The sequence below is a fragment of the Sphingosinicella sp. genome (assembly GCF_041916975.1).
Taxonomy (GTDB): domain Bacteria; phylum Pseudomonadota; class Alphaproteobacteria; order Sphingomonadales; family Sphingomonadaceae; genus Sphingosinicella.
The window spans coordinates 3,779,217-4,178,930 of the sequence record NZ_JAYRYK010000001.1; the positions used below are offsets into that span (position 1 = coordinate 3,779,217).

At 65.2% G+C, this 399,714-nt stretch carries 376 protein-coding genes, 6 tRNA genes and 1 pseudogene (1 of these 383 cut by a window edge); 198 read left to right on the forward strand and 185 right to left on the reverse strand.

Annotated elements, in window-relative coordinates:
- The 5 genes from ACE3TJ_RS17690 to ACE3TJ_RS17710 form a co-directional block, all read right to left on the reverse strand.
- Positions 1-496 carry the 5' portion of an FAD-dependent oxidoreductase gene (locus ACE3TJ_RS17690; RefSeq protein ID WP_374598552.1) on the reverse strand. Its footprint begins 1,067 nt before the window's first position, so only the first 496 of its 1,563 coding nucleotides appear in the window; its start codon is at positions 494-496; its stop codon lies off the left edge, out of view.
- 25 nt (positions 497-521) lie between these two features.
- Positions 522-863, reverse strand: coding sequence for a Rieske (2Fe-2S) protein (locus ACE3TJ_RS17695; RefSeq protein WP_374598554.1), 342 nt, complete (start codon positions 861-863; stop codon positions 522-524).
- A gap of 69 nt (positions 864-932) precedes the next feature.
- The gene (locus tag ACE3TJ_RS17700; RefSeq protein WP_374598556.1) at positions 933-1,664 is read right to left on the reverse strand and encodes a TenA family transcriptional regulator; all 732 of its coding nucleotides are present in this window, start codon (positions 1,662-1,664) and stop codon (positions 933-935) included.
- A gap of 67 nt (positions 1,665-1,731) precedes the next feature.
- The gene (locus ACE3TJ_RS17705; protein WP_374598558.1) at positions 1,732-2,559 is read right to left on the reverse strand and encodes an aspartate dehydrogenase; all 828 of its coding nucleotides are present in this window, start codon (positions 2,557-2,559) and stop codon (positions 1,732-1,734) included.
- A gap of 79 nt (positions 2,560-2,638) precedes the next feature.
- Positions 2,639-5,152, reverse strand: coding sequence for a TonB-dependent receptor plug domain-containing protein (locus ACE3TJ_RS17710; RefSeq protein ID WP_374598560.1), 2,514 nt, complete (start codon positions 5,150-5,152; stop codon positions 2,639-2,641).
- A gap of 374 nt (positions 5,153-5,526) precedes the next feature.
- Between ACE3TJ_RS17710 and ACE3TJ_RS17715 the strand changes: the two genes are divergently transcribed.
- Positions 5,527-6,387: an alpha/beta fold hydrolase gene (locus tag ACE3TJ_RS17715; RefSeq protein ID WP_374598562.1), complete on the forward strand. Its 861-nt coding sequence runs from the start codon at positions 5,527-5,529 to the stop codon at positions 6,385-6,387.
- On the opposite strand, the gene ACE3TJ_RS17720 is transcribed toward ACE3TJ_RS17715, so the two are convergent.
- From ACE3TJ_RS17720 to ACE3TJ_RS17730, 3 genes are all read right to left on the reverse strand, one after another.
- On the reverse strand, positions 6,354-7,343 hold the full coding sequence (locus ACE3TJ_RS17720) for a bile acid:sodium symporter family protein (RefSeq protein ID WP_374598564.1): 990 nt from the start codon (positions 7,341-7,343) through the stop codon (positions 6,354-6,356). The two genes, ACE3TJ_RS17715 and ACE3TJ_RS17720, sit on opposite strands and share 34 nt — an antisense overlap.
- Before the next feature lie 109 nt (positions 7,344-7,452).
- Complete coding sequence (locus tag ACE3TJ_RS17725) at positions 7,453-9,642, reverse strand: glycosyltransferase (RefSeq protein WP_374598566.1); 2,190 nt, start codon at positions 9,640-9,642, stop codon at positions 7,453-7,455.
- 5 nt (positions 9,643-9,647) lie between these two features.
- Entirely contained in the window at positions 9,648-10,832 is a 1,185-nt protein-coding gene (locus tag ACE3TJ_RS17730; protein WP_374598568.1) for an HlyD family efflux transporter periplasmic adaptor subunit, read from the reverse strand.
- A 553-nt stretch (positions 10,833-11,385) separates the two neighbouring features.
- On the opposite strand from ACE3TJ_RS17730, the gene ACE3TJ_RS17735 reads away from it, so the two are divergent.
- A complete protein-coding gene (locus tag ACE3TJ_RS17735) occupies positions 11,386-12,069 on the forward strand; it encodes a TetR/AcrR family transcriptional regulator (RefSeq protein WP_374598570.1) in 684 nt (227 codons plus the stop codon).
- Between the two features lie 34 nt (positions 12,070-12,103).
- On the opposite strand, the gene ACE3TJ_RS17740 is transcribed toward ACE3TJ_RS17735, so the two are convergent.
- Positions 12,104-13,294: an MFS transporter gene (locus ACE3TJ_RS17740; RefSeq protein WP_374598572.1), complete on the reverse strand. Its 1,191-nt coding sequence runs from the start codon at positions 13,292-13,294 to the stop codon at positions 12,104-12,106.
- A 344-nt stretch (positions 13,295-13,638) separates the two neighbouring features.
- Between ACE3TJ_RS17740 and ACE3TJ_RS17745 the strand changes: the two genes are divergently transcribed.
- Both ACE3TJ_RS17745 and ACE3TJ_RS17750 read left to right on the forward strand, forming a co-directional pair.
- On the forward strand, positions 13,639-15,882 hold the full coding sequence (locus ACE3TJ_RS17745) for a TonB-dependent receptor (protein ID WP_374598574.1): 2,244 nt from the start codon (positions 13,639-13,641) through the stop codon (positions 15,880-15,882).
- Positions 15,883-15,940: 58 nt separating this feature from the next.
- A complete protein-coding gene (locus ACE3TJ_RS17750) occupies positions 15,941-16,783 on the forward strand; it encodes an SDR family oxidoreductase (protein ID WP_374598575.1) in 843 nt (280 codons plus the stop codon).
- A gap of 55 nt (positions 16,784-16,838) precedes the next feature.
- Here the strand turns inward: ACE3TJ_RS17750 and ACE3TJ_RS17755 are convergent, their stop codons facing one another.
- From ACE3TJ_RS17755 to ACE3TJ_RS17780, 6 genes are all read right to left on the reverse strand, one after another.
- Positions 16,839-18,590 carry a flavin-containing monooxygenase gene (locus ACE3TJ_RS17755; RefSeq protein WP_374598577.1) on the reverse strand — a complete coding sequence of 584 codons (1,752 nt, stop codon included), beginning with the start codon at positions 18,588-18,590 and terminating at the stop codon, positions 16,839-16,841.
- Positions 18,591-18,637: 47 nt separating this feature from the next.
- Entirely contained in the window at positions 18,638-19,912 is a 1,275-nt protein-coding gene (locus tag ACE3TJ_RS17760; protein ID WP_374598579.1) for an aminotransferase class III-fold pyridoxal phosphate-dependent enzyme, read from the reverse strand.
- Positions 19,913-20,247: 335 nt separating this feature from the next.
- Complete coding sequence (locus tag ACE3TJ_RS17765; protein WP_374598581.1) at positions 20,248-22,248, reverse strand: TonB-dependent receptor domain-containing protein; 2,001 nt, start codon at positions 22,246-22,248, stop codon at positions 20,248-20,250.
- Positions 22,245-22,811 (reverse strand): cytochrome b/b6 domain-containing protein, encoded by a 567-nt coding sequence (locus ACE3TJ_RS17770; RefSeq protein ID WP_374598583.1) that lies wholly within the window; start codon positions 22,809-22,811, stop codon positions 22,245-22,247. The genes ACE3TJ_RS17765 and ACE3TJ_RS17770 overlap by 4 nt, the downstream gene beginning before the upstream one ends.
- On the reverse strand, positions 22,808-23,755 hold the full coding sequence (locus tag ACE3TJ_RS17775) for a glycerophosphodiester phosphodiesterase family protein (protein WP_374598585.1): 948 nt from the start codon (positions 23,753-23,755) through the stop codon (positions 22,808-22,810). Before ACE3TJ_RS17775 ends, ACE3TJ_RS17770 begins: the two co-directional genes overlap by 4 nt.
- 26 nt (positions 23,756-23,781) lie before the next feature.
- On the reverse strand, positions 23,782-25,734 hold the full coding sequence (locus tag ACE3TJ_RS17780) for a TonB-dependent receptor domain-containing protein (RefSeq protein ID WP_374598587.1): 1,953 nt from the start codon (positions 25,732-25,734) through the stop codon (positions 23,782-23,784).
- A 51-nt stretch (positions 25,735-25,785) separates the two neighbouring features.
- Here ACE3TJ_RS17780 and ACE3TJ_RS17785 point away from each other — a divergent pair, with 51 nt between their 5' ends.
- Entirely contained in the window at positions 25,786-26,490 is a 705-nt protein-coding gene (locus ACE3TJ_RS17785) for a helix-turn-helix transcriptional regulator (RefSeq protein ID WP_374598589.1), read from the forward strand.
- A 25-nt stretch (positions 26,491-26,515) separates the two neighbouring features.
- Here the strand turns inward: ACE3TJ_RS17785 and ACE3TJ_RS17790 are convergent, their stop codons facing one another.
- Positions 26,516-27,001: a MarR family transcriptional regulator gene (locus ACE3TJ_RS17790; protein WP_374598591.1), complete on the reverse strand. Its 486-nt coding sequence runs from the start codon at positions 26,999-27,001 to the stop codon at positions 26,516-26,518.
- 168 nt (positions 27,002-27,169) lie between these two features.
- On the opposite strand from ACE3TJ_RS17790, the gene ACE3TJ_RS17795 reads away from it, so the two are divergent.
- The 8 genes from ACE3TJ_RS17795 (at position 27,170) to hpaE (ending at position 39,489) form a co-directional block, all read left to right on the forward strand.
- Positions 27,170-28,345: a Rieske 2Fe-2S domain-containing protein gene (locus tag ACE3TJ_RS17795; RefSeq protein WP_374598592.1), complete on the forward strand. Its 1,176-nt coding sequence runs from the start codon at positions 27,170-27,172 to the stop codon at positions 28,343-28,345.
- 75 nt (positions 28,346-28,420) lie between these two features.
- On the forward strand, positions 28,421-29,545 hold the full coding sequence (gene hisC, locus ACE3TJ_RS17800; protein ID WP_374598594.1) for a histidinol-phosphate transaminase: 1,125 nt from the start codon (positions 28,421-28,423) through the stop codon (positions 29,543-29,545).
- A gap of 30 nt (positions 29,546-29,575) precedes the next feature.
- The gene (locus ACE3TJ_RS17805; protein WP_374598596.1) at positions 29,576-31,255 is read left to right on the forward strand and encodes a thiamine pyrophosphate-binding protein; all 1,680 of its coding nucleotides are present in this window, start codon (positions 29,576-29,578) and stop codon (positions 31,253-31,255) included.
- A 28-nt stretch (positions 31,256-31,283) separates the two neighbouring features.
- A complete protein-coding gene (locus ACE3TJ_RS17810) occupies positions 31,284-32,642 on the forward strand; it encodes an MFS transporter (RefSeq protein WP_374598598.1) in 1,359 nt (452 codons plus the stop codon).
- Between the two features lie 227 nt (positions 32,643-32,869).
- Entirely contained in the window at positions 32,870-35,101 is a 2,232-nt protein-coding gene (locus tag ACE3TJ_RS17815; protein WP_374598600.1) for a TonB-dependent receptor, read from the forward strand.
- Positions 35,102-35,155: 54 nt separating this feature from the next.
- Positions 35,156-36,463 carry an amidohydrolase gene (locus tag ACE3TJ_RS17820; protein WP_374598602.1) on the forward strand — a complete coding sequence of 436 codons (1,308 nt, stop codon included), beginning with the start codon at positions 35,156-35,158 and terminating at the stop codon, positions 36,461-36,463.
- 29 nt (positions 36,464-36,492) lie between these two features.
- Positions 36,493-37,902 carry an amidohydrolase family protein gene (locus tag ACE3TJ_RS17825; protein ID WP_374598604.1) on the forward strand — a complete coding sequence of 470 codons (1,410 nt, stop codon included), beginning with the start codon at positions 36,493-36,495 and terminating at the stop codon, positions 37,900-37,902.
- 84 nt (positions 37,903-37,986) lie between these two features.
- On the forward strand, positions 37,987-39,489 hold the full coding sequence (gene hpaE / locus ACE3TJ_RS17830; RefSeq protein WP_374598606.1) for a 5-carboxymethyl-2-hydroxymuconate semialdehyde dehydrogenase: 1,503 nt from the start codon (positions 37,987-37,989) through the stop codon (positions 39,487-39,489).
- Between the two features lie 16 nt (positions 39,490-39,505).
- Here the strand turns inward: hpaE and hpaR are convergent, their stop codons facing one another.
- Complete coding sequence (gene hpaR / locus ACE3TJ_RS17835) at positions 39,506-39,961, reverse strand: homoprotocatechuate degradation operon regulator HpaR (RefSeq protein WP_374598608.1); 456 nt, start codon at positions 39,959-39,961, stop codon at positions 39,506-39,508.
- A gap of 80 nt (positions 39,962-40,041) precedes the next feature.
- Between hpaR and ACE3TJ_RS17840 the strand changes: the two genes are divergently transcribed.
- The 7 genes from ACE3TJ_RS17840 to ACE3TJ_RS17870 are packed head-to-tail and all read left to right on the forward strand — an operon-like array spanning position 40,042 to position 44,519.
- Entirely contained in the window at positions 40,042-40,674 is a 633-nt protein-coding gene (locus ACE3TJ_RS17840; protein ID WP_374598610.1) for a fumarylacetoacetate hydrolase family protein, read from the forward strand.
- Positions 40,671-41,429: a fumarylacetoacetate hydrolase family protein gene (locus ACE3TJ_RS17845; RefSeq protein WP_374598612.1), complete on the forward strand. Its 759-nt coding sequence runs from the start codon at positions 40,671-40,673 to the stop codon at positions 41,427-41,429. Before ACE3TJ_RS17840 ends, ACE3TJ_RS17845 begins: the two co-directional genes overlap by 4 nt.
- Positions 41,426-41,752 carry an aromatic ring-opening dioxygenase subunit LigA gene (locus ACE3TJ_RS17850; RefSeq protein WP_374598614.1) on the forward strand — a complete coding sequence of 109 codons (327 nt, stop codon included), beginning with the start codon at positions 41,426-41,428 and terminating at the stop codon, positions 41,750-41,752. Before ACE3TJ_RS17845 ends, ACE3TJ_RS17850 begins: the two co-directional genes overlap by 4 nt.
- Position 41,753: 1 nt before the next feature.
- Positions 41,754-42,572 (forward strand): extradiol ring-cleavage dioxygenase, encoded by an 819-nt coding sequence (locus tag ACE3TJ_RS17855; RefSeq protein WP_374598616.1) that lies wholly within the window; start codon positions 41,754-41,756, stop codon positions 42,570-42,572.
- A complete protein-coding gene (locus ACE3TJ_RS17860) occupies positions 42,572-42,964 on the forward strand; it encodes a 5-carboxymethyl-2-hydroxymuconate Delta-isomerase (RefSeq protein ID WP_374598618.1) in 393 nt (130 codons plus the stop codon). The genes ACE3TJ_RS17855 and ACE3TJ_RS17860 overlap by 1 nt, the downstream gene beginning before the upstream one ends.
- Positions 42,964-43,770, forward strand: coding sequence for a 2-oxo-hept-4-ene-1,7-dioate hydratase (hpaH, locus tag ACE3TJ_RS17865; protein WP_374598620.1), 807 nt, complete (start codon positions 42,964-42,966; stop codon positions 43,768-43,770). Before ACE3TJ_RS17860 ends, hpaH begins: the two co-directional genes overlap by 1 nt.
- Positions 43,767-44,519 carry an HpcH/HpaI aldolase/citrate lyase family protein gene (locus ACE3TJ_RS17870; protein ID WP_374598622.1) on the forward strand — a complete coding sequence of 251 codons (753 nt, stop codon included), beginning with the start codon at positions 43,767-43,769 and terminating at the stop codon, positions 44,517-44,519. Before hpaH ends, ACE3TJ_RS17870 begins: the two co-directional genes overlap by 4 nt.
- A gap of 34 nt (positions 44,520-44,553) precedes the next feature.
- Here ACE3TJ_RS17870 and ACE3TJ_RS17875 read toward each other — a convergent pair whose 3' ends face one another.
- Entirely contained in the window at positions 44,554-45,867 is a 1,314-nt protein-coding gene (locus tag ACE3TJ_RS17875; protein ID WP_374598624.1) for an aspartate aminotransferase family protein, read from the reverse strand.
- 144 nt (positions 45,868-46,011) lie between these two features.
- Here ACE3TJ_RS17875 and ACE3TJ_RS17880 point away from each other — a divergent pair, with 144 nt between their 5' ends.
- A complete protein-coding gene (locus ACE3TJ_RS17880; RefSeq protein ID WP_374598626.1) occupies positions 46,012-46,566 on the forward strand; it encodes a cupin domain-containing protein in 555 nt (184 codons plus the stop codon).
- 14 nt (positions 46,567-46,580) lie between these two features.
- Here the strand turns inward: ACE3TJ_RS17880 and ACE3TJ_RS17885 are convergent, their stop codons facing one another.
- Positions 46,581-47,516, reverse strand: a complete 936-nt coding sequence (locus ACE3TJ_RS17885; RefSeq protein WP_374598628.1) for a LysR family transcriptional regulator — start codon at positions 47,514-47,516, stop codon at positions 46,581-46,583.
- A 96-nt stretch (positions 47,517-47,612) separates the two neighbouring features.
- Here ACE3TJ_RS17885 and ACE3TJ_RS17890 point away from each other — a divergent pair, with 96 nt between their 5' ends.
- From ACE3TJ_RS17890 to ACE3TJ_RS17915, 6 genes are all read left to right on the forward strand, one after another.
- Positions 47,613-47,744: a hypothetical protein gene (locus tag ACE3TJ_RS17890; protein ID WP_374598630.1), complete on the forward strand. Its 132-nt coding sequence runs from the start codon at positions 47,613-47,615 to the stop codon at positions 47,742-47,744.
- Between the two features lie 49 nt (positions 47,745-47,793).
- Entirely contained in the window at positions 47,794-49,833 is a 2,040-nt protein-coding gene (locus tag ACE3TJ_RS17895; RefSeq protein WP_374598632.1) for a hydantoinase/oxoprolinase family protein, read from the forward strand.
- A 20-nt stretch (positions 49,834-49,853) separates the two neighbouring features.
- Positions 49,854-51,584, forward strand: coding sequence for a hydantoinase B/oxoprolinase family protein (locus ACE3TJ_RS17900; RefSeq protein ID WP_374599439.1), 1,731 nt, complete (start codon positions 49,854-49,856; stop codon positions 51,582-51,584).
- Positions 51,585-51,619: 35 nt separating this feature from the next.
- A complete protein-coding gene (locus ACE3TJ_RS17905; protein WP_374598634.1) occupies positions 51,620-52,951 on the forward strand; it encodes an MFS transporter in 1,332 nt (443 codons plus the stop codon).
- 101 nt (positions 52,952-53,052) lie between these two features.
- On the forward strand, positions 53,053-55,209 hold the full coding sequence (locus ACE3TJ_RS17910) for a TonB-dependent receptor (RefSeq protein ID WP_374598636.1): 2,157 nt from the start codon (positions 53,053-53,055) through the stop codon (positions 55,207-55,209).
- 70 nt (positions 55,210-55,279) lie between these two features.
- Positions 55,280-55,981 carry an RraA family protein gene (locus tag ACE3TJ_RS17915; protein ID WP_374598638.1) on the forward strand — a complete coding sequence of 234 codons (702 nt, stop codon included), beginning with the start codon at positions 55,280-55,282 and terminating at the stop codon, positions 55,979-55,981.
- A gap of 52 nt (positions 55,982-56,033) precedes the next feature.
- Here the strand turns inward: ACE3TJ_RS17915 and ACE3TJ_RS17920 are convergent.
- From ACE3TJ_RS17920 to ACE3TJ_RS17930, 3 genes are all read right to left on the reverse strand, one after another.
- Positions 56,034-56,109, reverse strand: a tRNA-Thr gene (locus tag ACE3TJ_RS17920).
- Between the two features lie 44 nt (positions 56,110-56,153).
- The gene (locus ACE3TJ_RS17925; protein WP_374598640.1) at positions 56,154-56,432 is read right to left on the reverse strand and encodes a BolA family protein; all 279 of its coding nucleotides are present in this window, start codon (positions 56,430-56,432) and stop codon (positions 56,154-56,156) included.
- Between the two features lie 30 nt (positions 56,433-56,462).
- The gene (locus ACE3TJ_RS17930) at positions 56,463-57,314 is read right to left on the reverse strand and encodes a lysostaphin resistance A-like protein (protein WP_374598642.1); all 852 of its coding nucleotides are present in this window, start codon (positions 57,312-57,314) and stop codon (positions 56,463-56,465) included.
- A gap of 300 nt (positions 57,315-57,614) precedes the next feature.
- On the opposite strand from ACE3TJ_RS17930, the gene ACE3TJ_RS17935 reads away from it, so the two are divergent.
- Genes ACE3TJ_RS17935 through ACE3TJ_RS17950 form a run of 4 tightly spaced genes read left to right on the forward strand, consistent with a single transcriptional unit; the run spans position 57,615 to position 61,595 of the window.
- Positions 57,615-58,025 (forward strand): J domain-containing protein, encoded by a 411-nt coding sequence (locus tag ACE3TJ_RS17935; protein ID WP_374598644.1) that lies wholly within the window; start codon positions 57,615-57,617, stop codon positions 58,023-58,025.
- Positions 58,026-58,067: 42 nt separating this feature from the next.
- Positions 58,068-59,012, forward strand: a complete 945-nt coding sequence (cobS, locus tag ACE3TJ_RS17940; RefSeq protein ID WP_374599441.1) for a cobaltochelatase subunit CobS — start codon at positions 58,068-58,070, stop codon at positions 59,010-59,012.
- Positions 59,013-59,071: 59 nt separating this feature from the next.
- Positions 59,072-60,868 carry a cobaltochelatase subunit CobT gene (cobT, locus tag ACE3TJ_RS17945; protein ID WP_374599443.1) on the forward strand — a complete coding sequence of 599 codons (1,797 nt, stop codon included), beginning with the start codon at positions 59,072-59,074 and terminating at the stop codon, positions 60,866-60,868.
- 49 nt (positions 60,869-60,917) lie between these two features.
- Positions 60,918-61,595 carry a phytanoyl-CoA dioxygenase family protein gene (locus tag ACE3TJ_RS17950; protein WP_374598646.1) on the forward strand — a complete coding sequence of 226 codons (678 nt, stop codon included), beginning with the start codon at positions 60,918-60,920 and terminating at the stop codon, positions 61,593-61,595.
- A 113-nt stretch (positions 61,596-61,708) separates the two neighbouring features.
- Here the strand turns inward: ACE3TJ_RS17950 and ACE3TJ_RS17955 are convergent, their stop codons facing one another.
- The gene (locus ACE3TJ_RS17955; protein WP_374598648.1) at positions 61,709-62,605 is read right to left on the reverse strand and encodes a LysR family transcriptional regulator; all 897 of its coding nucleotides are present in this window, start codon (positions 62,603-62,605) and stop codon (positions 61,709-61,711) included.
- Positions 62,606-62,728: 123 nt separating this feature from the next.
- On the opposite strand from ACE3TJ_RS17955, the gene ACE3TJ_RS17960 reads away from it, so the two are divergent.
- The 4 genes from ACE3TJ_RS17960 (at position 62,729) to ACE3TJ_RS17975 (ending at position 64,726) form a co-directional block, all read left to right on the forward strand.
- Positions 62,729-63,052: a UrcA family protein gene (locus tag ACE3TJ_RS17960; RefSeq protein WP_374598650.1), complete on the forward strand. Its 324-nt coding sequence runs from the start codon at positions 62,729-62,731 to the stop codon at positions 63,050-63,052.
- Positions 63,053-63,227: 175 nt separating this feature from the next.
- On the forward strand, positions 63,228-63,752 hold the full coding sequence (locus ACE3TJ_RS17965; protein ID WP_374598652.1) for a glycine zipper 2TM domain-containing protein: 525 nt from the start codon (positions 63,228-63,230) through the stop codon (positions 63,750-63,752).
- A 133-nt stretch (positions 63,753-63,885) separates the two neighbouring features.
- Positions 63,886-64,128, forward strand: a complete 243-nt coding sequence (locus tag ACE3TJ_RS17970) for a DUF3297 family protein (protein WP_374598654.1) — start codon at positions 63,886-63,888, stop codon at positions 64,126-64,128.
- A gap of 4 nt (positions 64,129-64,132) precedes the next feature.
- The gene (locus tag ACE3TJ_RS17975) at positions 64,133-64,726 is read left to right on the forward strand and encodes a prolyl hydroxylase family protein (RefSeq protein ID WP_374598656.1); all 594 of its coding nucleotides are present in this window, start codon (positions 64,133-64,135) and stop codon (positions 64,724-64,726) included.
- Positions 64,727-64,773: 47 nt separating this feature from the next.
- On the opposite strand, the gene ACE3TJ_RS17980 is transcribed toward ACE3TJ_RS17975, so the two are convergent.
- From ACE3TJ_RS17980 to ACE3TJ_RS17990, 3 genes are all read right to left on the reverse strand, one after another.
- Positions 64,774-67,452, reverse strand: a complete 2,679-nt coding sequence (locus tag ACE3TJ_RS17980) for a TonB-dependent receptor domain-containing protein (protein ID WP_374598658.1) — start codon at positions 67,450-67,452, stop codon at positions 64,774-64,776.
- Positions 67,453-67,533: 81 nt separating this feature from the next.
- Positions 67,534-69,057 carry a hypothetical protein gene (locus ACE3TJ_RS17985; protein WP_374598660.1) on the reverse strand — a complete coding sequence of 508 codons (1,524 nt, stop codon included), beginning with the start codon at positions 69,055-69,057 and terminating at the stop codon, positions 67,534-67,536.
- Between the two features lie 204 nt (positions 69,058-69,261).
- Positions 69,262-70,038 (reverse strand): hypothetical protein, encoded by a 777-nt coding sequence (locus ACE3TJ_RS17990; protein WP_374598662.1) that lies wholly within the window; start codon positions 70,036-70,038, stop codon positions 69,262-69,264.
- Positions 70,039-70,124: 86 nt separating this feature from the next.
- Here ACE3TJ_RS17990 and ACE3TJ_RS17995 point away from each other — a divergent pair, with 86 nt between their 5' ends.
- From ACE3TJ_RS17995 to ACE3TJ_RS18060, 14 genes are all read left to right on the forward strand, one after another.
- Positions 70,125-70,889, forward strand: a complete 765-nt coding sequence (locus tag ACE3TJ_RS17995) for an A24 family peptidase (protein WP_374598664.1) — start codon at positions 70,125-70,127, stop codon at positions 70,887-70,889.
- A gap of 95 nt (positions 70,890-70,984) precedes the next feature.
- The gene (locus ACE3TJ_RS18000; RefSeq protein WP_374598666.1) at positions 70,985-71,773 is read left to right on the forward strand and encodes a type II secretion system protein N; all 789 of its coding nucleotides are present in this window, start codon (positions 70,985-70,987) and stop codon (positions 71,771-71,773) included.
- The gene (gene gspD / locus ACE3TJ_RS18005) at positions 71,770-73,830 is read left to right on the forward strand and encodes a type II secretion system secretin GspD (RefSeq protein WP_374598668.1); all 2,061 of its coding nucleotides are present in this window, start codon (positions 71,770-71,772) and stop codon (positions 73,828-73,830) included. Before ACE3TJ_RS18000 ends, gspD begins: the two co-directional genes overlap by 4 nt.
- A 5-nt stretch (positions 73,831-73,835) precedes the next feature.
- Positions 73,836-75,356 carry a type II secretion system ATPase GspE gene (gene gspE / locus ACE3TJ_RS18010; RefSeq protein WP_374598670.1) on the forward strand — a complete coding sequence of 507 codons (1,521 nt, stop codon included), beginning with the start codon at positions 73,836-73,838 and terminating at the stop codon, positions 75,354-75,356.
- Entirely contained in the window at positions 75,343-76,569 is a 1,227-nt protein-coding gene (gene gspF, locus ACE3TJ_RS18015; protein WP_374598672.1) for a type II secretion system inner membrane protein GspF, read from the forward strand. Before gspE ends, gspF begins: the two co-directional genes overlap by 14 nt.
- 8 nt (positions 76,570-76,577) lie before the next feature.
- A complete protein-coding gene (gene gspG / locus ACE3TJ_RS18020) occupies positions 76,578-77,021 on the forward strand; it encodes a type II secretion system major pseudopilin GspG (protein WP_374598674.1) in 444 nt (147 codons plus the stop codon).
- Positions 76,993-77,463: a GspH/FimT family pseudopilin gene (locus ACE3TJ_RS18025; RefSeq protein ID WP_374598676.1), complete on the forward strand. Its 471-nt coding sequence runs from the start codon at positions 76,993-76,995 to the stop codon at positions 77,461-77,463. Before gspG ends, ACE3TJ_RS18025 begins: the two co-directional genes overlap by 29 nt.
- Positions 77,450-77,815 (forward strand): type II secretion system minor pseudopilin GspI, encoded by a 366-nt coding sequence (gene gspI / locus ACE3TJ_RS18030; RefSeq protein ID WP_374598678.1) that lies wholly within the window; start codon positions 77,450-77,452, stop codon positions 77,813-77,815. Before ACE3TJ_RS18025 ends, gspI begins: the two co-directional genes overlap by 14 nt.
- Positions 77,812-78,420, forward strand: a complete 609-nt coding sequence (gene gspJ / locus ACE3TJ_RS18035; RefSeq protein WP_374598680.1) for a type II secretion system minor pseudopilin GspJ — start codon at positions 77,812-77,814, stop codon at positions 78,418-78,420. The genes gspI and gspJ overlap by 4 nt, the downstream gene beginning before the upstream one ends.
- Positions 78,417-79,400, forward strand: coding sequence for a type II secretion system minor pseudopilin GspK (gspK, locus tag ACE3TJ_RS18040; RefSeq protein WP_374598682.1), 984 nt, complete (start codon positions 78,417-78,419; stop codon positions 79,398-79,400). The genes gspJ and gspK overlap by 4 nt, the downstream gene beginning before the upstream one ends.
- A complete protein-coding gene (gspL, locus tag ACE3TJ_RS18045) occupies positions 79,397-80,488 on the forward strand; it encodes a type II secretion system protein GspL (RefSeq protein ID WP_374598684.1) in 1,092 nt (363 codons plus the stop codon). The genes gspK and gspL overlap by 4 nt, the downstream gene beginning before the upstream one ends.
- Positions 80,488-80,964: a type II secretion system protein GspM gene (gene gspM / locus ACE3TJ_RS18050; RefSeq protein ID WP_374598686.1), complete on the forward strand. Its 477-nt coding sequence runs from the start codon at positions 80,488-80,490 to the stop codon at positions 80,962-80,964. Before gspL ends, gspM begins: the two co-directional genes overlap by 1 nt.
- Positions 80,961-81,668, forward strand: a complete 708-nt coding sequence (gspN, locus tag ACE3TJ_RS18055; protein ID WP_374598688.1) for a type II secretion system protein N — start codon at positions 80,961-80,963, stop codon at positions 81,666-81,668. Before gspM ends, gspN begins: the two co-directional genes overlap by 4 nt.
- On the forward strand, positions 81,665-82,129 hold the full coding sequence (locus ACE3TJ_RS18060; RefSeq protein WP_374598690.1) for a hypothetical protein: 465 nt from the start codon (positions 81,665-81,667) through the stop codon (positions 82,127-82,129). Before gspN ends, ACE3TJ_RS18060 begins: the two co-directional genes overlap by 4 nt.
- 277 nt (positions 82,130-82,406) lie before the next feature.
- Here ACE3TJ_RS18060 and ACE3TJ_RS18065 read toward each other — a convergent pair whose 3' ends face one another.
- On the reverse strand, positions 82,407-82,769 hold the full coding sequence (locus ACE3TJ_RS18065; RefSeq protein WP_374598692.1) for a hypothetical protein: 363 nt from the start codon (positions 82,767-82,769) through the stop codon (positions 82,407-82,409).
- 215 nt (positions 82,770-82,984) lie between these two features.
- On the opposite strand from ACE3TJ_RS18065, the gene cysD reads away from it, so the two are divergent.
- From cysD to ACE3TJ_RS18080, 3 genes are all read left to right on the forward strand, one after another.
- On the forward strand, positions 82,985-83,887 hold the full coding sequence (gene cysD, locus ACE3TJ_RS18070) for a sulfate adenylyltransferase subunit CysD (protein WP_374598694.1): 903 nt from the start codon (positions 82,985-82,987) through the stop codon (positions 83,885-83,887).
- Positions 83,887-85,791, forward strand: a complete 1,905-nt coding sequence (gene cysN / locus ACE3TJ_RS18075; protein WP_374598696.1) for a sulfate adenylyltransferase subunit CysN — start codon at positions 83,887-83,889, stop codon at positions 85,789-85,791. The genes cysD and cysN overlap by 1 nt, the downstream gene beginning before the upstream one ends.
- A gap of 88 nt (positions 85,792-85,879) precedes the next feature.
- Complete coding sequence (locus tag ACE3TJ_RS18080; RefSeq protein WP_374598698.1) at positions 85,880-86,311, forward strand: acyl-CoA thioesterase; 432 nt, start codon at positions 85,880-85,882, stop codon at positions 86,309-86,311.
- Here the strand turns inward: ACE3TJ_RS18080 and ACE3TJ_RS18085 are convergent.
- Positions 86,270-87,652, reverse strand: coding sequence for an MATE family efflux transporter (locus ACE3TJ_RS18085; RefSeq protein WP_374598700.1), 1,383 nt, complete (start codon positions 87,650-87,652; stop codon positions 86,270-86,272). The two genes, ACE3TJ_RS18080 and ACE3TJ_RS18085, sit on opposite strands and share 42 nt — an antisense overlap.
- A gap of 113 nt (positions 87,653-87,765) precedes the next feature.
- Between ACE3TJ_RS18085 and ACE3TJ_RS18090 the strand changes: the two genes are divergently transcribed.
- Positions 87,766-88,992 carry a serine hydrolase domain-containing protein gene (locus tag ACE3TJ_RS18090; RefSeq protein ID WP_374599445.1) on the forward strand — a complete coding sequence of 409 codons (1,227 nt, stop codon included), beginning with the start codon at positions 87,766-87,768 and terminating at the stop codon, positions 88,990-88,992.
- 25 nt (positions 88,993-89,017) lie between these two features.
- On the opposite strand, the gene ACE3TJ_RS18095 is transcribed toward ACE3TJ_RS18090, so the two are convergent.
- From ACE3TJ_RS18095 to ACE3TJ_RS18140, 10 genes are all read right to left on the reverse strand, one after another.
- Positions 89,018-89,290, reverse strand: a complete 273-nt coding sequence (locus tag ACE3TJ_RS18095; protein WP_126494680.1) for a hypothetical protein — start codon at positions 89,288-89,290, stop codon at positions 89,018-89,020.
- A gap of 54 nt (positions 89,291-89,344) precedes the next feature.
- Positions 89,345-90,463 (reverse strand): acyl-CoA dehydrogenase family protein, encoded by a 1,119-nt coding sequence (locus ACE3TJ_RS18100; RefSeq protein ID WP_374598702.1) that lies wholly within the window; start codon positions 90,461-90,463, stop codon positions 89,345-89,347.
- A gap of 10 nt (positions 90,464-90,473) precedes the next feature.
- Positions 90,474-91,667, reverse strand: a complete 1,194-nt coding sequence (locus ACE3TJ_RS18105; protein WP_374598704.1) for an acyl-CoA dehydrogenase family protein — start codon at positions 91,665-91,667, stop codon at positions 90,474-90,476.
- A gap of 10 nt (positions 91,668-91,677) precedes the next feature.
- Complete coding sequence (locus ACE3TJ_RS18110) at positions 91,678-93,021, reverse strand: flavin-containing monooxygenase (RefSeq protein WP_374598706.1); 1,344 nt, start codon at positions 93,019-93,021, stop codon at positions 91,678-91,680.
- A gap of 60 nt (positions 93,022-93,081) precedes the next feature.
- A complete protein-coding gene (locus tag ACE3TJ_RS18115; protein ID WP_374598708.1) occupies positions 93,082-93,561 on the reverse strand; it encodes a Dps family protein in 480 nt (159 codons plus the stop codon).
- A gap of 101 nt (positions 93,562-93,662) precedes the next feature.
- Positions 93,663-93,995 carry an ATP-dependent Clp protease adapter ClpS gene (gene clpS, locus ACE3TJ_RS18120; protein WP_293782787.1) on the reverse strand — a complete coding sequence of 111 codons (333 nt, stop codon included), beginning with the start codon at positions 93,993-93,995 and terminating at the stop codon, positions 93,663-93,665.
- Between the two features lie 130 nt (positions 93,996-94,125).
- Positions 94,126-94,923 carry a TIGR01841 family phasin gene (phaP, locus tag ACE3TJ_RS18125; protein WP_374598710.1) on the reverse strand — a complete coding sequence of 266 codons (798 nt, stop codon included), beginning with the start codon at positions 94,921-94,923 and terminating at the stop codon, positions 94,126-94,128.
- Between the two features lie 123 nt (positions 94,924-95,046).
- On the reverse strand, positions 95,047-96,426 hold the full coding sequence (gene pgmG, locus ACE3TJ_RS18130) for a phosphoglucomutase/phosphomannomutase PgmG (RefSeq protein ID WP_374598712.1): 1,380 nt from the start codon (positions 96,424-96,426) through the stop codon (positions 95,047-95,049).
- 38 nt (positions 96,427-96,464) lie between these two features.
- Positions 96,465-96,869 carry a J domain-containing protein gene (locus ACE3TJ_RS18135; RefSeq protein ID WP_374598715.1) on the reverse strand — a complete coding sequence of 135 codons (405 nt, stop codon included), beginning with the start codon at positions 96,867-96,869 and terminating at the stop codon, positions 96,465-96,467.
- Positions 96,869-97,666, reverse strand: coding sequence for a division plane positioning ATPase MipZ (locus ACE3TJ_RS18140; protein WP_374598716.1), 798 nt, complete (start codon positions 97,664-97,666; stop codon positions 96,869-96,871). The genes ACE3TJ_RS18135 and ACE3TJ_RS18140 overlap by 1 nt, the downstream gene beginning before the upstream one ends.
- A 110-nt stretch (positions 97,667-97,776) precedes the next feature.
- Between ACE3TJ_RS18140 and panC the strand changes: the two genes are divergently transcribed.
- The 4 genes from panC to ACE3TJ_RS18160 all read left to right on the forward strand — a co-directional run bounded on the left by panC (position 97,777) and on the right by ACE3TJ_RS18160 (position 101,615).
- A complete protein-coding gene (gene panC, locus ACE3TJ_RS18145; protein ID WP_374598719.1) occupies positions 97,777-98,601 on the forward strand; it encodes a pantoate--beta-alanine ligase in 825 nt (274 codons plus the stop codon).
- A 127-nt stretch (positions 98,602-98,728) separates the two neighbouring features.
- A complete protein-coding gene (locus ACE3TJ_RS18150; protein WP_374598721.1) occupies positions 98,729-99,742 on the forward strand; it encodes a sensor histidine kinase in 1,014 nt (337 codons plus the stop codon).
- A gap of 88 nt (positions 99,743-99,830) precedes the next feature.
- Positions 99,831-100,118 carry an SEL1-like repeat protein gene (locus ACE3TJ_RS18155; protein ID WP_374598723.1) on the forward strand — a complete coding sequence of 96 codons (288 nt, stop codon included), beginning with the start codon at positions 99,831-99,833 and terminating at the stop codon, positions 100,116-100,118.
- Positions 100,119-100,229: 111 nt separating this feature from the next.
- Positions 100,230-101,615, forward strand: coding sequence for a diguanylate cyclase domain-containing protein (locus ACE3TJ_RS18160; protein WP_374598725.1), 1,386 nt, complete (start codon positions 100,230-100,232; stop codon positions 101,613-101,615).
- Here the strand turns inward: ACE3TJ_RS18160 and ACE3TJ_RS18165 are convergent.
- From ACE3TJ_RS18165 to ACE3TJ_RS18185, 5 genes are read right to left on the reverse strand one after another with little or no spacing between them, the layout of a single operon-like run.
- A complete protein-coding gene (locus tag ACE3TJ_RS18165) occupies positions 101,597-102,739 on the reverse strand; it encodes a GNAT family N-acetyltransferase (protein WP_374598727.1) in 1,143 nt (380 codons plus the stop codon). The two genes, ACE3TJ_RS18160 and ACE3TJ_RS18165, sit on opposite strands and share 19 nt — an antisense overlap.
- Positions 102,736-103,482, reverse strand: coding sequence for a glycerophosphodiester phosphodiesterase family protein (locus ACE3TJ_RS18170; RefSeq protein WP_374598729.1), 747 nt, complete (start codon positions 103,480-103,482; stop codon positions 102,736-102,738). Before ACE3TJ_RS18170 ends, ACE3TJ_RS18165 begins: the two co-directional genes overlap by 4 nt.
- Before the next feature lie 10 nt (positions 103,483-103,492).
- The gene (locus tag ACE3TJ_RS18175) at positions 103,493-103,954 is read right to left on the reverse strand and encodes a RidA family protein (RefSeq protein WP_374598731.1); all 462 of its coding nucleotides are present in this window, start codon (positions 103,952-103,954) and stop codon (positions 103,493-103,495) included.
- 33 nt (positions 103,955-103,987) lie between these two features.
- Positions 103,988-104,599 carry an HAD family hydrolase gene (locus tag ACE3TJ_RS18180; RefSeq protein WP_374598733.1) on the reverse strand — a complete coding sequence of 204 codons (612 nt, stop codon included), beginning with the start codon at positions 104,597-104,599 and terminating at the stop codon, positions 103,988-103,990.
- On the reverse strand, positions 104,596-104,874 hold the full coding sequence (locus ACE3TJ_RS18185) for a DUF3572 family protein (RefSeq protein WP_374598736.1): 279 nt from the start codon (positions 104,872-104,874) through the stop codon (positions 104,596-104,598). The genes ACE3TJ_RS18180 and ACE3TJ_RS18185 overlap by 4 nt, the downstream gene beginning before the upstream one ends.
- 103 nt (positions 104,875-104,977) lie before the next feature.
- On the opposite strand from ACE3TJ_RS18185, the gene ACE3TJ_RS18190 reads away from it, so the two are divergent.
- The gene (locus ACE3TJ_RS18190) at positions 104,978-105,340 is read left to right on the forward strand and encodes a response regulator (protein ID WP_374598738.1); all 363 of its coding nucleotides are present in this window, start codon (positions 104,978-104,980) and stop codon (positions 105,338-105,340) included.
- Between the two features lie 36 nt (positions 105,341-105,376).
- On the opposite strand, the gene rpmG is transcribed toward ACE3TJ_RS18190, so the two are convergent.
- Together rpmG and ACE3TJ_RS18200 are read right to left on the reverse strand one after the other, a co-directional pair.
- Positions 105,377-105,544 (reverse strand): 50S ribosomal protein L33, encoded by a 168-nt coding sequence (rpmG, locus tag ACE3TJ_RS18195; protein WP_121047764.1) that lies wholly within the window; start codon positions 105,542-105,544, stop codon positions 105,377-105,379.
- A 112-nt stretch (positions 105,545-105,656) separates the two neighbouring features.
- A complete protein-coding gene (locus tag ACE3TJ_RS18200; protein ID WP_374598740.1) occupies positions 105,657-106,436 on the reverse strand; it encodes an arginase family protein in 780 nt (259 codons plus the stop codon).
- Positions 106,437-106,490: 54 nt separating this feature from the next.
- Here ACE3TJ_RS18200 and ACE3TJ_RS18205 point away from each other — a divergent pair, with 54 nt between their 5' ends.
- The gene (locus tag ACE3TJ_RS18205) at positions 106,491-106,739 is read left to right on the forward strand and encodes an Hpt domain-containing protein (RefSeq protein WP_374598742.1); all 249 of its coding nucleotides are present in this window, start codon (positions 106,491-106,493) and stop codon (positions 106,737-106,739) included.
- A 3-nt stretch (positions 106,740-106,742) separates the two neighbouring features.
- On the opposite strand, the gene rnr is transcribed toward ACE3TJ_RS18205, so the two are convergent.
- Together rnr and sugE are read right to left on the reverse strand one after the other, a co-directional pair.
- Positions 106,743-108,953: a ribonuclease R gene (gene rnr, locus ACE3TJ_RS18210; RefSeq protein ID WP_374598745.1), complete on the reverse strand. Its 2,211-nt coding sequence runs from the start codon at positions 108,951-108,953 to the stop codon at positions 106,743-106,745.
- A gap of 40 nt (positions 108,954-108,993) precedes the next feature.
- The gene (gene sugE / locus ACE3TJ_RS18215; RefSeq protein ID WP_374598747.1) at positions 108,994-109,311 is read right to left on the reverse strand and encodes a quaternary ammonium compound efflux SMR transporter SugE; all 318 of its coding nucleotides are present in this window, start codon (positions 109,309-109,311) and stop codon (positions 108,994-108,996) included.
- 160 nt (positions 109,312-109,471) lie between these two features.
- Between sugE and ACE3TJ_RS18220 the strand changes: the two genes are divergently transcribed.
- Positions 109,472-109,717: a type II toxin-antitoxin system ParD family antitoxin gene (locus ACE3TJ_RS18220; protein ID WP_374598749.1), complete on the forward strand. Its 246-nt coding sequence runs from the start codon at positions 109,472-109,474 to the stop codon at positions 109,715-109,717.
- On the forward strand, positions 109,707-110,009 hold the full coding sequence (locus ACE3TJ_RS18225; protein WP_374598751.1) for a type II toxin-antitoxin system RelE/ParE family toxin: 303 nt from the start codon (positions 109,707-109,709) through the stop codon (positions 110,007-110,009). The genes ACE3TJ_RS18220 and ACE3TJ_RS18225 overlap by 11 nt, the downstream gene beginning before the upstream one ends.
- 19 nt (positions 110,010-110,028) lie before the next feature.
- Here the strand turns inward: ACE3TJ_RS18225 and ACE3TJ_RS18230 are convergent, their stop codons facing one another.
- The 7 genes from ACE3TJ_RS18230 to aroQ all read right to left on the reverse strand — a co-directional run bounded on the left by ACE3TJ_RS18230 (position 110,029) and on the right by aroQ (position 117,098).
- Positions 110,029-110,208 (reverse strand): hypothetical protein, encoded by a 180-nt coding sequence (locus ACE3TJ_RS18230; protein ID WP_374598753.1) that lies wholly within the window; start codon positions 110,206-110,208, stop codon positions 110,029-110,031.
- A gap of 5 nt (positions 110,209-110,213) precedes the next feature.
- Positions 110,214-112,784, reverse strand: a complete 2,571-nt coding sequence (topA, locus tag ACE3TJ_RS18235) for a type I DNA topoisomerase (protein WP_374598755.1) — start codon at positions 112,782-112,784, stop codon at positions 110,214-110,216.
- Between the two features lie 35 nt (positions 112,785-112,819).
- Positions 112,820-113,203, reverse strand: coding sequence for an arsenate reductase family protein (locus ACE3TJ_RS18240; RefSeq protein ID WP_374598757.1), 384 nt, complete (start codon positions 113,201-113,203; stop codon positions 112,820-112,822).
- A gap of 17 nt (positions 113,204-113,220) precedes the next feature.
- Positions 113,221-114,714 (reverse strand): amidase, encoded by a 1,494-nt coding sequence (locus ACE3TJ_RS18245; protein WP_374598759.1) that lies wholly within the window; start codon positions 114,712-114,714, stop codon positions 113,221-113,223.
- An 84-nt stretch (positions 114,715-114,798) separates the two neighbouring features.
- Positions 114,799-116,148, reverse strand: a complete 1,350-nt coding sequence (gene accC / locus ACE3TJ_RS18250) for an acetyl-CoA carboxylase biotin carboxylase subunit (protein ID WP_374598761.1) — start codon at positions 116,146-116,148, stop codon at positions 114,799-114,801.
- Positions 116,149-116,150: 2 nt separating this feature from the next.
- On the reverse strand, positions 116,151-116,603 hold the full coding sequence (gene accB, locus ACE3TJ_RS18255; protein WP_374599447.1) for an acetyl-CoA carboxylase biotin carboxyl carrier protein: 453 nt from the start codon (positions 116,601-116,603) through the stop codon (positions 116,151-116,153).
- 54 nt (positions 116,604-116,657) lie between these two features.
- Positions 116,658-117,098, reverse strand: coding sequence for a type II 3-dehydroquinate dehydratase (gene aroQ / locus ACE3TJ_RS18260; RefSeq protein ID WP_374598763.1), 441 nt, complete (start codon positions 117,096-117,098; stop codon positions 116,658-116,660).
- Between the two features lie 106 nt (positions 117,099-117,204).
- Between aroQ and thiS the strand changes: the two genes are divergently transcribed.
- From thiS to ACE3TJ_RS18275, 3 genes are all read left to right on the forward strand, one after another.
- Positions 117,205-118,194: a sulfur carrier protein ThiS gene (gene thiS / locus ACE3TJ_RS18265; RefSeq protein WP_374598765.1), complete on the forward strand. Its 990-nt coding sequence runs from the start codon at positions 117,205-117,207 to the stop codon at positions 118,192-118,194.
- A 93-nt stretch (positions 118,195-118,287) separates the two neighbouring features.
- The gene (locus tag ACE3TJ_RS18270) at positions 118,288-118,470 is read left to right on the forward strand and encodes a CsbD family protein (protein WP_374598767.1); all 183 of its coding nucleotides are present in this window, start codon (positions 118,288-118,290) and stop codon (positions 118,468-118,470) included.
- Between the two features lie 94 nt (positions 118,471-118,564).
- Positions 118,565-118,978 carry a VOC family protein gene (locus ACE3TJ_RS18275; RefSeq protein ID WP_374598769.1) on the forward strand — a complete coding sequence of 138 codons (414 nt, stop codon included), beginning with the start codon at positions 118,565-118,567 and terminating at the stop codon, positions 118,976-118,978.
- A gap of 55 nt (positions 118,979-119,033) precedes the next feature.
- Here the strand turns inward: ACE3TJ_RS18275 and ACE3TJ_RS18280 are convergent, their stop codons facing one another.
- From ACE3TJ_RS18280 to ACE3TJ_RS18290, 3 genes are all read right to left on the reverse strand, one after another.
- Positions 119,034-120,815, reverse strand: coding sequence for a tetratricopeptide repeat protein (locus ACE3TJ_RS18280; RefSeq protein WP_374598771.1), 1,782 nt, complete (start codon positions 120,813-120,815; stop codon positions 119,034-119,036).
- Between the two features lie 101 nt (positions 120,816-120,916).
- Positions 120,917-121,399, reverse strand: a complete 483-nt coding sequence (locus tag ACE3TJ_RS18285; protein WP_374598773.1) for an RNA pyrophosphohydrolase — start codon at positions 121,397-121,399, stop codon at positions 120,917-120,919.
- On the reverse strand, positions 121,396-122,382 hold the full coding sequence (locus ACE3TJ_RS18290) for an alpha/beta hydrolase (protein ID WP_374598775.1): 987 nt from the start codon (positions 122,380-122,382) through the stop codon (positions 121,396-121,398). Before ACE3TJ_RS18290 ends, ACE3TJ_RS18285 begins: the two co-directional genes overlap by 4 nt.
- 190 nt (positions 122,383-122,572) lie before the next feature.
- Here ACE3TJ_RS18290 and ACE3TJ_RS18295 point away from each other — a divergent pair, with 190 nt between their 5' ends.
- The 9 genes from ACE3TJ_RS18295 (at position 122,573) to ACE3TJ_RS18335 (ending at position 131,065) form a co-directional block, all read left to right on the forward strand.
- Complete coding sequence (locus tag ACE3TJ_RS18295) at positions 122,573-124,447, forward strand: 2-oxoacid:acceptor oxidoreductase subunit alpha (protein ID WP_374598777.1); 1,875 nt, start codon at positions 122,573-122,575, stop codon at positions 124,445-124,447.
- Complete coding sequence (locus ACE3TJ_RS18300; protein ID WP_374598779.1) at positions 124,444-125,466, forward strand: 2-oxoacid:ferredoxin oxidoreductase subunit beta; 1,023 nt, start codon at positions 124,444-124,446, stop codon at positions 125,464-125,466. Before ACE3TJ_RS18295 ends, ACE3TJ_RS18300 begins: the two co-directional genes overlap by 4 nt.
- 28 nt (positions 125,467-125,494) lie before the next feature.
- A complete protein-coding gene (locus ACE3TJ_RS18305; RefSeq protein WP_374598781.1) occupies positions 125,495-125,671 on the forward strand; it encodes a DUF4169 family protein in 177 nt (58 codons plus the stop codon).
- 218 nt (positions 125,672-125,889) lie between these two features.
- The gene (locus tag ACE3TJ_RS18310) at positions 125,890-127,251 is read left to right on the forward strand and encodes a surface lipoprotein assembly modifier (RefSeq protein ID WP_374599449.1); all 1,362 of its coding nucleotides are present in this window, start codon (positions 125,890-125,892) and stop codon (positions 127,249-127,251) included.
- A 203-nt stretch (positions 127,252-127,454) separates the two neighbouring features.
- Complete coding sequence (locus ACE3TJ_RS18315; protein ID WP_374598783.1) at positions 127,455-128,264, forward strand: transferrin-binding protein-like solute binding protein; 810 nt, start codon at positions 127,455-127,457, stop codon at positions 128,262-128,264.
- Positions 128,265-128,662: 398 nt separating this feature from the next.
- Positions 128,663-129,331, forward strand: coding sequence for a hypothetical protein (locus tag ACE3TJ_RS18320; RefSeq protein WP_374598785.1), 669 nt, complete (start codon positions 128,663-128,665; stop codon positions 129,329-129,331).
- Positions 129,332-129,444: 113 nt separating this feature from the next.
- On the forward strand, positions 129,445-129,972 hold the full coding sequence (locus ACE3TJ_RS18325) for an RNA polymerase sigma factor (RefSeq protein ID WP_374598787.1): 528 nt from the start codon (positions 129,445-129,447) through the stop codon (positions 129,970-129,972).
- On the forward strand, positions 129,972-130,454 hold the full coding sequence (locus ACE3TJ_RS18330) for a hypothetical protein (RefSeq protein WP_374598789.1): 483 nt from the start codon (positions 129,972-129,974) through the stop codon (positions 130,452-130,454). The genes ACE3TJ_RS18325 and ACE3TJ_RS18330 overlap by 1 nt, the downstream gene beginning before the upstream one ends.
- Positions 130,451-131,065, forward strand: a complete 615-nt coding sequence (locus ACE3TJ_RS18335; protein ID WP_374598791.1) for a hypothetical protein — start codon at positions 130,451-130,453, stop codon at positions 131,063-131,065. Before ACE3TJ_RS18330 ends, ACE3TJ_RS18335 begins: the two co-directional genes overlap by 4 nt.
- Positions 131,066-131,069: 4 nt before the next feature.
- Here the strand turns inward: ACE3TJ_RS18335 and ACE3TJ_RS18340 are convergent, their stop codons facing one another.
- On the reverse strand, positions 131,070-131,939 hold the full coding sequence (locus ACE3TJ_RS18340; protein WP_374598793.1) for a D-amino-acid transaminase: 870 nt from the start codon (positions 131,937-131,939) through the stop codon (positions 131,070-131,072).
- 85 nt (positions 131,940-132,024) lie between these two features.
- Between ACE3TJ_RS18340 and ACE3TJ_RS18345 the strand changes: the two genes are divergently transcribed.
- Both ACE3TJ_RS18345 and ACE3TJ_RS18350 read left to right on the forward strand, forming a co-directional pair.
- On the forward strand, positions 132,025-133,395 hold the full coding sequence (locus tag ACE3TJ_RS18345; RefSeq protein ID WP_374598795.1) for a deoxyribodipyrimidine photo-lyase: 1,371 nt from the start codon (positions 132,025-132,027) through the stop codon (positions 133,393-133,395).
- Between the two features lie 50 nt (positions 133,396-133,445).
- The gene (locus tag ACE3TJ_RS18350; protein ID WP_374598797.1) at positions 133,446-134,708 is read left to right on the forward strand and encodes a class I SAM-dependent methyltransferase; all 1,263 of its coding nucleotides are present in this window, start codon (positions 133,446-133,448) and stop codon (positions 134,706-134,708) included.
- A 57-nt stretch (positions 134,709-134,765) separates the two neighbouring features.
- On the opposite strand, the gene ACE3TJ_RS18355 is transcribed toward ACE3TJ_RS18350, so the two are convergent.
- The 3 genes from ACE3TJ_RS18355 to ACE3TJ_RS18365 all read right to left on the reverse strand — a co-directional run bounded on the left by ACE3TJ_RS18355 (position 134,766) and on the right by ACE3TJ_RS18365 (position 137,276).
- Positions 134,766-135,743 (reverse strand): NAD(P)H-dependent flavin oxidoreductase, encoded by a 978-nt coding sequence (locus ACE3TJ_RS18355; protein WP_374598799.1) that lies wholly within the window; start codon positions 135,741-135,743, stop codon positions 134,766-134,768.
- An 89-nt stretch (positions 135,744-135,832) separates the two neighbouring features.
- Positions 135,833-137,188, reverse strand: a complete 1,356-nt coding sequence (locus ACE3TJ_RS18360) for a dicarboxylate/amino acid:cation symporter (RefSeq protein WP_374598801.1) — start codon at positions 137,186-137,188, stop codon at positions 135,833-135,835.
- A 14-nt stretch (positions 137,189-137,202) separates the two neighbouring features.
- A tRNA-Gly gene (locus tag ACE3TJ_RS18365) sits at positions 137,203-137,276 on the reverse strand.
- A gap of 78 nt (positions 137,277-137,354) precedes the next feature.
- Between ACE3TJ_RS18365 and metZ the strand changes: the two genes are divergently transcribed.
- Positions 137,355-138,563, forward strand: coding sequence for an O-succinylhomoserine sulfhydrylase (gene metZ, locus ACE3TJ_RS18370; protein WP_374598804.1), 1,209 nt, complete (start codon positions 137,355-137,357; stop codon positions 138,561-138,563).
- The gene (apaG, locus tag ACE3TJ_RS18375; RefSeq protein ID WP_374598806.1) at positions 138,560-138,967 is read left to right on the forward strand and encodes a Co2+/Mg2+ efflux protein ApaG; all 408 of its coding nucleotides are present in this window, start codon (positions 138,560-138,562) and stop codon (positions 138,965-138,967) included. Before metZ ends, apaG begins: the two co-directional genes overlap by 4 nt.
- Here the strand turns inward: apaG and ACE3TJ_RS18380 are convergent, their stop codons facing one another.
- The 4 genes from ACE3TJ_RS18380 to ACE3TJ_RS18395 form a co-directional block, all read right to left on the reverse strand.
- Positions 138,968-139,354, reverse strand: coding sequence for a hypothetical protein (locus ACE3TJ_RS18380; protein WP_374598808.1), 387 nt, complete (start codon positions 139,352-139,354; stop codon positions 138,968-138,970).
- 86 nt (positions 139,355-139,440) lie between these two features.
- Positions 139,441-140,364, reverse strand: a complete 924-nt coding sequence (locus tag ACE3TJ_RS18385; RefSeq protein ID WP_374598810.1) for an Hsp33 family molecular chaperone HslO — start codon at positions 140,362-140,364, stop codon at positions 139,441-139,443.
- Entirely contained in the window at positions 140,343-141,272 is a 930-nt protein-coding gene (gene argF, locus ACE3TJ_RS18390) for an ornithine carbamoyltransferase (RefSeq protein WP_374598812.1), read from the reverse strand. The genes ACE3TJ_RS18385 and argF overlap by 22 nt, the downstream gene beginning before the upstream one ends.
- A 124-nt stretch (positions 141,273-141,396) precedes the next feature.
- Positions 141,397-142,263, reverse strand: coding sequence for an ABC transporter permease (locus tag ACE3TJ_RS18395; protein WP_374599451.1), 867 nt, complete (start codon positions 142,261-142,263; stop codon positions 141,397-141,399).
- A gap of 78 nt (positions 142,264-142,341) precedes the next feature.
- Between ACE3TJ_RS18395 and ACE3TJ_RS18400 the strand changes: the two genes are divergently transcribed.
- Together ACE3TJ_RS18400 and ACE3TJ_RS18405 are read left to right on the forward strand one after the other, a co-directional pair.
- A complete protein-coding gene (locus tag ACE3TJ_RS18400; protein ID WP_374598814.1) occupies positions 142,342-142,932 on the forward strand; it encodes a GcrA family cell cycle regulator in 591 nt (196 codons plus the stop codon).
- Positions 142,933-143,294: 362 nt separating this feature from the next.
- On the forward strand, positions 143,295-144,278 hold the full coding sequence (locus tag ACE3TJ_RS18405) for a DUF4238 domain-containing protein (RefSeq protein ID WP_374598816.1): 984 nt from the start codon (positions 143,295-143,297) through the stop codon (positions 144,276-144,278).
- A gap of 43 nt (positions 144,279-144,321) precedes the next feature.
- Here ACE3TJ_RS18405 and ACE3TJ_RS18410 read toward each other — a convergent pair whose 3' ends face one another.
- Complete coding sequence (locus ACE3TJ_RS18410) at positions 144,322-146,094, reverse strand: PHA/PHB synthase family protein (protein WP_374598818.1); 1,773 nt, start codon at positions 146,092-146,094, stop codon at positions 144,322-144,324.
- Between the two features lie 130 nt (positions 146,095-146,224).
- Between ACE3TJ_RS18410 and ACE3TJ_RS18415 the strand changes: the two genes are divergently transcribed.
- The 10 genes from ACE3TJ_RS18415 to ACE3TJ_RS18460 all read left to right on the forward strand — a co-directional run bounded on the left by ACE3TJ_RS18415 (position 146,225) and on the right by ACE3TJ_RS18460 (position 156,607).
- A complete protein-coding gene (locus ACE3TJ_RS18415; RefSeq protein ID WP_374598820.1) occupies positions 146,225-147,439 on the forward strand; it encodes an LL-diaminopimelate aminotransferase in 1,215 nt (404 codons plus the stop codon).
- Positions 147,440-147,476: 37 nt separating this feature from the next.
- Positions 147,477-148,769: a homoserine dehydrogenase gene (locus ACE3TJ_RS18420; protein WP_374598822.1), complete on the forward strand. Its 1,293-nt coding sequence runs from the start codon at positions 147,477-147,479 to the stop codon at positions 148,767-148,769.
- A gap of 55 nt (positions 148,770-148,824) precedes the next feature.
- Positions 148,825-149,802, forward strand: coding sequence for a class II fructose-bisphosphatase (gene glpX, locus ACE3TJ_RS18425; protein WP_374598824.1), 978 nt, complete (start codon positions 148,825-148,827; stop codon positions 149,800-149,802).
- On the forward strand, positions 149,774-151,564 hold the full coding sequence (recJ, locus tag ACE3TJ_RS18430) for a single-stranded-DNA-specific exonuclease RecJ (RefSeq protein WP_374598826.1): 1,791 nt from the start codon (positions 149,774-149,776) through the stop codon (positions 151,562-151,564). Before glpX ends, recJ begins: the two co-directional genes overlap by 29 nt.
- 104 nt (positions 151,565-151,668) lie before the next feature.
- Positions 151,669-152,232 (forward strand): alkyl hydroperoxide reductase subunit C, encoded by a 564-nt coding sequence (ahpC, locus tag ACE3TJ_RS18435; RefSeq protein WP_374598827.1) that lies wholly within the window; start codon positions 151,669-151,671, stop codon positions 152,230-152,232.
- 87 nt (positions 152,233-152,319) lie between these two features.
- A complete protein-coding gene (ahpF, locus tag ACE3TJ_RS18440) occupies positions 152,320-153,900 on the forward strand; it encodes an alkyl hydroperoxide reductase subunit F (RefSeq protein ID WP_374598828.1) in 1,581 nt (526 codons plus the stop codon).
- A 61-nt stretch (positions 153,901-153,961) separates the two neighbouring features.
- Positions 153,962-154,037 (forward strand) — tRNA-Glu (locus ACE3TJ_RS18445).
- Positions 154,038-154,276: 239 nt separating this feature from the next.
- Entirely contained in the window at positions 154,277-154,933 is a 657-nt protein-coding gene (locus tag ACE3TJ_RS18450) for a PEP-CTERM sorting domain-containing protein (protein WP_374598830.1), read from the forward strand.
- Between the two features lie 367 nt (positions 154,934-155,300).
- Positions 155,301-155,912, forward strand: a complete 612-nt coding sequence (locus ACE3TJ_RS18455) for a TetR/AcrR family transcriptional regulator (protein WP_374598832.1) — start codon at positions 155,301-155,303, stop codon at positions 155,910-155,912.
- 74 nt (positions 155,913-155,986) lie between these two features.
- The gene (locus ACE3TJ_RS18460) at positions 155,987-156,607 is read left to right on the forward strand and encodes a TetR/AcrR family transcriptional regulator (protein ID WP_374598834.1); all 621 of its coding nucleotides are present in this window, start codon (positions 155,987-155,989) and stop codon (positions 156,605-156,607) included.
- Here ACE3TJ_RS18460 and ACE3TJ_RS18465 read toward each other — a convergent pair.
- The 6 genes from ACE3TJ_RS18465 to ACE3TJ_RS18490 all read right to left on the reverse strand — a co-directional run bounded on the left by ACE3TJ_RS18465 (position 156,604) and on the right by ACE3TJ_RS18490 (position 163,997).
- Entirely contained in the window at positions 156,604-158,475 is a 1,872-nt protein-coding gene (locus tag ACE3TJ_RS18465; protein ID WP_374598836.1) for an ABC-F family ATP-binding cassette domain-containing protein, read from the reverse strand. The two genes, ACE3TJ_RS18460 and ACE3TJ_RS18465, sit on opposite strands and share 4 nt — an antisense overlap.
- A gap of 33 nt (positions 158,476-158,508) precedes the next feature.
- The gene (locus tag ACE3TJ_RS18470; RefSeq protein WP_374598838.1) at positions 158,509-159,024 is read right to left on the reverse strand and encodes a hypothetical protein; all 516 of its coding nucleotides are present in this window, start codon (positions 159,022-159,024) and stop codon (positions 158,509-158,511) included.
- A 10-nt stretch (positions 159,025-159,034) separates the two neighbouring features.
- Positions 159,035-161,134: a methyl-accepting chemotaxis protein gene (locus tag ACE3TJ_RS18475; RefSeq protein WP_374598839.1), complete on the reverse strand. Its 2,100-nt coding sequence runs from the start codon at positions 161,132-161,134 to the stop codon at positions 159,035-159,037.
- Positions 161,135-161,255: 121 nt separating this feature from the next.
- Positions 161,256-161,690, reverse strand: coding sequence for an HIT family protein (locus ACE3TJ_RS18480; RefSeq protein ID WP_374598841.1), 435 nt, complete (start codon positions 161,688-161,690; stop codon positions 161,256-161,258).
- Positions 161,687-162,742: a CDP-alcohol phosphatidyltransferase family protein gene (locus tag ACE3TJ_RS18485; RefSeq protein WP_374599453.1), complete on the reverse strand. Its 1,056-nt coding sequence runs from the start codon at positions 162,740-162,742 to the stop codon at positions 161,687-161,689. The genes ACE3TJ_RS18480 and ACE3TJ_RS18485 overlap by 4 nt, the downstream gene beginning before the upstream one ends.
- A gap of 64 nt (positions 162,743-162,806) precedes the next feature.
- Complete coding sequence (locus ACE3TJ_RS18490; RefSeq protein WP_374598843.1) at positions 162,807-163,997, reverse strand: sugar-transfer associated ATP-grasp domain-containing protein; 1,191 nt, start codon at positions 163,995-163,997, stop codon at positions 162,807-162,809.
- Between the two features lie 129 nt (positions 163,998-164,126).
- Here ACE3TJ_RS18490 and ACE3TJ_RS18495 point away from each other — a divergent pair, with 129 nt between their 5' ends.
- Both ACE3TJ_RS18495 and ACE3TJ_RS18500 read left to right on the forward strand, forming a co-directional pair.
- Complete coding sequence (locus ACE3TJ_RS18495; RefSeq protein ID WP_374598844.1) at positions 164,127-164,912, forward strand: succinate dehydrogenase iron-sulfur subunit; 786 nt, start codon at positions 164,127-164,129, stop codon at positions 164,910-164,912.
- A gap of 723 nt (positions 164,913-165,635) precedes the next feature.
- On the forward strand, positions 165,636-165,977 hold the full coding sequence (locus ACE3TJ_RS18500) for a TonB family protein (RefSeq protein ID WP_374598846.1): 342 nt from the start codon (positions 165,636-165,638) through the stop codon (positions 165,975-165,977).
- Positions 165,978-166,137: 160 nt separating this feature from the next.
- On the opposite strand, the gene fliN is transcribed toward ACE3TJ_RS18500, so the two are convergent.
- The 4 genes from fliN to ACE3TJ_RS18520 all read right to left on the reverse strand — a co-directional run bounded on the left by fliN (position 166,138) and on the right by ACE3TJ_RS18520 (position 168,813).
- Positions 166,138-166,467: a flagellar motor switch protein FliN gene (gene fliN / locus ACE3TJ_RS18505; RefSeq protein ID WP_374598847.1), complete on the reverse strand. Its 330-nt coding sequence runs from the start codon at positions 166,465-166,467 to the stop codon at positions 166,138-166,140.
- 29 nt (positions 166,468-166,496) lie between these two features.
- Complete coding sequence (locus ACE3TJ_RS18510) at positions 166,497-167,480, reverse strand: flagellar motor switch protein FliG (protein ID WP_374598849.1); 984 nt, start codon at positions 167,478-167,480, stop codon at positions 166,497-166,499.
- Entirely contained in the window at positions 167,477-168,322 is an 846-nt protein-coding gene (locus tag ACE3TJ_RS18515) for a flagellar M-ring protein FliF C-terminal domain-containing protein (RefSeq protein WP_374598851.1), read from the reverse strand. Before ACE3TJ_RS18515 ends, ACE3TJ_RS18510 begins: the two co-directional genes overlap by 4 nt.
- Positions 168,323-168,516: 194 nt before the next feature.
- Positions 168,517-168,813 carry a DUF1153 domain-containing protein gene (locus ACE3TJ_RS18520; protein WP_121047996.1) on the reverse strand — a complete coding sequence of 99 codons (297 nt, stop codon included), beginning with the start codon at positions 168,811-168,813 and terminating at the stop codon, positions 168,517-168,519.
- Positions 168,814-169,066: 253 nt separating this feature from the next.
- Here ACE3TJ_RS18520 and mnmA point away from each other — a divergent pair, with 253 nt between their 5' ends.
- On the forward strand, positions 169,067-170,176 hold the full coding sequence (mnmA, locus tag ACE3TJ_RS18525) for a tRNA 2-thiouridine(34) synthase MnmA (protein ID WP_374598853.1): 1,110 nt from the start codon (positions 169,067-169,069) through the stop codon (positions 170,174-170,176).
- 4 nt (positions 170,177-170,180) lie between these two features.
- Here mnmA and ACE3TJ_RS18530 read toward each other — a convergent pair whose 3' ends face one another.
- From ACE3TJ_RS18530 to pdxH, 4 genes are read right to left on the reverse strand one after another with little or no spacing between them, the layout of a single operon-like run.
- Complete coding sequence (locus ACE3TJ_RS18530; protein ID WP_374598855.1) at positions 170,181-170,882, reverse strand: endonuclease/exonuclease/phosphatase family protein; 702 nt, start codon at positions 170,880-170,882, stop codon at positions 170,181-170,183.
- Between the two features lie 31 nt (positions 170,883-170,913).
- On the reverse strand, positions 170,914-171,717 hold the full coding sequence (locus ACE3TJ_RS18535; protein ID WP_374598857.1) for a PhzF family phenazine biosynthesis protein: 804 nt from the start codon (positions 171,715-171,717) through the stop codon (positions 170,914-170,916).
- A complete protein-coding gene (locus ACE3TJ_RS18540; RefSeq protein ID WP_374598859.1) occupies positions 171,707-172,630 on the reverse strand; it encodes a cation diffusion facilitator family transporter in 924 nt (307 codons plus the stop codon). Before ACE3TJ_RS18540 ends, ACE3TJ_RS18535 begins: the two co-directional genes overlap by 11 nt.
- Positions 172,630-173,217, reverse strand: coding sequence for a pyridoxamine 5'-phosphate oxidase (gene pdxH, locus ACE3TJ_RS18545; RefSeq protein ID WP_374598861.1), 588 nt, complete (start codon positions 173,215-173,217; stop codon positions 172,630-172,632). The genes ACE3TJ_RS18540 and pdxH overlap by 1 nt, the downstream gene beginning before the upstream one ends.
- 131 nt (positions 173,218-173,348) lie before the next feature.
- Between pdxH and ACE3TJ_RS18550 the strand changes: the two genes are divergently transcribed.
- From ACE3TJ_RS18550 to ACE3TJ_RS18595, 10 genes are all read left to right on the forward strand, one after another.
- Positions 173,349-173,690 carry an ArsR/SmtB family transcription factor gene (locus tag ACE3TJ_RS18550; RefSeq protein WP_374598863.1) on the forward strand — a complete coding sequence of 114 codons (342 nt, stop codon included), beginning with the start codon at positions 173,349-173,351 and terminating at the stop codon, positions 173,688-173,690.
- Between the two features lie 3 nt (positions 173,691-173,693).
- Entirely contained in the window at positions 173,694-174,134 is a 441-nt protein-coding gene (locus ACE3TJ_RS18555) for an ArsI/CadI family heavy metal resistance metalloenzyme (protein WP_374598865.1), read from the forward strand.
- 4 nt (positions 174,135-174,138) lie between these two features.
- Positions 174,139-174,636: an arsenate reductase ArsC gene (locus tag ACE3TJ_RS18560; RefSeq protein WP_374598867.1), complete on the forward strand. Its 498-nt coding sequence runs from the start codon at positions 174,139-174,141 to the stop codon at positions 174,634-174,636.
- Positions 174,633-175,658: an ACR3 family arsenite efflux transporter gene (gene arsB / locus ACE3TJ_RS18565; RefSeq protein ID WP_374598869.1), complete on the forward strand. Its 1,026-nt coding sequence runs from the start codon at positions 174,633-174,635 to the stop codon at positions 175,656-175,658. The genes ACE3TJ_RS18560 and arsB overlap by 4 nt, the downstream gene beginning before the upstream one ends.
- Before the next feature lie 96 nt (positions 175,659-175,754).
- Complete coding sequence (locus tag ACE3TJ_RS18570; protein ID WP_374599455.1) at positions 175,755-176,711, forward strand: DnaJ C-terminal domain-containing protein; 957 nt, start codon at positions 175,755-175,757, stop codon at positions 176,709-176,711.
- Positions 176,708-177,598, forward strand: coding sequence for a YihY/virulence factor BrkB family protein (locus ACE3TJ_RS18575; RefSeq protein WP_374598871.1), 891 nt, complete (start codon positions 176,708-176,710; stop codon positions 177,596-177,598). The genes ACE3TJ_RS18570 and ACE3TJ_RS18575 overlap by 4 nt, the downstream gene beginning before the upstream one ends.
- Before the next feature lie 8 nt (positions 177,599-177,606).
- Entirely contained in the window at positions 177,607-178,410 is an 804-nt protein-coding gene (gene fabI, locus ACE3TJ_RS18580; protein ID WP_374598873.1) for an enoyl-ACP reductase FabI, read from the forward strand.
- Entirely contained in the window at positions 178,407-179,477 is a 1,071-nt protein-coding gene (aroC, locus tag ACE3TJ_RS18585; RefSeq protein ID WP_374599458.1) for a chorismate synthase, read from the forward strand. Before fabI ends, aroC begins: the two co-directional genes overlap by 4 nt.
- Positions 179,474-179,758 (forward strand): acylphosphatase, encoded by a 285-nt coding sequence (locus ACE3TJ_RS18590; protein WP_374598875.1) that lies wholly within the window; start codon positions 179,474-179,476, stop codon positions 179,756-179,758. The genes aroC and ACE3TJ_RS18590 overlap by 4 nt, the downstream gene beginning before the upstream one ends.
- Before the next feature lie 94 nt (positions 179,759-179,852).
- A complete protein-coding gene (locus ACE3TJ_RS18595; protein ID WP_374598877.1) occupies positions 179,853-180,455 on the forward strand; it encodes a PEP-CTERM sorting domain-containing protein in 603 nt (200 codons plus the stop codon).
- 12 nt (positions 180,456-180,467) lie between these two features.
- Here ACE3TJ_RS18595 and ACE3TJ_RS18600 read toward each other — a convergent pair whose 3' ends face one another.
- Entirely contained in the window at positions 180,468-181,757 is a 1,290-nt protein-coding gene (locus tag ACE3TJ_RS18600) for an adenylosuccinate synthase (RefSeq protein ID WP_374598879.1), read from the reverse strand.
- 156 nt (positions 181,758-181,913) lie between these two features.
- Between ACE3TJ_RS18600 and ACE3TJ_RS18605 the strand changes: the two genes are divergently transcribed.
- Positions 181,914-182,915: an alpha/beta hydrolase gene (locus ACE3TJ_RS18605; RefSeq protein ID WP_374598881.1), complete on the forward strand. Its 1,002-nt coding sequence runs from the start codon at positions 181,914-181,916 to the stop codon at positions 182,913-182,915.
- Here ACE3TJ_RS18605 and ACE3TJ_RS18610 read toward each other — a convergent pair.
- The 3 genes from ACE3TJ_RS18610 to ACE3TJ_RS18620 form a co-directional block, all read right to left on the reverse strand.
- Positions 182,912-184,027 carry an ATP phosphoribosyltransferase regulatory subunit gene (locus ACE3TJ_RS18610; protein WP_374598883.1) on the reverse strand — a complete coding sequence of 372 codons (1,116 nt, stop codon included), beginning with the start codon at positions 184,025-184,027 and terminating at the stop codon, positions 182,912-182,914. The two genes, ACE3TJ_RS18605 and ACE3TJ_RS18610, sit on opposite strands and share 4 nt — an antisense overlap.
- A gap of 186 nt (positions 184,028-184,213) precedes the next feature.
- Positions 184,214-185,791: a phosphoglycerate dehydrogenase gene (gene serA / locus ACE3TJ_RS18615; protein ID WP_374598885.1), complete on the reverse strand. Its 1,578-nt coding sequence runs from the start codon at positions 185,789-185,791 to the stop codon at positions 184,214-184,216.
- A 52-nt stretch (positions 185,792-185,843) separates the two neighbouring features.
- Positions 185,844-186,980 carry a phosphoserine transaminase gene (locus tag ACE3TJ_RS18620; protein WP_374598887.1) on the reverse strand — a complete coding sequence of 379 codons (1,137 nt, stop codon included), beginning with the start codon at positions 186,978-186,980 and terminating at the stop codon, positions 185,844-185,846.
- 147 nt (positions 186,981-187,127) lie between these two features.
- Here ACE3TJ_RS18620 and ACE3TJ_RS18625 point away from each other — a divergent pair, with 147 nt between their 5' ends.
- On the forward strand, positions 187,128-188,276 hold the full coding sequence (locus tag ACE3TJ_RS18625) for an alpha-hydroxy-acid oxidizing protein (RefSeq protein ID WP_374598888.1): 1,149 nt from the start codon (positions 187,128-187,130) through the stop codon (positions 188,274-188,276).
- Here the strand turns inward: ACE3TJ_RS18625 and ACE3TJ_RS18630 are convergent.
- Positions 188,273-189,415, reverse strand: a complete 1,143-nt coding sequence (locus ACE3TJ_RS18630) for a diguanylate cyclase domain-containing protein (RefSeq protein ID WP_374598890.1) — start codon at positions 189,413-189,415, stop codon at positions 188,273-188,275. The two genes, ACE3TJ_RS18625 and ACE3TJ_RS18630, sit on opposite strands and share 4 nt — an antisense overlap.
- A gap of 162 nt (positions 189,416-189,577) precedes the next feature.
- On the opposite strand from ACE3TJ_RS18630, the gene ACE3TJ_RS18635 reads away from it, so the two are divergent.
- Genes ACE3TJ_RS18635 through ACE3TJ_RS18645 form a run of 3 tightly spaced genes read left to right on the forward strand, consistent with a single transcriptional unit; the run spans position 189,578 to position 192,419 of the window.
- Positions 189,578-190,210: an extensin family protein gene (locus ACE3TJ_RS18635; protein WP_374598892.1), complete on the forward strand. Its 633-nt coding sequence runs from the start codon at positions 189,578-189,580 to the stop codon at positions 190,208-190,210.
- A gap of 32 nt (positions 190,211-190,242) precedes the next feature.
- Positions 190,243-191,121, forward strand: a complete 879-nt coding sequence (locus ACE3TJ_RS18640) for an LOG family protein (RefSeq protein WP_374598894.1) — start codon at positions 190,243-190,245, stop codon at positions 191,119-191,121.
- Between the two features lie 38 nt (positions 191,122-191,159).
- On the forward strand, positions 191,160-192,419 hold the full coding sequence (locus tag ACE3TJ_RS18645) for a DUF418 domain-containing protein (protein ID WP_374598896.1): 1,260 nt from the start codon (positions 191,160-191,162) through the stop codon (positions 192,417-192,419).
- Here the strand turns inward: ACE3TJ_RS18645 and ACE3TJ_RS18650 are convergent.
- Positions 192,416-193,066, reverse strand: a complete 651-nt coding sequence (locus ACE3TJ_RS18650; protein ID WP_374598898.1) for a cytochrome c family protein — start codon at positions 193,064-193,066, stop codon at positions 192,416-192,418. The genes ACE3TJ_RS18645 and ACE3TJ_RS18650 overlap by 4 nt on opposite strands.
- A 148-nt stretch (positions 193,067-193,214) precedes the next feature.
- Between ACE3TJ_RS18650 and ACE3TJ_RS18655 the strand changes: the two genes are divergently transcribed.
- Positions 193,215-194,108 (forward strand): prephenate dehydratase, encoded by an 894-nt coding sequence (locus ACE3TJ_RS18655; protein ID WP_374599460.1) that lies wholly within the window; start codon positions 193,215-193,217, stop codon positions 194,106-194,108.
- Here ACE3TJ_RS18655 and ACE3TJ_RS18660 read toward each other — a convergent pair.
- On the reverse strand, positions 194,100-195,383 hold the full coding sequence (locus ACE3TJ_RS18660) for a serine hydrolase domain-containing protein (RefSeq protein ID WP_374598900.1): 1,284 nt from the start codon (positions 195,381-195,383) through the stop codon (positions 194,100-194,102). The two genes, ACE3TJ_RS18655 and ACE3TJ_RS18660, sit on opposite strands and share 9 nt — an antisense overlap.
- Before the next feature lie 84 nt (positions 195,384-195,467).
- Here ACE3TJ_RS18660 and ACE3TJ_RS18665 point away from each other — a divergent pair, with 84 nt between their 5' ends.
- The 8 genes from ACE3TJ_RS18665 to odhB all read left to right on the forward strand — a co-directional run bounded on the left by ACE3TJ_RS18665 (position 195,468) and on the right by odhB (position 205,149).
- Positions 195,468-196,217, forward strand: a complete 750-nt coding sequence (locus tag ACE3TJ_RS18665) for a ParA family protein (protein WP_374598902.1) — start codon at positions 195,468-195,470, stop codon at positions 196,215-196,217.
- Between the two features lie 10 nt (positions 196,218-196,227).
- Entirely contained in the window at positions 196,228-196,659 is a 432-nt protein-coding gene (locus tag ACE3TJ_RS18670; protein WP_374598904.1) for a PaaI family thioesterase, read from the forward strand.
- Positions 196,656-197,774 (forward strand): cell division protein ZapE, encoded by a 1,119-nt coding sequence (zapE, locus tag ACE3TJ_RS18675; protein WP_374598906.1) that lies wholly within the window; start codon positions 196,656-196,658, stop codon positions 197,772-197,774. The genes ACE3TJ_RS18670 and zapE overlap by 4 nt, the downstream gene beginning before the upstream one ends.
- A 159-nt stretch (positions 197,775-197,933) precedes the next feature.
- Positions 197,934-198,896 (forward strand): malate dehydrogenase, encoded by a 963-nt coding sequence (gene mdh / locus ACE3TJ_RS18680; RefSeq protein WP_374598908.1) that lies wholly within the window; start codon positions 197,934-197,936, stop codon positions 198,894-198,896.
- A 9-nt stretch (positions 198,897-198,905) separates the two neighbouring features.
- Positions 198,906-200,105: an ADP-forming succinate--CoA ligase subunit beta gene (gene sucC / locus ACE3TJ_RS18685; RefSeq protein WP_374598910.1), complete on the forward strand. Its 1,200-nt coding sequence runs from the start codon at positions 198,906-198,908 to the stop codon at positions 200,103-200,105.
- Positions 200,106-200,109: 4 nt separating this feature from the next.
- Positions 200,110-200,985, forward strand: coding sequence for a succinate--CoA ligase subunit alpha (gene sucD / locus ACE3TJ_RS18690; protein ID WP_374598912.1), 876 nt, complete (start codon positions 200,110-200,112; stop codon positions 200,983-200,985).
- Positions 200,986-201,081: 96 nt separating this feature from the next.
- Entirely contained in the window at positions 201,082-203,970 is a 2,889-nt protein-coding gene (locus ACE3TJ_RS18695) for a 2-oxoglutarate dehydrogenase E1 component (RefSeq protein WP_374598914.1), read from the forward strand.
- A 9-nt stretch (positions 203,971-203,979) separates the two neighbouring features.
- Positions 203,980-205,149: a 2-oxoglutarate dehydrogenase complex dihydrolipoyllysine-residue succinyltransferase gene (odhB, locus tag ACE3TJ_RS18700; RefSeq protein ID WP_374598916.1), complete on the forward strand. Its 1,170-nt coding sequence runs from the start codon at positions 203,980-203,982 to the stop codon at positions 205,147-205,149.
- A gap of 3 nt (positions 205,150-205,152) precedes the next feature.
- Here odhB and ACE3TJ_RS18705 read toward each other — a convergent pair whose 3' ends face one another.
- Positions 205,153-205,947: a putative 2OG-Fe(II) oxygenase gene (locus ACE3TJ_RS18705; RefSeq protein ID WP_374598917.1), complete on the reverse strand. Its 795-nt coding sequence runs from the start codon at positions 205,945-205,947 to the stop codon at positions 205,153-205,155.
- A gap of 140 nt (positions 205,948-206,087) precedes the next feature.
- Here ACE3TJ_RS18705 and lpdA point away from each other — a divergent pair, with 140 nt between their 5' ends.
- Complete coding sequence (lpdA, locus tag ACE3TJ_RS18710; RefSeq protein ID WP_374598919.1) at positions 206,088-207,482, forward strand: dihydrolipoyl dehydrogenase; 1,395 nt, start codon at positions 206,088-206,090, stop codon at positions 207,480-207,482.
- A 38-nt stretch (positions 207,483-207,520) separates the two neighbouring features.
- Here the strand turns inward: lpdA and ACE3TJ_RS18715 are convergent, their stop codons facing one another.
- Both ACE3TJ_RS18715 and sppA read right to left on the reverse strand, forming a co-directional pair.
- Positions 207,521-207,814 carry a hypothetical protein gene (locus ACE3TJ_RS18715; RefSeq protein WP_374598921.1) on the reverse strand — a complete coding sequence of 98 codons (294 nt, stop codon included), beginning with the start codon at positions 207,812-207,814 and terminating at the stop codon, positions 207,521-207,523.
- A gap of 183 nt (positions 207,815-207,997) precedes the next feature.
- The gene (gene sppA, locus ACE3TJ_RS18720; RefSeq protein ID WP_374598923.1) at positions 207,998-209,878 is read right to left on the reverse strand and encodes a signal peptide peptidase SppA; all 1,881 of its coding nucleotides are present in this window, start codon (positions 209,876-209,878) and stop codon (positions 207,998-208,000) included.
- A 198-nt stretch (positions 209,879-210,076) separates the two neighbouring features.
- Between sppA and groES the strand changes: the two genes are divergently transcribed.
- The gene (gene groES, locus ACE3TJ_RS18725) at positions 210,077-210,364 is read left to right on the forward strand and encodes a co-chaperone GroES (protein WP_121048033.1); all 288 of its coding nucleotides are present in this window, start codon (positions 210,077-210,079) and stop codon (positions 210,362-210,364) included.
- 46 nt (positions 210,365-210,410) lie between these two features.
- Complete coding sequence (gene groL / locus ACE3TJ_RS18730; protein WP_121048034.1) at positions 210,411-212,054, forward strand: chaperonin GroEL; 1,644 nt, start codon at positions 210,411-210,413, stop codon at positions 212,052-212,054.
- Between the two features lie 149 nt (positions 212,055-212,203).
- Here groL and ACE3TJ_RS18735 read toward each other — a convergent pair whose 3' ends face one another.
- Both ACE3TJ_RS18735 and ACE3TJ_RS18740 read right to left on the reverse strand, forming a co-directional pair.
- Positions 212,204-212,509 (reverse strand): hypothetical protein, encoded by a 306-nt coding sequence (locus tag ACE3TJ_RS18735; protein ID WP_374598926.1) that lies wholly within the window; start codon positions 212,507-212,509, stop codon positions 212,204-212,206.
- Positions 212,510-212,847: 338 nt separating this feature from the next.
- Entirely contained in the window at positions 212,848-213,729 is an 882-nt protein-coding gene (locus ACE3TJ_RS18740; protein ID WP_374598928.1) for a VacJ family lipoprotein, read from the reverse strand.
- Between the two features lie 115 nt (positions 213,730-213,844).
- On the opposite strand from ACE3TJ_RS18740, the gene ACE3TJ_RS18745 reads away from it, so the two are divergent.
- From ACE3TJ_RS18745 to metH, 4 genes are read left to right on the forward strand one after another with little or no spacing between them, the layout of a single operon-like run.
- A complete protein-coding gene (locus ACE3TJ_RS18745) occupies positions 213,845-214,792 on the forward strand; it encodes an ArsR/SmtB family transcription factor (protein WP_374598930.1) in 948 nt (315 codons plus the stop codon).
- The gene (gene metF, locus ACE3TJ_RS18750) at positions 214,789-215,706 is read left to right on the forward strand and encodes a methylenetetrahydrofolate reductase (protein WP_374598931.1); all 918 of its coding nucleotides are present in this window, start codon (positions 214,789-214,791) and stop codon (positions 215,704-215,706) included. Before ACE3TJ_RS18745 ends, metF begins: the two co-directional genes overlap by 4 nt.
- The gene (locus ACE3TJ_RS18755) at positions 215,703-216,749 is read left to right on the forward strand and encodes a homocysteine S-methyltransferase family protein (protein WP_374598933.1); all 1,047 of its coding nucleotides are present in this window, start codon (positions 215,703-215,705) and stop codon (positions 216,747-216,749) included. The genes metF and ACE3TJ_RS18755 overlap by 4 nt, the downstream gene beginning before the upstream one ends.
- Positions 216,750-216,759: 10 nt before the next feature.
- On the forward strand, positions 216,760-219,372 hold the full coding sequence (gene metH / locus ACE3TJ_RS18760; RefSeq protein WP_374598935.1) for a methionine synthase: 2,613 nt from the start codon (positions 216,760-216,762) through the stop codon (positions 219,370-219,372).
- A gap of 100 nt (positions 219,373-219,472) precedes the next feature.
- Here metH and ACE3TJ_RS18765 read toward each other — a convergent pair whose 3' ends face one another.
- From ACE3TJ_RS18765 to ACE3TJ_RS18785, 5 genes are all read right to left on the reverse strand, one after another.
- Positions 219,473-219,709 carry a hypothetical protein gene (locus tag ACE3TJ_RS18765; RefSeq protein WP_374598937.1) on the reverse strand — a complete coding sequence of 79 codons (237 nt, stop codon included), beginning with the start codon at positions 219,707-219,709 and terminating at the stop codon, positions 219,473-219,475.
- Positions 219,710-219,860: 151 nt separating this feature from the next.
- Positions 219,861-220,577, reverse strand: a complete 717-nt coding sequence (locus ACE3TJ_RS18770) for an arginyltransferase (RefSeq protein WP_374598939.1) — start codon at positions 220,575-220,577, stop codon at positions 219,861-219,863.
- A gap of 45 nt (positions 220,578-220,622) precedes the next feature.
- Positions 220,623-221,459 (reverse strand): flagellar motor protein MotB, encoded by an 837-nt coding sequence (locus ACE3TJ_RS18775; RefSeq protein ID WP_374598941.1) that lies wholly within the window; start codon positions 221,457-221,459, stop codon positions 220,623-220,625.
- A 20-nt stretch (positions 221,460-221,479) separates the two neighbouring features.
- Positions 221,480-222,319 (reverse strand): RimK family alpha-L-glutamate ligase, encoded by an 840-nt coding sequence (locus ACE3TJ_RS18780; RefSeq protein ID WP_374598943.1) that lies wholly within the window; start codon positions 222,317-222,319, stop codon positions 221,480-221,482.
- An 8-nt stretch (positions 222,320-222,327) separates the two neighbouring features.
- A complete protein-coding gene (locus ACE3TJ_RS18785) occupies positions 222,328-223,566 on the reverse strand; it encodes a threonine ammonia-lyase (RefSeq protein ID WP_374598945.1) in 1,239 nt (412 codons plus the stop codon).
- A 23-nt stretch (positions 223,567-223,589) separates the two neighbouring features.
- On the opposite strand from ACE3TJ_RS18785, the gene ACE3TJ_RS18790 reads away from it, so the two are divergent.
- Complete coding sequence (locus ACE3TJ_RS18790; RefSeq protein ID WP_374598947.1) at positions 223,590-224,540, forward strand: NAD(P)-dependent oxidoreductase; 951 nt, start codon at positions 223,590-223,592, stop codon at positions 224,538-224,540.
- Positions 224,541-224,545: 5 nt separating this feature from the next.
- The gene (locus tag ACE3TJ_RS18795; RefSeq protein ID WP_374598949.1) at positions 224,546-226,180 is read left to right on the forward strand and encodes an amidohydrolase; all 1,635 of its coding nucleotides are present in this window, start codon (positions 224,546-224,548) and stop codon (positions 226,178-226,180) included.
- A 6-nt stretch (positions 226,181-226,186) separates the two neighbouring features.
- Here ACE3TJ_RS18795 and ACE3TJ_RS18800 read toward each other — a convergent pair whose 3' ends face one another.
- Positions 226,187-228,424 (reverse strand): spermidine synthase, encoded by a 2,238-nt coding sequence (locus ACE3TJ_RS18800; protein ID WP_374598951.1) that lies wholly within the window; start codon positions 228,422-228,424, stop codon positions 226,187-226,189.
- Complete coding sequence (hemB, locus tag ACE3TJ_RS18805; RefSeq protein WP_374598953.1) at positions 228,421-229,437, reverse strand: porphobilinogen synthase; 1,017 nt, start codon at positions 229,435-229,437, stop codon at positions 228,421-228,423. Before hemB ends, ACE3TJ_RS18800 begins: the two co-directional genes overlap by 4 nt.
- Positions 229,438-229,509: 72 nt before the next feature.
- On the opposite strand from hemB, the gene ACE3TJ_RS18810 reads away from it, so the two are divergent.
- From ACE3TJ_RS18810 to hemA, 7 genes are all read left to right on the forward strand, one after another.
- A complete protein-coding gene (locus ACE3TJ_RS18810; RefSeq protein WP_374598955.1) occupies positions 229,510-230,157 on the forward strand; it encodes an MOSC domain-containing protein in 648 nt (215 codons plus the stop codon).
- A complete protein-coding gene (gene murI, locus ACE3TJ_RS18815) occupies positions 230,154-230,945 on the forward strand; it encodes a glutamate racemase (RefSeq protein ID WP_374598957.1) in 792 nt (263 codons plus the stop codon). Before ACE3TJ_RS18810 ends, murI begins: the two co-directional genes overlap by 4 nt.
- A gap of 22 nt (positions 230,946-230,967) precedes the next feature.
- On the forward strand, positions 230,968-231,381 hold the full coding sequence (locus tag ACE3TJ_RS18820) for a PaaI family thioesterase (protein ID WP_374598959.1): 414 nt from the start codon (positions 230,968-230,970) through the stop codon (positions 231,379-231,381).
- A 19-nt stretch (positions 231,382-231,400) separates the two neighbouring features.
- Complete coding sequence (locus ACE3TJ_RS18825; RefSeq protein WP_374598961.1) at positions 231,401-232,429, forward strand: enoyl-CoA hydratase/isomerase family protein; 1,029 nt, start codon at positions 231,401-231,403, stop codon at positions 232,427-232,429.
- A complete protein-coding gene (locus ACE3TJ_RS18830; protein WP_374598963.1) occupies positions 232,426-233,553 on the forward strand; it encodes a hypothetical protein in 1,128 nt (375 codons plus the stop codon). Before ACE3TJ_RS18825 ends, ACE3TJ_RS18830 begins: the two co-directional genes overlap by 4 nt.
- Before the next feature lie 31 nt (positions 233,554-233,584).
- Positions 233,585-234,727, forward strand: coding sequence for a hypothetical protein (locus ACE3TJ_RS18835; RefSeq protein ID WP_374598965.1), 1,143 nt, complete (start codon positions 233,585-233,587; stop codon positions 234,725-234,727).
- A 127-nt stretch (positions 234,728-234,854) separates the two neighbouring features.
- Positions 234,855-236,069: a 5-aminolevulinate synthase gene (hemA, locus tag ACE3TJ_RS18840; protein ID WP_374598967.1), complete on the forward strand. Its 1,215-nt coding sequence runs from the start codon at positions 234,855-234,857 to the stop codon at positions 236,067-236,069.
- Here the strand turns inward: hemA and ACE3TJ_RS18845 are convergent.
- Positions 236,066-236,881 carry a DUF5694 domain-containing protein gene (locus ACE3TJ_RS18845; RefSeq protein WP_374598969.1) on the reverse strand — a complete coding sequence of 272 codons (816 nt, stop codon included), beginning with the start codon at positions 236,879-236,881 and terminating at the stop codon, positions 236,066-236,068. The two genes, hemA and ACE3TJ_RS18845, sit on opposite strands and share 4 nt — an antisense overlap.
- 82 nt (positions 236,882-236,963) lie before the next feature.
- Between ACE3TJ_RS18845 and ACE3TJ_RS18850 the strand changes: the two genes are divergently transcribed.
- The 5 genes from ACE3TJ_RS18850 to ACE3TJ_RS18870 all read left to right on the forward strand — a co-directional run bounded on the left by ACE3TJ_RS18850 (position 236,964) and on the right by ACE3TJ_RS18870 (position 241,068).
- Positions 236,964-237,980: a patatin-like phospholipase family protein gene (locus ACE3TJ_RS18850; protein WP_374598971.1), complete on the forward strand. Its 1,017-nt coding sequence runs from the start codon at positions 236,964-236,966 to the stop codon at positions 237,978-237,980.
- Positions 237,981-238,079: 99 nt separating this feature from the next.
- The gene (rpiB, locus tag ACE3TJ_RS18855) at positions 238,080-238,511 is read left to right on the forward strand and encodes a ribose 5-phosphate isomerase B (protein WP_293780970.1); all 432 of its coding nucleotides are present in this window, start codon (positions 238,080-238,082) and stop codon (positions 238,509-238,511) included.
- 20 nt (positions 238,512-238,531) lie between these two features.
- Positions 238,532-239,839, forward strand: a complete 1,308-nt coding sequence (gene glyA, locus ACE3TJ_RS18860) for a serine hydroxymethyltransferase (protein WP_374598973.1) — start codon at positions 238,532-238,534, stop codon at positions 239,837-239,839.
- Positions 239,840-239,869: 30 nt separating this feature from the next.
- On the forward strand, positions 239,870-240,340 hold the full coding sequence (gene nrdR / locus ACE3TJ_RS18865; protein ID WP_374598975.1) for a transcriptional regulator NrdR: 471 nt from the start codon (positions 239,870-239,872) through the stop codon (positions 240,338-240,340).
- A complete protein-coding gene (locus tag ACE3TJ_RS18870) occupies positions 240,337-241,068 on the forward strand; it encodes an RNA methyltransferase (protein ID WP_374598978.1) in 732 nt (243 codons plus the stop codon). The genes nrdR and ACE3TJ_RS18870 overlap by 4 nt, the downstream gene beginning before the upstream one ends.
- Here ACE3TJ_RS18870 and ACE3TJ_RS18875 read toward each other — a convergent pair whose 3' ends face one another.
- A complete protein-coding gene (locus tag ACE3TJ_RS18875) occupies positions 241,069-242,721 on the reverse strand; it encodes an alpha/beta hydrolase family protein (protein WP_374598980.1) in 1,653 nt (550 codons plus the stop codon).
- A 538-nt stretch (positions 242,722-243,259) separates the two neighbouring features.
- Between ACE3TJ_RS18875 and rpsD the strand changes: the two genes are divergently transcribed.
- Positions 243,260-243,874 (forward strand): 30S ribosomal protein S4, encoded by a 615-nt coding sequence (gene rpsD / locus ACE3TJ_RS18880; protein WP_374598982.1) that lies wholly within the window; start codon positions 243,260-243,262, stop codon positions 243,872-243,874.
- 54 nt (positions 243,875-243,928) lie between these two features.
- Here the strand turns inward: rpsD and ACE3TJ_RS18885 are convergent, their stop codons facing one another.
- The 9 genes from ACE3TJ_RS18885 to ACE3TJ_RS18925 all read right to left on the reverse strand — a co-directional run bounded on the left by ACE3TJ_RS18885 (position 243,929) and on the right by ACE3TJ_RS18925 (position 253,122).
- Positions 243,929-244,693: a hypothetical protein gene (locus tag ACE3TJ_RS18885; RefSeq protein WP_374598984.1), complete on the reverse strand. Its 765-nt coding sequence runs from the start codon at positions 244,691-244,693 to the stop codon at positions 243,929-243,931.
- Complete coding sequence (locus ACE3TJ_RS18890; protein WP_374598986.1) at positions 244,690-245,787, reverse strand: hypothetical protein; 1,098 nt, start codon at positions 245,785-245,787, stop codon at positions 244,690-244,692. The genes ACE3TJ_RS18885 and ACE3TJ_RS18890 overlap by 4 nt, the downstream gene beginning before the upstream one ends.
- A gap of 87 nt (positions 245,788-245,874) precedes the next feature.
- Complete coding sequence (locus ACE3TJ_RS18895) at positions 245,875-247,431, reverse strand: 2-isopropylmalate synthase (RefSeq protein ID WP_374598988.1); 1,557 nt, start codon at positions 247,429-247,431, stop codon at positions 245,875-245,877.
- A gap of 376 nt (positions 247,432-247,807) precedes the next feature.
- Positions 247,808-248,086 carry a hypothetical protein gene (locus tag ACE3TJ_RS18900; RefSeq protein WP_374598990.1) on the reverse strand — a complete coding sequence of 93 codons (279 nt, stop codon included), beginning with the start codon at positions 248,084-248,086 and terminating at the stop codon, positions 247,808-247,810.
- 199 nt (positions 248,087-248,285) lie between these two features.
- Positions 248,286-248,954, reverse strand: a complete 669-nt coding sequence (locus tag ACE3TJ_RS18905; protein ID WP_374598992.1) for a PEP-CTERM sorting domain-containing protein — start codon at positions 248,952-248,954, stop codon at positions 248,286-248,288.
- Positions 248,955-249,102: 148 nt separating this feature from the next.
- Positions 249,103-249,708 (reverse strand): YceI family protein, encoded by a 606-nt coding sequence (locus ACE3TJ_RS18910; protein ID WP_374598994.1) that lies wholly within the window; start codon positions 249,706-249,708, stop codon positions 249,103-249,105.
- 84 nt (positions 249,709-249,792) lie between these two features.
- Complete coding sequence (ilvC, locus tag ACE3TJ_RS18915) at positions 249,793-250,812, reverse strand: ketol-acid reductoisomerase (protein WP_374598996.1); 1,020 nt, start codon at positions 250,810-250,812, stop codon at positions 249,793-249,795.
- Between the two features lie 46 nt (positions 250,813-250,858).
- Positions 250,859-251,371 (reverse strand): acetolactate synthase small subunit, encoded by a 513-nt coding sequence (gene ilvN / locus ACE3TJ_RS18920; protein WP_374598998.1) that lies wholly within the window; start codon positions 251,369-251,371, stop codon positions 250,859-250,861.
- Complete coding sequence (locus ACE3TJ_RS18925) at positions 251,371-253,122, reverse strand: acetolactate synthase 3 large subunit (protein WP_374599000.1); 1,752 nt, start codon at positions 253,120-253,122, stop codon at positions 251,371-251,373. Before ACE3TJ_RS18925 ends, ilvN begins: the two co-directional genes overlap by 1 nt.
- Positions 253,123-253,289: 167 nt before the next feature.
- Here ACE3TJ_RS18925 and ACE3TJ_RS18930 point away from each other — a divergent pair, with 167 nt between their 5' ends.
- On the forward strand, positions 253,290-255,314 hold the full coding sequence (locus ACE3TJ_RS18930) for a CHASE3 domain-containing protein (RefSeq protein ID WP_374599002.1): 2,025 nt from the start codon (positions 253,290-253,292) through the stop codon (positions 255,312-255,314).
- On the opposite strand, the gene miaA is transcribed toward ACE3TJ_RS18930, so the two are convergent.
- Positions 255,274-256,149 carry a tRNA (adenosine(37)-N6)-dimethylallyltransferase MiaA gene (miaA, locus tag ACE3TJ_RS18935; protein ID WP_374599004.1) on the reverse strand — a complete coding sequence of 292 codons (876 nt, stop codon included), beginning with the start codon at positions 256,147-256,149 and terminating at the stop codon, positions 255,274-255,276. The genes ACE3TJ_RS18930 and miaA overlap by 41 nt on opposite strands.
- On the opposite strand from miaA, the gene serB reads away from it, so the two are divergent.
- The gene (gene serB, locus ACE3TJ_RS18940; RefSeq protein ID WP_374599006.1) at positions 256,148-257,029 is read left to right on the forward strand and encodes a phosphoserine phosphatase SerB; all 882 of its coding nucleotides are present in this window, start codon (positions 256,148-256,150) and stop codon (positions 257,027-257,029) included. The two genes, miaA and serB, sit on opposite strands and share 2 nt — an antisense overlap.
- Here the strand turns inward: serB and ACE3TJ_RS18945 are convergent.
- The 3 genes from ACE3TJ_RS18945 to ACE3TJ_RS18955 form a co-directional block, all read right to left on the reverse strand.
- Complete coding sequence (locus tag ACE3TJ_RS18945; RefSeq protein WP_374599009.1) at positions 257,026-257,961, reverse strand: hypothetical protein; 936 nt, start codon at positions 257,959-257,961, stop codon at positions 257,026-257,028. The genes serB and ACE3TJ_RS18945 overlap by 4 nt on opposite strands.
- Before the next feature lie 10 nt (positions 257,962-257,971).
- Positions 257,972-258,307 (reverse strand): PilZ domain-containing protein, encoded by a 336-nt coding sequence (locus ACE3TJ_RS18950; RefSeq protein WP_374599011.1) that lies wholly within the window; start codon positions 258,305-258,307, stop codon positions 257,972-257,974.
- A gap of 86 nt (positions 258,308-258,393) precedes the next feature.
- On the reverse strand, positions 258,394-259,410 hold the full coding sequence (locus ACE3TJ_RS18955) for an SPOR domain-containing protein (protein WP_374599013.1): 1,017 nt from the start codon (positions 259,408-259,410) through the stop codon (positions 258,394-258,396).
- Positions 259,411-259,611: 201 nt separating this feature from the next.
- Here ACE3TJ_RS18955 and ACE3TJ_RS18960 point away from each other — a divergent pair, with 201 nt between their 5' ends.
- The 3 genes from ACE3TJ_RS18960 to ACE3TJ_RS18970 are packed head-to-tail and all read left to right on the forward strand — an operon-like array spanning position 259,612 to position 262,318.
- On the forward strand, positions 259,612-260,325 hold the full coding sequence (locus ACE3TJ_RS18960; RefSeq protein ID WP_374599015.1) for an AAA family ATPase: 714 nt from the start codon (positions 259,612-259,614) through the stop codon (positions 260,323-260,325).
- 39 nt (positions 260,326-260,364) lie between these two features.
- Positions 260,365-260,958, forward strand: a complete 594-nt coding sequence (locus ACE3TJ_RS18965) for a hypothetical protein (RefSeq protein ID WP_374599017.1) — start codon at positions 260,365-260,367, stop codon at positions 260,956-260,958.
- 31 nt (positions 260,959-260,989) lie between these two features.
- Complete coding sequence (locus ACE3TJ_RS18970; RefSeq protein ID WP_374599019.1) at positions 260,990-262,318, forward strand: tetratricopeptide repeat protein; 1,329 nt, start codon at positions 260,990-260,992, stop codon at positions 262,316-262,318.
- Here ACE3TJ_RS18970 and ACE3TJ_RS18975 read toward each other — a convergent pair whose 3' ends face one another.
- On the reverse strand, positions 262,319-263,551 hold the full coding sequence (locus tag ACE3TJ_RS18975) for a dihydroorotase family protein (RefSeq protein WP_374599462.1): 1,233 nt from the start codon (positions 263,549-263,551) through the stop codon (positions 262,319-262,321).
- Positions 263,548-264,564, reverse strand: coding sequence for an aspartate carbamoyltransferase catalytic subunit (locus tag ACE3TJ_RS18980; RefSeq protein ID WP_374599021.1), 1,017 nt, complete (start codon positions 264,562-264,564; stop codon positions 263,548-263,550). Before ACE3TJ_RS18980 ends, ACE3TJ_RS18975 begins: the two co-directional genes overlap by 4 nt.
- Positions 264,565-264,909: 345 nt before the next feature.
- On the opposite strand from ACE3TJ_RS18980, the gene ACE3TJ_RS18985 reads away from it, so the two are divergent.
- Positions 264,910-266,241: an MFS transporter gene (locus tag ACE3TJ_RS18985; RefSeq protein WP_374599023.1), complete on the forward strand. Its 1,332-nt coding sequence runs from the start codon at positions 264,910-264,912 to the stop codon at positions 266,239-266,241.
- 140 nt (positions 266,242-266,381) lie between these two features.
- Here ACE3TJ_RS18985 and ruvX read toward each other — a convergent pair whose 3' ends face one another.
- Together ruvX and ACE3TJ_RS18995 are read right to left on the reverse strand one after the other, a co-directional pair.
- A complete protein-coding gene (ruvX, locus tag ACE3TJ_RS18990) occupies positions 266,382-266,849 on the reverse strand; it encodes a Holliday junction resolvase RuvX (RefSeq protein WP_374599025.1) in 468 nt (155 codons plus the stop codon).
- Positions 266,846-268,105 carry a DUF3089 domain-containing protein gene (locus ACE3TJ_RS18995; protein WP_374599027.1) on the reverse strand — a complete coding sequence of 420 codons (1,260 nt, stop codon included), beginning with the start codon at positions 268,103-268,105 and terminating at the stop codon, positions 266,846-266,848. Before ACE3TJ_RS18995 ends, ruvX begins: the two co-directional genes overlap by 4 nt.
- Positions 268,106-268,173: 68 nt before the next feature.
- Here ACE3TJ_RS18995 and ACE3TJ_RS19000 point away from each other — a divergent pair, with 68 nt between their 5' ends.
- The 4 genes from ACE3TJ_RS19000 to gatB all read left to right on the forward strand — a co-directional run bounded on the left by ACE3TJ_RS19000 (position 268,174) and on the right by gatB (position 273,197).
- Positions 268,174-269,868 carry an amidohydrolase family protein gene (locus ACE3TJ_RS19000; protein ID WP_374599029.1) on the forward strand — a complete coding sequence of 565 codons (1,695 nt, stop codon included), beginning with the start codon at positions 268,174-268,176 and terminating at the stop codon, positions 269,866-269,868.
- A 77-nt stretch (positions 269,869-269,945) separates the two neighbouring features.
- A complete protein-coding gene (gene gatC / locus ACE3TJ_RS19005; protein WP_374599031.1) occupies positions 269,946-270,233 on the forward strand; it encodes an Asp-tRNA(Asn)/Glu-tRNA(Gln) amidotransferase subunit GatC in 288 nt (95 codons plus the stop codon).
- Positions 270,233-271,708: an Asp-tRNA(Asn)/Glu-tRNA(Gln) amidotransferase subunit GatA gene (gene gatA / locus ACE3TJ_RS19010; RefSeq protein ID WP_374599033.1), complete on the forward strand. Its 1,476-nt coding sequence runs from the start codon at positions 270,233-270,235 to the stop codon at positions 271,706-271,708. Before gatC ends, gatA begins: the two co-directional genes overlap by 1 nt.
- A gap of 1 nt (position 271,709) precedes the next feature.
- Positions 271,710-273,197: an Asp-tRNA(Asn)/Glu-tRNA(Gln) amidotransferase subunit GatB gene (gene gatB, locus ACE3TJ_RS19015; RefSeq protein ID WP_374599035.1), complete on the forward strand. Its 1,488-nt coding sequence runs from the start codon at positions 271,710-271,712 to the stop codon at positions 273,195-273,197.
- Between the two features lie 21 nt (positions 273,198-273,218).
- Here gatB and ACE3TJ_RS19020 read toward each other — a convergent pair whose 3' ends face one another.
- Positions 273,219-273,719 (reverse strand): hypothetical protein, encoded by a 501-nt coding sequence (locus tag ACE3TJ_RS19020; protein WP_374599037.1) that lies wholly within the window; start codon positions 273,717-273,719, stop codon positions 273,219-273,221.
- Positions 273,720-273,855: 136 nt separating this feature from the next.
- Here ACE3TJ_RS19020 and ACE3TJ_RS19025 point away from each other — a divergent pair, with 136 nt between their 5' ends.
- On the forward strand, positions 273,856-274,449 hold the full coding sequence (locus ACE3TJ_RS19025) for a hypothetical protein (RefSeq protein WP_374599039.1): 594 nt from the start codon (positions 273,856-273,858) through the stop codon (positions 274,447-274,449).
- 19 nt (positions 274,450-274,468) lie between these two features.
- On the opposite strand, the gene ACE3TJ_RS19030 is transcribed toward ACE3TJ_RS19025, so the two are convergent.
- The 6 genes from ACE3TJ_RS19030 to mutY all read right to left on the reverse strand — a co-directional run bounded on the left by ACE3TJ_RS19030 (position 274,469) and on the right by mutY (position 281,235).
- On the reverse strand, positions 274,469-274,960 hold the full coding sequence (locus ACE3TJ_RS19030; protein WP_374599464.1) for a YbjN domain-containing protein: 492 nt from the start codon (positions 274,958-274,960) through the stop codon (positions 274,469-274,471).
- A 123-nt stretch (positions 274,961-275,083) separates the two neighbouring features.
- Positions 275,084-275,401: an accessory factor UbiK family protein gene (locus tag ACE3TJ_RS19035; RefSeq protein WP_374599041.1), complete on the reverse strand. Its 318-nt coding sequence runs from the start codon at positions 275,399-275,401 to the stop codon at positions 275,084-275,086.
- Between the two features lie 27 nt (positions 275,402-275,428).
- Positions 275,429-275,929, reverse strand: coding sequence for a TspO/MBR family protein (locus tag ACE3TJ_RS19040; RefSeq protein ID WP_374599043.1), 501 nt, complete (start codon positions 275,927-275,929; stop codon positions 275,429-275,431).
- Between the two features lie 5 nt (positions 275,930-275,934).
- Positions 275,935-279,045, reverse strand: a complete 3,111-nt coding sequence (locus tag ACE3TJ_RS19045) for an efflux RND transporter permease subunit (protein ID WP_374599045.1) — start codon at positions 279,043-279,045, stop codon at positions 275,935-275,937.
- A complete protein-coding gene (locus ACE3TJ_RS19050) occupies positions 279,042-280,130 on the reverse strand; it encodes an efflux RND transporter periplasmic adaptor subunit (protein WP_374599047.1) in 1,089 nt (362 codons plus the stop codon). The genes ACE3TJ_RS19045 and ACE3TJ_RS19050 overlap by 4 nt, the downstream gene beginning before the upstream one ends.
- Positions 280,131-280,167: 37 nt before the next feature.
- Positions 280,168-281,235, reverse strand: coding sequence for an A/G-specific adenine glycosylase (gene mutY / locus ACE3TJ_RS19055; protein WP_374599049.1), 1,068 nt, complete (start codon positions 281,233-281,235; stop codon positions 280,168-280,170).
- A gap of 65 nt (positions 281,236-281,300) precedes the next feature.
- On the opposite strand from mutY, the gene ACE3TJ_RS19060 reads away from it, so the two are divergent.
- The 8 genes from ACE3TJ_RS19060 to ACE3TJ_RS19095 all read left to right on the forward strand — a co-directional run bounded on the left by ACE3TJ_RS19060 (position 281,301) and on the right by ACE3TJ_RS19095 (position 288,791).
- Positions 281,301-281,756: a DUF721 domain-containing protein gene (locus tag ACE3TJ_RS19060; RefSeq protein ID WP_374599051.1), complete on the forward strand. Its 456-nt coding sequence runs from the start codon at positions 281,301-281,303 to the stop codon at positions 281,754-281,756.
- Positions 281,757-281,892: 136 nt separating this feature from the next.
- Entirely contained in the window at positions 281,893-282,621 is a 729-nt protein-coding gene (locus ACE3TJ_RS19065; RefSeq protein ID WP_374599053.1) for a DsbA family protein, read from the forward strand.
- A gap of 35 nt (positions 282,622-282,656) precedes the next feature.
- On the forward strand, positions 282,657-286,112 hold the full coding sequence (locus tag ACE3TJ_RS19070) for a chromosome segregation SMC family protein (RefSeq protein ID WP_374599055.1): 3,456 nt from the start codon (positions 282,657-282,659) through the stop codon (positions 286,110-286,112).
- A gap of 179 nt (positions 286,113-286,291) precedes the next feature.
- A complete protein-coding gene (locus ACE3TJ_RS19075) occupies positions 286,292-286,591 on the forward strand; it encodes an AtpZ/AtpI family protein (protein ID WP_121048097.1) in 300 nt (99 codons plus the stop codon).
- A 22-nt stretch (positions 286,592-286,613) separates the two neighbouring features.
- Complete coding sequence (locus tag ACE3TJ_RS19080) at positions 286,614-287,342, forward strand: F0F1 ATP synthase subunit A (protein WP_121048098.1); 729 nt, start codon at positions 286,614-286,616, stop codon at positions 287,340-287,342.
- 42 nt (positions 287,343-287,384) lie between these two features.
- Positions 287,385-287,609: a F0F1 ATP synthase subunit C gene (locus ACE3TJ_RS19085; RefSeq protein WP_121048099.1), complete on the forward strand. Its 225-nt coding sequence runs from the start codon at positions 287,385-287,387 to the stop codon at positions 287,607-287,609.
- An 84-nt stretch (positions 287,610-287,693) separates the two neighbouring features.
- Positions 287,694-288,176, forward strand: coding sequence for an ATPase (locus tag ACE3TJ_RS19090; RefSeq protein WP_374599058.1), 483 nt, complete (start codon positions 287,694-287,696; stop codon positions 288,174-288,176).
- Positions 288,177-288,185: 9 nt separating this feature from the next.
- Positions 288,186-288,791 carry a hypothetical protein gene (locus tag ACE3TJ_RS19095; protein ID WP_374599060.1) on the forward strand — a complete coding sequence of 202 codons (606 nt, stop codon included), beginning with the start codon at positions 288,186-288,188 and terminating at the stop codon, positions 288,789-288,791.
- Positions 288,792-288,854: 63 nt separating this feature from the next.
- Here the strand turns inward: ACE3TJ_RS19095 and ACE3TJ_RS19100 are convergent, their stop codons facing one another.
- The gene (locus tag ACE3TJ_RS19100; RefSeq protein ID WP_374599062.1) at positions 288,855-289,490 is read right to left on the reverse strand and encodes a glutathione S-transferase family protein; all 636 of its coding nucleotides are present in this window, start codon (positions 289,488-289,490) and stop codon (positions 288,855-288,857) included.
- A gap of 205 nt (positions 289,491-289,695) precedes the next feature.
- Here ACE3TJ_RS19100 and ACE3TJ_RS19105 point away from each other — a divergent pair, with 205 nt between their 5' ends.
- Positions 289,696-290,256 carry a GNAT family N-acetyltransferase gene (locus tag ACE3TJ_RS19105; RefSeq protein ID WP_374599064.1) on the forward strand — a complete coding sequence of 187 codons (561 nt, stop codon included), beginning with the start codon at positions 289,696-289,698 and terminating at the stop codon, positions 290,254-290,256.
- Here ACE3TJ_RS19105 and ACE3TJ_RS19110 read toward each other — a convergent pair.
- From ACE3TJ_RS19110 to ACE3TJ_RS19125, 4 genes are read right to left on the reverse strand one after another with little or no spacing between them, the layout of a single operon-like run.
- On the reverse strand, positions 290,186-292,219 hold the full coding sequence (locus ACE3TJ_RS19110; protein WP_374599066.1) for a hypothetical protein: 2,034 nt from the start codon (positions 292,217-292,219) through the stop codon (positions 290,186-290,188). The genes ACE3TJ_RS19105 and ACE3TJ_RS19110 overlap by 71 nt on opposite strands.
- Positions 292,216-294,744 carry a DUF4159 domain-containing protein gene (locus ACE3TJ_RS19115; RefSeq protein WP_374599068.1) on the reverse strand — a complete coding sequence of 843 codons (2,529 nt, stop codon included), beginning with the start codon at positions 294,742-294,744 and terminating at the stop codon, positions 292,216-292,218. Before ACE3TJ_RS19115 ends, ACE3TJ_RS19110 begins: the two co-directional genes overlap by 4 nt.
- The gene (locus tag ACE3TJ_RS19120) at positions 294,744-295,571 is read right to left on the reverse strand and encodes a DUF58 domain-containing protein (RefSeq protein ID WP_374599070.1); all 828 of its coding nucleotides are present in this window, start codon (positions 295,569-295,571) and stop codon (positions 294,744-294,746) included. Before ACE3TJ_RS19120 ends, ACE3TJ_RS19115 begins: the two co-directional genes overlap by 1 nt.
- On the reverse strand, positions 295,568-296,560 hold the full coding sequence (locus tag ACE3TJ_RS19125; RefSeq protein ID WP_374599072.1) for an AAA family ATPase: 993 nt from the start codon (positions 296,558-296,560) through the stop codon (positions 295,568-295,570). Before ACE3TJ_RS19125 ends, ACE3TJ_RS19120 begins: the two co-directional genes overlap by 4 nt.
- A 65-nt stretch (positions 296,561-296,625) precedes the next feature.
- Here ACE3TJ_RS19125 and ACE3TJ_RS19130 point away from each other — a divergent pair, with 65 nt between their 5' ends.
- The 3 genes from ACE3TJ_RS19130 to ACE3TJ_RS19140 are packed head-to-tail and all read left to right on the forward strand — an operon-like array spanning position 296,626 to position 298,966.
- Positions 296,626-297,180, forward strand: coding sequence for a DUF1285 domain-containing protein (locus ACE3TJ_RS19130; RefSeq protein ID WP_374599074.1), 555 nt, complete (start codon positions 296,626-296,628; stop codon positions 297,178-297,180).
- Entirely contained in the window at positions 297,177-297,779 is a 603-nt protein-coding gene (locus ACE3TJ_RS19135; RefSeq protein WP_374599076.1) for a CoA pyrophosphatase, read from the forward strand. The genes ACE3TJ_RS19130 and ACE3TJ_RS19135 overlap by 4 nt, the downstream gene beginning before the upstream one ends.
- Positions 297,776-298,966, forward strand: a complete 1,191-nt coding sequence (locus ACE3TJ_RS19140; protein ID WP_374599078.1) for a CCA tRNA nucleotidyltransferase — start codon at positions 297,776-297,778, stop codon at positions 298,964-298,966. Before ACE3TJ_RS19135 ends, ACE3TJ_RS19140 begins: the two co-directional genes overlap by 4 nt.
- Here the strand turns inward: ACE3TJ_RS19140 and ACE3TJ_RS19145 are convergent.
- The 3 genes from ACE3TJ_RS19145 to ACE3TJ_RS19155 form a co-directional block, all read right to left on the reverse strand.
- The gene (locus tag ACE3TJ_RS19145; protein WP_374599080.1) at positions 298,907-300,733 is read right to left on the reverse strand and encodes a putative bifunctional diguanylate cyclase/phosphodiesterase; all 1,827 of its coding nucleotides are present in this window, start codon (positions 300,731-300,733) and stop codon (positions 298,907-298,909) included. The two genes, ACE3TJ_RS19140 and ACE3TJ_RS19145, sit on opposite strands and share 60 nt — an antisense overlap.
- 254 nt (positions 300,734-300,987) lie before the next feature.
- On the reverse strand, positions 300,988-303,273 hold the full coding sequence (gene parC, locus ACE3TJ_RS19150) for a DNA topoisomerase IV subunit A (RefSeq protein ID WP_374599082.1): 2,286 nt from the start codon (positions 303,271-303,273) through the stop codon (positions 300,988-300,990).
- Positions 303,274-303,316: 43 nt separating this feature from the next.
- Positions 303,317-304,237: a LysR substrate-binding domain-containing protein gene (locus tag ACE3TJ_RS19155; RefSeq protein WP_374599084.1), complete on the reverse strand. Its 921-nt coding sequence runs from the start codon at positions 304,235-304,237 to the stop codon at positions 303,317-303,319.
- 101 nt (positions 304,238-304,338) lie between these two features.
- Here ACE3TJ_RS19155 and ACE3TJ_RS19160 point away from each other — a divergent pair, with 101 nt between their 5' ends.
- The gene (locus tag ACE3TJ_RS19160) at positions 304,339-304,497 is read left to right on the forward strand and encodes a hypothetical protein (RefSeq protein ID WP_374599086.1); all 159 of its coding nucleotides are present in this window, start codon (positions 304,339-304,341) and stop codon (positions 304,495-304,497) included.
- Between the two features lie 4 nt (positions 304,498-304,501).
- Here ACE3TJ_RS19160 and recO read toward each other — a convergent pair whose 3' ends face one another.
- Positions 304,502-305,227: a DNA repair protein RecO gene (gene recO / locus ACE3TJ_RS19165; RefSeq protein WP_374599088.1), complete on the reverse strand. Its 726-nt coding sequence runs from the start codon at positions 305,225-305,227 to the stop codon at positions 304,502-304,504.
- A gap of 58 nt (positions 305,228-305,285) precedes the next feature.
- Here recO and ACE3TJ_RS19170 point away from each other — a divergent pair, with 58 nt between their 5' ends.
- Positions 305,286-306,107 carry an arylamine N-acetyltransferase gene (locus tag ACE3TJ_RS19170; protein WP_374599090.1) on the forward strand — a complete coding sequence of 274 codons (822 nt, stop codon included), beginning with the start codon at positions 305,286-305,288 and terminating at the stop codon, positions 306,105-306,107.
- 13 nt (positions 306,108-306,120) lie between these two features.
- Here the strand turns inward: ACE3TJ_RS19170 and era are convergent, their stop codons facing one another.
- Genes era through lepB form a run of 3 tightly spaced genes read right to left on the reverse strand, consistent with a single transcriptional unit; the run spans position 306,121 to position 308,446 of the window.
- Entirely contained in the window at positions 306,121-307,020 is a 900-nt protein-coding gene (era, locus tag ACE3TJ_RS19175; RefSeq protein ID WP_374599092.1) for a GTPase Era, read from the reverse strand.
- A complete protein-coding gene (gene rnc / locus ACE3TJ_RS19180; protein ID WP_374599094.1) occupies positions 307,017-307,679 on the reverse strand; it encodes a ribonuclease III in 663 nt (220 codons plus the stop codon). Before rnc ends, era begins: the two co-directional genes overlap by 4 nt.
- Positions 307,679-308,446, reverse strand: coding sequence for a signal peptidase I (lepB, locus tag ACE3TJ_RS19185; RefSeq protein ID WP_374599466.1), 768 nt, complete (start codon positions 308,444-308,446; stop codon positions 307,679-307,681). Before lepB ends, rnc begins: the two co-directional genes overlap by 1 nt.
- Positions 308,447-308,583: 137 nt before the next feature.
- On the opposite strand from lepB, the gene pgi reads away from it, so the two are divergent.
- Complete coding sequence (gene pgi, locus ACE3TJ_RS19190) at positions 308,584-310,110, forward strand: glucose-6-phosphate isomerase (RefSeq protein WP_374599096.1); 1,527 nt, start codon at positions 308,584-308,586, stop codon at positions 310,108-310,110.
- Here pgi and ACE3TJ_RS19195 read toward each other — a convergent pair.
- Positions 310,107-311,402 carry an O-acetylhomoserine aminocarboxypropyltransferase/cysteine synthase family protein gene (locus ACE3TJ_RS19195; RefSeq protein ID WP_374599098.1) on the reverse strand — a complete coding sequence of 432 codons (1,296 nt, stop codon included), beginning with the start codon at positions 311,400-311,402 and terminating at the stop codon, positions 310,107-310,109. The two genes, pgi and ACE3TJ_RS19195, sit on opposite strands and share 4 nt — an antisense overlap.
- Before the next feature lie 113 nt (positions 311,403-311,515).
- Between ACE3TJ_RS19195 and ACE3TJ_RS19200 the strand changes: the two genes are divergently transcribed.
- Together ACE3TJ_RS19200 and typA are read left to right on the forward strand one after the other, a co-directional pair.
- Positions 311,516-312,121 carry a trans-aconitate 2-methyltransferase gene (locus ACE3TJ_RS19200; protein WP_374599100.1) on the forward strand — a complete coding sequence of 202 codons (606 nt, stop codon included), beginning with the start codon at positions 311,516-311,518 and terminating at the stop codon, positions 312,119-312,121.
- Positions 312,122-312,242: 121 nt separating this feature from the next.
- The gene (typA, locus tag ACE3TJ_RS19205) at positions 312,243-314,069 is read left to right on the forward strand and encodes a translational GTPase TypA (RefSeq protein ID WP_374599102.1); all 1,827 of its coding nucleotides are present in this window, start codon (positions 312,243-312,245) and stop codon (positions 314,067-314,069) included.
- Between the two features lie 23 nt (positions 314,070-314,092).
- Here typA and ACE3TJ_RS19210 read toward each other — a convergent pair whose 3' ends face one another.
- The 3 genes from ACE3TJ_RS19210 to ACE3TJ_RS19220 all read right to left on the reverse strand — a co-directional run bounded on the left by ACE3TJ_RS19210 (position 314,093) and on the right by ACE3TJ_RS19220 (position 316,510).
- Complete coding sequence (locus tag ACE3TJ_RS19210) at positions 314,093-315,451, reverse strand: serine hydrolase domain-containing protein (RefSeq protein WP_374599104.1); 1,359 nt, start codon at positions 315,449-315,451, stop codon at positions 314,093-314,095.
- Between the two features lie 110 nt (positions 315,452-315,561).
- Positions 315,562-315,774 carry a hypothetical protein gene (locus ACE3TJ_RS19215; protein ID WP_271256524.1) on the reverse strand — a complete coding sequence of 71 codons (213 nt, stop codon included), beginning with the start codon at positions 315,772-315,774 and terminating at the stop codon, positions 315,562-315,564.
- Positions 315,775-315,976: 202 nt separating this feature from the next.
- Positions 315,977-316,510: a PAS domain-containing protein gene (locus ACE3TJ_RS19220; RefSeq protein WP_374599107.1), complete on the reverse strand. Its 534-nt coding sequence runs from the start codon at positions 316,508-316,510 to the stop codon at positions 315,977-315,979.
- A gap of 89 nt (positions 316,511-316,599) precedes the next feature.
- Between ACE3TJ_RS19220 and ACE3TJ_RS19225 the strand changes: the two genes are divergently transcribed.
- Both ACE3TJ_RS19225 and fghA read left to right on the forward strand, forming a co-directional pair.
- Positions 316,600-317,106 (forward strand): prolyl-tRNA synthetase associated domain-containing protein, encoded by a 507-nt coding sequence (locus ACE3TJ_RS19225; protein ID WP_374599109.1) that lies wholly within the window; start codon positions 316,600-316,602, stop codon positions 317,104-317,106.
- Positions 317,103-317,942: an S-formylglutathione hydrolase gene (gene fghA / locus ACE3TJ_RS19230; protein ID WP_374599111.1), complete on the forward strand. Its 840-nt coding sequence runs from the start codon at positions 317,103-317,105 to the stop codon at positions 317,940-317,942. Before ACE3TJ_RS19225 ends, fghA begins: the two co-directional genes overlap by 4 nt.
- On the opposite strand, the gene ACE3TJ_RS19235 is transcribed toward fghA, so the two are convergent.
- Positions 317,939-318,538: a hypothetical protein gene (locus ACE3TJ_RS19235; RefSeq protein WP_374599113.1), complete on the reverse strand. Its 600-nt coding sequence runs from the start codon at positions 318,536-318,538 to the stop codon at positions 317,939-317,941. The two genes, fghA and ACE3TJ_RS19235, sit on opposite strands and share 4 nt — an antisense overlap.
- Positions 318,539-318,633: 95 nt before the next feature.
- On the opposite strand from ACE3TJ_RS19235, the gene ACE3TJ_RS19240 reads away from it, so the two are divergent.
- Entirely contained in the window at positions 318,634-319,623 is a 990-nt protein-coding gene (locus tag ACE3TJ_RS19240) for a zinc-dependent alcohol dehydrogenase family protein (protein WP_374599115.1), read from the forward strand.
- Here ACE3TJ_RS19240 and ACE3TJ_RS19245 read toward each other — a convergent pair.
- The 5 genes from ACE3TJ_RS19245 to hutI all read right to left on the reverse strand — a co-directional run bounded on the left by ACE3TJ_RS19245 (position 319,620) and on the right by hutI (position 325,378).
- Positions 319,620-320,108: a flavin reductase family protein gene (locus ACE3TJ_RS19245; RefSeq protein WP_374599117.1), complete on the reverse strand. Its 489-nt coding sequence runs from the start codon at positions 320,106-320,108 to the stop codon at positions 319,620-319,622. The two genes, ACE3TJ_RS19240 and ACE3TJ_RS19245, sit on opposite strands and share 4 nt — an antisense overlap.
- Before the next feature lie 116 nt (positions 320,109-320,224).
- Complete coding sequence (gene hutU, locus ACE3TJ_RS19250; RefSeq protein ID WP_374599119.1) at positions 320,225-321,880, reverse strand: urocanate hydratase; 1,656 nt, start codon at positions 321,878-321,880, stop codon at positions 320,225-320,227.
- Positions 321,877-322,692 (reverse strand): N-formylglutamate deformylase, encoded by an 816-nt coding sequence (gene hutG, locus ACE3TJ_RS19255; protein WP_374599121.1) that lies wholly within the window; start codon positions 322,690-322,692, stop codon positions 321,877-321,879. Before hutG ends, hutU begins: the two co-directional genes overlap by 4 nt.
- Complete coding sequence (hutH, locus tag ACE3TJ_RS19260) at positions 322,689-324,191, reverse strand: histidine ammonia-lyase (RefSeq protein ID WP_374599123.1); 1,503 nt, start codon at positions 324,189-324,191, stop codon at positions 322,689-322,691. Before hutH ends, hutG begins: the two co-directional genes overlap by 4 nt.
- Positions 324,188-325,378, reverse strand: coding sequence for an imidazolonepropionase (hutI, locus tag ACE3TJ_RS19265; RefSeq protein ID WP_374599125.1), 1,191 nt, complete (start codon positions 325,376-325,378; stop codon positions 324,188-324,190). Before hutI ends, hutH begins: the two co-directional genes overlap by 4 nt.
- A 47-nt stretch (positions 325,379-325,425) precedes the next feature.
- On the opposite strand from hutI, the gene ACE3TJ_RS19270 reads away from it, so the two are divergent.
- Both ACE3TJ_RS19270 and ACE3TJ_RS19275 read left to right on the forward strand, forming a co-directional pair.
- Positions 325,426-326,775 carry a formimidoylglutamate deiminase gene (locus tag ACE3TJ_RS19270; RefSeq protein ID WP_374599127.1) on the forward strand — a complete coding sequence of 450 codons (1,350 nt, stop codon included), beginning with the start codon at positions 325,426-325,428 and terminating at the stop codon, positions 326,773-326,775.
- A complete protein-coding gene (locus ACE3TJ_RS19275; RefSeq protein ID WP_374599129.1) occupies positions 326,772-327,425 on the forward strand; it encodes a UTRA domain-containing protein in 654 nt (217 codons plus the stop codon). Before ACE3TJ_RS19270 ends, ACE3TJ_RS19275 begins: the two co-directional genes overlap by 4 nt.
- A gap of 35 nt (positions 327,426-327,460) precedes the next feature.
- On the opposite strand, the gene ACE3TJ_RS19280 is transcribed toward ACE3TJ_RS19275, so the two are convergent.
- From ACE3TJ_RS19280 to ACE3TJ_RS19305, 6 genes are all read right to left on the reverse strand, one after another.
- Positions 327,461-327,536 (reverse strand) — tRNA-Lys (locus tag ACE3TJ_RS19280).
- Between the two features lie 104 nt (positions 327,537-327,640).
- A complete protein-coding gene (gene rodA / locus ACE3TJ_RS19285; protein WP_374599131.1) occupies positions 327,641-328,765 on the reverse strand; it encodes a rod shape-determining protein RodA in 1,125 nt (374 codons plus the stop codon).
- Positions 328,758-330,683: a penicillin-binding protein 2 gene (gene mrdA, locus ACE3TJ_RS19290; RefSeq protein WP_374599133.1), complete on the reverse strand. Its 1,926-nt coding sequence runs from the start codon at positions 330,681-330,683 to the stop codon at positions 328,758-328,760. Before mrdA ends, rodA begins: the two co-directional genes overlap by 8 nt.
- Positions 330,680-331,207, reverse strand: a complete 528-nt coding sequence (mreD, locus tag ACE3TJ_RS19295; RefSeq protein ID WP_374599135.1) for a rod shape-determining protein MreD — start codon at positions 331,205-331,207, stop codon at positions 330,680-330,682. Before mreD ends, mrdA begins: the two co-directional genes overlap by 4 nt.
- On the reverse strand, positions 331,204-332,127 hold the full coding sequence (gene mreC, locus ACE3TJ_RS19300; protein WP_374599137.1) for a rod shape-determining protein MreC: 924 nt from the start codon (positions 332,125-332,127) through the stop codon (positions 331,204-331,206). Before mreC ends, mreD begins: the two co-directional genes overlap by 4 nt.
- Before the next feature lie 13 nt (positions 332,128-332,140).
- A complete protein-coding gene (locus ACE3TJ_RS19305) occupies positions 332,141-333,178 on the reverse strand; it encodes a rod shape-determining protein (RefSeq protein WP_121048144.1) in 1,038 nt (345 codons plus the stop codon).
- Positions 333,179-333,351: 173 nt separating this feature from the next.
- Here ACE3TJ_RS19305 and mutL point away from each other — a divergent pair, with 173 nt between their 5' ends.
- Both mutL and ACE3TJ_RS19315 read left to right on the forward strand, forming a co-directional pair.
- Positions 333,352-335,115: a DNA mismatch repair endonuclease MutL gene (gene mutL, locus ACE3TJ_RS19310; protein WP_374599140.1), complete on the forward strand. Its 1,764-nt coding sequence runs from the start codon at positions 333,352-333,354 to the stop codon at positions 335,113-335,115.
- 2 nt (positions 335,116-335,117) lie between these two features.
- Complete coding sequence (locus ACE3TJ_RS19315; RefSeq protein WP_374599142.1) at positions 335,118-335,525, forward strand: DUF2147 domain-containing protein; 408 nt, start codon at positions 335,118-335,120, stop codon at positions 335,523-335,525.
- A gap of 11 nt (positions 335,526-335,536) precedes the next feature.
- On the opposite strand, the gene ACE3TJ_RS19320 is transcribed toward ACE3TJ_RS19315, so the two are convergent.
- The 5 genes from ACE3TJ_RS19320 to ACE3TJ_RS19340 all read right to left on the reverse strand — a co-directional run bounded on the left by ACE3TJ_RS19320 (position 335,537) and on the right by ACE3TJ_RS19340 (position 344,102).
- Positions 335,537-336,832 (reverse strand): APC family permease, encoded by a 1,296-nt coding sequence (locus ACE3TJ_RS19320; RefSeq protein ID WP_374599144.1) that lies wholly within the window; start codon positions 336,830-336,832, stop codon positions 335,537-335,539.
- Positions 336,833-336,953: 121 nt separating this feature from the next.
- Positions 336,954-339,065, reverse strand: coding sequence for a TonB-dependent siderophore receptor (locus ACE3TJ_RS19325; protein WP_374599146.1), 2,112 nt, complete (start codon positions 339,063-339,065; stop codon positions 336,954-336,956).
- A gap of 135 nt (positions 339,066-339,200) precedes the next feature.
- Positions 339,201-339,986 carry a DsbA family protein gene (locus ACE3TJ_RS19330; protein WP_374599148.1) on the reverse strand — a complete coding sequence of 262 codons (786 nt, stop codon included), beginning with the start codon at positions 339,984-339,986 and terminating at the stop codon, positions 339,201-339,203.
- A gap of 7 nt (positions 339,987-339,993) precedes the next feature.
- Positions 339,994-341,388, reverse strand: a complete 1,395-nt coding sequence (locus ACE3TJ_RS19335) for a M48 family metalloprotease (RefSeq protein WP_374599150.1) — start codon at positions 341,386-341,388, stop codon at positions 339,994-339,996.
- 104 nt (positions 341,389-341,492) lie between these two features.
- Entirely contained in the window at positions 341,493-344,102 is a 2,610-nt protein-coding gene (locus tag ACE3TJ_RS19340; RefSeq protein ID WP_374599152.1) for a ribonuclease E/G, read from the reverse strand.
- A gap of 480 nt (positions 344,103-344,582) precedes the next feature.
- Here ACE3TJ_RS19340 and ACE3TJ_RS19345 point away from each other — a divergent pair, with 480 nt between their 5' ends.
- Entirely contained in the window at positions 344,583-345,914 is a 1,332-nt protein-coding gene (locus tag ACE3TJ_RS19345; RefSeq protein ID WP_374599154.1) for an N-acetylmuramoyl-L-alanine amidase, read from the forward strand.
- On the opposite strand, the gene ACE3TJ_RS19350 is transcribed toward ACE3TJ_RS19345, so the two are convergent.
- Both ACE3TJ_RS19350 and ACE3TJ_RS19355 read right to left on the reverse strand, forming a co-directional pair.
- Positions 345,837-346,685, reverse strand: coding sequence for an NTP transferase domain-containing protein (locus tag ACE3TJ_RS19350; RefSeq protein WP_374599156.1), 849 nt, complete (start codon positions 346,683-346,685; stop codon positions 345,837-345,839). The genes ACE3TJ_RS19345 and ACE3TJ_RS19350 overlap by 78 nt on opposite strands.
- 1 nt (position 346,686) lies before the next feature.
- Complete coding sequence (locus ACE3TJ_RS19355; RefSeq protein ID WP_374599158.1) at positions 346,687-347,727, reverse strand: phosphoribosylglycinamide synthetase; 1,041 nt, start codon at positions 347,725-347,727, stop codon at positions 346,687-346,689.
- A 141-nt stretch (positions 347,728-347,868) separates the two neighbouring features.
- Between ACE3TJ_RS19355 and ACE3TJ_RS19360 the strand changes: the two genes are divergently transcribed.
- Positions 347,869-350,334 (forward strand): penicillin-binding protein 1A, encoded by a 2,466-nt coding sequence (locus ACE3TJ_RS19360; protein ID WP_374599160.1) that lies wholly within the window; start codon positions 347,869-347,871, stop codon positions 350,332-350,334.
- 33 nt (positions 350,335-350,367) lie between these two features.
- Positions 350,368-351,496, forward strand: a protein-coding gene (gene prfB / locus ACE3TJ_RS19365; protein ID WP_374599162.1) for a peptide chain release factor 2 whose coding sequence is annotated in 2 segments (ribosomal slippage) — positions 350,368-350,436 and positions 350,438-351,496 — 1,128 coding nt in all. Because the reading frame shifts where the segments join, the coding sequence is not laid out codon by codon here.
- Between the two features lie 150 nt (positions 351,497-351,646).
- Here prfB and metC read toward each other — a convergent pair.
- On the reverse strand, positions 351,647-352,828 hold the full coding sequence (gene metC, locus ACE3TJ_RS19370) for a cystathionine beta-lyase (protein ID WP_374599164.1): 1,182 nt from the start codon (positions 352,826-352,828) through the stop codon (positions 351,647-351,649).
- Complete coding sequence (gene sseA / locus ACE3TJ_RS19375) at positions 352,825-353,661, reverse strand: 3-mercaptopyruvate sulfurtransferase (RefSeq protein WP_374599166.1); 837 nt, start codon at positions 353,659-353,661, stop codon at positions 352,825-352,827. The genes metC and sseA overlap by 4 nt, the downstream gene beginning before the upstream one ends.
- A gap of 94 nt (positions 353,662-353,755) precedes the next feature.
- On the opposite strand from sseA, the gene queF reads away from it, so the two are divergent.
- Positions 353,756-354,202, forward strand: coding sequence for a preQ(1) synthase (gene queF / locus ACE3TJ_RS19380; protein WP_374599168.1), 447 nt, complete (start codon positions 353,756-353,758; stop codon positions 354,200-354,202).
- Here the strand turns inward: queF and queE are convergent.
- Both queE and queC read right to left on the reverse strand, forming a co-directional pair.
- On the reverse strand, positions 354,199-354,831 hold the full coding sequence (gene queE / locus ACE3TJ_RS19385; protein ID WP_374599170.1) for a 7-carboxy-7-deazaguanine synthase: 633 nt from the start codon (positions 354,829-354,831) through the stop codon (positions 354,199-354,201). The two genes, queF and queE, sit on opposite strands and share 4 nt — an antisense overlap.
- Positions 354,828-355,529: a 7-cyano-7-deazaguanine synthase QueC gene (queC, locus tag ACE3TJ_RS19390; RefSeq protein WP_374599172.1), complete on the reverse strand. Its 702-nt coding sequence runs from the start codon at positions 355,527-355,529 to the stop codon at positions 354,828-354,830. The genes queE and queC overlap by 4 nt, the downstream gene beginning before the upstream one ends.
- Positions 355,530-355,578: 49 nt before the next feature.
- Here queC and ACE3TJ_RS19395 point away from each other — a divergent pair, with 49 nt between their 5' ends.
- Together ACE3TJ_RS19395 and ACE3TJ_RS19400 are read left to right on the forward strand one after the other, a co-directional pair.
- Positions 355,579-357,513, forward strand: coding sequence for an energy transducer TonB (locus ACE3TJ_RS19395; protein WP_374599174.1), 1,935 nt, complete (start codon positions 355,579-355,581; stop codon positions 357,511-357,513).
- Positions 357,514-357,718: 205 nt separating this feature from the next.
- Positions 357,719-358,579 carry a LysR family transcriptional regulator gene (locus ACE3TJ_RS19400; RefSeq protein ID WP_374599176.1) on the forward strand — a complete coding sequence of 287 codons (861 nt, stop codon included), beginning with the start codon at positions 357,719-357,721 and terminating at the stop codon, positions 358,577-358,579.
- On the opposite strand, the gene parE is transcribed toward ACE3TJ_RS19400, so the two are convergent.
- Both parE and ACE3TJ_RS19410 read right to left on the reverse strand, forming a co-directional pair.
- Positions 358,576-360,552 (reverse strand): DNA topoisomerase IV subunit B, encoded by a 1,977-nt coding sequence (gene parE / locus ACE3TJ_RS19405; RefSeq protein WP_374599178.1) that lies wholly within the window; start codon positions 360,550-360,552, stop codon positions 358,576-358,578. The genes ACE3TJ_RS19400 and parE overlap by 4 nt on opposite strands.
- Before the next feature lie 49 nt (positions 360,553-360,601).
- The gene (locus ACE3TJ_RS19410; protein WP_374599180.1) at positions 360,602-361,156 is read right to left on the reverse strand and encodes a hypothetical protein; all 555 of its coding nucleotides are present in this window, start codon (positions 361,154-361,156) and stop codon (positions 360,602-360,604) included.
- Positions 361,157-361,516: 360 nt separating this feature from the next.
- Here ACE3TJ_RS19410 and ACE3TJ_RS19415 point away from each other — a divergent pair, with 360 nt between their 5' ends.
- Both ACE3TJ_RS19415 and ACE3TJ_RS19420 read left to right on the forward strand, forming a co-directional pair.
- On the forward strand, positions 361,517-362,287 hold the full coding sequence (locus ACE3TJ_RS19415) for a TorF family putative porin (RefSeq protein ID WP_374599182.1): 771 nt from the start codon (positions 361,517-361,519) through the stop codon (positions 362,285-362,287).
- 172 nt (positions 362,288-362,459) lie between these two features.
- Positions 362,460-362,894: a PaaI family thioesterase gene (locus ACE3TJ_RS19420; protein ID WP_374599184.1), complete on the forward strand. Its 435-nt coding sequence runs from the start codon at positions 362,460-362,462 to the stop codon at positions 362,892-362,894.
- An 85-nt stretch (positions 362,895-362,979) separates the two neighbouring features.
- Here the strand turns inward: ACE3TJ_RS19420 and glnA are convergent, their stop codons facing one another.
- Together glnA and ACE3TJ_RS19430 are read right to left on the reverse strand one after the other, a co-directional pair.
- Positions 362,980-364,392, reverse strand: a complete 1,413-nt coding sequence (gene glnA, locus ACE3TJ_RS19425) for a type I glutamate--ammonia ligase (RefSeq protein ID WP_374599186.1) — start codon at positions 364,390-364,392, stop codon at positions 362,980-362,982.
- Positions 364,393-364,448: 56 nt separating this feature from the next.
- The gene (locus ACE3TJ_RS19430; protein ID WP_339704182.1) at positions 364,449-364,787 is read right to left on the reverse strand and encodes a P-II family nitrogen regulator; all 339 of its coding nucleotides are present in this window, start codon (positions 364,785-364,787) and stop codon (positions 364,449-364,451) included.
- 238 nt (positions 364,788-365,025) lie between these two features.
- Here ACE3TJ_RS19430 and ACE3TJ_RS19435 point away from each other — a divergent pair.
- Positions 365,026-365,102 (forward strand) — tRNA-His (locus tag ACE3TJ_RS19435).
- A 32-nt stretch (positions 365,103-365,134) separates the two neighbouring features.
- Here the strand turns inward: ACE3TJ_RS19435 and ACE3TJ_RS19440 are convergent.
- The 3 genes from ACE3TJ_RS19440 to ACE3TJ_RS19450 all read right to left on the reverse strand — a co-directional run bounded on the left by ACE3TJ_RS19440 (position 365,135) and on the right by ACE3TJ_RS19450 (position 371,631).
- Positions 365,135-369,349, reverse strand: a complete 4,215-nt coding sequence (locus tag ACE3TJ_RS19440; RefSeq protein WP_374599188.1) for a translocation/assembly module TamB domain-containing protein — start codon at positions 369,347-369,349, stop codon at positions 365,135-365,137.
- Complete coding sequence (locus ACE3TJ_RS19445; RefSeq protein ID WP_374599190.1) at positions 369,349-371,337, reverse strand: autotransporter assembly complex family protein; 1,989 nt, start codon at positions 371,335-371,337, stop codon at positions 369,349-369,351. The genes ACE3TJ_RS19440 and ACE3TJ_RS19445 overlap by 1 nt, the downstream gene beginning before the upstream one ends.
- Before the next feature lie 84 nt (positions 371,338-371,421).
- On the reverse strand, positions 371,422-371,631 hold the full coding sequence (locus ACE3TJ_RS19450) for a hypothetical protein (RefSeq protein WP_121048184.1): 210 nt from the start codon (positions 371,629-371,631) through the stop codon (positions 371,422-371,424).
- 179 nt (positions 371,632-371,810) lie between these two features.
- Here ACE3TJ_RS19450 and ACE3TJ_RS19455 point away from each other — a divergent pair, with 179 nt between their 5' ends.
- Positions 371,811-371,993 (forward strand): hypothetical protein, encoded by a 183-nt coding sequence (locus ACE3TJ_RS19455; protein WP_374599193.1) that lies wholly within the window; start codon positions 371,811-371,813, stop codon positions 371,991-371,993.
- Between the two features lie 147 nt (positions 371,994-372,140).
- On the opposite strand, the gene ACE3TJ_RS19460 is transcribed toward ACE3TJ_RS19455, so the two are convergent.
- The gene (locus ACE3TJ_RS19460; RefSeq protein ID WP_374599195.1) at positions 372,141-372,725 is read right to left on the reverse strand and encodes a helix-turn-helix transcriptional regulator; all 585 of its coding nucleotides are present in this window, start codon (positions 372,723-372,725) and stop codon (positions 372,141-372,143) included.
- A gap of 166 nt (positions 372,726-372,891) precedes the next feature.
- Between ACE3TJ_RS19460 and ACE3TJ_RS19465 the strand changes: the two genes are divergently transcribed.
- Positions 372,892-373,578, forward strand: a complete 687-nt coding sequence (locus ACE3TJ_RS19465; RefSeq protein WP_374599197.1) for a hypothetical protein — start codon at positions 372,892-372,894, stop codon at positions 373,576-373,578.
- Here ACE3TJ_RS19465 and ACE3TJ_RS19470 read toward each other — a convergent pair.
- The 3 genes from ACE3TJ_RS19470 to ACE3TJ_RS19480 all read right to left on the reverse strand — a co-directional run bounded on the left by ACE3TJ_RS19470 (position 373,575) and on the right by ACE3TJ_RS19480 (position 376,024).
- Positions 373,575-373,712, reverse strand: a complete 138-nt coding sequence (locus ACE3TJ_RS19470) for a hypothetical protein (protein WP_374599199.1) — start codon at positions 373,710-373,712, stop codon at positions 373,575-373,577. The two genes, ACE3TJ_RS19465 and ACE3TJ_RS19470, sit on opposite strands and share 4 nt — an antisense overlap.
- Complete coding sequence (locus ACE3TJ_RS19475) at positions 373,709-374,476, reverse strand: hypothetical protein (RefSeq protein WP_374599201.1); 768 nt, start codon at positions 374,474-374,476, stop codon at positions 373,709-373,711. Before ACE3TJ_RS19475 ends, ACE3TJ_RS19470 begins: the two co-directional genes overlap by 4 nt.
- 615 nt (positions 374,477-375,091) lie before the next feature.
- Entirely contained in the window at positions 375,092-376,024 is a 933-nt protein-coding gene (locus ACE3TJ_RS19480) for an IS1595 family transposase (protein WP_374599203.1), read from the reverse strand.
- A gap of 125 nt (positions 376,025-376,149) precedes the next feature.
- Here ACE3TJ_RS19480 and ACE3TJ_RS19485 point away from each other — a divergent pair, with 125 nt between their 5' ends.
- Together ACE3TJ_RS19485 and ACE3TJ_RS19490 are read left to right on the forward strand one after the other, a co-directional pair.
- Complete coding sequence (locus ACE3TJ_RS19485) at positions 376,150-376,326, forward strand: hypothetical protein (protein WP_293778858.1); 177 nt, start codon at positions 376,150-376,152, stop codon at positions 376,324-376,326.
- A gap of 38 nt (positions 376,327-376,364) precedes the next feature.
- Positions 376,365-376,652 (forward strand): hypothetical protein, encoded by a 288-nt coding sequence (locus ACE3TJ_RS19490; protein WP_374599205.1) that lies wholly within the window; start codon positions 376,365-376,367, stop codon positions 376,650-376,652.
- Here ACE3TJ_RS19490 and ACE3TJ_RS19495 read toward each other — a convergent pair.
- Together ACE3TJ_RS19495 and wecB are read right to left on the reverse strand one after the other, a co-directional pair.
- Positions 376,636-377,823: a TIGR04063 family PEP-CTERM/XrtA system glycosyltransferase gene (locus tag ACE3TJ_RS19495; RefSeq protein WP_374599468.1), complete on the reverse strand. Its 1,188-nt coding sequence runs from the start codon at positions 377,821-377,823 to the stop codon at positions 376,636-376,638. The genes ACE3TJ_RS19490 and ACE3TJ_RS19495 overlap by 17 nt on opposite strands.
- A gap of 5 nt (positions 377,824-377,828) precedes the next feature.
- Entirely contained in the window at positions 377,829-378,920 is a 1,092-nt protein-coding gene (gene wecB, locus ACE3TJ_RS19500; protein ID WP_374599207.1) for a non-hydrolyzing UDP-N-acetylglucosamine 2-epimerase, read from the reverse strand.
- 180 nt (positions 378,921-379,100) lie between these two features.
- Here wecB and ACE3TJ_RS19505 point away from each other — a divergent pair, with 180 nt between their 5' ends.
- The 3 genes from ACE3TJ_RS19505 to ACE3TJ_RS19515 all read left to right on the forward strand — a co-directional run bounded on the left by ACE3TJ_RS19505 (position 379,101) and on the right by ACE3TJ_RS19515 (position 381,882).
- Entirely contained in the window at positions 379,101-379,271 is a 171-nt protein-coding gene (locus ACE3TJ_RS19505; RefSeq protein WP_374599209.1) for a hypothetical protein, read from the forward strand.
- Positions 379,271-380,653, forward strand: a complete 1,383-nt coding sequence (locus ACE3TJ_RS19510) for a putative O-glycosylation ligase, exosortase A system-associated (protein ID WP_374599211.1) — start codon at positions 379,271-379,273, stop codon at positions 380,651-380,653. Before ACE3TJ_RS19505 ends, ACE3TJ_RS19510 begins: the two co-directional genes overlap by 1 nt.
- An 86-nt stretch (positions 380,654-380,739) precedes the next feature.
- Positions 380,740-381,882 carry a mechanosensitive ion channel family protein gene (locus ACE3TJ_RS19515; protein WP_374599213.1) on the forward strand — a complete coding sequence of 381 codons (1,143 nt, stop codon included), beginning with the start codon at positions 380,740-380,742 and terminating at the stop codon, positions 381,880-381,882.
- Here the strand turns inward: ACE3TJ_RS19515 and putA are convergent.
- The gene (gene putA, locus ACE3TJ_RS19520) at positions 381,879-384,857 is read right to left on the reverse strand and encodes a bifunctional proline dehydrogenase/L-glutamate gamma-semialdehyde dehydrogenase PutA (protein WP_374599215.1); all 2,979 of its coding nucleotides are present in this window, start codon (positions 384,855-384,857) and stop codon (positions 381,879-381,881) included. The genes ACE3TJ_RS19515 and putA overlap by 4 nt on opposite strands.
- Before the next feature lie 125 nt (positions 384,858-384,982).
- Between putA and ACE3TJ_RS19525 the strand changes: the two genes are divergently transcribed.
- Genes ACE3TJ_RS19525 through ACE3TJ_RS19540 form a run of 4 tightly spaced genes read left to right on the forward strand, consistent with a single transcriptional unit; the run spans position 384,983 to position 387,479 of the window.
- Positions 384,983-385,438 (forward strand): Lrp/AsnC ligand binding domain-containing protein, encoded by a 456-nt coding sequence (locus tag ACE3TJ_RS19525; RefSeq protein ID WP_374599217.1) that lies wholly within the window; start codon positions 384,983-384,985, stop codon positions 385,436-385,438.
- Between the two features lie 49 nt (positions 385,439-385,487).
- The gene (locus ACE3TJ_RS19530) at positions 385,488-385,940 is read left to right on the forward strand and encodes a MaoC family dehydratase (RefSeq protein ID WP_374599219.1); all 453 of its coding nucleotides are present in this window, start codon (positions 385,488-385,490) and stop codon (positions 385,938-385,940) included.
- A gap of 24 nt (positions 385,941-385,964) precedes the next feature.
- On the forward strand, positions 385,965-387,146 hold the full coding sequence (locus ACE3TJ_RS19535) for an acetyl-CoA C-acyltransferase (protein WP_374599221.1): 1,182 nt from the start codon (positions 385,965-385,967) through the stop codon (positions 387,144-387,146).
- Between the two features lie 42 nt (positions 387,147-387,188).
- Positions 387,189-387,479 (forward strand): PilZ domain-containing protein, encoded by a 291-nt coding sequence (locus tag ACE3TJ_RS19540; RefSeq protein ID WP_374599223.1) that lies wholly within the window; start codon positions 387,189-387,191, stop codon positions 387,477-387,479.
- Here ACE3TJ_RS19540 and ACE3TJ_RS19545 read toward each other — a convergent pair.
- The 5 genes from ACE3TJ_RS19545 to ACE3TJ_RS19565 form a co-directional block, all read right to left on the reverse strand.
- Positions 387,476-388,417: a glucokinase gene (locus ACE3TJ_RS19545; RefSeq protein ID WP_374599225.1), complete on the reverse strand. Its 942-nt coding sequence runs from the start codon at positions 388,415-388,417 to the stop codon at positions 387,476-387,478. The two genes, ACE3TJ_RS19540 and ACE3TJ_RS19545, sit on opposite strands and share 4 nt — an antisense overlap.
- Before the next feature lie 7 nt (positions 388,418-388,424).
- Complete coding sequence (locus ACE3TJ_RS19550) at positions 388,425-389,129, reverse strand: 6-phosphogluconolactonase (RefSeq protein ID WP_374599227.1); 705 nt, start codon at positions 389,127-389,129, stop codon at positions 388,425-388,427.
- A gap of 122 nt (positions 389,130-389,251) precedes the next feature.
- Positions 389,252-391,171 (reverse strand): amidohydrolase family protein, encoded by a 1,920-nt coding sequence (locus ACE3TJ_RS19555; protein WP_374599470.1) that lies wholly within the window; start codon positions 391,169-391,171, stop codon positions 389,252-389,254.
- A gap of 2 nt (positions 391,172-391,173) precedes the next feature.
- Positions 391,174-392,349, reverse strand: coding sequence for a serine hydrolase domain-containing protein (locus tag ACE3TJ_RS19560; RefSeq protein ID WP_374599229.1), 1,176 nt, complete (start codon positions 392,347-392,349; stop codon positions 391,174-391,176).
- A 157-nt stretch (positions 392,350-392,506) separates the two neighbouring features.
- Positions 392,507-392,580 (reverse strand) — tRNA-Cys (locus ACE3TJ_RS19565).
- A gap of 266 nt (positions 392,581-392,846) precedes the next feature.
- Between ACE3TJ_RS19565 and ACE3TJ_RS19570 the strand changes: the two genes are divergently transcribed.
- On the forward strand, positions 392,847-393,509 hold the full coding sequence (locus ACE3TJ_RS19570; RefSeq protein WP_374599231.1) for a protein-L-isoaspartate O-methyltransferase: 663 nt from the start codon (positions 392,847-392,849) through the stop codon (positions 393,507-393,509).
- Positions 393,510-393,519: 10 nt separating this feature from the next.
- Positions 393,520-394,968, forward strand: a complete 1,449-nt coding sequence (locus ACE3TJ_RS19575; protein WP_374599233.1) for a TolC family outer membrane protein — start codon at positions 393,520-393,522, stop codon at positions 394,966-394,968.
- Positions 394,969-394,995: 27 nt separating this feature from the next.
- Here the strand turns inward: ACE3TJ_RS19575 and ACE3TJ_RS19580 are convergent.
- Positions 394,996-395,136, reverse strand: a pseudogene (locus ACE3TJ_RS19580) (hypothetical protein); the annotation flags it as partial.
- A 43-nt stretch (positions 395,137-395,179) separates the two neighbouring features.
- On the opposite strand from ACE3TJ_RS19580, the gene ACE3TJ_RS19585 reads away from it, so the two are divergent.
- The gene (locus tag ACE3TJ_RS19585) at positions 395,180-395,422 is read left to right on the forward strand and encodes a DUF2497 domain-containing protein (protein ID WP_374599472.1); all 243 of its coding nucleotides are present in this window, start codon (positions 395,180-395,182) and stop codon (positions 395,420-395,422) included.
- A 59-nt stretch (positions 395,423-395,481) separates the two neighbouring features.
- Entirely contained in the window at positions 395,482-398,328 is a 2,847-nt protein-coding gene (locus ACE3TJ_RS19590) for a valine--tRNA ligase (RefSeq protein WP_374599235.1), read from the forward strand.
- Between the two features lie 229 nt (positions 398,329-398,557).
- Here ACE3TJ_RS19590 and ACE3TJ_RS19595 read toward each other — a convergent pair whose 3' ends face one another.
- A complete protein-coding gene (locus tag ACE3TJ_RS19595) occupies positions 398,558-399,358 on the reverse strand; it encodes a folate-binding protein YgfZ (protein WP_374599238.1) in 801 nt (266 codons plus the stop codon).
- A gap of 54 nt (positions 399,359-399,412) precedes the next feature.
- Between ACE3TJ_RS19595 and ACE3TJ_RS19600 the strand changes: the two genes are divergently transcribed.
- Positions 399,413-399,714, forward strand: a 302-nt coding sequence (locus tag ACE3TJ_RS19600; protein WP_374599240.1) for an amidohydrolase family protein, incomplete at its 3' end; no start/stop codon positions are given.

Below are 399,714 nucleotides of genomic sequence, written 5' to 3' on the forward strand. Positions count from 1 at the left end.
CCGCGCCTGCGGTGCGTGCGGCGGCGGCGATTTCGAGGCCGATGAAACCGGCGCCGACAATGACGACGCGCAGGCCTTCGCGGAGCTTCGCCTTGATCGCCTGCGCGTCATCGAGCGTCTTCAGATAATGGACGGCGGACGAGGTGACGCCGGGCAGGCGGCGCGGCGAGACTCCGGTGGCGATCAGCACGGCGTCGGCGGCGAGCGTGCTGCCGTCGGCAAGCTCCACGCCGAGCGTTTCGACGTCGATGCGCCTGGCGGGAACGCCGAGTCTAAGTTCGACATTGTTTTCGGCGTACCAATCCGGCGACACGGACCAGATCTCGTCGTCGGCGGCGCTGCCGGAGAGATAGTCCTTGGACAGCGGCGGACGCTGGTAAGGCGCATGGACTTCATCGCCGACGATCACGATCTTGCCGTCGAAGCCCTGCTTGCGAAGTGCGCGGGCGGCGGAGGCGGACGTGTGGCCGCCGCCGATCAGAACGAATTGCCGCATCGGGCCTTGGTCTCCGGTTTTGGATTCAGTTTGCAACGGCAACGGAGCTCGCGATGACGCGCGGCTCGGCGAAGATCTCGACCATGCCGTTCGTGACGCGCGTGTCGTAGACGGGCTGACAGCGGCCCATCTGCTCTTCCCAGCCGGTGTTGACGTCGAAGGCCCACTGGTGGCCGGGGCAGATGAGCTTGCCCTGGAAGATCAGGCCCTTGAAGAGCCGCTTCTGCTTGTGGACGCAGATATCCGCCATGGCGCGGGGCTCGCCTTCGAACAGATAGACGACGACATCTTCGCCGCCGACGTTCGCAAGCACCTTCTTCTTCTTCCGGAGCACGTCGAGTTCGACGGCCTCCACCCACTCAGCCATGATCCCGCACGTTCCCCTCGAGGCCGGGAGGAAACCTGCCCGGCCTTGCCCCCTTCAACGACGCGCTGCTTAGGCCGCGACGGCCTGCGGCGCTGTTTTGCTGCTGCCCTGCACGTAATAGTCGTAAAGCGCCTTGGTGTAGGAGAAGCGCATGTCGGCGGCATCGCGCACAGCCTCGAGGCACTCCTGCTGCAGCGCGGGCGTGTCGGCGTACTTGAGCACGATCTCGTAACCGCGTGCGCCGTGCACCTCGTCCGACGAGATGTGGAGTTCGAAGAATTCGGCTTCGTCCTCCGTGAAGCCGTACTTCTCGATCAGCACCGGATACTGGCGGCGGTAGATATCCGGCACCTGCGATTCGAGGCCGACGATCAGCGCGGCGCTGGCGACGACCCAGTTGCGGCGCATGGCGGTTGCATAGCACCAGCCCTGGAAGCCGCGCGTAACCGGGTTCACGTTGGTCGGGTCCATCACGCGCTCGGCGGTGGTGCCGCAGGCCTCGGCGAAGCGGATCAGCAGATCGGTGTGACGGATGTCCGCGAGTTCTTCCTCGTACATGTTCTGGAGGAGGAAATCCTTGGCATCCATCGCGTGCTCGGGCGCGTTCGCATAGATGTAGGCGAGATAGTCTGCGAAGGGGCCGACATAGTAGAAGTGGTTTTCTGCCCAGCGGCAGAAATGCTCGCGGGTCAGCTCACCATTCATCCACGCGAGGCTGAACGACGCGTCCTTGGCGGCGCGGCCCTGCATGGCCTCCTTGATCGCGGCCTTGAAGGCCTCCTTGCTGAGAAGTTCGGTCATATCGTCTCTCCCTGAATCCGCTATCCCGTCTTGTGTATACAGTATGCATAAATGAGTCAACGCGCTTCTAGCCCCCGATCCGCGTCGCCGGGACGAGCGAACGCAGCGCCGCGATCGCGGACAGCGGCGTGAGCGTGCCGGTGCGCGGGTTACCGGGCATCTTGTAGCTCTTCACTTCGATGCGCAGCTCGGCCGCGGGCGATTTGACGAGGATTTCCTGATAGATGCAGTCGACCGCGGGATCGGCCCACATCTCGACGCGCGTTCTATCGGGGCCGAGCGTCGCGAGGCTGAGCGTTGCGGCAACGTTGGCGTTGGCGGGGAAGGCGCGCGCGGCTTCGGCGGCGCTGCCTTCGAACACCAGCATTGGCGCGTCGAGCCCGGAAAGATCGAAGCCTTCGCGCACGATGTGCGGCGCGCCGATCAGGCTTTCGGGAGGTTTGCGCGAAACCAGCGTCACCGCATCGAAACCCGCGCGCGCGAGGGCGCGAATGCCATCGAAACCGACGATGCCGCCCGAGGGTACGACGATACGTGCGCCGGTTTTTTCGGCAAGATCGAACAGCTCGGGATGATGCAGCAGGGCGCCCGAGTTCATCGTGAGGAAGGTCTTGCCTGCAGCGATGGCGGGGTGCGCGATGTCGATATGCGCGGCCGCCACGGCGCAATCGAAAACAATGTCTGCCGCGCCGACCAGTTCGCCGATTGAAAGCAGCGGAACCGGTGTTCGGAGCGTGCCGAGACTCGCGGCAGCTTTCGCTGCGTCGCGCACCGATATGGCTGCGAGCGACAGGCCGGGGATGCCTTCATCGAGAGCGGAAGCAACGATCTTGCCGATCACGCCCAGCCCAACGATTCCGACCTTCAGCGGGGCCGCAGCAATGCTTTTCGTCATCATGCGCCTTTTGCGTGTTTGAAAAGGCTATGGCGCGATGCGTTTGAAACGCACCGCGCCACCGCCTGCTCATACGAAACTAGAACTGGAACTGTACGCGTGCGTAATACGTGCCGCCATTCACGCCCATCGGCGACGTGGTGGGATATTTCGACCCGAGGATGAAGCGATACGGATTGATGTCCGGATTGTTGTTGAGCAGGTTCTGAGCACCCACCGACAGCTCGATGGCCGGCGTGATATTGTAGCCGAGTTCGGCATCGAACGTGATTTCGCTGCCGGCATCGATTCTGAGGCCGCCCGAGTTGACGTGCATCTCGGTGTACTTGCCGTAATAATTGACGCGCGCCAGGGCCCGCCAATTATCCGCCGTGTGCGTGATCGAGGCATTGCCGCGATAACGGGGCAGGTTCTTTTCCAGCTGCAGAACGCGCGTCACGCTCAGGAGCTCGTCGGGGTCTGTCGGATCGAAGGATGTGACCTTGGTTTCCGTCCAGTTGCCGGCGAGGCTGAAGTTCGTCTTGCCGCCGGGGATGAAATCGAGCGGCATCGTTGCAACCACATCGACGCCCTGCGTCTTCGACGAGAAGTCGTTGGTGAAGAACCGTACCGAGCCGAGATCGACGGCGCTGAGATAACCCGCGGCGACGAGGGCTGCCTTCTGCTCATCCGTCAGCGCGTAGCTGGCGGACTGGGTGAGGCGATCCTTCATCTTGATGTTGAAATAATCGACCGTGAGGCTCAGCCAGCCGGCATCGTAGACGAAGCCGAGGCTGAAGCTCTTCGACGTTTCGGGCTTCAGCGGCTTGCCGCCCACCGCAACCGCCGCCGGATTGGTGGCGGGGATGATGCCCGACTGGATAAGCCGGCCGTCGGTGGTGAGTTCGGTGGTGAGACCGCTGTAGTTCTGCTGGCCCGGCGTCGGCGCGTGGAAGCCGGTCGCGTAAGTGCCGCGAATGCCAAAATCTTCGGTGATATTGTAAAGGCCGGAGAGCTTGTACGTCACCTTGCTGCCGAAATCGCTGAAGTCTTCGAAGCGGACCGCCGTGCCGAGCACGAGCGCCTCGGTGACGTTGGCTTCAAGATCGAGATAGGCGGAGATGTTCCGGCGCGAGAACGTGCCAGCAATGGCAGGCGAATAGCCGGGATAGGATTCTTCACCGACAAGGAAACCCTGTGTCGCGAGCACGCCCGCGAGATAGGTTTCGGGATCGCCCGCGATCACCTCGAACTGTTCGCGGTGCCACTGGACACCGCCCGCGATATTGAGCGGCGAATGGAAGCCGACGTCGGCGGCGTAATTGAGATCGGCGTTGAACACCATTTCAGACTGGTGCCGCTTGCCGTTGTTCTTGAAATCCACCGGCGATCCCGTGCCGAGGCTCGGGTTCAAGGAATTGCCGACAAAGATGTGCATCGAATGGCGACCGGCACCGAAGCTGACATCGTAGCTCAGCTTGTCGGTGATATCGCCGCGCATTCCGAGCGATCCGTAGATGTCCTTGATCTTGTTGCCGAACAAAGGCGTGTAGCCGCCCGGATGCACATTCTGTGCAACGAAGCAGTTTGGATTCGCCGAGGCCGCGGCAAGGCGGGCGAGGGCGTCCGGGTCGTTGACGCCGATCGGATCGTTGATGATACCGGTGCCGCCGAAATCGATGCCGCCGTCGCAGGTGACGCCATCATCGGGCGTCATGTCGCCGACGAGATAATTGCCGGCACCATCCGTGAACACGCCCTGACGATCGGCCGCGTTGCGATAGAAGAAATCGTTGTAGACGGTGCGCTGCGCGTAGCCGCCGAAGGCATAGAATTCGCCGCCGAGGCCATTCTCGACCGCTATGTTCACGAACGTCTTGATATCGTCCTTGAATGCCGGTGAGCCGAACCGCGTGGCGGGGGTCGGCACGTCTTCGAAGCCGGCATCGATCAGTGCCTGCGCATCGCCGCGCTGCACGGCCCGCGTCGTCATGTCGGTGTCGCTGTATTCACCGCTGAAGCGGACGAAACCGTTTTCGCCAAGGCGCGTGCCCCACGTTGCCGCGACCTGATAGGAATCACCGTCGCCCTTGTAGGTGCTGCCGATTTTCGCCTGGATGGTTCCACCCTCGGGCGCATCGCTCATGATGAAGTTCACGACGCCGGCGATGGCGTCGGAGCCGTATTGCGCGGCGGCGCCGTCTCGCAGCACCTGAACCTGCTTCAGCGCGATCGCGGGGATCGAGGCCATGTCCGGCCCCTGCGCGCCGTCTGAAATGCCGCCCGAGAAAGTCGGGATATCCGACGCGCGATGCTGCCGCTTGCCGTTCACCAGAACCAGCGTGTGGTCGGGCGACAGGCCGCGCAGCGTGACCGGGCGAATGCCCGATGCCGTGCCGCTGATCGTATTGTCGTTCACGTTGAGCGAAGGCACGATCTGGCGCAGCAGATTGGCAACGTCCGGGCTGCCCTGACGCGAGAGATCCTCCGCGCTGAAGATATCGACGGGGGCCGGAAGATCGGCCACCGAGCGGGCCTCGCGGCGCGATCCCGTAACGATGATGGTCTCTTCGGCGGCCGGATCTTCCGCCTGTGCGAATGCGGTTGCCGGCAATGTGGAAAGACACGTCGTGGCGATCAAAAGCGCCGAGACCGTGGCATACGAATACGACTTTTGGCTTCGCGCAGAATTGCGCGAATCATGATACGAAACCATCGCTTCACCCCCTCTTAGGACCCCCGGACGAGACTCAGGCACGTCGTTTTTAGCGATTGTTGTGAGTCCGTTCCGCCCGCGTCGGTCGACTTCCCTACTTCGATGCTCGCAGTAACTTTTTTGATTTTGACCACTGTATACAGTGGACGAGTTGAAGTGTATACAGTGGACGAAAGGAGTCAACTGGCTCCTCCGAAAAATTCTCCTCTACGATAAATCCATGTTTAAAATGGGTTTTCCAGCCGAATTCAAGTCTGGAGGCTATCGAATTCATGACCGGTTCGGATGATATTTCGCGCATCGATCTCGGCCCCATATCGCTTGCGTGGCGGGAGGAGGGCTCGGGCGCCGAGCCGGTGCTTTGCATCCACGGATCGTGGGATGATCATGGCAGCTGGGATGGAGTTGCGCAGGCGCTTGCCGGCGATTTTCGAATCATCCGCTACGATCGTCGCGGGCACAGCGCGAGCACCGCGCCGCCGGGGCAGGGACGTCTCGGGGAAGATGTGGAGGATGCTGCGGGTCTGCTCGCGGCGCTTGGAATCGAAGCCGCGCATGTGATCGGCCATTCCTATGGCGCGACGATCGCAATCATGCTCGCGGCGCGCTTCCCCGCGCGCGTGCGCAGCCTGATGCTGCATGAGCCGCCCGTGTTCGCGCTGCTTGCCGGGGATGAGAGCGAGGCGCTGCGCGTCGAAGCGGCGGGGCTGATGAAACAGGCGGCAGAATTGCTGATGCGCGGCGAGACGGAAGAGGGCGCTCGGCTCTTCATCGAACGCGTCGCGTTTGGAGAGGGAGCGTGGGACGCACTGTTCGGCGACGCGGCGCGGGCGGCGATCCTGAACAATGCGCACACATGGCTCGATCAGTTCCATGATCCCGAGCGGCTTGCCGTCGATGTGGGGGCGCTCGTAGGTTTTCACGGGCCGATCACGATGTCGACCGGCACCACGACGCTACCGGCTTACGCGGCGGTTGTGGAACGCATCGCCGCGAAACTCCCGGCCATGAATGTCGCGCCGGTGGATGGAGGGCATGGCGCGCATATTTCGCACCCCTGCTGCTTTGCCGACGCCTTTCGTCGGCATATGCGAAGGTGTCATTCCGCCGCGCTGGCGACAGCCTCCGGGTGATCCGCGTAGACGCGCGCGATCACGGCGCAAACGATGAGCTGGATCTGGTGATAGATCATCAGCGGCAGGATCAGCATCCCGACGAGCGGCGCCGCGAACAGTGCCGCCGCGATCGGCACGCCGCTCGCAAGGCTCTTCGTGGAGCCGCAGAACACCAGCGCCACCTCATCCGCCCGCGACATGCCGAGCACGCGCGACAGCGCAAGGGAAACGAGCAGCACCGCGGCGAGCAGCAGCACGGAAAGCCCCGCGATGGTTGCGAGGTCGACACTCGATACGCGTGACCAAAGCCCGTCGACGACCGCCGCACTGAACGCCGTGTAGACGACAAGAAGGATCGATCCGCGATCGAGCTTGCCGAGGAACGCCTTGTGGCGATCAACGAAGCGGCCGATCAGCGGCCGCGACAGATGCCCGACGATGAACGGTATCAGCAGCGTCACCACCACCGAGCGGATCGCCGCAACGGTATCGATCTCGCCGCCGGCGCCCTGGGCGTGGATTAGCAGGCCCGCGAGCAGCGGCGTGAGGAACACGCCGATGATGTTGGAAAGCGACGCGCTGCACACCGCTGCGGCGACGTTGCCGTGACCGATCGACGTGAACGCGATCGACGACTGGACGGTCGAGGGCAGCACCGCGAGGAACATGAGGCCCGCCTTGATGTCGGCTGAAACGATCCGGTCCGGTGCCAGCGCGATCGCGAGCGCGATCAGCGGGAACACGATGTAGGTTACGCTGAGCGCCGAGATGTGCAGCTTCACCGCGCCTGCGCCGCGCACGATCGCTTCGCGCGAGAGCTTGGCGCCGTGCATGAAGAACAGCAGCATGATGGCGAGCCGCGTGGCGATCGCGAACCCCTCCGCCACTTCGCCCCGGCAGGGCAGAACGCTGGCGATGGCAACGACGGTGAAAAGCGCGATCGTGAACCCGTCCGGGCGCAACTTGACCAGCATGGCGACTCCTGATCCGGCCGCTATCTGCGGCGTTGGCGCAGGCGTTTTATGTCAGGAGCCATGCATTTCACAATATGCATACTGTCGACAGTTGATAAATCGCGGATGTTTAACGCGCGAGGCCAGCCTGCCTTGGCGCCGGCAGAGGCGCGAAATGCGGGGTAGCCACTTCTTCCTGCGGTTCGGCTTCGGCGGAAGAGGAGGCAAGCGCGACACCGGCTTCGAGATTCGCCGCGAGCTTGCGGACGGCGGCGGGCTGAATGAGGCGCGTGGCTGCGGAGAGCTTGATCTCTGGCGCTTCGGGCTCGGGCGCGGGCGCGGGCAGGGCCTGCACCGTGAGATCGGCGGCCCACAACCTCCGGATAACCGCCCCGGCGACAGCCATGGCGGAGGGCCGCTGCGCGTTGACCTGGATCCGGTTCGTGAACAGCCAGACGATCAGGCGGTCGCGCACGTCTTCGGAATGGAAATCGAACGCGACACCGATGCGGCGGCCGGTTCGGCGGACGAAACCGCGAACGATGCCGACCTCGGGGAGAACCACCTGCACGCGCTCACCGATCGCCAGATCAGCAGGCTCGGCGACCTCCATGCCAAGGCCGGACAGGGAAATATCGCCCTTGCCCGAGGTGATCATGTGGCCTGCGTCGCTGAGCAGCGACAGCGGCTGCTGGATCTCGAACCGCTCCTCACCGCGGATGCGCGGCTTTTCGAGGCACATCATCGCGACGAGGATCATGACGAGCATGTTGAGCAGAAGCCAGAAGCTCACCATCGGCAGCAGTTCGTCTTGTACGACGATGCGATAGTCCGCGCCCATGTTCGCGACCATGCCCGCCACGCTCGCGGCGATCAGGAAGAGGCAGGAGAAAAGCACGCGCGTTTCCCAGTTTCCGCCTCCCGCCGCGGAGCCCTTGGGCGTGACCTTGAAGACGTGGCCGTGCGGCTTGATCAGGGTCTGCAGGACGACGGGGAGAATCCGGAACATCTGGAACACAGCGAGAACCTGTGCCGCCAGCGGATAATACCGGCCGGGCGCAAGCAGCGTGATGCCGACGAGCAGCGCCAGCACCAGCGGCAGCAGATAACTCGTGAGACTCGGCAGATCGACGTCGATCATCGGCGACAGGTTGAAGAGCATGAACATGATCGGCATCAGGATCGCGAAGGCCGATTGCAAACCCTGCGTGATCCATGCCGAGGGCAGGAACATCAGGCGGTGCCGCAGCTTGAGGCCGGGGCCGAGCGGGCCTTCTTTCAGATAGAGGATCTGGATCGCACCCTGCGCCCAGCGTTGCCGTTGCACGAAGAACGCCGCCGTGCTTTCCGCCGCAAGGCCGTAAGCGAGTGGCTCGTTGAGATATCGCGTGACATAGCCTTGGCGCAGGCTCGCCAGCGTCAGCAGCATGTCTTCGGTAATCGAACCTTCGGGCAGACCGCCGCCGATATCCTCGAACAGCTTGCGCCGCGTGACGGAATTCGAGCCGCAGCAGAACGAGGCATCCCAGCCGTCGCGGCCGGGCATGATGGCTTCGAAGAAGAAGCGCTGATCATCCGGCATCGCCTGCTGCAGGCCGAGGTTGGTCTGCATCGGATCGTGGTTGTAGAAACTGTGCGGTATCTGGACGATCCCGATCTTCTCGTCTTCGAAGAAGCCCATCGTGCGCAGCAGGAAATCGCGCCGGGGCACGAAATCGGCATCGAACACCGCGACATAGGGCGCGGTCGTGAGCGTGAGGGCGTGATTGATGTTTCCGGCCTTGGCGCCCTTGTTGTCGGGACGGTTGATGTAGCCGGCGCCCTTGGCGACGCAGAGATCGTGGACCCACTGCCGGCGCCCGTCATCGAGCACCCAGATCCGCGCGTCGGGCCAGTTGAGCGCGAGGCATCCGAGGATGGTTTTTTCCAGAACGTCGCGAGGCTCGTTGTAGGTCGCGATGAACACGTCGACGGGAGGCAGCTTCGCGGCGTTCTCGGTCCATCTTGCGCGCAGCAGGGCTTCGCCAGAATCGGCTTCGGCCGAGCGGTCGGTGGGGCGGGAGAGGATCGCAAGCAGGATCGCGGCATCAAACAAGGCCGCGAGCTCCACGGTGAGGCAGAGGAGCGGCCACCAGAGGTCGCCGGGGCCGCCGGACCACGGGATCGTCCGCGTGATTCGCCAGTGGAGATAGTAGAGGATCGTGGCGCCGACAGTCGCGATGATGCCGGCCCGGCTGTAGCGGACACCGCCGAACAGGATCAGCGCCCCAAGCACCAGGGCGAGGGGCGCCAGCGTTTCGATCAGCGGGAGCGTGTTCAAGGCGGTCAGATCGTTCGGCTGAACCGCACTTCGGCCAGCCGCCCGACATCGCACCTGCGGCTGGGATCGAGCGCTTCGGGTGCGGCTACCGAAAGCGCGACGTCCACGATGATCTCGCGCGCGCCCGGCTTCGAATAGGTGGACGCGGCCAGCAGCCGTTCCTCGCGGCGGCTCGCGGCGCCGGTGATGCTGGAGATGCGGCCTTTCATCCAGCGATCGGAGCCGATCAGGCGCACGTCGGCGGGGCCGCCGGGCACGATGGCTTCGGCCTTGCGCTCCGGCAGCGCGACCTGCACGAAACGGCGACGGCAATCGACGAGATCGAGGATGGGTTCACCGGCGCGCACGGCGGCACCGGAGCTTGCCGTTGCCGCCCAGATGAGCGTTCCGGCGGGCGCGCGGTAGCTTGCGCGGCCGAGCGCGTCTTTCAGGCGCAGCTTTGCCTGCGTGTACTGAGCGGTGGCATCGCCCAGCGTCTTTTCGATGATCTGCCGCTGCAGCATCAGCCGGTCGGCCTGCTGCGTGGCATAAGGCGCGTCGTTGTAGCTGTCGCCGATAAAAACGCCGGCACGCGCCGCCTTTTCGGTGACCTCGATCGAGCGCAGCTTCGCGGCGGCGCTGCTGCATTCGCTGTTCGTGCGTGTTGCCGCAGCTTCGGCCTTCTCCACGGCGGCGGGGGACATGAAGCCTTCGCCTGCAAGCTTGCGAACGCGCGCGAGCGTTGCCGCCTGCTGCACGCGTTCTGCCTGGCATCCATTGAGATCGGCAAGGGCGCCGCCGCGATCCTCGCCGAGACGTGCGCTCGTGGCCGCGTTGAATGCCGATGCGCGCTTTTCAAGCCGCTGCTCTTCGACGCGAAGCTCGGCGAGCTGGCGCTGGGCAAGATCGATCTGCGCCTGCGCCAGATCCGCCGCCGCCGCGAGGTCCGCAACGTCTCCCGTATCCTGCGACAGATCAAGCAGCCGGATCGAGGAGGCCTTCGCAAAATACCGGCCGTCTGCGGGCAGGTCCGCCACCGTGCCATCAACCGGCGCCGACAGGCGAATGAGCGGCGCGTTGATCGCCGCCTGCGTCGAGACGTCGTTGAAGACATAAGGCGCAAAGCCGATCGCGCTGACAGCGATAAGCGATGCGGCAAGCACAAGCCGTGTGCTGCGTGCACGGACGAAATTCTGGATGTTTATCTTCATGCTCTGCGGCCCTCGCGCCAATCGAGGCGTTGGCGCTCTGCCGCCTTGATAAACAAATCTGGCTAATGCCGAGTTAACCCCGCCGATAGCGCAACCAATGGCTGTCGATCAGGTTGTCGGCGCTGTTGCCCTAGTGCGGCACGGTTTCGCGCCCGTACCGCGCTTTCAGCAGGGCGAACAGGCCGCCGCCCGCCAGCAGGGCAGACTGGCTCCGTGATCGAATGTCTGCGCCGGTGTCGAGGCGTTCACCGAAACCAAGGACGTGATGATCGGCTACTGATCACGGCCACGATGATCCCGACTGCACCGGAAGCGGTGGTCGATCTCGCCGAGCGGTTACATAACCATTCCTATGGGGTGGAGATATTTCCACTAATATCGAATATTTCAAATCAAGAATTGGTTTGGTGAAGACTCGCATCGACTGCCTATTCCATGTCTATGCTGTTGAACGAAGGTCGTGTCGGGCAGCCGCCGGCCGGTTGCAACGGCCGCGGGATTAGGGCAAGCTTTATCTCAGACCCTGTAATTATTGGATAAATGATCGCCTGTTATGATTGAAGACCAGCCTCAAGCCCGGCCAGCCCAAATCCGAAGACCGCGTCAGAAGCGGAGCCAGGAGCGGTTCGAGGCGATCCTCGATGCAGCCGCGCGGGTGCTGAAGGACCGCGAGCCAGGCGATGTCAGTATTTATACGCTTGCCGAAGAGGCGGAAATGTCGCCTGCCTCGATCTACCACTTCTTTCCCGATGCGCAGCACGTCTTCGCGGCGCTGGCGGAGCGCTATTTCGGTATTTTCTCGGAGGGCATGAATCCCGTCTCTGATACACCGTTCACGACATGGCAGAGTCTGGTGGATTTTCGCTACGAGGCATCGCGTTGCTTCTACAATGCGAACATCGCGGCCCGAAAGATCATCTTCGGTGCTGGAAGCAACTGGACGATACGCGCGCGAGACCTTGAGCTCGACCGCGAACTCGCATTGAGTGCTATCGCGCAAATCCGGCAATGCTTCGTCCTGCCGGAGATCCCGGGCCTCGTTGATCGCGTAACCGAGACGATCGTTCTCAATGACTCGCTTTGGGCCTTGTACAATCATCGCTACGGCTATCTTCCCGACCATGAGGAAGAATATGTTCGGCGCGCGCGCTTTGCGCATATGCGGACTTATCTGCCCGAGTTTCTGGTACAGCGCGAGATCGAGGAATCGGATGCTGCATCCGAAGTGGTGGCTTAGGAAAATTTGAAGGTTTCGCGGTCGTCACTCGCGATCAGTCCTGCCACGCTTCCTTTTCGATTTTCGCGGGCGGCGCGTGCAGGCTGGCGACGAGCGCCATCGCGATCGCCAGCACGCCTATCGCCAGCCAGAAGGCGCCCCCGATGCCGTGATAACCGACGGCAATCCCCGCGAGCGTTGGCAACAGCGCGGCCCCCGCGAGCTGGACCGCTGCGATATAAAGAAGTGCGCGCCGGGTCGGGTCGATCTCGACGAGGAGGCCGGCGAAGGCGGGAAGCGTGAAGAGCCAGAGAAAACTGAAGGCGGCGCTCAGCGCATACAGGATGCGTATATCATGCTGCGCGTGCAGCATCAGCAATAGCACGAGGATCGCGAGCGCAGTGCTCGCGAGAATTGTAGCGCGCGGCAGCAAGCGAGAGCCAAGGTGTGCGGCGACCAATGCACCTATGATCTGTGCGGCGAGCGACAGCGCGACGGCTCTGCTTTCAAGCTCAGCCGGAAAGCCATTGTGCGAGATCCAAAGGCCGAGATATCCCCATATGCATAGTGTCGCTCCGGTGAAGGCGCCGACGGCCGCCAAGCCGACGAAGCTGCGTGGGCCGAGTTCGCCGCCGCTTTGTTTGCGTTCTGGTGGGACAAGCCGCCGAGGTGCGATCGTTGCGATGAGCGTTGCTGCAAGTCCGCAACCCGAAAGGATGGCGAGGCAGCCATCGGTGTTCGATCCTTCGAGCGCAAGGCTGGGCGCGAGCGATACGGCGACGAATTGAATGAAAGTCTGGGTGGCGAGGAAGAGGCCGCTGGCGCGCTCGGGTTGCCTGCTTCGCGCGATCGCGACGAGGGCGAGGGCCATTAAAATGCCTTCGATCACGCCGACCGCGCCGCGCGTGGCGATCAGCGCCAGATCGCCTTTGACACCTATCGTGCCCGCATTGAGTGCTGCTGTGAGAAGGCCGGCACCCACGGCGACGCTGTGGGCTCCGAAGCGGGCCAGCAGGCGCGTGCCGATGACACTGCCGATAGCGATGGCCAGCAGTTCGGTTGTGACCAGTGCGCCGACGGTCGTTTCTGAGATCCGTCCTTCATGGACCATGGCACTGAGGAGAACGGGCTCGATGCCGAGCACCGTCGTTCCGAGCGACCCGATGACGATGGCAGTGCCGAGGTTCCGCCCGTTGATCGCGTGATTCGTCATGCCGCTCCCTGCCCGCCGGATGCCGGCACGCACGCTGCCCTATCCCATCCATAAGTCAATACATATCTGATTATAGAGGTAGGATGCGGCCCATATTGCACATATGGCTTGACATAATAGCAAATCGAAAAAGAATAATAAGATAAATATCCATTTTAGGGATGGCGTGAGTCGGTGGGACAGGATTGGGGGCGTCGGCTCTCGGCAACATCTGCGGACGTGGACGGATGCGGGGATGCCGCGCCGTTATCCCCTCGCGACCTCGGGTGAGCGCGTGTCGAGCCAACTTCGCAGGGTAGCGCGGATGCCCGGTCCAATTTGATCATGGATGGCCGCAATCTGAAGACAGGCGGCCGCTTAAAGGAGGGGAAACTGCAATGCGTAAAACGCTTCTGATGATGACCGCCTCGCTTGCCGCGATGGCTGCTCCCGCATTCGCCCAGGCTGTGCCGGCTGAGGTCGAGTCTGCTTCGCCGGAGGATGCGGAACAAGCCGGCGGCATTGGGGTCATCGTTGTGACGGCGCAGCGCCGTGCCCAGAATGTTCAGGATGTGCCGATCGCGATCGCCGCGATCGGGGGCGAAGGATTGCAGGAGGCTGGGGTTCGCGACCCGCGCGACTTGACCCTGCTTGTACCCAGCCTTTCGATGCAGGCCGGAACCGCGGCGACGACGACCTCGCTGTTCATCCGCGGTGTCGGGATCGGCGACTTCAATTCGAATACCACGGGCGCGGTCGGCGTTTATGTCGACGACGTATTTCTCGGCGCCAACGCCGGCAAGCTGTTCAACATTTTCGACAGCGAAGGGATTGAGGTGCTGAAGGGGCCGCAGGGAACGCTCTATGGCCGCAACACGACGGCAGGCGCGATCCGGTTCAGCTCGCGCAAGCCGACCAACGAGCTGACGATGAACGCCTCTCTGCTTTATGGCCGTTTCGACGAGGTGCATCTTGAGGCGGGCGTGGGCGGCCCGATCGTGAAAGACGTGCTCAAGGTTCGGGTCGCCGGCCTCTACAATCGCCGCGACGGTACCACGCTCAACCGCGTGACCGGCAACCATGTCAACGACATCGATATCTGGGCCGCGCGCGGCATCGTTGATTTCACGCCGAGCGCTTCCGCTCTGCTGCGCCTTAGCGTCCATGGCGGGGCCAATCGCGGCGGTGCCCGGCAATTCCAGCATCGCGGCCAGGGCATCGACTTTTTCGGGAACCCGGCCTTTCTGCCTGACGGCACGCCGCTTGATGGCCTTGGTTATGCTGATACCGACGATGACATCTATGCCGGCGATTATGACATCGAAGGGCAGGAGAGGGTGGACGTGTTCGGCGCCTCGCTGACCGGTGAATTCAGTATCGGCGACCTCACCCTCACGTCGATCAGCGCCTACGAGAAGGTCAACCGGTCCACGATCGAGGATACCGATACCAGCCCCAACGACATCATCAATGCGCTCTACAAAGACCGGCCCCGCCAGTTCAGCCAGGAGCTGCGCCTTGCCTCGGGCACGGGTGACCGCATTTCGTGGATCATCGGCGGATATTATTTCCACGATAAGCTGACGACCGCCAGTTACTATGATCTGCTGCGCGATCTGCGCGATCCGACGGCGCCGATGAACGGTTTCGATCCGGCAAACTCGATCGGGCTGCTGCGCTATCCTTATGAGCAGAAGACGACCAGTCTTGCCGCCTTCGGTCAGGCCGACATCAAGCTGAACGATCGCCTGACCGCGACGCTCGGCCTGCGCTACTCGACGGACAAGATCAAATTCGATTTCAGCAGCTTCTTTGACGAGGAGGGCTTCATCGTCCCGCTCGTCGACATCAACGACAGTCGCCGTTTCAAGGATCTTTCATGGCGCGCTGCACTTGCCTGGCAGGGCGACAATATCCTGCTCTATGCGTCTGCCTCAAAGGGGTACAACAGCGGCGGCTTCGCCGGGGGTGCCGCGACCGATCCGCTGCAGCTCCAGCCTTTCGGCTCGGAAAAGCTTTTCGCTTACGAGGCGGGTTTCAAGAGCGATCTGTTCGACAGACGGCTGCGTTTCAATGCCTCTGCGTTCTACTATGATTATCGCGATCTTCAGGTGTTCGTGTTCGATACCAGCGCGACAGTCCCGGTGCAGCGCAAGCTCAACGCCGGTAACGCACGGATCCTCGGCTTCGAGGCGGAAGTTACCGCGAAGCCCGTGGAGCCGCTGGAACTGTTCGTTGCAGCAAGTATCCTCGACAGCGAATACAAGGATTTTAGCGGTCTCGCAGGCTCCGACTTCGACGGCAACAAGCTGGTCAACGCACCTTCGCTCGCGCTGTCGGCCGGCGCCACTCTCACGTTGCCCGTTGGCGAGAACGGAACCGTGCGTGCGCATGTCGATACATCGTACAGCTCGAAGATCTATCTTTACCCTGACAATCTCCCCGGCAATGCAGTTGGTGAGCACGCCCAGCTGAATGCCCGCCTTGCTTACAAGCCCGATGAAAAATTCGAAATCGCGCTTTGGGGAAAAAATCTGACAGGGACCAAATATCTCACGGCGCTCTTCCCGGTCATTACCCAGGATCAGCTCAACTACAATGATCCCAAGACATATGGCGTCCAGGTGTCCTTCAGCTTCTGAGGTCCGGGATAAAAGCAACGCTCCATTGGATGACGAATTTCACAGATTGGGAAGACTCATGAGCAATGCATCAAATGACAACAAGCAGCCTGTGGCATTCGTGACGGGTGCCAGTTCGGGCCTTGGCAAGATCATGGCGAAAGCACTGCTTGCCGACGGCTATCGTGTGTTCGGAACTTCCCGAAACCCCGGAAAGATCGTTGCTGCTCCGGGCGTTGAGTTTGTGGCGATGGATGTCGACAGTGATTCCTCGGTCGAGCAGGCGGTCGCTTCGGTCATCGGGCAGGCGGGGCAGGTCGATCTGGTCCTGTGTAGCGCAGGCTTCGGCGTCATGGGGCCGATCGAGGATACGCCGATGGCCGATATGGTGGCGCAGTTCCAGACGAATGTCTTCGGCGTCCATCGGGTCGTGCGCGCGACGGTGCCGTACCTCCGGCAACGACCTGCCGCCAAGCTGATTGTGGTCGGTTCGCTCGCAGGCACCGTCGGCGTACCCTATCAGGGCATGTACAGCGCTTCGAAATTCGCGCTTGAAGGGTATTGCGAAGCGTTGCGGCTTGAATTGCGGGATTCGAGCGTGCGCGTGTCGCTCATCCAGCCCGGCGATTTCCCGACCGGCTTCACCGCGTCGCGGACGCTGGTCGACGAGGCCGATGTCTCTCCCGCGCATCGTGAGAAGTTCGTGCGCGCGATGGCGATTGTCGAGAACGACGAGAACAATGGCGGGGACCTTTCCCTTCTTGCCAAGGCCATCTCAAGACTCGCCGCCGATCCCGCGCCGCCGCTGCGCACCGTCGTGGCATCTGACGAGCAGATCGAGCTGTTCGATGCGCGGCCGACCTTCGCCCCCGACGAATGGGAAGACATGATTGCCGAGCATTTCGAGCTGGAAGCGAGCTGATATCAGTAGCGCTTCCCGACGTCTCCGACGCCACGGCCATCCACGGCCCCTGGGTTTACCTGGGCTCTCCGTAGATCGGCAGGGGCAGTTTCGCGTGTCGCACCTTGAGTTGCAACGCGAGATAGCGGGAATAAAAGCGCGACTGGGCAAGGTTGCCGCCGTGGAACCAGAGCCCCGGCTGGGCGGTAGGCTTCCACATGTTGCGGAGTTCGCCTTCCCACGGTCCGGGATCGCCCACGACGCCCGACCCATAGCCCCAGCATTTGCCGATGCGCGCAGCGACTTCCGGTGAAATCAACCGCGCCACCCACTCGTCCATCGACCCAAAGCCCGTCGCCATGACGATAGCGTCGGCGGCGAGGTGTGAGCCATCGGAAAGAATGAGTCCGTCCTCGACGATCTGCTTTACGCCGACGCCGGAACGCAGGGCGATGCGGCCGTTGATGATCATGTCGCTCGCGCCGACGTCGATATAATAGCCTGAGGCTGTGCGCTGATACTTCATCGCCATGCCGCTTCCATCCTCGGCGAAGTCGAGCTGGAAGCCGACGTTCTCGAGGCTCGCGTAGAAGTCGGCGTCCATCGCGCGGATGCCCTGCCAAATCTGTTTTTGATAGGCTTCCTGGGTGCGTAGCGGCATTGAAGCGACCAGAAGATCGGCGCTTTCGGTCGTGATGCCCTGGTCGACCGCTTCCTGCGAATAGAGCGCGGCGAGGAGAACGTTCTGCATCGTCTTCTGGCGGACAATCAGTGTGCTCGACCGTTGTATCATCGTGACATGGGCACCATTCGCCACCAGATCGGCGCAGATGTCGTGTGCGCTGTTGTTCGATCCGATGACCGCCACGCGCTTGCCTTCATAACCCTCGCCGCCCGGGTGCTGGCTGGAATGGTTGAGCGTCCCGCGGAAAGTCTCCGCGCCCTCGAAGGCGGGGATGTTCGGAAAGCCCGCGTTGCCAACAGCCATTACGAGGTGCGGGGCACGAATGGCAAACTTCTCGCCGTCGCGCATCAGGTTGACCGTCCATTGCCTGTCCGTGGCGTCATAGGATGCCGAGGTGCATTCGGTCGATGTCCAGACATCGAGTTCCATGATCCGGGCATAATGTTCGAGCCAGTCCCCCATCTTGTCCTTGGGCGTGTAGACGGGCCAGTTTTCCGGGAAGGGCAGGTACGGCATATGATCGTACCAGACGGGGTCGTGGAGGGTCAGCGACTTGTATCGCGAGCGCCACTGGTCGCCGACCTTCGGATGCCTGTCGATGATGAGGCAGGGAACGCCGAGCGCCTTCAGTCTCGCGCCGAGCGCCAATCCGCCCTGACCGCCGCCGATGATGATCACGTAGGGTGGAATTTCGCGGCCAAGTTCGGCGGCTTCCTGCTGTCGACGCTCGAGCCAGTTCCGCTTGTCGTCCGCGCGGCCGGTGCCGATGGCCCGGAGACGCCCGATAGCCTCTTCATGACCGGTGAGGCTTTGCAGCGCGGTGAGGATGGTGAGGCACACGCCGCCGTCGAGACGGACGTAGCCGGTGCCCCGACCGAAAGCGTTCTCGAAGGTGATCCATCCCTCAAGGGCGCCGGGCGCGGCGCTGGTGCTGATCTCGCCGAGATGGACCTGCGGCTGCATCTCTAACACCATGTCGACGATCGCGTCCGCGCCCTCGACCGTGACGAGATTCCAGCTGACCGCCAGTATGTCGCGCCACAGCGAGGTGGGCGTGAAGAGGGCTGCAAGTGCAGAGCGGTCGGTTGCGCCCAGCGCAGCGGAAAAGGCCGATGTCCAGCCTTTCAGATCCGTGATGGTCATGAGGATGGTTCCAATCGACGGGTTGGAAAGCGAGAAGGGCGCGCCGCCTAGTGCGCTCGGGCCGAAAAGAGCGCGAGGACGCGCTCGTGGGGTTGGAGCGTCGGCAGCGCGGCACGGACGGTGGCGAAGGCGGAATCTGCCGCTGCGATCGTCTGGTCGATGTCCTCTTCGGTCATCGCGTCGCACAGGAACATATTGTGCCAGGGATGGAGGTAGAAGCCGCGATCGATCATTGCCGATGTCCAGGCGAAGCCGATGCGGAAATCCGGATCGCCTTCGAAGAGTATCTGCGGCATCTGCACCGGACCGGTTTGATTGAGGGTGAAGCCGTGCCGGCGCGACACCTCATCAAGGCCATCGCGCAGGCGCTGGCCGAGGCGAACCGTCTTCTCGATCACCTTGCCATCCCGAATGATGTCGAGCGTCGCGAGCGCTGCGGCCATGGAGATGGCGGATTGCCAGAATGAGCCGGTTGCGAAGATCGAGTCCGCGCCTTGCTTGACCCGGTTCGATCCCATTACGGCTGAAATCGAATATCCGTTGGCGAAGCATTTGCCCCAGCAGCTGAGATCGGGCTTCACGCCAACGGTTGCCCAGCTGCAGTCGACGGCGAGCCGGAAGCCGGCGCGGACATCGTCGACGACCAGGACGGCGCCTGACGCATCGCAGATTTCACGGCAGCGGCGAGCATAGTCCTGGGTCGGAAATTCCTGATTGGCAAAGGCTTCATGCTTGAACGGCGTCGCGATGATCCCTGCGAGATCGTCGCCCGCCTCGGCCACTGCCGCTTCGAGACTGGCGATGTCGTTGAAGGTGAAAGTGAGCATATGCGCCCGATCCTCGGGCACTGTTCCGGCCGGGAAGGGATTGCACCAGGGAGCGGCACCATGATAGCTGCCCTCCGCGATCAATATCTTGCGTCGGCCGGTTTGCGCGCGCGCGATGGTGCGCGCGATGGTGGTCGCATCGGTGCCGTTCTTGCAGAAAAACGCCCAGTCGGCGTGACTGACGATCTCCACGAATTTCTCGGCGAGTTCCACTGCAAGAGGCGAGGGGCCGGTCATGACGTCGCCGCGTGCTGCCTGTGCGCTGGCTGCGGACTCGATGCGAGGATCGCGATAACCAAGCAGGTTCGGCCCGAATGCGCACATGTAGTCGAGATAGCGGTTGCCGTCGGCGTCCCAGACATAGGCGCCCTCGGCCCGTTCGAAGAACTGGGGGTAATTTGCGGGCAACAGCGCTGTGCCCACGTGGCCAAATGCCGAGCTCGGCATGACCTTTGCGGCGCGCGCGCGCAATTCCTGATCCCTTTGACCCGACACATTTGCCTCCCTTGCAACAGTCCACTGGTGTCCTGCCGTAGCCTCGCGTCACGAGTCAAGATATAAATCGATAATTATCCGAATTTGGCGCAACGGGCATCGAGCGTCGTTCTGGGTTATGGAAAGAGAAATTTGCTTTAATTTGATAAATATACAGTAATTTTAATGATATAATACAAATTTTTGTCCCGACTGATCGACATGGCCAAAGACGTGGCAGAGTTCCAATATTAATATTTACCTGATAATTTCGAGGGGTTCGGCAAATGCACGGGCATTGCCAGCCGCCATCAATATGTCCTGTCGATCGCGTGAGAAGCGGGGCTACGCGAGGTTCAATACTGGTAGCGGATCGAAATGAAAGCACCCGTCCTTGAGCGATACCAGCGGTTCTCCTCAAACTGGATGTCGCCCGTACCGCGTGGTCCCGCATAGACGAAGCGGTCGCGATCGTGCTTGCGGGAGAGGATATTCTGCACGCTCGTTTCAATGGTCACGCGGGGCGTTGCATTGAACGTCCATTTCAGGCTGGCATAGGGCTCGGCGAAGGTTTGGCGGACTTCGTTGATTCTGCGATAGGTCAGCTTCTGGCCGAAATAGACGTCGAGCGCGAATGTCGAGCGCAATGCCGGGCGGTCGAGCGAGGCGTGGATTTCGCCCTCGAAGGGTGCAAGCGCAGTGATCGAGCGGCGGCTGCCAGTCACCGGATCGCGGACGCGGCTGTGTCGCCATTCGCCGCTGAACGAGACGCGGCCGCCCGCTATGCCGATACTATCGAGCGGCCATGTGAACTGGACAGATGCGGCATTGATCTTGCCCCGGCCGATGTTGCCCGGCGCGTCGAATCCTTCCACGGGCCGAAGATCGAGCACGTTGTCGATGCGTTCGTGGCGAAAGGCGAGTGTCAGCGCGCCGTCCGTGCCGAACCGTCGCTCGACGTCTGCTTCGAAGACCCACGAGGTTTGAGGGCGGAGGTCCACATTCCCCGCATCCACCGTTCCTTCGAGAAGCGACGCCGAACTTGCGAAATCCGAGAAATCGAGTTGGCCGACTTCCCGTTCCGCCCGTAAGCGGACCTGCCCGCGCGTGCCGAGGCTCCAGCGCAGCAATACCTTCGGTTTCAGAAAGCCGAAATCCCGAGAATAGACGAAGCCCGATGCGTGGTCCTCCTGTTCCAGTTGCGAGGCCTCGCTGCGGATCATCATCTCCGCGGAGAGACGATTGAAAACGGGTATCTTCACCAGAGCCGACGCATCGCCTCGCCATTCCGTGATCGTCACGTTCCCGCCAGGAAGCGCAACCGGCGCACCTGCTATGGATAGCGCGCTCCTGCTCTCCAGCGCGTTGTAGGCAAGCTCACTGCTGATTTCCCATGCGGCGCCCCGCTCGGGCGTGCGATCGGCTGTTGCGCGCAGGATTCGTTCATCGGCGACACTGTCCGATACATAGTCGGATGGCGTGCCGCCATCATCGCTTGCCGAACGGACGGCAATATCCTTGCGCGTCGCAAGCATGAGTAGCTTCGTGTTGAGGCTGCCGAAAGCGCGCGACCATTCGCCGCCGATCTCTCCGCTGTTCGTGCGGATCCGGTCGTCTGTCCGCGCATTGAGGCCGGACATTCCGCCCTCGATAAAGGCTATGGCTTCGTGCGTGCGATAGTCCTGGTGCGTGAGCGATAGATTGCCGCGCGCCGTGCCTCCGGCGAGCGGAAGGTCTGCAGCCATGCGTGCCTCGGCACCGCGAATGGGTGAGTCCACGGAAATGCGCGCGCGTTCCAGAACTTCTCCGGAAGGGCTGCGCTTTACCCGCTCGCCATTGCCGCTTTCATCCTGATTGCGAGAGAGAAGCAGCGAAGCTTCCCAGCCGCCGGCGATGCCGCGCCGCGAGGTTTCTGCCCGGAACGCCGGGCGCGTGGTGCCGTCGGTATAGGTATAGTTGGAAAGCGTGAAGGCGTGGACGCTGGAGGCCGCGGTGATGCGCACGACGTTGGCCAGAAGCTGCGCGCCCTTCTGGTCCAGCCCTGGCCGCGCCGTGCGGATCAATTCGATGCGCGCAACCTGGCTTGCCGGAATCGCCTTCAGGATATCGTCGAGCGTGCGGTTCTTGGTGGATGGGCGCACGCCATCGACAAGGACGTTGCCGGCAGCGCCCGCATAGCCGCGGACGGCGTCGCCGGAATCGATGACGAAACCGGGAAGCCGCGCCACCATGTCGAACGCGGTCACGGGTGCGGCCTGTTCGAAATAGGCGGGCTCGAAGACAAGGTCGCTCGCCGACCATGCGTGCGCGGGCAACGCGCCAAGCGCGGCTGTAACCGCCAGAACTGCAGTCTTCAACGGCTGCGCTTTCCCTGGAAAGGGTTCGGAGTCATGGCTCGCAGAACGCGATCGCCGGGCCGCATGGCATGGCCGATCGCAGCGGCCGCGTGCGCGGCAGCGATGCCGATAAAAGCAAATCCGCCCCATTTGTGTGTGTAGCTGAGCGCAATGCTTGCCGTTTCATTGGGCGTAAGGGGGGAGGGTATGGATATCCCGAGAGGCAGTTCGAGCCGGGCGTTCACGAATGCGTCCATCATATAGCCGCTCACGGGAAGGGCGATCAGCAGAACGAGCAGCGTTCCGTGAACAATCCGTGCAGCCCGCCCGCCTACGGCGGAGGGTCGCGGCGTGTGCCTGCGCACGCCGGCCCAGAAAAGCGCAAGACCGAGAACTAGAAGGCCACCGAACTTGTGCCAGCCGATGAGCGCCATGTAGCGATCGATGTAGCGCTGGCTCCAGTCCGGTGGAGACAGAAGATAGATCGCAAACCCTGCAACCGCGAATGCCAATAGACCGGCAGTCCAGTGCACTGCCACAATGGTGATCGGCCAGCGCCGTTCGGCGCAGTCGTCTCCGCTCACCGAACTGTGGTCCGAACGGCCTTGCATTGGCGTAGCGCTGTTTCGATCGAACGTACCGGGGCGATCTCGGCGTAGGCCGCGGAAGCTCGGTCGGTTGCCAGCAGATCGACGCCGTCTGCCGCAAGCTCCGCATAGATGCCCTTGAGATCGAGATTCTCGATCGCACCATCCACATACCACAGCGTGCCGTAGGATACGGTGTGCCCCTCTGCATGGAGTGCGCGCCAGAAAGCACGGTCGCGCTTGCCGATCCCCGTCCATGGTACGACGCGGCTCATGTCGATTCCGGCATCCTTCACGCGTTGGAGCGCCGCAGCATCGGGGATTTCAAGCGACATGCTGATCTCGGAATCGAGCGCCTGAAGTCGCTTTGCATCGTCGAGGCTGTTTATCAGCAGCATGAAGTTCGCTTGCGCGCCGGCCTCGCGGATTTCCTTCACCACCTGGGGCAGAGTCTCGCTGACCTTCACTTCCGCAAGAGCGAGGCCCCGTCCTTTTGCCCATGCCGCCATGTCGCGCAGTTGCGGAATGCGGAAGGCGGTTTCGTTGCCGTCATTGTCCTTGAGGCGAAGCGTGCGGAGCGTTGACCAATCCTGTGCGGAGACAGGGCCCGTTCCGGTTGTCGTTCGTTCCAGCGTGGCGTCATGCATCAGCACGAGCACGCCGTCGCGGCTCTGCCGCACATCGACCTCGAGCAGCGCCGGAAACGCGGTGAGCGTCTGCGCGGCTGATTCCAGCGCATTTTCAGGGAAACCCGGCGCTGCGCCGCCGCGATGCGCGCTGACCAGCGTTCCGGTGCTGCGGGTGCAGGCAAGAAGATCGTGCACGGATGCAAAAGGATTTGCGACCGGAACACGCGGCTCGGGAAGCGTCGTTGAGGCGGCAAGACCCGTAGAGGGCGTCAGGATACCGACAAGCAGTGCACTCAGTATGGCTTTACGCATTCGTTTTCACCTTCACGTGGGGAGGATCAGAAGCGTGCGCGGGCGCCGAGCTGCCAGGTGCGCGGTGCGCCCCGGTAGCTGTCCGGCTCCTCGTAGCTTTCGTCGAACGCATTCCGCAGATTGGCGAACAGCTCGATGCCGTCCGAAACGGTATAGCGGGCCGAGATGTTGACGAGGTCGTAGGCGGCCACCGTGCCGTTCCCGAGATAACCGCCGCCCGGGCCCCAGGGACTCGTGTTCTCGTAGAGGACGTCTTCGCGCGAACCGCGCCGAAAATAGTCGGCGGAAAGCGACAGGGCCGAGATGGGCGTGACGGTGAGGCTGGCGGACCAGCCATGTTTGGGTCGTCGCAGCAGGCGGGCGCCCGTTGCATCGTTGACGGCATCGGTGCGCGTGTAGTTGACCTTGAACTCGGCAACGCCTTCTGCGCGTGCGCTGAGGCTGACTTCGTAGCCGTCGATCGCGGCGCGGCCGATGTTGCGGTTCTGGAGCGCTGCGGAGTCGTACTCGATGAGATTCCGGATCTTCGTGTCGAAATAGGTCGCCGTGACGCCGACCCAGCCCGCGCTGCCGATATCCGCGCCCGCGTCGAGGCCGGCTTCGAAGGACTTGCCGTGCTCGGGGCGGAGGCCGGGATTGCCGATGTTCCACGCACTTTCCGTGAAGCGCTCGCTCAGCGTCGGCGCCTTGAACGATTTTCCGTAAGCCACATAGGCACGGCCGCCGATCTCCGGCAGGCGAAGCACCGCGCCGGAGTTCCATGTGGTGACCGACTTGAACGCCTCCGGGTCGTCGTGGCGGAGCGATCCGTTCAGTTCAAGCCGCTCCACGACTGAGACCTGCGCCAGCGCATAAAGTGCTGTCTGCTTCTCGGCACGGGCGAGCGTTTCCGTGGTACCGCTCAGCGAGCGTACCTTTTCCTTCTGCCATTCGATGCCGCCCGAAAGCGTGGCCTCCGCGCCGTCCACGGGGGTGAAGCTGATCCGGTTCCGCCAGGCGGCGAAGGTGCGGAGGCCGGTCGATGTGGCGTCGGGACTGCCGAAGCTGTTGTTGGCATCGGGATCATTGTGATCGACCCGCTTGTTGTCGACCTGTCCGAATTCGAGATCGCCTTGATAGCGGCCGTCCAGTAGCGTGAGCCGCGGCGCGATGCGCCATACGAAATAACGGTCCGTGCCGCTGCGGCCTTCGCGGTCGAGCGCGGTGTCGTCGAAGTCGCTTTTTGCGCGGCGGAAACGTGCGAGCCCCCTCAGCGTGAGCGCGTCGCTGAGCGTGAGTTCACCGTTTGCCGTCAGCGTCAGGAAACGGCTGCCGTCGCGTTCGCCGAGATCGTCCGCGATGCGGCTGGCGACGTTGTTGAAGCCGCCGGTTTCGAAATATTCCGCCGTCACGCCATAAGCGAGCACGCCCGTCGAGCCGCGCGCGCCTGCAAGGCCGCGGTAGGTGTCGAGATTGCCCGCAGCAAGCTCGGCATAGGGCATGAAGGCTTCCTCGCCGCCGATACGCGGGATGAAGTTGATGACGCCGCCGATGGCGTCCGATCCGTAAACGGCGGAGGCGGGACCGCGCAGGACTTCGACCCGCTCCAGGTCGCCGAGCGTGTCCGAACCGAAGTTGAACTGGCCGTTGGGAGTCGACGCGTCGTTCATGCGGATGCCGTCGAAGAGCGCCAGCGTATGCTTGGAGTTGGTGCCGCGCGAAAACACGGAGGTCAGCGTACCGGCCCCGCCGCTTTGGACGACGCTGAGGCCCGGAACCGTCTTCAGCACATCGGCGGCGGTCACGTAGCCTTTCTGTTCAATGAGATCGCGCGTGATGACTTCCGTCCGCGCCGCGACGCTTTCGGCGCTCGACTTGCCGCGCATCGCGGTGACGATGATCTGCTCATCCTCGGCCGCAGCGTCCGCGTGTACGGCCGGCGCCAGGACGGTGGAGAGCGGGAGGGCGAGTATCGCGGATATGTAACGATGCGCGGTCATAGGGAGGGTTACCTGTTCGTTTGCTTTCTGGGGGGCACCTAGGACCGCCGCATGACCGATCGATTTCGCGACCGTGAACACTGGAAGGCAGACGCGTATGGAAACGTATGGCGCCCTGATCTGCCGATGAATCGGCCGGCGGAGGCGCGGCGCTGGCCCAACCTGATCAAGCAGTTACGCCGAAGGGCGGGTCTTTCTCAGGTCGCGCTGGCGGAAGAGCTTGGGGTGCGGCAGGCATCGGTTTCGCGATGGGAGAACGGGCACGATCTGCCCTCGTTGCAGCTGCGCCGCCGAATGCGCACGATGCTGCAGACCTCGAACGCCTCCTGCCTCAAGCAGCAGCTTCAGATTCGGATGACCTATGCACCCTCGCCGATGAGCATTGTCGGCCCCGGCGCGCGCTTCCTAGATTTCAGTCGAAGTTTTGCAGCGGAGACAGGGACGATCATAGAGCGACTGAAGGGGCACCGCATCTATGGCCAGTTCGGCGAAACTGTCGATGTAACGACGGAAAAATGGGAGAAGAGCGGCATCTTCAGCGGCGATGTCGCCTTCACCTTGACCGTTCTGACGTTCGAAGATGCGGCGGGACAGTCCATTCATCTCAAAAACTTCGATACACCCCACCTCATCGACGATGATGAGATCGTGACGATCTGCGAAACACGGCGGATCGAAAAAACCGCCTATGATGAGCATATCCTGACGTATGGCGGCCCGGTATTTTCTCTCAGTTACGAGGATCTTGAGAGCTGAGGGCAGTGCCGCCGTTTCTGCATGTCTACATGTCTGAAGCGTTTACCGCTGCGGCAACCTTGTCCAGAAGCGTGTTGAGCGTGGCCGCTTCCTCTTCGGTGATGTGTGCGGAAAGCTGCTCGTAGAAGGGGCCGAACTGCGGAGTGATCTTGTCGATCAGCTGCTGTCCGGCGGGTGTGATCGCGTGAAAGAAGCGCCGTGCGTCTTCCTTGCTCGTATATCGCCGGATCAGCTTTCGAGCCTGTAGATCCCGCAAGATGCGCGAAAGGCTGGGGCCGAGCAAAAGCGAGCGCTTCGCCAGTGCGGCTGTATCAATCTCGTCAACGGCGCTCAAAATGCGCAGCACCCTCCATTGGGGGTCGGTCAGGTCGTACTTCAGGAAAATCGGCCTGAAGCAATTGGCGAATGCTTCGCGCGTCTGGTGCAGTTTCACCGGCAGGGCGCGATACATGTCGGGCAACCTCTTGCCCGTGTCGGTTTGCCCGTAGAGAAGTTCTGATGCGTTTTTCATGACACTTCGTCCTGATTTTCCCCGGTATCCTGCTTGAATCATAGCGGCGTCAAGGCTTTGCCCGCCGAATTGCGCAATTTCCGATCGGCTCTTGCCAAAGCGCCTTCAAAGTTACATAACATGTTAAATGATTTTGATCTGGTCGGGATTCCTCGGGAGCGATTTGTCATGAGAAGCGCCTATGGCCTTGCCGCGCCAACCTGTGAAGCCGCTTTGACTTTTGTCGGGCGCGGCACGCCGATGGGCGAGTTGATGCGGCGCTATTGGCATCCTGTCGGCCTCATTGAAGATGCAAACGAAACGCCTCGGCAGATTCGGGTGCTCGGCGAGGATCTCATCCTGTTTCGCGATCATGCCGGCCGGCCGGGACTTCTGCACCCTCGCTGTGCGCACCGCGGTGCTTCGCTGCTCTATGGCCGCACCGAGGAGAAGGGCATACGGTGCTGCTATCACGGCTGGCTGTTCGATGTGGACGGCAACTGCCTGGAGCAACCGTGTGAGCCGAACCTGGGTGCGAAGACCTGCGCGCGCGTGCAGCAGCCCGCCTATCCCGTTGAAGAGCGCTACGGCCTGATTTTTGCCTACCTCGGGCCGCTTGATCGAAAGCCGCTCCTGCCGCGCTACAACGTGCTGGAAGACCTTGAACCTGGCGAGTTCGTGGAGGCGGACGACAGCAGCATCGGCAGCGGCGGACCGACCATCGTGCCGTGCAACTGGTTGCAGCATTTCGAGAACGTGATGGACCCGTTCCACGTGCCGATCCTCCACGGTTCGTTCAGCGGTGTTCAGTTCAACGAGCGCATGGGCCTGATGCCCAAGGTTCGTTTCGAGGATACCGTGCGCGGCATCCGCAGCCTTCAGGTCCGCGATCTGGGGGAAGGGCGCGTGCATCGGCGTATCACCGAGGCCGTGCTTCCGGCTGTTCGTGCCGTTGCAAGCCCCCGCGCCACGGTGGATGGTCCGTGTTCGCTTCTCGGCTGGGTGCTTCCCATCGACGACACCAGCTTCCGCATCTATTCGGCCGGGCGCGTGACCACAGCGGGAACGTTGAAGACGATACGCTCGCACTTCAACGGCAAGCTCTGGCAGGAACTGACAGAGGCGGAGCACCGCGATTTTCCGGGCGACTACGAAGCGCAGGTGAGCCAGGGCGACATCACGGCGCATTCAGAGGAGCATCTCGTGACGTCGGATCGCGGCATCGGTATGCTGCGGCGGCTTTATCGCGAGCAGATCAAGATCGTCGAAGCCGGGGGCAATCCGATGGGAACGGCCTTTGACCCTTCCGGAGACCTGGTGATGCTTGATGCGGGCACGGCCGTGGTCGAGGCGGTGGATGCCTGAACCTTCTGTATTTCATGGAATTTTGAAAGCGATCACCGGCCCTGCCGTGGCTGCGTGGATTGCGGAGACGTGTTGATGAGCGATTTTGGTTTCCCTTTGCCGCATGTGGTCTCGATCCCTCCCTATCCGCCGGGGCGGCCCATCGATGCGGTCGCGCGCGAATTCGGGCTCGATCCGGCGGCGGTCGTGAAGCTTGCTTCAAACGAGAACCCGCTGGGATGTTCGCCCAAGGCGGCCGAAGCCCTCCGCGCTGCCGTCGCGGAAACGCATCTTTATCCTGATTTCGATTGTCATGCCCTGCGCCATGCCATTGCGGCGCATGTCGGCGTGGCTGCGGATCACGTCCTTCCCGGGGCAGGTTCCAGCGAGATCATCTTGCTGGCCGCGCGGGCGTGGCTCGATGCTGCGCGGGCCGCAGTCATTCCGCAATATGCGTTCCAATCCTATGAAGGTGCGATCCGTTCCGTAGGCGCGGAGCCGATCGTCGTTCCCGTGCGCGACTGGAAGCCGGACCTTGATGCCATGCTTGCTGCGGCGACCGACAAGCGCGTTCATCTTGTCTACCTCGCGACGCCGAACAACCCCACGGGTACGGTAATCCCGAGGGAAGAGGTCGAGCGATTTGCCGAGGCGTTGCCGGCGCATGTCCTGCTCGTGCTCGACGAAGCCTATCGCGAATTCCTGCCCGATGACGAGCAGGTCGATATTGCGCGGCTTTTCGCACGTCGCCGTAACCTTCTCGTCATGCGGACCTTCTCGAAGGTTTATGGTCTTGCGGCGCTGCGGGTTGGCTACGGCATCGGTGATCCGGAACTGCTTGCGCTCCTGCGCCGTCTTCAGCTTCCGTTCTCGGTCAGCGCGCCCGCGCAGGCTGCCGCAGTCGCGGCACTCGGCGACACCGCATTCGTGGATACTGCCCGCCGGGAAAACGAAACTGAACGTGCCCGCATGGCGGCTGCATTCGATGCGATGGGTATCGAGACCATTGCCTCTGCAGGTAATTTCATCCTCGCGCGCACGGGCGACGGAGCGGCAAACGCACGGGCGTTGATGCAGAAAGGCGTGATTGTGCGGCCGGTTGCGAACTATGGTTTGCCGGATTGGCTGCGGGTGAGTGTCGGTCTGCCGCATGAAAACGACCTGTTCTTCGAAAAGCTGCGCGAAATCCGCAGCGAAACGCCGAAAGCGGCCGTCGCCTGAAGGCGCGAACGATAGATGTGGAGTGCAGTTGTGGGTGACAATTCTCTGAAGGAACGCACGGGCGGCGAAGCGCTGGTTGCGCAGCTTATCGAGGAAGGCGTCGTGGATGTGTTCGGCATTCCTGGCGTGCAGCTCGATTGGGCGGTCGAGGCGCTGCGTCAGGCTGCCGATCGCATCCGCTTCATCGTGCCGCGCCACGAGCAGGCCGCATCCTACATGGCGGACGGCTATGCCCGCACCACGGGCCGGGAAGGTGTTTGCATGGTGGTTCCGGGGCCGGGCGTTCTGAATGCCCTCGCCGGGCTCTCCACCGCATACGCCTGCAATTCGCGTGTGCTTTTCATCGCAGGGCAGATTCCTTCGAACACCATCGGGCAGGGGTTCGGGATGCTTCACGAAATCCCGGATCAGAGCGGTATCCTGAAATCGCTCACCAAGTGGCACGGTATCGCCCACCGCGTCGAGGATATCCCCGGGCTTGTCCACGAGGCGTTCATGCAGATGCGGTCCGGGCGTCCGCGTCCGGTGGCGATCGAGTTGCCGCCCGATATCCTTCAGAACAAGGCGCCTGTTGCCGTCATCCCGCGCGCCGTGTCGGTGCCGACGGTACCGGACGAAGCGTCTGTCGCCGATGCGGCGAAGCTGCTTGCCGAAGCGCGCTTCCCGGTTATCTACGCGGGGGGCGGCGCAGCGGCCTCCGGTGCCGGCGAAGCGATAAGGGTGCTTGCCGAACGGATACAGGCGCCGGTGGTGATGACGGAAGGCGGGCGCGGGACGCTCTCGGACAGGCATCCGCTGGCGCTGGTTTCGCTGGGCGGCCGAGCGGTCCTTCCGCACGCTGACGTCGTGCTGGTCGCGGGCAGCCGCTTCGTGGATGCCATTGCTCGCCCCACGCACGTCGCTGAAGGGGCCAGGTTCATCTATCTGAACATCGAGCCGGCAGACATGGCAGGGCCGCGCCAGATGGGCACACGCATCGCGGCCGATGTAAAGACCGGTGTGGAAGCGATCCTTGCCGCCCTCCCGGCGCGTGAGGCATCGCCGCGCGGCGAGCAGATCGCGGCGGTGAAAGCATGGTGTGCCGAACAGATCGATGCGATCCAGCCGCAGAACGCCTTCATGCGGGCTTTGCGCGCATCGATGGCGAACGATGATATTCTCGTCAGCGAACTCACCCAGCTCGGCTATTATTCCAACATTGCCTTCCCGGTTTATGGACCCCGTCGCTTCGTGACGCCGGGCTATCAGGGAACGCTCGGCTATGGCTTCAACACCGCACTCGGGGCGGCGCATGGCAACTCTGATCGCCGTGTCGTTTCGATCAACGGAGACGGCGGCTTTGCATGGGGCATCCAGGAACTTTCCACTGTTGCGCGCGATCAGCTGAACCTCAGCATCGTCGTGTTCGTGGATGGCCGCTACGGCAATGTGCAGCGCATCCAGAAGCGGACGTTCGGCATCGAGTTCGCAACGGAGCTTCGGAACCCGGAGTATCAGGCTCTTGCAGCCGCCTACGGCATTCCATCCGCTGAAGTGGAGACGCCCGAAGCGCTTGAAGCGGAACTGGCGGCGGCGAAGGCGCGCGGCGGACCCGCGCTGATCGCGGTAAAGGTCGGTGAGATGCCGAGCCCGTGGGCGCTCATCCATCCGTTCGTGCCGCCGGTATCGCCGCCGCCGCCCAATCCACTCGGCGAGCCAACAGCGGCCTGATCCAGAAAATGAGAAAAGGGGGTTGAGGATGGCGGACGACACCGGGGGAGTAGCGGCGAACGGACAGCCGCTCAGCTATCGCTACGGTTGGTATACCACCGCTGTCCTGATGCTGGCCTATACGTTCTCGTTTCTGGACCGACAGATCCTCAACCTGATGGTTGGGCCGATCAAGGCCGATCTCGCCATCACCGATGTGCAGTTCGCGCTTTTAACGGGCGGCGCATTCGGCATCTTCTACACGATCATGGGGCTTCCCATCGGCTGGATGGCAGATCGCTATCCCCGCAAGTGGATCATCAGCACCGGCATTGCGCTCTGGAGCCTCATGACTGCGCTTTCAGGGCTGACGCGAACGTTTCCACAGCTCATGCTGGCACGGATCGGCGTGGGGGTTGGCGAGGCTACGCTCTCGCCTTCCGCTTATTCGATGTTGTCCGACCTGTTCGACAAAACGCGCTTGCCGAAAGCGATGAGCGTTTACACCGTCGGTATCTATATCGGTGCTGGCCTTGCCATGATCATCGGCGGCACGGTGGTTGGCGCTATTGAAAAGACGCCGGACATCGTTGTGCCGCTGCTTGGCGAGATGCGATCGTGGCATTTGGTCTTCATTGTTGTTGGACTGCCGGGTCTGCTTGTGGCCCTCTGGGTCGCGACACTGACCGAGCCGGTACGCAGGGTTCGCCCGGCAGATGCAGCAGACGACCAGGCGGCCGGTTTCTCCCTGCCGCGGATATGGAAATTCCTTGCCTCTTATCCCTTGATGTCGGTGTCGCTGTTCCTGGGATCGGCGATGTTTTCGGTGATGAGCTACACGGACGCATGGTTCCCTGAGCTCTTTATCCGCACATGGGGCTGGGGTGCTCAGCAGACGGGTTTCGTGAATGGCGCCGCGTCGCTGATTGCCGGGCCACTCGGTATGCTTGCAGCGGGCTGGTGGTCGAGCCAGATGATTCAAAAAGGGCAGGGCGATGCCTGCCTGCGTCTGACCGCCTATGCCGCTGCCGGGATCGCGCTGCCTGCTGTGCTGATGCCGCTGATGCCGAACGGCTATTTGATGGGCGTATTGTTACTGCCGCTCAAGTTCTTCGGCGGCTTTACGCCCGTGCTGATCCCGACAGCGATCCAGATGATAGCGCCTGCGGCTCTGAGGGCGCAGCTCGGGGCTGTTTTCATGTTCACCGTGGGCATCGTCGGCGTGTCGCTGGGCCCCATTCTTCCGGCGTTGCTCAACGACTATGTCTTCCGGGATGAAAACGCGCTGCGCTATTCGCTCTCGGTCGCCTCGGGGATTGTTGCTCCGATTGCATTCGTATTGCTGTTCATCGGTATGAAGCAGTTCCGGCGACGCCTCGCGGAGGTGGAAGGCGCTTCCGACGCATAAGTTCATCGGTGATGCCATTTCAGGTGTGGCACAATTGCAATCCTCGACGTTTCTTTAAATCGGATCAATCACCCGCTTGCGAGAAACAGATAACATGTTAAATTGTTTTGGCGCGACGAGTCGCAGGAGCAAAAGTGCGCCGTCGCAGGGCAGAGAATGAGAACGCTGCATTCCATTCCGTTCGTTCCGACGAAGGAAGACGGCTGTTCAGGGAAGGGGAAATCAAAATGAAAACGAGCCAATACGGCGTGAGGTCGGGAGTTGCTCTCCTTCTCGCCGGAACCATGTACGCATCTCCCGCGCTGGCTGAAGCCGAGACGGTGTCGACGGACGAGATCGTCGTGACTGCACTGAAGCGCGGTGACGTGCAGCTTCAGGACGTGGCGAGCAGTATTGCCGTTGTGGGGCAGGAGACGCTGGAAAAGCGCGGTGTCGTGGAGTTCGCCGATTTCGCGCGCAACGTCGCGGGCCTGAACTTCATCGACAGTGGCGCGGGCGACAAGCGCTATATCGTTCGCGGTATCAACGCCGCGGGTGAAGCGCAGACCGCGCTCTACTACGACAATATTCCCATGACCGGTATCGGCGGCGCCGCGTCGTCGTTCGGTGGACGTCAGCCCGATCTCCAGCTCTATGACGTGCAGCAGATCGAAGTTCTGCGCGGGCCGCAGGGCACGCTGTACGGATCGAATTCGCAGTCCGGCGTGATCCGCTTCGTGACCAACAAGGCACGGACCGATCGCTTCGAAGGTTCGGCGCAGGCTGAGGTTTCCGCAACCAAGGACGGCGGGACCAACTACGGCGTTCGCGGCATGGTGAACGTTCCGCTCGTGCAGGATATCCTGGCGGTCCGTATCGTCGGCTACTCCGAAGACTATTCGGGCTGGGTGGACAACGTCTACCGCGACGAGAAGGACTTCAACGATACGAAGCGTTCCGGCATTCGCGCGAGCTTCACGCTGACTCCGGACGATCTCACAAGCATCGTCGGCCAGTTCTTCTATCAGGACATGGAAACGGGCGGCCGTGCCTATACGCGCCCCTACGCGACGACCATCGGTGACAATTTCTTCCCGGCGATCGGTCGTCGTGCAACGTCCCAGATCGGCCGCGAAGTGCATGACGACGAGACGAAGATCTATGCGCTGACGGTTGATCGCGATCTCGACTGGTCAACGCTCACCGTATCAGGCTCCTATCTGGACCGCGATGTCATCGATTTTGTCGATAACGGCCCGTCGTTCCGCTACTTCGAATATCTGCAGCGCATCGGCCAGTTCCCGCCGGTAACCGTGCCGATCGGCAGCCTTTCCTACTCGCCGCAGAGTACGAAGATGTGGACGTTCGAAACGCGTCTCGCAACCAAGCTGGATGGCCCGCTCAACGGTGTTGCAGGCGTCTTCTATTCGGATCGCGAGAACAACTTCGAAACGAATACCGTCGTCGTCGATCCGATCACCGGCAACGGAGATTTTTCGATCCCGCTCATCTCGCGCCGGAATTTCTCCGATACCACGAAGGATTTCGCGATCTTCGGCGAATTCACGTTCGATATCACCGATGCGCTTTCGTTCACCGGTGGCGCGCGCTGGTTCCGCACGAAGCGTGATCTTGTCGCCAATACGCTGGTGCCGTTCTTCGGTCTCGGCGCACCGGGTACGACCTCGGCGAAGGCGAAGAACGAAGACGTGATCTTCAAGGCGCAGGTTTCCTACGAAGTCACGCCGGATGCCCTGATCTACGCGCAGTACGCGGAAGGTTACCGCTCGGGCGGTACCAACGCATCTTCGTTCGCGGGCGTCCCTCCGCAGTATGATCCCGATACCACCTCGAACTACGAGATCGGTGCCAAGACCAGCTGGGCCGATGGTGCGGTTATCCTGAACGTTGCGGCCTACCGGATCGATCTCAAGGGTCTTCAGGTCGAGCAGCGTTTCGGACCGGGCGGCGCCTTTGCCGGTGTGGGCAATATCTCGGGTACGGCAGCCCGCTCGAAGGGCATCGAGGCGGACCTGCTGGTCAAGCCCGCGCAGGGCCTGACGCTGCAGTTCGCCGGGAACTATACCGACGCCAAGCTGGCAAAGGACGTGCCGGATCTCGGCGCGGCCGCTGTCAAGGGTGCGGGGCTTTCCTATGTGCCCAAGGTGAATCTCAGCTTCACTGCAGATCAGGAGTTCGCGCTGACGGACGATGTGGAGGCCAGCGTCGGCTTCTCGGTAACGCATACCGGCAAGATCGATACGACCTATTACACGGCCTTCAACCAGCCGTCGCGGTCATACACTCTGGCTGATGTGCGTGCACGGGTGAGCTGGGATCAGTTCAAGCTCGACCTCTACGTGAACAACCTGTTCGACAAGGCGGCGGAGCTGACCGTGTTCAACACGATCAATGATCCGCATGTCGTGCTCACCAACCGTCCGCGTACGATCGGTGCACGGCTCGGTATCAACTTCTGATGTCCAGGAAGGCCCGTCGTTCGGCGGGCCTTCGTTTCTTGCTTGGAGGTGAATTTGCGCCCGGCGTTCCTTCTGGTTGCAGCCTCCACGCTGATCGTCTCCGCCCTTCCTGCTCTCGCTGCAGATACGGATGCGAATCTTGCAACGCGCGTTGCAGCCGTCGAACCGGATGTCGTCCGGTGGCGGCGCGATATCCATCAGCATCCTGAACTCGGAAATCGCGAAACGCGGACGTCGGCCCTTGTCGCGGCCCATTTGAAACGCCTGAAGCTCGACGAGATCAGAACCGGCATCGCGCATACGGGTGTGATCGGCGTCCTTAAGGGCAAGCTGCCCGGCCCCGTCATCGCACTCCGTGCCGATATGGATGCCCTGCCTGTAACGGAGCGCACCGGGCTTCCCTTTGCTTCCACGGTAAAGGCGAAGCGCGGCGATGAAACCGTTGGCGTGATGCACGCGTGCGGTCACGATGCCCACACGGCGATGATGATGGGCGTGGCCGAGGTTCTTTCGGGAATGCGCGATCGCATCGCGGGAACGGTCGTGTTCGTGTTCCAGCCCGCTGAAGAGGGCGCACCGCAGGGTGAGGAAGGCGGCGCCGCGCTCATCCTGAAAGAAGGCGCGCTTTCGGGCGCCTATGCACCCGAAGCGATCTTCGGCCTCCACGTCTGGCCGGGCGAAGCCGGCACCATTTCGTATCGCGCACGCGGCAGCATGGCGAGCGCGGACAGGCTTGTCATCAAGGTAACCGGCAAACAGACGCATGGCGCGCAGCCGTGGCACGGGATCGACCCGATCACCACCGCGGCCCAGATCGTGACCGGGCTTCAGATGATCCCGGCCCGGCAGGTGAACATCACGACCGCGCCCGCGGTTGTCACCATCGGCCGCATTCAGGGCGGGACAGCCAGTAACATCGTGCCGGAAACCGTGGACATGGAAGGCACGATCCGCACCTTTGATCCTGAGATGCGCGAGGATATCATTGCCCGCGTGAAGCGGACCGCAACCGATATCGCTGCAGCGGCAGGTGCCAGGGCGGATGTTGAAATCCAGCCCTATGCGCCGCCCGTCTACAACGATGTCGCGCTCGTGGAGCGCATGGAGCCTACGCTCAGGCGCGCGGCGGGAGACAAGCTCCGGTCCATGGGCCTCGTGATGGGTTCGGAAGATTTTGCCCACTATCAGGCGAAGATACCGGGATTGTTCTTCTTCCTTGGCGTCAATGCCCCCGGCGTATCGCTCGGCGAGACTGCCGATCTGCATTCGCCGGAGTTCATGTTGAACGAGAATGCCTTGAAGAGCGGCGTTCAAACGATGTCGATGCTGGCGCTCGACTATCTGAAGCCGTCCGGTTCCTGATGGCCTGCCCGCGTTATGGAGATGCTGCGATGAAAACCTGCCGTCACCTTCTGAAAGCTGCTCTTCTGGCCGCTACGCTGATCGGGTTCCAGGCGCCGGCACAGGCGATGCAGGCCGAGGGGAGTGCCGTTGCCGCTCAACCGACCGTTCTCATCCACGCGGGCAAGCTGCTCGCCACGCCCGGCAAGGCGCCGCTCGAGCGGCAGACGGTTGTCGTACGCGGCAATCGCATCGTGGAGGTTCGGCCCGGCTTTGCCGATGCAGCGTCGTTTGGCGGCGATGTACGGATCGTCGATCTTTCCGACAAGTTCGTGATGCCCGGCATGATGGACGTGCACATGCACCTCAGCGGGCTTCAGGACATGAACCTCACGATGCAGTCCGTCACCGTTGCCGATACGGAGGTCGTGCTCCATTCCGCGCGGCAGATGCGGCGGATGCTGGAGCGGGGTTTCACGACGGTTCGCGACGTCGGCAATAACCGCAACGGCTTCTCGCTCCGCAATGCCATTCAGAAGGGCCAGATCCCGGGGCCGCGCCTCTATCTCTCGGGTGAACTGATCGCGCGTACCTCCGGGCATGGCGCCGATCCCGTGGTGCTTCCGGAAGTCGCCCACGCGCTGCATCAGGGGCAGAACGGCTGCGACGGTGCGGAGAGCTGCCGTCGGCGCGTGCGCGAAGAGGTTGGGCACGGTGCCGACCTTTTGAAGATCGTCACGTCCGGCGGCGCCCGGGACGATACCGGCGAGGCGAATTCGCCCGTGCAATTCACGGCCGAGGAACTGGATGCGATCTTCGAAGCCGCGCGTCAGGTGAAGCGCCCGGTCGCAGCGCACGCGCACAGTGTTGCCGGGATCAATGAAGCGTTGAAGCGGGGCGCGCGCACCATCGAGCACGGCGCCTATTATAACAAGGAATCGATCCGCCTGTTCAAGCAGAGCGGGGCCATTCTCGTGCCGACAGCATCGGTTGCCGACTACGGTATGCGTATGATGCAGAGCTTTCGCAATCGCATGACCGATGAGGATTGGAAGCGTGCCACCGAAACGTCCGAATGGATGCGCGGCACACCTGGCCGTGCATGGCGCGACGGCATCAAGCTGGCGACGGGTACGGACATGGGCGTCAGCGAGCGCGAAACGAGCCTGCTTGAACTGAAGCTGTTTGTCGCAAGCGGTGTTCCGGCCGGAGAGACGATCAAGGCGGCAACGATGAACGGTGCCGAGGCGATCGGCGTCGAAGACCGTCTGGGGCAGATCAAGGCCGACTACCTTGCCGATATCGTTGCGGTTTCCGGCGATCCCACCGTCAACATCGATGCGCTGGAAAACATGCGCTTCGTGATGAAGGACGGCATCGTTTACCGGGCCGAGCCGGCACAAGAAGCCGGCCTGAAAGACCTGTTCTTTCCCGTTCGCGATGGCGCGATAGCGGACTGATTCCGCCGGGCCGCGATCATCTTGGCGCTTGATTGAACTTAACATGTTAAGTATCTTGGCGCCTCAGGTTCTTTGGAGAGTTTCATGAGCAACGATCGCCGCAGCGCTGCCATCCGCCGCATTCACGCTATCGACTCGGACTGCCCCGGCCACTTCATTGGCGGAAAAGCCGTAAATGGAGCGGGGCAGGTCTTCGATGTCTGGGAACCCGCAACGGGCGCTCCGTTGGGCAAGGCTGCGGATGCGACAGAGGGTGAGCTGAATGCCGCCGTGAAGGCTGCAAAGGATGCGTTCCCGGACTGGGCCTCGGTCTCCGGCGACAAGCGGCGCGCCGTGCTCCACCGGATCGCCGATCTGATCGTTGAACGCGCAGACGAGATCGCGGCAGTCGAGTGCGTGGATTCGGGCCAGTGCTGGCGTTTCATGTCGAAGGCGGCGATTCGCGGCGCGGAAAATTTCCGCTTCTTTGCGGACCGCGCTCCGGGCGCGCGCGACGGGCAGGCGCTTCCCACAAGCGGCATGATGAACGTAACGACACGTCTGCCGATCGGTCCCGTGGGTGTCATCACGCCATGGAACACGCCGTTTATGCTCTCCACCTGGAAGATCGCACCCGCGCTCGCCGCGGGATGCACGGTCGTCCACAAGCCTGCCGAGTGGTCGCCCTATTCGGCGCGTCTGCTCGTCGAGATCGCGCACGAAGCGGGCCTTCCGGCAGGTGTGTTCAATTCGGTGAACGGGCTTGGCGAGACGACCGGCAAGCGGCTCACCGAGCATCCGGATATCAAGGCCGTCGCCTTCGTCGGAGAATCGCGCACGGGCTCGGCGATCATGAAGCAGGGCGCCGACACGCTGAAACGGGTTCACTTCGAGCTCGGGGGCAAGAATCCTGTGGTGGTGTTTGAAGATGCCGACCTCGATCGCGCGCTCGATGCAGTCGTGTTCATGATCTATTCGCTGAACGGCCAGCGCTGCACGTCGTCATCGCGGCTCCTGGTTCAGGAATCGATCCGTGAGGCGTTCGTGGCAAAGCTTGCCGAGCGTGTCGCGCGCCTCAAGGTGGGTGATCCACTCGATCCGGAAACGGAGGTGGGGCCGCTCATCCACCAGCGCCACCTCGACAAGGTGGCGAGCTACATGGAGATTGCACGCGCCGATGGTGCGAATGTCGCTGTCGGCGGCGAACGCATCGCCGGCGAGGGTTATTTCTTCAAGCCCACGTTGTTCACCGATGCGGCACAGGCCATGCGGATCGCACAGGAAGAGATTTTCGGGCCTGTGCTGACGGTGATTTCGTTCAACGACGAAGCCGATGCCATCGCCAAGGCCAATGACGTGGAATACGGCCTCGCCGGTTATGTCTGGACGCGCGATCTCGGCCGTGCGCTTCGCGTGTCTCAGGCGCTGGAAGCCGGCATGGTCTGGGTGAACAGCGAGAACGTTCGCCACTTGCCGACGCCGTTCGGCGGCGTGAAGGCGAGCGGGATCGGCCGCGATGGTGGCGACTGGAGCTTCGACTTCTATATGGAGACAAAGAATATCGCGCTCGCGCACGATGATCATGCCATCCAGAAACTGGGTGTTTGACGCCGTGTCTGCGGCTTCAGGCGGAAGATGGGCCGATCGCCGCGATCAAGGCGCGAAGTTCGGTTTTCAGCGCTTCGAGCCGTTCGGGGCCGAAGCGCTCCGCGTAGCGATCGAGTTCGCGCACGGTCCGGTTCGCCGTGTGCTCGATCAGCCTGCGTCCTTCGGCTGTCAACGTGACGATGGAGCGGCGCCGGTCGCGCGCGTCCGTGTCGCGCGTAATGAGGCCGCGATCGGTCAGTTCCTTCAGGATGCGCGTGACGCTGGGGCCGAACAGCAATGCGGCATCGGCAAGCGCGGTGGCGTCGACCGGTTCCGAGTCGTTGATAACGCGGAGCACGCGCCATTGCTGCTCGGTGACACCCGCTTCGCGAAGCATCGGGCGCAGCGGCGCCATCACAGCTTCGCGTGCGGCAAGAAGCGTTCCGGCCAGCGATTGGCGGTAGGGAAGAAGTTTCCGTCGAGCGTTCGTCATGACGTTTCGAGTGCCAGTGCTTTTGGCAGTTTACAAGTTAGCGTGTTAAATAAAATCGAATCCAGTGACGGGCGGGAAGAATGTTAGCCGGTACAGTCTACGGAGTGATCCTTAACGATCGGGATGAGTGCGCGCGGCTCGCTGAAGCCTTTGCTGTCCCTCCCTACAAGGCGCCGCCGGAAGCGCCTGTCGTCTACATCAAGCCCCGCAATTGTTTTGCGCGCTCGGGTGCAGAGGTTTTCATCGGCGACGAAGACGTCGAGGTCGCAGCAACGTTCGGTTTGCTGATCGGGCGTGACGCGGTTCGAACTGCAGCAGCAGACGCGCTAGGGCATGTGGCAGGCGTCTGCCTTGCCATCGATGTCACGCTCCCGCACGAGAGTTATTATCGGCCCGCCATACCGCTGCGTTGCCGCGACGGCTTTTTGCCGCTCGGAGATTTCGCCACCTTTGCGCCGTCCATCCTCACAACGGAAATTGTGACTGCGGTAGATGGGAAAAGCGTGCATCGCTGGGCGCCTGCGCGCCTCGTGCGCGATGCCGCTACGCTGATCGCTGATCTCTCCGCATTCATGACCCTGGCGGCAGGTGACGTGCTGCTCATCGGTCTTCCATACGATGCGCCGCGCGTAAGGGCAGGCCAGAGCGTCACGGTGACAGCGGGATTGCTTCCCGCATTGACGGCGCAGTTCAACGCAGGAGACGCACGGTGAAGCGCGCACGGATCGCACATGAAGGCCGCGCGCTGTGGGTAGAGGTCGCGGAAGACGGCGAAGCGCTACGCCTGCCGGATGGAGGAAGCGTGAAGGCAGCTGACGCCGTCTGGCTACCGCCGGTCACCCCGGGCGCAACCATCTTCGCGCTCGGCCTCAACTATGCGGACCACAACAAGGAGCTCGGTTTCCAGTCCAAGGAGCCGCCGCTGGTGTTCCTGAAAGGCCCGAACACGCTTTCCGGCCACAACGGCACGACCCAGCGCCCCACCGATGCAAACCAGATGCATCCGGAGTGTGAACTCGTCGCCGTGATTGGCAAGCCTGCACGCAGCGTATCGGTCGTTCAGGCACTCGATCACGTTTCCGGCTATACGATCGCCTGCGACTATGCCGTGCGCGAGTATCTGGAAAATTATTACCGCCCGAACGCGCGCGTGAAGAATCGCGACGGCGCGACACCGCTCGGACCGTGGGTGGTCGATGCCGCCGATATCACCGATCCACAGGCGCTTTCGCTGAGAACGACGGTGAACGGCAAAACCGTGCAGGACGGTTCGACCGCAGACATGGTGATGAGTGTCGCCGAACTGATCGCATATCTGTCCGCCACTATGACATTGATGCCGGGTGATTTGATTCTCACCGGCACCCCACAGGGCGTTCATTTCTGCGATGCGGGCGATACCGTCGTCTGCGAGATCGAGGGCATCGGCAGGCTTTCCAATACGCTCGTCGGAGATAAAGCGGCATGAGCCTCTATCAGCTGAGCAAGCTGCTCTACGAACTCAATCGGGACGACGCGCTGAAGACCCGATTCCGTACTGATCCGGCCGATATTGTCGCCGGTTACGCGCTCAGCGAAGAAGAGCGCGAGGCGATCCTCCGCCCCGATATCGGGCTGCTCTATGTGCTTGGCGTCAACGGTCAGATCCTGATGCACTTCGCAGCGTTCTGTGGGGTCGAATGGTCGGACTACCTCCAGCGGATGCGGGACGGTGTGAAGCAGCACGGGCCCGTTCGCGCTGGCATTTATGCCATGACCACATCCGTTGACGAAAAGATCGCGGGAGCTTGAGATGAGCCTTGTTTTCAGCGGCGTTTGCAGCCATGCGCCCGGCATCACCGGCCGCGCGGATCGTGCTCCGGTCGACCAGAAGGACGCACTTTATGCAGCCTTCGAGGATATGCGCGCACGGCTCCAGGCAGCAAAGCCCGATGCGATCATCGTGATCGCGGCAGAGCATTTCGCGAACTTCTTCATGAACAACATGCCCGCCTATGCGCTCGGTATGGGCGAAAGCTACGAAGGGCCGATCGAAGACCCCGAATGGCTCGCGATTCCGAAGCGCAAGGCGAAGGGCGATCCGTCGCTTTCGCTGCGCCTCATCCGCGAGGTGCAGCAGACGGTAGATGTCGCCTTCTGCGAGGAATGGCGGTTCGATCACGGCATCATGGTGCCCCTGCATTTCCTCGATCCGCACAACGAACTGATCGTCATCCCGGCGAATATCAATTGTCAGGGGCCGCCGCTCACACCGCTGCATCGCGCGTGGGCCTTCGGTGAGGCACTACGCCGCGCAGCAGACGCAGTGCCGGAACGCATAGCCCTTGTCGGCACGGGCGGCATCTCGCACTGGCCGGCAACACCGGACAGCGGCCGCATCAATGAAGCATGGGATCGGGATTTCCTCGATCGCTGGTCGCGCAGCGACAAGGATGCGATGCTGTCCTATACGGATACCGAGACCTATGCCGAAGGTGGGCAGGGCGGTTTCGAAATTCGTACGTTCATTGCTGCAGCCGCGGCGGCGGGAGGCAGAGGAACGGTGCATCATTACCAGCCGATTCCGATTTTCGCCGTCGGTTGCACGATCGGAACGCTGGAGATCGTCTGATGGCGCACGCAATCGTGGAATGGACCGCAAACCTTGCGGATGAAGCCGATATCAAAGGGCTTATCGAACTGATCGCGGCGAATATGCGCGATTCCGGTGGGGTTTTTCCATGGGGCGGTATTCGTGTGCGCGGTATCCGTATCGACGACTATGTGATCGCCGACGGCGCGGCCGACGATGCCTTTGTGAACATCACCGTCAAGATGGGGGCAGGGCGCAGCGCGGAGTTCAAGCGCGAATTCTTCGGGAACCTGTTCGAGGCTGTGAAAGCGCATTTCGCCGCGCTTTACGAGCGCCGCTACCTGGCCCTATCTCTGTATGTGGAAGAAGCCGATGAGGCGGGCAGCTTCAAGCATAACAATATCCACAAGCGATTCAGAAAGGCGGACTGATGCCGCTCGATCCATCTATCGTTGAAGCCTGCGCCGCGCAACTTGATGAAGCCGAGCGTACGCGGACGCAGATCGACCAGTTTTCGTTGGCCTATCCGGATATGACGATAGACGACGGTTACATGATCCAGCGCGCATGGGTTCGCCGGAAGATTGAGGCGGGGCGCACGCTCATCGGCCACAAGATCGGGCTCACCAGTCGCGCCATGCAGCGTTCGTCGAATGTGCACGAACCGGATTTCGGCGCGCTTCTCGATGACATGCTGTTCGAAGACGGAAACGATATCCCCATCTCACGGTTCATAGAACCGCGCGTGGAGGTGGAGCTTGCCTTCGTGCTCAAAAGCCGCCTTGAAGGACCGAACTGCACGATCTTCGACGTTCTGAACGCGACCGACTACGTGGTGCCCGCGATAGAGATCATCGATGCCCGCATAGAGCGTCTGGACCGGAGCACAGGCGTCACGCGCAAAGTGTTCGATACGATTTCTGACAATGCCGCAAATGCGGGTCTCGTTCTCGGTGGTCGGCCAGTGAAGCCGGACGCGGTGGACCTGCGCTGGGTTTCCGCGCTGATCCATCGTAACGGCGTGATCGAAGACTCGGGTGTCGCGGCTGCTGTTCTCGGTCATCCGGCAAAGGGGCCGGCGTGGCTTGCCAACAAGCTCGCGCTGCATGGCGAAGAGTTGATGCCGGGCGAGATCGTTCTCGGCGGTAGTTTCACAGCGCCCGTGTTTGCAAGCGCTGGCGATAGTTTTCACGTCGATTTCGGGCCGATGGGCTCTATCTCCGTGAGGTTCGCATGACTCCCCTGAAGGTGGCGCTTGCGGAAGCGCGTACGCAGATCGGCTTATGGCAAGCGCTCGCCAATCCTTACACGGCTGAGATCTGTGCGGGAGCCGGTTATGACTGGCTTTTGTTCGATGGGGAGCACGCCCCAAACACCCCACAAACACTCCTCGCGCAGCTTCAGGCCGTAGCGCCTTATCCCGTGGAGCCGATCGCCCGTCCGCCGGTGGGCGATCCCGCCATCATCAAGCAGTATCTCGATATCGGGTTTCGCTCGTTACTGATCCCGATGGTCGAAAGCGCGGAACAGGCGCGTATGCTCGTTTCGGCGACACGGTTCCCGCCGCGTGGCATACGCGGTGTTGCAAGCGCGACAAGCCGTGCATCCGGCTTTGGTTCCAACCCCCGCTATCTGGCAGAAGCGCACGAAGATATTTGCCTGATCGTCCAGATCGAAAGCGTTGCCGGGCTCGATTCGATCGAAGAGATTGCAGAGACGGAAGGCGTCGATGCCCTCTTCATCGGCCCCGGAGACCTTGCCGCGGCCCTTGGGCACCTGGGCGGCGCAGATCATCCCGAGGTGCAAGCCGCCATCAGCGACGCGCTCGCGCGAATAGGAAGGACCGGCAAGGCTTCGGGGATATTCGCCTTGTCTGTCGATGACGCAAAGGCAAGGATCGCTGCGGGCGCTTCGCTGGTGTCGGTCGGAACCGATATCGGGGTTCTGATGAAGGGTGCGAGAGGTTTGAGAGCCTTGCTTATCTGAACCTTGCAGAAGCCGATGCGCGGGTTCGGCCAGCTTACGCCGCCGCCGCGATCGTTTCCCGAAGCATCTCGACCATCGTATCGATTTCCGCTTTCTCGACGATGAGGGGCGGGGACAAGGCGATGATGTCGCCCGTCACACGGATGAGCAGCCCGCGCTGGAAGCAATCCGTGAACACGTCGTAGGCGCGGCTGCCGGGCGCACCTTCGCGTGATGCAAGTTCGATACCGGCGACGAGACCGATCGCGCGAATGTCCGTGATCGCCGGCAGGTCGCGCAGGCTGAAAACAGCCTCCTTCCAGTACGCTTCGAGCTCCGCCGCGCGTGTGAGAAGGCCTTCCCGCGCATAGATGTCGAGTGTCGCCATGCCCGCCGCGCAGGCGACCGGGTGGCCCGAGTAGGTGTATCCGTGGAACAGTTCGATGGCGGACTCCGGCCCCTGCATCAGCGCATCGTGAATATCCCGCGAACAGAAGACCGCGCCCATCGGCACTGCGCCGTTGGTGATGGCCTTGGCGGTCGTCACGATGTCGGGTCGAACACCGAATTTCTCCGTTGCGAACGGCGTGCCGAGTCGGCCGAAACCCGTGATCACTTCGTCGAAGATCAGCAGGATGCCGTGCCGTGTCGCGATCTCGCGAAGCCTTTCCAGATAGCCTTGTGGGGGTAGCAGAACACCCGTCGAACCCGCCATCGGTTCGACGATCACCGCTGCGATCGTCTCTGCACCGTGAAGGCCGACGAGCCGTTCGAGGTCATCGGCAAGCTCTGCGCCATATGCTGGCAGGTCTGGCGAGAAGGCGTTGCGCGCCGGGTCGTGCGTATGGCGAAGGTGATCGACGCCGGTCAGCGTCGGGAAGACGCGCCGATTGTTCACGAGACCGCCGACGGAAATGCCGCCGAAGCCTACGCCGTGATAGCCCCGTTCCCGGCCGATGAGGCGCGTGCGCGTGCCTTGCCCGATCGCGCGCTGATAAGCGACGGCGATTTTCAGCGCCGTATCGACCGATTCCGAGCCGGAGTTGGTGAAGAAGATGCGGTCGAGTCCCGCAGGTGCGATCTCGCCGAGCCGCTCGGCGAAACGGAACGCGATGGGGTGCCCCATCTGGAAAGTCGGCGCATAGTCGAGCGTGCGGAGCTGTTCGCCGACGGCGTCGGCGATTTCGCGCCGGCCGTGACCCGCATTGACGCACCAGAGGCCTGCAGTGCCGTCGAGAACACGCCTGCCATCGTCGCTGCGGTAATACATACCCTCTGCTTCCGCGAGCAGGCGCGGCGCAGCCTTGAACTGCCGGTTGGCGGTGAACGGCATCCAGAAATTATCGAGGGCGGCGGTGTTGGTCGGCATGTGTTGTCCTTTCTCAAGCACTCCAACACTCCGGGCGCGTCAAAACAAGGCGTTTTCTTTGCGCTTTGCTCTGCGCGCGTTTCAGGGCATTGAAGTTGGGGTGTTGAGTGCGGTTCAACAATATGAACACAAGGAGAGGGCGCAGTGTCGGAAGATATAGGCGTGGGGTGGCGACTGCGTCATGTGCGACATGCGGCGGGTCTCTCCCAGCGTGTTTTGGCGAAACGCGCCGGGATCACGAATTCTACGATCTCGCTCATTGAGGCGGACCGGGCCAATCCGTCGCTCGGTGCCTTGAAGCGCATTCTCGATGCGATCCCGGTCGGCCTGTCGGCGTTTTTCGCGTTGGAGCGGGGACCGGACGACGCGATGTTTCATGCGGCGAGCGACCTGATCGAAATCGGTAAGGGGAATGTTTCGTATCGCCAGGTGGGGCGATCGATGACGGGGCGTAAGCTGCAGATGCTGGATGAACGCTACAAGCCAGGCTCGGATACGGGTCGCATTCTGCTGAGCCATGACGGCGAGGAAGCCGGAATCGTCATTTCGGGTCAGATCGAAGTGACAGTTGGAAACGAGCGGCGTGTCCTCGGCCCGGGCGACGCCTACAGCTTCGAGAGCCGGATACCGCATCGTTTTCGCTGCGTAAGTGCCGAGCCCGCGCGTGTCGTCAGCGCCTGCACGCCGCCGACGTTCTGAACTGAGCGTATCTCTCAGGGCCAGAAATCTTCCCCGCCCCGCCGGTCTGCAAAGGCTTTCGCGACAGCCTGCGCAGTTTCGACGAGGCTGGTGATGATGGGGATCGTGGGCGGCGTCTTGTAGGACGCATACATCGCCCAGGGCGGGAAATTCTCTTTCACCCTGATGACGGCAAGATCGCCGGCCGCGATCCAAGGCCGGGCGAGGAGTACGGGAACCGGCATCACACCGAAGCCGAGCGCGACCATCTGGATTCCCGTACCGGGCGAGTAGCCGCAGGAGATGCGCATCGCTTTCGGATCGTCGGGTGAATAATTCGGATTGTGGCGCTTCAGATATTCCACCTGCCACATGTAGCCGGGGGTCGAGGGCGGCGGCATGATCATGGGCAGCCCGCAAAGCTGCTCGATGTTCATGGGCTTGTCGATCTTGAATTTGTGCGGGTTCGCCAGCCATTCGACGCGATAGTTGCAGAGCGGAGCGTTGACGATGCGGGGCTCGTCGATGCCGTTTGCAATGAGCGCGATGTCGATCTCGTCGTTCATCAGCATACGGCTGAGATTGGGGGCGCTGTCGGTGATCATGTCGAACTGGTAGTCGCCGAACGTCGTCGTCAGCATGGAGACGAGGTCTGGCATCCAGCTGAGGCTGATCACGTCGGAGGCGCCGATCCGCAGCGGGCGCCCGAGGACATTGTCTTCCGACGCGACCGATTTCAGCTCCCTTGAGAGCTGTACGATCTGCTCGCAGCGATCGAGGATGCGACGCCCCGCCGGCGTCAGTTCGAAGCCTTTGACATGGCGCTCGTAGAGCGTGACGCCGAGAAGCTCCTCGAGCGCGACAATCCTTCCTGAAACGGCAGGCTGGCTCGCGTGGAGCTTCTCGGCCGTCCGGCTGAAGCTCTTCAGCCGCGCGAGCCAAAGGAAAGTTTCAAGAAAGCGCGTGTTCATGCAGGCACCCTGTTCGGCACATTGTCTTCACCCATGGTAGCCGCCTGTCCGCGAACATCCAGCCGGAGCAGCACAGGCTCACCATCGTTTCTTCCGATGGATTTCGATCAGCCATTGCTGGTGCTGTTCGAAAATCACGGTTTTCTGCGCGTATTGCAATTGCTGATCGGATTTCATCGGAAAATCGCGTTGGCGGTCAGCGTCGCCACCGCGTTACCTCGAACGTGAAACGACAGGTACCCGTTCTCGGGTCCAGTCGCTGGAAGAGGGATTTTGAATGTATCGTATCGGGTTCGACGTCGGCGGAACCTTCACCGATTTCACCATGCTGGATGAGGACGGCGGGTCGGTTCACTATTTCAAGGTGCCGTCCACCCCGCACGACCCCTCCGAAGCGATCGAAACGGGTCTCGCCGCACTCATCGATGTTCACAGCATCGATCCCGCGAAAATCCGCCATCTCGGCCACGGCACGACCGTGGCGACGAACATGGTGATCGAGCGCAAGGGCGCGCTGACCGGACTCATCACGACGCGCGGGTTCCGCGACACGCTGGAGATCGGTCGGCAGACGCGGCCGCACCTCTACGACTATTCGATCAGCCGCCCGACACCGCTCGTGACACGCAAACTGCGGCTGGAGGTTGACGAGCGCATCCTGTCCGATGGCACGGTGGAAGTGCCGCTGAACGAGGAACAGGTCGCGGAAGCCGCCCGGAAGCTGGGTGAAGCCGGCGTGGGTGCGGTCGTCATCTGCTTTCTGCACAGCTATCGCCGACCCGAGCACGAGCGCCGCGCTGCCGAGATCGTCCGCGCCATCCTGCCCAATGCCTATGTCAGCCTGTCATCGAGCGTGCTCCCCGAATTCCGGGAATTCGAACGCATGTCGACGACCGTGCTCAACGCCTACATGGGCCCGCGCATGGGGACGTACCTCGAGCGTCTGCTCGGGCGCGTTTCCGATCTCGGTATCACGGGCGAGCTCAACACGGTGCATTCGAACGGCGGTCTGATGTCGGTGCCGACCGTGCGTGAGATACCGGTGCGGACCTGCGTTTCGGGTCCGGCTGCGGGCGTGATCGGCGCGGCGGAGATCGGCCAGGTCGCGAACTTCCCCAATCTCGTCACTTTCGACGTGGGCGGCACGTCGACGGACGTTTCGGTCATCGTTGGCGGCAAGCCGCTGTTCGCTTCTGACCGGCTGGTTGCCGACTATCCGGTGAAAACGCCGATGATCGACATCCATGTGATCGGCGCGGGCGGCGGCAGCATCGCGGCGATCGACGACGCGGGCGCGCTCAAGGTCGGGCCGCGCAGCGCCGGGGCGGCGCCGGGGCCGGTCGCTTACGGGCGCGGCGGCACGGAGCCGACGATCACGGACGCCAACATCGTGCTCGGGCGGCTCGATCCGGTCGCGCTTCTGGAAGGTCGCCTGCCTGTGGACGCGGCGGCAGCGCGCAAGGCAATCGAGGAGCAGATCGCTCGGCCGCTCGGCCTTTCGGTCGAGGAGGCGGCTTACGGGATCCTTCGCATTGCGAACGCGAACATGAGCCGAGCAATCCGCTCGGTCTCCACCGAGCGTGGACACGACGTGCGCGATTTCGCGCTCTTTGCCTATGGCGGGGCGGGGCCGCTTCATGCCTGCGATCTGGCGCAGGATTGCGGCATTCGTACCGTGCTCGTGCCGCAGGAACCGGGAACGCTGTGCGCGCGTGGTATCCTGCTTTCCGACATCAACATGGATTTCGTGCGCAGCGAACTCAGCATCGCCACACCTGCGGCATGGTCGCGGGCGTGCGAGGTGCTCACCGAAATGGAGGCAGAAGCTGCCGCTTGGCTCAGCCGCGAAGGCGTTCCCGAAGCCGACACGGTGCTGCGGATCATGGTGGATGCCCGCTATGATGGTCAGAACTTCGAGGTTTCCGTGCCGCTGGACGGTGTCCACGCGGATGGTCTTGAGGATTTGATCGCCCGTTTCCGCCGCCAGCATGTGCAGGAGTATGGCTATGACGTCTCCGACCGGCCGGTCGAGATCGTGAACTGCCGTGTGCAGGCGATCGGGCGCGTGTCGCGCGTTCCCATCGCGCCGCCCGTGCCGGTGCCGGGGCTGGACGCGGTGAAGGGGCGCAGGCCCGTTTACTTCGGCGAGCAGGGATGGGTGGAAACCTCGATCTATCGCCGGGGCCAGCTTCCCATCGGTCGGACCTTTGCGGGGCCTGCGATCATCGAGGAAATGAGCTCTACGCTCATCGTGCGGCCGGGCCAGACTGTCACGGTCGATCCGGTTGGAAATCTCATCGTGTCGGTGTTCGAGTAGGAGGCGCGAAGGTGGCAGATATGGACGCACAGATCACAAAGGCCGATGGCCAGCTTTTCGACCCGATCGCGATGGAGGTTTTTTCGAACCGCCTGCTTTCGATCACCGAGGACATGGGCAACCGCCTCGTGCGCGCCTCGTTCTCGCCGAACATCAAGGAGCGCAAGGACTGTTCCGTCGCGATGTTTGACGCCAAGGGCCGGCTGATCGCGCAGGCCGCGCACATCCCTATGCACCTCGGCTCGCTTTCCGGCGGTGTCGAGACTGTGCTCGGCAAGTACGGCATCGAGAACGTGCGTGATGGCGACGCCTTCATCTGCAACGACTCTTATCTTGCCGGCGGCACGCACGCGCCGGACATCACCATCGTCACGCCGATATTCTGGGGCGGCGTCTGCCGCTTCTTCGCGGCCAACATCGGGCATCATTCCGATGTTGGTGGCACCTATCCGGGCTCGGTGTCGCCGACAGCGCGGACGGTTTTCGAGGAGGGCATTCGCATCCCGCTCGTCCGCATCGTCCGCGAAGGCGAACTCGATATGGGGATGATGACGCTGCTTGCGGAAAACAGCCGCGAGCCCGCCGACCGTGTCGCCGATCTCAAGGTGCAGATCGCGGCAAACGATCGCGGCGCGCAGCTGATGCTGGAGCTTGTCCGCCAGCTCGGCATCGATGCCGTGCAGCAATCGATCGAGGACATTCTCTCCTATACGGCGCGGCGGCTGCGCAACCGCGTTGCCGCGCTGAAGGATGGCACGGGAAGCCACACGGCCTATCTCGACGACGACGGCTTCGGCGGGGATCCGGTAGCGATCAAGGCGACGCTGATCGTGGACGGCGACAATCTCACGGTCGATTTCGCGGGTTCCGGGCCGCAGTGCCGCGGCAGCTACAATATGCCTGAAAGCGCGATGCGCGCGAGCGTCTACTACGTCGTAAAGACGATGCTCGACCCGGAACTGATGGCGAACGAGGGTATGTTCGATGCCATCAGCATCAAGCTGCCCGAAGGAACGATCACCAACCCCACCTTCCCGGCGGCGGTCGGTATGCGCTCCAACACGGCGCAGCGGGTTTCCGCGTCCGTCATCGGCGCTTTCTCTCATTTCCTGCCGCGCGAGCGCGTGATGGCGGCGAGCAACGACGCCATGCCCGCGATGGTCTTCTCCGGGCGCAGTCGCAGACGCGCGGGCACGTATGTCTACGTTGAGACGATCGGTGGCGGTGCAGGTGCGCGCTTCGGGCACGATGGCGCAGACGGTACACACGTCCACATCACGAATTCCTCGAACCTGCCAGCCGAGGCGCTGGAAAACGAGTATCCACTGGTGGTCGACGAATACAGCCTGATCACCGACAGCGGTGGCGCGGGCACGTGGCGCGGTGGTATGGGCATTGCCCGGCAGATTCGCGCACTCGACGACGAGACGTTCTGCTACGCCTCCAGCGAAGGTACGATCATTCCCGCAGACGGCGTGTTCGGCGGCGGGAAGGGCGCTGTTGCGCACATCATTCGCGACCGGGGCACGGCTGCGGAGCAGGAAATCCCCGCGAACCAGCCGCGCCTCGTGCTTGCGGCAGGGCAATCGGTGCGTGTCGAGACGCCGGGTGGCGGGGGGTTCGGACCGGCCGAGACGCGTGATGTCGCGGCGATTGCGGCGGATTTGCGCGCGGGGCGGGTGACCCCATCCGCTGTGCGCGCAGCCTATGGCGAGGCAAAAGCGGTTCAGGCGGAGCAAATGCTGCTTTGATGACGATGCCCCGAAAAGGGGTGGCACGGGAGGGAATGACGGGCGTGCAAAAGGGACGGATCAGAGATTGGCTGGTGGTGCTGCTGTTGATGGCGGCGCTGATCCTGTCCTTTGTTGACCGCATCGCCCTGTCGCTGCTCGTCGACCCAATTCGTGCCGATCTCGGGATCAGCGATGCCGAAATCGGTTTGCTGCAGGGGATCGCGTTCGGCCTGTTCTTCGCCGTCATGGGGCTCCCGCTCGGATGGCTCGCCGATCGTTGGACGCGCAAGGGCACCATCATGCTTGGCGTTACGCTTTGGTCCGCCGCCACCGCTGCCTGCGGCCTGTCCTCGAATTTCATACAGCTTCTGCTTGCCCGGATCGGTGTCGGCGCGGGTGAAGCGGCGCTGGCACCCGCAAGCTATTCGATCGTCCACGATCGCTTTCCCAAAGAGCAGCTCGGGCGCGCGATCAGCCTGTTTCAGGTTGGCGGCGTCATCGGCGCCGGTCTGGCGCTCGTCATCACCGGCTATGTCTATCGCTACTTCACGGATGGCGGCGGCGCAGGTCTGCCCCTCATCGCCAATCTCAGCCCGTGGCAGCAGACCTTCGTTGCCATCGCGGCACCCGGCGCGCTCTTCGTGGCGCTCATCGCCTTCATCAAGGAACCGGAGCGCGTTCCGGGAGAGGCCGGCGCGCGCGGCGAGCAGAAGCTCGGCATGATCGCGGCCGTGAAGGCACGCGCCGCGCTCTATGTTCCGCTTTTCCTGGGTATGTCGGGGGTCATCATGACGAGCTATGCGCTCGTATCGTGGATGCCCGCCGTTCTCGGCCGAGAGTTCGGCTGGTCCACCGACGAGGTCGGCGCACGCTACGGCTTCACCGTTCTGCTCGCGAGCCCCGTCGGGCTTCTGGCGGGAGGTTGGCTCGCAGACGCTCTCGTGCGCCGCGGTGCTCCGAATGCTCACGTGCGCGTGGCTGCACTTGCCGCGCTTATCGGTTTGCCCTTTGCCTTGCTGCTTTCCGTGCCACAGGGGCCGACCGGTCTGCTGCTGGTCGCGGCCGGGTTGCACTTCGCGGTGTCGATGCCAATGGGTGTGGTTCCGGCGTTCCTGCAGCTTGCAACGCCGCAGGATGCGCGGGCGCAGGTCTCCGGGCTCTACGTTCTGGTGATCAACGTCATCGGTCTCGGCCTCGGTCCCACCCTTGTCGGGGCGTTGTCCACGGGCATGGCGACCGATGCCGGCGATTTGCGCAGTGCGATGAGCCTTGTTGTGGGGCCTGTCATGTTCGCATCCACGGCGGTCATGGCGCTGCTCGCGCGTGCAACCTGGTTCGGGCTCGGCGGAAGGTCCGTGCTGATGCCTGCCTATAAGAAATCGTGATCACTTACGATCGGTAAAAACAGTTTTTCAATTAAAACGGTAGAGAATACCGATTGATGGAACATGTCCAAAAAACTCGAACCGTCGAGGGGGGTAAGAAAATGACCAAATCCATTCTGAAATCAGCAAGTTCACTTGGTGTGATGATCATGTTGGCACCCATGGCTTCCGCATTCGCGGCGGAACCTGCACCGGCCGGTGACGATGCCGTCACGAGCGGCGAGATTGTCGTCACGGCGCGGCGGCGTGCGGAAAGCCTGCAGGATATTCCGCTGTCGGTGACGGCGTTCGATAGTGCGGCGCTCGAAACCGCCGGTGTGAACAGCTTTCGCGACATAGCGCACCTGATGCCGGGCGTGCAGTTCACAGAACGCGGCAGCCTTTCCGCGCAGCTCACGATCCGCGGCGTTGGCGGCGATTCCCGCAACATCGGTATCGAGGCGGGTGTCGGCATGTATCTCGACGGCGTCTATGTTCCGCGCACCTCAGGCTATAATGCTGATCTCGCGGAGATTTCCCAGATCGAGGTGCTGCGCGGGCCGCAGGGGACGCTTTTCGGAAAGAACACGATCGGCGGCGTGATCAATATCGTCACCAAGGAGCCGACGGACACCGTTGAGGGCACGGTCTACGCAAGCTACGGCAACTATGATGCGATGCGCACGCAGGCGAGTATTTCCGGGCCGCTCGCCGAGAACTTGTTCGCGAAGCTGACCGTCGCGACCTTCGATCGCGACGGCTATATCCACAATCTGTACGACGACAGCTACGTCAACGACGAGAACCGTCGCGGCGCCCGTCTCCAGCTCGTGTTCGAACCGACCGATGCCCTGAAACTGAAACTGAACGGCGATGTCACGCGCGACCGCAGGACCGTGTTGCAGACGCAGATGAATTCGTCCGCAGGCGCCGCGGCGCCGTATTTCACCGGCAACCGTTTCGAGGCCAACACCGACAGGCCGAACGACGACAAACGCGACATGTGGGGGACTGATCTCACCGCTGAATACACGCTCGCAAATGATATGGTGCTGACGTCGATCTCGGCATACCGGAAGATCAACGTCACCGTGTCGAGCGACATCGACCAGCTGCCGATCAACATGTTCAATTCCGATCCGCTCACCGATTTCGTGCAGATGGCGAGCCAGGAACTGCGCATCACGTCGCCTGGAACCGGCCCGCTGCGCTACGTGGGCGGACTCTATTATTATCATCAGCGCGGCAAGATGCTGAGGGAAATCTACATCGGAGGTTCGCTCACGAGCGGCGCTTTCAACGAGGGGAAGGCGATCACGAACAGCTACGCGGCGTATCTGAACGTCGACTATGATGTGACGCCGGAACTCACGCTGACGGGCGGTCTTCGCTACACGCACGAGAAGAAGACAGGTGCCTATCTCCAGATCCGCGGCCCGGTGCTGAGCTACGATTTCGACGACCTGCACCGGAAAGACGAAAATGTGTCGTGGACAGCGAGTGCGACTTACAAGCCGAGCGATGCGCTGACGCTTTATGCCACGGCATCGAAGGGCTTCAAGTCGGGCGGCTTCAATCTTGATACGATCGGCGCGGCAAACCTTGTTGGCAACGACCTCGTGTTCGGACCGGAATCGGTCGTGAACTACGAAGCCGGCATCAAGGGCAACCTTTTCGATCGGCTGCTGCGTTACAGCGCTTCGGTTTTCCGCATGGACTATTCCGACAAGCAGGTCGCGCAGTTCGTAGCCACCGGTGCGAGCACGACGCCCTCGGTTCAGATCACCAACGCCGGCAAGGCACGGATCGAAGGCGTCGAGTTCGAAGCCTCCCTGAGCCCTGTTGAAGGCCTCAACCTGTCGGCAAACGCCACCTATCTCGACGCAAAGTATACGCGCTTCGATTACTCGACGATCGGGTCCACCGTGTCCGTCTCCTATGCGGGCAATCGTATCGAGTTCACGCCGGACTGGATGCTGGGCGGGCAAGCCGAATATCGCTTCCCGGTGGGTGCGGGTGAGGCATTCCTGGTCGGAAGCATCAATTACATGGGCGACATGTACCTTCAGGCCGAAGCCCTGCCGAAATACCATGAGGATGGCTATGCGCTTGTCGATGTGCGCCTCGGCTACGATGTCGGTGGGCTGACGGTGGCGCTGTGGGGCAAGAACCTCACCAAAAAGGATTACCGCACATACGCCCGTGTGTTCGGCGGTCTCGATCAAGCCGTGTGGGGTGAACCCCGCACTTACGGCATCGAAGTTCGGTACAAGTTCTGAGCGAGCAGGTGGGGATGGTCGTCACGATCGTTCCCACCACAACACAGGCGTCTGAAAGAACGAGGTGGTTATGGGGATGCTTCCCGAACGACGGGTTTATGTCGTCAATCCGATGCCCGAGCAGATCGATCCCACTGAGCGCGCATCGCTGCTGAAGCTCGACACGGGCACTGTCGGCCATCATCTCGAGGCAGGCTTCATGGATCCGGGGATGCTGCCGCGTATTTCCGGCAGCAAGATCGCGGGAACGGCCGTTACTGTCCGTATCACCGTGCCGGACTCGGTGATGGCGCACTACGCGCTCAAGTTCACGCGGCCTGGCGACGTGCTCATCATCGATCGGGGCCAGGATCAGCGAACCTGCAACTGGGGCGGTGCCACGATCCATGCTGCTGCAGCAACTGGCCTTGAAGGTGTCATCGTTGATGGTGCCGTGAATGACATGGACGATGCGCGGGAAGCCGGTCTCCCGATCTGGGCGCGAAGCATCAGTCCGGTGACGACGAAGTATCGCGGCATGGGCGGCGAGTTCAATGTGCCGGTGAGTTGCGGCGGTGTCGCCGTCAATCCGGGAGACGCTATCCTTGCCGACGATAACGGCATCGTCGTGATCCCGCGGGGCCAGCTCGATGAAACGATCGAGGGCAGCCTGAAATGGCTTGAAGCGGAGCAGGCCTTCATGCGGCAATTCCGTGAAAATCCCGGTCTCTGTTACCCCGATGTGACGGGCGCAACAGAAATCGTTGAGCGGGCGCTCGGACTACGTTCCTGAACTTTGTGAAGCGCTTGGTATTGGTAGCCTCCAAATCGCGCTGAAGGGCTCCTGGTGCCGGGTGTCGGACTCGAACCGACGACCTACCGCTTACAAGGCGGTTGCTCTACCAGCTGAGCTAACCCGGCGCGCTGCGCTCTATTGCGGTGCTCTTCAGTGCAAATCAAGCGTTTCAGCGTTCCGGCAAGGTCTCGCCGGGTGCGGCGGCGGCGATGGCGAGGGCGTGGATGCTCTCCATGAGGTCGCCGAGCGCCGCGTAGATGGCGCGCTGGCGCTGCACGCGGTTTTTGCCCGCGAAGGCTTCCGAGACGATGCTGACGGTGAAGTGGCTTTCGCCCGTGCCGTCGTGACCGGCGTGGCCACGGTGGCGGTCGCTGTCGTTGCGGACCTCAAGGTACGTGGGCTGGAGCGTCGCGAGGCGGCGTTCGATTTCGGCGCTGATCGTGGTCATGCGGCTTCTATACAGCAATGCGGGGGCGTGTCAGGCGACTTCGGCGCGTCGTTTCCAGAACCAGACCGCGAAGATCAGGATTGCGATCGGCACCGCGATGCCGAACTCGTCGATCACGTAGGGTGTCACCTCACCGCGCGGGCCGGTGAGCGGGGTGAAGACGCGCTGGATGAAGAGGTTGTGGCTGGCGTGCAGGATCGCGGCGGGCCAGAGGCTCCCCGATTTCAGCCGCAGCCATGCCGCGATCAGCGAAACGCCGAGCACGAGTACCATGAAGCAGGGGATGGCCACCCACCATTCGGTCTTGGCGTTGTAGCCGCCGAGCAGGATGAGCGGCATGTGCCATGTGCCCCAGATCACGGCGACGATGAACACGCTCGGCATGAAGCCGGCGAGCTTTGCGACGCGCGGCGCGAGGAAACCGCGCCAGCCGATTTCCTCGCCGAGCGCGGTCGCGAGCGAGATCGCCATGCCCGCTGTTGCCATCAGGAGCGCGTAGCCGATGACGACGAGTGCAGGATGTGCATCGTTCCAGCCGAGAAAGGTGCGTGCCTGCTTGATGTTCTCCGCGTCTGCGAAGCCGCCGAGGCCGAATATCCACACCGCAGCATAAGCCAGGCCCGCGTATCCCAGAGGAACGAGGTAGGCGGTGAGGTTCCAGCGGTGCTCGCCCCAGCCCCAGCCGAGCGAGGCGAGGTCGAGGCGGCGGAAGCGGACGGTGAGCAGTGCGGCGATCGCGGGGGACCACATCAGGCCGGTGACATAGGGCATGAAGGCGGGGGAGGGCTGGAGGGTGACCAGGGGTACGTAAAAGATACAACTGAGACCCAGCGTCAGTGCGAGGAACAGGGCGATGTCGCCGGAGAGCCTGCTTTTTTCCATGACCGATCCCCCTTGGTCGAAGGAGGAGCTTAGGATCATTCCGCGTTTTCTCAAGGGAGAATTTTCTCTGATCCGGACCGGGGCTGCCATTGCCGCCGTACCTTCCTATATAGGCGAAAAACCAGACTCAGGACCGCCCCGATCACCGCGCCCCGCAAACCTCGTGAACGCTTCCACGGCCGCGTCGATGCGCCGGAGCCGCCGCTGTGCGCGGAGCCGGGGTGCGGCGAGCCGGGCGAGTTTCGCGCGCCGCTTTCCAACCGCGGGCGGGCGGGGTGGAAGTACCTGTGCCTCGATCACGTGCGCGCATTCAACGCGGCCTACTCGTTTCAGGACGATGGCGTGCAGAACGCCGTGCCAGGCTGGGAACGACGCACGCAGGCGTTCGCCTCCAACGCCTACGCAGGCGGCTTCGACGACCCGATCGGCGTGATGAAGGGGCGCATGGGCGGTTTCGCGCCGCCGAAGGCGCGCGGCGGACGCGTGCTCGACAAAGCGGACACCAAGGCGCTCCGCACGCTCGGCCTTGACGAAAACGCGAGCTTCACGGACATCCGCGCGCGCTACAAGGAGAAAGTGCGGGTGCTGCATCCGGACGCAAACGGCGGGGACCGCACCCATGAAGCCGAGTTGCGCCGCGTGATCGATGCCTATACGCACCTTAAGGAAAGCCCGGCCTTCGCGGCCGACCAGAAGAGCAGGAAGAGTTAAGTGGCGACGCAGCTGAAGGACAACGAACACCACGGCACGCTGATGGACGCGCCGGACCTGGAAGTCGACGCGCGGCAGGTGTTCGGCATCGACGTGAACATGAAAATCCCGGCCTTTTCCAAGGCCGACGAGCGCGTGCCCGATCTCGACTCCGACTATGTGTTCGATCCCGACACGACGCTCGCGATCCTTGCTGGCTTTGCCTTCAACCGCCGCGTGATGATCCAGGGCTACCACGGCACCGGCAAGTCGACGCACATCGAGCAGGTGGCGGCGCGGCTGAACTGGCCGTGCATCCGCATCAACCTTGATTCGCACATCAGCCGCATCGACCTGATCGGCAAGGACGCGATCGTGCTGCGCGACGGCAAGCAGGTGACGGAGTTCCGCGAAGGCCTGCTGCCATGGGCTCTGCAGACGCCGACCGCGCTCGTTTTCGACGAGTACGACGCGGGCCGCCCGGACGTGATGTTCGTGATCCAGCGCATTCTGGAGGTGGAGGGCAAGCTCACGCTGCTCGACCAGAACCGTGTGATCCGGCCCAACAAGTATTTCCGCCTGTTCGCCACTGCGAACACCGTGGGCCTCGGCGACACGACCGGGCTCTATCACGGCACGCAGCAGATCAACCAGGGCCAGATGGACCGCTGGAGCATCGTGACGACGCTGAACTATCTGCCGCAGGAGACGGAAACCGCGATCGTTTCGGCCAAGGTGAAGGGCTTCGACGCGAAGACCATCGCCAACATGGTGAAGGTCGCCGACATGACGCGGCAGGGCTTCATCGGCGGCGACATCTCCACCGTGATGAGCCCGCGCACCGTGCTCACATGGGCGCAGAACGCGCAGATCTTCAACAACATCGGCTTCGGCTTCCGCGTCAGCTTCCTCAACAAGTGCGACGAGGCCGAGCGCGGCATCGTCGCCGAATACTATCAGCGCGTCTTCGGCGAGGAGTTGCCGGAGAGCATCGCGAAGAAGGCGTGAGCAAGCCGGAAAACAGGATCGAGGATTTCCGGCACGCGCTGGCGGCCACGCTGCGCGCGATGGCGCATGTGCCGGAGTTCGATCTGACCTACACGGCGGACAAGCCGGGGGCTTCGGGCAATCAGGCGCGGGTGCCGCAGCCCGCGCGGGGGCTTCCCGCCGATCAGGTGGCTGAAGCGCGCGGCTGGGCGGACAGTTTCGCGCTCCGCCGCCGTCACCATGATGCGAAGCGCCACGTCGCGCTGCAGCCGCCGGCAGGATTGCCCCGCGACGTGTTCAACGCGGTCGAGCAGGCGCGCGTCGAGGCCATCGGCGGCCGCGACATGGCGGGCGTTGCGGTCAATCTTTCGCAGATGAACCTTGCGCGCGTGAAGGCGGACCCGCTGGTCCGCGCGCGCAATCTCGACGAGGTGCCGCTGGCGAGCGCGGTCGGCATGATCGCGCGCGAGCGGCTGACGGGCGAGCCGACGCCTGCCATCGCCGACGCGGGCCTGTCGCACGTGCGCGACTGGATCGAGGAGAAGGCGGGGCGTCATCTCGACGATCTTGCCGCCAATCTCGACGATCAGGCAGCCTTCGCATCGCTCACGCGCCAGATTCTCGCTGATCTGGGCCTCGGCGAAGACAAGGGCGAGGAACCCGAACAGGACGATCAGGAAAGCGGCGAGGACGAGCAGCAGAACGAGGGCGATAGCGACGACGGCGACGACGAAGGCGCCGCCGGGCAGGATTCGAGCATGGATACCCGTGCCGAAGAAAGCGAGACCGGCGATCAGGAGACGAGCCAGAGCGCGGATATGGACAGCGACGCCATGCCCGACGCCGACATGGCGGAGGACGGCGACGAGGGCGTGGTGCCGTGGCGCCCGAATACGCCGACGAACGATCTTTCGCCCGATTTCGATTATCACGCCTACACCGCGAAGTTCGACGAGGTGCTGACCGCCGAGGAGCTTTGCGACGCCGAGGAGCTGACGCGCCTGCGCGGCTATCTCGATCAGCAGCTTGTGCATCTGCAGGGCGCGGTGACGAAGCTCGCGAACCGCCTGCAGCGCCGCCTGATGGCGCAGCAGAACCGCGCTTGGGATTTCGATCAGGAAGAAGGCCTGCTCGATCCCGCGCGGTTGACGCGCGTTGTGGTGAACCCCGAGCACGCGCTCAGCTACAAGATCGAGCGCGACACGGATTTCCGCGACACGGTGGTGACGCTGCTCATCGACAATTCCGGCTCGATGCGCGGGCGGCCCATTTCGATCGCGGCGATCTGCGCGGATATTCTTGCGCGCACGCTCGAACGCTGCGCGGTGAAGGTCGAAATCCTCGGTTTCACGACGCGCGCGTGGAAGGGCGGACAGAGCCGCGAGCAGTGGCTCGCCGACGGCCGCCCGCCGAAGCCGGGCCGCCTCAACGACCTCCGCCACATCATCTACAAGACCGCCGACGCGCCGTGGCGGCGCGCGCGCAAGAACCTCGGGCTGATGATGCGCGAGGGGCTGCTGAAGGAAAACATCGACGGCGAGGCGCTGCTCTGGGCGCACAACCGCCTGATCGGGCGTCCCGAGGAGCGGCGCATCCTGATGGTGATCTCGGACGGCGCGCCGGTCGACGATTCGACGCTGTCGGTGAACAGCGGCAATTACCTCGAGCGCCACCTGCGCCAGGTCATCAAGTGGATCGAAGGCCGCTCACCCGTGGAACTGATCGCCATCGGCATCGGCCACGACGTGACGCGTTACTACAACCGCGCGGTGACCATCATGGACGCCGAGCAACTCGGCGGCACGATCATCGAACAGCTCGCGCAGCTTTTCGAGGAAGAAGGCGCGGGGAAGGGGCGGGGCCGCCGGGCGGCTTAAGACCGGTCGGCACGTTGCGTTCGGAAAGGCCGACTCCTAGGTGCAACTGATGATCGACGATGTCGCTGACGAGTTTCGTGTCGTTGGGGCACAGCTATTCAAGGGCGTTCTTCTGCCATGTATGTCGCAGCTGAATGCGGCCCTTGCGGGTCTCCCGACTGATCAAGCCGGTGTTCGGCTTCAGGGGATGGAATCACTCAAAACGATGTTGGTTGTTGAGGGCCACATCGGCGCCATCGCATCTATGGCTTTAGGCTCTCTCGCTAGACCTGTTCGGGCGATCCTTTTCAACAAGACACCCGAGACAAACTGGGCATTGGCTTGGCATCAGGACCGGACGATCTGCGTTAAGGAAAGGTGCGAGGTTGAGGGTTTCGGCCCTTGGACCGTCAAACAAGGCATGAACCATGTGGCACCTCCGATCGAGATTCTCGCTCGGATGGTGACAATTCGTGCCCATCTTGACGACGTACCTGCAACCAACGCGCCGCTTTTGATCGCTCCCGGCTCTCACGTGCTGGGTATGGTTCCGGTTTCAAGAGTTAACGAGATCGTGGCCGATTGCGGCACCATGGCCTGTTTGGCTGAGGCGGGCGATCTTTGGCTATACTCGACGCCCATCCTGCACGCTTCCGAGGCAGCCACAAAGCCAGCCAAAAGGCGCGTCCTTCAGGTGGATTATGCAGCATTCGATCTACCTGGCGGTCTGGAATGGCAAGGGGTCTAATGCCCGCTTTCAACTCCTAGATCGCCGACCCGTATCAAGCTTGCAAACGATGTAATCGCCCTTGAAGAAGAGGTGGATAAGGTGACGTCCGATATTCGGGCGTTGCTATCGACTCAATCCCGCATCGGCCGCCGTGCCAGCCGCGAGAGCGCATCGCCGAGGAAATCCATCACCACACGCACCCTTGGTTCATGGCGCAGGCGTTCGTGCGTCAGGAGCCAGACGCCGCGCTCGACGTTGTCGGGGGCGGGCATACAGCGGATGAGGTCGGGCTCCGCATCGGCGACGAAGCAGGGGAGCGCCGCGATGCCCGATCCGGATTTGACCGCGGCCAGAATCCCCGTGAGCGAGGCGTGCATCAGGACGACGGAGTCTTCGAGGCCGTGCTGTTCGAGCCAGTGCCTGTAGATGCGCCACACGCCTTCGCTGCCGCCGCCGATCATCGGATGTTCGCGCAGGTCGGCGAGGGTTTTCGGCAGGCCGCGTGTCGCTGCGTAGCTTCGGCTGCAATAGGGTGTCCACGTTTCGTCGGCGACGCGGCGGCAGACGAGTCCGGCGCCGGCGGGGCGGCGTGCGCTGCGGAGCGCGATGTCGGCTTCGCCCGCCGCGAGGTCGCACAGCGCCTCGGTGGCGTCCAGTTCGATCCGGATCGCCGGATGCGCGGCGCGAAGATCGCGCAGGATCGGCGAGAGAATGGTGACGGCGTGGATTTCCTGCGCGGACAGGCGCACCGTGCCGCTCGCCTGCCGCACGTGGCCGCCCGCCGCATCGGCAAAGCCTGACGCTGCGGCATCGACGGCTTCGGCGTGACGGAGCAGCGAGTCGCCCGCCGGGGTCAGCGCATAGCCGCTCTGCCGCCGCTCGAAGAGCATGACGCCGAGGGCGGCTTCCAGCGCGGTGATGCGCCGCGCCACCGTTGTCTGGCTCACCCGCAGCGCCGTGCCGGCGGCGAGCGTACTGCCCGTGCGCGCGACGGCGAGGAAATGGCGCAGGTCGTTCCAATCGAACATGGGTGCATTCTGCACATTTGCAGAACGGGCTGGCAATATCGTTGTTCGGAGAGGGGACGGAAACGCGCTATTCAGGCACTGCGGCGCCGCGAACCCCCTCCCACACCGCATGGAGCCTAACCGATGAAAACCCTGCTTGCGCTCTCCGCGCTCGCCGGCGCCCTGTGGGCGCTGCCCGCAGCCGCCGAACCCATCTCCCCGCAAACGACGCGCGTCGTGTCCTACGGCGATCTCGACCTCGCGACCCACGAAGGACGCCGCACGCTCGATCGGCGTATCGGGATTGCCGTCCGCAGCGCATGTGGCGCGGCCTCGAGCGCCGATCTTGTCGGCAAGCGCGAGGTGCGCCGCTGCCGCGAGGTGACGCTGGCGGCCATCAGCCCCGTCGGCGCCGCCATGCAGAGCGCAGCTCTTGAAGACGGCCCGGCGCGTCCTCCCACGCGCTGAGCCGCTCTGGCCCGTCGCAGCATCACCTGCGACGGGCCGTTCGTCGCACCTGTCCGAACCCTGACAGAAACATTCACAAGCCGTTCAAACGGCGAGTCGCAGTCTCTCCACGTGGTGATCGGCGGACCCAGTTCCCCTCCCGCCGATGGCCGCGAGCAAAGAGTGGAGAGACGATATGTTGAACAGGATTCTGATGGCCGCTGCGGCGATGACCATGCTGACGGCGGCGCCGGCGATGGCCGACAACGACCGTTGGGATCGCGGCGGCAAGCATTGGCAGAAGGACCGCCACGACGAGCGCAAGGCGTACCGCAAGGGCTACCACGACGGCCGCAAGCACGACCGCTGGGATGACCGCCGCGACCGCCGCTATGCGTATCGCGACGGGTATCGCGATGGCCGCTTCTATGACGGGCGCCGTTATTACGACAATTATCGCCCCGTTTATTACCGCGGCTCCAACGACTATCGCGGCGGCTGGTATGGCCAGAACGGGCGCTATTATTCGAGCTACGATCGCTGCCGCAAGGACAGCAACATCGAAGGCACGCTGATCGGCGGCGTTCTCGGCGGTGTGCTCGGCAACGAGATTGCACGCCGCGGCGACAAGACCGTCGGCACCGTGATCGGCGCGGGTCTCGGCGCGCTTATCGGCCACGAGATCGACGACAAGGGTGGCAAGCGCCGCTACTGCTACTAAAGGCCGCGTCGCCGGTTCGCATTGAACCCCATCGCAGCCGGCGGAACGGGCCGCCCGGACAAGTGCCGGGCGGCTCTTTTCTTTCGCGCCAAAGAGGCTAACAAGCGGGCGAAAGAAACCGCAGGACCAGATCATGACCGAAACCGACAGCCCGCCCGACCGCCTGTGCGCGGACCCGGACAGCCCCTTTTTCAGCGAAGCCGCAATGGAACGCGGCGTCGGCATCCGCTTCAAGGGGCGCGAGCGCACCGATGTGGAGGAATACAGCGTCAGCGAAGGTTGGATCCGCGCAGCGCTCGGCAAGAAGGTGGATCGACGCGGCAAGCCGCTCACCATCACGCTGAAGGGCGATGTCGAGGCTTACTGGCGGAGCTGAGCCGATGCTGGAGGGCGCGCAGAAGGTTCCGAGCCCCAAGCTCGACCTGTATATCCGCAAGCGCTTTCTGACGCCGGAGGAATGCGCGGAAATCGTCGCGCGGATAGATGCGAAGCGTCGGCCTTCGGGTCTGGCGGACGATCAGGGCTACGCGGCCTATCGCACCAGCGAGACCTGCGACCTTGACGGGAGCGACCCGACCGTTGCCGCGATCAACGACCGCATCTGCGCGTACATGGGCATCGATCCCGCGTTCGGCGAGCCTGTTCAGGGCCAGCGCTATGCCGTTGGGCAGGAATTCAAGCAGCATACCGACTATTTCGAGCCCGACGGTCCCGATTACGAGCGCTACTGCGCGGTCTCCGGACAGCGCACCTGGACGGCGATGATTTACCTCAACGAGCCAGCCGCGGGCGGCGCGACGCGCTTCAAGGTGATCGACAAGATCGTGCAGCCGGAAACCGGCAAGATCGTCGCGTGGAACAACCGCCGCCCTGACGCCACACCCAATCCCGCGACACTGCACGCCGCGATGAAGGTGCGGAGCGGCGTGAAATACGTCATCACGAAGTGGTTCCGCGAACGGCCGTGGGGATAAAAAAGGGCCCCGCACGCGGCGAGGCCCTTTCCGTCTGACCCGGAGTTTTAGAACTTCGCGCTGAGACCCAGCGAGAAGGAGCGGCCGATACCGTAGGTGTTCCGGTCGACACGTGTGCCGTTATACTGCTGGAACTCCTCGTAATTCTCGCCCGTCAGGTTGCGCGCTTCGAACTTCACCTCAAGCTCGCGGCCTGCGACCGTGAAGCCCTGGCGCGCCACGAAATCGAGACGCAGGCCCGGATCTTCGATGAAATCGATCGGCGTGCCCTGATACGAAAAGCGGTTCGAGATGCGGTTGCTGGCGTAGGTCAGCATCAGCGTCTGCTGCGACAGGCTTTCGCTGTCCTCGAACCCGATCTGCACGTTGACGATATGGTCCGACTGGCCGGTGAGCTTGGCGCCGTCGTTGAACACGAGCGAGGCCGCGATCGGCACGCCGGCCGTATCGGTCGGGATCGTCGTATCGCCGGCGCCAACCTTGATCTTCGATTTCGTGTACGTGTAGTTCGTCGCGATCAGAAGATCGCGCGTTTCGAAGAACTTGCCGGGCAGCCAGTCGGACAGCGCGAAGTATTTCTGCACCTCAAGCTCGGCACCGTAGAGCTGGGCTTCCGGCGCGTTCGCGAAGGTGGTGAAGAACGTCTGCCCCTGCTGCGTGGCGATCGCCTCGATCGGTTTGTCGATCTTCTTGTAGAAACCGGCGAGCGAGACCCGTTCGTTGCGGCCCATGTACCATTCGTAGCGCGCTTCGAAGTTCAGGAGCTTGCTGTCGGTGAGGTACGCGTTGCCGATGAACGTGCGATCCGATTCCGTATCGAAATACTGCTGCGGCGCCAGCTCGCGGAATTGCGGGCGGGCAATGGTTTTCGAGGCGGCGATGCGGAGTTGCATGTCCTCCGCGAAGTTCCACGTGATCGTCGCGGCAGGCAGGAAATAATCGTTGGCGAGGTTCGTCGAGAGACCGGCGCCACCGCCCGTGCCGAACAGATCGATGGCATTCACGAACTGCTTCGCGTCCTCGTAGCGCACGCCGATGCTGGCGTTCAGGAATTCCATCAGCTCGATCTCGGCCTGCACGTATCCGCCATGCACTTCGAGACCCGCATCGTATTTCGCGACGCCCGCCGCGCCGGAGCGGTCGGTGAGCACGATGTCATAGGTGTAGATGTTGTAATCGGAGAGCAGATAGTCGGGGCGCTGCTGCGCGACGGCGAGGTTGAGGCTCGCTTCCGGAAGGAAGGCGAAGTCGCGGCGCGTCGAGGTGCGCGTCGTGTCCGTGTAGGCATAGCCTGCGGTGAGCGTGATGGCGCGCTCGGTCGGCAGCTTCCAGCTGACGTTAGCGGAGCCCGCCCACACGTCTTCCGAAAGATCGGAGAACGAGATCGTTGCGCTTTGGCCGCCCGTCCGGAGGTCGTTCAGGAAATCGCCGATCTCCTCGTCGTAGCGGTAGCTGAAGGCGCGTTCGTAAGGTGCCTCACGCTGCGTGTTCGCATAGGTGCCGCGCACGTCGAGTGCCACGTCCTTGAACTTGAACTCGCCGACGAACTGCGTGTCGAGGAGCTGGCGCTCGAACCAGTTCGTGTAGCTCTTGTTCAGGCGGTCGGAACCGACGTTGATCTCGTCGACGCCGTCCTGGATGCGCGCCTCCTTGGAGGTGTCGCGGATGTAGAGGTTGGTCCAGCGCAGCTTGTGCTCGCCGAACTCGTAACCGAAGCCGAGCAGGCCGTGCACGACGATGCGGTTTTCGGTCGAAAGGAACCGGAAGTTGCTGTCGGGCTTGATGATATCCTGGCCTTCGGAATTCGCCGAAAGCCCGATCGTCTGCTGCTGGAGTCCGCCGCGCGTTTCCCAGCTGTTGTCCCAGCCGAACGCGGCGATGATGCCGAAGCGGTCGCTGCCGATGTCGAAGCTGAGACCGCCGCTGAAATCGAGCGACCCGTTCAGCGGAATGTCGTTGTTGCCCTGCACGACCGTCGTCGGTGCATTGAGCAGGCTCGCGGTCAGTCCCTTCATCGTGTCGAGGCTGAAATTCGGGCCGACAACCAGAAGGTTGCCGCTGCTCATCGCCGCCTTCAGGTTCGCCGGGATGTTGCGCGATCCGTCATCGAAACCGGTCCAGTCGGTATCGCTGCCGTAATAGGTGTAGCCGCGCTCGAACGTCGTTTCGCTGTCGCCGCTGATGCTGCCGCCAACCTTGAGGAAGCTTTCCTCGGGGATCGCCGCCGTCGTCAGGTTGATGACGCCGCCGCCGAACTCGCCGGGATAATTCGCCGAATAGCTCTTCTGCACGACCGAGCTTGCGATCACGTCGGTCGGGAAGATGTCGAGCGGCACGACGCGGCGCAGCGGCTCGGGCGAGGGCAAAGGAAGGCCGTTCAGCAGTGCGAGCGAATAGCGCTCGCCAAGGCCGCGCACGTAAACGAAGCGTCCGCCGATGAGGCTGAGACCGGTGACGCGCTGCAGCGCGCCTGCGATGTCGCCTTCGCCCGTCCGCGCGATTTCCGCAGCGGAAAGGACGCTGACGACTTCCGGCGTGGCGCGGAGCGGTTCGGGAATGTAGCGGCCCTGCACGACGATCACCTCGTCGCTGGCGCTCATGCCGGGTGCGGAGATGTCGATCGATTCATCGGGCTGCGTCTGCGGCTCTGTTTCCTGGGCCAGCGCGGGCACCGATACGAGCGCGCTCGACAGCAGCAGGGCGGCGAGTGACGAGGGTCTAATCATGCGGGATTTCCCATCTTCCTGAACTGAAGGGGGGCGACGGCCGCCGATGCGCGCCGCCGCCCCGGATGCTTCACGGACGGATCAGTTCGCCGGGTTGACGGTGCAGGCGGTTCCGGTGCCGAGGCCGCAGGTCCAGCCCTGCCACCACGTGTCGCCGGCGTTCCGCACGGCGCCGATGTAGTCGACGTTCTGGAAGAAGCTGTTCACGGTCGCGAGGTTGTTCACCGCGGTGACGGCGCTTTCGTTGGCGCCGTTCACGAAGACGCTCGTGAGCGTGGAGGTGCCGGCGGCGGTGTTGTTGTTGCCGGGAACCTCGAACAGCGCCAGGATCTGCGCCGCCGTGACGTTCGTATCGTCAACGTAGGGCGCCGCGCAGGCGAAGAACACCGACTTGAACACCGGCGGGCCGTTCTCGTCCGTGCCCGCACCGGCGGCCTGAATGGTCGCCGCGCCGTCGATGTCGAGGCAGGCGGAAGACGCCGCACCCGCGATGACCGAATTGGTCAGCTGATAATCGCCACCGCCGCGCAGCAGGATCGCCGTGCCGCCGTTCGCCACAGCCGTGACGTTTGCGAAGTGCGTGTCCTGACGGACGGTCTCGTTGACCGATCCGTCGCCCGTGCCGGCTTCCCACACATAGTCGCCGCCGGCCGAGCCCGCTGTGGCGCGGTGCGTGACGATCACGAACTGGTTGACGCCGGTGTAGCCGTTGTCGGTGTCGATCGAGTCGTCGTCGTTGCCGGTCAGCACGATGTGCTTGCCGTTCACGGTGCCGCCGAACCACTCGATACCGTCGTCGGAGCTGTTGTGGACCTGCACGTATTCAAACGTGGTGCCGCGGCCGACGCCCGCGAGCGTGATGCCGTTCAGCTCGTTGCCCGCCGAGAGCGCGAAGCCCGAGTAGCGGATCTGGAAATACTTGATGCGGCCGCTGTTGTCGTTGGCGAGACCGCCGCCGTAGTAGGCGTTGGTGACGCCTTCCACGGCTGCCTGGCAGCCCGCGGTGCCCGGCGTCGTGCCGCCCGCCGAGCAGGTGCCGATCGGCGCGCGGCCGAGGATGACGAGACCGCCCCACTGGCCGATGCTTTCCGCCGTCGAAGTGCCCTCGACGTTGGCGCGGCTGGTGAGGATGATGGGTTCGGCGGCCGTGCCTTCGGCGTAAATCTGCGAGCCGCGGTTCACGACGAGCGCGTCGGCGCCCGAGGAGCCGAACACGGTGACGCCCGGCTCGATCGTCAGGACACCTGCGGTGCCGCCCGGCGCCGTGCCGTCAGAACCGACGTCGACGCCGACCTGAACAACGCCCGAAAGCGAATAGACGATGCCGTCGAGCTTGCGCAGCACGAGGCTGCCCGTGATTGTGCCCGAAACCTGGCAGGTGCGCAGACCCGCGACCGAGCTGACCTCGGCCGTGCCGGTCGGGCAGTCTGCCGTGGGAGTCGGGGTCGGTGTGGGGGTCGGCGTCGGGGTTGGCGTCGGCGTCGGGGTGGGCGTCGGGGTCGGCGTCACGATGACGCCCTCGCCCGGGGATGCAACGTCGTCAGCGCCGCAGGCGACGAGCGCAAGCGCGGAACCAAGCATCAGGAAACTGCGGAGATGTGACATTGAAGCACCCCTTTGTGGTGGTTGGCCGAAGGGCAGACGCCACGACTCCATGTGACGGCTGCTGTCCCGAGCCGGACGCCTAGGGGTGATTCATGATGGAAATATTACAAATTTCGCAATGTTTTGCGAACGTATATTGTGACAATTCAGATCAATACTTTCACGATATTTTCGTGAAACTGAAACAATTCTGTCACAATGCGATCAGTCTGTGAAGTCGACCACCGCTTCGCGGGCCTGTCCGTCGCGCATGTAGCCGATGACGACGCGTTTTGATTGGGCAAGCTCGTCGGCAAGCTCCATCACCTTTTCCTCGTCGTGGAGGCCGCCGCCGTTGATCGTGCTGACGATATCGCCGTCCTTCAGGCCCGCGCGCGCGAAGAACGGCATGGTGGAGACCTTGCGCACGCGGAAACCGAGCATCGCTTCGCCCTGCTGTTCGCGGATGAGGCCGAGCTGGAACGCCAGCGTCTGGCGGCGGCGGTTGTCGCCGCTGAACGCCGCGCGTGACAGGGTGGGGGCTTTCGCAGCGGGGCCGGGCTTCGCTTTCGGATCCGCTGTCACGAGTGTTGCCGCGGGCGCGGTGCCGTCGAAGGTGAGCAGCGGCACTTTCAGCCGTGTGTCGCCGCGCGCAAGGATGATGTGCCCGGGCGCAGTGCTTTCCAGCACGATGCCGGGCAGGAGCTGGCGGCCGATCGACACGCGCTGCTGCGCATCGCTGCCGACCGAGACGATCGCGGCGTTCCCCAGCGTTCCGTACACGCGCACCTGCGCGACGTCTGCGGGGGTCAGCGTTGGCGCGGGCGGCGGCGTGGGGGACGGCGGAGCCTGCACCACGGCTGGCATGGGCGGCGGCGCTGGCGGAAGCGGTGCGGCTTCGGGCCAGAACGCGAGGATTGCCGCAGCACTGGCACCCGCCGCGAAAAGCAGCGTCAGCCGGATCGTCCCGGGGTTGAGCCTGTTGCCGATTGTGATAGCCACGGGAAAGCCGGTTAGGCCGGGTGCATGACAGATTTGCGACAACGGAGAGGGGGCTCGCGGTCTTGCCGGTGAGCGGAAACGTCGGATTGCTTCTGGCCTGCGGGTTTCTAGCCGGCGCCATCGTCGGCAGCTTCCTCGCGCTCGTTGCCGAGCGCCTGCCGCAGGGGCGCCCGGTCGTCGGCGGACGCTCGCAGTGCGACGCGTGCGGTCGCACGCTCGGGCCGCTTGAGCTGATCCCCCTGTTTTCCGTCCTCGTGCTGCGCGGCCGATGTCGGGGCTGCGGCGCAGCGATTCTGGCATTTACGTGGATCATGGAACTGCTTGCAGGCCTCGTTGGGCTGCTCGCGGTCTACCTCGCGCGGACGCCCGTGGACCTCGTATGGGCGGCGTTCGGGTGGCTGCTGCTGCTGCTCGCGGCGCTCGATCTCCGGCATTACTGGCTGCCGCAGCGGCTGACGGCGCTCCTCGCGCTGACGGGCGTTGCGGGACTTTTCATTACGCGCGGCGATGTGGCGGCCTCGCTGATCGGCGGCGCGGCCGGGTTTCTTGGCCTTGAAGCGGTGCGCGTCGGCTACCGGCTGTTGAGGGGCCGCGAGGGGATCGGCGGCGGCGACCCCTTGCTGCTCGGCGGCATCGGGCTCTGGATGGGCTGGCAGGCGTTGCCGTTCGTGATGGTTGTCGCCTCGCTCGTCGGCTTCGCGCTCATTGCGCTCTGGAAGCTGCGCGGCGTGGAGGTGGGCGCGGCTACGCGGGTTCCGCTCGGCGCCTGTCTTGCAATTGCGGCGATCGGTGTCTGGGCGGCGGCGGCGCGTGTTCCCATCGTTCCGCTGGCGTTGCTATACGCCTTTTAACAATGTCCCGATATGACACGCGATGGCGCTCGCCGTCATCAAACTGACATGCTAACTCCCTAGCGGGGCGATTTCGTGAAGGCGGGCCGGACGGAATGGGGTTCACTGACAGGCAATGGCTGCAGCGATTGAACGCGCGCAGCCTCGTGGCGGCAGCCCAGATTCTGCTGGCGCTGCTGCTTGCCTTGGCCGTTGCGCGGCTCGTGTGGGCGCTGCTGGTGCCGATCGGTCCGGTGGGCGCGCCGCCGCCCCAGGCACTTGCCGCACGGTCCGATGCCGGTGTGCTCGGCCGATTCGATCCTTTCTTCCAGATGCTTGACGGCGGCGGGCCTACCGTCGTCTCCGACCTCGCCATCGATCTCTACGGCACGCGCGTCGACAACGTCAGCGGGCGCGGATCGGCGATCATTGGCATCGACGGCACGCAGCGCAGCTTCCTTGTGGGCGAGGAGATCATGCCCGGCGTCACGCTGCACAGCGTCGCGTTCGACAGCGTCACGGTGAGCCGGGGCGGTGCGCTCGAGCAGCTGTTCCTCGATCAGTCCGTGCCCGCCCGCGCTGTTTCGCCAGCGCCGGCGCCTGTGGCGGATACGCCGCCGGCACAGGTTCCGCTCGACCGCGTGTCACGGGAGATCACCGGCGAACTCGTGCGCCGCGGCGGCGGGGTGGAAGGCCTCGCGCTGAAACCCGTGGGCAGTGGCGGATTGTTTAACGAAATCGGCTTAGAGGCTGGAGACGTGCTGCTTTCGGTGAACGGCGTCCGAATCGATTCAGAGACGTCGCCCGGGAACATCGCGAACCTCATCGGCGACAACGACGTCGCGGTGCTGGAAATCAGGCGTGGGGCCGAGGTGCAGACTGTGACGTTCGAGATCGTTCGGTGAGGGCGGGCCGCTTCCTGATCGGCGCGGCGCTTGCGCTCGCCTTTGCGGTGCCTGCGCCCGCGCAGCAGGTGATCAACCTGCGCGATGCCGATATCCGCGCCTATATCGAGGATGTGGCGCGCACCACGGGGCGCACGTTCATCATCGACCCGGCCGTACAGGGTAAGGTTTCGGTCGTCGCCGACCGGCCGCTCTCGCGCACGCAGTATTTCGAGGTTTTCCTCTCCACGCTCCGCGCGAACGGCTTCATCGCGATCCCGACGGACGGTGGCGCGTTCCGCATCGCGCCCGCCGCGAACGCCGCGCAGCAGCCGACGCGCGGCGGCAGCAGCAGCTTCGTCACGCAGGTCATCGATCTGAAATCCATCGACACGCAGTCCGCGATCGAGGCGCTGCGCCCGCTCGTGAGCGCGCAGGGCCAGATCACCGCGAGCAAGAGCGGCAGCGCTGTCGTCATCGCCGACTATGCGGACAATCTCGCACGCGTGCGCTCGGTGCTGAAGGAGATCGACCGCGACCGCACGTCGATGCGCCTCATCACGCTCGACAATGCCGGCGCGCGTGAAATCGCTACGGCAATCGAATCGGTGTCGCGCGCGGCGGGTGCCGACGGCGCGGGGGCGGTTTCGGTGATCGCGGTCGACAGTTCGAACAGCGTCATTTTGCGCGGCGATCCCGATGCGGTGGCGCGCATGGCGGCGATCGTCTCTGATCTCGACAAGCGCGCCTCGGCGGGAACGGACATCCAGGTCGTGTTCCTGCAGAACGCCGATGCGGGCGCACTGCTCCCGGTGCTCCAGCAGATCGCCGGGCAGCAGGTGCAGGTGACCGTGGTGAACAGCGCGCCGCAGTCGGGTGAGAACGGGCAGGGCGGGGGGGCGGCGCCCAGCGTTTCCACGACGCCCGCCGGCAGCGCCCCGCCGGGGCCGGGCCGCGCCGTCATCGCGCGCTACGAAGGTGCGAACGCCCTCGTCATCTCGGCGCCGCCCGATGTGCAGCGCTCGCTCAGCGAAGTGATTCGCAAGCTCGACGTGCGGCAGGAGCAGGTGCTCGTCGAGGCGATCATCGTCGAGATTTCGGACAATGCGGCCAAGCAGCTCGGCGTCCAGTTCCTGCTCGCGGGCACGGGCGGCAGCAGCGTTCCGTTCGCTGTCACAAATTATTCAAACAGCGCGCCCAATCTGCTGGCGATTGCAGGGGCCATCGGTGCGCGCGAACTCGATAGAACACAGACCACGACCAGCGACGGCGTCACCACGACGGGCCGTACCTCGTCGACTGCGGGCGATGCGCTTGAACAGGCGGCGGTGCAGTCGCTGCTCGGTGTCTCGGGTTCGCTGTTCGGCTTCGGCGGCGAGATCGGCAACGATGCGCTGTTCGGCGCGGTGATCAACGCCGTGAAATCCGATACCGCCTCCAACGTGCTGTCGACGCCGTCGATCATGACGCTCGACAACCAGGAAGCGAAGATTCTTGTCGGCCAGGAAGTTCCGATGACGACGGGCGAGGCGCTGTCGCCCAACTTCGACAACGCTTTCCGCACGGTGCAGCGGCAGGATGTCGGTGTCCAGTTGCAGGTGAAGCCGCAGATCAACGCCGGCGGTGCCATCAAGCTGTTCCTGCGTCAGGAGGTCTCCTCTATCGCCGGGCCGGTGGCGACGGGGTCTGCCGACCTCATCATCAACAAGCGCGAGATCGAAACGACCGTGACGGTCGACGACGGCGACATCATCGCGCTCGGCGGCCTCATCGACGAGAACGAGCGGCGCACGATCGAAAAGGTGCCGCTGCTTGGTGACATCCCCGTACTCGGCGAGGTCTTCAAAAGCCGGTCGCGCAGCCGCACCAAGACCAACCTGATGGTCTTCATCCGCCCCACCATCGTGCGCAGCCGGCAGGACGCGCAGGCGATCAGCGCCCGCCGCTACAATTACACGCGCGAGATGCAGCGCGAGCGCTACCCGAAGCAGGAACCCTCGCTCGACGCGCTGGTGCGAGACTACATGGGCGCTGCGCCGCCGGTTGCGCCGCAGCCCGCGCGACCGCCGTCGGAGTAGGAACCATGACGGCCGGCGACGCCGCACCGCTGCCTTCCGAACGCCCGATCCAGATTCCCTATGCCTTCGCGAAGCGTTTCGGCGTGATCGTGCTCGAGGATGAAGGCGCGGAGATCGGGGTTGGCCTGCGCGAAGGGGACGATCCGCGTGCACTCACCGAAGTGCGCCGCATCCTTGGCCGCCCGATCGTCGTGCGTTTCGTCCCGCGCCGCGATTTCGAACGTCTGCTGCAGGAACGCTACGCGACCGACGGCCTCAGCGCCGAGCAGGTGTCGGACCGGCTCGGCGAGGTCGGCGACCTCGGCGCGCTCGCCGAGGACATTCCCGCCGCCGAAGACCTTCTCGACACGCAGGACGACGCCCCCGTCATCCGCCTCATCAACGGCGTCATCGCCGAAGCGGTGCGGCAGGGCGCGTCCGATATCCACGTGGAGCCCTACGAGTCCTCGCTGATCGTTCGCCTGCGCGTCGATGGCGTGCTGCGCGAGGCGCTGCGCCTGCCCGCGAAAGTCGCGCCGCTCGTCGTCAGCCGCATCAAGGTGATGGCGCGCCTCGACATCGCCGAGCGCCGCCTGCCGCAGGACGGGCGCATCGGGCTCTCGCTCGGCGGACGCGCGCTCGACGTGCGTGTTTCGACATTGCCCTCGCGCCACGGCGAGCGCGTGGTGCTGCGTATCCTCGACAAGGAACAGGCCGAACTCGGCCTCGAAGACCTTGGGATGCCTGCCGATCTGCTCCGCATCGTCTCCGATGCGCTGAAGGAACCGCACGGCATCATCCTCGTCACCGGTCCCACCGGATCGGGCAAGACGACGACGCTCTATTCGGGCCTCCGCCTGCTGAACGACGGCACGCGCAATATTCTCACCGTCGAAGACCCGATCGAATACGCGATCGACGGCGTCGGGCAGACACAGGTGAACACCAAGGTCGGCATGACCTTCGCGGGTGGCCTGCGCGCCATCCTCCGGCAAGACCCGGACGTCGTGATGGTCGGCGAAATCCGCGATTCCGAAACGGCGGACATCGCCGTGCAGGCCTCGCTCACCGGCCACCTCGTGCTCTCCACGGTTCACACCAACGATGCCGTCGGCGCGATCACGCGCCTCAAGGATCTTGGCGTCGAAACCTTCCTGCTGGCCTCGTCGCTGCGCCTCGTCGTCGCGCAGCGGCTGGTGCGGCGGCTGTGCAGCGTCTGTTCGCAGCCCGTTCAGGCGAGCGCCGCCGATGCCGCCCCATTGGGGCTCGATGCGGGCGTCGTCATCCGCCATGCAGTCGGCTGCCCCTCGTGCGCCAACACCGGTTTCCGCGGCCGTATCGGCGTCTACGAGGCGGTACGCATCGACGAAGATATCCGCCAGCTTATCCTGTCGGGTGCCGACGAGGCGGTGATCGCGCGGCAGGCGTTCGGCCGCGCGCCGAACCTCGCGGCGGCTGTGCGGCGTCTCGTCGTCGACGGCAAGACCACGGTTGAAGAGGCGGTGCGGATCATGCGCCGGGATTCGGCGGTCGATGCCGACCTTTGATTATCTCGCGCTCGACACCGCGGGCCGCGAGCGCACGGGAACGCTGACCGCCGCCAGCGAGGGCGACGCGCGCGCGCTCCTCGAACGCCGCAAACTGCTCCCTGTGCGCCTCGGTGCCGCCGCTGCGGAGGCGCGCACCGCACCGGCACCTACGCTCAGCGCCGGTTTCGGTCGTCGCAAGCTGTCCGCCAAGGCGCTCACGCTGTTCACGCGCCAGCTCGCGACACTCATCTCGGTGTCGCCGCTCGAAGAGGCGCTGCGCTCGATCGCCATGCAGTCCGAACAGAAGCGCGTCGCCGATGTGGTCTGGCGCGTGCACGGCGGCGTCGTCGAAGGCCGCCGCCTCGCCGACGCGATGGCGCTCGAATCCGCGAGCTTCCCGCCGCTCTACCGCGCGATGGTCGCGGCGGGCGAAGGTTCGGGGGGCATGACCGAGATTCTCGAACGCCTCGCCGATCTCCACGAGCGACAGGCGGAAGTGCGCGGCAAAATCCTCACCGCGCTCGCCTATCCTGCGATGCTCGCGCTCGTCGCGCTGCTCATCGTCATCGGCATGATGACCTACGTGATCCCCAAGGTCGTCGAGCAGTTCAACGACATGGGGCAGGAATTGCCGCTGCTCACGCGCATCGTCATCGGCATTTCGGATTTCATGACAAGCTACGGCCTCATCGTGCTCGCGCTGATCGGCATCGGCGTCGTGGTCTTCGGGCGCATGATGCAGCGCGAGGATTTTCACCTGAAGGTCGATCGCCGGCTGCTCGGGATTCCCCTCATCGGCCGTCTGCTCCGCGACCTTCATGCCGCACGCCTTGCGCGCACGCTTTCCACGATGGTCGACAACGGGATGCCGCTGCTCGACGGCCTCGCCGTCACCTCGCGCACCATCCGCAACCGCGTGCTGCGCGGCGCGACCGAGGACATGGTGGAATCGATCCGCGAGGGCGGCAGCCTTTCCGGCTCGATGCGCCGCACCGGCATCTTCCCGCCGCTTCTCGTCCACATGACCGCATCGGGTGAATCGAGCGGCAAGCTCGCGCAGATGCTCGGCCGCGCAGCCGACTACATGGAACGTGAGTTCGACGCCTTCACCAAAAGCGCGCTCAGCCTGCTCGAACCGCTCATCATCGTGATCATGGGCGGCGTGATCGCGACAATCGTGCTATCCATCCTGCTGCCGATCCTGCAGCTCGATACCATTGCCATCAAGTGAGGTTCCCCGTGCAGACGCCCGAACAGAAGAAGAAACGCGAAGACGGATTCACGCTCGTGGAGCTGATGGTCGTGCTCGCCATCATCGGTCTGCTCACGACGTTCGTGGTCATCAACGTGCTGCCGAGCCAGGACCGCGCGATGGTGGAAAAGGCGCGCGCAGATATCGCGCTGATCGGTCAGGCGATGGAGATGTACCGCATCGACAACATGACCTACCCGCGCACCGAGGACGGCCTGCAGGCGCTCGTGACGCCGCCCGCCACGCTGGCACGGCCGGATCGTTATCGCAGCGGCGGCTATCTCCAGCGGCTTCCGGCAGACCCGTGGGGCAATCCCTATCAGTACGCGTTCCCCGGCACGAACGGCCGCTTCGACATTTTTTCGTTCGGCGCGGACGGCAAGCCGGGCGGGGAAGGGGATGATGCCGATCTCGGCAACTGGCAGAATTAGCGCCGAGCGCGGCTTCACCCTCGTCGAGATGATGGTGGTGCTGGCGATCGTCGGCCTGATGGCGGCGGTCGTGGTGGTGAACCTGCCATCTTCGGAATCGACGCTGGCGCGCGAGAGCGAGCGGCTTGCCGCGCGGCTGCTCGCGGCGCGCGATCATGCCATTCTGGCGAACCGAGAAACCTCCGCGATCCTCGATGCGCGCGGCTACCGTTTCGTCGAGCGGCAGGGCAAGACATGGAAGCCGCTTGCCGACGAACCGCTTGGCGAGGCGGCGTGGCGCGGCGGCACAACGCCTGCGCTCCCCGAAAACGGCGAGCTTCGCGTCAGCTTCGACAGCGTCGGCATGAGCGAGGCGCAGGCGCTGACGCTGATGAACGATGATCGCCGCAGCGTCGTGCGCGTGCTCGGCTCAGGCGAGGTGAGGGTCGATGCGGGGGCGTGAGGACGGCTTCACGCTGATCGAGGTCATGGTCGCGATGGCCGTGCTCGGGCTTGCCGTGCTCGCGCTCATCCGTCTCGGTGCTGCCAACGCGATGACGGCGGGACGCGTCGAAGACGTGCTGCTCGCCGACATCGTCGCCGAAAACGCGATCGTTGACGCGCTCACGCAGCCAGAGCCGCCGCCCCTTGGCGAAACCAGCGGCACGGTGGTGAACGCCGGCGTGAACTGGAGCGTGACGCGGCAAGTCGCGCGCACCGAAAACGCGCGCCTCATCCGCATTTCCGTCGCCGTGCGCGGCCCCGGCGGCGCGGCGGGCGATCTCACCGCCTTCCGGGGCGTCGCCGCGCCGTGAGGAACGGCTTCACCCTCGTCGAGACGCTGGTCGCGCTCTTCGTCTTCTCGCTGCTCGCGGCGGCGGCGGTCGTCGTGCTCGGCAACTCCGCCGACGCGCAGCTTCGCCTGTCGGACGTGTCGACGTCGGTGCAGGATTTCCAACGCCTGCGCGCCGCGCTCCGCGCCGATCTCGCGCAGGCCGCCGAGCGTATGCCGCGCGGCGAGGCGGGGGAGGCGCGTCCGGCATTCGAAGGCGCCGACGGCAACGGGCGCCTGTTCGCCTTCGTGCGGCGTGGCTGGGAAAACCCCGGCGGTGCGCCGCGCGCCTCGCTGCAATATGTCGAATACCGGCTCGAAAACGATGCCATCGTGCGCCGCGCCCGGCCGATGGTGGACGGTGCGGCGTTCGGCGAACCCGCGGTGCTGGCGAAGGGCGTAAGCGCAGTCGATGTCGCCTACCGCGCCGCGCCGGATCCGACGCCGGGCGCGGTCGCAACCGCCGATTGGCGCGCGGCATGGGATCCGCTGCAGCCGAGCATCCTGCCGCTCGCCGTCCGCATCGATGCAACCACGGCGCGCTTCGGCGTCGTGCGCCAGCTTTTCCTCACGCAGGTGCCGCTATGAAGCGGCGTATGCGCGAGCGCGGCATGGCGCTGCTCACCGTGCTGATGCTGGTGGCGGTGATGGGCGCGCTCACCGCGACCGCGCTCGAAACCATCAACCGCTCAGTGCGCATGGCGGGCAACAGCCGCGTCGCCATGCAGGCGCGCTACACCGTGCTCGGCGCCGAAGTGATGGCGCTCGAACGCATCGCCGCGCTCGTCAGCACGGCAGGCGAACAATTGCCCACCGGTTGGAGCGGCCGCGAATTCGTGTTCCCGACGCCCGACAAGACCGGAACCATCCGCGCCCGCGTCTCCGATGGCGGCAACTGCTTCAACCTCAACAGCGTCGCGGACGGCGGCTCCCCCACAACACTGCGCGCCCGCCCGCGCGGCATCGCGCAGTTCACGGCACTGATGACGACGCTCGGCATTTCCGAATCCGAGGCGCGCCGCGCCGCCTTCACGCTCGCGGACTGGATCGACGCGGATTCGTCGCCGCTCCCCCTCGGCGGCGAGGACGAGGCCTACACGCGGCTATCCCCCGCCTATCGCACGGGAAATACGATGCTCGCCGAGGTCAGCGAACTGCGCGCGGTTGCGGGGATCACGCCGGAAATCTATGAAGTCGTGAGACCTTGGGTATGCGCCTTGCCGACAACTGAACTTTCACCGATCAACGTCAACACGCTCGAAGCGGCCCAGGCGCCGCTTCTGACGATGATCATGCCTGGGCGGCTCACGCCCGATGCGGCGCGTCAGGTGATGGCGGGTCGTCCCGCGGGCGGCTGGACCGACGTTCTCGATTTCTGGGAGCATCCCGTGCTTGCGGCGCTGTCGCCGTCGAGCGAGGAGCTGGATCAGGTGAAGCTCACCTCGCGCTGGTTCGCGCTTGAGATCGATATGGATGCAGCGGGCTACACGCTCACCGAAACCGCGCTGCTCGATGTCTCGCGCAATCGCACGCGCGTTGTCGAGCGCCGCTGGACGGTCGAGGAATGAGCCGGCGCCTCTTCGTCCTGCTCCCCGCCTCGGGGACGGCACTGCGCTGGCGGACGCAGGGCGAGGACGGGCGTACGCTCGCCTCCGGGCTGCTCGTCGATGATGCAGAGGCGCAGATCGACGAGGATACGCGCGTTACCGCCATCGTGCCGGGCAGCGCCGTGTCGCTGCACTGGGCGGAGCTTGCCGCTGCATCCGCCGCGCAGGCCGCCGCCGCGGCGCGTCACCTCGCTGCCGATTTCGTCGCTGCGCCCATCGCCGATCAGCATGTCGCAGCGGCGGAGACGGCAGACGCCGAGGGCCGGCGCCTGATCGGTATCGTCGACAAAACCGTGATGGAGGGCTGGCTCGCCGCGCTCGCGCACCACAAACTCGATCCCGATGAAATGGTGCCCACGCCACTGCTGCTGCCGGTCGTCGAGGATGCTGTCAGCACGCTTCGCGCGGGGGACATGCTGCTCGTGCGTGCGCCCGATCTTGCGCTCGAGACCGAGCCTGCGCTCGCCGAGATGCTGATTGGTGGCCGGCCGCTGCGGCCGATCCTTCGCGATATTCTTGATCTTCCCACCTATCCGGAAACGCCGCTCAATCTTCGGCAGGGGGCATTTCGCAAGGCGGCTGCACGTGCGGTCAGCCGCGCGGACATTCGGCGTATGGCGCTTCTTGCGGCGGGTATCGTGGCGGCGTGGCTCGGGGCAGATCTCGCGCTTGCACTCCGTCACCACTTCGCGGCGAATGCGCTGGAGGCGGAAATGAATACGCTCGCGGCGAAGGCGCTGCCGGGTGTGGCGATCACCGATCCGGCGCTTCAGCTTCAGCAGCGCTATGCCGCGTCCGCGTCCGGCGGCGGCTTCACCGGCATGGCGGCGTCGCTGTTCGGCGCGTTGCAGGCGAGCGGCACGATCCGGCTCGAATCGCTGCGCTATGAGCCGACGGGCGCGATGCGTGCCACACTGATCGCGCCGATGGGCGCTACGGTCGATCCCGTGAAGCAGCGCATGGCGGCGGACGGGCTGAACCTTGTCGAGGGCGCCTCGCGCAGCGGCGACAACGGCCAGCGTATCGATGTCGAGGTGTCGCGCCTGTGATGCAAACAGCGTTAACATGGTGGCACGGTCGCGACGCGCGCGAACAGCGACTGCTTGGCGTCCTTGCCGCCCTCGTTCTCGCGATGCTGTTCTGGCTCGCGATTCTGCGGCCACTCGCGGCGTTCCGCGAGAGTGCGGCTGAACGTCACGACCGTATCGCGGCCCAGATGCCGTCGGTGCGTGCGGCGGCTGCGGGGATTGCCGCGGAGGGGGGAGTGCCGGCCAGCGAAGACGGGCGAGCGGTGCGCGACATCGTCGCCGCCTCGGCAAGCGCGGCGGGGCTCGAATTTACCTCGATACAGCCCGAAGATGGCGGCGGCGTGCGCGTCGGCATCGCGGCGGTGAAGCCGAGCTTCCTGTTCGGTTGGATCGCGGGGCTCGAAAAAGACGGCGTCGTCGCCGATCGCGTGCTCGTGCAGCGCAACGATGATTCGACCGTCTCGGCCGAGATCGGTTTTACGGACGGCCCGGCATGACGGTGCTTCCGGCCCGCAGGCTTGTCGTGGTGTTCGCTGCGGCGCTGATTCTGTTCTTGCTGATCCTGTTCCCGCTGGCGTTTGCGCTCTCGTTGTCGCCGCTTCCGGCGCAGGGGTTCCACGCGCGCAGCGTTTCGGGATCGATCTGGTCAGGCCACGCTGCGGGTGCGGGGTTTGGCAGCGCTTCACTTGGCGATCTGCGCTTGTCGCTGTCGCCGCTTGCGCTTCTCACCGGGGAGGCGCGTTTCCGTTTCGCGCCGGAAGCGGAAGGGCCCGCACCCGTGGGCGCGCTTGTCGCTGCGCGCGGCGCCTTCGCTGCGGAGGACGTCACTGCCGCCATTCCGATGCCGCCGCTCGTGCCGGGCGTCGCCGCGACGCTTTCGCTTCAGGATTTCAGCGTCGCCTTCGCGGACAAGGCCTGCAGCACCGCTTCAGGCGCGGTCACTGCCGATGTTCGGATGGAGGGAGCTGGCATGTCGATCGCGGGCACCGCGACCTGCGCTGATGGGCGCCTGCTGCTGCCGCTTACAGGGCGTACCCCGGCGGGCGATGCCAGCCTCTTCGTCCATGTCGCAGGCGACGCCGGCTACACATACGAGATCAAGGTCGCGGGTGCGCCCGCGACTGATGCCGGTCTCCTCGCCGCGGGTTTCGTGCGCGAAGGCGGCAATCTCGTGCTGCGCGGAGAAGGCCGCCTGCAATGAAGCGCGCCGTGATTCTGCTCGGTACGCTGGCCGCTGCGTCCTGCGGCGGCGCGGGCGGCCCGGCACCGCGTCCACTTGCGACCAGTATTTCCGCCGAGCGTCCGCTTGCCGAGTTGCCGCAGCAGGAGCTTCAGCTGGGCCAGTGCGGCATGGCGCTCTGGCAGCGTACCGAACCTGCGCGCCGCGTCGCCTTTGTTCTGGATGAGCCGGCGACGATCCGCATCGTCGATGACAGCAAGGTCATCGTGCTCGCGCGCACGGCGTCGGAAGGCGATCCCATCGTCCGCCACGCCTCCGTTCAGCGCTTCGCGGGCGCCGGGCACAGCATCACCATCGATGTTCGCATCGAGCAGCGCGAAGGCCTGCTTGCGGGCGCCATCATTCCCGAAGGCACGCTGACCTGGCAGTCGGCGCGCGGTTCGGTCGTGCTTCCGGTGTTCGGCCTGATCGGCTGCCGCTAGAGCCTGTTCTGTTTAGTTTGAGGCGTCGTGACGGAGCGGAAATGGGTGCATGGGTAGGAGCGAGGAGGGAGTGATGCAGACGCATCGTGATCGACGAGCGACGCCCCCATGCGCCCATTTCCGCCCGCCGCTTCGCGGCCCGCGTTACCGCGCCCGCCGGACGGCGTCGCGCGGTTTGCGCGTAGCTCTGCTACGCGCCGCACCACGCTCCTTGCCGGACGAACACGGAAACGCAATCACGATGCCTCAAACTGAACAGGACAGGCTCTAACCGCGTTTAGTTGCGAGCGGCGGTCGCTGTCGTCTGCAGTGCGGACTTTGCGACTGCATGTGCCGAGACGACGCTGCCGTCCGAAAGCACGAGCTGCATGTCGTCTTCCTCCAGAACCTTCGCATAAAGGTCGCGTGCGGCGAGATCGCGCTCGGTCACACGATAGATCTGCGCGAGGTTGAGCAGGCGGGCGGGGTCTTCCGCGTTCGTGTGCATCAGCTGTGCTTCAGCCTTCTGCCAGTCACCCTTTGTCATCGCCGCATAGCCGAGCGAGCCCGGCGCGTAGCCGATTTCGGCCTGCTGGGTGGGCGACGTGGTGCAGCCGGCAAGGAGAGCGGCGGCGGTGGCGGCGGCAAACGCAAGTTTCATGGCAACACTCCCTCGGTACTGGTTCCTAGGCTCCGGCGACTCAGGAACCCCTCTTTGCTCGAACATTACAATTTTGTGACAGTCTCGTAAATGAATTATTACAGTTTTGTGACAGTGCGCGACCGAGGCTAAAATGGGGTCGGAAAACAGAGCTAGTCTGTGCCCAAGACTTTGTACTTTGTTTGGTAAGGCCTGTTCGCGCATAGAGCGGTGCCATGAAGCCCCTGACCCATCTCGATCGCCTTGAAGCCGAAAGCCTGCACATCTTCCGCGAGGTCGTCGCGGAGTGTGAGAAGCCGGTGATGCTCTATTCCATCGGCAAGGACTCTGCCGTGATGCTGCATCTGGCGAAGAAGGCGTTCTATCCGGCGCCGCCGCCGTTCCCGCTGCTGCATGTCGACACGACGTGGAAGTTCCGCGCGATGTACGACCTACGCGAGAAGTCGGCCGCGGACGCGGGCATGGAGCTTCTCGTCTGGCACAACCCCGAGGCGAAGGAACGGGGCATCAACCCGTTCGATCACGGCTCGGCGCTGCACACCGACATGTGGAAGACCGAAGGCCTCAAGCAGGCGCTCGATCATCATGGCTTCGATGCGGCCTTCGGCGGCGCGCGCCGCGACGAGGAGGCGAGCCGCGCCAAGGAGCGGATCATGAGCTTCCGCACCGCGACGCACCGCTGGGATCCCAAGAACCAGCGCCCCGAGCTGTGGAACCTCTACAACGTCCGCAAGAACAAGGGCGAAAGCATCCGGGTGTTCCCGATCTCGAACTGGACCGAGCTCGACATCTGGCAATACATCCACCGCGAGAACATCCCGATCGTGCCGCTGTATTTCTCGGAAGAGCGCCCCACAGTGCGCCGCGGCGACCTGCTCCTGATGGTGGACGATGATCGCTTTCCGCTCGCCGAGGGCGAGACGCCCGAGATGCGCTCGATCCGGTTCCGCACGCTTGGCTGCTATCCGCTGACGGGTGCGGTGGAGAGCAAGGCCGCGACGCTGCCCGAGATCATCCAGGAAATGCTGCTCACCACCACCTCCGAACGGCAGGGCAGGGCGATCGACCACGATCAGGCCGCCTCGATGGAAAAGAAAAAGCAGGAGGGGTATTTCTGATGGCCCTCGAAGTTTACGGCTCCTCGGACCTCATCGAACGCGACATCGAGGCGTATCTCGAGCAGCACGAGAACAAGTCGCTGCTGCGCTTCATCACCTGCGGCAGCGTGGACGACGGCAAGTCGACGCTGATCGGCCGGCTTCTCTACGACAGCAAGATGATCTTCGAGGATCAGCTCGCGAAGCTCGCGGCGGATTCGAAGACGGTCGGCACGCAGGGCGGCGCGCTCGATTTCGCGCTGCTGGTGGACGGCCTCGCCGCCGAGCGCGAGCAGGGCATCACCATCGACGTCGCCTACCGCTTTTTCGCGACCGACAAGCGCAAGTTCATCGTCGCCGACACGCCCGGCCACGAGCAGTACACGCGCAACATGGTGACGGGCGCTTCCACGGCGGACCTTGCCATCATCCTCATCGATGCGCGCAAGGGCGTGCTCACGCAGACGCGCCGCCATACCTATCTCGCGCACCTGCTCGGCATCCGGAACCTCGTGCTCGCGGTCAACAAGATGGACCTCGTCGACTACGACCGCGCCGCCTTCGATCGCATCGTGCTCGATTACCGCGCCTTCGCGACCGAGATCGGCATCACGCGCTTCAAGGCGATCCCGATTTCCGGTCTCGGCGGAGACAATATCGGCAGCCGCAGCGAGAACACGCCGTGGTACGAAGGGCCGAGCCTCGTCGAACATCTCGAAACGGTCGAGGTGGACGGCACCGCGCGTCAGGCCGGGCCTTTGCGGTTGCCGGTGCAGTGGGTGAACCGCCCCGATCTCGATTTCCGCGGTTTCGCGGGGCAGATTGCCGCCGGAAGCGTGAAGCCGGGCGACGCCGTCCGCGTCGTGCCTTCGGGCAAGACCTCCAGCGTCGCGCGCATCGTTACGGCAGGCGGCGACCTCGATGAAGCCGTCGCGGGCCAGTCCATTACACTCACCCTCGCGGACGAGATCGACTGCTCGCGCGGCGACGTGATCGTCTCGGCCGACTCGCCGCTCGAAGTCGCCGATCAGTTCGAAGCGACCGTTGTCTGGATGTCGGACGCGAAGATGCTGCCCGGCCGCCCCTATTGGCTGAAGCTCGGCACCACCACCGTCTCCGCGACGATCACCGAGCCCAAGTACGAGGTGAACGTCAACACGCTGGAGCGCCTCGCCGCGAAGACGCTGGACCTCAATGCCATCGGCGTCGTCAATATCGCGCTCGGCAAGCCGATCCCGTTCGCGCCTTATGCGGAAAGCCGCGAACTGGGCGGCTTTATCCTGATCGACCGGATGACGAACGCCACCGTCGGCGCGGGCCTCATCCACTTCGCGCTCCGGCGCTCGCAGAACATCCACTGGCAGGCGGCGGACATCACGCGCGAGGCGCACGCCGCGCAGAAGGCGCAGCAGCCGAAGCTGCTGTGGTTCACCGGCCTCTCGGGTGCGGGCAAGTCGACGATCGCCAACCTCGTCGAAAAGAAGCTGCACGCCCTCGGCAAGCACACGTTCCTGCTCGACGGTGACAATGTCCGCCACGGTCTCAACAAGGACCTCGGCTTCACGGAGGCCGACCGCGTGGAGAACATCCGCCGCGTCGGCGAGGTGGCGAAACTGATGACGGACGCGGGCCTCATCGTGCTCACGGCCTTCATCTCGCCGTTCCGCGCCGAGCGCCAGATGGTCCGCGCGATGCTGCCCGAAGGCGACTTCATCGAGGTCTTCGTCGACACGCCGCTCGCCGAAGCCGAAAAGCGCGACGTCAAAGGCCTCTACAAGAAGGCCCGCGCTGGCCAGCTCCGTAACTTCACCGGCATCGACAGCCCCTACGAAGCGCCGGAAAGCCCCGAAATCCGCATCGACACCACCAGGCTGTCGCCGGAAGCCGCGGCGGACGCCATCGTGGAGAGGCTGCTCAAGGCCTGATCTTCGGCGGACCCTGTCCGATTGAAGGGCGGACCCGGCGGCTTCGACCTGCCATGTCTAACGCTGCTCGACATTGGAAGGCTGATGCATGAGGGATGATCCGCGCCGCCGGGATTTGGCCGCCTATCCGTTTCGGATCGAAATGGTGCCGCGCTTCGGCGACATGGACCTCAACCAGCACCTCAACAATGTGGCGGTCGCGCGCTTCTACGAGGAGGGGCGCGTCCGCTTTCATTTCGATCTGCATCGCCGGCCGGGGCTCGAACGCTTCCGGGGTTTCATCGCGCATCTCGCGATCGATTATCTCGCGGAAGGGCACTGGCCCGATCCGGTAGAGATCGGCGTCGGCATCGTTCACATCGGCGGGTCGTCCTACCGGCTCGGCCTTGCCATGTTCCAGCGCGGCGTCTGCATCGGTCTTTGCGATTCGGTGCTCGTCCACCGCGATGAACACGGCAACGCGCCGCTGCCGCCGCTCCTACGCGAGGCTCTGGAGAGCTTTCGCCTCCGGGCCGAATGACCGCTGCGAGAGCCACCAGAAGCGCGTGAGCAGAAAGCCCGAGGCAAACAGGCTGGCAATCACGACCGACCAGACGAGGCCGACGAGGCCCATGCCGAGCGGCAATCCCAGCACATAACCGAGCGGCAGCATCACGCCTGCGTAGCTGATCGTGTGCGTCAGCGTCGGCAGCCAGACGTCGTCGCGTGCACGTAGCGCATTCGCCGCGACGACCTGAAGACCGTCCGCGACGAAGAACAGCGACGAGAGCGCCATTGCCGGGATCGCCAGCACGATCAGCGCAGGATCGGTCGTGTAGGCGCTGATGATCGTTTCCGGCAGCAGCGCCACGATCGCCGCGATCACGACGAGCACGGATCCAGTTGCGGCGAGTCCGAGCAGGCCCGACCGTCGGACGGCGGCGGGCGAACGTTCGCCAAAGCCGCGCCCCACGAGAACGGCGGTTGCCGACGCGAAGCCGAGCGGCACCATGAAGACGATCGCGGAGACGTTGAAAACGACCGCCCACGCCGCCGCCTCCAGCCCGCCGAGCAGGCCTGCGATGGCGTTCATGCCTGCAAATGCAGTGGTTTCGACAAACAGCGAAGCGGCCGCCGCGCCGCCGATCCAGATCAGCGGCTTCCACCCCGGCGCGCCCGGTGCCGCGGCGAAAAGGCCGTATTTCCGCCGGGCGTCGGCCCACAGCACCAGATAGGCGGCAAGCCCGATGACGAGCGCGATGCGCGCGATGAAGGTCGCGGTCGCAGAGGCCACGGCGCCTTCGACCGGAAAGGACGACGTGCCGGGCACAAGCCAGAGGTTCGCCGCGAGGTTCACGATGTTCGCACCCCACATCAGCGCTGCCGCCGGGCCCGGCCGCCCGAGCGCCTCCAGCCAGAAGATGAGAGCGATCGAGAGCAGATAGGCGGGCGTTGAAAGCGCGAAGGTGCGCGCGACCGCGGCCGCACCTTCGGCAAGCGCGGGTTCGAGGCCGATGGCGTGCATCGCCGGCGCAGCGCCGAACCACAATGCCGTACCGAACACCACGCCGACCGCAGCGGCGAAGAGCAGCCCGCGCCGCAGCACAGCGCCCGCATCTTCGGGGCGGTCCTCGCCGATGCGCTGCGCCGTCAGCACCTGCACGCCCGTCAGCAGCCCGACGCCGGTCGTCAGCGCGATCATCGTCGGCGCCCAGCCGAGCGCGTGGTAGCCGAGTTCGATCGAGCTGTGGTGCCCCACGACGATCGCGTCCGTCAGCCCCATCATCATGATGCCGAGGCGCGACAGGATCACCGGCGAGGCAAGCGCCAGCAGTTCAGAGAGGCTTCCGCGCGCGGCGGCAGGGGTATTCAGCATGATCATCGAACCGTTTTCAAAACAGCCGGCCCGGATACGCGAAACCGATGACATTGGCGAGTGCATCCGTGTACGATGGCGCCGTACAAGACACGGGTGCGTTTAAGGAGGCCCTGTTGGTGCTGAAAATCGGTCAGGGACATGGCATGTCGGCGGCGAGGCTCGCCCGCATCGACGACTTCCTGGAGCAGACGTATGTCGCGCCGGGCAAGATGGCCGGCACGCTCACGCTGGTCGCGCGCCGGGGCGAGATCGCCCATGTCGGCGTGCGCGGCCTCGCGGACCGGGAGCGTGGCACGCCGATCGCGGAGGATACGATCTTCCGCATCTATTCGATGACGAAGCCGATCACGTCGGTCGCGTTCATGATGCTGGTGGAGGAGGGGCGCGTCGCGCTCGATGATCCCGTCCACCGCTTCATCCCCGAATGGAAAAGTCTCGGGGTCTTCACGGGCGGCATCGACAAGACCGGCTTCCAGACGACGATGCCCGCCCGGCCGATGCTGATCATCGATCTGCTGCGCCACACCTCGGGTCTCACCTACGGCTTCCAGAACCGCACCAATGTGGACGCGGCCTACCGCGCGCGCGGCATCGGCGAGATCGAGAAGGGCACGATCACGCTCGACCAGATGATCGCCGGGCTCGCCGAGCTGCCGCTCGAATTCTCGCCCGGCGAAAAGTGGAACTATTCGGTCTCGACCGATGTGCTCGGCTATCTGATCGAGCGCATCTCCGGGCAGGCCTTCGAGGATTTCCTGCGCGAACGCCTGCTGACGCCGCTCGGCATGATCGACACGGATTTTCAGGTTCGTGCGGGCGAGGAAGGGCGTCTCGCCGGCTGCTACGCTCTTACGCCGAGCGGGCGCACGATCCTGCAGGATGATCCTGCGCTTTCCAGCTTCCGGAAGCCGCCCGCGTTCGTCTCGGGGGGCGGCGGTCTCGTCGGCACGGCGCACGACTATTTGAAATTCGCGCAGATGCTGCTGAATGGCGGCGAGGCGGATGGACGCCGCTACATCAGCCGCAAGACGCTCGACCTGATGACCGCGAACCACCTGCCGGGCGGCGTCGATCTGCCCGCGCTGTCCGTCTCGCTGTTTTCGGAAGCGAACTACAACGGCATCGGCTTCGGCCTCGGCTTCGCAACGACGATGGACCCGGCAAAGACGATGATCCCGGGCTCGGCAGGCGACTATTTCTGGGGCGGCGCCGCCTCCACCGCCTTCTGGATCGACCCGGTCGAAGACCTCATCTGCATCTTCATGACACAGCTCATCCCGTCATCCTCCTACCCCGTCCGCCGCGAACTGAAGACGATGGTCTACGCCGCCATTGAGGATTGATGTGTAGCAAGGGCGGGTTGATGATTTAGAGCGCTGGTGTTGTTTGCACCCAGATGCAGGTAACGCCGTGCTCACCGGCCCATTTTGTCGCAGCGCTGAGCGCCGTTTTCAAGTTCACATCGTCCTCTGGCAGAGAAATGTAAAACACGCTTTCGCCAGACAGCTTGCGCCCGCAACCTGTACCAAAGAAGCGACCGTCAAAGCTCGCTTCGATTTCCAGCCACAGCTCATCGTCAGCCATTTCTGGCATTGTCTCGCCAGCGGACAGGTAGCGATATTGTACCATCGACGTTTTCACCTGCCGCTGCCGGCGGCGCATAGAGAGATTTGATAACACACGAAAGCGGAAGCCCTACGCCGCTTCCCCGAACGCCAGCGCCTCGTAGCGCTGCAAATGCCAGTCCGTATTCCCGAACTGACTTTCGATCATCGTTGCACGCTTGAAGTAGTGGCCGACGGCGAGTTCGTCGGTCATGCCCATGCCGCCATGGATCTGGATGGCTTCCTGGCCGCTCAGCGTCAGCCCTTTGCCGATCTTCGCCTTTGCCATTGAAACGGCGGCGGGGTCGGGGAGTTTGAGCGTGGCCATCAGCGCCATCGATGCCGCCTGTTCGGCCTCCATGAACATGTCGACCATGCGGTGCTGGAGCACCTGGAACTTCGAGATCGGCTGGCCGAACTGCTTGCGCTGCTGCGCATAGTCCTGCGTCTGCCGGTGGAGTTCGCGGAGCACACCCACAGCTTCGGCGCAGAGCGCGGTCGTCGCCTCGTCGATGATCCGGCTGACGAGCGGGAAGGCGCCGTCCACCTCGCCGAGCAGCGCATCGCCGGGCACCTCGGCGTTCTCGAAATAGACCTCGGAGGCGCGTCCGCCGTCCACGGTCGGGTAATCCCGCCGCACCACGCCCTTCGCGCCGCTTTCGACAAGGAACAGGCTCACGCCAGCCTGCTCACACTGCCCGCCGCCGGTGCGCGCCGTGACGATCAGGTGGCTCGCGAACGGCGCATCGCGCACCACCGCCTTGTGGCCCGAAAGCGTCCAGCCGCCACCGGATTTTTTCGCGGCGGTCGCGATGTTCGCCGGATCGAAGCGCCCTTTGGGTTCGGCCCACGCGAACGCCGTGGTCGTCGTCCCCGCGATGATGCTCTCGATCAGGTCTGTGCGGCCCGTCTCGCGCGCGAAGCCGCCGCCGATCACCACGGTTGAAAGATAGGGTTCCAGAACCAGCGCATTGCCCAGTTCCTCCATCACGATCATGTTCTCGACCGCGCCGCCGCCGAGCCCGCCGAGGCTTTCGGAGAAGGGCGCCGCGAGGATGCCGAGTTCCTCCGCGAAAGCCTTCCAGATATCGGGCGACCAGCCTTCCCCACGCGAGATCTTCATGCGCGTTTCGTGGTCGTAGCGGTCGGCAAGGAAGCGCGCGAGCGTGTCGCGCACCATCGTCTGCGTTTCGGTGTAGCTGAAGTCCATTGTCTTGCCCCTAGAGCCCGAGAACCATCTTCGCGATGATCCCGCGCTGGATTTCGTTCGATCCGCCGTAGATCGAGGTCTTGCGCATGTTGAAATAGGTCGGCGCGGCGCGGAGCGCGTATTCGGGCCCGATGGCGTGCTCGTTGTCGCTGTCGCCGAGGCCGCGGAAATACGGCGCGGCGTAGTGGCCAACCGCTTCCAGCGTCAGCTCGGTGATGCGCTGCTGGATCTCGGTGCCCTTGATCTTGAGCAGCGAGGATTCAGCCCCCGGCGGTTTTCCGGCCGCGAGCGCCGCCAGCCCGCGCAGCTCGGTGAATTCGAGCGCGGCGAGGTCGATTTCCAGCTCGGCGATCTTGCGCTTGAAGAACGGGTTCTCAATGAGCGACCGGTCGCCGTCCAGCTCGGTCGCCGCGATTGCGCGCAGCTTTTCGATGCCGCGCTTGGAGCGCGCGACGCCCGCAATCCCCGTGCGTTCGTGCGCGAGCAGGAACTTGGCGCAGGTCCAGCCCTTGTTCTCCTCGTGCACGCGGTTTTCCACCGGCACGCGCACGTTTTCCAGCCACACCTCGTTCACCTCGTGCTCGCCGCCGAGGGTGATGATCGGCCGCACGGTGATGCCGGGCGTTTTCATGTCGATCAGCAGGAAGCTAATGCCCTCCTGCGCCTTCACGGACGGGTCGGTGCGAACGAGGAAGAAGCCCCAGTCCGCGTGCTGCGCGAGCGTCGTCCACGTCTTCTGCCCGTTCACGATATAATGGTCGCCGTCGCGCTCGGCCTTCGTGCGCAGCGAGGCGAGGTCCGACCCCGCGCCCGGTTCCGAATAGCCCTGGCACCACCAGTCCTCGCCCGAAAGGATGCGCGGCAGGAAGCGCGCTTTCTGTTCGGGCGTACCGAACGTGTAGATCACCGGCGCGACCATGCTGATGCCGAACGGCAGGATCGGGATCGTGTCGGCGCGCGCAAGTTCCTCCGAAAAGATGTAGCGCTGCGTCGCGCTCCAGCCCGGCCCGCCGTACTCGGTCGGCCACGCGGGTGCGACCCAGCCTTTCTTGCCGAGAATCCGGTGCCACGAGAGATAGTCTTCCTTCGACCATTCCTCGCCCTCGTCGAGTTTGCCCTTCAGGTTTTCGGGATAGTTCTCGTCGATGAAGCGGCGCACCTCCTCGCGGAAGGCGGCGTCCTCGGGGCTGAACGACAGGTCCATGATGTCCTCCTCAGGCGGCTGCGGCGGTCGTTGCCGCCGGCCAGTCTTTGCGCCGGTTGCTGCCGGCTTTCAGTTCATGTGCGATCTCGCGTTTATAAACGTCGAAATCCACCTGCATCGTGTGGCGGCGCGAGGCGTAATAGTGGCCCTGGTGCCGCGCCTCGTCCTCGCCGATCATGCGCCGCATCGTGTCCGCGTCCGGCAGGCCATAGGTGCCGGTCAGCCAAGCCGCGAGCAGCTTCGATTGCTGCTCGGCGAGGTTCACGAGCGTCGGCAGCGCCTGCGCGAGCCCCATGAACCACAGGTCCGTCCGCTGCGGGCGTATCATGCGCTTGAAAAGCCCGATGTGGTTGTCGACGACCGGCGCGTCGGCGTCGCTCAGGAACGGAAACGCGATCTGGTAGCCTGTCGCATAGACGATCGCGTCGATCGCTTCGCTGCTGCCATCCTCGAACCTGACGTTTGGGCCTTCGAGCGCCGCGATGTTCGGCTTCACGGTGATGTCGCCCGATCCGCAGCGCAGCAGGAATTCGGAGCTGACCGTCGGGTGCGCCTCGAGCGGCGCGTGATCGGGGGCGGGGAGGCCGTAGCTCTCCATGCTGCCCACCGCGCGCTTCACCACGAACGCTGCGAGGCGGCGCTTGAGGCCGATCGGCATCCATTCGGGCAGCGCCTGCTTGTCCGAAGGTTTGCCGCCGAGATACTTCGGCAGCACCCACACGCCGCGCCGCGCGGCGACGAACAGCTTCGCCGCCATCGGCCGCTGCGAAAGCTCGGAGGCGATATCGACCGCGCTGTTGCCGAGCCCGACGACGAGCACGTGCTTGCCCACCATGTTCACGGGCTCGAAGGGCGTGCGGTAGTCGTGGCTGTGGATCTGCGCCCCGTCGAAATGTCCGGGAAAGGCGGGGATGTTCGGCTTCCAGTGATGCCCGTTCGCCACCGCGAGCACGTCGTAGCGCCGCGTTTCGCCGCCAGCCGTCACCTCCCAGCCGCCGCCCTCCAGCGGCCGGCACGCCGTCACTTCGGTGTTGAAGCGGATGCGTGTCCGAAGGCCGAAATGATCGACATAGGCGTTGAAATAGCTGTCGATCAGGCTGTGGTGCGGGAAGTCCGGCCAGTCCGCCGGAACCGGGAAGTCTTCGAACTGCAGCCGCGTTTTCGAGGTGTCGATGTGCAGAGACTGGTAACAGGCGGAAACGCCGTTCGGGTTGCCGTACGCCCAGTTGCCGCCGACACGGTCGGACTTTTCGAAGATGTCGAAGGCAATGCCGTGGTCGGCGAGCCGCTTGGCGGTCGTGAAACCGCTGCAACCGGCGCCGATGATGCAGACCTTTGGTGCGGAGGCTCCCATGCCCCCAAATTCGGGTGAGGCGCCCGAAGCGTCAACTCACCCGAATCAATAGGGGAAGCGTTAGCCGAGGATGGAACGCAGCATCCACGCGGTTTTCTCGTGGTACTGCATCCGCGTGACGAGCAGGTCGACCGAGACCTCGTCGCCCGCGTCTTCCACGGTCGGGAAGACCTTCCGTGCGGTGCGAACGACGGCTTCGTGGCCCTCGGCGAGCTGCTTCACCATCTCCAGAGCTTCGGGCGGCTGCTCAGGCGCTTCCTTGATGCTCGAGAGCTTGCCGAAGGCGCTGTAACTGCCCGGAGCGAAGTGGCCGAGCGCACGAATGCGTTCCGCGATCTCGTCCGTCGCCAGCCACATCTCGTTGTACTGCGTCATGAACATTGCATGCAGCGAGGTGAACATCGGACCCGTGACGTTCCAGTGGAAATTGTGGGTCTTCAGATACAGCGAATAGGTGTCGGCAAGGACGTGGGCGAGGCCGTCGGCGATCTTGGCGCGGCCTTTTGCGGGGATGCCGATGTGGGATTCAGTGTCGGACATGATGTTTCCTTTCGTCGCTGCACACTCGTGGAAATCGGAAACCACCGCCAATGGATTATGTCATTGACTGCAATCAAAAACTTCAATCAGCCGAATTGGTTTCAGGCTTTTTCCAGCGTGCACTGCAGCGGGTGCTGGTTCTGCCGCGCGAAATCGAGCACCTGGTTCACCTTGGTTTCGGCGACCTCGTAGGTAAACACGCCGCAGAGGCCGACACCCTTGTGGTGGACCTGCAGCATCACGCGCGTGGCATCCTCGGTGGACATGCGGAAAAAACGCCGCAGCGTTTCCACCACGAACTCCATCGGCGTGTAGTCGTCGTTCAGCATCAAGACCCTGTAAAGCGCAGGCTTTTTGGTCTTGGGCTTGGTCTTGGTCGCGACGCCGGTGTCCGTGCCGGAACCGTTCCGGTCGTCTGACTCGCGATCAGTCATTCATCCGCTCACTCACGAGGTTTCGCACCGCACCATGATATTGCAGGTACGGCAGCGATAACAAGACCATGAACGAAAAGGGCGGCCGCAGATGCGACCGCCCTTCCGATACCAATGTCTGGCGCAGCGCTTACTTGGCGACGGCGGCCGTCTTGAACTTGTCGGCCGCAACCGCGAAGCGGCTGGAGATCGGCTCGAACACGTCGTTCGAAAGCTTCACGAACGCTTCAGTCATCTTGCTGCTGTCAGCGATGAACTTGTCGAACTGCGTGCGGGCAAAATCGCTCTGCAGCTGGAGCAGCTCGTTGGCGCTCTTGGCAGACGAGAACGACTTGAACGCCGTGGTGGCGGCTTCGCCGTTCTTCTTGGCGAGTTCGATCGCCGACTGCGTCAGCGTCTCGAAGCCCTTCGCGGCGATCTTGCCGGATTCGACGAACGCTTCCACGTTCTCGCGCGTGAAGCTGCCCAGCTCCTCGGCGGCCTTGGTGCTCTTGTCGAGCGCTTCGCGCGTCTTCGTCTGGAACTGTTCGACAGCAGCCTTGCCCTGCGCCATCGCGGTTTCGGTCTGCTTCTTCACGTTTTCATTGATCGTCATGATTACTGCCTTCTGCTTCGGGGGGACGCTGGCCTTCGCGGATACGGCTGCGGGGGCCACTGTTTTGGGTTTGGCGGCTTTTGGCGCCGGCGCTTTCGCGACCTTCGCCTCAACCTTGGCGGGGGCCGGCTTCACCGGCTTGGCCACGACCTTCGCGGCGACCTTGGGGCTCACCTTCGGCTTCGCGACAGGGGTGGGCGCGGCGGCTTTCGGCGCCGGTTTCGCTTCAACCTTAACGGCGGGTGCGGTTTCTGCCTTCGGAGCGGCGGCAGGCTTCGCCGGCGCCGCGGTGACGGGTTCCACTTTCACTTCCACCTTTGCTGCTTCAGCCATCGTGACCTCCAGAGGGACACCTTATGCTGCACTGCAACATAGGGATGTCCGCCCGACTCGTCAAGGCTTTTTGTGCACTGCAACATAAGTGAAATGTGAGGCCCGCTCAGGGCCTGATCAAACTCAGTGCGCAGTTAGCGTCGCAAGGCCAGATGCGGAGAGTTGCGCGTTGATCGCAGCGACAAGCCGATCGAGCGCTTCCGCTGAAACCGCCTCCGCGCGCGCGACGAGCACGTCCTGCGTGTTGGAGGCACGGAGCAGCCACCAGCCGTCGGGGGTGTTCACACGCGCACCGTCGGTGCGGTTCACGTCCGCGCCGCTCGCTTCCAGCCGCGCCAGCACTTCGTCGATCACGGCGAACTTGCGTTCCTCGGGGCAGGGGAAGCGCAGTTCGGGCGTGTTCACCATCGCGGGCATTGCGGCGCGCAGCTCGGTGAGTGACTTGCCGCTCCGGTCCACCGCGCCGATCAGCCGAACGGCGGCATAGATCGCATCGTCGAAGCCGTAGTAGCGGTGCGCGAAGAAGATATGCCCGCTCATCTCGCCCGCCAGCGGCGCGCCAGTTTCCTTCATCTTCGCCTTTATGAGCGAATGGCCGGTCTTCCACATCAGCGGCTTGCCGCCGAGATCGGCGATGCGATCGTAGAGCGCCTGGCTCGCCTTCACGTCGGCGATGATCGTCGCGCCCGGCACGTCGCGCAGCACGTCTTCGGCGAGGATCATCAGAAGCTGGTCACCCCAGATGATACGCCCGGTGCTGTCGATCGCGCCGATGCGGTCGCCGTCGCCATCGAAGGCAAGGCCAAAGTCGAGGCCCTTTTCAGCGACGACGCGGCGAAGGTCGACGAGGTTCTTCTCCTCGGTCGGGTCCGGGTGATGGTTCGGGAAGTTGCCGTCCACATCGGTGAACAGAAGGTGGTGCTCGCCCGGCATCGCGGCGGTCAGCCGCTCGACGATCGGCCCGGCGGCCCCATTCCCCGTATCCCATGCGATGCGGAAGCCATGCGCGGGCACGTCTCCGAGCAGCCGCTGCACATAAGCCTCGGAAACATCGACTTTGCGGTTCGATCCGGTGCCACGCTCCCAATCGCCCGCTGCCGCCATCGTCCCGATCCCGGTGATGTCGGCGCCGTAGAACGGCCCGTGGCCCAGCATCATCTTGAAGCCGTTGTAGTTGGGCGGGTTGTGGCTGCCCGTGATCATCACGCCGCCGTCCGCGTCGAGATGGTGCACGGCGAAATAGAGCATCGGCGTCGGCCCCAGTCCGATGCGAAGCGCTTCGCAGCCCGTGTCCTCAAGGCCGCGCACCAGAGCCGCTTCCAGCGACGGCGAGGAATGGCGCCCGTCATAGCCGACCGCAACCTTGGTTCCGCCTGCGCGGCGCACGCGCGTGCCGAAGCCGCGCCCGATCGCGTAGGCGTCGTCCTCGCCCAGCGTTTCGCCGATGATGCCGCGGATATCGTATTCCCGAAGCGATGTCGGGTGGAAGTCGTGCCGGTCCAAGATACTGCCCTTGCTGAAAGAATCGCGAAGCTACGCGCTCAACGCTCCTTAGCGCGAAGATGTTTCAGGAGCGTATCCCTCGCCGCGTTGATCCGTGCCGAGGCTTCGGCGGAGCCGCCTTTGTCGGGATGAACCTCGGCGATCATCCGCCGCCACGCCGCATTGATCTCCACCGCGCCAGCGTCAGCCGAAATGCCGAGCAGCCGTCCCGCCTCCTCGGGCGTGATGTCCTGTCCTGAACGGGGCACGCGCTGGCCCAGCGCCAGCCACACCGTCACGCCGCCAACGATGAGCGCGCCCAGCCATTGTCCGATCAGCAGCAGGCGCAGCGCGAGAGCAACGCCCGCGGCGATGCCGATCCAGCGCAGCCGCACCGGTGTCAGCGCACCCGTATACCACAGCGCGCCGAGCGCTCCCGCCGCAAGGGCGAGGACCACGATCATCAGCTGGCGAGGCTCTGTGCTTCCTCGGTTTCGGGGAGGGCCAGGCTCGTGATGAGCTCGCGCAGCTCGTTGCGCGCGGCGATGTGGCTCATGTTCACGTCGTCGATGACGCCGATGTCGAGCAGCGTCAGCCCGCGCGGGAAGAGTTCGCGGTAGATGACGCGTTCGGAAAGGCCGGGCGCGATGCGGAAACCGATGCGCTTCGAAAGCTCGTCGAGTGCGCCGCCCACGCGAATCATGTTCTTCGCGGCGAGCGAGGACATGCGGTTCCGCACCACCACCCAGTCCACCGATCCGCCGTCCGTCTTCGCGCGGGCCTTGCGCGCGTCCCAGATCAGCTCGGCGTAGAAGCTCGGGCGCTTCACCTTGAACGTGTCCGGGTCGACCTGCCCGATGAGGTCGAAGTCGACGAAGCTGTCGTTCATCGGCGTGATCAGCGTGTCGGCGCGGCCGAGCGCGACGCGCGAAAGGGGGCTGTCGCGGCCGGGCGTATCGACCACGATCACGTCCACCACCGGTGCCCACGCGTCGAGCGTGGTGCGGAGCAGCGTTTCGCCGTGGCTGTCGTTGTCGTCGATCACCTGCAGGCGCGGCGTCTTGAGGCCGAGGCCGTGGCCGTCTGAGAAGCTCTGCCGGTTTTCCATGTAGCGCGTGAAGGTGCGCTGCCGCGAATCGAGGTCGATGGCGGCGACCTTGCGGCCGCTGTGCATCAGCGCGACTGCGATGTGGACTGCGGTCGTGGACTTGCCGGTCCCGCCTTTTTCATTGCCAAGAACGATGACATGGGCTTTGGCCATAAAACGAACGCGCCCCCGATGGCTGGATTCCGTTTAACGGCGGACTGTTTCAGGCACGGGCGCCGGGGAGTCAATCGAGGAGAGGCAAGATTCCGGAGGCTTTCGAAACCGTGCGGACGGTCGCGGCGCTTCGCGCGCGCGTACGCGGGTGGAATGCGGCGGGGCAGCGCGTCGCGTTGGTGCCCACGATGGGCGCGCTCCACGTCGGGCATCTCGCGCTCATAGCGGCCGGTCTCGCCCGCGCCGATCGGGTCGTCGCCAGCATCTTCGTGAACCCCACGCAGTTCGGCCCGAACGAGGATTTCTCGCGCTATCCGCGCCGCGAGGCGGAGGATGCGGCGGCGCTGGCCGGGGCAGGGTGCCACCTCCTTTTCGCGCCTGCGGTTGAAGAGATGTACCCGGCGGGATTCGCCAGCAGCGTTCAGGTCGCGGGCCTCACCGCCGAACTCGACGGCGCACACCGGCCCGGCCATTTCGATGGCGTCGCCACCGTGGTTTCGAAGCTGCTCAATCAGGCCGGGGCCGATTTCGCCATGTTCGGCGAGAAGGACTATCAGCAGCTCCTCACGGTCCGCCGCATGGCCGCCGACCTCGATATCCCGACTGAAATCGTCGGCGTGCCGACGGTGCGCGAGGCGGACGGTCTCGCGCTCTCGTCGCGCAACGCCTACCTTTCGGCGGAGGAGCGCGCCCGCGCCGCGTTGTTCCCGAAGACGCTGATGGCGGCGCGCGATGCGATCCGTGCCGGGGCGGCGGTTGAAACCGCCCTTGCAGACGCGGATGCGGCGCTGCGCGCGGCTGGGCTCGTGCCCGATTATGTCGCGCTTCGCGATGCGCAAACGCTTTTGCCGGTGACCGATCTTGATCGTCCGGCGCGCATCCTGTCGGCAATAAGACTCGGTTCAACGCGTCTTATCGACAATCTGGCCGTCTAAACGGCCAGAATCGGCCCGCGTTAACTTTTCATTAGCAATTCTCAATAACTATTAACGCCGTTGCAGGAGGCCCGGCGGACATCCTCGATTGTGCAGGATTCCAGCCGTTTGCAGCGGAGCATTCTCGATGCAGGACTGGCTCAGCGATGTCATGGAGCCCCCGGGGGAAGGTCTTCCCGGCCGGGCGATCGATGCCGCGATCCGACCTGCCGAACTCCTCGCACGCGCCGACATCGCGCTGTGCCTCACGGGCGGGGTCGCAGTGGTGATGGGGACGGAGCCGATCGGCCGCATATCCGGGCCGCAGCTTGCGCAGGTGCTCGCCCGCGCGGTTGAGAGCGGGGAACGCGACGCCCGCAGTGCGCGCGACGAGGTGCGCCGTCTCCGTCGTGACCGCCGGATGCTCGCCGCTAATCTCAGCCACGAACTCAAAACCCCGATCAACGCCATCGCGGGCTATAGCGAGCTCATCGCGCTCGGCCTCGAAAGCGGTCGTACGCACGCCGCGGCCAGCCAGAACGCGGTGATCTGGGAAGCCGCGCAGGGGATGCTCTCGACGCTCGATTCCATTCTCGATCTCGCCCGTATCGAGGCGGACGCCGCGCCGCTCGATGAAAGCGAGGTCGACCTCCGCCAGCTCGCCGCATCCGTGCTCCGTATGCTGGCGACGATGGCCGAAGCACGCGGCGCGAGTGTCGCCATCGAGATGGCGGCTGATCTGCCGTTTCTTCATGCCGATGCGCGGATGCTCCGCCAGATCCTCGTCAATCTCGCCAGCAACGCGCTCAAGTACGGCGGCGAGAAGGTGAAGCTCACCATCGCCGCGCGCGTCGACCGCGCCGATCGTATGCTCATCGAGGTGCGCGATAACGGCCCCGGCATGTCGCCGCGCGCGATGGAAACGGCGATGAAGCCGTTCGCGCGCGGGCACGACGACAAGGGTATGCTCGCCGGCAGCGGCCTCGGCCTGCCGCTCGTCAAGGCGCTCGCGGAGCTGCACGAGGCGAGCTTCAAACTGCTTTCGTCCCCGGGTCGGGGCACCCGCGCCGTCGTCACGATGCCGCCCGGCCGCGTCCGTCTGGCGCACGCTGGTCGTCAGGAAGCCTTCGCGTTCCGCCGGGCCAATTCGCTGTTCGGCTGATTCGCATCAGTGTTTCCGCCATTTTTCGGCGTTAACCATTTCTTGAACAAGGCACGCCAAATCTCCCCACGTTGAGGGGGATTTTCGAATGGCAAGTCATCCAGTCACTGAAGTCCAGTTTCTCCACGCGCAGATGGCGGCGGCGATGGCCGGCCAGCCGGACGCGTACTACGAGCTTGGCGTCGCGTATGCGGTCGGCAGCAGCGGCGTCGACATCGATCTTGTCGAAGCGCACAAGTGGTTCAACCTCGCCGCCATGTCGGGCGACGAGCGCGCCCAGCTTGATCGCAGCGAAGTCGCGGCGTCGATGACGCCCGCTGAGGTCGCCGCGGCGCAGCGCGAGGCCCGTGCGTTCTTGATGCAGACGCGCCACTAGCTTTTGCCCGAATCACTGCAAGCCTGAGAAATCAGGCGCTTGGGGCTTGCAAATAAAGCGAAATGGCCGCTTGCTATACCTGCTGTCGTGAGCAGCAGGGGGACTGGCGCCTTGGCGACGCGGTTGTCTGGAAAAGTATCGGAAATCAAAGCATTTCCGCCGACGCCTTCCGAGTCGCGTGAAGACGAACTCGCTTGGCTGCGCGCCGAACTCGCGCGCGAGACGGCGCTCCGCAAGCGCTACGAAACCCAGATCCGGCAATTTTCGGCATCTCTGCCCGTCGTGATCTGGATGGCGGATGCGGATCGTCGTGTCCGTTTCGTCAGCGACAGTTGGTACACGATTACCGGCACGAGCCCCGAACAGCTCGAAAGCTGGGTGTTTACGATGCACGAGGAGGATCGCCTCATCGTGCCGGGCGAAATCCATGCTGCGGCGGAGCGGCGGGCGCGGTTCGCGATCGAATATCGTATCCTGAAGGCCGACGGCACCACGGCATGGGTTCTGAACGTCGGCGCGCCCAAGTTCGATGAACACGGCCGCTACGACGGCTATGTCGGCGCCGTTATCGATGTCAGCGAGCGCCGCGCGGCAACCGAAACGCTGCAAAGCCTCGAAACGCGGCTTTCGCTCGCGCTCGACGGCACCCGTGTCGGCGTGTGGGACTGGGACATCACATCGGGCGACGTCTGGCTCAGCGACAGCGCGCTCGCGATTCAGGGCTATGCCGTGGGCGAGGTGCAGGGCCACGCCGCCGGCTTCGCCGATTACGTCCACTCCGACGATCGGGAGGAGCATCACCGCAGGATCACCGCGTGCCTCAAGGGTGAGCAGCCGATGGTGAATCTGGAGCACCGCCTGCGCTGCAAGGATGGTGGCTGGGTGTGGGTCGCCGAGCGCGGCCGCGTCGTGGAACGCGATGCGAATGGACGTGCGCTGCGCATGATCGGCACGCGCACAGACATGACCGAGCAGCGCGAACGCGATGATCGCCTGCGCTGGCTCGCCGCGCACGACGTGCTCACCGAGCTGCCGAACCGGGGGCGTTTTCAGGAGCTTCTGCTCGCAGCGATGCGGGAAACCGATGCGCGCGGCGGCCGCATGGCGCTGATGCTTGCGGATCTCGATCACTTCAAGGCTGTGAACGATGGCTTCGGCCACGATGCGGGTGACGCGCTGCTCCGCCGTGCCGCCCGGCGCCTGCGCGATGCGTTTACCGTCGGCTCGGTCGCGCGCCTCGGCGGCGATGAGTTCGCGATCATCGTGTCCGATGCCGATCGGCACGGCGAGGATGTGATGATGCTCGCGGCGCAGGCGGTTCATGCCGGAACGATGGGCGGTGAAGACGTGACGGAGAGCACCGCAAGCGTCGGCGTGGCGTTCTATCCCGATCATGCCGGAAACGCCGCCGATCTCGTCAAGGCCGCCGATGTGGCGCTTTACGCGGCGAAGCAGGCGGGCCGCGCCTGCGCCCGCCTCTATGAACCGCGCCGGTAGGGCGTGAAGCTCTCCATCGCGCGGATATCTGCCGCGATCGCCGGACGTTCGTGTTGCAGATACTCCTCGATCGCACGCCTCAGCCCCGGGTGCTCGATATGGTGTGCCGACGTCGTCACCACGGGCACATAGCCGCGCGCCAGCTTGTGCGGCCCCTGCGCTCCGGCTTCAACACGGGAAAGGCCGTGCGTGATCGCGTAGTCGATGGCCTGGTAGTAGCAGAGCTCGAAGTGCAGGAAGGGCAGGTCGCGCACCGCCCCCCAGTAGCGCCCGTAAAGGCAGTCGCCGCCGATGAAGTTGAGCGCGCCGGCCACCGGCGTGTCGCCGTCCATCGCCAGCACCAGCAGCACGCGCTCGGCCATGCGTTCGCCGATCAGGCTGAAGAACGCGCGTGTCAGATAGGGGCGGCCCCATTTGCGGCTGCCCGTGTCCTGATAGAAGTGCCAGAACGCGTCCCAGTGCGCCTCGCTGATGTCCGCGCCGGAAAGCGCGACGATGCGAAGGCCGCTCTCCGCCGCCTCCCGCCGTTCGCGGCGGATGGTCTTGCGCTTGCGCGAGGCGAGGCTGGCGAGGAAGTCTTCGAAGCTGCCGTATCCGGCGTTGTGCCAGTGGAACTGCTCGGTATGCCGAATGAGCCACCCCGCCGCGTCGAACAGCGGCACCTGTTCGGGCGCGATGAAGGTGGCGTGTGCGGACGAGATCTTCTGGCGTTCGCAGAACTGCTCGATCCCGGCGATCAGCGCGGGTGCGTGGGCGGCATCCTTCAGCAGCAGGCGCGGGCCGGTCGCGGGCGTGAACGGCACCGCCATCTGATACTTTGGGTAATAGCGCCCGCCCGCGCGCTCGAACGCGTCCGCCCAGCCGTGGTCGAACACATATTCGCCCTGCGAGTGCGATTTCGCATAGGCGGGCGCGATGCCGAGGATGCCGCCGTCTGCATCTTCCAGCACCGCGTGTGCCGCCTGCCATCCGGCGGTCGCAATCGCGCTTCCGGAGTCCTCCAGCGCGGTGATGAAGGCGTGCAGCGTGAACGGGTTGTTGTCCCCCGCGCAGGCGTTCCACGCCGCCGAGGGGATGTCCGCCGCCGAGGTTGCGATCCGGAAAGTCGCCGGCGTGCCGGTCATGCGTGTTCCGGGGCGTCCTCGAAAATGATCTGGTCGGCGTATGCCTGTGCCCGCCCGCGCTCCTCGTCGTCGCGCACCGTCCAGGTCAGCACCGGGCGGCCCTTGCGGCGCTGGCGCTCGGCAAAGCCGAAGGGCAGCGCCTTGATATCGCAGGCGATGAAGTGCGGGCGCGTGGCGCGGGCGGCGAGGTTGCGCGAAAGCCAGCCGCGCAGCCCCGCATTGCCGCTGCCGTCCTTCGTCACCACGAGCCCGCGCACGGTCTGCGGGCTGTGCTCCCGGAACCAGCGCACGATGCGCGGATCGAACGACATCACCGCCGTCCATCCGTTCGAGCCTTCCAGCGCCCGGCGCACTGCGCGGCACAGGCTGCCATAGCCGCGCCGTCCCGGCGATTTCACCTCCACCAGTGTCGGCGCGCGGCCGCCGATCTCGCTCAGCACCTCGCGCAGCGTGCGGATCGGCTCGTCGGTGCCGGAAAGGCGGAACGCGCCGAGTTCACCCGTCGTCAGGTCGGAGATGCGGCCTCCGGCGTTGGCGAGGCGCGGCAGTTCCGCGTCGTGAAACACCACCGCGTCCTTGTCCTTGGTCAGCCGCACATCGAGTTCGATGCCATAGCCCGCCGCGATCGCGCGTTCGAACGCCGCCCGGCTGTTTTCGGGTACGCCCTTCGTGTCGTGAAGCCCCCTGTGCGCAAAGGGCTGGCGCGTCAGGAAGTCGAGATCGCGGGTCGTGTTTCGCAGCATCCGGTTCCGTTCAGACCTTCACGGCAATCACGGCATCGATCTCGACCGCAACGCCAAGCGGCAGGGCAGGGACGCCCACCGCGCTGCGCGCGTGCCGTCCCGCGTCTCCCAGAACCTCGACCATAAGGTCGCTGCATCCGTTGACAACCTTCGGCTGGTCAAAGAAATTCGCCGTGCTCGAAACGAACGCGCCGAGCTTCAGCACGCGATCGATTAGATCGAGGCTGCCGAGCGCGGCCTGCGCCTGCGCAAGAATGCCGATGCCGCAGAGCCGCGCCGTCGCCTGACCGGCCGCAACATCCATGTCCTCGCCAAGCCGTCCGAGCACGAGCGTGCCGTCCTCGCGGAAAGGAATCTGGCCGGATATGTACAGCGTGTTTCCTTGCAGAACCCACGGCACATAGTTCGCCGCGGGCGCAGCGGCTTTCGGCAGCGTGATTCCAAGCTCGGCAAGACGCGCTTCAATACTCATGACCGGAGATTCCCCTTCGTTGCATTCAGGTCGTCAGCGCGCCGCCTGCCGCAGCAGGTACGGTAATGCCTGAGACCAGATATCGATCCGTGCGTGCGCATCGTCCGCAGCCGGGATCAGGGGCCTCAGCTCCGGATCGGCGACCATGTGCAGCCGGTGCACGTGCGGCGCGTCCTGCTTTACCGAACTGTGGTGCGGCGGCAAGTCGTCGATGAACACGGCGGCGTCGCGGCCGTGTTCGCGCATCAGCGTGGTCACCGCAGGCCCCTTCGGCCCGTCGTTCACATAGACGGGAAAGGGCATCCCGAGCGCGGCGATCTGCGCGCGTCGGCGGTCGCGGTAAGCATCGCGGATATTGGTGAGGATGACGATCTCGTAGGGATCGGAAAGCGCAGCCAGCGCCTCGACCGCACCGTCCACGACCGGCTGACCCTCCATCGCATCCGCGAAGAAGCCGTCGACGAGCGTTCGCACGTCCTTCCGTTCAACGAGGCTGCCGTCCGCCTTGCGCCGGATGTTGCCGGAAAGCGCGAAGCTCTCGAAGTTGAGTTCGAGCGCGTGCGCGGTGTCGAGATAGGTGCGAAACGGTCCCGCGAAGTGCAGCAGCACCTCGTCGCAGTCGCAGATGAGAAGCGGCTTCGTCATTGCCCGAGCGCCCCGCGCGCCGCCGCGAGCCGTGCGGGCTCGGCCCCGATTGCTTCGGCGCAGGCGATGAAGTCGGCCTCGTGCGCAGCAAGGAAATCGAGCGTCGCGCCCAGCACTTCGCGGCTTCCGGCATGTGCGCGCAGCGTTTCCGCGTCGAGTCCGGTCAGCGCCAGCAGGCGCCCCCCGAGCCGTTCGTCGCTTGCAACCCACGCCAGGGCGTGCAGCGCCATCACTTCGGCCTCCTCGCGGGTTAAGGCTGTTTGGTAAGAGGTCATTAACTCTGGACAATTAGGATTGTATCAACCATTCGCCAAGGCGATTGTTCGGCAGGCCGATCCGCGGGGCCATATGCGCGGTCAGGTTTGCGAAGAGGGGACCATGCAGAAAACCGTCCTCGTCGTCGAGGATAACGACCTCAACATGAAGCTGTTCTGCGACCTTCTGGAAGCGCACGGCTATCGGACGATGAAAACGCGCGACGGGCGCAGCGTGCCCGATCTGGTGCGCGCGGACCGTCCCGATCTCATCCTCATGGATATCCAGCTGCCCGAAGTTTCGGGGCTCGAGGTCACCGGCTGGCTGAAAAGCGACGAGGCGCTGAGCGACATTCCCGTCGTTGCGGTCACCGCGTTCGCGATGAAGGGCGATGAAGAGCGCATCAAGGCCGGCGGCTGCGAGGCGTATATCGCGAAGCCGATCTCGGTGATGCGCTTTATCGAAACCGTCCGCCAGTACGCCTGAGGCTACCGGGCGGGAAGTGAAGGCGGCTGGGCCGCCTTACTTGATCTTCGCTTCCTTGAAATCCACATGCTTGCGCACGACGGGATCGTACTTGCGGAAGGTGAACTTCTCGGTCTGCGTGCGCGGGTTCTTCTTCGTCACATAGAAGAAGCCGGTGTCGGCCGAGCTGACGAGCTTGATCTTGACGGTTGTTGGTTTGGCCATGGCGCGGCAGTCCTTGCGCTTGATCTCAAGAGTTACAAAAAAGAACGCGGCGTCTGAGCGCCGCGCTTACGGGCGGGCTAATGCCGAAAACGCCCGGCAGAGTCAAGCGGCGTCACAGCATTCTGGCGGCCAGTTCCTTGACGAGACGAACCGCAACGCCTGCCGTCAGCATACTGATATCGCGCTCGGGGTTCAGCTCCACGACATCGGCGCCCACGATCTCGCCCGGCACGCGCGCGATCAGCGTCAGCAGTTCTCGCGTCGAAAGCCCGCCGGGTTCCGGGTGGGAAACGCCGGGCGCGAACGCCGGGTCGAGCCCGTCGAGGTCGATCGAGACATAGACCGCCCCCTGGAGCCGCTCCCACGGCACGCGGTCGCATTCGTCGGCGCCCAGCATCACGCCGCCCGCCGCCGCGCTGCGTGCGCGCTGCTCGGGCGTCGCGCTGCGGATGCCGACCTGCACGAGGTTCGCGATGCAGCCGTCGTCAAGCGCACGGGCGAAGGGGCAGGCGTGCGACCAGCGGTCGCCGCCCAGCTCCTCGTAGAGATCGGGATGCGCGTCGACATGCAGCACGTTCACCGGCCCGTGTGCTGCCTTCACGGCGCTGAGGATCGGATAGGTCACCGAATGGTCGCCGCCGATGCTGAGCGGCCGGCGGCCGGCTTTGAGCGCGGCGGCAACCGTGGCGGTCATGATCGCGCGCGCCTCTGCGGCGTCCTCTGGCAGGTCCGGAAAGTGCCGGTCCCCGAACGCATCCGCAAGATCGATGCCGTCAATGCTGTAGGGGCTGGATGCTTCGCTGAACAGCAGGCCGCGCACCACCGAAGGCGCAAGTGCCGCGCCGCGTGCGTAGGAGGAACTGGCGTCCCAGGCGAATCCGAGCAGGCTCACGGGCATGGCAGCTGCTTAACCGTGTTCTAACGACTTTCCCACTAGGCTTGGGGCATGATCGACGAAGACTTCGAATCGCTGCATCAGGAGCTGTCCGACAAGCTGGAGGATATCCAGCTGCTTCTGCTTGCGGGAAGCCACGGCGAGGTGCGGCGTCAGCTGCATTCGCTGAAGGGCCTCGCGAAGGCTTTCGGCTTCAGCGATTTCGCCGCCGAGGTCCACGCCGCCGAGGAAACGCTGACGAACGTCACGACGCTTCAGCCGCGCATCGATCGCATGTTCAGCCTGCTCGACGCGGCATAAGTCCTACCGTTTCCGCCGCACCTTGCCCGTGCCCTTCGGCAGCGGAGGTCGGCCCTTGCGCTGCGGTGGCGGCCGCTTTCCGGCGCGCGGCGCCGGCCCATCGGGAAACTCGAAGCGCAGCGCGCCGCTGATCGGGTTCGCGTCGGCGAGCCGCAGTTCCAGCCGCTGCCCGACATGGTAGGTCACGCCCGTCGTCAGTCCCTCGATGGTCTTGGCGCTCTCGTCGAAGTGGAAACGTTCGGCGCCCAGCATCGACATTGGAATGAGCCCGTCGCCGCCCACGCCCTCGACGCTCGCGAACAGCCCGAAGCGCGTCACCCCACTGATCCGCGTGCGGACGATCTGGCCCACATGCTGCGCGAGATAGGCCGCAACGTATCGGTCGATTGTGTCGCGCTCCGCCTCCATCGCCCGCCGCTCGGTCATCGAGATATGCTCGGCGGTGCGGGGCAGGGCGCGCATCTCCTCGTCGGTGAGCCCGCCCTCGCCGAGCTTGTACGCCCGCACCAGCGCCCGGTGGACGAGCGTGTCCGAATAGCGCCGGATCGGCGAAGTGAAGTGCGCGTAGCTGCCGAGCGCGAGCCCGAAGTGCCCGAGGTTGTCAGTGCCGTAGAAGGCCTGCGCCTGGCTGCGCAGCACCTGCTCGGAAACCTGCTCCAGCAGCGCCGGGTCGGTGATCCGCGCGAGCAGCCGGTTGAACGTCGTCGGTGTCACCACCTGCCCGAGCGCGAGGCTGAGCCCGAGCGACTTCACATAGTCCCCAAGCGCCACCAGCTTCTCGCGGCTGGGCCGTTCGTGCACGCGGTACACGACCGGCGAGGTCTTGGCCTCCAGCGCCTTCGCCGCCGCGACGTTCGCCGCGATCATGAAATCCTCGATCAGCTGGTGCGCGGGAAGCTGCTCGCGTACGCGGATTTCCGCGATGCGCCCCTTCTCGTCGAGAATGACGCGCCGCTCCGGCATGTTGAGCGCCAGCGGATCGCGCCTGTCGCGCGCGGCCTTGAGCGCGGTCCACGCCGCCCACAGCGGCCGCAGCACGCTCTCCGTCAGCGCGTGCTCGATCTTTCCGTCGATCGCCTCCTGCACCGTCTCGTAGGCAAGGTTCGCGATCCCGTGCATCACCGCCCGCGTGAAGCGCCACGCCTTCACAGTACCGTCCGACGCGATCGTCAGGTGGCAGGCAAGCACCGCCTTGTCCTCATTCGCGTTCAGCGAGCAGGCGTCGGTGGAGAGCGCCTCGGGCAGCATCGGTACCACGCGGTCGGGGAAGTAAACGCTGTTCCCCCGCTCGCGCGCCTCGCGGTCGATCGCGCTGCCGGGGCGCACGTAGAAACTGACGTCCGCGATTGCCACGATCGCCCTGAAGCCGCCGGGGTTGCCGGGATCGTCGTCTGGCGCCGCCCACACCGCGTCGTCGTGATCGCGCGCGTCGGCGGGGTCGATGGTGAGGAGTGGCAGGTCGCGCAGGTCTTCGCGGTCGCCCAGCGGCAGCTTCGCAGCCTTTTCCGCCTCGGCCTCGGCCGCTTCGGAAAAGACGTTTGGAATGCCCTTTTCATGGATCGCGATCAGCGAGAAGCTGCGCGGCGCCATCGGATCGCCGAGCCGCTGGACCACACGCCCCGTCGCCCGCGCCCCGCGTCCCGACTGCTCGGCGAGCACGAGGTCGCCTGCGTCCGCCTCACCAATGTCGGTGATCTTGAGGTCGAACCGTAGCCTTTTGTCCGTCGGCACGAGGAACCAGCCCGACGCGTCGCGCCGCAGCACACCGAGCAGCGCGTCTTCGGAGGACGCGCCGATCTTCTTCATCACGTGCGCAAGGTGCCCGCGCCCCGTTTCCTCGATGCGCGCGAGGATGCGGTCGCCCATGGCAAGCGCCGCGCGCTTCCGCCCTTCGACGACGCGCACCTTCGGCGCGGGCGTGTCGTTCGCCCAGCTTTCCGGCACCGCCACGGCGCGCCCGCCTTCGATGCCGACGACCTTCAGCACCGTCACCTTGGGCAACCCGCCGCCCGTGTGGAAGGCTCGGCCCGGTCCGCTATCGAGCAGCCCTTCGTTCGCCATATCCTTCAGCATGGCTTTCAGCAGGATCTTGTCCTGCGCGGTCAGCCCGAAGGCCTTGGCGATCTCGCGCTTGCCGACAGGGGAGGAGGACTCCTCGACGAAGCTCAGGATCTGTTCGCGGGTGGGGAGGCCGGGGGTGGGACGTTTCGCCATTCCCACCCATGTCGGGCCTCCCGCGCCTCGCGGCAAGCCCTTACCGTGTCGAAAGCTTCATCAGCACGAGCCCGCCCACGATCATCAGGGCGGCAAGCACGCGCATCGGGCTGACGCTTTCGCCCAGCACCGCGACGCCAACCAGAAACGCCCCTACCGCGCCGATCCCCGTCCAGACGGTGTAGGCCGTGCCGAGCGGCAGCGTCTTCATCGAGATGGAAAGTAGCGCGAAGCTCGCGATCATCGCGACGATGGTAACGATGCTCGGCGTCAGCCGCGTGAACCCGTCCGAATGCTTCATCGAGAAGGCCCAGACGATTTCCAGAAGTCCCGCAATTCCAAGATACACCCAGGCCATGACGGCGCTCCTCTTCCAAAGAGCCGGGCCGTCCCGGACTTGATACCCATGAAGGGGGAGGACGTGGCCTCGCCGCGCCTATGTGGCGTTGTCGACTTCAGCGGTCAAGTTACGTTGAAAATACCATATCTTGGTATATATTGGCATCAATGGAGGCGGTATGGCGCGAAATACATCAATTTCCCTCGGTGAGCATTTCAGCGGTTTCATCGATATGCAGGTCGGCAGCGGCCGCTATGGCTCGGCGAGCGATGTCGTCCGCGCGGGCTTGCGACTCCTCGAAGAGCGGGAGGCAAGGGTGCGCGCGCTTCAGGCCGCGCTTGCGGAAGGCGAAACCTCGGGAGAGCCGCAGCGGTTCGACAATGCGGCCTTCCTGAAACGGATGCGCGCCCGGCATGGCGGGTAGGGCTGGAGGTTTCCGCCTTACGCCGCGTGCCGAAGTCGATCTCGAAGACATTTTCGCCTACACGGCCCGGCGCTGGTCGCTCATACAGGCCGAAGATTATCATGCCGGTTTCGCCGCTGCGTTCGAAAAACTGGCGAGTGGCGAGCGATCCGGCGGCATTGCCGATGTTTCGGGCGGATATCTCAAATACGCGGTCGGCTCGCATCTCGTTTTTTATCGCGAGACCGGGCACGACATTGTGATCGTGCGCATCCTGCACCAGCGGATGGATGTGGAACGCCACCTCGAATAGCGAGGGATATCTTCCGACCCTACCGCAGCCGCGCGATGTTCAGCCCGTCCGCCTTCGCGCGGTCCTTCACCGATTCTTCGCTGCGGGTGAGCGCCTTGGCGATGGCTTTCAGCGCCATGTCCTTCTTCGCCAGCGTGTGCAGCTTGTCGATCTCGGCGGCGGTCCAAGGCTGCTTGTGACGTTCGAAGCGTTCCGCCATCGCCGCTATTTCGCCGCCTTCTTCTTCGCGGGTGCCTTCTTTGCAGGCGCTTTCTTCGCGCCGCTCTTCGCCGGGGCCTTCCGCTTGCCCTTGCCTTTCGCCGGGCCTTTGGCGGCCTTCTCGTCGATCATCGTCGCGGCGGCTTCCAGCGTGAGCGCCTGCGGGTCGGTGCCCTTGGGCAGCGTCGCGTTGGTGGTGCCGTCGGTCACGTAGGCGCCGTAGCGGCCATCCATCACCTTGATCGCCGCGCCCGATGTGGGATGCGCGCCGAGTTCCTTCAGGGCTGCAGGCGCCTTGCGCTCGAAGCCCTTCTTCTGCTCGGCAAGCTTCACGACGGCGGCATTCATGCCGACTTCGAACACCTCGGCGGTCGACGTCAGGCGCGCATATTTGCCGTCATGCATCAGGTACGGGCCATAGCGCCCGATCGAGGCCGTGATCGGCAGCCCCGTCTCCGGGTGCATGCCCACCTCGCGCGGTAGCGCGAGCAGCTTCACCGCCATGTCGAGTTCGATCGTCGCTGCGTCCACATCGCGCGGGATCGAGGCGCGGGGCGGCTTTTCGCCTTCGCCGCGCTGGATGAAGAGGCCGAAGCGGCCCGAGCGGATGGTGATCGGCTCGCCCGCATCTTCGCCGAGCAGGCGCGGTTGGTCGCCGCCTTCGCCCGTGCCGTTTCCGTTTCCGTTCTCGCTCGCGAACGGCCGCGTAAAGCGGCACTCGGGGTAGTTCGAACAGCCGACGAATGCGCCGAACTTGCCGGTCTTCAGGCTCAGCCGCCCGTTGCCGCACACCGGGCAGACGCGCGGGTCTTTCCCGTCGCCGGTATCCGGAAACAGCAGCGGCGCCAGGAACTCGTCGAGCGCCGTCGTCACCTCGGAGGGTTTCAGCTCCAGGATCTCGGAGGTCTTCGGCTGGAAATCCTTCCAGAAGGCGTGCAGCACCGCCGTCCAGTCGATGCTCCCGGCGGAAATCTCGTCGAGCTGTTCCTCAAGCCCGGCCGTGAAGTCGTAGCTCACATAGCGTTCGAAGAAGCGTTCGAGGAACGCGGTGACGAGCCGGCCCTTCTCCTCGGGGTGGAAGCGCTTCTGCTCGATGCGCACATAAGCGCGGTCCTTCAGCACCTGCAGGATCGAGGCGTAGGTGGAGGGGCGCCCGATGCCGAGCTCCTCCATCTTCTTCACGAGGCTCGCTTCCGAATAGCGCGGGGGCGGCTCGGTGAAGTGCTGATCGGCGTGCGCACCTTGAATCGCTGGCGTATCGCCCTTTTCGATCTTCGGCAGGCGCTTGCCGTCGTCGCCCTCTTCGTCCTCCGGGTCGTCGGCGGTTTCCTGATAGAGCGCGAGGAAACCGGGGAAGATCGTCACCTGTCCGGTGGCGCGCAGGTCGGCGCGACCGTTCTTGTCCTTGAGGTCCACGGTCGTGCGCTCAAGGTTCGCGGCCGCCATCTGGCTTGCGAGCGTGCGCTTCCAGACCAGTTCGTAGAGCCGGGCCTCATCGCCCGAAAGCCCGGCTTTCGCGGGGCGTCGACGCATGTCGACGGGGCGGATCGCTTCGTGCGCTTCCTGCGCGTTCTTCGCCTTCGTCGTATAGAAACGCGGCTTCTCAGGCAGGTGGCGCCCGGTGAAGTCCTCGGCGATCACATCGCGCGCCGCGGCAATGGCCTCGGGCGCCATGTCGACACCGTCGGTCCGCATGTAGGTGATGAGGCCGCTTTCGTAGAGCGTCTGCGCGGTCCGCATCGTCTGCGTTGCGGAAAGCCCCAGCTTGCGTGCGGCTTCCTGCTGCAGCGTCGAGGTCGTGAAGGGCGGGGCGGGGTTCCGCGACACCGGCTTCTTCTCGACCGACGCGACCACATAGTCGCCCGCCGCCACGTCGGCGCGCGCCTCGTTGGCGAGCGCTGAATTGTTCAGCGAGAACTTGTCGAGCTTGTTGCCCTGCCAGTGCGTCAGCCGTGCCGTGAAAGCCTGCCCCGCTGCGGTCTGGAACTGACCGTCCACCGTCCAGTATTCGCGCGTCTTGAACGCCTCGATCTCGCGTTCGCGTTCCACCACAAGGCGCAGCGCCACCGATTGTACGCGCCCCGCCGATTTCGCGCCCGGCAGCTTGCGCCACAGCACGGGCGAAAGCGTGAAGCCGACGAGATAGTCGAGTGCGCGCCGCGCCCGGTAGGCGTCGATCAGCGGCGTATCGAGCTCGCGCGGGGCGGCCATCGCCTGCGTCACCGCGCTCTTGGTGATCTGGTTGAAGGTCACGCGCTGCACCTTGGGCGGCAGCGCTTTCTTCGCCTTCAAATGCTCATAGAGATGCCAGCTGATCGCCTCGCCTTCGCGATCAGGGTCGGTCGCGAGGATCAGCGTGTCGGCGGTTTTCGCGCTGTCGGCGATCTCTTTGAGTTGCCGCGAGCGGTCGGCGGAAACCTCCCACTTCATGCGGAAGTCGTGGTCGGGCTCGACCGATCCGTCCTTCGCCGGCAGGTCGCGGACGTGGCCGTACGAGGCAAGGACCTTGTAGTCCGAACCCAGATACTTGTTGATCGTCTTTGCCTTCGCCGGGGATTCGACGATCACGAGTTGCATACGAAACCCTCACCGACCTCAATGGGTCGGGGCCCTTACAGTGCTTTGCCGGGACGCCGCAAGTCCGGCGGCGGAAGAAACTCGGCGATCACCTCGGAAGGGCGGCAGAGTTTCGCGCGGTTTCCGTCGATCACGACCGGCCGGTTGATGAGGATTGGGTTCTCGTGCATCGCGGTGATGATATGCTCCTCGGAAACGCCGGGTTCGAGGAGGCCGAGCTCCTTCGCCAGCGGCTCCTTGGCACGCAGCAGCTCGTGCGCCGCCAGGCCCGATTTCCGCAACACATCCTCGATTTCCGCGCGGCTCGGCACGTCTTCCAGATACTCGCGGAGGTCGAAGGGAATGGCGTGTTCGGTCAGATAGTCGCGCACATTGCGGGCCGTGCCGCAGCGGGGGTTGTACCAGACGATAACGCGCATCTTGCCTCCACTTGAACTCAGATTTCACCGGCCCATACACCGGGCCTGCGATCATACCATAAAAGTTCGCGTTCGAGTTCATAGGCGAGCGCGAGGAGGCGCGCTTCGCCGCCCGGTGCTGTCGCGAACTGGATGCCGATGGGGATGCCGTCCTTCGATTCGCCGATCGGCAGCCCGATCGAAGGCACGCCCGCCACGTTCTCCACCCCCGTGAAGCCCGCATAGGCGATCAGCCGCGCGCGCTGTTCGGGCCACGGGATCGTCGGCGCGATATAGCCGATCGGCGCGGCGGGCTGGCCGAGCACGGGCGTCATGTAGATGTCGATGTCCTTGAACTGCGCGCGGTACGACGCCATCGCCTCATCGAGCGCAGCCGTGGAGACCTGCATCTGCTCGGGCGTATAGGTTGCGGCTTGCGCCGCCATCGTCAGGGTCAGCGGTTCAAGGATCGTCGAAGGATCGACGCCGGGCGCCATTTTCGTGATCTCGGCAACCGCCTGTCCCGCGCCCGATTCCCACAGCGCCATGAACGCCGGAATCACCACGTCGCCTTTGTAAGGCGCCGGCACGTCCTTCACCTTGTGGCCGAGCTTCTGGAGCAGCGCGGAAGCCTCGCCGAACACGCGCTGCACCTCTTCATGGGGCAGGCCGCCCGACGGGTGATTGAGCCGGAGCCCGACGCGCAGCCGATCCTTCGCAGGGCCGGTGACGAGCGGCGCTTCGGCGAAAGCCGCGCCTTCGCCCTTCGCCTGCGTCGCGTGGAACCACGCCGCCGTATCGCGCACGGTGCGGGAAACGCAGCCCTCGACGCCAAGGTGCGTCGCGATGTCCGGCGAGGCCGCATCCCCCGCCATCCGCCGCCGCGAGGGCTTGAGGCCCACAAGGCCGCAGCAGCTCGCCGGGATGCGGATCGATCCGCCGCCGTCGTTGGCGTGCGCCACCGGCACCACGCCCGCCGCCACCGCCGCCGCGCTGCCGCCCGAAGAGCCGCCCGTCGAATGGTCGAGGTTCCATGGGTTGCGCGTCACGCCGGTCAGCAGCGGCTCGGTCGTCGCGGTGATGCCGAATTCGGGCAGCGTCGAGCGGCCGATGGAAACGAAGCCTGCCGTCTCGATCGCCGCCGGATAGGCATCGGTCTCGTCGGCGACCGTTGCGGCGAGCGCCCGGCAGCCTTGCGTGTAGGGCAGGCCCTTCTGGTGGACATTGTCCTTGATCAGTGTCGGCACGCCCGCGAGCGGACCTTTCACGCCGTTCGCGGCGATCTCGCGGGCACGCTCCAGATTCGGGAACTTGACCGCGTTGATCTTGCCGTTCACCGATTCGAGCCGCCGGATCGCCGCCTCGACGAGCGCGGCGGGCTGCGTCTTGCCCTCGGCCACGGCCTTCGCCTGCGATACCGCATCGGTCCACTTCGTAGGCGGGGCCTTGGCCGCCGTGGTCTGGCGACAGGCGGAAAGCGCGGCAAGCGCCGCGCCCGTTTCAAGAAAACCGCGGCGTGAAACAAAGGCCATCGAAAACCTCCCCCCGAGTCGGATGGCCGACTGTCTCAGCCGCCGCGCCGGGATGCAATCTGGCAGATTGGGAAGGTGGGCCGCTCAGCCCTCGCGCCGCTTCTCCAGCCAGCTTTCCAGCCACTTGATCGTGTAGTCGCCGTTCTGGAACTCGGGGTCTTCGATCAGTGCCTGGTGGAGCGGGATCGTCGTCTTGGGGCCGGAGATGATGTATTCCTCCAGCGCACGGCGCAGCCGCATCAGGCAGTCGTTGCGACCTGAACCGTAGACGATCAGCTTGGAGATCAGGCTGTCGTAGTTCGAAGGGATGCGGTAGCCGTCGTAAAGCGCGCTATCGACGCGCACGTGCAGCCCGCCGGGCGCGTGATAATGCTCCACCTTGCCGGGCGAGGGCGCGAACGTTGCCGGGTCCTCGGCGTTGATGCGGCATTCGATGGCGTGGCCGGCGAAGCGGATGTCTTCCTGCTTCACGGAAAGCGGAAGCCCCGCCGCAACGCGGATCTGCTCGCGAACGAGGTCGATGCCGGTGATCATCTCGGTGACGGGATGCTCGACCTGCAGGCGCGTGTTCATCTCGATGAAGTAGAAGCGGCCATCTTCGTACAGGAACTCGATCGTGCCCGCGCCGCGATAGCCGAGGCCGGCGATCGCCTTGCGTACGATCTCGCCCATCTCCTCGCGCTGGCCTGCGTTGAGCGCGGGCGAGGGGGCTTCCTCCAGAACCTTCTGGTGGCGCCGCTGCAGCGAGCAGTCGCGCTCGCCGAGGTGGACGGCATTGCCGTGCGTGTCGCCGAACACCTGGAACTCGATGTGACGCGGATTGCCGAGGTACTTTTCAAGGTACACGGTGTCGTCGCCGAACGCGGCCTTCGCCTCGGCGCGCGCCTGCGCGATCAGCGTGCCGAGCTTTTCGGGGCTGTCGACGACCTTCATCCCGCGTCCGCCGCCGCCCGATGCGGCCTTCACCAGCACGGGGTAGCCGATTTCGAACGCGACCGTTTCGGCTTCCGAAAGGTCGGTGATCGGCCCGTCGCTGCCCGGCACGAGCGGCAGGCCGAGGCGCGCGGCGGTGCGCTTCGCTTCCACCTTATCGCCCATCATGCGGATGTGCTCGGGGCTCGGCCCGATCCACGCGAGCTTGTGCTCTTCCACGATCTCGGCGAAGCGCGCGTTCTCGGAAAGGAAGCCGTATCCGGGGTGGATCGCATCCGCCCCTGTGATCTCGGCCGCCGAGATGATCGCCGGGATGTTGAGATAGGACTCCGCCGCGCTCGGCGGGCCGATGCACACGGCCTGGTCGGCAAGGCGCACGTGCATGGCGTCGGAATCGGCGGTCGAGTGAACCGCGACCGTCTTGATGCCCATTTCATGGCACGCGCGGTGGATGCGAAGCGCGATTTCGCCGCGGTTCGCGATGAGGATCTTGTCGAACATCGTTATTCGATGACCACCAGCGGCTGGTCGTATTCCACGGGCTGTTCGTTCGCCACGCAGATCTTCACGACCTTGCCCGATTTCGGCGCCTGAATCGGGTTCATCACCTTCATCGCTTCCACGATCACCAGCGTATCGCCGGCGGAAACCGCAGCACCTTCCTTGATGAAGGGGGCGCTGCCGGGCTCGGCGGAGAGGTACACGGTGCCCACCATCGGCGATTTCACCGCGCCGGGGTGGGACTTGAGATCGGTTTCAGCCGGCGCGGCTGCTGGTGCTGCGGCAGGGGCAGCCGGGGCCGCTGCGACCGCAGCCACCGGCGCCGCGGCGACAACGCCGCTTATCTGCCGCGCAACGCGGATTTTGCGCCCCTCGTCCTCCACCTCGATCTCGCTGAGGCCTGTTTCATCCAGCAATTCCGCGAGCTGGCGCACCAGCTTCGTATCGACGTTCATGCCCGTCTTACCATTGGTCACGTTGCGTCCCCGATGTTGTTGTTCTGTAAGGTGTTAAAGTTGTGCGGCGGCGTCCAGCGCCAGCGCATATCCGTGGATACCGAAACCCGTGATCGATCCCTTCGCGACCGGCGCCACATGGCTCAGGTGCCGGAAGGTCTCACGGGCGTGAGGGTTGGAAATATGGACTTCGATGACCGGAACCGCAATCGCCTTGATGGCGTCGCGGATCGCGATCGATGTGTGCGTATAGGCGCCGGCGTTCAGGATCACGGCCTTTGCCCCCCGCGAAGCCGCCTCGTGAAGCCAGTCGACGAGGTGCCCTTCGTGGTTCGATTGGCGCACGTCGACTTCAAGGCCGAGCCCTTTGGCGCGGTCCTCCAGCATCGCCGCCACGTCATCGAGCGTGTCGGCGCCGTAAATCTCCGGCTCGCGCGTGCCGAGGAGGTTGAGGTTCGGCCCGTTGAGGACCAGCACCAGCGGCGTTTCTGCCATTCGAAGCCCCTTTGTCGCCCAATGCTCCCGAGCACTGGCCTGCGACGAAAGCGGCCCTTATATGGACGCTCCGCGCGACAGGGAAGCCTGAGAAGAATAAGGACCGATGACCATCAGCATCACCGTGAACGGCGAACCGCGCCGCATCATCCCCGGCGCCAGCATCGCGGCGCTCGTCGCCGAGCTGGATCTTGATCCCAAGGCCGTGGCGGTGGAGCGGAACCTCGAGATCGTCCCGAAGTCCGCCTACGCCGACGTTGCGCTCGCGGACGGCGACCAGCTGGAGATCGTGCATTTCGTGGGCGGCGGCAGTGCCGGCGGCAGCGAAGACGATAGCTGGGAAGTTGCCGGGCGCCGCTTCACCTCGCGGCTGATCGTGGGCACCGGCAAGTACAAGGATTATGCGGTGAACGCCGCGGCGGTCGAGGCCTCGGGCGCCGAGATCGTCACCGTCGCCGTGCGCCGCGTGAACCTCACGGATCGTTCGCAGCCGCTTCTCACCGATTATGTCGATCCGAAGCGCTATACCTATCTGCCGAACACCGCCGGCTGTTTCACGGCGGAAGACGCGATGCGCACGCTGCGCCTCGCGCGTGAGGCGGGCGGCTGGAACCTTGTGAAGCTGGAAGTTCTGGGCGAGGCGAAGACGCTCTACCCGGACATGGAGCAGACGCTCCGCGCCACGAAGGAACTCGTAAACGACGGTTTCGACGTCATGGTCTACTGCGCGGACGATCCCATCGCCGCGAAGAAACTGGAGGATGCCGGCGCCGCCGCGATCATGCCGCTCGGCGCACCGATCGGCTCGGGCCTCGGCATCCAGAACCCGGTGATGATCCGCCTCATCGTCGAGCAGGCGAAGGTGCCCGTGCTCGTCGACGCGGGCGTCGGTTCGGCGTCGGACGCTGCGGTGGCGATGGAGCTCGGCTGCGACGGCGTTCTTATGAATACAGCCATAGCCGAGGCGAAAGACCCGGTGATGATGGCCCGCGCCATGCGCCATGCTGTCGAGGCAGGGCGGCTTTCCTACCGGGCAGGCCGGATGCAGCGGCGTCTCTATGCCGATCCTTCCAGTCCCCTCGGTGGTCTGATCTGACGCTTGCGACGAGCCGCGGAACTCCTCTGTGGGCCCAGGCATTCTCCTGATGTGCGCATCCCCCGCCGCACAGTATTTTTCAGGAGTGACATCATGGGTGAACTCAAGGATCGCGCGAAAGGTCTCGCCAACGAGGCGGCCGGCAATGTGAAGCAGGCGGTCGGCAAGGCCACGAAAAACCCGCGCCTCGAAGCCGAAGGCATCGCGCAGGAACGCCGCGGCGAGGTCCAGAACGCAAAAGGCAAGGTGAAGGGCGCCCTCGGCGACCGCATCTAACGCCTAGTGCGTGAGGGAGGCGGCCGGGTCCACCCCGTGGGCCCGGCCGTTTTCCATGCTATGATGCGCGGCGCAAACGCTTGCGGAGGAAGCCATGACGGACGCACCACCAGAGCTTACCGGTGTCACGCCCCACCTCACGATCCGGGACAACAAGGCGAAAGACGCGATTGCCTTCTACGAGAAGGCCTTCGGCGCGCAGGAGCTGTTCCGCCATCCCGCGGACGACGGCGTGCGGCTGATGCACGCGCATCTCACGCTCTTCGGCGGTTCGCTGATGCTCCACGACGATTTTCCCGAAATGATGGGCGGCAAGCCGTCTGACGCCCCGGCCTGCGTCGTGCTCCATATCGAGGTGCCCGATGCCGATGCCGCTTGGGAGCGCGCAGTCGCGGCGGGTGCCACGGTACGTTTCCCGCTCGACAACCAGTTCTGGGGTCAACGCTACGGTCAGGTCGCTGACCCGTTCGGCCACATCTGGTCGATCGGCGGTCCGTTGAAGCCCTGAGCCACGCCCTCCCTCTCCCCGCTGGGGAGAGGGTCGGGGAGAGGGGGTGGACCGGCTACAATTTCGCCATCGTCAGCCAGTCCTTCTTCCCCATCCACGCCTGAGCGAACGCCGCGCGTGTCGCCGTCGCGCCTGCCGCGTCGCCCGTCCGCGCCTGCGTCTCCCCAAGGCCCCACAGCGCCCAGGCGTTGCCCGGATACTGAACCAGCGCCTTCTGGAACGCGGCTTCTGCGCCCTTGTAGTCGCCCGCCATGTAGAGTGCGCCGCCCAGCGACTGGTTCACCGGATAATACCAATAGGGCGGCTCGGTGTAGTTCACCCGCGTCTCCGCCTCTGCCCCCTTGCGGTAGAAGGCGACAGCGTCCTTGTAGCGCTTCTTCGCCATCGCCTGCCGCCCGAGGGCGACGTTCTCGGCGACCTCCAGAAGTGCCGGCACCGGCACCAGCCCGTCGGTCAGCGGCTTCCAGTCGGTCGTGCGGCCGATTTCACGCATCGCATCAAGTTCAGCCTTGAAGCCCTTGTCATTTCTCGCATCCGCCTGCGCGACAGCGCGCGCATAGCGCCACATCGCCTGCACGTAGGGCAGGCGCGCGTCGGGCGCGGGCAGCGCCATGATCTCCTTCGGCGTCGCGAAGTGCGCGTAGGCTAGGTAGGGCGCCGCATCCACCGGCTGCACGAACGGGATCGTCACGGTCACGTCCGGGTTAAGAATCTCGCGCAGCTTCGTCGCCTGCGAAACCGCCGTCTCCATGTCGCCCGCCATCTGCGCGGCGGAGACGATGAAGTGGACGTTGTGCGGGTAATATCCGAACCGGTAAATGCCCGCGAGCGGCGAGGATTTGAGATAGTCCTCGTCAACCTTCGCGGCGTCGACATTCACACGGATCGCGTCGCCGTAGCGCCCGACGCGATAGAACAGATGCCCCGGCATGTGGACGAGGTGGCCTGCCGCGGGCACCAGCGGCTTCGAAAGCCGGTCCGCCGCCGCCTCCGCCTGCGCGGGCCGCGCCGAGGCTTCGAGCAGGTGGATATAAAGATGCGAGGCCTGCGGGTGATAGGGATCACGCGCCATCACCTGCTCGACGAGCCGGATCGCCGGCACGATGTGCGGGTAGGGGGTCAGCCCGCCCGGCTCCCAATAATCCCAAGGTGAGGAGGTCATCGCGGATTCCGCCGCGAGCACGCCGATGTCGTTGTCCATCGGATAGTCGGCAGCGACCTTCATCATTGCTGCGGAAAACGCCTTGTCGAGGCTACTTCTGTCGGCGGGTGCGTTCTGCGCGTAGCGCGTCTGCAGCGCCTCGATCAGCGCGCGCTCGCGCGGGCTCGCTCTATCCTTCGCGGCGACGGCCTTCTGCAGCGCCGCCCATGTCGCCTCGTTCGTGGACGGGTCCATCGGCGCGTTGATGTTGGAGCCGTGCGCATAGGCCTCGCCCCAATAGCACATCGCGCAGTCGGGATCGCGGCGCGCGGCGGCGCGGAAGGCGCGGATCGCCTCCTGGTGGTTGAAGCCGTAGACCAGCATCAGCCCCTGGTTGAAAAAGGCCTGCGCCTCGGGGTTCTTCGTGCCGATCGGGAAGTTGACGTTGCCCAGCCCCTTGTAGAGCGGCGGCTCGCTGTCGAACTGCGGCAGCGTGTTCGCCATCGCATACTGGATGCGCTGCGGCAGTAGCGAGCGCTTCTTGCCCTGTCCGCACGCCTGGCTGAACGCGGTGGCCGGGTTCAGCAGGCGCAGCGCTTCGGGCGTCAATGTCGCGGATGCGGGGACGGCAGCGGGAATCGCGGCGAGCGCGGCAAGCGAGAAGACGGCAAAAGGAACGCGAGTGGATATGCTCACGGCAAATCTCCTGTCTGCGCGGGTTGCCCCGCACTGCTCTTCCTCGCGTTCCGACAAATACAGGATTACGTCCGACGGATCAATTCCGCCGTCGCTGTCGCCTACGCGAGTATGGGTTCGAACTCACGCAACACATCAATGTAAAGCTGTCGTTTGAACGGCACGATCAGGTCGGGAAGCATAGCAGGTTTCGCCCACTTCCATTCGCTGAACTCGGGATGTTCGGTGTCGATATCGATGTCGCTGTCCTTGCCGGTGAAGCGCATCGCGAACCACTTCTGCCGCTGCCCGGCATAGCGACCCTTCCAGATCTTGCCGATCAACTCGTCGGGCAGGTCGTACCAGTACCAGCCCGCGCTCACGGCGATGATCTCGGCCTTGTGGGTGCCGATCTCTTCGCCCAGCTCGCGCACGGCGGCTTCCTCGGGATCTTCGCCCGGGTCGATCCCACCCTGCGGCATCTGCCACGCCTCCGCGACCATATCGAGCCGCTTCGCCACAAACACGTGCTTCTTCGGATTGAGCAGCATGATGCCGACACAGGGCCGATACGGGAGCCCGGAGGGGTGGACGCGTTCGGTCACTCGGCAGCGGCTTTCATCATGGTGAGGTCGGCGCCCGCCTCGTTGATGATGTCCTTCAGCGCCGCGAGGCATCCGGCGAGGTCGCCCTGCGCCGACGGAATCGCCTGCCTCAGCGTGATGCTGCCGTGGATTTGACCCTTGGCCTCACGGAACACGGTCGGCACCCCGCTTGCGATCAGTTTCGCGGCATAGGCGCGGCCCTGGTCGCGCAGCGGATCGAGCCCGCAGGTAAAGACGAGCGCGGCGGGCTGGTTATCGAGCGCGGGCGAATGCAGCGGCGACGCGCGCGGGTCGGTGGGATCGGGCAGGTTCCCGATGTAGTGGCGCATGAACCACGCCATACTCTCGGCGGTCAGCAGATATCCGTCCGCGAAGGCCTCCATCGATCCCGTGTTCGCTGTCATGTCGACGCCCGGATAGATCAGCCACTGCGCGATGATCGGCGCGGGCAGCTTGCCCGCCAGTTCCTGCGCGACGATGGCAGCAAGATTGCCGCCCGCGCTGTCGCCCGCCACGACGATGCTCGTTACGGCGTGCCCGATTTCCTTCGGAGATGCCGCCGCCCAGCGCGTCGCGGCAAGGCAGTCCTCGCCCGCCGCCGGGAAGGCGTGCTCGGGGGCGAGGCGGTAGTCGACCGAAATCACGGTGATATCGAGGCTACGCGCGATCTCGGCGCAGAGCCCGTCGTGCGTTTCAAGGTCGCCGACCACCCAGCCGCCGCCGTGGAAGTACATGAGCGCCGATTGCGGCGCACCACCCGCCGCGCGCGCGCTGTAAAGGCGCAGCGGGATGCGGTCGCCGTGCGGCCCGTCGATGGCAAGGTCTTCCACCCGCGCGATCTCGCCGCGCGGCACTTCGGCCATCTGCACCATCATGCCCATCATCTGGCGGGCCGTGCCGGGGTCAAGCTCGTGCAGCTTGGGCCCGGGCTGCGCATTCAGCATATCGAGGAACGCCTGCACGTCTGGACGAACGAAACTCATCGCCGAATCTCCCTCCCTTGCGGATTTGGCGCGGACTATCCGCCGAGGCCGGCTCTGCCGCAAGTCGCGCTATCGACAGGTGGGCTGCACAAGCCTGACCTTGGGAGCCTCACATAAAATCTACTTTGCGGGCACGGGCTCGCGGGCTTAGAGATTCCCCGAACAAGCATACACAGTCCCGGGACCGCCAATGGCAACCAAGCTTAAAGACCCCATGCCCACCGAGGGCGCGGCGATCGCGCGCGACGCGGTCGTCGTCCGTTTCGCCGGCGACTCCGGCGACGGCATGCAGCTCACCGGCGGGCAGTTTACGCTGTCCACCGCGCTTGCGGGCAACGACCTCGCGACCTTCCCGGACTTTCCGGCGGAAATCCGCGCGCCGCAGGGCACGACCTTCGGCGTTTCGGCGTTCCAGATCAACTTCGGCTCCACTGCGATCGAAACCGCGGGCGACGCGCCCGATATCCTCGTGGCGATGAACCCGGCGGCCTTGAAGACGAACCTGTCGGCGCTCCGCCCCGGCGGGCTCATCATCGCCGACACCGGCGAGTTCAACGCCCGCAACCTCAAGAAGGCGGGCTACGAGGTCGATCCGCTGACGGACGGCAGCCTTGCCGACTATCAGGTCGTCGCCTTCGATATTTCTGCGCGCACGATGGAGTCGGTCGCCGAATACGGCCTCGGCAACAAGGAGGCGCTGCGCTGCAAGAACATGTGGACGCTCGGCCTCGCGCTCTGGATGTTCGATCGCGACCGCCAGCCGCTCATCGACTGGCTCAATGCCAAGTTCTCGAAGAGCCCGGTCCTCGCCGACGCCAACATCGCCGCGCTCAATGCCGGTCACGGTTACGGCGAAACCGCCGAAATGGGCACGTTCGCGCGCTACCATGTCGAAGCCGCGCCCGCCGAAGCGGGGCTCTACCGCACCGTCACGGGCGCGGAGGCACTGAGCCTCGGCCTCGTCGTCGGTGCGAACCTCGCGCATCTGCCGCTGTTCTTCGGCTCGTACCCGATCACGCCCGCCTCCTCGATCCTGCACACGCTCGCGCGCCTCAAGGAGTACGGCGTCACCACCTTCCAGGCGGAAGACGAAATCGCCGCGATCTGCGCCGCGATCGGCGCCTCCTATGCGGGCCAGCTCGGCATCACCTCGTCGTCCGGCCCCGGCATCGCGCTGAAGGGTGAAGCGCTCGGCCTCGCGATCATGACCGAGCTCCCGCTCGTTATCGTGAACAGCCAGCGCGGCGGGCCGTCGACGGGCCTCCCCACGAAGACCGAGCAGTCGGATCTCTACCAGGCCGTTTACGGCCGCAACGGCGACGCGCCACTCGCCGTGATCGCCGCCCGCTCGCCGTCCGATGCGTTCGACGCCGCGATTGAGGCCTGCCGCCTCGCCGTGCGCTACATGACGCCGGTGATGCTGCTGACGGACGGCTACATCGCCAACGCCGCCGAGCCGTGGAAGGTGCCGGACATCGGCACCTATGAAGAGTTCCCGGTCACGTTCCACGAGGAACTGCCGCCAGAGGGCACGGAGCTGAACCCCTATGCCCGCGACGAAAAGCTTGCGCGCGTCTGGATCAAGCCCGGCACGCCCGGCCTGATGCACCGCATCGGCGGCATCGAGAAGAGCTACAATTCGGGCCACATCGATTATTCGCCCGAAAACCACCAGAAGATGACCGACACGCGCAAGGCGAAGATCGACGGCATCGCGAACGACATTCCGGAGCAGGACGTCTGCCTCGGCGCGCCCGGTGAAAAGCTCGCCGTCGTCGGCTGGGGCTCGACCTTCGGCCCGATCCATCAGGCCGTCCGCCGTGCCCGCGCGAAGGGCGCGAGCGTTGCCCATATCCACATCCGCCACATCTGGCCGCTGCCGAGAAATCTCGGAGATTTGCTCAAGACTTACGACCGGATTCTCGTACCCGAGATGAACACGGGTCAGCTCAAGACCGTGCTGCGCGACCAGTTCCTTGTGGACGCGAAACCGCTCAACAAGGTCTCCGGCCAGCCCTTCAAGATCGCCGAGATCGAGGCCGCTATCGAGGGAGCCCTCGCATGAACGTCGTCACCCCCCTGAAAGCCGCCGATTTCGCCACAGATCAGGAGGTGCGCTGGTGCCCCGGCTGCGGCGACTATGCCATATTGAAGGGCGTCCAGCGCACGATGGCGGAGCTTGGCGCGCGGCCTGAAAACACCGTGTTCGTCAGCGGCATCGGCTGCTCGTCGCGCTTCCCCTATTACATGGCGACCTACGGCTTCCACACCATCCACGGCCGCGCCCCCGCGATCGCGACCGGCGTGAAGCTCGCCAATCCTGAACTCGACGTGTGGCTCGTCACCGGCGACGGCGACGGGCTTTCCATCGGCGGCAACCACATGCTGCACCTGCTGCGCCGCAATCTCGATTGCCAGGTGCTGCTGTTCAACAACGAGATCTACGGGCTCACCAAGGGCCAGTATTCACCGACGAGCCGCGTCGGCACGCGCACGCCCACCTCGCCGTTCGGCTCGGTGGACCGTCCCGCGAGCCCCTGCGCCTTCGCGATCGGCGCCGGCGCCCGCTTCATCGCGCGCTGCATCGACACCTCGCAGAAGGAAATGCCCGGCATCCTGAAGCGCGCCCACGCGCACAAAGGCACCAGCTTCGTCGAGCTCTACCAGAACTGTATCGTCTACAACGACGCGGTGTTCGAGCCGTTCACCGCGAAGGCGAATGCCGCCGAAAGCCAGATATGGCTGGAACACGGCAAGCCGATGCTGTTCGCGGGCGGCACCAAGGGCCTCACGCTCAACCGGCAGGAACTCCGCCTCGAAGTCGTCGAGGTTGCGGACGGCAACTGGGAAGCCGCGGGCGTCATCGTCCACGACGAGACCAACAAGGGCGTAGCGCAGATGCTGGTGGATATGCCGTTTCCCGGCTTCCCGATCGCACTCGGCGTCATCTTCTGCTCGCCCGCGCCCAGCTACGAAAGCGCGCTCGGCGAACAGACGAAGACGCTGACCCAAGGCAAGATCGCCGACCTCTCCGCGCTGATCCGCAAGGGCCAGACGTGGGAAGTCACCGAAAAGCGCGACTGAGCCGAGCGGGCGGGTAGGGCAGTCCCGCATGGCCGAACTCATAAACCTCCGCCAAAGGCGCAAGGCAAAGATGCGCGCCGAAGCGGAGGCCAAAGCCGCCGAGAACCGCCACCTTCACGGAAGAACGTTGGCCGAAAAGCGCGCCGCGAAGGATGAGGTTGTGCGTCTGGAAAAGCACTTCGAAGCGCACAAGCGCGAGGATTGATGACCGCTCCAAACGCTCTCCCCATTGGCGAACTCGCGTCCCGCGCCATCACAACTGCGATCACCCCATTCGGCGATGTTTAGGTGCGCGCAAGGGGGCTTGCGGTGTCGAAGTTGTAGGGAGCCGCGGAAAGAAGCGCTAAAAAACTGCTTTTTTACTTGAAAATTCTTGAAATTACGTTCGACTTTACAGTCCTTGACGGTTAAATCCCATCGGTGATGTATTTGTACGTACCGCGTGGGCGATTCTTCAATATCGCGCTATCAATTCTGAGTGCGGTTTTCGCAGGACTTCTTGCCTCTCCGGTTGAAGCAAATGATAGCAACCGGATATCTCGCGATACTGCAACACTTACCGCTGCCGAGGTTTTTCATCTCGCCGAGGCGCTCGGGGCGGATGGCAAACTAGCCGCCGCCGAAACTTTGCTCGTTGGTCTGACCCGGGATCCTTCGTCAGACATACGTGCGGAGGCCGGGTTCAGACTTGCTCGGTTGCGTGCAAGTATGGGCAACCTCCAAGGAAGCGCTTCCGCTCTTCGGAGAGTGCTTGAGGAGCAACCTGACGCGACGGTCGTGAGGTTGGAACTGGCGCGCATTTTATCACTGATGGGAGAAGATGGCGCAGCTTCTGCCCAGCTTAGGCGGGTCCATTCGGCAGATCTTCCACCGGAAATTGCAGAAATAGTGCAGAGATTTTCTTTAGCACTTCGATCAAAACGAAAAACTGGCGCCTCTTTTGAATTCGGATTGGCTCCGGACACGAACATAAGCCGATCTACATCGAAAGAAACTGTGGATACAATTATTGCACCGATTTACTTGGACCGTGATGCGCGAGCACGATCCGGTGTTGGTCTCCACGTTTCCGGACAAGCTTTTGCTCGAATTGGCGATGATAGTCACCTGAACTTCATGGTTCGTGGGTCCGGAAGAACCCAATTATATAAAGAGAGCAAATTCAACGATGTTAGCCTTGCGTTGGCGTTAGGGCCAGAAATTACAATGCGATCGACGAAAATTAGACCCGCTGTATCTATTAATTACCGCTGGGTTGGTAACGAAATTTATTCTCGGTCATTTGGAGGGGGTCTGAACATCTCCTTTCCATTCGAAAAAGTCGACCGACTAGAGCTTAATCTCAACCTTCTTAAATCGACGTACCCGAACTTGAAACGTCAGAACGGCAATATCGGGTCAATCTCGCTCGCATACGAGAGAGCGCTCTCGCCCAAAACATACATGCGCGTTTCTACGGGAATTAGTCGGCAGAATGCCAAAAGCCCGATATTCTCTAACACCAGCGCTTACGCGGATGGGCTGCTCAGCCGCGACATTGGAGGGTTTACCATTTATGGAAGGGTTCTGCGCGCACAGACCAAAGCTGATGAAGCGATTTCCCTTTTTGGCGCCCGACGGAACGATCGCACGTTGGAGTTCGGCGGCGGGATTGTAGCACAGCGATTAAAGTTTCGGGGGATGTCACCGGTTTCGCGTGTAACAAGAACTAAAAATGATTCTCCTATAGATTTGTATGAATACAAACGATTGAGGTTTGAATTCGCACTGTCTAAAGAGTTTTAGACATTTCCAAGACGTTACTGACCAGAAACGGCGTATGGGTGGACTGTATGATACGAAATTCAGCGTTTTTCGCACTGCTCGCCCTTGCAGGTTGTGGCGGCGGCAGTGGAGGTGGCACCGCGCTTCCCGTTACACCGGTCCCGCCGCCGCCACCTCCCCCGCCGACATACGCTTCAATCAATGACCCTACCAAGAGCGTGCATTTGGACTTTCTGTCTGGTGCATCAATGATAGGAATAGGTTGGCGAGAGAAAAACAATGAGCCTGCAACAGATTATACGTCTGTATCCGGCGGCGTTCGCCCGCGGGACGGCGAAATATCGCTAAGCTATAATGCTGAAAAAAAAGAATATAATGTTCAATATCGAGGTGAATCAGCAATTTACTCTGATAAGGACTTGGTCGGAGAGGCTGAAGATGGAAAAAGTTATGACATATTTGATGAATCTGACCCTGTTAATTGGATAGATAAATATTTTTCTATATACCACGACAAAGATCTTACGCTGACATATATGAACATTGGTATATTTACTGTTACAAAACCTAAAAATTATGATAATGGTGATTATGCATTAGAGGTAAATACGCAATATTTTGCTTTCGGTCACAAAACAGAGCAAAATGATATGCCAAGATCCGGCAAAGGTGCGTACAATTTTGTTGTGGCAAGTACGGCTTATTCTTCGTACGGATTCCATCAATACTTTGGCGATGGCAAGCTAAATGTAGACTTTTCGACTGGTGATGTGGTATCAAAATTCGATGTCAAGCTAGGAGCTTGGGCCGAAGGTAATAAGCCGCAAGAGTCTTACGCCTTGAGTTTGGAGGGTTCGATTTTTGAAGGCAGCAATCGGCTGAACGGTACGATCATCAGTGAGAACTCCTCGCACGCGGGCAATTTTACGGGAAATTTCTTTGGTCCAGCGGCTGAGGAGGTGGGAGTTACCTTCTTTATGCAGGACGCCAATGGTGGAGGTTTGGTCGGGGCCATTGCAGGAGAGCGGCAGTAATTCCAGAATAAATATCGAAAACGAGTGCACTGATCGCCGCGGCTTTACGTTGAAGTGAAAATTCTTGGTCGGAAGGCGGCGGGCAGAAAATAGTTGCCGTTGCTTAATGTGGTGCAGCTTGCGTCCTTGGCTGCTCGATGCTGGCCGAGCGCGCACTTGCTCCTTCCAATACCAAATGCGGAAAAATCGGCTGATCCCGACCACCTTCCATAATAGGAACACCTGTGCCTCCCTCCGGCACATGACCCAAGCCCCCGCACTCCCTTCGCCCCGCACCGCAACTCAGCGCCACGACGGCTGGACGCCCGAACGCCGGCGCATCTTCCTTGAAACCCTCGCTGAATGCGGCACCGTGCAGGATGCCTGCCGCGCTGCAGGCATGAGTCCCGCAAGCGCCTATGCGCTGCGTCAGCGGGCGTCCGGCGCGCTGTTCGCGCTCGGCTGGGCCGCCGCGCTCCGTCATGCGCGAGCGGCTGGCGGACGAGCTTCTCTCGCGCGCCATGCACGGCTGCACCGAAACGGTGGAGCGCGGCGACGCGGTCATCATGCGCCACCGCTTCGACAATCGCCTGTCGATGGCCATGCTCACCCGGCTGGACCGCGAGGCGGAGAAGTTCGACGAGGCCGCGCGCACCGTCACCATCGTCGCGGAAGATTTCGAGGCGTTGCTCGAATGCGTTGAGGCGGACGACGCGGAGGCCGAAGCGGCGTTCGTCGCCGCGCGCCGGCCGCCGCCGTTCGCACCCCCGAAACCCACGCTCGCGGAAACGGAACTCATGCTGGCGCTTGCCGAAGCGGATCGGCTGAAAGCCTATGCCGCGATGCGCCCCGAAGATATCGACACGTCCGATCTCGATCCGGACGAGTTCGCGGACTGGACGGATGACCAGTGGGAACGCGCCTATCGCAGCGGTCTCGTCGATGCGGTAGAGCAATCCGATGCCGAGGACGACGACGAGGATGATGAGGACGGCGATGAAGAGGTCGCCGGCGCCGATCGCGGCGAAGCGTCTTGGCATGTCTCAACTTCGTCAACTTCGCACCGCGATGATCGCCCCGCCCCCTGAAATCGCGGGGCGGTGCAAATCGTTGCGGGGGACTTCGCCGCCGCCGTGCGTATCTCCTCTCGATGCTGCAGGTGAATAGGGGCGTCGAGCGATCGGACGAGCCCGGGGGGCTCATGGTTGCCGTGCAGAACGGCGACGAGGATGCCTTTCGCCTGCTGACAAGGCGCCTTTACGGGCCTGCGATCGGCATCGCGACCAAGGTTCTCGGGGACCGCAGCGAGGCGGAGGACGCTGTGCAGGCCGCGCTTGTGAAGCTGTGGCGGCAGGCGGCGTCGTTCGATGCGGGCAAGGCGAAGGTGGAAACGTGGTTTCGCCGCATCGTCGTCAACGCCTGTATCGACCGGAAGCGGGCGCTGAGGCCCGTGCAGCCGCTGGAACTGGTGGCGGAGCGGGCGAGCGACGATCCCGATCCGGAGGCGCTTGCCGGGCAGAGCGCCCGCTCGCGGCGGATCGCGGAGGCGATGGCGCATCTGCCCGCGCGGCAGCGCACCGCCATCGCGCTCTTCTATGGGGAGGGCGCGACGATGAACGAGATTGCCGAGGCGCTGGAGACGACGCCGAAGGCGGTGGAAGGACTTCTGGCGCGCGCGCGCGCCGAGCTTGCGGAGCGGCTCCGGCCGCTGGCCGAAGAGGTGATGTGATGGAACGGGGAAGAGTGATCGAGATCATCGAGGCTTACGGCGGTTCTCCCGCCGCTTGGCCCGAGGATGAACGCGCGGCGGCGGAACGGCTTGCCATGTCGGATTCGGCACTCATCGCCATGATGAACGATGCGCGGAGCGTGGATCGCCTGCTCAGGGACTGGGCGTGCGAGCTTGTCCCGGCGAGCGATGCCGACGCCGATGCCGCCGCGGACCGCGCGCTGGCGGAGGCTTACCGGTCTGGTGCGCCGCGCCGCTGGTGGATGCGCGCCGCGTTCGGCGGGGCGATTGCCGCGTCGCTGGCGATCGGCGGGGTGCTCTTGTCGCGGCCCGACGCCGTGCCCGGCCCCGCGCCGGTGGCACAGCCGAAGGTGCAGGTCGCGCTCGGCGATCTTTCTGGAGAAGACGCCCAGGCGGCGCATGACATGCTTGTGTGGGGGAACGTGTTCACGCCCACCCCCGAAGAGGAGATGGTGTTATGAAAATGGCGTTTGCAGGCGTGATGCTCGCTGTCGCCATGTTGGGCGCGACGGCTGCGTCTGCGGGCGACGACCCGCGCGGGCAGCGACAGACCAGGCTGGAATGGAAGGCGCCGTTCGCGGACATGTCCCCGCAGGGCGCGGCGATCATCGCCGAAGCGATGCAGGCGCAGCGCATCCCCTCGAACGCGGAGGAGGTTCGCAAGGCGCGGCAGAAGGTGCTTGATCTGATCTCGGCGGAAAGGCTGGATATCGAGGCGATCCGCAGGGCACAGGCGGAGGAGCGCGCACTCGCGATCAAGGAACACGCCCGCGCGCAGGAAAAGATGCTGAAGGCTTACCAGCGCCTCTCGCTGCAGGATCGGCGCGCGTTCGCCGAAGGGATGCGCGAGCAGGAGGAGCGCATGATGCAGCACCTCGCCCGCGCCCGCGAGCGGATGAAGGACGCGCAGGAGCGAAGCCGCTTGGATGCGGATCGCATGAAGCGCGAGATGGAAAAGATGCGCAAGGAGATGCTGCGCAATGCCAAGGAAACCGGCGGCCTCTGGATCGTGATCCCGCCGGTTCCTCCAGCTACGCCGCCCGAACCGGTCGATCCCGACCGCAACGGTTGATTGTTTAGCGCCGCCAGCCCGTCTGGCGTTCGACCTCGGTCCAGAGAGCCTCGGCGAGCCGGGCCGTTACGGGTCCGGGCGTGCCGTCACCGATCCGGTTGCCGTCGATGCTGACGATCGGAAGGCAGGGCGCGGTCGTCGAGGTCAGGAACGCCTCGGCGGCGTCCAGCGCGTCGGCGGTGGTGAACGGCGCTTCCTCGACCCGGAACTGGTGCTCGCGGGCGAGCGCGAGCAGCGTGCCGCGCATCACGCCGTGCAGGATGTTTTCGGATGCCGGGTAGGTGACGATGGTGCCGTCCTTGCGAACGATCCAGGCGTTGGTGGAGGAGCCTTCGGTGACGGTGCCGTCCGGGTCCACGAACCACGCCTCGAAGGCCTTGGCTTCACGGGCCGATTGTTTCGCGAGCACGTTCGGCAGCAGCGCGATCGATTTGATATCGCGGCGCTGCCAGCGGATTTCGGGGTGGGTGATTACGGAAATGCCGGTTTTCTGCTGCGCGACCCGTACCCGGAAATCGAATGGCCGGGCGGTCATCACCAGCGTCGGCACGGCATCGGCGGGGAAGGGGTGGTCGCGCCGCGCCGCGCCGCGTGTCGCCTGCACATACAGCAGGCCGTCGCGAATCCGGTTCGCGGCAAGCACGCGGCGGGCAACGATGGAAAGCGCCGCGTCGCTCATCGGCGCTGCGATCGAAAGTTCCCGAAGGCTGCGGCCGAGCCGCGCGACGTGCTGCGGCCAGTCGAGCATCCGGCCGTTCAGAACCGCCGCGACCTCGTAGACGCCGTCGGCGAACTGGAAGCCGCGGTCCTCGATGTGAACCGTGGCATCGGCGAGCGGAACGAGACGACCGTTGACGTAGGCGAGGCGGGACATTCTATCGTTATGACTCCGGGGCGTTTTTCGAGCTTGTGAGTAGTGGCCGGGGCAGGGAAGAACAAGCGGCGATGAAGGGAAAAGCATGACCGGTGCGATCGTCTGGCTGCGCGAGGATCTCCGACTCGCCGACCAGCCCGCCTTTGCCGCGGCGGCGCGGGAAGGCGGTGTGATCCCCGTCTACGTCCTCGACGACGAAACACCACGTCACCGCCGGATCGGCAGTGCGCAGCGCTGGTGGCTGCACCACAGCCTTGCCAGCCTCGATGCCGATCTCCGCAAGCGCGGCTCCCGCCTCATCCTGCGCCGTGGCGTCGCGGCGGACGTGCTCGCCGATCTCGTCGCCGAAACCGGCGCTGAGCGCGTTCACGCGCTCCGCCACTACGCGCCGTGGTGGCGCAATGCCGAGCGTGCGCTCGGCGCAAAAATCGATCTCGTCCTCCACGACGGCGTCTGTCTGCTGCCGCCGGGTGAAGTGCGGACAGGGGCGGGCGATCTCTACAAGATCTTCACGCCCTTCTGGCGTGCGCTGCGCGACCGGATGCCGCCCGCCGCATCGATCCCCGCACCCGAACGCCTCACGACACCGGAAGCTTGGCCCGAGTCCGACGCGCTGGAGGACTGGGCGCTGCTGCCCACACGCCCGGACTGGGCAGGCGGCTTCGATGTCTGGATGCCCGGAGAAGCCGGCGCAAACGCGCGGCTGGAGACGTTCCTGCCGAATGTCGCTGCCTACGATGCCACACGGAACCTGCCGTCGGAGGAAGGCGTCTCGTACCTGTCGCCGCACCTGCATTTCGGCGAGATTTCCGTCGCCGAAGTCTGGCGCCGCGCCGCCGCCCGGCCCGGCGCGGAACCGTTTCTGCGCGAGCTAGCGTGGCGCGACTATGCGCAGAACGTCATTCTCGCCCGCCCGGACTACGGCAAGGCGAACGGTCTGCCGGCGTTCGACCCTTTCCCCTGGCGCGACATGGCGGACCCCGATGTCGCCGCGGATTTCCGCGCATGGTGCCGGGGTGAAACCGGCTATCCGATCGTCGACGCAGGGATGCGCGAGCTTTGGGCGACGGGGTGGATGCACAACCGCGTGCGGATGATCGCCGCCAGCTTCCTCGTGAAGCATCTGCTCATCGACTGGCGCGAAGGCGAGCGTTGGTTCTGGGATACGCTCGTCGATGCGGATTACGGCAGCAACAGCGTCAACTGGCAGTGGACGGCGGGCACGGGCATCGATGCGAACATGTTCGTGCGCATCATGGCGCCGCTCACCCAGTCCGAAAAGTTCGGCGCGGCGGACTATATCCGCCGCTGGGTGCCGGAACTCTCGGGCCTTGGCGATGCCGTGATCCATGATCCGGACGAGCACAACGTCCGCCCCGCCGCCTATCCCGAAAAGCGCATCGGACACCGCGCTGCGCGGGAACGTGCGCTCGCTGCCCTCTCCACGATTCGCTAGGCTTTGAATTCGCTTGGAAATGCCGCATACTCACCGCTTGGGAGAGGCGGATGGCAACACATCCGGAAACACGCGGCGCGCATGTCGTCGAAGCGGACCGCCGGTTCTGGATCGGCGGTGTTCCTGCACGATTGTTCGCCGGCAGCCGCCAACGCCTCATCGAACGCGTCGACGCAGGGCTTGCTCGTGGCACGCTGATGCTTGTCGAACCGGATGGCCGCGTGCAGCGTCTCGGCGGCCGCGCGCCGGGTCCGCAGGCCGAGCTTCGCCTCAGCAACTGGCGTCCGTTCCTGCGGCTTGCGGCGGGCGGCTCGGCGGGCTGGGCGCGGGCGTATTTCGATGGGGACTGGACCAGCCCCGACGTGCCCGCTTTCTTCGAAATCATGATGCTGAACCGGCGCGAGCTTGGCCGCACCGGACGGGGCGCGCTTCCGGGGCGCCTCTTCAACCGCCTGATGCGTGCGCTGCAGGCGAACACGCTGACCGGCGCGCGCCGCAACATCCAGTTCCATTACGATCTCGGCAACGATTTCTACGCCGCCTGGCTCGACGAGACGATGACCTACTCGTCGGCGATCTTCGGAGCCTCCGAAGAACCGCTCGCCGAAGCCCAGCGCCGCAAGGTGCGCGTGCTGCTCGACCGGCTGGAAATGAAGCCGGGCCAGCGCCTGCTGGAAATCGGCTGCGGCTGGGGCGGCCTCGCCGAGATCGCCGCGAAGGAATACGGCGTCCACGTCACCGGCATCACGCTCAGCCGCGAACAGCTCGAATACGGTCGGCAGCGCATGGCTGCTGCGGGGCTTTCAGACCGCGTCGACCTGCGCATCGCCGACTACCGCGAGGATATCGGCCGTTTCGACCACATGGCATCGGTGGAGATGTTCGAGGCGGTTGGAGCGCGCTACTGGAAGACCTTCATGCGTTCCGCCTACCGCGCCCTGAAACCGGGCGGGCGGGCCGCAATGCAGGTGATCACCATCGACGAGGCGGTGTTTCCTGCCTACCGCTCCGGCGCGGACTTCATCCAGACCTACATCTTCCCCGGCGGCATCTTGCCGAGCGAACCACGCTTGCGGACGTCGGTGGAAAACGCGGGCTTCCGGTGGGAGCGCGCGGAAGCGTTCGGGCAGCACTATGCCGAAACGCTGCGCCAATGGCGCGTTCGTTATGATGCTGCACGGCAGGAAGGGCGCCTCCCGCCCGGGTTCGACGCCGCCTTCGATACCATCTGGCGCTACTACCTGATGTATTGCGAAGGCGGCTTTCGTTCGGGCGGAATCGACGTCGTGCAGGCGCTTCTCGTCCGGCCCTGAAAGCGCATTCCAAATAGGGAAAGTCGTGGGACGTGAAAGCCTGCTCTTTGAAAAGGATTATCCTGCGAGGAAGCCCGTCAGGCGCTTGCTGATGATCGCGTCGGCCTCGGCCATGGTGCGATCGATAAGCTCCTTGCAGCTCGGGATGTCGTGGATCAGTCCGGCGACCATGCCGCAACTCCAGGCGCCTGCATCCATATCGCCGTCCTTCATGATGCGCGGGTAGACGCCCGCGACTTCCTCGATGATGTCCTCGAACTTCAGGTTTGCGCCCAGCTGTTTCTCTTTTTCGAGCAGGCGATCGACAGCGGCATTGTGCAGCACGCGCTCGGTATTGCGCAGCGGGCGCATGACGAGGCGGGTGTCAAGCTCGGTCGCGGCAAGCAGCGCTTGCTTCACCTTTTCATGCACCGGTGCTTCCTTGGTGGCGATGAAGCGCGTGCCCATGTTCATGCCCTCGGCACCGAGTGCGAGCGCGGCGACGAGGCTGCGGCCGTCCGCCATGCCGCCCGAAGCGACGAACGGAATTTCAAGCTCCTCGGCGGCGCGTGGCAGCAGGATGAAATTCGGCACGTCGTCCTCGCCCGGATGTCCGCCGCACTCGAAGCCGTCCACTGAAACCGCGTCGCAGCCGATCGACTGCGCCTTCAACGAGTGCCGCACGGAGGTGCATTTATGGATCACCTTGATGCCTGCGTCCTTGAAGTATGGGAGCACCTGCTGCGGATTGTTACCTGCCGTTTCGACCGCCTTGACGCCGCCTTCGATGATCGCGCGCACATAACCGGGGTAGTCGGGCGTGTTGACGACAGGGAGGAAGGTAAGGTTCACGCCGAAGGGTTTGTCGGTCATGTCCCGGCAGCGTGCGATTTCGTTGGCAAGGTCGGCGGGGGTGCGCTGCGTAAGCCCGGTAATGATGCCCAGACCACCAGCGTTCGAGACGGCGGCGGCCATTTCCGCGAAACCGACGAAGTGCATACCGCCCTGAATGATCGGGTGCTGGATGCCAAAAAGCTCGGTGATGCGTGTTTTCATCAAGTCCTCCTCGTATTTGACGGGAGAATATGACTTTTAGATATATATGGGCAAGCCGCGATTTTGGGCAGGCGCGGGACGGGTCTGGATCAGTCCTCAGTAACGGCGGTGTCGTCGCCGGGGCCTGCGGCAGGATCAGGCTTGGCTGCAATCGGAAGCGATGGCCCCGCCAGCGCAGCGTCCAGCGCGGCGCGGTCGAGTTCGCCTTCCCAGCGCGCGACCACGATCGTCGCCACCGCATTCCCTACGAAGTTGGTGAGCGCGCGGCATTCGCTCATGAACCGGTCGATGCCGAGGATCAGTGCCATGCCCGCGACGGGCACGCTCGGCACCACGGAAAGCGTTGCGGCGAGGGTGATGAAGCCCGCGCCGGTAATGCCCGCAGCGCCCTTCGAACTCAGCATCGCCACGAGCAGCAGCAGCACCTGCTCTTCAAGGGTGAGATCGATGTTGAGCGCCTGCGCGATGAACAGCGCCGCCATCGTCATGTAGATGTTGGTGCCGTCGAGGTTGAACGAATAGCCGGTCGGCACGACAAGCCCGACCACGGACTTGGAGGCGCCCGCGCGTTCCATCTTGGATATAAGGCTGGGGAGGGCGGCTTCCGAGCTCGATGTACCGAGGACGAGCAGCAGCTCTTCCTTGAGGTAGCGGATCAGCTTCAGGATCGAGAAGCCGTTCGCAACGCCGACCAGCCCGAGCACGCCGAGCACGAACAGCAGCGAGGTGAGATAGAAGGTCGCGATCAGGGCGGCGAGGTTCGCCACCGTGCCGATGCCGTAAGCACCGATCGTGAAAGCGAACGCGCCGAACGCGCCGATTGGTGCAGCCTTCATCAGGATGCCGACCAGCCGGAATACCGCGGCGCCGAGTGCTTCGAGGAAGCTTACGACCGGCGCGCCGGTGTCGCCGACAAGCGTGAGCGCGATGCCGAACAGGATGGAAACGAACAGCACCTGCAGGATGTCGCCCTCCACGAAGCCGCTGATGAGAGTGTTCGGGATAATGTGCATCAGGAAGCCGACGATGCTGCTGTCGTGCGCCGCGTTCGAATATTGCGCCACTGCGCCGCCGTCGAGCGTGGCGGGGTCGATGTTGAGCCCACGCCCCGGCTGGATGACGTTTGCGACGATAAGGCCCACGATAAGCGCGAGCGTGGAGAAGACGAGGAAGTAGATGAACGCCTTTGCCGCCACCCGCCCTACCGCCCCGAGGTCGCGCATCCCCGCGATACCGGTGACGATGGTGAGGAAAATCACCGGGCCGATGATCATCTTAACCAGCTTGATGAAGGCGTCGCCGAGCGGTTTCAGGCTCTCGCCGAACTCCGGCCAGATGTGGCCGATCGTTCCGCCGAGCACGATGGCGAGCAGGACCTGGAAATAGAGGTGCGCGTAGAACGGCCGCCGCACTGCCGGAGTCGGAACCGATTGCGGCTGGATCAAGGGCGTTCTCCGGATGGAGCGGGTGAAGGGAATCGAACCCTCGTCGTAAGCTTGGGAAGCTTCTGCTCTACCATTGAGCTACACCCGCACGCCGCCCATTTGAATGGCGCGCCTCTGCTGGTCAAGAGGCGTTGACGTGGGCGCGCGCGGCTGCGATGCACGCGCCATGAAACGGATGAGCGGAGCAAACAGGGAAGAAACCAAAGGCTGGCGTCCGGCCACGCGCGCCGTGCGCGGCGGCACGATGCGCAGCGAGTTCGGTGAGACGTCGGAAGCGATCTTCCTGACCTCCGGCTATTGTTACGACGACGCAGAGACGGTTGCGGCCCGTTTCCGGGGTGACGAGAAGGGCATGACCTACTCGCGCTTGCAGAACCCGACCGTCGCGATGTTCGAGGAGAGGCTGCGGCTGATCGAGGGTGCCGAAGCCTGCCGCGCGATGGCAAGCGGCATGGCGGCGATGACGGCGGCGCTGCTCTCGCAGCTTCGCGCCGGTGACCATGTCGTCGCAGGCCGTGCGCTCTTCGGCTCCTGTCGCTGGCTCGTCGATTCGCTGCTCCCGAAGTTCGGTGTCGAAACCACGGTCGTCGACGGGCGCGAGGTCGCTGACTGGAAGGCGGCGGTGCGGCCGAACACGAAGCTGTTCTTCATGGAAACGCCCGCGAATCCGACGCTCGATATCTGCGATATCCGCGCCATTTCGGATATTGCGCACGATGCAGGTGCGGTCGTGGTGGTGGACAACGCCTTTGCGACGCCGGTTCTCCAGCGTCCTCTCGAATTCGGTGCGGATATCGTAGCCTATTCGGCGACCAAGATGCTCGATGGGCAGGGCCGTGTGCTCGCGGGTGCCGTGCTCGGTTCGGAAGAGTTCATTGAAGGTGAACTGCTCGCTTTCACGCGCAACACCGGACCGACCCTCTCCGCGTTCAATGCGTGGGTGGTGCTCAAGGGGCTTGAGACGCTCGAACTCCGGATGGCGAAACAGTGCGAGAACGCGCTCGCAGTTGCCCGCTTCCTTGATGAACGCGTGCCGCGCCTGCTCTATCCGGCACTGCCCTCGCATCCCCAGCACAATCTGGCGATGGCGCAGATGTCGGGCGGTGGCACGATCATGAGTCTGTTCGTTGCAGACGGGCGCAAGCAGGCACATGGCCTGCTGGACGCGCTCAGCCTTGTCGACATCTCGAACAACATCGGTGATTCCCGCACGCTGATGACGCACCCTGCATCGACCACGCACGCCGGCCTCGACGAGAAGGTCCGCGAGGAGATGGGCGTCACGGAATCGATGCTGCGCCTCTCCGTTGGGCTCGAAGACCCGGCCGATGTGATCGATGATCTCGACCGGGCGCTCTCGGCGGTGGGGTTGTGAAGGAGTTCTTCGCAGCCTCCGCCACGACCGCCGGTGTCACCGTGCGCGCAAACCCGTCCTATCTGCCGGAGCGCTCGCTGCCGGAGCGGGACCACTATGTGTGGACCTACCATATCCGTATCGAAAACGGCCGCGAAGCGCCCGTGCAGCTCATCAGCCGGCACTGGGTCATCACGGACGGGACAGGCAACGTCCACGAGGTGCGCGGTGCAGGCGTCGTCGGCGCGCAGCCGGTGATCGCGCCGGGCGAGGCCTACGATTATGTCTCAGCCTGCCCGCTCGAAACGCCGATGGGCACGATGGCGGGCTCGTTCCAGATGCTGGACGAAAAGGGGCAGGGCTTCGACGTCGCGATCCCGCTGTTCCTGCTCACGAGCCCGGCGGCGGCAGGCGCCGCCCACTGATCAGCAGTTGCCGACGCGCTTGAATTCCTGGCGCACCGCGAAGGGCTCACGCCCGCGAATGCCCTGCGCGTCGATCGTGAAGTGGTTGCGGTTGTCCTTCACGATCGTGGTGCGGCCGCTGCCGAGACCGCGGCAGCTGTAAGCCACCGTGGCGCGCTCCGCGGTGTCTTCGACCACGGTGTGGACGCAGCTCTTCCCGTCCGCCGCTTCAAGGCCGACGTGCATCAGCGATTCCGGCGAGATGATGCAGCGATTGGCGCCGCCCGAGACGCTGTACGAACCCGGTTGGAAATCACCGCCGCCGAACAGCGACAGCGTTACGGGCTGCGCGAACGCAGCCGTTGCTACCACTAGGGCACCACCAGCAAGAACCAGACTCCGGCGCATGAGCGCGTAACTCCCTGTCAAATCTCCGGTGATCCGGAGATGGTCACACTATAAGGATGACAGATGAATAAGGCATATCCGGGACGTTAATCTCGCATTTCGATTGGGAACATGCGCGAGCAGAACTCGCAGTTTACATCGATCGTACCTGCTGGCCCGTGCATTTCGGCGAGTTCTTCGGCCGGAAAGCGGCCGAGCACCTCGCGGAAGTGCTGCACCGTGCAGCGGCAGCCGCGCGTGAGGCCGATGGGCGGTGAGACGCGCACTTCGTCTTCGTTGAACAACCGCCAGAGCAGGGTTTCCTCGCTCAAATGGCCGTCGGTCAGCTCCGTGTCGGTGATCGTGGAGGCGAGAGCAAGCACATGCTCCCAGTCCTGACTGTCGGTGCGCGCGGCAAGGCGCGGGCCGCCGGTCTCGCCGTGGGGAAGGTGCTGGACAAGGAGACCGCCGGCTTCCCATGAACCGTCCTCAGCCTGCCGCACCGCGCCGCGCACCAGCGTCGGCACCTGTTCCGAATCGGTGAAATAGCGCTCCACCGCGTGGCAAAGCGTGTCGCCTTCCAGTGGCACGATGCCTTGATAGCGTTCGTCGGCGCTCTGCTCGATGGTGATGGCGAGGTAGCCGGCGCCGAACAGGTCCGGGAGCAGCGCGCCGGGCGTGATCTCGCCGAGCCGCTCGGGATCGAAGCGGAGGTAGCCGCGAATCTCTCCGGCGCGGTAGTCGCAGACGAGAAGGTCGATCGGGCCGCCCTTCGACTGCGCCTGCACGGTGGTTTGCCCTTCGCCCTTCTGCACGGTCGTGCCGATGAGGACGGTGAGGATCAGCGCCTCGCCGAGGAGCTGGCAGAGTGGGGCAGGGTAGTCGTGCGCGCCGAGGATCGCTGCGAGCGCCGGGCCGAGCCGCGCGACGCGCCCACGCGCGCTGCGTGCCGGGATCGTGAACGGCAGGACGCGCCCCGTTTGCGGGGTGCCTGCCGAGCCGTTGCCGTTCAGCCGAGCTTGTTCAGACACCAGAGCAGGATCGCTTTCTGTGCATGTACGCGGTTCTCGGCCTCGTCCCACACGGCCGACTGCGGCCCGTCCATCACGGCGTCGACAACCTCCTCGCCGCGGTGCGCGGGAAGGCAGTGCAGGAAGATCGCCGAGGGTTTCGCCTTCGCCATCAGCGCTTCGGTCACCTGATACGGCCCCATCGCGACCATGCGCTGCGCCGCACCGGACTGGCCCATGGAGACCCACGTGTCGGTGACGACGACGTCCGCGCCCGCGACCGCCGCTTCCGGGTTGCGCTCGACGACGATCTTGGCGCCGCGCGCCTCAGCGCGCGCGACGACGGCATCGTCCGGATCGTAGGCGGCGGGAACCGAGAGGCGAATTTCATAGCCGAGCAGGCCGGCGGCCTCGATCAGCGACTGGCAGACATTGTTGCCGTCGCCCAGCCACGTCCACACCGTGCCCGCGACGCTGCGGCCGAGGCGTTCCTCAACGGTCATCAGATCGGCGACGATCTGGCAGGGGTGGCCGCTGTCGGTCAGCATGTTGATCACCGGCACGCTGCTTGCGGCAGCGAGCGCTTCCACCTTGTCGTGCCCGTTGGTGCGCAGCGAAATGGCGTCGACGAAGCGGGAAAGGACGCGCGCGGTGTCCTCGATCGTCTCGCCGCGGCCGAGCTGCATGTCCGCCGAGGACAGGATCATCGCAGAGCCGCCGAGCTGACGCATCGCCATGTCGAACGAGACGCGCGTGCGCGTGGAGGACTTCTCGAAGATCGCGGCGAGCATGTGCCCGGCGAGCGGGGCGTCGTCGTCGGCCGCGCCCTTGGGCCGCCCGGCGCGGGCCTGCTTGCGGCGCTTCGCCTCGTCGAGGATCAGCCGCAGGGCTTCGGCGCCCGTGCTTTCGAGATCGAGAAAATGCCGCATCGCCCTTCAAACCTTCGTTCGTGAATGGCCCCGAAACCGGCCTTCGAAACGGAAAAAGGCGGCCAATCTGACCGCCCTTCGGACTCGCGCGCCTCCATGACGCACGCGGGCCGCCAAGTCAATGTTACTGGCGGGTGCGCCAGCCGGTGCGGAGCGCCCAGTAGCACAGCGTCCACAGCACCGCGTTGATGGCGATGAGCGCGATCGCGCCGCCGAGCGCGGGGCCATCGTGGATGCCGATGAAGCCTGACCGGAAACCATCGATCACATAGAAGAACGGGTTGAAGTGGCTCGCTGTGTTCCACACGCCCGCCAGCCGGTCGATCGAGTAGAAGGTGCCGGAAAGCAGCGAGAGCGGCTGCACGACGAAGTTGGTGACCGCGGCGGCATGGTCGAACTTGTCCGCCCAAAGGCCGGTGAGAACGCCGAGCAGCCCCAGCATCACCGCGCCCATCGTGCCGTAGAAGAAGACGGCGAGCGGGTTGTGGATCGCCACCGAAACGCCCGGCCACAGCACCATCGCGCCCCACACCGCGAGCCCGACGAGCCACGCGCGCGTCACGGCGCCCGCGACGAATGAGACCAGAAGCTCCCCCGGCGACAGGGGCGGCATCAATATGTCCACGATCGTGCCCTGGACCTTGCCGATGAGAATCGAGGACGAGGTGTTGGCGAAGCTGTTCTGCATCATCGCCATCACGATAAGGCCCGGCGCAAGGAAGCTGTTGAACGGCACGCCGAGGACCGTGAGGTTGCCGCGCCCGAGCGCCACGGTGAAAATGGCGAGGAACAGCAGCGTGGTGATCGCGGGTGCCCACACGGTTTGCAACTGCACCTTGAAGAACCGCCTCACCTCCTTCACATAGAGGGTCCGAAGGCCCGGCCAGTTGATGCGGCCGATGATCGGCACGCCGGGTTCGCTGTGGGCGGGTTCGCTGTGGACCGGCGCGGCCGGTTTCGCTACGGAAGGCTTTGCAAGCTGATCGTGCATCTGCGTGGGAGTAGTGGCTGTGGCCATGCCCCGCAAGCCGGTCGGCTCTTTTGTTTGAAGATTGGAAGTGGGAACGCGATGTCCTGGACGGACGAACGGATCGAGACGCTGAGGAGCCTCTGGGAAAAGGGGCTGACCGCGAGCCAGATCGCCGACAAGCTCGGCAACGTGAGCCGCAACGCGGTGATCGGCAAGGCGCACCGGCTTGGGCTGAAGGCGCGCCCGTCTCCCGTGAAGGGCGACAGCGACGGCACGCCGCGCGAGACGGCGAAGAAGGCGGCCGCACCCGCCGCGCCGAAACCCAAGCCCGAAGCCGCCGCTCCGGAAGCCGCAGCGGCGCAGCCGCGCCCGGCCCCCGAAACCAAGGCGCCACCGGCGCCCGCCGCTGCGCCGAAGCCGGCGATGCCCGTGCGCGCCGCGATGCCTGCCGCGCCGGTGAAGCCGCGCGCGCCCGGCGAGAAGGTGACGCTGCTCGACCTCAGCGACAAGATCTGCAAGTGGCCGATCGGCCACCCCGGCGAACCCGACTTCCAGTTCTGCGGCCGTCCGGTGAACCCCGGCTTCCCCTACTGCACCGCGCACTGCGCCGAAGCCTATCAGGCCCAGCTCCCCCGCGACCGCAGCCGGCCTTCCAGAGCACCGATGCCCCCGCTACCGCGCGTCCGCTGAGCCCTTTTTGCGCGGCTCGGTCCGCGCGAAGTAGAGGAAGTGGAGGCCAACACGCGTTTTTTTTTAAAAACGCGTGGCGCTGACGGCTGTCCGCGGCGTGTGAAGGCGCGTACCGAGGCTGGCATTTTCCGTTTTCAATGCGCGGATCAGCGATGGGTGCCGCGCTTCAAAGAGCGCACGGAGGCTGGCACAGCTTTTCCTATTTCGGAAGGGGGCGTCTTAACTCAATGATTGTGTGCGATTAGGCGTCTAACCCTAATCCAGCCCCTCAGAGCGTCTGCGGTGAAGTCCAAATGCGGCAGATGACTCTAGATAACTAACCTCCCATTTTTTTCGCCCGCGCGCTGTGATAATAAGGCGTCATGACTATACCGGCCGTTCAACGGCGAACCAAAGATCAACATTTTGTTCCGCGTCTCCATCTCCAGTATTTTTGTGGCGAATCTCCAAAGAATATGATCTGGACGTATAGTAAGCGCCGTGAAAAGGCGCGGCCGTCTCGGATCGAGGAAACGGGTTTCCAAAGGAATTATTATTCGATCCGTACCGATGAGGGATTCTATCATGATGGCATAGACGCCCTGCTGGGTCAGATCGAGAACAAGGCGGCGAAACCCTATCGGCAGCTGCTAACCGGGGAGATTCCGGAGGGGCAATTACGTGCCGACTTTGCCGTTTTTGTGGCGACCTGCTATTCGCGATCACCGGCTCTTATTCGAGCCTATGCGGAGGCGGCGGCAAGGTCGGCGCAGCTTCAGTTACGGATGAGTGTCCAAACTCGCGAACGCTTTGATCGCCTCGCCGATGCGATGGAACGCGATACCGGCGTGACTATCAAAGACCGCGGTGAGGTCTTTGCTTTCATCAATGATCCGTCACGTTACACGCTCGGAATAAGCGAGAAGCGCGGTTTGCGAGCGGTTGCCATTGCAGATGATCTGGCCCCGCTTTTCTATGAGCGCAGCTGGATCATCGCCGAGGCGCACGAAGCGAGGTTCATTACTTCCGACAATCCAGTGTGCCGCTGGGCGCCGCAGGAAGCAATTCACCCCGTCTATGGCGACGGCGGGTTTAAGAACATCCGAGCACAAGTCAGCTTCCCTCTCTCGCCCACAAGGATGCTCGTCATCGCGGGCGTGCCGCAGGATGAAAGGGTGTTTTCGATCAGTGACGCCGACGTGTGGAATTTCAACCGCATGCGCGCGTCTCAGGCCGAAGATTTGCTCTTCGCAGATCGGAAGGATGATCGGATCAGCGTGCTCGCGCGGGAATTCAAAGACGAACGTCCACGCATGACGGTTGATCACGATTATGCGCGCGATATCGAAGTTAACCTAACACGCTAAAGCTTACCTCATTACTCACCGAATGTTGCCAAGCCACTCCCCCTTACCCAACCCGCTCCCGCACATAGCGCCCCGGCGCGTCCTCGATCACCTTGAGCGTGCCGCCTTTGGCGCCCTTGCCGGGGGTGCGGGCGGGGATTTCCTTGCCGGACTGGGCGGTGAGCCATTTGATCCAGTCGGGCCACCAGCTTCCGGGGTGTTCGGTGGCGGTGGCGGCGAAGTCTTCGAAACGCTCGGGGAGCGTGTCGTTGGTCCAGTGCTGGTACTTCTTCGCGTCGGGCGGGTTGACGACGCCCGCGATGTGGCCGCTGCCCGCGAGGACGAAACGAACCGGTCCGGCGAAGTGCTGGGTGAGTTTGTAGGAGGATCGGGCAGGGGCGATGTGGTCTTCCTTGCCGCCCTGGATATAGACCGGCGTGTCTACCTTGGTGAGATCGATGGGCGTGCCGTCGATGACGATGGCGCCGGGCTTGATCATGCGGTTGTCGCGGTAGAGGCCTTCCAGATACTCGGCGTGCCATTTGGCGGGGACGTTCGTCGCGTCCGAGTTCCAGTAAAGCAGGTCGAAGGGGAAATAATCCTTCCCCAGCAGGTAGTTGTTGACGACGTAGTTCCAGATGAGGTCGTTCGCGCGGAGCATGTTGAACGTGGTCGCCATGTAGCGGCCGTCCAGATAGCCCTTGCTTTCCGACAGTTCCTTCACCGCCTTCAGGTGGTCCTCGTCCACGAACACGCCGAGTTCGCCACATTCGGAAAAATCGACCTGCGCGGTGAAGAACGTCGCCGTCTTCACCTTCTCCGCCTCGCCCCGCGCTGCCAGGAAGGCGAGCGTCATCGCGAGCGTGGTGCCCGCGACGCAGTAGCCGATGGTGTGCGTGGACTTGACGCCGAGGCCCTTCAGCACCGCATCGATCGCGGTGGTGAAGCCTTCTTCGATGTAGGTCGCGGTGGTCGCGTCCGCGATGCTCTCGTCGGCGTTCTTCCACGACACGACGAACACGGTGAGACCCTGCGCCACCGCCCAGCGGATGAAGCTTTTATCCGGCGTGAGATCGAGGATGTAGAACTTGTTGATCCACGGCGGGAAGATGAGGAGCGGCGTTTCGTAAACGTTCGCCGTGCTCGGCGAATACTGGATGAGCTGGAACATCCGGTTTTCGAACACGACCTTGCCGGGGGTGACGGCGACGTTGCGGCCGACCTCGAACGCCTTCTCGTCGGTCATCGTCATGCGGCCGCGCTGAAGATCGTCGAGCAGGTGCTGCGTGCCCTTCAGCAGGTTCTCGCCCTTGCTCTCCACGGTGGCCTTCAGCACCTCCGGGTTGGTGAGCACGTAGTTGGAGGGGGAGAGCGCATCGATGAACTGGCGCGTGTAGAAGATCGCCTTCTGCCGCTCCTTGTCTTCAAGCCCGTCGAGCCCGCCAACGAGCTGGAGGATATACTGGCTGGCAAGGAGGTAGGACGATTTCAGGAAATCGAAGGCGGGCATTTCAGACCACGCCTGCCCCTTGAAGCGCTTGTCGGCGGGAAGCTTCGGGGGCTGCACCTCGCCGGGCGTGGCGAAGGCCTGCCAGAGTGTCATCGCATCTCGCCAGTAATCCGCCTGAAGCTGGGCAAGGCGGGCCGGATCGGTCATCGCCGCGGTCGCCATCTTGCTCCACGTCTCGACAAGGCCGAGCGGATCGGGGCCGAGAACGACGCCGTCCGTCGCCTCTTTTGCGAGGAATTCCATCATCATCTGCTGCATCTTGCCCGCAAGCCAGGTCCAGCGCTGGACGTGCTCGGCAAGACCTTCAATGTCGGCGGCGGCAACCATGACGATCTCCCCGGGAGCAGCAACTGAAGCCGACGATAAACAAGCGCTCGCCAAGCGCCAAGGGCGGTCGCTATAACGGCGCCGCCGCGATCCAGCGGCCCATACACGGGAAAGACCCGAAGAGGAGACAATGTCAGACTTCTACCGCATCAAGCGCCTGCCGCCCTATGTGATCGCCGAAGTGAACGCGATGCGGGCAGCGGCACGTGCGGCAGGCGAGGACATCATCGACCTCGGCATGGGCAACCCCGACCTGCCGCCGCCGCAGCACGTGATCGACAAATTGTGCGAAGTGGCGCGGAAACCCGATGCGCACGGCTATTCGGCATCGAAGGGCATTCCGGGGCTGCGGAAGGCGCAGGCGGGCTATTACGCGCGGCGCTTCGGCGTGGAGCTGGACCCGGAGAGCGAGGTCGTGGTGACGCTCGGCTCCAAGGAAGGGCTCGCGAACCTCGCGCAGGCGATCACGGCGCCGGGCGACGTCGTGCTGGCGCCGAACCCGAGCTACCCGATCCACACGTTCGGCTTCATCATCGCGGGCGCGACGATCCGCAGCGTGCCGACGACGCCCGACGAGCGCTATTTCGAAGCGCTGGAGCGCGCGGTGAAGTTCACCGTGCCGAAGCCTTCGGTGCTGGTGATGGGCTATCCTTCGAACCCGACCGCGGAGGTCGTGGACCTCGCCTTCTACGAGCGCGTCGTCGCGTTCGCGAAGGAGCATGGGCTGTGGATTCTCTCGGACCTCGCCTATTCGGAGCTGTACTACGACGGCGTGCCGACGCCCTCCATCCTGCAGGTGCCGGGCGCGAAGGACGTGGCGGTGGAGTTCACCTCCATGTCCAAAACCTATTCGATGGCCGGATGGCGCATGGGCTTCGCGGTCGGCAACAAGACGCTGATCGCGGCGCTGACGCGCGTGAAATCGTACCTCGATTACGGCGCCTTCACGCCGATCCAGGCGGCGGCCGTCGCGGCGATCAACGGCCCGCAGGACATCGTCGAGAAGAACCGCGAGCTCTACAAGCGCCGCCGCGACGTGCTGGTGGAGAGCTTCGCCCGCGCCGGGTGGGACATTCCGAGCCCGCGCGCTTCGATGTTCTGCTGGGCGCCGCTGCCGCCTGCGCTCGCGCACCTCGGCAGCCTTGAGTTCTCGAAGCAGCTCCTCACGCACGCAGGCGTCGCCGTGGCGCCGGGTGTCGGCTACGGCGAGGAAGGTGAGGGCTTCGTGCGCATCGCGATGGTGGAAAACGAGCAGCGCATCCGCCAGGCGGCGCGCAACGTGAAACGCTATCTTCAATCGATGGGTGTAAACACGCCGGGCCAGCAGAAGGCCATCGGCGAGTAAGCGCCTGTCGGAATGTCTTGAGAATCGGGGTTAAGCAGTGAACTCTCCCTTGCGCATCGCGCTTGCCGGGCTCGGTACGGTCGGCGCCGGCGTTGTCAAACTTCTGGATGAAAACCGCGACCTCATCGCACGCCGCGCCGGGCGGCCGATCGAGATCGTCGCGGTTTCGGCGCGGGACCGCTCGCGTGACCGGGGTGTCGATCTTGGCCGGTTCGAGTGGGTGGACGATACTTCGTCGCTCGCCGAGCGGGACAATGTCGATGTCGTCGTCGAGCTGATCGGCGGGTCGGATGGGCCTGCCGTGGCGCTGGTGCGCGAGGCGATCAGCCGGGGCAAGGGTGTCGTCACCGCGAACAAGGCGATGATCGCGCATCACGGTCTCGAACTCGCGGCCGCCGCCGAGAAGGCGGGGACACCACTCAAATATGAAGCGGCGGTGGCGGGCGGCATCCCGATCATCAAGGCGATCCGCGAAGGCGCGGCGGCGAACCGCATCGACCGCGTCTACGGCATCCTGAACGGCACATGTAACTACATCCTCACCGAGATGGAGGAGAAGGGCGCGGCGTTCGCCGATGTGCTCGGCGAGGCGCAGCGGCTGGGCTATGCAGAGGCCGATCCCACCTTCGACATCGACGGCATCGACGCCGCGCACAAGCTCGCCATTCTCGCGAGCCTCGCCTTCGGCAGCGAGATCGATTTCGCGAGCGTCCGCACAACGGGCATCCGCGCCGTTGCGGCGACGGATATCGCGCACGCCGCCGAGCTCGGCTTCCGCGTGCGTCTCGTCGGGGTTGCCGAGGTTGTGGGGGATCGTATCCACCAGCGCGTGCACCCGTGCCTCGTGCCGCTCGCCAATCCGCTCGCCAAGGTCACGGGTTCGCTGAACGCAGTGGTGGCGGAGGGTAATTTCGTCGGGCGGCTGTTCTTCGAAGGCCGCGGCGCGGGTGAGGGGCCGACGGCGAGCGCCGTCGTCGCCGACCTTATCGATATCGCGCGCGGCGAGGCGGGGCCCGCCTTTGCCATGCCTTCGCATCACCTCGAGCCGATCGGCGCGGGCGAGGCGGGGGACTGGCGCGGGCGCTATTACCTGCGCCTTTCGGTGGCGGACGAAACGGGCGTGCTTGCCGAACTCGCGGCGATGCTGCGCGACGCTGGCGTTTCGATCGACAGCCTGATTCAGCGCGGTCAGGCCGACGCGGGCGGTGTCTTCATCGCCATCGTTTCGCACGAAACCGACGAAAGTGCAGTCCGCAAAGCCATCGAGGCGATGCGCGCGAGCAGCAGCGTGCTCGGCGAGCCGATGCTGATGCATATTCTGGACTTTTGAGGCGAGGGGGCTACCAGCCTTTCCGCATGTTCGAATCAAGGGGAGTTCAAGGCCGATGGTGAAACGCAGCGACGTGCTGGAGCGCGTGCTCGTTCTGGAAATGGTGCGCGTGACGGAATACGCGGCGATGGCGGCCTCGCACCTCGTGGGACGCGGCGACGAGAAGGCGGCGGACGCTGCCGCTGTCGATGCGATGCGCGATGCGCTGAATGAACTCGCCTTCGACGGCACGATCGTGATCGGCGAGGGCGAGCGCGACGAAGCGCCGATGCTTTATATCGGCGAGAAGGTCGGCGCGGCGATCGGGACCGGCCCCAAGATCGACATCGCGCTCGATCCGCTGGAAGGCACGACGATCACCGCCAAGGCCGGGCCGAACGCGCTTGCCGTGCTCGCCATCGCCGAAGAGGGCTGCCTGCTGAACGCGCCCGACGTCTACATGGAAAAGCTCGCCATCGGGCCGGGTTACGCGAAGGACCTCGTCAGCCTCGACAAGAGCGTGACCGAGAACGTCGAGGCGCTTGCGAAGGCGAAAGGCGTGAAGCCCGCCGAGATCATCGCCTGCGTGCTCGATCGCCCGCGCCACGAGAAGCTGATCGCAGAACTGCGCACGATCGGCTGCGGCGTCGTGCTGATCCCGGACGGCGACGTGGCGGGCGTGATCGCGGTGACGAACCCCGAGACGACGGTCGACATCTACCTCGGCCAGGGCGGCGCGCCGGAAGGCGTGCTCGCGGCGGCGGCGCTGCGCTGCGTCGGCGGCCAGATCCAGGGCCGGCTCGTGTTCCGCAACGACGACGAGCGCCTGCGCGCCGCGAAGTGGGGCATCACCGATCTCGACCGCATCTACGACACCGAGGACATGGCCAAGGGCGACGTGATCTTCGCCGCGACGGGCGTGACCGATGGTTCGCTGCTCGATGGCGTGAAGCGCCTGAAGGGCGGCCTCGTGACGACCGAATCGGTCGTGATGCGCGCGTCTTCGGGCACGGTCAGGTGGGTGCGTGGCGAGCATCGCCGTTCCGAATCCTGACGCCTTCGTCTTCGGCGTCAGCCGCTCGATATCCGGGCGGCAATGGCGCTGGCGGGGCGGCCCGCCGGGTGACGCTGCCGACGCGCTGAGGCTTGGCATCAGCGACGTGACCGCGCGCCTGTTCACGGCGCGCGGCGTGCGGGTGGAGGACATCGCTGCCCTCGCGCAGCCGACGATCCGCGACCTGCTGCCCGACCCTTCGATCTTCCGCGACATGGACACGGCCGCCGCACGCATCGCCGACGCGGTGACGCGCGGCGAGGCCGTGGTGATCTTCGGCGACTATGACGTGGACGGCGCGACGAGCGCGGCGGTGCTGATCCGTTTCATCCGCGCCGTGGGCGGCACGGTTTCACACTATATTCCCGACCGGCTTCTGGAAGGCTACGGCCCTTCTGCCGAGGCGCTGGTGGCGTTGAGGCAGGCCGGCGCGGACCTCGTCGTCTGCGTCGATTGCGGCACGCAGGGTTTCGAGGCGCTGGAGGCCGCGAAGGGTGCGGGGCTCGACGTGATCGTCGTCGATCACCACAAGGCCTCCACGCTGCTGCCGCCCGCCGTCGCAATCGTGAACCCCAACCGTATCGACGAGGACGAAGGCGCCGCGTTCGGCCACCTTGCGGCTGTGGGTATGGCGTTTCTCGTGGCTGTGGCGGTGAACCGGGAGTTGCGCGTGCGCGGCTGGTTCTCGGGTCGGCCGGAGCCGAAGCTCACCGAACTGCTCGATCTTGTCGCGCTCGGCACGGTGGCGGACGTGGTGCCCTTGACCGGTCTCAACCGCGCCTATGTCTCGCAGGGCCTCAAGGTGATGGCGACGCGGCGCAATGCAGGGCTCGCCGCACTGGCCGCTGCTGCCCGGCTGGAACGCGCGCCGCGGGCATCCGACCTTGGCTTCGCGCTCGGGCCGCGCATCAACGCGGGCGGGCGCGTGGGACAAGCGGACCTCGGCGTGCGCCTGCTGACCGGGGAGGGCGATGAGCTCTCCGCGCTGGCGGGCGAGCTCAACCGGCTGAACGACGAGCGGCGCGCGATCGAGACGCTGGTGACCGAAGCCGCCATCGCCGCGTGCGAGCGCGCAGGCAACGCGCCGATTGCGGTGATCGCGGGAGATGGCTGGCATCCCGGTGTCATCGGCATCGCCGCGAGCCGCCTCAAGGATCGCTTCGGCGTGCCCGCGCTCGTGATCGGTATCGACGAGGCGGGCACGGGCAAGGGTTCGGGGCGTTCGATCCCCGGCGTCGATCTCGGCGCGGCGGTGCTCGCGGCGCGCGACGCGGGGCTGATCAGTGCGGGCGGCGGTCATGCGATGGCGGCGGGCGTCACGGTGGCGCGCGAGCGGGTGGACGACCTCGCGCGTTTCCTCTGCGAACGGCTGGAGGGGGACGTGGCGCGTGCCCGCGCTGTCGACGCGCTCTCCTTTGATCTCGCGCTCGCGCCTGCGGGTGTTACGCCTGCGCTTGCCGAAGCGTTGGAGGCTGCCGGGCCTTATGGGGCTGGTTGGCCCGGCCCGCGCGTGGCGGCGGGGCCGGTTTCCGTGGTGAAGGCCGATATCGTCGGCACCGGCCATGTGCGTGTGATTCTGGCGGGCGCGGACGGTGCGCGCGTGAAGGCTGTCGCGTTCCGCAGTGTCGATACGCCGCTCGGCTCGGCGCTCATGCAGGCGGGCGGACGGCGGCTCTGGGTGTCGGGACGTGTCAGTCAGGATGATTGGGGATCGACCCCGCGCGCCGAACTCCACCTCGACGACGCGGCCTGGGCGGACTGATCGATAAAATCAATCTGTCTGTCTCAAAAAAGTAATTTTGCCTTCGCTCCGGGCGTTGCTAAAGGGTCGCCATCCCCCAAGCAACCCACAGCAATGGAGCGTACATGTCCCTCGTTAATACCCCCATTAAGCCGTTCAAAGCGCAGGCCTTCAAGCAGGGCAAGTTCGTCGAGGTGACGGACGCGGACGTGAAGGGCAAATGGTCGATCTTCTTCTTCTACCCGGCCGACTTCACCTTCGTGTGCCCGACCGAGCTTGAAGACCTCGCCGACATCTACCCGACGCTCCAGAGCATCGGCGTCGAGGTGTATTCGGTCTCCACCGACACGCACTTCTGCCACAAGGCGTGGCACGACACCTCGCCCGCAATCGGCAAGATCAACTACTACATGCTGGGCGACCAGAACCACGACATCTCGAACAACTTCGAGATCCTTCGCGCAGGCGTCGGCCTCGCCGATCGCGGCACGTTCGTCGTCGATCCCGAGGGCACCATCCAGCTCGTCGAGATCACGCCGGAAGGCGTGGGCCGCAACGCCGCCGAGCTTTTGCGCAAGATCAAGGCGCTTCAGTACTGGGTGAGCCACCCGGGTGAAGTGTGCCCGGCGAAGTGGGAAGAGGGCGAGAAGACGCTCGCCCCGTCGCTCGACCTCGTCGGCAAGATCTAAGGACCCCTGGGTCGCAGGGGTCTCCCGGGGGCGGTTTCGCGCCGCCTCCGGGAGATCGCGGCCACACTGAATTTTTTGGAGTGAACCATGCTGGACGCCAATCTGAAGCAGCAGCTCGCCGCCTATCTGCAGAACATCACGCAGCCGATCGAGCTTGTGGCGTCGCTGGATGATGGCGCGAAATCGGTGGAGATGAACACGCTCCTCGAAGAGATTGCAGCGCTTTCGGACAAGGTGGGCGTCGTCCGCAAGGATGATGACAAGCGCAAGCCCAGCTTCATGATCCGCCGCGCCGGGACCGACATCGGCGTGCGCTTCGCGGGCCTTCCGATGGGGCATGAGTTCACGTCGCTGGTGCTGGCGCTGCTGCAGGTCGGCGGGCACCCGTCGAAAGCCGCGCAGGACGTGATTGAACAGGTGAAGGCGCTGGACGGCGACTTCGAGTTCGAAACCTATTTCTCGCTGTCGTGCCAGAACTGCCCCGACGTTGTGCAGGCGCTGAACCTGATGGCGGTGCTGAACCCGCGCGTCAAGCACACGGCGATCGACGGCGCGCTCTTCAAGGGCGAGGTCGACGAACGCAAGGTGATGGCGGTGCCGACCGTGTTCCTGAACGGCGAGCCGTTCGCTTCCGGCCGCATGGAGCTGGAGCAGATCGTCGCGAAGATCGATACCGGTGCTGCGGCGCGCGCGGCGGAGAAGATCAAGGGCAAGGCGCCGTTCGATGTGCTCGTCGTCGGTGGTGGCCCCGGCGGTGCGGCTGCGGCGATTTATGCCGCGCGCAAGGGCATCCGCGTGGGTGTGGCGGCCGAGCGTTTCGGCGGGCAGGTGCTCGATACGATGGGGATCGAGAACTTCATCTCCGTGCAGCACACCGAAGGGCCGAAGCTCGCCGCGCAGCTCGAGCAGCACGTCAAAGAGTATGACGTCGACATCATGAACCTGCAGAAGGCCGAAAAGCTGATTCCGGCGCGCGTGCCGGGCGGGCTGCACGAGGTTCGGCTGGAGAACGGCGCATCGCTGAAGGCACGGACCGTGGTGCTCGCCACCGGCGCGCGCTGGCGGCAGATGAACGTGCCGGGCGAGAACGACTATCGCAACAAGGGCGTGGCTTACTGCCCGCACTGCGACGGGCCGCTGTTCAAGGGCAAGCGCGTGGCGGTGATCGGCGGCGGCAACTCGGGCGTGGAAGCCGCGATCGACCTCGCGGGGATCGTGGCGCACGTCACGCTGATCGAGTTCGACAGCCAGCTTCGTGCCGATGCTGTGCTGCAGCGCAAGCTCGCCAGCCTGCCGAACGTGAAGATCATCACGTCCGCGCTCACCACCGAAGTGCTGGGCGACGGCGAGAAGGTGACGGCGCTCACCTACAAGGACAGGAACAGCGACGATCTGCACCAGATCGAGCTGGAAGGCATCTTCGTGCAGATCGGCCTCGTGCCGAATACGGAGTGGCTTAAGGACGCAGTTGCGCTCTCGCCGCGCGGCGAGATCGAGGTCGATCATCGCGGTGAAACGAGCCAACCGGGCATCCTGGCGGCGGGCGATTGCACGACCGTGCCCTACAAGCAGATCGTGATCGCGATGGGCGAAGGCTCGAAGGCGGCGCTCTCCGCGTTCGACTATCTGATCCGCACAGTGCCCGCCGAGGAAACTCAAGCGGCCTGAGCCTGCACATGCGGCTTGACCGGCCGGGGCGACCCCATTAGTGGGAGCGCCTCAGCCGCGCGGCCCCATCGTCTAGCGGTCTAGGACGTCGCCCTTTCACGGCGAAAACACGGGTTCGAGTCCCGTTGGGGTCACCACGCTTCGCGTGGGTTGTGCGGAGAGAGATCGCCATATCCTCCCGATATTGTTTGATGTTCCAGCCCTACGATGTGGGGCCTGGATAGGCGTTGCCGGAGTCGGCCGAATTTACAATCTCTTCGCTTGCTAACTGAAAATCATTCCTAATAGCGGCGCAAAAGCTTGATTGTTTCGGCTATGGCACAATCGTTGCTTGTTTTGAAAGCGGACGACTATTCGTCCGACGGGGGGATCCCACATGCAACGCTTTGTCTTTGCCGCATGGTGCGGCGCGGCCATGACGCTTGCCGCATCGGCGCACGCCGCGGTGATCGAGTACACGTTCACGACTGCCGAGGCCGTCGGCGGCATGTTCGACGGTGTCGCGGTTTCGGGGAGCTTCAGTTACAACAACGCGCCCGGTGCTGTGCTGCTCGTTCCGAACCCGCTGCTCGCCGGTTCCATTCTCTACATCGGCAATGTCACGGATTTCACCGCCGAGATCGATAGCAAAACCGTGAGCTACGCGGCGGGTAACGTGCTTGTCGGCAACGACAAATTCAGTCCGCCGGCGACGCCGGGTGCGCCGTTCGACATCGTGCAGCTTGTTCCGACGGCGGGATTCAGCGGGTGGACCGAGCTTGGATACACGCTGGTGAGCGCGGACATCCTGTTTGTCGAATCTGCTCTCGGGTTCGATTTCCTCGACAATCAGGCGCTCCCGGAGATGCTGAACGAAAACCGGCCCGATGTGCCCGGGCTGTTTTCGCTTGTTTTCCGTCCTGTGGTCGGCGGCCCCGATGTCCGCGTGTTCTGGACCGGATTCATGGTCGAGCGGGTGCCCGAACCGGCTGCGTTGGCGCTGTTCGGCCTTGGTCTTGTGGGTCTCGGTTTCGCGCGTCGCCGCCGCGGTTGACAGCGCCAGTTCGAGAATGATTCGCACGTAAGCGATGCGCGCCCGGGCGTTGTCGGGTTCCTTTACAGTTTGAAGACAGCGCCCGGGTTGTATCGTTTGAAATGCGTGCTTTCCGGTGGTTGGCCCCCTTTTTGCTTTCGGATGGAAAGTGGCGGATTCGCGTGCCGGGAGGTACGTCTGTGAGTTCGCAATGACATCCGGCCTCTGATCGGGAGGCCCGCCCGGCGTGCTGCTACCCTGCATTTGCCGAACGCATTTGTGCGTCTTGTTAACTATTCGCTTGATACTGCTTTCATCGCTGTTAGCATTCGCGCCGCTCGCGCCCGCGGGTACCACATAGTAACCATCTGCTTACCCCGGGGGCGTCATGCCGAAGCCCATTTCTGAAATTCGCAAGCCTGAGATCGTGCAGGCTGCCATCAAGGCGATTGGCCGCGAAGGCCTGCCCATGCCTTCCTACGATTCGATCGCCAAGGAAGCGGACATGTCGCGGCAGCTCATCCGGCACTATTTCCCCGATCCCGAAGGCCTGATGGTCGCGGTGTGCGATGCGCTGGCGGCAAGCTACCGCGACTGCCTGATGAAAGGCATCATCGAGGCCGCTGCAACCGAGCGCCTGCCGATGTTCCTCGATTTCTATTTCGACTTCCTCGGGGGGAACCAGAAGCCGAGGGACGATGGCGTTTACGACGCGATGTTCTCGCTTGCGGCAAGTTCCGAGGCGGTGCGCATGAACCTCAGCGGGCAGTATAATCTGCTCCAGTATACGATCGCGCACGAGATCCAGATCAGCAACCCGACGCTGAGCCAGAAGGCCTGTCGCGAAATCGCCTTTCTGTTCGTGGCCCTGATGTACGGCCACTGGAAGATGGTGGCGACGCTCGGCTTTTCCGAAGACTACAACCGGGTGACGCGCGAGGCGGTCGACCGGCTGATCGCATCATACGTGCAAAACTACCACGATCCCGATCTAGACTGAGCGGGACCACTGGCTTCGGCTTGCGCGACAGGCCCGCAGCCTGCGATACGTCTGCCTTGATGGTGAAGGCAGGCATGGCGTCCACGACAGAAGAAACGAAACGGCGCCGCGCGCGCCGACAGACACCGGCGCTGCGGCGGCAGGACCTGCTCGCGGTGACGATCAGCTGTCTCGCGCAGCTCGGCCCGCGCGGCACCACGGGGCGTGAAATCTGCCGCCGGGCCGGCGTGTCGCATGGGCTGCTGCGCCACTATTTCAGCAATCCCGACAACCTGCTGCTGGAAACCTATCAGGAGCTTTGCGACAGTTTCATCGCGCGCTTCGCGGAAGAGCTCGCGGCCGGGTACGCGGACCCGTGGAAGACGATCGACCGGCTGTTCGAGGTGCATTTCAGCGACGAATGGTCGAACCCGGATATCCTTGGCGCGTGGATCGCCTTCTGGGCGCTCGTCCGCAACAATCCCGATTTCGCCGCGGTGAGCGTGGATTACAACGCGCGGCTGCAGGCGCTGCTCGCGCAGGCGGTGGCGCGACTTCCTGAAGGTCCGGTGCCGCCGCGCGATATCGCGGCGCTCGTCTCGGCGACGATGGACGGGCTGTGGCTCGATTACAGCCTCTCGTCCGAGCGCCTGCCGCGTGCGCGTGCGCTCGATCTTGCGAAGACGATGCTGCGGCGGCTGGCGCCTTCCGCTTAGGCTGCGACCTCCAGCGCTTCCGACACGGCGAGCCATTCCGCCTCTGTGGCCTGAATGCGGTCCGTCAAATCAGCGCGCAGTTTCATCAGTTCGCTCATGGACTTCTTTGCGTGCGCGGGGAGGGCGGACGAGGGGTCGAACATGGCACGATCGACCGCGCTGCGTTCCGCTGTGAGCTTTGCGAGGTCGGCTTCGAATGCCTTGATGGCGGCGCGCAGGCGCTTTTCCTGCTCGCGTGTGTCGGCGGCGGCCTTGCGGGCTCCCTTGCGGTTTCCGGACGATGCGCCGCCTGTCTGCCGGTCGTTCGATTTGCCGAGCACGAAATCGGTATAGTCTTCAAGACTGCCCGCAAAGTCTTCGGCGCGGCCGTCATCGACCAGAACCAGACGGTCGGCGGTCAGCTCCAGCATGTGGCGATCGTGGCTGACGAGGACGACTGCACCCGAATACTCGTTCAGCGCCTGCACAAGCGCCTCGCGCGAATCGACGTCGAGGTGGTTGGTCGGCTCGTCGAGGATCAGCATGTGCGGCGCCTCGCGCGTGATGAGCGCCAGCGCCAGCCGCGCGCGCTCGCCGCCCGAAAGCTTGCCGACCTTCGTGAGCGCCTTGTCGCCGGAGAAGCCGAAACGCCCGAGCTGCGCGCGGACGGCACCAGGCGTCGCGCCCTTCATGATGCGCGTCATGTGTTCGAGCGGCGTGTCTTCGGTATCGAGTTCTTCGACCTGGTACTGCGTGAAGTAGCCGACGCGCATCTTGCCCGCCGTGCGCATGTCGCCTTCCATCGGCGGCAACTGCGCGGCGAGCAGGCGGGCGAGCGTGGTCTTGCCGTTACCGTTCCTCCCGAGCAGCGCGACGCGGTCGTCGGGATCGAGGCGCAGGTTGAGGCGCGAGAGGATCGGATTGCCTTCGCTGTAGCCGACCGAGGCCATGTCGAGCGTGATGAGCGGCGGCTTCAACTCGCTGGGGTTCGGAAATGCGAAGCTGAGGCTGGGGTCTTCGGCGACAGCGGCGATCGGCTGCATCTTCGCCAGCGCCTTGGCGCGCGACTGCGCCTGCCGCGCGGTGCTCGCGCGGGCGCTGTTGCGGGCGATATAGTCCTGCAGCTTTTCGCGCTGGCGGGTCTGTGCGGCCCGCGCCGCCTCGATCTGCGCCAGCCGCTCGGCACGCTGGCGCTCGAAAGCGTCGTAACCGCCCGGGTAGAGCGTGATCTTGCCGCCTTCGAGGTGCAGAATGTGATCGACGACGTTGTTCAGAAGGTCGCGCTCGTGGCTGATGATGATCATCGTCGCGCGGTAGGTCTTCAGGAAGTTTTCGAGCCAGAGCGTCGCTTCGAGGTCGAGGTGGTTTGAAGGTTCGTCGAGCAGCAGCAGGTCGGGCTCAGAGAAGAGCAGGGCGGCGAGCGCGACGCGCATCTTCCAGCCACCCGAATAGCTGTCGAGCGTGCGGCCCTGCATTTCCTCATCAAAGCCGAGGCCGACGAGGATGCGTGCAGCGCGCGCCTCCGCCGTCCACGCATCGATGGCGTTCAGGCGTTCGTGAATCTCGGAAATGCGGTCGGGGTCGGTCGCGGTTTCGGACTCGGTGAGCAGGGCCGCACGCTCCGTGTCCGCAGCAAGAACGGTTTCAAGCGGCGTCGCGGTGCCGGCGGGCGCTTCCTGCGCGATATAGCCCATGCGTGAACGGTTCGCGGTCTCGATCTCGCCGCCGTCGGCTTCGAGAAGACCGCACATCACGCGCATCAGCGTGGACTTGCCCGCGCCGTTACGCCCGATCAGCCCGACACGGCTTCCCGTGGGCAGCGACGCGGTCGCGCCGTCCAGAATGATGCGGCCGCCAAGCCGCACGGTGATGCCATTGATATTGAGCATGGGCGGGGGCGATACACGAATGTTCGCGCTCTGTCAGGTGGAGATGCTCTTGCGTTTTAGAACGCGGATCAGCGCATCGATGGTGGAGCGAAGGGACTTCCGTTGGGCCTCGGCTTCTTCGGTCGTCAGGACGAGTTGGTCGTAAGCGGGGCCGTCTGCACCATAGCGGACCAAACGGAAGATATAGATATCGCGGCCAGCATCGGTGCGCGCCGTTTCGACGGTTCCGTGCGCGAGGAAACCGCGAAGGGTTTCAAAGGTCTTGAAGCGATCGAGCAGTTCCAGAACTCGTGCCGAGTTCAGCCCGATCGGGGCATTGATCTCGGCTATTTTCCGCAGCCGTTCGAATTTCTGGCCGGCAAGGTAAGGGAATTTCGGTTTGAGTGCTGCATATTCCGGGCGGTTCGCTGCATCGTTTAACAGCGGCGCGAGCGCGTGCTCCAGTTGCGCGAACTTGTCGATGACCCAGCCGCGAAACAGGTGGGCGTCATGGCGGCGATAGGCCGCCGGATCGACAGCGACCGGAGGCTCGCTCGGCATCGCGGTCATGGCGGGTTCGTCAAGCCGCGCGGACGCGGGCGAGGAAGCGGTCGACCTCTGTGGTGAGCGTGCTGGCCTGCCGGTTGAGGTCGGCGGCGGCGTCGAGCGCGTCTTTTGCCGCAATGCCCGTTGCCTCGACGCCGGAGCGTACCTGATCGATGTTGCGCGCGACAGCGTGCGTGCTGTCGGACGCCTGATGCGTATTGCGCGCGATTTCGGACGTTGTGGCGGCCTGCTGCTCCACTGCGGCGGCGACCGTGGCAGCGATGCCGTTGATTTCGCCGATCGTGGAGACGATTTCCTCGATCGCACCGACGGTTTCGCGCGTCACCGACTGGATCGCGCCGATGCGTTCGTTGATGTCGATCGTGGCCTTGCTGGTCTGGTTTGCGAGCGCCTTGATCTCGCTGGCAACAACCGCGAAGCCGCGCCCCGCCTCTCCGGCGCGCGCGGCTTCGATCGTGGCGTTGAGCGCGAGCAGGTTGGTCTGCTCGGCGATCGAATTGATAAGGCCAACGATCTCGCCGATCTTCTCGGCGTCTACCGAGAGGCCGGCGACGATCTCGTCGGTGGCACGGGCGCGCGACACGGCCTGCTCCGACATCGCCGAGGATTCGACGACGCGGTGCGAGACTTCGGCGAGCGAACGGGCCATTTCCTCGGATGCATTGGCAACGGTGAGCGCGTTGTGGCTGGCTTCTTCGGCCGACGCGGTTACATCGGTGACGAGCACAGCGCTGCTGCGCGCTGCGTCGCTTACCTGCTGCGAGCCTGCCGCGATCTGGCGCGCGGCGCTGTCGACGGCGGCAACGACGTGGCGAACGCTGGTTTCGAAGGCGTCGGCAAGTTCGCTGAGCGCGGCGCGCTTCTCGGCGGCGGCGTGCTGACGCTCGGTTTCGCGCTCGGCGCGGGCGGCTTCCTCGCGCTCGCGGTCGCGGCGTTCGGCTTCCACCGCGGCCCGGCGGCGCTCTTCGACTTCGGTCGCGTTCTCCTTGAACACGGCGACGGCTCGGGCCATGTCGCCAACCTCGTCGCGCCGCTGCGCGCCTTCGATGCGCGTGCCGGTTTCACCGCGGGCGAGCGCGAGCATCGTGTTCGCCATGGTCGCGATCGGTCGCGCGATCAGATGGTTGGTGAGGACACCCGCAACGATCGACACGCCGATACCGGCAGCGCCGGCAAGAAGCGTGATGAGAATCGCACCGCCGGCGGCAGCCTGTGCGGCGAGATCGGCCATGCCCTGCTGATCGGCGATCGCTTCGGAGAACGCCTCCACGTTGCGCTCGAACGCCGGGCCTGTCTTGCCGAGCAGCCTGTCGACGGCTTCATCGCGGTCGCTGGTGCGGCGGACGATCTCGTCGAACGCCTTGTCGTAGGCGACGAGGCTGACGATGATGCCGTCGGCCTTGCGGGTGAGCGCCGGATCGGTGAGACCTTCGAACACGCCGTTCAGCGCATCTTCGAGGTTTAGGAGGTCCGATTTGGTCTGCTTGACGATCTCGGGCGAGGGCGAGGAGAGGTAGCGGTTCACATCGACCCGCAGCAGCGAATAGGTTTCGAGTGCGAGCGCTGCATTATAGGCGGTCTGATGGTCGCCCGCGCGGTGGCTCGCCGTGACGATATCGTGGAGCGCGGCGCCGATTTCCGGCCCCTTGGCCTCGATGGTGCTGGCGACGAGCTGTGTGATCGCGGTCTGGTTTTCTACGATGCCGCGGAACTCGGTGCGGAAAACGCCGCGCAGCCGGTCGATGCGCGCGAGCGTGGCTTCCTCGCCGACGATGGTTGCGCCGTCTTCGGCGCGCTTCAGCGCTTTCTGCGCCGCATCGAGACTTGTGTTGACCTCGGCGACGAGCGCGGCGTTGGGGCGGATCACATAGTCCTTGATACGGCCCTGCGCGGTCATCGCGGTCGCGTGGGCGTGGGCGATCGAGCGGGCGCTATCAGCAAGGTGGGCGACTTCGGAGACTGTGGAGCGGGTCACGAGCAGCGAGCCGGTGGCGACCATCGCGAGGACCGCCATCGCGAGCCCGCCGATGCCGTAGCTCACCAGCACCTTCTTGCTGATCTTCCAGTGGGTTATGATCGCGATAAACGGCGACACGTCAACGCGCGCGATCAATTCCCTGAAACGCTCCATAGCCAGCACAAGCCCCATACACCGGGAAAAGCGGCACATCCGGTTCCCGCCCCATCCGCATACGGCCGGCGGTGTTTCATCATGGTTAACATTGCGCGGGTTTTCAGCGCGCGGGCCAGAAGCCTTGGAGCCATGCGGACACGCCGGCGATTCCGGCTGCGTCCAGCTCCACCGCGTCTCCGAGCGCTGGGAGTTTCGGCCAGCCGGCGTCCGGGAACGCGCGGCCTTCGAAGCTGCGGCTGCCCTCGTAGCGGGGGATGACGTGGGAATGGACGTGCGGGTCCACCATCATCAGCATCAGGTAGTTGAGTTTGGTGTGGTCGACGGCGGCGCGAAGCGCGGTCTCGATGTCGCGGCTGACATTCGCGAGTTCCGCATAGGCGGCGGGCTCGAGACCCGCGAAGGCCGTCGCGTCCGACTTCGCGGCGAGCACGAGGCTGCCGAGCGTGGGCTGCGCGGGGCGGAGCAGAACGATCCAGTGGTCGTATTCGGCGACCAGCGTCGCCGGGTAGCCGAAGCGGCGGATGGTGTCGTTCACGCCTCGCTTCCGTCGCTGAGCCACGAGGTGAGCGCACCGTGCCGCCGCGCAACCATCGCCTGCAGCAGCCGGACGAAATGGAAGACCAGACTGAGCACCGTCCATGCCGTTACCCCGAGAAGCCCGAGATCGGGGCGCGAGAACAGCATACTGACGAACAGGATCACCATGTTGGGGTTGCGGCGCGCAGTGATGAGGCGGAAATCGGTATCGACCTTCTGCCAGACGTGGATGTGCATTCCGGCGATCTGGATGAACCAACCCTCGATGAGCCGCTGCAGCACATAGCCGCCGACCATCACGCCCATCACTATCCAGAACACGGACGGATCGAGTGCGAGATTGTGGGCGGCGAGGCCGACACCCCACGCGTACCACCAGAAGGGCGGATGCACGAGATCGAGCCCATGATCGAAGATGTCGCCCCACCACGACGAGGTGATCGTGCAGCGCGCGAGCTTGCCGTCGACGGTGTCTAGCACCATGAAGGCGAGGCCTGCCGCCATGCCGGTCCAGTAGTGGCCATCCCAGAACAGGAATGTCGCCCACACGCAGAGCGCGGCGCCGATCGTCGTCACCATGTTGGGCGTCATGCCGATGCGCGCGGCGATGCGGGTGAGGACGAGCGCCCATTCGGGCCACAGGTATTTGGTGAGGAGGTCGGTGACGCCCTTGTAGGCGCCGAAATAGCTCGCGCGCTCGATGGCGCGGACGTTCGCCGGGATCAGCTCGATCAGGAACGGGCGTTCCCGCTTGCGGAGCGCGGCGTTGTAGATGGTGATGCCGTCTTCATAGGCGCTGACGGCAAGCCCTTCCGCCCAGGCATCGCTGCCGGCCTCGATCGCATCGCGCACGGCTGGGGCACGGTCCGGCGGTACATTGGCGAGCACCGGGCGGCCGCCGAGGGTGAGGGCGGTGCCGGGGCGCTGAGCGATCCAACCGAACCACTGCGGGTCGAAGGCGAAGCGGGTGTCGGCGACGATGACGCCCGACTGATCCGCCTGCGGCGCGCGCGCGGCTGCGATGCGCCGGATGCGTTCGGCGGAAGACATGCCCCAGATCGGCGTTTCGTTCTTTCCTGCGAGAAGAAGCGTCGTTGGCGTGTCCACAGGTCTCTCAGTCGGTTTGCAGCCCAGCGGTGCTTATAGACGGAGAGGGAGGCGGCGCAAGTTTGGGGGCGGGCAGATATTGGCCGTCCCACTGCAGCGGCGCGGCATAGGCCCACGCGCCGGCGGGCAGCGCTTCGAGCGCCTGCAGATAGGCGCGGCCCACGGCAAGCTGCGAGAGGCCGCAGGCGTTCGTGAACTGCGTGAGCTGGTGGCCGGGGTTCCAGTTGCCCTCGATGAGCACGGGGCCACGATCGGCAAGGCCGATGTCCCAGCCGATGAGACCATAGCCGGCGCCGATCGCCGCGTGCGCCGCGATGGCGAGCCGGACGGCGGCGTCGGCGAGGTCGCACACGTCGATCCCTTCAAGCGAAATGCCGGTCGCGGGGTGGCGCTGCAGATGCCGGATGCAGCCGTCTGCCTTGCCGATGACGTCTCCGGCAGTGCCGTCCACGACGGCGGCGGCAAGACCGCCACGGCTGAAATTATCGACCGGCCCCGATCCGCCGCCGATGCGGAGCACGAGCCCGTGCGCGACGAGCGTTCCGCCGAGACGGAATGTGTGGACGCGCAGCGTGGGGAGGGCGCCCGGGGAAATGTCCGACAGGCGCGGGGCCGTTCGCAGTGCCTGTTGGAGGAGGCCGCCGCGGCTGACGACACGCGCCAGATGCATCGCCAAAGCGCCGTTTTCGAAGCGCGTTCCGTTGCTGTCCGCCCAGCCGTGCGCGATGCGCCGGTAGCGGGCGACGCCGCGCCCGCGCGAGCTGTAGTTCGGCTTGGCGACGATCTCGCCGTGCCGTGCGAACCATGCGGCAACGGCGGCGGGGGAGGCCGGGCCGGAGAAGGTTTCCGGCGCCGGCAAACCCGCGTTCGCAACGGCTGCCGCGAAGCTGCGCTTGTCCTTGAGCAGGCTGGACGCGAGCGGGATGGCGGCGGGATTGAGCAGCCGGTGGATACCGCGGCGATAGAGCTGCGACAGATAACGCGCGGGGTCGACGATCCCCGCGAGCAGGCGCGCCTCGTCTTCGGGGATGCCGAGCGCACGGCAGCGGGGATCGTGCGTGCCGCGTCCCGCCAGCTTCCCGAGACCGGCGGCAAGCGCGCGCTGGCGCGGCGTCCAGTGCCGGAGCAACTGTTCGTGATAGAAGCCGAGCAGCGGGTCTCCGCCGAAGACCGGGGGCAGGGGGCGCGTGGTGATCATCGCCCGTCGCCCTATCGTCGCCGTGTGACGGCTTGAGGACTTATTGCGGGACACGGCGTTTTTTACGGTTTTTTCCGCCACGCGATTGCGCTAGGCAGCACGCGCGAGAGAACAGGAGAGACGCGCGCGATGGCCGAATTCACGCTTCCGAAGAACAGCAAGGTGAACGGCAAGGGCAAGGTGCACAAGGCCCCCGAGGGCGCGACGCATATCAAGACGTTCCAGATCTATCGCTGGTCGCCCGACGACAACGAGAATCCGCGCATGGACAGCTACGAGCTCGACCTCGACAGCTGCGGCCCGATGGTTCTCGACGCGCTCATCAAGATCAAGAACGAGGTCGATCCGACGCTGACCTTCCGCCGCTCGTGCCGCGAGGGCATCTGCGGTTCGTGCTCGATGAACATCGACGGCTCGAACACGCTTGCCTGCACGAAGCCGATCGACGAGGTGAAGGGCAACGTTGCGATCACGCCGCTGCCGCACATGGAGGTCGTGAAAGACCTCGTGCCCGACTTCAAGCACTTCTACGCGCAGTACGCCTCGATCAAGCCGTGGCTGCAGACCGTTTCCACGACGCCTTCGGGCAAGGAGCGCATCCAGTCGCCGGAAGACCGCGAGAAGCTGGACGGGCTCTATGAGTGCATCCTGTGCGCCTGCTGCTCCACGGGCTGCCCGAGCTACTGGTGGAACTCCGACAAGTTCCTCGGCCCGGCGATCCTGCTGCAGGCTTATCGCTGGCTCGCCGACAGCCGCGACGAGATGACCGGCGAACGGCTCGACGAGCTTGAAGATCCGTTCCGGCTCTATCGCTGCCACACCATCATGAACTGCGCGAACGTCTGCCCGAAGGGCCTCAACCCGGCGAAAGCGATCGGGGAAATCAAGAAGATGATGGTCGAGCGCCAGCTATAGGGTGTGTGGGGATGCAGCCCATGGCGGGCTGCAAATGGCGGCTTCCTGCGCTTCCGGTGCTCACGTACCTGAAGTACGCTGCGCGCCGGTTCTCGAAATCCACCATTTTCGCCTCGCCCTGAACTGCATCCCCACACACGCTAATGGCGTGGGCAAATTCGGATGATCGAGAATGCTGCCCTTTGCGGGCATTCGATAACTGCGCTGCAATGACCTCATGCGCGAATGGATAAACGCGGCGACGACATTTGCCATGTTGGTGGCAGTGTTGACCCTTGGGGGCTGCAACCGACCTGAATCTGACCCCGAGAAGCTCAAGGCAATCCACGCCGAAGCTCAGAAGCTTATGACAACGCACCCTCCCGAGCAGCCAGGCAATCGGAGAATTGTTCCGAAAACACAGTGGCCGAGAGCAATCGCAAGCCTTCGCCCCGAAAAAGTTACCGTTCATTCGTGGGGCGTCGACATCACGATCAAAGCCGGTTTTGACGGTGGCTGGGGCTATGAAGTCCCGCGCCGTAAATCGGACCTTTCAATGCCAGCGGGTTGTTATTCGGAGCCAAGCCAAGGCGTGTTCTGGCACGGTCCGTGCTGACGGCAGCTAAGCACCCAAGTCAGCCATTCTGTTAGCGGGGGATTTGTCCACGCCGCCTAAGCCAAGCCGATCATTCCCTAGGCGAAATAAACCATTTCGCAAGACTTGGGCCGCTAGCGTTCTCCACCATGGAAGGGTGGGTCCATAAAACTGCGATTGCCGCGCTCGTTCTCCTCGCTTCGGCGGGGACGGCGACTGCTGCCGATTGGAAATCGACTGTGACGCGGCTCATCGCCGCGCAGCACTCCTATCCGCGCAGCGCGCAAATCCGGGGCGATCAAGGTACTGCGAAGGTGCGGATCAGCGTGGATGCGGGGGGCAAGATCACCGGTGTCGAACTCGTCGAGCCCACCGGATCGCAAATCCTCGACCGCGAGGCCGTGCGCATTCCGCAGAAGATCGGCGCCGTGCCGCCACCGCCGGGCGGCCCCACCAAGCTGGTGATCCCGATCGCCTGGAAACTTACGTAGGGTGTGCGGATATTCAGCCCATGCCGGGCTGCAAATGGCGGCTGCCTGCGCTTCCGGTGCTCACGCACCTTTAGTACGCTCCGCTCCGGTTCTCGGAATCCACCATTTTCGCCTCGCCCTGAACTGAATCTCCACACACCCTAAGAGTGCGATTTATGCTTCAGGCGTCCTGCTTCACGATTTCCGTCATGGTGACGCCGAGGTGTTCGTCGACGAGCACGACCTCGCCGCGCGCGACGAGGCGGTCGTTCACGAAGATTTCGATCGCTTCGCCGACACGCCGGTCGAGCTCGATCACGGCGCCGGGCGCGAGCTTCAGGAGCTGGCTGACTTCCACCGCCGAACGGCCGAGTACGGCCTGTACGCGTACGGGGACATCGAACACCGATTCGAGTTCCACCGCGCCGGGCAGGCCATCGGCAGCGTCCTCCGGCGACACTTCCGCCGCATAGGCGCGCGTGGGTTCATAATCGGGACGCAGGTCGTCCATGGTGCTTCTCCCTCGGTAAGACGCAGGCATCAGAATACGAACTCCTCGCTGCCGTCGCGGTTGTCGGCGAGAACGATCTCGCCCGTGTCTGCGAGCTGCTTTGCCACCTGAACGATCGCCTGCCGGGCTTCTTCCGCCTCGCGCAGGCGAATGGGGCCCATCAGCTCCATATCCTCGCGCAGGATGCGGGCGGCGCGCTCCGACATGCTCATGAAGAAGAATTCGCGCAGCGCCTCACCGGCGCCTTTCAGCGCCGCGGCGAGCCGGTTCTTGTCGACGTTGCGGAGCAGCGTCTGGATGCTGGCGGCATCGAGCCGGGCCAGATCCTCGAACGTGAACATCAGCGAGCGAATGCGCTCGGCGGCATCGAAGGCGCGGTCTTCGAGCGCCAGCATGAAGCGCGCCTCGGCATCGCGGTCGAAGTGATTGAAAATCTCGGCCATCACTTCGTGCGTGTCGCGGCGCGCGCTGTGCGCGGGGTTCGACAGCAGATCGGCGCGCAGCGTCTCCTCGACGGTATCGAGCACATCCTGCCGCACGGCGCCGACGCGGAGCATCCTGAGCACGACATCCATCGCGGCGTCGTCCGGCAGGCGCGAGAGGACGCGTGCGGCCTGCTCGCGCCCGATCCGGCCGAGCACGACCGCGGCCGTCTGCGGGTGCTCGCCGCGAAGATAGGCGGCGAGAACGTCTTCGCTGACGTTGCCGAGCGTGTCCCACGTTGTCTCGCTGGCGGGCCTCGCCGTTTCCAGAGCCGCGGGGCTGGAGAGCTCGCCGGCGAATGTGGCCAGCAGGCGCTCGGCAAGCGGGGCTGGGACCGGGCCGATCCGGGCCATGGCGGCGCTGAGCGCCCGTGCCTCGTCGTTGCCGAGGTGCGCCCAGATCGCGCCGCCATGTTCGCGTCCAAGCGCGACCATCAGCGCGGCGGCGCGCTCGACGCCGGTGAACGCGGCAAGCGGTTCCGCCGGTGCGGCGAGGGGTTCGGCGCGGAGGGCTGCTGCGCGGGCGCTCATGCGGACATCCACTGGCGGACGACGGCGGCGGCGGCGGCCGGGCGCGCGGCGACGGCATCACCGGCGCGGCGAAGCGTGGGGCTGTGGGTGGTATCGTTCGTGAACGCGAAGGCTGCGGGCTGTGCAGACTCGATCGCTTCGGGTTCAGGCGCGGACGTTACGACGGGCGTGCGCCGTCCGAACATGCGCAGGATCAGGAACAGCGCGGCGAGCGCAAGAATGCCGATGAGAAGCGCGCGTGCGAGCGGCAGAAACGTATCCACGGTGCCCGCAAACGCAGGTGCGGCCTCGGCGCGCGCGAAGCGCACGGTCTCGACGGTCAGCGAGTCGCCGCGCATCGCGTCGAAGCCGACCGCGCCCTGCGCAAGACGTGTGAAGCGCGCGAGTTCGGCCTTCGTGCGCGGCTGGTAGCCTACGCCGTCCGGCCCTTCGACATGGCGGCCGTCCACCATGACGGAAACGGTGAGGCGGCGAATCTGGCCGCTGCTCCTGATCGTCGTCGTCTCGGTGCTGTTCGTGCCGGGGTCGCCAGCCTCTGTAACCTGCCGTGTCTGGTCCGGTTCGATCTCTACCGAAACGACGGCGCGCACGTTCTCGCGGCCGACGATCGCGCCGATCATCGCTTCGACCTGTTCGCGAAGCCGGGCTTCGACGCTGGTCTGCCGGTCAGAAACGGGAACGGCTGCGGTGGGGGCTGGATTGGCGGCGGCGGGGGCAGGGTCGCGCAGCAACACAAGGCCGAGCAGCGCTGCGGCCGCACAGAGCAGGGCGATCAGCAGCAACTGCGGCTTTCCGTTCTGCTCCGGCGCTTTCGACTCTGGCGCTTTTACGGCCTGTTCCACGCGCACACGTTTCCCGACGTTCAAACAATGCGGAACTGTGCCGCCGGGATGGTGAAAATGACGTAAAGAAATGGCGTGCCGCGGCGTGGTGTCGCCATGCGCCGGACGCAGAAAGGGCGGAAGACGTCCCCCGATGTCTCCCGCCCTTTGGCAGGCGCCCGCACAGGAAGGGGCGCCGGTTCTTTAATTCGGTGTCAGGCGCTTTCGCGGTCGTAGAGCGCCCGGTAGTGCTGAACGCGCGTGACGCGGAGGCCGGGCATACCGACACGGTCCACGGCGCGCTCCCATGCCGCGAATTCCTCGGGGCTGAGGCCATAGCGCTCGCACGCATCGTCCGCCGAGATGAGTCCGCCCTTCACCGCAGCCACGACCTCGGCCTTGCGGCGCACCACCCATCGGCGCGTGTCCGAGGGCGGCAACGTGTCGAGCGTAAGCGGCTCCCCCAGGGGACCGATCACTGATGCAGGGCGAAACTTCTGATTTTCCATCATTATTCTTTTGGCTCCAACACTACGCGACTGCCTTGTTGATGCACCCTAGCGCCAGACCCTTAAAAGAACGCCTAAACGCCAAGGTAAATTCTGCAGCAACAGAGCTTAACGCGGCCCTTCCCGTCTTAGTGTTTGAAATCGTTGTACGTGCCTTTAGCGAATCACCGGGACCGAGGAACCGCAAGCGCGGTCATCGGCATCACATACGGGCTGGAACGTGCAAAAATCGTAAGCGGCATCTATATGCGCGGGCATGAGCAGTATTCCCGACCTTGAAGGCCTTCGGCCCGGTGCGCGCGTTGTCGTCGCCATGTCCGGCGGCGTCGACTCGAGCGTCGTTGCCGCGCTCGTGAAGGAAGCGGGCTACGAGACGATCGGTGTCACGCTCCAGCTGTACGACCACGGCACGGCTGTGGGGAAGGCGGGCACCTGCTGCGCGGGGGGCGATATCCACGACGCGCGGCGTGTGGCGGACCGGCTCGGCATCGCGCATTACGTGCTCGACTATGAAAGCGCCTTCAAGGACAGCGTCATCGAGGCGTTCGCCGACGAATATGTGCAGGGGCGCACGCCGATTCCCTGCGTGACGTGCAACCAGACCGTGAAGTTCCGCGATCTTCTATCCGTCGCGCGCGACCTTGGCGCCGATGCGATGGCGACGGGCCATTATGTGCGGCGTGTGCAGGGCGCGGACGGGGCGGAGCTTCACCGTGCGGTCGATCCGGCGCGCGACCAGAGCTATTTCCTGTTCGCGACGACGCGCGAGCAGCTCGGCTACCTGCGCTTCCCGCTCGGCGGCATGGAGAAGCCGGCGGTGCGCGAACATGCGCGGCGCTTCGGCCTCGTGGTGGCGGACAAGCCCGATAGCCAAGACATCTGCTTCGTGCCCTCCGGCGACTATGCCGGGATCGTGCGCAAACTGCGCCCGGAGGCAGGCGAGCCGGGCGAGATCGTCGACATGGGCGGCGCGGTGCTCGGGCAGCATCGGGGCCTTATTCACTACACGGTCGGTCAGCGGCGTGGGCTGGAGATCGGCGGGCTTGCCGATCCGCTGTATGTCGTGCGGCTGGAGCCGGAGACTCGGCGCGTCGTCGTGGGGCCGCGCGCGGCGCTGGGTGTTGCTGGGGCGGTGCTCGGGAGGGTCAACTGGCTCGGCGCGGACATTGGCGATGGCATCGACGTTCTCGCCAAGGTGCGATCGATGGCGAAGCCCGCACCTGCGCGCTTCGATGGCCATCGGGTGACGTTCGCGGCGCCTGAGTATGGGGTCGCGCCGGGGCAGGCGTGCGTTCTGTATGATGGCGAGCGCGTGCTTGGCGGCGGCTGGATCGACGGGACGGTTTCGGCGCTGGCCGCAGCCTGACCGTTCAGGCGTTGCGCGCGACGTTCGCCCATACCGGCAGGTGATCGCTCGCACGCTTCGCGGTGAGCGAGGCGTGGACGCCGCTCTCCTCGACCTTGAAATGGTCGGAAACGAAGATGCGGTCGAGCGTGCCGAGGGGGCGGCGCGTCGGGAAGCTGGGGCCGCAGGCGGCGCACTGGTGGTGGCGCTGGAATTCCTTGAGCGCCTTGCTGTCCACCATCCAGTCGTTGAGGTCGCCCATCAGGATGCTGGGGAGCTGTGTCGTGCGCTCGCCGAGGTGATCGACAAGCATCTTCGCCTGACGCGCACGGTAGAGCCCGGAGAGATCGAGGTGCATCCCGACGACACGCACCGGCTCGCCGCGCACGACGAGGTCGGCGAGCACGGCGCCGCGCGGCTCCAGCATCGGCAGGAACAGCGGCTCGCCGTGGATGATCTCGTGGTCCTTGCGCACAAGGATGGCGTTGCCGTGCCAGCCGATGCTGTTTGGCCGGTTCTCGATCGGAACGGCGCGGTAGGGGCTTTCCGCCTCGATCATGCTTCGCGGAATCGCACTCGCCCGCTCGCCGAGGCGGCGGTCGGCCTCCTGAAGCGCAATGATGTCCGCATCGAGCTCGTTGAGCACGGCGAGCACGCGATCGGGCTTGCGGAGGCGATCGAGGCCGATGGCCTTGCGCATGTTGTAGCTGGCGACGCGGAGGGTCATGCGCGGGAAGATAGGAGTGCGGGGCGCAGGTTCAAAGGGTGAAGCTGCCTTCGATCACCGTGACGCAGGTGCCGCCGAGCACGGCGCGCTCGCCTTCGAGGCGGCAGGCGACGCGGCCGCCGCGTGGGCTCGCCTGAAACGCCCGGAACGCGGGCTTGCCGAGCCGCTCCGCCCAGTAGGGCGTCAGCATGGCGTGCGCGGCGCCGGTGACAGGGTCTTCGTCTATGCCGGCGCCTGCCGCGAAGACGCGGCTGACGACGTCGAACGCGCCGTCGCCGGGCGCGGTAACGACGATGAGGTGATTGCCGACCTCGCGCAGCAGGCCGAAATCGGGTTTCATGGCGCGGACGGACGCAGCGTCGGGGACGACGTAGAGCCAGTTTTCCCCCGGATAGGAGAGGACGGCTTCGGGCGTAAGGCCGATCGCCTTCACCACGCGCGGGTCCGCTGCGTCGGGCGTCGGGCGGCGGGCGGGGAGATCGAGTTCGTAGGCACCGTTTGCGCGCCGAACCTCCAGCACGCCGGCGAGGCGGGTACGGAACCGGATGCGATCAAGATCGACGTCGCGCGAGAGAAGATAGTGGCCGCTTGCGAGCGTCGCGTGGCCGCACAGGTCCACCTCGATCGCCGGGGTGAACCAGCGGAGATCGTAGTCCGCGTCCGGCGCGTCCGAAGGGATGAAGAAGGCGGTTTCGGCGAGGTTGTTTTCTTCGGCGATCGCCTGCAGCACATCGTCCGCGAGCCACGCATCGAGCGGCATCACGGCCGCCGGATTGCCTTCGAAGGCGCGCGCCGCGAAGGCATCGATCTGGGCGAAGGGCAGCTTATTTGGCATGGCTCTCTTCCTGCGCGGCGTGCGTATCGAAATGGCCGCTCGGGTCGACGTGGACGAGGATGTCGCTGCCGGGAAAGGCTTCCAGCACGCCGGCCTCGACGACATCGACAATGTCGTGCGCGGCCTGAACCGTCATGTGCGGATCGACCCAGATGTGGAACTGAATGAAATCGGTGTGCCCGGCATGGCGGGTCTTGAGTTCGTGGATGCCTTCGACGCCCGGAACCGCGCAGACGAGCGCTTTCAAAGCTTCGCGCTTCTCGTCCGGCCACTCTTTGTCCATCAGCATGTCGAGCGCGTGCCGCGCGGTCTTGAAGGCGCCCCACACCAGCCAGAGCGCGATGAACACGCCGAACAGCGGGTCCGCGCCGCGCATTCCGAGCATCGCATCGAGCACCAGCGCCGCGATCACCGAGAGGTTCAGCAGCAGGTCCGACTGATAGTGCATCCGGTCCGCATCGATCGCGAGCGAACCGGTGCGGCTGACGATGACGCGCTGGTAGGAGACGAGCGCCAGCGTCACCAGAATCGCGAAAATCGAAACGCCGATACCGAGTTCGGCTTCGGCTGGGGGCGTCTCGTTCGTGAACGCCTGCACCGCGCGCCAGCCGATACCGATGGCGGAAACGGTGATGAACACGGTTTGCAGAAGCGCCGCGATCGGCTCCGCCTTGCCGTGGCCGAAGCGGTGATCGGCATCGGCGGGTTCGGCGGCGACGCGCACGCCGATCAGCGTGATGATCGAGGCGATGAGATCAAGCGCGGTGTCGGCGAGCGAGCCGAGCATTGCAACGGAGCCCGTCTCCATCGCCGCATAGGCCTTGACCACGCCGAGGACGAGCGCCGCCGAGAACGAGGCGATCGCCGCGCGGCGGGTCAGCTTGCCGCGCGCCTCCAGCCTCGTGGCGTCCATCACGGATACTGCATCGAGCGCGCCCAGCCGCTGCCGGCGCGGTCGTAGATGTAGCGCTCGTGCAGGCGGCTCTCGCGGTTCTGCCAGAATTCGATTCGCGAGGGCACGACGCGGTAGCCCGACCAGTGCGGCGGGCGCGGCACGTCGCCGCCATCATACTTCGCGGTGAATTCGGCAACGCGGCCTTCGAGCGTCGCGCGGTCGTCCAGCGGCTCCGACTGGAAGCTCGCCCACGCGCCGATCTGCGAGGCGCGGGGGCGGATGGCGAAATAGGCGTCGGCCTCGGCCGCACTCACCGGCTGCACGGCGCCGTCAATGCGGACCTGGCGGCCCAGCGATTTCCAGAAAAAATTGAGGTGCGCGCGCGGGTTCGCGGCAAGCTCGCGGCCCTTCCGGCTCAGCGTGTTCGTGTAGAAGGTGAAGCCACCCGGATCGACATCCTTCAGCAGCACAATCCGCACCGAGGGCCGGCCGTCGGCATCGGCAGTGGCGAGCGACATGGCGTTGGCGTCACTGGGCTCGGAAGCGGATGCCTCCTGAAACCAGCGGCCAAAGAATTCGAAGGGATCGTCGGGAAGCGTCGTCATGGCGCGCTTCATAGACTCTGCGGAGCGGGGAGGGAACTGCACGCTTTGATGTTTCGATCATTCTCGAAATATGTGTTGACCCTGATTTTTTAATTCGATAATTCTGGAAATATAGAAAGGTGAGTCGGCCTATGAGCATCACGACCAGTGAAACCGCGATCGCGGCCCTCTCCGCACTGGCGCAGGAGCACCGGCTTGCCGCCTTCCGCCTGCTCGTCGAAGCTGGACCCGAAGGGCTTCCGGCCGGAACGGTGGCCGAGCGGCTAGAGATTCCACCCTCGTCGCTGTCGTTCCACCTCGCCCACCTTGAACGGGCGGGGCTGGTCGCGAAAATCCGACTCGGGCGAACGTTGCTCTACAGCGCTCGCTTCGAAACCGTTCGCGGGCTTGCCGACTATCTTCTCGAAAATTGCTGCGGCGGACGCGCGTGCGCCGATGTCGCGGCCCCTGAACGTCTCGCCAAAGGAGCCTGACCGATGAAACGCCTGCACGTCCATGTCGCGGTGCGCGACCTTGAAGCCTCGACTCGCTTTTATTCCACGCTGTTCGCCGCCGAGCCGACCGTGGTGAAGGCCGACTATGCCAAGTGGATGCTCGAGGATCCGCGCGTCAACTTCGCCATCTCTGCGCACGAGGGCGCGGCGCCGGGGCTATCGCACCTCGGCATTCAGGTTGAGGACGCAGGCGAACTGGAGGAGGTCTATGCGCGCTTGCAGAAGGCGGATCGCCCCGTGCTCGACGAGGGCGCCACGACCTGCTGCTACGCGAAGTCCACCAAGAGCTGGATCGCCGATCCGCAGGACATCGCGTGGGAAACGTTCCTGACCACGGGTGAATCCGTGGACTACGGCACCGGCCCGGAACTCAGCCGTATCGCCGCCGATCCGGCCGCGACCGGCCAGCGCTGCTGCGGGTGAGGCGATGGAGCCCTACAACGTCCTCTTCCTCTGCACTGCGAACTCGGCGCGCTCGATCCTGGCCGAAGCCATATTGAATGCGATCGGGGAGGGGCGGTTTCGGGCGTTCAGCGCCGGCAGCCATCCGCGCGGCGCGGTGAATCCGGCGGCGCTCGACGTGCTCCGCAGCCTCGGGCACCCCGTAGAGGAGCTGCGCTCCAAGAGTTGGGACGAGTTCGCGGAGCCTGACGCGCCGAAGCTCGATTTCGTGTTCACGGTCTGCGACAATGCGGCGGGCGAGGTGTGTCCGATCTGGCCGGGTCAGCCGGTGACGGCGCACTGGGGAATCGCAGACCCCGCCGCCGTGGAGGGCAGCGACGCCGAAATCCACGCCGCGTTCTTCGATGCCTATCGCCAGCTGAAGAACCGCATCTCGCTGTTCACCGCGCTTCCCATCGCATCCATCGACCGGCTGAGTCTCCGTCATCGGCTCGCGGAGATCGGGAAGGGTGACGCGGCATGAGCCTGTTCGAGCGCTACCTGACATTGTGGGTGATCGCCTGCATCGCGGCGGGCATCCTGCTCGGATCGGCAATGCCGGGGCTGTTCGCGGCGATCGCGGGGGCGGAGCTTTACAGCGTCAACCTGCCGGTCGCCGTGCTCGTATGGCTGATGATCATCCCGATGCTGATGAAGATCGATTTCGCCGCGCTGCGGCAGGTCGGTGCGCACTGGCGCGGCATCGGCGTCACGCTCGCGCTCAACTGGGCGATCAAGCCGTTCACGATGGCGGCGCTCGGCTGGCTATTCATCGGCTGGCTCTTCCGTCCGCTGCTGTCGGAAGCGGAGATCGAATCCTATATCGCGGGGCTCATCCTGCTCGGCGCGGCGCCCTGCACGGCGATGGTGTTCGTTTGGAGCAATCTCTGCCGGGGCGAGCCGCATTTCACCTTGAGCCAGGTGGCGCTAAACGACGCCGTGATGGTGGTGGCCTTCGCGCCGATCGTCGGGCTGCTGCTCGGCCTCTCCGCGATCACCGTGCCGTGGCAGACGCTGCTGATTTCGGTGGGGCTCTACATCGTCGTGCCGGTGATTGCCGCGCATGTCGTGCGTACGCGGCTGCTCGCGGCGGGTGGCGAAGTGCGGCTGCAACGTGCGCTCGCCGCGATCCAGCCGATCTCGCTTGCCGCGCTGCTCGCGACACTGGTGCTGCTGTTCGCCTTCCAGGGCGAGCAGATCCTTGCGCAGCCGCTCGTCATCGCGCTACTCGCCGTGCCAATCGCCATTCAGGGCTATCTGATCTTCGGCATCGGCTATGTCGCGAACCGGGCTTTCGGCGAGGCGCACTGCATCGCGGGCCCCTCCGCGCTGATCGGCGCCAGCAATTTCTTCGAGCTTGCAGTGGCGACCGCGATCAGCCTGTTCGGCATCACGTCGGGGGCCGCGCTCGCCACGGTGGTGGGCGTGCTGATCGAGGTGCCGGTGATGCTTTCGCTGGTCGCGGTGGTGAACCGATCGCGCGGCTGGTACGAAAAGACCGCTTAAGCGCCTCTTGCGGCGCTGAAATTCCTCCCTATCTCCAGCCTGTTGTATTTCGGCAACAGTGGATTTTCCGGAGGCATTGTGGTGAGCGTAGGGACGATGAGCGATCTCTATTCGACCCTTGGTGTGCAGCGCGGGGCAAGCGATGCGGAAATCAAATCCGCCTACCGCAAGCTGGCCAAGGAACTGCACCCCGACCGCAACAAGGACAACCCGAAAGCCGCGGAGAAATTCTCCGAGGTGACGGCGGCCTACGACCTGCTTTCCGACAAGGACAAGCGCGCGCAGTACGACCGCGGCGAGATCGATGAGCAGGGCAATCCGAAGATGCCGTTCGGTTTCGGTGGTGGGCCGGGCGGCGGCTATAGCCGCACGCACACCGGCGGTGCTGGCCCCGGCGGCGAGGATTTCAGTTTTGCAGGCGCTGCGGACGATCTGCTTTCCGAGTTGTTCGGGCGCGGGCGGCGTGGCGGCGGTGGCGGTTTCGGCGGATTCGATTTCGGGGGCGGCGCGGGGCCGCGCCAGCCGCCTGCCAAAGGCCGCAACGTTGCCTACAAGCTTGCCGTGGATTTCGCCGAAGCCGCCGAATTGAAGCCGCAGCGTGTGACGCTCGCCTCCGGCAAGACGGTGGACCTGAAGCTCCCCGCCGGGTTCGCGGAAGGCCAGCAGATCCGGCTTGCCGGTCAGGGCGAGGCGGGGCCGGGCGGCAGCGGCGACGCCATCGTGACGCTGCGCACCGCGCCGCACCGCTTCTTCAAGCGCGATGGCGACGATATTCGCCTCGATCTGCCGATCCGGCTCGACGAGGCCGTGCTCGGCGCCAAGGTGAAGGCGCCGACGACGAGCGGTTCGGTGATGCTTTCCGTGCCGCCGGGCGCCTCTTCGGGCAAGGTGCTGCGCCTGAAAGGCAAGGGCTTCCACAAGAAAGACGGCGGGCGCGGCGATCTGCTGGTGACGCTGGCGATCGTGATTCCCGAGAGCGACGCCGCGCTGAAGGCGTTCGCGGAAGGGTGGGACAGCGGCAAGGCGCACGATCCCCGCGCCGGGATGGCATGATCCGTCTTTTCGCGCGGCTGCTTGAGGAAGAGCGGCGCGCGGTTCGCGTGGCCTTTCGCGTCGCGAAGGGCGTGTGGGACGACGGCTTCATCCACGCCGGGAACCTCGCCTATCTTTCGATGCTGGCGCTGTTTCCGTTTTTCATCGTGCTCGGTACGATTGCGGGGATGCTCGGCCGGTCCGACGCCGGGCTCGAAGCGGTCGAAGGCTTTCTGCGGACGCTGCCGCCATCCGTCGCCGGGATCGTCGGCCCGCCGATCGAGGCTGCGATGCAGGGATCGACCGGCATCCTCACCTTCTCGATCGTCGTCGGCCTGTGGACGGCGGGGAGCTACATCGAGACGATCCGCGATATCCTGCGCCGCGCCTATCATGCCGAATATGCCGCGCCCGTCTGGCAGCGTCGGCTTGGCAGCCTCGCCGTGATCCTCGGCAGTGTGATGCTGATGCTGGCGGCGTTCGCGGCGCAGGTGATCATCGTGGCGGCGGAGGAGGTTGTGGTCCGCTTCCTGCCATGGATCGACATGGTCGAGCAGATCATCGACATCGGGCGGCTGGGGCCGCTCGTGATCCTGTTCATCGCGCTCTACCTGCTGTTCCACAGCCTGACGCCGGGGCGTTTCCGCAAACTGGGGCCGAAATGGCCGGGGGCCGCCGTTACCGCGGGCGTATGGGTGGGGGCGACGCTGATCCTGCCGCGCCTGCTCGCCGACGTTTCCACCTACGATCGCTTCTACGGGCCACTCGCGGGCGTAATGATCACGCTCCTGTTCTTCTTCATTGCGGGCATGGGATTCGTGATCGGCGCCGAGCTCAACGCGGCACTGGCAATGGAACCCGAAAATGGGCAAAAGGACGCGGAATCGGGGGGACAACCGAAAGGCTGAAAGCAGACATGGCTGGATTGTTGCAGGGAAAACGCGGGCTGATCATGGGGCTCGCGAATGAACGTTCGCTGGCGTGGGGGATTACAAAGGCGCTGGCGGATCATGGTGCGGAACTCGCGTTCAGCTATCAGGGCGAAGCGCTGGAAAAGCGCGTGCGCCCGCTCGCCGAAAGCGTCGGATCGGATTTCCTGATCGATTGCGACGTTTCCGACATGGCAGGGCTCGATGCCGCGTTCGAAACGCTGGCGGCGCGCTGGCCGACGATCGACTTCCTCGTCCACGCCATCGGCTTTTCGGACAAGAACGAGCTGCGCGGCAAATATGTCGATACCAGCCTCGAAAACTTCCTGCTGACCATGAACATCTCCGCCTACAGCTTTGTCGCGGCGACGCGCCGCGCGCGGGCGATGATGCCGAATGGCGGCTCGGTGCTGACGCTGAGCTACTACGGCGCCGAGAAGGTGGTGCCGCACTACAACGTGATGGGCGTGGCGAAGGCCGCGCTTGAAACGAGCGTCAAGTATCTCGCCATGGACCTCGGGCCGGAGAACATCCGTGTGAACGCGATTTCCGCCGGGCCGATCAAGACGCTGGCGGCGAGCGGCATCGGCGACTTCCGCTACATTCTGAAGTGGAACGAACTGAACAGTCCGCTGCGGCGCAACGTCACCATCGAAGACGTGGGCGGCGCGGCGCTCTACCTGCTTTCCGACCTCGCCAGCGGGGTGACGGGCGAAATCCACCATGTCGACGCCGGCTACAACGTGATCGGCATGAAGGCCGAGGACGCGCCGGACATCGCGCTCGCCTGATGTTCAACAGCTTCGGCCGCATCTTCCGGTTCACGACGTGGGGCGAAAGCCATGGCCCGGCGCTCGGCGTCGTCGTCGACGGCTGCCCGCCGGGGATCGCGCTCACCGAGGCCGATATCCAGCCGTGGCTCGACAAAAGGAAGCCCGGCCAGTCCCGCCACACGACGCAGCGGCGCGAGCCCGATGAGGTAAAAATCCTTTCGGGCGTGTTCGAGGGCAAGACCACGGGCACGCCGATCTCGATGTTGATCGAGAACGTCGACCAGCGTTCGAAGGACTACGGCGACATCGCCGAGAAGTATCGGCCCGGCCACGCCGACTACACATACGACGCGAAATACGGCTTCCGCGACTATCGCGGCGGCGGGCGCTCGTCGGCGCGCGAGACGGCGGCGCGCGTGGCGGCGGGGGCGGTGGCGCGAAAGGTGATCGAGGGTGTCGGCATTCTCGGGCATGTCGTGGAGATCGGCGGCGACCGCGCGGAGCGGTTCGCGGCGCACACGCTCGGCGACAACGACTTCTGGTGCGCGGACCCGGATGCGGCGAAGCGCTGGGAGGTGCTGCTCGACAGCGTGCGCAAGTCCGGTTCTTCGGTGGGCGCGGTGGTCGAGGTGTTAGCGAGCGGGGTTCCCGCAGGCTGGGGCTCGCCGCTTTATGCGAAGCTCGACGGCGAACTCGCGGCGGCGATGATGTCGATCAACGCCGTGAAGGGCGTCGAGATCGGCGACGGCTTCGCGGCGGCGCGCCTGCGTGGCGAAGACAATGCCGACCGGATGCGGCCGGGGGCAGGGGCGGGCGATCCGCCTGTGTTCGACACGAACCACGCCGGCGGCGTGATGGGCGGCATTTCGACCGGGCAGGACGTCGTCTGCCGCATCGCGCTGAAGCCGACTTCGTCGATCCTGACGCCGGTGCAGACGATCACGCGCTACGGCGAGGCGGTGGAAGTGATGACCAAGGGGCGGCATGACCCCTGCGTCGGCATTCGTGCCGTGCCCGTTGCCGAGGCGATGATGGCCTGCGTGCTCGCAGACGCCTTCCTCATGCACCGCGCACAGGTGGGATGACGGACCGGACCGCGCGGCGGCTGCGCATTCATGGCCGCGTGCAGGGCGTCTGGTTCCGCGCATGGACGCTGGAAACCGCGCAGGGCCTTGGCCTCGACGGCTGGGTGCGCAACCGCATCGACGGCACGGTGGAGGCGCTCGCCGTGGGTTCCGACGAAGCCATCGAAAAGCTGATCGCCGCCTGCCACGAAGGCCCACCCGCCGCGAAGGTGGAGCGCGTGGAAGTGGAGGAGGCGAAGGGCATCGTGCCGCGCGGCTTCAAGAAGAAACCAACCGTTTAGAACCGCTCCTGTAAACTGAGACGTGAAAACGCCCGCGCGGTGTCGCGGCTGCCGTGTCACGCCCTCGTCCGGATACCGGCAAGGAGATTGGATCATGTTCAGATTTCTTGGCGCGTTGGCAGCGGCTTCGCTGCTCAGCTTTCATGCGGCCGCCGCCGTCATCAGCGCGGATTTTCGCACGGAGGCGGACCTGCCGGACTATAGCGTGCGCGGGGCACTCGTCCATGAACGGACAGGGTCCGTGCTGGGCGCCGGCAACGAGCTCGACAGCAGCGATTTCGTGAGGAATCCCAGCCATTGGGGCGGCGGTATCGTTCATGTGGACTGGGACGCGGCGACCAACGTGCTGACGCTCGATTCGCGCGACACGTGGGATTTCCAGACGTTCATTCTGGAAATCGGCAATATCGTGTTCGACAGCGCGCAGAAAATCGTGGGGCTGTCGGTGATTTCCGATGGCCTCGTAACGCGTGAGGGCGGCGCGCCGATCCTGAACTTTACCGACGACGGGCTATCGATCGGGTATCAGAGCGGCCGGTACGACGTTTTCAATTTCACCGGGCGCGAGGCGAGGTTCCAGGTGATCCTTGCCGATATCGCGGACGTCGCGCCGATACCCGAGCCGGGTACACTTGCACTGCTGGGTCTCGGAATCGTCGGGCTTGCCGCGCTACGGCGGTCCCGCGCCCGCGCCTGAGCGGACAGACGCTCAGTCCGCGAAAGGGTCCGTCACGAGGATCGTGTCTTCGCGTTCCGGGCTGGTTGAGACGAGCGCCACCGGGCAGCCGATGAGTTCCTCGATACGGCGGACGTACTTGATCGCCTGCGCGGGGAGCTGTGCCCAGCTGCGGGCGCCGGCGGTCGATTCGTGCCAGCCGTCGAACGTCTCGTAGATCGGCTTCGCGGCGGCCTGCGCGGCGGGGTGGGCCGGCAGGTGATCGTAGTGAACGCCGTTCACATCGTAGCCGGTGCAGATCTTCAATTCTTCGAAGCCGTCGAGCACATCGAGCTTGGTGAGCGCGATGCCGGTGACGCCGGAAACGGCGATCGACTGGCGCAGCAGCGCGGCGTCGAACCAGCCGCAGCGGCGCTTGCGGCCCGTGACCGTGCCGAACTCGTGGCCGCGCTCGCCGAGGCGCTGGCCGGTTGCGTCGTCGAGTTCGGTGGGGAAGGGGCCGGAGCCGACGCGTGTGGTGTACGCCTTGACGATGCCGAGCACATAGCCGGTGGCAGACGGGCCGAGGCCGGAGCCGCCGCTCGCCGTGCCAGCGATTGTGTTGGAGCTGGTGACGAACGGATAGGTGCCGTGGTCGACATCGAGCAGCACGCCCTGCGCGCCTTCGAAGAGGATGCGCTTGCCCGCGCGGCGGGCCTCGTTGAGGCCGACCCATGCTGGACCGGCATAAGGCAGAACCTCGGGCGCGATGGCTTCAAGGTCGGCGATCAGCGCGTCGCGATCGATGGGATCGACGCCGAAACCGGCGCGCAGCGCGTTGTGGTGCGCGAGCAGGCGGTCGATCTGCGGGCCGGCCTCATCGAGGTGCGCGAGATCGCAAACGCGGAGCGCGCGGCGGCCGACCTTGTCCTCATACGCCGGGCCGATGCCGCGCCGGGTGGTGCCGATCTTGCCGGCGCCGCTCGCGTCCTCGCGGAGCGCGTCGAGATCGCGGTGGAACGGGAGAATCAGCGGGCAGGTTTCGCTGATGATGAGGTTTTCCGGGCTGATCGCGACGCCCTGGCCGCGCAGCTTCTCGATTTCCGCCTTGAGGTGCCACGGATCGAGTACGACGCCGTTACCGATGACGGACAGCGTGCCGCGCACGATGCCCGACGGCAGCAGGCTCAGCTTGTAGGTGTTGTTGCCGACGACGAGCGTGTGGCCCGCATTGTGACCGCCCTGGAAGCGCACGACGACATCGGCGCGGGCCGATAGCCAGTCGACGATCTTGCCTTTGCCCTCGTCGCCCCACTGGGCGCCGATCACGGTCACATTGGCCATTTCGGGGACGTCTCCATTCAGCGTCGATACACGGCGGCACTCACTAGGGTTGTCGGGCCTGTGCGTCCACGGCTTTTGCATGGGCGGACGAAGGATATTCACGCTATCAGGCGTATCGGCTCGTGCGGGACTGGAGAAAAGATGCGGACAAGGCGGATGATCGGATGGGCCGTGCTGCTGCTGGCGGGCGCTGCGGCAGCGCAGCCACGCCCGGGCGGGGGCATGGGCGGCGGGCTGATGGCCTGCCGCGCAGACATGGAGACGCTGTGCGGCAGCGACAAGGCGAACAAGCTCAAGATCCGCCAGTGCATCATCGAAAACCGCGACAAGGTCTCCGACGAGTGCAAGCGCGCGCTCGATGCGATGCGCAACGGCCCCGGCGCGGGCGCGATGCCGACCGTGACGGTGAGCTATGGGAACGACGCGCGGCAGGCGATCGACTTCTATCGCGCCAAGGGCGCGGTGCCCGCGCCGCTCATTGTGTTCATTCATGGCGGGGCGTGGAGCCTTGGGGACAAAAGGCAGGCATCGGGGCGGAAGCCGGAGCACTTCACGGGCGAAGGCTATGCCTTCGCCTCGATCAACTACCGTCTGGTGCCGCAGGCGACCGTGGAGCAGCAGGCGGCGGACGTTGCGTCCGCGATCGACATGCTGCGGTTCCGCGCGGCGGAATATGGCATCGATCCGAACCGGATCGCGCTGATGGGGCATAGCGCCGGGGCGCACCTCGCAGCGCTGGTGGCGACCGATCCGCAATATCTGAAGGCTGCAGACGTGCCGATGGGCGCGGTGAAGGCGGTCGTGCTTCTGGACGGCGCGGGGTATGACGTGGCTGCGCACATCAAGACTGGCGGGCCGATCGTGCAGAAGCTGTATGGCCCGGCATTTGGGGACGATCCGAAACGGCAGAGCGCGCTATCGCCTATGACGCATACCGCGCCGCCGAACGCCGCTGCATGGCTGGCGCTTTATGTCGAGGGGCGCGATGCGTCGCTCGGACAATCGCGAGGGCTGGTGCAGGCGCTTGAAAAGGCGGGCGCGAAGGCGCGGGCGGTGGCTGTGCCGGACAGCAGCCATGGTGAACTCAACCAGAAGCTTGGCGAGAGCGATGATGCCGCGACGGCGGAGGTGGATGCGTTCCTGAAAGCGGCGCTTTAGAGCTTGATGAGTTCGCCGTTTTTCAGCGCGTAGTCGCAGCGCAGGCGGGCGGGCGTGTCCGCGTCGGTGAGCGCGGCGACCGTTGTCCAGCCCTCGGCACGCAGTTTGGCGGCCTGCGCGGCTTCACCGAGCGGCACAAAGAGGCGGCGGCGGCGCGAGGCGCCGAGACCCGCATCGACGAGGCCGTCGACGTAGAGCGAGAAGCCCACCGCCGTTTCCTCGCCGCCGCCCGGATGGCGCACGAGATAGGTGCCGCCGCGGCCGACCTCGCCGCGTACGCCCGCAGCGAACACGGAGAAGCCGATCCACGTCTGGTATTCGAAGCCGTGACGCTCGGTGGGATCGATGGTGACGGCGGCGTGCGGGGCAGCGGTTGCCACCAGCCGTTCGAGGCCCGCGATGCGCGTGTCGAGCGCGCCTGCGGCGTCGAGCGCCTTGAGGCGTGCGAGCGCGGTATCGGCGGGGCCGGCGGCTTCGATGAGCGTGCTGTACTGCGCGGCGCCGAGTGCCTGCAGCGCGGCGGCATCCTTGCCGTCGAGCGCGGTTTGCACGTCGGCGAGCGGCTCGGTGACGGGCCACGGGCCGGCGGCGAGCGTGCCGACGAGATCGGGGAGGGTGAGGTCCACCGACATGTCGGTGAGGCCTGCCGCAGACAAGGCTTCGAGCGCGATGCCGAGGAGTTCGACGACGGCATCGACGTGATCGGAGCCGATCAGCTCGGCGCCCATCTGCATCGCCTCGCGCTGCGGGCCGACCTGTGCCGGGCGTACGCGGAGCACGGGGCCGCCGTAGGCGAGGCGCAGCGGGCGCGCGATGTGCGCCATGCGCGTGGCGGCGATGCGGCCGACCTGCGCGGTGATATCGGGACGGAGCGCCAGCGTGCGCTGCGACAGCGGATCGACGAAACGGAGCAGATCCTGCGGGCGCGCGGAGGAGAGGCGCGTGACGAGGCTGTCCTCGAACTCCACGAGCGGCGGCGAGACGCGCTCGTAGCCATGCGCCGAAACCTGATCCAGCAGGGTGCGGAGCAGGTCGGCGGCCGCCTCGGCCTGCGGCGGCAGGCGGTCGCGGAAGCCTTCGGGGAGCAGGCCCTTGGAGATCGGATCGGTCATGGTGGCCCGGCTCTAGCGGCGTGCGCGGCCCGAAACAAGGTTCAGGCCGCGCATAACGTTACTTAGAGCCTGATCGTTTGAGATGGAAGCGCGACGCGCTTCCATCTCAAACGTGAATCAGTCTCTAATCATTAGCTTGGACAGCGATTCACGGTTCAGGCTGATTCAGCCTGAACCGATCGCGGTCTAGAAGCGAAGGGCCTTCACGTCCTTCACGCCATCGAGCTTGCAGAGCGTCCACAGCAGCGGATCGGCGATGTCGCCGTCGACCGATAGCAGCAGGATCGCCTCGCCGCCCTGACCGCGGCGGCCGAGGTGGAAGGTGCCGATGTTGACGCCCGCTTCTCCGAGCGCGCTGCCGACCTTGCCGATGAAGCCCGGCTTGTCTTCGTTCGCGATGAACAGCATCGAGCCGTCGAGATCGGCCTCGACCTTGATGCCGAACAGCTCGACGAGGCGCGGGTGCTTCATACCGAAAAGCGTACCCGCGACCGAGCGCTCGCCTTCCTCGGTCTTCACCGTCACACGCAGCAGCGTGTGGTAGTCGGTCTCGCGTTCGTGGCGGACTTCCGCGATTCCGATGTCGCGCTCGCGGGCGATGTGAACAGCGTTAACCATGTTCACGGTGTCCGAAATCGGCCGCATCAGGCCGGTGACGACCGCCGACGTGATCGGCTTGATGTTGAGTTCGGATGCCGCGCCCTCGACCTCCACGGTCACGTGGCTAACCGCGCCCTTGGCGAGCTGGCCCGCAAGGAGCCCGAGCTTTTCGGCAAGCTCGATATAGGGGCGGACCTTCGGCGCTTCTTCCGCGGAGAGCGAAGGCACGTTGAGTGCGTTGGTGATGGCACCCGACAGCAGGAAGTCCGAGATCTGCTCGGCGACTTGGATGGCGACGTTCACCTGCGCCTCGTCCGTGGACGCGCCGAGGTGCGGTGTCGAGATGAAGCCGGGCGTGCCGAACAGCGGGCTTTCATGCGCGGGCTCGGTGACGAACACGTCGAGCGCGGCGCCTGCAATATGGCCCGAATCGAGCAGTTCCTTCAGCGCCGCCTCGTCGATGAGGCCGCCGCGCGCGCAGTTGATGATGCGCACGCCCTTCTTCGTCTTGAGGAGGTTTTCACGGCTGAGGATGTTGCGCGTCGAATCGGTGAGCGGCGTGTGCAGCGTGATGAAGTCTGCGCGGGCGAGAAGCTGGTCGAGCTCCACCTTTTCGATGCCGATGTCCTCGGCGCGCTCCGGCGTCAGGAACGGATCGAACGCCACAACCTTCATCTTGAGCCCGAGCGCGCGGTCGGCGACGATCGAGCCGATATTGCCTGCGCCGATCAGGCCGAGCGTCTTGCCCGTGACCTCGACGCCCATGAAGCGGTTCTTTTCCCACTTGCCGGCCTGCGTGGAGGCGTCCGCCTCCGGGAGCTGACGGGCGAGCGCGAACATCAGCGCGATGGCGTGCTCGGCCGTGGTGATCGAGTTGCCAAACGGCGTGTTCATCACGATCACGCCCTTTGCGGACGCAGCCGGAATGTCGACATTGTCGACGCCGATACCGGCGCGGGCGACGACTTTCAGGTTGGTCGCGGCTTCGAGAATGTCGGCCGTAACCTTTGTGGCCGAACGGATTGCGAGCGCATCGTACTGGCCGATGATTGCCTTAAGCTCGTCCTTGGTGAGGCCGGGCTTCTCGTCGAAATCAACGCCGCGCTCCTTGAAGATTGCTGCGGCCTTCGGGGACATTTTATCGGAAATCAGAACCTTGGGCATGGAAGTGCCTTTCAATTCAACGTCAATGGATCGGCGGGAAAGCCGGAGACGATTATTGGGAGATGACGGTTTCGAAGGCCCAGTCGAGCCAGGGCGTCAGCGCCTCGATGTCGGCGGTTTCGACCGTGGCGCCGCACCAGATGCGGAGGCCTGCGGGCGCGTCGCGGTAGCCGTTGATGTCGAGCGCCGCGTTTTCCTTTTCGAGGAGCGAGGCGATCTTCTTCGGCGTTTCCGCGTCGGCGCGCGGGTCCGTGATCTTCAGGCAGACGCTGGTGTTCGAGCGCGTCGCGGGGTCGACCGCGAGGTTCTCGATCCACGGCGTCTTTTCGACCCATGCATTGAGCGCGGCCGCATTGGCATCCGCACGGGCGGCGAGGGCTTTCCAGCCGCCGAGCCCGTCCGCCCATTCGAGCGCGTCGATATAATCCTCGACGCACAGCATCGAGGGCGTGTTGATCGTCTCGCCGACGAAGATGCCTTCGATCAGCTTGCCGCCTTTGGTCATGCGGAAGATCTTCGGCAGCGGCCATGCGGGCGTGTAGGTTTCAAGCCGTTCCACCGCGCGTGGGGAGAGGATGAGCACGCCGTGCCCGCCTTCGCCGCCCAGCACCTTCTGCCACGAGAAGGTGGTGACATCGAGCTTGTCCCACGGCAGATCCTGCGCGAACGCGCCGGAGGTCGCGTCGGCGAAGGTAAGGCCTTCGCGATCCGCCGGGATCCAGTCGCCGTTCGGCGCGCGGACGCCCGAGGTGGTGCCGTTCCATGTGAAGATCACGTCGCTGGCGAAATCAACGGTGCCGAGATCAGGAAGCTCGCCGTAGGGCGCTTTCAGCACCGTGGGGTTCAGTTTCAGCTGCTTGGCGACATCGGTGACCCAACCTTCACCGAAGCTCTCCCAGGCAATCGTCGTGACGGGGCGGGTGCCCAGCATCGACCACATCGCCATTTCCACCGCGCCGGTGTCCGAGGCGGCGACGATACCGATGCGGTAATCGTCCGGCACGCCCAGCACCTTGCGGGTGAGGTCGATGGCGAGCTTCAGGCGCGCCTTGCCGAGCTTGGCGCGATGCGAGCGGCCGAGCACGTCGAGATTGAATTTCAGGGGATCCCAGCCGGGGCGCTTGGCGCAGGGGCCGGAAGAAAACTGGGGGCGAGCGGGCAGGGTGCCCGGTTTCGTAACGTCAGTCATAATCTCTCCTTACAGAGAGCGCGCGCCGCGTTGGGACGGCGTGGCCCGCCGCCGCTCATAGAGATGCGCGGCGAAGAGTCAAATGGCCATTTTGTGGCAAGCGATACGGGTGCTACAGGCGGGGCGAAAAGGTCGGGGGAGTTCGCCATGCGTCTCAGTGATTGTCACAACATCGCAGATTTCCGCAAACTTGCGAAAAAGCGCCTGCCTGCGCCCGTGTTCCACTACATCGACGGCGCCGCGGACGACGAGATTACGCTGGCGCGGAGCACGGCCGCGTTCACTGACTGCGACCTGGTGCCGCGCGTTCTTGCGGGCGTGGAAACGGTGGACATGTCCACCACGCTGTTCGGCAAGCGCATCGAGATGCCGCTATTCCTCTCGCCGACAGCCCTTCAGCGCCTGTTCCACCACGACGGCGAACGCGCCGTAGCGCGGGCGGCAGAAAAGTTCGGCACGTTCTGCGGGGTTTCCAGTCTTGCGACCGTGAGCCTCGAGGAGATCGGGCGCACGATTTCCACGCCGAAGCTGTTCCAGTTCTATTATCACAAGGACAAGGGGCTCAATAGCGCCATGATCCAGGCGGCGAAGGCCGCCGGTTTCGATGCGCTGGCGCTCACCGTGGACACGATCGTGGGGGGCAACCGCGAGCGCGATTTCCGTACCGGCTTCACCTCGCCGCCGAAGCTGACGCTTGCCAGCATGTTCAGCTTCGCCACGCACCCGTCGTGGACGCTGAATTACCTGCTGCGGGAGCGATTCGAGCTTTCGAACCTCAAAGATCACATCAAGCAGGGCAGCAACACAGCGGTGACGGTGAGCGAATATTTCACCTCGCTGCTCGACCAGACGATGGACTGGAAAGCCGCCGAGGCGATCCGCGCCGAATGGGGCGGGCCGTTCTGCCTGAAGGGCGTGATGTCCGTGGAGTGTGCGCGCCGGGCGATCGATATCGGTGCGAGCGCGATCATGATTTCGAACCACGGCGGGCGTCAGCTCGACGGGTCGCGCGCGCCGTTCGATCAGCTCGCGGAGATCGTGGACGCCGTCGGCGACCGGCTGGAGATCATCCTCGACGGCGGCGTGCGGCGCGGCACGCATGTGTTGAAGGCGCTTTCGATGGGTGCGCGCGCGGTTTCGGGTGGGCGGCTCTACCTCTATGCGCTCGCGGCGGCGGGGCAGCCGGGCGTGGAACGCATCCTCGCCAAGCTGCGCGGCGAGATCGAACGCGACATGAAGCTGATGGGCGCGCGTACGCTTGCCGATCTCTCGCGCGAGAATCTGCGCTTCCGCTAGGCGGCGGCAGGGACAGCTATTTCCTCGGTGGTGTGTGCGGCGATGCCGACGCCGCGCCTTTTGGCGATGTAAAGGGCTTCGTCGGCGCGGCTGATGAGGGGTTCGAGATCTTCGGCGCGGTCGTCTGAAACGGCGTAGCCGATGCAGGTTGAGATTTTCGCGACCCGTCCGCCGAGCCGGAACGGCTGGCGGATCGCCGCCTCGATGCGCCGCGCGAGCACGGCGGCCTCCTCCGGGTGTCTCATACCGCATTGAACGACCGCAAACTCGTCGCCGCCGAGCCGCGCCGCCATGTCCGTGTCGCGAATGATGTAGGCGAGCCTCTTGCCGACCGCCGCGAGCAGCGCGTCGCCCACCGGGTGGCCGTGCTCGTCGTTGACGGTCTTGAAGCCGTCGAGATCCAGGCAGTGCACCGCGACGAGCCCGGCGCGCGAATTGAGCGTGACATGCTCCTCGAACCATTCACGAAGCGCGAGGCGATTTGGCAGGTCGGTGAGGCCGTCTGTGCGCGCGAGATTGCCGAAGGTAATGCGCCGGCTGATCTCCCGCACCGTGAAGCGGTAGCGATCGAGCAGGCTGCGGATGCCGCCGGCGAGCAGCGCGGTCATCATCGCGGCGGTGGCCCAGTAGCTCTCGTTCGGCACCATGAAGGCCGCCGTGACGCCCGGTACGATGCCGAAGGCCATGCTGGCGATCGCAAGGCGTGGCCGCAGCGCCATTCCGGCGGAAACTCCGGCACCGTAGCCAACGAGCATCGTAACGGTGAACAGGTGTGCTTCAGGCGCCGGCAGCGTGAAGATGCGCACGCCATACGCGCCGAGACACGCTGCGAAGGCGAGGTAAGCGACCGCGAAATACTGTTCCAGACGCTGGGCACGCGCGAGGCCGAGCCCTGTATCGAACGCTTCCTTGCGGCCGCCAAAGGCGACTGCGAGCCGGATGAGGCTCGTGAGCGTCCCCAAGGCGACGATGATTGCGAGCGTCATGTCGCCGGTTTCGCGAACCGCCAGGCAACCGCCCGCGATGAAGCCGACGCTCATGATCAGCGAGGGGATGAACGCAGCGTAAAGGCTGCGCACCAACTCCACATAGATTCCGTCGAGCACGGTCTCTGCTCGCGGGAAGAACACCCGTTTCATACGCTACCCGTACCCCGCAACTCTTACTTAGCTCTCTCAGGAGCGGTTCGTGGGAGGTTTCCCGATGCGGATTGAAGCAAGGTTAACACGCGCGTCAAAAAGCGATGGGCCGAAAAGGGCGGGGTCGGTTGCAGGGGATGGCTGCCGCGCTAAAAGAAAGGCATGTGGGGTCGCTTTCTTTCCGCCTTGTCGCTTGTTGCCGTTGCGGCTTGCTCGGGCGGTGCGCCGCCGGTTTCGGGGCGCCCGCCGGAATCGCGCCCGCCGGAAGACGCAGCGGCCTGCTTCGCGCGGCTCGATCGCATCCAGGGGTTGAAGTATCGCAAGCTCGATCCGCATGTCGAAGGCCAGTGCGGATACGAGAACGCGGTGCTGCTGCTCGACATCGGCGTGCCTGTGGCCGGGCTGAAGGCGGTTTCGTGTCCCGTCGCCGAATCGCTCTACCGGTGGGTGCATGAAGGCGTGCGCCCGGCGGCGCGCGATCATTTCGGGGCGGATGTCGTCCGCATCCAGAGCTACGGCACCTATGCTTGCCGCACGCGCAACAGCCAGCCGGGCGCGCGGCTTTCCGAACATGCGCGTGCGAACGCGGTCGATGTCGCGAGCTTCACGCTGGCGAACGGCCGCACGGTGGCGGTGAAATCCGGATGGCGTGGGCCGGGCGACGAGCAGGGGTTCCTGCGCGCCGCGCACCGCGCCGGCTGCGCACGCTTCAACATCGTGATCGGCCCGGATGGGGACGCCTTTCATCAGGATCACCTGCATCTCGACATGGGACGCGGGCCATATTGCCGCTGACGTGCGGCGCTTTGGGCGTTAGAGACGCCCACATGGACGATAAAACCACAGTAGCGCACCGCACGTTCCCCTCGGCCGAAGAGGATGCGGCCGCCGCCGCCAAGACCACACCGATCCCGCAAACGGAGCACCCGAGCTATCGGCTGGCGTTTCAGGATCCGGATTTTCTTCTGCGCGAGGAGCTGCGCCCCGTTCGTTTTCAGCTTGAGCTGCTGAAGCCGGAGATGCTGCTGAAAGAACACGGCATCGCCTCTACGTTCGTGCTTTACGGCTCTGCGCGCATACCGTCGCCCGAAATGGCAGAGGCGCTTGTTGCTGCGGCCCGTACGGACTGGGAACGCAAGGTAGCCGAAAGGATGCGCGCCAAGGCGAAATACTACACGGAGGCCTACAAACTCGCCTATCTCGTCTCCTCGCTGCCGCGCGAGGACGGTGAGCGGCATTTCGTGGTGTGTTCCGGCGGGGGACCGTCGATCATGGAGGCCGCGAACAAGGGCGCGCATGACGCCGGCGCGGAATCGGTCGCGCTCAATATCGTCCTCGAGCATGAGCAACTGCCGAATCCGTACGTGACCCCGGCGCTTTCTTTCCAGTTTCACTACTTCGCGCTGCGGAAGATGCACTTCCTGATGCGCGCGAAAGCCGTGGCGGCGTTCCCCGGTGGCTTCGGCACGTTAGATGAACTGTTCGAGACGCTCACGCTCATTCAGACACGCAAGGTGAAGCCGTTCCCCGTGCTGCTGTTCGGGCGCGAATTCTGGGAACGGATTATCAACTTCGAAGCGCTTGCCGAGGAGGGCACGATTTCGCGCGATGACCTTTCGCTGTTCCACTTCGTGGAGACGGCCGAAGAGGCTTGGGAAATCGTGGCGGGCTTCTACGAGATTTCTGCTATGGGTGGCCCCTGCTAGGGCGGCGTTGAACGACAGCGCCCGAACCGGGGAGGGGGATGGGCGAAGCGCGGGACAGCGCGACACGCATCGAGGCGCTCGATGTCCTGCGCGGTATCGCCATTCTCGGTATCATGCTGCTCAACATCTGGGCGATGGGCAGCGTGCCCGGCATCGGCTCCGATCCCCGCATTTCCGGGTGGGCGCTTTCCGACCGCGTCGTCTGGTGGGTGCAGCAGCTCTTCGTGGAAGGCACGATGCGCGGGCTGCTTTCGCTGCTGTTCGGCGCGGGGTTCGTGATTCTCGCTACCCGCCCGACCGGCGCTCGCTCGGCGCTATCGATCTACTATCGGCGCATGGCCGCGCTTATCGTGTTCGGCCTCATCCACGGCTACCTGCTGATGTGGCCGGGCGACATCCTGCTCATCTACGGTATTGCCGGGCTGTTCCTGTTCCCGTTTCGCGACCTTCCGGCGCGTGCGCTCATCGGCCTTGGGTTCGGCGGCATCGCGGTTCTTACCGCCATCGGCGCTGCGGCGGTCGTCGAAGGGATGAACACGCGCGAACACGCGGAGGCCGCGATCGCCGCAGGGGCGGGCGACGAGGACGAGCGCATCGTTGCGTGGCAGGACTATCTCGCCGCCATCCAGCCCGACCTTGAGGCCGATGCACACTCGCGTGCGGCGCGGCAGGGCAGCCTTGCCGACAACATCGCCTACAAGGCGACGATCGCCAGTGAATGGAACAGCCTTGCCGCGATCAGCTGGTGGTCGCTCGATGCGGTGGCGATGATGCTGGTGGGTGCCGGGCTGTTCAAGGCCGGTTTTCTTGGCGGCGGGTTACCGCGCGAAACCTATTTCAAGGTCGCGCTTGCCGGCTACGCGATCGGTGTTCCCATCAATTTCATCGAAGCGGAGCAGGCGATCGCCGCCGGTTTCATGGTGCCGATTCCGATTTCGGAGGTCACCTACCAGATCGGGCGGCTGGCCACGACGCTGGGGCACACGGGCCTCGTGCTTGCGGCTTTGCAGACCGGGGGTGGCCGGCGTGTGCTCGGGATCTTCGCGGCGCCGGGGCGGATGGCGTTCACCACCTATATCGGCGAGACACTGATCGGACAGTGGCTGCTTTTCCCCGGCTTCGCACTCGGGCTGCACGGGAAAGTCTCGATCGCGCAGAGCTGGCTGATCGCGCTTGGTATTGCGGTCGTTTTGACCGCGTTCGCCACGTGGTGGCTCGGCCGCTTCAGAATGGGGCCGCTCGAATGGCTGTGGCGCTGGCTCACCTATGGCCAGCGCCCAGCATTCATTCGGACTTAGTGCGTCGCTTCCGCGGGTGCGGCTTCCGCCGGAGCAGCGGCAGCGGGCGCAGCTTCAGCGGCAGCAGCGTCGGCCGGGGCCGCAGCGGCGGGCGCTTCGGCAACCGCCGGCGCGGCCGGCAGCGGCAGCGGGCTGTCGCTCTGCGAATTGAGATAGACAAGCAGATCGGCGCGATCCTGCGGCTTCGAAATGCCCGCGAAGCTCATCTTGTTGCCGGCGATGTACTTGCGGGGCGATTCGACCCAGTGGCTGAGTTCGTCCCAGCCCCAGTTGCCGCCGTGGCTCTTCACGGCGTCCGAATAGGCGAAGCCCGCGAGGTGCGCGACCTTGGCGCCGAGAATGCCATAAAGGTTCGGACCCTGGCCGTTGGCGCCGCCCTTGTTGACCGTGTGGCAGGCAGCGCACTTCTTGAACTGCGCTTCACCCTTCGCCGGGTTGGCGGTGGCGAGGAACGCGGCGATCGGCTGCACGGCTTCGGCAGCACCGGCGCCGGCGTCAGCCTCGACCTCGACGCCTTCGACGACATAGCCCTTCGTTTCGGAGTGGCCAGGCGCGTAGACGAATCCCGTGAGGATCGACAGGCCAAGCACCGCAATCGCGGCCGCGAGCACCCAGCCGATAATCTTGTTCCATTCGTAACTGTCCACTGCGCCCTCCGAAGAGCGGGGCCTTTCTCTGAAGCCCCCCGGTTCAAAATCGCGCGGAACATAGTTTCAGGAGTCGGGATTGCCAAGCTCCAGATCGCCGCAGGCTGCGCTTGACGTGGGAAGCCCCCGCGCCGCAAAGAGCGCGGCGATGCAGAACTATCCCGAATCCGCCGCGCGGCTCGTTGAAGAGCTTGCGCAAGCCGCTGAAAAAACGCCGGAAACCGCCGTTGCCTTTCAGGGCGCGCCCGGCGCCTATTCGCATCAGGCCGCGCGAGAGATGGGGCAGGGTGCGCCGACACTGCCGTGTCTTTCCTTCTCCGACGCTATCGATGCGGTGCGCGAGGGGCGTGCGGGGCGGGCGATCATCCCGATCGAGAACTCGCTGCACGGCCGCGTCGCCGACATTCACTTCCTGCTGCCGGAGTCGGGGCTGTGGATCGTGGCCGAGCATTTCGTGCGCGTCCGTCACTCGCTGCTCGCCGTGCCGGGCGCCGCGCTTTCGGACGTAAAGGTCGCGATCAGCCACCCGCAGGCGCTCGGCCAGTGCCGCAAACGCCTTCGCGAATGGGGCATCAGTCCGGTGGCGTCGTTCGACACGGCTGCCTCGGCCGCGAAGGTCGCGGATGATGGGGACAAGGCGGTGGCAGCGGTCGCCTCGCAGCTCGCCGGGCAGCTTTACGGCCTTACGCCGCTCGCCGAAGGGATCGAGGACGAGGCGCACAACACCACGCGCTTCGTTTCGCTGGCCCGGGAGCCGTTGATGCCGGAGGCGGGACTTCCGGCCATGACCTCGCTGCTGTTCGAAGTGCGCTCGGTGCCCGCCGCGCTCTACAAGGCGCTCGGCGGCTTCGCCACCAACGGTGTCAACCTCACCAAGCTCGAAAGCTACATGCGCGACGGCCAGTTCCAGGCCGCGGAGTTCTACGTGGACATCGAGGGGCGCCCCGACGACCCCAATGTCGAACGCGCGCTCGACGAGCTGAAGTACCACACCAAGTGGGTGCGGATGCTCGGGACATACCCGCAGGCGCGTTCACGCTAGGTCTGCGGCGAGCGCTTTCCCGAGGTCTTCAGGGAGCGGATAGGCCTGCTGCGGCATGTACTGCGTCATCAGCACGACGCTGAGCTTCTGCGCCGGGAGCGCCGAGGCGAGCGTGCCTGCTGCGCCGCCCCAGCCATAGCTGCCGGGGATGAGGCCCGGGCCGGCGGTGGTGACGACGCGCCCGCCTGCGCCGTAGCCCTGATTGCCTTCATAGAAGACGCCTCTGGGGAGCAGGTTCGAGACCGCGAGCTTCGCGGCTTCGGGCGAGATGATCTGCGCGCTGCCATGGTGGCCGCCGTTCGCGACCATCCGCATGAAGCGCATGTAGTCGTCCGCCGTCGACACGAGCCCGCCGCCGCCCGCCGGGTAGCTGGCGGGGACGGCATACTCGGTCTTCGGCGGGGCATCGACGGGCACGAGGTTGTTGCTGTGGAGCAGATAGTTGGTGGCGAGCCGGTCCATTGATGCGGCGGGGACGGAGAAGCCGGTGTCGTGCATGGCGAGCGGCGTCAGCAGCCGTTCCTGGAGCACGGTTTCGAACGGTTTGCGCGCGACCTTTTCGATGACGGCGCCGAGCACATCGAGCGAAATGCTGTAATTCCACGCCGTGCCGGGATCGGCGACGAGGGGAAGCTCGGCGACGGCGTTCGCGAAGGCCTGCAGGTTGCTCGGCGATTCGCCGTCGCCCGGCTCGCGCCCGACCGTGCGCATACCGGGCATCAGGCCGAAGCGGCGATACGCCTTGCCGACGGCGCTGGGCATGAAGTGGTAGGTGAACCCGGCGGTGTGCGTGAGCAGGTGGCGCACCGTGATCGGCCCGCTCGCGGGGCGGGCTTCGAGGCTGGTCGCCGGATCGATGGCGACCTTCATCGCCTTGAACGCGGGGAGGATGTCGGCGATCGGCTGATCGAGGCCGAGCGCGCCTTCGCTGATCATCTGCGCGGCGAGCACGCCCGTGATCGGCTTTGTCATCGAATAGATGCGCCAGATGCTTTTCGCGTCGACCGGCGTTTCGCGCTGCAAGCCGAGCGTTCCCGCGCCGGTATAGAAAGCGGGGGCGTCGCCACTCGCCACGCCGATGATCATGCCCGCCACCTTGCGCTCCGCCACATAGCGCTCGGCAAGCGCCTTCAGCGCCGCCCAGTTGCGGACGGGCGCGGCGGCGGGGGCAGCGGTTCGGGACGTCGCGGCGCAGGCCGGAAGCAGCGCAAGACCGCCGAAAGCGGCGATTCCGCCGAGGAGGCTGCGACGGTCGAGCCCGGATTGCAATGTCATCGGCGGCGATTCCCCTGTTGGCTACGTGGCTTAGAAATGCCACATGAGTGGCATGGAAAAACAGGACGTCAACGGCGGAGCGGCATGAAAGTCATCGCAGTCTTCAGCCTGAAGGGCGGCGTCGGCAAGACGTCCGTGGCTGTCAATCTCGCGCATCTCCTTGCAACGCAGGCCAAGCGGCGCACGCTGCTGTGGGATCTCGATGCGCAGGGCGCGGCATCGGACCTGTTGCAGGTCGAACCCAGCAAGAAGGCCCGCAAGCTGTTCGCCGGAAGCGGTGGCGGCGATATCGAGGCCTATATCGTGCCGAGCAAGTGGCCGGGTCTCGATGTGCTCGCGGCGGACGAATCGCTGCGCAAGCTCGATGTCCAGCTTGTCGAATCGCAGCGCGCGAAGCTGCTGGCGAAGCGGCTTGCGGCTGTCGCCAGCGAGTACGACCGCGTCGTGCTCGATTGCCCGCCGGGCTTCGGCCTGCTCGCCGACCAGATCTTCCGTGCGGCGGACCTCATCGTCGAGCCGATGACGATGTCGCCGCTCTCGGCACGCACCAACGAGCAACTCGCCGAGCATCTGACGCGGCACCACAAGGGCGAGCCGCCGGTGATCCCGGTGTTCACGATGGTGGACAAGCGACGTGCGCTGCATCGTGAGACGCTGGAGGCTTGCCCCGACGTTCACGCGATCCCCTATTCGAGCAAGGTCGAGGAGATGGCGGTCTATTGCCTGCCGCTCGCCGAGATCGCGCCCGATGCCGTGGAAACCAAGGAGTTTTCGAAGCTGGTGACGGCGATCGAACGCAAGCTCACCAGGCCCGCCCGGCCGCGAAAGGCCTGACCGCCGCGCGATGCCGACCATAGAGATTGCGGACGGGCCGCTCAAAGGTTGGCGCCGCTGGAGTCAGCTTGACGAGGACAGTTTCCAGAGCCTGGTCGGGCCGGTCTATTTCCGTGCCGGCGCGGACGGCGGCGTCGAGTGCCGCTCTCCCACGGAGACGAAGCATCGCAACAACCAGGGCCGTCTGCACGGCGGCTATGTGACGACGTTCATCGATATGGCGCTGTTCGCCATCGCCGCGCCCGCGCTCACCGCGCACCGGGCGGTGACGCTGACGCTGAACACGGAGTTCCTTGGCGCCGGTGTGCCGGGCAAGGATATCTACGCGACCGGCGAGATCACCCGCGAAACCGGCAAGCTCATCTTCCTGCGCGGTCTCGTGACGCAGGACGGGCCGATCGCCTCGTTTTCCGGCGTGCTGAGGAAGGTCGCGCCGCGTTGAGCGTTGTCGAGGCGTACCGCGCGCTGATTGCGGCGAATGAACTGAAGGCTGATCCCGATCAGGCCGCCGCCGCGGCGCGGCTCCAGAAGCTCGAAGCGGAACTGCGCACGGGCCCGCCGAAGAACGGCCTGCTCTCCCGCCTGTTCGGCAAGGCGGAGAGCGTGCGCCCGCGCGGCATCTACATGTGGGGTGCGGTCGGCCGCGGCAAATCGATGCTGATGGACCTCTTCTACGAGGCCGCGCCCGCCATCCCCAAGCGTCGCGTGCATTTCCATGCCTTCATGCTGGAGGTCCACGCCGCGCTGCACAAATGGCGGGAACAGAACGTCGACGACCCGATCCTGCGCGTCGCCGAGGATATCGCGAAGGGCGTGCGCCTGCTCGCCTTCGACGAGCTTCAGGTGACGAACGTCGCCGACGCCATGATCCTCTCGCGCCTGTTCACGGCGATCCTCGGGCACGGCGTCACCGTGGTCGCGACCTCGAACCGCCCGCCGCGCGACCTCTACAAGAACGGCCTCAGCCGCGATCTGTTCTTGCCGTTTATCGATCTGATCGAGCAGGAACTGGATGTCGTGAGCCTCAATGGCCCGACCGACTATCGGCTCGACCGGCTGGCGGGGATGCCGACTTACTACGTGCCGAACGGGCCAGAGGCGACCGCCGCGCTCTCCGAAGCCTTCTTTCGTCTCACCGATTACCCGCCGGAAGATCGCGCGCATGTGCCCACCGAGACGATCGACGTGGGCGGCGGGCGTACGCTCCATGTGCCGAAGTCGCTGAAGGGCGTCGCCGTCTTCTCGTTCAAGCGGCTGTGCGGAGAGGCGCGGGGGGCGGCGGACTATCTTGCGGTCGCGCAGCGTTATCACACCGTCATCATCGTCGGCGTGCCGAAGATGGGGCCGGAGAAGCGCAACGAGGCGACACGCTTCGTGGCGCTGATCGACGCGCTTTACGAATACCGCGTCAAGCTGCTGATGGGCGCCGATGCGCTCCCCGGAGATCTCTATCCGGCCGGCGATTATGCTTTCGAGTTCGAGCGCACGGTCTCCCGCCTGATGGAGATGCAGTCCGCCGACTATATGGCCGAAGGGCACGGCGTAAGGACCGCCTGAAGCCCGGCTGATTTGCTGCGTCGCACACAGTGATGAGAATTTTGCACTGTGCGGATTTTTACGAACGGTTGCAGCGCCGCGAATCAGGGGCTATCGGGATCGCGTTTTCGCCGGTCGTCCGGCCGGCGTTCCACGCATTGCCCTCAGTGAGAGAGACCCATGGCACGCAATAAAATTGCTCTGATCGGCGCCGGGATGATCGGCGGCACCCTCGCACATCTCGTCGGAATGAAGGAACTGGGCGACGTTGTCCTGTTCGACATCGCGGACGGTATGCCCAAGGGCAAGGCGCTCGACCTCGCGCAGTCGGCTCCGGTTGAAGGCTTCGACGCGCGCCTGAAGGGCACCAGCGACTACGCCGACATCGCGGGCGCGGACGTCTGCATCGTCACCGCCGGCGTGCCGCGCAAGCCCGGCATGAGCCGCGACGACCTGCTCGGCATCAACCTCAAGGTCATGAAGGCTGTGGGCGAGGGCATCAAGGCGCACGCGCCGAACGCCTTCGTGATCTGCATCACCAACCCGCTCGACGCGATGGTCTGGGCGCTGCGCGAGTTCTCGGGCCTCCCCGCGAACAAGGTCGTCGGCATGGCCGGCGTGCTCGACTCGGCGCGCTTCCGCCACTTCCTCGCCGAGGAGTTCAACGTGTCGGTCGAGGATGTCACCGCCTTCGTGCTCGGCGGCCACGGCGACACGATGGTGCCGGTGGTCGAATATTCGACCGTCGCGGGCATTCCGGTGCCGGACCTCATCAAGATGGGTTGGTCGACGCAGGAGAAGATCGACGCGATCGTGGCGCGCACGCGCTCGGGCGGCGGCGAGATCGTCGGCCTGCTCGGCAACGGCTCGGCCTACTACGCGCCGGCCTCCTCGGCGATCGCGATGGCCGACTCCTACCTCAAGGACAAGCGGCGCCTGCTGCCGTGTGCGGCGTTCCTTTCGGGCGAATACGGCATCAAGGACCTGTATGTCGGCGTGCCGATCGTCATCGGCGCGAACGGCGTCGAGAAGATCGTGGAGATCGAGCTGAAGGGCGAGGCCAAGGCCAACTTCGACGTGTCGGTGAACGCGGTGAAGGAACTGATGGACGCCTGCCGCAACCTCGACAGCTCGCTGAAATAAGGATCGCTGATGAACATCCACGAGTATCAAGCCAAGCAGCTGCTGGCGAAGTTCGGCGCGCCGATCTCGGCCGGTTTCCCGGCGTTCACGGCTGATGAGGCCGAGGCGGCGGCGAAGCAGCTTCCCGGACCCGTCTATGTCGTGAAGTCCCAGATCCACGCCGGTGGGCGCGGCAAGGGCCGCTTCAACGGCCTCGGCGCGGACGCCAAGGGCGGCGTGCGTGTCGTGAAGTCGGTCGAAGAGGTGAAGTCGAACGCCGCCGAAATGCTTGGTCGCGTGCTCGTGACGCACCAGACAGGCGATGCCGGCAAGCAGGTGAACCGCCTCTATATCGAAGCGGGCGCGCCGATCGCCAAGGAATACTACCTCTCGCTGCTCGTGGACCGCGCCGTCGGCCGCGTCGCCTTCGTGGTCTCCACCGAAGGCGGCATGGACATCGAGGAAGTCGCCGAGCACACGCCCGAGAAGATCCACACCATCCGTATCGATCCGGCCTCGGGCTTCATGCCCCACCACGGCCGCGGCGTCGCGGCGGCGCTGAAGCTGGAGGGCGATCTCGCCAAGCAGGCGGCGAAGCTCGCGCAGCAGCTCTACACGGCGTTCAAGACCACCGATGCCTCGCTGCTCGAGATCAACCCGCTCGTCGAGACGACGGACGGCAAGCTGCTCGTGCTCGATGCCAAGATGGGCTTCGACGGCAACGCGCTGTTCCGCCATCCGGACATCCTCGAACTCCGCGACCTCACCGAAGAGGACGCGATGGAGATCGAGGCGTCGAAGTACGACCTCGCCTACGTGAAGCTGGACGGCAACATCGGCTGCATGGTGAACGGCGCGGGCCTCGCCATGGCGACGATGGACATCATCAAGCTGAACGGCGCCGAGCCCGCCAACTTCCTCGACGTCGGCGGTGGCGCCACGAAGGAGAAGGTGACGGCGGCGTTCAAGATCATCCTCAACGACCCGGCGGTCGAGGGCATCCTCGTCAACATCTTCGGCGGCATCATGCGCTGCGACATCATCGCGGAAGGCATCGTTGCGGCGGCACGCGAGGTGAACCTTTCGGTTCCGCTCGTCGTTCGCCTTGAAGGCACGAACGTCGAACTCGGCAAGCAGATCCTTGCCGACAGCGGCCTGCCGATCGTCAGCGCCGACAACCTCGGCGACGCGGCGAAGAAGATCGTGGCGCAAGTGAAGAAGGCGGCCTGACCCCATGAGCATTCTCATCAACAAGAACACCAAGGTTCTGTGTCAGGGCCTCACTGGCGCGACCGCGACGTTCCACACTGAAGCCGCGATTGCTTACGGCACCAAGATGGTCGGCGGCGTGGTTCCGGGCAAAGGCGGGCAGGAGCATCTCGGTCTCCCCGTGTTCGGCACGATGCGCGAGGCGATGGACGTGACGAAGGCGGACGCCAGCGTCGTCTACGTGCCGCCGGCGTTCGCGGCGGACTCGATACTCGAAGCCATCGAGGCGGAAGTGCCGCTCATCATCTGCATCACCGAGGGCATTCCGGTGCTCGACATGGTGCCGGTGAAGCGCGCTCTCTCGGGCTCCAAGTCGCGGCTGATCGGCCCGAACTGCCCCGGCGTGCTGACGCCGGACGAGTGCAAGATCGGCATCATGCCGGGCTCCATCTTCAAGAAGGGTTCTGTCGGCGTTGTCTCCCGCTCCGGCACGCTCACGTATGAAGCGGTGCACCAGACGACGGCGGTCGGCCTCGGCCAGACCAGCGCGGTCGGCATCGGCGGCGATCCGGTGAACGGCACCAACTTCATCGACGTGCTGGACTTGTTCCTGAACGACCCCGACACGAAATCCATCATCATGATCGGTGAAATCGGCGGCTCGGCCGAAGAAGACGCGGCCGAGTTCCTGAAATCGCACCCGATCAAGAAGCCGATGGTGGGCTTCATCGCGGGCCGCACCGCCCCGAAGGGACGCACCATGGGCCACGCCGGTGCCATCGTTTCGGGCGGCAAGGGCGGCGCAGAGGACAAGATCAAGGCTATGGAATCGGCGGGTATCGTCGTTTCCCCGAGCCCGTCCGAACTCGGCACCACGCTCGCGAAGGTGCTCGGGCACTAAGGCATCACGAAATTGTCAAGTTTTTAGGTGCTTTTTAGGAAGGTCCTGCGTAGGGAGGCGCGCAGGACCCTCCGCACGCCAGGAATGACAGGAACCATGGGTTTCGAAGGCCAGCCTCCCTCCGTTCTCGAAGGCGTTTCCGCCTCGTTCGTTGAATCTCTTTATCGCCAGTATTCAGCCAATCCGGCGTCGGTCGACCCGGAATGGCAGCGGCACTTCGCGGGATTGGAAAGCGTTGCTTCCGGCCCGTCGTGGCAGCGCAAGGGCTGGCCGGATACCACGACCGACGACCTGACGGCGGCGCTCGACCCGATGCAGATGACGCCGGAGCCGAAAGCACCGGCGGCGAAGAAGGGCGGGGCTGTCGCAGCGCCGTCCGTCGAAGCGATCCGGCAGGCCGCGGACGATGCGATCCGCGCGATGACGCTGATCCGCACCTACCGCGTGCGCGGGCACCTTGCGGCGCAGCTCGATCCGCTCGGACTTGCCGAGCGTCCGTTCCCCGAGGAGCTGACCCCCGAATATCATGGTTTCACGGGCGATGCGCTGAACCGCAGCGTGTATCTCGGCGGCGTGATGGGTTTCGAGGAAACGACGATCACGGCGCTCGTCGCGGTGCTGAAGCACAATTACTGCGAGCATGTCGGCGTCGAATACATGCACATCAACGATCTGGAGGAGCGCCGCTTCATCCAGGAGCGGATCGAAGGCCGGAATGCCGAGATCCACTTCACGGATGCGGGCAAGAAGGCGATCCTCAACAAGATCATCGAAGCCGAACAGTTCGAGAGTTTCCTTGGCCGCAAGTACGTCGGCACCAAGCGCTTCGGCCTTGATGGCGGCGAGGCGATGGCGCCTGCGCTCGAAAGCGTCATCAAGTACGCGGGCGCCGGCGGCGTGAAGGAAATCGTGATCGGCATGGCGCACCGCGGGCGCCTGAACGTGCTCGCGAACGTGATGCAGAAGCCTTTTCAGGCGATCTTCCACGAGTTCGCCGGCGGTTCCTCGAACCCCGACGACGTCGGCGGATCGGGCGACGTGAAGTATCACCTCGGCACGTCCACGGACCGCGATTTCGACGGTCACCCCGTCCATCTGTCGCTGACGCCGAACCCTTCGCACCTCGAAGCCGTGAACCCGGTCGTGCTTGGCAAGGTGCGTGCGGCGCAGGCGCTGCGCGGTGATGTGGAGCGCGACGAGGTGCTGCCGCTGCTGCTGCACGGCGACGCCGCATTCGCGGGGCAGGGCATCATCGCCGAGTGTCTCGGCTTCTCGGGGCTCGACGGCTACAACACCGGCGGCACCGTCCACTTCATCATCAACAACCAGATCGGCTTCACGACGAGCCCGCAGTTCGCGCGCTCCTCGCCCTATCCTTCGGACGTGGCGCGCATGGTGCAGGCGCCGATCTTCCACGTGAACGGCGACGATCCCGAAGCCGTGACCTTCGCCACGAAGGTCGCCACCGAGTTTCGCCAGAAGTTCAACCGCGATGTCGTGATCGACATGTGGTGCTATCGCCGCTTCGGCCACAACGAGGGCGATGAGCCGGGCTTCACGCAGCCGCTGATGTACAAGGTCATCAAGGGCAAGCCGAAGGTCAGCGCCGTTTATGCCGAGCGCCTGATCGCCGAGGGCGTGATCGACGAGGCCTGGGTGGATGGTGCGACGAACGCCTATGTCGACCGGCTCGACAAGGATTTCGAGGCGGCGCCGAGCTACAAGCCGAACAAGGCGGACTGGTTCGAGGGGCGCTGGGAAGGGCTCGGCCGTCCGGCGGACCCCGAAACCGCGCGCCGATCGGCGGACACCGGCGTGCCGATGGACCGCATCGATGCGGTGACGAAGGTGCTGACCACCGTTCCCGAAGGGTTCTCGATCCACCCGACGCTGAAGCGCGTCGTCGCCGCGCGCGGCGAAACGATCGCTGCGGGCGAGGGCATCGACTGGGCAACCGCTGAAGCACTCGCTTTCGGCACGCTGCTGCAGGACGGTTTCGGCGTGCGGCTTTCGGGCCAGGATTCCGGGCGCGGTACGTTCAGCCAGCGCCATGCCGTGTGGGTCGATCAGAAGACCGGCAGCAAATACATCCCGCTGCAGGACATGGACCCGCGCTTCAAGGTGTTCGACTCGCCGCTCAGCGAGTTCGGCGTGCTCGGCTTCGAATACGGTTATGCGCTTACCGACCCGAAGACGCTCGTGCTGTGGGAAGCGCAGTTCGGCGATTTCGCGAACGGCGCGCAGGTGATCATCGACCAGTTCATCGCGAGCGGAGAGATCAAGTGGCTGCGGGCGAACGGCCTCGTCATGCTGCTGCCGCACGGCTATGAAGGGCAGGGGCCGGAGCACTCGTCGGCGCGTCTGGAGCGCTATCTCCAGCTCTGCGCCGAAGACAACATGCAGGTTTGCAACATCACGACGCCCGCGAACTACTACCATGTTCTGCGACGCCAGATGCTGCGTCCGTTCAGGAAGCCGCTCATCATCATGACGCCGAAGTCGCTGCTTCGGCACAAGTCGGCGGTGTCGCGGATCGAGGAGTTCAGCGGCGATTCGCACTTCATGCGCATCAAGTCGGACACGAACCCGCCGGCGGACGACAAGATCGAACGGCTCGTGCTCTGCTCGGGCAAGGTCTATTACGACCTCGCCGACGCGCGCGATGCGGCGGGCGACAAGTCCACCTCGATCGTTCGTATCGAGCAGATTTATCCGTTCCCGCTCGAAGCGCTTGTGGTTCGCCTGAAGCGGATGAAAAAGCTGAAGACGGTCGTGTGGGCTCAGGAAGAGCCGAAGAACGCCGGTAGCTGGAGCTTCGTGCGCCAGTATCTGGAGTGCGCGCTCAAGGAAGCCGGGGTGAAGACTGAGCCGGTTTACGCGGGCCGCGCCGCCGCCGCCGCGACCGCGACCGGTCTTGCCAAGCGGCACGCCGCCGAACAGAAAAAGCTCGTGGCGCAGGCGCTCGGCCACGATATCGAAGGTTGAGGAGAGATCATGGCTATCGACGTCGTTATTCCCGCGCTTGGTGAATCGATCACCGAGGCCACTGTCGGCGAATGGCTGAAGAAGCCCGGCGAGGCCGTGAAGGCGGATGAGCCGATCGTGAGCCTCGAGACCGACAAGGTCGCCGTCGAAGTGCCCGCGCCGTCCGCGGGCGTGCTCTCGGAGCAGCTCGCCGCTGTTGGCGATACCGTGAATGTCGGTGCCGTGATCGCGCGTCTCGAAGCGGGCGGCGCGGCCGCCGCGCCCGCGAAAGCCGCAGCTCCGAAGGCTGCAGCGCCTGCCAAGGCCCCCGCGCCTGCCGAAGCCAAGCAGTCTCCCGCCGTCACCGTGGCGCTCGCCGAAACCGGCGTCGATGCCGCGAACGTGCAGGGCACGGGCAAGGACGGACGCCTCACCAAGGCCGATGTGCGCAGCGCCGCGACAGCCCCGGCGCCCGCCGCCGCTGCGCCTGCCGCAGGCGCGCGTCAGGAAGAGCGCGTGCGCATGACGCGCCTGCGCCAGACAATCGCGCGCCGCCTCAAGGAAGCGCAGAACACCGCCGCGATGCTTACCACCTTCAACGACGTCGACATGACGGCGGTGATGGAAGCGCGCGACCGCTACAAGGACATGTTCGAGAAGAAGCACGGCGTCCGCCTCGGCTTCATGAGCTTCTTCACCAAGGCATGTTGCCTTGCGCTGAAGGACGTGCCCTCGGTGAATGCCGCGATCGAAGGCGACGAGATCGTCTATCGCAACTACGCCGACATCGGCGTCGCGGTCAGCTCGCCGGGCGGCCTCGTCGTGCCGATCCTGCGCAATGCTGATGCGCTTTCCTTCGCGGAGACCGAGAAGGCGATCGGCGACTTCGGCCGCCGCGCGCGCGACGGCCAGCTCAAGATCGAAGAACTGCAGGGCGGTACCTTCACGATCTCGAACGGCGGCGTGTTCGGCTCGCTGCTCTCGACGCCGATCCTCAACCCGCCGCAGTCGGGCGTGCTCGGGATGCACCGCATCGAGGAGCGTCCGGTGGTGCGGGACGGCCAGATCGTCGTGCGCCCGATGATGTACCTCGCGCTCAGCTACGATCACCGTCTGATCGATGGCCGCGAGGCGGTGACCTTTCTCGTCCGCGTCAAGGAAGCGCTGGAAGATCCGACCCGGCTTGTTCTGGACCTCTAAGGTCTAAGAAGCTTCGTCCACATCGATATCGAAGCCCGGCGGAAGGCCTGTCGGGCTTTGATCCCAGCTGCCGCGCAGGCGCGCCAGCGGGCGCATCAGCCATGGCATGTTGCGCCACATGAAGCCGGGACGGTGCGTCCAGTAGCGCGAGCGTTCGAGCCACGGGCTGTGGAAGTTCATGGCGATCGAAACGCGCTCGCCGTCGCCCTCCTGGGGCTCCACGCGGTGCGAAACCCACGAAGGCCACATCAGCATCTCGCCGTCCGAAGGCGCGTAGCGGAAGCTGCGCCGCGATGCGGACTGCAAGGTCTGCACGCCGCTCCAGAGGTCTTCGAAGACGATCGCGCCGCCTTGGTCCGCGGCCGACGGCGCGCCCGATACGTAGTAGCAGGCGGACCAGTTCCAGTTGAGCATCACGTGATCGTGTGCCTGGTTGTAGGCGCCGGGCGGATTGACGTTGGCCCAGCCGTCCATGCGCCATTGCTGCGGGGCCGGTTGCTGTTCACCCTGCCGCCACTGCGCTGTCGCGTCCGTGGCACGCGCGGCTGCCCAGCGCGTCAACATCTGCGTCGCGCGGTCCTGCCAGCCGGGCAGGTCGCGCTTCGAGTGCCAGCCGCCGATGTTGGTGCGCTTCATGCCTTTGGAGGCGCGACGGCGTTTTTCGATCGCGGCAAGGATCTCCGCCTGCCAGTATTCGGCCTCTTCCCAGCGGAAAATCAGCAGCGGCGCTGCGAACAGGTTGACCTGACTCGCGACGTTCGAGGCCGAACTGCGATTGATGAACTCGATACGTGTCACGCCGGCTGAACACCCCCCTTGCGACTCGATGAAATTCGTTTCGCAGGCATTATCATTTCATGTTCGCTTCTAAATCGCCACCCACTGCGGTAAGAGCGGCACGAATCCGTGACTCCCACATAGAACAGGCAAGGTTGACGATGGCTGAAGAGTTCGACGTGATCGTGATCGGTGCAGGCCCCGGCGGCTATGTCGCCGCCATTCGGGCTGCGCAGAATGGGCTCAAGGTGGCCTGTGTCGAAAGCCGCGAAACGCTGGGCGGAACCTGCCTCAACGTCGGTTGTATTCCCTCGAAGGCGCTCCTCCACGCCTCGGAACTCTATGCGCACGCGGCAGACGGCAGCCTTGCGAAGTTCGGCGTTGAAACCGCGGGCGTGAAGCTGAACCTGAACGCCATGCTGGACGAGAAGCTCGCAGCAGTGAAGGGGCTGACCGACGGCGTCGCCTTCCTGTTCAAGAAGAACAAGGTGACGTGGCTGAAGGGTCTTGCGCGGTTCACGGGCAAGAACAGCATCGACGTCGGCGGAACGGCGTATACGGCGAAGTCGATCGTGATCGCGACGGGCTCCTCGGTGACGCCGCTGCCGGGTGTCGAGATCGACCAGAAGGTCGTCGTCGATTCCACGGGCGCGCTGTCGCTGCCTAAGGTGCCGAAGCACCTGGTTGTCATCGGCGGGGGCGTGATCGGTCTCGAGCTCGGCTCGGTGTGGATGCGCCTCGGCGCCAAGGTCACGGTCGTGGAATATCTCGATCAGATCCTTCCCGGCATGGACGGCGACGTGCGCAAGGACATGGCGCGCCTTCTGAAGAAGCAGGGCATGGAGTTCCGCACGGGCACCAAGGTGACGGGCGTGAAGGTCGCCAAGGGCACAGCCGCGGTGACGGTGGAGCCTGCGGCGGGCGGCACGGCGGAAACGCTGGAAGCGGACGCAGTGCTCGTTTCCATCGGTCGCCGTCCGAACACCGAAGGCCTCGATCTCGACAAGGCGGGCGTGGCGCTGAATGCGCGCGGCCAGATCGAGGTCGGCCATAAGTTTGAAACCGCTGTAGACGGCATCTATGCGATTGGTGACGTGACGCCGGGGCCGATGCTTGCGCACAAGGCGGAAGACGAAGGCGTCGCGGTTGCGGATTTCCTGGCGGGCCGTGTCGGCTATGTGAACCACGACGTGATCCCCGCGGTCGTCTACACGATGCCGGAGGCGGCGAGCGTCGGGAAGACCGAGGACGAGCTGAAAGCGGCGGGTGTCACGGTCAAGGTCGGCAAGTTCCCGTTCGCGGGCAACAGCCGCGCCAAGACCAATCGCGACACGGACGGCTTCGTGAAGGTGATCGCAGACGCGGCCACCGACCGCGTGCTTGGCGTTCACATCGTCGGAAGCTTGGCCGGCACGATGATCGCGCAGGCCGCGCAGGCGATGGAGTTCGGGGCTTCAAGCGAGGATATCGCGCTCACCTGCCACGCACACCCGACGCATTCGGAAGCGCTGAAGGAAGCGGCGATGGCCGTGGAAGGCAAAGCTATCCACGTCTGATCCCGGCAGGTCTGATCCTGGTTTGACGGCGGCTCGCTTCAGCGCAGCGAAAGCGCTGGTTGCTTGCGGTTGTCTCGCTGCGTTTCGGCTGCGCTCCGCCACGCATCCTTGCGGCGTTCGGCGAGGCAGATCGAATGCTCGACGCTGCCCTGCCGTTCATTGCGGCAGCTTTGTCTGACGTTTTCATCGATACGGGTGTGTACGCCCGGGTCGGCGAGATGCGCCGTCTGATCTTTAGCGGCAGCTTTGGCCGGGAAACCGGTGAGCAGGAAAGCTGCGACCACCGGCACCAGCATCACCGTGCCAACGGTTATGCGTAGAGACTGGCTCACGTCCTCTGTCCTCGTCCATTCTTACCCAGCCCCTCGCGGCACGATCCCCGCATCTGCGGCCTCATACGCCAGAACAGCTCCGTAATATTGTACGGATTCGACAAACATCTTCCTAATATCGACGAAAATGTCACACTGTGGCACGGGGCATACAGAAGAGCCGCTGCGGCCGAGGGCTCCCGATCAGTGAAACAGCCACTTCAACCACGTGGGCGGCGGTGTCTTCGCCACTGCCGACACGGGGCGCAATCCCGTGCAAGCGATGCAGCGTGCCTGCATCGAGGGGCCGGAGGCGATGGCGCTGGTTTCCGCGAGCATCGACAGGCTCCTGAACTGCTGCACGCGCGCGAGGCGCGTGAGCGCATCGGGCGGCGCGGTTTCGCCTTTGTCGCTGCTGAACAGGCTATTCAGCACTTGCAGCGGGATCGGCGGCGCGACCTCGACATCCACGGTCCGGACCTTGCCCGGCTGCAACCCGGCGCGCTTCGCAGCGGCATCGGCCGCGGCATCGAGGCCGCCGAAATGGTCGACGAGCTTCAGTTGCCGCGCCGTGCCGCCGTCCCACACGCGCCCTTGGCCGATGGCGTTGACGCGCTCGACGGGAAGTTTCCGCGCCGCGCCGACGATCCGCATGAAGCGGGCGTACATATCCTCTACCGAGGCCTGCAGCAGCGCGCCGACTTCGGGCGTGATGCCATCGAGCACGTCGGGTGCGCCCGAGAAGGGCGTGCTCTTCACGCCGTCGGCGTTGATGCCGAGTTCGGTGAGCGTGCGCTGGAAGGTCGGGATGATCGCGAACACGCCGATCGAGCCGGTGATCGTGGAGGGCTGCGCATAAATCTCGTCGGCCGCTGTCGCGATCCAGTAGCCGCCGCTCGCCGCAACTGGACCGAACGAGGCGACGACGGGCAGGCCCTGCGACTTCGCGGTCATCAACGCCTCGCGAATCTGCTCCGAGGCCGTGACCGAGCCGCCGGGGGAATCGATACGCACGACGAGCGCCTTGATGCTGTCGTCGGTCAGCGCCTCGTCGATAAGGCCTGCGATGGTCTGCCCGCCTGCCGTGCCGGACGGCGCCTCGCCGTCGACGATCTCACCGGAGACATAGACGATACCGACGGCATCACCGCCGCCCATCGACCCTGCACCGCTATGTGCATAGTGATAGTCGGCAAGCGCGATGCCGTTGAAGCCGCCCGGCGCGCCATCGTCTCCGCTTCCCACGACCTTCGCGAGCATCTCGCCGAACGCGACGCGCGTGCCGATGTGATCGACCATGCCGCCCTTGAGCGCGGCCTGCGCGAAGCCGCCGCCCGACGCGGAGAGCAGGCGGGGGAGGGACTGCATGTAGGTGCGGACATCGGCGCTTTTACGGCGCGTCGAGACGTCCGTCATCCAGGTTTCCCAGAGGCTGTCGACGAGCGCCTGATCGGCGGCCTTCGCCTCGGGCGAGCCTTCGGTGCGCGTGAAGGGCTCGACCGCCGACTTGAAGGTGCCCACACGGAACACGTTGACGTCGACTTTCAGCTTGTCGAGCGCGTCCTTGAAATAGAGGCCCGACCCGCCGGGGCCGGTGAGCAGCACCGCGCCGAGGGGCGCGAGCCATACCTCATCGGCGTGCGCGGCGAGGTAGTAGCCGTCGTCAAGGTAAGCGGAGGAGAAGGCGTAGACCTTCTTGCCGCTGGTTTTGAACGCGGTGAGCGCGGAGCCGATCGACTGCAGGTTCGCAAGGCCGCCGCCCCAGAAGCCATCAAGATCGAGGACCAGCGTTTTGACACGCTTGTCCTTCGCGGCCGCGTTGATAGCGTGGATCACATCCGCAGCCTCGGTCTCGCCGGGGAGGCTGGGGCCGCCCGTCAGCATCGCGAGCGGATCGGGGTCCGTGGCCTGATCGACGACATAGCCGTCGATATTGAGCACGAGCGCGCCGCCTTCCGGCACGTTGACCGGGGCCGAACCTTGCCTGAGCGCGAGGAACGCAAACAGCAGCAGCAACAGGAAAAGGAGCGCCAGCGCATCCTTGACGCCAACCAGAAATCGCCAGAAACCGCGCAGGATCGCCATGGTGCTTCCTTAAATGGGCTGAGCCGGTGTAGCGGCAAGGGGCTTGAAGGCCAAGGATAGCCCCCACCGGGTTACAAAAAAATTCTCATGGCCACCGTTGACACCCCAGGGGGTGGGGCACATATCCCATCGCGTTGGCACTCACTGCGTGTGAGTGCTAATATCCGAATTCGAAACTTGAACGAGAGGGTGACACGAATGGGCTTCCGTCCTCTGCACGATCGCGTGCTGGTCCGCCGCATCGAGGCTGACGAAAAGACCGCCGGGGGTATTATCATCCCGGATACCGCCAAGGAAAAGCCGCAGGAAGGCGAAGTCGTCGCCGCCGGCGCTGGCGCCAAGAACGAAGAGGGCAAGGTTTCGCCGCTCGACGTGAAGGCGGGTGACCGCATTCTGTTCGGCAAGTGGTCGGGCACCGAAGTCAAGGTCAACGGCGAAGACCTGCTCATCATGAAGGAAAGCGACATTCTCGGCATCGTCAGCTGAGAACGCGCTTTTTTCGTTTCAGATCCCAGGGAAAGGGTAGTCAATCATGGCAGCCAAAGACGTAAAATTCGGCCGCGACGCGCGTGAGCGCATCCTTCGCGGCGTGGATATCCTCGCCGATGCGGTGAAGGTCACGCTGGGGCCGAAGGGCCGCAACGTCGTCATCGACAAGAGCTTCGGCGCTCCGCGCATCACCAAGGACGGTGTGACGGTCGCTAAGGAAATCGAGCTCAAGGACAAGTTCGAGAACATGGGCGCGCAGATGCTGCGCGAAGTGGCCTCGAAGACCAACGACATCGCCGGCGACGGCACGACCACCGCAACGGTGCTCGCCCAGTCGATCGTCCGTGAGGGCATGAAGTCGGTCGCGGCCGGCATGAACCCGATGGACCTGAAGCGCGGTATCGATCTCGCTGTCGGCAAGGTCATCGAGAACCTCGCTTCGCGCTCCAAGGCGGTCGCGGGCTCCGACGAGATCGCCCAGGTCGGCACGATTTCGGCGAACGGCGACACCGAAGTCGGCAAGATGATCGCGGAAGCGATGGAGAAGGTCGGCAAGGAAGGCGTGATCACCGTCGAGGAAGCCAAGGGCCTCACCAGCGAGCTGGAGACGGTCGAAGGCATGCAGTTCGACCGTGGTTACCTGTCTCCGTACTTCATCACGAACCCGGAGAAGATGCAGGTCGAACTCGACAATCCGCACATCCTGATTCACGAAAAGAAGCTTTCGAACCTTCAGGCCATGCTGCCGATCCTTGAAGCCGTGGTGCAGAGCGGTCGTCCGCTCCTCATCATCGCCGAGGACATCGAGGGTGAAGCGCTTGCGACGCTCGTCGTCAACAAGCTGCGCGGCGGCCTCAAGGTCGCGGCTGTGAAGGCGCCGGGCTTCGGCGATCGCCGCAAGGCGATGCTGGAGGACATCGCGATCCTGACCAACGGTCAGATGATCAGCGAAGACCTTGGCATCAAGCTCGAAAACGTCACGCTCGGCATGCTTGGTCAGGCCAAGAAGGTCACGATCGACAAGGACAACACCACGATCGTCGATGGTGCCGGTGACGGTGAGCAGATCAAGGGCCGTGTCGAGCAGATCCGTGCCCAGATCGAGACGACGACCAGCGATTACGACCGCGAGAAGCTCCAGGAGCGCCTTGCCAAGCTCGCCGGCGGCGTTGCCGTGATCAAGGTCGGTGGTGCCACCGAAGTCGAGGTGAAGGAGAAGAAGGACCGCGTCGACGACGCGCTGCACGCCACGCGCGCGGCCGTTGAAGAGGGTATCGTCCCTGGTGGCGGTACGGCGCTCCTCTACGCGACCAAGGCGATCGAAGGCCTCTCGGGTGCCAACGACGACCAGACCCGCGGCATCGACATCATCCGCCGCGCGCTGCAGGCGCCGGTTCGTCAGATCGCGCAGAATGCCGGTCATGATGGTGCCGTCATCGCGGGCAAGCTGATCGACGCCAAGGATGAGAAGCTCGGCTTCAACGCGCAGACCGACACCTACGAAGACCTGGTGAAGGCCGGTGTCGTCGATCCGACGAAGGTCGTGCGTACCGCGCTGCAGGATGCTGCGTCGGTCGCTGGCCTGCTCATCACCACCGAGGCGACGATCGCCGAGCTGCCGGAAGACAAGCCTGCGCCTGCCGGCATGCCGGGTGGCATGGGCGGCATGGGCGGCATGGACTTCTAAGTCCAGCCATCCACAGTCAAAGGAAAGGCCGTCGGGGCGACCCGGCGGCCTTTTTCTTTTCCATCACCAATCCAAATCGATGACGGACAAAAAGAAACGGGCCGCATCCGAAGATGCGGCCCGTTCTTTTTCCGAACTGTCAGTAAAGCTTACTGAGCAGCTTCTTCGGTCGTCGCAGCAGCGGCGTCCGCAGCAGCGTCGGCAGCGCCGGCAGCAGCGTCGGCGGCACCGGCAGCGGCGTCAGCAGCGCCGGCAGCGGCGTCGGCCGTCGCGTCAGCAGTCGCTTCCATCGCAGCGTCGGTCTCGGCGACAGCGGCATCAGCAGCAGCAGCAGCGTCTTCAGCCGCGGCATCCGCGGTCGCGTCGGCGGCTTCTTCGGTCTTCTCGCTGCAAGCGGCGAGGCCGAGGCCGGCGACGAGCGCGAGAGCTGCGAAACCCTTGGTAACATTGCGCATCGACTTGTTCCCCTAGAACAGTTTGTATTGACCCTGCGCCCAATAATGGGAGCGGCGCGGATTGTCACGGAAAACCTTGTCTGTGGGAAGAGTTTTGATGCCGCTGTGCAAAATATTTTTGTGAAGAACTTCCGCGATCCGCCGCCTGCTTCATGAGTGCGGGCTTAATGTCTTGTAAAACAATAGATATTCTTCACGGCGGCAATGCGCGCGAGGCGCCGGCCGATCCGGCCCACGTGTGGCGGACGCCGTCCGAAATGCCGCAGGTATCGGATTCGGCAGGATAAATTCCGTATGAGAAGACTGGCCGGCGCGATTCGCGGTCGGCATCCACACCCCTACGGCGTGACGGTTTCGGCCTTGGGCTCGTCCGCTTCAGATTCGGGTGCAGGTGCTTCGTCTGCAGCGGGTACGGGGCTATCCGCGGGATCGGACGCCGCAACATTTTCACTGGGCACGGCCCCGGACGGGGTCTCTTCGTCGAAGGTCGGCGTGAAATTGTCTTCCGGCGGATCGCCATCGTAGATATCGCTGAGGCGCTGTTGGAGATAGGCGGCGCGGACCGTCGCATATTCGTCGAGCGCCGTGGCGAGCAGTGGGTCCGCAGTATCGATGAGGCGCGAGCGCAGATCGATCGCCTCGCCGGCGGTGACGCCGATCCGCTCGGTGCCATTGAGGCCCGCAACATGCTTCTGGAATTTCGGCCACGGGTCCGTCACCGAATCGACGCCGAAGCCGACGGTGTCGCGAAGCGTCGAGGGGCCGAGCAGGGGGAGCATGATATAGGGCCCGGAGCCGACGCCCCACGCTGCGAGCGTCTGGCCGAAATCCTCTTCCTGCTTGGGAAGGCCCATCTCGGTGGCGTGATCGAAGAGGCCGGCGACGCCGAACGTCGAGTTGATCATGAAACGGTCGACGGCGCGGAAGGCCACCTTGAACTTGCCCTGCAGCACGGCGTTGATGAACGACAGCGGCTCGTCGACATTGTCGAGCGCGTTCGAGACGCCGCGGCGTGCGATGCCGGGGACGACGGCACGGTAGCCCTGCGTCACCGGCTTGATGACCGCCGTGTCGACGCCCTTGTTGAACGAATAGATCGCCCGGTTGGTCTTTTCGAACCGGTCCAGTTCCGCTTCCGAAACGCCTCCCGGCGTCGTTACGCAGCCGGCCAGAAGCGGTGCGGCGATCAGGGCGGTGAAAGACAAGATGCGAGCGGACATAGGGCTTCCCGGATAACGCTGGGCGACAAGGCGCGGAACGTAGAGTTCCCCGATAGGGCGTGACAACGTATTTCGTTCATTGACCACATATAAAGATATCTTTATATCCCTTTTTATGCAGCCTGCGCTCGACCTTTTCCGTGCTCTCGCCGATCCGTCAAGGCTTCGGATCATGGCGCTCGTGCGGTCGATGGAGTTGTCGATCGGTGAACTGGCCGAGGTGCTGGGGCAATCGCAGCCGCGTGTTTCGCGGCATGTGCGCATTCTCGCTGAGGCGGGGCTTCTCGTGCGGCACAAGGAAGGCGCATGGGTTTTCCTGCGGATCGAAGGCGCGGGGCTCGCGGGCGAGGTCGGCGCGCTTCTGGATCGTATGCTGGACGGCAGTGCTGCCGTCGCCGCCGACGCGCGGCGGCTCGACGAGATTCGTGCGCGCCGCGTTGCGGAAATGCACAGCTATTTCGATGCCCATGCCGAGGGCTGGGACGGCATTCGTTCGATGCACGTCTCCGATGGCGAGGTCGAGGCCGCGATCCTGCGCGCGCTTGCGGCGCGGCCCGTGGGCTATCTGCTCGATATCGGCACGGGAACGGGGCGGATGCTTGAACTGCTCGCGCCCGGATCGCAGGGCGCGGTCGGCGTCGATCGCAGTGCGGACATGCTCCGCGTCGCGCGCGGCAAGCTGGAAGCGGCTCGGCTCGGGCACTGCGAGGTGCGGCAGGCCGATATGTATGCGCTGCCGCAGGCGGACGGCAGCATCGATACCGTGCTGCTGCACCAGGTTCTGCACTATGCGGACAATCCCGCGGCCGCGATCACCGAGGCGGGGCGCGTGCTCGCGCCGGGCGGGCGACTGCTCGTGATCGATTTCGCGCCGCACACGCTTGAGGAACTGCGTTCGAATCACGCGCACACGCGCCTTGGTTTCGCCGACGAGGCGGTGCTCGGCTGGATGCGCGAAAGCGGTCTTGAAGGCCGTGTTGTTGATCATCTGAAAGGGGGCACGTTGACCGTCAGCATCTGGCTTGGGGAAAAGGCCCCGCTCGCGAAAAGGAAAGCGGCATGATCCTGACGCTCGACCAGATGACGGAAGCGCAGAACGCCGTCCGCCAGCCTTTGTTCGCGGATCTGCGCGGCGACATTGCCGTCTCGTTCGAATTCTTCCCGCCGAAAACGGAGAAGATGGAGGAGACGCTGTGGGATTCGATCAAGACGCTTGAGCCGCTTGAGCCGCGTTTCGTCTCCGTCACATACGGTGCGGGTGGTTCGACGCGCGAACGCACGCACGCCACGGTTTCGCGCCTCGTGCGCGAAACGACGCTGACGCCCGCCGCGCATCTGACCTGCGTCGACGCCTCACGCGGCGAGATTGACGATGTCGCGCGTGCCTATTGGGACGCGGGCGTTCGCCATATCGTCGCGCTGCGCGGTGATCCGCCGCGCGCGGGCGAACGATTCGTGCCGCATCCAGACGGATACGAGAACGCCGCCGCGCTCGTCGCGGGGCTTCGCCGCGTCGCGGATTTCGAGATCAGCGTTGCCGCCTATCCGGAAATGCACCCTGAAGCCGCGAGCATCGCGCAGGATCTCGACAATCTGAAGCGCAAGCTGGACGCGGGCGCACACCGCGCGATCACGCAGTTCTTCTTCGAGCCCGAAACCTATTTCCGCTTCCGCGACAACGCCGCCGCCGCCGGGCTGAACGCCGAGATCGTGCCGGGCATCCTGCCGGTCAGCAATTTCGCGCAGACGAAACGCATGGCGGAGATGTGCGGCACAGCGATTCCGGGGTGGATGGGACGACTGTTCGACGGCCTTGAGGAACGGCCCGCCGCGCGCGGTCTCGTCGCCGCCACGGTTGCCGCCGAATTCTGCCGCCGCCTGTATGCGGGTGGTGTTCGCGAATTCCATTTCTACACATTGAATCGTGCGGATCTCAGCTATGCGATCTGCCATATGCTCGGAAAGCGCGCGGCATGACGAATGCAGCGGAAAGACTTCGCGCGGAAGCCGCAAAGCGCATCCTGATCAACGACGGCGCGTTCGGCACGGCGATCCAGACCTATGGGCTGGATGAGGCGGCCTATCGCGGCAATTACGATCTCGGCCACGATCAGAAGGGCAACAACGATCTTCTGGTCTTGACCCGCCCCGACATCGTGCGCGCGATCACGCGCGGCTATGCCGATGCGGGCGCGGACATTCTTGCGACCAACACGTTCAACGCCAACCGGATCAGCCAGGCGGATTACGGCGCCGAGCACCTGGTCGCGGAGATGAACCACGCCGCTGCACGCATCGCGCGCGAGGAAGCGGATGCCGCGACCGCGCGGGACGGAAAGCCCCGGTTTGTCGCGGGTGCCATCGGGCCGACGAACAAGACGCTGTCGCTGTCACCCGATGTGAACGACCCCGGTTTCCGGGCGGTGTCGTTCGACGAGGTGAAAGACGTTTACAAGGAACAGGCCGAAGCCCTGCTCGATGCGGGCTCGGATTTCATCCTCATTGAAACGATCTTCGACACGCTGAACGCCAAGGCCGCGATCATGGGCATCATCGAACTCGGCGAAACGCGCGGCGAGCGTATCCCGATGATGATCTCGATGACGATCACCGACATGTCGGGCCGCAATCTTTCGGGCCATTCGGTCGAGGCGTTCTGGTACGCCGTGCGCCATGCCGAGCCGGTGACGATCGGGCTCAACTGCTCTTTCGGCGCGAAGGAACTTCGCCCGCACGTGCAGGCGCTCTCCCGCATCGCCGATACGCTGGTGATGGTCTATCCGAACGCGGGGCTCCCGAACGAACTCGGCCAGTACGACGAAGCGCCGGATACGACAGGCGGCATGATCCACGAATGGGCGGAGTCCGGGCTCATCAACATCGTCGGCGGCTGCTGCGGCACGACCGCCGCACACATCGCGGCGATGGCGAAAGCCGTGGAGGGCCTGCCGCCCCGCGCCATTCCGCACCCCGAACCGGCGATGCACCTCGCTGGGCTCGACGCTTTCACACTCGCCTGAACTGAACATCATGACAGACAACACCGCGCGCTTTGTGAATATCGGCGAGCGCACCAATGTTACCGGCTCGGCGAAGTTCAAGAAGCTGATCATGGCGGGCGACTACACAACCGCCATCGAGGTCGCGCGCGATCAGGTGGAGAACGGCGCGCAGATCATCGACGTCAATATGGACGAGGGCCTGCTCGATTCAGAACAGGCGATGGAGACCTATCTGAAGTTGCTCGCGGCCGAGCCCGATATCAGCCGCGTGCCGGTGATGATCGACAGCTCGAAATGGAGCGTGATCGAGGCGGGCCTTAAGTGCGTGACCGGCAAGCCGATCGTGAATTCGATCAGCATGAAGGAAGGCGAGGAAGCTTTCCTTGAGGCGGCGCGGAAAGTACGCGCTTATGGTGCCGCCGCCGTCGTGATGGCGTTCGACGAGGTGGGGCAGGCGGATACCGCTGCGCGCAAGGTCGAGATTTGCGAGCGCGCGTACAAGCTGCTCACCGCGAACGGATTCCCACCTGAGGATATCATCTTCGACCCTAACATCTTCGCTGTGGCGACAGGGATCGAGGAGCACAACAACTACGGCGTCGATTTCATCGAGGCGACGCGTGAAATCCGGAAGCGCTGTCCGTACGTGCATATTTCCGGCGGGCTTTCAAATCTCTCGTTCAGCTTCCGGGGCAACGAGCCCGTGCGCCGGGCGATGCACAGCGTATTCCTCTTTCATGCCATTCCGGCGGGCATGGACATGGCGATCGTCAACGCGGGGCAACTCGACGTTTACGACACGATCGATCCCGAACTCCGCGAGGCATGCGAGGACGTGGTGCTCAACCGCCGCCCGGATGCGACCGAGCGCCTGCTGGAGATCGCCGAGCGATTCCGTGGCGGTGTCGGCCAGGCGGCGGAAAAGGCAACCGAGGAATGGCGGACGCTGCCGGTGCAGAAGCGCCTTGAACATGCGCTGGTGAAGGGCCTCGACGCGCATGTGATCGACGACACCGAGGAAGCGCGGCAGCAGTTCGCGCGTCCGATCGAGGTGATCGAAGGTCCGCTGATGGCGGGCATGTCCGTGGTCGGCGACCTGTTCGGTTCGGGCAAGATGTTCCTGCCGCAGGTGGTGAAATCGGCGCGCGTGATGAAGAAGGCGGTGGCACATCTCATTCCGTTCATCGAGGCGGAGAAGGACGAGGGATCGCGTGCCAAGGGTCGTATCGTGATGGCGACCGTGAAGGGCGACGTTCACGATATCGGCAAGAACATCGTCGGCGTCGTGCTCCAGTGCAACAATTTCGAGGTCATCGACCTTGGCGTGATGGTGCCGTTCCAGACCATTCTGAAAACCGCGCGTGAACAAAACGCCGACATGATCGGCCTTTCGGGCCTGATCACACCGTCGCTCGACGAGATGGTGACGGTCGCGGCCGAGATGGAGCGCGAGGGGTTCACGATGCCGCTGCTGATCGGCGGCGCGACGACGAGCCGCGTGCATACCGCGCTCAAGATCGAACCGGTCTATTCGGGGCCGACGCTGCATGTTCTCGATGCGAGCCGCGCCGTCGGCGTGGCGAGCGCGCTCACCTCCGACAACATGAAGGGCAAGCTCGTCGACGAGACGCGCGCCGAATACGCGATGATCCGCGAGGAGCGTGCGAGCCGGGGCGAAGGCAGGCTGGTGAGCATCGCCGACGCGCGCGCGAACGGTTTTCCGGCCGATTTCTCGGCGCATCCGCCGGTGAAGCCCGCCACCTCGGGCACCCGCGTGATCGACGATGTGACGGTGGACACGCTGATCCCGTACATCGACTGGACGCCGTTTTTCCGCGCATGGGAACTCGCTGGCAACTACCCCGCCATTCTCGATGACGAGATTGTCGGCGAAAGTGCGCGGTCGCTGTTCGCGGACGCCGAGAAGATGCTCGCGCAGATCGCGGGCGAACGCTGGCTTACCGCGCGCGGTGTCGTCGGCTTCTGGCCGGTGCGGCGCGAGGGCGACGATGTCGTTGTGTTCTCGGATGAGAGCCGCACGAACGCGATCGGCCGCTTCGCCATGCTTCGCCAGCAGATTGAGAAGCGCGCGGGCCGCCATAACATGTGCCTTGCCGATTTCATCTCGCCGGAGGCGGACTGGATCGGCGGTTTCGCGGTGACGGGCGGGGAGGGGATCGACCTTCATTCCGAACGCTTCCGCCGCGCGCATGACGATTATTCGGACATCATGCTGAAGGCGCTCGCCGATCGTCTCGCCGAAGCCTTTGCCGAATATCTCCACGAGCGCGTGCGTCGCGAACTCTGGGGCTATGCGCCCGACGAGCGGCTGACGAACGAAGAGCTGATCAAGGAACGCTACATGGGCATCCGCCCGGCGCCTGGCTATCCGGCCTGCCCGGATCATACGCTGAAGCCCGAACTCTTCCGCCTGCTCGGCGCAACGGCGGCGACCGGCATCATGCTCACGGAAGGGCTTGCAATGCTTCCCACCGCGAGTGTTTCCGGCTTCTATTTCGCGCATCCGGAGTCGTCGTATTTCGGTGTCGCGCGGATCGGGCGCGATCAGCTCGAGGATTACGCGGCGCGGCGCGGCGTTCCTGTCGAGGAAGCGGAACGCTGGCTTCGGCCGAACCTGTAGCCATGAAAAACGCCGGCGGATCACGTGATCCACCGGCGCATCCAGGGCATACGGAGAGGGAGAACGCTGCCGGATCAACGTCCGGCGTCGCAGGCTTCCGTTACTGAGCGTCGGGCTTGCCGTCGCCGTCAGCATCGACCGCATCGGGTTTGCCGTCGCCGTTCGTATCCCACGCATCGGCCTTGCCGTCGCCATTCGTATCCCACGCATCGGGCTTGCCGTCGCCGTTGGTGTCGATCGTCGGCGGCGCGTCTGCGCTCTGGGCAAAGGCCACTGCAGGAACGCCCGCTACCATCACGGCGCCGAGCGCCGCCCCAAGGAGCTTTTCGATTTTCATTTCAATCACCTTCGTCTGTCCGGTTCGCCCCCCGGCACGGCAAAGGTTGGCCGGACCCTGCGGTGAGACAACAGCCACGGCGATGAAATGCCCCGGCGGACGGACGGGAACGGCGTTCCGTTCGGCCTGCCGCGTTTTCGGCACAGCTCGTTCAGGCGAAGGTTTCGGAGGCCTCCACGGATTTCCATCCGCGCGTCGTGAGTCGTTCGATCGGACGGAAGCGGGTCTTGTAGCTCATGCGCTCGCAGCCCTCGATCCAGTAGCCGAGGTATACGTAATCGAGCGCGGCGGCGGCGGCCTGCCGGATGTGGTCCATGATGATGAAGGTGCCGAGGCCCGAGCGCGTGGGGTGTGCGGGATCGAAGAAGCTGTAGACCATCGAAAGCCCGTCCGCCTGCCGATCGGTGAGGCAGCAGCCGATGAGGCGTCCCTGCCGACCGTCCACCATCGGCTCGCGATACTCGATGATGAGCGTGTTGACCGGCGTCTGCTCGACCATCTCCGCATAGTCGTACGCGTCCATGCGCGTCATGCCGCCTTCGGGGTGGCGCTGGCCGAGGTAGGCGCGGAGCAGATCGAACTGCTCGGGCGTTGTCCACGGCTCGCAGATGCTGACCTCGATATCGTCGTTGCGGCGCAGGATGCGGCGCTGCGTCTGGCTTGGGGCGAAGCGCTGCGCGAGGACGCGCACGGAAACGCAGGCGTTGCAGCCCTCGCAGCTCGGTCGGTAGACGACGTTCTGGCTGCGCCGGAAGCCGATGCGCGACAGCGCCTCATTGAGCTCCACTGCGTCTTCGCCGCGCAGCTCCGTGAAGACCTTGCGCTCCAGCTTGCCCGGCAGATAGGGGCAGGGGCTTGGCGCTGTCACGAAAAATCGCGGGAATCGGAACGTTTGGTCAGTCACGGCTGCGAATTATGGTGCGATGTTGCCGGTTTGGGAAGGCATCGCCTGCACGGCTCGTCGCCCAGCGCTGGGAGCGAGCGCGGGTGGTTCATCGAGCAGGATGATGGTGATGCGCCGGTTCTCGGGCCGGGCAGGGGCATCGGGCAGCAGTGGCTGGCTCGCGGCACGGCCCGTCACGGCGGCGAAGCGGTCCGCTGGGACGCCGCCAGCCGCAAGGATGTCGCGCACGGCAATCGCGCGGCGCGCGGATAGCTGCCAATCATCTCCTTCGCCTGCGCTGTCGGTGTGCCCTTCGACGGCGATGCGGTTCGGCAGGGTGCCGATGCGTGCCGCGACGGTGCGGAATGCGTCGGGCGCCAGCGGCACGGCGCTGCCCTCCGCGAACATCGGGCGGAGGGCGGTGTCGGTGAGCTGGATGTGGACGCCGTCCGCGGCCGGTTCGAGGAGGACGTTGTCGGCAAGTGGCGCTAAGTCCGGGTCGGCGGCAAAGGCCGTGCGGATGTCGCGGAGCAGGGCGTCGGCGCGGGCGCGGGTCTTGTCGCTGGGCGCGAGCGAGACGGGCTCTGGGCCGCCGCTCGCGAACGCGACATCGCCTTCGGCGGCCGCACCGGCTGCGGGCGCTGCGACAGAGGGGGTGAAGTAGTCGGCGATGCCCTGGAGCGAGACTTTCTCCGAACTCGATATGAGCCAGAGCAGCATGAAGAAGGCCATCATCGCGGTGGCGAAGTCGGCGTAGGCGACCTTCCACTGCACGTTCACCGGCCGGACGCCGCGCGGCGTCTGTCGCGCGCGCCGCCGGATGACGGGACGCGCGTTCGCGGCGGGACGGAGGTGACGACTGGCCATTGCGGGGCCAAGTCTAGCCCTCAGAGGGTTAAGCGGGCGCTAAGCGCTTCTGCGAACAGGCGGCCGCTATCGGCGGCGTGCGACAGGAAGAGCGCGGGCTCGATCAGCTCAAGCTCCATCAGGCGCAGCCCGCCGTCTGCACCGCGCACCATGTCAATGCGCGCGTACAGGGCTTCGCCGGGCGCAGCGCGCAGCGCCTGTTCGGCTACCGCGCGGGCGTCTTCGGAAGCTTCGACGGTGATCTCGCGCCCGCCGAACTGCTCCTGCACCCGGAAGTCACCGGCGGACGGCACCTTGAGGATCGCGTGGCTGAACGCGCCGCCGAAGTAGAACAGCGAATATTCGCCCTCCGTGGCGATCGCCGCCATCATCGGCTGGATCAGCATCGGTTTCCCTACCACGTCCGCGGGTATGGGGTCGCCGGGCGCCAGACGGTAGGTTCCATCGGCGCCGCCCGATACCGGCGGCTTCACGATCACCGTGTCGCCGAAGCGTGCCCGCGCTTCGGCCATGTCCACGTCCGAAAGCGCCTGTGCGAAGGCCGTGGGGATCACCGGCACGCCCTTCGCCTCCAGATCGAAGAGGTAACGCTTGTCGGTGTTCCAGCGCATCAGCGGCACCGGGTTCGCCATCGGGATGCCAGCCGCCTCCCACGTGTCGAGCGCTGCCGACCAGTCGGCGCCGCGCGACTGGTAGCCCCATGCGAGGAGCGGCAGGACGATGCCGTCACCGTGAGGGAGCGGGGCCGTCCACGGCTGGAAACGCACGGCTTCCCCAAGGACCGCGCGAAGCTCGTTCTCGGCGCGGGGCACAGAGTCGGCGTAACCGCTGTCCGGCGTCAGGATGCAGATATCGGCCATTGCGCGCTTCAGGCGATCTCGACCGAAGACACTTCGTAGCCGCTGTCCTTCAGCGTCGCGATCAGCCGCTCCAGATGGTCGCGGTCGCGCGTTTCGCACTCGATGTCGGCATAGATGCCCTTCGCCGACAGGTTGGTGAACACGCGCTGGTGGTACACCTCGACGATGTTGACCTGCATGTCGTCGAAGATGCGCGCGACGCCGAAAAGCTGCCCCGGCCGGTCGTTGAGCCGGATGCGCAGCCGCGCGAGGCGGCCGGCGCGGGCGAGATCGCGGAGCAGCACGTTCGCGAGCAGACGTGTATCGATGTTGCCGCCGGTGAGCGGCAGGCCGACGACGCGTCCCTTGAAGCGCTCGGGGTAGGCGAGGAGGGCGGCGAGGCCTGCCGCGCCCGCGCCTTCGACAACGGTCTTTTCGATGTTGAGCAGCATCGCTGTCGCCTGTTCGAGCTTGGACTCGTCAACGAGCAGGATGTCTTTCACGAGCGCGCGGACAATGCCCTGCGTGATCGTGCCCGGCTCCTTGACCGAGATGCCTTCGGCGATGCTGTCGCCGCCGCAGGGCAGGGTTTCGCCCTTCATCTTTGCGGCCATCGAGGGATAGAGAGCCGCCTGCACGCCGACGATTTCGACGTCGGGGCGCATCGCGCGTGCTGCGATCGACATGCCCGAGATGAGCCCGCCGCCGCCGATCGGCACGACCAGCGTATCGATCTTCGGCGCGTCCGTGAGCATCTCGACCGCGACCGTGCCTTGCCCGGCGATGACCTTGGGGTTGTCGAACGGGTGCACGAAGGTGAGACCGCGCTCGACCTCAAGCTCGCGGGCGCGGGCGTAGGCCTCGTCGTAGTTGTCTCCGTGAAGAATGATTTCCGCGCCATGGCTTTCGGTCTGCTGCACCTTCACCACGGGCGTGTAGCGCGGCATCACGATCGTGGTCGGGATACCGAGCCGCGTGCCGTGATAGGCGATGCCCTGCGCGTGATTACCGGCGGAGGCCGCAATGACGCCTTTCTTCCGCTGCGCGTCGGTGAGCGACAGCAGTGTGTTGAGCGCGCCGCGCTCCTTGTAGGCGGCGGTGAACTGAAGGTTTTCGAACTTCAGCCACACCTCGGCGCCGACGATATCGGACAGCGTGCGCGATTTCAGGCAGGGCGTGCGGACGATGTGCGGCATGATCGCCATGTGCGCTGCCTCGATATCGGCAAACGTCACCGGCAAAGCCGCCACACCCTGAGAATCGCCCATCTTGTCATCCTGACATACGAAATTTGCACCGGCGCCATAGCCGATCTGGAAGCCGAGGCAAACAGCGGCTACCAAGCCGCGCGAACGGATTGAACAGGAGTCTGCCGATGGCGCGGGTCGCATTTCTCGGAATGGGCGTGATGGGTGCGCCGATGGCGCGGCACCTGAAGGCGGCGGGCCACGACGTTACCGTCTACAACCGCACGCGAGCGAAGGCGGAGGCGTGGGTCGCCGCGAACGGCGGCGCGCTTGCAGAAACGCCCGCAGAGGCTGCTAAGGACGCCGAGATTGTGCTCACCTGCGTCGGCAACGACGACGATCTGCGCGCCGTGACGCTGGGGCCGGACGGCGCGTTCGGCGCGATGGCGCCGGGGAGCCTTTACATCGACCACACCACCGTTTCCGCCGCCATCGCGCGCGAACTTGCCGAGGCGGGCGCGGCACGCGGCATCGGCGTGCTCGATGCGCCGGTTTCGGGCGGTCAGGCTGGCGCCGAGAACGGCCGCCTGACGATCATGGTGGGCGGCGATACGGAGAGCTTCGCGCGCGGCGAACCGGTGATGCAGGCCTATGCGCAGCGCATCGGCCTGATGGGGCCGGCGGGGGCGGGGCAGCTCACGAAGATGGTCAACCAGGTCTGCATCGCGGGCGTGCTGCAGGGCCTTGCCGAGGCGATGAACTTCGCGATGGAAGCGGGGCTCGATGCGAATGCCGTCGTCGACGTGATCTCGAAGGGCGCGGCGCAGAGCTGGCAGATGGAGAACCGCGCGCCCACCATGATCAAGGGCGAGTACGACTTCGGCTTCGCGGTGGACTGGATGCGCAAGGACCTGTCGCTCGTGCTCGGCGAAGCGCGGAGCATCGGGCTTTCGATGCCGCTTACCGCGCTGGTTGACCAGTTCTATGCCGATGTCCAGAACATGGGCGGAGGGCGGCAGGACACGTCCTCGCTGCTCAGACGGTTCAGGGGATAAGGACCATGCGGATCGCGCTCGCGCTTGCGGTTCTCCTTTCGGCAGGTGCCGCGGATGCGAGGACCGTCATCCTCAATGCGAACGGCTATACGCTCGACGATATCGGGCGCCTTGCAAAGTTCAGCGGGCTCATCGTGGGCGACGACGGACGTGTCGAGCGCCTGCTGAAACCCGGCGAGAAGGCGGATGGCGATGTCGTCGATGCCGGCGGCAGGACGCTGCTGCCTGGCCTCATCGACGCGCACGGCCATGTCATGGGCCTTGGTTTTCTCGCGCTGCAGATCGACCTTTCGGACACGACAAGCATCGATCAGGCGCTCGCGAAGATTGCCTCATACGCTGCGGCGAACCCCGACCGGAAATGGATCGTCGGCGGTGGCTGGAATCAGGTGAGCTGGGGGCTCGACCGGTTCCCGACCGCGGAAGAACTCGACATCGCCGTGGCAGACAGGCCCGTGTGGCTGTCCCGCGTCGATGGTCACGCGGGCTGGGCGAATGCGGCGGCCCTGAAGGCGAGCGGCATCACCGCGAAAACGCCCGACCCCGCAGGTGGACGCATCGAGCGCGATGCGAACGGCAAGCCGACCGGCGTGCTCGTCGATACGGCGATGGCGCTTGTCGAGAAGAAGGTGCCGCCGCCGACCGCCGCGGAAAACGCCGCCGCGCTTGAAACGGCGCTCCAGATCATGGCTTCGGTGGGGCTCACCGGCGTTCATGATGCGGGCATCGATCCGGCGACGTGGGTGCTCTACGAGCAGTTTGCGCAGGACGGCAAGCTCACCGCGCGCATCTCTGCCATGGCGGGCGGCGCGGATGCCCTGCGCGCGATCGCGCCGAAGGGACCGACCGGCTGGCTCTTTGAGGATCGCCTTGCGCTGAACACGGTGAAGCTGCTCGCGGACGGCGCGCTTGGCTCGCGCGGTGCAGCGATGCTGGAACCCTACAGCGATGATCCCGAGAACACCGGCCTGATGATCATCGAGGGTGCGAAGCTGCGCAATGTGATCGCGGCCGCATCGATGCGCGGCTTTCAGGTGAACGTCCACGCCATCGGCGACAAGGCGAACCGCGAGGTGCTGAACGCGTTCGCGGACATCCAGAAGATGGGCCAGCCGCTGGTGCGCCCCAGCATCGAGCACGCGCAGATCCTGGCGCCCGATGACATCGGCCGGTTCGCGAAGCTCGGCATCATTGCCTCGATCCAGCCGACGCACGCCACCTCGGACAAGGCCATGGCGGAGGACCGGGTGGGGCCCGAGCGGATCAAGGGCGGCTACGCGTGGAAATCGCTTGTGAACAGCGGCGCGCGCATCGCGGGTGGGTCGGACTTCCCGGTCGAGCCCGCCAATCCGTTTTATGGCCTTCACGCCGCCGTCACGCGGCAGGACCGCGACGGGCAGCCGCCGAAAGGCTGGTATGCGAACGAGGCACTGACCTTGCAGCAGGCCTTCGCGGCCTTCACGACGGGCGCAGCCTATGCGGGGCAGCAGGAACGCAGCGTGGGGACGCTGACCCCCGGCAAGTGGGCCGACTTCATCCTCGTCGACGGCGATATCTTCAAGATGCCCGCCGGGGATATCTGGAAGGTGAAGGTGCTGGAGACGTGGCTTGCGGGGAAGCGCGTCTACATGCGGGACTGAGACGGCCTACTGCTGCTTCAGCACGGGGATGATGCTCGCGAAATCGTCGGTCCAGGGTTGCAGGTCGGGCCGTTCGCGCAGCATCGCCCAGCCTGCAGGGCCAGCGCCGCCGCCGTACATCAGATCCTGCATCCGCATCTCCGTGGGCGTGAGCGCCACCCAGATCGAGCGCGAATAATCGATGCCGGGAAGGCCGGGGTCGTAGGGCGTGTGATCGCGCACGCGTGCTGTCCAGCCCATGTCGCTCGCGATGGCGGCGATCACCGGCTGCAGGTCGATATGGCGGTTCGAGATGTGCACCATCAGCACGCCGTCCGGTTTCAGCGCCCCTGCGTAAACCTTGAAGGCCTCTTCGGTCATCAGGTGCATGGGGATCGCGTCCGACGTGAAGGCGTCGATGGCGATGAGGTCGTAGGTGTGTTTCGGCTCCTTCGCGAGCGAGAGGCGTGCGTCGCCCATGACGATGCGAAGGTCCGGCGTGCAGCGCGAAATGTAGGTGAACAGCCGCTCGTCTTTCGCGATCCGGACGACGACGGGATCGATCTCGAAGGCGCTCCAGCCCTGTCCCGGTTTCGCGAAGCAGGAGAGCGAACCCGCGCCGAGCCCGACGTAGCCGACCTTGGCGAAGCGGCCAGCAATGTTCGGCAGTGCGGTGAACGCCTCGGCGATGCCGCTGCCCTTGGCATAGTAGGACTGCGGCTCACTCTGCAGGTCCGGGATCAGGCTTTGCACGCCGTGCAGTGTCGTGCCGTGCTCCAGGAGGCGGATGAGTCGCTCGCCGTCTGCCTTCACCGTGTAGATGCCGAAGAAGCTGCGCTCGCGCGCAAGCTCGATACGGCTGATCGCGATCGCCTGCCAGCCGCCGAGGCCGAGCATCAGCGCGCCGAAGCAGGCCGCGAAGGTGAGCCGCCGCCCGATCGACAGCACGGCGGCAAGCGCGATGATGCCAAGCGCGGGCGCGGCGGTTTCGGCACGGTCGGCGAGGATCAGCTCGGTATGCACCCACCACGAGGCGACGAGCGCGATGAGCGGCAGGGCGATATCGAGAACGAGGCCCCGGCGGCCTTGCCACAGCTTTCCGATGCGCTTCGTCAGCGGCTTCGCCGGGATGAGCGCGGCGGCGCACACCAGCAGGATCGGGTGCTCATACACCCAGTCGAACACGAGCGGCGCGACGATTGCCGAGAAGAAGCCGCCGATGACACCGCCCAGTGAGATCCAGAGGTAGAAGTCTGTCAGTTGCGACGGCGGCGGGCGTCTCTCGGCGAGGTGCCCATGGAGCGCGAGCGCGACCACGAACAGCAGCACGAGGTTCGTGAGCGCCATCAGGAGCGCGAACACGCCCTGCGCGAGGAACGTGTAGCCGCCGAGCAGCAGGAGCAGGATCGGCGACGCCATCTTCGCCTGCTTCACGAAGAGCGCGCCGCCCATCGAGAACGCGACGATGAAGGTGACGAGGTAGAGCCCGAGCGGCACCACCCAGAGCAGCGGCACGGCAACGATGTCCGTCGTCAGGTGCGTCGTCGTCGAGAGCAGCAGGCCCGAAGGCACGGCGGCAAGCGCCGTCCAGACCGCGCGCTCGCGCCGCGTCGCGGGTGGTGCGGCCTCGGCGGCAGGTACGGGTTCACGCGCCGGACGGCGCGCGCAGAAGGCGACGAGCAGCGCGAGGACCACGAATCCGCCCGACCAGAGCCACGCCTGCTCCTTCAGCCGCAGATAGGGCTCGACCGCGAACGGATAGGCGAGGAGCGCGAGCAGGCTTCCCGCATTGCTCGCCGCGTAGAGGAAATAGGGGTCCGCCGCCGCCGGGTCGTCGACGCGCGCGTACCACGACTGCATCAGCGGTGCCTGCGCGGCGACGACGAAGAACACCGGGCCGATCGAGGCGGCGAGCAGCGCCAGCAGCCACAGCATCGGCGGCAATGTCTCGCGGCCCCCGATGTCGGCGAGGCTGATCGGCAGCGTCAGCGCCGCGACGGCGAAGACGGCGAGGTGGACGATGGTCTGCCGGCGCTGCGCCATGCGGCTGATCGCGTGCGCGTAGACGTACCCCGCGAGCAGCATCGCCTGGTAGAACAGCATGGCGACGTTCCACACCGCGGGCGCGCCGCCCAGCGTCGGCAGCGCCATGCGGCCGAGCATCGGCTGGATGAGGAACAGAAGGAACGAGCCGAGGAAGATCGTCGCGATGAACAGCGGCCGTGCCGCCAAACCCCGCGACAGTGCCCCCTCGGCGGCGGTCATCCGAGCAGCCGTGCCGCGTCGCGCGCGTAATAGGTGAGGATGCCCGAGCAACCCGCGCGGCGGAACGCGGTCAGCGCCTCGATGATCATGCGGTCGCGTTCGATGAGGCCCGCGCGCGCGGCGGTTTCCAGCATCGCGTACTCGCCGGAGACCTGATAGGCGAACACGGGGATATTGAACGCGTCCTTCACGCGGGCGATCACGTCGAGATAGGGCATCCCCGGCTTCACCATCACGCTGTCCGCGCCCTCGGCGATGTCGAGCGCGACTTCGCGCAGCGCCTCGTCGGCGTTCGCGGGGTTCATCTGATAGGTCTTCTTGTCGCCTTTCAGGAAACCGCCGGAGCCGACCGCATCGCGGAACGGACCATAGAATGCGGAGGCGTATTTGGCGGCGTAGCTCATGATCTGCACGTCGTGGAAACTGCCCGCCTCCAGCACCTTGCGGATCGCGCCGACGCGGCCGTCCATCATGTCCGACGGGGCGATGATGTCGGCTCCGGCGCGAGCCTGCACGAGCGCCTGGCCTTGCAGCATCTCGATCGTCTCGTCGTTGAGGATGCGGCCGTCTTCCGAAAGCAGGCCGTCGTGGCCGTGCGTCGTGTACGGGTCGAGCGCGACGTCCGTGAGCACGCCGATGCCGGGGGCGGCATCCTTGATGGCTTTGATGGCGCGGCAGGTCAGATTGTCAGGGTTGAGCGCCTCGCGGCCGTCGGCGGTGCGGCGTTCGGGGGGCGTGTTCGGGAAGAGCGCGATGCAGGGGATGCCGAGGCCTTCGGCTTCCTTCGCGGCCTCGGCGACGAGATCGACCGACAGACGCTCGACGCCCGGCATCGTCGGCACCGCCGTGCGCACGCCCGTGCCATCGGTGACGAAAAGCGGCCAGATGAAATCGGCCGGAGAGAGCGTCACTTCCGCGAACAGCGCGCGCGACCATGCATGTGCGCGGGGGCGTCTCAGGCGGGTGGCGGGGTAGGCGGCGGCGGGTTTGGGGACGGGAGACATGGGCGGCATCTATGGTCGAAAACGCACGCCTTGAGAAGCACGGGCTTTACCGGGGTGCGGCGCGGGCGCTAATCGCGGATCATGACGGGACTCACGATAGAAGCCGTGCTCACCGGCACCGCCCGCCCGCTGCGCGGCGAGGAGATGAGCGCGATCGTCAAGGCGCCCCGGCTCGGCGCAGTGGTGGTGAAGCCGCTCGGCCTTGATGGCGACGAGCAGGCGGATACCGTCCACCACGGCGGCGTCGACATGGCGGTCCACCACTATCCGCGCGATCACTACGCGTGGTGGGCGCAACGGATGCCCGATCAGGCGCTGCTCGGCGCGGCGGGGGCGTTCGGCGAGAACATCTCGACGACCGGCCTCGACGAGAACACCGCCTGCATCGGCGATCGCTACCGTCTCGGCACCGCGCTCGTCGAGATTTCGCAGGGGCGCAAGCCTTGCTGGAAACCGGCGCACCGGCTGGGACGCCCGGCGCTCGTCGCCGAAATCGTCAAGACGGGTCGTTCGGGCTGGTACTACCGTGTGATCGAGCCCGGCGTCGTCGCGGTCGGTGATGCGCTGACGCTTGAACGCAGGCCGCATCCCGAATGGACCGTGGCGCGCGTTTTCGGCCTGATCGTCGGCGGGGCGGGGAAGTCCGACCCCGTGTCGCTGAAGGCGCTTTCGGGTCTGAAGCTGCTGTCCGCCGAATGGCGCGAGCGTGCGCGAATGATGTCGGCATGACCTGCCCGCCGATTCTCGTTTTCGATTCGGGCATGGGCGGCCTCTCCGTGCTGGCGCCGATCCGCGCCGCACTGCCGCAGGCGCCGGTCGTGTACGTGGCGGACAACGCCGGGTTTCCTTACGGCAGCAAGAGCGAGGCGGAGATTGCCGCGCGCGTGCCCGCGCTGCTCGGGCGGCTGACGGAGCGGTATCGACCCCGCCTCATCGTCATAGCCTGCAACACCGCCTCCACGATCGCGCTGGCGCACGTGCGCGCCGCGCTCGACGTGCCGGTGGTGGGTACGGTGCCCGCGATCAAGCCCGCCGCCGGGGCGACGGAGACGAAGGTGATCGGCGTGCTCGGCACGCCGGCCACGGTACGGCAGGCCTATGTCGACAATCTTGCCGCCGAGTTCGCTTCGGACTGTGTGGTGCTCCGCCACGGCACGCCGGAGCTTGCGGCAATGGCGGAGGCGAAGCTGCGTGGGGATGTGGTTCCGGCGGAGGACTATGCGGCGGTGATGGCGGGACTGACCGGGCAACCGCGCGGTGAGGACATGGACATCGTTGTGCTCGCGTGCACGCACTTCCCGCTGGTGGAGGATGAGCTTGCCGCTGCCGCCCGCCGTCCCCTGCGCTTCGTCCACGGCGGGCAGGGCATCGCGCGCCGCGTCGCGCACCTGCTTCGCGACGCGGACTGGGCCGGGTGCGAGCCGACAGGCCTTGCCGTTTTCACACTGAGAGACGAAAAGTCCGCCGCGCTGGTGCCCGCTCTTGCGGCGCGTGGGCTTGATGTAGATTATCTCTAACAAAGGGATCGCGGCGAAACTTATGACGACGCATGAGGATTTGCTCGCGCGCCTCAACGCCGATTTGCCGCCCACCGGCATCCTGCTCGGCGCCGAAATTCTGGAGCTGGACCCCTCGGGCCGCGTTCGCATGTCGTTCGTCGCGACGCCCGCGTTCTGCAACCCCAACGGCACGGTGCAGGGCGGTATCGTTGCGGCGATGCTCGACGACGCGGCGGAGATGGCGTGCGTTGCCGATGCGGGCAAGCGGATCTTCGTGGCGACGATCGAGATGAAGGTGAGCTTCCTGCTGCCCGCGAAGGCCGGGAAACTCTACGCGGAAGGCCGGGTCATCAAGCGCGGCCGCATGATCGCCTTCCTTGAGGCCGACCTTTTCGATGGCGAAGGCGCGCTCCTTGCGCGTATGACCTCCACCGCTGCGCCGCGCGCATTCTGAATAACTTGAGGGAAACTGGATGACCGACGACATCGTGTTTGAAAAGCGCGGCCGCGCCGGGCTGATGACGCTGAACCGGCCTCAGGCGCTGAATGCGCTCAATCGCGAGATGTGTCTCGCGCTGCATCGGCAGCTCGATGCTTGGGCCGCAGATGACGATGTTTCGGTGGTGATCATCCGCGGCGCGGGCGAAAAGGCGTTCTGCGCGGGCGGCGACGTGGTAGGCCTCTACCATTCCGGCAAGGAAGGCACTTCGGAGTGGGAAGGCTTCTTCGCGGACGAGTACCGCATGAACCTTGCCATCGGCACGTTTCCTAAACCCTATGTGGCGCTCGTCGACGGGTTCAGCATGGGCGGCGGTGTCGGCGTCTCGGTTCATGCGCCGTATCGCGTCGTTACGGAAAAGACGCTGTTCGCCATGCCGGAAACCGGCATCGGCCTTATCCCCGACGTTGGCGGCACACATGCGCTTGCGCAGATGCCGGGCGAGGTCGGCATTTATCTCGGCCTCACCGGCGCACGTCTGAAAGCGGCGGACTGCATGTATGCCGGATACGGCACGCACCACTGCACGAGTGCGCAGATCGAGGCGCTGACCGATGCGCTCGCCGAGGGCGGCGATGTTGCGCAGACGCTGAACGCCTTTCATTCAGATGCGGGGCCCGCGCCGCTGGAGGCGGTGCGCGAGGAGATCGATCGGCACTTCGCGTTCGATACGGTGGAGGCGATCATGGAATCGCTGTCGCTCGGCGGCGACTGGGCGGTGGCGCAGCGCGACGTGCTGATGAAGATGTCGCCGACGAGCATGAAGATCAGCCTTCGCGCGCTGCGTGAAGCGAAAGGCGACGACCTCGCCGGATGCCTGCGCCGCGAATACAGGGTGGTGTCGGCGATCAAGTCGGGCCATGATTTCTTCGAAGGCATCCGCGCCCAGCTGATTGACAAGGACAAGTCGCCGCGCTGGCGCCCCGCCGCGCTCCGCGACGTGACGGAGGAAATGGTGGACGGCTATTTCGTGCCTCCGGCTTGGGGAGACCTCAGCTTTTGAACGGTAGCGCGCTTGTCGTCGGCCTTGGCCTCAACGGCCTCGGCGTCGTGCGGTCGCTGGCGGCGGCGGGTATCCGCGTGCACGCCTTCGACGACACGATGGGGCCTTATGCCGCCACGCGCCACGGTACGAAGGCGAAGGCGCCGCTTGCAGGCGAAGGGCTTGTCGAGGCGCTCGCCGCCTATCGCGCCCGGCTCGATCACGACCCCGTGCTGTTCCTCACCCGCGAGGACGGTGTCGCCACAGTGGCGGCGAACCGCGACCGGATTCCGGGCTACCGCATCGCGATGCCGGGCCGCGACGTCGTAGAGGCGATGGTCAACAAGGACCGGTTCATGCCGATCGCGGCGCGCGCTGGTCTTGCCGTGCCGCGCACGGTAACACTGCGCAGCGCCGACGATCTCGCGCTCCTTGAAAAGCTGACGCCGCCGCTGATCGTGAAGCCGAGCGAGCATGTCGCCGCCTATCAGGCGCGCTTCAAGAAGGCGTACGTGTTCGAAAGCGCGGGGGACGCCGCGCCGATGATCCCGGACATGCTCGCCGCTGCGGGCGAACTCGTGGCGCAGGAGTATGTGCCGGGGGACGACGGCAGCGTCTTCTTCTGCCTTGGCTATTTCGGCGCCGAAAGCGACATGCTTGCTGCCTATACCGGCTACAAGACTGCAAGCTGGCCACCGCGCGTGGGCGGCACGGCGGGCTGCGCGCCCGCGCCCGAAGCGCACGCGCGGCTCGCGGCCGACACACAGGCATTTTTTGCCGCCGCGCACTTCCAGGGGATGGGCAGCCTCGAATTCAAGCGCCACGCGATAACGGGCGCATTCTACATGATCGAACCGACCGCGTGCCGCACCGACTACCAGTCGGAGCTGGCGACGCTGAACGGCGTGAACCTGCCCGCGGTGCAGTTCGCCGACCAGATGCGCCTACAGCTGCCTTCCGCCCAGCCCCGGCACCGGTTCGGCTGGCGCGATCCCGGTGCGGTCGCCTCTGGAGCGGTCGTACCCAAGTCAGGCTCCGGCTGGCGGGCGGTGGACGCGCTCTGGCGCGGTGACGATCCCGGCCCGTGGCTCGCATCGGGACGCAGTCGTATCGCGCGCAAGCTCGGCCTCGGCGGCCGGCGATAAAACCTTAACCGTCTCCGGCTAGGCAGGGTTCATGCTCAATACCTTGAAATCGCTCTACAACGACTTCCAGCTTGCGCCCGCCGAGCGCGCGGCGAAGAAGCGCGACGCCGCAGGCCTGCCGTTCGCCGATCCCGGCATCGACGCGGCCGTGGCAGCGTGCACCGCGTGGCTCGGCCGCGCGCAGGACTGCTCCGCCACCGCAGACGGTGGCGTCGCCCGCGACTATCACGTCGCGAAAGGCTGGGCGACAAGCTACCCGGAGACGACCGGCTATATCATTCCGACGCTGTTGACGCTGGGCGAGGAAGCGCGGGCGCGGCGGATGCTCGACTGGCTCTGCGCGATCCAGCTCGACGATGGCGGCTTTCAGGGCGGCAAGATCGATGCCGTGCCGGTGAAGTCCGTCACCTTCAACACCGGCCAGATCCTGATCGGCCTTGCCATCGGCGCACGGGCGCTGGGCGACGCGAAGTATCTGGAGGCCATGCACGGCGCCGCGCGTTTCCTCAGGGATTCGCTCGATCCGGACGGCTGCTGGCGCTCGCACCCGTCGCCGTTCACGCACGCAGGTGAAAAGGCCTATGAAACCCACGTGTCGTGGGGCCTGTTCGAGGCCGAGCGCACCGCGCCCGGCGAAGGCTATGGCGCAGCGGGGCTCAAACAGGTCGACTGGGCGCTCGGCAAGATGCAGGCGAACGGCTGGGTCAATGATTGCTGCCTGCAGCACAAGGACCGGCCGCTCACACACACGCTCGGCTATTATCTGCGCGGCGTCGTGGAGGCGCACCGGCTTTCCGGTGAACAGCCCTATCTCGATGCGGCGCTGAAGATGGCGCACGCCCTCGTCGGCGCGCTCCGCAGCGACGGCGCGCTTCCGGGTCGTTTGCGCTCGGACTGGGCGGCCGCCGTCGAATGGTCGTGCCTCACCGGCAACGTGCAGATCGCCGAAAGCCTTTTCTATCTCGCTCCGCTTGGCGGCGGAGACGCTTTCGTGAAGGCAGGCAAGGGGCTGAACGCCTTCGTGCGCCGCACGATCGCCGTGGAAGGCAACCCCGATCTCGTCGGCGGTGTGCGCGGTTCGTTCCCTATCGACGGCGAGTATGGCCAGTGGGCATACCTCAACTGGGCGGCGAAATTCGCCATCGACAGTTTTCTTGTCGAGAAGTTGATCTAAGTCATTCCAGCCCCTCGTAAAAGTTGCGAATAGATCGCAACAGAAGGCTGCGACATAAAGTGGGGTGACGGGAACGCCACCTCCGATGTAAAGCGGTCAAAACGGCGGGCAGGACGGGTTAGAGAGCGTGGACTACAACCGTATTTTCCAGGATGCGATCGATCGGCTTCATGCCGAAGGCCGCTACCGCGTGTTCATCGATATTCTGCGCAACCGCGGCAATTACCCGAACGCGCGCTGCTTCGCCGGCCACAATGGCGCGCGCCCGATCACCGTGTGGTGTTCGAACGATTATCTCGGCATGGGCCAGCACCCGGACGTGATCGCCGCGATGGAAGAGACGCTGCGTGACGTCGGCGCGGGCTCCGGCGGTACGCGCAACATCGGCGGCAACACGCACTATCACCTCGAGCTTGAGAACGAACTCGCCGAGCTTCACGGCAAGGAAGCCGCGCTGCTCTTCACCTCGGGCTATATCTCGAACGAGGCGACGCTCTCCACGCTCGGCAAGCTGCTGCCGGGCTGCATCGTGTTTTCGGACGAGCTGAACCACGCCTCGATGATTGCGGGCATCCGCGGCGCGGGCTGCGAGAAGCGCGTGTTCCGCCACAACGACCTCGAACACCTCGAAGAGCTGCTTGCCGAGGCGCCCAAGGACGCCGCGAAGCTGATCGCCTTCGAAAGCGTCTATTCGATGGACGGCGACATCGCGCCGATCGCCGAAATCTGCGACCTCGCCGACAAGTACAACGCGCTCACCTACCTCGACGAAGTGCACGCGGTCGGCATGTACGGCGACCACGGCGGTGGCATTTCGGAGCGGGACGGCGTCGCGCACCGGCTGACGATCATCGAAGGCACGCTCGCCAAGGCGTTCGGCATCATGGGCGGCTATATAGCGGCGTCGAAGACGCTGACGGACGTGATCCGCAGCTATGCGCCGGGTTTCATCTTCACGACCAGCCTTGCGCCGGTCCTCGTCGCGGGTGCGCTTGCCAGCGTGCGGCATCTGAAGACTTCGGGCGCGGAGCGCGAAGGTCAGCAAGCCGCCGCCGCCACGCTCAAGGCGAAGATGGGCGATGCCGGTCTGCCGGTGATGCCGTCCACCACGCACATCGTGCCGCTGCTCGTCGGCGACCCTGCGAAGTGCAAGAAGATCAGCGACATCCTGCTCATCGAGTACGGCGTCTACGTGCAGCCGATCAACTACCCGACCGTGCCGCGCGGCACGGAGCGGCTGCGCTTCACCCCCGGCCCCAACCACGACGAAGCGATGATGGACGACCTCGTCCGCGCGCTCGTGGAAATCTGGGACCGTCTGGAAATGCGCATCGCCGCTTAACGGGCCTTTTTCAGGTAAGGTCTCGGGTCGACTTGTGCGAAACCCGGTGTTGTCGCTGCGAAATGCTCCAGCCAGTATTTGTGACCTGAGCCGACGATCACCAACACGCGCTCGCCCGGTTTGGCGATGAGGCCGATCTTGGCGAACATCTTGGCGTTCCGCATGTACCACATGGCGTTCAGAACGGCGCCCGGCTGGTCCTCGCCGTCGCCGAAGCGGAGCATGTCGTAATAGCCCTTCGCGTGTTCGGCCGTGTTGCGGCTGGGGTCGTTGATGGTGAGCAGCAGTGCCGGGATCGATTGGGTTTCCTGTGCTTTCGTCTGGGCGTCAGCCTGCTGCCGGAAATAGTCGAACACCGCATCGAGTTCGGCCTTTTGTCCGTGCGCTATCGCGAACGCCTCGACGGGGCCGAACGGGAAATAGTCCGGCTCCCCCGCGCCCGGTTGCTCGTCGAAGCCGTAGACCTCGGCGTGACCGAGTTTGCGCGCAAGCCGGAAACCGATCTGGATCACCTCGTTGGTCTTGGTCTTCAGGTCTTCGGGTTTGAACGCCCGGTATTCGGGCACTGTGAAGGGCTGGGGGTATTGCCATTCCACCAGCACCTTGTCGGGCTTCCATGTCGCGAGCGCGGTGGTCAGCCGTTCGAGCTCGGCTTGCCGGGCGGGGGCGGTCACGTCGTCCGCTTTCACGTTTGCCTTGTCGAGCCCGGCGTTCGAGAAATGGTAGGTGCCGAGCACCATGATCGACGTGTCCGCTGCTGCGGCGGGCGCGGCGGCGATGAGTGCGACCGCGACGAGTGAGACGATGCGCATGAAGCCTCCCTGTCTTTGTGTGTTGTTTATGTAATACACTTGATGCGTAGGCAAGGCTTCATTCGCGCGCTAAGCTCCCGTCATGGCGACGAAAAGCATTAATCTCGCGCTTCAGGGCGGCGGCAGCCACGGCGCGTTCACGTGGGGCGTGCTTGACCGGCTGCTGGAAGACAAGCGCATCGAACTCTCCGCGATTTCGGGGACCAGTGCGGGGGCGATGAACGCAGCGGCGCTCGCACAGGGCTGGGTGGACGGCGGGCGCGAAGGCGCGCGCGAAAGCCTCGACCGGTTCTGGAAGCGCGTGTCTGACGCTGCGATGTTCGTGCCTGTGCGCGACACGCCTTGGGATACGTGGTGGAACGCATGGACGGGACACGGCGCGCCGGGGCGCGAGATGCTGCGGCAGGTTTCCCGTGCGGTCAGCCCCTATCAGTTCAATCCCGCCGGGCTCAATCCGCTGCGCGATATTGTTGCCGACTCCTTCGATTTCGAAAAGCTCGCCGCGTGCAAGGGCCTCGCGCTGTTCATCGCGGCGACCAATGTGTTCACGGGCAAGGTGCGCGTATTCACCGGCCATGAGGTGACGGCGGACGTTCTTGCCGCTTCTGCCTGCCTGCCGCAGCTCTTCCAGGCGGTCGTGATCGACGGCGAGCCCTATTGGGACGGCGGCTATATGGGCAATCCGGCGCTGTTTCCGCTGTTCTACCACGAGGGGCCGGAAGACATATTGCTCGTGCAGGTGAGCCCGATCGAGCGTCGCCAGACGCCGACCAGCGTCGAGGATATCGACAACCGCATCGACGAGATCGCCTTCAACGGCTCGCTGCTCCGCGAGCTTCGCGCCATCGAGTTCGTCGACCGGTTGATCGGGGAGGGGCAGATCGTAGCGGGCAAGCGCTACCGCAAGATCCTGATGCATCGCGTGGACGGCGGCGCCGAGCTTGCGGCCTATCCGCCCGCCACCAAGATGAACGCGGACTGGCCGTTCCTCACGGCGCTGCGCGATCTCGGCCGGATGAAGGCGGAGCATTGGCTAAAGGCGAACTACGCGGCCGTTGGAAAACGGGCGACGCTCGATCTCAGGGGCATCTTCGAATAGCAGCCATGTTACAATTCTTGGTAGCTTCGGAAGGGGCGCTCCCCTAGATAGTGCGCTCACGCGAATCGCACCCACAGCTTGCATGAGGCCCGCCGCTCCATGTCCGTTATCGCCATTGGCAGCGACCACGCCGGTTACGTCCTGAAGTCCGCTGTTGCGGACTGGCTGAAGGAAGCCGGGCACGAGGTTCTGGACCTCGGCACGAACGGTGGTGAGTCTGTGGATTACCCGGATTTCGGCCGTGCGGTCGGCGAAGCGGTCGCTTCGGGCAAGGCAGAGAAGGGCGTCGTCGTCTGCGGTTCCGGCATCGGCATCTCGATTGCGGCGAACCGCGTGAAGGGTGCGCGCGCTGCGCTCTGCATGAACGGCCTGATGGCCCGGCTTTCGCGCCAGCACAACGATGCGAACATCCTCGCGCTCGGCGAACGCCTGATCGGCATCGAGACGGCGCGGGATTGCCTCAACGAATTTCTGAACACGCCCTTCGAGGGCGGACGTCACCAGCGGCGCGTCGACAAATTGTCGGCGTAGCCCACGAAGGAGATACGAGCATGAGCACCGCCGCCGCCACGCCGCTTGCCCAGGACGGGTTCTTCACCGACGGTGTCGCCACTGCCGACAAGGCGGTTTTCGACGCGATCACCAAAGAGCTGACCCGCGAGCGTGACCAGATCGAGCTGATCGCTTCGGAAAACATCGTGAGCCGCGCCGTTCTGGAAGCGCAGGGCTCCGTGTTCACCAACAAGTACGCCGAAGGCTATCCCGGCAAGCGCTACTATCAGGGTTGCGCGCCTTCCGACGAGGTCGAGCAGCTCGCCATCGATCGCGCGCGCAAGCTCTTCGACTGCGCTTATGTCAACGTGCAGCCGCACTCCGGCGCGCAGGCGAACGGCGCGGTGATGATGGCGCTGGTGCAGCCGGGCGAGACCATCCTCGGCATGAGCCTCGCCGCCGGTGGCCACCTGACGCACGGCGCGCCGCCTGCGCAGTCCGGCAAATGGTTCAACGCCGTGCAGTACGGCGTGCGCGAAAGCGACCACCTCGTCGACTTCGACGAGGTCGAGCGGCTGGCGCTGGAGCACAAGCCGAAGCTCATCATCGCGGGCGGCTCGGCCTATCCGCGCACGCTCGATTTCCCGCGCTTCCGCGAAATCGCCGACAAGGTGGGCGCGTATCTGCTCGTCGACATGGCGCACTTTGCGGGGCTCGTCGCGGCGGGTCTGCACCCGAGCCCGCTGCCGCACGCGCACGTCGTGACGACGACGACGCACAAGACGCTGCGCGGCCCGCGCGGCGGCATGGTGCTCTCCAACGACGAAGCGCTCGGCAAGAAGATCAACTCGGCGGTGTTCCCCGGCCTTCAGGGCGGCCCGCTGATGCATGTGATCGCCGCAAAGGCGGTGGCGTTCGGCGAGGCGCTCGACCCGAGCTTCAAGGTCTATGCGCAGGCTGTGATCGCGAACGCAAAGACACTTGCGGGCCGCCTGAAAGAACGCGGCTGCGATGTCGTCGCGGGCGGCACGGATACGCACCTCGCGCTCATCGATCTTCGCCCCAAGGGCCTGACCGGCAAGGACGCCGACGAGGCGCTGGAGCGCAGCCACATCACTTGCAACAAGAACGGCGTGCCGTTCGATCCGTTGCCGCCGACGAAGACGAGCGGCATCCGCGTCGGCTCGCCCGCGGGCACCACGCGCGGCTTCGGGCAGGCGGAGTTCACGCTCATCGCCGACATGATCGCCGATGTGCTGGACGGCCTTGCCGCGAACGGCGAAGCGGGCAACGGTGCAGTGGAAGCGGACGTTCGGGCGCGCGTGAAGGCGCTTTGCGACCGCTTCCCGATCTATCCGGGGCTCTGACGCACCCAATCGGGGAAGGGGGGACGAGCAATGCGCTGCCCGTTTTGCGGAGGCGAGGATAGCCAGGTCAAGGACTCGCGTCCGACCGAAGACGGCAGCGCGATCCGCCGCCGCCGGCAATGCCCGGCGTGCGGCGCGCGTTTCACGACCTTCGAACGCGTGCAGCTTCGCGAGCTGGTCATCCTCAAGAAGTCCGGCGACAAGGAAGTGTTCGAGCGCGACAAGCTCGCCCGCTCCATCGAAATCGCCTGCCGCAAGCGACCGATCGCGCCCGAGCGCATCGAGCGGCTCGTTTCCGGCATCGTCCGCCAGATGGAAGCGATCGGCGAGGCCGAGATCGAGGCCGAGGTGATCGGGCAGGCGGTGATGGAAGGGCTGAAGAGCCTTGACGCCGTCGCCTACGTGCGTTTCGCCAGCGTTTATCGCGATTTCCGCGAGGCCAAGGACTTCGAGGAGTTCATCGGCACCATCGAGACTGTCGCGAGGACGGGCGCGAAGTGACGGATGCGGTGGCCGCCGCGCCGCCGCCCGCCATCGTGCTGGTGCGGCCGCAGCTTGGCGAGAACATCGGCAAGGCGGCGCGCGCGATGCTCAATTTCGGGCTCGCCGAGATGCGGCTCGTTTCTCCGCGTGACGGCTGGCCGAACCCGGATGCGGGCCCGGCGGCGAGCGGCGCCGATCTCGTGCTTGAAAACGCGAAGGTCTTCGAAACCGTGGCCGATGCGGTGACGGACTGCGCATTCGTCTACGCTACCACTGTGCGCAAACGGGGCCTTACGAAAGAGGTCGTCGGCCCCGAAAAAGCGGCGCTGGACACGCGCGGCCGCGCCGGGCGCACCGCGATCCTGTTCGGTCCAGAACGCTCCGGCCTCGAAACCGACGACGTCGCGCTCGCGCAGACGATTCTCACCGTGCCGGTAAACCCCGAATTCGGTTCGCTCAATCTCGCGCAGGCAGTGATCCTCTTCGCCTACGAATGGTCGAAAGCCGGCGTGGGCGAAGCGTCTACTTTCGAAAACTACGAAGGCCCGGCCCCGCAGGCCGACCTCGAAGGACTCATTGGGCAGATCGAGACCGCGCTGGACGCGGCAGAATACTTCCGCGTGGAAAGCCGTGCACCCGCCTCGCGCCGTACGCTTCGCAACATGCTGACGCGCCCCGGCTTCTCGGCAAAAGAAGTGCGAACCTTCAGGGGCATCATTACGGCGCTAACGAAAGAGCGGCGCTAGCTAGCGCAGGTTCGTTTCGAGGAACGTGCCGATCCGCGTCAGCATGTCGATGCGGGCCTTGCTGTCGATGAGGCTGTGCTGCAGCCCATCGAACTCGACATAATCGACAGATTTGCCTTCCTTGCGCAGTTCACGCGCCATGACGCGGGATTGCTCGACATCGACATTCAGGTCCATGGTGCCATGGAACATCAACACGGGTACGCGGATGGCGGCGGCGTGTTTGACCGGTGATCCAGCCTGCAGTTCCGGTCCGCTTCCGACAAAGTCTTTTACCAGCCGCGCGTTCTTGAAGGATCGCGCTTCGCTCACCACGCGTGCAAAATCCGTGACCGGGGCGATCGCGACTGCGGCCTTGTAGAGCGTGGGATCAACCACATTCGATTGCAGCGCGGCATAGCCGCCATAGCTCCAGCCGACGATACCGACCCGATCTGCGTCCGCAAGTCCGCTCGCGATGGCCCAGCGGGCGCCGTCGTTGATGTCTCCGATTGCCTGCCGCCAGCCCTGAAAGCCGTTGTCGCCGATCCAGGCCTCCCCGTAGCCCCAGGATCCGCGATAGTTCGGTTGGAGAACCGCATAACCCTTCGCCGCAAGGAACTGCGCCATCCAGTCGAAGCCCCAGGTGTCGCGGGAGGAAGGGCCGCCGTGCGGCATTACGATCAGCGGCAGGCGCTTGCCGTCCTGGCCCGGTGGCAAGGTGAGGTAGCCGGGGATGGATGTGCCATCGGCGGCCGGATAGCTGATGGGCTTGGTCTTTGCGAGCGTTCTGCCCTCCAACTGGTGCCTTACAGGCGTAATCAGCATCAACTCACGCTTCTTGCGATCGAAGACGTAGTAGGTGCCAGGGTCGTCGTCGGCCTGCGCGAACAGAAGGATGCGGTTTTCGTCCCAAGATGTGTCGAGCAGGGTAATGCTCTTGCCGGGCAGGACTTTCGCAAGGCTTTTCCCCAGCGTTTTCAGTCCCTCGTCGAAATATTCGAGGTGCTCATAGTCATCGTAGTAATACACGCCGACCGGGCGCTGTTTCGCGCCGAAACGGACGAGACCCGTGATGTCCACCTTGTCGTGTGCGAACACCGTGTCTTTCGTCGCGCTGCCATCCAATCGATGCTTGACGAGCGCGTCACGTCCGTTGACCGGCTCCAGCGTATAAATATTGTCGCCGCTTTCATCGAAACCGACCATGGAGGCGTCATCGGAAAGCGTGATTTGTTTCCATGTGCGGTCGGTCTGACCGCGATACCAGTGACTTCTTTTGCCGGTGTAGTTCCGATCGCCATCGACTTCCCGGATCGTGCGAAACCGGATTTCGCCTTTCGTATCCGAAACGTAGCGGCTTGTGTTGGCGTTGGGCCGTTCCTGCGTCGTCGATCGTCCATTGTAGATGTTGTACCGCTTCACGCCGAGCCCGGATTCCGGACTGAGCAGGCGTGTTCCGGTCGTCACCTGCTCAAGGAAAGGCACCTGCAGTAGCACGTTCTCCGGGTCTTCGGGGAGCGTATCGATGAGGGCACCAGAATACTGGTTCAAATCGAGCGACCGGTCGTTGCTGCGCGTGCCGAGCAGGCGCATGTTGGTGCCGTCCCGTCCGATCGCGAACATGCGCGTGAAACCGATCTTGAGGCCATCCAGATTGGTTTCACCTACCACAACGCAGGTAAGGCGGTCGTTTTTGGCCCAGTTGCAGTCAGAGATTCTGGCCTGCTCAAAAGAAGAGTTCGCAATGAGCTTGTCTTGCCCCGTTGCGATTTCCGCGACAACGAAGTTGGTGTCGCGCGGGCCTGCGGGCGTCTTGTAGACGACGAAATCTCCAAGTGGAGACAGGCCTACGCTTTCAACATTCTCACGCGCACCGAACAGAGTGGCGAGGTCTGCCGTTTCGGCTGATGCATGAAATGACAGTATGGATGTAAGAAATAGTGCAGATAAGACCCTACCCGTAACGCGCATACCTACCCCCGTTGCTTCCCCGAAACTATCTTTGTGTTAAATGGTGATTGCAAGTCTTTCGTGGTCGACTTTGGGGGCCTTCGCGCTTGCAAATCCGTTGACTCGGCGTGGGCGGCCCGCTAAACGCGCGCCTTCGCAATTGGCCCTGCACGTCCGGTGAAGCAGTGGCCGCGTTCCGCGCTTTGGCGGAGCGGTGCGGTTCCGGGCATTTTTGAAACGCGAATTGAAAGGATTGCGCATGTCCAAGCGCAGCAATGCCAAGTACAAGCTCGATCGCCGTATGGGCGAGAACATCTGGGGTCGTCCGAAGAGCCCGGTCAACAAGCGCGAATACGGCCCCGGCCAGCATGGTCAGCGCCGCAAGAGCAAGCTTTCCGACTTCGGTATCCAGCTCCGCGCCAAGCAGAAGCTGAAGGGCTACTACGGCGACGTCACCGAGAAGCAGTTCCGCAAGGTTTACGAGGAAGCCGTCCGCATGAAGGGCGATACCTCGCAGAACCTGATCGGTCTGCTTGAGCAGCGCCTCGACATGGTCGTGTACCGCGCCAAGTGGGCGCCGACGATCTTCGCCGCGCGCCAGATCGTGAACCACGGTCACATCGAAGTGAACGGCGAGAAGTGCAACATTGCCAGCCGCCGCGTGAAGGCTGGCGACGTGCTCTCGCTGCGCAAGAAGGCGCAGGAGATGGCGCTGGTTCTCGAGGCGCAGGGCCTCAGCGAGCGTGAAATTCCCGAGTACGTCTCGGTCGATGGCGACGGCAAGGCGACCTACGTGCGCGTGCCGACGCTGGACGAGGTGCCCTATCCGGTCCGCATGGAACCGAACCTCGTCGTCGAGTTCTACTCGCGCTAAGCCTCACGGCTTTTGCAGAAAAAGAGGGCGCTGCCGTAAGGCGGCGCCCTTTTTCTATCGGCGCCCTGCAAGCGTCAGGTAGAGCGCGACGGGCACGACCGACAGCAGCCCGTAGATGAGCAGCGTCGAAAGCTGGACGATCCAGAGTGCGGGCGAGGTGATCGTCATCGACTGGACGATCGCGGCGACCTGATGCGGCGTCTGCGCGGCGTGGAAGACGACGAAGCGGATGGCCATGATCACGGGCGTCAGCGCGAGCGCGATGAGGATGCACAGTGCGGAGAGGCTCCAGCGGTTGCCGCGGGTCAGCTCTGCCGAGCGTTGAAATGCCACCATCGGCCATTGCCGCTCGTGGAGCGCCGCGGGGATGGCGAGCACCCAGACGGCGAAGACGGCGATGCAGCCGACCACGAAGAACAGCGAACTTATCTGCCCCAGTTGCAGCAGGCGCGAGACGAGCAGCAGGATGATGCGCAGCGTCATGAGGCCGATGCCGATGATGAGCGCGACGACAAGCCCCGGCTGGAGCCGGCTGAGCCCTGCGCGCATGAACGCGCGCGGATCGCTCGTGCGGGCGAGAACGCCGCCGGTGACGGCGCAGAGGAAGATCATGACCAGCAGCCAGCGCAGCGTTTCGGCGATGGTGCCGAGTGCCGGATCGGGCGCGGCCGTGGTGGCGATGCTGAGCGTGCGAAGCGCGACGGCGGGCAGGGTGAGGAAAACGAGGCCGAGCAGGATGATCGGCGCGAACTGCCGCCAGAAGATTGTGAGTGCGAGCCGGAGAACGGTGACGAGGTCGAGCGGGACGGGAGGCTTCATGGCGTTATGGTACGCGTTCGCCCCCGACCCACAATATGGAATTCGCTGCCGCTGACGACGAGCGCGACGTCCGCAAGGTCGCTCGCCGCGACGAGTTCGAGCGGGCCGGCGGAGGGCAGCGCGATGTTCGCGGCGGGCCAGCTCGGCGCGCCTTTCCTGAGCGAAACCAGTCGATCGCCGGATGTGCCGCGCAGGTGGACGTAAAGCGTGTCCCGGCCCGCCTTTGCGGCGATGATGCGGAAACCAGCGGGCGGTGTGTAGGCAAGCTCGGTCAGTGTCTGGCTGGCGGGGCCGAGCAGCGGCGCCATCGGATAGGCGACGAGGCTACCCGGTGGGTGGCGGCCATCCGATGTCATCCAGCCGGCGTCGCCGAGCACGGCGATGGCGCGGCCCTGAAAGAAATCGAGCAGTCGTGCGTCCGTGGGTAGCTGCGAGCGGCGGAAATTCTGTGCCCAGCCGAAGTGATAAAGCTCGAAATCCCCGCTCGCCGTCGTCACTTCGGCCGCGTGGAAGAGACCTCCGCCCGAGAGCGAGAAGAACGGGCGGATACCGCGTGCATCGAGCGGCGCGGCAAGGATCGTCGTTGCTGCATAAGCGGGCTGGCCGCGCGTCCAGAGCTTGAGGAGACGTGGAACGCCTGCGCTCGTCAGCGATCCCGGCCCGGTGTTGGCGGCGATGAGGATGCGGCTGTCGTCGTACCAGATCGCCTGCGTCGGCCCTGGCGGCAGCGCGAAACCGTTCGGCACGAAGCCGCCCGCCTTCGTGTCGTATTCGCGCAGCGCGACACCCGGTCGACCGGTTTCGGCAAGGAACAGCAGGCAGCGCTCAAATGTGGGCGGCAGGCAATCGGCATCGACGAGGTGCCACGATTTCTTCTCGGCCTTGCCGAGCGCGGCGATATCCGCCGTCACCGACCAGTCCGGCTTGCCGCGCAGCAGCGGTGTCAGGTCGCTGCGCCGCAGGACGCGGGCATCCCCGGTCTCGCTATAAAGCGCGAGGCCGTTGTCCTGAAAGCGCGCGACCGTGCCTGCCGAGGCGGGGAGGGCCGCCGCAGCAATCAGAAACGTCAGGCAGATTTTGATGCGCGACCCCAACGACATTGCCGCTGGTAACCATGACTTCGCGGGCGGCGCAACCATGCGCCCGCCCGGATGCCGGAAATCAGCGTTCAGCCGTCAGGGTCAATTGCCCGCGCGGGCCACTGCAGGAAGCTCGCTGCGGCCGCGCTTCACGATCAGCTTGTTCAGCGCATTCGCATAGGCCTTCGCCGAGGCGACCATCGTATCGACATGCGCGCCCGTGCCGCGCACGGTGCGGCCGTCTTCGGCGAGCACGACGCTGACCGTCGCCTGCGCATCCGTGCCCTCGGTGACGGCATGGACTTCGTAGAGCGTCAGCTGCGCATCGTCGTGCGGCACGATCTTGCGCATGGCTTTGAACACGGCGTCGACGGGCCCGTTGCCGCGCGTCGTGACGGTCTGTTCCTCGCCGTCCACTTCGAGCGTCAGGATGGCGCGCTGCGGGCCGTGGGAACCGCAGTAGATTTCCAGTTCCTTGAACTGAATTGCTTGATTGTCGCGCATCGTCTCATCGTCGACGAGCGCGATGATGTCTTCGTCGTAGACGTGCTTCTTGGCGTCGGCGAGATCCTTGAAGCGCTTGAACGCGTCCTGGAACTCGTTGTCGCCGAGCTTGTAGCCCAGCTCTTCCAGCTTCTGGCGGAAGGCGTGGCGGCCCGAGTGCTTGCCCATGACAAGGCTGGATTCGGAAAGGCCGACCGATTCCGGCGTCATGATCTCGTAGGTGCTCGCATCCTTCAGCATCCCGTCCTGATGGATGCCGCTTTCGTGCGCGAAGGCGTTGGCGCCGACGATCGCCTTGTTGGGCTGAACCTGGAAGCCGGTGACGGCCGAGACCAGCCGCGAGGCGCGGGTGATCTCGCGCGTCTCGACGCCGGTGTCATAGGGCATCACGTCGTGGCGTACGCGCAGCGCCATGGCGATCTCTTCGAGCGCGGCGTTGCCTGCGCGCTCGCCGATGCCGTTGATCGTCGATTCCACCTGACGCGCACCACCCGCGACGGCTGCCAGCGTGTTGGCAACGGCGAGGCCGAGATCGTTATGGCAGTGGGTGGAAAAGATCGCCTGATCCGCATTGGGAACGCGGGAGATCACATCGCGGAACATGGCGCCGTAGGTTTCCGGCGTCGCGTAGCCGACCGTGTCGGGCAGGTTGATCGTGGTGGCGCCGGCGCGGATCGCGGTTTCAACCGCGCGGCACAGGAAATCGAGATCGCTGCGCGTCGCGTCTTCCGCCGACCATTCGACATCGGGGCAGAGGTTGCGCGCATGGCTCACCGACATGCGGATCTTCTCCAGCACCGCTTCCGGTTCCATTTCCAGCTTCACGCGCATGTGGAGCGGAGAGGTGGCGATGAACGTGTGGATGCGCGGGTTCACCGCGTCCTTGAGCGCGGCCCACGCGCGGTCGATATCGCCGGTCGCGGCACGCGCGAGGCTGGCGACCGTTGCCTTCTTCGCCTGACGGGCGACAGCCTGTACGGCTTCGAAGTCACCTTCGGAGGCGATGGCGAAGCCTGCCTCGATGATATCGACGCCGAGCGCTTCCAATTGCTCGGCGACGCGCAGCTTTTCAGCGAGGTTCATCGAACAGCCGGGGGACTGCTCGCCGTCCCGCAGCGTGGTGTCGAAAATCTTCACATAGTTCTGGCTGGACATGGCACACCTTCAAAATCTCGGAAAATGGGTGCGAACCTTCGCGGTTCGGTTTGATCGAGACCCTTAGGCGGCGGCGCGTCCAGAGCGCCAGACAGCGGAACCCGCGCGCCTAAGGGCGCGTAAGTCGAAGGAGCGCGAGAAGGGCGCGCTGAGCGTGGGCGAGGCTGTTGTGCCGCATCATGGGCGGCAGTCTATGTGGCAAGCGGCCCGATTTGTCTAGGGTGTATTGGGATTCGGCCCATGGCGGGCTGCAAATGGCGGCCTCCTGTGCTTCCGGTGCTCACGTGCCTCCAGTACGCTCCGCTCCGGTTCTCGCAGTCCACCATTTTCCCCTCGCCCTGAACTGAATCCCGATACACCCTGGCTCAGAACGGCATCAGATGATGTTCGCAGGGAGCGGCACAGTGCGGTTCGGATTGGCGGATGCAGGTTTGATTTCACTCATCACGCATTCGAGTTCGATATCGACCGGGCCTTCGATCTGCGCCATGGCGTCCGCATCGAGGATCTGATCGTCGATGTCCACGGCCCAGCAGCGGCCATCGAGCTCGGAGAGGAGGGCGGCGATGTCCGATCCGTTTTCCACGGGTTCAGCTGCGGCGGGTGTGACCACCAGAAGGGTTGCCAGGACTGCGATGCCATACCGAACGATCATTGCCGGTTTCCTCTCCATCATTACGTATGGATCAAATGCAAAAGTGGTGCCAGCGTTCCCTGAGCCCGCTGGATCAGCGGCTTCGATGGTTAAGGTGCGGAGCGCCGGTATCGAACTGTAAAGACGAGCGACAATCGCTTGCGGGGCAAAGAAAAAGGGCGATCCGAAGACCGCCCTTCCCACCTGAGACCGAAGCTGTTCAGGCCTTGCGGCGACGCGCGGCGGCAAGGCCGATCGCGCCGAGACCGAAGAGCGCGAGTGCGCCCGGTTCCGGCACATCGGTGATCGGCTTGTAGGCGAGCGCGACGTTATCGAACTCGAACGCATAGCCCGAGCTGGAGGCGACCACCTTGTTGAAGGCCGTGTCCGAATTGATGTTCACGTAATAGGTGCCGGCCGCGCCCTGATCGCCGTTCGCAATCGCTGCGACGTCCGATCCCGAGTAGGTGAAGAGCAGCGTGTCGCCAGCGTAGAAGGCCAGAGAGTTGTAGGTATCGACCGAACCCCACAGGATGCCGAAATACTGGTGATCATCACCAAGGTCGAGCGTGACGGTGCCGATGCCGGTCGTCAGATACTGGGTGACGTCCTGGCCATCCGCCTGCGCGTTGCCGAACAGCGTGCCGTTGCCGCCCGAAACGAAAGGCGCCGCATACTTGCCGCCAACATTCGGAAGCGAAGCCGTGCCTGCATCCGTGCCGGCGAACGAAACGGTGATGCCGCTCGCGGTCGTGCCGCCTGGGCCGATCGCGTCGAAGCTCTCGTAAATGTTGGCGCCGACGGGAACACCGCCCACCGACGACGAGATCACAGCGGCCGACGCGCCGGTGGATGCGAGCATGGCGGCAAAAGCAAAAGCGTACTTCATGACATTATCCTCTGATCAAACCGTGTTCGGCCGATCAGATGCAGGGATGATGCCAGAATCGAGAGTTCCAGATTTCGTAGGATAGACGATAGTTAACAGTACGTTAGCTATAATCGTTGTGTAAGTTTGCCCGACACGCCCCTTGCTGTCAGGGGCGGCGTTCGAAAGCGGCGGTGATATGAAGGCTGACCTCGTCGCCAAGCACGGGGAGCGCATAGGTGATGCCGTAGTCGCTGCGCTTGATGGTGGCACGCGCCTCGAAGCCCACGGTTTCGATCTTGCTCATCGGATTGGGGCCTGTGCCGGTGAAGCGCGCATCGAGCACTACGGGTTTCGTGATGCCCTTGATCGTGAGGTCGCCGGTGATCTTCGCCTTGAGGCCATCGACGACGACGCCCGTCGATTTGAACGTGGCGGTGGGGAACTTCGCCGTGTCGAAGAAGTCGGCGGATTTGAGATGTGCGTTCAGCTTTTCGCTGGTCGTCGTCACCTTGTCGACGGGGATGGTCAGCGAAACGCTGGCGGCTTCAGGTTTTGCTGGGTCGAGCATCAGCGTGCCCGTGGGATTACCGAAGATGCCGTAATAGACGTTGAAGCCGAGGTGATCGATGCCCCACGCGATCTGCGTGTGGTCGGTATCGACCGTATACGTGCCGGCGGTGACCTTCGCGGCGGCCTCGGCTCCCGGCTGGCCTTGTGCGAATGCGGGGGTAGCAAGGCCGATGAGGGCAAGGGCGACAAGCTGGGCTTTCATGGCGGGGCTCCTGAAACGGGAAACGGCGCCCGCAGCCTGTGCCGCGCGCGCCGTTCCTGTCAACCGAAGCTATCGTGACAGACGTTAGTTGACGGCCTTGTCGACGAGCTTGTTCTTGCCGATCCACGGCATCATCGCGCGCAGGCGGCCGCCGACCTCTTCGATCTGGTGCGCGTTCTGGTTCTTGCGCGCGGCCTTGAGCTCGGGGTTGCCGGCGCGGTTGTCGAGGATGAAGTCCTTGACGAAGCGGCCCTGCTGGATGTCGGCGAGCACGCGCTTCATCTCGGCCTTCGTCTCCTCGGTCACGATACGCGGGCCGGTCTTGTAGTCGCCGTATTCGGCGGTGTTCGAGATCGAGTAGCGCATGTTGGCGATGCCGCCCTCGTACATGAGGTCGACGATCAGCTTCACTTCGTGGAGGCACTCGAAATACGCCATCTCGGGTGCATAGCCGGCTTCCACCAGCGTTTCGAAGCCCGCCATGATGAGGCTGGAAAGGCCGCCGCAGAGCACGGCCTGTTCGCCGAAGAGGTCGGTCTCGCACTCTTCCTTGAAGGTCGTCTCGATGATGCCCGAGCGGCCGCCGCCGACGGCGGAAGCGTAGGAGAGGGCGACATCGTGCGCATTGCCGGTCGCGTCCTGCGCGATGGCGATGAGGCAGGGCACGCCGCCGCCGCGCTGATATTCGCTGCGCACGGTGTGGCCGGGGCCTTTCGGCGCGATCATGAACACGTCGATGTCGGCGCGCGGCTCGATGAGGCCGAAGTGGACGTTGAGGCCATGCGCGAAAGCGAGCGCAGCACCTTCCTTCATGTTCGGCGCGAGATCATTGGCGTAGATCGCGGCCTGATGCTCGTCGGGTGCCAGCACCATGATGACATCCGCCCACTTGGCGGCCTCGGCATTCGAAAACACCTTGAACCCGGCGCCTTCGGCCTTCTTCGCGGTGGCCGAGCCTTCGCGCAGGGCGACGGCGACTTCGGCGACGCCGCTGTCGCGCAGGTTCTGCGCATGGGCGTGGCCCTGGCTGCCATAACCGACGATCGCGACCTTCTTGCCCTTGATCAGGCCCACATCGGCGTCGGCATCGTAATAAACGCGCATGATATCAGGACTTTCTCTGTTCGATTGGGAGGGAGTGACGAAAAACTCAGCTCGGGTCCTTGCCGCGCGAGATGGCGACGACGCCGCCGCGCGCGACCTCGACAAGGCCGACTTCGCGCATCAGTGCGATGAACGTGTCGACCTTCTCGGTGGAACCGGTGATCTCGAAAATGAAGCTCTCGATCGTCGCATCGACGACGCGAGCACGGTAGATATCGGCAAGGCGCATCGCCTCCAGCCGCTTGTCGCCGCCGCCCACGACCTTGAGCAGCGCCATCTCGCGCTCGACGTGCGGGCCGAGCTCGGTGAGGTCGCTGACCTTGTGAACGGTGACGAGACGATCAAGCTGTGCCTCGATCTGGTCGATCACTTCCTGCGAGCCGGAGGTGACGATGGTGATGCGGCTGACATCGTGCGATTCCGTGATGTCCGCCACGGTCAGGCTCTCGATGTTGTAGCCGCGCGCGGAAAACAGGCCGACGATCTTTGCAAGAACGCCGGACTCGTTATCGACGGTGATGGCGAGCGTGTGCCGCCGGATTGGACCGAGATCGCGCATCAGACGAGCGCCTGCGCGTCTTCGTCGAGTTCGCCCTTCACGTCGGACGGGTTCAGGAGCATTTCCGTGTGTGCGGCGCCCGATGGGATCATGGGGAAGCAGTTCTCCAGCTTTGCGACGCGGCAATCGACGAACACCGGGCCGTCATAGGCGATCATTTCGGCGATGCCGGCGTCGAGGCCGTCAACATCCTCGATGCGGATGCCCTTCCAGCCATAGGCCTCCGCAAGCTTCACGAAATCGGGAAGCGCTTCGCTGTAGCTTTCGGCATAGCGGCTTTCATAGGTGAGCTGCTGCCACTGGCGTACCATGCCCATGTATTCGTTGTTGAGCACGAACACCTTCACCGGCAGGCGGTACTGCACGGCGGTGGACATCTCCTGAATGTTCATCAGGATCGAGGCTTCGCCGGCGATATCGATGACGAGGGATTTGGGGTTGCCGAGCTGCGCGCCGATCGCGGCGGGAAGCCCGTAGCCCATCGTGCCGAGCCCGCCCGACGTCAGCCACTTGCGCGGAGATTCGAAGTGGAAGTGCTGCGCGGCCCACATCTGGTGCTGGCCGACCTCGGTGGAGATGATCGGCGCCTTGGCCTTCGTCGCCTCGTAAAGGCGCTGGATGGCGTGTTGCGGCAGGATTTCCTTGCCGGTCTGCTTGAAGCCGAGGCTTTCCTTCTTCCGCCATTCGTCGATCTTCGCGAACCATGCCTTCTGGTCGACGGCCTTGTGGGCGCGCGCCTTCCATATCTTCAGCAGGTCTTCGAGCACGTGGCCGACATCGCCTATGATGCCGAGGTCCGCCTTCACGTTCTTGTTGATCGAAGAACGATCGATATCGATGTGGATCTTCTTCGAATTCGGCGAGAAGGCGTCAAGGCGTCCGGTCACGCGATCGTCGAAGCGCGCGCCGATGCAGAGCATCAGGTCGCATTCGTTCATCGCCATGTTGGCTTCATAGGTGCCGTGCATACCGAGCATTCCGAGCCACTGCGGGGAGGCTGCCGGAAAGGCACCAAGACCCATCAGCGTCGAGGTGACGGGCGCGCCGGTGACACGCGCCAGTTCGCGCAGCAGCTGCGAGGCGCCATTGCCGGAATTGATGACGCCGCCGCCCGTGTAGAGGATCGGACGCTCGGCCTTCGCCAGCATCTCGACGGCGGCTTCGATATCCTTGAGCTCGCCCTTCAGCTGCAGCTTGTAGCCGTTATGCAGCGCCGAACGCTTCCGGTAGCCGGCGCGCGCGACCTGAACGTCTTTCGGAATGTCGATGACGACAGGGCCGGGGCGGCCCGAGGTGGCGATGTGGAACGCCTCGTGGACGATGTCCGCCAGCCGCTCCGGGTCTTTCACCAGATAGTTGTGCTTGGAGCAGTGGCGCGTGATGCCGACCGTGTCGCACTCCTGAAAGGCGTCCGAGCCTATGAGGTGCGTGGCGACCTGCCCGGTGAGCACGACGATCGGGATGGAATCGAGCAGCGCGTCGGTGATGCCGGTGACGGCATTGGTCGCGCCGGGGCCGGAGGTGACGAGCACGACGCCGGGCTTTCCGGTCGAGCGCGCATAGCCCTCGGCAGCATGGACCGCAGCCTGTTCGTGGCGAACGAGGATGTGCTTGATCACCGACTGCTGGAACAGCGCGTCGTAGATCGGCAGCACGGCGCCGCCCGGATAGCCGAAAACGGTATCGACGCCGAGCTCGGTCAGCGCCTGTATGAGATTTTCCGCTCCGGTTTTCTGTTCGTTCACGGCCATGGTTTCCTTGATTCGGCCCGCGCATGTACGAGATTAAAACGTTCAGGGCAACCCCATTGCTTGTAATATTCGTACAAATTGAATTTTAATAACGCATGATAGATGCAAAATTGCCATCGTGCTTTGAGGCCTCGCCTTCAATCGTCAAGTTCGGCAAGATACGCCGGATGGAAGACGCTACCGTTTCCACCGGGTTCGAGGATCGCCGCACCGGGACCCGGACTTGGCATTTCGTCGTCGGAGTCTTCGCGCTGCTTGCCGCGCTGATCGGCATCGGCGCGATTTCGTTTGCCGCGTTCCAGCGCGCGGTCGACATCGAACGCACGCGCACCGAAGCCGTGGCCCGCACGAGCGAGGGCTTCGAGAGCCTTGTCGCGGCGGAACGCGCGATCAACGCGCTTCAGGAGGCCGAGCGCAGCCAACGTGGCTATGTACTGACTGAAAATCCGGTGTTCCTTGAGCCGTACGAAGCCGCGATCGCGCGCAGCTCGACCGTGCTCGACGACCTGCAGCGCCGGATCGGCGAGGGTGACGAACGGCAGTCTGCGCGTTTCGTCGTGCTGCGGCGCCTCATCGCGCTGAAGCTGGAAGAGATGGCGCGGTCCGTGGAGATGACCCGCCGGGGCCGGATGGAGGCGGCGCGGATCGATGTCGCCTCCGGCTACGGGCGCCGCCTGATGGACGAGATTCAGGCGATGATGAACGAGATCGTCGCCGAGCAGCGCGCCGTGCTCGACCGGCGGCAGCAGGAAGTGGTGAAACGCGACCAGCTTGGCGCGCAGTCGCTCTACCGGCTGGCGGCGCTCGGCGTTGCGCTGCTGGTGGCGGCGCTCATCTCCATGATCGCGCTCGCATACATGGTGTACCGCACCAAGCTGGCGCTGGAGCGTGAGGAAGCCGGGGAGATTCGGCGCAACGTGCTGGAGGCGGCGGTTGCCGCGCGCACGCATGAGCTGACACAGGCGAACGTGGCGCTCCGTGCCGAGATCGCTTCACGCGAGGCTGCGGAAAACCGTTTGAGGCAGGCGCAGCGGATGGAGGCTGTCGGCCAACTCACCGGCGGTATCGCGCACGACTTCAACAACATGCTCGCGGTGATCATCAGCAGCCTCGACCTTTTGAAACGGCGGATCAGCGCAGACGATGCGCGTGTCGTGAAGTTGATCGACAATGCGCGTGAGGGTGCGAACCGCGCCGCGTCGCTCACCGCGCGGCTGCTCGCTTTCTCACGGCGCCAGTCGCTCAATCCGCAGACGGTCGACGTCAACATGCTGATGAAGGGCGTCATCGACCTGATCGGTCGCACGCTCGGCGAGCGGATCAGCGTGGAAACCAAGTTTGGCGACGACATTCCTCCGGTGTTCGTCGATCCCGGCGAACTCGAGAACGTTATCATCAACCTCGCCGCCAATGCGCGCGATGCGATGCCCGACGGCGGCGCGCTCAGGATCGAGACGAAACGCTACGTGCCGGACGACGAGCCGCCTTCCGAAGGCGAGGCGGCGAGTGCCTATGCGCTGATCAGCGTGGCCGATACGGGGCAGGGGATGGCGCCGGAAGTCGTCGAGCGTGTTTTCGAGCCCTTCTTCACGACAAAGGCGGTGGGCAAGGGCACCGGTCTCGGGCTCAGTCAGGTGCACGGCTTCGTCCATCAATCCGGCGGGCACATCTCGATCGAGTCCACGCCGGGTGAAGGGACGCGTGTCGATATCTATCTGCCGGTGCAAATCATCGGGCGCGTCGTCTCGTCCGCGCCGCGTGCGGAAGGGCCGCTCGCAGGTGGAAGTTCCGAAGAGACGATCCTTGTGGTGGAAGACGAGGACCAGCTCCGCATGGTGACGGTCGAGAACCTGCGCGAGCTCGGCTACACGGTGCGCCATGCCGCGAACGGCAAGGAAGCGCTCGAAATCCTGGACGAGCATCCGGGTATCCATCTGCTCTTCACCGATATCGTGATGCCCGGCATGTATGGCGACGAACTGGCACGCGAGGCGCTGTCCCGCTGGCCTGACCTCGGCATTCTTTACACCAGCGGTTTTGCCCGCACGGGCGTTGACGGCGAGCCGCTCGATCCGCCTGCCGAGACCGTGCGTAAGCCCTATACGATGGAGGGCCTGGCGCAGAAGGTGCGCGAAAGCCTCGATCAGGCGTCTAAGGCCGAAGCCGGGGCCAGTCTGGCGTCTGGTTCCTGAACCACGTGCGTTGGCGCTTTGCGTAGCGCCGCGTATCGAGCTTCGCGCGCAGGATCGCCGCTTCCAGCGTGCATTCGCCCCTGAGATGCGCGATGAGCGGCGGCACGCCGATCGCCTTCATCACCGGGAGCGCCGGGTCGAGGTTCATGGCGAGCAACCGTGCCGCTTCATCGAGGCCGCCGTCCGCCAGCATCGCATCGAAGCGCGCGTCGCAGCGGTGCCCGAGTTCGTCGCGGTCGATTTCGACGACGGCGGGCTCCAGGGCCACTACGCCGAGCAATCCGCCCGAGAGCTGCGCTTGATGATCGCCGAGCGAGATACCGGTGCTGCGCATCACCTCCAGCGCGCGGGCCATGCGCTGCGTGTCGTTAGGGTGGAGACGCGCGGCCATAGCCGGGTCTTCGCGGGCAAGCGCCTGTGCGAGCGCGGCGGTATCGAGCGTCCGGACTGCGGCGCGGACGTCCGGATCGATCTCCGGCACGGGCGCAATTCCGTGCAGCAGCGTGCGGAGATAAAGGCCTGTGCCGCCGACGAGGATCGGCAGCAGGCCCTGTTCGTGCGCACGCGTGATTTCGCGCCGTGCGAGGTCTGCCCACCCGGCGGCGCCCAGCGGAGATTCGGCATCGAGAAAGCCATAGAGCCGGTGCGGCGCGCGCGCGGTCTCAGCGGACGAAGGGCGGGCGGAAAGCACGCTCAAATCGCGGTAGCACTGGCTCGCATCCGCATTGATGATGACACCGCGCCGCGTTTCCGCCATGCGCAGCGCGAACGCCGACTTGCCGCTTGCAGTCGGCCCTGCAATGACCGCCAGCGGCGGCAAGGAAGGCGAGGCCATGAAGCTTGTTACAATCGTGGGATCGGAGCGTCTATCCGCAGGCGATGTGAGCGCGGCACGCGATGCCGCTGCCGCTGCCGGAATGGATGCCGGCGCTGCGAGCTGGACGGAAGCTGATGCTGTCGCCGAGTTTTCGGGAACCGGCCCCGCCGCGGCTGTGCGCGATGCCGTGGAAGTCGCGGTTCCGCACGCCGACGTCATCGTTCAGGCGGCGGCGGAGCGCAGGCGGCGGCTTTTCATCGCCGACATGGATTCGACGATGATCACGGTCGAGTGCATCGACGAGCTTGCCGATTACGCCGGCCTCAAGACCGAGATCAGCGCCGTGACCGAGGCGGCGATGCGCGGCGAGATCGATTTTATCGGTGCACTCGAAGGCCGGGTTGCACTGCTTGCCCAGCTCCCCGTCGCCGCCATCGACGACTGCCTGCGCGACCGTGTGCGCCTGTCGCCGGGCGCGCAGACGCTGGTGCGCACGCTGCGGCGGCACGGCGTTTATACGCTGCTCGTCTCCGGCGGGTTCACGCGCTTTACGGGGCCGGTCGCGGAAATGATCGGTTTCGACGAGGCGCGTGCCAATGTTCTTGAAACGCACGGCGACGTGCTCAGCGGCAAGGTCGTGCCGCCCATCGTGGACGCAAACGCCAAGCGCGAGGCGCTGACGGGCGCGGCGCAGGAAAGGGGCATTGCGCTCACCGAGACGATCGCGATCGGCGACGGTGCCAACGACCTGCTGATGGTGGAGACGGCGGGGCTGGGCGTTGCCTATCACGCCAAGCCGAAGCTTGCCGATGCAGCGGACATGCGGATACGCCGCGGCGATCTCACCGTGCTGCTGCACGCGCTCGGCATTCCGCGCGCCGACTGGGTTTCCGTTTAGCGCCTCGCGCGGTCGCGCCGCGTCGCGATCAGGATACGGGCGCCAATCGCGCCCTCGCGGATGAGTTCAATGCGGTTCAGCCAGCGCTCGCCTTCGGCAAGGAGCTGCGGGATCAGGGCTTGCCCTGCGGCCGTGCGGTGCATCGCCCGAATGCGGTCGATCGCGCCGCCCCAACTGTATTCGACCTCGGCGGCATAATCCGCTGAAATATCGCTGACCGCGACGACGGAGAGCCGCGCATCCTCCACCAATCGGGAGAGCGTCTCCGCGGAGCGCAGGCGCGGCCGAACGGGTTCCGCGTCCGCCCATTCGCGGTAGCGCGGCGATGTCGTCTGGCGTTCGTCGATAAGGACGAGGCTGCGCACCGCGATCTGGCCGCCGGGCACGAGCGTTTCGCACTGGCTACGCAGCAGCGTCGTCAGCGGTTCGCCGCGTTCGGCGACACCATCGACGAGGATGAAATCCGCGTCTGAAAGCAGGGCGCTGTCGGCGGCGCGGAGCAGCCTTACGCGTCCATCCGAAGCGTCGGCGAGCGGCTTTTGCGTTTCGGCAGCGAGCACGGTGCAGCCGATCGCCGACTGGAGTTCGCTCGCCACGCCGCCGAGTTCCGCGCCGAGATGCAGAACACGGCTGCGCTGCCCCAGCCCGATACGCGCGGACAGCGCCCTCAACTGGGACGTACCACGCGGTGTCAGTGAACCGTTGCCCCACACGATCTGTGCTGCGGCTAGCCGTTCGGGCGTCCAGTTCGTGGGTTCGGACGGCTGCGATGGGACTGCCTGCGCACGGGCCAGCGGCGCCGGACGCGGCGACAGATGCTGGGAGGGCGCGGCATCCTCGTTGGCGACACGGGCGGCGAGGCGGCGTTTCAGCTCGGCAAGGTCATAGCCTTCCCACCATGCGCGCAGGCGCTGCCGCAAGGGTCCGCGCATCGGAGTGCTGTCAGGCATTCAGGGTGTAATCGGCAGCCGACGTCATTCCGGCGCAGAGCGAGGCGAGCGCGAAGGTCGCCGCATCCTCGCCCGCAAGAAAGCGAAGCGCCGCGCCATCCCGCCCGACACGGACGACCCGCGCGCGAATCGCTCCGGCGACCGGGTGGGAGAGGACGACCGGCTCATCGATGTGGAGCGCGTGATCGGTTTCGATGAAGGCACCGGCGGCGGAGACATCGCGCAGCGCGGCGCTGACGTCCACGCCCGCGACGTGAAGCGTGCAGAACCTGCCGCTGCGGATCGCAGCGTGCCGCCGTGGGAATTCGCTGATGTTGTTGCCGATCATTCGCCGTCTGTCCCGCACCAAAGCAACTCTCGGGACATACGCGTCCCGCGGGTATCCAGAGCTAGCGCAAAGCCGTCGATGAAAGGTTAATTGGTGTGGACTGCGAAGCACGGCCTGCCACTGTCGCGCAGGCGCTGGCAGATAGCGTTGGCATCGCCGGCGTTCGCGAAGCGGCCAGCTTGCAGGCGGACCATGTTGCCGCTTGGCGCGTAAGCCGGTTCCAGGCCCGATACGATCGCCGGGTATTCGCGGCGCAGCGCTGTCCACGCTTCGCGGGCTCGGGCTTCCTGGGAGAAGGCGCCGAGCTGGATGCGCCATTCGCCGCCTGCGGGGCTTGCGGCTGCCGGGGCGGTGGCGCGGGGCGCCGGGATTTCGGTGTTGGCGACGATCGTGCGGCCGGGTGCGGCGGTTGGGCGGGGGTTCGTCACTGCAGGGGTCTGTGCCGGCTTCGGCGTTGCCGGCACCTTCTCCGTCGCGATGGTATTGGTAAGCTTGCGCGGGCCTGGCGCGGGCACGGGCTTGCCGCTTGATGCAAGCTTGTCGCCCGTCGTCATCGCCTCGGCCATCGCGCTGCCCGCTGCGCGGTCGGCGGGCGACAGGCTTGCCGTCATGGTGGCAAGCGCGCGCCCGGCCTGCGGGAGGCCGGCATTGTTCGCCTGCGTCATATAGGCGTAGGCCAGCGGCCAGTTCTTCGGCAGCGTATCGCCGTTGAAGTGGAGCACGCCGAGCATGTATTGCGCGCGGGCATCGCGCTTCGCGGCCGCCTTCTGCCAGAGTTCCGCTGCCTGTGCTTTCTCGCCGCGCTGGGCGAGTAGGATGCCAAGGTTGGATTGGGCAGGTGCGTGGCCCTTGTCGGCGGCGCGGCGATAGAAGTCTTCCGCCTTCGCCTTGTCGAGCGGGACGCCGCGGCCGAGCTTATAAGCCTGCCCCATATTGAAGAGTGCGTCGGGGTCGCCCTTGGCTGCAAACGGCATCCATTCGACGACCGCGCCCTTGTAGTCGTTTGCCTGCCATTTGACGACGCCTTCCTTGACCCCGCCAAGTGCCGGAACCGAAACAAAAAGGGCGAGAAACGCAGTCGCGGTGATGAGGCCGTGTCGCATGGTGGCGTTCTCTAGAGCAGTCTTTCCGGCAAGGGAATCCCCGACAGCGGTTACGATGCCGCGCAGGGAAACTCCCCGCCGCATTTTTCGCACGCAATCATCGGAGAGTTTTCAAGAAATAACCCCAAGGCTTTACCGAAAATTAGCTTTGTGCGTGCGATCCATGCCCCTGCAATTCGCAGAGTCTATGGGGAAAAGCCAATGCGCGTTCTCGCGTTAGCTTCACAAAAGGGCGGTTCGGGCAAGACCACGCTCAGCGGTCATCTCGCTGTTCAGGCGCAGAGGGCCGGCGCGGGGCCCGTCGTTCTCATCGATATCGATCCCCAGGGCTCGCTTGCCGACTGGTGGAACGAGCGTGAGGCCGAAATGCCCGCATTCGCGCAGACAACCGTCGCGCGTCTCGTCACCGATCTTGAAATGCTGCGGCAGAAGGGCTTCAAGCTCGCCGTGATCGATACGCCGCCGGCGATCACCGTCGCCATCCAGAGCGTGCTTTCGGTCGCCGAACTCGTTGTCATCCCGACCCGCCCAAGCCCGCACGACCTGCGCGCCGCCGGCGCCACGGTCGAGCTGTGCGAGCGGGCAGGCAAGCCGCTCATCTTCGTCGTGAACGCGGCAACGCCGCGCGCCAAGATCACCTACGAGGCTGCCGTCGCGCTTTCGCAGCACGGCACGGTCGCGCCGGTGACGCTGCACCACCGCACCGATTTCGCGGCGTCGATGATCGACGGCCGCACGGTCATGGAAATCGAGCCTGACGGCAAGTCCGCGCAGGAAATCGAGGAGCTGTGGACGTACATCGCGGACCGCCTTGAGAAGAATTTCCGCCGGACGGTGTTCAATGCACCGGGCCAGCATGTACCGACTCCTGCCGTGCGGGCCGCCGGCGGGTTCGGTCGGAAAGCTGCAAGTTAAGAATAAGATGCAAGGGGCCGTTCCGGGGAAAGGTAAGTTATGAACGAGGCCAACTATGCTTCTTTGAGCGCGGGTCTACTCGCGCGGAAGGGACAAGCGCGCCCGGCGATGCGGCCGCAAGGCTACGGCTTTGCGTCCGACGACGATCTCGGTTGGAACGACATGGGCGGCGACATGCTCACCGCCGAACAGCGTGCGGCGCTGATGCCGGCCCAGCCGATGCATTTCCAGCCGCGTCCGGCAGTGGATTTCGACGAATCCGTGCCTTCGCCCGTTGCCGCACAGCAGCAGGCGATCGCAGACGAGTTCGCGGCAGCTGCCATGGCGGCTGTGGTCGAGATTGCTGAAGAGCCGCAAGTGCCCGTGGTTTCGCCGACGCCGGTGGCGGCGCCGATCCCGACGATCAACGTGGCACCCGCGCAGCCCGTGCATCGCCCGCGTGCGGTGGCAGGCTCCAAGGCGAAGGCGGCGTTCACGCTGCGCCTCGACCCGGAGCGCCACATGAAGCTGCGGCTCGCGTGCGTCTACGCGCACCAGTCCGCGCAGCAGCTCGTGACCGCGGCGCTCGACGAATATCTGTCCACGCATTTTCCGGACGCGTTGAAAGACGTGAGGAAGACGGCCGCCAACTAGGCGCGAACGACGGGGTGAAGGGGCCAAAGACATGCAGACGCAGCGCAATACGGTGCTCAAGCTGGCCGCGAGCGCATTTACGCTCGGGGTCTCTCTGACGGCGTGCCAATCCTCGAACAGCCCCGTGGCGCACGTGAATACGGCGATCGGCTCCGTCGATGCGCCGCAGCCTTCGGTCGTCCTCATCAAGCAGGCGGAAGCCGCGCGGCTCGCCGGTAATCCCGTTGCTGCGATCAGCTTCGCCGAGCTTGCCGTTACCGCCGATCCGCAGAACGCCGACGCGCGCTTCACGCTTGCCAAGGCCTACACGGCGGCGGGGCGTTACCAGTCGGCTGCGGAAGCCTATGGTGATCTTTCGGCGATGAACCCTGCGGACGCCAACGTCCGGTTCCGCGCGGCGCTTTCGTCGCTTGCGGCGGGTAACCGCTACACGGCGCTTTCGTCGCTCGATGCGCTTGCTGCCGAGCCTTCGCTTGCTGCCGATGTCGGCCTCGCGCTTGCGCTTTCGGGTGAGACGCGCAAGGCGATCAGCCTGCTCGAAACGTCCGTTCGTGCGGGCAATTCGACCCCGCGCCTTCGCCAGAACCTCGCGCTCGCACAGGCGCTTGCCGGCGAATGGGCAGCGGCGCGCACGACCGCTTCGATGGACCTTGCCCCCGATGCGGTCGATGCCCGCGTTGCGGAATGGGCTGCGATTGCTTCCAACACCGACAGTTCGTGGCGGACCGCTTCGGTGCTGGGCGTGGAGATGGCCGCGAATGATGCCGGCCGCCCCGTGGCGCTTGCCTGGGCGCCTCGGCAGGCTGAGACCGTGGTTGCTGTGGTTGAAGCCCCCGTCGTGGAAAGCACGCCGGAGCCTGTGGCTGTTGCCGCTGTTGCTGAACCCGCTCCGGTGGTGATCGCTGAGGCTGCGCCGATCGTTCGTGCCGAGCCTGTCGCCATTGCGCGGGCCGAGGTGCCGGTCGCTGCCGAGCCTGCGCAGCCGATCGTGAAGATCCGGGCGGTGCAGCCTGGGTTTGAAGCGCCGAAGCCTGTTTCCGCGGTGAAGCGGGAGATCCGTGCGCTGCAGAAGCCGACGCATGGCGCGTGGGTCGTCCAGCTCGGTTCCTATGCGAAGCCCGAGTTTCTGAACGCGGGCTGGAAGACACTGATCCGCAAGAACAGCGCGCTGGGCGAATTCGAGCCGATCCGGAGCCAGATCGCGGTCAACGGGGCGACATATCATCGTCTCGCTATCGGATCGTTCGCGAACGTCAACGAAGCGGTCGATCTTTGCCGCGACCTGAAGGCCGGCGGCTATAGCTGCTTCGTCCGCAAGGGTGCGGGTGCGCCGGAAGCCACCTCCTCCAAGAAGGCCTGATCAGCCGGCGAAAGCGATTTCGCCGCCTTTCACGGTCCATTTGACGCGGCCCTGAACGGGAAGCCCGTCGAACGGCGTATTGTCGCCTGCCGACACGAATTTCGACGCCGCGATGCGCCACGGCGCGCCGGGATCGAACAGCACGATGTCGGCGGGTGCCCCTTCACCGAGATTTCCGCCCGGAACACCGAAGATCGCCGCCGGTGTCGCGCTCATCATCGCGATGAGGCGGGCGAGGGGAACGCCTGCGTTTTCGCCCGCCGAAATCGCCAGCGCGAGCAACGTCTCCGCGCCGGACATGCCGGGCGTCGCGTGCGCAAACGGCAGCCGCTTCTCGTCCTGCCCGCGCGGATCATGCGCCGAGGTGAGGCAATCGATCGTGCCGTCCGCAAGACCGCCAAGCAGCGCGCGGCGATCATCCTCGCTGCGGAGCGGCGGCGAGAGGCGCGTGAAGGTGCGATAGCCGGTGACGGCCTCGTCGTTCAGCAGCAGATAGGCCGGCGCGGTGCCGCAGGTGATGCGTGCTCCGCGTAAGCGCGCGGTGCGGATCACGTCCAGCCCCTCGGCCGTCGTCACCTGATGGATGTGGAGCCGCGCGCCCGCGGCTTCTGCGAGGCGCACGTCGCGCGCGATGGCGACGGCTTCGGCGATGGCGGGGGCCGAGGCAAGGCCCAGCCGCGTTGCGGTTTCGCCCGTTGTCGCCTCGGCGCCTTCAGTGAGCGCGGCGTCTTCGGCATGGACGACCGTGACGAGATCGAATGCGGCGGCATATTGCAGCAGCCGGTACATGACCGCTGCGGAGGCGATCTGACGGCGGCCCGTGGCGATGGCGACGGCGCCCGCCGCCTTCATCAGCGCGACTTCCGCAAGCTCCGTTCCCGCAAGGCCGCGCGTGGCCGCGGCGAGCGGATGCACCCACACGTGCGGCTTGCCGATGCGCTGGGCGCGCTCGGCGAGCGCGGGATCGTCGATCACCGGTGACTGATCGGGCATGAGCAGCGTACGCGTAATGCCGCCCGCAAGGAACGCGGCGGGTTCCGATTTGAATACGCCCGCATCGACGAGACCCGGCGCGGCGACGAGGCCCCCAGCATCGATCCGCATCGCATCGGACGGAATCTCGGGCCTGCCGATGGCGGCAATCGTGCGGTCGGCGATGAGGATGTCCGCGGTGGTATCGATCCCGCGCGCCGGATCGATGATGCGCGCATCTGTGATGGCGAGCGGCTTCATGCCCGTGCCCTCTGCGTTTCTGGCCAATCAGCCACGCCTCGCCGGGCGCGGGTCAGCACGTCGAGGCAGGCCATGCGGACGGCGACGCCCATCTCGACCTGCTCGGTGATCGCCGAGCGCGCGATGTCGTCCGCGACCTGCGATTCGATCTCGACGCCGCGGTTCATCGGGCCGGGGTGCATGACGAGTACGTTATCGCCCGCGGTCGCGAGGCGCTTCGCGGTGAGGCCGTAGAAATGGAAATACTCGCGTTCGGAAGGGAGATAGGCGCCCGCCATGCGCTCGCGCTGCAGGCGGAGCATCATGATGACGTCGGCGCCTTCGAGGCCCGCGTCCATATCCGTGAAGGCGGTGACGCCGAAACGCTCGATCCCGGCAGGCATCAGCGTCGGCGGCGCGACTGCGCGCACCTCGGCACCGAGCGCGGCGAGCAGGTGGAAGTTCGAGCGGGCGACGCGGCTGTGCAGGATATCGCCGCAGATCGCGACCTTGAGACCTTCGATGCGGCCCTTGCGGCGGCGAATGGTGAGCGCGTCGAGCAGCGCCTGCGTCGGATGCTCGTGGCGGCCGTCGCCCGCGTTGAGCACGGGGCAATCGACCTTGGAGGCGATGAGCGCGACTGCGCCCGAGGCATCGTGGCGGATCACGATGACGTCCGGGTGCATGGCGTTCAGCGTCAGCGCCGTATCGAGCAGCGTTTCGCCCTTCTTCATCGAAGAGGACTGGACGGACATGTTGACGACGTCTGCGCCGAGGCGCTTGCCCGCGATCTCGAACGACAAGAGCGTGCGCGTCGAATTTTCGAAGAAGGCGTTGATCTGGGTGAGGCTCGCCAGCCGTTCGTCGCGCTTGTGCGCGCTGCGGCTGAGCTCGACCCAATGTTCGGCCTCTCTCAAAAGGAAGCCGATTTCCCAAGGCTTCAGGCCTTCGATTCCAAGCAGATGTGCGTGCGGGAAGGGATGCGCGCCCGGCGGCACGGCCGGTAGCGGAGCGGGTTCTTGTGTCGATGTCATTAAAGCCGAGCCTTTAGACGTCCGCGACCGGACGGGCAAGGGGCGAAACGGGGGAGGAGGGCGCAAGGCACCGGCGGGAGAACGGCAAAGCCACAAGCGACGCCGCCCCGATCCGCCCACAAGAAATCAACAACTTGCCGGGCAAAGTGGAGGAAGTAGAGGCCAATACGCGGATTTCGCGTTTGCGCGCGGGGGTGATTGACGAGAGGGGCGGCGGCGCGAGCTGGCATCGCTGTCTGCTACATCATCCGGTGGGCTGTAGGACAGGCGTTTCATATGCAAACCTGCAGGCTTGACGGGCGGACACGCGCCGGGCACGCCCATGCAAAAGCCGGGGGAGCGTCAATGAAGCACGAAGAAACCGCCGATCTGCCGTATCTGAAGAAGGTTGTCGGGGCTTCGATGGCCGGAACGGTCGTCGAATGGTACGAATTCTTCCTCTACGGCACCGTCGCGACGCTGGTGTTCGGCAAGCTGTTTTTCCCCGATACGGGCAACGAACTTGACGGCATCATCGCGGCATTCGCGACCTATGCGGTGGGTTTCATCGCGCGGCCGCTCGGCGGCATCGTTTTCGGGCATTTCGGGGACAAGATCGGCCGCAAGTCGCTGCTCCAGTTCAGCCTTATCCTGATCGGCCTTTCGACCTTCCTGATGGGCTGCCTGCCCTCCTTCCATCAGATCGGCTACTGGGCGCCGCTGCTGCTGGTGACGCTGCGCTTCATCCAGGGGTTCGCGCTCGGCGGTGAATGGGGCGGGGCGGTGCTGCTCGTCACCGAGCACAGCCCGAACCGCAGCCGCGGTTTCTGGGGCAGCTTCCCGCACGCCGCCGTGCCGCTCGGCAACCTTGCCGCGACGGTGGTGCTGCTCGTGCTTTCGGCGACGCTTTCGGAGGAGGCGTTTCTCTCGTGGGGCTGGCGCGTCGGCTTCTGGCTTTCGGTGGTGATCGTCGGCATCGGCTATTACATCCGCACGCAGGTGTCGGATTCGCCGATCTTCAAGGCGGCGAAGGCCGAAATGGAGGAAAAGGCGCACGCCGCCGGCAACGGCCTCACCGAAGTTTTCCGGCACTATCCGCGTCGCGTGTTCACGGCGATGGGCCTGCGCTTTGCCGAGAACATCCTCTACTACATGGTGGTGACGTTCTCGATCACGTACCTGTCGCACCGGGGCGTCGACACCACGCGCATTCTGACGCTGCTGTTCTTCGCGCACATCATTCATGCACTCATTATCCCCGCCGTGGGGCATGCCACCGACCGGTTCGGACGGAGGCCGCTCTATATCGCGGGCGCGCTGCTGACGATGGTGTGGCCGTTCGCGGCGTTTCCGATGCTGGATACGGGCACAACGGGCATCGTGCTCGCGGCGATTGTCACGGGCATGATGGTCCACTCGCTGATGTACGCGGCGCAGCCCGCGATCATGACCGAGATGTTCCCCACGCGGATGCGCTATTCGGGCGTTTCGCTCGGCTATCAGCTGACGGCGATCATCGCGGGATCGTGGGCGCCGCTGATCGGTACGGCGCTGTTGCGCGAATATGAAACGTGGTGGCCGATTGCCGTCTACATCATGTTCGCAGGGGCGGTGAGCCTGATCGCGGCGCTCGTGATGCGTGAGACGAAGGGGGTTTCGCTCGTCGTCATCGACCGCGAGGATGCGGCGCGAAACTAGGGTATGTGGGTATTCAGCCCATGCCGGGCTGCAAACGGCGGCTTTCTCCGCTTCCGGTGCTCACGTACCTTAAGTACGCTGCGCGCCGGTTCTCGAAATCCACCGTTTTCGCCTCGCCCTGAGCAGAATCCCCACATACCCTAGGCGGCTATCGCCAACGCATCGATTGCGGCTTGCAGAATGTGCGCGGCGGCGAGGGCATCGACGCGCTCGGCCCGCTTCGCGCGGCTCATGTCCGCGGCGATCATCTCGCGGGTGACGGCGACGGTGGAGAGGCGCTCGTCCCACAGGAGGACGGGGAGGGCGAATTCCGTTTCCAGCGCGCGCGCAAAGGCTCGGGTGGCCTGCGCGCGCGGGCCGTCGGTGCCGTCCATGTTCACCGGATAGCCGAGCACGAAGCCTGTGAGCGCGCGGCCGCCTGCGAGGCGGCGAAGCTCGGCGAAATCCTGCGCCTGCTTGCGGCGGATGATGGTTTCCGCCGCGGTCGCGAAGCGCCATTCGGCATCGCAGAAAGCAACGCCGATGGTCTTTGTGCCAAGATCGAGCCCGGCAAGAACGCCGCCCGATGGCAACTGCGCCGCGAACTCTGCGGCAGAGCGCGTGCTCACTTCGTACGCCGGGATGCTGCGGCGGGAGCAGTCAGCGCCGCCTGCACGCGGCGCTCGGCATCGGTACGCAGGTTCGTCCAGAACAGCGCATAGTCGTAGACATGGTAGTTGTTGCCGGGCAGCACGTAAGATCGGAGCCCCTCCGGCGGCTTCTCGCCGATGCTGAGATAGCCCTTGTCGGTGCATTTCGCTCCGACCACGCCAGATTCGAGCGTGGCGTTCGAATAGGTTTCGTCCACGGGGATCAGTGTGCCGAGGTTGCGCGCGGCGCCGTAGGGATCGCTCGCCTCGGCGCCTTCCATCGTTTCCACGGGAAGCGGCGAGGCCTCGGCCGCAAGGCTGCTGTGATGCGGGGCCTCGGTTTCCACGGATTCGGCTTCCGGGGGCACATCGGGCGTACCGGACAGCGGATTGGTGCAGAGCAGATGCGTTCCCGCGCGCGGCGCACCCGTGAGACCCGTCGTCGTGTAGAACGGATCGAAGATCGATTCCGGCTGCGCAGGCTCGGCGTAGCTCTGGTAAGCGATGATGCAGCGCGTTTCCTCGGGCGTTTCGCACGGCTTCAGGCCGAGCTTCGGCAGATCGCTTTCGATCGAGATCGGCCAGCCGATGAGATAGGCGGCAACGATGCGGTCTGCGACGGGCGTGCCCGCGATTCTTTGCGCGAGCAGCGAGACGAGGTGCAGCGAGCCCTGGCTATGGCCGGCGAGGATGATCTTCCGGTCGGCCGGAATCTCACGCAGGAACAACTCGAACGCCTTTTCAACGTCGCTGTAGGCAAGCGCGAACGACTTCGCCGAATCCGGTTCGCCGAGCGAGAGAAAAGCTCCGAACGTCGCCTGACGATATTTGGGCGCCCACACCTCGCCGATACCGTTGAAGACGCTCGCCTGGCTTTTCAGGAACACCGTCTGCCGGAAGCGCGGATCACCGGTGAGCGCGATGGGCGCGTTCCAGCGATCCCCTTTCAGGTAGGTAGTGGGATGCACGTAGAACACTGCGACGGCGGGCTTCGGCGCCGGGCTGTACCCCTCGGGCGTCCAGCGCACGACATCTGCCGGGATGCCGGGGCGGGCGAGCCATGCATCTGCACGGTCGTAGAACGTCGCCTCCGGCTTCGGACTGTCAGCGAAGCTCACATCCGGCACGAAGGCGGCGCGCATCAGGTGCGGCGCGAAAATCCGGTAGGCGAACGCACCCGCGATGGCGAGGACGACAAGAGCGGCGATGATGGCGAGAAACCGTCGAGCGGCCAAGTTGCTGGACTCCTTTGCTCGGGCGCTTAGCATGGCGACCATGCGACGAGAATACAGGGGTTAACACCATGCGTATCACACAGGTTCCCTTTGCCATCTGCATCACCCTGCCGCTTGCGGCCTGCGCGGCGGGAAGTGCTGCGCCCGCGCTTCACGACCTCGTGATTCGGGGCGGCACGATCTACGACGGCTCGGGCGGCGCGGCCGCTGTGGGCGATGTCGCCATCGACGGCGACAAGGTGGTCTCGGTCGGCCCCGCCGCGCGCGGGCGCACCGAAATCGACGCCAAGGGCCTCGCGGTGGCGCCGGGATTCATCAACACGCACAGCTGGGCAACCGAATCGCTGATTGTCGATCCGCGCGGTGTTGCCGACCTCAAGCAGGGCGTGACGCTGGAGGTGATGGGCGAGGGCTGGTCCATGGGGCCGATGAACGCCGAGATGAAGCGCCTGTCGGTAAGCCGCATGGGCGACGTGAAATACGATATCGAGTGGACGAGCCTCGGCGATTATCTCGCGTATCTCGAAAAGCGGGGGATCGCGCCGAACGTCGCGAGCTTCGTGGGCGCGGCGACGGTCCGCATCCACGAACTGGGCGAAGGCGATGTCGATCCGACGCCGGAACAGCTCGCGCGGATGCAGGGGCTGGTGAAGACCGCGATGAACGAGGGTGCGCTCGGCGTCGGCTCCGCGCTCATCTATGCGCCGGGATCATTCGCGGAGAAGCCGGAACTCGTCGCGCTGATGCAGGCCGCCGCGCCGTGCGGCGGGCGCTACATCAGCCACATGCGCTCCGAAGGCGACAACATCCTCGATGCGGTGGACGAGCTGATTGACATCTCGCGGCAATCGAAGGCGCCCGCGATCATCTATCACCTGAAACTGGCGGGCAAGGACAACTGGGGCAAGCTCGACGCCGTCATCGCGAAGGTGGAAGCCGCGCAGAAGGCGGGCCTCGACATCACCTCCACCATGTACACGTATCCTGCGGGCGGTACCGGCCTTGACGCCTCGATGCCGCTCTGGGTGCAGGAAGGCGGCGAAGAAGCCTGGTTCAAGCGACTGCAAGACCCCGCCGTGCGCGCCAAGGTCGCCGCGGAGATGAAGACGCGTGGAGATGGCTGGGAGAACCTCTACTATCAGGCCGGGTCGCCGGAACGGCTGGTTCTTGTGGGTTTCAAGACCGACAAGCTGAAACCGCTCGCGGGCAAGACGCTCGGCGAGGTGGCGCGGGAACGCGGCAAGAGCCCGGAGGAAACCGCGATGGACCTCGTGGTGGAAGACGGCAGCCGCATCGGCACCATCTACTTCCTGATGGACGAGAAGAACGTCGCGAAGCAGACGGCGCTGCCGTGGATGAGCTTCGGGTCGGACGCCGAGGCGCCGGCAACGGAAGGCGTGTTCCTGAAATCACCGACGCACCCGCGTGCTTACGGCAACATCCCCCGCCTGCTCGGCAAGTATGTGCGCGACGAAAAGACGACCGGCCTTTCGCAGGCGGTGCGCCAGCTCACCTCCTTCTCCGCCGAGCAGATGGGTATCAAGGGGCGCGGACGCCTGGCGCCTGGCTATTTCGCCGACGTCGTTGTCTTCGATCCCGCGACGATCGCCGACAAGGCGACCTTCGAAAAACCGCACCAGTATTCGGTGGGCGTGCGCGACGTGTTCGTGAACGGCCAGCAGGTGCTGAAGGACGGGGAGCCCACGGCGGCGCGGCCGGGCCGTTTCGTGAAGGGGCCCGGGGCGGGGAAGTGTCCGGCTTAAGCCGGGCACCACAGCGCTTGCGGGGCGGCGAAGGCGCGTGCTAACGGCTCGGGCTCAATCAATCCGGGGTTTTTTGCATGTCCGTTGACGCCGCAACCGTCAAACGCGTCGCGCATCTTGCGCGCATCAAGGTCGATGATGGCCGCTGTGAGGTGATGGCCGAGGAGCTTTCCAAGATCCTCGGCTGGGTGGAGATGCTCGGCGAGGTGAATACGGACGGTGTGGAGCCGCTCGCGGCGGTGATTCCGAACACGCTGCGCTGGCGCGAAGATGTCGTCACCGATGGCGGGATTCAGGACAAGGTGCTGCAGAACGCGCCGAAGGCCGAATACGGCTTCTTCGCCGTGCCGAAGGTGATCGAATAATGGCGGCGCTGACCGACCTGACGCTTGGCCAGATGCGCGACGGGCTGCGCGCCAAGGAGTTCTCTGCGAAGGACCTCGCCGAAGCGCATGTGAAGGCGGTGGAAGCCGCACGCGTGCTGAATGCCTTCACCGTGGAGACGCCGGAGCTGGCGCTGAAAGCCGCCGAGGCGGCTGACGCGGCGCTCGCGAAGGGCGAGGCGAAGCCGCTTTCGGGTATCCCGCTCGGGATCAAGGATCTGTTCGCGACCGAGGGCGTGCAGAGCGCGGCGGCCTCGAACATCCTCAAAGGCTTCAAGCCGCCCTATGAATCGACCGTGAGCGGCAGGCTCTTCGCGGACGGCGCGGGAATGCTGGGCAAGCTCAACATGGACGAGTTCGCCATGGGCTCGTCGAACGAGACGAGCGCGTTCGGCACGGTCATCAACCCGTGGCGTGGCAAGGGCAATGAGAGCCTCGTGCCGGGCGGCAGTTCGGGCGGCTCGTCGGCGGCTGTCGCGGCGCGGCTCGTCGCGGGCGCTACGGGCACGGATACCGGCGGCTCGATCCGTCAGCCGGCGGCGTTCACGGGCATTTCGGGTATCAAGCCGACCTACGGCCGCTGTTCGCGCTGGGGCATCGTGGCGTTCGCAAGTTCGCTCGATCAGGCCGGGCCGATGGCGCGCGACGTGCGCGACTGCGCGATCCTGCTGAAATCCATGTGCGGGTTCGACCCGAAGGATTCGACCAGCCTCGACCTGCCGGTGCCGGATTTCGAGGCGGCGCTGACCGGCGACCTGAAAGGCAAGCGCGTCGGCATTCCGAAGGAATATACGGTCGACGGCATTCCGGCCGAGATCGATGCGCTTTGGAAGAAGGGCGCGGACATGCTGCGCGATGCGGGCGCGGAGATCGTCGATATTTCGCTGCCGCACACGAAGTATGCGCTTCCCACCTACTACATCATCGCGCCTGCGGAGGCTTCGTCCAACCTCGCGCGCTATGACGGCGTGCGCTACGGGCTTCGCGAGGCACCGGAGAACGGCAGCCTGATCGATATGTACGAGGCGACGCGCTCGGCGGGCTTCGGTTCCGAGGTGCAGCGCCGCATCCTGATCGGCACCTACGTGCTCTCGGCGGGCTATTACGACGCCTATTATCTGAAGGCGCAGAAGGTGCGCGCGCTGATCCAGCGCGATTTCATGCAGGCGTTCGAGCGCTGCGACGTGATTCTCGCGCCGACCGCGCCAAGCGCGGCGTTCGGCATCGGCGCGAACATCGACGACCCGATCGCGATGTACCTCAACGACGTGTTCTGCGTGCCCGCGAGCCTTGCGGGGCTTCCGGCGATGTCCGTACCGGGCGGGCTTTCCGACGACGGCCTGCCGCTCGGCCTCCAGATCATCGGGCGTCCGCTCGACGAGGAAGGCGTGTTGAACGCGGGCTATGCGATCGAACAGGCGGCGGGCTTCACAGCGCGGCCGGAGGCTTGGTGGTAAGATGAGCGACTACAGGATCAAAGGCGAAACCGGCGAGTGGGAGGTCGTGATCGGCCTCGAAGTGCACGCGCAGGTCACATCGAACGCCAAGCTGTTTTCGGGCGCCGCCACGGCGTTCGGGGCCGAGCCGAACACGCAGGTCAGCCTTGTCGATGCGGCGATGCCGGGGATGCTGCCGGTCATCAACGGCGAGTGCGTGAAGCAGGCGGTTCGTACCGGCCTCGCGCTCGACGCGAAGATCAACACGTGGTCGCGCTTCGACCGCAAGAACTACTTCTACGCCGATCTGCCGCAGGGATACCAGATCAGCCAGTTCCAGCACCCGATCGTGGGCGAGGGCGAGATTCACATTGATCTCGGCGAGGGGCGCACCAAGACGGTGGGCCTGGAGCGCATCCATCTGGAGCAGGACGCGGGCAAGTCGATGCACGACCAATCGCCGCGCTATTCCTATGTCGACCTTAACCGCTCGGGCGTCGCGCTGATGGAGATCGTGTCGCGGCCGGATATGCGCTCGCCGGAAGAGGCAGGGGCGTATGTGAAGAAGCTGCGTTCGATCCTGCGCTACGTGGGAAGCTGCGACGGCAACATGGAGGAAGGCTCCATGCGCGCCGACGTGAACGTCAGCGTGCGCAGGCCCGGCGATGATCTCGGCACGCGCTGCGAAGTGAAGAACGTGAACAGCGTTCGCTTCGTGCAGGCGGCGATCGAATACGAAGCGCAGCGGCAGGTGGAGATCATCGAGGGCGGCGGCACGATCGTGCAGGAAACACGCCTGTTCGATCCCGGCCGCATGGAAACGCGCTCGCTGCGTTCCAAGGAAGACGCGCACGACTACCGCTATTTCCCGGACCCTGACCTGCTGCCGCTGGTGTTCGACGATGCCTTCGTGGAAGCGCGCCGCGCCGAATTGCCGGAACTGCCGGATGCTAAACGTGCGCGATATATCAACGATTTGGGCATTTCCGTCGCGAACACGGATGTTATCACGGCAGAAATTGAGACGGTTCAGCTATTTGAAGCACATTTGAAAGATGCTGCCCTTAAACAGGGAAAACCGGAAAAGGAGTTGGCTAAACAGATTTCAAACTGGATAGTTTCAACTGTTCTTGGTGAAGCTAATCGACGTAAATTAGCTCTTACTCTGGAAAATTTCAAACCTTCGGCAAGCACAACGATTATTACGTTGATTAATAACAATGTGATCTCAGGATCGGCTGCGAAAGACGTTTATACATATTACTTGGACACGGGAGGCGACCCCGAGAAGATCGTGGAAGAGCGGGGGCTGAAGCAGGTCTCCGACACCGGCGCGCTCGACGCGGCGATCGCTGACGTGCTCGCGAAGAACGCCGACAAGGTCGCCGAATACAAGGGCGGCAAGGAAGCGCTGTTCGGCTTCTTCGTCGGCCAGACGATGAAAGCGACCGGCGGCAAGGCGAACCCGAAAGTGGTGAACGAACTGCTGAAGGCGGCGCTGGCGCAGTAGCGCGGCGCCGCCTTCGCAGGGTCAGAGCGTTGGCGGCGTTGTTTCTGCCGTGGCCGGGGCGGCCTCGATCGGTGCTGCAGCGGGGCCGGGTTCGACCTCGGCCGTTGTAGCCGCTGGTTCCGCGGTGGCAGGCGCAACGGCCGGCGCAGGAGCGGCAGCGATGAACTTGATGGCGGTGCCGGTTACGGCGGTGCTTCCCCAGCTCATCAACGTGACGCGCGAATCGCCGTAGCTCGCCTTGATCACGGCATCGGCGCCGAGCTTTTCACCCCGCTCCCAAAGCTCGCGGTAGATCTTTTCCTGGCTGGCTTCCTTGCTGAAGATCGTGGCCTTGCGAACTTCGGCCTTGACCTCTCCCAGCACTTCGTAAGGACGGTCGGTGATGTCGTGCGGGAATACCGGCACGCCGACAGCCTCGTTCACGATCACGTAATTCAGCTTCTTCGTGTCTTTCGCAAGACCGGGTGTTGCGCCGAGGACGGCGGCGAGTGCTGCAATTCCAACCACAGCGGTGCGAACCATGATGGCCCCCAAGGTTTTCGACTCCGGAAGGGCACCATCGCCCTCCCGCTCGCGCTTCACCACGCCTTCGGGGCAATTGCAATCGTCACGCATACGGAACATGATCGGGCATGTGGAATCCTGTTGGGGGACGGGTGTGAACGGCTGGGGATTGATGGCGGCAGCGCTGGTGCTGCCTTCGGCGGCAATCGCGCAGGAACAGATTTCTTCCGTGGCTGCCGCCGAGGCCGTGCCGGCGGTCACGACCATGTCGGCGGGACGGCTGGCGAAGGGCACCGTTCTTGAACTGATGGTGCTGAACGAAGTGTCATCCCGCACCGCGCAGCCCGGTATGCGCATCGTACTCAGGCTCAACAAGCCGCTGCTCATCGATGGAAAGCTCGTGCTTGCCGAGGGCACGCCGGTGTTCGGGGAGGTGCTGGACACCAAGATGAGCGGATCGGCAGGAAGCCGGGGGCAACTCTCCGCGCGGCTCACGCACATCCAGAACGGTACGCAGCGCATTCCAGTGACGGGCGACATGAGCGCTCTTGGAAAAGGCGGGAAATCGGATGATGCGCTGAAATGGGTTCTGGCGCCGATCTATGCGCCGTTCGCTCCGGGGAACAATGCGAAGCTGAAGGCCGGGCAGATCGTGAACGGTGTGATTGAGGCCGATCATGACGTGACATGGGATGCCGGAGGAAAAGCGCAGATCACGCCGACGACAGCGTCAGGCCCGGTTTCCTAGACCACGATCGCTTCAGGCTTCAGGCCTCGCCCACCGTGTCGATGAGTGCGGCGTCGAGCGCTTCGCGCGGGGTTTTTCCGGCCCAGAGGATGAACTGGAAAACGGGGTAGTAGCGTTCGCACTCGTCGACGGCGGCTTCGACGAGGGTTTCGGCCTGTGCGAGCGAGAGGCCGCTGTCTTCGTCCGGGCCGTCGAGCATCGAGGCGTGGCGGAAGAGGAGCGTGCCGTCCGCCGACCACATTTCGAAGTGGCCGAGCCAGAGCTGTTCGTTGATGAGGCTCAGCGCCTCCCACACGGCTGCGCGGCGGTTTTCCGGCACGCGGATGTCGGGCATGGCGATGAACTGGAGGACGCGTTCCTCCTCGCGCCAGAGCGCGCGGAGCTGGTACGTCGTCCAGCTGCCCTCGACGCGGGCAATAAGTTCTTCGTCGCTGGCGCGCTCGAACGACCAGCCATGCGCGCCGAAATAATGCTCGAGCATGTCGAGCGGCGCTGCCGTGGCCTGGGCCATTTCAAGTTCGAGTTCGGTCAATAGCTGGTCCGATAGAGTTCAAGCCTGCACCATATATGGTGCGACGCCCACAGGCGACACGCAAGACGCTGCGCGCCGGCGACCGCGAATTTGCTGTGGATATCAGGCCGCGGGCGCTGATTTGTCCACCTTCTTCGCCGCGGGCTTGCGTGCCGGGGCGGCTTTCGCTGGCGTCGTTCCCGCCGCGGCTTCGAGCTTGGCGATTCGCGCCTTCAGCTCCTCGTTCTCGGCGCGGGCGTTTGCTGCCATCTGCTTCACGGCCTCGAATTCCTCGCGCTTCACGAGATCGAGTCCGCCGACGAATTCCTCCATGCGCGCGCGGAAGCCCGCTTCCATCTCCCGGCCCATGCCGGCGAGCGAACCCATGGCGCCGGTCGCCATGCGCGAGAAATCGTCGAAGAAACGGTTTTTGGACTGCATGGACGGGGCCTTCGCTGTGTTGTGGGCCTAATATGGCGGCGCGGCGCCCGGATTCAACTGCCAGATGCGGAAGGCGAGCCCGGCGGCGAAGCAGAGCCATGCAAGATAGGGGACGAGCTGCCACGCGGCGATGCGGTCCAGCCGGGCGAACGCGAACGTCGTGGCGAGCGCGGCGGCGAGGATGACGAGAATGAGCGCGAAGCTTGCTCCGAGCAGGTGCAGCTTGAAGAACAGCGTCGACCACGCGAGGTTGAGCACGAGCTGGACGACGAAGAGCAGGGCGGCGCGGCTCCGCTCCGGGCCTCTAGGCGCGGCGAGGACGCGGGCGATCGCGACGCCCATCAGCGCGTAGAGAAGCGTCCAGACGATGCCGAACACGAACCCGGGCGGATAAAGCGCGGGTTTTACAAGTTCCGCGAACCAGGGGTTGCCTTCGCCCGACCCCGCGACGACGCCGGAGAGCGAGCCGAGCAGCATCACGGCCGGAACAGTGAGGAAGGCGATTCGAAGGGCCTTGGGAAGTGCCATCGTTTTTACTCCGCCGGGGCTGGCGCAGCGCCGCGTTCCTCATCCAGCTTGCGCGAAACCGCGAGCGGAGAGCCGGTGCCGCGCGCAAGGCGCCGGTAGAAGACGGGGATCACGAACAGCGTGAGCAGTGTTGCGAGACTGACGCCCCAGACGACGACGGTGCCGATTGCCTGCCGCGAGGCCGCGCCAGCGCCCGACGCGAGCATCAGCGGCACCGCGCCTGCGACGGTGGCGATCGAGGTCATGATGACGGGGCGCAGGCGGCGCACGGCGGCGCGGCGGATCGCGTCGTCGAACGCGACGCCCTGGTCGCGCAGCTGGTTTGCGAACTCGACGATGAGGATGCCGTTTTTCGCTGCGAGCCCGACGAGCATGACGATGCCGATCTGGCTGTAGAGGTTGAGCGACTGACCCATCACGACGAGACCGAGCAGCCCGCCGCCGACCGCGAGCGGCACGGTGAGTACGATGACGCCCGGATGCACCCAGCTTTCGAACTGCGCGGCGAGCACGAGGAAGACGAGCAGGATGGTGACGCCGAGCACGCCCCAGATCGCGCCGCCGGTCTGTTTGAAGGCGCGGCTTTCGCCATCGTAGCCGATGGCGGCAACTTCGGGCAGCGTCGAGGCTTCCGCCTCCAGCCAGTTGAGCGCCTCCCCGAGCGAATAGCCGGGGGCGACCGAACCTTCGAGCGTGATGGCGCGGAGCTTGTTGAAATGGCCGAGCTCGCCCGCATCGGCAAAGCTGCGCAGCGTGACGAGGTTCGAGAGCGGAACGACGTCTCCGGTGCGCGAGCGGACGTAGACGTTGGAAAGATCCTGCGGTGTCAGCCGGTCCTTGTTTTCGGCCTGTAGGATGACACGGTATTCCTCGCCCCGATCAATGTAGGTGGTGACGCGGCGGGAGCCCATCATGGTTTCAAGCGTGCGTCCAACCTCGCTGACGGACACGCCGAGGTCGCCCGCGCGTGTCGTGTCGATGTCGACGAGAAGCTGCGGCTTTGTTTCCTTATAGTCGGCTTCCAGGTTCTCGATGCCGGGATAGGACGCCGCAGCGTCCATGATCGCATCGCGGGCGCGAACCAGTTCCTCGAACGTTGCGCCGGCAATCACAAAGCGGATCGGACGGCCGCCGCGGCTGCCGATGGTCTGACCGCCCGAGGCGAAGCTGCGGACGCCTGGGTAATCCTCCAGCTTCTGCTGGATCATCTGCGCGGCTTCCGTCGTCGTCTGATCCCGCTCGTTCCACGTCTTCAGGAAGAAGACCATGCGACCATTCGAGAAGTCTTCGGTCGTGCCCCAGCTGCCCGGTGCACGCACGACCATGCGGCGGATCGGGCCGTCCTCTCCGATCAGCGGCAGCACGCGCGCCTGCAGATCCTCCATGTAGCGGACCATCTGCTCGTAGCCGGTGCCTTCTGCCGCGGTTACACTCACCTGGATGTTCCCTGTGTCCTCGAGCGGGGCGAGTTCGGATGGGAGTGTCGTCGCAAGCGCGACGCAGCCCGCGACGACGGCGGCAGATATACCGCCGATCAGAAGCGGACGCGCAAGCAGTCGGCCGAGTGCGCGGTCGTATGCCGCAGAAAGACGATCGAAACGCTGATCGACCCATTTCGTCATGCGGTTCGCGCCGGTTTCCGGCTTCAGCATCTTCGAGCAGAGCATCGGCGTCAGCGTCAGCGCGATGAAGCCCGAGAAGGCGACCGCGCCGATCATCGCCGCCGCGAGCTCGCGAAACAGCAGCCCGGTGTTTCCGGCAAGGAACATGATCGGCACGAACACGGAGCAGACGACGGCGGTCGTTGCAACCACGGCGAAGGCGACCTGCCGCGCGCCTTCATAGGCGGCGACGAGCGGCGTCTCGCCGTGCTCGATGCGGTAATAGATGTTTTCGAGCACGACGATCGCGTCGTCGACAACCAGGCCGATGGCGAGCACCAGAGCAAGGAGCGTGAGCAGATTGATCGAAAGCCCGAGCGCCCAGAGTACGGCGAACGTCGCAATCAGACAGATCGGTACCGTGACGGCGGGAATGAGTGTGGCGCGCGCCGAGCCGAGAAAAACATAGATCACGAGAATGACGAGAAGCGACGCTTCGGCGAGCGTCTTCCAGACGTTTTCGATGGCCGCAGAAATGAACACCGAACTGTCGTTCGAGATGTCGATGCTGACGCCGGCGGGCAACATCTTGCGCGTCTCCTCGATCCGCGACCTGACCTCTTCGGCCACGGCAAGCGTGTTTGCGCCCGACTGGCGCACGATGCCGATGCCGACGCCCGGTTTGCCGTTCGATCGGAAGAAGCTGTACGGATTTTCAGGTCCGACCTCGACGCGTGCGACGTCGCCGAGGCGAACCAGATGGCCGTCTGCACCGCGCGAAATGACAAGAGCACTGAATTCCTCGGCCCTGCTGTAGGCGCGGGCGACGCGAACGGTGAGATTCTGCGTTTCCGCCTCGACACGCCCCGCAGGCAGTTCGACGTTCTGGGTCCGCAGCGCAGCCTCTATGTCGCCGGGGGTCAGCCGATAGGCGGCGAGCTTCGAACGATCGAGCCAGATCCGCATCGCGGGCCGCGAGAGCCCGGCGACCATGACGCGGGCGACGCCGTCGATCGACGAGAAACGATCCACAAGGATGCGGTCCGCATAGTCGGCGAGCCAGAGCGGATCGCGCTCTTCGCCGGAGAGGTGCATCCACATGATCGGCTGCGAATCGACGTCGACCTTGCGAATTTCAGGTGGAATGACCTCGTCCGGCAGATCGTCGGCGAGGCCGCTGACACGGTCGCGAATGTCGTTTGCGGCATCGTCCACATTGCGCGTCGCCGAGAATTCGATGGTCACGTCGGCAACGCCGTCGCGCGAGCGCGAGCGGATCATTTCGATGCCCTCGACGCCGGCGATCCGGTCCTCGACGAGCTGGGTTATGCGCGATTCGACGACGCTGGCGGCCGCGCCGGGATACGCCACCTCGACCGAAACGATCGGCGGCTCGATGGCCGGATACTCACGTACGGGCAGCGAGAAGAAGGCGACGGCGCCGGCCAGCACGATGATGAGGCTGACGACAGCCGCGAACACAGGGCGTTTGACAGAGACATCGGAGAGGATCACCGGGACTTCCCTGCGCCCGCTGCGGCGCCGGAGAGGGCTCCGGTCGTGGACTTTTCAGGCTCTCCCGGGAACACGGGCCGAACCTCCGCATCGTCGCGCACCTTGACGACGCCGTCGGCGACGATGCGGTCGCCGCGATCGAGGCCGCCGGTGATTTCCACCATGCCGCCCGACCGCATTCCGACCTCGACCGGCACACGGTTCGCGATGTTCTTTTCATCGAGCCGGAAGATGAACTGGCGGTCGCCCTGCGCGACCAGCGCGAGTTCAGGGACGGCGAGCGCATCGCGCGGATTGGTGACGATGGAAACGGTGAGCAACATGCCGGGGTGCAGGCGCCGATCAGGGTTCGGGAGCAGCGCACGGACGGCAACCGAACGGGTGATGGGGTCGACCTGCGGCTCGACACCCTCCACGCTGCCACGGAACACTTCGCCCGGCCAGGCCTGCGCGCGCGCTTCGATATTCTGGCCGGCCTTGACCGCCGAAATGAAACGCTCGGGCACGGTGAAATCGAGCTTGATCGAGCTGATGTCGCTTATCGTCGCGATCTCGGTGCCTGCCGTGACGACGCTGCCCGGCGAGAGGCGGCGCAGGCCGACGACGCCGGAGAAGGGGGCGCGGATGATGCGGTCGCCGATCTGCGCGCGGATGGCACCCGCCTCGGCCCGCGCCTGATCGCGCGCGGCTGTCTGGGTATCTATGCTGGCATTGGTGGCGAAGCCGCGCTGCTGGAGTTCGCGCAGGCGGCCGAGCTGCTGCTGAGCTTCGCGTGAGCGCGCCTCCGCGCTGGCGAGGTCCGCATTCTGCTCGACAGTGCGCAGCACGGCGATCACGGTGCCGGCCTGCACATAGGCGCCGTCCGCGAAGCGCAGCGATTCCACGCGTTCGGTGACGGTGGAGGTCAGTGTGGTGGATTCGCGGGCAAAAGCGGTGCCGACGGCATCGATGCTGTCGACGAAGCGCGCGGGCTCGACAACGCCACCGACCACGGTCGGCGCACGGGCTTCACCACCTCCCTTCTGTCCGCCGCAAGCGGCCAGCAAAACGCCGAGCGCGAACGCAACGTGCCTTGATATCGACAATTCAAAACTCCGATCAGGCGTACGCCGCTCACTGCGGCTAAAAATCGCCTATACAGGCTACAAAGTCCAATGCTTTACGAAACAGCGTCGGCAAATCCCGCGCGGCGGACTCATCCGCTGCACGCCAATCCCCCGCTGGTTTCGTTGTGCCCGACAGATCGCCCGAAAACACGGTCAGATGCAACTCGAAATGCGTGAAAACGTGGGTCACACGCCCTTCGCCGCGTGACCAGCGCGTGAGGGAGGGGGCGCCCGGATGCGTGTCTTCGGGGGCAGGGGTGTCGGTGATCTCGCTCATCGGCAGGCCGAGCATGCCGCCCAGAAGGCCGCGCGGGGGGCGGCGCACGAGCAGGATCTCGCTGCCGTCGCGCAGCACATAGACACTGGCGTAGCGGATCGGACGCGCAGCTTTCGGTGCTTTTTTGGGCAAGAGGTCGGCGATGCCGCGCTGCGCCGCGTCGCAGGCCGCGATGATGGGGCACACGAGGCAATCGGGCGATTTGGGGCGGCACACGGTGGCGCCGAGGTCCATCATCGCCTGCGCGAAATCGCCTGCGCGTGCGGCGGGCGTGATCGTATCCGTGAGCGCGCGAAGCGCGGGTTTCGTGCCGGGCAAGGGCTCTTCAACCGCGAACAGCCGCGCAACGACGCGCTCGACATTGCCGTCGACGACGACGGCGCGCTCGCCGAAGGCAATCGCCGTGATCGCCGCCGCCGTATAGGCGCCAATGCCGGGAAGGCCGAGCAGCGCCCTCTCGGTGGATGGGAAATATCCGCCGTGGTCGTTCGCAACGGCGCGCGCGCAGGCGAGGAGATTGCGCGCGCGGGCGTAGTAGCCGAGGCCCGCCCATGCCGCGAGCACGTCTCCGTCTTCGGCTGCGGCGAGCGCCTCCACCGTCGGCCACCGCGCTGTGAAATGCTCGAAATAGGGGATGACGGCCGCCACGGTCGTCTGCTGGAGCATGATTTCCGAAAGCCAGACGCGATAGGGATCGGCCGCGTTCGCGCCGGGCGGCGCGCGCCACGGCAGGCGGCGGTGCGACCTGTCGTACCAGGCGAGCAGTGGTGCCGCGATATCCTTGGGGGCGATTTCCTTGGCGGGCATGGCGCGCCTATGGCATGGGTTTCTTCATGAGGAAACCGGGTGACAGAAGGGGTGGGAGCCGGTCGGTGGCCGAGCTTGTGCCGCTTGTCGGGCGCAAGGCGTTCCGCCGTTTCGGCTTCGTCGACAGTGCCGTGGTCGCGCGCTGGCCCGAGATCGTGGGGCCGGACTATGCGCGGCATTCGACGCCCGAATCACTGAGCTTCCCGCACGGCAAGCGCAGCGGCGGCACGCTCAACCTCTCCGCCACCGGTTCGCACGCGCTGATGATCCAGCACGTGGCGCCACAGATCATCGAGCGGGTGAACCGCTTTTTCGGCTATGATGCTGTCGCGCGCATCGCCATCCGGCAGGGGCTTGCCGTGGAGCGCGCGCCTGCGGGCGAGTCTGCGCAGACGCCCGGCGAGGTGCCCGAGGACGTGGCGGGCAGCCTGAAGGCGATCGCCGACGACGGGCTTCGGCAGAGCCTTGAAGACCTTGCGCGGCAGATGAGTGGGACGAAGGGTCTGCCCGTTATTCGATAGCTGAAAATGCGCTGATCGGCTTTGACTTGGGATGCGTGCCTCGCCATAGTGTCCCACCCGCATTTGTGGCAGGTATTGGGTTTCTTTGAGGGTGGACTACCAGATGTTGAGAAAAGCGCGCTTCAAGGCATTGTGTTTGTTCGGAGCCGTCGCAGTGCTTTCGGCCTGCGGACAGGAATCGTCTGAAGCCGCCGGGAGCAAGGCCGGCAGCGCGCCGAAGGCGGAAACGCCGTCCGCACCGGCCGGGAAAGGCAAGTGGCTCGAAACCGTGAAGGCGACCCCCGAGGGCGGCTTCAGCATCGGTAACCCGAACGCCCCCGTGAAGCTCATCGAATTCGCATCGCTCACCTGCCCGCACTGCCGCGATTTCCACGAAATGGCGATGCCGGCGATCAAGGGCCAGTATATCGCCACCGGCAAGGTGCTCTACGAGTTCCGCAACTTCGTGTTGAACCCGGCGGACTACGGCGCCACGATGCTCGCGCGCTGCCAGGGGCCGAGCGCATTCTTCGGGCTGGCCGACGCCTTCTTCAAGAACCAGCAGACATGGATCGAGCCGTTCACCAAGCTCACCGAGGCGCAGACCTCCCAGCTGCAATCATTGTCGCCGGACGAGCAGGTCGTCACCTACGCGAAGCTCGGCGGGCTCGACACGTTCGTGCGTGCGCGCGGGATTCCGGAAGCGAAGTTCAAGGCCTGCCTCACCGATGCGAACCAGCGCAGCCAGCTTGAGGCGATCCGCAAGACGGCGGTCGAGCAGTACAAGGTGACGGGCACGCCCGCGTTCGTGCTGAACGACAAGTCGCTCGAAGGCGTGCACAGCTGGGCGGACCTCGAGCCGCTGCTCAAGGATGCCGCGAAGTAGCGTGAAGCGTGTGGGCGTGAGAGAGCGGGGGGCGCGTGCATTTCAGGCGGATTAGACTCGCCGGGTTCAAATCCTTCGTCGATCCTGTGGAACTCAGGATCGACGATGGGCTGACGGGCGTCGTCGGTCCGAACGGCTGCGGCAAGTCAAACCTCCTTGAAGCCATTCGCTGGGTGATGGGCGAATCGAGCGCCAAATCCATGCGCGGCGGCGGCATGGAAGACGTGATCTTCGCGGGCACCGACCGCCGCCCGGCGCGCGACGCCGCGCACGTTACGCTTCACCTCGACAATTCGAGCCGCCGCGCGCCCGCGCAGTTCAACGATTCGGACGATCTCGAAGTGGTTCGCCACATCGAGCGCGGCCTGGGCTCTGCGTACCGCGTCAACGGCCGCGACGTGCGCCAGAAGGACGTGCAGCTGCTGTTCGCCGACGCGGCGACCGGCGCGCACTCGCCCGCGCTCGTCAGCCAAGGCCGCATCGGCGCGATCATCGCCGCGAAGCCGCAGGATCGTCGCCTGCTGCTCGAAGAGGCGGCGGGGATTTCGGGCCTGTATGTGCGCCGCAAGGACGCCGAGCAACGCCTGCGTGCGGCGGAAACCAACCTCACCCGCCTCGATGACGTGCTGCAGGGCCTGTCCGCGCAGGCTGCGAACCTGAAACGGCAGGCGCGTCAGGCGGAGCGCTACAAGAAACTCTCCGAGCAGATTCGGATCGCCGAGGCGATGCTGCTCTACGCGAAGGCGGCTGAGGCGAATGCGGATGCAAACGCCGCGAAAGCCGAGGCCGAAGCGCTGCGCGGGAAGATCGAGGACGCGACGCGGCTCGGCGCGGCGATCTCGGCGCGGCAGGCGGATGCCGCCGCGAACCTGCCGCCGCTGCGCGAAGCGGAGGCCGAGGCGGCGGCGATCCTGCAACGCCTGAAGCTCTCGCGCGATTCGCTGAACGCCGAGCTCAACGAGGTCGAGCGCCGCCGCCGCGAGGCCGAAGCGCGGCGCGAGGCGGCGGAACGCGACATCGCGCGCGAGGATGCGCTGCACCACGACGCGCACGCCGCGCTTGAACGGCTCGCGGCGGAAGACGCCGCAATCGCGGCGCGGCTCGCCGAAGCTGAGGCCGCGCTTGGCCCGGCGGAAGCGCGCATCACCGATCTCGAAGCCGTCGTCGAGGCTGACCAGCGCGCGCTTGCCGATGCGCTTGCAGCGCAGGCCGAGGCACAGGGGCAGCGCCGCGCGATCGAAGCCGAGCTTTCGGCGTTGCGTTCCCAGATCGCGCGGGCCGAATCCGAAAAGACGCGCACACTCGCCGCACAGGCCGCGGCCGCGCAGGGCGATGATGCGGGCGAGCGGCTGATTGCCGCCGAGGGCCGCGCGAAGGATGCCGAGGCGGAAGCCGAGCGTGCCTCCGCCGCGATCGCGACCGGCGAGGAACGCCGCGCCGGGGCGGAGACTGCGCGCGATGCGGCGCAGGCGAAGCGGGGCGAGGCACAGGCGGCGCTATCCGCGCTCACCGGCGAGCGGCAGTCGCTCGAACGCTCGCTCGCGGCGAGCCGTGGTGGTGATGCCGAGCCGCTGATCGACCGGGTACGCGTGACGAAGGGTTTCGAGGCGGCGTTCGCGGCCTCGCTTGGCGACGATACGGCGGCCCCCGTGGGCGGCGAAAGCGGACGCCGGTGGGGCGGGGCGACGAAGGGCGAATGGGATCCGGCGCTTCCGGCAGGCGCGCGGCCGCTTTCCGAGGTGATCACGGCGCCCGAGGAAATCGCGCGCCGCGCCGCGCAGATCGGTGTCGTCGACGACGAGATGCTGGACCGGATGGCGGCGAAGCTCTCCGTCGGCCAGCGATTGGTGACCACCGAAGGCCGCTTGGTGCGCTGGGACGGCTTCCGCACCGAAGCGGGCGACGGCAGCGCGGCGGCGGAAAAGCTGCGCCAGCGCAACCGGCTCGCCGAGGTTGAGGCATTGTTGCCCGACGCCGAGGCGGCGGTGGAAGCTCTTGATACCGAGTTCGCCGCTGCGCGCGCGATTGTCGCCGAAACCGCCTCCGCGATCGACGGCGAACGACAGGCGTTGCGCCGGGCGGAAGCCGCGCGTGCTGAAGCGGCGAAGGTGATGTCGCAGCTCGCGGGTGAGGTCGAGCGCCGCGCCGCGCAGCTCGAAGCGTTTGCGGCAGCCGTGACGCGCGCGAACGACCAGATCGCCGAGTGCGGCGAGAAGACGCAGGAACTGGAAGCCGCGCTTCTGGAGGTTCCCGCAGCAGAAGGGCTGACCGAAGCGGTGACGGCGGCGCGCAATACGGCCGATGCGCATCGCTCCGACCTCGCGATGGCGCGCGCCGAACATGTTGCCCTCCAGCGCGGCCTGCAAAGCGATGGTGCGCGACGCGACGCGATCACCGCCGAACGCGAAGCCTGGGAGCGTCGCATTTCGGGCAGTACCGCACAGCGCGAGGAGCTTGCCGCGCGAATCGCGGCGGCGAATGCGACGATTGCCGAAATCGCCGACGTGCCCGCAGCGATTGCCGAGCGTCAGGCGCGGCTCGCGGGCGACCTCGCCGACGCAGAGGCCGCGCGTCAGGCGGCGGCGGATCGGCTTGCCGAGGCCGAAGGCGGACTTCGCACCATCGATGGCGAAGCGCGCGAGGCGACAGAAATTCTTTCCACCCTGCGCGAGGAGCGCGGGCGTATCGAGGTGCGCGTCGAGACCTGCGAGCACCGGCGCACCGAACTCAACCGCCTGTCGGTCGAGCGTTTCCAGTGTTCGCCGCAGATGCTGCCCCAGCGCTTCGAATTCAGCGACGAGAACATGGAGGACCCGGAAACGCTGAATTCCGGGCTCGATCGCCTGACCGGCGAGCGCGAGCGCATGGGGCCGGTGAACCTGCGCGCCGATGTCGAGCTCGAAGAGATCGAGACGACGCTCACAACGTCGACCTCCGAGCGCGAGGAGCTGGAAACCGCGATCGCCCGCCTGCGCGGCAGCATCGGCTCGCTGAACCGCGAAGGCCGTGCGCGGCTGCTGACTGCGTTCGAAGAGGTGAACCGCCACTTCGGTGATCTTTTCACAAGCCTCTTCGGCGGCGGCGAAGCGCGCCTCGAACTCATCGAATCGGATGATCCGCTCGAAGCGGGCCTCGAGATCATGGCGCAGCCCCCGGGCAAGAAGCTGCAATCGCTGACGCTGCTTTCGGGCGGCGAGCAGGCGCTGACGGCGGTGGCGCTGATCTTCGGCCTGTTCCTGACGAATCCGGCGCCGATCTGCGTTCTCGACGAGGTCGACGCGCCGCTCGACGACGCCAATATCGAGCGTTTCTGCGATCTTCTCGACCGCATGACGACGCTGACCGACACCCGCTTTCTCATCGTGACGCACAACGCCGTCACGATGAGCCGGATGCATCGCCTCTATGGTGTCACCATGGGCGAGAAGGGCGTCAGCCAGCTTGTTTCCGTGGACCTTGGCCGCGCCGAAACGCTGCTCGCGGCGGAGTAGACATGCTGCCGTGGACACCATGCCGCAGTGCGGCACGGCGAGCGTTGACTTGGCGAAAACCCGCCACTAAACGTGCGCTCGCGTTCGGGGTTTCGGCTCCGGCGTCTCGTCGCTTGCCGGAAACGGCATGTGTTTCGGGTGGACCGTTCAAACTGTCCTCAAGGGCATGGAGATGATCGTTGGCTGATGACCGGCGCATCGAACCCGACGACCTCGGTCGTCGACTTGCCGAGGCCAAGGAACGTGCCAATCCGAAGCGTGACGGGCTGAAACGGGAAGAGAACAGGGGCTGGTCGATCGCCATCGAATTCGTCGGTGCGATCCTCGTGGGTGCCTTTTTCGGCTGGCTGATCGACGGCTGGTTCGGAACGGGGCCGTACGGAATGATCCTGTTCTTTTTGCTCGGCTTTGGTGCTGGTCTGCGCACGGTGATGCGCAAGAGCGGCGACTTCGACGGCAACCCGGACGACAACAACTAAGGTTCAGGAGCGCGGGCGTTCAATGGCGAACCCGATGGAACAGTTCGAGATCAAGACGCTCAGCCCGATTGAGCTTGGCGGCTATGACGTCTCGTTCACCAATTCTTCGCTGTGGATGATGATCGCGCTCGTCACGGTGGCGGGTTTCCTCTTCATCGGCACGGCTGCCCCGAAGCTCGTTCCCGGGCGCTGGCAGGCTTCCGTCGAGTATCTTGAAGAATTCATCCGCAACATGCTGGCGGAAAACGTCGGGCCGGAAGGCCGCAGGTACGTTCCGCTGGTGTTCGCACTCTTTATCTTCGTGCTTGGTTGCAACCTGCTGGGCCTGCTGCCCTTCGTGGGCGCCTTCACGCCGACCAGCCATATCGCGGTGACCTTCGGCCTTGCCGCGCTGGTCTTCCTCGTGGTGCTCGGTGTCGGCTTCGCGCGCCACGGGCTGCACTTCTTCTCGCTCTTCATTCCCAAGGACTGCCCGATCGTGCTGCTTCCGCTGGTGACGGCGATCGAGTTCGTCTCGTTCCTGTCGCGGCCGTTCACACTGGCGATCCGGTTGTTCGCGAACATGACTGCGGGCCACGTTCTTCTGAAAGTGTTTGGCGGCTTCGTCGTCAGCCTTGGTGTGTTCGGCCTGCTGCCGCTCGGCGTCAACGTCGCGCTTACCGCGCTCGAAGTGATGATCGCCGTGGTGCAGGCCTATGTCTTCGCGCTGCTCACGTCGATCTACCTGAACGACGCGGTCAATCTTCACTAGTTTCAACGCAATCCCACTACAGTTCAACGGAAGGGTTTCAACATGGATATCGCATCAGCCAAGCTCATCGGTGCCGGTCTCGCTGCTGTCGGCGCGGGCATTGCCGCTATCGGCGTGGGCACGATCTTCGGCCAGTTCCTGCAGGGTGCGCTGCGCAACCCGGCTGCCGCCGACAAGCTCGGCGGTCGTCTGATCTTCGGCTTCGCGGTGACCGAGGCTCTCGGCCTCATCGCCGCCGTCGTCGCGCTCGCGCTCGCGTTCGGTTGATCTTCCAGGGCTTCGGTCCGGCACGTACGGCGTGCCGGTCTGCGCCCTTTTGATCACTCAGCCGGATTCGCATCGGGGTAAGTCATGCCACAATTCGACCCGTCAAATTTTCTGCCGCAGATGTTCTGGTTGGCGATCGCATTCGCCATCCTTTACTTCGGCGTCGTCCGCCTGACGCTGCCGAAGATCGGCAAGGTCGTCGACGAACGGGCCAGCATCATCGCGGCCGATCTGTCGGCGGCGGAAGTGGCACACACGGCCGCCGCGAATACGGGCGAGGCCTATAATGCGGTGCTTGCCAAATCCCGCGATGCCGCGACGAGTGTCGTGTCGGACGCGAAGGCGGTTACGGTTCGCGAAAACGAAGCCAAGCTCGCCTCGCTTGATGCCGAACTGAATGCGCGTCTCGCATCGGCGGAAGCCCGCATTTCCGATGCGCGCGCCAAGGCTCTCGGCGAGATCGAGACTGCGGCGAGCGAAGCGGCGGCCGATGTCGTCGAGCGCCTGACCGGCGTTCGTCCCGGCGAACTGGAAGCCAGGGCCGCGGTCGCCGCGAGCCTGTCGTAGGAAGTCGCTATGCAAGTTCCCGCCGGTGATGTGACCCCAGTCGATGTGCCGCCGAGCGCGGGCGAGGTCGATCAGATGACCGCGACCGTTGCCCACGAGGCCGCGCACGACGAGCATCCGGTGATGCTAGGGCTCGATGCCGAAGGCTGGGTCTACGTCAGCATCACGATCTTCTTCCTTCTCGCGATCTTCGTGATGAAGGCGCCGAAGCTGATCGCGCAGGGCCTCGATGCCCGCATCGCGCTGGTGAAGGCGCAGCTCGCCGAGGCGAAGACGCTGCGCGAGGAAGCCGAAAAGCTTCTCGCCGAAGCGAAGGCGCGCGAGGCGCAGGGCGAAAAGGATGCCGCGGCGATCATCGCGCACGCGAAGCAGGAAGCCGAGCAGATCACCGTCGCCGCGCAGAAGAGCGCCGAAACGATGGTCGCGCGCCGCACGGCGATGGCCGAGGCGAAGATCGGCGCCGCCGAGCGCGCCGCCGAAGCCGAACTCCGCGCCCGTGCTGCAACGCTCGCAACCGCCGCAGCATCGCGCATCATCGCCGACACGACCGACAAGGCGACGAAGACCAAGCTCACCGACGCCGCGATCAGCGAACTGGACCGGCGCCTGCACTAAGGTTTGGTTTCAGAGAACTTTCGAAAGGCCGGAGCGTTCGTGCTCCGGCCTTTTTCGTTTCTGCTATCCCGCCGCGTAGCTCGGGCGGTCCGTGACCTCGGCGTGCCAGCGCAGTGTGTTGGCGTGATCCTCGGGGATGCGCACCTTGATCCAGCGGGCGAAGTCGATGGCGACGGTCGCGGTGATGTCGGCGATCGTGTAGCGATCGCCGGCGACGTAGGGGCTTCCGCCGAGGCGTTCGTTGAGCATCGTGAAGAAGCCGGGGAGCAGCAGTCGCCCGCGTTCGGCAAGCTCGGCGATTTGTGCCGTGTCCGGTCCGCCGCCGGGCTGCGCACGGTTTGCGAACAGCGGCTGCGTATTGCGATAGACGGAGGCGATGGTCGCCAACCCGTCGAACTCGATGCGGCGCTGCCAGCATTCGACGACGGCGGCTTCCTTCGCATCGCGGCCCATCAGGTTCGGCTCGGGGTGCAGCGTTTCGAAGTAGCGGCAGATGGCGATCGATTCGTCGATCACCGTGCCGTCATCCAGCACAAGCGCCGGGATGAGGCCGCGCGGGTTGACGGCGAGATATTCGGGCGTGCGGTTCCCGCCCTCGGCGACGTTCACCTCCTCGATCTCGATCGGGATGCCTTTTTCGGCGAGGAAGATGGTAACGCGGCGCGGATTGGGCGCGCGGTTCATGCCGTAGAGCTTCATGGTCGATTCCCCTGTTTCGTAAACCTGATTGCACGAGGCCACGTTCTCGTCTATGCGCGCTAGCCGCAACAAGGAACAGGGTTCCCGCGCAATGACGTTCGAGGTTCGAGGACTACGACGAGGATAGACGCCGCGAAAGAGCGGCGCGGATGGCGCGTGGCCATTCTTCATCCTCCTGTCACTCGAATGCTTGAAAGTTCCGCACATGATGATCGTGCCCGCCAGCGCCCGGTACGGCGCTGCCATTGAAACGCTTCTCGACGACGTTTTCGGCTCCGACCGGCACGGCCGCACCGCCTATCGCCTGCGCGACGGCGTGCGCGCGGTGGAGGGTCTCAGCTTTGTGGCGCTGAATGCGGCTGGCGAGCTTGTGGGGTCGATCCAGCTCTGGCCGATCGAACTGGCGACGGAGACTGGCGTGCACGCGTTGACGCTGCTCGGGCCGGTCGCGGTGGCGAAGAGCCTGCAGGGCACGGGCATTGGCGCTGCGCTCATGGAGACCGCCATCGCGGCAGCGGATGCGATGGGGCGGAGCGCGATCGTGCTGATCGGAGACGCTGAATATTATGGCCGTTTCGGCTTTTCGGCGGAGGCGACGGGGGACTGGGTGGTGCCGGGTCCGGTGGAGCGGCACCGGCTGCTTGCGCGGGGGGTGGAAGAGAACACGGCGGGCACGCTTCGGCCCGCCAAGGCGCTCAGCGCCGTTCGCGCCACCACGCCAGCACAAAAAGGCTCGCGGCGAGCAGTAGCGCCAGCGGCGGCATGATGAGGGGCTTCTCGTCGACCGCGACGAGTGAGCCGGTGCGGTTCTCGATGAGGCCGAGCCAGCCGGGGCCCGCAGCCGTATCGGTTGGGGCGATGCGGCGAACCTTGGGCACGCCGTCCTGTAGCCAGTAGCTGCCGCCGCCTGAGGCTTTGACCGGGGTGGCGAGGGGGGCTTCGCGGGGGCGGACTTCGGCGAATTCGGCGCTGTCGCCTGCGAGGACGTAGCGGATGCGGTCGCCTGCCGCGACGCGGTAGAGCCCGTCCGCGCCGACCGTGACGCTCGCGCCGGTGACGCCCTCGCCGCGCGGTTCGAGCGGGATGCCGCGATCGTTGTCGGCGGGATCGGTGAGGATCGCGGCTTCGGGCGGGGTGAGGCCGTGCGCGGTGATGTCGATGCGACGCGCCGTGGCGGAGGCTTCGAGGCGGTTCTCGTCGAGATCTGGCTCCTGCATCAGCCAGTGCGCGATGCGGCGCAGAAGCTCCGCGTGCGGCCCGGCGCCGTCGACGCCGCGCGACCACCACCAGACATTGGTGGAGGCGATGAGACCGACACGCCCGCGCCCGACACGGTCGAGGATGACGAGCGGCTTCTCCCCGGCGCCCGACATCAGCACCTCACCGGAGGTCGGCGTCATGTCGCTCTGCGAACCCCAGCGGCCCCACGCATCGCCGCCCCAGATCTTCGGAAGCTCGGCGGTGACGGGATGACGGCGGCCCGTGGGGGTGAGCAGCGGGCGGAAGGGTGTGGCGATGCCTGGCCCGGCGGTACGCGCGGGGAGCACGGGCGCGAGGTCGGTGTTGCCGAGACCGCCTTCGGACGCGAATTCCTCACCCGTGACGACGAGCAGTCCGCCCCCGTCTTTCACGCGCGCGCCGAGATCCTGGAAATAGATCGGCGAAAGCAGCTCCGAGAGGCTGAAACGGTCGAAGATGATGAGATCGAAGTCGCCGAGATGCTGCTCGAACAGCTCCTCGACCGGGAAGGGGATCAGCGACATCTCGTCGGGCGGCGTCGTGTCGAAACTGGTCGGCAGGCGCAGGATCGTGAAGTGCACGAGATCGATGTTGGAATCGCTCTTGAGAATGTCCCGCCATACGCGGCCCCCGGGGTAAGGCACGCCCGAGACGAGCAGTACACGCAGCCGATCGGTGACGCCGTTCAGCCGCACGAGCGCCCGGTTGTTGACAAGCGTGGCCTCTCCGCCCGCAAGCGGCGCAACCGAAAGCGCCATCTCGATGGCGCCGCGCCGAGTGACGGGGACGGAGAGTCGCACCGGTTCGCCCGTCGGCACATCGCGTTCGGTGGTGCGGCCACCGGCAATCGACTGCGTGAGGGTCGCGGTGCTGCGCGGCGCGTTCGGGCCGTCGTCGATGCGGATCACGACCTCGGCGGGCTGGCCGACGACGCTGTAGCTCGGCACGCGCTCGACGATGAGGCGGCGGTCGGGCGTTTCGGGATCGCCCGCGATCAGGTGGTGCAGCGGGACACCCGCGGGGAGCAGGCGCGGATCGGGCGCATCCGCCGAAATGCCGTCGCTGAGCACGACGACGCCCGCGAGCCGCCCGGCGGGGGCGTCTGACGCGGCGCGCTCTATGGCGGTGGCAAGGCGGGTCGGCTCGCCGGGCGCCTGCGGCACGGTGACGACGCGCCACTCGACGCCGGGCGACGCGCGGCGCAGCGCGGCGAGAGCATTATCGGCTTCGCGCGTGCGATTTCCGATGCCCATGCTGGCAGACCGGTCGACGACGGCGACGGCCACATCGGGTCGCACGGCGCGGCGCTCCTGAAGCCACACGGGGCCTGCGAGCAGGAGCATGAGGATCGCGGCGATGAGCGCGCGCGGCCAGAACAGGCGCGGTGCGCGCCACAGGATGACCACGAGCCCGGCGGCGAACATTATGCCGACAAGCGCGACACCCCACCACGGCAGCAGCGGCGCAAAGCTGATGGCGCGCTCCGTCATCGCGGCTTTTCACCCATGCGTTCAAGCAGCGCGCGCGTGTGGACCTGATCGGCCTTGTAGGTGCCGGTGAGCGCATAGATGACGAGATTGACGCCGAAGCGCAGCGCCTGCTCGCGCTGCGACGGGCTGACCGCGCGGTCGCCCGACCAGAGCGAGGCCCAGCCTCCCCCACCGATGACGACGCCGGACACGCGGCCATCTCCGCCGTCGGTGCCCGCTTCGGTCCAGACGGCGCCGCCCGCGTAGGTGTGGAGCAAATAGAAGCTGCGCGAGAGCACGTGCTCGCTGCCGACCTCGCTGAGCGCGGGCAGGCCGAGCGGTTCGAGCAGATCGCGTGCGCCGCTGCCCGCGCCGAGCGGACGCCCGAAATCGAAGAGCACGAGGCCGCCGGCGGCGATGTAGGCGCGCAGGCGCAGCGCGGTTGCGGGAGACATGGAGCGTACCTGTCCGGCGGGCCAATACAGCACAGGATAGGCGCCGAGCGGATCGCGCGCGGGATCGACGGCGGCAGGTTTGGCGGGCGAGACGGAGGTGCGGCGTGTGAGCGTTTGCCCGAGCGTTTCGAGGCCGCGCGCGACGCCTGCGTCTGCGGCGGCGCTGCCGGTGCGCACATAGGCGAGCTGGAGATCGGCGGCCTCGGCGGGCCTTGGCGTCAGCACGAAGAGCAGCGCGGCCGCGACCGGCGCAAGCGCGCCGCGCAGGCGAAGCGCGACGAGGATGTCGACAAGCGCGAGCAGCACGGCGGCGAGAATCAGCCATGCGCCGATATCGACCGGCGGCGCGGCTTCGGCGGCGGGGCGAAGGCCCTGTGTGCCGATGGGCGCGAAGCGGAAAGCGGGGCCGAGCGCGCCCGCGAGGTTGATGACCCGGCGTGCGTCACCGCTGCGATAGAGACCGGGCGGCGAGGCCGCGCTTGCCACGGCGGCGTCAAAAGCGGCGGCGGGAATCGTGACGGGCTGCGCCGGTTCCTGCCATTCGCCGCGCGCGCCGAGCATCCGTTCGAGCACCCACGGCTTCGCGCCCGCGATGTCGATCGAGGCCGGGTTTGTGCCGAGCGGCAGCAGGCGGCGCAACATCGCTTCGAAGAGGCCGCTCAGGGGGAGCGTGGACCACGAGGGATCGGCGGCGGTGTGGACGAGGATGAGGAGCCCCGCGCCGCGCCGCGCTGCGCTCACCATCGGCGTGCCATCGGCAAGCCATGCCCAGCGCATCGCGTCAGCATCCGACGCGGCGAGAAGCTGGCGGGAGATGCGGGCTTCTTCGGGCACCGGCAGGCCCGCGAGCGGCCCGGCGGCTTCGAAGCCGCCGATCGCCTGTGGCTGCTGCCACGAGAGCACGCCTCCAAGCGCGCGTGCGCCCGCGCGCAAGGGTACGGGCGAGAGCGCGCTGCCGTTTTCGGCGATGCGCGGCCCGGCAAAGAGGATGACGACGGCGCCTTTTTCAACGCGTTCCAGCAGCGGTTTCGCCTGCGCGGGCTCGGCGGCGACGTCGGTGAGCACGAACAGCGTCGCCGGGTCTTCGGCGGCGGTGGCGAGCGTGGCGGTTTTGATTTCGGCGTGCGGTTCGAGCGCACGGCGCACGTAGTATCCACCCGATTCGAGCGGCGGGGCGTTCGACGGGCCGTCGATGACGACGACGCGCGGACGCGCCGCGCTGCCGTCCGCAAGGTAGATCGCCTGCGCGCTACCGCCGACGGTGAGGCGGCTCACGTCCGCGCGCTCGGCGGCGTCGAGACGAACGCGGAAGGTCGCGACGTCGCCTTCGAACGGGAGCGGCTCGCTGGAGAGCGTCTGGCCGCGTCGGCTGCGGAAGGCGAGCGCGGCTGAGGGGAGGCCGGAGGGGGCGATCACCTGTCCGCTCCAGCCGTCGTTGGTGCGTCCGGCGATGCGGATGGCGGGTTCGGCGGGCGGCACCGCAAGAAGTTCGCCCCCTGCCAGTGCACGGCGGAGCACGGGGGCGCCCGCATCCTCCACGCCGTCCGACACCCAGAGGAACGCGGCGTCCTCCGGCAGCGCGGCGGCCCGGCGCGCGCGGTCCCCCGACCACGGCAGCGGCGAGAGCGCGGCGAGCTGGGCCTTTGCCGTCGGCGCGTCGACCCAGTGCGCGGTGGGTGCCGGACCATCGAAGGCGGTGGGGAGGATCGTGAAGCGCGTCGTTGCCGGAAGCGTATCGATGCGCTCGGCGGCGGCGGTGACGAGCCGGTCCCACTGCGAGGCGGCAGACCAGCCGTTGTCGACCACGATGGCGAGGCGGGCGGGCGGCGCTGTCGCGGGTGTCGGCTTCCAGACCGGCCCGGCAAGGCCGACGAGGAGCAGCGCGACGATGCCGATCCGCAGCAGCACCAGCCACCACGGCGGCGTCGCGGCGGGCGGCGGCGGGATCTCGGCGTCTCCGAGCAGCACGATCGAGGGCAGGCGCACGCGGCGCACGGCGGGCGGCAGGCGGCGCAGCAGGAACCAGAGGAACGGCAGCGCAAGCCCGGCGGCGAGCAGCCATGGCACGGCGAAGCTGAACGCGCCCCCCATCAGGCGCCCTCGCGCAGCCAGCTTGCGATGCGCGCGGCGTGCGCGGCGGCATCGTCGGTTGTTACCGCTTCGACGAGCAGCCAGCCGGGCCGCTCGCAGGCGGCGGCGATGCGGGCGCGGTGCGCGGTCCACGCGGTGGCGTAGGTCTCGGCGAGCGCCTCGGCGCGGCCCGCCTCGAACGGGCGGTCTCCGGGTTCGACCGCATCGAAATGCACGCGGCCCGCGAAGGGGAAAGCGATCTCGGCGGGATCGGCGACGGCGATGACGACGCCCTGCGCGCCTGCTGCCGCTGCGGCGGCAATCCAGTCGAGCGTGCCGGGGCTGAGGAAATCTCCGGCGGCGAGCACGATGTCGGCGGGGCCCGGGTTCGTGAGCAGGGGGGCGTCGCTGTGGCCGTGCGGCGCAAGAAGGGCGTCGCCGCGCAGGGGGCGCGGGTCGGGCGGGGCGCAGCACGTCTCGCCCGCCTCGTACGCGGCGAGGCCGAGCGCGGCGACGAGCGTATCCGCGAGCGTTTTCTTGCGCGGGAGAGCGTCATCGGAGGCATAGTCCATCGAGGCGCTCGCGTCGGACCAGAGCCACAGGCGCACGGGGTCTTCACGCTCGCGTTCGCGCACGTAGAGCGCGTCGCTGCGGCCCGATCGGCGCCAATCCACCTTGTCCGCCGCCTCGCCGGGGGTCAGCATCCGGTATTGCCAGAATTCCGAGCCCGGGCCGGCGGCACGGCGGGGGTGTGCGCCCGCCTGTCGCGCCGCGCGGGCGCGGGCGCGCGTGAGGCGCAGCGGGCCGAGCATGGCCGCGATGCGTTCGGCGTCGAGGAGCCCGCTCACTCCAGACCGGATTCGATCGTCCGGATGAGCTCGGCGACGGTGCGGCCTTCGCTGCGCGCTGCGAAGCCGAGCTGGACGCGGTGGCCGAGCGCGGGCTGGAGCAGCGCCGCGACGTCTTCCAGCAGCGGAACGGCGCGGCCTTGCAGGAAGGCGCGGGCGCGCGCCGCCGTGATCAGCGCCTGTCCGCCGCGCGGTCCCGGGCCCCACATCAGGCCGGGGTTTTCGGGGCCGGGGCGGAGGCCGCGCACGGCGCGGAGGATCGCATCGACGACGCCTTCGGGCACGGGCATGTGCGTGAGAAGCGTCTGTGCCTCGATGAGATCGGCGGCCTTGAGTATGGGTTCAGGCACCGGCTCGTCCGCGCCCGTGGTGGCGACGAGGATGGCGCGTTCGTCGGCGAGCGCGGGAAAATCGATGTCGATCTGCAGGAGGAAGCGATCGAGCTGGGCTTCGGGGAGCGGGTAGGTGCCTTCCTGCTCGATGGGGTTCTGCGTGGCGAGCACGTGGAACGGGCGGGGCAGGGGCCGCGCGGCGCCCGCGACGCTTACCTGCCGTTCCTGCATGGCCTCCAGCAGCGCGGACTGGGTGCGGGGGCTGGCGCGGTTGATCTCGTCCGCCATCAGCAACTGCGTGAACACCGGGCCTTCGATGAAGCGGAACGCGCGGTCGCCTTCGCGCGACTGTTCGAGCACCTCGGCGCCGAGAATGTCCGACGGGACGAGGTCGGGCGTGAACTGGATGCGGCGTGTGTCGAGGCCGAGCACGGTACCGAGCGTCTTCACGAGGCGCGTTTTCGCGAGGCCGGGCAGGCCGACGACGAGCGCGTGGCCACCCGCAAGCAGGGCAACGAGCGCCAGATCGATGACGCGCTCCTGCCCGATGATGGTGCGGCCGATCTCGGCGCGGGCACTTGCGAAGCTGGCGGCAAGCGCATCGAAGCGCGCTTCGGCCTGCTTGACGTCGAGAGGGGGCTTGGGTTCAGTGTTCACGGCACTCTAATACGTCGGGTGATCAGGGTTACAATCATCGCCGCGCGCGATAAGGGTGGCAAGCCATGATCGACACACGTGCCACCCTCGACCTTCCGGCGTCGCTTGCTGAAATCGCGCAGGCCGTCGCCGCGCAGAGGCTGCCGCCGGTCGAAAGCTGGCATCCGGAGCGCACCGGAGACAGCGAAATGCGGATCGCGCGGGACGGGACGTGGTTTCATCAGGATGCGCCGATCCCGCGGCCCGAGATGGTGCGGCTGTTCTCCACGATCCTGCGCCGCGAGGCGGATGGGCGGCATGTGCTGGTGACGCCTGCAGAGAAGCTCGACATCGCGGTTGAGGACGCGGCGTTCATCGCCGTCGCGGTGCGGAGCGAGGGGGAGGGGGACGGGCGGCGTCTCGGCTTCACGCTGGGCACCGGCGATCCGGTGATCGCCGGGCCGGAGAACGCAATTTCGCTGCGGTATGGTGCGCCGTACCTCCATGTGCGCGGTGGGCTGGAGGCGCGGATCGCGCGGCCCGTTTATTATGAACTCGCCGAGATCGCCATCGCCGAGGGCGGCGATCCGCCCGGCGTGTGGAGCGAAGGCGCATACTTCCCGCTGATGGACGCCGCATGAGCCCCGATCTCGACTGGATTCGCGCGCGCCTGCGCCACTATGAACGCATCCCCGGCCATCTGCCGCAGTTCGGCGACGACATCGACAATTTCGATACCGAGCTCCTCGGCGCGCTTACGCCTGCGGCGGTGCTCGTGCCGGTGATCGCGCGGCGCGAACCGACGCTGCTGTTCACCAAGCGCAATGCGAACATGCGTCGTCATGCGGGACAGGTGGCATTTCCGGGCGGGCGGCTCGACCCCGGTGAGGACGCGGTGCGCGCGGCGCTGCGCGAGGCGGAGGAGGAGACGGCGCTGTCGCCGACCCACGTGGAAGTGATCGCCCCAATCGATGACTATGCGACGGGCACGGGGTTTCGCGTGACGCCCGTGGTGGGAATCATCCCCCCGGATCTTGCGCTGATGCCGCACGAGGCGGAGGTCGAGAGCCTGTTCGAGGTGCCGCTCGATTATGTGCTCGATGCTTCGAAGCACGAGCGGCGGACGGGCGAATGGAAGGGGCGTGAACGCACCTTCTACGTGATCCCGTGGCGCGATGGTGACATCTGGGGCGCGACGGCGGGGATGGTCGTGAACCTCGCGCGGATCCTGACGCAATGAGGCTTCCTCGGCAGGCATGGGCAGAGACGCCGGGCGGCAGCGCCGTACTGAGCGCGCTCGATGCGGGGAACGGTACGACACGGCTGGTCGGCGGCGCGGTGCGCGATGCGCTGCTTGTGCTGCCGGTGACGGATGTCGACCTTGCGACGGCGCTTTCTCCCCAAGAGGTAACGAAGCGACTGGAAGCAGCGGGGGTGCAGGTGGTGCCGACGGGGATCGCGCACGGCACGGTGACGGCGGTGACGCCGGACCTCATCATGGAGGTGACGACGCTGCGCCGTGACGTTTCCACGGACGGGCGGCGCGCGACGGTGGCCTATACGGACGACTGGCGCGAAGACGCCGCGCGGCGCGATTTCACGATCAATGCGCTCTATGCGCGGCTTCCGGGCGGCGAGATCGACGATTGGTTCGGCGGGCTCGCCGATCTCGATGCGGGGCGCGTGCGCTTCATTGGAGAGCCGCTGCAGCGCATTGCCGAGGATCATCTGCGTATCCTGCGCTTTTTTCGCTTCCACAGCCGCTTCGGGCGCGGTGAACCGGACGCGGAGGGGCTTGCGGCGTGTGCGGCGCGCGCCAACGATCTGATGGCGCTGTCGCGCGAGCGCATCCGCGACGAGCTGTTCCGCATCCTCGTGCTGCCACGCGTGGCGGAGACGATCGGGCTGATGGTGACGCTCGGCATTCTGAAGCCGGTGCTGCCGGAAATCGTGGCGGAGCGGGTTCCGAACCTCGCGGCGCTCACGGCGCGCGAGGCGGCGTGGGGTGCCGATCCCGATCCGGTTCGGCGCTTCGCCGCGCTGCTGCCGCAGCGCGCGGGGCTGGGCACGGCGTTCGGCGCGCGGCTGCGGCTGTCGCGGCGCGATACGGCGCGGCTCGATGCGCTTGGCCTCCCCGACCCGGCGCTGCCCGATGATCCTTGCACAGCCGCCTATTTCAGCAGCGCGGAAACGGCGCGGGACCGGCTGCTGCTGCTGGGGGATGAAGGCCATGCGGCATGGACGGCGCTGGAAGGCTGGGAGCGTCCCGCAATGCCGGTGAGCGGCAAGGATATCATCGCGCGCGGTGTTGCGCCCGGCCCGGAGGTGAGCCGCCGCCTGCAACGCTTCGAACGCGACTGGGTGGCGTCAGGATGTCCGCGCGACGCTGTGCACGTCGGTGCGCTGCTCGACGCGGCGCTTGCGTGAAGGGCAGCAGGCACCCTTGTCGATGAACCGCTCGGCTTCATGGGCCGCCATCGGCCGCGCGAAGAAATAGCCCTGCGCAGTGTCGCAGCCGAGTGCGCGCAGGCGCTCGGCCTGGCTCTCTTCCTCGACACCTTCCGCGACGGTCGTCATGCCGAGATTGCGCGCGAGCGCGATGATCGTGGTGACGATCTTGTGGCTGTCGTCCGACTTCATCATGCCGCCGACGAACGACTGATCGATCTTGAGCACGTCGATGGGCAGCTGCTGAAGATAGCTGAGCGATGAGTAGCCGGTGCCGAAGTCGTCCATCGCGATGCTGAGATCGAGCTGTTTCAGCTTGGTGAAGATCTGCCGCGCCAGCTCCGGATTCTCGACGATGGCGCTTTCGGTAAGCTCGACCTTGAGCGCGCTGCCCGGGATACCGGACGCGCCGAGCGCAGCCTCGACCGCGCCGACGATATCGTCCTGCGCCAGCTGCAGGCCCGAGACGTTGACGCCGACCGTGAGATCCGCGGCGCCGGGACAGCGCCTGCGCCAATCGGCAACCTGATTGCAGGCGGTTTCGATCGCCCAGCGGCCGAGCGGGACGATGAGCCCCGAATCCTCGGCGATGGGGATGAAATCGGACGGCGAAATGATGCCGCGCTCGGGATGATTCCAGCGGGCGAGTGCTTCGAAGCCGACAAGGCGGCCTTCGGCGAGGTTCACGTAAGGCTGGAACGCGAGTTCGAGTTCCTGGCGCTCGATCGCCTTCCGAAGATCCGCTTCCATGCGGAACATGTCGCGCGCGACGCTGTGCGCGCTCGACTGGTAGATGGCGATGCCGCCGCGTCCGCGCGACTTCGCGGTGTGCAGCGCGAAATCGGCGTCACGGATCAGGTCTTCGGAATAGCGGCGTGACGAGAAGGTGGTGGCGATGCCGATGCTTGCCGAGACGAAACACTCGCCGCCGGTGATGACGAACGGCGACTTGAGCGTGCTCTGAATGCGCTCGACGACGCGGATCGTGTCTTCGGGCGCATCGATGTTCTTCACCAGCACCGCGAACTCGTCGCCCGAGAGGCGCGCGAGGCAATCGTTGGCGCGGATGCAGGGCAGCAGGCGGCGCGCCATCGCCGCGAGCAGCTCGTCGCCCACGATGTGGCCGAGGTTTTCGTTCACGCGCTTGAAGCGATCGATATTGATGACCGCGACCGCGAGGTGCGACTTCATGCGGCTTTCGAGCGCTTCTTCGAGCTGTTCGATGAACAGCACGCGGTTGGGAAGGCCGGTGAGCGCATCGTTCAGCATGGTCTGCTTGAGGTTGCGTTCGGCCTGAATCTCGGGCGTGCGGTCGCGCACGGCGATGACCGCGCGGGCCGGAGCGTCGCCCGACGGCGCCAGCGGCGAGATGTGCGCGGAAAGATGGCGCTGGCGGGGGCTTTCCGAAACCGTCCAGTCGATCTCGCGCTTGGCGCCGCGCGGGTCTTGCAGCAGCGATTCCACCGCGACGCCGATGCGCGGGTTTTCGTTGAGGAGGCGGATGCGCGGCAGGCTGAGCCCGATAAGCTGATTGTGCGGATAGCGCGCCCAGCTTTCGAAAGTGGCATTGGAGGACAGGCACACGGGAAGGCCATCGGGGCCGGCCTGGAAGATCAGGACGCCAACGGGGAGTGTGTCGATGACACCCTGAAGCATCGCTTCGGCAGCGGCTGCGGCGGCGGGTTCAGCCCCGCCGATGCGGACTGCTGTCGAACCTGCCGCTTCGATCGCGCGTTTCGACTGCATCATTCCCTTCACTTGCGACTCGGCCGGCTGGTTTCCCGGCCTCAGATCACGCGAAGGCCGGCACCGGTTTTGAAGGGAATGGCACGCACGAAATTAAGGAGCCGTAAAGCGCAGTTATGCTTTCGAAATAAAGTTAACTTTCGAAGCGGAAGTATTAGAGCAAGCGGCGTGATTTCGGAATCACGCAGCTTGCTCTCTCTTTGTGGACGCATCGTCGTTCGCGCAAAATCGGTTCCCACTTTTGCGCACGATGCTTAGTCGAAACGGTTATTGCGCGGGAAGCCCATTGGCGGCAGGCGGCCGACCTGCGCGCGTGAGCCGAGCCAGTTGGCAAGGTCCGTTTCGGTTCTGGTTCGGCCTTCCTTGCCGCCCATCGTCCACGAAAGCCCGTCCGCGAAGCGGAAGGGCAGGACATCCGAAAGCCCGCCATCGCGGTATTTCTGGAGCGCGACGCCCTGACCGCGTGCCATCACAGGGATTTCGCCAATCGGCACGATGAGCAGCTTCCGGTTCTCGCCGATGAGCGCGAGGTGATCGTCTGTCGCCGCGATGGGCCGTATGCTGTGCAGCCGCGCGCCCTTCTTGAACGTGACGACCTGCCGGCCCTTGCGGGTTTCGGCGAGCAGTTCCTCGTTCACCGCGATGAAGCCGCGGCCGTCGCTGGACGCGAGCAGGACGCGCATTTCGGGCCGCGCGGGGAGGACGGTGGCGATCGTCGCGTCGCCTTCGATATCGACGAGCAGCCGGAGCGGTTCGCCAAAACCGCGGCCGCCGGGGAGCTTGTCCGCGCCCACGGTGTAGAAACGACCGTTGTCGGCGGCGATGAGGATCTTGTCGGTGGTCTGCGCGTGGAAGGCGAAGGCGGGGCCGTCCCCCTCCTTGAACTTGAAAGCCTCGGGATCGCTGAGGTCGAGGTGGCCTTTCATGGCGCGCGCCCAGCCCTTCGCCGAGACGACGACGGTGATCGGTTCCTTCTCGATCATCGCTTCCAGCGGGATTTCGCGCGTCGCCGAGGCTTCCTCGATCCGCGTGCGGCGTGCGCCGAGCACGGTTTCGAAGCCGTAGCGTTCGCGAAGCACGGCGAGATCGCGCTTCAGGCGCGTGCGCTGACGTGCCGGGCTGTCGATCAGCGCGACGAGGCCTTCGCGTTCCTTGGCGAGGTCGTCGCGTTCCTTGCGGATTTCCATTTCCTCAAGACGGCGGAGGCTCCTGAGGCGCATGTTGAGGATGGCTTCGGCCTGCCGGTCTGTGAGCTGGAACTCTTCCATCATCACGGCCTTCGGCTCATCCTCCGTGCGGATGATCTCGATGACACGATCCAGATTGAGATAGGCGATCAGATAGCCGCCGAGCAGCTCCAGCCGGTCGTCGATCTTCGCCAGCCGGTGGCGGGAGCGACGCAGCAGCACGCCGATCTGGTGGGTGAGCCACTGCGTGAGCACGTCTTTCAGGCTCATCACGCGCGGCGTGCGTTCGGCATCGAGCACGTTGAGGTTGAGCGAGAAGCGCGTTTCAAGCTCGGTGAGGCGGTAGAGGCTTTCCACCAGCACCTCGGGCTCGACGTTGCGGCTCTTGGGCACGATGACGATGCGGATCGCTTCGTCGCTTTCGTCGCGCACGTCTTCGAGGATGGGCAGCTTCTTGTCGGCGATGAGCTGCGCGATCTGCTCGATCAGCTTGCCTTTCTGCACGCCGTAGGGAATTTCGGTGATGACGAGCTGCCACGTGCCGCCGGAGAGCTTTTCGGGCTCCACCACCCACTTGCCTGTCGCGGGGTCTTCATGCCCGGCAAAGCGCGCGCGCACGCGGAAGCTGCCGCGGCCGGTGGCGTAGGCCTCGCGGATGCTCGCCGGGCTGTCGACGATGAGCGCGCCCGTGGGGAAATCCGGGCCTTTCACGTGTTCGAGAAGCTGATCGAGTTCGGCGGCGGGCTGATCGATCAGGAGTACGGCGGCGTCGATGAGTTCGGCGGCGTTGTGCGGCGGAATCGAGGTCGCCATGCCGACGGCGATGCCGCTGGCACCGTTCGCGAGCAGGTTCGGGAACAGGCCGGGCATCACCTCCGGCTCTTCATCCTCGCCGTTGTATGTCGGGCGGAAGTCGGTGGCGTCCTCGTCGAGGCCCGCCATCAGATCGATGGCGACCTGCGTCAGCCGCGCCTCGGTGTAGCGGTAGGCGGCGGCGTTATCGCCGTCGATGTTGCCGAAATTGCCCTGGCCGTCGACAAGCGGGTAGCGCAGCGAAAAGCTCTGCGCGAGGCGGACCATCGCATCGTAGACGGCGACGTCGCCATGCGGATGGTATTTACCGATGACGTCGCCGACGACGCGCGCGCACTTCTTGTAACCCTGACCCGGATCAAGCTTCAGAAGCCGCATCGCCCAGAGGAGGCGGCGGTGGACGGGCTTCAACCCGTCGCGCACATCCGGGAGCGAGCGCGCGGTGATCGTGGAGAGCGCATAGACCAGATAGCGATCGGCGAGCGCGTCACCGAACGGGGCTTCGATGATGTTCGATTCAGGGTCGAGAAGTTCGGTCATGGGAGGGCGATAGCAGGCCGGACGGGGCGATGCGAGCCTTCCGTCAGGGGCGCTCGTAGTTGCCGAACGGATCGCTTGCCGCCTCGCGCGCGGCCTCCGCGAGAAGCCATTCGCGGAACGCCTTCACCTTGGGCCGCGCACTGGTGTGCGCGGGATAGACAAGCCAATAACTGCGGTGATCGAACACGGTTTCCCCGAAGGCGGGGACGAGCCGCCCGGCGGCGATATCCTGCGCCCAGAACAGCGGATTGAGCAGGCCGATGCCGTGCCCCGCCATGATCGCCTGCACCTCCATGATCTGGGAATCGAGCCGCAGGCCGGGGGCGGGGCGATCCTCGATATGCGCGGCATCAAAGCAGCCGCGCCAGATCGACCACCATTCGTCGCCTGCGCTGATGCGGGGCAGGCGGAGCACGTCGTCGACGCTCTCGATCGGCGGGTGCGCGGCGAGGAAGGCGGGGCTTGCGAAGGCGCGGAGCGCGTCGCGCATCACGAAATGCGAGGTGAGCCCCGGCCATTCGCCGTGCCCGACGCGCACCGCGACGTCGACATCCTCGCGCGCGAAATCGACGATATGGTTCTGGCTCTGCAGGCGCACGGCGAGCGACGGTCGCGTCACCTGAAACGCACCGAGCCGGGGCGCGAGCCAGTTCGACGCGAAGGAGACGGTGCAGGAGATGGTGAGAACGCTCTCCGTCTCCTGCCGCACGGCGCGGAACGCTTCCTCCATCGTGTCGAAGGCGCCCGAGAGCAGCGGGGCGATGCGCGCGCCGACATCGGTGAGCTTCACGCCGCCGCCGGTTCGGAAGAAGAGCTTATGACCGACGCGGTCTTCGAGCAGGCGGACCTGATAGCTGACTGCAGCCTGCGTCATGCCCAGTTCCTCGGCTGCGCGCGTAAAATGGCTGTGACGTGCAGCGGCTTCGAAGGCGCGGACTGCGGCGAGGGGTGGGAGGTGGCGCATTGGCCTATCATAAGTATGGCTTATGGATGGCGTCCATCGTTTTGTTGGCTTCGCCGGCAGCGCACGGGCACATTCCACGCATTGGAATACGGAGAATTGCCATGCGTGATGAATTCGAGATGCGGCTGATGACCGAGCACCGCTCGGCCCTCTATGGCTTCGTGGAGGGCATTGTCGCTTCGGTAGTCGACACGATGTGCCATCTGCGCACGATCCAGTGGCGCGCGCCTTGGCGTGCGGAACAGCCGCGCTGCCGTTGATGCGTTATCGTTTCAGCCGCGCTTCGATCCGGTCGCGCGCGGCGGTGAGGTTTGCCGCGCGGCGGGCGGTGAGGAGGTCGCGCTCGATAAAATGGCGGGCGATGCGGAGGGCTTCGGCGACGTCGTCCGCATCGGCTGTGCCGCCGTTTGTGATGAACGCGGGCAGGCGGAACAGGCGGTCCGCATAGGGCGCGCCCGCACCGGCGCTCACCGCGCGGCCGGTTTTCGGGGAAACGAAGGCGAGGTCTTCCGTCTGCCCCGTGGCGGCGCACGTGGAGAGGTCGAGACCGAAGCCCAGCTCCGCGAGCAGCAGCAGCTCGAAGCGCGCGAGCGCGGCGAGCGTGACGAGCGGATCGTCCTGAAGCTCGGCGAGGTCGAGCACGGATTCGAGCGTTTCGTGGACGCGCGGGTAGGGGTGGCCTTCGGGAAGCAGCGTCGCGGCGAGGCCCGCGAGCCACTCGACGAGCGCCAGCGCCAGCGGATCGAAGGCGAGTGCGGCGCGGGAGCGGACGATCTCCACGCCCGCGCGCGCAAGCTGCGTTTCGGTGCGCCCATCAAGGCGCAGGCGTACCCGTGTGCCGGGTGCGAGCGCCGGTCGCAGCCGCTGCGAACGCCCACCCGGCACATAGGCGGCGACGAGTCCCGCCTCCGCCGTGAGGAAGCGCACGACCGCGCCGTTCTCGCCGTGGGCAATGGCGGCGCAGACAAGGGCTTCGGCATCAAGGTGCATTGGCGGATCATCGCCGAGGCGCTAGACGCGCGTCAAACGGATATGCGGGGCCTGAAGCGTGCTGACCGAACTGACACCTGAACAGATGGACCGCTACTGCGCGCGTATCGGTGTGCCGCGCGAGGGCGCCCCCGATGTCGAGCGGCTTGCCGCCTTCCAGCGCGGGCATGTGCACGCGTTCACGTGGGAAGTGCTCGACGCGTTCATGGGCTGGCCGAACGCGATCGATCCGGCGGCGGCGTTCGACAAGATGATCGACGGGCGGCGCGGCGGCTGGTGTTATGAGATGAACGGGCTTCTGGGGGCGGCGCTTTCCGCGGCGGGCTACCGGGTGACGCGTCTTTGCGGTGGCGTGAACCGCGCCGCACTCGGCGACCTGGTGGTGGGCAACCACCTGACGCTGCGCGTGGACCTCGATCGGCCGTGGCTGGTGGACGGCGGCCTTGGCGATGCGCCCGCCCGCCCGATCCCGCTCGCGATCGGCGATCACAGCGAGGACTACCACGACTTCGGCATCGAGGCGGCGGACGACGGCTGGCTGCGTTTCCGCAACCAGCGCTTTGGCGCGGCGCCGAGCTTCGACTTCAAGGCGGATTATGCGGACGAGCCGCAGCTTGCCGCGCAGCAGGCATGGCTGATGGCGGATAAAGGCTCCCCGTTCCGGAACAATTTCGTGGTGATGCGCCATTTCGACGGCCGCATCGAATCGATCGTCAACCGCACGCGGCGTACGGTGACGGCGAGCGGCATGAGCACCGAAGCGATGACGAGCGCGGACGACCTCGCGGCGGCGCTCGGCGGTGTGTTCGGGCTGGATGTGCCGGACGTCGCGGCGGTGTGGGCGAAGGTGGAGGCGCTGCCGAAGGGCGAGTTCGAGTAGGGAGGCGGATGCCTCAATCCACCCAGCCGAGACCCATGTCGCGATAAGTTTCGCGGTCGTCGGCCCAGTCGGGCTTCACTTTCACGTTCAGGAACAGGTGCACGCGCCGGTCGAGCAGGGTTTCCAGCTCGGCGCGGGCGGCGGAGCCGATGGCGCGGATGCGGATGCCGCCTTTGCCGAGCACGATGGCCTTCTGCGTATCGCGCTGGACGAGGATCTGCTGGTGGATCTTCACGGAGCCGTTCTTCTGCTCCTCCCACAGCTCGGTTTCCACGGTGGAGGCGTAGGGCAGTTCCTCGTGGAGCTGGCGGTAGAGCTGTTCGCGCGTGATCTCTGCAGCGAGGAGCCGCGTCGTGATGTTGGAGACCTGATCTTCCGGGAAGTGCCACGGGCCTTCGGGGAGCGCGGCGGCGAGCGTACGGCGGAGATCGTCGATGCCGTCGCCGGTGACGTTGGACACCATCAGCGTTTCGGCGAAATCGACACGGCGGTTCGCCTCGGCGGCGATGGGCAGCAGGCGCTCTTTCGCGGCGATATCGACCTTGGTGATGGCGAGCATCTTGGGCTCGGGCCGGTTCGCGAGCACTTCGAGGATCGCGTTCGTCTCTTCGGAGATCGCGCGTTTACCGTCGATGACAAGGAGCACGATGTCGGCGCCTGCGGTGCCTTCCCACGCGGCGTGCACCATCGCGCGATCAAGGCGGCGCTTGGGCTGAAAGATGCCGGGCGTGTCCACGAGGAGGATCTGCGTCTGCTCCTCGATCGCAAGGCCCATCAGGCGTGTGCGCGTCGTCTGCACCTTGGGGCTGACGATGGCGACCTTCTGGCCGACGAGCGCGTTCACGAGGCTGGACTTGCCCGCATTGGGGGCGCCCACCACTGCAACGACGCCGCAACAGGTCTTCTCGCTCATGCACCCGTCTCCCGCGAAAGCAGCGCGATCGCCGCCTGCTTTTCCGCTTCCTGTTTGCTGGAACCTTCCGCCTCTGCCGGCGCATAGCCCCTGACGGTGACACGAACGCGGAAACTCGGCGCATGATCCGGGCCGGAACGGCCGACGACCTCATAAGCGGGAATCGGGAGGTGTTTCGCCTGCGCCCATTCCTGCAGCGCGGACTTCGGATCGCGCGGTGCCGTGGCACGCCGATCGAGGTGCTCCGCCCATGTGGACCGGATGAAAGCCTCGGCGGCGGGGAGGCCGCCATCGACGTAAAGCGCGCCGATCAAGGCCTCGCAGATGTCGCCGAGCACGTTGTCCGAACGGTGCACGCCGGCCTGCCGCGCGGCGGTTTCCATGCGGATCATCGGCGGTACGCCGACGGCGCGCGCGACCTCGGCGCAGGTGCCCTTGTCGACGAGCGCGGCGAAGCGGCGGGCGAGTTCGCCCTCCGTCTCGTCGAAGCGCTGATAGAGCCACGCGGCGATGACGCAGCCGAGCACACGGTCGCCGAGGAATTCCAGCCGCTCGTAGTTGCGTTTGCGCCCGCCGCCGTGCGTGAGCGCGGTTTCAAGCAGCTTGGGATCGGCGAATTCGTGGCCGAGCGCTTCTCGTGCCCAACCGGCGCTTTCCATCAGAAGAGCCGCCCGATGCGCTCCCAACGCGCGGCCGAGACCCACGTCCACGGCAGGAACCAGTTTGCCGAGCCGTCGGTCGAGAAGAACATGATCTCGGCGCGGCCGACGAGATTTTCCGCGGGCACGAAGCTGATGCCGCCCTCGGCGAAGCTGAAGCGGCTGTCGGAGCTGTTGTCGCGGTTGTCGCCCATCATGAAATAATGGCCTTCGGGCACCACGAACGGCGCGGTGTCGTCGCCGGCGCTCATCGGGTCGCTGTCGAGCACGAAATAGGTGCGGCCGCCGGGCAGCGTTTCTTCGAAGCGCATATAGCGGCACATGCGCTCGCCGGTCTGGTCCACGAAGACCTCGCCCTTGAGGCAGGCCATGTTCGGGCTCTGCGGCACGACGAAATCGGCGACACGGCGCTTGGGGACGGCATCGCCGTTCAGGTAAAGCGTGCCGCCGCGCATCTGGACGATGTCGCCCGGCAGGCCGATTACGCGCTTGATGAAGTCCGTGCGGTTGTCGCTCGGCGTCTTGAACACGGCGATATCGCCGCGCTCCGGCGCGCTGCCTGCGATGCGGCCTTCGAAGATCGGCGGGCCCATCGGGAACGAATAGCGGCTGTAGCCATAGGGCCATTTCGCGACGAACAGATAATCGCCGACGAGCAGGCGCGGCAGCATCGATTCGGACGGGATGTTAAAGGGTTCGTAGCCGAACGAGCGTAGGAACAGCGCGATCAGCACCGCGCCGACGATGGTTCTGAGGCCTTCCTTCATCGAGCCGAGCATCTGTTCACCGCGCGCCTGATGGACTGCGCGGGCGGCTTCGGTAGAAGGGTCTACGGTTTCGGGATCGCTCACAGGGCGGCACTATTGGCCCCGGTCCGGGGTGTCAAGCAAGGAGCGGGGGGCGGATGGACGAGCGGAGCACGGCCTGGAGAGCGGTGGAGACGGCAAGCACCGGACTTCCCGCGCTAAGCGCGCTGTTCGCGGCGGAGCCGGACAGGGCGGGACGGCTCTCGGTGGACGTTGCCGGGCTCCATTTTGACCTTTCGAAGACGCATCTGTCGCAGGCCGTGGAGGCGGCGCTCGCAGGCTTGCTGTCGGCATCGGGCTTCGAATCGCGCCGCGCCGCGCTCTTCTCCGGCGCGGTCGTGAACCCGAGCGAGGCACGCGCGGCGACGCACGCGGCGGAGCGTGGCTCGGGCAGCGGGCCTGCGATTGCGGCAGCGGCGGAAGCGCGGCTCGTGATGCAGCGGCTGGTGGAACGCGTGCATCGCGGGGCGTTCGGCGAGATCCGGCATATTCTCCACATTGGCATCGGCGGCTCGGCGCTCGGTCCGGCGCTGCTCGTCGATGCGCTCGGCGGCGCGGGTCTGCGTTATGACACGCACGTGATCTCCAACATCGACGGTGTCGCGCTGGAGCGTGCGATGCGCGTCTGCGACCCGGCACGGACGCTGGTGGTGGTCGTGTCGAAGACGTTCACGACCGTCGAGACCATGACCAACGCCGAAAGCGCGCGGGACTGGATCGGGAATGCGGCACGCTTCGTTGCCGTGACGGCCGCGCCGGAGAAAGCTGTGGCGTGGGGCGTGGCGCGGGAGAACGTGCTCGGCTTCGCGGAAAGCGTTGGTGGGCGCTACTCGCTATGGTCGGCGGTGGGTGTGACGGCGGCGCTTGGGCTCGGCTGGGCGGCGTTCGAGGCGCTGCTGGCGGGTGCGCAGGCGATGGATACGCATTTTGAAACTGCGCCCGTGGTGACGAATGCGCCGGTGCTCGCGGCGATGGTTGACGTGCTCTACGCGGCGTTCCTCGGCGCCGAGACGCGCGGCGTGTTCGCCTATGACGAGCGGTTGAGGCTGCTGCCGCCGTTCCTGCAGCAGCTCGAAATGGAGAGCAACGGCAAGCGTGTGGACCGTGAGGGCAGGGCGCTGACGCACCCGAGCGCGGCGATCACGTGGGGCGGCACGGGCACGGACGCGCAGCACGCGGTGTTCCAGCTTCTGCATCAGGGGACGCATGTGGTGCCGGCCGAATTCGTGATGGTGAAGACGCCGGGGCATGGGCTCGGCGCGGCGCACCACCGGCAGCTTCTGGCGAACGCGGTGGCGCAGGGCGCGGCGCTGATGCGGGGACGCACGACGGAGGAAGCGCTGGCGATGAGCGGCGGCGATATGGCGCTGGCGGCGGCGAAGACGTTTCAGGGCAACCGGCCTTCGAGCGCGATCGTGCTGGAAACGCTGGATCCGCACACACTTGGCGCGCTGATCGCGTTTTACGAGCACCGCACGTTCGCCGCGGCGGTACTGCTCGGCATCAATCCGTTCGACCAGTGGGGGGTGGAACTCGGCAAGGAGATGGCCCGCGCCGCCTTGGACGGCAGCGCGGGCGAAGGGTTCGATGCGTCGAGCCGGGCCTTGCTGGCGCGGCTGCTCTAGGCGCCGGCTGCGACCAGTGCCTGTTCGATATCGGCGATGATGTCATCGATGTGTTCGAGGCCGATGGAGAGGCGCACGTAGCCGGGGGAGACGCCGGTGGCGATCTGGTCGGCTTCCGAGAGTTGTGAGTGCGTCGTCGAGGCCGGGTGGATCGCGAGGCTGCGCGCGTCGCCGATGTTGGCGACATGATAGAGCAACTTGAGGTTGTCGATGAACGCGCGTCCGGCGTCGCGGCCGCCCTCGAGTTCGAAGCCGAGCAGGCCGCCGTAGCCGCCTTTCAGATACTTGTCGGCGCGGGCGCGGGCTTCGCTGTCCTGAGCCGAAGGGTGAATAACCTTGGTTATCCCCTTCCGTTTCTTGAGATAATCGACGACTGCCTGCGTGTTCGACGAATGGCGCGGCATCCGGAGCGGCAGGGTTTCGAGGCCCTGCAGGATCTGGAACGCGTTCATCGGCGACAGCGCCGCGCCGAGATCGCGCAGCAGTACGGTGCGGGCGCGCAGGATGTAGGCGATGGGGCCGAGCGGCTTCACCGCCTGCGTCCACACCGCGCCGTGATAGCTCGGGTCGGGCGTGTTGAGCGTGGGGCTGCGTTCGGGGTTCGCTTCCCAATCGAAATTGCCGCTATCGACGATGAGCCCGCCGATCGAAGTGCCGTGGCCGCCGATGTATTTCGTCGCCGAATAGACGACGATCGCGGCGCCATGATCGAACGGACGCGCAAGCAGCGGTGCAGCAGTGTTATCCACGATGAGCGGGATGCCGAGCGTGCGACCGAGCGCGGCGACCTCGCCGATCGGGAACACGCGCAGCTTCGGATTGGGCAGCGTTTCCGCGTACCACGCGCGGGTACGGTCGTCGCTGGCGCGCACGAAGGCCTGCGGATCGGCCGGATCGACGAAGCGCACCTCGATGCCCTGATCCTTCAGCGTGTTCGCAAACAGGTTCCACGTCCCGCCGTAAAGGTCTGTGGAGCTGACAACATTGTCGCCCGCACGCGCGAGGTTCTGGATCGCGAACGCCGACGCCGCCTGGCCCGACGCGACGGCAAGCGCGGCGACGCCGCCTTCGAGTGCGGCGATCCGCTGCTCGAGGATGTCCGTCGTGGGGTTCATGATGCGCGTGTAGATGTTGCCGAGCTCGGAGAGCGCGAACAGGTTCGCCGCGTGCTCGGTGTTTTTGAACTGGTACGAGGTCGTTTGATAGATGGGGGGTGCCACCGCACCCGTTGTCGGGTCCGCGCGCCAGCCGGCGTGGAGCGCCAGCGTTTCGGGGTGCAGGCTGTTGGTCACGGGTGATCCTCCTGTTCGTTCGATTTCTCTTTAGTCGTCCGGACCGCGAGAAGCCAAGAGCCGGTACGTGCGGCACCTTGGCAAAGCGAGGCGAAAACCCTTAGAAAATCAGCATGAATCCCGCTGCGGCGAACATCATTGGCCTCTACGAGCGACACGCTGCTGCGTGGACAGCCGCAAGAAAGGCCGCGCCCGTTCTGGAAATGGCATGGCTCGAGCGTTTCGAGGCGGCGCTTTCCGTTCCGTCGCCTGTTCTGGACATGGGCTGTGGTTCGGGTGAACCGATCGCCCGCTTTTTGCGGGCTCGGCATCACAAGGTGACGGGCGTCGACAGCTCCAACGCGATGATCGAGATGTTCCTGAAAGCCTGCCCCGATGCGGAAACTATCGTCGCCGACATGCGATGCCTTTCGCTCGGGCGGCGCTTTCGGGGTCTTATCGCGTGGGACAGCTTCTTCCATCTGCCGTCCAACGGCCAGCGGCATATGTTCGCCGTCTTCGGTGCCCACGCTTTGCCAGGGGCAATGCTGATGTTTACCAGCGGTCCGGCGGCGGGCGAGGCGATAGGGACGCTTGAAGGGGAGGATCTCTATCACGCAAGCCTTGGTGGACCCGAGTATCGCCAATTGCTTGACCTCGCCGGTTTCGATGTGGTCGCGCAGGTCAACGAGGATCCGGGCTGCGGCGGGCGCACTGTGTGGCTGGCGAAGCAGCGTTAGGCGGCTTCATTCAGATTGGTAAATCTGGGGCGGAAACAGCCTCGTGCCTTGCTGCGATGCAGCAGGTGCTGTAAGGGCGCGCGCGACACTTTAATCTCGAATTTGAAAGACACCCCCTACGATGGGACTTCGTAACGTGGCGATCATCGCCCACGTCGATCACGGCAAGACGACTCTTGTCGACCAGCTTTTCCGCCAATCGGGCACGTTCCGCGAGAACCAGCGCGTCGAAGAACGCGCGATGGATTCGAACGACCTCGAAAAAGAACGCGGCATCACCATTCTTGCCAAGTGCACGTCCGTGGAATGGGCGCACGGCGGCGAGACGACGCGGATCAACATCGTCGACACGCCCGGGCACGCCGACTTCGGCGGCGAGGTGGAGCGCATCCTCTCGATGGTGGACGGCGTGATTCTGCTCGTCGACGCCGCAGAAGGCCCGATGCCGCAGACCAAGTTCGTGACCGGCAAGGCGCTGGCGCTCGGGCTTCGCCCGATTGTCGTCGTCAACAAGGTGGACCGGTCCGACGCGCGCGCCGACGAAGTGCTCGACGAGGTGTTCGAACTGTTCATGGCGCTCGATGCGAGCGACGAGCAGCTCGATTTCCCGGCGCTGTTCGCCAGCGGCCGCGGCGGCTACGCAGGGCTTTCGGCGGATGTGCGCTCGGGCGACCTGACGCCGCTGTTCCAGAGGATCGTGGAACACGTGCCCGCGCCGAACACCGACGCGAACGGGCCGTTCAAGATGCTGGCGACGCTGCTCGACCGCGACAACTTCCTCGGCCGTATCCTCACGGGCCGCATCGCGAGCGGCAAGCTTTCGGCGAACATGCCGATCCGTGCGCTCGATGCCACCGGCAAGGTCGTCGAAGAGGGTCGCGCCAGCAAGGTTTTCGCGTTCCGCGGGCTTGAGCGCGTGCCGGTGGAAACCGCCGAGGCGGGCGATATCGTCGCCATCGCCGGGCTTTCCGCTGCAACCGTCGCCAACACGATCGCCGAACCGACGGTAACCGAGCCGCTCGATTCGCAGCCGATCGACCCGCCGACGCTCGCCATGACCTTCGCCGTCAACGACAGCCCGTTCGCGGGCCGCGAAGGCAGCAAGGTGACGAGCCGCATGATCCGCGACCGTCTGCTGCGCGAAGCCGAGGGCAACGTCGCCATCCGCGTGACCGAGAGCGCCGACAAGGACAGCTTCGAAGTGGCGGGCCGCGGCGAGCTTCAGCTGGGCGTGCTTATCGAGACGATGCGCCGCGAAGGCTTTGAACTCGGCATCTCGCGCCCCCGCGTGCTGTTCCGCGACGGCCCGGGTGGCCGCGAGGAGCCCTATGAGACGGTCGTGATCGACGTCGACGAGGAGCATTCCGGTACGGTCGTTGAGAAGATGGCACACCGGAAAGGCGAGATGACCGACATGCGCCCTTCGGGCGGCGGCAAGACGCGCCTGACCTTCATCGCGCCGTCGCGTGGCCTTATCGGCTATCACGGCGAATTCCTGTCCGACACGCGCGGCACGGGCATCATGAACCGGCTGTTCGACAGCTACGGCCCGCACAAGGGGCAGATTTCGGGACGCCAGAACGGCGTGCTGATCTCGATGGAGCAGGGCGAAGCGGTCGCCTATGCGCTGAACGCGCTGGAAGACCGCGGCATCCTGTTCATCTCGCCCGGCGAGCCTCTGTATCAGGGCATGGTGATCGGCGAGAACGCGAAGCCGCAGGATCTGGAGGTCAACCCGCTTAAGTCCAAGCAGCTCACCAACTTCCGCGCATCGGGCAAGGACGACGCCATCCGCCTGACGCCGCCGAAGCGCATGACGCTGGAGCAGGCGATCGCCTACATCGACGATGACGAGCTCGTTGAAGTGACGCCGAAGTCGATCCGCATCCGCAAGCGCTTCCTCGATCCGCACGAGCGCAAGCGGGAATCGCGCAAGGCGGCGGCCTGAACGAACCGAACGGCGGCTAGGCTCTAGCCGCCGTCCGCCAGCCGCGTGAAGGTGATGCCGCGGACGCGCTCCGTGCCGAGCGAGAAGCTGGCGCGGTCGTCGGAGAATTTGAGCGTCATGCCGTCCCCGCGGTAGATCCCGTCGGGTGACAGTGTGAAGCTCAGTGGAGCCCCTTTCTCTGCATAGGGGGAGGAGATCGCGGCGGTCAGCCGGAGGCCTTCCGACGAGATGTCGTAGGTCGCCTGCAGCTCCTCGGCATAATAGCGCCCGCTCGGCGTCGCGGCATTGGGCTCAAGGATCTTGCTTTCGATGAGTTCGAGGACGGCGTCGGCCTTCTCGACCGGATCCCAGTCGCTTCGATTGCAAAACACCGCGATGCCGAGGCGGCGCTCCGGCAGGCGCTGGTACTGGTTGCGGAAGGCTTCCGCGCCGCCGGCGTGCTGCACGAAATTCTGCCCGCGCCGCTCGCCGACCATGAGGCCGCCCGCATAAGCTTGGCGGCTGGGCTTTCGAACCGCAGGCTCGCCGTTCGTGAAGCGGCCGGGTTCGAGCATGATCGCGCTGACGGCGGGGGTCCAGACCTTGTGGCCGATCTCGATATCGTACTCGTAGCGTGCGAGGTCATTGATCGTGGTCATCAGCCCGCCCGAACCGCTGATCAGCGGGTAGGTGTCGCGGATCTCGAAGCCGCCGTCCTTCGGCTTGTAGCCGTGCGCGACCTTGCCCCCGGGCCGCGCGCCGTTCATGAACAGGCTGTTCTTCATGCCGAGCGGTTTCAGCACGGCTTTCGCGGCGTAATCGCTGAACGGCATACCGGAGACGCGCTCGACGATCTCAGCGAGCAGCAGATAGCCGCCGTTCGAATAGATGAAATCGGTGCCGGGCGTGAAATTGGTCGCCTTCTGGCGCAGCAGCAGATCGAGCGCCTTCGCCTTGGTGAACGTTGCTGCATCGTCGCTGCCCGACCAGCGCGCGAGCGCCAGCCAGTCCCGAACACCCGAGGTGTGGTGGATCAGCATCTGAACGGTGACCGGCACCTCGTAAGCGGGCAATTCGGGGAGATACTTCCGAATGTCGTCGTCTAGGCCGAGCTTGCCCTTGGTGATGAGCGTCGCGGCAGCGAGCACGGTGAACTGCTTGGAGACCGACGCGGCATAGATCAATGTGTCGCCATCGAGCGGCGTTTTCGCCTCTACATCGGCCATGCCGGAGGCGGTGACGAACAGCGGCTTGCCCGCCTTGAACGCGCCGACCGCGCAGCCCGGTGCCGCGGCGATGCCCGAATCGGAAACCAGCGCCTTTACGTCTTCGAGATCGGTGGCAAGCGCGGGAGACGAAACCATCGCGCCGACAAGCGCGACAAGACCACAGGACCGCTTCATCAATACCCCTCTCAACTGAGCGAGTGGAGAGGGAAGGGCATCCGGCCCGGCGCCGCAAGACCGTTCTCGGCGGCGCGCTATAACCGCAGGTTATCCAGCGGGTTTACCCGTCAGGCTGCTACCAGCACGCCGAGATCGGTGAGATAGTCGGCACCGCCCGTTTGCTGGAGCGGCAGCGCAGTCGCGCAGAAGGCGCACTCGGCGGAGCTGCGGCCGATGTACCAGTTGGTGTGGCCGCATCCCGGGCAGCAATTGACCTTCGACGGGCGGTACACAAGCCGGTAGCCCTGCTTCGAGCCATCATAGGCGCGCGTGTCGAGCATGGTCCTCGTCCTTTCAACTCGGCGCCGATAGAGGGCGCCTCGTCGCTGCAACACGCAAGGAGGGTGCCAGTTCCGCATGTGGCGGAAATTGCAGTGTTCTGAGGATTGGAGGCCACAGGATTGTAAGGTTTTTCGACCCGCCTGTGCCGCGATGGGACAGGTTGGCATATTGATGCGAACCCGTAACGTATTGATTTCGTGTTCAGACGCTCAGCAGATGAACCTCACCGGGCTGTGGGATCAGCATACCGTACCATTCGAGGAACTTGCCGTTGCCGTCGCGCACCGCCGTGCCAGTGGCGCTGAACATCACGTATTCGCCCCCTGGCGGTCGCATCCGCATAAGTGAGCCGCGCGGGACGCCGCTCTGGATCGCGAGCGCGAGGGCCGATTTGACGATCTCGACATCGTCCGGGTGCGTGAAGCTCTGCCAGCCGGCGCCGAGCGCGTCTTCGGGCGGGCAGCCGGTGAGCCGCGTGAAGCTGCTGTTGATGTAGGTGACATCGCCCTTCGAATTGCACGCGAAGATGATGACGGGGACGGTGTCGACGATCGATTCGAAGCGCTGCTTGATGATCTGCAGGCATTCGACCTCCGCGCGCAGGCGACGAATCTCGCCCTCCTTGCGGGCGAGCGCGGCTTCAGAGCGAACGCGGACGTGATCGACCGCCTTGCGAACGAAATCCAGCTCCTCGGGACCGGGCGAAAGGCCCGGCAGCTCTGTCTCTCGGCCCATGGCCACTCTCCAGCAGACGCAACGCGGTGCAAACATACTGGCACGTCAGGGTTAATGCGCTGTATGCGCCGGGCGGAAAGGGGATCTTCGTGACATCACGGGAAACGGAACTGGAAGCGGCGCTCGGCGGGCTCGGCGTGGTTTTCACGAAGCACGAGCATCAGGCGGTGTTCACCGTGGGTGAGAGCGAGGCGCTGCACCACGAGATCGCTGGGACGCACACCAAGAACCTGTTCCTTAAGGACGAGGCGGGGGCGTTCTTCCTGGTGACCATCCCGGCCGAGGTGCGCGCGAACCTGAAGGCGCTGCCCGCCGTGATCGGATCGCGGCGGCTGAGTTTCGGCAAGGCGGAGGACATGGAGCGCCTGCTCGGCATCACGCCGGGATCGGTGACGCCGCTTGCCGCGTTCAACGATGCGGGCGGCGTGGTGACGGTGGCGCTCGATGCGGCGCTCGCGGCGGCGGAGGTCGTCAACGTCCACCCCTTGCGCAACACGGCGACGGTCGGCATGTCCGGGCCTGACCTTGTGCGTGCGCTCGAAGCGTGGGGACACGCGCCGATCATCGCCCACATTCCCGTGCTGGAGGACAAATGACCATCGAAACCGTTTCGACGAACCGCAGCTTCGGCGGCACGCAGGGCGTCTACAAGCACAGTTCGCGGGAAACCGGCACGCCGATGGTGTTCAGCGTGTTCGTGCCCGACCACGCGCCGGGCGCGAAGCTGCCGGTGGTGTGGTATCTTTCCGGCCTCACCTGCACGCACGCGAACGTCACCGAAAAGGGCGAATTCCGGCGCGCGTGCGCCGAACTCGGCCTCATCTTCGTGGCGCCGGACACGAGCCCGCGCGGCGATGACGTGCCCGACGACGAGGCTTACGACTTCGGCAAGGGTGCGGGCTTCTACGTCGATGCGACTGCCGCGCCGTGGGCGGCGAACTTCCGGATGCGCAGCTACATCGAGAATGAATTGCCCGAGGTGATCGGCGCGCACTTCCCGGTGGACATGGCGCGGCAGGGCATCATGGGCCATTCGATGGGTGGTCACGGTGCGCTCACCATCAGCCTGCGCAATCCGGGCCGGTTCCGCGCGACGTCGGCGTTCGCGCCGATCGTGAGCCCGCTCCATTGTCCGTGGGGCGAGAAGGCACTCGGCGGCTATCTGGGGGCGGACCGTGCGGCGTGGCGCGAATACGATGCCTGCGCGCTGATCGAGGACGGCGCGCGCGTGCCGGAACTGCTGGTGGATCAGGGCGGGTCGGACAATTTCCTGAAGGAACAGTTGAAGCCCGAGCTTCTCGAAGCCGCCTGCGCGAAGGCGGGCATTACGCTGACGCTCGGCCTGCGCGAAGGCTACGACCACAGCTATTATTTCATCTCGACGTTCATGGAGGCGCACCTGCGCTGGCACCATGAACGGCTGAACCGTTAGGCGGCGTCGACCTTATCGGTGCGCAGCGCCTCGCGGAATGCCTCGAGGCGGGCGCGGTAGCCTTCGGCGTCGCCGTATTCGAGGAAGGCCTGATAGCGCTCGTGCGCGCCGGTGACCTTCAGCGCGTGCTTGATCGGGCACCAGTATTGCTCGGTTCGCGCGGCGACCTCGCGCACATAGCTGATGACGCCGTTGCCATAGCTGCAATAGGCGCAGTTCAGCGCCTCGATCCCATTGAGATAGGCGAGGCTGCCGCGATCGAAGGCGATGTGATCGCTGCGGCGGACGCGCGCGATGCCGTAGGCGCGAAAGCAGATCGCCTGATAGAGGCTGACCCAGATGTCGATGATGACGAACGGCACGATCAGCGAATAGATCACCGGCGCAGTGGCGATCGTGCGCCACGAAGAGCGTGCGAAGAATTCGGTGAGGCCCATACGCAGGCGCTTGTGCTCAGCCACGATGCCCTGCTCGAACTCGACGAGCCGCGCCTTCAGCGACCAGCCGAGTGCCGTGCGGCGGCGCTCGATCTCGCGGTCCAGCTCCTGTTGCAGGCGTACGATCTCGTGCGCCAGTTCCTCGATACGCCCCGTCATGTGCTTCCCCCGGCAGCCGATACGGCGCGATGGTAATCTGACGCATTGCGCGACTCCAGCCGCCGCGTCACGCTTGGCGCAAGGGAGGCATGGCGATGACGACGATGCGTGCGGCCGAGCTTGGCGGGCCGGGGCAGGCCTTGAGGATCGTGGAGCGCCCGGTGCCCACGCCGGCCGCGGACGAACTGCTGATCGCGGTGTCGGCGTGCGGCGTGTGCCGCACCGATCTGCACGTGATGGACGGGGAAATTCCGACGCATTACCCGATCGTGCCTGGGCATGAGATCGTCGGGCGCGTGATCGGAATGGGTGCGGATGTGACGGCCTTTTCCATCGGGCAGCGCGTCGGCGTGCCGTGGCTGGGGCATACGTGCGGCCACTGCCCCTATTGCGCGGCGGAGCAGGAAAATCTCTGCGATCATCCCGAATTCACCGGCTGCACGCGGGATGGCGGTTATGCGACGCATGCCGTGGCGGATGCGCGTTATTGCTTCCCGATCCCCGAGCGCTTCTCCGACGTGGAAGCCGCGCCGCTGCTCTGCGCGGGGCTCATCGGCTGGCGTGCGCTGCGCATGGCGGGTGAGGGGCGGCGGATCGGGCTCTACGGGTTCGGCGCGGCCGCGCACGTGCTGGCACAGGTCGCGGTGTGGCAGGGGCGCGAGGTGTATGCGTTCGCCAAGGCGGGAGACGTGGAGGCGCAGGCGTTCGCACGGTCGCTCGGCTGCGTGTGGGCGGGATCCTCGGAAGAAGCGCCGCCCGCAGAGCTTGACGCGGCGCTGATCTTCGCGCCGGTGGGGGCGCTGGTGCCCACCGCGCTGAAGGCCGTGCGCAAGGGCGGGCGCGTGATCTGTGCGGGCATCCACATGAGCGACATCCCGTCGTTTCCTTACGCCGACCTCTGGGGCGAGCGGGTGATCCGGTCGGTCGCGAACCTGACGCGCGAGGACGGCACCTCGTTCTTCGAGATGGTCGAGAAATCCGGTCTGAAGACGGTGACGGAGACGTTCAGCCTCGAACAGGCGAACGTCGCGCTCGAACGGCTGCGGGCGGGTGCGCTTTCTGGTGCCGCCGTGATCGTGCCCTAGGCGGGAACGCGCGTGTAGCGGCCGTCGACGTAGAGTAGCGGGTCGACCACATCGCCGACGGTGACCGATTCCACGCGGCCGATCACGATGGTGTGCGTGCCGTAGGCGAACAGACCGTCCTGCTTGCACACGACGTTCGCCTGCGCCCCGCCGAGCAGCGGGAGACCGCCGGGGCCGTCCCGCCAGTCGCCGCAGGCGAAGCGTTCCTCGCCCTTGGCACCGCCGCCGCACAGGCGCGAAATGTCTTCCTGATCGGCGGAGAGCACGTTGATGGCGAAGTCCGCGCCCGCCGCGAGCGGGGCGTGGATCGAAGCGGAGCGGTTGACGCAGACGAGCATCGAGGGCGGGTCCATCGACATTGCCTCCACGGCGGTTGCCGCCATCAGGAAGCGTTCGCCTTCGTGGCGGCTGCTGATGACGCAGACCGTGGTAGCGAGACGGCGCAGCGCCTGCTTGGTCGCACCGACGAGATCGATTTCACCCAACGCGCTTCTCCCGCTCTTGCCGGGAGCCTATGGCACAGGAGGAAACGCAATGCCAAGCGTGGCATGGCGCGTTCCAGCCATCCTTTCGGGAAGGAATATTTTTCCGTGCCGCGCCGTCAGAGAATGCCGGGGAGATCGAGGCCCTGTTCGCGTGCGCAATCGCGCGCGATGTCGTAGCCGGCGTCGGCATGGCGCATGACGCCGGTGGCGGGGTCGTTCCAGAGGACGCGCTCGATGCGGCGCGCGGCCGCTTCGCTGCCGTCGCAGACGATGACCATGCCCGAATGCTGCGAATAGCCCATGCCGACGCCGCCGCCGTGGTGGAGCGAGACCCATGTGGCGCCCGACGCGGTGTTGAGGAGCGCGTTGAGGAGCGGCCAGTCCGATACGGCATCGGAGCCGTCTCGCATCGCCTCCGTTTCGCGGTTGGGGCTGGCGACGGAGCCAGAATCGAGATGGTCGCGTCCGATGACGACGGGGGCCTTGAGTTCTCCCTTCGCCACCATCTCGTTGAAGGCGAGGCCGAGGCGGTGGCGATCGCCGAGCCCGACCCAGCAGATGCGCGCGGGCAGGCCCTGAAAGTGGATGCGCTCGCGCGCCATGTCGAGCCAGTTGTGGAGGTGCGGATTGTCGGGGATGAGTTCCTTCACCTTCGCATCGGTCTTGTAGATATCCTCCGGGTCGCCCGAGAGTGCGACCCAGCGGAACGGGCCGATGCCGCGGCAGAACAGCGGCCGGATATAGGCGGGGACGAAGCCGGGGAAGGCAAACGCGTCCTCGACGCCCGCGTCCTTCGCGACCTGCCGGATGTTGTTGCCGTAATCGACCGTGGGCACGCCTGCTTTCTGGAAATCCAGCATGGCGCGGACGTGCGCGGCCATCGAGGCTTTCGCGGCCTCGGCAACGATTTCCGGGTTCTGCTCGCGCATCCCGAACCAGCGTTCGAGGCTCCAGCCTGCGGGGAGATAGCCGTTCACCGGATCGTGCGCGGAGGTCTGATCGGTGAGCAGATCGGGTCGGATACCGCGCTGGTAAATTTCGGGGAGGAGTTCGGCGGCGTTGCCGACGAGACCGACGGAAATCGGTTTCGTTGCCGTTGTGACGAGGCGCAACGCTTCGTCGAGACTCTCCGCCGCATGATCGAGATACCCTGTGCGAAGGCGCATCTCGATGCGGCTCGGCTGGCATTCGATGGCGAGACACGACGCGCCTGCCATCACCGCCGCGAGCGGCTGCGCGCCGCCCATGCCGCCGAGTCCCGCCGTGAGCAGCCATTTGCCGGAAAGATCGCCGCCGTAGTGCTGGCGGCCCATTTCGACGAACGTCTCGTACGTGCCCTGAACGATGCCCTGCGTGCCGATGTAGATCCACGAGCCCGCCGTCATCTGGCCGTACATGGCGAGACCCTTGCGGTCGAGTTCGTTGAAATGCTCCCACGTCGCCCAGTGCGGGACGAGATTGGAATTGGCGATCAGCACGCGCGGCGCGTCCGCATGGGTGCGGAACACGCCCACGGGCTTGCCGGACTGGATGAGGAGCGTCTCATCGTCGTTCAGGCGGCGCAGCGTTTCGACGATCTTGTCGTAGCTCTCCCAGTCGCGCGCGGCGCGGCCGATGCCGCCGTAGACGACGAGCTCTTCGGGGCGCTCGGCGACGTCCGGGTGCAGGTTGTTCATCAGCATCCGCAACGGGGCTTCGGTGAGCCAGCTTTTGGCGCTGAGCGTCGTGCCGGTGGCGGGGCGGATGATGCGGCTGGTGTCGGTACGGGTCATGCTTGGCCTTTGGCGAAAGCGAGGGCGGCTTCCAGAACCTCGCGGAGTGTGGATTGCAGCGGCTGCGCGCGGGCGGGGTCGTAGTCGGCGGGCCAGTTGCCCCACGCGGTGACGGGCGGCTCGGCGAGGTAGGTGCGCATCGCGAGTTCCATCTGGGTCGCATGGAAGCCTGCGCCGGGATTGCCGTAGTGGCGCGTCGTCCAGCCGCCCTTGAAGCGCCCGTCGAGGACATGCGTGTAGGGCGAGCGTCCGCAGGCGGCCATCACCGCCTCGGCGAGTGCGGGCGCGCAGGTCGTGCCGCCGTTGGTGCCGACGTTGAGGTCTGGGAGGTCGCCCGGGAACAGGCGAGGCACGTGGCCGCGAATGGAGTGCGCATCATAGAGCACGACGTGCGCGTGGCGGCGGCGCAGGCGCGCGAGCTCTTCGGAGAGGACGCGGTGATAAGGATCGAACCATGTTTCGCGGCGGCGTGCGATTTCCGCTTCGCCGGGCTCTTCGCCGGGGCGGTAGAAGGGCTCGCCGTCGAAAGTTTCGGTGGGGCAGAGGCCCGTGGTGATCTGGCCGGGATAGAGCGAGACGCCGGACGGATCACGGTTCACATCGATCACCGTGCGCGACATTCCGGTGCGGATCGTCGTGGCGCCGAGATCGCGCGCGAAGGCGTAGAGCGCGTCCACCCACCAGTCGGTGTCCTTGAGCGCGAGCCACGGCGAACGCAGCGTGTCTTCGATTTCCGGCGGGATCGTGGTGCCGGTGTGCGGGAAGGCGACGACGAGCGGCGCGTCGCCCTGATGCACCATCAGCCAGGTCATAGCGGAAGGTCCGCGAGCGCGGCGAGCGTGCCCGCATTCACGAGGCGTATCGCCGCGACGATATCGGGGTGGAAATGGCGGTCGTGGTCCAGCGTTGGGACTTCGGCGCGGAGCGCGGTGCGGGCCTGTTCCAGCGCGGGGCTGGAGGTGAGGGGCGCGTGGAAATCGCAGCCCTGCGCGGCGGCGAGATATTCGATGGCGAGCACCGAGGCGAGATTCTCGGCCATCGGCAGCAGGCGGCGCGCGCCGTGCGCGGCCATCGATACATGGTCTTCCTGATTGGCTGACGTGGGGATCGAATCGACGCTCGCGGGATAGGCACGCTGCTTGTTTTCAGAAACGAGTGCGGCCGCCGTCACCTGCGGGATCATGAAGCCCGAGTTGAGGCCGGGCTTCGGCGTAAGGAATGCCGGGAGGCCGGAGAGCGCAGGATCGACGAGCATCGCGATGCGGCGCTCGGCGATCGAGCCGATCTCGCAGAGCGCGAGCGCGATCATGTCCGCTGCGAAGGCGACGGGTTCGGCGTGGAAATTGCCGCCGGACAGTGCCTCGTCCGTATCGGCGAAGATGAGGGGGTTGTCGGAGACGCCGTTTGCCTCGTCGACGAGCGTTTCGGCCGCCTGCCGCAGAATGCCGAGCACGGCGCCCATCACCTGCGGCTGGCAGCGCAGGCAGTACGGATCCTGCACGCGCGCGTCGCCTTCGAGGTGCGAGGCGCGGATGGCGGAAGCGTGCATCAGCGTGCGCAGTGCCTCCGCGACGTCGATCTGGCCGCGGTGTCGGCGCAGCGTGTGGATACGGGGATCGAACGGCGTGTCGGAACCCTTCGCGGCTTCCGTGGAGAGTGCGCCGGTGACGAGCGCGGTGCGGAAGAGGCTTTCCGCTTCGAACAGGCCCGCGAGCGCGCAGGCCGTGGAAAATTGCGTACCGTTGAGGAGCGCGAGACCTTCCTTCGCGCCGAGCGTGAGGGGGGCAAGGCCTGCCTTCGCCAGTGCCTCAGCTGCCGGGATACCGTCGATCTCGCCCACGCCGATCATCGTCGCGGCCATGTGCGCGAGGGGGGCAAGGTCGCCGCTGGCGCCGACGGAGCCTTGCGAGGGGATCGTGGGCATCAGGTCTTTCGTCAGCATGGCCTCGATAAGGCGCACGGTCTCCGTGGAGACGCCCGAGGCGCCATGGCCGAAGCTCGCCAGCTTCAATGCCATCATCAGGCGCACGACTGCGCGCGGCATCGGTTCGCCGACACCTGCCGCGTGGCTGAGCACGATGTTGCGCTGGAGCGTGGCGAGATCGGCTTCGTCGATGCGGACCGAGGCGAGTTTCCCGAAGCCGGTATTGATACCGTAAACGGGATCGCCGCGATCGAGGATGCGCGCGACGGCAGCAGCGCTCGCTTCGATGGCGGGAAAGGCTGCGGGGGCGAGCGCTGCCGCTTCGCCGCGATAGATGGCGCGCAGGGTTTCGAAACCGATGACGCCGGGGGTGAGCGTGATCGTCACTGTCCTCTCCAGATGCGCGCATGGAGCGGATTGAAGCCCATGCGGTAAACGAGTTCGGCGGGCTCGCCGATGTCCCAGATCGCGAGATCGCAGGCCTTGCCGGGCGCGAGCGTGCCGATGTCGCTGCGCCCGAGCGCGCGCGCGGCCTCGCGCGTGAAACCGGCGATGCATTCGTCCACCGTCAGGCGGAACAGTGTCGCTGCCATGTTCATTGCGAGGAGCGGCGAGGTGAGGGGCGAGGTGCCGGGGTTGCAATCGGTCGCGAGCGCGATGGGCACGCCGTGCGCACGGAGCGCGGCGACGGGCGGGCGCTTCTCCTCACGCGTGAAATAGAAGGCGCCGGGGAGCAGCACGGCGACGGTGCCGGAGGCGGCCATCGCGGTGATGCCGGTCTCATTCAGATGTTCGAGGTGGTCGGCCGAAAGCGCACCGTAGCGTGCGGCGAGTGATGCGCCGCCGAGGTCGGAAAGCTGCTCGGCGTGGAGCTTGACCGGGAGGCCGAGCGTGCGTGCGGCTTCGAACACGCGCGCGACCTGATCGGGCGAGAAGCCGATGCCCTCGCAGAAGGCGTCGACGGCATCGACGAGCCCTTCGGCGGCGAGCGTAGGCAGCATCACGTTGCAGACGTGGGCGACATAGGCGTCGCGGTCGGTGAATTCAGGCGGCAGCGCGTGCGCGCCGAGGAAGGTGGTGGTGACGGCCACATTGCGTTCTTCGCCGAGACGACGTGCGACGCGGAGCTGCCTGCGTTCGGCGTCCAGCGACAGGCCGTAGCCGGACTTGATCTCGACCGTGGTAACGCCCTCGGCGATCAGCGCATCGAGGCGGGGCAGGGAGGCCGCGACGAGACCGTCTTCGCTCGCTGCACGCGTTGCTTTCATCGTCGAGACAATGCCGCCGCCCGCGCGGGCGATCTCCTCATAGGATGCGCCTTCGAGCCGCAGTTCGAATTCGCGCGCGCGGTTTCCCGCATAGACGAGGTGCGTGTGGCAATCGATGAGGCCGGGCGAGATCCAGCGGCCTTCGCAATCGATGGTTTCAGCGGCGCTCGGCGCCCCGGCGCGCGGCCCTGCATAGGTGATGATGCCGCCCTCGCACACCACGGCGCCGTCCTCGACGATACCGAGGCCGCGCCCTTCGAGCGTCATCAGTCTTGCGTTGTGCCAGAGGCGATTCATGCGTGCCATTCTCAGCGCGATCGGTTATTATGTCTAGACATAATATCGAGGTGGTGATGCAAAGGCTTTGGTTCTCGCAGGCAAGACTGAACGGCGGCTGGGCGAAGGACGTGCGGCTGACGCTGTCCGGTGGGCTGATCGACAGCGTCGAAACGGGGGTTGCGCCGGGGGCAGGTGATGAACGCCACGGCATCGCGATTCCGGGGCTCTGCAACGTTCACAGCCACGGTTTCCAGCGCGGCATGGCCGGACTTTCCGAGCGGCGCGGGCGGCCGGACGACGATTTCTGGTCGTGGCGCGAGGTGATGTACCGCTTCCTCGGCCGCATGACGCCGGAGGACATCGCCGCGATCACCGCGCTCGCCTATGCCGAGATGCTGGAGAGCGGCTACACGCGCGTCGGTGAGTTCCACTACCTCCACAATGATATCGGCGGTGGCCGCTACGCCGATCTCGCGGAAACGGCGGGAAGCATCGTTTCTGCGTCAGCGGAAACGGGGATCGGGCTCACGCTGCTGCCGGTGTTCTACGCGCACGCCGATTTCGGAGGCGCACCGCCCGCGCCGGGACAACGCCGGTTCATCAGCGACATCGATGGCTTTGCCCGCCTGATGGAAGCGAGCCGCGCCAAGCTGCGCACGGGCGACGTGATCGGGATCGCGCCGCATTCGCTGCGCGCGGTAACGGCGGAAGAGCTCGCCGCGATCCTGCCGCTCGCGGAAGGCGGGCCTATCCATATCCATGCCGCCGAGCAGACGAAGGAGGTGGACGCCTGCCGCGCGTGGTCCGGTGCGCGGCCCGTCGAATGGCTGCTCGAAAACGCGCCTGTCGACGAGCGTTGGTGCCTGATCCATGCGACGCATATCGACGATGCGGAAGTGATGGGGCTCGCCGCATCGGGTGCCGTCGCAGGGCTGTGCCCGGTGACAGAAGCGAACCTCGGCGACGGCGTGTTCCCGGCGGAGGCCTATTTGCGCCTCGACGGCCGCATCGGCACGGGCACCGATTCGAACATCCTCGTCGATGCGGCGAGCGAACTGCGCATGATCGAATACAGCCAGCGGCTTCACCATCGCCGCCGCAACATCCTCGGCTGCGAGGAAACGGCGTCGGTCGGGGAGCGGCTGTTCGGCGGGGCGCTCGCGGGCGGCGCGCAGGCGCTGGGCGTGAAGTGTGGGCTCGCGGCGGGGATGGCCGCCGATATCATTGCGCTCGATGCTTGCCATCCGGCGCTCGCCGCAAGAAAAAGCGACATGATTCTCGATAGCTGGATTTTCGCGGGCGGCGCGGGCTGTGTGGACAGCGTCTGGGCCGGCGGCGTGCGGCAGGTGGTAGGCGGCCGCCATGTCGCGCGGGGGACTATCACGGCGCGTTATGCCGCCGCGCTGGAGCGCCTCACCGCGTGAAGCCCGGCGAGCGCATCCGCGCCGATATCGAAGGACGAATCCGCTCGGGTGAATGGAAGCCGGGGGACCGCATCCCCTTCGAGCACGAACTCGTCCGCAGCTACGGCTGCTCACGCGCAACAGTGAGCAAGGCGCTGGAGATGCTGGCGCGGGCAGGGCTGATCGAGCGGCGGCGCAAGGCCGGATCGTTCGTCGCACACCCGCGCGTGCATTCGGCGGTTCTGGAAGTGCCGGACCTTGCGAAAGTCGTCGCCGAACGCGGCCTTGCCTACCGCTGGCAGCGGCTGAAACGCGAGGTGGAGGACGGGAGCGTCGTCGTGACCGGCCTCCACCATGCGGGCGATGAGCCCTATTGCATCGAACAGCGCGAAATCTCGCTTGCTGCCGTGCCCGAGGCGGGAGCCGAGACGTTCGCGGATGAAGCGCCCGGCACCTGGCTTTTGAAGCGCGTCCCGTGGAGCGAGGCGCGGCACCGGATCAGCGCCGTGATGCCCACCGCCGCTGAAGCGCGCCTGCTCGGCATCCCGCGCACCGCGTGCCTCCGCATCGAGCGCTGGACATGGCGCGGCGGCGATCCCGTGACGAGCGTTTCGCAGCTCTTCCCCGGCGACCGCCACGACCTCGTCGCGGACTTCGCGCCGGGGGCCTGATTTGGCCGCCTGATTTCAGGTTTTCGGGAAAGAAGTGGTGGATGCACTAGGGCTCGAACCTAGGACCCGCTGATTAAGAGTCAGCTGCTCTACCAACTGAGCTATGCATCCACACCGGGCATGAGATAGGGCGCCGGGGCGCCGCTTTCAACCGCGAGGCGGGCGCTATAGCGCGGGGTATCCCGGGTTGCAAGACCGGAATCGCGCGTGGCCCCCTAGAATGCCGACGGGCCTTCGCCGATCATGGTTTCCTCGCGCTGGCGATCGATCGAAAGCAGGATGCCGATCAGGATCATCGCGGTCATCATTGCCGATCCGCCGTAGGACATCAGCGGCAGCGGAATGCCGACGACGGGGGCGAAGCCCATCACCATCGCGAGATTGACGAACACGTAGAAGAACAATGTGCAGGTGAGGCCCGCAGCGGTCAGCCGTGCGAACTGGTTGCGCGCGCGGAGCGCGACGGAGAAGCCCCAGCCGAGGATGATCGCATAGCAGGCGAGCACGAAAAGCATACCGAAGAGGCCCCATTCCTCTGCCATCGTCGCGAAGATGAAGTCGGTGTGAAGCTCGGGAAGATACTGGAGGTGGCTCTGGGTGCCCGAAAGGAAGCCCTTGCCGGAAAGTCCGCCCGATCCGATCGCGATCTTCGACTGGGTGATGTGGTAGCCCGCGCCGAGCGGATCGGCGTCCGGATCGAGGAAGATGAGAACGCGCCGCCGCTGATAATCGTGCAGCAGGCTGACAGCGATGGGGATCGCCGCGACCAGCGCAGCGCCGCCGCCTACGAACAGCGACATGCGCGCGCCCGCCAGAAACACGATCACGACCCCGCCGAACGCGATCGAAAGCGCCGTGCCAAGATCGGGCTGCAACATCACGAGCCCCACGGGTAACCCGATGAGCACGGCAGGCGCGACGAGGCTCCCCCAGCGCTGCGTTTCGACGCGCGGCAAATAGTGAAAGAAGCGCGCCAGCGCGAGCACGATGGCGATCTTCATGAGTTCGGAGGGCTGCAGCCGGATGATGCCGAGATCGAGCCAACGCTGGCTGCCGCCGCCGACCTTGCCCAGAATCTCGACGCCGAGCAGCATGACAAGGACGATGCCGTAGCCGGGGTAAGCGGCGCGCAGCCACCACGACAGCGGCACTTGGCTCATGGCGAGCGCCATCACGAAAAACAGTGTGAAGCGGATTCCCTGATTGAACGCCCACGGGCGCACGTGTCCGCCCGCGGCGGAATAGAGCACGGCAAGCCCGAAGCCGCCGAGCGCGAGCAGCGTCAGCAGCATCCGCCAGGGCAGCGCCTGCAGCCGTTCGGGGATCGCGCTGTTAAGCATCGGGGATCGGTTCTGCGGGCGAGGGTGGGGTGGCCGCCTGCGCCGCCGCCGCTGCAGCCGCCACGGCGGCGCGCTGCGCGGCCTCCCGGCCCCAGCCTTCCTCCAGCCGTTCGAGCGCAGCCATGGCGATTTCGGGCGCGAACAGGAAGGTCATCACGTCTTTCGCGATCGGCGCGGCGGCGATGCTGCCGCCGCCGCCGTGCTCGACGACGACGCTCACCGCATAGCGCGGCTCTTCCACCGGTGCGAAGGCGATGAAATGGCCGTGATCGCGGTATTTCCAGGGAATCGACTTGTAGTTGGCGCCGCGCGTCGCGCTCGTCAGCGCGCGCACCTGCGCGGTGCCGGTCTTCCCCGCCATCTGGATGGGGATGGGAAGGCGCGAACGCCCGGCGGTGCCTTGCGGCCCGTTCACGGTGAGGCCCATGGCGTAGCGAACGCGCGCGAGATGTTCGGGATCGATATCGATGGTGCCGGGTGTGCTGCCGCCGGAAACGAGGCGCGGCACGACGCTCCGGCCTGAAGCAATGCGCGCCGACATCACGGCAAGCTGCAGCGGCGAGGTGAGCATGTAGCCCTGGCCGATCGCGGTGTTCAGCGTCTCGCCGGTCAGCCATTCCTTGTCGTAGCGGCGGCGCTTCCATTCGGGCGTGGGGACGAGACCCTCGCGCTGCGCAGGCAGCGAAAGGCCTTCATAATCATGCCCCAGCCCAAGGCGCTTCGCCATGTTGGCGATCCGCTCGATGCCGATCTCGCGGCCGCGCGTATAGTAATAGACGTTGCAGCTCTGGAAGATGCTCTTGTCGAGGTTCACGGTACCGTGCCCGCCGCGCCGCCAGCACGCGAAGCGGTGGCTGCCGAGATAATAGGCGCCGGGGCAGTGCACGGTAGCGTCCGGGCTGATCCCGTATTCGAGCGCGGCAAGCGCGGTCACCGGCTTGAAGGTCGATCCCGGCGGATAAAGGCCCTGCACGGTCTTGTTGATGAGCGGATTGTGATCGTCCGACATCAACGCGTTCCATTCCTTGTGGCTGATGCCGTCGGAGAACGTGTTGGGATCGAAGGCGGGCATGGAGACGAGCGTCAGCACGTCCCCCGTCCACACGTCGAGGACGACGACACTGCCGGATTCGGGGCCAAGGCGCCGCGCCGCGAAGGACTGGAGATCGCGGTCGATGGTGAGCTTCACCGTCTGGCCGGGCGTGTCGTTCACCGTGGAAAGCTCGCGGATCACGCGGCCGCGCGCGTTCACCTCCACACGGCGTGCGCCCGCCTTGCCGCGCAGCGGCACGTCCAGAACCTTCTCGATGCCGTCCTTGCCGAGCTTGAAGGCCGGGTGGAGGTAGAGCGGGTCGCGGTCCGCCGCGAGATACTGTTCGCGTGTGGGCGCACCGACATAGCCAAGCAGATGGCCGACGGCATCGCCATCGGGATAGTAGCGTGTGAAGCCGCGCACCGGCTGCACGCCGTCGTAATCGGGCAGGCGCACGTTGATCGCGGCGAAATCGTTCCAGCTGATGCCCGCGGCGACCTGAATGGGGAGGTATTTCGGCTGCGTCGCCGCCGCATCGCGAATCCGCGCGACTTCTTCGGGCGGCAGCCTGAGCAGACGCGTGAGATCGGCGAGCGTCTGTTCGAGGTCGGCGATCTGCTCGGGGATCATTTCCAGCCGGTAATCGGGCTGGTTGACGGCGAGCGGCTTGCCGTTGCGGTCGACGATCCAGCCGCGCCGCGGCGGGATCAGGCGCACCGAGACGCGGTTGTCCTCGGCAAGGAGCTTGTATTTCTCCTGCTCGAAGATCGAGAGGTAGGCCATGCGCCCGGCAAGCAGCAGGCCGAGGCCGCCGGTCGCCGCACCCACAAAGAGCGTGCGGCGCGTGAACATCTGCTCGCGCGCGGCTTCGGAGGTGAGCTTCATGGCGCCCACCTACGCTGGATGCGCGCGAAGAAGTGCGCGGCGAACGGGTACACGGCGATCGTCGCCACCGTCTGCGTCGCAAGCGGCAGGAAGGGGAACGGGTCCGCGACGAGGGCGCAAAGTCTCCACAGCGCCAGATGGTACACGAACAGCAAGGGGATGCTGAACAGCCAGTCGCCGACCCAGCTCGCGCGGCGCACATACACGTCTGCATAGCGCACAAGCATCATGAACAGCGGCAAGAGCAAACCGTTCGCGCCGACCGGCGTTCCGAGCAGAATGTCGCCGGCAAGCCCCATCGGCAGCCCGGTCCATTCGGGCATCTGCTGCGGGCGGTAGAGCGTCCAGAGCAGCACGAGCAGCAGCGCGAGATTGGGCATCACGGGCAGCGGCGCGAACATCGGCAGCGTCATCATCATATAGGCGATGACGACGACGATCAGTGGGATCGCCAGCTTCCAGTGATCGAAAATCCAGCGTGCCCGCTCGCGCGCGGTCATCTGGTGCCACGGCGTCGTGATCATTCCGCCGCCTGCTGCTGGATCACGGCCTCGGGATGCGCCTCGCGACCCTGCGGCTCTTCATCGGGAAGCGGCATGGGCGGCATGTAGGGGCGTTCGACGATCACGTAATCGAGCCCGTCGGGCGTCGCAGCGGGACGGGCTTCGGGCATGTCACCGGAAACGCGCACGATCGTCGCCACCGGCAGTCCGGGCGGGAACAGGCCGCCATCCCCCGAGGTGACGAGCCGATCGCCGATGCGGACTTCGGAATTGGAGGGGCCGGAGAGGTCGACATCGAGCAGCGGCAGGTTCTTGCCGATAAGGAGCGCGGGAAGCCCGGTGCGCACGACGCGCACGGGCACGCGGCTCGATACGTCGGTGAGCAGCATCACGCGCGTTGCGCGCTTGCCGACATCGACCGTGCGGCCGATGAGGCCCGCCGCCGCCAGCACGGGTTGGCCGGGTTCGATGGCGTGCCGCGCGCCGGCGCTGATCAGCGCGTAGCGGACATAGGCGCCCGTGCTGGAGCCCGAGATGGCGAACACGCCGATGCGCTCGCGCGCCGGCTCGGAGACCTTGAGGAGCGATTTGAGTTCGCGGTTCTCGTGCAGTGCCTGCGCGTGCCGTTCGCGCTCGATCTGGTACATGCGCTCGCGGCCTTCGAGCAGCCGCACCTTCTCGACCGCCTTGAAATAGTCGGCGACCGAACCCGCGGCGGCTTGAACCTCGCCAAGCGGTATCAGAATGGCTGTCCAGAGCGGCGCAACGAGATCTGCCGCGCCACTGCGCAGCGCGGAATATCGGTCAGGGCTGGCACGGCTCAGCACCAGCAGCATCGCGGCAACGGCAACGGCGGCGATCGTCGCCGCGCGTCCCAGAAGCGCGATGTTGCGTTGCCGGCGCGAACTCCGCCCGCTCGATCTGCGGGGTGGCCACGCCATCCGCAGCGACTCCCTAGAGTGCGGTGGTCAGGACGCCGCGAAAGATCGGCTCTTCGAGCGCGCGGCCGGTGCCGAGCGCAACGCAGGTCAGCGGATCGTCGGCAACGGTGACGGGAAGGCCGGTCGCGTCGCGCAGCACCTCGTCGAGCTGGCCGAGCAGTGCACCGCCGCCCGTCAGCACGATGCCCTGATCGACGATGTCGGCGGCAAGCTCCGGCGCAGTGTTTTCAAGCGCCTGACGGACGCCCTCGACGATTGCCGAAACCGGCTCCGAAAGCGCCTCGGCGATCTGCGCCTGGTTGATGGTGATTTCCTTGGGCACGCCGTTCATCAGGTCGCGGCCCTTGATCTCCAGCGTAACGCCGACGCCGTCGATCGGCGGCTTCGCGGTGCCGATTTCCTTCTTGATGCGCTCGGCCGTGGCTTCGCCGATCAGAAGGTTGTGGTTGCGGCGGACGTAGCTGACGATCGCGTCATCCATCTTGTCGCCGCCGACACGCACGGAGGTCGTGTAGGCAAGGCCGCGCAGCGAGAGCACAGCGACTTCGGTGGTGCCGCCGCCGATGTCGACGACCATCGATCCGATCGGCTCCGTCACCGGCATTCCGGCGCCGATCGCGGCCGCCATCGGCTCCTCGATCAGATACACTTGGCTCGCGCCCGCGTTGTTCGCGGCGTCGCGGATGGCGCGGCGTTCGACGCTCGTCGAACCCGAAGGCACGCAGATCACGATTTCGGGATAATTGCCGAACTTCCGCGTGTGCACCTTCTTGATGAAGTGGTTGATCATCTGCTCGGCGACATAGATGTCGGCGATCACGCCGTCGCGCAGCGGGCGGATGGCTTCCACATTGCCCGGCGTCTTGCCCATCATCATCTTGGCGTCGTTTCCGACAGCCTTCACCATCTTGCGGCCGTTGATCGTCTCGATCGCGACCACCGACGGTTCGTTGAGCACGATACCGCGCCCGCGCACGTAGACGAGCGTGTTGGCCGTACCGAGATCGATGGCCATATCCTGGGCAAGAAAACCGAAAATGCGGCTGAGCATGGAGTTCTTCTCTTTTATGCGTGTGGACGCGCGTTGGCCTGCATATGCAGTGTTGTCGCAGGGAAGTGCAAGGGGCGCATTGGCGTCGCTTCCGTGGTTAACGCGGCTTTCACCACGCAATACGCGACGAACCGCTAACAAAGCCTTGCGATCGTTGCTAGGAAGACGCGGCCATGTCGATCCGCCGCTTACCCGAAGACCTCGTCAACCGCATCGCCGCCGGCGAAGTCGTCGAGCGCCCCGCGAGCGCGGTGAAGGAACTCGTCGAAAACGCGCTCGATGCAGGCGCGACGCGAATCGCCGTCGAGCTTGAAGGCGGCGGGCTCGATCTGATCGCCGTTACAGACAATGGCTCCGGCATGGACGCGGACGATCTGCGCTTGTCGCTCGAACGCCACGCCACGTCTAAACTGCCGACCGGCGACCTCGAAGCCATCGCCACGATGGGCTTCCGGGGCGAGGCGTTGCCCTCGATCGCGAGCGTCAGCCGCTTCCGCATCGCCAGCCGGACGGCAAGCGGAGAGGGATGGGAGATCGAGGTCGATCACGGCACCATCCAGCGCGACGGCCCGGCCTCGCTGCCGCAGGGTACGCGCGTTTCGGTCGCCGACCTGTTCGGCAAGGTGCCCGCGCGGCGCAAATTCATGAAAAGTCCGCGCGCCGAGCTTGCCGCCTGCCTCGACGTGGTGCGCCGCCTCGCGATGGCGCGCGCCGATGTGGGGTTCAGCGTTGCCCACGAAGGCCGCCGTCTGCTTGACGCGCAGCCCTCTGCCGATCTGCTGGAAAGCGCGCGTGTGGCACGGCTCGCGGCCATATTGGGGCAGGAGTTTACGGACAACGCCGTTGCGATCGATCTGGTGCGCGATGGGCTTCGCCTCGGCGGACTCGCGGCGGTGCCGACCTACAGCCGGGGCGCGGCGGACCACCAGTATCTGTTCGTCGGCGGGCGTCCGGTGAAGGACCGGCTGCTGCTCGGCGCGGTGCGCGGCGCCTACCGTGATCTCCTCGCGCGTGATCGCCACCCGGTGCTGGCGCTGTTTCTCGACGTGCCGTTCGACTTCGTCGACGTGAACGTGCATCCGGCGAAAACCGAAGTGCGTTTCCGCGATCCGGCGCTGGTGCGCGGTCTCATCGTTTCAGGGCTCCGCCATGCGCTAGACAGCGGCAGCGGCCACGCCGCGACCACGGTTTCCGAAGCTGCGCTCTCCGCGTTCCGGCCGGAACCGATGGTGGCACCCGCGCCCCCGCGTCCCGCGATGTTCGGCGATCACAGCTTCCGTTTCAACGCCCCGCCACAGGCGCGAGCCGGAGCGCCTTCGCCGGTCCACGCCGAAAGCCGCGATGCCGATCTCACGGCATTCCCGCTCGGCGCTGCGCGCGGGCAGGTGCACGGTAGCTGGATCGTTGCCGAGACCAGCGATGCGCTCGTGATCGTCGATCAGCACGCCGCGCACGAGCGGCTGACGCTCGAAAAGATGAAGCGTGCCATGGAAGGCGGCGGCGTCCGCGCGCAGGCGCTTCTGCTGCCCGAGGTCGTGGAACTCGACGAGGCCGAGTGCGACGGGCTCGAAGCCCACGCAGCCGAGCTTGCCGAGATGGGGCTGGAGATCGAGCGCTTCGGCGCGGAGGCGATCCTCGTTCGCGCGACACCCGCGATCCTCGGCAATGCCGACGCGAAGGCGCTGGTGCGCGATCTGGCCGACGATATCACCAGCCTCGGCGCGGCGCACAGCCTGAAGGAACGGCTCGACGAGGTGTTCGCGACCATGGCGTGCCACGGCTCGGTGCGGGCAGGGCGGTCGCTCAGCGTCACGGAAATGAACGCACTTCTGCGCGAAATGGAGGCGACGCCCCATTCGGGCCAGTGCAACCACGGGCGTCCGACGTACGTTAAGCTCGCGCGCGGAGATATCGAGAAACTGTTCGGGAGGCGGTAGCCATGACGCGATCGGTGTTGGTGTCGATGATGCTTCTTTCAGCGCCCGCGCTGGCACAGGACGCGACGCTTTCGGAGCGGACCTACGGCACGTGGAAGAATCCGAAGAACAGCGTTCATGTCGAGGCACAGGAATGCGACGGCAAGATGTGCGGCGTCGTCGTGTGGGCGAACGACAAGGCCAAGGCCGATGCCCGGCGCGGCGGCACGGACCAGCTGATCGGCCGCCAGCTCTTCCAGGATTTCGAGGAGCAGCAGGAAGGCCGCTGGAAGGGCAAGGTCTTCGTGCCCGACATCAACCGTACCTTCCACGGCACCGTCACGATCATCGATGCCGACACGCTGGAGGGGAAAGGCTGCCTTCTCGGCGGCATCGGCTGCAAATCGCAGGTGTGGACGCGGGTGAAGTAAGCTGGAACCGCTTACTGCGCCGCGCCCGCTGCGGTTCGCCGATTGAGCCAGAGCATTACGGCGCGCACGACAAGGCCGATTGCAAGCAGAACCAGGCACCACAGGCTCGCTTCAAGGCCGATGCCGTAGGTCGCGAAAGCGATGAAGAGGATCGCGCCCGCGATCAGGAGACGCTGGGCGGGGGCAGGGCTGCACCGCCACGCCGCGAGTGCGGACGTCAGATAGACGAGCACCATCGCTGCGGTTGAAAGCAGAATGATGAACGTGAAGAGATGGGCCGTGGCGCGGCTGCTGTTCGCAAGCAGCAGAATGATACTGAGCACGGTTGCCACGATCTGCGCGACGACGGGCGTGTTGCTTCCGCGCGTCTTTGCCATGGCTGCGGGCATTTCACCGCGCAGCGCCATCGCGTAACCAAGCTCGCCGGTGCCGAGGATCAAGCCGTTCAGGCACCCGATGGCCGCGACCGCGAGGGTCAGCGCGCTCACGGTTGCGGCGGTATTGCCCCAGCGCGATACCAGCGCATCGGCAAAGGGCGCCGGCGAAGCGACGATGACGCTCGTCGGCAGCAGCATCTGGATCGCCGTTCCAGCGATGAGATAGAGCACAACGACAAACGCCGTGCCGCCGAGCAGCGCCCGTGGGATCGTCCGTTCGGGATCGCGGACCTTGCCGACCGGGGTGGTTGCCGTTTCAAATCCGGTGAAGGCGAAAAAGGTCAGCGCCGTTGCCGTTGCGATGTTGGCGAAGTTCACCGGTAGCGGCGCGAACGGTTCGAAGGTTCCGCCGGTCACGCCGCGTTCGACGAAGAGGAAGACGACCGCCAGCAAGGGGATAAGCTTGATCGCAACGGTAACGATCGAAAAACTGCCTGCCGCGCGCACGCCCGCCGCGTTGATCGCGGTGAGCAGCACCAGCCAGCCGATCGCCATCGGGACGATCGCAGCCTCGCCGCCAAGCGACGGGCTGACGAAAGAGAGCGCCGCCGCTGCGGCAATCGCCACCGCCGCCTGCGCCACCCAGTTCGACACCCAGAAGCTCCACGCGACGAGGAACGCGACCGTCGGCCCATATTCCTTTTCGACGTTGGCCTGGATGCCGTCTCCGCCAAGGCGGGAGAGGCGCGCGAGGCCGTAGGCGATGCACAGGATGCCGACGCCGCTGATGACCCAACCGATCAGTGCGTTGCGGCCAAGGGGCGCAAGGCTGACGGGAAGCATGAAGATGCCCGAGCCGATGATGGTGCCGACAACGAGTGAAGCCGTCATCCAGAAGCCGATCATCTGCGGCTTGGCGCTTGCGGTCATGGTGCCCCTCCACCGACCGGAACAGCAGAATCGCCGTCAGGTCGGTGCGGACGTTAAACGAACTGCGAACGGTGCGTGCGATTTTATTGGGTCAGGGCCGGGCTTTGATTCCAGCCCAGTCTCAATAGCTGGCGCGCAGCGTCAGCAGCACGTTTCGAGGCTCGCCATAGTTGTTGTACGTGTTGATCGAGCCGACGCGGACGTAATAGACCTTGTCGAACAGGTTGTTGACCGTCGCGAAGAGCCGCAGCCGTTCGTTGAAGCGATAGCCGAGCTGTGCGCTTGCAACTGCGAACGCACCCTGTTCCCGGATTCCCGCAATACCGGCGCCGACGACCTTGCTTTGCGCATTGACCCCGACCGATGCGAACGCCCCGCCGAGCGCCGCCGGTTCGTAGCGCGCGTAGCCTTTGAACTGGTGGCGCGGCGTGAAGATGTCGAAGACCGCGCCGGTCTGCGCCGCCGTGCCCACCTCGTATTGGGTCTTCACATTGGTGTAGCCAAGATTGAGGTCGAGGCCTTCGAGCGGGCTTCCCGTGACCTCGAACTCGAAGCCTTCGATACTGACCTCTCCGGCGGCGACGAAAAAGCCCGGTGCGGAAGCGTCGGCGAGCGCGCGGTTCTTGTCCTTGCTGCGGAACACGGCGGCGCTGGCGTTCAGCCTGCCGCCCAGGAAACGGCCCTTCAGGCCGACCTCGTATTGCTGGCCAACGCGCGGATCGATCGTCATTCCATCCTGCCGAAGCGCGGTCTGCGGGTTGAAGATGTCGGAATAGCTTCCGTAGAGCGTGACATCGTCGGTGAGATGCAGCACCGCGCCCACGCTTGGCGTGAACTGACCCCGTTCCCGTGACGTCACGCGGAAATCGGTCGTGGCCGATGGCGGGATGTTGCGGGACTTGTTGGTAAAGTCACTGAAGCGTCCGCCGAGCACTACGGTCAGCGGATCAAGGATGCGCAGTCGCGCCTGGGCGTGGAAACCGCTCTGCCGAAGATCGGTTTCGCTGCCCTGCGTGAAGGCTGCCGGGGGGAGGGGAACCGAATCGGCGTCGAAGATCGAGTAGCGCCCCACCGCCATTTGCGAGCGGGACAGGAAAGATGTCGTCCGCTTGTCGAAGCTGTAGCCGATCGCCAATTCATGCTCGCGTCCAAACAGCGTGAATGGGCCGGTCGCATAGGCATCCACCGCCTGCTTGCCGTTCTCGCCGTCGCTGCGCCGGTTGACGTAGGTCGCCGTCAGCGTGACGGGGTCGACACCGGTGCCCGGCTGGATGAACGCATCCATCCAGAAGCGCGGAATCTGGCGTTCCAGCGCACGCACTTTGAGCGTCCACTGTCCGATGCGCTGCTCGACCTCGGCGGCATATTCGATTGTCGTGTCGGTGAAGAGGTTCCAGTCGGGCAGGTGCTGAAAGCTGCGCGGAAAACCGAGGAATCGTTGATCGCTGAATGCGGGCTGGCCGTTCTGCGGTGTCTGGGCCTCGTTGTCCTGATAGCTGATCGATGCGCCGATCGTGGTCGTGGGCGTGAGATCGTAGTCGATCGCGCCGTAGGCCACGAATTTCCGCGTGTGCGATTTCTTCTGGAAGAAATCGCGATCGAGCAGGCTGCCCACCGCCCGGACGCGCAGCCTGCCGGCGGCATCGATCGGTCCGCCGATATCGAACTCGCCGCGGTAGTGGTTCCAGGCGCCGGCGGAGAGGGCGGCCGACATCGAGAATTCGCTTTGGCCGCGCTTGCGAATGAGGTTGATCGTGCCCCCCGGAGAGCCGGCGCCGCGGAACAGGCCGGTCGGCCCGCGCTGGATCTCGATCCGCTCGTAAATCACGAGGTCGAATTCCGGCACGCCGGACGAGAAGGTCGACGGCACGCCGTCGTAAGCATAATCGAGTACGAAACCACGCGCGCGATAATCGGGGTTCGATCCGTCGAAGGGCATCACCGTCACGCCCGTCACCTGCTGTACCGCCTCGCCGATCGTGAAGAGGTTGCGGTCCTCGATCTGCTCGCGGGTCACGACGCTTATCGATTGCGGAGTTTCGAGAATGGAGGCGGGGCTCTTGCCGGCGACCGCAGCCGTTTCCGGCGCATAGCTGTCGTCGGCGGCGATACCGGTCACGACGATTTCCGTGTTGCGGCGCTTCTCGTCATCCACGTCGTCGGCGAATGCGGGGACGGCCAGAAACGGCAGGCCGAGCAGAAGTCCAGCCCGAAACGGCAATGCAATGGTCACGATTTCCCCCGATTGATATGAGACAGTATATCATATCATTTAACGCCAAAACGTTTCGGCGCAAGTCTCACGTTCGGGTAAATTGCTAGGAAGATGGGACGGAAGGAGTGACCTGGCGGCTGGCGCGCTGTGCGTTCAGCCTGCTTTCCGCGCCTCTTCGATCGCTTTTTTCAGCTCGTCATAGCCAACCGCGCCCGAGAGGATACGGTTGCCGACGACGTAGCTCGGCGTGCCGGTGAGGCCGAGCGCATTGCCGAGGCGGAGGTTCTTGTCGATTTCGCGCTTCAGGCGTTCGCTTTTCATGTCTTCGGCGGCGCGCGCTTCATTGAGCCCGGCCTTGCGGACGCCCTGGATCGTCTTTTGCGTGGAGACGCGCGCCTTGTCCGTGAACATCCAGTTGTAGAAGGCTCGGTATTTGCCCTGCTCTGCCGCCGAAAGGCTGGCGAGCGCGGCTTCGCGGGAGGCTTCGCCGAGCACGGGGAGGTCGCGGTAGACGACCTTCAGCTTCTTGTCCTCTTTGAGCAGCCGTTCGACGTCCGGGTGCGAAAGGCGGCAGTAGGGGCAGTTGTAGTCAAAGAACTCGACGAGCGTGACGTCGCCGTCCTTCGCGCCTGCCCATGCGCTGCCGAAGGGCGTTTCGATCTCCTCGCGGTTCTGGGAGACGAGGCTCGAGACCTCGCGCGCCTGCAGGCGGTTCACCGCCTCGGGGATGATCTCCGGGTGCGCGAGGATATAATCGTGGACGATCTTCTCCACCTCTTCGCGCTGCGCCTTCGTGAGCGCGCCGCCGTTCGCCACAGACGCCTGGCGGCCGGTGAGCAGCATCAGGAGCCCGCCCGCGAGCAGCAGCAGCGCGAACACGCCCACGATGTTGGCCGCGAGCGGCCAGCGCGCCCGCAGGCGTTTGTAGAAATCGATCATAAAGCCCCTAACGACGTTTCCGCTTGCCGTCCTCGTCTTCGACGGCGTGTTGGCTCACCATGTAGATATCCTGTGCCCGAATCCAGTCCGGAGTGCCGGGGCTGAGGCCCGCCATCGCCATACGCGAACTGGCGAGCGCAAGTTGCGCGTTGCCGGTGAGATTGTTCTGCTCGGCGGTCGCGAGCGCGGCGCGCGCTTCGTCGCCGCCGCGTGCATAGGCGATGCCGAGCTGATACCAGGCGAAGGGGTTTCGGTTGTCGCGCGCCACCGCGGCGCGCAGCACGCGCTTCGCCTCCTCGGTGTTCTCGGGCTTCTCGGTCGCGATCAGCGCGTGGCCGAGCATCCCGGCAATCAGCGGCTGATCGGGTGCGAGCGCGACGGCGCGGCGCAGCGGGCCGATCGCATCGCCGACCTTGCCGGATTCGAGCAGCACCTGCCCTTTGAGTTCAAGGAAGAAGGGGTCGTCCGGCGCGTCCCGCAGCAGCCAGTCGATCTCGGTCTCCGCGCGGTCCGGAAAGGCATTCTTGTGCCATGCGTAGGCGCGGGCGTAGCGCGCGGGTACGGATGTGTCGGTTTCCGGGTATTTCTGGAAGGTGCGCGAAGGCTCCTCGATATAGCCGTAAAGCTTAGCCTTGATGCGCAGGAATTTCGCCTGCAGCGCCGGGTCCGTGGGCTTTTCCCACGCCGCGTCGTTCTTGTACGTGTTTTCGAGCGCGGCGATGCGATCGCCCGTCAGCGGGTGAGTCCGCGCGTAGCCGTTGTCCTGCGGGATCGCGAGCCGGAATTCCTGGTTCTGCAGCTTCTTGAAGAAGTTGATCGATCCCCGGCCGGAAAGCTCCGCCTTGTGCAGGAAGGTCGCGCCGGCCTGGTCCGCCGCGGATTCCTGCGTGCGCGAATAGGCGAGGAACTTGCCGAGCGCGGCCTGCTGCCCGCCCGCGAAGATCGCCATGCCCGCTTCACCAGCGCCCGCCGCCATCGCGGCCGCGCCGAGCAGCATCGAGAGCAACGTGATCGAAGTCGCCGCCTTGGCGCCCTCGCTGAAGCGCACGACGTGCCCGCCGGTGATGTGGCCGATTTCGTGGGCGATGACGCCCTGCACCTCGTTGACGTCGTCTGCCGCCATGATGAGGCCGCTGTGGATATAGACCGCCTGTCCGCCCGCGACGAACGCGTTGATCGAGGAATCGCCGATGAGGATGACGTCGAGCGAGCGCGGGTTGAGCCCGGCGGCTTCGGCGAGCGGTGCGGAGATTTCGTGGAAGAAGGCCTCGGTTTCCGCGTCGCGCAGGATGCTCTGGGCGAGCGCGGGACGGATCGACGCCGTAATGGCGAGAGCGACAGCGAGAAGAAGGCGCAGGCCAGCCGAAAAAGGCTTCCGGGCTGAAACAAACCGGGATGTCATCGCCGCCCTATCACCTTTCGCGACTGAACCCCCAATGAGCGAAACTAGGGCGGCGGCGGGCGATTGCAAGCCCGCCGCCGCCATGTCTCTGGTACGCTGACGTCTCAGTCGCCGAACGTCCGCTGCCACCAGCCCTTACGCGGCGGTGCGGAATCTTCCTCCGTATCGTTCGCGGCGGTCTCGGTCGTCTCGGCAACCTCCACGGCCTCCGACACGGTTTCCGCGGCAGGCGCGTTTTTGGCGGCTGCCTTGCGGCGCGGCGCGCGCTTCGGCTTTTCGGGCGCCTCGGCAGCGACCTCTTCGACAGGTGGCGCGGGCTCCGGTGCAGGCTCGGCCGCGGCCTCTACCGTCTCCGCCTTCTTGCGCCGGGTCCGCTTGGGCTTGGCTTCGGCCTCCGCTGCGGGCGCTTCAACGGCGGGAGCCTCGACCGTTTCCGGTTCCGCTACGTCCTCGGTTTCCGTGGTTTCAGCCTTCACGGCCTTGCGACGGCCGCGCGGCTTGCGGGCAGGGGCTTCGGCTTCCGCAGGGGCCTCCGCAGCCGGTTCGATTTCCGGCGCGGTTTCGTCCTCTGAACCGGCTCCGGCCTCGGCGGCTTCACCCTCTGCGGCTTCTTCCGTGACCTCGTCACCGTTCCGGCGGCGACCGCCACGACGACCCCGGCGGCGGCGGCGCCGCTTGCTGCCGTCCTCATCCCGGTCGTCGCGCGATTGCTCCTGCGTCTCGGTGCGTTTAGCTTCGCCTTCCGCAGCTTCGTCCGCATCCTCGCTCCCGGCATCGAGAGCGTCTGCGGCGTCCTGCGGTGCGGGGCGGCGCTCGTCGTCGCGTTCGCGGTCGCGGCGGCCGCGTCCACGGCGGCGGCGGCGCGAACGGCCGCCGTCGTCGCGGCGCTCATCGTTGCGCTCGCGGCGTTCGGAGACTTCGACTTCGACCTCTTCGTCCTCGGCCTCGTCCTCCTCTTCGACGATATCGTCGTCGTCATCCTCGGGCGCGGGCGCCACGGGCGTTTGCAGGCTGACACGCGGCACGGGCGGCGGGCCGCTGCCGTCGATCTCCTGATCGCCGACATTGAGGTCGCCGTTGGGCGCGATCTCGACCATGACGCCGTACAGATCCTCGACACGCGAGATCTGGCTGCGCTTCACGTTCAGCATGTAGATCGCCACCTCGAAGGGCAGGCGCAGCGTGATGCGGCTGTGCTTGCCGCGGAGCGCCTCGGCTTCCAGCACGCGCAGCGCGCCGAGCGCGGCGGACTGCACGGTGCGGACCATGCCCGCGCCTTCGCAAACCGGGCAGACGTGCGTCGAGGCTTCGAGCACACCGGTGCGCAGTCGCTGGCGGCTCATCTCGAGGAGGCCGAACGACGAGATGCGGCCTACCTGGATGCGCGCGCGGTCGTGCTTCAGCGCTTCCTTCAGTGCCTTCTCGACCTTGCGGTTGTTCGAATGCACGTCCATGTCGATGAAGTCGATGACGACGAGGCCGGCCATGTCGCGCAGGCGAAGCTGACGCGAGATTTCGCGCGCCGCTTCAAGGTTCGTCTTGAGCGCGGTTTCCTCGATATTGTGCTCGCGCGTCGATTTGCCCGAGTTGATGTCGATCGAAACGAGCGCTTCGGTCGGGTTGATGACCATGTAGCCGCCCGATTTCAGCTGCACCACCGGGTGGTACATGGCCGCCAGCTGCTGCTCGACCTGGAAGCGCTGGAAAAGCGGAACGGGATCAACGTATTGCTGAACCTTCTTCGCATGGCTTGGCATCAGGAGCTTCATAAAGCTCCGGGCCGCACGGTATCCCTCGTCTCCGTCCACCAGCACTTCGCCGATGTCGCGATTGTAGATATCGCGGATCGCCCGCTTGATGAGATCGGAGTCCTCGTGGATCAGCGCGGGCGCAGATGAAGCCAGCGTCTTCTCGCGGATCTCGTCCCACAGGCGCGTGAGGTAATCGAAGTCGCGGCGAATTTCGGCGCGCGTGCGCGACAGGCCTGCGGTGCGGATGATGCAGCCCATGCCCTGCGGCAGCTGCAGCTCCGAGACGATGGATTTCAGCCGCTTGCGGTCGCTCTGGTTCGAAATCTTCCGGCTGATGCCGCCGCCGTGGTTGGTGTTCGGCATGAACACGCAGTAACGGCCTGCCAAACTCAGGTAGGTGGTCAGAGCCGCGCCTTTGTTGCCGCGCTCTTCCTTGACGACCTGCACCAGTAGCACCTGACGGCGCTTGATGACTTCCTGAATCTTGTAGCGGCGGCGCAGGTTCTGGCGCTTCGCCCGCATGGCGTTGTCGTGGTCGTCATGATGGTCGCTGCCGACTGAGGTGGGCGCGGGCGGCTCGCTGTCCTCGCCGTCGTCGGACGCCTCGTCGGCGCTCTCCGCGTCGTCATCGTCGTCTTCGTGCTCGGCGTCCATCTCGGCGCGGTGCGCCTCGGCGGCCTCGCGCTCCTCGCGGAGCAGCGCGTCACGATCCTCTTTCGGGATCTGGTAATAATCCGGGTGGATTTCCGAGAAGGCGAGAAAGCCGTGCCGGTTTCCGCCATATTCCACGAACGCCGCCTGCAGCGAGGGTTCGACGCGTGTAACCTTGGCGAGGTAGATATTGCCCTTCAGTTGTTCCTTCTGGGCGGATTCGAAGTCAAATTCCTCGATCCGGTTGCCTTCTATGACGGCGACCCGGGTCTCCTCCGGGTGGCGCGCGTCGATGAGCATGCGCATTGACATTTAGTGTTCTCCGAGGCCTCGGCACCGCTGAGGCTTCAGCCGCAGACGATGGGGCACGTGTTACGGGAGCTTCGGGCAAGCCCGCGCTCCGATGGTTTGGAACTGTGGCGAGCCGCATATCGCGCGCCGAGGGGAAGGCCATCGCCTTCATCGTCTCCTCATGGCATCGCATTGCCGACATGCGTCAAAACCTCGATCTTAGCGGCAGCATCTCCCCGTCCGGCAAAATGCCAGTGCCGTTTCGCGCGGGAAGGCGTGAAACCATCGACCCGATGAGCAGATGGTTTGGACACTGACGGAGGACCGGACATTGGCCGCTATTCGGTCTGCTAGCAGCTATGCGTGGCATGAACAACACAAAGCGTTACGGAAATGTGCAATTCACTTGAACACCTCGAACCTTAACCATAGGATTCGGCTGAAGTTCGCCATTTCCGGGGGGATGTCGGGCAGGCAAAACGCTCTTGCGGGGGATGAAACATGTCGCGCTGGTTGAGGCGGGGAAGGCAGGCGCTTTGCGTACCGCTGATCGCGGCGTGCGTCACGCTTTCCGCGCCCGCCACGGCTGCGCGTCTGGGCGATCCGGTTGTAACCGTGAGCGGCGACGGCGCCACCGTCAGTATTGGTGCGGAGGGTGCCGGGCGTATCTCGGCCTTCGCATTATCCGGTCCGCCGCGGCTGGCTGTCGATCTCGATGGGATGACCGCGCCGGGCGGTTCGGTTTTGGGCGGTGGCATCGTTCTCAAGGTGCGCAATGCCCAGTTCGATGCCGATACGGCGCGCCTGGTCATCGATCTCGCGTCGCCCTCCCGCATTATATCGAGCGGCTATTCCGACGGAAAGCTGAGGCTGACCGTGGCGCCGACGAGCGAGGCGGCGTTCGCGAAGCTGGTTGCGAGCGGACGTTCGACGCTGATTGCCGCGCCGACCAAAACGGAGAAGCCTGCCGTCGCATCCGCCCGGCCCGCGATACCGCCTGTCGTGAAGCTACCGCCTGCCGCGCCGGTGAAGGTTGTAGTCCCGCCGAAGCCCGCGACAACTGCGCCGGTAAAAGTCGTTACTGCTCCGGCCACCAAAGCGCCGGCCACGCAGCCGCCGCGCCCCCGCCTTGCAGGGCGACTTCCGGTCGTGGTGATCGATGCGGGACACGGCGGCAAGGACGTCGGCACGATCAGCGTGCTTGGCGAGAAGAAATACGAGAAGGACGTCGTTCTCGCGATCGCCAAGGCGATCAAGAAGGAACTCGATGCCTCCGGCCGCGTGAAAGCGATCCTGACGCGCGACGACGACACCTATCTGCGCCACCGCGACCGCTTCGGCATCGCGCGGCACGGCAATGCCTCGCTGTTCATTTCCGTGCATGCCGACAGTGCGCCGGTGCCGAACGCGAGCGGTGCGACGGTCTACACGCTTTCGGAAAACGCGTCCGACGCCGAGGCCGCGCGCCTCGCCGCCAAGGAGAACCGGTCGGACATCATCGCGGGCGTCGACCTTGCGGTGGAGACCAACGAGGTGACCGACATCCTGATCGACCTCGCGCAGCGCGAGACGATGAACACGTCGGCGGAGTTCGCCGCCATTCTCCAGCGCGAGATGCGCGAGGACATCAAGGTGCGCAGCCAGTTTCACCGGTTCGCGGGCTTCCTGGTGCTGAAGGCGCCGGACGTGCCCTCCGTGCTGCTGGAGACCGGCTATCTTTCGAACGAGGAGGACTCGAAGTTCCTCTTCTCTGCGTCAGGCCAGCAGCGGATCGCCAAGGCGGTGCGGCGCGCGGTCGAGGCGCATTTCCTGCGGCGGCTCGCGCAGCGCTGATCCGCGTTCGCCGAGGATCGTCTCGGCGACGTGCAGCGTGCGCTCGTTATCGACATCGATGGCAAGCGCGCCGTCGCTGACGAGGACGGGGCGGATGGTGAGGCCAAATCGCCGCGAAAAGCCGCGGAATGCGCCATCGAGTGTGGCGAGGCCGTAACGGAAGCGGATGAGGTTCACGAGGCCGAACGCCCTGACGATCCGCATCGGAAATTTCGCGAACTGACCGCCGCCCCGGAACACCTCGGCCGCCTTCAGCGCCTCGCGCGAGCCGAGCACGTACGTATTGCAGTTCGAATACTCGCCGCAGCGGAAGCGGTAAAAGCGGCGCTGCCCGTCCGGGTGGGCAACGATCACGCGCTCGCGGCGCGCGAACGCGACGGCGGCGTCGGCGCCTTGCGATGCGGTGAGGATTTCCGCGATGCTGGCGGGGGTCAGGTTCACGTTGTCGGCGGTGGTCACGAGGAAGGGCGGGGTGGAGGCGTTGGCGGCGCCGAACACGCTGTCGACGAGATTGGGTGCTGACGGCTCAACGCTGATGCGGCCGCTGCCGAGTTGGCGGATCAGGGGGGCGATGATGTCCGGGGTGTCGATCGAGACGACGATACGACCGATACCCTGCGCCGCGTCGAGCGCTTCGAGGACGTGGAGGAGCATCGGTTTGCCGGCCACGGGCACGAGGCACTTGTGCGAGACGCCTGCGTTCGCGGCGAGCGGATCGAGGCGCCCGTCGCGCTTGCCTGCAAGCACGATGGCGGAGAAACCTGAGGTCATCTCAGGCGACGAGCCGCTCGGAGATGGTGCTCATCAGCTCCTGCCGCCACAGGCTGTGCGCGACGATGGACTCGACGAGTTCGTGATGCTCGATGCCGAGCGTCGCGGCGGAGCGGGAAATGCTCTTTTTCGACCAGAGATTGCAGGAGAGGTTCACCTCCATGAACCACACGCTTTCGCTCGCAGGATCGTAGCGGAATTCGAAGCGCCCGTAGTCGAACGGCCAGAGTTCGCGGCAGAGCGCGCGAGTCATCGCGTAAAGCCGCTCGGCGACACGGGAATTCGCGAGCACCTCCAGCGGATCGTCGCGCTGTTCGGTGAGTGCGCGCTTCTCCTCGTAGCTGCGGAGCGCGTCGGGATCGGCGGGGATATAGGCCATGGCGGGCAGCAGCCATGGCTCAGGCGAGCGCCCGCCGACAACCGGCACGGCAATGTCGAGCAGGGGCAGCCACGGCTCGATGATCGCGTCGTGGCCCGCGGTATGGAGGTGCGCGGCGTGCGCGAGCGCGCCCGACCAGGTTTCGGCGACGCCGATACCCCACGAGGCCGAGGAGGCGTTCGGCTTGATGATGTAACGCGCGGCGTCCAGCGCAGCCACGGCGGCAAGATCGGTGCCGCGGCGGAGGATGCGCCAGTCCGACGTCGGCACAGCGTGCTGGCGGGCAACGAGCTTCATCAGGTGCTTGTCGTCCGAAAGCCCGCGCAGGATCGGCGAGGCGCCGAGATAGGGGATGCCGAGGCGCTGGAGCAGCAGCGGTGCCAGCATCTCGCTGTTGAGAAACCCGGCGCGGTTCAGCAGCGGAAACACGAAATCGACGTCCGGCTCCGCGAACAGCGCGTCGAAGCTGTTTGCAGTCACGACATTGAGGCCGATCTTCTCCAGCGTGCGGCGCAGTTCGTGGTGGTACTGGGCATGGTTGCCGTCCACCCGGTCGTGGCTGCCGTCGCCGCAGGCGTGCTTCGCAAGCAGCATGATTCTAAGCGAGGCCTTCAGATGCGCGGGGATCTGCAGGCAGTGTTCGTGGGGAAAATCCGTATCCATGGCGGCCGGTTAGCAGCGGCAGGCGACGGTTCGATGCCAGTCCTGTTGCGAGACGATGACGTTCGGGGGACGTTCGGGTGGCGGGTGCGGTTTGGCGCGTTCAGCTTGAGACTGGCGACCGGCCTGCTATAGGCAGCGACGATGGCACGTCTTGCCCAGATTCTCGGCGACCTCAAAAGCCGGTTCCGTGCCCTGCCGCGCTGGGCGCGCGTGCTGAGCTATGTCGCGGGCGCTGCTGCGCTGTTCGGCGTCCTTGTGGTGTTCGTCGCCTGGCTGATCTTTGCGCGCGGACTTCCCGATGCGGCACAGCTTGCCGAATACGAGCCGCCGTTGCCGAGCCATGTGCGCGCGGCGGACGGGACGCCCTTCGCGAGCTTCGCGCGCGAGCGGCGCATCTTCCTCGATTACGAGCAGACGCCGAAGCAGCTCGTCGGCGCGTTCGTTTCCGCCGAGGACAAGACCTTCTTCACGCACCCCGGCATCGATCTGCCCGGCATCTTCCAGGCGGCGATCACCAATCTGAAGGCTATGGGCACCGGCAAGCGGCCCGTGGGCGCCTCCACGATCACGCAGCAGGTGGCCAAGAACCTGCTGCTGACGAACGAGGTGAGCTACGTGCGCAAGGTGAAGGAGATTTTCCTTGCCCGGCGCATCGAGCAGGCGCTGACCAAGCCCGAGATCATCGAGCTTTACCTCAACCAAATCTTCCTCGGCCGCAGTGCCTACGGTGTGCAGGCCGCATCATTCGCCTATTTCAACAAGCCGGTCGAAGAGCTTTCGCTGGCGCAGACGGCGTTCCTTGCAGTGCTGCCGAAGGCGCCCGCCAACTATAACCCTTCCACCGAGAAGGGCCGCGTCCGTGCGCTCGCGCGCCGCAACTGGGTGCTCGGGCAGATGGCGGAGAACGGCTATGTGACCGCGGCACAGGCGCGTGCCGCCGCTGCCGAGCCGATCGTCGTCGTCAACCGCGCCGAAATCCCGCGTGATCGCACCGGTGATTATTTCATCGAGGATATCCGCCGCGAACTCGTCGAGAAATACGGCGAGGAGGGCGAACACGGCATCTACACGGGCGGGCTGTGGGTTCGCTCCACGATCAACCCCGCCATGCAGCGCGCCGCCGAAATGGCGCTGCGCGACGGCCTCGTGAAATATGACCGCCCGCGCGGCTGGCGGGGTGTGACCGACAAGATTGAGCTTGGCGAAGGCTGGGCGCAGCGGCTGCGCGCCGTCAACCTGCCGGTTGGTTACGACGACTGGCGCGCGGCTGTGGTGCTCGAAAAGTCGGGCGGGGTGATTTCGCTCGGCTTCGAAGACGGCACGAACGGCCGCATGTCTGCGCAGAATGCTTCGATCCCCGTGCGCGGGGTCGGCGTGCCGGCGTTCCAGCGGCTCGCAGCCGGAGACGTCATCCCCGTGAAGCGCGTGGCGGGCGGCGACTATACGTTGCGCCAGATCCCGGACATCGGCGGCGGCATGGTGGTGATGGAGGTCTCCACGGGCCGCGTGCTCGCGATGGTCGGCGGCTTCGATGCGCGCCGCTCGCAATACAACCGCGCGACGCAGGCGATGCGGCAGCCGGGATCGGCGATCAAGCCGTTCGTTTATGCCGCCGCGCTCGACAACGGCTACACGCCCGCGTCTGTGGTCGTGGATGCACCTTACTGCGTGTTCCAGACGCGCTCGCTCGGCACCAAGTGCTTCCGCAACTTCTCGGGCGGCTATGCGGGCCCGCAGACGATGCGCTGGGGCCTCGAACAATCGCGCAACCTGATGACGGTGCGTCTCGCCTACAACACGGGCATGGACAAGGTCGTCGAGACGATCGACCAGATGGGCATCGCCAAGCTTTCGCCGGTGCTTTCCATGTCGCTCGGCGCGGGCGAGACGACGGTGATGAAGCTGACGAACGCCTATGCGATGCTCGCGAACGGCGGCAAACGGCAGTCGCCGGTGCTTTACGACCTCATCCAGGACCGGCGCGGGCGCACGATCTACCGCGCCGATGCGCGCGACTGCGCGGGTTGCAGCGCGCCGGACTGGGATGGCGACGCGATGCCGCGCCCTGCCGATGCCCGCCCGCAGGCGATGGACGCGAAGACCGCCTATCAGGTCGTGCACATGCTGGAAGGCGTTGTGCAGCGCGGCACGGCCGTGGTGCTGCGCGACCTCAATCGGCCGATGTTCGGCAAGACCGGCACCACGAACGGTCCCACCAACGTGTGGTTCGTGGGCGGCACGGCGGATGTCGTGGCGGGGCTCTACCTCGGCTTCGACGAGCCGAAGAACATGGGCGGCTATGCGCAGGGCGGCACGCTTGCGGCGCCGGTCTTCAAGCAGTTCGCCATCGCCGCGCTGAAAGATGCGCCGAAGCGGCCTTTCGAGATATCGCCCGGCGTGCGCATGGTGCGGATCGATCGGCGTTCGGGCAAGCGCGTCTACGGCGGCTGGCAGGTCGATACCGATCCGCGCGCTGCGGTGATCTGGGAAGCGTTCAAGCCCGAAAGCGAACCGCGCCGTGTTGCGGCCGCCTACGATCCTTTCGCCAAGGCCGAAGTCGTGCGCTCGGACAGCGAATTCTTGCAATCCACCGGCGGCATTTACTAGAAGCCGCAGCTTCCATCACGAAGGACGAGTACCATGCGCGCTGAAGCGCTCAATCATGTCGACCGGATCAAGCAGGCGCTCGCCCTGCTGAGGAGGTTTCTTTGACTGGGATGTCGCCCTTAAACGCCTTGATGAGCTGAACGCCGAGGCCGAGAATCCCGAACTCTGGAACGACCCCAAGGCCGCGCAGAAGCTGATGCTGGAGCGCCGTCGCCTCGATGAGGCGATCCAGGCGACGCGGAGCATCCAGACCGAACTCGACGATACCGTCGAGCTTATCGAGATGGCCGAGGCCGAAGGCGACGAAGACCTCGTGAACGATGGCGTCGCCGCGCTCGAGACGCTCGCGAACCGCGCCGACAAGGACAAGGTCGCCGCGCTGCTTTCGGGCGAGGCGGACGCGAACGACACCTATATCGAGATCAACGCCGGCGCGGGCGGCACGGAAAGCCAGGACTGGGCCTCGATGCTGCAGCGCATGTACCAGCGCTGGGCGGAACGCCGCGGCAACAAGGTGGAACTGGTCGATTATCACGGCGGCGAGCAGGCGGGCATCAAGTCCGCGACGCTGATGGTGAAGGGCGAGAACGCCTATGGCTATGCCAAGACCGAAAGCGGCGTGCACCGGCTGGTCCGCATCAGCCCCTATGACAGCGCGGCACGGCGGCACACGAGCTTCGCGAGCGTGTGGGTCTATCCGGTGGTGGATGACGACATCGCCATCGAGATCAACGAAAGCGATCTCAAGATCGATACCTACCGGGCCTCGGGCGCGGGCGGGCAGCACGTGAATACGACGGACAGCGCCGTGCGCATCACGCACGTGCCCACGGGCATCATCGTCGCCTGCCAGAACCAGCGCAGCCAGCACAAGAACCGTGCCGAGGCGATGAAGCAGCTGAAGGCGCGCCTCTACGAAGCCGAGCTGCAGAAGCGCGAGGCCGAGGCGAACGCGGTGAACGCGACCAAGACCGATATCGGCTGGGGCCACCAGATCCGGAGCTACGTGCTGCAGCCCTATCAGCAGGTGAAGGACCTGCGCACGGGCATCGTCAACACGAGCCCCGACGATGTGCTGGACGGCGATCTCGATGACTTCATGGCGGCGGCGCTGGCGCAGCGCGTGACAGGTGAAAAAGTCGTCGTTTCCGACGACGACTAGGGTGTGTGGGGCTTCAGCCCATGCCGGGCTGCAAACGGCGGCTTTCTCCGCTTCCGGTGCTCACGTACGTTAAGTACGCTGCGCGCCGGTTCTCGAAATCCGCCGTTTTCGCCTCGCCCTGAACTGAAGCTCCACACACCCTAGCAGACCTTAGCTGAGGTAGCGGTCGAGGCCTGCGGTCATGTCTGCGATCAGGTCGTCTGCGTCCTCGAGGCCGCAGTGGATGCGGAGCATCGGGCCGTCCGTCTGCCACCGTGTCGCGGTGCGGAGCGGCTTCACCGGCAGCACGAGGCTTTCGTAGCCGCCGAACGAGAAACCCATGCCGAAATGGCGGAGATTGTCCACGCAGGCGGCGAGCGCCTCGCGGCTCCCCGGTTTCAGCGCGATGGCGAACAGGCTGGCGTAGCCGTTGAAATCGCGCGTCCAGAGCGCGTGGCCGGGGTCGCCGGGCAGGCCGGGGCAGATCACGCGCTCGACGGCGCGGTGCTTGCTGAGCGCCCGTGCAAGCGCGAGCGCAGTCTTGCCGTGACGCTCCATGCGGATGGCGAGCGTGCGGAGGCCGCGCAGGGCGAGCGCGCAGTCGTCAGGCGCTGCGGTCTGGCCGAGGCGGAGCGCGGTGTTCCGGAAATTCTGCCACGCATCGGGAGCGGCGGTCACCGAGCCCATCAGCGCATCGCTGTGGCCGACGACGTATTTGGTGAGCGACTGCACCGAAAGGTCGACGCCGTGGCGGATCGCCGGGAAGAGCAGGGGGGTCGCCCACGTGTTGTCGAGGATGGAGACGAGGCCGCGGGCGCGCGCGAGTGCCGCGATGGCGGGGACGTCCTGCACCTCGAAGGTCAGCGAACCGGGGCTTTCCATGTAGATCGCCTGCGTGTTCGCGCGAATGAGCGGCGCGATGCCGTCGCTGTCCGTGGGCGCGTAGTATTCGGTTTCGACGCCGATCCGCGCCAGAACCGATTTCGCCATCACTCGCGTCGGTTCGTAGACGTTGTCGACCATCAGGAGGTGACCGCCCGAAGACGTTGCCGCCATCAGCGCGGCGGCGATCGCGGCGACGCCCGACGGGAACAGGTGTGTGCCCGCCGCGCCCGGTTCCATTTCGGTCAGTGCCTCGGCAAGCGCCCACTGTGTCGGCGTGCCGCGGCGTCCATAATAGAGCCCGGCGTCGGGATTGCGCGAAGCCGCTTCATAGGCGTCCAGCGTCTCGAAGAGGCACGTCGAAGCGCGGTAGACCGGTGGATTGACGACGCCGTGCGTCCATTCCGGGCGGCGCCCGGCGTGAACGAGGCTGGTGGCAGGCGCGTCGCCGCCGGGCTTGTCCCCGCTCACGCCGCTCCGGTCACGACGGGCGTATCCGCCTCGCCGCCCCATTCGGACCACGAACCGTCATAAAGCGCGGTTTTCTTCGCGCCAAGCAGGTGCAGCCCGAACGACAGCGCGGCGGCGGTGACGCCCGAGCCGCAGGTGGTGACGACGGGCTGATCCGGATCGACGCCGACATCACGGAACGCGGCGCGCAGCGCATCGCCCTGCTTGTAAGTGCCGTCTTCGTTGTAAAGCTCGGTGTAGGGCAGGTTGAACGAGCCCGGGATGTGGCCGGGGCGCACGCCCGGGCGGGTTTCGGGTTCGTCGCCGCGGAAACGCGATGCGCCGCGTGCGTCGACGACCTGCTCCGCCTTGGTCTTCAGGTTTTCCTTCATCTGCGCGAGGTCGCGGACCTGCGCCTTGTCCTTCCAGACGGTGAAGTGGCGGTGGCGGACGACGGGCTTGCCCGATTCCATCGCGCGGCCTTCGGCCTTCCACTTCTGGAGACCGCCATCGAGGATCGCGACCTCGTGCGCGCCGAACAGATTGAGCAGCCACCATGCGCGCGCCGAGGAGCGCAGCGGCGAGTTGTCGTAAACGACGATGCGGCTGCCGTCGCCAAGGCCGATCGCCTGCATACGGCTGGCGAACTTCTCGGCGCTCGGCACCATGTTCGGCAGGCTGGAGCTGGTGTCGGCAAGCTCGCCGAGATCCATGAACACGGCGCCCGGAATGTGCCCGGCCTCGAATTCGGCGCGGGCATCGCGCGCGTCAAGGAAGTAGGAGGCATCGACGATGCGCAGGTCGTTCGCGCCCAGCTCTTTCGCGAGCCATTCCGTCGTTACCAGCGAATCCATGCGTTGCTCCTTGAACCTGTGTCTCAACCGGCTTCCTGAATAGTCGGACGCCCCGATATTGCCAATGGCGTATGGGCGCTCTAACGCGAAACCTATGGAAACGACGCATCTCGGCAAGGTGAGCGCGCTTCCGGCGTCTCCGGAGGCCGCGAAGCTCGACTACGTGCCCAATCCGCGGCCCCAGAGCCGCTATCTCGTGCGCTTCGCGGCGCCCGAGTTCACATCGCTGTGCCCGGTGACCGGGCAACCCGATTTCGCGCATCTGGTGATCGACTACGTGCCCGCCGCGCGCATCGTGGAATCGAAGTCGCTGAAGCTGTTCCTTGGGAGTTTCCGCAACCACGCGGCGTTCCATGAGGATTGCACGGTCGGCATCGGTGAGCGTCTGTTCCGGGAGATGGCGCCGCACTGGCTCAGGATCGGCGGCTACTGGTATCCGCGCGGCGGCATTCCGATCGATGTGTTCTGGCAGTCCGGCGCACCGCCTGCGGACGTGTGGGTGCCGGACCAGGGTGTCGCACCCTATCGGGGGCGCGGCTAGGGAATCCCGATCAGCTTGTGCGTCTGGAGCGACAGGCGCCACTTTGGATGCGTGAGGCAATATTCCGTCGCGGCGGCGATGTTCTCCGCCTGCGTGGCGCCATCCATCGGTTGCAGGAAGAAATTCCGGAAATCGAGACCCTCGAACATCTCGGGGCTGTTGTTCGGCTGCGGGTAGACGAGCTTCAGTTCGTCGCCTGACGTCTGCACCAGTTTGGCGTCCGCCTTGGGGCTGACGCAGATCCAGTCGATCCCGGCGGGTGCGGGGAGTGTGCCGTTGGTTTCGATGGCGATCGAGAAGCGGTGCGCATGGAGCGCGTCGATCAGCGCGCTATCGAGTTGTAGCAGGGGTTCGCCGCCGGTGCAGACGACGAGGCGGTGGTCGCTGGTCTCGCCCCAAGCTGCAGCGACGGCATCGGCGAGCGCTTCGGCGTCCCGGAACTTGCCGCCGCCGGGGCCATCGGTGCCGATGAAATCCGTGTCGCAGAAGGTGCAGACGGCTTTCTCCCGGCCCCGTTCGAGACCCGACCAGAGGTTGCAACCCGCAAAGCGCAGGAACACGGCGCGGCGGCCCGTCTGGGCGCCTTCGCCCTGCAGGGTGAGGAAGAGCTCTTTGACCGCGTAGGTCACGGTGCGGCGTAGGCGGTGGGGTCGGGGAGGCCCGCCTCCTCGAAACCCTTGTGGCGGAGGCGGCAGGCGTCGCAGCGGCCGCAATGGAGCGGCGTTCCATCCGCGGCAGCGGCGGGATCGTAGCACGTCCACGTTCCGGCGATGTCGACACCCCGCCGCGCCGCTTCACGCGCGATCCCGGCCTTGTCGAGATCGATGAGCGGCGTGTGCACCTTGAAGCGCTCGCCCTCGCTGCCCGCCTTGGTGGCGGTCGCGGCAAGCGCCTCGAACGCAGCGATGAAGGCGGGTCGGCAATCGGGATAGCCCGAATAATCGAGCGCATTGACGCCGATGAAAATGTCGCGCGCGCCGATGGCTTCCGCCCACGCGAGCGCGACCGACAGGAACACGGTGTTGCGCGCGGGCACATAGGTGGGCGGGATGACGCCGCTGTCGACTGCGCCGTCGCCCTTCGGCACGGCGATCTCATCCGTAAGCGCCGATCCGCCGAACGCCCGAAGGTCGAGCGGAAGCACGATGTGCCGCACCGCATAGATCGCCGCCGCCCGCCGCGCCGCCTCCAATTCCACCCGGTGGCGCTGGTTGTAGTCGACGGTGAGCGCGTGCACGGCATACCCGCCCGCGTGCGCGATTGCCGCGCACGTAACGGAGTCGAGTCCTCCGGAGAGAAGAACCACTGCCGGTTGCGAAGTTGTCATGGGGGCGCGATAGTCGTTTCGCCCGGTACGGGCAAGTTTCGGGGGGTAGATGAGCAGACACATTTTCGCGGCTGCTGCCGTTATCTGTGTGGCGGCGGCTCCTGTCGAAGCGCAGACCTTGCAGCAGCGCTACGATGCTGCCGAAGCGGCCCTTGCGGCCGGGGAATATGAAAAGGCCTCCACGCTTTTTGCTGATGTTCTGGCGCGAATGTCCAAGACGCAGCGTGGGAGTCCGGCGGAGGCTGACGTGCGCCAGCGTCTTGGGGAGACGGACATTGCACTGGGGCGAATGGAGAGCGGCCTTGCAACGCTGACGCCCGTTATCGCTATTTATGAGAAGGCCAAGGCGACATCCGCACTTGTGGACGCACATAGCCTCATCGGCCGTGCGCACGAAAAGCTGGGCGAGATGCGTCAGGCCGCGGAGAGCTATCAGGCCGCGTTCGATCTCAATACGGACCCCGCGAGAATTCAGGCTCTTTCGATTCCGTTGGCGCGCGCTTTGGTTTTCACCGACGCGGCGCGCGCGCGCCGCATGGCTGATGCGATGCTCAAGGATTTCAAGTCTGGCGAAGACAAGAGGCGCAGCGGTGAACTGCTGGGCGAATTCCAGATGCTGCGTGGCCGCGTCGAACTCAACGCCGGAAACCACAAGGAGGCTCTGGAGTGGTTCAAGACGGCGGCGAAAAGTGCGGGCGGGATCGGAAGTCGCGTTTCGCTTTCCGATATTGCCGTCCGTTCTGATCTGGCGCTGGCCAGCTTCCTCACCGGCGATCTCGACAAGGCCTTCTACTACATCGCGATGACGGGCGCGGGCCGTATGGGCGGCAAGGGACCGCAATTTCCGGATGGCAGTGCCTTGACGCTGCCGGACTGCTCCCCGGCCTTCAACCTCGGGCCGGACGATCTTGTGGTGCTCGACATCGCGCTCAGCGATGATGGGCGCGTCCTCAGCGCAGCGCCCGTCTATTCGAGCAAGCCGGGCGAAATCGAGGCCGTGTTCGTGAAAGCCGCGCGCTCGTGGCTGTGGTCCGCCGAAGAAATGCAGAAGACGGAACCGTTCTGGCGCATTTCAACGCGCGTTGCGGTTCGCTGTACCTTCAATACGGAGCGGCGTTGGATCGGCGATGCGTTCATGCGCGAACTCGTCGGCGAAACAAAAGCGCAAACGATCGCCTTTGGCCCGATGGCCGCCAAGGCCGACACCGAAACGCTGCGGCGCGAACTCGCGCGACTCGAAGCCGCGACCGGGCCAGACTCGCCGGCACTGGTTCCCGTGCTGACCCGATTGGCGGAGAAGGATGACGAGGGCGTCTATGTAGAACGCGCGCGGCAGATCATGGAGGCTAGCGATCTTTCTCCGCGCCGCCGCGCCATTCTGGACGCGTTGGTCGCCCGGAATCGCGTGCAGCGCGGCGGGGAAGCGCTGCAGAGGCAGCCCGATGCCAACTGGCCTTCGGATGTCGCGGACTGGTTCCGTGTCGAGCAGGCGCTGGAACTTGAAAAGCGCCGCCGGAGCGACCGGGCGGAGCCGCTTTATGCCGAAGTCTTTCGGCGCGGCGATCCGAAGACAGATACGCTTGCCCAGTTTGCGGCGTTACGGCTTGCCTCGATCGCCTACGACCGCAAGGCGCAGGAACAAGCTTCCGGCTTTCTCGCCGCGACCGGCCTGCGCCCCGATCAATGTGCGCTGCTCGATGCGGCGCCGATTGGACGAAACAATTGGGTGACGGCGGACGATTATCCACAGGCTGCCGTAAACTGGGGCGCCGAGGGTTACATCGTCATGGGCTATGACATCGCCGTTGACGGTAAGGTGAAAACGCCGCGTGTTGTCTTTGCCTACCCTCCGTTCGTGTTCGAAGACACGATGGAAGCTGTTGTCGGCCGTTGGCGTTTCAAGCCGATCTACCGGGAAGGCGAACAGATCGGCTGCACGGGAGCCCGCCAGACGTTCCGCTTTTTTATCCCCGGCAAGAGTTGATCCGCGCACTGCACGGCGCAAAAGAAAAAGGCCGCCGGATACGACCGGGCGGCCTTTCAAAAATCAGTCGGCTGGATATCCAGCTAGGGGAGGTAAGGTGTGCCGTAAGGCACGGGCCCCGTTTAGCGTGCTTATGGTAAAATTCGGGTTAACCGCGATTTTTCGCGTTTGATCGCCCGGCGCGCGCCCTGTAATCGTCGCGGCCATGAAGCGGACCCTGCTCCCACTCAACGCGCTGCGCGTCTTCGATGCCGCCGCGCGCCACCTGTCGTTCACCAAGGCGGCGGATGAGCTTGCGGTGACGCCGGCCGCCGTCGGCCAGCAGATCCGTACGCTCGAGGACGTGCTCGGCACCGTGCTGTTCCGGCGCATGACGCGGAACCTCGAACTCACCGACGAGGCGGTGCGCAGCCTGCCCGCGCTTCGCGAGGGCTTCGCCAAGCTGGAGGAGGCCGTGGCGATCATGCAGGCGGGGCAGGGCGAGGAGCGCCTGACCATCGCCGCGCCGCGCGACTTCATCGGCAAGTGGCTGGCGCCGCGGCTTGGCCTCATCAAGGCGTCGACGACGGCGCGGCAGGTGACGATCCTTCCCACGGAAGGGCCGGTCGATTTCAACGCTGCCAATCTCGACGCCGCGATCTTCTTCGGTGCGATGCCCGCCGAGGAGGAACTGAGCGGCAAGCTGATCGCGCCGGGCACGGTCGTGCTGGTGGCGACGCCGGAGATCGCCGCGAACGTGAAGATCGTCTCGGAAGTCGCCGCGCAGCCGCTGGTCGAGCACCCGTCTGCGGACTGGCGCGGCTGGTTCGAGGCGCACGGCGTCCACATGACGGACCGCAGCGCCAGCCTCGGCGTTGCCGACGCAGGCCTCGCCATCGACAGCGCGGTCGCGGGCTACGGGATCGCGCGTGTGCCGCTGGTGCTCGCCGAGGCGGACATCGCCGCAGGGCGGCTCGCCGTCGTCATGGAGCCCAAGGTTTCGGACGAAGCCTATTGGCTGATCGCGCCGAGCGCGCAGTGGCGGCAGAAGAAGGTGCGCGATCTAGTAGCGGCACTTTCGGACTAAACGTCGATCGCGTCTTCCGAAACGGTCGCGGCGCGCTCCTGAATGAAATTGAAGCGGTGCTCCGGGTTGCGGCCCATCAGGCGGTCGACGAGATCGACGACCGGCGCGCGTTCCTCATAGGTGTCGGGCAGCGTCACGCGGATCAGCGTGCGCTTTTCCGGGTCCATCGTGGTTTCGCGAAGCTGCATGGGGGACATCTCGCCGAGGCCCTTGAAGCGGCCGATCTCCACCTTGCCGCGTCCCGAGAATTCGCCCGCGAGCAGCTCGTCCTTGTGTGCATCATCGCGCGCGTAGGCGACCTTGCCGCCCTGCGACAGGCGGTAGAGCGGCGGCTGCGCGAGGTAGAGGTGGCCGTTCTTCACGAGGCCCGACATCTCCTGGAAGAAGAACGTCATCAGCAGCGTGGCGATGTGCGCGCCATCGACGTCGGCGTCGGTCATGATGACGACGCGGTCGTAGCGGAGCGCATCGGGATCGAAGCGATCACGCGAGCCGCAGCCGAGCGCCTGGATGAGATCGGCGATTTCCTGGTTGGCGCCGATCTTGTCCCGGTTCGCCGAGGCGACGTTCAGGATCTTGCCGCGAATGGGCAGGATCGCCTGCGTCTTGCGGTCGCGCGCTTGCTTCGCCGAGCCGCCTGCCGAGTCGCCTTCGACGATGAAGATCTCGGTGCCTTCCGGCGCATCCGACGAACAGTCTGTGAGCTTGCCGGGGAGGCGGAGGCGGCGCGCGCTCGTCGCGGTCTTGCGCTTGATCTCCTTTTCGGCACGGCGCTTCAGCCGCTCGTCCATGCGTTCGAGCGCGAAGCCGAGAAGCGCGCGGCCGCGCTCCATGTTGTCCGAGAGGAAGTGATCGAAATGGTCCTTGACCGCAGCCTCGACGAACTTCGCGGCTTCGGGGCTCGTCAGCCGGTCCTTGGTCTGGCTCTGGAACTGCGGCTCGCGGATGAACACGGAGAGCATGATCTCCCCGCCCGAAAGCACGTCCTCGGCGGTGAGGCCTTCGCCCTTTTTCTGGCCGATCAGCCCTGCAAAGCCGCGGATGCCCTTGACGAGCGCGGTGCGCAGGCCCGCCTCGTGCGTGCCGCCCGCGGGCGTCGGGATCGTGTTGCAATAGTAGCTCGCGGAGCCTTCGCCGTAGAGCGGCCACGCGACCGCCCATTCCGCCGAGCCCTGCGTGTCTGGGAATTCGGCGCGGCCCGCGAAGAATTCGTTCGTCGCGCAGTCCCGGTCGCCGAGCTGTTCGGCGAGGTGATCGGCAAGGCCGCCGGGGAACTGGAACACGGCGGTCGCGGGCGTGTCGTCGCTGATGAGTTCCGGGTCGCACGACCAGCGGATTTCGACACCGCGGAACAAATAGGCCTTGGAGCGTGCGAGGCGGTAGAGGCGGGCAGGGCGGAACGTCGCCTTGTCACCGAAGATCTCGGGATCGGGGTGGAACGCGATGGTGGTGCCGCGCCGGTTCGGGGCCGCGCCGACCTTTTCGAGCTTCGAGGTGGTGTGACCACGCGAATAGCGCTGGCGGTAAAGCTCGCGATTGCGCGCGACCTCGACGACGAGTTCGTCGGAGAGCGCGTTCACCACCGAGATGCCGACGCCATGAAGACCGCCCGAGGTGGCGTAGGCCTTGCTCGAAAACTTGCCGCCCGAGTGCAGCATCGTGAAGATCACCTCGAGCGCCGATTTACCCGGATATTTGGGGTGTGCGTCGATCGGGATGCCGCGACCGTTGTCGGAGATCGTCAGCGTGCCATCCGACGCGAGCGAGACCTCGATGCGGTTCGCGTGCCCGGCGACCGCTTCGTCCATGCTGTTGTCCAGCACTTCGGCGGCGAGATGGTGCAGCGCGCGCTCGTCCGTGCCGCCGATATACATGCCGGGGCGGCGGCGCACGGGCTCCAGCCCTTCGAGAACTTCGATCTGGTCGGCGGTGTAGTCGGTCGGGTTGGCGGCGCCCGTGAAGAGATCACTCATAGCGGCCTTATAGGGGCCGCAGCGGCAGCGGTGAAGGGGCTGCGGGCGTCTAGCGTGCGCGCTCGAAAAGTGCCGAAATCGTGTCGTTGTCGAGCCGGCGCTCGGCGGGATGGATGATCGCCGAGAGCGATTCGACGCGCTGGCGAATCCGCTCCGCCAGCATCCCGCTCGCGTGGTGCATGGCCTCGCCGCCCAGTGGGTGCAGCTCGGCAAGGCCTTGCAGGATGAAGGCCGAAAGGTCGCCGCTCAGCCGATCGAAACGGCGGCGTACGGATGCGGGGCAGAGCGCGTAGGCCTCGATCACCAGTGCGGCATCGCGTAGGTGGCTGGCTTCGAAGTGTTCGATGTAGTTGCGCGGGCGCCAGTGGTGCAGGTCGCGGTCGAGCGCGGGATCGCTGCCGGTGACCTCGAGGAGCATGAGAACTTCATTGAACTGATTGAGGAAGTCGCTGGCGAGGCCGGTGTGGGGATCGATGCCGGTGATGGCCTCGGCGGCGATGTCCGCGATGCGCGAGGCCATGGCTTCCGTCATGTCCGGCGGGAATGCGGCGGCGTTCCGATAGGGCTCGCTCACTGTCCAACCGCCTGAGTCTGCGTCCATCATCCCCTGTCTCTTAGGCGGCAGGCGTGAAAAACGCCTTAAACGTCCACAACGTCGTTTTTTTTCGCTGGAGATGCATTTTTGCGTTGCAACATGTCGTGCTGCGGTGCAATATGATCATGCCTATATGGCGATCCTCCCCAAGGATTTGACTAGAGGGTCGGCGGTGACGCCGGCCCTTCTTTCTGTCTGGATTCAGACTGTTGCGTGAAAGCATCAACTGCGTTGCAACTTTGTGACCAGCGGGGCGAAATCGCTTGTGCGTCGCCGCAGCGTGGTGAACACTCCCCCTGAAGCATGAGCTTCGGAACGACCCCTCCCAGGGCGAGCAGCGATCACAGCTGAAATGAAGGTGGAGGAATGATGAAAAAGGGAATTGGCAGCCGCGCGATCTCGACGACCGTGCTTGCGGCTGCAACGCTTGTCGGCAGCCTCGCAGTGGCGGCTCCGGCCTTCGCGCAGGACGCAGAAGCGACCAGCGATTGGGAAATCTCTGGCAACGCGGGGATTTTCTCGCAGTACCGCTGGCGCGGCATTTCGCTTTCGGATGAGGAAGTGGCCTTCCAGGGCGGCATCGACGTCGCGCATTCGAGCGGCTTCTACGTCGGCACCTGGGGTTCAAGCCTCGCCGGCTTCGGCTCCTACGGCGGCGCCAACACCGAAATCGACGTCTACGCAGGCTATGCCGGCGAAGCGGGCGGCTTCGGCTACGACATCGGCGCGATCTGGTATCTCTATCCGGGCACCAGCGGCACGGACGTGGTGGAAATCACGGCCTCGCTGAGCAAGGAACTGGGTCCGGTCGGCGCAAGCGTCGGCGTGGCCTATGCGCCCAAGCAGGACTCGCTCGGCAACGACGACAGCTTCTACCTCTACACGGATTGGTCCGCAGCCATTCCGAACACCCCGGTCTCATTGAATGCGCACCTCGGCTACACCGACGGTTCGCTCTCGATCGACCGCGGGTTCTCGACCGATGGCGACTATCTCGACTGGTCTCTCGGCGCGTCGGTCTCTTACGACAAGCTGACGCTCGGCGTTTCGTACGTCGATACGGACGTGAAGGGTGGCGACCCGTCGATCAACAAGATCACGGACTCGGCGATCATCGTTTCGCTGACCGCGGCGTTCTGATCCAGCGATCAGTTCAGGGTAACGGAAGCCCCGGAAATCTCAGGATTTCCGGGGCTTTCTTGTGTCTGCGCGGCGGGAATGACGTGTGCCATTGGTCCAGATGAGAGGGTGAGGCGGGACGCGATAATGGGCTAAGGGAGCGTTAGGCGCATTAGCCCGACAAGGAGAGGCCGTGAACCAGACCGACGAGCGCATCCGAGCGAGTTTCGCAAAACAGGGGCTCATGCGGACATTGGGCGCGACGCTTGTCGATGTCGCGCCGGGTGCCGTCGAGATCGCCCTGCGGCCGGACCCGGCGGTTTCCCAGCAGCATGGTTTCGTCCACGCTGGCGCGGTGAGCGCCATTGCCGACACGGCGGCGGGCTATGCCGCACTGAGCCTGATGCCTGCGGGCCGGGGCGTGCTGACGACGGAGTTCAAGATCAACCTCGTCGCGCCTGCGATGGGGGATCGCATCGTCGCACGCGGCAAGGTGATCAAGGCGGGCCGGACGCTGACTTTGGCGCAGGCGGAGGTGTTCGCGGAAAGCGGAGGGCAGGCGAGGCTGGTTGCCTTGCTGACCGCCACGTTGATGGCGATCGAGGCTCGCGACGGCATCGTCGACTGAGCGGCGCGCCGGCAGTTTTCCGCCGGCCCAAATGAAAAGGGGCCCGCGCTTTCGCGCGAGCCCCTGAACGGCCCAAATCCCCCGATCAGGCCGAATAGTACATGTCGAATTCGACAGGCGAAGGCGCCATTTCCCAGCGCAGCACTTCGTGCATCTTCAGGTCGATGAAGCTGTCGATCATCTCGTCGGTGAAGACACCGCCGCGCGTGAAGACCTTGCGGTTCTTGTCGAGGTTGACGAGGGCCTCACGCAGCGATCCGCACACGGTCGGAACCTTCTTCAGTTCCTTCGGCGGAAGGTCGTAGAGGTTCTTGTCCATCGGCTGGCCCGGGTGGATGCGGTTCTCGATACCGTCGAGGCCAGCCATCAGGATCGCGGCGTAGCACAGGTACGGGTTCGCCGTGGCGTCCGGGAAGCGGAACTCGACGCGGCGGCTCTTCGGGCCCGTGCCGTACGGAATACGGCAGGAGGCCGAACGGTTGCGGCTGGAATAGGCCAGCAGCACCGGCGCTTCGAAGCCCGGGACGAGACGCTTGTAGCTGTTCGTCGAGGGGTTCGTGAACGCGTTCAGCGCCTTGGCGTGCTTGATGACGCCGCCGATGAAGAACAGCGCGGTTTCCGAAAGACCGGCGTAGCCGTCGCCCGAAAAGAGCGGCTTGCCCTTCTTCCAGATCGAGATGTGCGTGTGCATTCCCGAGCCGTTGTCGTCCTTGATCGGCTTCGGCATGAATGTTGCCGTTTTGCCATAGGCGTGCGCGACATTGTGCACGACATACTTGTAGATCTGCATGCGATCGGCGGTCTGGACGAGCGTGCCGAAGGTAAGGCCGAGCTCGTGCTGCGCTGCAGCAACTTCGTGATGGTGCTTGTCCATGGGCAGGCCCATTTCGAGCATCACGGAGACCATTTCCGAACGCAGGTCGTGGCACGGATCAACCGGCGCGACGGGGAAATAGCCGCCCTTGGCGCGCGGACGGTGGCCCATGTTGCCCTCGTCGTACTCGCGGCCCGTGTTGGTCGGCAGCTCGATGTCGTCGATCTTGTAGCCCGAGCCGTTGTAGCCGTTTTCGAAACGCACGTCGTCGAAGACGAAGAATTCGGCTTCGGGGCCGACATAGGCGGTGTCGCCGACGCCGCTGTTGCCGAGGAAGGCTTCGGCGCGCTTGGCGACCGAGCGCGGATCAGAGCCGTAAAGCTCGCCCGTCGCCGGATCGACGACGTCGCAGAACACGATCAGCATCGGCGTCGCCGAGAACGGATCGACATAGACCGCGTCGAGATCGGGCTTCAGGATCATGTCGGACTCGTTGATGGCCTTCCAGCCGTCGATCGAGGAGCCGTCAAACATGATGCCGTCGGTCAGCATGTCTTCATCGACGACGCTCGCGCACATCGCCATGTGGTGCCATTTGCCGCGAAGATCAGTGAAACGGACATCGAGCCACTCGATCTCCTGGTCCTTGATCATCTTCAGAACGTCGGCTGGTTTGTTCGCCATTACTCGCCTTTCCTCTTTTAACCCTGCTGGTGTGGAGTTGTTGCCCGTTTGATGATTCAGATGGCTTCGCTGTCGCGCTCGCCGGTGCGGATGCGGTAGGCTGATTCGATCGTAGACACGAAGATCTTGCCGTCGCCGATGCGGCCCGTCTTGGCGGCACCCGCGATCGCTTCCACGGTGCGCTCGACGATGCCGTCGTCGACGACGACCTCGAGCTTCACCTTCGGAAGGAAGTCCACGATATATTCGGCGCCGCGGTAAAGCTCCGTGTGGCCCTTCTGGCGGCCAAAGCCCTTCGCCTCGACAACGGTGATGCCCGATACGCCGACTTCGTGCAGCGCTTCCTTCACCTCATCAAGCTTGAAGGGCTTGATGATCGCCTCGATCTTTTTCACCTGGCTTTACCCCTTGAACGAATTCGATCTGCCCCGGATGGGGTATTGCCTTCGCGTAACGCATGATCCGTGCCAGATGCCGCAGCGCGGCAAAGCGCAGGGGAGCGCATTTTCAGGGCAGCGGTTTTGTCGAATGCTGCACGACTTCCGGGCATCTTGCCTAAAAATTCAGCAGCCGCATGTGCCTCGCTTGACGGCAGGCCGGAGCGACCGTATGTGCGCATCCTCATCGCGTGTGGCGACCGTAGCTCAATCGGTTAGAGCGCCGGTTTGTGGTACCGGAGGTTGCGGGTTCGATCCCCGTCGGTCGCCCCAGTTTTCCAGCTTTTCCGCCCTTTTCAGGCTGCTCAATAGTCCTTCGACCAGCGCAGGTTGACGCTGGTGCCGCCGAGCGTCGCGACCGACGAGAGGATCGAAAGCGCACGCGTTAGCTCGATCTCCAGTTGCGTCGCGGTGTAGCCCTGCGCATCGGTGGCAACCTCCACATAGACACGGTCGGTGAGGTACTCGCCCGCCGCGACCGCGGTCTTCTGGCCGGTGAGCTGGTTCGCCTCCATGATGCGCAGCCGATCGAGGCCGACCGCGCGGCGCACGGCGTTGATGGGGTTTATGCCGCCGCTGCCGCCCTGCAGCGAAGCGACCGCGCCCGCGAGCTGGAGCGCTTCGGGCGCAGAGAGGTTGGCGATGGACGTGCCGAACAGCACGCGCGAGAGCACTTCGTCCTGCGGCAATGCGGGCACGGACGAGAAGGCGATCTCCGGGCGCTGACCCATGCCGCGAATGGTGATCGTGGCGGTAAGACCTTCGACGCGCGCCTCGGCTGCGATGTCCACAACCGGATCGGGCGGATAGGTGCCTGTGAAGCGCAGTTCGCCGCGTGTCAGCCGGAAGGTCTTGCCCGCGAATTCGTAGTCGCCGCGCACGAGTTCGGCGACGCCGCCGATGCGTGGCGCGGTCGCTGACCCCTTGATGTCGAGGTCCGCCGACCATTCCGAATCGAGACCCATGCCGCGCACCATGATCTCGTTGTTGCCCTTTGCCTTCACGTCGAGCTGCCAGACGGTGGGTTCGGGTGCGCCTTCGACGACGAGCGGCTCGGCGCGCAGCAGTTCGGTGTTCTTTTCGCGAACGCGGAGCAAGGGAACCTCGGTCTGCGCGGTCTGCCCGATATTGAAGCGGGCCTTGTCGATATTGACGTTGCCCGAGATGATGGCGCCTTCCGGGCTGTTGCTGATCCGCAAGGGGCCGCTCGCGGTGGCGCGGAGGTCGTCGCGATTGAGGATCAGCGCCGATTTCATCACCATCGCGATCTCGATCGGGAAGCCGCGCGCGAACGAAAGGTCGATGCCGCCGCTGCCCGAGATCGAGCCGGTGCCCGCGGTTCCCGAGAACTCGGTGAGTTCAAGACGCGAGCCGGTGAAGCGCCCGTTGAGGCGGATGTTGTCCACCACCGTGCCGGTGATCGCGCTTTCGATGCGCGAGGCACGCGAGCGCACGATGCCGGTGAGCGAGGGGTCGCCGAGTTCGCCACTGATCTCCAGCGCGACGGCGATGTTGCCGCGCACGCTGAGCGCGCCGACGCCGGTCAAGGGCCACAGCATTTCGGCGGGGCCGCGCCAGCGGAGCTGACCCGAGATCGGCGCCTTCATCAGGCGGTCGAGCCAGGGATCGTCGATGCTGCCGGGAATCGAGAGCAGGCGGCCCTGCAGGATGCCGAGGCGCTGGCCGTTATCGAGGAAGGCGGCGCGCATTACCGCCTTGTTCGCTTCGAGCTGCGCGACGACGGCGAGATCGACGGGCTTCGAGAACGCCTCTGTCGCGCGCGTGAAATCGGTGACGCGCAGCTTCGCCGTGCCGCGCGGCAGGCCGCCCGACGGGAAGATCATGTCGATGCGGCCGCTCGCGGTGCCCGTGAAGTCCATGCCCGGCAGTGCGAGCTGCAGGAGGCCGAGCCCGGCGGCGTTGAGATCGGTGGTGAGGCTGATCGCATCGCCGAACGTGCCGCTGATCCGCGCGGTGCCCGAGGGCAGGTTGAGCACCACGGGCGCGAGGTGCCAGCCTTCGTCCGTGCGGTCGAGGCGCGCGGGGGCGGCGAGCGCGAACTTCTGGCGCGCGATCGTGCCCTGGCTGGTGACGATGATGCTTTCAGGATCGAAGCTCGCGGCAAGATCGAAGGTGAAAGGGGCGCCGCGTTCGCCTGTGGCGATGAGCGCCGCGGTGCCTTCGCCCGCCTGCATTTCGAGCGTGCCCTTCAGCGTCTTCAGCAGCAGCGCAGACTGCTTCAGGCCTTCGATATCGAAGCGGCCCGAGATTTCGGCGCCGGCCTCCCTGAGCACGATGTTGCCGTCCACCCAGCCGCGCCGGATGGTGGTGCCGCCGCCGAAATCGAGGCGCGCGGCACGTGCCCCGAGATTGGCGTCGATGCGCTGCACGCCGCCTTCGGGCGAAAGGCGGATTTTCCCCGAGATGCCGGTGCCACGCACATCGAGCACGCCCGATACGGCGGGGGCGCCGTCCACCGCGCGGAGCGGACCGGTCGCGGTGAGACCCGCGATCTCGGCGGACTCGATGTCGTACACCGTCTGCGGCGCGCCGGTGAGGATGCGGCCGCGTGCGCGCGCCGGGCCCGCGACCGTGTCGGCAAGCGCGGTGAAGGCGTAATTCTCGCCCTGCGGCGTGAAGGTGGCGCGGATGTCGCGAAGCTCGATGCCCGCCGCGTAGCTCTTGACGAGGATGCGCGCCTCGGGGCGCGTCACGAGGCCGCCGAGCTCAACATCCATCGGGCCATACCGCTTCGAGACGGCATTGCCGTTGAAACGGATGCGCTGGTCCATCGCATAGGTGCCGCGCCCGGTGACGCGCACGTCGGGCGAGGTGAGCACGGCATTCGTGAAGGTGACGAGGCCGTCGGGCGTGCGGACGATATCCGCGACGACGCGCGGATTGCCCTGGAAGAGGAAGGTCAGCAGGCCGTTGTCGAGCCGCTTCATCGCGGCGTCGGCCTTGCCGCTGATCCGCAGGCGGTTGCCCGCCCGCGCATCGGGCTCAAACAGCAGCTTCGCCTTGATGTCCGCCATGCCGAGGCCGGGAATGGCGTAGCGCGGCACCGATCCGTCCGCGTTCACGCTGTAGCGGCCCGTGCGCGTTTCGATGTTGAGGTCGGCGGTTGCGGTGACGCGGTCGCTCGACAGCTTCAGGCCCTTGGCGGTGATGTACGGCCCTTCGAGCGCAATGACGCCGGTGATGCGCGGGTTGGTGGCGAGCGCTTCCACGAGTTCCCCGAGCCCGGTGACGCGAAGCGCGCGCGCTTCGACCGGAACGGCGAGCTTGTCTTTCGGGAGTTCGCCCTTGCCCGTCACCTCGACACGGTCGAGGCGCGTGGTGCCGATGGCGAGCCAGTTCGCGGACAGGCGGTAATCGACGAGCGGGCGCGAGAAGGGGCCGTCGAGCGTCATGGCGAGGCGCATGTCGTCCGCCGTCATTGTCGAGATGAGCGCCTTCGGCTGGCGTACCGAGGCACCCACCGACAGCGTGCGGAAGCGCGATTCGGCGAGATCGATGGTGCCGTCGAGTTCGAGGCCCACCGAAGGCGAGACGATCGAGGCGCGGCCTTCGATGACGCGCTCGGCGATCGTCGCGGCGGCGTCCACCTCGATCGATGGCGAGCCGAACTTGCGTACGATGCCGCCGATCGCGAGGCCGGGGGAAGCCGTGCCCTTGAGCGCGAAGCGGCCGTCGTCGGCGCTGAGCGCAAGGTTCATGAGCGGAGCATCGCCGAGCGTGCCGACCGCCGTGCCGCGCCATTTCTGCCAGCTGCCTTCGCCTTCGATGTTGGCGACAAGCGGCTGATCGAGCCCGAGGATGCCGCCGACGACACCGCCCGCCGGGGCGAGGAGCCTGCCTTCTATGTCGAACACCTTGTCGTCCGGCCGCGCATCGATGCGCGCGACGAGCGCATCGCCGCCGGTGCGCGAGTTGGCGCGCAGCGCGGCGAGCAGGCGGCCGCTGGCGATGTCGGCGCCGCCGTCCGCCGAAATCTGGTGCCGCTTACCGAGGACGGGCGGTTCGAGCGTCAGATTGCCGATCTGAAACCGCCCAACATAGATGTCGTAGTTCGGGAGGATCGGCTTCTCCTCCGCGCTCGGGATCAGCTTCGGCACCTTGAGCAGTCGTGCTTCGGGCACGACCAGCTTCACGATATGGAGCCGGCGGCTGAACACCGCCTGCGGCCGCCAATCAAGCTCGACGCGGGGGGCTTCGAGGAAACGGCCCTGCGGGTCCGACAGCGTGAGACCGTGGACGACGGCGACGCCGTAGAGCGAGCCGTCGATCCGGTCGATGCCGATGCGCAGGCCCGATTCGGGCGTGAGGCCCATGACACGGGCGATAAGCCACACGCGGCCCCGATCCGTATCGAGCACGGTGAGCGCGGCGGCGATGAGCAGCGCGAGGCCGACGGCAATGGCGGAGAGCCAGAGGAAACCGCGCATCGCATAGGTCCAGAACGGGCGGCTCAGCACCTCGTCCTCGATCTCTTCGATGATGCCGTCGCGCCCCTCCATCAGAACGCCTGCCCGATGGAGACGTAAACGGCGACGCGCGAATCGCCCTTCTGCCGGTTGAGCGGGGTCGCGACGTCGATGCGGACGGGGCCGAAGTTCGTGTAGTAGCGCGCGCCGATGCCCGCGCCGAACTGCAGGTCGCGGAAGCGGGGGTAGGGGCGCGTATCGATCTGGCCCGCGTCGATGAACGGCACGACGCCAAAATTGCCGAAGCGGTAGCGCGCCTCGAGGCTGAACTCCATCAGGCTGCGGCCGCCGAGCGGATCGCCGTCTTCGTCCTGCGGGCCGACGTCCTGATAGCCGTAACCGCGCACCGAGCCGCCGCCGCCCGCGTAGAAGCGGCGTGACGGTGCGATACGCGAGCGCGTGGCGCCGAAGATCGTGCCGAACCGCGCGCGGCCCGCGAACACGAGATTGTCTTCCATCATCGGAAGGTAGGCCGAGCCATCCACCTGCGCGCGCGTGTAGCCGAAGAAGCCGTCCTGGAACGAAGCCTCGGGGCTCACCCAGCCGGTGAGGCGATAGCCGCGCTTGGGATCGAGAAGATCGTCGGTGCCGTCATACGCCACCTGCACGGGCGCGGCGGCGATGATGAAGGTGCGGAGCGGCGCGAAGCCCGGCGCGATGCGCAGGCTACGGTCGCGCTCTTCGGAGGCCTGGAGCTCGCCGCCGATCCGGTATGTCCACGCCTTCTGCCAGATGAGGTTGGTTTCGCGCTCGATGAACGCGCCGAGGCCCAGCGTGCGGGCGTAATAGGCCTCGCGGTCCTCGACGCTGGCCTCGACGCGCGCGGCGAGCGTGCGGTCGCGCTGCTTCCAGTTCGAGCGGCGGAGATCGGCCGACAGGCGCTGCTCCTGCGTGCCGAGCACGCCGCGGAACGTGACCTGCCCCTGCGGGCGAATGAGGTTTCGGTGCTGCCAGCTCGCCTCGACGCGGAAGCCGTCGGTCGTGCTGTAGCCGACCTGCCCGGCAAGCGTGCGCTGCGGGGCAGGGGTGAGTGCGACGACGAGGTTCACGGGTGTCGTGCCGTCGGCCTGCGGCGGTCCGCGCTCCGGCGTGATGCTGACCGTGCTGACAAGACCCGTGGCGATGAGCGCGCGGCGAAGGTCTTCGATCTCGCGCGTATCGTAGGGGTCACCCGGCTTGAAGCGGGCGAGGCGGCCGATGTGCTTGGCGCTGAACAGAGGGTCGCCATCGACGCGGATCTCGCCGAAGCGGGAATTGTCCCCTAGCTTCACGTTCAGCGCGTAGCTTGCCGTGCGCGTATCGTGATCGACGACGATGTCGGGATTGTCGACGTCCGCGAATGGGAAGCCGCTCTCGCCGAGGCCGAGGCGAAGCCTATCCAGCGCCGCGTTGAAATCGTTGGCGACGAGCGGCTGCTTTTCCTTGAGATCGAGCTTCTGCTCGACGAGCGCGCGCTCGGCCTCGTCGTCCACGTTGATCTGGATTTCGCCGAGCGCATAGCGCGGCCCCGTGTCTACCGCGGTGGTGACCTGAACGCGGCCGTCGCGGGAGGCGGGATCGACCTCGATCGCGATCTCTGGATCGTAATAGCCTTCCGCGCGAAGCAGGCGCGTGAGCAGCTCGGTATCGGTGCGCGCGCGGCGCTGAAGCTCGGCGAGCGAAGGCACGGTCTTGCCGCGCCCGGCATAAAGCGCAGAAAGCGACTTGAACGCATCGGCGACCTTGAGCCGGTCGATCGGTCCCAGCGCGAAATCATAGCGGAGATCGACGGGTGCTTCCTGCGCCTCCAGCGCGACATCGGCTTCGGCGGCATCTTCCGCGAACAGGTCTTTCCATTCGTCCTCGATCTCAGGAAGCTCCGGGAGCGGGGCGCGGGGATTGGTTCTCTGGTCGTTCGCGTCCGCGGAATCGGGAGAAGGCGTTTCATCCGCCGGGGGAGGTGCGGGCTGTTGCGCCGCGGCCGGTAGCGACTGGAAGAGCGCAATAGCCGCAATGCTGGTGCCGATCAGCGCTCGATACATTGCACGGGTCTAGCCGAAGCCGACCCCGCGCCGGTAGGGGAATTTTGTGGGCTTTCCGACTTGGCCTATCGGCTCGTCTACGGATCAGTGCACTTCGCCGACGACGTCCTCAAGCTGAAGCAGCATGATGGCACGCTCGACCTGCCGCCAGCGGCAGAAAAGGTTGAGATTGCCGGAATCGCGGTAGCGATCGGCGATGGTCGCGGCTTCGACGACAGCGTCGTCACCGAACTTGGCGATCAGGCTCGAGGCATCCTCGAGCGAACCGCGATCGTGTATGGCAAGCAATTGCATTGGAGATAACCCCCGCCTATCCTGTTCCTGCACCTTCACCAGCAAGGCTGATGCCATCTTCCAACTGACTGGATTAAAACGATTTTCTCTGTCGCGTTGGCGGCATGGCCTGTCCGGCCTGTTTCAGGGCGGGACAGGTGGTGCAAAAACCGGATCCGCAAATAGCGAAGGAATGAGAAATGCAGGCTGAACGGCACGGGCGAAACCAGGGTACGCCCGCGGGACTGCTCATCGCGCTCGGCCTATTCGCGGGCACGGGATTCGGCATCGCCCGGCATCAGGCAATGCTGGGTGCGGTGATCGGTTTGGGTGCCGGTATCGCGCTTGCAGTTCTCTGGACGCTGTTTCAACGCAAACGCTAGGGCGGATCGACATTCAGCCCTGACGGCCTGCAAATGGCGGATTTCCGCGCTTCCGGTGCTCACGTACCTTTAGTACGCTGCGCTCCGGGTCACGAAAACCCACCATTTTCGGCACGTCATCTTCTGAATGTCGATCCGCCCAAGGTTTCAGCGCAGTTCGCGCCCCACCCAGATCACGCGGCCGACGATATCGAGGCTCTCCGCCGCGCAATCTTCCCAATCGGGCCAGCCGGGGTTGTCGCTCTTGATGGCGATTCCCTGCGTCGCCGGGTTTCGTGTCAGCCGCTTCACGACCACATTACCGCCGCTGCGCAGCGCGTAGATGCCGTCGCGCAGGGCTTCGGCACCGTCCGCCGTGTCGACGAGCACGGGATCGCCGTGTGAAAGTGTGGGGTGCATCGCATCGCCCGCGATACGCAAAACTGAAAGCGCCTGCGGATTGCCGCTGCACAGCCCGGTGACCCAGCGCGCCTGGAAGGCGAGCGCAGCCTCGGGCGCGTCTCCGGCGGCATCCAGACAGGGGATGAGCAGATAGTCGTCCACCGCCGAGGCTTCGGCGGCACGGGCGATGACGGCTTGCCCGACGCGGGACTCAGGGCCGCCCAGCACATGCTCGGGCACATCGAAATGGCGCGCGAGCGTGCGCCGGTCATCCTCGTCGAGCTTGCGGGGCACGCCGCGCCGGATGAACTGCTGGATGTAGGTGGGATTACGGCCAATGAGGCGTGACACCGACGCGTAGTCTTCTCCGCGCGCGTGAATGAGCGTGTCGAGCGTCCGGCGAACCGCGGCGGCGTTCAGGGCGTGCCTCCCTCGGGCAAACAATGATCGTTTTTATCCTAGACTTGTGGCGTTTGTATAGATTGCAAACCCGCCGGACTAAGCATATGAAATACCCATGTTCTCGGGGGACTCGCTTACAGTCATTGTTGCGCTCGGCTCAGCCGTGTTCGCCTGCGTGATCGGCGCGATCACCGCCCAGCCCGGCTGGCGCGTGAAAACGCTGCTGGGCATGGGGGCGTTCTTTGCCCTGCTTCTGTTTGGGTGGATATTTGCGCCGGTAGCTAGCCCGGTCTTTGAGGGTATTCGCGAGATCATATTAGCAGCCGTGCAAAGCGGCTCGCTTATAATGGTAGGGACCGTGGCTATCGTCGCCATGATGTATCGCAAACAGCCGCAAGTACTGCCGTCCCAAAGCGGCTCGCAAAATAGTACATCTACAAATGAAAGGCCACGGTTCAGCGTCCCCGGCAATCCAACTACGAAATGGACACCTGACATCAGCCTAAAAGAGGCCTCCCGCTATATGGCCCAAGATAGTAAGTGGGGCGGAACTCATTATCGCCTTACACACGAGCAGTTGAGCGCTGAAATTAAAAACGCATTATACTCTGGAAAGCTAAAAGCTTGGGCTAAATCTCACCCAGACGATACCGATTTTTATCAAATCCAAGCGGGCTGTTGGTTTCCGTCAGATATAGATATTGGTAATAATTTCGCGTTTTTCAATTTACCCGCTGAAAATGCTTACGATATTCACCTTTCAACTGTAGAGCTAGGAAGCGCATACCCGCCAAAAAGTTAATCCGCTTCCTTGTCAGGCTTCTGGCTAGCCACCTTCCGCAGCCTGTCCTCCCACGCCTTCTCGTCCTCGTCGCACTCTAGCTCGCGCGCCGCTTCCTTGAACTTGTCGGATTGAGGTTTTTGTTTTTCGGTCATGCCACTAGCCTATTCACGGAGTCCACAAGACTCGGGAGCGCTACTGGTGTTGCCCCAACCTCTAAAAGCTCAATCTCCTCAGGCTTCCACAATTCCTCAGGATCAAACACAATTCGCTGAACAAAGCGCGGGTTTTGGAGTCGGCGAACATCCAAATTCGCGACTATGGCGGAATTGATGGAATTTCCTTGATGTTTGACAACATCAACTAGAAGGCGCCGCCCGTCTGGAAGGTCGAGAGTATTATCAAACTTGTGCAGACGATCGCTGGCCCCACTTATACTAACTGGCTTAGCGGAAACCCAGTTTGGGAATTTTGCCACCAATATTTCGCGCGTCCGACGACTCAAGTTGCGCTCTGATGCGTCAGACCCGACCATAAGCAACGCCTCAGCAACGTCACGCGAAGCATTGGCGACAACTACTGTTGCGGCAAACAAAGAAGACAATTCAATTCGAGGCGACTCTATACGCCCCTCGACAAAGGATAGGCCTTTCAGCCGTATCGCACGCCGCACATTCAAGTTGAAAGCCGGCTTGGAAATGCCAGAAGCGACAGCTTCGTCGAGTGCGGCGCCCCCATCGGAAACGACCCACATTTGATTGCCCGCCGGGCGAATCTTGAGTTTCAGCAATGAGCCATTAGGCAGCTGACAGTGTGTCGTGAATAAGTAATCATCGCCTTGCCGCGCGCACAACTGCCAAGAGCGGACAGCCTCGCATGGGTCCGTCATGGTTACAGCAATTGATCCGGCGGTGGCCATCCCGGCACATCCCTACTGCTAGCACCGATTTGATTTTGTTGGCAAAACCACCAAAATCCATCGTCTATGTTATTGATTCTAGTACTAATATGCCGAGCATACAACAGTTTTGCGGGCAACTCTTTGCCTTTCACCAGGTGCCTGTTTCCGGCCCAATCGTGATAGTGCGGATCGTCAACTTGGCAGGCGGGATAGCCGAGCGGCCCTCCAAAATCGTTAAAATGCGGCCCATCAACGATAGGCGCGTTGTCCAACCTGCACACACACCGCCCGTCAACTCGCCTGCCGTCCTCCGGCGTAAATACAATTAGATGCCTGTACTCACGACGGTCCGATCGAGGATAGGCGAAAGACACCAGAGACGCGCCTTTCGCCTCTCCGCTCTCCAATAAAAGACGCCGCATCTCGCGCGTATCGGGGCGCCGACTTATCTTCCACCTCGGCTCCCCAAGAATAGTCTTGGGAGCGGCGAGCATCTCGTCAATTCGCGCCTTCATATCCATTGGTGGCACTGCCCCTTTGTCCCCAAAGGGCTTTAGAGCCTGTCTCGCTTACTTAGGCAAGCGATGCGGCTTGCACCGCCACCGCGTGCGGTGTCGCGCTTTACCTGCGCGATCAGGCTTCGGGCCGCTGGTCAGGCCTTGCGTAGGTGAGGCGCTTGCCAGCGATACCCTTCACCGCTTCGGTCGAACGGTCATTGTCATTGTAGCCGTTGGCTTCACGGAAGCTGTAACGGAACTCAAATTCCGCCAGATAGCGGTGCAGGTGCTTCTCCGCGCAATGCTGGTACACGCCGCGCATACCGCGCTTGAAGATGCTGAAAGCGCCTTCCACGGTGTTCGTGGTCACGTCGCCGCGCACATATTCCTTCTCGTAGTGATGAACGGCCTGATGGTCGGCGAACTCGCGGCCAACTTTGCGGTAGATCATCGATTCGTCCGTCATCAGGCGGGCCTCGCGGGCAATGTTCGCCATGACAATCGGCTGAATGAGCTTGCCGGACGCCTTTTCGACATGGAACAGGCGGCTACGGCCCGTCTCGCGGTCCACAAGGCCGAGAACTGCCATCTTGTGATGGTAGGCGCCCTTGACCGGCGCACCAGCCTTGCGGCCGATGAACGTCTCATCAACTTCCACCGCGCCGCCGTTGCCGCCGAACGGGGCAAGATCGCCAGAGCGCATGGCCTCGCGGATGCGGTGCGCCAGAAACCACGCCGTCTTGTAGGTGACTTCGAGGACGCGGTGCAGCTGGTGGGCACTGATACCCTTCTTGCTGCTCGTCATCAGGTACACGGCCTGCAACATCTTGTGCAGCGGCATACGGGCATGTTCGAACACCGTGCCGACCTTCACCGTGAACTGGCCTTTGCAGTGGCCGCACTTCTTCAGGCCGATGCGGACGCGCTTCTCAGGGTTAGCCTTGATCGACGAAATGCGATCGGTTGCACCACAATGCGGGCACGTCGGACCCTCCGGCCAGATCACGCCTTCAAGGTAGGCGAAGGCGGCTTCTTCGTTGTGGAAGTAGGGCTTGCTGAGAACCGACATGTCTTTGACTCCGTTATAGGAATCTTATCCCATAAACGAAGTGGGTTTGCAAGGTATATAATCGCCAGACTTGTAGGAAATCGCTTCATAGTTGTTTTTTACCTACCGCAAAGGGGAGAAAAGCAATGTCGCTGTTGTTTCAAATCGAACGTTGCCTGAAACGCACACGTCTGACGCCGACGCGCTTCGGGCGAAACGCTCTCGGCGATCCTCGGCTGGTGTTCGACCTCCGGCGCGGCCGCGAGCCGCGTCCGCGCACGATGGCGCGCATCGAGGCTTATATTCGCGGGCTCGGCGCCTGATGCCCTGTCCACTGATGCGAACTGTACGGGGCCGTCTCATGGCCTGCACGGATGCGCTCCACGGCGCTGTTGAAACCTATGAGGCGGTGCCCTGGGCGAGCGCGACGTTCGAGGGTCAGCGCCACGCCTTCACGCTCCGCATCGACGGTGACGCGGAGAGCGTAGACCGCGCGGCGCTGCGCGTGTGCGGCACGTTGCTCGGGGAGGAGATCGACCTTCCCGGCGAACTCGTCGCCGATCTCGTGATCATCGGCGAGGACAGTCTGCGGCATGGGGCGATGCAGGCGCGGCGCCTGCATTTCGAAGCGCTTACCGTGCGCGACTGAGCAGGCGCTCGTAAACCGGCACGTAGGCCGCGACGCTGCGATCCCAGTTGCGCTCCGCGGAGACCCACGCCTTGGCTTGCGCCCGGCGTGCGGGCCATGCGCTCCGATCGGCGAGAAGGCCGATCAGGGCATCGGCTGTGGCATCGGGATCGTCGGCCGCGAAGAGCGTGCCGGTGACGCCGTCTTCAATCAGCTCGCGGTGCCCGCCGACGTTGCTGGCGGCGACGAGCTTTTCCTGCGCCATGGCTTCCAGCGGCTTCAGCGGTGTCACCAGCTCGGTGAGGCGCATCGCCTTGCGCGGATAGGCGAGCACGTCGACGAGGCTGTAGTAGCGATCGACCTCGCTGTGCGGCACGCGGCCGACGAAGCGGATGCGGTCGCTGACGGGCGAGGCCGATGCCGCCGCGCGCAGCGAGGCTTCCATCGGGCCGCCGCCGACGAGCAGCAGGTGCGCCTTCGGGCGCGCGGCAACGAGGCGGGGCATCGCCGCGATCAGGATGTCGAGGCCTTCGTAGTCGTAGAAGGAGCCGAGGAAGCCGATGACCTCCGCGTCCTCAAGGTTGAGCTCGGCCGCGAGCGCGGTGTCGCGCGGCAGCGGATCGCCGAACTGCGCGAGGTCGACTGCGTTCGGAATCTCGAACAGCTTTGCCTCGTCGATGCCGCGCGTGCGGAGGTCGCCGAGCAGACCCTTGCAGATCGCGCCGACGGCGTCGGCCTGGCGGCACGCCCAGCTTTCGGCGGCGTGGGTGAGCCGGAATTTGAGGTCGCCCTCGCGCCCGGTGCCGTTGCCGACTGCCGCGTCTTCCCAGAATGCGCGAATCTCGTAAACGAGCGGCAGGTTGTGGCGGCGGGAGGCGCCCCACGCCGCGGCGAAGGTGAGCACCGGCGAATGGGCGTGCAGCAGGTCAGGCTTCGTTTCCTCGATCACCCCGTCCAGACGCTTTGCCGTTGCCGAAATCTCGCCGACCAGCGGCAGACCGGATTTGCGAGTGCGGTAAAAGGTGAGACCGTCGACGGTTTGCGGGTCGGGGCCTTCCGCGTAGTGCCGCGGCGTTGTGAGCATCTGCGGCTGCCAGCCGAGGCGGCGCTGGCCTTCGATCAGCGCGCGCGAACGGAACGTATAGCCGCTGTGGAGCGGCAGCGAGTGATCGAGGATGTGAAGCGGCTTGATCGCCATCAGCGGCCGCGCCGCACCAGATCGGCGACGCAGCGCTCTGCCGTGCGGCCGTCCCAGAATTCCGGCCGTTTCGCAGTCCCCGGTGCAGCGGCAAGCGCCGCATCGAGCGCGCCGACGAGCGCGTCCGCCTTCACCAGCCGGTTGGTGCCTTCGGTGACGGTGATCGGCCGCTCGGTATTGTCGCGGAGCGTGAGGCAGGGGATGCCGAGGTAGGTGGTTTCCTCCTGAAGCCCGCCGCTGTCGGTGATCGCGATGCGCGCGTCTTTGAGCAGGCTCATGAACGGCTTGTAGGACTGCGGTTCGGCAAGCGTGATGTTGCCCTTGGCCAGCGTGTCCGAAAGACCGAACGCCTCGACGCGGCTCTTCGTGCGCGGATGCATGGGGAACATCAGCGGCAGGCGCTGCGACGCCTCGACCAGCGCATCGACGAGCGCCTTCAGTTGCGGGGCCTCATCGACGTTCGACGGGCGGTGCAGCGTCACGATGCCGTAATTGCCCGGCGTGAGGCCGAAGCGGGCGGGGGCGTTTTCGGCGTCGAGCTTCGGCCGGATGCGCTCGAAGCTGTCCATCATGATGTTGCCGACGCGCGTGATGCGGCTTTCGGGGATGCCTTCGGCGCGGAGATGCGCGTCGCCGTCGGGCGAGGGCGTCCACAGCACGTCCGAAATCGCGTCCGTCACCAGCCGGTTGATCTCTTCGGGCATCGCGCGGTCGCCCGAACGGAGCCCGGCCTCGAGGTGGACGACCGGGATGTGGAGCTTGGCGCCGACCATCGCGCAAGCCGCGGTCGAATTGACGTCGCCGACGACGACGAGCCAGTCCGGCCGTTCCTCCATCGCGATCTTCTCGTAAGCGATCATCACCTTGCCGGTCTGCTCGGCATGGCTGCCGGAGCCGACGCCGAGATGATGATCGGGCGCAGGGAGATCGAGATCGGCGAAGATGTCGTCCGACATGTTCGCGTCGTAGTGCTGTCCGGTGTGGATCAGAACGGGTTCGAAATCATCGTGGGCGGCAAGCGCGTGCCAGAGCGGCGCCACCTTCATGAAGTTCGGGCGTGCCGCCGCGATCATGTGCACTCGCCTGGTCATGCGTCGTCCGTTTCCCTTTTCACTTCCGCGTCCTATTGCCAATGCGCCCGGCTTTCGCAAGGCCGGGCGCAAACATTCGGCAGGCAGCGACGGCTTTGCCCTTCGATGCACGAGATGTTAAGCGGGAGCGGTTAACAGCGCGATGACAGCGTTTAGGACCACGCTCAGGACAAGGCCCGGATGGTAGACAATTTCGCATTGCTGGTGTCGCAGCTGATGATGATCGTCGTGCTGTGGCGCTGCTTCACGCTCCCGGCCGAAGACGGCAAGGACGACGCGCCGAAGCCGACCTTCCGTGCGCGCAACCGCAACGCTGCCAATGGGCGGAACGGGGCCGCGCCGGTAGACTGATGCGCGACCTTGTTCTCATCTGCTTCATCGTCGGCTTCGTTGTCGCCTCGTTCCGGCGCCCTTATTTCATGGCGCTCGGCTATATCTGGGTCGACTTCCTGCAGCCGCAGAAGCTCACATACTGGTTTCTGAACGGCGCGCCCGTGGCGCTCGTCATGGCGATCGGTGCGGTCGCCTTCTACGTGTTCCTCGACGAGAAACAACGCATCCGTCTCAGCCTCGTGCAAGGGCTTGTCATCTTTCTTGTTCTCTACGCGACCGTGAATACGTTCGGCTGGGCCATCGTCACCGATCATGCCCGGGAAAAATGGGATTGGGTCTGGAAAGGTTTGCTATTCTCGGTGTTCCTGCCCTGGGTGCTGACGACGCGGCGGCGCGTGGAGGCGGCCGCGTTCATCATGATTCTCAGTACCGCTGCGATCACGATCTCGGGCGGCATCAAGACGCTGCTCGGCAGCGGCGGCTACGGAAGCGTCTCGTTCCTCGTGCAGAGCAATACGGGTCTTTACGAAGGCAGTACGCTGGCGACGGTCGCGCTGTGCTTCATACCGCTGACGCTGTGGCTCTATCGCCGCAACACGATCATGAAGCGCAGCCTTTTGACCCTGCTTGCGACTGCGGGGATCATCTTTTCGATGACGCTCGTGACCGTTGGCGCCGAGGCGCGCACCGGCCTTATCGCAGGTGCGGCTCTGGTGCTTCTGCTTTGGTTAGCGAGCAGCCGGAAGCTCATTTTCGCGGCGGCGATTGCAGCCGCGGCGGCGATCGCCATCCCGCTTCTGCCGGCCTCTTTCACGGAGCGCATGGCGACGATCAAGACCTACGACGAGGACATGTCGGCCTCCACGCGCATCGCCGTGTGGATGTGGACCATCGATTTCGTGAAGGAGCACCCCTTCGGCGGCGGCTTCGGCGTCTATCGCATCAACCAGTTCGACGTGGACATGCAGCGCCGCGAAGGCGTCGAGGACAACATGGACACGCGCACCGTTACGGTGAAAAAAGAGGCGCGCGCCTTCCACAACAGCTTTTTCGAGGTTCTGGGCGAACTCGGCTATCTGGGTGCGGCGATTTATGTCGCTATCGTCATCCTCGCGCTTCACGCCACGTGGAAGCTGAGGAACATCAGTACCGGCGATCCTGAGCGGGACGTGTGGTTCCGCGATCTCGGTACGATGATGGCGATCTCGCTGATCGTCTACACGGTAGGCTCGATGTTCGTCAGCATCGCGTTCCAGCCGCCCTATTACGACCTTCTCGCCATCACCATCGCGGCGACGCACATCGCCCGCCGGGAGCGGCTTGGGAACAACGTCGAAGAGAAGGTCGGCCCGCGGCGGCGTCCGGTCGGAATGGGTGCGGCTGCGCCTGCAAAAGCCTGATCGAGGCCGGAACAGCGGTTCCAACGCCGCGCGCCTGCCTGTAGAAGCCGATTGAACCACAGGCGGCCTCCGGCGTTGGAAAGCAGATGCCAAACAATCAGATACTCCCCGGGTCCGATATCCAGAACCTGAACGAAGCCTCGGCGTGGATCGCCGCGAACGGCTCCGCGCTCCTTATCTACGGCGCCGTGGCCGTCGGCATCTATCTGCTGCTCGTGGGTATCCGTGCCGTTGTGTGGCGCCTCGTGGGTGCGCCGGGCGCACTGGAGCCGAACAGCTGGCGGGCGATCTTCGGCCAGGTTCTGCGGCGCACGCGCAGCTTCTTCCTTGCCGCCGTTTCCGTGCAACTGGTGGCAGCGAGCATCCCCGGCCTTTCCGGCGCCCTGCCGGTCGTGCACTTCCTGTTCACCGTGGCGGCGGTCGTGCAGGGCGCGATTTGGATCCGCGAGTTCGCGCTCGGTCTCGTCACGCGCCGCGCGGCAGGCGAAGATCCGCACAATTCCACGCTCGTCTCGGCGATGGGCGTTATCCGCATCATCATCAACGTCGCGATCTTCGCGATCGCGGGCATCGTCATCCTCGACAACCTCGGCGTCAACGTCACCGCGCTCGTCGCCGGTCTCGGCATCGGCGGTATCGCCATCGGCCTTGCCGCGCAGGGTATCTTTTCAGACCTGTTCGCGGCGCTCTCGATCCTGTTCGACAAGCCGTTCGTGCGCGGTGACGTCATCACCGTGGACACGCTCACAGGCACAGTCGAGGCGATCGGCCTCAAGACGACGCGTATCCGCTCGCTTTCGGGCGAGCTGGTTTCGGTCTCGAACGCCAAGCTGCTCGAAAACCGCATCCATAACTACGCGGTGATCCACCAGCGCCGTGTCGTCATGCACATCGGCATCATCTACCAGACGCCGCCCGACGTGATGGAGACGCTGCCCGACGAGATTCGGAAGATCGCCGAGGCTGTCCCGCTCGTCGAATTCGATCGCGCGCATTTCTTCAATTTCGGCGCGAGTTCGATCGACATCGAGATCGTGTTCAATGTGACCGCGGCGGGGATGCAGGAAATGATGGGCGCGCGTCAGGCGTTCATGCTCGGCGTCGTGCGCCGGTTCAGCGAACTCGATGTAGATTTCGCCTATCCGACGCAGATGGGTTTTCTGGGCGGCCTCGACGGCAAGGTCGTCGATCCGCTTGCAATTCCACGCGACCTGCAGCCCGCGCCCTAAAGCGTCACATCCTCGATCGAAAGCAGGCTGGCGTTGCCGCCTGCCGAGGTCGTGTCGATGCTCACGGTGCGCTCCACCGCAAAGCGCGGCAAATAGTGCGGCCCGCCCGCTTTGGGTCCGGTGCCCGAAAGGCCATCGCCGCCGAACGGTTGCGAGCCGACGATCGCGCCGATCATCGAGCGGTTCACGTAGAGGTTGCCTACGCGCGCGGCCGCCACCGTGCGTTCGCAGCGGCTAGCGATGCGGCTGTGGAGCCCCATGGTGAGGCCGTAGCCGCTGCGGTTGATGCGCGCGATCGTCTCGTCGAGCGTTCCGGTTTTCCACGTCGTGATGTGCAGGATCGGGCCGAACCATTCCCTGGTCAGATCCTCGATGCGGTCGAGGCGAATCACCGTCGGCGCAACGAAGCGGCCTTCGGGAACTGCGACCGTGTGCAGCCAGCGGTCCGCCACCGACAGGCGGTAGTCTTCGAGCTTGCGGTAGGCGGCATCATCGATCACCGGGCCAACATCGGTGCGCGGATCGGCGGGGTCGCCCACAACGAGCGTATCCATCGCGCCCTTCAGCATCTCGAGCGTGCGATCGAGCACGTCCTCCTGCACGACGAGCAGCCGGAGCGCCGAGCAGCGCTGGCCTGCGGAGCGGAAGGCTGACGTCACGACGTCGGCAATCACCTGCTCGGGAAGCGCGGTCGAATCGACGATCATGGCATTCAGCCCGCCGGTTTCGGCGATCAGCGGCACGATCGGCCTCGCATCGTCGGCCACAAGGCTGCGCGCGATGGCCTTGGCCGTGCCGGTCGATCCGGTGAAGGCGACACCCATCACGCGCGGATCGCCAGTGAGCGCGTTCCCGGCCTCGGCGCCTCCGACGACAAGCTTCAGCACGTCCTTCGGGATGCCCGCCTCATGGGCGAGCGCGACGGCGCGCAGGGCAATGCGCGGCGTCTGCGGGGCGGGCTTGGCGACGACGCTGTTTCCGGCGACGAGCGCGGCCGTCACTTGCCCGAGGAAGATCGCGAGCGGGAAGTTCCACGGCGCGATGCAGGCGAAAACACCGCGGCCTTCAAGGCGCAGCGTATTGCTCTCGCCCGTCGGCCCCGGCAGATCGATGGGCGCGAACGCCGCGCGCGCCTGATTGGCGTAGTAGCGGCAGAAGTCGGCGGCCTCGCGCACTTCGCCGATCGCGTCGCCGAGGGTCTTGCCCGCCTCGTGGACGGCGAGCGCCATCAGGTCGATGCGGTGTTCCTCAAGGAGATCGGCGAGGCGATCGAGCGCGGCGGCGCGCGTTTCGACAGGCGCGCGCGACCAGCCTTCGAAGGCCGCGTCGGCGGCGGCGATGGCGGCGCGCACGTCCGCCACGCTCGAATCGGCGGGTGCTGCGCCAATGACGGCGCGGGCGGCGATGGCCGATGCGGTGTCTTCGAGGGTCATGGCGTCCTGCAGATCAAGGCCTTCGCTGTTGCCGCGCGCGGCGCCGAACAGCTCGGCGGGGAGGGGGATGGAGGGGTGGCGCGTGCCGCCGACGCTTGCGATCTTCTCGACCGGATCGGCGAGCAGTTCTTCCTCGGTGACGTTCGGATCGGCGAGCTGGTGCACGAAGCTGGAATTGGCGCCGTTTTCAAGGAGGCGCCGCACGAGATAGGCGAGGAGATCGCGGTGACCGCCGACGGGCGCATAGATGCGGCAGTTGTAGCCGCCTTCGCGCACCAGCCGGTCGTGGAGGCCTTCGCCCATGCCGTGCAGGCGCTGAAATTCGAAGTCACGGCGGTCCCCCGCCCATTCGAGCAGCGTCGCGACGGTGAGTGCGTTGTGGCTGGCGAAGGCGGGGTAGATGTTCTTCGCGGCGAGCATATCGCGGGCGCAGGCGAGGTAGGAAACGTCCGTCGCCGCCTTTCGCGTGAACAGCGGATAGTCGGAAAGGCCCGCTTCCTGCGTGCGCTTGATTTCGCTGTCCCAATAGGCGCCTTTTACCAGCCGCACCGCCATCTTGCGGTTCGTCTCGCCGCCAATCGAGTCCGCCCACGCGATGACGCCGCGGCAGCGCTTCGAATAGGCCTGCACCGCCATGCCGAGCTTGTCCCAGCCGGAAAGTGACGGCGCGCGGGCGGCGGTGGCGATGATGTCGAGCGACATGACGAGCCGCTCCGATTCCTCGGCATCGACGGTGAGGCCGATGTCCGCCTTCGCGGCGCGCTGCGCGAGCTCGACGAGCATCGCCGAGAGTTCGGGCACGCACGTATCGGCGTGCGCGGTTTCGTAGCGCGGGTGGAGCGCGGAGAGCTTTACCGAAATGCTATGGTCGCGGCCCTTGCTGCCCTTGCCGATGGCGTCGATCGCGTCCGAGTAGGAGCGGAAATAGCGCTCGGCGTCGTCCCGCGTGCGGGCCGCCTCACCGAGCATGTCGAAGCTGGCGACGAAGCCCGTGTGGTCCTTGTCGTTCGCGCGTTCGAGCGCTTCCTCGATGGTGCGGCCCATCACGAACACCTGACCCATCAGGCGCATCGCGGTGCCGACGGCGGTGCGCACGACGGGCTCTCCGACGCGGCCGATCAGGCGCTTCAGCGTCGAGCCGCTTTCGCCGACGAGCGAGCGCGTGACGACAAGACCCCACGTCGCGCTGTTGACGAGCGTGGAATCGGATTTGCCGGCGTGCGCCGACCAGTCGGCGGTGCCGAGCTTGTCGCGGATCAGCAGATCGGCGGTCTCGGCATCGGGAACGCGCAGGAAGGCTTCGGCGAGTGCGAGGAGTGCAATGCCTTCGTCGGTGTTGAGGCGGTATTCCTGAAGGAAGCGGTTGACCCAACCGCTCGACTGCGCGGTGCGCAGCTCATCGAGAAGCTGTCCCGCGCGCACGGTGATCCGTCCCCTTGCCGCCGCGTCGACCCGCGCGGCTTCGCACAGCGGCAGGATGACGTCGGGCTCGGGCGCCCGGTGCAGGCGCTGCATGTCGGCAATGATGTCGGCGATGGGCATGGCGGGTCTTTCGCTGATGATCCTTCGATAATGCCAGCGAATGTGGAAAATGTGCTTTGTATTTTCGTTTATCTGTCTGAATTATATCCGATCAAATCTCATTTTACCGAAGAAAGTTCGGATTTATGATCGATGCCGTGGACCGCGCCATCCTGCGCACGTTGCAGGAAGACGGGCGCATCACCAATCAGGCGCTCGCCGAGCGCTGCAACCTTTCGCCCGCTGCCTGCCACGAGCGCGTCCGGCGGCTGCGCGAGAAGGGCTATATCACGGGTACGGTCGCGGTGCTCGATCCCGTGCTGCTCGATTGCGCGCTGCTGATCTTCGTCGAGGTGCTGCTCGACCGCACGACATCGGACGTGTTCGACGATTTCGCTGCTGCCGTGCGCCGGATGCCCGCTGTGCTCGAATGCCACATGGTGGCGGGCGGGTTCGACTACCTCATCAAGGCGCGCGTCAAGGACATGGCGGCCTACCGCGCTTTTCTTGGCGACACGCTCGTCGACCTGCCCGGCGTGCGCGAGACGCGGACCTATGCCGTGCTCGAAGAGGTCAAGAATACTCACGTTTTGCCTATCTAGGCATGGTGGCCGCGGCATCCTAAGCCGGGCGCGAAAAAGGGAGGTGTGGATGACGATTTCGGTGCAGGACTACAAGGCAATGGTTGGCAAGGAATTCGGCGTTTCGCGCTGGTTCGAGATGGACCAGAAGCGGATCGATACGTTCGCGGAATGCACCGAGGACTTTCAGTTCATCCATGTCGATCCCGCCCGCGCGGCGGAAACGCCCTTCGGAGGCACCATCGCGCATGGTTTTCTCACGCTGTCGATGCTTTCGGCCGTAGCCTACGAGTTGTTTCCGAAGCTCGAAGGCGTGAAGATGGGCGTGAACTACGGCATGAACAAGGTGCGCTTCCTTGCGCCCGTACGTTCGGGCAAACGCATCCGTGGACGCATCAAGCTGCTCGACGTGTCGGAGCGCCATCCGGGCGTCCTGCAATCCACTTACGAGGTCGCCGTGGAGATCGAAGGCGAGGATAAGCCCGCCCTTCTGGCCGAGTGGGTCGGCCTCACGTACGTGTAAGATTCAGGAACAGGAGACTTTCCCATGCGCGAAGCCGTTATCGTTTCCACCGCCCGCACGCCGATCGGCAAGGCCTATCGCGGCGCCTTCAACGCCACACCGTCGCCGACGCTCGCGGGCCATGCGGTGAAACACGCCGTCGCGCGCGCGGGCATTGATCCGGCAGAGGTCGACGACTGCGTGTTCGGTTCGGCAATGCTGCAGGGCGTGCAGTCGCCGTGCATCGGGCGTCTCGCGGCGCTGCGCGGAGGCCTTCCCGTAACGGTGGCGGGCATGGCGCTCGACCGCCAGTGTGCGAGCGGCCTGATGGCGATCGCGACGGCGGCGAAGCAGGTGATCGTCGATGGGATGCAGATCGTGGTGGGCGGCGGCGTCGAGTCGATCTCGATGGTGCAAAACGAGAAGATGCGGGTGGAGCCCGACATGAGCCTCCTCGAGATGCACCCGGCGGCCTATATGCCGATGATCGACACGGCCGAGATCGTGGCCAAGCGCTACAACATCAGCCGCGACGTGTGCGACGAATTTGCGTTCCAGTCGCAGCAGCGCACGGCGGCGGCGCAGTTGGCGGGGCGCTTCGACGACGAGATCGTGCCGCTGCCCTCCGTGATGGTGATGAAGAACAAGGAGACGGGCGAGGTCACCAAGCATGAGGTGACGCTCACCAAGGACGAAGGCAACCGCCCTGAGACGACGCTCGAAGGTTTGAAGGGCCTTCAGCCCGTGCGCGGCCCCGGCCACAACGTGACGGCGGGCAACGCCAGCCAGCTTTCGGACGGCGCTTCGGCCTCGCTCGTCATGGAGGCGAAGGAAGCGGAGCGCCGCGGTTTGAAGCCGCTCGGCCGCTATGTCGGCATGGCGGTGGCGGGCGTCGAGCCCGACGAGATGGGCATCGGGCCGGTGTTCGCGATCCCGAAGCTTTTGAAGCAGAACGGCCTCACGGTCGACGATATCGGCCTCTGGGAACTGAACGAGGCGTTTGCGGTGCAGGCGCTCTACTGCCGCGACAAGCTCGGCATCGATCCCGACAAGTTCAACGTCGATGGCGGCGCGATTTCGGTCGGGCATCCCTATGGCATGTCCGGCGCACGCCTCACCGGCCACGCGCTGATCGAGGGGCGGCGGCGCGGCGCGAAGTACGTCGTCGTCACCATGTGCATCGGCGGCGGGCAGGGCGCGGCGGGCCTTTTCGAGGTTTACGGCTGATCGGCAACGATCTGCTAACCATTTTCGTGCGAGATTCGGGGCATGTCGAATGCACCCGATAACCACCGGAATGCGGCGCGGGCCGCGACGAACTATCTGGCCAGGATGGATTACCGTCGCGGCCAGGTGACGGCGCGCGTCATCGACATGTCGATGACGGGTGCCCGCCTCGCCACGCATGAACAGATCGCGATCGGCGAGAGGGTCATGCTGACGACAGTCCGCATGGGCGTGCGGTCCGGTGTCGTCGTGCGGTTCGCGGATGGCGAGCTTGGCGTGCGCTTCACCGATGACATCGCCGAAGCGCACGAAGCCCGCATGGCGGCCGTTTAAGCGGCATTGTCCTGCGCGAATGCAGCCGCCGCACCGACAAGGCCGGTGTGCGTATGCGTCACCAGCCTGACGGGTATCCGCTCCATCCGTGCCGCATAGCGGCCCTTGTCCACGAACCGCGCGTGAAAGCCTGATGCGCGAAGCCGCGTTTTCGCGCGGTTCGATAGTCCGCCGACGATCGCCACCCCCATCGCACCGTGCGCTAGCGCGATATCGCCCGCGACGGCGCCGTAGATCATCGCGAAGCGCTCGAACGCGGCATCATTGCCCGCGAGCGCGGCAGCCCAGAGATCCGCGTCGTTCATCGGCGAGGCTTTGGGATCTAGTGCGGCGCGGATCGCAGCGAGGCCCGGGCCGGAAACAAGGCGCTCGTTCGAAACGCGCCCATACATCCGGCGCAGCGCGGGCATCATCGCCTCTTCGGCGGCGTCGAGCGGCGCGAAGGCGATATGCGCGGATTCGGTTTCCACCACTTCGACACGCCCGGCGCGCTGGAGCAGGATGGCGCTGCCAAGGCCCGTGCCCGGCCCGATCACGCTTATGGGATGGTCGAGCGGGAGCGGTACGTCGGGGCCGCACAGGTGCTCGGTCCATTCATGGCCCAGCGCCGCAACGCCGTGCGCCATCGCGCCGAAATCGTTGAGCAGTAAGAGCTTTTCGAGGCCCAATCGTGCGGCGAGCCCCGTGCGCCGGATTTTCCAGTCGTTGTTGATGAAGGCGAGCACGTCGCCCTCAATGGGGGCGGCGATGGCGATGGAGGCGGCATTGGGGAGGGCATGGTCGAAGCGGGCGGGAAGGGTGCTCCACGCCGCTTCGAGTCCTTCAAAGTCCGTGCTTTTCAGCGTGACCGGCGCGCCGAGATTGCACCGCCCGCCTGCGATCTCCGCGATCGCAAAGCGGGCGTGCGTGCCGCCGATATCGGCCGCGACGATCTTCATCGCACCGTCAGGCGGGGCACCAGTGAATGTCGACCGGGACGGTGACTTCGGCGAGGACGCGGCCGATCGGCGTGTCCGAAAGCGGCCCGTCTTCTAGTGCCTTTTCAAGCACGGCCTTCGCTTCGTCGCCTTGGAGCGCGACGATCAGCGTGCGCGCGGAAACGATCGCCGCGCGGGTCAGCGTCACGCGCGCCACCGGCGCATCTTTCGGCAGCGGATCGGGCATCACGCCGATGGCGCGGCGCGCCTTCGGGCCGTTCAGCGCCTCGTCGAGATCGGGACCGCGGAAGATGCCCGCGGTTTCGCCGTTCGCACCGACATCGAGCCACACGAGATCGGGCGGCCATTGCAGGTCTTCGAGCCGTGCGTCGGCGGCGCGTCCCGCGGCCTTGTAGTCGGCGTTTTCGCTGCCGATCGGCAATACACGCGCGCCCTTGGGCAGGAAGATGCGGGCGAGTGCGGCGGCAGCGGAAAGCGGACTGTCGACCGCGACGAGGCAGTCGCCGGTCGGCACGATGGTAACGCGCTTCCAGTCGAACTTCGCCTTCGCGACCTCTTTCAGCACGGTGAGCGCGATGCCGCTGCCGGGCACGGCGATCAGCGCCTGCCCGCGCGCATCGATGGCGCTTTCGATGATGAACTGGATGTCGCCCGCCGCCGACGCGGCGAGTTCGGCGGAATCATCTGCATCCCACCATTCGGCTTCAATCATGGCTGCTCCTGCCGGAATGTTCGTGTCGAGGCCGGAAAAACTCGAACCGAACTATGAAGAATCGCGTCCTGTCTAACGACTGAGACGCGATTCTCCATCCGCAATTTGCCCCGCGCAGCGGGCTATTCGGCCTGCACCGAACCCTTCGCGGGCAGAACCGCCGCCGGTTCACTTCCTAGTGCCACCGTCACCACGGGGGCCTCGGCGCCGCCATCCGCCCGGTCGAGCGTCAGCGTTGCAGCCTTCAGGTTGCCGGCCTTGTCCTTCAGCACTGCAGTGACGCTCGCCCAGCCTTTGGCGGTCTGGACCGTGCCGAGCCGTTCGGCCGTCCACACCGTGCCCGATTTCACGTCCTTCAGCTTCACCGTGCCGGCGGCGAAGCGTTCACCCGCGCCCTGCTTCGCGGCGATGGTCACGCTGTAGTCCGGCGATTGCCCGCTCGCGGTGAAGGATCGGGCCGCCGCCGTGCTCGTCATCGGGCGGCTTGGCATGTGCGCGTCGCGCAGCAGCACCGCGCCCGATTTCGCACCGGTCGCCGCGCCATCGGCGAGCGCCGCAACCCCATTCACGATCACGTGGCGGACACCGTCCGAAGGCAGCGTCGGCGCATCGAACGTCGCATGGTCGCGCACGGTTTTCGGATCGAAGATCATCACGTCGGCGCGCATACCCGGTGCGATGTGGCCGCGATCGACCATGCCGATGATCGCGGCGGGCAGGGCGCTCATCTTGCGGACGGCGTCTTCCATGGTGATCGTGCCGGTGTCGCGCACATAGTGGCCGAGGATCTTCGGAAAGCTGCCGAAATAGCGCGGGTGACCCCGGTTCTTGATCGAGGCGCCGCAATCGCACGCCACGGCTGTATCCGGATATTGCAGGAAGGCGATCACGTCCTTCTCGTCGCCGAACGTCATGTTGGCGCGAACAAAGGGATCGCGTTCCAGCGTGCGGAGCACCGCTTCGCCTGCGCCGATGTTTTCCTCCGCCATGACGTCGGTGAGCCGCTTGCCGAGATCGGGAAGCGCGATGCCCTCGGCGCCGCCGAGGCGCGTTGCCATCGCATATTCCGCCGCCTCGACGAGCTGCGGGCGGAGCTTCGGGTCCTTGAAGCGCGCGAGCATGGCGTCGCGTCCGCCGTCCGCCGCCCAGCCGGGGACGAGGAACGCCTGCAGCATCGTCTGCCCGGCAAGGTACGGGTAGATGTCGATCGCCGTCCATGCGCCGCGCGCGGTTGCGGCGGAGACCATTTCGAGCACCTTCGGTGCGTTGCCGCGTTCCTTGCCCGCGCTCTTGATATGCGTGATGACGGGGACGAGGCCCGCCTTCTCGCCAATGAGAACGGTTTCCTCCATGCCCTTGAAGGAGCTGAGATTGTCTTCGGGGCGCAGCCGGTCGTGGTTGGGGAAATTGGTGCGCCACGGCTTCGCGACGGAGACGATGTCGATTACCTCTTCCGTTTTCGCATAGTAGGATGGGCGGTAATCGAGACCCGAGGAGACGCCCCATGCGCCGGCCTTCAGGTTCTTCACGACCGCGGCTTTCATCGATGCGATCTGCTCGGGCGTCGGGCGCAGGTCGCGGTCGCCCATCGCATCGCGCCACACGGCGTTGAAGCCGACGTAGGCGCCGATATTCTCGGCAAGGCCGTTCGCGGCCATCTCCGGAAGCTGCGCCGCGATATCGCTGCCCCCGCCGCCGTCGGCGTTGATGATCTCGGTCGTGACGCCCTGCGTCAGCATGTTGACCGCGGTCGAGACGCCGTCGGGCTCGGCATGGCTGTGGATGTTGATGAAGCCGGGGGCAACGACGAGCCCGGCGGCATCTATGGTTTTCTCGGCTTTCGCTGTGCCGAGATTGCCCACCGCGACGATATGCCCGTCTGCGATCGCAACGTCGCCCGGATAGGCGGCAAGGCCACTGCCGTCGACGATGGTGCCGCCCTTGATCACGATGTCGTAGGCGGCATCTTTCGCAAGCGTCGGCACGCTGGCTGCGGAGCAGAGGAGCAGGGCCGCGCCTGCGGTACGCACACTGGAAATCATCTTCACTTCTTTGCTCCGCCGTTGCCGTTGAACCATGCTTTCGCCACGTCATAATAGCGCTGGTTCGCGCCGCCCTGCGTGTTGACGAGGAGCACGATGGCCGTCTTCTCGTCCGGGTATGTGTAGAGCGCCGAATTGAAGCCGTTGATGGCGCCGCCGTGGCCCACGATACGGCGGCCGTCACGCTCGCCCACCGCAAGGCCGAGGCCGTATTCCAGCGGTGGAGGGCCGCTCGGAAAAGACTTGCTTACCGCGCTCGTCAGGCGTCCGTCTTTCAGCTTTGCAGGTTCGATCATCAGTGCAAGGCTTTCCGGCTTCACGACGTTGCCGGAAAAGAGCGCGTCCTGCCAGCGCAGCATGTCTGCCGCCGTCGAGCGCATCGCACCCGCACCGTGCGCGACGCTTACCGAAAGGGGCAGGGGATTGGCGAGTTTATCGTCCAGAAGGTCATACCCTTTGGCGCGGCGCGGAATGATCGCGCGCTCGTCGTCGTAAGCCGTGTCGTTGAGGCCGAGCGGCTTGGTGATCATCTCTTCGAGCGCAACGCCGTAGGGCTTGCCGGTGAGCTTCTCGACGATCGCGGCCGCCAGCACATAGGCCGAATTGTTGTAGCGATAGTCCTCGCCCACCGCGAAATCGGTGAGATTGTCCTGGCCAGCGATGTAGGAAATCATTTCCTTCGTATCGTGCGCGCGCCATCCGCGCGATGCGAAGTTCTTGTCGGTATAGCTGTGGATGCCCGAGGTGTGGTTGAGCAGGTGCCGCACGGTGATGCCGTCGGCCTTCGGGAAATCGGGGAAGTATTTGCTGATGGGGTCGCTGAGCGAGAGCTGCCCGCGCTCCACGAGCATCATCAGCATCGCCGTCGTGAACTGCTTGGTGATCGAGCCGATGCGGAAGATCGTGTCCGCCTTCACCGGCTGACCGTCCTCGAGATCGGCAAATCCATAGCCCTTCACAAAGACGATCTTGCCGTCCTTCATCACGCCGACCGCGCCGCCGGCCAGTTTCCCGCTCGCGATTGCGTCCGTCATCACCTTGTCGATTCCGGCCGTCGCCGCCTTGCTCGCCGTGATCGCGGCAGCATCCTTTGCAACAGCAGGCAGCGGCGCGGCGTGTGCGAGCAGAAGGGCGGCGGGAGCGAGCCCCAGCCAGCGAAAAATTTTGCGCTTCGTCATCTGAATTGAACTCCCATCCCATCAGCGATTCGCCATTCAGGATATTGAATATCCTGAATGGAAAAATTCAACCTGAATGAGTTATGGAATGGAAAGTCGTTTCCACGACCGCGAGGCGTCTGCCTTGCGGATGGTGCGTTGAAAATGTCGGAAAATCTGGAGGCCCGAGCCGGAATCGAACCGGCGTGCAAGGATTTGCAGTCCTCTGCGTAACCACTCCGCCATCGGGCCTCGATGCGAGAGGCGCGCTCTCTAGACCATCGCGTGGGCCAGTGTAAATGCCTCTGTAAATGCCCCTGTATATGCCACGCCGGTGTTGCCTTTCGACAGAAGCTACACAGGAATGGACAGACGCTGACTTTCCGCCTTGGCGTTGCCGCGCGAAGCTCTTAAAGCCGGATGCAGCCGTGCCGTGCCTCAAAGCGGCCTGCGGCTTGCCAATTTAGTGTGTTATTCGTATATAACACCGTGAACAGGTTCAGGAGGACGCGAAGCCCGTGAAATTGCCGGACTTCAGGAAGATGCGCAGCGCGATGATCGACAGCCAGCTGCGCCCGAGCGGTATCGTCGAGCCCAATCTTATCGCCGCCATCAAATATGTGCCGCGCGAGATGTATGTTCCCGCCGAGCTCTCCTCGCTCGCCTATCTGGATGAAGCGCTTGAGGTCGTGCCGGGCCGCGCGATGCCGGCGCCGCTCGTCGGCTGCCTGCTGATGTCTGCGCTTGAAGCAGCCCCGACGGAGCGTGCGCTCATCGTTGGCGGCACCACGGGTTATTCGGCCTCGATCCTCGCGCGGCTCTGCGCGCATGTCACGCTGGTCGAGGACGATGCGACGCTCGTGCGCCGCGCGTCTTCCGCGATCTCCAAGACCGGGGTTTCGAACGTCAGCGTCGTCGAAGGGCCGCTCGCCGAGGGCTGCGCCGAAGGCGCGCCGTATGATGTGCTGCTGATTGAAGGCGAGGTCGAGGATGTGCCCGACGCGCTCGTCGCGCAGGTCCGCGACGGCGGACGCATCGCGGCCGTGCTCGCCGAGCGCGGCGCGGCGCCGAGCGTTGCGGTGGGTCGTGTCGCGGGTGGTCATGTCGGCTGGACGCGTCTGCTCGAAGCAGGCGCACCGCGGCTCAAGGGTTTCGAGCGGCCGCGGGTCTTCGAGTTCTAGGAGCGGGCGAATGGGTGGCAGGTTTTTCGTTCTGATGGGGGGCGCGGCGCTCGCCGCGCTTGCGGCAACGCCGGCGGCGGCGGAAAGCCTCCGCGACGCGATGGCCGCCGCTTATGCCAACAACCCCGTTCTCGCGGGCGCCCGCGCGGGCCAGCAGGCGGTTTCCGAAACCGTCGTGCAGCAGCTCGGCGCGTTCCGGCCGACCATTGGCGCGCAGGCGGCGCTCGATCAGGAAACCAACGGCCCCGGCCGCTTCAACGATATGAGCCGCCTCGTGACGGTCGGCGTACAGCTCACCCAGCCCGTCTATCAGGGCGGGCGCCTGCAAGCCGGTCTCAAGGCCGCGAAGAGTCGTGAGGTCGCGGGCCGCGAACAGCTTCGCGGGGTCGAGAACCAGACGATCTTCGACACCGTCGTCGCCTACATGGATGTGCTGCGGCTGCAGGCTGAGGTGGATCTGACGAGCAATCAGGTCCGCGTGCTCGAACGCCAGTTGCAGGCATCGAACGACCGTTTCGAAGTCGGCGACCTGACCCGCACCGACGTTGCGCAGAGCGACGCGCGCCTCGCGCTCGCGCGCAGCCAGAGCATCGCCGCGCTCGGCAACCTCGCGAATGCGCGCGCGACCTACGAGCGCGTCGTCGGCCATGCGCCGGAGAACCTTGAGCAGCCGCAGCTCCCCGGCCTCATCCCCGGCACGCAGCAGCAGGCGATCGACCTCGCGCTCGCCGACAGCCCGTTCATGCTCGCCGCGAAGTCGGAGCAGGAAGCTGCCCGTCAGGATGTGCGCGTGCAGAAGGGTGCGCGCCTGCCCAGCGTCGATGCCACCTTCGGCGCCGGTTACACGAACTTCCGCGGCCTCTCGGCGGCGGGTGCGGGCGTCCGTACCAGCGGCATCGATTATACGCAGAACATCGGTGCGACGCTGACGCTCCCGATCTTCCAGGCGGGCGTGCAGGGCTCGCGCATCCGTGAGGCGCAGGCACGCTTCTCGCAGGCCGAGCAGAACACGCTTTCTGCCGAGCGCGACACGATCGAAAGCGCGCGTCAGGCATGGGAAAACCTGCAAAGCGCCCGCTCGACGATCGAATCGGCCAAGATTCAGGTCAGCGCCAACGAACTCGCGCTCGAAGGCACGCGCGCCGAGAACGAGGTCGGCTCGCGCGATATCCTCGACGTGCTGAACGCCGAGCAGGAACTGCTCGACGCGCGCGTCACGCTGGTTCGCGCCGAACGCGATGCGTTCGTTGCCGGTTATGCGCTGCTCGCCACGGTGGGCCGCGCCGAGGCCGACGACCTCGAACTGCCGGTCGAGCTTTACCGCCCGGACGATTACACCGCGCAGGCCAAGCGCCACTGGGTGGACTGGGCACCGGGCTTCGATGCGCAGCCCGTGGCAACGCAGGTGAAGGCGCCGGACACGATGGGGCCGCCGGCTCCGCCGAGCGTCCAGCAGTAGCCGCGTGACAACGCCCGGCGATTGGCGCTAAATCGCACGCATGGCAGGCAAGCCCGAACCCACGATGGAGGAAATCCTCGCATCGATCCGCCGCATCATCGCGGAGGATGACGGCGAACGCGTGCGCGCGCCGGATGCGGAGCCGGAAATCGACGACGAGGACGAGCCGCTCGACGAGACCGGCGCGCGGTTCGAGGCAGAGCCTTCGGCCGTGCTGGAGCTTTCCGAAGCCGCGCAGTCCGCGGTTTCCGAGGCTGTTCAGGCGAGGGCGTCTGAGAGTTTCTCGGCGCTGTCCTCCATGCGCCTGCGCGGCGACGGTACTGGCCCGGAAACCCTCGAAGGTCTGGTCCGCGAGATGCTTCAGCCGATGCTGAAGGGCTGGCTCGATGCCAACCTGCCGGAGATCGTCGAGCAGATGGTCGCCCGCGAGATCGCCCGCATCACGCGCAAGTAAGCATTCCCGTATAGCTGGCCCGCTTGCCGCCGCGCCGCGCGGCTGGCAAAGGAGCGCGCATGACGATCGAAAAGACCTTCGCGCCGGGCGAAATCGAGGCCCGCTGGTACAAATACTGGGAAGAGAACGGGAAATTCCGTCCCGAGCGCCCGGATGCGGCGCCGTTCACGATCGTAAACCCGCCGCCCAACGTTACGGGCAGCCTCCACATCGGCCACGCGCTCGACAACACGCTGCAGGATATCGTCGTCCGCTACGAGCGCCTGCGCGGCAAGGACGCGCTCTGGGTGGTCGGCACCGATCACGCCGGCATCGCCACGCAGATGGTGGTCGAGCGCCAGCTTGAAGAGAAGCAGGACAAGCGCACCAACTACAGCCGCGAAGATTTCATCGCGAAGGTGTGGGACTGGAAGGCCGAAAGCGGCGGCCAGATCACGCGCCAGCTTCGCCGCCTCGGCTGCTCGATGGACTGGAGCCGCGAGCAGTTCACGATGGACCCGCACTTCACGCGCGCGGTCGTGAAGGTGTTCGTCGACCTTTACAATCAGGGCCTCATCTACCGCGACAAGCGGCTGGTGAACTGGGACCCGAAGCTGAAGACGGCAATTTCCGATCTCGAGGTCGAAACGCGTGAGGTGAAGGGCCACTTCTGGCGCTTCAAATACCCGCTCGCGGACGGCGCGCGCCTGCCTGATGGCCGCGATTACATCGAAGTCGCCACCACGCGCCCCGAAACCATGCTCGCCGACATGGCGGTCGCGGTGCATCCGGAGGACGCGCGCTACAAGGCGGTCATCGGCAAGGAGGTCGTGCAGCCGATCACCGGCCGCCGTTTCAAGGTGGTCGCCGACGAACACGCCGACCCCGAACTCGGCTCGGGCGCGGTAAAGATCACGCCGGGCCACGACTTCAACGACTTCGAAGTGGGCAAGCGCGCGGGCATCAAGCCCGCCAACATGCTCAACATGTTCGATGCCGAGGCGAAGGTCGTGCAGACGGCGGACGGGCTGATTCCGGCGGAGTTTCTTGGTCTCGACAGGTTCGATGCCCGCAAGCTCGTCGTCGAGCGGCTGAAGGAACAGGGCTTCCTCATCCTTCATGTCACGAAAGACAAGGACGGCAACGAAACCGAGAACGACGCCGAACCGCGCACGATCCAGACCCCCTTCGGCGATCGGGGCGGCGTAGTCATCGAGCCGTGGCTCACCGACCAATGGTACGTGAATGCCGAGGAACTCGCGAAAAAGCCCATCGAGGCGGTCCGCAGCGGCGCCATCGAGATCGTCCCCAAAACGTGGGAAAAGACCTTCTTCAACTGGATGGAAAATATCCAGCCGTGGTGCGTTTCCCGCCAGCTCTGGTGGGGGCACCGGATTCCGGCTTGGTATGGTCCCAAGCTCACTGCCGATGGTCGCCCCTCTTATTCACTGGTTGGAGATAACCAAGCCTTCGTTGGCGAAAGTGAAGAAGCTGCGCTGAACGAAGCGCGCAATCTCTATTCAGCGATGGGTGATGTGGAAGTTGTCGTGGTCTCCGACGTCATAGAGGCGACGAAAAACCTGATCAAAGATGCGCCGGGCCAGAAATATACGAAACGCGTGTTTATCTGGCGCGATCCCGACGTCCTCGACACCTGGTTCTCCTCCGCGCTTTGGCCGTTCGCCACGCTCGGATGGCCGGATGCCAACGCGCCGCTGCTGAACAAGCACTACCCGAACGACCTCTGCATCTCTGGCTTCGACATCCTGTTCTTCTGGGATGCGCGCATGGCGATGCAGGGGATGCACTTCATGGGCGATGTGCCGTGGAAGCGGCTTTATCTGCACGGCCTCGTCCGCGCCGCAGACGGCCAGAAGATGTCGAAGTCGAAGGGCAACGTCGTCGATCCGCTCGGGCTTATCGACAAGTATGGCGCCGATGCGCTGCGTTTCTTCATGGCGGCGATGGAGAGCCAGGGCCGCGACGTGAAGATGGACGAGCGCCGGGTCGAAGGCTACCGCAACTTCGCAACCAAGCTGTGGAACGCCGCGCGTTTCTGCCAGTCGAACGGCATCGAGGCCTCGCGAGCCATTGTGGCGCCCGCCGCCTCGCTCGCCGTCAACCGCTGGATCATCGCCGAGGTTGCCGCGACCGCGCAGGCGCTCGAAACCGCGATGGCCGAGCTGCGCTTCGATGCCTATGCGGACGCGATCTACCAGTTCACGTGGAGCCGCTTCTGCGACTGGTATCTCGAACTCATCAAGCCGGTGCTCGGCGAAGGTGGGGAAGGGGCGGAGGAAACCCGCACCGTTGCAGGCTGGGCGCTCGACCAGATCCTCGTGATGCTCCACCCGGTGATGCCGTTCGTGACCGAAGAACTCTGGCACGCGCTCGGCGACCGTGGCGGCCACGATCTCATCACCGCGAGGTGGGTGGATGTCGGCGCGGTCGATGCCAGCGCCTCGGCGGAGATCGACTGGCTGATCCGTCTCGTCTCCGAAATCCGCTCCAGCCGCACCGAACTCGGTGTGCCGCCGGGCACGAAGCTGCCGCTCCACGTGCGCGATTGCGCCCCGGCTACGGTAGCGCGGATCGATGCCAACCGCCCGATGATCGAACGGCTCGCGCGCATTGAGACGGTTTCGACCGATCCGGCCCCGGCGGGCGGCGCTGCACAGATCGTCGTCGATGAAGCGACCTATGTGCTCCCGCTCGAAGGCGTCATCGATCTCGCCGCAGAGCGCATTCGCCTCGAAAAGAACGCGGCGGCGGCGGAGAAGGAGCGCGACAGTCTCGCGGGTCGTCTCGGCAATCCGGCGTTTGTCGACAAGGCGAAGCCGGAAGCGGTCGAGAAAGCGCGCGCCGACCACGCAGAGAAATCCGCCGAGGCGGAGCGGCTGCGGGCGGCGCTGGCGCGGCTGGGGTAACACCTGCTCCCTCTCCCCGCCGGGGAGAGGGTTGGGGAGAGGGGGCAGCACCCTCTCCAACTCCGCCCAAGGCCTTCGGCCGGGCTCCGTATCCTCTCCCTGACAGGGAGAGGACGATCCTAGCTCGACATCAGCACGAACATCGCGAGCAGCAGCACCCCGCAGACGCCGAGGATGAACAGCAGCTTGCGGTCGTCGCGCATCCGCTGCGGTTTCTTCTTCGCCATTATCAGTCCTCCCCCTCCGCCGGGCGTGGCAGCCATTCCGGCCATTCCACGCTGACCGGATGACCGCCGAGCGTCAGTAGTGCACCTGCATATTCCACGCGAAGATACGCGATGCCGCGCGCGCCTTCAAAGCTACGCAGCGTGCCCGCCTCGCGGTCCCCGGCCATGATCGTGCGCTCCTCGCCCACGGGCTCCGCGAGCATCACCGGCAGGAAGCGCTTGTTCACCTTTGCGCGCCAGTTCATCCGCGCGGTGTTCTCCTGCCCGACATAGCAGCCCTTGGAGAAGCTTACCCCGTTCAGCTCGGCGGCGTTCGTCTCCAGCCACATGGTCTTGTCGATCTCGAAGTCGGGCGTGTCGGGCACGCCGATACCGATGCGCCATGCGTGCCAGTCCGCGGCCGTCTTGTCGGCGAAGCCGCCCGCCGCGAGCCAGCGCCAGCCGAGCGCAGGGAGGCGGGGGTCGTGCGGGTGTGCCAGCGCCTTGTCCTTCCAGCCCGCGAACACGCGCAGCCCCGAGGGTGCGATGTCTATGGCGCGGCGCAGCCGGTACATCCTCAGCTTCTTCGCAAGATCGTCGGCGCGGCTTTTGTGGACATCGATGAAGATGCCCGCCTCGCCGCCGTCGTAGAGGATCATGTCGGCGAGATACTTGCCCTGCGCCGAAAGCAGCCCGGCCCACACCGGCGTCTCATGCGTCAGCGTCTTTTCCGAAACGTCGTTGGTGACGAGGCCGTTCAGGAAGCCCCGCACGTCTTCGCCGGACACCACGAGGACGGTGCGATCATCGAGATAAGCGATCATGGTGTTGAAGCTAGGGACTGGTGCGCCGCGCGCAAGGGGGTATAGCTCCTAGCCATGAGCCAGAGCTTCGATCTCGTCCTGAAGGGCGGCCACGTCTTCACGCCTGCGGGCCTTGTCCAGACCGATGTGGGGGTGCGCGGGCGCAGCATCGCTGCGCTCGGATCGTTCGCCGATGCGGGCGAGGTGATCGACTGCAAGGGCCTTACGGTGCTTCCCGGTGTCATCGACACGCAGGTCCACTTCCGCGAGCCCGGCCTCGAACACAAGGAAGACCTCGAATCGGGAAGCCGCGCCGCAGTGATGGGCGGGGTGACGGGCGTGTTCGAAATGCCGAACACCAATCCCAATACAGACAG

Excerpts from the sequence above, each read along its gene's own strand:
- ACE3TJ_RS19455 (WP_374599193.1), top strand. The coding sequence starts at position 371,811 with ATGCAGGCTGAACGGCACGGGCGAAACCAGGGTACGCCCGCGGGACTG.
- ACE3TJ_RS17750 (WP_374598575.1), top strand. The coding sequence starts at position 15,941 with ATGAGCAATGCATCAAATGACAACAAGCAGCCTGTGGCATTCGTGACG.
- ACE3TJ_RS18330 (WP_374598789.1), top strand. The coding sequence starts at position 129,972 with ATGGAACGGGGAAGAGTGATCGAGATCATCGAGGCTTACGGCGGTTCT.
- phaP (WP_374598710.1), bottom strand. The coding sequence starts at position 94,923 with ATGGCTGAAGCAGCAAAGGTGGAAGTGAAAGTGGAACCCGTCACCGCG.
- ACE3TJ_RS19590 (WP_374599235.1), top strand. The coding sequence starts at position 395,482 with ATGACGATCGAAAAGACCTTCGCGCCGGGCGAAATCGAGGCCCGCTGG.
- ACE3TJ_RS18085 (WP_374598700.1), bottom strand. The coding sequence starts at position 87,652 with ATGATCATGCTGAATACCCCTGCCGCCGCGCGCGGAAGCCTCTCTGAA.
- ACE3TJ_RS18885 (WP_374598984.1), bottom strand. The coding sequence starts at position 244,693 with ATGAAGCCTCCCGTCCCGCTCGACCTCGTCACCGTTCTCCGGCTCGCA.
- ACE3TJ_RS18240 (WP_374598757.1), bottom strand. The coding sequence starts at position 113,203 with ATGCGCGTTATCGTCTGGTACAACCCCCGCTGCGGCACGGCCCGCAAT.
- ACE3TJ_RS18220 (WP_374598749.1), top strand. The coding sequence starts at position 109,472 with ATGGCGCGAAATACATCAATTTCCCTCGGTGAGCATTTCAGCGGTTTC.
- ACE3TJ_RS19360 (WP_374599160.1), top strand. The coding sequence starts at position 347,869 with ATGGCACGTCTTGCCCAGATTCTCGGCGACCTCAAAAGCCGGTTCCGT.
- ACE3TJ_RS18000 (WP_374598666.1), top strand. The coding sequence starts at position 70,985 with ATGGGGTTCACTGACAGGCAATGGCTGCAGCGATTGAACGCGCGCAGC.
- mrdA (WP_374599133.1), bottom strand. The coding sequence starts at position 330,683 with ATGAAGCTCACCTCCGAAGCCGCGCGCGAGCAGATGTTCACGCGCCGC.
- glpX (WP_374598824.1), top strand. The coding sequence starts at position 148,825 with ATGGTGAAACGCAGCGACGTGCTGGAGCGCGTGCTCGTTCTGGAAATG.
- topA (WP_374598755.1), bottom strand. The coding sequence starts at position 112,784 with ATGCAACTCGTGATCGTCGAATCCCCGGCGAAGGCAAAGACGATCAAC.
- ACE3TJ_RS18745 (WP_374598930.1), top strand. The coding sequence starts at position 213,845 with ATGCAGCCTGCGCTCGACCTTTTCCGTGCTCTCGCCGATCCGTCAAGG.
- ACE3TJ_RS17705 (WP_374598558.1), bottom strand. The coding sequence starts at position 2,559 with ATGACGAAAAGCATTGCTGCGGCCCCGCTGAAGGTCGGAATCGTTGGG.
- serB (WP_374599006.1), top strand. The coding sequence starts at position 256,148 with ATGAAGCTTGTTACAATCGTGGGATCGGAGCGTCTATCCGCAGGCGAT.
- fghA (WP_374599111.1), top strand. The coding sequence starts at position 317,103 with ATGACCATCGAAACCGTTTCGACGAACCGCAGCTTCGGCGGCACGCAG.
- ACE3TJ_RS19480 (WP_374599203.1), bottom strand. The coding sequence starts at position 376,024 with ATGTCGGTTCTCAGCAAGCCCTACTTCCACAACGAAGAAGCCGCCTTC.
- queF (WP_374599168.1), top strand. The coding sequence starts at position 353,756 with ATGGAAACGACGCATCTCGGCAAGGTGAGCGCGCTTCCGGCGTCTCCG.
- ACE3TJ_RS18140 (WP_374598716.1), bottom strand. The coding sequence starts at position 97,666 with ATGGCCAAAGCCCATGTCATCGTTCTTGGCAATGAAAAAGGCGGGACC.
- ACE3TJ_RS18630 (WP_374598890.1), bottom strand. The coding sequence starts at position 189,415 with ATGAAACGGGTGTTCTTCCCGCGAGCAGAGACCGTGCTCGACGGAATC.
- ACE3TJ_RS18410 (WP_374598818.1), bottom strand. The coding sequence starts at position 146,094 with ATGGTTGCCGCCGCCGACATTGAAGGTCTTGCCGAGCACGTCCAGCGC.
- ACE3TJ_RS17900 (WP_374599439.1), top strand. The coding sequence starts at position 49,854 with ATGGACGCACAGATCACAAAGGCCGATGGCCAGCTTTTCGACCCGATC.
- ACE3TJ_RS18895 (WP_374598988.1), bottom strand. The coding sequence starts at position 247,431 with ATGTCCAGCCAGAACTATGTGAAGATTTTCGACACCACGCTGCGGGAC.
- ACE3TJ_RS17895 (WP_374598632.1), top strand. The coding sequence starts at position 47,794 with ATGTATCGTATCGGGTTCGACGTCGGCGGAACCTTCACCGATTTCACC.
- ACE3TJ_RS17840 (WP_374598610.1), top strand. The coding sequence starts at position 40,042 with ATGTTAGCCGGTACAGTCTACGGAGTGATCCTTAACGATCGGGATGAG.
- ACE3TJ_RS19095 (WP_374599060.1), top strand. The coding sequence starts at position 288,186 with ATGCAAGTTCCCGCCGGTGATGTGACCCCAGTCGATGTGCCGCCGAGC.
- odhB (WP_374598916.1), top strand. The coding sequence starts at position 203,980 with ATGGCTATCGACGTCGTTATTCCCGCGCTTGGTGAATCGATCACCGAG.
- ACE3TJ_RS19445 (WP_374599190.1), bottom strand. The coding sequence starts at position 371,337 with ATGTATCGAGCGCTGATCGGCACCAGCATTGCGGCTATTGCGCTCTTC.
- gspF (WP_374598672.1), top strand. The coding sequence starts at position 75,343 with ATGCCGACCTTTGATTATCTCGCGCTCGACACCGCGGGCCGCGAGCGC.
- ACE3TJ_RS18820 (WP_374598959.1), top strand. The coding sequence starts at position 230,968 with ATGACGACGCATGAGGATTTGCTCGCGCGCCTCAACGCCGATTTGCCG.
- ACE3TJ_RS18495 (WP_374598844.1), top strand. The coding sequence starts at position 164,127 with ATGGCCGAATTCACGCTTCCGAAGAACAGCAAGGTGAACGGCAAGGGC.
- lepB (WP_374599466.1), bottom strand. The coding sequence starts at position 308,446 with ATGAAGGAAGGCCTCAGAACCATCGTCGGCGCGGTGCTGATCGCGCTG.
- ACE3TJ_RS18490 (WP_374598843.1), bottom strand. The coding sequence starts at position 163,997 with ATGATCACCACGCGCCCCCTGCCCCCGGTCTTCGGCGGAGACCCGCTG.
- ACE3TJ_RS18780 (WP_374598943.1), bottom strand. The coding sequence starts at position 222,319 with ATGGCCGATATCTGCATCCTGACGCCGGACAGCGGTTACGCCGACTCT.
- ACE3TJ_RS17915 (WP_374598638.1), top strand. The coding sequence starts at position 55,280 with ATGGGGATGCTTCCCGAACGACGGGTTTATGTCGTCAATCCGATGCCC.
- ACE3TJ_RS18945 (WP_374599009.1), bottom strand. The coding sequence starts at position 257,961 with ATGCGCGGACCCTTGCGGCAGCGCCTGCGCGCATGGTGGGAAGGCTAT.
- ACE3TJ_RS19085 (WP_121048099.1), top strand. The coding sequence starts at position 287,385 with ATGGATATCGCATCAGCCAAGCTCATCGGTGCCGGTCTCGCTGCTGTC.
- ACE3TJ_RS18485 (WP_374599453.1), bottom strand. The coding sequence starts at position 162,742 with ATGTCTTCCGCCGAACGCATCCGGCGCATCGCAGCCGCGCGCGCGCCG.
- ACE3TJ_RS18835 (WP_374598965.1), top strand. The coding sequence starts at position 233,585 with ATGCTCAATACCTTGAAATCGCTCTACAACGACTTCCAGCTTGCGCCC.
- ACE3TJ_RS17910 (WP_374598636.1), top strand. The coding sequence starts at position 53,053 with ATGACCAAATCCATTCTGAAATCAGCAAGTTCACTTGGTGTGATGATC.
- ACE3TJ_RS17955 (WP_374598648.1), bottom strand. The coding sequence starts at position 62,605 with ATGTTCGATTGGAACGACCTGCGCCATTTCCTCGCCGTCGCGCGCACG.
- ACE3TJ_RS17810 (WP_374598598.1), top strand. The coding sequence starts at position 31,284 with ATGGCGGACGACACCGGGGGAGTAGCGGCGAACGGACAGCCGCTCAGC.
- ACE3TJ_RS19545 (WP_374599225.1), bottom strand. The coding sequence starts at position 388,417 with ATGAAGATCGTCGCGGCCGATATCGGCGGCACGCACGCCCGCTTTGCG.
- thiS (WP_374598765.1), top strand. The coding sequence starts at position 117,205 with ATGACCATCAGCATCACCGTGAACGGCGAACCGCGCCGCATCATCCCC.
- ACE3TJ_RS19535 (WP_374599221.1), top strand. The coding sequence starts at position 385,965 with ATGCGCGAAGCCGTTATCGTTTCCACCGCCCGCACGCCGATCGGCAAG.
- metH (WP_374598935.1), top strand. The coding sequence starts at position 216,760 with ATGACAGACAACACCGCGCGCTTTGTGAATATCGGCGAGCGCACCAAT.
- ACE3TJ_RS18470 (WP_374598838.1), bottom strand. The coding sequence starts at position 159,024 with ATGACCGCGATGCCGAGCGAGCCTCCGGTCGCTGTCGATCCGGCGGCC.
- mreD (WP_374599135.1), bottom strand. The coding sequence starts at position 331,207 with ATGATCACGACGCCGTGGCACCAGATGACCGCGCGCGAGCGGGCACGC.
- ACE3TJ_RS17885 (WP_374598628.1), bottom strand. The coding sequence starts at position 47,516 with ATGAACACGCGCTTTCTTGAAACTTTCCTTTGGCTCGCGCGGCTGAAG.
- ACE3TJ_RS18520 (WP_121047996.1), bottom strand. The coding sequence starts at position 168,813 with ATGATGGAAAATCAGAAGTTTCGCCCTGCATCAGTGATCGGTCCCCTG.
- ACE3TJ_RS19330 (WP_374599148.1), bottom strand. The coding sequence starts at position 339,986 with ATGATCGATTTCTACAAACGCCTGCGGGCGCGCTGGCCGCTCGCGGCC.
- ACE3TJ_RS18635 (WP_374598892.1), top strand. The coding sequence starts at position 189,578 with ATGTGGGGTCGCTTTCTTTCCGCCTTGTCGCTTGTTGCCGTTGCGGCT.
- ACE3TJ_RS19400 (WP_374599176.1), top strand. The coding sequence starts at position 357,719 with ATGAAGCGGACCCTGCTCCCACTCAACGCGCTGCGCGTCTTCGATGCC.
- ACE3TJ_RS18305 (WP_374598781.1), top strand. The coding sequence starts at position 125,495 with ATGGCCGAACTCATAAACCTCCGCCAAAGGCGCAAGGCAAAGATGCGC.
- ACE3TJ_RS18985 (WP_374599023.1), top strand. The coding sequence starts at position 264,910 with ATGAAGCACGAAGAAACCGCCGATCTGCCGTATCTGAAGAAGGTTGTC.
- ACE3TJ_RS19525 (WP_374599217.1), top strand. The coding sequence starts at position 384,983 with ATGATCGATGCCGTGGACCGCGCCATCCTGCGCACGTTGCAGGAAGAC.
- ACE3TJ_RS19515 (WP_374599213.1), top strand. The coding sequence starts at position 380,740 with ATGCCAAACAATCAGATACTCCCCGGGTCCGATATCCAGAACCTGAAC.
- ACE3TJ_RS19305 (WP_121048144.1), bottom strand. The coding sequence starts at position 333,178 with ATGCTCAGCCGCATTTTCGGTTTTCTTGCCCAGGATATGGCCATCGAT.
- ACE3TJ_RS18115 (WP_374598708.1), bottom strand. The coding sequence starts at position 93,561 with ATGTCCGACACTGAATCCCACATCGGCATCCCCGCAAAAGGCCGCGCC.
- gspL (WP_374598684.1), top strand. The coding sequence starts at position 79,397 with ATGAGCCGGCGCCTCTTCGTCCTGCTCCCCGCCTCGGGGACGGCACTG.
- ACE3TJ_RS18625 (WP_374598888.1), top strand. The coding sequence starts at position 187,128 with ATGCGTCTCAGTGATTGTCACAACATCGCAGATTTCCGCAAACTTGCG.
- rpiB (WP_293780970.1), top strand. The coding sequence starts at position 238,080 with ATGTCCGTTATCGCCATTGGCAGCGACCACGCCGGTTACGTCCTGAAG.
- ACE3TJ_RS18620 (WP_374598887.1), bottom strand. The coding sequence starts at position 186,980 with ATGACTGACGTTACGAAACCGGGCACCCTGCCCGCTCGCCCCCAGTTT.
- ACE3TJ_RS19145 (WP_374599080.1), bottom strand. The coding sequence starts at position 300,733 with ATGCAGTCGAAACGCGCGATCGAAGCGGCAGGTTCGACAGCAGTCCGC.
- ACE3TJ_RS19350 (WP_374599156.1), bottom strand. The coding sequence starts at position 346,685 with ATGACCTCAGGTTTCTCCGCCATCGTGCTTGCAGGCAAGCGCGACGGG.
- ACE3TJ_RS18610 (WP_374598883.1), bottom strand. The coding sequence starts at position 184,027 with ATGACCGATCCGATCTCCAAGGGCCTGCTCCCCGAAGGCTTCCGCGAC.
- glnA (WP_374599186.1), bottom strand. The coding sequence starts at position 364,392 with ATGGCGAACAAACCAGCCGACGTTCTGAAGATGATCAAGGACCAGGAG.
- ACE3TJ_RS18540 (WP_374598859.1), bottom strand. The coding sequence starts at position 172,630 with ATGGACGCCACGAGGCTGGAGGCGCGCGGCAAGCTGACCCGCCGCGCG.
- ACE3TJ_RS17950 (WP_374598646.1), top strand. The coding sequence starts at position 60,918 with ATGATCGACGATGTCGCTGACGAGTTTCGTGTCGTTGGGGCACAGCTA.
- ACE3TJ_RS18465 (WP_374598836.1), bottom strand. The coding sequence starts at position 158,475 with ATGCTCAATATCAATGGCATCACCGTGCGGCTTGGCGGCCGCATCATT.
- ACE3TJ_RS19080 (WP_121048098.1), top strand. The coding sequence starts at position 286,614 with ATGGCGAACCCGATGGAACAGTTCGAGATCAAGACGCTCAGCCCGATT.
- ACE3TJ_RS19105 (WP_374599064.1), top strand. The coding sequence starts at position 289,696 with ATGATGATCGTGCCCGCCAGCGCCCGGTACGGCGCTGCCATTGAAACG.
- hutU (WP_374599119.1), bottom strand. The coding sequence starts at position 321,880 with ATGACCCGTACCGACACCAGCCGCATCATCCGCCCCGCCACCGGCACG.
- ACE3TJ_RS18975 (WP_374599462.1), bottom strand. The coding sequence starts at position 263,551 with ATGAAGCCGCTCGCCATCACAGATGCGCGCATCATCGATCCGGCGCGC.
- ACE3TJ_RS17965 (WP_374598652.1), top strand. The coding sequence starts at position 63,228 with ATGTTGAACAGGATTCTGATGGCCGCTGCGGCGATGACCATGCTGACG.
- ACE3TJ_RS18450 (WP_374598830.1), top strand. The coding sequence starts at position 154,277 with ATGCAACGCTTTGTCTTTGCCGCATGGTGCGGCGCGGCCATGACGCTT.
- ilvC (WP_374598996.1), bottom strand. The coding sequence starts at position 250,812 with ATGCGCGTTTATTACGATGCCGACGCCGATGTGGGCCTGATCAAGGGC.
- hisC (WP_374598594.1), top strand. The coding sequence starts at position 28,421 with ATGAGCGATTTTGGTTTCCCTTTGCCGCATGTGGTCTCGATCCCTCCC.
- accC (WP_374598761.1), bottom strand. The coding sequence starts at position 116,148 with ATGTTCGACAAGATCCTCATCGCGAACCGCGGCGAAATCGCGCTTCGC.
- gspE (WP_374598670.1), top strand. The coding sequence starts at position 73,836 with ATGACGGCCGGCGACGCCGCACCGCTGCCTTCCGAACGCCCGATCCAG.
- accB (WP_374599447.1), bottom strand. The coding sequence starts at position 116,603 with ATGAACGTCGATACGAAGCTGGTGCGCCAGCTCGCGGAATTGCTGGAT.
- ACE3TJ_RS18275 (WP_374598769.1), top strand. The coding sequence starts at position 118,565 with ATGACGGACGCACCACCAGAGCTTACCGGTGTCACGCCCCACCTCACG.
- serA (WP_374598885.1), bottom strand. The coding sequence starts at position 185,791 with ATGCCCAAGGTTCTGATTTCCGATAAAATGTCCCCGAAGGCCGCAGCA.
- ACE3TJ_RS18665 (WP_374598902.1), top strand. The coding sequence starts at position 195,468 with ATGAAAGTCATCGCAGTCTTCAGCCTGAAGGGCGGCGTCGGCAAGACG.
- ACE3TJ_RS18080 (WP_374598698.1), top strand. The coding sequence starts at position 85,880 with ATGAGGGATGATCCGCGCCGCCGGGATTTGGCCGCCTATCCGTTTCGG.
- ACE3TJ_RS18350 (WP_374598797.1), top strand. The coding sequence starts at position 133,446 with ATGGCAACACATCCGGAAACACGCGGCGCGCATGTCGTCGAAGCGGAC.
- ACE3TJ_RS18795 (WP_374598949.1), top strand. The coding sequence starts at position 224,546 with ATGCGGATCGCGCTCGCGCTTGCGGTTCTCCTTTCGGCAGGTGCCGCG.
- ACE3TJ_RS18025 (WP_374598676.1), top strand. The coding sequence starts at position 76,993 with ATGCCGATCTCGGCAACTGGCAGAATTAGCGCCGAGCGCGGCTTCACC.
- ACE3TJ_RS17700 (WP_374598556.1), bottom strand. The coding sequence starts at position 1,664 with ATGACCGAACTTCTCAGCAAGGAGGCCTTCAAGGCCGCGATCAAGGAG.
- ACE3TJ_RS18320 (WP_374598785.1), top strand. The coding sequence starts at position 128,663 with ATGCGCTGCGTCAGCGGGCGTCCGGCGCGCTGTTCGCGCTCGGCTGGG.
- ACE3TJ_RS18925 (WP_374599000.1), bottom strand. The coding sequence starts at position 253,122 with ATGGCCGTGAACGAACAGAAAACCGGAGCGGAAAATCTCATACAGGCG.
- ahpC (WP_374598827.1), top strand. The coding sequence starts at position 151,669 with ATGTCCCTCGTTAATACCCCCATTAAGCCGTTCAAAGCGCAGGCCTTC.
- ACE3TJ_RS18325 (WP_374598787.1), top strand. The coding sequence starts at position 129,445 with ATGGTTGCCGTGCAGAACGGCGACGAGGATGCCTTTCGCCTGCTGACA.
- sugE (WP_374598747.1), bottom strand. The coding sequence starts at position 109,311 with ATGGCCTGGGTGTATCTTGGAATTGCGGGACTTCTGGAAATCGTCTGG.
- wecB (WP_374599207.1), bottom strand. The coding sequence starts at position 378,920 with ATGACCAGGCGAGTGCACATGATCGCGGCGGCACGCCCGAACTTCATG.
- ACE3TJ_RS18290 (WP_374598775.1), bottom strand. The coding sequence starts at position 122,382 with ATGAGTTTCGTTCGTCCAGACGTGCAGGCGTTCCTCGATATGCTGAAT.
- ACE3TJ_RS18965 (WP_374599017.1), top strand. The coding sequence starts at position 260,365 with ATGAACGAGGCCAACTATGCTTCTTTGAGCGCGGGTCTACTCGCGCGG.
- ACE3TJ_RS18395 (WP_374599451.1), bottom strand. The coding sequence starts at position 142,263 with ATGCACGATCAGCTTGCAAAGCCTTCCGTAGCGAAACCGGCCGCGCCG.
- ACE3TJ_RS17775 (WP_374598585.1), bottom strand. The coding sequence starts at position 23,755 with ATGCGTAAAGCCATACTGAGTGCACTGCTTGTCGGTATCCTGACGCCC.
- ACE3TJ_RS18810 (WP_374598955.1), top strand. The coding sequence starts at position 229,510 with ATGACGGGACTCACGATAGAAGCCGTGCTCACCGGCACCGCCCGCCCG.
- ACE3TJ_RS19355 (WP_374599158.1), bottom strand. The coding sequence starts at position 347,727 with ATGGATACGGATTTTCCCCACGAACACTGCCTGCAGATCCCCGCGCAT.
- ACE3TJ_RS19135 (WP_374599076.1), top strand. The coding sequence starts at position 297,177 with ATGAGCCCCGATCTCGACTGGATTCGCGCGCGCCTGCGCCACTATGAA.
- ACE3TJ_RS18295 (WP_374598777.1), top strand. The coding sequence starts at position 122,573 with ATGGCAACCAAGCTTAAAGACCCCATGCCCACCGAGGGCGCGGCGATC.
- ACE3TJ_RS17870 (WP_374598622.1), top strand. The coding sequence starts at position 43,767 with ATGACTCCCCTGAAGGTGGCGCTTGCGGAAGCGCGTACGCAGATCGGC.
- ACE3TJ_RS18800 (WP_374598951.1), bottom strand. The coding sequence starts at position 228,424 with ATGACCGCCGCCGAGGGGGCACTGTCGCGGGGTTTGGCGGCACGGCCG.
- ACE3TJ_RS18065 (WP_374598692.1), bottom strand. The coding sequence starts at position 82,769 with ATGAAACTTGCGTTTGCCGCCGCCACCGCCGCCGCTCTCCTTGCCGGC.
- ACE3TJ_RS18510 (WP_374598849.1), bottom strand. The coding sequence starts at position 167,480 with ATGAGCGCCCGCGCAGCAGCCCTCCGCGCCGAACCCCTCGCCGCACCG.
- ACE3TJ_RS18400 (WP_374598814.1), top strand. The coding sequence starts at position 142,342 with ATGTCCTGGACGGACGAACGGATCGAGACGCTGAGGAGCCTCTGGGAA.
- argF (WP_374598812.1), bottom strand. The coding sequence starts at position 141,272 with ATGCGGCATTTTCTCGATCTCGAAAGCACGGGCGCCGAAGCCCTGCGG.
- ACE3TJ_RS19550 (WP_374599227.1), bottom strand. The coding sequence starts at position 389,129 with ATGATTGAAGCCGAATGGTGGGATGCAGATGATTCCGCCGAACTCGCC.
- gatC (WP_374599031.1), top strand. The coding sequence starts at position 269,946 with ATGTCCGTTGACGCCGCAACCGTCAAACGCGTCGCGCATCTTGCGCGC.
- ACE3TJ_RS19240 (WP_374599115.1), top strand. The coding sequence starts at position 318,634 with ATGACGACGATGCGTGCGGCCGAGCTTGGCGGGCCGGGGCAGGCCTTG.
- ACE3TJ_RS18460 (WP_374598834.1), top strand. The coding sequence starts at position 155,987 with ATGGCGTCCACGACAGAAGAAACGAAACGGCGCCGCGCGCGCCGACAG.
- ACE3TJ_RS17695 (WP_374598554.1), bottom strand. The coding sequence starts at position 863 with ATGGCTGAGTGGGTGGAGGCCGTCGAACTCGACGTGCTCCGGAAGAAG.
- ACE3TJ_RS19575 (WP_374599233.1), top strand. The coding sequence starts at position 393,520 with ATGGGTGGCAGGTTTTTCGTTCTGATGGGGGGCGCGGCGCTCGCCGCG.
- ACE3TJ_RS19395 (WP_374599174.1), top strand. The coding sequence starts at position 355,579 with ATGAGCAGACACATTTTCGCGGCTGCTGCCGTTATCTGTGTGGCGGCG.
- ACE3TJ_RS18100 (WP_374598702.1), bottom strand. The coding sequence starts at position 90,463 with ATGGACTTCAGCTACACCGAAACGCAGACGATGGTGCGCGACACGCTC.
- ACE3TJ_RS18405 (WP_374598816.1), top strand. The coding sequence starts at position 143,295 with ATGACTATACCGGCCGTTCAACGGCGAACCAAAGATCAACATTTTGTT.
- ACE3TJ_RS17745 (WP_374598574.1), top strand. The coding sequence starts at position 13,639 with ATGCGTAAAACGCTTCTGATGATGACCGCCTCGCTTGCCGCGATGGCT.
- sppA (WP_374598923.1), bottom strand. The coding sequence starts at position 209,878 with ATGGCGATCCTGCGCGGTTTCTGGCGATTTCTGGTTGGCGTCAAGGAT.
- ACE3TJ_RS19320 (WP_374599144.1), bottom strand. The coding sequence starts at position 336,832 with ATGACCGCAAGCGCCAAGCCGCAGATGATCGGCTTCTGGATGACGGCT.
- ACE3TJ_RS19510 (WP_374599211.1), top strand. The coding sequence starts at position 379,271 with ATGCGCGACCTTGTTCTCATCTGCTTCATCGTCGGCTTCGTTGTCGCC.
- glyA (WP_374598973.1), top strand. The coding sequence starts at position 238,532 with ATGAGCACCGCCGCCGCCACGCCGCTTGCCCAGGACGGGTTCTTCACC.
- ACE3TJ_RS17735 (WP_374598570.1), top strand. The coding sequence starts at position 11,386 with ATGATTGAAGACCAGCCTCAAGCCCGGCCAGCCCAAATCCGAAGACCG.
- ACE3TJ_RS19505 (WP_374599209.1), top strand. The coding sequence starts at position 379,101 with ATGGTAGACAATTTCGCATTGCTGGTGTCGCAGCTGATGATGATCGTC.
- ACE3TJ_RS19335 (WP_374599150.1), bottom strand. The coding sequence starts at position 341,388 with ATGACATCCCGGTTTGTTTCAGCCCGGAAGCCTTTTTCGGCTGGCCTG.
- ACE3TJ_RS18380 (WP_374598808.1), bottom strand. The coding sequence starts at position 139,354 with ATGCGCCGGAGTCTGGTTCTTGCTGGTGGTGCCCTAGTGGTAGCAACG.
- rnr (WP_374598745.1), bottom strand. The coding sequence starts at position 108,953 with ATGGCGAAACGTCCCACCCCCGGCCTCCCCACCCGCGAACAGATCCTG.
- ACE3TJ_RS17905 (WP_374598634.1), top strand. The coding sequence starts at position 51,620 with ATGACGGGCGTGCAAAAGGGACGGATCAGAGATTGGCTGGTGGTGCTG.
- parE (WP_374599178.1), bottom strand. The coding sequence starts at position 360,552 with ATGAGTGATCTCTTCACGGGCGCCGCCAACCCGACCGACTACACCGCC.
- recO (WP_374599088.1), bottom strand. The coding sequence starts at position 305,227 with ATGCACCTTGATGCCGAAGCCCTTGTCTGCGCCGCCATTGCCCACGGC.
- ACE3TJ_RS19035 (WP_374599041.1), bottom strand. The coding sequence starts at position 275,401 with ATGCAGTCCAAAAACCGTTTCTTCGACGATTTCTCGCGCATGGCGACC.
- ACE3TJ_RS17785 (WP_374598589.1), top strand. The coding sequence starts at position 25,786 with ATGACCGATCGATTTCGCGACCGTGAACACTGGAAGGCAGACGCGTAT.
- ACE3TJ_RS18135 (WP_374598715.1), bottom strand. The coding sequence starts at position 96,869 with ATGATCGTGGTCCTCGCCCTTGCGGCGGGAGCGCTCGGCGCGCTGTGG.
- ACE3TJ_RS18230 (WP_374598753.1), bottom strand. The coding sequence starts at position 110,208 with ATGGCGGAACGCTTCGAACGTCACAAGCAGCCTTGGACCGCCGCCGAG.
- ACE3TJ_RS19485 (WP_293778858.1), top strand. The coding sequence starts at position 376,150 with ATGTCGCTGTTGTTTCAAATCGAACGTTGCCTGAAACGCACACGTCTG.
- ACE3TJ_RS18595 (WP_374598877.1), top strand. The coding sequence starts at position 179,853 with ATGTTCAGATTTCTTGGCGCGTTGGCAGCGGCTTCGCTGCTCAGCTTT.
- ACE3TJ_RS18190 (WP_374598738.1), top strand. The coding sequence starts at position 104,978 with ATGCAGAAAACCGTCCTCGTCGTCGAGGATAACGACCTCAACATGAAG.
- ACE3TJ_RS17780 (WP_374598587.1), bottom strand. The coding sequence starts at position 25,734 with ATGACCGCGCATCGTTACATATCCGCGATACTCGCCCTCCCGCTCTCC.
- gspM (WP_374598686.1), top strand. The coding sequence starts at position 80,488 with ATGCAAACAGCGTTAACATGGTGGCACGGTCGCGACGCGCGCGAACAG.
- ACE3TJ_RS19155 (WP_374599084.1), bottom strand. The coding sequence starts at position 304,237 with ATGCGCCACCTCCCACCCCTCGCCGCAGTCCGCGCCTTCGAAGCCGCT.
- ACE3TJ_RS19490 (WP_374599205.1), top strand. The coding sequence starts at position 376,365 with ATGGCCTGCACGGATGCGCTCCACGGCGCTGTTGAAACCTATGAGGCG.
- ACE3TJ_RS18270 (WP_374598767.1), top strand. The coding sequence starts at position 118,288 with ATGGGTGAACTCAAGGATCGCGCGAAAGGTCTCGCCAACGAGGCGGCC.
- hpaE (WP_374598606.1), top strand. The coding sequence starts at position 37,987 with ATGAGCAACGATCGCCGCAGCGCTGCCATCCGCCGCATTCACGCTATC.
- ACE3TJ_RS18170 (WP_374598729.1), bottom strand. The coding sequence starts at position 103,482 with ATGCTGCGAAACACGACCCGCGATCTCGACTTCCTGACGCGCCAGCCC.
- gatB (WP_374599035.1), top strand. The coding sequence starts at position 271,710 with ATGAGCGACTACAGGATCAAAGGCGAAACCGGCGAGTGGGAGGTCGTG.
- ACE3TJ_RS18970 (WP_374599019.1), top strand. The coding sequence starts at position 260,990 with ATGCAGACGCAGCGCAATACGGTGCTCAAGCTGGCCGCGAGCGCATTT.
- ACE3TJ_RS18660 (WP_374598900.1), bottom strand. The coding sequence starts at position 195,383 with ATGACATTGCAATCCGGGCTCGACCGTCGCAGCCTCCTCGGCGGAATC.
- miaA (WP_374599004.1), bottom strand. The coding sequence starts at position 256,149 with ATGGCCTCGCCTTCCTTGCCGCCGCTGGCGGTCATTGCAGGGCCGACT.
- ACE3TJ_RS18185 (WP_374598736.1), bottom strand. The coding sequence starts at position 104,874 with ATGACCTCTTACCAAACAGCCTTAACCCGCGAGGAGGCCGAAGTGATG.
- lpdA (WP_374598919.1), top strand. The coding sequence starts at position 206,088 with ATGGCTGAAGAGTTCGACGTGATCGTGATCGGTGCAGGCCCCGGCGGC.
- sseA (WP_374599166.1), bottom strand. The coding sequence starts at position 353,661 with ATGGATTCGCTGGTAACGACGGAATGGCTCGCGAAAGAGCTGGGCGCG.
- ACE3TJ_RS18955 (WP_374599013.1), bottom strand. The coding sequence starts at position 259,410 with ATGCGACACGGCCTCATCACCGCGACTGCGTTTCTCGCCCTTTTTGTT.
- ACE3TJ_RS18600 (WP_374598879.1), bottom strand. The coding sequence starts at position 181,757 with ATGGCCAATGTGACCGTGATCGGCGCCCAGTGGGGCGACGAGGGCAAA.
- ACE3TJ_RS18570 (WP_374599455.1), top strand. The coding sequence starts at position 175,755 with ATGAGCGATCTCTATTCGACCCTTGGTGTGCAGCGCGGGGCAAGCGAT.
- mnmA (WP_374598853.1), top strand. The coding sequence starts at position 169,067 with ATGAGCAGTATTCCCGACCTTGAAGGCCTTCGGCCCGGTGCGCGCGTT.
- ACE3TJ_RS17875 (WP_374598624.1), bottom strand. The coding sequence starts at position 45,867 with ATGCCGACCAACACCGCCGCCCTCGATAATTTCTGGATGCCGTTCACC.
- ACE3TJ_RS18555 (WP_374598865.1), top strand. The coding sequence starts at position 173,694 with ATGAAACGCCTGCACGTCCATGTCGCGGTGCGCGACCTTGAAGCCTCG.
- ACE3TJ_RS18910 (WP_374598994.1), bottom strand. The coding sequence starts at position 249,708 with ATGAAAGCCCAGCTTGTCGCCCTTGCCCTCATCGGCCTTGCTACCCCC.
- ACE3TJ_RS18755 (WP_374598933.1), top strand. The coding sequence starts at position 215,703 with ATGACGAATGCAGCGGAAAGACTTCGCGCGGAAGCCGCAAAGCGCATC.
- ACE3TJ_RS17715 (WP_374598562.1), top strand. The coding sequence starts at position 5,527 with ATGACCGGTTCGGATGATATTTCGCGCATCGATCTCGGCCCCATATCG.
- cysD (WP_374598694.1), top strand. The coding sequence starts at position 82,985 with ATGAAGCCCCTGACCCATCTCGATCGCCTTGAAGCCGAAAGCCTGCAC.
- ACE3TJ_RS18785 (WP_374598945.1), bottom strand. The coding sequence starts at position 223,566 with ATGGGCGATTCTCAGGGTGTGGCGGCTTTGCCGGTGACGTTTGCCGAT.
- metF (WP_374598931.1), top strand. The coding sequence starts at position 214,789 with ATGATCCTGACGCTCGACCAGATGACGGAAGCGCAGAACGCCGTCCGC.
- ACE3TJ_RS18825 (WP_374598961.1), top strand. The coding sequence starts at position 231,401 with ATGACCGACGACATCGTGTTTGAAAAGCGCGGCCGCGCCGGGCTGATG.
- ACE3TJ_RS18175 (WP_374598731.1), bottom strand. The coding sequence starts at position 103,954 with ATGAGTATTGAAGCGCGTCTTGCCGAGCTTGGAATCACGCTGCCGAAA.
- sucD (WP_374598912.1), top strand. The coding sequence starts at position 200,110 with ATGAGCATTCTCATCAACAAGAACACCAAGGTTCTGTGTCAGGGCCTC.
- ACE3TJ_RS17860 (WP_374598618.1), top strand. The coding sequence starts at position 42,572 with ATGGCGCACGCAATCGTGGAATGGACCGCAAACCTTGCGGATGAAGCC.
- ACE3TJ_RS19235 (WP_374599113.1), bottom strand. The coding sequence starts at position 318,538 with ATGACGGGGCGTATCGAGGAACTGGCGCACGAGATCGTACGCCTGCAA.
- ACE3TJ_RS19090 (WP_374599058.1), top strand. The coding sequence starts at position 287,694 with ATGCCACAATTCGACCCGTCAAATTTTCTGCCGCAGATGTTCTGGTTG.
- groL (WP_121048034.1), top strand. The coding sequence starts at position 210,411 with ATGGCAGCCAAAGACGTAAAATTCGGCCGCGACGCGCGTGAGCGCATC.
- mdh (WP_374598908.1), top strand. The coding sequence starts at position 197,934 with ATGGCACGCAATAAAATTGCTCTGATCGGCGCCGGGATGATCGGCGGC.
- ACE3TJ_RS19555 (WP_374599470.1), bottom strand. The coding sequence starts at position 391,171 with ATGATTTCCAGTGTGCGTACCGCAGGCGCGGCCCTGCTCCTCTGCTCC.
- gspN (WP_374598688.1), top strand. The coding sequence starts at position 80,961 with ATGACGGTGCTTCCGGCCCGCAGGCTTGTCGTGGTGTTCGCTGCGGCG.
- hemB (WP_374598953.1), bottom strand. The coding sequence starts at position 229,437 with ATGCCGCCCATGTCTCCCGTCCCCAAACCCGCCGCCGCCTACCCCGCC.
- hutG (WP_374599121.1), bottom strand. The coding sequence starts at position 322,692 with ATGACCTGGCTGATGGTGCATCAGGGCGACGCGCCGCTCGTCGTCGCC.
- ACE3TJ_RS17985 (WP_374598660.1), bottom strand. The coding sequence starts at position 69,057 with ATGTCACATCTCCGCAGTTTCCTGATGCTTGGTTCCGCGCTTGCGCTC.
- ilvN (WP_374598998.1), bottom strand. The coding sequence starts at position 251,371 with ATGCGCGATCTCGGTCCAATCCGGCGGCACACGCTCGCCATCACCGTC.
- hpaR (WP_374598608.1), bottom strand. The coding sequence starts at position 39,961 with ATGACGAACGCTCGACGGAAACTTCTTCCCTACCGCCAATCGCTGGCC.
- ACE3TJ_RS18640 (WP_374598894.1), top strand. The coding sequence starts at position 190,243 with ATGGACGATAAAACCACAGTAGCGCACCGCACGTTCCCCTCGGCCGAA.
- ACE3TJ_RS18530 (WP_374598855.1), bottom strand. The coding sequence starts at position 170,882 with ATGACCCTCCGCGTCGCCAGCTACAACATGCGCAAGGCCATCGGCCTC.
- ACE3TJ_RS17930 (WP_374598642.1), bottom strand. The coding sequence starts at position 57,314 with ATGGAAAAAAGCAGGCTCTCCGGCGACATCGCCCTGTTCCTCGCACTG.
- ACE3TJ_RS18150 (WP_374598721.1), top strand. The coding sequence starts at position 98,729 with ATGCAGGACTGGCTCAGCGATGTCATGGAGCCCCCGGGGGAAGGTCTT.
- ACE3TJ_RS17795 (WP_374598592.1), top strand. The coding sequence starts at position 27,170 with ATGAGAAGCGCCTATGGCCTTGCCGCGCCAACCTGTGAAGCCGCTTTG.
- groES (WP_121048033.1), top strand. The coding sequence starts at position 210,077 with ATGGGCTTCCGTCCTCTGCACGATCGCGTGCTGGTCCGCCGCATCGAG.
- typA (WP_374599102.1), top strand. The coding sequence starts at position 312,243 with ATGGGACTTCGTAACGTGGCGATCATCGCCCACGTCGATCACGGCAAG.
- ACE3TJ_RS19160 (WP_374599086.1), top strand. The coding sequence starts at position 304,339 with ATGCGTGATGAATTCGAGATGCGGCTGATGACCGAGCACCGCTCGGCC.
- ACE3TJ_RS19470 (WP_374599199.1), bottom strand. The coding sequence starts at position 373,712 with ATGACCGAAAAACAAAAACCTCAATCCGACAAGTTCAAGGAAGCGGCG.
- ACE3TJ_RS18110 (WP_374598706.1), bottom strand. The coding sequence starts at position 93,021 with ATGGGAGCCTCCGCACCAAAGGTCTGCATCATCGGCGCCGGTTGCAGC.
- ACE3TJ_RS19040 (WP_374599043.1), bottom strand. The coding sequence starts at position 275,929 with ATGGCACTTCCCAAGGCCCTTCGAATCGCCTTCCTCACTGTTCCGGCC.
- ACE3TJ_RS18845 (WP_374598969.1), bottom strand. The coding sequence starts at position 236,881 with ATGCGCATCGTCTCACTCGTCGCGGTCGCACTCATCGCCGCCGCGCCC.
- mutY (WP_374599049.1), bottom strand. The coding sequence starts at position 281,235 with ATGCCCGCCAAGGAAATCGCCCCCAAGGATATCGCGGCACCACTGCTC.
- ACE3TJ_RS17720 (WP_374598564.1), bottom strand. The coding sequence starts at position 7,343 with ATGCTGGTCAAGTTGCGCCCGGACGGGTTCACGATCGCGCTTTTCACC.
- mutL (WP_374599140.1), top strand. The coding sequence starts at position 333,352 with ATGTCGATCCGCCGCTTACCCGAAGACCTCGTCAACCGCATCGCCGCC.
- cysN (WP_374598696.1), top strand. The coding sequence starts at position 83,887 with ATGGCCCTCGAAGTTTACGGCTCCTCGGACCTCATCGAACGCGACATC.
- putA (WP_374599215.1), bottom strand. The coding sequence starts at position 384,857 with ATGCCCATCGCCGACATCATTGCCGACATGCAGCGCCTGCACCGGGCG.
- ACE3TJ_RS19315 (WP_374599142.1), top strand. The coding sequence starts at position 335,118 with ATGACGCGATCGGTGTTGGTGTCGATGATGCTTCTTTCAGCGCCCGCG.
- ACE3TJ_RS19410 (WP_374599180.1), bottom strand. The coding sequence starts at position 361,156 with ATGATGGACGCAGACTCAGGCGGTTGGACAGTGAGCGAGCCCTATCGG.
- ACE3TJ_RS18575 (WP_374598871.1), top strand. The coding sequence starts at position 176,708 with ATGATCCGTCTTTTCGCGCGGCTGCTTGAGGAAGAGCGGCGCGCGGTT.
- ACE3TJ_RS18355 (WP_374598799.1), bottom strand. The coding sequence starts at position 135,743 with ATGAAAACACGCATCACCGAGCTTTTTGGCATCCAGCACCCGATCATT.
- ACE3TJ_RS19475 (WP_374599201.1), bottom strand. The coding sequence starts at position 374,476 with ATGGCCACCGCCGGATCAATTGCTGTAACCATGACGGACCCATGCGAG.
- ACE3TJ_RS18550 (WP_374598863.1), top strand. The coding sequence starts at position 173,349 with ATGAGCATCACGACCAGTGAAACCGCGATCGCGGCCCTCTCCGCACTG.
- ACE3TJ_RS19215 (WP_271256524.1), bottom strand. The coding sequence starts at position 315,774 with ATGCTCGACACGCGCGCCTATGATGGCTCGAAGCAGGGCTACCGGCTT.
- ACE3TJ_RS19560 (WP_374599229.1), bottom strand. The coding sequence starts at position 392,349 with ATGACGAAGCGCAAAATTTTTCGCTGGCTGGGGCTCGCTCCCGCCGCC.
- parC (WP_374599082.1), bottom strand. The coding sequence starts at position 303,273 with ATGACCGAACTTCTCGACCCTGAATCGAACATCATCGAAGCCCCGTTC.
- ahpF (WP_374598828.1), top strand. The coding sequence starts at position 152,320 with ATGCTGGACGCCAATCTGAAGCAGCAGCTCGCCGCCTATCTGCAGAAC.
- ACE3TJ_RS17755 (WP_374598577.1), bottom strand. The coding sequence starts at position 18,590 with ATGACCATCACGGATCTGAAAGGCTGGACATCGGCCTTTTCCGCTGCG.
- ACE3TJ_RS18980 (WP_374599021.1), bottom strand. The coding sequence starts at position 264,564 with ATGACATCGACACAAGAACCCGCTCCGCTACCGGCCGTGCCGCCGGGC.
- ACE3TJ_RS18765 (WP_374598937.1), bottom strand. The coding sequence starts at position 219,709 with ATGAAAATCGAAAAGCTCCTTGGGGCGGCGCTCGGCGCCGTGATGGTA.
- gatA (WP_374599033.1), top strand. The coding sequence starts at position 270,233 with ATGGCGGCGCTGACCGACCTGACGCTTGGCCAGATGCGCGACGGGCTG.
- ACE3TJ_RS19465 (WP_374599197.1), top strand. The coding sequence starts at position 372,892 with ATGTTCTCGGGGGACTCGCTTACAGTCATTGTTGCGCTCGGCTCAGCC.
- hpaH (WP_374598620.1), top strand. The coding sequence starts at position 42,964 with ATGCCGCTCGATCCATCTATCGTTGAAGCCTGCGCCGCGCAACTTGAT.
- ACE3TJ_RS17855 (WP_374598616.1), top strand. The coding sequence starts at position 41,754 with ATGAGCCTTGTTTTCAGCGGCGTTTGCAGCCATGCGCCCGGCATCACC.
- ACE3TJ_RS19030 (WP_374599464.1), bottom strand. The coding sequence starts at position 274,960 with ATGGCCCAGGCCACGGCAGCGCCGCTCGACATGCTCGAGCATTATTTC.
- gspI (WP_374598678.1), top strand. The coding sequence starts at position 77,450 with ATGCGGGGGCGTGAGGACGGCTTCACGCTGATCGAGGTCATGGTCGCG.
- ACE3TJ_RS18900 (WP_374598990.1), bottom strand. The coding sequence starts at position 248,086 with ATGATCGTTCGGTATGGCATCGCAGTCCTGGCAACCCTTCTGGTGGTC.
- ACE3TJ_RS17970 (WP_374598654.1), top strand. The coding sequence starts at position 63,886 with ATGACCGAAACCGACAGCCCGCCCGACCGCCTGTGCGCGGACCCGGAC.
- ACE3TJ_RS19000 (WP_374599029.1), top strand. The coding sequence starts at position 268,174 with ATGCGTATCACACAGGTTCCCTTTGCCATCTGCATCACCCTGCCGCTT.
- ACE3TJ_RS19130 (WP_374599074.1), top strand. The coding sequence starts at position 296,626 with ATGATCGACACACGTGCCACCCTCGACCTTCCGGCGTCGCTTGCTGAA.
- ACE3TJ_RS18500 (WP_374598846.1), top strand. The coding sequence starts at position 165,636 with ATGGAAGGGTGGGTCCATAAAACTGCGATTGCCGCGCTCGTTCTCCTC.
- murI (WP_374598957.1), top strand. The coding sequence starts at position 230,154 with ATGACCTGCCCGCCGATTCTCGTTTTCGATTCGGGCATGGGCGGCCTC.
- rodA (WP_374599131.1), bottom strand. The coding sequence starts at position 328,765 with ATGCTTAACAGCGCGATCCCCGAACGGCTGCAGGCGCTGCCCTGGCGG.
- ACE3TJ_RS19100 (WP_374599062.1), bottom strand. The coding sequence starts at position 289,490 with ATGAAGCTCTACGGCATGAACCGCGCGCCCAATCCGCGCCGCGTTACC.
- ACE3TJ_RS18740 (WP_374598928.1), bottom strand. The coding sequence starts at position 213,729 with ATGTCCGCTCGCATCTTGTCTTTCACCGCCCTGATCGCCGCACCGCTT.
- ACE3TJ_RS18850 (WP_374598971.1), top strand. The coding sequence starts at position 236,964 with ATGGCGACGAAAAGCATTAATCTCGCGCTTCAGGGCGGCGGCAGCCAC.
- ACE3TJ_RS18645 (WP_374598896.1), top strand. The coding sequence starts at position 191,160 with ATGGGCGAAGCGCGGGACAGCGCGACACGCATCGAGGCGCTCGATGTC.
- era (WP_374599092.1), bottom strand. The coding sequence starts at position 307,020 with ATGAGCGAGAAGACCTGTTGCGGCGTCGTTGCAGTGGTGGGCGCCCCC.
- ACE3TJ_RS18930 (WP_374599002.1), top strand. The coding sequence starts at position 253,290 with ATGGAAGACGCTACCGTTTCCACCGGGTTCGAGGATCGCCGCACCGGG.
- ACE3TJ_RS18535 (WP_374598857.1), bottom strand. The coding sequence starts at position 171,717 with ATGCCAAATAAGCTGCCCTTCGCCCAGATCGATGCCTTCGCGGCGCGC.
- ACE3TJ_RS19345 (WP_374599154.1), top strand. The coding sequence starts at position 344,583 with ATGTCGCGCTGGTTGAGGCGGGGAAGGCAGGCGCTTTGCGTACCGCTG.
- ACE3TJ_RS17925 (WP_374598640.1), bottom strand. The coding sequence starts at position 56,432 with ATGACCACGATCAGCGCCGAAATCGAACGCCGCCTCGCGACGCTCCAG.
- ACE3TJ_RS19530 (WP_374599219.1), top strand. The coding sequence starts at position 385,488 with ATGACGATTTCGGTGCAGGACTACAAGGCAATGGTTGGCAAGGAATTC.
- ACE3TJ_RS18205 (WP_374598742.1), top strand. The coding sequence starts at position 106,491 with ATGATCGACGAAGACTTCGAATCGCTGCATCAGGAGCTGTCCGACAAG.
- ACE3TJ_RS19450 (WP_121048184.1), bottom strand. The coding sequence starts at position 371,631 with ATGCAATTGCTTGCCATACACGATCGCGGTTCGCTCGAGGATGCCTCG.
- ACE3TJ_RS17850 (WP_374598614.1), top strand. The coding sequence starts at position 41,426 with ATGAGCCTCTATCAGCTGAGCAAGCTGCTCTACGAACTCAATCGGGAC.
- ACE3TJ_RS19415 (WP_374599182.1), top strand. The coding sequence starts at position 361,517 with ATGAAAAAGGGAATTGGCAGCCGCGCGATCTCGACGACCGTGCTTGCG.
- ACE3TJ_RS19540 (WP_374599223.1), top strand. The coding sequence starts at position 387,189 with ATGTCGAATGCACCCGATAACCACCGGAATGCGGCGCGGGCCGCGACG.
- queC (WP_374599172.1), bottom strand. The coding sequence starts at position 355,529 with ATGACAACTTCGCAACCGGCAGTGGTTCTTCTCTCCGGAGGACTCGAC.
- ACE3TJ_RS19200 (WP_374599100.1), top strand. The coding sequence starts at position 311,516 with ATGAATCCCGCTGCGGCGAACATCATTGGCCTCTACGAGCGACACGCT.
- ACE3TJ_RS18775 (WP_374598941.1), bottom strand. The coding sequence starts at position 221,459 with ATGGCCAGTCGTCACCTCCGTCCCGCCGCGAACGCGCGTCCCGTCATC.
- ACE3TJ_RS17890 (WP_374598630.1), top strand. The coding sequence starts at position 47,613 with ATGGATTTCGATCAGCCATTGCTGGTGCTGTTCGAAAATCACGGTTTT.
- ACE3TJ_RS18905 (WP_374598992.1), bottom strand. The coding sequence starts at position 248,954 with ATGAAGTACGCTTTTGCTTTTGCCGCCATGCTCGCATCCACCGGCGCG.
- ACE3TJ_RS18105 (WP_374598704.1), bottom strand. The coding sequence starts at position 91,667 with ATGGACCTGTCGTTCAGCCCCGAGGACGCCGCCTTCCGCGAGGAGGTG.
- ACE3TJ_RS19110 (WP_374599066.1), bottom strand. The coding sequence starts at position 292,219 with ATGACGGAGCGCGCCATCAGCTTTGCGCCGCTGCTGCCGTGGTGGGGT.
- mreC (WP_374599137.1), bottom strand. The coding sequence starts at position 332,127 with ATGGCGTGGCCACCCCGCAGATCGAGCGGGCGGAGTTCGCGCCGGCAA.
- ACE3TJ_RS18165 (WP_374598727.1), bottom strand. The coding sequence starts at position 102,739 with ATGACCGGCACGCCGGCGACTTTCCGGATCGCAACCTCGGCGGCGGAC.
- ACE3TJ_RS18695 (WP_374598914.1), top strand. The coding sequence starts at position 201,082 with ATGGGTTTCGAAGGCCAGCCTCCCTCCGTTCTCGAAGGCGTTTCCGCC.
- rpsD (WP_374598982.1), top strand. The coding sequence starts at position 243,260 with ATGTCCAAGCGCAGCAATGCCAAGTACAAGCTCGATCGCCGTATGGGC.
- ACE3TJ_RS19340 (WP_374599152.1), bottom strand. The coding sequence starts at position 344,102 with ATGTCAATGCGCATGCTCATCGACGCGCGCCACCCGGAGGAGACCCGG.
- ACE3TJ_RS18180 (WP_374598733.1), bottom strand. The coding sequence starts at position 104,599 with ATGACGAAGCCGCTTCTCATCTGCGACTGCGACGAGGTGCTGCTGCAC.
- pgi (WP_374599096.1), top strand. The coding sequence starts at position 308,584 with ATGGACGAGCGGAGCACGGCCTGGAGAGCGGTGGAGACGGCAAGCACC.
- ACE3TJ_RS17960 (WP_374598650.1), top strand. The coding sequence starts at position 62,729 with ATGAAAACCCTGCTTGCGCTCTCCGCGCTCGCCGGCGCCCTGTGGGCG.
- ACE3TJ_RS17730 (WP_374598568.1), bottom strand. The coding sequence starts at position 10,832 with ATGAAGATAAACATCCAGAATTTCGTCCGTGCACGCAGCACACGGCTT.
- rnc (WP_374599094.1), bottom strand. The coding sequence starts at position 307,679 with ATGGAAAGCGCCGGTTGGGCACGAGAAGCGCTCGGCCACGAATTCGCC.
- ACE3TJ_RS18415 (WP_374598820.1), top strand. The coding sequence starts at position 146,225 with ATGTCAGACTTCTACCGCATCAAGCGCCTGCCGCCCTATGTGATCGCC.
- aroQ (WP_374598763.1), bottom strand. The coding sequence starts at position 117,098 with ATGGCAGAAACGCCGCTGGTGCTGGTCCTCAACGGGCCGAACCTCAAC.
- ACE3TJ_RS18950 (WP_374599011.1), bottom strand. The coding sequence starts at position 258,307 with ATGATCGGCAACAACATCAGCGAATTCCCACGGCGGCACGCTGCGATC.
- ACE3TJ_RS18345 (WP_374598795.1), top strand. The coding sequence starts at position 132,025 with ATGACCGGTGCGATCGTCTGGCTGCGCGAGGATCTCCGACTCGCCGAC.
- ACE3TJ_RS18735 (WP_374598926.1), bottom strand. The coding sequence starts at position 212,509 with ATGCGCAATGTTACCAAGGGTTTCGCAGCTCTCGCGCTCGTCGCCGGC.
- rpmG (WP_121047764.1), bottom strand. The coding sequence starts at position 105,544 with ATGGCCAAACCAACAACCGTCAAGATCAAGCTCGTCAGCTCGGCCGAC.
- ACE3TJ_RS19140 (WP_374599078.1), top strand. The coding sequence starts at position 297,776 with ATGAGGCTTCCTCGGCAGGCATGGGCAGAGACGCCGGGCGGCAGCGCC.
- gspK (WP_374598682.1), top strand. The coding sequence starts at position 78,417 with ATGAAGCGGCGTATGCGCGAGCGCGGCATGGCGCTGCTCACCGTGCTG.
- ACE3TJ_RS18225 (WP_374598751.1), top strand. The coding sequence starts at position 109,707 with ATGGCGGGTAGGGCTGGAGGTTTCCGCCTTACGCCGCGTGCCGAAGTC.
- ACE3TJ_RS18455 (WP_374598832.1), top strand. The coding sequence starts at position 155,301 with ATGCCGAAGCCCATTTCTGAAATTCGCAAGCCTGAGATCGTGCAGGCT.
- ACE3TJ_RS18060 (WP_374598690.1), top strand. The coding sequence starts at position 81,665 with ATGAAGCGCGCCGTGATTCTGCTCGGTACGCTGGCCGCTGCGTCCTGC.
- sucC (WP_374598910.1), top strand. The coding sequence starts at position 198,906 with ATGAACATCCACGAGTATCAAGCCAAGCAGCTGCTGGCGAAGTTCGGC.
- ACE3TJ_RS17825 (WP_374598604.1), top strand. The coding sequence starts at position 36,493 with ATGAAAACCTGCCGTCACCTTCTGAAAGCTGCTCTTCTGGCCGCTACG.
- ACE3TJ_RS19020 (WP_374599037.1), bottom strand. The coding sequence starts at position 273,719 with ATGGTTCGCACCGCTGTGGTTGGAATTGCAGCACTCGCCGCCGTCCTC.
- ACE3TJ_RS19595 (WP_374599238.1), bottom strand. The coding sequence starts at position 399,358 with ATGATCGCTTATCTCGATGATCGCACCGTCCTCGTGGTGTCCGGCGAA.
- ACE3TJ_RS19115 (WP_374599068.1), bottom strand. The coding sequence starts at position 294,744 with ATGGGGGGCGCGTTCAGCTTCGCCGTGCCATGGCTGCTCGCCGCCGGG.
- ACE3TJ_RS18155 (WP_374598723.1), top strand. The coding sequence starts at position 99,831 with ATGGCAAGTCATCCAGTCACTGAAGTCCAGTTTCTCCACGCGCAGATG.
- metZ (WP_374598804.1), top strand. The coding sequence starts at position 137,355 with ATGAAACGGATGAGCGGAGCAAACAGGGAAGAAACCAAAGGCTGGCGT.
- nrdR (WP_374598975.1), top strand. The coding sequence starts at position 239,870 with ATGCGCTGCCCGTTTTGCGGAGGCGAGGATAGCCAGGTCAAGGACTCG.
- hutI (WP_374599125.1), bottom strand. The coding sequence starts at position 325,378 with ATGGCACGCATGAATCGCCTCTGGCACAACGCAAGACTGATGACGCTC.
- ACE3TJ_RS17980 (WP_374598658.1), bottom strand. The coding sequence starts at position 67,452 with ATGATTAGACCCTCGTCACTCGCCGCCCTGCTGCTGTCGAGCGCGCTC.
- ACE3TJ_RS19440 (WP_374599188.1), bottom strand. The coding sequence starts at position 369,349 with ATGGAGGGGCGCGACGGCATCATCGAAGAGATCGAGGACGAGGTGCTG.
- ACE3TJ_RS18655 (WP_374599460.1), top strand. The coding sequence starts at position 193,215 with ATGCAGAACTATCCCGAATCCGCCGCGCGGCTCGTTGAAGAGCTTGCG.
- ACE3TJ_RS18670 (WP_374598904.1), top strand. The coding sequence starts at position 196,228 with ATGCCGACCATAGAGATTGCGGACGGGCCGCTCAAAGGTTGGCGCCGC.
- ACE3TJ_RS19210 (WP_374599104.1), bottom strand. The coding sequence starts at position 315,451 with ATGAAGCGGTCCTGTGGTCTTGTCGCGCTTGTCGGCGCGATGGTTTCG.
- ACE3TJ_RS18605 (WP_374598881.1), top strand. The coding sequence starts at position 181,914 with ATGATCGGATGGGCCGTGCTGCTGCTGGCGGGCGCTGCGGCAGCGCAG.
- ACE3TJ_RS18335 (WP_374598791.1), top strand. The coding sequence starts at position 130,451 with ATGAAAATGGCGTTTGCAGGCGTGATGCTCGCTGTCGCCATGTTGGGC.
- fliN (WP_374598847.1), bottom strand. The coding sequence starts at position 166,467 with ATGGACGACCTGCGTCCCGATTATGAACCCACGCGCGCCTATGCGGCG.
- ACE3TJ_RS19270 (WP_374599127.1), top strand. The coding sequence starts at position 325,426 with ATGCAAAGGCTTTGGTTCTCGCAGGCAAGACTGAACGGCGGCTGGGCG.
- ACE3TJ_RS18300 (WP_374598779.1), top strand. The coding sequence starts at position 124,444 with ATGAACGTCGTCACCCCCCTGAAAGCCGCCGATTTCGCCACAGATCAG.
- cobS (WP_374599441.1), top strand. The coding sequence starts at position 58,068 with ATGGACGCGCCGGACCTGGAAGTCGACGCGCGGCAGGTGTTCGGCATC.
- ACE3TJ_RS17815 (WP_374598600.1), top strand. The coding sequence starts at position 32,870 with ATGAAAACGAGCCAATACGGCGTGAGGTCGGGAGTTGCTCTCCTTCTC.
- cobT (WP_374599443.1), top strand. The coding sequence starts at position 59,072 with ATGGCGCATGTGCCGGAGTTCGATCTGACCTACACGGCGGACAAGCCG.
- ACE3TJ_RS18245 (WP_374598759.1), bottom strand. The coding sequence starts at position 114,714 with ATGGCCTTTGTTTCACGCCGCGGTTTTCTTGAAACGGGCGCGGCGCTT.
- clpS (WP_293782787.1), bottom strand. The coding sequence starts at position 93,995 with ATGACTGATCGCGAGTCAGACGACCGGAACGGTTCCGGCACGGACACC.
- ACE3TJ_RS19220 (WP_374599107.1), bottom strand. The coding sequence starts at position 316,510 with ATGGGCCGAGAGACAGAGCTGCCGGGCCTTTCGCCCGGTCCCGAGGAG.
- ACE3TJ_RS18960 (WP_374599015.1), top strand. The coding sequence starts at position 259,612 with ATGCGCGTTCTCGCGTTAGCTTCACAAAAGGGCGGTTCGGGCAAGACC.
- ACE3TJ_RS17790 (WP_374598591.1), bottom strand. The coding sequence starts at position 27,001 with ATGAAAAACGCATCAGAACTTCTCTACGGGCAAACCGACACGGGCAAG.
- pdxH (WP_374598861.1), bottom strand. The coding sequence starts at position 173,217 with ATGACGACGCTTCCCGACGATCCCTTCGAATTCTTTGGCCGCTGGTTT.
- ACE3TJ_RS18340 (WP_374598793.1), bottom strand. The coding sequence starts at position 131,939 with ATGTCCCGCCTCGCCTACGTCAACGGTCGTCTCGTTCCGCTCGCCGAT.
- ACE3TJ_RS18560 (WP_374598867.1), top strand. The coding sequence starts at position 174,139 with ATGGAGCCCTACAACGTCCTCTTCCTCTGCACTGCGAACTCGGCGCGC.
- ACE3TJ_RS17975 (WP_374598656.1), top strand. The coding sequence starts at position 64,133 with ATGCTGGAGGGCGCGCAGAAGGTTCCGAGCCCCAAGCTCGACCTGTAT.
- ACE3TJ_RS18310 (WP_374599449.1), top strand. The coding sequence starts at position 125,890 with ATGTATTTGTACGTACCGCGTGGGCGATTCTTCAATATCGCGCTATCA.
- arsB (WP_374598869.1), top strand. The coding sequence starts at position 174,633 with ATGAGCCTGTTCGAGCGCTACCTGACATTGTGGGTGATCGCCTGCATC.
- fabI (WP_374598873.1), top strand. The coding sequence starts at position 177,607 with ATGGCTGGATTGTTGCAGGGAAAACGCGGGCTGATCATGGGGCTCGCG.
- ACE3TJ_RS18590 (WP_374598875.1), top strand. The coding sequence starts at position 179,474 with ATGACGGACCGGACCGCGCGGCGGCTGCGCATTCATGGCCGCGTGCAG.